Annotated in this window: 407 protein-coding genes, 6 tRNA genes, 2 pseudogenes and 2 riboswitches (2 of these 417 running past the window's edge); of the genes and pseudogenes, 207 read left to right on the top strand and 208 right to left on the bottom strand. The window is 39.6% G+C overall.

The window, feature by feature from the left end; all coding sequences use genetic code 11:
- From FDK13_RS02330 to FDK13_RS02320, 3 genes are all read left to right on the top strand, one after another.
- Positions 1-740, top strand: partial view of an SDR family oxidoreductase gene (locus FDK13_RS02330; RefSeq protein ID WP_137338357.1) — the 3' portion only. The gene continues 142 nt to the left of window position 1, outside the view; the window shows 740 of its 882 coding nt (coding positions 143-882); its start codon lies off the left edge, out of view; it ends in the stop codon at positions 738-740.
- A 146-nt stretch (positions 741-886) separates the two neighbouring features.
- Entirely contained in the window at positions 887-3,265 is a 2,379-nt protein-coding gene (locus FDK13_RS02325) for a hypothetical protein (protein WP_137338356.1), read from the top strand.
- A gap of 169 nt (positions 3,266-3,434) precedes the next feature.
- On the top strand, positions 3,435-4,316 hold the full coding sequence (locus tag FDK13_RS02320; RefSeq protein ID WP_137338355.1) for a phospholipase A: 882 nt from the start codon (positions 3,435-3,437) through the stop codon (positions 4,314-4,316).
- A gap of 12 nt (positions 4,317-4,328) precedes the next feature.
- Here the strand turns inward: FDK13_RS02320 and FDK13_RS35275 are convergent, their stop codons facing one another.
- Together FDK13_RS35275 and FDK13_RS02315 are read right to left on the bottom strand one after the other, a co-directional pair.
- Complete coding sequence (locus FDK13_RS35275) at positions 4,329-4,481, bottom strand: hypothetical protein (protein WP_170982692.1); 153 nt, start codon at positions 4,479-4,481, stop codon at positions 4,329-4,331.
- Positions 4,482-4,515: 34 nt separating this feature from the next.
- The gene (locus FDK13_RS02315; protein WP_137338354.1) at positions 4,516-4,746 is read right to left on the bottom strand and encodes a DUF6934 family protein; all 231 of its coding nucleotides are present in this window, start codon (positions 4,744-4,746) and stop codon (positions 4,516-4,518) included.
- Positions 4,747-4,810: 64 nt separating this feature from the next.
- Between FDK13_RS02315 and FDK13_RS02310 the strand changes: the two genes are divergently transcribed.
- The 3 genes from FDK13_RS02310 to FDK13_RS02305 all read left to right on the top strand — a co-directional run bounded on the left by FDK13_RS02310 (position 4,811) and on the right by FDK13_RS02305 (position 6,329).
- Positions 4,811-5,218 carry a hypothetical protein gene (locus FDK13_RS02310; protein WP_137338353.1) on the top strand — a complete coding sequence of 136 codons (408 nt, stop codon included), beginning with the start codon at positions 4,811-4,813 and terminating at the stop codon, positions 5,216-5,218.
- A gap of 337 nt (positions 5,219-5,555) precedes the next feature.
- Positions 5,556-5,723 carry a hypothetical protein gene (locus tag FDK13_RS35270; RefSeq protein WP_170982691.1) on the top strand — a complete coding sequence of 56 codons (168 nt, stop codon included), beginning with the start codon at positions 5,556-5,558 and terminating at the stop codon, positions 5,721-5,723.
- Between the two features lie 12 nt (positions 5,724-5,735).
- On the top strand, positions 5,736-6,329 hold the full coding sequence (locus FDK13_RS02305; RefSeq protein WP_170982690.1) for a hypothetical protein: 594 nt from the start codon (positions 5,736-5,738) through the stop codon (positions 6,327-6,329).
- A 51-nt stretch (positions 6,330-6,380) separates the two neighbouring features.
- Here the strand turns inward: FDK13_RS02305 and FDK13_RS02300 are convergent, their stop codons facing one another.
- Together FDK13_RS02300 and FDK13_RS02295 are read right to left on the bottom strand one after the other, a co-directional pair.
- Complete coding sequence (locus tag FDK13_RS02300; RefSeq protein ID WP_137338351.1) at positions 6,381-8,189, bottom strand: DGQHR domain-containing protein; 1,809 nt, start codon at positions 8,187-8,189, stop codon at positions 6,381-6,383.
- Between the two features lie 8 nt (positions 8,190-8,197).
- Entirely contained in the window at positions 8,198-9,487 is a 1,290-nt protein-coding gene (locus FDK13_RS02295; RefSeq protein WP_137338350.1) for a DNA-methyltransferase, read from the bottom strand.
- 453 nt (positions 9,488-9,940) lie between these two features.
- Between FDK13_RS02295 and FDK13_RS02290 the strand changes: the two genes are divergently transcribed.
- The 10 genes from FDK13_RS02290 to FDK13_RS02245 all read left to right on the top strand — a co-directional run bounded on the left by FDK13_RS02290 (position 9,941) and on the right by FDK13_RS02245 (position 20,835).
- Entirely contained in the window at positions 9,941-11,179 is a 1,239-nt protein-coding gene (locus FDK13_RS02290; protein WP_137338349.1) for a site-specific integrase, read from the top strand.
- Between the two features lies 1 nt (position 11,180).
- Positions 11,181-12,806 carry a hypothetical protein gene (locus FDK13_RS02285; RefSeq protein WP_137338348.1) on the top strand — a complete coding sequence of 542 codons (1,626 nt, stop codon included), beginning with the start codon at positions 11,181-11,183 and terminating at the stop codon, positions 12,804-12,806.
- Positions 12,807-13,071: 265 nt separating this feature from the next.
- Positions 13,072-14,952, top strand: a complete 1,881-nt coding sequence (locus FDK13_RS02280) for a DUF262 domain-containing protein (RefSeq protein WP_137338347.1) — start codon at positions 13,072-13,074, stop codon at positions 14,950-14,952.
- A 25-nt stretch (positions 14,953-14,977) separates the two neighbouring features.
- Complete coding sequence (locus FDK13_RS02275) at positions 14,978-15,943, top strand: DUF4365 domain-containing protein (protein WP_137338346.1); 966 nt, start codon at positions 14,978-14,980, stop codon at positions 15,941-15,943.
- Positions 15,944-16,181: 238 nt separating this feature from the next.
- Positions 16,182-16,478 carry a helix-turn-helix domain-containing protein gene (locus tag FDK13_RS02270; RefSeq protein WP_137338345.1) on the top strand — a complete coding sequence of 99 codons (297 nt, stop codon included), beginning with the start codon at positions 16,182-16,184 and terminating at the stop codon, positions 16,476-16,478.
- Positions 16,475-17,680 (top strand): primase-helicase family protein, encoded by a 1,206-nt coding sequence (locus tag FDK13_RS02265; RefSeq protein WP_137338344.1) that lies wholly within the window; start codon positions 16,475-16,477, stop codon positions 17,678-17,680. The genes FDK13_RS02270 and FDK13_RS02265 overlap by 4 nt, the downstream gene beginning before the upstream one ends.
- Positions 17,681-17,899: 219 nt before the next feature.
- Positions 17,900-18,829 (top strand): DUF8464 domain-containing protein, encoded by a 930-nt coding sequence (locus FDK13_RS02260; protein WP_137338343.1) that lies wholly within the window; start codon positions 17,900-17,902, stop codon positions 18,827-18,829.
- 128 nt (positions 18,830-18,957) lie between these two features.
- A complete protein-coding gene (locus FDK13_RS02255) occupies positions 18,958-19,329 on the top strand; it encodes a plasmid mobilization protein (RefSeq protein ID WP_137338342.1) in 372 nt (123 codons plus the stop codon).
- The gene (locus FDK13_RS02250) at positions 19,319-20,254 is read left to right on the top strand and encodes a relaxase/mobilization nuclease domain-containing protein (protein ID WP_137338341.1); all 936 of its coding nucleotides are present in this window, start codon (positions 19,319-19,321) and stop codon (positions 20,252-20,254) included. The genes FDK13_RS02255 and FDK13_RS02250 overlap by 11 nt, the downstream gene beginning before the upstream one ends.
- Entirely contained in the window at positions 20,251-20,835 is a 585-nt protein-coding gene (locus FDK13_RS02245; protein WP_137338340.1) for a hypothetical protein, read from the top strand. The genes FDK13_RS02250 and FDK13_RS02245 overlap by 4 nt, the downstream gene beginning before the upstream one ends.
- Before the next feature lie 105 nt (positions 20,836-20,940).
- Here FDK13_RS02245 and FDK13_RS02240 read toward each other — a convergent pair whose 3' ends face one another.
- Positions 20,941-21,384 carry a helix-turn-helix domain-containing protein gene (locus FDK13_RS02240; protein WP_137338339.1) on the bottom strand — a complete coding sequence of 148 codons (444 nt, stop codon included), beginning with the start codon at positions 21,382-21,384 and terminating at the stop codon, positions 20,941-20,943.
- Positions 21,385-21,520: 136 nt separating this feature from the next.
- On the opposite strand from FDK13_RS02240, the gene FDK13_RS02235 reads away from it, so the two are divergent.
- Complete coding sequence (locus tag FDK13_RS02235; protein WP_137338338.1) at positions 21,521-22,489, top strand: hypothetical protein; 969 nt, start codon at positions 21,521-21,523, stop codon at positions 22,487-22,489.
- 175 nt (positions 22,490-22,664) lie between these two features.
- Here FDK13_RS02235 and FDK13_RS02230 read toward each other — a convergent pair whose 3' ends face one another.
- A complete protein-coding gene (locus FDK13_RS02230) occupies positions 22,665-23,435 on the bottom strand; it encodes a hypothetical protein (RefSeq protein ID WP_137338337.1) in 771 nt (256 codons plus the stop codon).
- Between the two features lie 485 nt (positions 23,436-23,920).
- On the opposite strand from FDK13_RS02230, the gene FDK13_RS02225 reads away from it, so the two are divergent.
- From FDK13_RS02225 to FDK13_RS02205, 5 genes are all read left to right on the top strand, one after another.
- Positions 23,921-26,689 (top strand): class I SAM-dependent DNA methyltransferase, encoded by a 2,769-nt coding sequence (locus FDK13_RS02225; protein ID WP_137338336.1) that lies wholly within the window; start codon positions 23,921-23,923, stop codon positions 26,687-26,689.
- The gene (locus tag FDK13_RS02220; protein ID WP_137338335.1) at positions 26,689-28,317 is read left to right on the top strand and encodes an RNA/DNA-binding domain-containing protein; all 1,629 of its coding nucleotides are present in this window, start codon (positions 26,689-26,691) and stop codon (positions 28,315-28,317) included. The genes FDK13_RS02225 and FDK13_RS02220 overlap by 1 nt, the downstream gene beginning before the upstream one ends.
- 218 nt (positions 28,318-28,535) lie before the next feature.
- Complete coding sequence (locus tag FDK13_RS02215) at positions 28,536-30,467, top strand: DEAD/DEAH box helicase (protein ID WP_137338334.1); 1,932 nt, start codon at positions 28,536-28,538, stop codon at positions 30,465-30,467.
- Positions 30,460-31,689, top strand: coding sequence for a GIY-YIG nuclease family protein (locus tag FDK13_RS02210; RefSeq protein ID WP_137338333.1), 1,230 nt, complete (start codon positions 30,460-30,462; stop codon positions 31,687-31,689). Before FDK13_RS02215 ends, FDK13_RS02210 begins: the two co-directional genes overlap by 8 nt.
- Positions 31,690-31,842: 153 nt before the next feature.
- Complete coding sequence (locus FDK13_RS02205) at positions 31,843-32,670, top strand: abortive infection family protein (protein ID WP_137338332.1); 828 nt, start codon at positions 31,843-31,845, stop codon at positions 32,668-32,670.
- A gap of 60 nt (positions 32,671-32,730) precedes the next feature.
- Here the strand turns inward: FDK13_RS02205 and FDK13_RS02200 are convergent, their stop codons facing one another.
- From FDK13_RS02200 to FDK13_RS02170, 7 genes are all read right to left on the bottom strand, one after another.
- Positions 32,731-33,654, bottom strand: coding sequence for a hypothetical protein (locus tag FDK13_RS02200; RefSeq protein WP_137338331.1), 924 nt, complete (start codon positions 33,652-33,654; stop codon positions 32,731-32,733).
- Position 33,655: 1 nt separating this feature from the next.
- Entirely contained in the window at positions 33,656-35,629 is a 1,974-nt protein-coding gene (locus FDK13_RS02195) for an AAA family ATPase (RefSeq protein ID WP_137338330.1), read from the bottom strand.
- 685 nt (positions 35,630-36,314) lie between these two features.
- Positions 36,315-36,388 (bottom strand) — tRNA-Pro (locus FDK13_RS02190).
- A gap of 160 nt (positions 36,389-36,548) precedes the next feature.
- A complete protein-coding gene (locus tag FDK13_RS02185; protein WP_137338329.1) occupies positions 36,549-39,980 on the bottom strand; it encodes an efflux RND transporter permease subunit in 3,432 nt (1,143 codons plus the stop codon).
- A 24-nt stretch (positions 39,981-40,004) separates the two neighbouring features.
- Complete coding sequence (locus tag FDK13_RS02180) at positions 40,005-41,138, bottom strand: efflux RND transporter periplasmic adaptor subunit (RefSeq protein WP_137338328.1); 1,134 nt, start codon at positions 41,136-41,138, stop codon at positions 40,005-40,007.
- 112 nt (positions 41,139-41,250) lie between these two features.
- Complete coding sequence (locus tag FDK13_RS02175) at positions 41,251-42,615, bottom strand: TolC family protein (RefSeq protein WP_137338327.1); 1,365 nt, start codon at positions 42,613-42,615, stop codon at positions 41,251-41,253.
- On the bottom strand, positions 42,605-43,228 hold the full coding sequence (locus tag FDK13_RS02170) for a TetR/AcrR family transcriptional regulator (protein WP_229215872.1): 624 nt from the start codon (positions 43,226-43,228) through the stop codon (positions 42,605-42,607). The genes FDK13_RS02175 and FDK13_RS02170 overlap by 11 nt, the downstream gene beginning before the upstream one ends.
- Before the next feature lie 623 nt (positions 43,229-43,851).
- Here FDK13_RS02170 and FDK13_RS02165 point away from each other — a divergent pair.
- Both FDK13_RS02165 and FDK13_RS36355 read left to right on the top strand, forming a co-directional pair.
- Positions 43,852-45,324, top strand: coding sequence for a type III PLP-dependent enzyme domain-containing protein (locus FDK13_RS02165; RefSeq protein WP_137338325.1), 1,473 nt, complete (start codon positions 43,852-43,854; stop codon positions 45,322-45,324).
- 103 nt (positions 45,325-45,427) lie between these two features.
- Positions 45,428-45,559: a hypothetical protein gene (locus FDK13_RS36355; RefSeq protein WP_262711800.1), complete on the top strand. Its 132-nt coding sequence runs from the start codon at positions 45,428-45,430 to the stop codon at positions 45,557-45,559.
- On the opposite strand, the gene FDK13_RS02160 is transcribed toward FDK13_RS36355, so the two are convergent.
- Both FDK13_RS02160 and hemE read right to left on the bottom strand, forming a co-directional pair.
- Positions 45,543-46,082 (bottom strand): D-glycero-alpha-D-manno-heptose-1,7-bisphosphate 7-phosphatase, encoded by a 540-nt coding sequence (locus FDK13_RS02160; protein WP_137338324.1) that lies wholly within the window; start codon positions 46,080-46,082, stop codon positions 45,543-45,545. The genes FDK13_RS36355 and FDK13_RS02160 overlap by 17 nt on opposite strands.
- A gap of 114 nt (positions 46,083-46,196) precedes the next feature.
- Positions 46,197-47,225 (bottom strand): uroporphyrinogen decarboxylase, encoded by a 1,029-nt coding sequence (hemE, locus tag FDK13_RS02155; RefSeq protein WP_137338323.1) that lies wholly within the window; start codon positions 47,223-47,225, stop codon positions 46,197-46,199.
- Between the two features lie 169 nt (positions 47,226-47,394).
- Between hemE and FDK13_RS02150 the strand changes: the two genes are divergently transcribed.
- From FDK13_RS02150 to FDK13_RS02120, 7 genes are all read left to right on the top strand, one after another.
- Complete coding sequence (locus tag FDK13_RS02150) at positions 47,395-47,631, top strand: hypothetical protein (RefSeq protein WP_137338322.1); 237 nt, start codon at positions 47,395-47,397, stop codon at positions 47,629-47,631.
- 182 nt (positions 47,632-47,813) lie between these two features.
- Positions 47,814-48,746 (top strand): YncE family protein, encoded by a 933-nt coding sequence (locus FDK13_RS02145; protein ID WP_137338321.1) that lies wholly within the window; start codon positions 47,814-47,816, stop codon positions 48,744-48,746.
- Positions 48,722-48,994 carry a hypothetical protein gene (locus tag FDK13_RS02140; protein ID WP_137338320.1) on the top strand — a complete coding sequence of 91 codons (273 nt, stop codon included), beginning with the start codon at positions 48,722-48,724 and terminating at the stop codon, positions 48,992-48,994. The genes FDK13_RS02145 and FDK13_RS02140 overlap by 25 nt, the downstream gene beginning before the upstream one ends.
- 674 nt (positions 48,995-49,668) lie before the next feature.
- Positions 49,669-51,168, top strand: coding sequence for a T9SS type A sorting domain-containing protein (locus FDK13_RS02135; RefSeq protein WP_137338319.1), 1,500 nt, complete (start codon positions 49,669-49,671; stop codon positions 51,166-51,168).
- 213 nt (positions 51,169-51,381) lie between these two features.
- Positions 51,382-52,026, top strand: a complete 645-nt coding sequence (locus FDK13_RS02130; protein ID WP_137338318.1) for a hypothetical protein — start codon at positions 51,382-51,384, stop codon at positions 52,024-52,026.
- A 26-nt stretch (positions 52,027-52,052) separates the two neighbouring features.
- Positions 52,053-52,361: a hypothetical protein gene (locus FDK13_RS02125; RefSeq protein WP_137338317.1), complete on the top strand. Its 309-nt coding sequence runs from the start codon at positions 52,053-52,055 to the stop codon at positions 52,359-52,361.
- Positions 52,358-52,642 (top strand): hypothetical protein, encoded by a 285-nt coding sequence (locus FDK13_RS02120; protein WP_137338316.1) that lies wholly within the window; start codon positions 52,358-52,360, stop codon positions 52,640-52,642. The genes FDK13_RS02125 and FDK13_RS02120 overlap by 4 nt, the downstream gene beginning before the upstream one ends.
- Positions 52,643-52,818: 176 nt before the next feature.
- Here FDK13_RS02120 and FDK13_RS02115 read toward each other — a convergent pair whose 3' ends face one another.
- A complete protein-coding gene (locus FDK13_RS02115) occupies positions 52,819-55,278 on the bottom strand; it encodes a TonB-dependent receptor (RefSeq protein ID WP_137338315.1) in 2,460 nt (819 codons plus the stop codon).
- A gap of 129 nt (positions 55,279-55,407) precedes the next feature.
- A riboswitch (TPP riboswitch) is annotated at positions 55,408-55,503 on the bottom strand.
- A 105-nt stretch (positions 55,504-55,608) separates the two neighbouring features.
- Between FDK13_RS02115 and FDK13_RS02110 the strand changes: the two genes are divergently transcribed.
- Complete coding sequence (locus FDK13_RS02110) at positions 55,609-56,166, top strand: trehalase domain-containing protein (RefSeq protein WP_229215871.1); 558 nt, start codon at positions 55,609-55,611, stop codon at positions 56,164-56,166.
- A 224-nt stretch (positions 56,167-56,390) separates the two neighbouring features.
- Here FDK13_RS02110 and FDK13_RS36480 read toward each other — a convergent pair whose 3' ends face one another.
- The 4 genes from FDK13_RS36480 to FDK13_RS02090 form a co-directional block, all read right to left on the bottom strand.
- Positions 56,391-57,182 carry a DUF1801 domain-containing protein gene (locus FDK13_RS36480; protein WP_170982689.1) on the bottom strand — a complete coding sequence of 264 codons (792 nt, stop codon included), beginning with the start codon at positions 57,180-57,182 and terminating at the stop codon, positions 56,391-56,393.
- Positions 57,183-57,297: 115 nt separating this feature from the next.
- Positions 57,298-58,404 carry a serine hydrolase domain-containing protein gene (locus tag FDK13_RS02100; protein WP_137338314.1) on the bottom strand — a complete coding sequence of 369 codons (1,107 nt, stop codon included), beginning with the start codon at positions 58,402-58,404 and terminating at the stop codon, positions 57,298-57,300.
- A gap of 62 nt (positions 58,405-58,466) precedes the next feature.
- On the bottom strand, positions 58,467-59,162 hold the full coding sequence (locus FDK13_RS02095) for a DUF4369 domain-containing protein (RefSeq protein WP_137338313.1): 696 nt from the start codon (positions 59,160-59,162) through the stop codon (positions 58,467-58,469).
- 21 nt (positions 59,163-59,183) lie between these two features.
- Entirely contained in the window at positions 59,184-60,182 is a 999-nt protein-coding gene (locus FDK13_RS02090) for a glycosyl hydrolase family 18 protein (RefSeq protein WP_137338312.1), read from the bottom strand.
- Positions 60,183-60,711: 529 nt separating this feature from the next.
- Here FDK13_RS02090 and FDK13_RS02085 point away from each other — a divergent pair.
- Entirely contained in the window at positions 60,712-61,701 is a 990-nt protein-coding gene (locus tag FDK13_RS02085) for a glycosyltransferase family 9 protein (RefSeq protein ID WP_137338311.1), read from the top strand.
- Positions 61,702-61,729: 28 nt separating this feature from the next.
- On the opposite strand, the gene FDK13_RS02080 is transcribed toward FDK13_RS02085, so the two are convergent.
- From FDK13_RS02080 to FDK13_RS02070, 3 genes are all read right to left on the bottom strand, one after another.
- Positions 61,730-63,055 (bottom strand): WG repeat-containing protein, encoded by a 1,326-nt coding sequence (locus FDK13_RS02080; RefSeq protein ID WP_137338310.1) that lies wholly within the window; start codon positions 63,053-63,055, stop codon positions 61,730-61,732.
- A 208-nt stretch (positions 63,056-63,263) separates the two neighbouring features.
- Complete coding sequence (locus tag FDK13_RS02075) at positions 63,264-64,973, bottom strand: PQQ-dependent sugar dehydrogenase (protein WP_137338309.1); 1,710 nt, start codon at positions 64,971-64,973, stop codon at positions 63,264-63,266.
- A 234-nt stretch (positions 64,974-65,207) separates the two neighbouring features.
- A complete protein-coding gene (locus FDK13_RS02070; protein WP_137338308.1) occupies positions 65,208-66,383 on the bottom strand; it encodes an AIR synthase-related protein in 1,176 nt (391 codons plus the stop codon).
- Between the two features lie 281 nt (positions 66,384-66,664).
- Here FDK13_RS02070 and FDK13_RS02065 point away from each other — a divergent pair, with 281 nt between their 5' ends.
- The 3 genes from FDK13_RS02065 (at position 66,665) to FDK13_RS02055 (ending at position 70,405) form a co-directional block, all read left to right on the top strand.
- Positions 66,665-67,171, top strand: a complete 507-nt coding sequence (locus FDK13_RS02065) for a C40 family peptidase (protein WP_137338307.1) — start codon at positions 66,665-66,667, stop codon at positions 67,169-67,171.
- A 274-nt stretch (positions 67,172-67,445) separates the two neighbouring features.
- Complete coding sequence (gene argH / locus FDK13_RS02060; RefSeq protein ID WP_137338306.1) at positions 67,446-68,780, top strand: argininosuccinate lyase; 1,335 nt, start codon at positions 67,446-67,448, stop codon at positions 68,778-68,780.
- Positions 68,781-68,842: 62 nt separating this feature from the next.
- On the top strand, positions 68,843-70,405 hold the full coding sequence (locus FDK13_RS02055; protein WP_137338305.1) for an FG-GAP repeat domain-containing protein: 1,563 nt from the start codon (positions 68,843-68,845) through the stop codon (positions 70,403-70,405).
- A gap of 154 nt (positions 70,406-70,559) precedes the next feature.
- Here the strand turns inward: FDK13_RS02055 and FDK13_RS02050 are convergent, their stop codons facing one another.
- The 3 genes from FDK13_RS02050 to argB form a co-directional block, all read right to left on the bottom strand.
- A complete protein-coding gene (locus FDK13_RS02050) occupies positions 70,560-72,155 on the bottom strand; it encodes a SusD/RagB family nutrient-binding outer membrane lipoprotein (protein ID WP_285542618.1) in 1,596 nt (531 codons plus the stop codon).
- Between the two features lie 20 nt (positions 72,156-72,175).
- Positions 72,176-75,502 carry a SusC/RagA family TonB-linked outer membrane protein gene (locus FDK13_RS02045; protein WP_137338303.1) on the bottom strand — a complete coding sequence of 1,109 codons (3,327 nt, stop codon included), beginning with the start codon at positions 75,500-75,502 and terminating at the stop codon, positions 72,176-72,178.
- 424 nt (positions 75,503-75,926) lie between these two features.
- Positions 75,927-76,715 (bottom strand): acetylglutamate kinase, encoded by a 789-nt coding sequence (argB, locus tag FDK13_RS02040; RefSeq protein ID WP_137338302.1) that lies wholly within the window; start codon positions 76,713-76,715, stop codon positions 75,927-75,929.
- Positions 76,716-76,977: 262 nt separating this feature from the next.
- On the opposite strand from argB, the gene FDK13_RS02035 reads away from it, so the two are divergent.
- Positions 76,978-79,068 (top strand): protein-disulfide reductase DsbD family protein, encoded by a 2,091-nt coding sequence (locus tag FDK13_RS02035; RefSeq protein ID WP_137338301.1) that lies wholly within the window; start codon positions 76,978-76,980, stop codon positions 79,066-79,068.
- A 176-nt stretch (positions 79,069-79,244) separates the two neighbouring features.
- Complete coding sequence (locus tag FDK13_RS02030; protein WP_137338300.1) at positions 79,245-81,728, top strand: glutaminase family protein; 2,484 nt, start codon at positions 79,245-79,247, stop codon at positions 81,726-81,728.
- Positions 81,729-81,770: 42 nt separating this feature from the next.
- Here FDK13_RS02030 and FDK13_RS02025 read toward each other — a convergent pair whose 3' ends face one another.
- The 3 genes from FDK13_RS02025 to FDK13_RS02015 all read right to left on the bottom strand — a co-directional run bounded on the left by FDK13_RS02025 (position 81,771) and on the right by FDK13_RS02015 (position 84,563).
- Positions 81,771-81,995 carry a hypothetical protein gene (locus tag FDK13_RS02025; RefSeq protein WP_137338299.1) on the bottom strand — a complete coding sequence of 75 codons (225 nt, stop codon included), beginning with the start codon at positions 81,993-81,995 and terminating at the stop codon, positions 81,771-81,773.
- Positions 81,996-82,036: 41 nt separating this feature from the next.
- Entirely contained in the window at positions 82,037-82,828 is a 792-nt protein-coding gene (locus FDK13_RS02020; RefSeq protein ID WP_229215870.1) for an RpnC/YadD family protein, read from the bottom strand.
- A gap of 277 nt (positions 82,829-83,105) precedes the next feature.
- Entirely contained in the window at positions 83,106-84,563 is a 1,458-nt protein-coding gene (locus FDK13_RS02015; RefSeq protein WP_137338297.1) for a M48 family metalloprotease, read from the bottom strand.
- A 263-nt stretch (positions 84,564-84,826) separates the two neighbouring features.
- On the opposite strand from FDK13_RS02015, the gene FDK13_RS02010 reads away from it, so the two are divergent.
- Together FDK13_RS02010 and FDK13_RS02005 are read left to right on the top strand one after the other, a co-directional pair.
- Complete coding sequence (locus tag FDK13_RS02010) at positions 84,827-85,645, top strand: lysophospholipid acyltransferase family protein (RefSeq protein WP_137338296.1); 819 nt, start codon at positions 84,827-84,829, stop codon at positions 85,643-85,645.
- A 48-nt stretch (positions 85,646-85,693) separates the two neighbouring features.
- Complete coding sequence (locus tag FDK13_RS02005; protein ID WP_137338295.1) at positions 85,694-86,608, top strand: TIGR01777 family oxidoreductase; 915 nt, start codon at positions 85,694-85,696, stop codon at positions 86,606-86,608.
- A 2-nt stretch (positions 86,609-86,610) separates the two neighbouring features.
- On the opposite strand, the gene FDK13_RS02000 is transcribed toward FDK13_RS02005, so the two are convergent.
- Positions 86,611-87,933 (bottom strand): CehA/McbA family metallohydrolase domain-containing protein, encoded by a 1,323-nt coding sequence (locus FDK13_RS02000; protein ID WP_137338294.1) that lies wholly within the window; start codon positions 87,931-87,933, stop codon positions 86,611-86,613.
- 214 nt (positions 87,934-88,147) lie between these two features.
- A complete protein-coding gene (locus tag FDK13_RS01995; protein WP_137338293.1) occupies positions 88,148-89,623 on the bottom strand; it encodes a M61 family metallopeptidase in 1,476 nt (491 codons plus the stop codon).
- A 102-nt stretch (positions 89,624-89,725) separates the two neighbouring features.
- Here FDK13_RS01995 and FDK13_RS01990 point away from each other — a divergent pair, with 102 nt between their 5' ends.
- From FDK13_RS01990 to FDK13_RS01940, 11 genes are all read left to right on the top strand, one after another.
- A complete protein-coding gene (locus FDK13_RS01990) occupies positions 89,726-90,376 on the top strand; it encodes a hypothetical protein (RefSeq protein WP_137338292.1) in 651 nt (216 codons plus the stop codon).
- A 154-nt stretch (positions 90,377-90,530) separates the two neighbouring features.
- The gene (locus tag FDK13_RS01985; protein WP_137338291.1) at positions 90,531-91,163 is read left to right on the top strand and encodes a NeuD/PglB/VioB family sugar acetyltransferase; all 633 of its coding nucleotides are present in this window, start codon (positions 90,531-90,533) and stop codon (positions 91,161-91,163) included.
- A 133-nt stretch (positions 91,164-91,296) separates the two neighbouring features.
- Positions 91,297-91,863: a YceD family protein gene (locus tag FDK13_RS01980; RefSeq protein WP_229215869.1), complete on the top strand. Its 567-nt coding sequence runs from the start codon at positions 91,297-91,299 to the stop codon at positions 91,861-91,863.
- 70 nt (positions 91,864-91,933) lie between these two features.
- On the top strand, positions 91,934-92,128 hold the full coding sequence (gene rpmF / locus FDK13_RS01975; RefSeq protein WP_090337350.1) for a 50S ribosomal protein L32: 195 nt from the start codon (positions 91,934-91,936) through the stop codon (positions 92,126-92,128).
- A gap of 131 nt (positions 92,129-92,259) precedes the next feature.
- The gene (plsX, locus tag FDK13_RS01970) at positions 92,260-93,198 is read left to right on the top strand and encodes a phosphate acyltransferase PlsX (protein WP_137338290.1); all 939 of its coding nucleotides are present in this window, start codon (positions 92,260-92,262) and stop codon (positions 93,196-93,198) included.
- 92 nt (positions 93,199-93,290) lie between these two features.
- Complete coding sequence (locus FDK13_RS01965; protein ID WP_137338289.1) at positions 93,291-94,280, top strand: beta-ketoacyl-ACP synthase III; 990 nt, start codon at positions 93,291-93,293, stop codon at positions 94,278-94,280.
- Positions 94,281-94,364: 84 nt separating this feature from the next.
- Positions 94,365-94,931 carry an elongation factor P gene (gene efp / locus FDK13_RS01960; protein WP_137338288.1) on the top strand — a complete coding sequence of 189 codons (567 nt, stop codon included), beginning with the start codon at positions 94,365-94,367 and terminating at the stop codon, positions 94,929-94,931.
- A gap of 33 nt (positions 94,932-94,964) precedes the next feature.
- Complete coding sequence (accB, locus tag FDK13_RS01955) at positions 94,965-95,435, top strand: acetyl-CoA carboxylase biotin carboxyl carrier protein (RefSeq protein ID WP_137338287.1); 471 nt, start codon at positions 94,965-94,967, stop codon at positions 95,433-95,435.
- 37 nt (positions 95,436-95,472) lie between these two features.
- Complete coding sequence (gene accC, locus FDK13_RS01950) at positions 95,473-96,816, top strand: acetyl-CoA carboxylase biotin carboxylase subunit (RefSeq protein WP_137338286.1); 1,344 nt, start codon at positions 95,473-95,475, stop codon at positions 96,814-96,816.
- A gap of 155 nt (positions 96,817-96,971) precedes the next feature.
- Positions 96,972-97,568, top strand: a complete 597-nt coding sequence (locus tag FDK13_RS01945; protein WP_137338285.1) for a Uma2 family endonuclease — start codon at positions 96,972-96,974, stop codon at positions 97,566-97,568.
- Positions 97,569-97,745: 177 nt separating this feature from the next.
- Positions 97,746-98,339: a Uma2 family endonuclease gene (locus FDK13_RS01940; RefSeq protein ID WP_137338284.1), complete on the top strand. Its 594-nt coding sequence runs from the start codon at positions 97,746-97,748 to the stop codon at positions 98,337-98,339.
- An 86-nt stretch (positions 98,340-98,425) separates the two neighbouring features.
- Here FDK13_RS01940 and FDK13_RS01935 read toward each other — a convergent pair whose 3' ends face one another.
- The 3 genes from FDK13_RS01935 to FDK13_RS01925 all read right to left on the bottom strand — a co-directional run bounded on the left by FDK13_RS01935 (position 98,426) and on the right by FDK13_RS01925 (position 103,015).
- Positions 98,426-99,736 (bottom strand): Gfo/Idh/MocA family protein, encoded by a 1,311-nt coding sequence (locus FDK13_RS01935; protein WP_137338283.1) that lies wholly within the window; start codon positions 99,734-99,736, stop codon positions 98,426-98,428.
- A 311-nt stretch (positions 99,737-100,047) separates the two neighbouring features.
- Positions 100,048-101,532: an outer membrane protein assembly factor BamB family protein gene (locus tag FDK13_RS01930; protein WP_137338282.1), complete on the bottom strand. Its 1,485-nt coding sequence runs from the start codon at positions 101,530-101,532 to the stop codon at positions 100,048-100,050.
- Positions 101,533-101,539: 7 nt separating this feature from the next.
- Positions 101,540-103,015 (bottom strand): TonB-dependent receptor, encoded by a 1,476-nt coding sequence (locus tag FDK13_RS01925; protein ID WP_137338281.1) that lies wholly within the window; start codon positions 103,013-103,015, stop codon positions 101,540-101,542.
- A gap of 151 nt (positions 103,016-103,166) precedes the next feature.
- Here FDK13_RS01925 and FDK13_RS01920 point away from each other — a divergent pair, with 151 nt between their 5' ends.
- Positions 103,167-103,574, top strand: coding sequence for a gamma-glutamylcyclotransferase family protein (locus FDK13_RS01920; protein WP_137338280.1), 408 nt, complete (start codon positions 103,167-103,169; stop codon positions 103,572-103,574).
- Here FDK13_RS01920 and FDK13_RS01915 read toward each other — a convergent pair.
- Positions 103,564-104,343, bottom strand: a complete 780-nt coding sequence (locus tag FDK13_RS01915) for a type III pantothenate kinase (protein ID WP_137338279.1) — start codon at positions 104,341-104,343, stop codon at positions 103,564-103,566. The genes FDK13_RS01920 and FDK13_RS01915 overlap by 11 nt on opposite strands.
- A gap of 183 nt (positions 104,344-104,526) precedes the next feature.
- On the opposite strand from FDK13_RS01915, the gene lacZ reads away from it, so the two are divergent.
- Entirely contained in the window at positions 104,527-107,952 is a 3,426-nt protein-coding gene (lacZ, locus tag FDK13_RS01910; protein WP_137338278.1) for a beta-galactosidase, LacZ type, read from the top strand.
- 28 nt (positions 107,953-107,980) lie between these two features.
- On the opposite strand, the gene FDK13_RS01905 is transcribed toward lacZ, so the two are convergent.
- The 5 genes from FDK13_RS01905 to FDK13_RS01885 all read right to left on the bottom strand — a co-directional run bounded on the left by FDK13_RS01905 (position 107,981) and on the right by FDK13_RS01885 (position 112,257).
- Entirely contained in the window at positions 107,981-108,547 is a 567-nt protein-coding gene (locus FDK13_RS01905; RefSeq protein WP_229215868.1) for a YceI family protein, read from the bottom strand.
- An 18-nt stretch (positions 108,548-108,565) separates the two neighbouring features.
- Positions 108,566-109,462, bottom strand: a complete 897-nt coding sequence (locus tag FDK13_RS01900; protein WP_137338277.1) for a DUF5777 family beta-barrel protein — start codon at positions 109,460-109,462, stop codon at positions 108,566-108,568.
- A gap of 10 nt (positions 109,463-109,472) precedes the next feature.
- A complete protein-coding gene (locus FDK13_RS01895) occupies positions 109,473-110,000 on the bottom strand; it encodes a QcrA and Rieske domain-containing protein (RefSeq protein ID WP_137338276.1) in 528 nt (175 codons plus the stop codon).
- Between the two features lie 90 nt (positions 110,001-110,090).
- Entirely contained in the window at positions 110,091-111,707 is a 1,617-nt protein-coding gene (locus FDK13_RS01890; protein WP_137338275.1) for a porin family protein, read from the bottom strand.
- Positions 111,688-112,257 (bottom strand): RNA polymerase sigma factor, encoded by a 570-nt coding sequence (locus FDK13_RS01885; RefSeq protein ID WP_137338274.1) that lies wholly within the window; start codon positions 112,255-112,257, stop codon positions 111,688-111,690. The genes FDK13_RS01890 and FDK13_RS01885 overlap by 20 nt, the downstream gene beginning before the upstream one ends.
- A 219-nt stretch (positions 112,258-112,476) precedes the next feature.
- Between FDK13_RS01885 and FDK13_RS01880 the strand changes: the two genes are divergently transcribed.
- The 8 genes from FDK13_RS01880 to FDK13_RS01845 all read left to right on the top strand — a co-directional run bounded on the left by FDK13_RS01880 (position 112,477) and on the right by FDK13_RS01845 (position 123,239).
- Positions 112,477-112,815 carry an HI0074 family nucleotidyltransferase substrate-binding subunit gene (locus tag FDK13_RS01880; protein ID WP_310589946.1) on the top strand — a complete coding sequence of 113 codons (339 nt, stop codon included), beginning with the start codon at positions 112,477-112,479 and terminating at the stop codon, positions 112,813-112,815.
- The gene (locus tag FDK13_RS01875) at positions 112,772-113,047 is read left to right on the top strand and encodes a nucleotidyltransferase domain-containing protein (RefSeq protein WP_137338653.1); all 276 of its coding nucleotides are present in this window, start codon (positions 112,772-112,774) and stop codon (positions 113,045-113,047) included. The genes FDK13_RS01880 and FDK13_RS01875 overlap by 44 nt, the downstream gene beginning before the upstream one ends.
- A gap of 203 nt (positions 113,048-113,250) precedes the next feature.
- Entirely contained in the window at positions 113,251-115,068 is a 1,818-nt protein-coding gene (locus tag FDK13_RS01870; protein WP_137338272.1) for an ABC transporter ATP-binding protein, read from the top strand.
- Entirely contained in the window at positions 115,068-116,882 is a 1,815-nt protein-coding gene (locus FDK13_RS01865) for a MutS family DNA mismatch repair protein (protein ID WP_137338271.1), read from the top strand. Before FDK13_RS01870 ends, FDK13_RS01865 begins: the two co-directional genes overlap by 1 nt.
- 195 nt (positions 116,883-117,077) lie before the next feature.
- Complete coding sequence (rseP, locus tag FDK13_RS01860; RefSeq protein WP_229215867.1) at positions 117,078-118,409, top strand: RIP metalloprotease RseP; 1,332 nt, start codon at positions 117,078-117,080, stop codon at positions 118,407-118,409.
- A gap of 51 nt (positions 118,410-118,460) precedes the next feature.
- Entirely contained in the window at positions 118,461-118,979 is a 519-nt protein-coding gene (locus FDK13_RS01855; protein WP_137338270.1) for a DUF6702 family protein, read from the top strand.
- 171 nt (positions 118,980-119,150) lie between these two features.
- Positions 119,151-121,628, top strand: coding sequence for an endopeptidase La (gene lon / locus FDK13_RS01850; RefSeq protein WP_181956140.1), 2,478 nt, complete (start codon positions 119,151-119,153; stop codon positions 121,626-121,628).
- 99 nt (positions 121,629-121,727) lie between these two features.
- Entirely contained in the window at positions 121,728-123,239 is a 1,512-nt protein-coding gene (locus tag FDK13_RS01845; RefSeq protein ID WP_229215866.1) for a tagaturonate reductase, read from the top strand.
- Between the two features lie 71 nt (positions 123,240-123,310).
- Here FDK13_RS01845 and FDK13_RS01840 read toward each other — a convergent pair whose 3' ends face one another.
- The 3 genes from FDK13_RS01840 to FDK13_RS01830 form a co-directional block, all read right to left on the bottom strand.
- Positions 123,311-123,607, bottom strand: a complete 297-nt coding sequence (locus FDK13_RS01840; RefSeq protein WP_137338268.1) for a globin family protein — start codon at positions 123,605-123,607, stop codon at positions 123,311-123,313.
- 86 nt (positions 123,608-123,693) lie between these two features.
- Positions 123,694-124,158 carry a DUF3784 domain-containing protein gene (locus tag FDK13_RS01835; protein WP_137338267.1) on the bottom strand — a complete coding sequence of 155 codons (465 nt, stop codon included), beginning with the start codon at positions 124,156-124,158 and terminating at the stop codon, positions 123,694-123,696.
- A 7-nt stretch (positions 124,159-124,165) separates the two neighbouring features.
- Positions 124,166-125,569, bottom strand: coding sequence for an alpha/beta hydrolase family protein (locus FDK13_RS01830; protein ID WP_137338266.1), 1,404 nt, complete (start codon positions 125,567-125,569; stop codon positions 124,166-124,168).
- A gap of 113 nt (positions 125,570-125,682) precedes the next feature.
- Between FDK13_RS01830 and FDK13_RS01825 the strand changes: the two genes are divergently transcribed.
- The 3 genes from FDK13_RS01825 (at position 125,683) to FDK13_RS01815 (ending at position 129,290) form a co-directional block, all read left to right on the top strand.
- Complete coding sequence (locus tag FDK13_RS01825) at positions 125,683-128,124, top strand: helix-turn-helix domain-containing protein (RefSeq protein ID WP_137338265.1); 2,442 nt, start codon at positions 125,683-125,685, stop codon at positions 128,122-128,124.
- A gap of 156 nt (positions 128,125-128,280) precedes the next feature.
- Positions 128,281-129,030 (top strand): hypothetical protein, encoded by a 750-nt coding sequence (locus FDK13_RS01820; RefSeq protein ID WP_137338264.1) that lies wholly within the window; start codon positions 128,281-128,283, stop codon positions 129,028-129,030.
- Positions 129,024-129,290 (top strand): hypothetical protein, encoded by a 267-nt coding sequence (locus tag FDK13_RS01815; protein WP_137338263.1) that lies wholly within the window; start codon positions 129,024-129,026, stop codon positions 129,288-129,290. Before FDK13_RS01820 ends, FDK13_RS01815 begins: the two co-directional genes overlap by 7 nt.
- Before the next feature lie 80 nt (positions 129,291-129,370).
- On the opposite strand, the gene FDK13_RS01810 is transcribed toward FDK13_RS01815, so the two are convergent.
- From FDK13_RS01810 to FDK13_RS01790, 5 genes are all read right to left on the bottom strand, one after another.
- On the bottom strand, positions 129,371-130,045 hold the full coding sequence (locus FDK13_RS01810; RefSeq protein WP_229215865.1) for a bifunctional 4-hydroxy-2-oxoglutarate aldolase/2-dehydro-3-deoxy-phosphogluconate aldolase: 675 nt from the start codon (positions 130,043-130,045) through the stop codon (positions 129,371-129,373).
- Between the two features lie 179 nt (positions 130,046-130,224).
- Positions 130,225-131,220, bottom strand: a complete 996-nt coding sequence (locus FDK13_RS01805; protein WP_137338262.1) for a sugar kinase — start codon at positions 131,218-131,220, stop codon at positions 130,225-130,227.
- A gap of 161 nt (positions 131,221-131,381) precedes the next feature.
- On the bottom strand, positions 131,382-132,809 hold the full coding sequence (uxaC, locus tag FDK13_RS01800; protein ID WP_137338261.1) for a glucuronate isomerase: 1,428 nt from the start codon (positions 132,807-132,809) through the stop codon (positions 131,382-131,384).
- An 89-nt stretch (positions 132,810-132,898) separates the two neighbouring features.
- Positions 132,899-134,086, bottom strand: coding sequence for a mannonate dehydratase (uxuA, locus tag FDK13_RS01795; RefSeq protein ID WP_137338260.1), 1,188 nt, complete (start codon positions 134,084-134,086; stop codon positions 132,899-132,901).
- 243 nt (positions 134,087-134,329) lie between these two features.
- Entirely contained in the window at positions 134,330-134,941 is a 612-nt protein-coding gene (locus FDK13_RS01790) for an RNA polymerase sigma-70 factor (protein WP_137338259.1), read from the bottom strand.
- Positions 134,942-135,197: 256 nt separating this feature from the next.
- Between FDK13_RS01790 and FDK13_RS01785 the strand changes: the two genes are divergently transcribed.
- The gene (locus FDK13_RS01785; protein WP_310588049.1) at positions 135,198-136,259 is read left to right on the top strand and encodes a LacI family DNA-binding transcriptional regulator; all 1,062 of its coding nucleotides are present in this window, start codon (positions 135,198-135,200) and stop codon (positions 136,257-136,259) included.
- On the opposite strand, the gene FDK13_RS01780 is transcribed toward FDK13_RS01785, so the two are convergent.
- The gene (locus FDK13_RS01780) at positions 136,245-137,525 is read right to left on the bottom strand and encodes a DUF349 domain-containing protein (protein WP_137338257.1); all 1,281 of its coding nucleotides are present in this window, start codon (positions 137,523-137,525) and stop codon (positions 136,245-136,247) included. The genes FDK13_RS01785 and FDK13_RS01780 overlap by 15 nt on opposite strands.
- Positions 137,526-137,595: 70 nt before the next feature.
- Between FDK13_RS01780 and ettA the strand changes: the two genes are divergently transcribed.
- The 7 genes from ettA (at position 137,596) to FDK13_RS01745 (ending at position 147,896) form a co-directional block, all read left to right on the top strand.
- Positions 137,596-139,263: an energy-dependent translational throttle protein EttA gene (gene ettA / locus FDK13_RS01775; protein ID WP_137338256.1), complete on the top strand. Its 1,668-nt coding sequence runs from the start codon at positions 137,596-137,598 to the stop codon at positions 139,261-139,263.
- Between the two features lie 369 nt (positions 139,264-139,632).
- The gene (locus FDK13_RS01770; RefSeq protein WP_137338255.1) at positions 139,633-141,912 is read left to right on the top strand and encodes a T9SS type A sorting domain-containing protein; all 2,280 of its coding nucleotides are present in this window, start codon (positions 139,633-139,635) and stop codon (positions 141,910-141,912) included.
- Positions 141,913-142,083: 171 nt separating this feature from the next.
- Complete coding sequence (locus FDK13_RS01765; RefSeq protein WP_137338254.1) at positions 142,084-143,466, top strand: UDP-N-acetylmuramate--L-alanine ligase; 1,383 nt, start codon at positions 142,084-142,086, stop codon at positions 143,464-143,466.
- A 26-nt stretch (positions 143,467-143,492) separates the two neighbouring features.
- Entirely contained in the window at positions 143,493-144,041 is a 549-nt protein-coding gene (locus FDK13_RS01760) for an LOG family protein (RefSeq protein WP_137338253.1), read from the top strand.
- Positions 144,042-144,141: 100 nt separating this feature from the next.
- Positions 144,142-145,719, top strand: a complete 1,578-nt coding sequence (locus tag FDK13_RS01755) for an OmpA family protein (protein WP_137338252.1) — start codon at positions 144,142-144,144, stop codon at positions 145,717-145,719.
- 42 nt (positions 145,720-145,761) lie between these two features.
- Positions 145,762-146,556: a Fic family protein gene (locus FDK13_RS01750; protein ID WP_137338251.1), complete on the top strand. Its 795-nt coding sequence runs from the start codon at positions 145,762-145,764 to the stop codon at positions 146,554-146,556.
- A gap of 128 nt (positions 146,557-146,684) precedes the next feature.
- Positions 146,685-147,896, top strand: coding sequence for a TCR/Tet family MFS transporter (locus FDK13_RS01745; protein ID WP_137338250.1), 1,212 nt, complete (start codon positions 146,685-146,687; stop codon positions 147,894-147,896).
- Here FDK13_RS01745 and FDK13_RS01740 read toward each other — a convergent pair.
- Positions 147,893-148,522: a cytochrome c oxidase subunit 3 gene (locus tag FDK13_RS01740; protein WP_137338249.1), complete on the bottom strand. Its 630-nt coding sequence runs from the start codon at positions 148,520-148,522 to the stop codon at positions 147,893-147,895. The genes FDK13_RS01745 and FDK13_RS01740 overlap by 4 nt on opposite strands.
- A gap of 95 nt (positions 148,523-148,617) precedes the next feature.
- Positions 148,618-149,427: a 4-(cytidine 5'-diphospho)-2-C-methyl-D-erythritol kinase gene (gene ispE, locus FDK13_RS01735; RefSeq protein WP_137338248.1), complete on the bottom strand. Its 810-nt coding sequence runs from the start codon at positions 149,425-149,427 to the stop codon at positions 148,618-148,620.
- 129 nt (positions 149,428-149,556) lie between these two features.
- Between ispE and FDK13_RS01730 the strand changes: the two genes are divergently transcribed.
- Positions 149,557-150,120, top strand: a complete 564-nt coding sequence (locus FDK13_RS01730) for a Crp/Fnr family transcriptional regulator (protein ID WP_137338247.1) — start codon at positions 149,557-149,559, stop codon at positions 150,118-150,120.
- A 109-nt stretch (positions 150,121-150,229) separates the two neighbouring features.
- Complete coding sequence (locus tag FDK13_RS01725) at positions 150,230-150,550, top strand: DMT family transporter (RefSeq protein WP_137338246.1); 321 nt, start codon at positions 150,230-150,232, stop codon at positions 150,548-150,550.
- A 38-nt stretch (positions 150,551-150,588) separates the two neighbouring features.
- Here the strand turns inward: FDK13_RS01725 and FDK13_RS01720 are convergent, their stop codons facing one another.
- Positions 150,589-152,052 (bottom strand): M20/M25/M40 family metallo-hydrolase, encoded by a 1,464-nt coding sequence (locus FDK13_RS01720; RefSeq protein ID WP_137338245.1) that lies wholly within the window; start codon positions 152,050-152,052, stop codon positions 150,589-150,591.
- A 319-nt stretch (positions 152,053-152,371) separates the two neighbouring features.
- Here FDK13_RS01720 and FDK13_RS01715 point away from each other — a divergent pair, with 319 nt between their 5' ends.
- The 4 genes from FDK13_RS01715 to FDK13_RS01700 all read left to right on the top strand — a co-directional run bounded on the left by FDK13_RS01715 (position 152,372) and on the right by FDK13_RS01700 (position 156,806).
- Positions 152,372-153,856: a xylulokinase gene (locus tag FDK13_RS01715; RefSeq protein WP_137338244.1), complete on the top strand. Its 1,485-nt coding sequence runs from the start codon at positions 152,372-152,374 to the stop codon at positions 153,854-153,856.
- Between the two features lie 283 nt (positions 153,857-154,139).
- On the top strand, positions 154,140-155,297 hold the full coding sequence (locus FDK13_RS01710; protein WP_137338243.1) for a T9SS type A sorting domain-containing protein: 1,158 nt from the start codon (positions 154,140-154,142) through the stop codon (positions 155,295-155,297).
- 177 nt (positions 155,298-155,474) lie between these two features.
- Complete coding sequence (locus FDK13_RS01705) at positions 155,475-156,353, top strand: aldo/keto reductase (protein WP_137338242.1); 879 nt, start codon at positions 155,475-155,477, stop codon at positions 156,351-156,353.
- Between the two features lie 174 nt (positions 156,354-156,527).
- Positions 156,528-156,806 (top strand): hypothetical protein, encoded by a 279-nt coding sequence (locus FDK13_RS01700; protein ID WP_137338241.1) that lies wholly within the window; start codon positions 156,528-156,530, stop codon positions 156,804-156,806.
- A gap of 79 nt (positions 156,807-156,885) precedes the next feature.
- On the opposite strand, the gene FDK13_RS01695 is transcribed toward FDK13_RS01700, so the two are convergent.
- Positions 156,886-157,812, bottom strand: a complete 927-nt coding sequence (locus FDK13_RS01695; protein ID WP_137338240.1) for an SAM hydrolase/SAM-dependent halogenase family protein — start codon at positions 157,810-157,812, stop codon at positions 156,886-156,888.
- Positions 157,813-157,998: 186 nt separating this feature from the next.
- On the opposite strand from FDK13_RS01695, the gene FDK13_RS01690 reads away from it, so the two are divergent.
- Positions 157,999-159,519 (top strand): GH3 family acyl-acid amido synthetase, encoded by a 1,521-nt coding sequence (locus tag FDK13_RS01690; RefSeq protein ID WP_137338239.1) that lies wholly within the window; start codon positions 157,999-158,001, stop codon positions 159,517-159,519.
- Here the strand turns inward: FDK13_RS01690 and FDK13_RS01685 are convergent.
- Together FDK13_RS01685 and FDK13_RS01680 are read right to left on the bottom strand one after the other, a co-directional pair.
- Entirely contained in the window at positions 159,514-160,119 is a 606-nt protein-coding gene (locus FDK13_RS01685) for a hypothetical protein (protein WP_137338238.1), read from the bottom strand. The genes FDK13_RS01690 and FDK13_RS01685 overlap by 6 nt on opposite strands.
- 52 nt (positions 160,120-160,171) lie before the next feature.
- Complete coding sequence (locus FDK13_RS01680; RefSeq protein ID WP_137338237.1) at positions 160,172-160,747, bottom strand: hypothetical protein; 576 nt, start codon at positions 160,745-160,747, stop codon at positions 160,172-160,174.
- Positions 160,748-160,952: 205 nt separating this feature from the next.
- On the opposite strand from FDK13_RS01680, the gene prfA reads away from it, so the two are divergent.
- Complete coding sequence (prfA, locus tag FDK13_RS01675; protein WP_137338236.1) at positions 160,953-162,026, top strand: peptide chain release factor 1; 1,074 nt, start codon at positions 160,953-160,955, stop codon at positions 162,024-162,026.
- 292 nt (positions 162,027-162,318) lie between these two features.
- Here the strand turns inward: prfA and FDK13_RS01670 are convergent, their stop codons facing one another.
- The gene (locus FDK13_RS01670; protein ID WP_137338235.1) at positions 162,319-162,879 is read right to left on the bottom strand and encodes a thioredoxin family protein; all 561 of its coding nucleotides are present in this window, start codon (positions 162,877-162,879) and stop codon (positions 162,319-162,321) included.
- A gap of 142 nt (positions 162,880-163,021) precedes the next feature.
- Here FDK13_RS01670 and FDK13_RS01665 point away from each other — a divergent pair, with 142 nt between their 5' ends.
- Positions 163,022-163,387, top strand: coding sequence for a glyoxalase superfamily protein (locus tag FDK13_RS01665; protein ID WP_137338234.1), 366 nt, complete (start codon positions 163,022-163,024; stop codon positions 163,385-163,387).
- Positions 163,388-163,433: 46 nt separating this feature from the next.
- Here the strand turns inward: FDK13_RS01665 and FDK13_RS01660 are convergent, their stop codons facing one another.
- Positions 163,434-164,360 (bottom strand): DMT family transporter, encoded by a 927-nt coding sequence (locus FDK13_RS01660; RefSeq protein ID WP_229215864.1) that lies wholly within the window; start codon positions 164,358-164,360, stop codon positions 163,434-163,436.
- Between the two features lie 93 nt (positions 164,361-164,453).
- Positions 164,454-164,654, top strand: a riboswitch (cobalamin riboswitch).
- 94 nt (positions 164,655-164,748) lie between these two features.
- Between FDK13_RS01660 and FDK13_RS01655 the strand changes: the two genes are divergently transcribed.
- Together FDK13_RS01655 and FDK13_RS01650 are read left to right on the top strand one after the other, a co-directional pair.
- A complete protein-coding gene (locus FDK13_RS01655) occupies positions 164,749-166,644 on the top strand; it encodes a TonB-dependent receptor plug domain-containing protein (RefSeq protein WP_137338233.1) in 1,896 nt (631 codons plus the stop codon).
- A 61-nt stretch (positions 166,645-166,705) separates the two neighbouring features.
- Positions 166,706-167,797, top strand: coding sequence for a YncE family protein (locus FDK13_RS01650; protein WP_137338232.1), 1,092 nt, complete (start codon positions 166,706-166,708; stop codon positions 167,795-167,797).
- 124 nt (positions 167,798-167,921) lie between these two features.
- Here the strand turns inward: FDK13_RS01650 and FDK13_RS01645 are convergent, their stop codons facing one another.
- From FDK13_RS01645 to fbp, 3 genes are all read right to left on the bottom strand, one after another.
- Positions 167,922-168,662 carry a tetratricopeptide repeat protein gene (locus tag FDK13_RS01645; protein ID WP_137338231.1) on the bottom strand — a complete coding sequence of 247 codons (741 nt, stop codon included), beginning with the start codon at positions 168,660-168,662 and terminating at the stop codon, positions 167,922-167,924.
- Between the two features lie 69 nt (positions 168,663-168,731).
- On the bottom strand, positions 168,732-170,075 hold the full coding sequence (locus tag FDK13_RS01640; protein WP_137338230.1) for a DEAD/DEAH box helicase: 1,344 nt from the start codon (positions 170,073-170,075) through the stop codon (positions 168,732-168,734).
- Positions 170,076-170,113: 38 nt separating this feature from the next.
- Entirely contained in the window at positions 170,114-171,118 is a 1,005-nt protein-coding gene (gene fbp, locus FDK13_RS01635) for a class 1 fructose-bisphosphatase (protein ID WP_137338229.1), read from the bottom strand.
- Positions 171,119-171,404: 286 nt separating this feature from the next.
- Here fbp and FDK13_RS01630 point away from each other — a divergent pair, with 286 nt between their 5' ends.
- Positions 171,405-172,703, top strand: a complete 1,299-nt coding sequence (locus FDK13_RS01630; RefSeq protein ID WP_137338228.1) for a DUF3472 domain-containing protein — start codon at positions 171,405-171,407, stop codon at positions 172,701-172,703.
- 285 nt (positions 172,704-172,988) lie between these two features.
- Here the strand turns inward: FDK13_RS01630 and FDK13_RS01625 are convergent, their stop codons facing one another.
- Positions 172,989-173,591, bottom strand: a complete 603-nt coding sequence (locus tag FDK13_RS01625) for a Crp/Fnr family transcriptional regulator (RefSeq protein ID WP_137338227.1) — start codon at positions 173,589-173,591, stop codon at positions 172,989-172,991.
- Between the two features lie 203 nt (positions 173,592-173,794).
- On the opposite strand from FDK13_RS01625, the gene FDK13_RS01620 reads away from it, so the two are divergent.
- Positions 173,795-174,376 (top strand): hypothetical protein, encoded by a 582-nt coding sequence (locus tag FDK13_RS01620; protein ID WP_137338226.1) that lies wholly within the window; start codon positions 173,795-173,797, stop codon positions 174,374-174,376.
- Positions 174,377-174,515: 139 nt separating this feature from the next.
- Here FDK13_RS01620 and FDK13_RS01615 read toward each other — a convergent pair whose 3' ends face one another.
- The 3 genes from FDK13_RS01615 to FDK13_RS01605 form a co-directional block, all read right to left on the bottom strand.
- The gene (locus tag FDK13_RS01615; protein WP_137338225.1) at positions 174,516-174,917 is read right to left on the bottom strand and encodes a VOC family protein; all 402 of its coding nucleotides are present in this window, start codon (positions 174,915-174,917) and stop codon (positions 174,516-174,518) included.
- 190 nt (positions 174,918-175,107) lie between these two features.
- Positions 175,108-177,738 carry a valine--tRNA ligase gene (locus FDK13_RS01610; protein WP_137338224.1) on the bottom strand — a complete coding sequence of 877 codons (2,631 nt, stop codon included), beginning with the start codon at positions 177,736-177,738 and terminating at the stop codon, positions 175,108-175,110.
- Positions 177,739-177,857: 119 nt separating this feature from the next.
- Complete coding sequence (locus FDK13_RS01605) at positions 177,858-179,681, bottom strand: sensor histidine kinase (protein WP_137338223.1); 1,824 nt, start codon at positions 179,679-179,681, stop codon at positions 177,858-177,860.
- 184 nt (positions 179,682-179,865) lie between these two features.
- Between FDK13_RS01605 and FDK13_RS01600 the strand changes: the two genes are divergently transcribed.
- The 15 genes from FDK13_RS01600 to FDK13_RS01530 all read left to right on the top strand — a co-directional run bounded on the left by FDK13_RS01600 (position 179,866) and on the right by FDK13_RS01530 (position 196,562).
- Entirely contained in the window at positions 179,866-180,672 is an 807-nt protein-coding gene (locus FDK13_RS01600; protein ID WP_137338222.1) for a T9SS type A sorting domain-containing protein, read from the top strand.
- Between the two features lie 155 nt (positions 180,673-180,827).
- Positions 180,828-181,400, top strand: a complete 573-nt coding sequence (locus FDK13_RS01595; protein ID WP_137338221.1) for an adenylate kinase — start codon at positions 180,828-180,830, stop codon at positions 181,398-181,400.
- A gap of 120 nt (positions 181,401-181,520) precedes the next feature.
- Positions 181,521-182,528 carry a GTPase ObgE gene (obgE, locus tag FDK13_RS01590; RefSeq protein ID WP_137338220.1) on the top strand — a complete coding sequence of 336 codons (1,008 nt, stop codon included), beginning with the start codon at positions 181,521-181,523 and terminating at the stop codon, positions 182,526-182,528.
- Between the two features lie 86 nt (positions 182,529-182,614).
- A complete protein-coding gene (locus FDK13_RS01585) occupies positions 182,615-185,800 on the top strand; it encodes a T9SS type A sorting domain-containing protein (RefSeq protein WP_137338219.1) in 3,186 nt (1,061 codons plus the stop codon).
- A gap of 329 nt (positions 185,801-186,129) precedes the next feature.
- The gene (locus FDK13_RS01580) at positions 186,130-188,250 is read left to right on the top strand and encodes a sialate O-acetylesterase (protein ID WP_137338218.1); all 2,121 of its coding nucleotides are present in this window, start codon (positions 186,130-186,132) and stop codon (positions 188,248-188,250) included.
- A gap of 198 nt (positions 188,251-188,448) precedes the next feature.
- The gene (locus tag FDK13_RS01575; RefSeq protein WP_137338217.1) at positions 188,449-188,823 is read left to right on the top strand and encodes an NADH-quinone oxidoreductase subunit A; all 375 of its coding nucleotides are present in this window, start codon (positions 188,449-188,451) and stop codon (positions 188,821-188,823) included.
- 28 nt (positions 188,824-188,851) lie between these two features.
- Entirely contained in the window at positions 188,852-189,394 is a 543-nt protein-coding gene (locus FDK13_RS01570; RefSeq protein ID WP_137338216.1) for an NADH-quinone oxidoreductase subunit B, read from the top strand.
- A 6-nt stretch (positions 189,395-189,400) separates the two neighbouring features.
- Positions 189,401-189,901 carry an NADH-quinone oxidoreductase subunit C gene (locus FDK13_RS01565; protein WP_137338215.1) on the top strand — a complete coding sequence of 167 codons (501 nt, stop codon included), beginning with the start codon at positions 189,401-189,403 and terminating at the stop codon, positions 189,899-189,901.
- A gap of 23 nt (positions 189,902-189,924) precedes the next feature.
- On the top strand, positions 189,925-191,151 hold the full coding sequence (nuoD, locus tag FDK13_RS01560; RefSeq protein WP_137338214.1) for an NADH dehydrogenase (quinone) subunit D: 1,227 nt from the start codon (positions 189,925-189,927) through the stop codon (positions 191,149-191,151).
- Positions 191,152-191,192: 41 nt separating this feature from the next.
- Positions 191,193-191,690, top strand: a complete 498-nt coding sequence (nuoE, locus tag FDK13_RS01555; protein WP_137338213.1) for an NADH-quinone oxidoreductase subunit NuoE — start codon at positions 191,193-191,195, stop codon at positions 191,688-191,690.
- Between the two features lie 32 nt (positions 191,691-191,722).
- Complete coding sequence (gene nuoF / locus FDK13_RS01550) at positions 191,723-193,060, top strand: NADH-quinone oxidoreductase subunit NuoF (RefSeq protein WP_137338212.1); 1,338 nt, start codon at positions 191,723-191,725, stop codon at positions 193,058-193,060.
- A gap of 97 nt (positions 193,061-193,157) precedes the next feature.
- A complete protein-coding gene (locus tag FDK13_RS01545) occupies positions 193,158-194,276 on the top strand; it encodes an NADH-quinone oxidoreductase subunit G (RefSeq protein ID WP_137338211.1) in 1,119 nt (372 codons plus the stop codon).
- Between the two features lie 35 nt (positions 194,277-194,311).
- The gene (nuoH, locus tag FDK13_RS01540; protein ID WP_137338210.1) at positions 194,312-195,391 is read left to right on the top strand and encodes an NADH-quinone oxidoreductase subunit NuoH; all 1,080 of its coding nucleotides are present in this window, start codon (positions 194,312-194,314) and stop codon (positions 195,389-195,391) included.
- Positions 195,392-195,413: 22 nt separating this feature from the next.
- The gene (locus FDK13_RS01535; protein WP_137338209.1) at positions 195,414-196,007 is read left to right on the top strand and encodes a NuoI/complex I 23 kDa subunit family protein; all 594 of its coding nucleotides are present in this window, start codon (positions 195,414-195,416) and stop codon (positions 196,005-196,007) included.
- A gap of 36 nt (positions 196,008-196,043) precedes the next feature.
- Entirely contained in the window at positions 196,044-196,562 is a 519-nt protein-coding gene (locus FDK13_RS01530) for an NADH-quinone oxidoreductase subunit J family protein (RefSeq protein WP_137338208.1), read from the top strand.
- 567 nt (positions 196,563-197,129) lie between these two features.
- Here FDK13_RS01530 and gcvP read toward each other — a convergent pair.
- The 3 genes from gcvP to FDK13_RS01515 form a co-directional block, all read right to left on the bottom strand.
- Positions 197,130-200,018 (bottom strand): aminomethyl-transferring glycine dehydrogenase, encoded by a 2,889-nt coding sequence (gene gcvP / locus FDK13_RS01525; RefSeq protein WP_137338207.1) that lies wholly within the window; start codon positions 200,016-200,018, stop codon positions 197,130-197,132.
- Between the two features lie 130 nt (positions 200,019-200,148).
- A complete protein-coding gene (locus tag FDK13_RS01520; RefSeq protein ID WP_137338206.1) occupies positions 200,149-200,355 on the bottom strand; it encodes a hypothetical protein in 207 nt (68 codons plus the stop codon).
- Positions 200,356-200,460: 105 nt separating this feature from the next.
- On the bottom strand, positions 200,461-201,729 hold the full coding sequence (locus tag FDK13_RS01515) for a metallophosphoesterase (protein ID WP_137338205.1): 1,269 nt from the start codon (positions 201,727-201,729) through the stop codon (positions 200,461-200,463).
- Positions 201,730-201,903: 174 nt separating this feature from the next.
- Between FDK13_RS01515 and FDK13_RS01510 the strand changes: the two genes are divergently transcribed.
- Entirely contained in the window at positions 201,904-202,125 is a 222-nt protein-coding gene (locus FDK13_RS01510) for a hypothetical protein (RefSeq protein ID WP_170982688.1), read from the top strand.
- 15 nt (positions 202,126-202,140) lie between these two features.
- Here the strand turns inward: FDK13_RS01510 and FDK13_RS01505 are convergent, their stop codons facing one another.
- A complete protein-coding gene (locus tag FDK13_RS01505; RefSeq protein ID WP_137338204.1) occupies positions 202,141-202,701 on the bottom strand; it encodes a YqgE/AlgH family protein in 561 nt (186 codons plus the stop codon).
- A 134-nt stretch (positions 202,702-202,835) separates the two neighbouring features.
- On the opposite strand from FDK13_RS01505, the gene FDK13_RS01500 reads away from it, so the two are divergent.
- Positions 202,836-203,354 (top strand): gamma carbonic anhydrase family protein, encoded by a 519-nt coding sequence (locus FDK13_RS01500; protein WP_137338203.1) that lies wholly within the window; start codon positions 202,836-202,838, stop codon positions 203,352-203,354.
- Between the two features lie 11 nt (positions 203,355-203,365).
- On the opposite strand, the gene FDK13_RS01495 is transcribed toward FDK13_RS01500, so the two are convergent.
- From FDK13_RS01495 to FDK13_RS36870, 6 genes and pseudogenes are all read right to left on the bottom strand, one after another.
- Positions 203,366-203,590 carry a hypothetical protein gene (locus FDK13_RS01495; protein WP_137338202.1) on the bottom strand — a complete coding sequence of 75 codons (225 nt, stop codon included), beginning with the start codon at positions 203,588-203,590 and terminating at the stop codon, positions 203,366-203,368.
- 31 nt (positions 203,591-203,621) lie between these two features.
- Positions 203,622-204,257 (bottom strand): DedA family protein, encoded by a 636-nt coding sequence (locus FDK13_RS01490; protein ID WP_137338201.1) that lies wholly within the window; start codon positions 204,255-204,257, stop codon positions 203,622-203,624.
- 82 nt (positions 204,258-204,339) lie between these two features.
- Entirely contained in the window at positions 204,340-204,657 is a 318-nt protein-coding gene (locus FDK13_RS01485) for a nucleotidyltransferase domain-containing protein (protein ID WP_137338200.1), read from the bottom strand.
- A gap of 27 nt (positions 204,658-204,684) precedes the next feature.
- The gene (locus tag FDK13_RS36880) at positions 204,685-205,119 is read right to left on the bottom strand and encodes a hypothetical protein (protein ID WP_445438709.1); all 435 of its coding nucleotides are present in this window, start codon (positions 205,117-205,119) and stop codon (positions 204,685-204,687) included.
- A 75-nt stretch (positions 205,120-205,194) separates the two neighbouring features.
- A pseudogene (locus FDK13_RS36875) lies at positions 205,195-205,677 on the bottom strand (ATP-binding cassette domain-containing protein); the annotation flags it as partial.
- Between the two features lie 24 nt (positions 205,678-205,701).
- Positions 205,702-206,568: pseudogene (locus FDK13_RS36870) on the bottom strand (ABC-F family ATP-binding cassette domain-containing protein); the annotation flags it as partial.
- Between the two features lie 142 nt (positions 206,569-206,710).
- On the opposite strand from FDK13_RS36870, the gene FDK13_RS01475 reads away from it, so the two are divergent.
- Together FDK13_RS01475 and FDK13_RS01470 are read left to right on the top strand one after the other, a co-directional pair.
- Positions 206,711-207,694, top strand: a complete 984-nt coding sequence (locus tag FDK13_RS01475) for a formylglycine-generating enzyme family protein (protein ID WP_137338198.1) — start codon at positions 206,711-206,713, stop codon at positions 207,692-207,694.
- Between the two features lie 27 nt (positions 207,695-207,721).
- Positions 207,722-209,065, top strand: coding sequence for a Gfo/Idh/MocA family protein (locus FDK13_RS01470; protein WP_137338197.1), 1,344 nt, complete (start codon positions 207,722-207,724; stop codon positions 209,063-209,065).
- A 70-nt stretch (positions 209,066-209,135) separates the two neighbouring features.
- Here FDK13_RS01470 and FDK13_RS01465 read toward each other — a convergent pair whose 3' ends face one another.
- From FDK13_RS01465 to FDK13_RS01450, 3 genes are all read right to left on the bottom strand, one after another.
- Positions 209,136-210,017: an FAD:protein FMN transferase gene (locus FDK13_RS01465; RefSeq protein ID WP_229215862.1), complete on the bottom strand. Its 882-nt coding sequence runs from the start codon at positions 210,015-210,017 to the stop codon at positions 209,136-209,138.
- Between the two features lie 330 nt (positions 210,018-210,347).
- Positions 210,348-211,427: a chorismate synthase gene (gene aroC, locus FDK13_RS01455; protein WP_137338194.1), complete on the bottom strand. Its 1,080-nt coding sequence runs from the start codon at positions 211,425-211,427 to the stop codon at positions 210,348-210,350.
- A 5-nt stretch (positions 211,428-211,432) separates the two neighbouring features.
- On the bottom strand, positions 211,433-212,827 hold the full coding sequence (locus FDK13_RS01450) for a BatD family protein (RefSeq protein WP_137338193.1): 1,395 nt from the start codon (positions 212,825-212,827) through the stop codon (positions 211,433-211,435).
- 103 nt (positions 212,828-212,930) lie between these two features.
- Here FDK13_RS01450 and FDK13_RS01445 point away from each other — a divergent pair, with 103 nt between their 5' ends.
- On the top strand, positions 212,931-213,137 hold the full coding sequence (locus tag FDK13_RS01445) for a hypothetical protein (RefSeq protein ID WP_137338192.1): 207 nt from the start codon (positions 212,931-212,933) through the stop codon (positions 213,135-213,137).
- Between the two features lie 83 nt (positions 213,138-213,220).
- On the opposite strand, the gene FDK13_RS01440 is transcribed toward FDK13_RS01445, so the two are convergent.
- The 7 genes from FDK13_RS01440 to FDK13_RS01410 all read right to left on the bottom strand — a co-directional run bounded on the left by FDK13_RS01440 (position 213,221) and on the right by FDK13_RS01410 (position 219,231).
- A complete protein-coding gene (locus tag FDK13_RS01440) occupies positions 213,221-214,975 on the bottom strand; it encodes a tetratricopeptide repeat protein (protein WP_229215861.1) in 1,755 nt (584 codons plus the stop codon).
- Positions 214,976-215,054: 79 nt separating this feature from the next.
- Positions 215,055-216,014 (bottom strand): PstS family phosphate ABC transporter substrate-binding protein, encoded by a 960-nt coding sequence (locus FDK13_RS01435; protein WP_229215860.1) that lies wholly within the window; start codon positions 216,012-216,014, stop codon positions 215,055-215,057.
- A 17-nt stretch (positions 216,015-216,031) separates the two neighbouring features.
- Positions 216,032-216,235 (bottom strand): hypothetical protein, encoded by a 204-nt coding sequence (locus FDK13_RS01430; RefSeq protein ID WP_137338190.1) that lies wholly within the window; start codon positions 216,233-216,235, stop codon positions 216,032-216,034.
- A 3-nt stretch (positions 216,236-216,238) separates the two neighbouring features.
- Positions 216,239-217,063, bottom strand: coding sequence for an energy transducer TonB (locus tag FDK13_RS01425; RefSeq protein WP_137338189.1), 825 nt, complete (start codon positions 217,061-217,063; stop codon positions 216,239-216,241).
- A 54-nt stretch (positions 217,064-217,117) separates the two neighbouring features.
- Positions 217,118-217,684: an ExbD/TolR family protein gene (locus FDK13_RS01420; RefSeq protein ID WP_137338188.1), complete on the bottom strand. Its 567-nt coding sequence runs from the start codon at positions 217,682-217,684 to the stop codon at positions 217,118-217,120.
- Between the two features lie 28 nt (positions 217,685-217,712).
- Positions 217,713-218,327, bottom strand: coding sequence for an ExbD/TolR family protein (locus FDK13_RS01415; protein WP_137338187.1), 615 nt, complete (start codon positions 218,325-218,327; stop codon positions 217,713-217,715).
- Between the two features lie 64 nt (positions 218,328-218,391).
- Entirely contained in the window at positions 218,392-219,231 is an 840-nt protein-coding gene (locus FDK13_RS01410) for a MotA/TolQ/ExbB proton channel family protein (RefSeq protein ID WP_137338186.1), read from the bottom strand.
- A gap of 610 nt (positions 219,232-219,841) precedes the next feature.
- Here FDK13_RS01410 and gatC point away from each other — a divergent pair.
- A complete protein-coding gene (gene gatC / locus FDK13_RS01405; protein ID WP_137338185.1) occupies positions 219,842-220,129 on the top strand; it encodes an Asp-tRNA(Asn)/Glu-tRNA(Gln) amidotransferase subunit GatC in 288 nt (95 codons plus the stop codon).
- A 1-nt stretch (position 220,130) separates the two neighbouring features.
- On the opposite strand, the gene FDK13_RS01400 is transcribed toward gatC, so the two are convergent.
- Genes FDK13_RS01400 through ruvX form a run of 3 tightly spaced genes read right to left on the bottom strand, consistent with a single transcriptional unit; the run spans position 220,131 to position 221,999 of the window.
- Positions 220,131-220,922 carry an amidohydrolase gene (locus tag FDK13_RS01400; protein WP_137338184.1) on the bottom strand — a complete coding sequence of 264 codons (792 nt, stop codon included), beginning with the start codon at positions 220,920-220,922 and terminating at the stop codon, positions 220,131-220,133.
- A 25-nt stretch (positions 220,923-220,947) separates the two neighbouring features.
- On the bottom strand, positions 220,948-221,538 hold the full coding sequence (def, locus tag FDK13_RS01395) for a peptide deformylase (RefSeq protein WP_137338183.1): 591 nt from the start codon (positions 221,536-221,538) through the stop codon (positions 220,948-220,950).
- 47 nt (positions 221,539-221,585) lie between these two features.
- Complete coding sequence (gene ruvX / locus FDK13_RS01390; RefSeq protein WP_137338182.1) at positions 221,586-221,999, bottom strand: Holliday junction resolvase RuvX; 414 nt, start codon at positions 221,997-221,999, stop codon at positions 221,586-221,588.
- Between the two features lie 140 nt (positions 222,000-222,139).
- Here ruvX and recJ point away from each other — a divergent pair, with 140 nt between their 5' ends.
- The gene (recJ, locus tag FDK13_RS01385) at positions 222,140-223,852 is read left to right on the top strand and encodes a single-stranded-DNA-specific exonuclease RecJ (protein ID WP_137338181.1); all 1,713 of its coding nucleotides are present in this window, start codon (positions 222,140-222,142) and stop codon (positions 223,850-223,852) included.
- 33 nt (positions 223,853-223,885) lie between these two features.
- Positions 223,886-224,617: an LPS export ABC transporter ATP-binding protein gene (lptB, locus tag FDK13_RS01380; RefSeq protein WP_137338180.1), complete on the top strand. Its 732-nt coding sequence runs from the start codon at positions 223,886-223,888 to the stop codon at positions 224,615-224,617.
- Positions 224,618-224,965: 348 nt separating this feature from the next.
- Here lptB and FDK13_RS01370 read toward each other — a convergent pair whose 3' ends face one another.
- Positions 224,966-226,174, bottom strand: a complete 1,209-nt coding sequence (locus FDK13_RS01370) for a GTP-binding protein (RefSeq protein ID WP_137338178.1) — start codon at positions 226,172-226,174, stop codon at positions 224,966-224,968.
- Between the two features lie 90 nt (positions 226,175-226,264).
- Between FDK13_RS01370 and FDK13_RS01365 the strand changes: the two genes are divergently transcribed.
- Both FDK13_RS01365 and FDK13_RS01360 read left to right on the top strand, forming a co-directional pair.
- A complete protein-coding gene (locus FDK13_RS01365) occupies positions 226,265-226,669 on the top strand; it encodes a hypothetical protein (protein WP_137338177.1) in 405 nt (134 codons plus the stop codon).
- Positions 226,670-227,110 (top strand): DUF3299 domain-containing protein, encoded by a 441-nt coding sequence (locus tag FDK13_RS01360; RefSeq protein WP_137338176.1) that lies wholly within the window; start codon positions 226,670-226,672, stop codon positions 227,108-227,110. It begins immediately after the preceding gene.
- 60 nt (positions 227,111-227,170) lie between these two features.
- Here the strand turns inward: FDK13_RS01360 and FDK13_RS01355 are convergent, their stop codons facing one another.
- The gene (locus FDK13_RS01355) at positions 227,171-227,857 is read right to left on the bottom strand and encodes a hypothetical protein (protein WP_137338175.1); all 687 of its coding nucleotides are present in this window, start codon (positions 227,855-227,857) and stop codon (positions 227,171-227,173) included.
- Positions 227,858-227,941: 84 nt separating this feature from the next.
- Positions 227,942-228,637, bottom strand: a complete 696-nt coding sequence (recO, locus tag FDK13_RS01350) for a DNA repair protein RecO (RefSeq protein ID WP_137338174.1) — start codon at positions 228,635-228,637, stop codon at positions 227,942-227,944.
- A 407-nt stretch (positions 228,638-229,044) separates the two neighbouring features.
- Between recO and FDK13_RS01345 the strand changes: the two genes are divergently transcribed.
- Both FDK13_RS01345 and FDK13_RS01340 read left to right on the top strand, forming a co-directional pair.
- Positions 229,045-230,937, top strand: a complete 1,893-nt coding sequence (locus FDK13_RS01345; RefSeq protein WP_137338173.1) for an amidophosphoribosyltransferase — start codon at positions 229,045-229,047, stop codon at positions 230,935-230,937.
- A gap of 182 nt (positions 230,938-231,119) precedes the next feature.
- A complete protein-coding gene (locus tag FDK13_RS01340) occupies positions 231,120-231,641 on the top strand; it encodes a DUF6265 family protein (protein WP_137338172.1) in 522 nt (173 codons plus the stop codon).
- Here FDK13_RS01340 and FDK13_RS01335 read toward each other — a convergent pair.
- The 9 genes from FDK13_RS01335 to FDK13_RS01300 form a co-directional block, all read right to left on the bottom strand.
- Positions 231,638-232,084 (bottom strand): DMT family transporter, encoded by a 447-nt coding sequence (locus FDK13_RS01335; protein ID WP_137338171.1) that lies wholly within the window; start codon positions 232,082-232,084, stop codon positions 231,638-231,640. The two genes, FDK13_RS01340 and FDK13_RS01335, sit on opposite strands and share 4 nt — an antisense overlap.
- Positions 232,085-232,124: 40 nt before the next feature.
- Complete coding sequence (gene nuoK, locus FDK13_RS01330) at positions 232,125-232,436, bottom strand: NADH-quinone oxidoreductase subunit NuoK (RefSeq protein ID WP_137338170.1); 312 nt, start codon at positions 232,434-232,436, stop codon at positions 232,125-232,127.
- Positions 232,429-232,953, bottom strand: coding sequence for an NADH-quinone oxidoreductase subunit J family protein (locus FDK13_RS01325; protein ID WP_137338169.1), 525 nt, complete (start codon positions 232,951-232,953; stop codon positions 232,429-232,431). Before FDK13_RS01325 ends, nuoK (FDK13_RS01330) begins: the two co-directional genes overlap by 8 nt.
- A 15-nt stretch (positions 232,954-232,968) precedes the next feature.
- On the bottom strand, positions 232,969-234,543 hold the full coding sequence (locus FDK13_RS01320) for a 4Fe-4S binding protein (protein ID WP_137338168.1): 1,575 nt from the start codon (positions 234,541-234,543) through the stop codon (positions 232,969-232,971).
- 144 nt (positions 234,544-234,687) lie between these two features.
- Positions 234,688-235,308, bottom strand: coding sequence for a thioredoxin family protein (locus tag FDK13_RS01315; RefSeq protein ID WP_137338167.1), 621 nt, complete (start codon positions 235,306-235,308; stop codon positions 234,688-234,690).
- Between the two features lie 47 nt (positions 235,309-235,355).
- Complete coding sequence (locus tag FDK13_RS01310) at positions 235,356-235,808, bottom strand: methylglyoxal synthase (protein ID WP_137338166.1); 453 nt, start codon at positions 235,806-235,808, stop codon at positions 235,356-235,358.
- Positions 235,809-235,850: 42 nt separating this feature from the next.
- Complete coding sequence (locus FDK13_RS01305) at positions 235,851-237,077, bottom strand: glycosyltransferase family 4 protein (protein ID WP_137338165.1); 1,227 nt, start codon at positions 237,075-237,077, stop codon at positions 235,851-235,853.
- 14 nt (positions 237,078-237,091) lie between these two features.
- Complete coding sequence (locus FDK13_RS35975) at positions 237,092-237,358, bottom strand: hypothetical protein (protein WP_229215859.1); 267 nt, start codon at positions 237,356-237,358, stop codon at positions 237,092-237,094.
- A gap of 54 nt (positions 237,359-237,412) precedes the next feature.
- A complete protein-coding gene (locus tag FDK13_RS01300; protein WP_229215858.1) occupies positions 237,413-239,023 on the bottom strand; it encodes an alginate lyase family protein in 1,611 nt (536 codons plus the stop codon).
- A gap of 213 nt (positions 239,024-239,236) precedes the next feature.
- Between FDK13_RS01300 and FDK13_RS01295 the strand changes: the two genes are divergently transcribed.
- On the top strand, positions 239,237-240,355 hold the full coding sequence (locus tag FDK13_RS01295; protein WP_137338164.1) for a metallophosphoesterase family protein: 1,119 nt from the start codon (positions 239,237-239,239) through the stop codon (positions 240,353-240,355).
- Between the two features lie 49 nt (positions 240,356-240,404).
- On the opposite strand, the gene FDK13_RS01290 is transcribed toward FDK13_RS01295, so the two are convergent.
- From FDK13_RS01290 to ubiE, 4 genes are all read right to left on the bottom strand, one after another.
- Positions 240,405-240,479 (bottom strand) — tRNA-Val (locus tag FDK13_RS01290).
- 79 nt (positions 240,480-240,558) lie between these two features.
- Positions 240,559-240,633, bottom strand: a tRNA-Val gene (locus FDK13_RS01285).
- Between the two features lie 121 nt (positions 240,634-240,754).
- The gene (gene porT, locus FDK13_RS01280) at positions 240,755-241,498 is read right to left on the bottom strand and encodes a type IX secretion/gliding motility protein PorT/SprT (protein ID WP_229215857.1); all 744 of its coding nucleotides are present in this window, start codon (positions 241,496-241,498) and stop codon (positions 240,755-240,757) included.
- Positions 241,447-242,169 carry a bifunctional demethylmenaquinone methyltransferase/2-methoxy-6-polyprenyl-1,4-benzoquinol methylase UbiE gene (gene ubiE / locus FDK13_RS01275; RefSeq protein WP_137338163.1) on the bottom strand — a complete coding sequence of 241 codons (723 nt, stop codon included), beginning with the start codon at positions 242,167-242,169 and terminating at the stop codon, positions 241,447-241,449. The genes porT and ubiE overlap by 52 nt, the downstream gene beginning before the upstream one ends.
- A 167-nt stretch (positions 242,170-242,336) precedes the next feature.
- On the opposite strand from ubiE, the gene FDK13_RS01270 reads away from it, so the two are divergent.
- Together FDK13_RS01270 and FDK13_RS01265 are read left to right on the top strand one after the other, a co-directional pair.
- Entirely contained in the window at positions 242,337-243,140 is an 804-nt protein-coding gene (locus FDK13_RS01270) for a hypothetical protein (RefSeq protein ID WP_137338162.1), read from the top strand.
- 48 nt (positions 243,141-243,188) lie between these two features.
- The gene (locus tag FDK13_RS01265; protein WP_137338161.1) at positions 243,189-243,764 is read left to right on the top strand and encodes a hypothetical protein; all 576 of its coding nucleotides are present in this window, start codon (positions 243,189-243,191) and stop codon (positions 243,762-243,764) included.
- 6 nt (positions 243,765-243,770) lie between these two features.
- Here the strand turns inward: FDK13_RS01265 and FDK13_RS01260 are convergent, their stop codons facing one another.
- From FDK13_RS01260 to FDK13_RS01250, 3 genes are all read right to left on the bottom strand, one after another.
- Positions 243,771-244,142: a type II toxin-antitoxin system VapC family toxin gene (locus tag FDK13_RS01260; protein ID WP_137338160.1), complete on the bottom strand. Its 372-nt coding sequence runs from the start codon at positions 244,140-244,142 to the stop codon at positions 243,771-243,773.
- Complete coding sequence (locus FDK13_RS01255; protein WP_137338159.1) at positions 244,129-244,389, bottom strand: hypothetical protein; 261 nt, start codon at positions 244,387-244,389, stop codon at positions 244,129-244,131. Before FDK13_RS01255 ends, FDK13_RS01260 begins: the two co-directional genes overlap by 14 nt.
- 212 nt (positions 244,390-244,601) lie before the next feature.
- Positions 244,602-244,674 (bottom strand) — tRNA-Phe (locus FDK13_RS01250).
- Between the two features lie 263 nt (positions 244,675-244,937).
- On the opposite strand from FDK13_RS01250, the gene FDK13_RS01245 reads away from it, so the two are divergent.
- The gene (locus tag FDK13_RS01245; protein ID WP_137338158.1) at positions 244,938-246,284 is read left to right on the top strand and encodes a 4Fe-4S dicluster domain-containing protein; all 1,347 of its coding nucleotides are present in this window, start codon (positions 244,938-244,940) and stop codon (positions 246,282-246,284) included.
- A 56-nt stretch (positions 246,285-246,340) separates the two neighbouring features.
- Positions 246,341-247,141 (top strand): (Fe-S)-binding protein, encoded by an 801-nt coding sequence (locus tag FDK13_RS01240; RefSeq protein WP_137338157.1) that lies wholly within the window; start codon positions 246,341-246,343, stop codon positions 247,139-247,141.
- Between the two features lie 20 nt (positions 247,142-247,161).
- On the opposite strand, the gene FDK13_RS01235 is transcribed toward FDK13_RS01240, so the two are convergent.
- Positions 247,162-250,074, bottom strand: a complete 2,913-nt coding sequence (locus tag FDK13_RS01235; RefSeq protein WP_137338156.1) for a PVC-type heme-binding CxxCH protein — start codon at positions 250,072-250,074, stop codon at positions 247,162-247,164.
- A gap of 33 nt (positions 250,075-250,107) precedes the next feature.
- Positions 250,108-250,959: a sugar phosphate isomerase/epimerase family protein gene (locus FDK13_RS01230; RefSeq protein ID WP_137338155.1), complete on the bottom strand. Its 852-nt coding sequence runs from the start codon at positions 250,957-250,959 to the stop codon at positions 250,108-250,110.
- 183 nt (positions 250,960-251,142) lie between these two features.
- Between FDK13_RS01230 and FDK13_RS01225 the strand changes: the two genes are divergently transcribed.
- On the top strand, positions 251,143-251,643 hold the full coding sequence (locus tag FDK13_RS01225) for a hypothetical protein (protein WP_137338154.1): 501 nt from the start codon (positions 251,143-251,145) through the stop codon (positions 251,641-251,643).
- Between the two features lie 54 nt (positions 251,644-251,697).
- Positions 251,698-252,174, top strand: a complete 477-nt coding sequence (locus tag FDK13_RS01220) for a gliding motility lipoprotein GldH (protein ID WP_137338153.1) — start codon at positions 251,698-251,700, stop codon at positions 252,172-252,174.
- 39 nt (positions 252,175-252,213) lie between these two features.
- Here the strand turns inward: FDK13_RS01220 and FDK13_RS01215 are convergent, their stop codons facing one another.
- A complete protein-coding gene (locus FDK13_RS01215; RefSeq protein ID WP_137338152.1) occupies positions 252,214-253,434 on the bottom strand; it encodes an AI-2E family transporter in 1,221 nt (406 codons plus the stop codon).
- Here FDK13_RS01215 and FDK13_RS01210 point away from each other — a divergent pair.
- On the top strand, positions 253,433-254,272 hold the full coding sequence (locus FDK13_RS01210) for a YjiK family protein (RefSeq protein WP_137338151.1): 840 nt from the start codon (positions 253,433-253,435) through the stop codon (positions 254,270-254,272). The two genes, FDK13_RS01215 and FDK13_RS01210, sit on opposite strands and share 2 nt — an antisense overlap.
- Positions 254,273-254,361: 89 nt before the next feature.
- Positions 254,362-255,072 carry a response regulator transcription factor gene (locus FDK13_RS01205; protein ID WP_137338150.1) on the top strand — a complete coding sequence of 237 codons (711 nt, stop codon included), beginning with the start codon at positions 254,362-254,364 and terminating at the stop codon, positions 255,070-255,072.
- Here FDK13_RS01205 and FDK13_RS01200 read toward each other — a convergent pair whose 3' ends face one another.
- A complete protein-coding gene (locus FDK13_RS01200; protein WP_137338149.1) occupies positions 255,073-257,598 on the bottom strand; it encodes an AsmA-like C-terminal region-containing protein in 2,526 nt (841 codons plus the stop codon). It lies immediately after the preceding gene.
- 272 nt (positions 257,599-257,870) lie between these two features.
- Between FDK13_RS01200 and lysS the strand changes: the two genes are divergently transcribed.
- On the top strand, positions 257,871-259,586 hold the full coding sequence (gene lysS, locus FDK13_RS01195; RefSeq protein ID WP_137338148.1) for a lysine--tRNA ligase: 1,716 nt from the start codon (positions 257,871-257,873) through the stop codon (positions 259,584-259,586).
- Positions 259,587-259,662: 76 nt separating this feature from the next.
- Here the strand turns inward: lysS and FDK13_RS01190 are convergent, their stop codons facing one another.
- Positions 259,663-259,857 (bottom strand): cold-shock protein, encoded by a 195-nt coding sequence (locus tag FDK13_RS01190; protein ID WP_026629450.1) that lies wholly within the window; start codon positions 259,855-259,857, stop codon positions 259,663-259,665.
- A 351-nt stretch (positions 259,858-260,208) separates the two neighbouring features.
- Between FDK13_RS01190 and FDK13_RS01185 the strand changes: the two genes are divergently transcribed.
- A complete protein-coding gene (locus FDK13_RS01185; RefSeq protein WP_137338147.1) occupies positions 260,209-260,430 on the top strand; it encodes a PspC domain-containing protein in 222 nt (73 codons plus the stop codon).
- Here FDK13_RS01185 and FDK13_RS01180 read toward each other — a convergent pair.
- From FDK13_RS01180 to FDK13_RS01165, 4 genes are all read right to left on the bottom strand, one after another.
- Complete coding sequence (locus FDK13_RS01180; RefSeq protein ID WP_137338146.1) at positions 260,411-261,442, bottom strand: glycosyltransferase family 2 protein; 1,032 nt, start codon at positions 261,440-261,442, stop codon at positions 260,411-260,413. The two genes, FDK13_RS01185 and FDK13_RS01180, sit on opposite strands and share 20 nt — an antisense overlap.
- Positions 261,443-261,457: 15 nt before the next feature.
- Positions 261,458-261,805, bottom strand: a complete 348-nt coding sequence (locus FDK13_RS01175; RefSeq protein ID WP_137338145.1) for a YbaB/EbfC family nucleoid-associated protein — start codon at positions 261,803-261,805, stop codon at positions 261,458-261,460.
- 42 nt (positions 261,806-261,847) lie between these two features.
- Complete coding sequence (locus tag FDK13_RS01170; protein ID WP_137338144.1) at positions 261,848-263,779, bottom strand: T9SS type B sorting domain-containing protein; 1,932 nt, start codon at positions 263,777-263,779, stop codon at positions 261,848-261,850.
- Between the two features lie 138 nt (positions 263,780-263,917).
- Positions 263,918-265,852: a T9SS type B sorting domain-containing protein gene (locus FDK13_RS01165; protein ID WP_137338143.1), complete on the bottom strand. Its 1,935-nt coding sequence runs from the start codon at positions 265,850-265,852 to the stop codon at positions 263,918-263,920.
- Between the two features lie 185 nt (positions 265,853-266,037).
- Between FDK13_RS01165 and FDK13_RS01160 the strand changes: the two genes are divergently transcribed.
- The 3 genes from FDK13_RS01160 (at position 266,038) to FDK13_RS01150 (ending at position 268,802) form a co-directional block, all read left to right on the top strand.
- Positions 266,038-267,285, top strand: a complete 1,248-nt coding sequence (locus FDK13_RS01160) for a bifunctional 3,4-dihydroxy-2-butanone-4-phosphate synthase/GTP cyclohydrolase II (RefSeq protein WP_137338142.1) — start codon at positions 266,038-266,040, stop codon at positions 267,283-267,285.
- Positions 267,282-267,710 (top strand): GNAT family N-acetyltransferase, encoded by a 429-nt coding sequence (locus FDK13_RS01155; RefSeq protein ID WP_137338141.1) that lies wholly within the window; start codon positions 267,282-267,284, stop codon positions 267,708-267,710. The genes FDK13_RS01160 and FDK13_RS01155 overlap by 4 nt, the downstream gene beginning before the upstream one ends.
- A 108-nt stretch (positions 267,711-267,818) precedes the next feature.
- Positions 267,819-268,802, top strand: a complete 984-nt coding sequence (locus FDK13_RS01150; RefSeq protein ID WP_137338140.1) for a bifunctional heptose 7-phosphate kinase/heptose 1-phosphate adenyltransferase — start codon at positions 267,819-267,821, stop codon at positions 268,800-268,802.
- A gap of 119 nt (positions 268,803-268,921) precedes the next feature.
- Here FDK13_RS01150 and FDK13_RS01145 read toward each other — a convergent pair whose 3' ends face one another.
- From FDK13_RS01145 to FDK13_RS01130, 4 genes are all read right to left on the bottom strand, one after another.
- Positions 268,922-269,362 (bottom strand): META domain-containing protein, encoded by a 441-nt coding sequence (locus FDK13_RS01145; protein ID WP_137338139.1) that lies wholly within the window; start codon positions 269,360-269,362, stop codon positions 268,922-268,924.
- A 25-nt stretch (positions 269,363-269,387) separates the two neighbouring features.
- Positions 269,388-270,374, bottom strand: a complete 987-nt coding sequence (locus FDK13_RS01140; protein ID WP_137338138.1) for a hypothetical protein — start codon at positions 270,372-270,374, stop codon at positions 269,388-269,390.
- 97 nt (positions 270,375-270,471) lie between these two features.
- Positions 270,472-271,494 (bottom strand): hypothetical protein, encoded by a 1,023-nt coding sequence (locus FDK13_RS01135; protein ID WP_137338137.1) that lies wholly within the window; start codon positions 271,492-271,494, stop codon positions 270,472-270,474.
- Positions 271,427-272,032 carry a hypothetical protein gene (locus tag FDK13_RS01130; RefSeq protein ID WP_137338136.1) on the bottom strand — a complete coding sequence of 202 codons (606 nt, stop codon included), beginning with the start codon at positions 272,030-272,032 and terminating at the stop codon, positions 271,427-271,429. The genes FDK13_RS01135 and FDK13_RS01130 overlap by 68 nt, the downstream gene beginning before the upstream one ends.
- Positions 272,033-272,100: 68 nt before the next feature.
- On the opposite strand from FDK13_RS01130, the gene FDK13_RS01125 reads away from it, so the two are divergent.
- Complete coding sequence (locus FDK13_RS01125; protein WP_137338135.1) at positions 272,101-273,099, top strand: polysaccharide deacetylase family protein; 999 nt, start codon at positions 272,101-272,103, stop codon at positions 273,097-273,099.
- Positions 273,100-273,130: 31 nt separating this feature from the next.
- On the opposite strand, the gene FDK13_RS01120 is transcribed toward FDK13_RS01125, so the two are convergent.
- The 3 genes from FDK13_RS01120 to lpdA all read right to left on the bottom strand — a co-directional run bounded on the left by FDK13_RS01120 (position 273,131) and on the right by lpdA (position 275,999).
- Positions 273,131-273,718: a hypothetical protein gene (locus FDK13_RS01120; RefSeq protein ID WP_137338134.1), complete on the bottom strand. Its 588-nt coding sequence runs from the start codon at positions 273,716-273,718 to the stop codon at positions 273,131-273,133.
- Between the two features lie 105 nt (positions 273,719-273,823).
- Positions 273,824-274,303 (bottom strand): nucleotidyltransferase, encoded by a 480-nt coding sequence (locus FDK13_RS01115; protein ID WP_137338133.1) that lies wholly within the window; start codon positions 274,301-274,303, stop codon positions 273,824-273,826.
- A 298-nt stretch (positions 274,304-274,601) separates the two neighbouring features.
- Positions 274,602-275,999, bottom strand: coding sequence for a dihydrolipoyl dehydrogenase (gene lpdA / locus FDK13_RS01110; protein ID WP_137338132.1), 1,398 nt, complete (start codon positions 275,997-275,999; stop codon positions 274,602-274,604).
- A gap of 343 nt (positions 276,000-276,342) precedes the next feature.
- On the opposite strand from lpdA, the gene FDK13_RS01105 reads away from it, so the two are divergent.
- The 5 genes from FDK13_RS01105 to FDK13_RS01085 all read left to right on the top strand — a co-directional run bounded on the left by FDK13_RS01105 (position 276,343) and on the right by FDK13_RS01085 (position 279,186).
- The gene (locus FDK13_RS01105; RefSeq protein WP_229215856.1) at positions 276,343-276,552 is read left to right on the top strand and encodes a four helix bundle protein; all 210 of its coding nucleotides are present in this window, start codon (positions 276,343-276,345) and stop codon (positions 276,550-276,552) included.
- Between the two features lie 225 nt (positions 276,553-276,777).
- Positions 276,778-277,852 (top strand): peptide chain release factor 2 gene (prfB, locus tag FDK13_RS01100; protein ID WP_137338131.1). Its coding sequence is split into 2 segments (ribosomal slippage): positions 276,778-276,837 and positions 276,839-277,852, totalling 1,074 coding nucleotides; the frame shifts between segments, so codons are not numbered across the junction.
- Positions 277,853-277,936: 84 nt separating this feature from the next.
- Positions 277,937-278,128: a hypothetical protein gene (locus FDK13_RS01095; RefSeq protein ID WP_137338130.1), complete on the top strand. Its 192-nt coding sequence runs from the start codon at positions 277,937-277,939 to the stop codon at positions 278,126-278,128.
- A complete protein-coding gene (locus FDK13_RS01090) occupies positions 278,121-278,384 on the top strand; it encodes a type II toxin-antitoxin system RelE family toxin (protein WP_137338129.1) in 264 nt (87 codons plus the stop codon). The genes FDK13_RS01095 and FDK13_RS01090 overlap by 8 nt, the downstream gene beginning before the upstream one ends.
- Positions 278,377-279,186, top strand: coding sequence for an alpha/beta fold hydrolase (locus FDK13_RS01085; RefSeq protein ID WP_137338128.1), 810 nt, complete (start codon positions 278,377-278,379; stop codon positions 279,184-279,186). The genes FDK13_RS01090 and FDK13_RS01085 overlap by 8 nt, the downstream gene beginning before the upstream one ends.
- Positions 279,187-279,254: 68 nt before the next feature.
- Here FDK13_RS01085 and FDK13_RS01080 read toward each other — a convergent pair whose 3' ends face one another.
- The 3 genes from FDK13_RS01080 to FDK13_RS01070 all read right to left on the bottom strand — a co-directional run bounded on the left by FDK13_RS01080 (position 279,255) and on the right by FDK13_RS01070 (position 280,544).
- Positions 279,255-279,842 (bottom strand): ADP-ribosyltransferase, encoded by a 588-nt coding sequence (locus tag FDK13_RS01080; protein WP_137338127.1) that lies wholly within the window; start codon positions 279,840-279,842, stop codon positions 279,255-279,257.
- Positions 279,843-279,940: 98 nt separating this feature from the next.
- The gene (locus tag FDK13_RS01075) at positions 279,941-280,294 is read right to left on the bottom strand and encodes a hypothetical protein (protein WP_137338126.1); all 354 of its coding nucleotides are present in this window, start codon (positions 280,292-280,294) and stop codon (positions 279,941-279,943) included.
- A gap of 49 nt (positions 280,295-280,343) precedes the next feature.
- Entirely contained in the window at positions 280,344-280,544 is a 201-nt protein-coding gene (locus tag FDK13_RS01070; RefSeq protein WP_137338125.1) for a hypothetical protein, read from the bottom strand.
- A gap of 159 nt (positions 280,545-280,703) precedes the next feature.
- Here FDK13_RS01070 and FDK13_RS01065 point away from each other — a divergent pair, with 159 nt between their 5' ends.
- Together FDK13_RS01065 and FDK13_RS01060 are read left to right on the top strand one after the other, a co-directional pair.
- Positions 280,704-282,017, top strand: coding sequence for an MFS transporter (locus tag FDK13_RS01065; protein WP_137338124.1), 1,314 nt, complete (start codon positions 280,704-280,706; stop codon positions 282,015-282,017).
- A 118-nt stretch (positions 282,018-282,135) separates the two neighbouring features.
- Positions 282,136-282,570 (top strand): DoxX family protein, encoded by a 435-nt coding sequence (locus tag FDK13_RS01060; protein WP_137338123.1) that lies wholly within the window; start codon positions 282,136-282,138, stop codon positions 282,568-282,570.
- Positions 282,571-282,707: 137 nt separating this feature from the next.
- On the opposite strand, the gene FDK13_RS01055 is transcribed toward FDK13_RS01060, so the two are convergent.
- From FDK13_RS01055 to FDK13_RS01015, 9 genes are all read right to left on the bottom strand, one after another.
- Positions 282,708-283,610, bottom strand: coding sequence for an AraC family transcriptional regulator (locus FDK13_RS01055; protein ID WP_137338122.1), 903 nt, complete (start codon positions 283,608-283,610; stop codon positions 282,708-282,710).
- Positions 283,611-283,801: 191 nt separating this feature from the next.
- Complete coding sequence (locus FDK13_RS01050; protein ID WP_170982687.1) at positions 283,802-285,490, bottom strand: SusD/RagB family nutrient-binding outer membrane lipoprotein; 1,689 nt, start codon at positions 285,488-285,490, stop codon at positions 283,802-283,804.
- Between the two features lie 13 nt (positions 285,491-285,503).
- Positions 285,504-289,142 carry a SusC/RagA family TonB-linked outer membrane protein gene (locus FDK13_RS01045; RefSeq protein ID WP_137338120.1) on the bottom strand — a complete coding sequence of 1,213 codons (3,639 nt, stop codon included), beginning with the start codon at positions 289,140-289,142 and terminating at the stop codon, positions 285,504-285,506.
- A gap of 187 nt (positions 289,143-289,329) precedes the next feature.
- A complete protein-coding gene (locus tag FDK13_RS01040) occupies positions 289,330-290,418 on the bottom strand; it encodes a FecR family protein (protein ID WP_137338119.1) in 1,089 nt (362 codons plus the stop codon).
- Between the two features lie 139 nt (positions 290,419-290,557).
- Positions 290,558-291,148 carry an RNA polymerase sigma factor gene (locus FDK13_RS01035; protein WP_137338118.1) on the bottom strand — a complete coding sequence of 197 codons (591 nt, stop codon included), beginning with the start codon at positions 291,146-291,148 and terminating at the stop codon, positions 290,558-290,560.
- A 132-nt stretch (positions 291,149-291,280) separates the two neighbouring features.
- Entirely contained in the window at positions 291,281-291,820 is a 540-nt protein-coding gene (locus tag FDK13_RS01030; protein ID WP_137338117.1) for an RNA polymerase sigma factor, read from the bottom strand.
- A gap of 26 nt (positions 291,821-291,846) precedes the next feature.
- Positions 291,847-292,809 carry a dihydrodipicolinate synthase family protein gene (locus FDK13_RS01025; protein WP_137338116.1) on the bottom strand — a complete coding sequence of 321 codons (963 nt, stop codon included), beginning with the start codon at positions 292,807-292,809 and terminating at the stop codon, positions 291,847-291,849.
- 106 nt (positions 292,810-292,915) lie between these two features.
- Positions 292,916-294,508, bottom strand: coding sequence for a sodium:solute symporter family protein (locus FDK13_RS01020; RefSeq protein WP_137338115.1), 1,593 nt, complete (start codon positions 294,506-294,508; stop codon positions 292,916-292,918).
- 134 nt (positions 294,509-294,642) lie between these two features.
- Positions 294,643-295,320: a VTT domain-containing protein gene (locus FDK13_RS01015; RefSeq protein WP_229215855.1), complete on the bottom strand. Its 678-nt coding sequence runs from the start codon at positions 295,318-295,320 to the stop codon at positions 294,643-294,645.
- A gap of 131 nt (positions 295,321-295,451) precedes the next feature.
- Between FDK13_RS01015 and FDK13_RS01010 the strand changes: the two genes are divergently transcribed.
- Both FDK13_RS01010 and FDK13_RS01005 read left to right on the top strand, forming a co-directional pair.
- Positions 295,452-296,591, top strand: a complete 1,140-nt coding sequence (locus FDK13_RS01010) for a cystathionine gamma-synthase (protein ID WP_137338114.1) — start codon at positions 295,452-295,454, stop codon at positions 296,589-296,591.
- Between the two features lie 83 nt (positions 296,592-296,674).
- Positions 296,675-297,043, top strand: coding sequence for a DUF3127 domain-containing protein (locus FDK13_RS01005; RefSeq protein WP_137338113.1), 369 nt, complete (start codon positions 296,675-296,677; stop codon positions 297,041-297,043).
- A gap of 140 nt (positions 297,044-297,183) precedes the next feature.
- Here the strand turns inward: FDK13_RS01005 and FDK13_RS01000 are convergent, their stop codons facing one another.
- Positions 297,184-297,825 (bottom strand): AlbA family DNA-binding domain-containing protein, encoded by a 642-nt coding sequence (locus FDK13_RS01000; protein ID WP_137338112.1) that lies wholly within the window; start codon positions 297,823-297,825, stop codon positions 297,184-297,186.
- A 288-nt stretch (positions 297,826-298,113) separates the two neighbouring features.
- Between FDK13_RS01000 and FDK13_RS00995 the strand changes: the two genes are divergently transcribed.
- Positions 298,114-299,616 carry a hypothetical protein gene (locus FDK13_RS00995; protein ID WP_137338111.1) on the top strand — a complete coding sequence of 501 codons (1,503 nt, stop codon included), beginning with the start codon at positions 298,114-298,116 and terminating at the stop codon, positions 299,614-299,616.
- 56 nt (positions 299,617-299,672) lie between these two features.
- On the opposite strand, the gene FDK13_RS00990 is transcribed toward FDK13_RS00995, so the two are convergent.
- Positions 299,673-299,894 (bottom strand): DUF2795 domain-containing protein, encoded by a 222-nt coding sequence (locus tag FDK13_RS00990; RefSeq protein WP_013927448.1) that lies wholly within the window; start codon positions 299,892-299,894, stop codon positions 299,673-299,675.
- A gap of 318 nt (positions 299,895-300,212) precedes the next feature.
- Here FDK13_RS00990 and FDK13_RS00985 point away from each other — a divergent pair, with 318 nt between their 5' ends.
- Together FDK13_RS00985 and FDK13_RS00980 are read left to right on the top strand one after the other, a co-directional pair.
- A complete protein-coding gene (locus FDK13_RS00985) occupies positions 300,213-300,962 on the top strand; it encodes a copper homeostasis protein CutC (protein ID WP_137338110.1) in 750 nt (249 codons plus the stop codon).
- A 140-nt stretch (positions 300,963-301,102) separates the two neighbouring features.
- Entirely contained in the window at positions 301,103-301,723 is a 621-nt protein-coding gene (locus tag FDK13_RS00980) for an OmpH/Skp family outer membrane protein (protein WP_137338109.1), read from the top strand.
- 17 nt (positions 301,724-301,740) lie between these two features.
- Here FDK13_RS00980 and FDK13_RS35260 read toward each other — a convergent pair whose 3' ends face one another.
- The 4 genes from FDK13_RS35260 to FDK13_RS00965 form a co-directional block, all read right to left on the bottom strand.
- Positions 301,741-301,890 (bottom strand): hypothetical protein, encoded by a 150-nt coding sequence (locus FDK13_RS35260; RefSeq protein WP_170982686.1) that lies wholly within the window; start codon positions 301,888-301,890, stop codon positions 301,741-301,743.
- A 222-nt stretch (positions 301,891-302,112) separates the two neighbouring features.
- Positions 302,113-302,865, bottom strand: coding sequence for a succinate dehydrogenase/fumarate reductase iron-sulfur subunit (locus FDK13_RS00975; protein WP_220417315.1), 753 nt, complete (start codon positions 302,863-302,865; stop codon positions 302,113-302,115).
- Between the two features lie 115 nt (positions 302,866-302,980).
- Entirely contained in the window at positions 302,981-304,969 is a 1,989-nt protein-coding gene (locus tag FDK13_RS00970) for a fumarate reductase/succinate dehydrogenase flavoprotein subunit (RefSeq protein ID WP_137338107.1), read from the bottom strand.
- 114 nt (positions 304,970-305,083) lie between these two features.
- Positions 305,084-305,755 carry a succinate dehydrogenase cytochrome b subunit gene (locus FDK13_RS00965; protein WP_137338106.1) on the bottom strand — a complete coding sequence of 224 codons (672 nt, stop codon included), beginning with the start codon at positions 305,753-305,755 and terminating at the stop codon, positions 305,084-305,086.
- A gap of 391 nt (positions 305,756-306,146) precedes the next feature.
- Between FDK13_RS00965 and FDK13_RS00960 the strand changes: the two genes are divergently transcribed.
- The 6 genes from FDK13_RS00960 to FDK13_RS00935 all read left to right on the top strand — a co-directional run bounded on the left by FDK13_RS00960 (position 306,147) and on the right by FDK13_RS00935 (position 315,987).
- On the top strand, positions 306,147-308,987 hold the full coding sequence (locus FDK13_RS00960) for a T9SS type B sorting domain-containing protein (RefSeq protein WP_229215854.1): 2,841 nt from the start codon (positions 306,147-306,149) through the stop codon (positions 308,985-308,987).
- 413 nt (positions 308,988-309,400) lie between these two features.
- Positions 309,401-312,298: a T9SS type B sorting domain-containing protein gene (locus FDK13_RS00955; RefSeq protein ID WP_229215853.1), complete on the top strand. Its 2,898-nt coding sequence runs from the start codon at positions 309,401-309,403 to the stop codon at positions 312,296-312,298.
- 138 nt (positions 312,299-312,436) lie between these two features.
- Positions 312,437-313,315, top strand: coding sequence for an ACP S-malonyltransferase (gene fabD, locus FDK13_RS00950; RefSeq protein WP_137338103.1), 879 nt, complete (start codon positions 312,437-312,439; stop codon positions 313,313-313,315).
- Positions 313,316-313,383: 68 nt separating this feature from the next.
- A tRNA-Gln gene (locus FDK13_RS00945) sits at positions 313,384-313,454 on the top strand.
- Positions 313,455-313,701: 247 nt separating this feature from the next.
- The gene (locus FDK13_RS00940; protein WP_137338102.1) at positions 313,702-314,307 is read left to right on the top strand and encodes a TetR/AcrR family transcriptional regulator; all 606 of its coding nucleotides are present in this window, start codon (positions 313,702-313,704) and stop codon (positions 314,305-314,307) included.
- A gap of 162 nt (positions 314,308-314,469) precedes the next feature.
- A complete protein-coding gene (locus FDK13_RS00935) occupies positions 314,470-315,987 on the top strand; it encodes an oligosaccharide flippase family protein (RefSeq protein WP_137338101.1) in 1,518 nt (505 codons plus the stop codon).
- A gap of 4 nt (positions 315,988-315,991) precedes the next feature.
- On the opposite strand, the gene FDK13_RS00930 is transcribed toward FDK13_RS00935, so the two are convergent.
- Positions 315,992-316,750 (bottom strand): ABC transporter ATP-binding protein, encoded by a 759-nt coding sequence (locus tag FDK13_RS00930; protein WP_137338100.1) that lies wholly within the window; start codon positions 316,748-316,750, stop codon positions 315,992-315,994.
- A 65-nt stretch (positions 316,751-316,815) separates the two neighbouring features.
- Positions 316,816-317,544: an MlaE family ABC transporter permease gene (locus tag FDK13_RS00925; RefSeq protein WP_137338644.1), complete on the bottom strand. Its 729-nt coding sequence runs from the start codon at positions 317,542-317,544 to the stop codon at positions 316,816-316,818.
- Positions 317,545-317,606: 62 nt separating this feature from the next.
- Between FDK13_RS00925 and FDK13_RS00920 the strand changes: the two genes are divergently transcribed.
- Positions 317,607-318,317: an SDR family oxidoreductase gene (locus tag FDK13_RS00920; RefSeq protein WP_137338099.1), complete on the top strand. Its 711-nt coding sequence runs from the start codon at positions 317,607-317,609 to the stop codon at positions 318,315-318,317.
- 73 nt (positions 318,318-318,390) lie between these two features.
- Positions 318,391-319,299: an ROK family protein gene (locus FDK13_RS00915; protein WP_137338098.1), complete on the top strand. Its 909-nt coding sequence runs from the start codon at positions 318,391-318,393 to the stop codon at positions 319,297-319,299.
- 135 nt (positions 319,300-319,434) lie between these two features.
- On the opposite strand, the gene murB is transcribed toward FDK13_RS00915, so the two are convergent.
- Entirely contained in the window at positions 319,435-320,445 is a 1,011-nt protein-coding gene (murB, locus tag FDK13_RS00910) for a UDP-N-acetylmuramate dehydrogenase (protein WP_137338097.1), read from the bottom strand.
- A gap of 123 nt (positions 320,446-320,568) precedes the next feature.
- Here murB and FDK13_RS00905 point away from each other — a divergent pair, with 123 nt between their 5' ends.
- Together FDK13_RS00905 and gmd are read left to right on the top strand one after the other, a co-directional pair.
- On the top strand, positions 320,569-321,126 hold the full coding sequence (locus FDK13_RS00905; protein WP_137338096.1) for an SPOR domain-containing protein: 558 nt from the start codon (positions 320,569-320,571) through the stop codon (positions 321,124-321,126).
- A gap of 61 nt (positions 321,127-321,187) precedes the next feature.
- Positions 321,188-322,300, top strand: a complete 1,113-nt coding sequence (gene gmd / locus FDK13_RS00900; RefSeq protein WP_137338095.1) for a GDP-mannose 4,6-dehydratase — start codon at positions 321,188-321,190, stop codon at positions 322,298-322,300.
- A 368-nt stretch (positions 322,301-322,668) separates the two neighbouring features.
- On the opposite strand, the gene FDK13_RS00895 is transcribed toward gmd, so the two are convergent.
- The 3 genes from FDK13_RS00895 to FDK13_RS00885 form a co-directional block, all read right to left on the bottom strand.
- Positions 322,669-323,127 carry a thioredoxin family protein gene (locus tag FDK13_RS00895; RefSeq protein ID WP_137338094.1) on the bottom strand — a complete coding sequence of 153 codons (459 nt, stop codon included), beginning with the start codon at positions 323,125-323,127 and terminating at the stop codon, positions 322,669-322,671.
- Positions 323,128-323,358: 231 nt separating this feature from the next.
- Positions 323,359-325,329 carry an SdrD B-like domain-containing protein gene (locus FDK13_RS00890; protein ID WP_137338093.1) on the bottom strand — a complete coding sequence of 657 codons (1,971 nt, stop codon included), beginning with the start codon at positions 325,327-325,329 and terminating at the stop codon, positions 323,359-323,361.
- A gap of 178 nt (positions 325,330-325,507) precedes the next feature.
- Entirely contained in the window at positions 325,508-326,890 is a 1,383-nt protein-coding gene (locus tag FDK13_RS00885) for a proprotein convertase P-domain-containing protein (RefSeq protein WP_137338092.1), read from the bottom strand.
- 423 nt (positions 326,891-327,313) lie between these two features.
- Between FDK13_RS00885 and yihA the strand changes: the two genes are divergently transcribed.
- The 5 genes from yihA (at position 327,314) to FDK13_RS00860 (ending at position 331,581) form a co-directional block, all read left to right on the top strand.
- Positions 327,314-327,928: a ribosome biogenesis GTP-binding protein YihA/YsxC gene (yihA, locus tag FDK13_RS00880; protein WP_137338091.1), complete on the top strand. Its 615-nt coding sequence runs from the start codon at positions 327,314-327,316 to the stop codon at positions 327,926-327,928.
- A gap of 185 nt (positions 327,929-328,113) precedes the next feature.
- Positions 328,114-328,617, top strand: a complete 504-nt coding sequence (locus FDK13_RS00875; protein WP_137338090.1) for a DUF5606 family protein — start codon at positions 328,114-328,116, stop codon at positions 328,615-328,617.
- Between the two features lie 84 nt (positions 328,618-328,701).
- Positions 328,702-329,361 (top strand): deoxyribose-phosphate aldolase, encoded by a 660-nt coding sequence (gene deoC / locus FDK13_RS00870; RefSeq protein WP_137338089.1) that lies wholly within the window; start codon positions 328,702-328,704, stop codon positions 329,359-329,361.
- Positions 329,358-330,497 (top strand): glycosyltransferase, encoded by a 1,140-nt coding sequence (locus FDK13_RS00865; RefSeq protein WP_137338088.1) that lies wholly within the window; start codon positions 329,358-329,360, stop codon positions 330,495-330,497. The genes deoC and FDK13_RS00865 overlap by 4 nt, the downstream gene beginning before the upstream one ends.
- 133 nt (positions 330,498-330,630) lie before the next feature.
- Positions 330,631-331,581 carry a 3-oxoacyl-ACP synthase III family protein gene (locus tag FDK13_RS00860; protein ID WP_137338087.1) on the top strand — a complete coding sequence of 317 codons (951 nt, stop codon included), beginning with the start codon at positions 330,631-330,633 and terminating at the stop codon, positions 331,579-331,581.
- Between the two features lie 183 nt (positions 331,582-331,764).
- On the opposite strand, the gene FDK13_RS00855 is transcribed toward FDK13_RS00860, so the two are convergent.
- Positions 331,765-333,759, bottom strand: a complete 1,995-nt coding sequence (locus FDK13_RS00855; RefSeq protein ID WP_137338086.1) for a M1 family metallopeptidase — start codon at positions 333,757-333,759, stop codon at positions 331,765-331,767.
- A 134-nt stretch (positions 333,760-333,893) separates the two neighbouring features.
- Here FDK13_RS00855 and meaB point away from each other — a divergent pair, with 134 nt between their 5' ends.
- A complete protein-coding gene (meaB, locus tag FDK13_RS00850; protein ID WP_137338085.1) occupies positions 333,894-334,889 on the top strand; it encodes a methylmalonyl Co-A mutase-associated GTPase MeaB in 996 nt (331 codons plus the stop codon).
- A gap of 145 nt (positions 334,890-335,034) precedes the next feature.
- Positions 335,035-335,517, top strand: a complete 483-nt coding sequence (locus FDK13_RS00845; protein WP_137338084.1) for a lipocalin family protein — start codon at positions 335,035-335,037, stop codon at positions 335,515-335,517.
- 77 nt (positions 335,518-335,594) lie between these two features.
- Here the strand turns inward: FDK13_RS00845 and nhaA are convergent, their stop codons facing one another.
- Together nhaA and FDK13_RS00835 are read right to left on the bottom strand one after the other, a co-directional pair.
- The gene (gene nhaA, locus FDK13_RS00840; protein ID WP_137338083.1) at positions 335,595-336,767 is read right to left on the bottom strand and encodes a Na+/H+ antiporter NhaA; all 1,173 of its coding nucleotides are present in this window, start codon (positions 336,765-336,767) and stop codon (positions 335,595-335,597) included.
- Between the two features lie 39 nt (positions 336,768-336,806).
- Positions 336,807-337,238 (bottom strand): YybH family protein, encoded by a 432-nt coding sequence (locus FDK13_RS00835; RefSeq protein WP_137338082.1) that lies wholly within the window; start codon positions 337,236-337,238, stop codon positions 336,807-336,809.
- A gap of 243 nt (positions 337,239-337,481) precedes the next feature.
- On the opposite strand from FDK13_RS00835, the gene FDK13_RS00830 reads away from it, so the two are divergent.
- Positions 337,482-338,357: a diacylglycerol/lipid kinase family protein gene (locus FDK13_RS00830; RefSeq protein ID WP_137338081.1), complete on the top strand. Its 876-nt coding sequence runs from the start codon at positions 337,482-337,484 to the stop codon at positions 338,355-338,357.
- Between the two features lie 33 nt (positions 338,358-338,390).
- Positions 338,391-338,726 (top strand): translation initiation factor, encoded by a 336-nt coding sequence (locus FDK13_RS00825; RefSeq protein WP_137338080.1) that lies wholly within the window; start codon positions 338,391-338,393, stop codon positions 338,724-338,726.
- A 173-nt stretch (positions 338,727-338,899) separates the two neighbouring features.
- On the opposite strand, the gene FDK13_RS00820 is transcribed toward FDK13_RS00825, so the two are convergent.
- Positions 338,900-339,349 (bottom strand): DUF8785 domain-containing protein, encoded by a 450-nt coding sequence (locus FDK13_RS00820; RefSeq protein ID WP_229215852.1) that lies wholly within the window; start codon positions 339,347-339,349, stop codon positions 338,900-338,902.
- Positions 339,350-339,422: 73 nt separating this feature from the next.
- Positions 339,423-340,664 carry an ABC transporter permease gene (locus tag FDK13_RS00815; RefSeq protein ID WP_137338079.1) on the bottom strand — a complete coding sequence of 414 codons (1,242 nt, stop codon included), beginning with the start codon at positions 340,662-340,664 and terminating at the stop codon, positions 339,423-339,425.
- Between the two features lie 234 nt (positions 340,665-340,898).
- On the opposite strand from FDK13_RS00815, the gene ggt reads away from it, so the two are divergent.
- Complete coding sequence (gene ggt / locus FDK13_RS00810) at positions 340,899-342,665, top strand: gamma-glutamyltransferase (protein WP_137338078.1); 1,767 nt, start codon at positions 340,899-340,901, stop codon at positions 342,663-342,665.
- A gap of 15 nt (positions 342,666-342,680) precedes the next feature.
- On the opposite strand, the gene FDK13_RS00805 is transcribed toward ggt, so the two are convergent.
- Positions 342,681-343,184 carry a cupin domain-containing protein gene (locus FDK13_RS00805; RefSeq protein ID WP_170982685.1) on the bottom strand — a complete coding sequence of 168 codons (504 nt, stop codon included), beginning with the start codon at positions 343,182-343,184 and terminating at the stop codon, positions 342,681-342,683.
- 19 nt (positions 343,185-343,203) lie between these two features.
- Positions 343,204-343,989, bottom strand: coding sequence for a DeoR/GlpR family DNA-binding transcription regulator (locus FDK13_RS00800; RefSeq protein ID WP_137338076.1), 786 nt, complete (start codon positions 343,987-343,989; stop codon positions 343,204-343,206).
- Positions 343,990-344,047: 58 nt separating this feature from the next.
- Between FDK13_RS00800 and nudK the strand changes: the two genes are divergently transcribed.
- On the top strand, positions 344,048-344,626 hold the full coding sequence (gene nudK, locus FDK13_RS00795; protein ID WP_137338075.1) for a GDP-mannose pyrophosphatase NudK: 579 nt from the start codon (positions 344,048-344,050) through the stop codon (positions 344,624-344,626).
- A 46-nt stretch (positions 344,627-344,672) separates the two neighbouring features.
- Here nudK and FDK13_RS00790 read toward each other — a convergent pair whose 3' ends face one another.
- The 6 genes from FDK13_RS00790 to rpsU form a co-directional block, all read right to left on the bottom strand.
- On the bottom strand, positions 344,673-345,005 hold the full coding sequence (locus tag FDK13_RS00790) for a YtxH domain-containing protein (RefSeq protein ID WP_137338074.1): 333 nt from the start codon (positions 345,003-345,005) through the stop codon (positions 344,673-344,675).
- Between the two features lie 78 nt (positions 345,006-345,083).
- Positions 345,084-345,818, bottom strand: coding sequence for an SIMPL domain-containing protein (locus tag FDK13_RS00785; RefSeq protein ID WP_137338073.1), 735 nt, complete (start codon positions 345,816-345,818; stop codon positions 345,084-345,086).
- A gap of 162 nt (positions 345,819-345,980) precedes the next feature.
- Complete coding sequence (locus tag FDK13_RS00780; protein WP_137338072.1) at positions 345,981-346,415, bottom strand: MarR family winged helix-turn-helix transcriptional regulator; 435 nt, start codon at positions 346,413-346,415, stop codon at positions 345,981-345,983.
- A gap of 293 nt (positions 346,416-346,708) precedes the next feature.
- The gene (locus FDK13_RS00775; RefSeq protein ID WP_137338071.1) at positions 346,709-349,294 is read right to left on the bottom strand and encodes a phosphoenolpyruvate carboxylase; all 2,586 of its coding nucleotides are present in this window, start codon (positions 349,292-349,294) and stop codon (positions 346,709-346,711) included.
- A gap of 66 nt (positions 349,295-349,360) precedes the next feature.
- Positions 349,361-350,233 (bottom strand): tyrosine-type recombinase/integrase, encoded by an 873-nt coding sequence (locus FDK13_RS00770; RefSeq protein ID WP_137338070.1) that lies wholly within the window; start codon positions 350,231-350,233, stop codon positions 349,361-349,363.
- Between the two features lie 115 nt (positions 350,234-350,348).
- Positions 350,349-350,543, bottom strand: a complete 195-nt coding sequence (rpsU, locus tag FDK13_RS00765) for a 30S ribosomal protein S21 (RefSeq protein ID WP_090336895.1) — start codon at positions 350,541-350,543, stop codon at positions 350,349-350,351.
- Between the two features lie 157 nt (positions 350,544-350,700).
- On the opposite strand from rpsU, the gene FDK13_RS00760 reads away from it, so the two are divergent.
- The 5 genes from FDK13_RS00760 (at position 350,701) to FDK13_RS00740 (ending at position 355,862) form a co-directional block, all read left to right on the top strand.
- Complete coding sequence (locus FDK13_RS00760; protein WP_137338069.1) at positions 350,701-351,636, top strand: Ppx/GppA phosphatase family protein; 936 nt, start codon at positions 350,701-350,703, stop codon at positions 351,634-351,636.
- Between the two features lie 140 nt (positions 351,637-351,776).
- A complete protein-coding gene (locus tag FDK13_RS00755) occupies positions 351,777-354,347 on the top strand; it encodes a zinc-dependent metalloprotease (protein ID WP_137338068.1) in 2,571 nt (856 codons plus the stop codon).
- 82 nt (positions 354,348-354,429) lie between these two features.
- The gene (locus FDK13_RS00750) at positions 354,430-355,095 is read left to right on the top strand and encodes a peptidoglycan DD-metalloendopeptidase family protein (RefSeq protein ID WP_137338067.1); all 666 of its coding nucleotides are present in this window, start codon (positions 354,430-354,432) and stop codon (positions 355,093-355,095) included.
- A gap of 112 nt (positions 355,096-355,207) precedes the next feature.
- Entirely contained in the window at positions 355,208-355,453 is a 246-nt protein-coding gene (locus FDK13_RS00745; protein ID WP_137338066.1) for a DUF6364 family protein, read from the top strand.
- Positions 355,443-355,862, top strand: a complete 420-nt coding sequence (locus FDK13_RS00740; protein ID WP_137338065.1) for a type II toxin-antitoxin system VapC family toxin — start codon at positions 355,443-355,445, stop codon at positions 355,860-355,862. The genes FDK13_RS00745 and FDK13_RS00740 overlap by 11 nt, the downstream gene beginning before the upstream one ends.
- A gap of 78 nt (positions 355,863-355,940) precedes the next feature.
- Here the strand turns inward: FDK13_RS00740 and FDK13_RS00735 are convergent, their stop codons facing one another.
- The 4 genes from FDK13_RS00735 to FDK13_RS00720 all read right to left on the bottom strand — a co-directional run bounded on the left by FDK13_RS00735 (position 355,941) and on the right by FDK13_RS00720 (position 360,494).
- The gene (locus FDK13_RS00735; RefSeq protein ID WP_137338064.1) at positions 355,941-357,176 is read right to left on the bottom strand and encodes an MFS transporter; all 1,236 of its coding nucleotides are present in this window, start codon (positions 357,174-357,176) and stop codon (positions 355,941-355,943) included.
- Positions 357,177-357,201: 25 nt separating this feature from the next.
- Positions 357,202-357,873 (bottom strand): FadR/GntR family transcriptional regulator, encoded by a 672-nt coding sequence (locus tag FDK13_RS00730; protein ID WP_137338063.1) that lies wholly within the window; start codon positions 357,871-357,873, stop codon positions 357,202-357,204.
- A 112-nt stretch (positions 357,874-357,985) separates the two neighbouring features.
- Complete coding sequence (locus tag FDK13_RS00725) at positions 357,986-358,738, bottom strand: SDR family NAD(P)-dependent oxidoreductase (RefSeq protein ID WP_137338062.1); 753 nt, start codon at positions 358,736-358,738, stop codon at positions 357,986-357,988.
- A 52-nt stretch (positions 358,739-358,790) separates the two neighbouring features.
- Positions 358,791-360,494: a S41 family peptidase gene (locus FDK13_RS00720; RefSeq protein ID WP_137338061.1), complete on the bottom strand. Its 1,704-nt coding sequence runs from the start codon at positions 360,492-360,494 to the stop codon at positions 358,791-358,793.
- Between the two features lie 300 nt (positions 360,495-360,794).
- On the opposite strand from FDK13_RS00720, the gene FDK13_RS00715 reads away from it, so the two are divergent.
- The 4 genes from FDK13_RS00715 (at position 360,795) to FDK13_RS00700 (ending at position 363,977) form a co-directional block, all read left to right on the top strand.
- Positions 360,795-361,400: a Crp/Fnr family transcriptional regulator gene (locus FDK13_RS00715; RefSeq protein ID WP_137338060.1), complete on the top strand. Its 606-nt coding sequence runs from the start codon at positions 360,795-360,797 to the stop codon at positions 361,398-361,400.
- A gap of 161 nt (positions 361,401-361,561) precedes the next feature.
- Positions 361,562-362,641 (top strand): hypothetical protein, encoded by a 1,080-nt coding sequence (locus FDK13_RS00710; RefSeq protein ID WP_137338059.1) that lies wholly within the window; start codon positions 361,562-361,564, stop codon positions 362,639-362,641.
- A 61-nt stretch (positions 362,642-362,702) separates the two neighbouring features.
- The gene (locus tag FDK13_RS00705) at positions 362,703-363,335 is read left to right on the top strand and encodes a hypothetical protein (protein WP_137338058.1); all 633 of its coding nucleotides are present in this window, start codon (positions 362,703-362,705) and stop codon (positions 363,333-363,335) included.
- 12 nt (positions 363,336-363,347) lie between these two features.
- The gene (locus FDK13_RS00700; RefSeq protein ID WP_137338057.1) at positions 363,348-363,977 is read left to right on the top strand and encodes a hypothetical protein; all 630 of its coding nucleotides are present in this window, start codon (positions 363,348-363,350) and stop codon (positions 363,975-363,977) included.
- 472 nt (positions 363,978-364,449) lie between these two features.
- Here the strand turns inward: FDK13_RS00700 and FDK13_RS00695 are convergent, their stop codons facing one another.
- Positions 364,450-366,399, bottom strand: a complete 1,950-nt coding sequence (locus FDK13_RS00695) for an acetoacetate--CoA ligase (protein ID WP_137338056.1) — start codon at positions 366,397-366,399, stop codon at positions 364,450-364,452.
- 373 nt (positions 366,400-366,772) lie between these two features.
- Here FDK13_RS00695 and FDK13_RS00690 point away from each other — a divergent pair, with 373 nt between their 5' ends.
- Positions 366,773-368,632 (top strand): pseudouridine synthase, encoded by a 1,860-nt coding sequence (locus tag FDK13_RS00690; RefSeq protein ID WP_137338055.1) that lies wholly within the window; start codon positions 366,773-366,775, stop codon positions 368,630-368,632.
- 123 nt (positions 368,633-368,755) lie between these two features.
- Here FDK13_RS00690 and FDK13_RS00685 read toward each other — a convergent pair whose 3' ends face one another.
- From FDK13_RS00685 to FDK13_RS00665, 5 genes are all read right to left on the bottom strand, one after another.
- On the bottom strand, positions 368,756-370,294 hold the full coding sequence (locus tag FDK13_RS00685; protein ID WP_137338643.1) for a Do family serine endopeptidase: 1,539 nt from the start codon (positions 370,292-370,294) through the stop codon (positions 368,756-368,758).
- A gap of 204 nt (positions 370,295-370,498) precedes the next feature.
- On the bottom strand, positions 370,499-370,930 hold the full coding sequence (locus FDK13_RS00680) for an Hsp20/alpha crystallin family protein (RefSeq protein WP_137338054.1): 432 nt from the start codon (positions 370,928-370,930) through the stop codon (positions 370,499-370,501).
- 847 nt (positions 370,931-371,777) lie between these two features.
- On the bottom strand, positions 371,778-372,524 hold the full coding sequence (rnc, locus tag FDK13_RS00675) for a ribonuclease III (protein ID WP_137338053.1): 747 nt from the start codon (positions 372,522-372,524) through the stop codon (positions 371,778-371,780).
- A 14-nt stretch (positions 372,525-372,538) separates the two neighbouring features.
- Positions 372,539-373,792: a beta-ketoacyl-ACP synthase II gene (fabF, locus tag FDK13_RS00670; protein ID WP_137338052.1), complete on the bottom strand. Its 1,254-nt coding sequence runs from the start codon at positions 373,790-373,792 to the stop codon at positions 372,539-372,541.
- Between the two features lie 44 nt (positions 373,793-373,836).
- On the bottom strand, positions 373,837-374,073 hold the full coding sequence (locus tag FDK13_RS00665; RefSeq protein ID WP_015813362.1) for an acyl carrier protein: 237 nt from the start codon (positions 374,071-374,073) through the stop codon (positions 373,837-373,839).
- Between the two features lie 229 nt (positions 374,074-374,302).
- Between FDK13_RS00665 and kdsA the strand changes: the two genes are divergently transcribed.
- From kdsA to FDK13_RS00645, 4 genes are all read left to right on the top strand, one after another.
- Positions 374,303-375,115: a 3-deoxy-8-phosphooctulonate synthase gene (gene kdsA, locus FDK13_RS00660; protein ID WP_137338051.1), complete on the top strand. Its 813-nt coding sequence runs from the start codon at positions 374,303-374,305 to the stop codon at positions 375,113-375,115.
- Between the two features lie 65 nt (positions 375,116-375,180).
- Positions 375,181-375,894, top strand: coding sequence for a phosphatase PAP2 family protein (locus tag FDK13_RS00655; protein WP_137338050.1), 714 nt, complete (start codon positions 375,181-375,183; stop codon positions 375,892-375,894).
- A gap of 89 nt (positions 375,895-375,983) precedes the next feature.
- Complete coding sequence (locus FDK13_RS00650; RefSeq protein WP_137338049.1) at positions 375,984-376,448, top strand: GyrI-like domain-containing protein; 465 nt, start codon at positions 375,984-375,986, stop codon at positions 376,446-376,448.
- Between the two features lie 6 nt (positions 376,449-376,454).
- Positions 376,455-376,982 (top strand): DNA-3-methyladenine glycosylase I, encoded by a 528-nt coding sequence (locus FDK13_RS00645; protein WP_137338048.1) that lies wholly within the window; start codon positions 376,455-376,457, stop codon positions 376,980-376,982.
- A gap of 15 nt (positions 376,983-376,997) precedes the next feature.
- On the opposite strand, the gene FDK13_RS00640 is transcribed toward FDK13_RS00645, so the two are convergent.
- The 6 genes from FDK13_RS00640 to FDK13_RS00615 all read right to left on the bottom strand — a co-directional run bounded on the left by FDK13_RS00640 (position 376,998) and on the right by FDK13_RS00615 (position 385,313).
- Positions 376,998-377,357 carry a hypothetical protein gene (locus tag FDK13_RS00640; RefSeq protein ID WP_170982679.1) on the bottom strand — a complete coding sequence of 120 codons (360 nt, stop codon included), beginning with the start codon at positions 377,355-377,357 and terminating at the stop codon, positions 376,998-377,000.
- A gap of 90 nt (positions 377,358-377,447) precedes the next feature.
- On the bottom strand, positions 377,448-378,041 hold the full coding sequence (locus FDK13_RS00635) for a Panacea domain-containing protein (protein ID WP_137338046.1): 594 nt from the start codon (positions 378,039-378,041) through the stop codon (positions 377,448-377,450).
- Positions 378,042-378,122: 81 nt separating this feature from the next.
- Positions 378,123-380,276, bottom strand: a complete 2,154-nt coding sequence (gene recQ / locus FDK13_RS00630) for a DNA helicase RecQ (RefSeq protein ID WP_137338045.1) — start codon at positions 380,274-380,276, stop codon at positions 378,123-378,125.
- A gap of 113 nt (positions 380,277-380,389) precedes the next feature.
- A complete protein-coding gene (locus FDK13_RS00625) occupies positions 380,390-382,522 on the bottom strand; it encodes a ComEA family DNA-binding protein (RefSeq protein WP_137338044.1) in 2,133 nt (710 codons plus the stop codon).
- A gap of 24 nt (positions 382,523-382,546) precedes the next feature.
- Positions 382,547-383,410 (bottom strand): carboxylating nicotinate-nucleotide diphosphorylase, encoded by an 864-nt coding sequence (gene nadC / locus FDK13_RS00620; protein ID WP_137338043.1) that lies wholly within the window; start codon positions 383,408-383,410, stop codon positions 382,547-382,549.
- A 127-nt stretch (positions 383,411-383,537) separates the two neighbouring features.
- The gene (locus tag FDK13_RS00615; protein ID WP_137338042.1) at positions 383,538-385,313 is read right to left on the bottom strand and encodes a capsule assembly Wzi family protein; all 1,776 of its coding nucleotides are present in this window, start codon (positions 385,311-385,313) and stop codon (positions 383,538-383,540) included.
- A 124-nt stretch (positions 385,314-385,437) separates the two neighbouring features.
- On the opposite strand from FDK13_RS00615, the gene upp reads away from it, so the two are divergent.
- On the top strand, positions 385,438-386,079 hold the full coding sequence (gene upp, locus FDK13_RS00610) for a uracil phosphoribosyltransferase (protein ID WP_137338041.1): 642 nt from the start codon (positions 385,438-385,440) through the stop codon (positions 386,077-386,079).
- Positions 386,080-386,151: 72 nt separating this feature from the next.
- Here upp and FDK13_RS00605 read toward each other — a convergent pair whose 3' ends face one another.
- Positions 386,152-389,178 carry a TonB-dependent receptor domain-containing protein gene (locus tag FDK13_RS00605; protein WP_137338040.1) on the bottom strand — a complete coding sequence of 1,009 codons (3,027 nt, stop codon included), beginning with the start codon at positions 389,176-389,178 and terminating at the stop codon, positions 386,152-386,154.
- A gap of 281 nt (positions 389,179-389,459) precedes the next feature.
- Here FDK13_RS00605 and FDK13_RS00600 point away from each other — a divergent pair, with 281 nt between their 5' ends.
- Positions 389,460-390,527 carry a mannose-1-phosphate guanylyltransferase gene (locus tag FDK13_RS00600; RefSeq protein ID WP_137338039.1) on the top strand — a complete coding sequence of 356 codons (1,068 nt, stop codon included), beginning with the start codon at positions 389,460-389,462 and terminating at the stop codon, positions 390,525-390,527.
- A gap of 40 nt (positions 390,528-390,567) precedes the next feature.
- Here the strand turns inward: FDK13_RS00600 and recF are convergent, their stop codons facing one another.
- Positions 390,568-391,653, bottom strand: a complete 1,086-nt coding sequence (gene recF, locus FDK13_RS00595) for a DNA replication/repair protein RecF (RefSeq protein WP_137338038.1) — start codon at positions 391,651-391,653, stop codon at positions 390,568-390,570.
- A gap of 129 nt (positions 391,654-391,782) precedes the next feature.
- On the opposite strand from recF, the gene pdhA reads away from it, so the two are divergent.
- Positions 391,783-392,811, top strand: a complete 1,029-nt coding sequence (pdhA, locus tag FDK13_RS00590) for a pyruvate dehydrogenase (acetyl-transferring) E1 component subunit alpha (RefSeq protein ID WP_137338037.1) — start codon at positions 391,783-391,785, stop codon at positions 392,809-392,811.
- A 137-nt stretch (positions 392,812-392,948) separates the two neighbouring features.
- Positions 392,949-393,815, top strand: coding sequence for a twin-arginine translocase subunit TatC (tatC, locus tag FDK13_RS00585; RefSeq protein ID WP_137338036.1), 867 nt, complete (start codon positions 392,949-392,951; stop codon positions 393,813-393,815).
- Positions 393,816-393,847: 32 nt separating this feature from the next.
- Here tatC and FDK13_RS00580 read toward each other — a convergent pair whose 3' ends face one another.
- The 5 genes from FDK13_RS00580 to FDK13_RS00560 all read right to left on the bottom strand — a co-directional run bounded on the left by FDK13_RS00580 (position 393,848) and on the right by FDK13_RS00560 (position 398,507).
- Complete coding sequence (locus FDK13_RS00580) at positions 393,848-394,951, bottom strand: pyridoxal phosphate-dependent aminotransferase family protein (RefSeq protein WP_137338035.1); 1,104 nt, start codon at positions 394,949-394,951, stop codon at positions 393,848-393,850.
- A complete protein-coding gene (locus FDK13_RS00575; RefSeq protein WP_137338034.1) occupies positions 394,948-395,958 on the bottom strand; it encodes a dipeptide epimerase in 1,011 nt (336 codons plus the stop codon). The genes FDK13_RS00580 and FDK13_RS00575 overlap by 4 nt, the downstream gene beginning before the upstream one ends.
- Positions 395,959-395,992: 34 nt before the next feature.
- Positions 395,993-396,868, bottom strand: a complete 876-nt coding sequence (locus FDK13_RS00570) for an NAD kinase (RefSeq protein ID WP_137338033.1) — start codon at positions 396,866-396,868, stop codon at positions 395,993-395,995.
- A 79-nt stretch (positions 396,869-396,947) separates the two neighbouring features.
- A complete protein-coding gene (locus tag FDK13_RS00565; RefSeq protein ID WP_137338032.1) occupies positions 396,948-397,619 on the bottom strand; it encodes a CBS domain-containing protein in 672 nt (223 codons plus the stop codon).
- Positions 397,620-397,733: 114 nt separating this feature from the next.
- A complete protein-coding gene (locus FDK13_RS00560; RefSeq protein WP_137338031.1) occupies positions 397,734-398,507 on the bottom strand; it encodes an alpha/beta fold hydrolase in 774 nt (257 codons plus the stop codon).
- 462 nt (positions 398,508-398,969) lie between these two features.
- Between FDK13_RS00560 and FDK13_RS00555 the strand changes: the two genes are divergently transcribed.
- Positions 398,970-399,755 carry an L-fucose dehydrogenase gene (locus tag FDK13_RS00555; protein ID WP_137338030.1) on the top strand — a complete coding sequence of 262 codons (786 nt, stop codon included), beginning with the start codon at positions 398,970-398,972 and terminating at the stop codon, positions 399,753-399,755.
- Between the two features lie 30 nt (positions 399,756-399,785).
- The gene (locus tag FDK13_RS00550; RefSeq protein ID WP_137338029.1) at positions 399,786-400,688 is read left to right on the top strand and encodes an alpha/beta hydrolase; all 903 of its coding nucleotides are present in this window, start codon (positions 399,786-399,788) and stop codon (positions 400,686-400,688) included.
- Here FDK13_RS00550 and FDK13_RS00545 read toward each other — a convergent pair.
- The 7 genes from FDK13_RS00545 to glpK form a co-directional block, all read right to left on the bottom strand.
- Positions 400,678-401,889, bottom strand: coding sequence for a polysaccharide biosynthesis protein (locus FDK13_RS00545; RefSeq protein WP_137338028.1), 1,212 nt, complete (start codon positions 401,887-401,889; stop codon positions 400,678-400,680). The two genes, FDK13_RS00550 and FDK13_RS00545, sit on opposite strands and share 11 nt — an antisense overlap.
- Positions 401,890-402,044: 155 nt before the next feature.
- Entirely contained in the window at positions 402,045-403,442 is a 1,398-nt protein-coding gene (locus tag FDK13_RS00540) for an NADH-quinone oxidoreductase subunit N (RefSeq protein ID WP_137338027.1), read from the bottom strand.
- A 95-nt stretch (positions 403,443-403,537) separates the two neighbouring features.
- Positions 403,538-404,986 (bottom strand): complex I subunit 4 family protein, encoded by a 1,449-nt coding sequence (locus FDK13_RS00535; protein ID WP_137338026.1) that lies wholly within the window; start codon positions 404,984-404,986, stop codon positions 403,538-403,540.
- 71 nt (positions 404,987-405,057) lie between these two features.
- Positions 405,058-406,974 (bottom strand): NADH-quinone oxidoreductase subunit L, encoded by a 1,917-nt coding sequence (nuoL, locus tag FDK13_RS00530; RefSeq protein WP_137338025.1) that lies wholly within the window; start codon positions 406,972-406,974, stop codon positions 405,058-405,060.
- Positions 406,975-407,005: 31 nt separating this feature from the next.
- Positions 407,006-407,344, bottom strand: a complete 339-nt coding sequence (nuoK, locus tag FDK13_RS00525; RefSeq protein ID WP_137338024.1) for an NADH-quinone oxidoreductase subunit NuoK — start codon at positions 407,342-407,344, stop codon at positions 407,006-407,008.
- Between the two features lie 157 nt (positions 407,345-407,501).
- Positions 407,502-408,311: a 3'-5' exonuclease gene (locus FDK13_RS00520; protein ID WP_137338023.1), complete on the bottom strand. Its 810-nt coding sequence runs from the start codon at positions 408,309-408,311 to the stop codon at positions 407,502-407,504.
- A 117-nt stretch (positions 408,312-408,428) separates the two neighbouring features.
- Entirely contained in the window at positions 408,429-409,928 is a 1,500-nt protein-coding gene (gene glpK, locus FDK13_RS00515) for a glycerol kinase GlpK (protein WP_137338022.1), read from the bottom strand.
- Between the two features lie 491 nt (positions 409,929-410,419).
- On the opposite strand from glpK, the gene FDK13_RS00510 reads away from it, so the two are divergent.
- From FDK13_RS00510 to pbpC, 4 genes are all read left to right on the top strand, one after another.
- The gene (locus FDK13_RS00510) at positions 410,420-411,583 is read left to right on the top strand and encodes an IS4 family transposase (RefSeq protein ID WP_137338021.1); all 1,164 of its coding nucleotides are present in this window, start codon (positions 410,420-410,422) and stop codon (positions 411,581-411,583) included.
- Between the two features lie 278 nt (positions 411,584-411,861).
- Positions 411,862-412,743, top strand: coding sequence for an HNH endonuclease (locus tag FDK13_RS00505; protein ID WP_137338020.1), 882 nt, complete (start codon positions 411,862-411,864; stop codon positions 412,741-412,743).
- Positions 412,740-413,942 carry a DNA cytosine methyltransferase gene (locus tag FDK13_RS00500; protein ID WP_137338019.1) on the top strand — a complete coding sequence of 401 codons (1,203 nt, stop codon included), beginning with the start codon at positions 412,740-412,742 and terminating at the stop codon, positions 413,940-413,942. The genes FDK13_RS00505 and FDK13_RS00500 overlap by 4 nt, the downstream gene beginning before the upstream one ends.
- A gap of 102 nt (positions 413,943-414,044) precedes the next feature.
- A complete protein-coding gene (pbpC, locus tag FDK13_RS00495; protein WP_137338018.1) occupies positions 414,045-416,378 on the top strand; it encodes a penicillin-binding protein 1C in 2,334 nt (777 codons plus the stop codon).
- Between the two features lie 628 nt (positions 416,379-417,006).
- Here pbpC and FDK13_RS00490 read toward each other — a convergent pair.
- From FDK13_RS00490 to FDK13_RS00480, 3 genes are read right to left on the bottom strand one after another with little or no spacing between them, the layout of a single operon-like run.
- On the bottom strand, positions 417,007-418,029 hold the full coding sequence (locus FDK13_RS00490) for a M28 family peptidase (protein ID WP_137338017.1): 1,023 nt from the start codon (positions 418,027-418,029) through the stop codon (positions 417,007-417,009).
- 4 nt (positions 418,030-418,033) lie between these two features.
- Positions 418,034-419,533 (bottom strand): cysteine--tRNA ligase, encoded by a 1,500-nt coding sequence (gene cysS, locus FDK13_RS00485; protein ID WP_137338016.1) that lies wholly within the window; start codon positions 419,531-419,533, stop codon positions 418,034-418,036.
- Positions 419,534-419,568: 35 nt separating this feature from the next.
- Positions 419,569-419,955, bottom strand: coding sequence for a DUF5618 family protein (locus FDK13_RS00480; RefSeq protein WP_137338015.1), 387 nt, complete (start codon positions 419,953-419,955; stop codon positions 419,569-419,571).
- Positions 419,956-420,190: 235 nt separating this feature from the next.
- Between FDK13_RS00480 and FDK13_RS00475 the strand changes: the two genes are divergently transcribed.
- The 3 genes from FDK13_RS00475 to FDK13_RS00465 all read left to right on the top strand — a co-directional run bounded on the left by FDK13_RS00475 (position 420,191) and on the right by FDK13_RS00465 (position 422,893).
- Complete coding sequence (locus FDK13_RS00475; RefSeq protein WP_137338014.1) at positions 420,191-421,108, top strand: PfkB family carbohydrate kinase; 918 nt, start codon at positions 420,191-420,193, stop codon at positions 421,106-421,108.
- Positions 421,109-421,298: 190 nt separating this feature from the next.
- Positions 421,299-422,108 carry a glycerophosphodiester phosphodiesterase family protein gene (locus FDK13_RS00470; RefSeq protein WP_137338013.1) on the top strand — a complete coding sequence of 270 codons (810 nt, stop codon included), beginning with the start codon at positions 421,299-421,301 and terminating at the stop codon, positions 422,106-422,108.
- 401 nt (positions 422,109-422,509) lie between these two features.
- The gene (locus tag FDK13_RS00465) at positions 422,510-422,893 is read left to right on the top strand and encodes a RidA family protein (protein WP_137338012.1); all 384 of its coding nucleotides are present in this window, start codon (positions 422,510-422,512) and stop codon (positions 422,891-422,893) included.
- Between the two features lie 50 nt (positions 422,894-422,943).
- Here FDK13_RS00465 and FDK13_RS00460 read toward each other — a convergent pair whose 3' ends face one another.
- The 5 genes from FDK13_RS00460 to FDK13_RS00440 all read right to left on the bottom strand — a co-directional run bounded on the left by FDK13_RS00460 (position 422,944) and on the right by FDK13_RS00440 (position 430,037).
- Entirely contained in the window at positions 422,944-426,690 is a 3,747-nt protein-coding gene (locus tag FDK13_RS00460) for a DEAD/DEAH box helicase (RefSeq protein WP_229215851.1), read from the bottom strand.
- Between the two features lie 217 nt (positions 426,691-426,907).
- A complete protein-coding gene (locus tag FDK13_RS00455; protein ID WP_137338010.1) occupies positions 426,908-427,348 on the bottom strand; it encodes an NUDIX domain-containing protein in 441 nt (146 codons plus the stop codon).
- A gap of 47 nt (positions 427,349-427,395) precedes the next feature.
- Positions 427,396-427,980 carry a D-sedoheptulose 7-phosphate isomerase gene (gene lpcA / locus FDK13_RS00450; protein ID WP_137338009.1) on the bottom strand — a complete coding sequence of 195 codons (585 nt, stop codon included), beginning with the start codon at positions 427,978-427,980 and terminating at the stop codon, positions 427,396-427,398.
- Positions 427,981-428,072: 92 nt separating this feature from the next.
- Positions 428,073-428,729, bottom strand: coding sequence for a tRNA (5-methylaminomethyl-2-thiouridine)(34)-methyltransferase MnmC2 (gene mnmC2, locus FDK13_RS00445; protein WP_137338008.1), 657 nt, complete (start codon positions 428,727-428,729; stop codon positions 428,073-428,075).
- 36 nt (positions 428,730-428,765) lie between these two features.
- Positions 428,766-430,037, bottom strand: coding sequence for an aspartyl protease family protein (locus FDK13_RS00440; RefSeq protein ID WP_170982684.1), 1,272 nt, complete (start codon positions 430,035-430,037; stop codon positions 428,766-428,768).
- A gap of 282 nt (positions 430,038-430,319) precedes the next feature.
- Here FDK13_RS00440 and tpiA point away from each other — a divergent pair, with 282 nt between their 5' ends.
- Positions 430,320-431,081: a triose-phosphate isomerase gene (gene tpiA / locus FDK13_RS00435; protein ID WP_137338007.1), complete on the top strand. Its 762-nt coding sequence runs from the start codon at positions 430,320-430,322 to the stop codon at positions 431,079-431,081.
- 67 nt (positions 431,082-431,148) lie between these two features.
- Here the strand turns inward: tpiA and FDK13_RS00430 are convergent, their stop codons facing one another.
- From FDK13_RS00430 to FDK13_RS00420, 3 genes are all read right to left on the bottom strand, one after another.
- The gene (locus tag FDK13_RS00430) at positions 431,149-432,378 is read right to left on the bottom strand and encodes an OmpA family protein (protein ID WP_137338006.1); all 1,230 of its coding nucleotides are present in this window, start codon (positions 432,376-432,378) and stop codon (positions 431,149-431,151) included.
- Between the two features lie 91 nt (positions 432,379-432,469).
- Complete coding sequence (locus tag FDK13_RS00425; RefSeq protein WP_229215850.1) at positions 432,470-433,225, bottom strand: DUF5672 family protein; 756 nt, start codon at positions 433,223-433,225, stop codon at positions 432,470-432,472.
- A gap of 15 nt (positions 433,226-433,240) precedes the next feature.
- Entirely contained in the window at positions 433,241-434,218 is a 978-nt protein-coding gene (locus FDK13_RS00420; RefSeq protein WP_137338005.1) for a glycosyltransferase family 2 protein, read from the bottom strand.
- A 352-nt stretch (positions 434,219-434,570) separates the two neighbouring features.
- Between FDK13_RS00420 and FDK13_RS00415 the strand changes: the two genes are divergently transcribed.
- The 7 genes from FDK13_RS00415 to FDK13_RS00385 all read left to right on the top strand — a co-directional run bounded on the left by FDK13_RS00415 (position 434,571) and on the right by FDK13_RS00385 (position 442,274).
- On the top strand, positions 434,571-435,119 hold the full coding sequence (locus FDK13_RS00415; protein ID WP_137338004.1) for a hypothetical protein: 549 nt from the start codon (positions 434,571-434,573) through the stop codon (positions 435,117-435,119).
- Positions 435,120-435,196: 77 nt separating this feature from the next.
- Positions 435,197-435,991, top strand: a complete 795-nt coding sequence (locus FDK13_RS00410) for a cysteine hydrolase family protein (protein ID WP_137338003.1) — start codon at positions 435,197-435,199, stop codon at positions 435,989-435,991.
- 9 nt (positions 435,992-436,000) lie between these two features.
- A complete protein-coding gene (locus tag FDK13_RS00405) occupies positions 436,001-436,657 on the top strand; it encodes a phosphatase PAP2 family protein (protein ID WP_137338002.1) in 657 nt (218 codons plus the stop codon).
- 45 nt (positions 436,658-436,702) lie between these two features.
- The gene (locus FDK13_RS00400) at positions 436,703-438,235 is read left to right on the top strand and encodes an ArnT family glycosyltransferase (RefSeq protein ID WP_137338001.1); all 1,533 of its coding nucleotides are present in this window, start codon (positions 436,703-436,705) and stop codon (positions 438,233-438,235) included.
- Between the two features lie 169 nt (positions 438,236-438,404).
- Positions 438,405-441,257, top strand: a complete 2,853-nt coding sequence (uvrA, locus tag FDK13_RS00395) for an excinuclease ABC subunit UvrA (RefSeq protein ID WP_137338000.1) — start codon at positions 438,405-438,407, stop codon at positions 441,255-441,257.
- Positions 441,258-441,368: 111 nt separating this feature from the next.
- Positions 441,369-441,797: an Xre family toxin-antitoxin system antitoxin gene (locus FDK13_RS00390; RefSeq protein WP_137337999.1), complete on the top strand. Its 429-nt coding sequence runs from the start codon at positions 441,369-441,371 to the stop codon at positions 441,795-441,797.
- 12 nt (positions 441,798-441,809) lie between these two features.
- Positions 441,810-442,274, top strand: a complete 465-nt coding sequence (locus tag FDK13_RS00385; protein ID WP_137337998.1) for an RES family NAD+ phosphorylase — start codon at positions 441,810-441,812, stop codon at positions 442,272-442,274.
- Between the two features lie 94 nt (positions 442,275-442,368).
- On the opposite strand, the gene FDK13_RS00380 is transcribed toward FDK13_RS00385, so the two are convergent.
- Together FDK13_RS00380 and FDK13_RS00375 are read right to left on the bottom strand one after the other, a co-directional pair.
- Positions 442,369-443,121 (bottom strand): ABC transporter permease, encoded by a 753-nt coding sequence (locus FDK13_RS00380; protein ID WP_137337997.1) that lies wholly within the window; start codon positions 443,119-443,121, stop codon positions 442,369-442,371.
- On the bottom strand, positions 443,118-444,050 hold the full coding sequence (locus FDK13_RS00375) for an ABC transporter ATP-binding protein (RefSeq protein ID WP_220417309.1): 933 nt from the start codon (positions 444,048-444,050) through the stop codon (positions 443,118-443,120). Before FDK13_RS00375 ends, FDK13_RS00380 begins: the two co-directional genes overlap by 4 nt.
- A gap of 203 nt (positions 444,051-444,253) precedes the next feature.
- On the opposite strand from FDK13_RS00375, the gene FDK13_RS00370 reads away from it, so the two are divergent.
- The 3 genes from FDK13_RS00370 (at position 444,254) to FDK13_RS00360 (ending at position 446,997) form a co-directional block, all read left to right on the top strand.
- A complete protein-coding gene (locus FDK13_RS00370; RefSeq protein WP_137337995.1) occupies positions 444,254-445,294 on the top strand; it encodes a sensor histidine kinase in 1,041 nt (346 codons plus the stop codon).
- Positions 445,291-446,004, top strand: coding sequence for a LytR/AlgR family response regulator transcription factor (locus FDK13_RS00365; protein ID WP_137337994.1), 714 nt, complete (start codon positions 445,291-445,293; stop codon positions 446,002-446,004). Before FDK13_RS00370 ends, FDK13_RS00365 begins: the two co-directional genes overlap by 4 nt.
- Positions 446,005-446,160: 156 nt before the next feature.
- Positions 446,161-446,997, top strand: coding sequence for a fumarylacetoacetate hydrolase family protein (locus FDK13_RS00360; protein WP_137337993.1), 837 nt, complete (start codon positions 446,161-446,163; stop codon positions 446,995-446,997).
- Positions 446,998-447,082: 85 nt separating this feature from the next.
- On the opposite strand, the gene FDK13_RS00355 is transcribed toward FDK13_RS00360, so the two are convergent.
- From FDK13_RS00355 to FDK13_RS00340, 4 genes are all read right to left on the bottom strand, one after another.
- Positions 447,083-447,487: a hypothetical protein gene (locus FDK13_RS00355; RefSeq protein ID WP_137337992.1), complete on the bottom strand. Its 405-nt coding sequence runs from the start codon at positions 447,485-447,487 to the stop codon at positions 447,083-447,085.
- Between the two features lie 350 nt (positions 447,488-447,837).
- A complete protein-coding gene (gene der / locus FDK13_RS00350; protein WP_137337991.1) occupies positions 447,838-449,148 on the bottom strand; it encodes a ribosome biogenesis GTPase Der in 1,311 nt (436 codons plus the stop codon).
- A 115-nt stretch (positions 449,149-449,263) separates the two neighbouring features.
- Entirely contained in the window at positions 449,264-450,187 is a 924-nt protein-coding gene (gene era / locus FDK13_RS00345) for a GTPase Era (protein ID WP_137337990.1), read from the bottom strand.
- Between the two features lie 57 nt (positions 450,188-450,244).
- Positions 450,245-452,200, bottom strand: a complete 1,956-nt coding sequence (locus FDK13_RS00340; RefSeq protein WP_137337989.1) for an LTA synthase family protein — start codon at positions 452,198-452,200, stop codon at positions 450,245-450,247.
- Positions 452,201-452,314: 114 nt separating this feature from the next.
- Between FDK13_RS00340 and FDK13_RS00335 the strand changes: the two genes are divergently transcribed.
- The 5 genes from FDK13_RS00335 to FDK13_RS00315 all read left to right on the top strand — a co-directional run bounded on the left by FDK13_RS00335 (position 452,315) and on the right by FDK13_RS00315 (position 456,723).
- Positions 452,315-452,387, top strand: a tRNA-Met gene (locus FDK13_RS00335).
- 1,483 nt (positions 452,388-453,870) lie between these two features.
- On the top strand, positions 453,871-454,065 hold the full coding sequence (locus tag FDK13_RS00330; RefSeq protein ID WP_137337988.1) for a hypothetical protein: 195 nt from the start codon (positions 453,871-453,873) through the stop codon (positions 454,063-454,065).
- Positions 454,066-454,187: 122 nt separating this feature from the next.
- Positions 454,188-454,769 carry a Crp/Fnr family transcriptional regulator gene (locus FDK13_RS00325; RefSeq protein WP_137337987.1) on the top strand — a complete coding sequence of 194 codons (582 nt, stop codon included), beginning with the start codon at positions 454,188-454,190 and terminating at the stop codon, positions 454,767-454,769.
- A 121-nt stretch (positions 454,770-454,890) separates the two neighbouring features.
- Positions 454,891-455,751: an alpha/beta hydrolase gene (locus FDK13_RS00320; RefSeq protein ID WP_137337986.1), complete on the top strand. Its 861-nt coding sequence runs from the start codon at positions 454,891-454,893 to the stop codon at positions 455,749-455,751.
- Positions 455,752-455,754: 3 nt separating this feature from the next.
- Positions 455,755-456,723 (top strand): zinc-binding alcohol dehydrogenase family protein, encoded by a 969-nt coding sequence (locus FDK13_RS00315; protein ID WP_137337985.1) that lies wholly within the window; start codon positions 455,755-455,757, stop codon positions 456,721-456,723.
- Between the two features lie 46 nt (positions 456,724-456,769).
- Here the strand turns inward: FDK13_RS00315 and FDK13_RS00310 are convergent, their stop codons facing one another.
- Together FDK13_RS00310 and FDK13_RS00305 are read right to left on the bottom strand one after the other, a co-directional pair.
- On the bottom strand, positions 456,770-457,495 hold the full coding sequence (locus tag FDK13_RS00310) for a tRNA threonylcarbamoyladenosine dehydratase (RefSeq protein ID WP_137337984.1): 726 nt from the start codon (positions 457,493-457,495) through the stop codon (positions 456,770-456,772).
- A complete protein-coding gene (locus tag FDK13_RS00305; protein ID WP_137337983.1) occupies positions 457,495-458,139 on the bottom strand; it encodes a TatD family hydrolase in 645 nt (214 codons plus the stop codon). Before FDK13_RS00305 ends, FDK13_RS00310 begins: the two co-directional genes overlap by 1 nt.
- Positions 458,140-458,337: 198 nt before the next feature.
- Between FDK13_RS00305 and rpmH the strand changes: the two genes are divergently transcribed.
- The 4 genes from rpmH to tsaB all read left to right on the top strand — a co-directional run.
- Positions 458,338-458,496 (top strand): 50S ribosomal protein L34, encoded by a 159-nt coding sequence (gene rpmH / locus FDK13_RS00300; RefSeq protein WP_137337982.1) that lies wholly within the window; start codon positions 458,338-458,340, stop codon positions 458,494-458,496.
- 127 nt (positions 458,497-458,623) lie between these two features.
- Positions 458,624-459,034 (top strand): ribonuclease P protein component, encoded by a 411-nt coding sequence (locus tag FDK13_RS00295; protein WP_137337981.1) that lies wholly within the window; start codon positions 458,624-458,626, stop codon positions 459,032-459,034.
- A 13-nt stretch (positions 459,035-459,047) separates the two neighbouring features.
- Positions 459,048-460,706 (top strand): S41 family peptidase, encoded by a 1,659-nt coding sequence (locus FDK13_RS00290; protein WP_137337980.1) that lies wholly within the window; start codon positions 459,048-459,050, stop codon positions 460,704-460,706.
- Between the two features lie 108 nt (positions 460,707-460,814).
- A protein-coding gene (gene tsaB, locus FDK13_RS00285; protein WP_137337979.1) for a tRNA (adenosine(37)-N6)-threonylcarbamoyltransferase complex dimerization subunit type 1 TsaB crosses the window boundary here: on the top strand, positions 460,815-461,373 show its 5' portion. Its footprint extends 137 nt past the window's final position; the window shows 559 of its 696 coding nt (coding positions 1-559); it begins with the start codon at positions 460,815-460,817; the stop codon falls past the right edge of the window.

Here is a 461,373-nt window from a genome sequence, read left to right as displayed (position 1 = left end):
TCACTATCCATGTGGGTGACTATGATAACAGTGAAGCACTTTTGAACGCATTTGAAGGAATTGATAAAGTATATCTGGTTTCAGGATTGGCTCATAATCGTGGCGAGCAGCATGAAAAAGTTATTACCGCAGCGAAGCAGGCGGGCGTAAAACAAATTCTTTACACCAGTTTTCAGCGCAAAACCGAAGCAACCGATTCCCCGATTGGATTTATTGCGGAAAGTCATCTGTATACCGAAAAAGTATTGAAGGCGTCTGGAGTTACCTACACGATTTTACAACACGGTTTATACGCGGATATTATCCCAATGTTTGCGGGTGAGCATCTTCTGCAAAGCAAAACCATTTATTTGCCTGCGGGTGAAGGGAAAACTGCTTTTGCCACAAGAGAAGATTTCGCGGAAACAGGTGCGAATATTTTACTGGATGAAACCGGCAAATTTGACAATCAGTCAATCGAACTGGCCGGTTCCGAAGCGATTAGCTTTAATGAAATTGCTGCGATCATTTCAAATGTTACAGGCGAAACAATTTCTTATGTCAATCCACCCGTTTCTGAATTTATTTCGACGTTGACGAACGCGGGCGCTCCTGCGGAAATTGCGGGACTTGTTGCCGGTTTCAGTCAGGCAATTGGTTTGGGAGAATTTGAAGCAACAAATGGTGAATTGGAAAATATTCTGGGCAGAAAACCTGCAACGGTTGAGCAGTATCTGACAGGCGTTTACGGGAAAGCATAATATTTCAAAAAACTTATAAAAACGGGACCACTTTTTCAGGTAGTCCCGTTTTGTGTTATAGCAGAATGAAAATTTTGAACTGGCCTTAATCGATAAATTTGAAGTATATAGTGGAAAGTAATTTGCCACGGAAGTATTTCTTTTTTATGCGTTCAAAAATTCAATCTTACAGTTTCCTGCCGACTTTCAAATGGTCAGCCATTTGCCTTGTGCTGCTTGTTTCCGGTTTTGCCCATGCCTTATATGCCCAGACTGTAAATCTTAAAAATGCAGTTTTGATGGTTTCTCCGGCTATTCCGTCTCCGATGAAGGAAACTGCGGCGACGGTACTTTCCGAAGAAATAGCAAAAAGAACAGGTTTTGGTTTGAAAAATGCTGCCGTCTGGCCGAAAGCCGGAGTACCGACAATTGCCCTTGTTTTATCAACCGATACTGAATTATTTGGAAAACCGGCTCCTTCAAAACGGACTGGTGAAAATCCTGAATTTAAAAAAGAAGGTTACCGGATTGTCACAGAAACTTCTGAAAAAGGAAATATTATCTGGATCATCGGTGCGGATTCCCGTGGAATTTTATTCGGCTCGGGATGGTTGCTGCGGAATTTGAGCATGGATAAAAATATACTTCAACTGGATGAAAAAGCTGATTTTGCCACTTCGCCCGATTATCCGATCCGCGGCCATCAGTTGGGTTACCGGACCACAGCCAATACGTATGATGCCTGGACAACCGGACAATTTGATCAGTACATCCGTGAACTGGCGATTTTCGGCACCAACGCTATTGAGGGAATTCCTTTTCAGGAAGGCGAAGCGCCAAGTCCGCATTTTAAAATTCCTTCTGCTGAAATGCGGATCAGAATGAGTGAAATGTGCCAGAAATATGACATGGATTACTGGGTTTGGACGCCGGCTACTTTCAATCTGAAAGATGAGGCCAAACGGAAAGCAGAAATTGAAATGCATGAGGAGTTTTATAAAAGAGCGCCGCGTCTTGATCATATATTTTTCCCCGGCGGTGATCCCGGAGAAAATGAACCGTCGGACGTTATGCCGTTTTTGAAAGAGCTGCAAAGTCGGTTGGTGAAATATCATCCGAATGCCAAAATGTGGATTTCGTTGCAGGGATTCAGCGTGGAGCAGATCGATTATTTTTACAAATATATTGAAACGGAAAAACCAACCTGGCTTCAGGGCGTGGTATCCGGACCGGGCAGTCCGCCTATGGCTGAAACCCGCTACCGGCTTCCTAAACAATATCAGCACCGCGAATATCCCGACATTACCCACGCCATCCGCTGCGAATTTCCGGTGGAAAAGTATGATCAGGCTTTTGCTTTGACGCTCGGCAGGGAATCGGTGAATCCGCGGCCTTATGCTTTTGCCAAAATCCATGAAAAATACGCGCCCTTCACCGATGGTTTTATGTCCTATTCCGATGGCAGCCATGATGATGTGAACAAGGTTTTGTGGAGCATGCGTGCCTGGGATGTCAAAAAAGATGTGCACCAGATATTAAAAGAATATGCCGGTTTTTTCTTCGGGAAAAATATTGATAATGCCGTAGCCAGTGGCATTGAAGCGCTGGAACAAAACTGGAAAGGTTCTCTGGCTGAAAACGGTGGCGTTGAAATGACATACCAGTTCTGGAAAAACCTGGAAAGTACCAATCCAAAATTGAAAGATAACTGGCGCTGGCAAATGCTTTTGCTGAGAGGATATTACGACGAATATACCCGCCTGCGCCTGATCAATGAGCAGGAACTGGAAAAACAAGCCAACGAAATCCTGGCCAAAGCAGATAATCAGACCATCACAAAATCCATGGATCAGGCACTGGCGATTGTTAACAAAGCCGATACCGAGCCGATTGCCAGAGATATCCGCAAACACATCGAAGACCTGAGCGATGCCTTGTACATTTCCATCGGTTTGCAAACGAGCTCGGCCAAACATAAACCACGAAATCCGGAGCGCGGCGCGGTGATGGATTTTGTAGATTATCCGCTTAACAACCGCTGGTGGCTGGACGATGAATTTGAAAAAATAAAAAAGATAAAAGAGCCGGCAGAACAGCTGGCGATGCTGAAACGTATAGCGACCTGGGAAAATCCGGGCGAAGGAAGTTATTACGACGATATTTCGAGCGTAGCCAAAGGCCCGCGTGTAAAAACCATTTCCGACGATGCCACCGACGTGGCCTGGTGGGATAGTGGAAAAAGCAGAAAACGACTTTCTTCCCAGCTTTACCAAAGAGAACCGGCACTTGATTACGTAAACCTGGATCCGGGCGCGCGCTACATCATCCGCGTGGCAGGCTATGGCGAGGCGCTTTTACGTGTGGACGGACAAAGACTTTCCCCAAAGCTATACAACAAGGAAGAGAATTCTTTCAAAGAATGGATCGTCCCGTTATCCCTCACGCAGGACGGCAAAATTTCGGTAACCTTCGACGGCCCGGAAGAATCTGATTTGAACTGGCGGAAGAATTCTAAGATTTCGGATGTTTGGTTGTTGAAGGAGTAGAGACTTTGGTGGGTATGTTTTTGATTATTGAGGTCTGCGAGGTTTCGCGGGCCTTTTTTGTTTGAGAGAGCATTCCATGCTGGTTTTTAATACAAAAAGTGCTTAACTAACAGCATGTTAGGGGAGATAATGAGTTATGTTTGTCAAAGTCAAATAAACGGGACCGCGCATGAAGAGAATTTACTTTTTAGTATTACTGGTTTTTAGTTTTTGTCAAAGTTCCGCGCAGACGATCGCTGAGCAGTCGGTTCGCATTAAAAGCATATCCGAACGGTGGGAACTGGCAGACTCAACGCGCAAAGGCACATTTCTGCTTACTTCCTATAAACCCTTTTATTTTTCTTTGGGCCGTTGGTCGAGCAATCCCAACCGGCAGCCGCATAGCGAAAATCCTGCATATAGTGTTCCTACGCCAACGGATTATAATAAATATGAAGCTCGTTTTCATGTTAGTTTCAAGGTGAAATTACTCCAAAAGATTTTCTGGGGAAAAGGAGATTTGTGGGCAGGTTACACGCAAAAAGCCCATTGGCAAATTTACAATACCGGTGTTTCCAGACCGTTCCGCGAGCTGAACTATGAGCCCGAACTGATCCTGAATTTCCCGATCCGTTACAAATTTCTGGGTTTTGAAGGCCGGACGCTCGGTGTAGCTTTCAATCATCAGTCCAACGGCCGGGAACTTCCGCATTCACGGAGCTGGAACCGCGTGATGTTTCATACCAGCATGGAGCGAAAAAACTGGCAGATCACCCTGCGCCCATGGATCAGGTTGAAAGATGAAGACGATGAAAACCCTCAGATCATGAATTATATCGGAAGAGGAGAAGTGACGGTAGTTTACGGACGCCCCAGACACCAGATTTACCTCGTAGCCACGCATCCTTTCAACAAACTCAACCGCGGCAGCGCGCAACTAAACTGGATATTCCAGATCCGCAACCACCTAAAAGGCCACGTACAAATGTCCACCGGCTACGGCGAAACGCTGATCGATTACAATCATGCGCAGAATACGGTGGGGTTGGGGATTTGTTTTGTTGATTGGTGAGGCGGAAAATTTTTACTTACGCAACAATTCTGATGGAAGAGGATGTTTTTTCAAAGTCTCTCTCATTTGAGCCATTTTCTTTTCTATTGTTGAAGCTTGTTCGGCGGATTTAAGAATTTGATTGGCGCTCAGGCTTCTTTTACTTTTTGTTACGGTAATTGCCATATACTTATAGGTTTGTTACTATTAAAGATAGCGATCATTTGGAGTATAAAAAAAATGCATGGTAGTTTGTGCCTATTCTGGAATTATCCCATCTCCATGAATGACTATCTTTAACATCCAGATTTTCAATAATAAGTCCTAAAACACCCAAATTTGAAGGAATGTCTTTGAAAAACTTTGTAATTCCCATTTGATACTTTCTGGTTCTTGCGGGATTACTTCCCTGGGCAGCGGGGCTTGGAGGTGGTCTGGGGACTATGGTCAAATTAGAGATTTTCTCCTTTAATTTGTGTTACATATAATTAAACTCATAACTAAGTATTTGAAATATGCGACTGCTCAATACAATTCTTGCACTTTCCTTGTTTTTAATTATTTTTTTGTCTCAACAAGCAATCGCTCAAAAAGTTTATGAGGATTATTGTGTAAAGGAGCACCAGAGTGCAATTAGAATGAGGAAGTCAATTATCAAGACATACACAAAAGGAAAAAGGGCAGTCAGTCAGCAAACTGCTGAAAGAATGGCTACGAATATTGAAATTGCGGTTTCAAAAGAGTGTGAGTCAGCTTTAAAACGGAAATTAGGCATCACTAAATATCGACGAGAACGTGATATTGTAATTTTGAATGCTGCCCGTAACTCAGTTAATGATGAATACTTCGACCTAAGGGATTCGATCATTGTCGAACGATTTTTTAGGGATTTAACGTCTTCGTTTAATAGTGATACAAAATAAAGAGCGGGGAGCAGAATTGTTTCAAAGAATGGATCGTCCCGTTATCCCTCACGCAGGACGGCAAAATTTCTGTAACCTTCGACGGTCCGGAAGAATCTGATTTGAACTGGCGGAAGAATTCGAAGATTTCGGATGTTTGGTTGTTGAAGGAGTAAAAACTTTGGTGGGTATGTTTTTGATTATTGAGGTCTGCGAGGTTTCGCGGGTCTTTTTTTGTTGGATTGCTTTTGTGGGTTTGATTAATTTATAATGATTTAAGGACCACATCGTAAATTTTATTTTCTTCAAATATCTGTTTATTCATTATCTTTGTTTTAAGAGTTTTAAACCATACACTATGAGCAGAAAAGAAATAAAAGCATTCGAAAGCGCTCTGCGCAAGCAGCGAAAAGAAGTGGTTGGATCAAAAACAGCTGCTAAAAAGTTTCTGACAGACCTTGGCGTTTTTCAGCTTCTGGTACCTAAGGGAACCAATCAAACTGTCTTAGAAAAACAGATTTCCTAAATCTGTTTTTTGATGTACTCTTCAAGACCAGGTTTATTAATCGGATTTCACGGATGTGACGAAAGTGTTCGGGACGATATCGTTTCCGGAAGGAAAAATATGGTTTCCAGTAAGAACGATTATGATTGGCTGGGAAAGGGATATTACTTCTGGGAAAATAATTTTGAGCGAGCTTTGGACTTTGCAAATAATCCTCCCGGAAAAACTAAAATCACAAAACCGTCTGTACTTGGTGCCGTTATTGATCTTCAAAGTTGTTTAGATCTTCTGGATACAGACTATCTCAGGCTAGTGCAATATTCGTATCAAAGTCTTGAATTAACAGCTTCCAAATTTGAACTAGAACTACCTGTAAACCGATCAGGGAAAGGAACAAAGGATTTAGTTTTACGAAATCTGGATTGTGCTGTTATTGAAAATCTTCACAGTATTCAACAAGTTAATAATTTCAGACCTTTTGATTCTGCAAGAGGTGTTTTTGTTGAAGGTGCCGAACTCTACCCAGGAGCTGGATTTCATGAAAAAAATCATATTCAAATTTGTATCAGGAATCCTAATTGTATTAAGGGATTTTTTATTCCGAGAGAGGAAGTTGATTGGATTTGATTCTCTATCTAATCAAGGCTTCTTTGTTTGCATCAATTTCTTATTTGTCGACTACATTTGGTTAGGATCATAAAAGTACTCATCAAATAAATCCTGTCCCATTTGTCTATATTGGCTGGATTTATATTTTTTAAAGTCGAAATTATCAATTTCCTTTAATTTTAAATTGTAAAAAGTAATATCTCCATTTCTTTCATTTTTTATTAAAAGTCTGAGACAGTTAATCATTCCATTGATAGTCGTCACATTTAAAATTGCATCGTCATTTGTCTTATCAATAGACCATTTTTGCTTTGAAATATTTTCCTTAAAAGCAATGAAAATATTTCTTATTTCCGACACACAAAAGTTTTTATATTCTTGCAACAGGTCGAAATTTTCAATCTTTGTTTTCAATTCGCCTTTGCCAGGATTATTCCAAATTTTATAAATACTATCGTTTCCATCCAATTTTATGAGTGGCCTCAACCCAAAGCTAATTATAGATGATGTTTTTATTTTTGAACTTTCATAAGAATATTGTTCAAAGTAAGATCCTAACGGTCCTCCAAGATTTAACTGGCTGATTATATATTTAGAAATTGAAATTATTGAAAAAGGATGTAAAAGAGATTCAATTTCTTGCTTTAAGTGTGTTGGTGCGCCGGCTTGATTAGCATTAATCTCTAGGAATAACTTTGCTTCAAATTTTAAGCGTTTATCTTGATTTTCGTTTTTTGGATATAAAATGCCCGTAATTAGCAAATTTTGAATTTTCCTTAATTTAGAAATGGTTGCTTCATAAGCATCGTCACCTTCATAATATGAATAAGATCGGTGTTGTCCATCAATGATCCCTATGATATTACTCTTATTTTCAATTTTAATTAAGGCTGGCTGAACTTTCGTTTCTTCGGAATTCTTTATAAGACCTTTTTCGTCAACTATGAGCTCTTTCCCATCTCTATCTATTAGTTTAATATTATCAATAGGTATTGTTACTATTATATTATTTATGAATACTCTTTGTTCTTCGTGTAAATATTTTCTCATACTTCGCATTTTTTTTGGATTAAGCATCCTTTGGTAATGTCCAACATTTGAGGAATCACGCCAGCCTTCATTCCTTAAAACAAATGCTCGTTTAAGTAAGGATTGAGCATCAATGTAAAATGATACCAACTTATAACCTTCTTCAAAAGAAGAATGCTCTTCGGGAAGTATATGACCAGAAAAATCTTCACTTGCACCTGTGGAAGTAGAGTTTATATTATTTCCAATTTTCGAAAAGCTAATTTCTAGAAAATCAAAAAATTCATACTTTGCTGTCTTTTTGATTATTTTGGCAACTTTTTCAAAGTATTTAAAAATAGGATAATCAAAGTACTTAATATTTTGAATCAATCCTTTGTGCTCATCGGCGACTTGATACTTTGATACATATATTACTTTTACTTGTAATTGTCTTAAAGAATATTTTGACAGTAAGTTAGTTGTAATATCTTCTTTAAATTCTTTGAACTGACTATGTTCTAACAAAAATTGGATGAAACTATATGGATCATCTGTAATTTTATCATAAATGATCTTTTTATTAATCAAATGACTAGATACCGATTTTGATATAGTATATTCTGTTAAAACGATTACGTTTTCATAATAAAAAATGTCATCTAGTTCAGAAGTTCTTCCGTCGTAAATAAATTCCTTACCATCGACCCTAGAAACTCTGGAAAATCCCATGTTTAACATCAGACTTCTTATTTCTCGTTCCTGAAGATTCTGCTCCTTTTGTTGGTCGGTTAATACGGCAGGACTTGATTTTTTAGTTTTAGCTTTAAGAGACTTAGCTTTAACTGTACGACTAGATTTTTTCGCCATTTTAAAATTTATTCATAATCTTTTTCATTCAAATCCACAGAGATTGAACTTATAATTAGATCACCTTTGGTTAAATTAGATATATCTTTAAATAAAAGGCTTTTTTTGAATTTATGGGTTATTTTATTGGTGTAAATGAAAACTTCTTTGCCGATAAATTTTTTAATAAAATCGTCATAATTAGAAGTTATTTCAAATCTGTGCTCGATACCAAATTTTGAAAGCGGTGCCTGAGAAACTATTTTTTGGAGCAACGTTTCTAACTCCTGATATTGACTGGAGTGCTTTATCAAAATAGAATATTGTACAACAATAATACTATTAGGTTTTTCTGGTTTTATATTAGTTTCCTCAACCCATATTAAAGCGATAGAGTCTATTTTTTCATCAAGTACTTTCTGATTCAAAACTCGTGCAAATTTTAAGGCACGTAAATCTAAAATCAGTTTTTCAAAAGAATTTTGGTCTATTAAATTTCTTTTTTCAATTTCATATTCGTTACGTTTCTCGTCTCCTGTTTTTAACAAGTAATTTTTGAACATTTCTATATATTCAGGATTGAGTTCAGTTCCGACAAACTTTCTCTTCATATTATCCGCTTTTGAAAGTACCGCACCCGTGCCAGAAAAAGGATCCAAAACAACATCCCCTTCGACTGTTGTAAGTTTCAATATCTGGGCAATCATTTCTTCCGGTAGTGGACAAAAATGTTTAATGTAGCCCTCGCCCCAAGAACCCTGAACTGGTATGTCGAAATTCCAAATTGCTTCTGGGGTTTTACCTCTCGGATTATATCTTTCAGGATACCTTACCCACCATTTTTTTAAGGCATCGTAATTTCTAACTTTATCAATATAGAAGGTGTAATGTTCTGTCTTTGAAAACATTAAAACATATTCAAATGAATTTCTCATCTGGCCTTTATGAGCCCAAGGTACTGTCCTGTCTTTTCCCCATATTATTATTTCTTGCAGCTTCCAACCAATATCTTTGATTTTGTTTGCAAAATCAAAAGGTAACGGAATCATTTCTCCATTTTTTCGAAATGCATCGATAATTACCCATAAAGTTCCTGTTTCTTTGGTACAAAGAAATACTTTGGAAAATACAACATGTAAATCATTTAGATATTCTGTATATGATTGTCCATATCCTATTTGTTCCGCGTACCCATAATCCTTCATGTCAAAGTAAGGAGGTGAGGTTATAGTAACATCTACTACTTGTTTTTTTATAACTAAATCGAGATTCCTAGCATCAATTTCATGAATTTTATATAGTTCTTTTTTCTTTGACATACTTTTGTAATCCTTGTTTTTCAATGTACCTGTTAACTAAAAGTAGAGCACTGAAAAACATTTTAAATTATTTACTGAAAATGCAATGTAAGAAGGATAAAAATGGAATTTGATTTACATCTAAAATTTATTTCTATTAACTTTTTTGTTAAAACAAATACCTTTATCAATAAAAATTGTTAGGTAGGGCTATAATACGTTAGAAAGCCCAATCAAATCTGATCGGGCTTTCTATAATTCTTCCATTCGTCGGGATGACAGGATTTGAACCTGCGACCTCTTGCACCCCATGCGGGTTTTTTGGTATTTTTTTAATAATTAATTTTACTCAAAATTAATTTATCTTCCTTGTATTCAGATATTTAACTAATTTTTATTAAGTTTACCTAAGTTTACTTAGACATCAAATGTTCGACTAATGTTCGACGTATGTTCGACTAAATTTAGGCAGATATGGCAGTATCCACTAAGTTTGTTTTGAGAAGCCAGAGCACTTTGAGCGACTCGAACTTTCCGATAATGGTTCAAATAATCATTGACAGAAAGAACCAACTCGTCAGTACAAAGAAGTACTGCAAAAAAGAGCAATGGCAAAGCAGGGAACAATCCGTCTCCAGGAGCCATCCCAAACATAAGGAAATTAATCTTCTTTTAAGAACAATCGCATCTGAAATTGATTTCTTCATCATCTCGGAGGGAAAAAAGGGTAACAGACCTGGATTCGAAGAAATAAAAGATATTGTCCGAAATCTGACCGGTGGTCACACCGAGCCCGAACGGAGGAAATTATTTGTATTGTTTGACGAGCAAATCGAGTCCTTAAAAAAGCAGGACCGGATCGGTTATGCAGATACTTTTAAATCCACTCTGGGAAGTTTAAAAAACTTTATGGGAGACAAGGATAAGGAGCTTCTATCGATCAATACTTCTTTTTTGCTTAAATATGAGACTTACCTTATGGAGCGAGGATGTGCCATTACAACACGTAGTGTATATTTTCGAACCTTTCGTACGCTTTGGAAAAATGCGATTCGGGATAAGTTCTGCCCCGAAAGTCACTATCCTTTTAGGGACTTTCCTTTTGCAAAATACAACAAACCCAGAACTAAGAAGAGAGCCATAACAAAAGCCCAAATTGACCTGATAGCATCCAAAGTTATAGAACCGGAAGATGATCTGTTAATCAATTCGCGGAATTACTTCCTGTTTAGCTATTACTGCCGCGGAATTAATTTCATCGATTTGGGGACTTTGAAATGGTCAAATATTATAGAAGACGAGCTGCATTATATCCGAGCAAAAACCAAAGAAGAGTTTCGCTTCCGGCTTCATCCGGAAGCTATAAAAATTTTGGACTACTATAAAGGTCTTGAAGGGAATAGTGATGCTGGGTATGTTTTCCCGATTATTTACAAAAGGCATGCAACATTACAATCAATCCGTGACCGTTTGCAGAAAGTCAGGACGCGGGTGAACAGAGAGATAAAAGAGCTTGCTAAGTCCCTTGGAATTCAGAAACCGGTAACCACATACGTTGCCCGTCATTCCTATGCTACGGTACTCAGAAGAAGCGGTGTTTCCAAGGAAAATATCGGGAGATCCTTAGGCCATGACAGTCTCAAGACAACAGATATTTATCTTGAAGATATTGGTGATCCGATTTTAGATGATTTAATAAACGATACTTTATAATATGTATTTTTTCGATTTACCAGGCTTTCATCCCGTTAACGGAGTTGACACAGATGATAATGGAAAATATCCATATCTACATTTTAAAGACACTATGTTTGAAAAGGATGATACTAATTATATCGATTCCTATTTTCCGTTCAAGAACTTCACTATTGCCGAAGGAAAAACCGCATTTGTAAGCGAAAAGAATCTGATTGCCATTTTTAAGTACGATCCCAATTTTAGAGATGACCTTTTAATAGATCATAATCATGCAGTTTCAAAAGAATTGCTCAGTTCAATAAAGGAGGATTTTCATAAAGGTTATTTAGCCGGCATTTCGGATTTTCCGCGACAAATTCAATTTGCAATAAATCTTGTAGATAGCCCCTTGAAAGAAATCAAGCTCCGAAACTTCATTGAGTTTTGCGGCGATCATTTATTTTTTGAGGGATTTGCAACTCCTAAATGCCTTTACGCATTAGGGTTTATTCAGGCGTATTTACTTAAGGCTTTTGGAGAATATCACAATTTAATCCAGAGTATTAAGCATAGCTTGCCGAAAGAGAAATTAGAAGAAAATATATCAGAAGAGGCCGTAATCGAAGAAGCTGTTCAAAAAGACGAGATATTCAAGGCAGACCTAGTAGAAAAAAATGTACCGGAAGAAGTAGTATCAGCAGAATGTGTTCAAGGAGACTTGAAGATTGATACACAACTAGTTGAAAAAAATATATTGGAAGAGGTGGAATCTATCGAAGCTGTTAAGAAAAACGCGATATTCAAGGCAGACCTAGTTGAAGAAAATGTACCAGAAGAAATAGTATCCGCAGAATGTATTCAAAGTGATAAAGATCCTCATGAACAATTAGTTAAAAAAAATATCCTGGAAAAGGGGGCATCTATCGAAGCTGTTCGAGAAGACGAGATCTTCAAGACAGATATAGTCGAAGAAAATGTATTTGAAGAAATGCCACTTTCAGAAGCTATCCACGAGGATGAGATCTCCGAGGCAGACCTACCTGAAGAAAATATTTTGGAAGAAAAGGAGCTCACAGTAGATATTGACCAAGACGAGAAACTTTTGGTAAATATAGAAGAAACAAAAGCAATGGGTGGAATGAGTAATGTTTTCGCACATTTTCCGACGAAAGAAGTTGAGAAAGTAAGATTCGAAAGAATTTCCTTGGACTGTCCCACAGATGAAATTATTTCACTTTGGATGATTTTATTGGAGGTTTGGAAATGTAAACCGGTTAATTCAATTCAGGTATTTTTTGAACCAAAAGAAATTTTAGACTTATTGGGTAGCATGTTTGACGATTCTACAAAAAAACGAATACTACCAAAATCTAAACATAAATATTATAACTTACCGCCAGGGAAATATGACAGAATAATAAATCTTCTAATGCACGTTACGTACAAATTCAATACAGACAGGAATAATATTAATCTTGAAAAATACTGTGAAGCATTGATTGGAACTTTCTCTTGTTATAGCAAAACGAAAATTGCCAGCTTAAAAAGTAACATCAATAAGGAGAGAGGGAATATAGTTCAAAGTATCAAATCACTACCAGAAAGCCATTATAAAAAAGACTTTTTTGAGGTTTTAGGAAAAATCAACGAATATAAAAATTAGGTACTTCTTACTACTATAAGCTTTTGTTAATCAATTCAATTACATGATGATAGCATTAACCTATTTTGACCTTCATTGCGAGACGTAAAGTATTAGAAATTGAATGGAGTAAATATTGTAAATATCATCTCATAGTCATTTGGAATACCAAATTAAAATAGCCTTATTACTTATTGATGAGGGGAGTTAAGTCAAATAATTGCCCTCATAATTTATTAATGAATCAATATAACCATCCTCCTTTAGATAGAACCAAAAAGTTAACATGGATAACGCAGCGCTAGTTACAGGTAAGAAGTATATTAAAGATATTTTTAGTCCGGAGCAGTTTTACAATGTACCCGAATATCAGAGACCATATGTGTGGGGGCAAGATCAGATTTACGCATTTCTTGAGGATGTAAGTAAAGCGATGGATAGTGATAGCTCCAAGGAGTATTTTATAGGTTGTATGATTTGGAATACAAGATCGGTCCATGACAGTAATAATTTGAACTATAATTATCAAGATATTTTGGATGGGCAACAGAGATTTATAACTCTGTTTTTATTACATGGCGTTTTGCGAGATTTATCTTCTGAAATAGGTCTGAAAGATAATGTCCAGAAGAGGCTTGTCCAAGAGGCTGATGTCTACAATAATATACCTTCACGAAATCGAATTGAGTTTGAAATCCGTGATGATAAAGATTTTCTTGACTTATTCCTTATTCCAAGAGATTCTACACTAGACACATCAGGTATAAAGAGGATAATTGAGGACCCACAGGCCGGCACCTCTATAAAAAACATGGCCCTCGGGATACTTAACTTGCGAAAGTGGTGGCTGGATAAAATGGAAGAAACTATTGATTTTAAAGGAAATTATATTGGTGAATTTTATAAATACTTATCAACCAAGGTTTTAGCTCTGTATTTAGCCACGCCTAACAATCTTGACGATGCTTACAATTTATTTACGGTATTGAATAGTCGAGGCTTACAACTTCAAGTTAGCGACATTCTACGAGCACAAAACTTACGAGAAATACAGGATTCTGATCTTCGAAAAAGTTATGCTTCTAAATGGTCCGATTATGAGAATGCTATAGGTGCTCCTTACAGAAGTTTTGATGATTTCTTATGGGCTATAGTTTTTATAAAAATGAAATATCGAAGTGACGATAACAAAAGCTTAACTAAGGCTTTCGAATTTATGTTCAAGAGGAAATTGCTTACTAAGGGAGCAGACACTTTAAACACAATTGGTAAATATGTCAAACATTACGAAGCAATTACGAATGGTTCAATCTTCAGCAAGGAAACTAACAACTTATTTGCTAACCTAAATTTCATACTTTCCAGTGTATTTGGAAATCAGTATCTAACGCCATTGATGCATTATCGCGAGTGTTTTGGCGATTTGAAAATTGTTGATTTTATGCAAAAAGTAGATAATCTGTTTTCGATATCATGGCTTTTTAATCGGAGACAATCTCTTACTAGAACATTTTTAATACTTAAAAGAATTGAGAATTATTCTGACAAAGTGAAAAATAGTGAATTGTCAAAAGAAGAGGCTGTAGATCGAATGTTAGAAGATTCATCATTACGATACGATTTTTACGACGAGCAAATTTCATCGGAAAAGCCAATCAATATTAAAGATTTAGGTAGCTTGTTAAGAAATGAAAAATGGGGGAGTTTTTCAGGTACAAAAATTAACAAAACTCGATATTTACTCTTAAAGCTAGATCTCTTATTGAGTAATTCTTCAACTGTTTTACAATATAATAAGGACTCTTCCTCAATAGAACACCTAATGCCTCAAAACGTTGAGAATACACCTTGGGAGGTAGATCTTGATAAGCATAAAGAATGGGTGCATAGACTTGGGAATTTAGCATTGGTTGACAGAAATAAAAATGCTTCTTTAAGTAACAAGTTGTTTGATGAGAAAAAGACTAAGTATCAAGGGGCAATTGAAACTCGTGCAAACACAAATTTTATTTTCATGAGCAACAACAAGTGGGACATAGAGTCGATTGAGAAAAATCATGAACGTGAAATTTCCATTTTACTCCAGTACTATGAAGGAAATAGTCTCAAAACTTTTTTTCAAATAAAAAAGGAGTTGAATAATCCTACAACGTCAGTTATTGGCTAGGAAGTTAACCCTGATTGGAAGTTCTATGAAGAATGATACAAGAATGCAAGATGCTATGGGGACTAGCGTGACCCGTATAATAACCCAAGGAAATGCTGGGCATGGATTTCAAGATTTTGCCGCTTCTAATGATAATGGAGTTGACGGTATGATTATTCTTAGAAAAAATGGTGTAGATACTGGTGAGATATTATTTGTTCAGATTAAATGTGGTGGAGACTCAGGATATTTTGTTAAGGCCAAAAAGCGACCAGATGAATTTGGGGTTAAAGTAGGTAAAAAATATATTGATGAGCATCGGCCAAGATGGAATCGTATCTCTGCGCCAGTAATTTTGATATATGTTGATTATAATTCTCAAAAGGCTTGGTGGGCCGACTTGAAAGAGGAGCTTTCCTATTCAAGCACAAATAAAGGCATTATCCGAGTTAAAGAAAGACAAAGATTCGGGCAACATAGCTTTGGTGAATTTAGAGGACTAAAAGGCAGAGTTTTTATCAGTCCCGAAATTGAAACGATGAGTATTCTGAGCAATGAGCTTAATTATATAAAAGTTAACAAGCCGATTAAAGAATGCGCAAAACAGTTCTACAAAGGTTGGATTAATGCTGATATTAAAGAACGGCAGAATCCAGTACTAGGAGAAATCATTGTATCAAGAGTAGGCTGGCGGCATATAACACGCACAGATCGTAAACAGGAGCGACTAGTCAATTCATTACAGTTGCTGAGTGTAGCTCAGAAAATCATTATGAATTCAAAAAATGTCTATAGTATAAGGCAGGTAAATTCAATTTTAAACTCTACTGATAAATCTCGTATTATTACAGATTACATAGCACTTAAAAATAATATATCTTTCCCTTCTAGACAAACAAGCTTAATTCAGGTGATTTTGAAGAGAAAGCGAAAAATAGCCTCAGATGGAGCAATTGATACTAAAATTTGGTTTTATTCGGTTTACGAACCTTTGTCGCAAAAAACGAATTAAACACCATTAACCTTACAAAACCATCTTCGTTCTGAGCCATCGTACAAAGTCGCCTTATCAAAGTGAAGTGGTTAGTAAGGTAATGGCTAATCAAAGATACAACTAAATTCTTCTTCAGCCGACAAAAAGTTACGGAGAGTTATTATTCCAAAAGTGACTACTTGAACGTAGTCAACGTTATATTCCTTTTTTCAGTTTTTCTTAGTTTGTTTTGCCCATCACAAAAATCAAACAGATTATGATGGACACGACTGTATTAATTTCGTTATCGGGACAACAGCTGCATGAGCTGATCGAGTCCTCAATTAGAAAGGCACTGCAAGTGCAACCGGTTCCCAAGCCGGATGATACCGATACGCTCTTAGATACAAAGGAAGCAGCCCAGCTCATTAAGTATAAAGAGACCTCGATCTATGGGCTGGTGAAAAGAAAAAAGATCCCGTTCTGCAAAATTGAGGGGAAACTTCTATTCTCCAGACAAAAGCTTCTGGAATGGGTAGCTAATGGTCAAAACGAAATCTCAGGTAAGCTATGAAGAAAGAAACGAAGTATTTACGTATCGGCACTAGCTACTTCAAGGAAGTACGTAAGCCCCTCTCTTCCGGAGATACCATGACAACGCTGATTCCCTGGTCTGCGCATTGTATCAGATTGGATCATGGTAAAGCTTTTCTCAAAGATAATGTAGGCCTGTATGACGGATTTTGCTTTGTGCCCAGTCATCTGCGATATGAACAGAAGGTTGCTGGATTTTACAACCGCTACCAACCGTTTCAGCATACGCCCCGTGAAGGTGATCCGGCTACCATAACCGGCTTTCTTCGCCATATATTCGGAGAGCAGATTGAGATGGGCTATGATTATTTCAAAGTGCTTTTAGAAAAGCCTACGCAGATTCTGCCCATCCTGTGTCTGGTCAGCGAGGAGCGCAATACCGGGAAAACAACATTCCTGCATTTTGTTAAATCTATTTTCGGAGACAATATGACCATTAACAGCAATGAGGATTTCCGCTCAAACTTCAACATAGAGTGGGCCCAAAAGCTAATCATTGGTGTAGACGAAACATTTCTGGACAGAAAGGAAGATTCTGAACGGATCAAGAATTTAAGCACAGTCAGGTTCTATAAAGCCGAAGCAAAAGGTTTTGACCGGCAGGAAATTGAGTTCTTTGGAAAGTTTATTCTGTGCAGTAATAACGAAGACCATTTTATCATTGCCGAGCCAGGTGAAATACGCTACTGGGTACGGAAAATTCCTGCACTTAAATTCGATAACGAAAAGCTTTTGGCTATGCTTCAGTCGGAGATTCCCTACTTCATTCATTTTCTTATACACCGGGACTTCTCCTATCAGCAGCAGACACGCATGTGGTTTACCGCAGGTCAGCTTGCAACACCTGCATTGAAGAAACTGCTCAACCACAACCGAAATAAAATGGAACTGGAGATTGCCCACATCCTTCTGACCATTTTGGATGAAAAAGATCTGGAAGAGATCCGGTTCTGTACCGCAGACGTCCAAGACTGGCTAAATAAAAAGCATGTCCGGTACAAAGATCTTATTCAGATAAAACGGATACTGCAAAACGTTTGGAAACTGGTTCCGGCCAAAAATTCCTTGAGCTACCCACAATACAAGTTTCTGACAGATGGCAGTGTCTTTGAGCAAACGGGGAAAGGCAGATATTATACCTTGTCGAAAAAGAAGATAAATGAGTACAATGATATCTTCTAATATTTTGATGAATTGATGAGATATAGATTTAATATATTAATAATCAATAAATTATGGCGCATCAAAATCGCATCAGCAGCGCATCAAGCCTAAAACCATGATGCAGAATTCGATGCTTTTTGATGACACTTTGATGATGGGCTAAACTATTGAAATAGAATAAGATAAGCGCTTAGCGCATCAAATCATCAGTTTTTCAACATTTTAACTCCTGTAATTATGACTTGCCAGCAAGCCAAAGAGATCTCTATTGTAGAGTTTCTGAAAAGTAATCATGTCGACCCTGAATACATTCGTGGAAATGATCATTGGTATCTGTCTCCATTACGCCAGGAAAATACAGCCTCTTTCAAAGTTAATTCAGAGCTTAACCTGTTTTATGATCATGGAAGCGGCATTGGCGGCGACATTATTGATCTGGGTTGCCAGCTGTTTAAATGTGATGTGAAAGAATTATTATCAAAGCTTGAAGCAGGTTCTTTTTTATTTCAACAGCAACCGATTTTAAAACGACCTTTACATATATTGGATAGCGTTACCCAAGATGCAGATTTTTCGCTTATCAAAATTACGCATGTTCAGTCATTGGAAAACAATCAAGCTATTACTGATTACATCAAGTCAAGAGGGATTACGTCCGAAATTGCCAGACATTACTGCCAGGAAGTTTATTATCGGATCGGAGACAAAAGATACTTCGCAGCAGGTTTCAAAAACAGGTCTGGGGGATATGAATTACGAAGCCAATATTTTAAGGGCTCATCTTCTCCCAAGGATATTACGCATATCGAAAATGGTAACCGGTCGGTTTGTGTATTGGAGGGTTTCATGGATTTTTTATCCCTTCTGACGCTGAGGAAAGAAGAGCCGATACGCAGCGATTTTCTGGTTTTGAACTCTGTCAGTTTCGTGGATCGAAGTATGGGGATTTTGAAAGATTACAAAAATGTGTTTCTCTATTTAGATCATGATAACGCAGGCAGGAAGGCTTTGGAAAAATATGAAGCAGCCGGTCTGAACATCATTAATGCTTCCAATACTTATCGGAGATTTAAGGATCTCAATGAATATTTATTAGACCGACAATTAAGACAGCAGGAGTCAAAACAAGACCGAACTTTCAAAAAAGCCCGGGGGCTGGGCCTGTAATTGTCTTTAGGGAGCAAGTTTGTGTTTTCGCTTCACGAAAACCCATCCTGCTCTCGCAGGATTCAACTTGCCTTTTACTCCCGCTGGTCGCAAAAGGTTTGAAACAGATTACTCAAAGTGTGAAAGATATGACAGAGATAAAGGGAAAAAGAGTGCCTAAATCCAAAGGCGGAAGGCCGCTCATGAAGGTCAAACGCGAAAGTCATTTGATGGTCAGGCTGACAGAAAACGAGCGGTTTCTGGTCGAGGAAAAATCAAAAGAAGCAGGCATGCGTCCAAGCGAATGGTTTCGCCAGGCAGCAAAAAAAGCAAAGGTAATTGCACGGGTAAAACCAGAGGATGGGGACTCTCTCAGAATGCTGGCAGGACTTGCCAATAACCTCAACCAGCTTACGCGCCTTGCGCATAAGGATGGCTTGATCACCGTTCAAAAAAAGTGCCGGGAGCTACTTTTTGAAATTGATGGAGTACTCAAAGATTTGAGAAGCGATGATCGGTAAACTCACCATCGGAAGGAGCTTTGCGGGTGTGGTGCGGTACGTCATGGAAAAGCCTGAGGCCAGGCTCCTGCACGCGGAAGGCGTCAGAGGTGGAAGCGTTCAATCCGCGATCGATGATTTTAATATGCAGCGGAAAATAAACCCGGAGCTTAGTCGTGCAGTCGGCCATGTTGCTTTAAGCTGGAGTAAGAACGACACGGAAAAACTCTCGCCCGAAATCATGATACAGAGGGCGCAGGAATACATGCAGAAAATGAAAATCAATGAAACGCAGTATCTGATTGTGGAGCATAAGGATCGAAATCATCCGCACCTGCATATCATTTATAACCGTGTAGATAACAACGGTAAAACGATCTCAGACCGGCTACAGAAAGTCCGGAATCAAAAGGTCTGCAAAGAGATGACGCTTAAACACGGCTACTATCTGGGAAAGGATAAATCACTGGTCAATCGCCACCGGTTAACCGGCGCTGATAAAGTTAAATACGAGTTGTATGATGCCATTACGAAGGCAAGCCAGAAAGCAAAAAACTGGAATGAGCTGGCTGCATTACTTAAAGAGCGAGACATAGGGATCGTATTTAAATATAAATCAGGCAGCCAGCAGATCCAGGGAATTAGTTTTAGCAAAGGCGATATTAAAATGAAAGGATCAGAAATAGATCGGAGGCTTAGTTTTGCCAAACTCGATGAAAAGATCCGGCAGAATCAAAATCAACTAAGAAATCAGCGCTCACAGCCTACTTTGGGAGAATATTCTGCCGGAAAGGCTTCGCCCTCTCTGTTTATGCATTCACGACCGCCAATATTCAGTGATAGTTTGCTCAATGATCTTTTAAAACCGGAGCAGATTTCTCAGGAGCAAACACCATACGAGCTTAGGAAAAAGAAACGTCAAAAACGTAAAGGACATAGTTTATGAAAAAGATAGAAGAACAATTAGAGGGAATCGAGGAAATACTTTCGGTACTAATTAAGAAAACATCAGCCATCGAAGGATTGATCCAGAGGTCAGATCAGATGCCCGATACTACAAACAATGACATGATTACAGAAATTAAAAGTCATGTATTGAAATTACCAACGGCTAATGTTTTGCTGGGCACGCTTACAGCGATTCAGAAAAACATACAGTTTATTCCTAAGGAAACGAAAGTTGAAAACTTCCATCATTTTGATTTGAAGTCAAAAGGATTTATCATCTCGGCTGCAATCCTTTTAATTGTTTCCACGGTTTGCATTGGAATTGCAGTCAGCGCCTTCCGGGAAAATAATCGTTTGCAGCAAAGTGATTTGAAATACCGTATGATTCGGCAGGTTTACCCTACGGCAGCTGCCTGGGCTGATAGTACCTATTTTCGAGATCCGGAGTCCACTGAAGCAGAAACGCAGAAATTAGAAGCGCGGGAGCTTGTTTTGAAAGATGCAGAGAAGCTTTTGAAACAAAAACAACAAGAGACTAAAAATGCTCAGAATATCCTTAAAAAGCTCAGAAAGGAGTAGTTTGGATCAAGAACGACTGATGCTGCTGAAAAATTCCTTTTAATGACTTAAATGGATGAATTTGGCGGCATTAGTTTGTGAAAGTTTGTGTTTGGCTGCAAAAGTTTACTTTTGGCTAGAATGTCCTTCCAGGATTTTCAATAGCAATTGATTTTTTTCCTGCTCTGATTTCAATAAGCGTTCGTAGAGTTGTTTATTTTCCTCATGACTTTCAATTAATTTGTCAATAGGATTAAAGGTTGGATGGAAGTTAATTGCGTTTAAGGTTGAAGAATCATGACTATTAAACGTGTTGGATATCACGTTTAGCGCAGCATCTTCATCAAAATTCCTAATAGCTTCGGCCGGAACCTTTAGAATTTTAGCAACTTGTTCTAGAATATCCTGTTCTACAATTTCCTTTTGCTCCAATACTGACACTCTTTTTTGAGTCCAATCTTCACCTAGCTCATACGCAAGACCTTCCTGCTTAATACCAAGCATTTCGCGAAATCGTTTAATGTTCCGTCCTTGATGTACAATTTTCTTAATTTCAGGAGTTGATGTCATGGCGTAAATGTATTGCAGATTCTAAAATATCAAAGTTCTAAAATAGTAGATTCTAGCTAAAATACCCAATGTTAGAATTTTTTAGAATTCTTTCCTACGCGAACTTCCGAAATGTTTTATCATAAATTGCTGAGTTATGAGATTCATTTCAGAAAATACGAAGAACTTTCTGCCCGTTTGGTTGGCACCGGAAGAAATTAATGATCCAGCGGAATTCATTAAACAATATTGCGGTACGCATAGCATTGTATACTGTAGGTTTATACTTTGGCAAATGCTGAGTAATTCCGTTTCAACGGAAAATCAGCATATAGATGCTTCACCGGGGGAACAGCTATATTTTTTTGAGAATCTAATGCCTCTTATTGAAGCTGTGTATCTATTACAAAGAGAGTCAGCAAAGATGGTTGAAGGCATGTCGTCTGAGACAATCATTGAAAATGATAATAATTTGGAGATAACGGAAGCTAAATTGACTCATAGGTTGAATTACAAAGCTGAAAACATAAACTTTAACAAAGGAACTTTTAAGAAGAAGCAGAAAAATTTGAGAAAGCATTCAATCTGGTACCGTGAAAAAATCAACGATCCGATATCAGTTATTGCTAATTTCTTCGATGCCTATTCTCTCACCAGCTTTAGAACTTACCTTTATGAGGTGTTACAAACCACTTCGAACGACCATTTTTACCAAAAAGGTAGCCCGAGTGATGTTTTATATGTACTTGAAAAATTGGAGTCTTTGATAAATGCTGCATATCTGATTAACGATGAAAATTTTATGTTTGAAGTTAGCGATACTTCTGAAGTTAGCGATACTTTTAATGAAGTAAAGACGGTTCACCGGAATTTGGAGACAACACCTTCCATGCTTAGCAAGGAAGAGATTGAAGATCCAAAGAAAGTTCTTATCGACTTTTTTAATTTCAGGTCTCTTAAAGAATGGAAGAAAGAGCTGATAGAAATTAATGGCTTCGCGTTAAGCAAGCATCCAGCACAGGAATGGGGTGCCTGGATTGACTCTCTTTCGATTTTCGTTTATTCAATAAAGCTTACTGAAGCATTATTTCTTATCAGTCTATGTTATGATAACCGACAAGAATAGGATCGTTTGGGTTAGTCGGCAGTTATCGTAAATCTTCCGATAACTGCAGGCTAACCCAATATCTCAAGTGGGTCATTAATAGTCTTGACGCGAATATTTTCGCAGTTATCGGGTGACATCTCAGTGGGGCACTCAATTCCGACAATGTGCAACTCAGCGCTTAAAGGACTAGATTTTATTTTTCACTAAATCCTAACGAACTCACTGATACTAAATCAAAGCCAAAACCGAATCCTAAAAATGGGCTAGTCTTTCCATATTTTGATAAACCACTTTCAAATCCAATTGCAACGAGTAAATTTATTTTGTAGATAGATCCAATAATATTGAATCCGTAATTTATTCCTACTTCTTCTTTATCAATTGAATTTTTTGTTCCTCCCAGTCCTAGGAAACCGCCCCATCCCCAGAACGACGTCCTGGGTTTTACAAATTCACTTTGGTATATTCTTGTTCTTCCATAGATTTTAGACAGACTTATATTTGCATTTATGAATTCACTTCCAACTGTAGAGTTTTTTAAATTCATTCGTAAAGGAATATTAATCGCGAATAATTGCGTGCTTGAAAATGGCAAATCAAACCCTTTATATCTATTAATTACTGGATAGTTATCATCATCAGGTATGGTTATTATGAAGTCGCTGTAGTTGTCATCACTGCTTAGCACATTTGGCGTGTCAGCATTTGGGGTAATAGCATTTGGCCATAATTTTACAGACAAGGTGTCTTTTCTTATTGATATTTTCGTCAATGCTCCTCTAACATGTTCTAAATTTGTTTTTCGTACGGAATATTTTTTTTGAGTCTTATCGTATTTGTATAATTCAATATTCGGTTCATTTATTAGTCTTTTAAAATTATAATTAAATCGAAAATCCTGTTGTCCAAATGATAATTCACTCAACAACAAAAATGTAAAAATAAGGAGGATGTTTTTTTGCATATAGTAGTTTAGTTGAAATTATTTAATCGTATCCCTGGTTTGTTTTTCCTCGTTGATTTGCTGGGTATTCGACGATTTATGTAAAACTAGCTACTTACCTAAATGTAACCTTACCGTTTAATAATATACGAGTATTATTAAACCTTAGTTATGTTTAAAAAATGATAAACTGATCAATGATAATTAGTATCGCGAAGGGTCTGGTTTTTAGGCTGTATAATCGAAATAAGAATAGAGATACTGACTTTTTGTGGCATGGATAATTAAGAAAAAGTTTTTTTGCTAAAAGTCTATAATCCTAATCAATTGAAGTGGCAAAAAAATGGCCATAAGTTAGGCGGAATATTTATTGTTGTTGATTGGAAATTGTAAAATTTATTGAAGCAGTATAATGTAACTAGGGGTTCCAGTAAATTCGTATATTTGATTCTCCCAGCGCTTTGTTTTAGTAACTGGGTGATTTTTAGCTTGATCCCTCATTAGTTATGAATATTGCGCAGATAGAGAATAATTCACAACAGATAATACAATCATTTAACAAAGAGACCTTTATCTATGATCTGCTCTTAGCATATGGATTGCCTAAGGCTTCCATTTCAAAGCTCAAGATCGGCAATATGAACCTTTCCAAAACGGAAGGTGAAATCATTTGGAAGAAAAAGCTCTTTTTTAGATCCGTTGAAAATGCTGATGTTCATGAGGTCATTACTTCAATTAAGGGGGATGAAAGTAACCTACGTCATGAGCCACGATTTATAATTGTTACGGATTTTGAAACACTTTTGGCTGTTGATACTAAAACCTCAGACACGCTAGATATTACTGTTTTAAACTTACCAAAGCATTATGATTTCTTTCTGCCTTGGGCAGGAATGGAAAAGGCTGTCCACCAAAACGAGAATCCCGCTGATGTAAAAGCAGCGGAACGAATGGCTAAGCTTTACGATGAAATAAATAAAGACAACCCTACCAAAACCCCGGAAGAAGTACACAACCTGAATGTGTTTCTATCCCGTTTACTATTCTGTTTTTTTGCTGAGGATACAGGTATATTTAAAAAAAGCCAGTTCACCCACGCGATCAGCAATCACACGCAGACAGATGGTACCGACCTGAACAGCTACTTAAATACCCTGTTTGAGGTGATGAATAAGAGTGAAAGCCAGAGATCCAACTTGCCTGACTACCTCAATTCTTTTCCTTATGTAAATGGTGGTTTATTCAGGAATTCGCAAAGCGCTCCGGTCTTTACCCGAAGAAGCCGGCAGATGCTCATTGAAAGTGGTGATCTGGACTGGAGTGCCATCAATCCAGATATTTTTGGTTCGATGATCCAGGCGGTAATTACTCCCGAACACCGTGGTGGATTGGGAATGCATTATACTAGCGTACCCAACATCATGAAAGTAATTGAACCGTTGTTTTTGGATGAGTTGAGGGAGGAATTTGATGCAGGAAAAAATGAGCCCAAACGCCTCAACAAACTTCTTGACAGAATCAGCAGGATTAAAATTTTTGATCCTGCATGTGGTAGTGGGAATTTTTTAATTATTGCTTACAAAGAGTTGAGGTCTCTCGAAATAGATATTCTGCTTCAACTGCAAAAAATGCAGAAAGCTGCTACCGGATTTGAGCCATATCAATTAGAGTTAATCCCAAAATCGCAGCTGACGTTGGCTGCTCAATTTCAAGTTGAGTTATTTACAAGGGTACAGCTTTCACAATTTTATGGTATTGAGCTTGACGATTTTGCTCACGAAGTAGCAGTATTGAGCCTATGGCTCGCACAACACCAAATGAATACTAGATTTAAAGAAGTATTTGGAGCAGCTACACCCACTTTACCTTTGAGAGCTGGTGGAAATATTACCCGTGGGAATGCTACTCGTGTTGATTGGGAAGTGGTTTGTCCAAAAAAGGAAGACGATGAGATTTACATTTTGGGGAATCCGCCGTATTTAGGAAGTAGTGTTCAATCCCGAGATCAAAAACAAGACATGTCTTTTGTTTTTGACGGTTTGGCGGGATTTAAAAATTTGGATTATATAAGCTGTTGGTTTTTTAAGGGAGCCAATTATATAAGAAATGCTAATGCTAAATATGCTTTTGTTAGTACAAATTCCATCTCACAAGGAGAACAGGTTCATATGCTTTGGCCTATTCTCTTTTCTAAACATTTAGAAATAAGTTTTTGCACAACTTCCTTTCTATGGAGTAATAATGCAAAAGGCAAAGCAGCAGTTTTTTGTGTAATTATCGGACTTGCAAATATTTCAAATAAAGATAAGATCTACTTCAGAAATAATTTAAGGATGGCAGTGAAGAATATCGGGCCATACTTAATTCCAACAGAGACCAATTCAATAATCTCTAAACGCTTAAAATCCATTTCAAATTTACCTGAGATGACTTATGGAAACAAACCAGCTGACGGTGGGCACCTTCTACTATCGGACTCTGAAGTGCAAATTATGCCAATAACGGCACAACCATTTATAAAGAAAGCAATTGGCGCTAGAGAGTTTATAGACGGAGTAAATAGATGGTGTCTATGGATCGAAGACAATTACCTTGACCAGGCGAACGCGATTATACCTATTTTTGAAAGAATTAATTTAGTAAGAAAAATGAGGTTAGCAAGTCCTAAAATGGCTACGCAAAAGCTTGCTAGCCAATCCCATAAGTTTGGCGAGATTCGACATAAAGGTATTGAAGCAATATTGGTTCCAAGGCATGGCTCTGATCGGAGACATTATTTGCCATTTGGGTATGTCTCATCAAGCACAATAATTTTGGACTCTGCACAAGCAATTTATACTGATGAAACATGGATTTTTTCTGTCATTTCTTCGAAAATTCATTATGCTTGGATAAAAGCGTCCTGTGGTAAGATAAAGGAAGATCCTAGATATTCTTCATCACTAGGATACAACACCTTCCCTTTCCCCAAAATCTCCGACTCCCAAAAACAAGAACTTGAAAAACACGTTTACCGGATATTTGAAGAGCGAGAAGCACACTCTGAGAAAAACTTGGCCCAGCTTTATGACCCCAAAAAAATGCCTGCGGGTTTACGCGAAGCACACCGGCAGAATGATCTGGCAGTGGAGCGTTGTTATCGTACTAAGCCATTTGAAAGCGATGAGGAGCGGTTGGAGTTTTTGTTTAAATTGTATGAGCAGATGATTGCTGCGGAAAAGGATAAAGGGACGTTGTTCGAGAAGGAGAAGAAAAGTAAAAAAATGAAGCAGTAATGAAGAAAATTCTAGATAACCTATTGGCACTCTCTACTGAAAATGAAGTGGTTGAGTTTAAAGAAGCCAAAACCCAGTTTGATAGAGATAGGCTCGGCCAATATTTTTCGGCTATAAGTAATGAAGCAAACTTGAAGGGAATTGCAAGTGGATGGCTTGTCTTTGGGATTAAGGATGACAAAACCGTGGTTGGCACAACAATTAGTGACGCTCAATTGAATGACTACAAAAATGAGATCGCACAACGGACCAGTCCACGCCTGACATTTGATGAAACGACACGTGTTGAAATAGCGGGAAAGATAGTAATATTATGCAGAGTGCCTGCTGCGCCACAGGGGCAGCCTGTTTCTTGGAAAGGACATTACTATGGTAGAGATGGAGAAAGCCTTGGGGCTTTGAACCAAAGAGAGTCTGATTTAATCCGGAATCAACGTACAATCTCCGACTGGTCAGCACAAATAATACCAGAGGCTACTATTGATGATTTGGCACCAGAGGCGATTTTAAAAGCCAAAGAACAATTTCGATTAAAAAATTCAGGTATTGCCCATGAAGTTGAAAGTTGGACTGATGAAGTTTTTTTGAATAAGGCCAAGATAACGATACAGGGAAAAGTTACAAATGCGGCAATAGTACTGTTAGGAAAGTCTGAATCGCAGCATTTTATAAATCCTGCTACAACTATAATTTCCTGGATACTAAAAGATCGCGACAATATTGAAAGAGATTATCAGCATTTTTCATGTCCTCTAATCCTTAATGTAGACATTGTTTATACTAAGATTAGAAATCTGAAATACAGGTATTTACAAGAAGGAACATTATTTCCGGATGAAGTAGATCAATACGATCCATACATAATTAGAGAGGCATTAAACAATTGTATTGCACATCAAGATTATACGTTAGGCGGAAGAATCAATATCGTAGAAAAGGAAAGCGGGGAACTGATATTTTCAAATCTTGGATCTTTTATTCCTTCTTCAATAGAGGCAGTAATAGAGGCTGATGCACCCGAGCTTAAATATCGAAATCATTTTCTTGCCCATGCGATGGTTGGTCTAAACATGATTGACACCATTGGAAGTGGTATAAAAAGGATGTTTGTGATTCAGAAAAACAAATTTTTCCCCTTGCCTGACTATGATCTATCTGATCAGAAAGTGTCAGTTAGAATTACCGGAAAAGTTGTCGACACCAACTATGCCCGGAGATTAGCAGAAATGCCTGATTTAAGTTTGCATGATATTATGCTGCTTGATAAAGTATCCAAGCAAAGAGTACTTACAGACGAAGAAATTTCAAGGTTAAAATCCAAAAATTTAATTGAAGGCCGGAAACCAAATTTCCATATTTCAGCTAACGTTGCTAAGAATACAAACCAAAAAGGGACCTATATCAAACTTAAGGGGATTGACAACGACTATATTAAGAAAATAATATTGGACAGTATCAAAGAGCTAGGAGAGATAAAGCGGTCAGAACTGGAAAATGTCTTAATTCCAAAAATTTCGGAAGGCTTAGACATTAGTCAAAAGAAAGATAAAATTAAGAATTGCCTACAAAGTCTTAGAAACGAGGGTGTTATAGTTTCTTCTGGTAAGATGTGGAGAATAAAATCCTGATTATTTAGACATTATTTAGACATTATTTAGACATTTTAGGGCTCTGAAACTAGGATTTCAATCTGATCATCAACTTTCCAAGCAAGGACAGGGTTTATAGCTTGTCCAAAAAATAATAAAATAAAAATAAAACTGAAAATAAAACTGGTTAAACAACTTAAAATCAATTAGTTGATTTGTTTATTGGTTTTAAAACATAAGAAAATAAACCCTACTCAATGCCCGATATTGTACAAGTAACCTACGGTCAAACTGGCCAAAGCTCGAAGATTAACCCATTGGGAATGCGTGAGATGCAGGAAAAAGCCTATCAGTCGAGAGATGCGCAATATCTTTTGCTCAAAGCGCCGCCTGCTTCTGGGAAATCTCGGGCACTGATGTTTATAGCACTGGATAAATTAATCAACCAGGGTTTAAAAAAAGTAATTGTAGCCGTCCCAGAAAGATCCATTGGTGGATCATTTGGTACAAATCATTTGAAAGACTATGGTTTTTTTGCCAACTGGGAACCAAACCCCATGTACAATCTTTGTACACCAGGAATGGACGGAAGTAAGAGTAAAGTTCAGGCGTTTAAAAACTTCATAGGTAACGACGAGAAAATTCTCATTTGTACACATGCAACCCTTCGATTTGCTTTCGAGGAATTGGAAGAATCGGAATTCAACGACGTTCTGTTAGCCATTGACGAGTTTCACCATGTTTCAGCGGACAGAGATAGCCGATTAGGAGAGTTGTTACGTTCGATCATGAAAAAGTCGACGGCTCATATCGTCGCCATGACTGGTTCTTATTTTCGCGGAGATAGTGCGCCGGTACTTATGCCAGAGGACGAAGCGAAGTTTACCAAAGTAACCTACAATTACTACCAGCAGCTAAATGGATATACGTACCTAAAATCGTTAGGGATCGGCTACCATTTTTACCAGGGAAAATATACTTCCGCTATTCTGGAAATACTTGATACGGACAAAAAGACCATTGTACACATACCAAATGTGAATTCGGGTGAATCATCTAAGGATAAGCACAATGAAGTTGATATCATTATTGACGCAATCGGAGAAATTATTAAAGTCGATCCTGACACCGGAATTATATATCTGAAACGGCATACTGACGGAAAAATTTTGAAAGTAGCCGATCTGGTAGACGACACCAATTCCAAACAACGGGAAAAAATACAGGGATATCTGCGGGATATCAAGACAGTGGACGACATGGACTTGATTATCGCATTGGGTATGGCCAAAGAAGGTTTTGACTGGCCTTATTGTGAACATGCACTGACAGTGGGTTATCGTGGGTCATTGACAGAAATTATACAAATTATTGGCCGATGCACCCGTGATAGTAGCAATAAAAGTCATGCGCAATTTACCAACCTTATTGCGCAACCTGACGCTGCGGATGACCAGGTGAAACTTTCAGTGAACAATATGCTGAAAGCCATTACGGCCTCACTGCTCATGGAACAGGTTTTAGCTCCGAACTTCAAGTTTAAGACAAAACTATCCGATGATAATAAATCAGAGGCAGGTGAAATCAAGATACACGGCTTCAAAACGCCAAGCTCCAAACGCGTAAAAGACATTGTCGAATCAGATCTTAACGACCTGAAAGCTAAAATTTTACAGGATAGTAACATCCTGAAGACGGTGTCCGGAAATGTAGATGCGGAGGTGATTAACAAAGTACTGATTCCTAAAATCATCCAGATCAAATATCCTGAATTGTCTGATGAGGAGGTTGAAGAAGTCCGCCAATACGTAGTTGTGGATTCTGTCATTAAAAGTGGAGAGATTAAAGAAGTTGGCGATCAGCGATTTATCAGAATGGCCGATAAGTTTATCAATATTGACGATTTGCATATTGACTTGATCGACAGGATAAACCCCTTTCAAAAAGCCTACGAGATATTGTCAAAGTCGGTTACTACCAAGGTCTTGAAAGTGATTCAGGATGTGATCGAATCAACCAGGATATCTATGGACTTTGAAGAAGCAAAGATACTATGGCCGAAGATCATTGATTTCAAAAAAACTTTTGACCGGGAACCAAGTCTCCATTCGACAGATCCTTTGGAAAGACGAATGGCTGAATGTATTATCTATTTGAAAGAAGAAAAACGCAAGCAAAGCAATGGATAAGAAAAGCATTTTAGATGAGATATTCTCAAATGACCCGTTTGGCATGCTCAACGCGAAGCCTTCAATAGGTTACATTCGAGACGATGACGACAGACTTGTGGCTTCTTTTAATGATGTAGTTGCTTTTTATCAGAAGACGAACCGGGAACCACAACAAGGAGGGGGTATTCAGGAACATACGCTTTATTCCAGATTAAAGGCAATCCGCGAAAATCCTGAAAAAAGCGAAAAGCTGAAAGAATACGATAAGCATGGTCTATTGAAATTCGAGAAAAAAGAACTTAACTCTCTGGATGATATTTTCAAAGATGACTCCCTTGGATTGTTGGGCGATTCTGATTCCGAAGGACTATTTCAGCTGAAACATGTACCAACACAGGATGAAAGAGCGAGTGCTGATTTTGTAGCCAAACGCAGACCGTGCAAAGATTTTGCTCAATATGAATCTAAGTTTAAGCAGGTTCAAAAGGACTTGTCAGAAAGTAAGCGCAGGCTGATTGAATTCCGTGAAGAGCTTTTAAATACCGGAGAATTTTATGTTCACAATGGTATCTTACTTTTGTTGGAACATGTTGATTTTGAAGAGGATGTACTTCCTTATAGGAGTGGTAGCAGACTACGTAAAGATGGGAGAACCAGAATCATCTTCGAAAACGGTACAGAATCCAATATGCTTTACCGCTCTTTGTATAAGTCTCTTCTAGCAAATGGGAAAGCTGTTTCTGAAAATTCCGAGAAGGTTAACGAGCGATTCCAAGAAAAATTCGGTGCTATCACAGATGAAGACAAAGAAGCAGGTTTCATATACATCTTAAAATCAAAGAGTGAAAAACCAGAAATAGCTGAAATTAAGAACCTGTACAAGATAGGCTATTCAAAAATTCCGGTTGAGGATCGTATAAAAAGTGCCAGCATTGAGCCCACATACTTGATGGCAGATGTAAGAATTGTTACAGTGTTCAAATGTTACAATATGAATCCGCAAAAACTGGAGCTGTTGTTACATAAGTTTTTTGGAAGCGCCTGCTTGAATGTTGACGTTTTTGATTTGAAAGGACAGCGGCATACTCCGAGGGAATGGTTCATTGCTCCTCTGTACGTTATCGAACAAGCTATCCATTTGACTATAAGTGGTAAAATTATTGATTTTGCTTATGATTCAAAAAGGACATTGATTATTAGCAAAAATTCAATTGGCCAACAAGGGAATGACGAATTGTAAGTGCTAGTAAAACTCCAACAGGTTAAAATTTAATATTTCGTATCTTCTAATAACTAAGGAGACTTAATTGATAATTGTAATATAAAATTATGATACGCAAAAATATTATTACAGTATATTGCAAAGCGCCCAGTTATTTATAAATATATTATTGTGAATAAATTACCTGTAGATGATGAAGTGGCTTATGCCATCTCACGGCTTGTGGAAGATTCAAGTGCTCGTAGAGAACCTAGCCATTCCGCAATTGAACAATTACTTCAAAGGACAGGTCTAGGAAAACTTGATCCGAACAAACCAGGCGCAACACCGGTGGGCAAAGCCAAACGAGTTCAAACGGTACTTTCGGCAGCTATAGAACAATTTCCTGATGAGGCTGAATCATTTACGGCAGGCCTTTTAAGCTTAGTACGAGCATGTGGCGGCTTTAGAGAGTCCTCTCCTAATTATACCGGAACAGACGTGATTCTTAATCTCAGCGCATCTTTTAAAAAACATAGAATTTTACTTTCCATTGATGGTATAGTAACGCCATTATTGCTTGACAACTTGTCGGGGACGAAGTTAACAGAAGCATTACAGATATATGTAAATCGAGCAAAAAAGGGGCACGAAGATGCAGCACTGATTATTGGTACAAGTAAAGATTTGATGGAAGCAGTATGTGCCCATGTAGTCACGGAAATATATGGATCTTACTCGCCAAGGGATAATTTTCCTACATTACTTGGAACTGCCTTTACGGCTTTAAATATGGCAACACCTGCGAACCCTATGGTTCCAAATGAATCAGCAATAAAGAATGTTGAAAGGGGATTATTTGAACTGGCATGTGCAATAAATAAGTTAAGAAATAAGCAAGGTTCAGGACATGGTAGACCGTTTATATCAACAATTTCTGATGATGAAGCTAAAACCTCAATTGAGTCTATTGGAATAATTACGGAATTTTTATTAAATAAGTTGAGTCACTTAAAATAGTTCGTAAGTATTAAGTTTTCCGGTAAAACGGTCTTGTAAGTAGATATACAGAAAGCTTCTCTAAATAATACCTAACTCTTTAAGAATATCACTTTTAAATTTACTAAAAGGGCGGTTGATAAAGTTTTCTGAGTGATATTCTGTCCCAAAAACAATACGATACATTTCTTCTTTCGAAACGATGACACCTCTAAGTAGATTTGAATCGAGAATTGATAAATACTTATCTGAGAAATGTTGCTTTGTTTGCAGAAGATCAAGTAGTTCTCCGGTATGGGAATTATAAATTTCTTCAAGTGCAAATAGCTCGACTGTCTTTTTAGCCTTGGATGTATCGGGTGTTTTAATTACGATACGGTGACCATGCTTCCCTTTGGAAAGTCTGTAGGTAAATTTAATGTCATTGATATCGTTATCTAGGTATGGATGCAGATACTCACGAAGATTCACTTTTTTTGAGCCTTTAATACCGGAATTACATATCGAACAACTTGGAATCAGATTAAAAAACGAAATAGCCAGAAGTGGATTTGTTCCTTTGTCTATGAAATGGTCAAATTGTGGACGCGTGATTTTCTTGCCATTGCTGTGGATGACAGTATTTGTATAATTCCGATTACAATAAGTACATGTTCTTATGTCAAGCGAATCCGCAAGATTGTATGCATCGTATTTGATTAATTTCTTGCTAACGAATATATCGTAGTTGAAGACATATTCTACCCCAGCTTTAATACCTTTATTTTTTTCGATTAAAGGATTTAGATTTTGATTGATTTTAACAAAGGTTTCAGGAACACCAATTAAAATATCGTCAAGTTTGTCGTTTATATAAAGGTCAAAAAAGCACTCGACCTGAGCATTATCAATATTTTTTATTTTTTTTATATTATCAATCCGATTATAGACGAATTCTGTCATATTCTTATGAAACTCGAGCTTTGCCTCTTTTACGGAAGCCCAATCTGGGTTAATATATAGCATTTTAGGAAAGTTTCTTTCTTAGAGATTCGAGTTGTGCAATTTGTTGATCTATAATGTCAATTTGAACATTCTTTTTGGTTTTTTCATCGAACATTTCTGCAAGTTTTCGCTGTACAATTGGCTCATCAATGATTTTTATTAAAGTTTCGTAGTAGTCGCTTTTATTTAGATCTTTTGGATCGTTTAACCAATTAATTACTTCCCTGATTTTATCAAATGCGAAATCTCCAATGAGCGAATTCTCCATAAAGAATGAGTCAGCTATCAAATCTGATATGTTTGCTCCAAATGTGTTTTTTGGCCTTCGCTTGCTGTCATAATCTAAGATAACTGACGGGCTTTCATAATCAGGCCGTTCCAAATAAACAACATGGCTATTAGGTATGTCGGACAACGTTATAGGATCATGAGTAGTGAAAATTATTTGTATAGAGGGTTGATTATCAAGTTCATCAAAAAAATAGGGGATTGTTCTGAGGAGTGCCTTAACATATCTTTTCTTCCACGTAATATGGAAAGTTAAATCTGCCTCATCTAATAGTAAAAGATAGGTCTGCTTAGGCCGACGAAACTTAGGTTCCTTGAGATTTGTATCTAAAAAGTCGTAAAGTTTCGAATAAAAATTTAGCAAGGCTGATTCCCCCGAGCTCATTCTCCGTGAAAAAGGCATATAATCAATAAATCCATCAACTCGTTCGCCGTCATCTGGAAATAAGTTTTCTGAATAAAACTTGTTGTAGTATCCGTTAAGATCACTGACAAAAGCCCGCTGTAATTGAAGAATTTTAATGGTGTCGTTAGTCGAAGATTTTAATGTGCTTGTAGAGACGGAATATTCACTTTTTACGTTATCAATGGCATCATTAATAGCATGTAAAAGTCTCTTAAGGCTGCCTTGGTCAAAAACTTGTATGTTTGTGGACTCACCAAATTTTATAGTACTGTAATCAGTAAAAATCAACAAGGACTGTTCTGCATCGGCAGTATCCAGTTTAGTTTTTAATTCATCGTATGGAAAGAAACCCTCTTGTAAGAAAGAATTTTTCTTTTCCATTTGTTTGTAAAGAAGGCTTACAATACTTTTTATTATATTTCTTTTAAGTATATACTTGTTAATTTCAATTTGATTTAAAACTTTGTCGCTCTCGAATTCTCTCATTTCGTGCCATTTAGATATTTCGTCAGAGGCTTTTTCTGATATCAATTTTAAAATTCCACGAAATTGATATGGAGTATTCCACTCCTTCTCTAAATTGTACCCACGAAAATGTAATATTGGCTCATAGTGTTGCTGCAAGTGAAAGATATTTGAAAATATCTTTTTTGTTTTAACCAAGTCTGAGTTTAAAAATTGAATTTGGCGTAGAGAGTTTTTAAATAGTAATTCCTGAGATACTGAATATGGAATGCCATTCTCGTTAGCATTCTTTCCCGTGGATCTATCAAGATCAAGTTCGATGCTCTTTTCAAATGAAATGTCGAAACTGTCCGCATCGTCAAAATTGGGATTATATTTATAATCAAAATGAGGAGAATAGTATATTGACTGCACAGAAACTTCAGATTCTTTTAACTCTTTCATCACTTCTGAGCTATCGTCTGATTTAAGATATACCTTTCCAAACCCATTTTTCAAAATGGATGGCTCAGCTATTATATCACTTTCAAATAACAGTATGCAATTTAATTGTGGGAAGGCATATTCATGCTTTACGAATCTACTTCGAATAATATCTAATAATGTCGATTTTCCAGATCCGTTTTGGCCAACAATTGCATTTAAACTCAAAATTTTGCTTACTGTATCCGTTAAGTTAAAGAAGTCATGTATATAGTTTTTATTTTTTGTTCTACTAACAATAATTTTCCCAGCTTGTTTTGAAAATTTATAAAGGTGTTTTCCCCCTAAGTTTAGGGATTGCGGTTGATCAAACAAAAAATCGTGTTCTTCAATATAGATGGCAGAAAGATGCATTAGTTAAAGTTTAGTTTTTTATTTCCATAAAATTGTGATTCCCATCTGGGGTCTGTAATCGATCTATAAAATTAGACTGAATATTGTGACAAAATATTTTGCTACGTTTGATATTTTGAGACTAGCCAAAGATGTTATTTACAACATATTTGGCATGTTAATTTATTATTACTAAAAAAATCAGTTGCAACCTAACACGGCAACCTGGTTACTCTTAGTAGGCCAGTTAGAGTATATCTTGATCTTTTTAACGAGAACCAGTTCACAAACTGGACTAAGCCTGTGGTTGCCGCAAGCTTCGATATAGGAATTGCCAAGCATGGAAGTGGTAACTTAATCTACAATATAAGTCACTTTACATGGGAAGCTCTCTACCGATGAAAAAACTTATTAAACGGCTTTCTAATTTTTAAATCTACTAGCAGGCTTCTTTCTCCGAACTTCTCTATTCTAATTTTGGAGATATGGTTGGAAACAGTAATTAGCGAGGTAAGGCGTAATCTTTATTGGTACGACGACCTTTAATATCGGTTGTTGAGGCCAACTAAAATAAAAGAACCAAATTAAACGCAGACGAGACAAAACCTAAAAAAAACAAATCAATACTAATAAAAATGTTCGACTGATGTTCGACTAGACAAAAAAGACACTTACAATTTAACTTGTAAGTGTCTTATAATCAGTGTCGGGATGACAGGATTTGAACCTGCGACCTCTTGCACCCCATGCAAGCACGCTACCGAGCTGCGCCACATCCCGTGATATTCCAAGGCTGCAAAAATAATTAAAAAAAACACAGAGTAAAAAGAGATTTTGAAGAGTTTCACAGAGTTTTTATTTATTAAATAATCTCTGTGAAACTCTGTGTAAACCTCCCCCTAACTCTGTGTTTAAATAACTCTGCGTTTAAACAAACAGATTAAATACTCTCGTTTTGCCAGTTTGGATTGATGACTTCCTGTTTGCCTTTACGGAACCATTTATCGCGTACTTTTTCGTTGACGTAATACATACACGGAACGAGTAGAAGTGTCAGGATGGTTGAGAAGGTAAGTCCCATGATGATCGTCCAGGCGAGGATATTCCAGAATACGGAACTCGCTCCACCTGTCACCACGTTAGGCGTAAAATCCCGGAATAGCCCTACAAAATCCAGCGTAATACCGAATGCAAGCGGAATCAGACCCAGTACCGCCGCCGAAGCCGTCAGCAATACAGGCGTCAGACGAATTGCGCCGCCTTCGATGATCGCATTGCGCAGCGGATAACCGCGTCCACGAAGTTCATCGATAAATTCAATGAGCAGAATCCCGTTTTTCACCACAATACCGGCCAGTGCAATGATACCTACACCGGACATAATCACGGAGAATGTTTTATCAAAAATCACGAAACCAAGCAATACCCCGATCAGCGAAAGCACAATGGTAAAGAAGATGATCAGCGGTTTCACGACCGAGTTAAACTGCGTAGCCAGGATCAGGTAAATCAGTAAAATCGCTGCACCGAACGCGCCGGTTAAGAAGTTCATGGATTCGGCCTGGTCTTCCTGCTCACCACCCATTTTCACGGTATATCCGCTTGGTACTTTCACGTTATTTACCAGTTCCTGGATCTGGGCCACAATGTCATTGGCGTTATATCCCGGCAATACATCGGAGCTCAGCGTTACAATGCGCTGCTGATCTTTCCGGTTAATCTGGCTGAATGTTGTCGAGTAAGAAATGTTGGCTACGGAGGTAATCGGAACCTGACGAAGCGCGCCGCCGGAATTCATATCACGGTATACAATATTCAGACTCAATAATCTTTCAATCTGCTGACGGTCGTCTTTTTTCAAACGGACCATGATCGGATATTCATCTTTCGCATCACGGAATTTGGAAACTTCCAGACCAAAAAGTGCCGTACGGATCGACAGCGCAATCTGCGAAGAACTGATCCCTTCACGCTGTGCTTTTTCACGGTCGATATCAATCGTGATTTCCGGCTTGTTTGTTACCAGATCGGATTTCAACTGGTCAATTCCTGCGATACCGGAGTTTTGTACACGTTTCAAAAGATCTTTTTCCAATACCTGCAATTTCTCAAAATCGTCACCTGAAATTTCAATCGAAATCGGCTTTCCGGTTGGAGGACCGGTACTTTCACGTTCTACGGAAATTTCAGTACCGGGAATTCCGGCTACGGCGTCACGTACTTTGGTAAGCAATTCCTGCGTCGAGCGACCGTCACGGGATTCACTTTTCACGAAAGCAACCGTCACTTTGGACTTATGCGGCGTCGCGGAACGGTCCGGGTTATTCGGATCACCCGCATTTTTACCAACGTTGGAAATGACCGAGTTCACGATATTCATCGCTTTCTCTGTTTTCAAAACCGAGAACACACGTTTTTCAATCACTTTGGTAATCGAATCCGTTGTAAGGGCATCCGTTCCCGAAGGCAGTTTGTTATACACATAAATGTAATCCGGATCACCGCTTGGGAAGAATTGCACTTCCGGTTTGGCAATACCGACAATGATAAACGTCGCAATCAAAAGAACGACCATCGAAATAATCGCGAATACCGGACGGTACCCTTTGATCAGCCAGGTGATCAGTTTTTTATAATTATTTTTAAGCGCCGGAAGCAATTTGTCCTGGAAAGGAACAAGGATTTTCGGCGTCAGGATGTAATGGTTGAAAACAAAAAGTACGAGTAAAATCGCAAAGAAATTTCCGATTCCACGATCCACAAAATAACCAACCACCGCTATCGCACCCAAAATCAGCATCGGCCGAATGATCGCCTTAATGCTTGTATCGTGTTTTTCTTTCTCGTCTTCATGACGACCCATGAACGTTACGGCAAAAACCGGGTTGATCACATAAGCTACAAAAAGCGAAGACATCAGCGTCAGGATTAGCGTCAGTGGCAGGAATTTCATAAAGTCCCCGACAATTCCCGGCCAGAAAAGCAGTGGAAAAAACGGTGCGATCGTTGTCAGTGTACCAGAAAGTACGGGTACGAAAACTTCACCCGCAGCAGCTTTTACGGCCTGCTGGATCGTCCAGTCCTTATGATTGTTGAACAAACGGTGGGTATTTTCAATAACCACAATCGCATCATCCACCACAAGACCAATCCCGAGCAGGAAGGCAAAAAGTACGATTGTGTTCAAGGTGAAAGAAGTACCGATCAACGGCCCTAACACAGGCATTAATACAAATGCAACCAGCGCAGAAAGTGGTACGGAAAGTCCGATGAAAATTGCATCACGGATACCCATGAAAAACATCAGTACCAAAACCACGAAGATAAAACCGATGATAACCGTATTGATCAGTTCATGCAAATCCGCCCGGGTACGTTCCGACTGATCGGCCGTGATCCGGATATCCAGTCCTTGCGGTAATTCGGATTCCTTCATTTTGTCGATGATCACTTCAATATCATCAGCCGCTTTTACCAGGTTGGAACCGGCTCTTTTGATAACGTTCAGCGTGATTACGGATTTGTTGTCCAGACGGGCAAAATCAAGTTGTTCTTCAAAGCTGTCTGTCACTTCTGCCACGTCGCCAAGCCTTACCACCGCGCCTGTTCCGGTACGGATACGCAGGTTCGCAAGTTGGGTCATGTTCAGGAATTCACCTTTTACACGTAACGTACGACGCACATTTCCAACTTTCAAATCACCACCCGAAACGTTAATATTTTCACTTTGAACGGCATTTTGAATATCGGTAAAAGTCAAACCGGTGGATTGCATACGAGGCAGATCCAGATTGATCTGGATCTCACGGTTTAGTGCACCAACGATATCCACACGGCTGATTTCCGGCATCGCTTCAATCGCATCCTGCAAATCTTCAGCGTATTCCTTTAATTGTTTTAGTGAATAATTACCAGCCAGGTTAATGTTCATGATCGGGAATTCCGAAAAGTTTACATCCTGCGCCGTCGGACCAGAATCCAGTTCCTGCGGCAAATCCTGTTTGGCCTTATCAATGGCATCACGCACACGCTGCAAAGCATCAGAAACGGGAACGTCCGGCGTAAATTCCACCAGAATTACTGAAACGTCCTGCAAGGCATTTGACTTGATATGTTTTACGCCATTGATAGACTTTAACTGCTTTTCAATGGGTTTGTTAATTGTATTCTCCACATCGGCGGGAGCGGTACCAAAATAAACCGTGTTGATATAGATCTGCGGTATTTTGATATCCGGAAACTGCTCTTTCGGCAGGTTGTTGTATACCACAAAGCCTGTCAACGTAATGATAAACGTAAAGATGTAAATCGTCGTCCGATTCTCTACGCACCAGTTGGTGAAACTGAGGGTTTTATGATCTTCAAATTTCATGGGTATGCTAGCTGAAAGTGAATTTTAGTACGAAATCGTTTGTCCGTCAGAAACTTCCTGATATCCGGTGGTGATAATTTCGTCTCCTGCCTGTAAGCCTTCCGTTATTTCAATTTTTCCGTTGTAAATCAAACCTGTTTTCACAATTTTCGATTTCGCTTTTTTCTTTCCGCCTTCGTTTACCGCGACATAAACAACCTGTCCTTTTTCCGTTCCCTGAATAATATTCTGGTCAACGATCAACGCGTTTTTCTTCGTCGCATCATTGATCTGGACTTTCGCAACCATGTTTGGTTTCAAAGCAGGGCTTGAAGGCAGATTGGCTTCAATAATAAAGGTGCGGCTTAATGGATCAACCGTTGTTCCAACAAAAGAAACTTTTGCCGTGTAATCTTTATTCAAATCAGGAAAAGTGATAAGAATTTCATCACCGCGTTTTACACTCGCAGAATAGGTATCAGAAACTTTGGCAACAACTTTTAGATTTCCAAGATTAACAACCCGGAAAAGACCCATACCGGGTGCAGCCGTTTCACCAACTTTTACATTTACCTGATCCACAACACCGGAAATCGGAGCGGAAACCCGGGATTGAGAAAGCTGCGTATTCAAAGTAGAAAGTTTCTTTTCAAGTCCTTCTTTATTATTCTGAGCTTGTAAAAACTGGATTTCAGTACCGATTTTCTGGTCCCAAAGATTTTTCTGTTTGCTAAAAATCGTTGTAGCCAAAGTCAGCTGGCTTTTAACTTCTTCAATACTTTCGCGCAAAATGCTGTCATCAACTTTCGCCATGGCACTGCCAGCTTTCACCTGATCGCCTTCACGAACATAAACCGCCATGATCACACCACCGGATTTCGGCGTTACCATCACACTGTTTTTCGCATCGATCGAACCTTGCAATTCAACATAATGACTTAAAGTACCGGCTTCAAGTGGTTTAACCGTTACAATTTTTATATTGGTTTCAGCTCTTTTTGTCGTGTCAAGCTTCGCTATTTCCGATTCAAGTGCTTTTATTTTTTTCTCTGTTTCGCTTTGTTCTGTTTTAAGCTTGGTCAGTTCTTCTTTTTTTCCTGCCAATCCTTCCTTTTTCTCCCCCGAGCAAGAAGCCAGCAAAGCAGCAGCGATTGTGATTGATAAAATATGTGTTTTCATAATAAAATTTTAATTGTTAATGGTAAACTGTGGATAGTAATTGCTAATAAGCCAGAACTCGTTAACGAGCGGCCATTAACAATTAACCCTTAACCGCACCGGCGGCCCGGCATTAATCATTATAAAGCTCTCCTTTCGCTTTGCTCAGATCAACCTTAGCGATCAACATATCATAAAGCGCAGAGAAATAATTCGTTTGTGCTTCCTTGTAAGCTGATTCCGCGTTGATGACTTCAATGTTTGAACCAACACCTTCTTTGTATTTGATTTTGGTAACCCGAACCACTTCCTTAGCCAGATCAACATTTCTTGTCTGCGTTTCCAAGGTTGCGAAAGCATTTTTTATGTTGATAGCGGCTTGTTTGGACTGCATATCAATGGTTTGTTCAAGAAGGCTTTGGTTTAGCTTAACTTTATTGAAAGCCACTTTTTTCTGATCAACCTGATATTTTTTTGTAAATCCGTCAAAAATCGGAATGTTAACATTCAGCGCTAACACCGAATTATTGAACCATTGTGTTCCAAATAAATCAGGAAGTGTATTTTTACCATTATTATGTCCATAACCGAAAGAAGCAGAAACGGTTGGTAAATAACCGCTGCGAATGTTTTTCAAGTCCAATCCCGCCAATTTGAGTTGCGTGTCCAGCAAAGAGTATTCAATTCGGCTGTTGTAGTTTACTTTATAATCTGAAAAATCTGCCCTTAAAGTTTCAATATTCAGATCATCCACTTTATCGGTCAGTTTAATCGGCTTGTCAAGCGACATGCCCATCTGGTATTTTAATAAAGTATAACTCAGTTCAATCAGATTCTGCACTTTCTGACGTTCCGTTACAAGATTATTGATCTGAACTTCCAGACGATTGACGTCCAGCAATTCAACAAATCCGCTTTCATTCATCACCTTGGTTTCACGTCTTGATGAATCCACACGGCTGATATTCAGATCCAGTACCTTAGCACGTTCTTCCGAAACCTGAACAGAATAGTAAGCCTTGGTAACGGCTTCCGCTACCGTAACTTTTGACTGCGTTACATTCTTGCTAGCCAGTTCACGGTATGTAGCAGCTGCTCTTAAACCAATGAAATAAGATCCGCTAAAAATGAGCTGGTTTAAAGTTGCCGAAGCGCTTCCTGAATATCTTACACCAAATTGCACTGCTACCGGTGGCGCATCAGGAGATGCATTCTGATCGGCAAAGTTGGCGGGAAGGAAAACGCGCTGGATAATGACGTTATCGCTCAAATTGAAATTGGCGGCCAGCTGAGGCAAACCTGCACCCCGCACCTCGCCGATTCTGGCTTCCGCAGAAATGGCATCCAATTGCGTGCTTTTTACATTCAGGTTATGTTTAATGGCATAGTCCACGGCTTCTTTGACCGTAAAACCCGCCTCCTGCGCTTTCACAGAGATGAGACTTAAAAACATCGCGAGGGATAAAATCCCGCCGCGAATCAATGTTTCATTTTTCATGGGTAATAGATGTTGCTGATTCTTCAATATATTTAGTATAGTATTTAAATCCTTTTTCAGTCAGAATTCCGTGTAAAAAATGGTGGACAAATTCCATTTGAACGTTCATCATATTGAATTTATCTGCCGGGTAAATTTCTGGATCGAGTGCCATCAGTACCTGCTCAATTCTGAGAATCGATAACATATCAACGTTGATATCTTTTCTGTAAAGTTCTGTTTCAACACCCTCAATAAGATTTTCACGAATTTCTTTGATGATATAATCGTGTTTGTACCGATGAAACAAGTCCCATGCATGCGGGTGATATTTTTTCAGATCATGGAAAACCACCGGGTTCATATGTGCCAGAGAAACCCGCATATAGTCCGCTCCCAGAATCATTTGTGCAACAGGATTCAGTTTGTCTTCATCCATTTTATCCATCTGGCATTTCTGGGTTTCCAGCTCTTGTTCTATTACCAATATTACAATTGCTTCTTTATCCGGAAAATGCTGATAGATCGTCCGTTTGGAAATACCGAGATCCTTCGCGATATCGTCCATCGTCACGCTTTTGATGCCGTAGCGCCAAAAGAGTTTGAATGCTTCTTTTATAATTCGTTCTTTCACAGAACAAAGTTGAAATTTTCCAATGATAAAAACTATGAAAACTTTAATAATGTTTAAAGTTTTCTCTCAATTTTGTACTTATTTCTCTTATTAAAAGGCAAATGTATATTTAATGATTTATTAATTTACTGATTATTAAATTGTTAACTCTGCTTCATAACTTTGGGGTCGAAATTTTCAACATTCTATGTCAGTCAGTTACTCATTTTCAACCGAAACTAAGCTCAATGACAAATTGTAATTTATTGATATTTAATAATCTTAAATAAATAATTTCATTGACCCGAATTCGAAGTTGAAAATGTCTTTTTCGGTTATAAACCATAATTCAAAGTAAGTGACAGCCCTTAAAAGAAGCTATTAGAAAAGTACCAAATGGGCGATTTGAGGTATGAACTTTAAAATATCGGTGATAAAGTAATTGCACGGAATGTTTTAAAGTCAAATGATGTTTGGAAATAATACATATTCTGCCCAAATTTCGGGTCTTTTCTTTTAAGCAAAAAGAGTATTAGAAATAGTGATCTGAACGTTGAAGAGAGAGCCCGAAAGAATGAAAGAGAAAAAAACAAAGTTCAATTATTTATTCAAATCCACTAACTGCTATCCGCGAAAACAAATAAATGAAAAGCTACATTGACCTGATTCAGCAAACGTTCGAGTTCCCAACGATGGAATTTAACGTTGACAAAAATGAATTGCTGTTCAACAATGTACCACTGATGGACATCATCAAGGAACATGGTACGCCTTTGAAACTTAATTATCTGCCCAAAATCGGTGAACATATTGGCAATGCGAATATGTTTTTCAAAAATGCATTTAAGCGTCATAATTATAAGGGAACTTATACTTATTGTTATTGTACCAAATCCTCGCATTTTAGTTTTGTGCTGGAAGAGGCCCTGAAACACAATATACACCTTGAAACTTCGTCGTCTTTTGATATTCCGATTATCCGGGAATTATACCGTCGCGGCAAGATCAGTAAGTCAACTTACATTCTTGCAAACGGCTATAAAAGACCACTTTATACCCAATATTTAAGTGAGCTTATCAACGAAGGTTTCAATGTTATTCCAATTCTGGATAACCTGAAAGAAATTGAATTTTACGAGCAGCAGGTTACGGCTGATACCGTGAATTTTGCCATGCGTATTGCGACGGACGAAGAACCGAATTTTGCTTTTTACACGTCTCGTCTTGGGATTCGTTACAATGATGTGCAGCAATTGTATAAGGATAAAATCGAGAACAATCCTCGTTTTAAACTTAAAATGCTACACTTCTTTATCAATACCGGCATCAAAGACAGTGCATATTACTGGAGTGAATTGACACGATTCATGTTCAAGTACTGTGAAATGCAGAAAATTTGTCCTGAGCTGGATTCTATCGATATTGGAGGCGGACTTCCAATCCAGACTTCGTTACAGGCTGGATACGATTATCAGCAAATGATTGATGAGATCATTGAAAATATTCAGTGGATATGTAACAAAAATAATGTTCCGGTTCCTCATATTTTCACAGAATTCGGAAGTTATACGGTTGGAGAAAGTGGCGCGGTGATTTACGAGATTATTGATAAAAAACTGCAAAATGATAAAGAACTTTGGTATATGATCAACGGATCATTTATTACACAGCTTCCTGATTCATGGGGTATGAACCAGAAATATATCATGCTTCCGATCAATAACTGGGATAGCCCATATCAAAAAGTTAACCTCGGCGGTCTGACTTGCGATTCGCAGGATTTCTATAACAGTGAAATGCACAGTGCGGATTTGTATATGCCGATTTTTGAAGAAGAAGCTGAAAAACAATACATTGGATTTTTCCATACCGGCGCTTACCAGGAATCCCTGGGTGGTTATGGCGGAATTCAGCACTGTCTGATTCCGGCTCCAAAACATGTTTTGATAGACCGTGATGAGGAAGGGAAAATCGTTACCAAAGTTTTTGCAGAAGAACAGGACAGCGATTCGATGCTGAGAATTTTGGGGTTCAAAGATGAGTCTTTTGTTACACCAATAATTAAGGATGAGGTTCCTTCTGAAACGGAGGAAGAACTGGTTGAAACAAAAATTTGACGAAATATATAACGTTCTTTGAATGAGTTCGTTACTTTTACGAATTCATTCAAAGAAATAAGTTTTAAAACCTGACGTTACTATACTACTCTAAAAAAAATATATGAAAAAGGTATTCCTTCTTTTGGCAATTTGCGGTACGATTGGTTTTGCATCTTCATGCACAAAACATCAGTGTCCAGCTTACGGATCTGCTGTGAAAGTTCAGAAACAGCCGGTTAAAGTACGCGCTTAGTAGTTTGAGCTAAAATTATTTTTGCCGCTTCAAATAAACTGACAGCGGTGTAATCCCCTGCTGAAGTCTCATTTTCAGGAATAATATGAATTGTCTTTAAGCCAACTTTATGTCCGGCTTCCATATCTCTTGACCGGTCTCCGATCATCCATGATTGGGTTGTATCAATATCATATTTTGCTATCGCTTTTTCAAGCATCAGAGAATCCGGTTTACGGGAAAGTGATTTCCCTGTGAAATCAGGATGTGAAGGTGCAAAGTAAATGTCATCCAGAGCATTTTCAGAAATTTCCTGCATTTTTTCATGGATCGCATAAACCGCTTCTGAGCCATACATTCCTTTTGCGATTCCTGCCTGATTGGTAATCACAATCAATAAAAAACCAGCTTCTTTCAATAATTCCAAAGCTTCCGGCATTCCCTCAGGAATTACGAGATCATCCAGTTTATGTAAATAATCACTAAGATCTTCATTCAGAACACCATCACGATCAAGGAAAACGCACTTTGTTGTTTGGGACATGGAGATTTTTTAGGTTACACAGAGGAACACAGAGTATAGGGGAGAGCCACAGAGTTATAATAAAAAAACACCTCTGTGTCCCTCTTTTTAACTCTGTGGTTCTCTGTGTCCCTATTATACAGCTGAGTATTCTTTTACGGCTTCGATGAAACATCTTACTTTATCTGGCTGCATATCCGGGTAAACGCCGTGGCCTAAGTTGGCGATGTAACGTTGGGTTCCGAATTGGCTTACCATTTTCTTCACTTCTGCTCTGATTTGATCAAAGGAAGAATAAAGTACGCATGGATCAAGATTCCCTTGTAATGTTTTAGTTGGAATTAACTGACGGGATTCAGTGATGTCCATATTCCAGTCTAGTCCTACAACTGCGCAGTTCAGTTTGCCAATTTCTTCTCTTGCAAAAAATGCTCCTTTGGCAAAAACCGTAACAGGGGCTTCGGTAATTGCGTCGCAGATTTGTTTGATATAAGGAAGAGAGAAAGTTTTGTATTGTTCCGGCGAAAGAATTCCTGCCCATGAATCAAAAATCTGGACAAGATCGGCACCGGCCGCGATTTGTGCTTTCAGGTAAGCGATTGTGCTGTCTGTTATTTTTTGTAATAACAAATGAGAAAACTCCGGATCAGCGTAAAGGTGTTTTTTCGCAACTGAAAAAGTCTTGGAGCCTTTTCCTTCTGTCATATAACAGAAAATAGTAAATGGTGCACCTGCGAAACCAATTAAAGGAACACGGTCGGCCAGGCCAGTTTTTGTAAGACGAATCGCTTCCAGAACATAACCCAGGTCATTTTCAGGATCAGCAATTCTTAGCTTGTCCAGATCCGCAATGGTATTAACGGTTGTTGGAAAGATCGGACCCTTTTGCTCCGCCATTTCGTAAGGCAAACCCATTCCTTCTGGAATTACGAGAATGTCTGAAAATATAATGGCGGCATCAACGCCCAATAAATCAACAGGTTGTATGGTAACTTCGGCTGCAAGTTCAGGTGTTGTAGCTAGCTGGATAAAACTTCCGGCTTTTTCACGAACGGCACGATATTCAGGTAAAATACGTCCGGCCTGACGCATCATCCAAACGGGTGTGCGCTCTACATTTTCTCCACGCGCTGCCCGAAGCAAAAGATCATTTTTCAATTTCATGCGGCAAAGGTAGGAATTATAGGATAAAGGAATGAACTTAAATATCAGAATTACCGAAGTGTTTTCCCTGTTTTTTGAATTCAATATTCTAATTTTGGGTGATTGTTATTTTAAAATCAAATTACGGCGTTATACGTTGTTTCCCTGAAAAACCCTCTTATTTTTTATTATGTCAACAATTAGCCGGACGTTAAGAGCATTGCTGTTACTTCTCATTATTTTTTCATGCGGAAAAGAAAATAAGAAGGGAACTTCCGGAAATAAGGACGAAGAAAAACAACAAGCGCAGGAATCGGTTATTCTGACGGATTCGGTTAATCTCAAAATTCCTGAAATGGTTGCCAGGATTATATCATTCCTCAGTCACAGCCGGATATCCCCCTCCTACTTAAAGATCTTGCATTAAAAATTGCGGTTAACAATCCGCAGGTTATCAAAGCTTTGGGTTATGAACCGGGTGAAGAAGAAGCGTTATTGGCGAATACGAAAACCGCTTTGAACAATATAAGGTGCGAACAAAGTATGAGCGGACCGATGTTTGTGCCGGTTAAGAAATAATCATTTCAATATTGAACAAAAATTGAGACTATGAAATACATTACCCGTTTATTCTTTATGCTTTCTCTTGCCGTTTTTTCCTCTTGTGAAGAAAAAATGACGAAGGGAGAAATCGCTCAGATAGGCATTGCCTCTTGCAGGACTTTGGCACCTTTTATTAAAGGATTAGGTTTTGATCCGACGCGATCAGGATTTTCAACAAATGAGCCGACGATCATGGGGCTTGTTTTGGTTCAGTTCCCGAGAAATCAGGCGGATTCTGCAAGTAGAAAAACATATCAGGACCGCAGTTGGGCAAAATATGGCTGGATGGGTGGCATAACTTCCGACATTGATGGAAGTGCTTATACGGCACCGCTTCCAAAAGTTAACACACTGGATAATCCGCTAAGCCAGATGAACAAAATCTATAAAGTAGATTCTGAAACAGGTAACATGGCCGTCCTTTCAGAACTTCCGAAACCGGATAGTGTTGCAGGTGTTGTTCCATTTGCTGTTTTGGGAATTTATTATGATTGTCACGGAAAGAAATTATACGCAAGCAGTGTAGCCGGAAGTACACGTGACGAGGAAAAAGGCGTGATCTATGTGGTTGATCCTGAAAATGGAGATGTCGTTGATAAGCTGGAAGGTCATGATGCCATTGCCGTTTTTGTGGGTGGCATCACAGGTGAAAAACGTCTATACTTTGGTAGTGCGCGTTCATCAAATATTTATTCGATCGAACTGACTAAAAGCGGAAAGTTTAAAGGTGATGTCAGAAAAGAATGTTCGCTTGAAAACCTTGGACCACGTGGTGATGATAAAGCCCGCCGGATTCGTTTTGACGAAAATGGTAATATGATGGTTTTTGGTGTTGAGTTTAATTACAGCCTGGCAGCTCAAAGTGAAAAAGCAGAAACTTCATACCAGTTTGCTTACGACAGAGATACAAAAAAATGGATTACCATTCAGGGACGCTAGTTGTGCGCGGCGGAAGCGTTAATTCTCCGAAAGAAGTGATCCATATTTATGCAGATGGCGGACGGAATATTGTTTCAGGGCCGGATCGTGGTGAAGGGAGGTTACATCAATTCTATGGCAAAAGGATTTCCGGTTTTTCCATAACCCGTGAAGAAGAAAAAGACCTTATCAATTTCCTGTGTGTCTTAACGGATTCAACGGTATTGGGTAATCATCATTTTGCGAATTCATGGAGGATGCAACTCTAATAATCAGAATAATGATACAAAATATTGCCACTAATTGAATAAATTTTTCTATTGCATTCATGTTAATATTTGAGAGATACACTATATGTGGCAATATTGGTTTTGTCCTATCGAATTATTTCTATTTGATTGAAGTATCTGCCTGATTACATTTTCAGTTTTTAAGAAATTAGTTCTATGCTACGAAAATGTAATTTTTGTATAGAAATTACTCTACAAATTAGTAGAAAATTCCGACTTTAAAAGTAGTAATTTGTTTGTTTTCCAACAATTCTTTGAATTGTCATATTCTGCATTAATCTTCTCACTTTATTTTTCTTACTTTTGAATCGAAATATTTCATATGTGCTTAGTATATTTTCGATTAGGCATTAGCAAAGTCTTCACACACATTTTTCTCGTTAGTATATTCATTTTCAAAACCCGTCTATCATTTTAGATTCGTGCTATGTTTAAATCATAGTGAGCCAATTATAAGCACACCTGCTAACATATTACTTTAGATGCTCCAAGAATTTTGACAGATATTTCTTTGGTGATGATTTGTGGCAATATCTAAAATGTTACCGCGGGTTACTTTTCGTTTGTGTGTAATTGGAAATGTTTTAAACAGTTGCTGTTCTCAACAATTTGAAAGTCTTCAACAATCAAATCATTTTATGTAAATAATTTTTATGAAACCTTTCTCAAAAATCTCTTTATCCCTGTTTTTGGCGTTTGCCAGTATAAACGCCATAGGGCAGACGTTGCCCGTTCTTCCTGCTCCGGATTATAGCGGTAATCATGACGCGCAAATTAGTGGTACTGTCACCATTGGAGGTACACAGGTTGTTCCCGGTATCCTTGCACGCCTTACCCGTGTGGTTCCTGGTGGTGATAACATTATTGTGTCTTATGCCATTAGTGATGCGAATGGAGAATTTACATTAGCCGGCAGGTCAGGGATTAGTTATATTGTAGACTACGAGTTTCCAACAAGTGGTTTTACAACTCAAACTGCAAATCCATCCACTGCATTTATTGCATCTACGGGCGCAAATACAGTTTCAGAAGGTGGATTGACTTTAACTAGAAAGACAAATACAATTACTAATTGTAACGTCTCGACATCAACATTAACACCTTTTACCAACCAATCTGTAGCTGTTGATAAGGCTATACCAATTAATCCGTCAGCAACCTTGTCAAGCGTTCAGGTGTTTTCGTCATCGCTGGTTTCCAATCCTACAATTGTAGTATCAACAACGACGACTTCACAAATTCAAAAATTGATTATCGGTGCCAGTGTTAAAATTGGAAATCCGTTTTCTTCTGCAACTTTATCTAATCTTGTTACAACTAAGGTGTTTGCCAATGATGAAGATGAAAATGTAGATAATCAAAATCCGATTGACATTTCGGCAGGATCATCGCTATCTTATTTTGACATTACTTCCGGCAAAACAAGTACTACCAATATTGCCAGCTTTAGTCCAAATTACATTGGAACCGGAACTGTAACATTTCCAATATCGGGTACCGCTTCTAAAACCATTACGAATTCAGGCGGAAATACTTCCAGCCAGGAAGTGACTTCTGCACTTGGAGGAGTTTGTCTTATTTACACGTATACAATTGATCCTTTACCAGTAACGCTTGCTAGTTTTTCGGCGAAGGTTCAATCCTCTGAAATCAATAAAAGTGTTGCTCTAAAATGGAGTACTACACAGGAAACAAACAGCGACTACTTTGGAGTGCAGCGCAGTACAGATGCAAAACAATGGAGCGATCTTGGGAAAGTGTTAGCGAGTAATGAAAGTTCGGAATTTAAAAATTATCAATTTATTGATTCCGCACCAAAGGGTAATACCAATTACTATCGGTTAAAAATGGTTGACAGAGACGGTACATACGCATATAGCCGCATCGAAACTATATCACTTGATGGAAATGACCTGGCTGTAACGGTTTATCCAAATCCTGTATCGAATGAACTTTTTGTGACGGACGTTTCATCTCAAACAATTAAAGAACTGGTAATTATTAATTCAAACGGACAATTGGTTCACCAGTCAAACTCGATTTCTCCTACTGAGGGAATCAACGTAAAAGGACTGTCAAATGGATTATATATTGTAAGGGTTTTAAGAACTGACGGTACTCAAAATTCGAACAAAATTGTCATTCGCCACTAAAATATAGTTAGGAGACGATCTCTAATTAAAGTATTTGTTACCAGTTCAGTGAATTTTTTTTATAATTTTTGAAAGAAGACTGTCTCGGTTTGAGGCAGTCTTCTTTTTTTGTCAAATCGTATAAAAAGATCAAAATATTTTCACTTCAAATGCCATTATTTTGTGAGATACAATGATCTTTGTGGTTACCCATTTATTAAAGGATGTTTTATAATGTTGGAAGAATTAAGGAGAATTGCTTTTAGGTTTCAGATTGACCCTCAACAAACCGCCGGACATACGGCCAGATTATCTTCCGTTATCACGGTTTTAAATAATTTCAATACTTCATTTCTGAATTTTATTGAAATAGAATTTTTGAAGAATGACAAGTTCAGGGCTGCTTATGAGAAATCGCCTAAAGTGTTGGACGGGCTTAAAAAAGAACTGGAATTATTGGTTGTTGATCTCAAATTCAGCAGTTTCGAAGCCGCGGTGGCTTCCAATATTGTAGAACCGCCAAGCCTTTTTACGACCGATATTGACGATTGGAAAAGGAACGCATTTTCAGAATATAAGAAGAACATTTTGTTCGGAAATTTTGAAGAGCCGCAATATATGAATCAGGCAATCAGTAAATATTCACCCGAAGAAAGAAACCGGATATACAAACCGCTTTTCACTGCGTCGTCTTCTGACAGGCCATTTAAGCTTTTCCTGATTGATGCAAAAGGTAAAAAATTGAACCTAAGACAACCCGATAAAAGTTTTACTGATTTATATTTTCCAAAAAAGGAAAAGGTAAAAAAGAGAAAACCGTTTATCGCTTTGCTAAAATATATGCCAAAATCGGGGGAAATGATGCTTCGGCTGATCTGAGTAAAAAGGACATCAAAAAGGTTCTTTTGATCGAGGAAATGGAGCATGGAACGTACCCTTACAGTCCGGAGATCATTAAGTATGACGAAAAATTATACGTTCTGCACGATAAGCTGAATTGTGATGTAAACTTCGAAAACCAGGCTTACGTGATTGCATTTCAGCCGCTGGATATTTGTGTGTGGGGAGCAACGCGGGAGGAAGCTGAGGCAGCGTTTAATTTTACTTTCCATGCCTTATATCAAAATTTTGGTATAGAAGCCGATGAAGTGCTCTCAGACGAGGCGATTATTCTGAAAAATAAATTGTTGACCATTGTTAAGGCGATCAAATGAAAGCGAGAAAAAGTAAAGATATACAGAGAGCATTACAAAAACAGGGTTTTGAATCATTCTCGGAAAAAGACCATCACCAGTTGCATTATCTGGTTGTTGATGGTAAAAAACAAGCTGTTTTTACATACGTGGGCAAAGCACAGCTAAGTCCGGAGTTGATGGAAACAGTTTCCAGTCAATTAAAATTGTCGGATGAGAAAATGGCCGATAGTTTTTTTTCTGGTAGGCTGAATGGAGAAAAATATATTGGAATGTTGAAAGAGAAAGCGCTTATAAACTAATTGGTTGAACTTGGCTAGTAGGACGTGGTTCTCATTTTACCAGGTGCGGAGCACCGTAATACTTGTAGCAACGGAATAGCAAATTTTAAGGTTTAGGTGCAGCGCACCGCAATATTTATTAATCAAAAGAGAACGCCACACGACGTTCTCTTTTGATTTTAAACCCTTTATAAATCCTAAAAATGAAAATTCACGCCAACCAAAAAATTTCGTCCCGCTTGCGGGAAATAGAAATTCTCCTGTGTCAAAGCGCCTCCGCTGATGTAGCCATAAGTATATCCGTTCGACTCATAACGTTCACTAAAAATATTGTTCAGCAAGAAATTGAACGAGATTTCCTTGATCCACTTTGGTTTGACCGTATAAGTTAAGCGAAGATCATTGGTAAAATAAGCATCAAGTCTGCGTGTTTCGCTGGACGTATTATCAAGATATTGTTTGCCGACATATTTTGTCAATAAAGCAAATTCAAGATTTTTCTTCGGGCTGTAAGTAAATTGACTTCCTACAATGATGTTTGGAGAAAAAGAGATATCAGATTTTCCATGATTTACCATATCGTAACCTCCGGTATCATAGTTGACAATATATTCTGTAAAATTGGCAATTTTATTCTGGCTGAATGTTGCGTTGGCGTTCCATTTTAAATGTGAATTAAATGCAACAGCACCTTCCAGCTCAATTCCGGTCCTGTAACTTTTCGGTACATTTACACGGATAGAATTACCAACATCATTGATCTGTCCGGTTAGTACGAGTTGATTTTTGTAATGCATGAGATAGTAATTTGCCGAAATCATCCATTTCCCCTGCTGCATACGAAATCCTGCTTCTACATTATTCAGTCTTTCACTTTGTGGAAAAAGCCGGGTCGTGGACGCGGCAAAATCATCGCGATTTGGCTCTTTATTTCCAACACTATATGAAGCGTAAATCGAACTTTGTGGTGCCAGCTGATAAGTTAAACCCGCTTTTGGATTAAGAAATGAATAGGATTGGTCAAAGTTCATCTGAACCATTTCATTATCCTTCCCATCAATTTTATGACTGACGCGGCGGAACTGCAAATCACCAAAAGCGTTTAGTTTTTCTGTAAACTGATAGTAAAGTTTTCCATAAATGTTAAAGTCTTTTTTGATGCCTTTATTGAAATAATAACGTTGTTCATTTTCAGTGGCGCCCGCATTTCTAGCCCAGACGATTTCTCCGTAATGATCGCCGGTATAATAAGTATAACCACCGCCGACACTGGCTGTCAGTTTTTTGAAACTGTTATAATCCATAGAAAATGTCGATCCATAGAAATAATTATCAAGCCACCTGCGGCGTATCAGATCTGTTCTTGAAATGGTATCACTTCCTGAAATCACATCAGGCAGATTGTAATTACTGAATTTGTCATTTTTACGATATTGCTCATAATAACCTAAACCGCGAACCAGAAAACCGTTTACATTCAAAGTCAGGTTATTTGTTAACGTGTGAGAAGTAACAACCTGATAATGGTCCTGGCGGTAATTATCAACCTCGTTTTTATAAGTGTAAGAATTGTAAGTGCGGTCATTGGAGTTGACCAGATTTTGTGCATCTTTTTCATCCAGTCCGTTACGATCGATGTAGGATAAAATACCTTCACGGTCGCCGCGAAGTTTTGCTTCCGGAACGCCGTTCCAGGATTGATATGTTCTTTCCTTTCCCGAGAATACGTTCACCCGCACAAAACTTTTCCCACCAAAATAAGCACCTGACAGATAATAAGAATGCAATTCAGAAGAGGCTCTATCAACATATCCATCTGAGGAAACACGGGACAGACGGGCGTCAAAAGTGAATTTATCCTTGATTAAACCACTACCAATTTTGAATGTATTTTTGAAAGTATTGAAGGAGCCGTAAGAATTATTAAGTTCTGCATAAGCTTCTTTACGGAATTGGTTTGTACTAATGTTGACAGTCGCACCAAAAGCACCTGATCCGTTTGTAGAAGTTCCTACGCCACGCTGGATTTGAATACTGCTAACGGATGAAGCAAAATCCGGCATATTTACCCAGTAAACACCCTGGCTTTCAGCATCATTGTAAGGTATCCCATTGACAGTAACATTGATACGCGTCGCATCAGTACCGCGAATTCTGATCCCGGTATAACCTACTCCACCGCCGGCGTCACTCGTACTTACCAGCGAAGGTGTGAAATTCAAGAGCACCGGAAGGTCTTGTCCCAGATTTTGTTTGTTCAAAGCTTCCGCAGTTACATTGGTATAAGCCATCCCGGTTTTGTCGGTAACACGCGTTGCATTGACGATGACTTCATCAGCCTGGAAAGTGCTTTTTTGTAGTTTTATTTCAAGCGGTTTTCCCTCACTTAATTTAGCCGCGTCCAGTTTGATCGTTTGATAACCAATGTAGGAAATTTCCAAAGTGCCAATGTTGTCTGAAATATTGCGGAGTGTAAATCTACCGTTGGCATCAGTAGTGGTTCCACGGATTTCTCCTGCCCGGATGGTAGCGCCGGGAAGTGATTTGCCATCTTCCTGATCGGTAACCTGACCGGTTAATGTTTTTTGAGCAAAAACAGATATGCTCAGTAATGTACTGATAACGAGTGTTAAAAGACAGGTCGTAACGTTTCGCATTGCGATCAATAATTGTTACGAACAGGCAAGGGGCCACCTATCCTTTTGGTTCAATAAAAATGGTTATTCGATTCAGCTGACTTTATGAAGCTTGAAAATCAATATATTTTATTGTGATTTTCGCTAGTCCTAAGTTTAGCTTTCTCTTCCTACGCCGGCATTATCCGGATCAGGTAATATGGGTATGATCTCAGCCCGTTAGGTAGGGCACCCCTTTGAGATTATCGTGTAAAGTTAAGTGGTTTGGGCTGGGGAAACAAGGAAAAATAATTATTGCAATTTTTGATTTGCGATTCGCAAATCGTAAATTGCAAATCATAAACTATTAGTATGAAAGATCATAAAGGAATGCGTCCTCAGGATATCGTAGTCTTGCTTGCTATAATCGCTATTGAGCAAAAAGATTGGAACAAAAAGAGTGGGTTACGTTTTATGCATAAAGAAATTCAAAACAAAGACCTAGCGGACTCCTTAAAAATAAGTTCTGCGGAAATATCTGCTTCCCTCTATAGGTCGTCTTTTTCCGGGCTCATAGATAAAAATTCCTATAAGAAAGTATTTGCACAGTCTTTGCTGGATTTTATAAAATTTGGAATAAAATACGTATTTCCGGTACAACCCGGGCCACTGGTAAGAGGCGTACCTACTGCACATTCGGCCCAACCATTAAAAAGTCAGCTTTCATTTCAGGAAGAAATGGTTTGGGAAGATGCGGAGGGAACAGTACGAGGTCAATCGATTATTCCTCTTTACAGCAGCGTTCCTCTTGCAGTTAAAAACAATCCATTATTATATGAGTTACTTGCCCTGACCGATTCCGTCAGAATTGGAGGTGCCAGGGAAAGAGAGCTGGCTATTGCCGAACTTGAAAAACGATTTTTTCAATGATTTATAACAAACATTTGTACGTTAAAAGAATAAGGGAAGTAGCACTAGTGATTCTGGGCATTTTTAACCCAAGGTTTTAACCTTGGGTGGGCAGGTCGAGATATCTAATCGTGGGCTTTAGCCATTGAGTTACATATTGAGGAATTGGCTAAAGCCGGATATTTCTTTATTCCACTTCCCAAGGTTAAAACCTCGGGTTAGTTTTTGGAGCCTTAATTCAAACCTCACTTCTCCACCAAAGCCAGCCACTCCTCCACCACACTTTTTAAGGTTTTTTCCTTCGATTTCACATCATCTAAATCCTTGAAAACCACTGTTCTCCTTCCGTCTTTATAATCGCCTTCCAGAAATCCTGTTGCGTTATTAACCTTGGCACCGCTTGGAAAAACGAGCATGATTCTTCCTTTGTACAGGTTCATTACGGCAATATCACTTTTGTATTCTTTCTGATCGAACGGTTTCATTTCTCCGGTGTAATAAAAACTAGGGTTATTCCATTTAATTCTTTCCCCAATTTCTTTATCTGTGCCTAAAATGATTTGACGTATCGTTTCAATAACTTTTCCTAATTCAGGATCCAGTTTTTGAATATGCTCGGTAACCTGTTCCTCGTCTGAAAGTTTTGGTGTTTTTACCGGCGTTTTCTTTTTAGCTTTTGCATCTGTTTTCGCCAGGTTTTGTTCAATCCTGAATTTCGTAATTTTGGCTACCAGATCCAGCGGCAACGGCTTATCAAACGGAAACTGAACGGACCCTTTCGCGCCTTTATATCCCGATAATTCTTCCTTAAAAGCTTCAAGTCCGCGCGGAGCGGGATAAAATCCGATATGATTTTTAAAAGCAGCATAATGAACCAGATTCCCGTTTAGTGTGAAAGTCGGGATTCCGTAACCAATTTTTTCTTCGGCATCTGGCGCAGCTTTCCGGATTGCAAGGCGCATTTCTTCCAAAAGCTTTTGGATTTCTTTTGGAAAACCCGCGATATAATTGTCAACATCGGGATCATTTTTTGTCATAGTCGTATGATAAATAAGTTATTAACAATAAGTAACCGACTGACTTACAGATACTTTTATTTTCTAAACAAGTTTGAAAATTACAAATTAAGATACAAAAAAATTTAATCAGGCATTAATTTCCTGAAGTACCAGAGATAAAGTTTTTCATATGATCGTACACATACATAAGTTGCCGCCTGCTGCCATCTCTTTTCTTTTTCAATTGAAATAATCCTGAGGTAATTAAAGAATTTCCGGTGAAATTTCTTTGAGATAAAACAAGATTTCTGGCTGCGTCAATCAACAAAAATTGGCCGCCATATCCATCCGCCCAAATCGTATTATTGTCTTTATCCAACCACCACAAATAGGAATAACCGTCAAAAGGCCACATACTTTCATCCAGACTGTCAGTATACATTTTTGTACTTTCTTCAATCCATTGAGCTGATACAATTTGCTTATTATTCCACTTTCCTTTTTGTGCTACCAACTCGCCGACTCTCGCAAAATCACGGGCACTCAAATACATCCAGTAAACGCGATAATCAGAATTGTCGCTTCGAACAGGCCACGGATTCCCGTAGACGATATTGGAAGGCGCAAATTCCTGCATACCCAAAGGCTCAGCCAGATATTTTTCCATAAACTCGCCTATTGTTTTTCCTGTCTTTTTTTCAAGAATCGCACCAAGCACATTAAAATCAAAATTGTTATAAAAGAAGAATTCTCCTGGTTTGTATTGCTCTCTTTTGGGACGGTGCGCTTTTGCGAAATCAGTTTCTGCTTCCGCCGGAAGATATACGCCTGAGCGAGCCATCAGTAAATCTCTGATAGTTGCAGATTTTTCCTGTGGTGTCAGCGGCATTTTACTTTCATCAATTCCGAGCACACCTAATGTTTCATTCAATGTCAAAAATCCTTTTTCTTTCGCTATACCGATCAAAAGGCTCATAATACTTTTCCTTGCAGAATGGCAATTGATCAACTTTTCAGTATCTCCAACTTCCAGGACTATTTTTTCATCATGTAAAATAACCACGGCTTGCGCATTTTGGGCTGTATCTAAAATAAACTTTGATAGATTGTTTTTTACAACTGGCGGCAATAAGGCAGATTGAGGAAGTTCTGTACCATAAGTACTTTTTTCATACCAGGCCCTTGGTAATGAGGTGTATATAAAAGCAATTGCCAAAATTAAGATGAGTACCAATAATGGTTTTCTGGAGAACATTTTCATCGGAAGATTTTCTTTTAAATCAAAAGATAAGTTACCAACAAAATTTGTATTATTCTCAGTAATTATAAATTGTGTCCCAAAACTCCGGACTTCTCTGTTTTTCTATTTTTTTCCTCTAAAAATTTATAGGTTCTGTGCCCTGCCATTGATTTAGCCAATCTTTCAAAAAGCTTATCATTTTTAAATGCATACCAATTGATTTTTAAAAGATAAAGACTGACGTATGAATCAGGATGATCTGCTATATATTCACCGGTTTTCTTAACCAGATCTTCTTTTTCAACGGCTTGTTTGTCAACCCAGAAGTTTAGACTATCCGCATTTCTTTCTTTACGAGCACGTTTTTCCCCTTGGGAATAATCATTAATTCGCTGATCATAAGGTTTTTGAAGATTGTCCTGAAATAATTTCCATTCAGGATTACTTTTTGAATTGGTTACGATGGATTTGGAAACATCCGTGGTATCCAGCTGAATTTTAGACCCAGGTTCCAAAAAGAAAAATAATGAGCCTTTGACCTGAGAAACATGCAGCTGATATAGGTCAGGAACCAGGTCGCCGGCAATTTCAAGATTGAAAATATCGGAATTAAGCTTGATCGAATGTACAATAGCCGCAAATCCTTTTTCCCGGGTAAGCAAAATTGCCTTACGCCCTTTAAATTCCTTTGGAGCAACAATTTGGATTCGAATATTTTGAGAAAAAGCCGGCACCGCGGAGAATAAGAAAAGTATAAGCGGGGCGAAGTATTTATTCATTTTCCTGATACATATGACTCGTTATTTTCCTTTGGACTGAATAACATAATTTATATTTCCCAGAAGCGATTGCGGACCATTGTCGTCCTGCAACAATTGCCAGATCATAATACCTCCTGTTTTATCCAAAGCTAATGTAGTTTTTTTACGAATTGTCGGAATTCCATTGTAATAAATAGTACCGCTGTTTACATTGAATTCATCTGTCTGAATGGCCTCGGGATAATTAAGCAAAATATTTTTCCAGGAAATACTTTCGGGTGCCGTTCCCCCAAAACCATATCCGTAAAAAGGAACGCCCAAACTCAGTTTTTCTTTTGAAATTCCTCGGGTTTTATTCCAGTATTCAATATCTTCAACTGCCATTTCATAAGGTGCGTGCGGACCAGGTTTTGCGAGATTCCACGGACCGGTTTTGTCATAAGACATGATGTTAACAAAATCGAATTGTGCCAGTGCTTTATCTGTAAACTGATCTTTGTAAACAGTCGCGATGGCCGCCGTGATCATTTTATTTTTTTGTTTTAATTGCGCAGCCAGATCGATCACAAAATTTTCATAATTGGCATCAATCAGAGCACCTTCCAAATCCACATCAATTCCATCCAGATTACTTTCCACGGCCAGATTTACAAGCTCAGTTATCAGTTTTGCCTTTTTGTCCCCAATCAAAAACGAAGGGTAATATTTGGGAGCGCCACCTCCGCCGATGGATGCCATGATTTTGACATTTTTTGAATGAGCAATAGCAGCAACAGCTTTCAGATTTTCTGTTCCTTTTAAATTGCCGGCAGAATCAGGATTGATAAAAGCAATATTGAGATGTGTGATTTTACTGTAATCAATTGTGTTTGCTGATTGTAATAAATTTTCCCGTCCGGGTAGGTATCCTATAACGAGGAATGTGGATTTGAAACTGTCGGCTGTTATAGATCTTTTGCTACATGCAGAAGGTAGAAAAAGTAAGCTGCAAAGCAGAGCAGGAACAAAAAGTTTGAGTGTATTATTTTTGTTATTCACTTAGAATTATTTTTAAACGATTGATTCTAGATTGATTAACCTTTGTCAGCGTGTACATAATTACGGCATCTCTATTTCGGATGATATTGATTCAAAAACATAGATCAAAAACAATTTTGATAAACTAACAAAACGTATAAGTGAAAAACAAACACTTTCTCTTCGTAAATTAAAGGTGAAAAGAAAGATTTTGATATCTGGTATATTCAAAGACAAAAAGACGGCTGGTCTGTCGACGCTCCGCAGAAAGACCAGCTGGATTTTATCAAACAAACCTTTTGCAACATTTACTTCCTGATTTCTAGTTTTCCTGCTCACCGACAATCCAAATTTTCGCGTTTCAGCGCAATTTATTTCGTCCTAATTCTGTTGAAATATCTGAAGTGTATCCACAGACACATACATCAGAATAAAAATTACTTTCTCTTTGCCAATATTCTTTTTGGTACAATATTTTTAAGATAAGAGGTATGACATACAGTTCGCAAGTGTTTCGTATCTATTATAAACCGGATTGACGTTACTAACAATGAATATCTTAGTTACCAGGATTGACGCTATCGGAGATGTTGTTTTGGCTTTGCCAATTTGCGGTTATATAAAACAAAGCTTTCCTGGTGCACGCGTTTCAATTTTAGCAAGAAAATATACCAAAGCGGTTGTTGACGCCAGTGATTCCATTGATAATTTTATTGATTATGAAGCGGTATTTGCTATGTCGCCAAATGAGCAGATCGCCTTTATTAAACAATTTAAATTTGATGCCATCCTGCATTTGGTGACTCATCCGGATTTGAATAAGCTGGCCAAGGATGCCGGAATTCCAATACGAATTGGTACAATAAGCCGTCCTTATCACTGGCTGAAATGTAACAGACTGGTTTGGCTGCGCAGAAAACAATCAGACGATCATGAAGCGCTTCTGCATTTTCGCCTTCTCAGACCGCTGGGAATAAAAAAAGCCCCTGAAAAAATATGGCAATATTACCAGCTTAATCACTTTGCAGAACTTCCGGACGAATTTTCTGCACTTTTAAATACTGATAAATTCAAGATTATCCTTCATCCAAAATCGAATGGAAATGCGTTGGAATGGGATTTAAAACGCTTTTCTGAACTTATCGCGTTATTGGATCCGGATGTATTCCGAATATTTATAACGGGTTCCGAAAAAGAAAAAATTGAATTAGAATCCTGGGTTGAAGGTTTGCCGTCACATGTAGTAGATTTAATGGGAAAACTTCCTCTCAACCAACTTATTTCATTTATCCGAAAAACGGACGGGCTCGTTGCAGGAAGTACCGGTCCTATGCACCTGGCCGCTGCAACAGGAATAAATACATTAGGTCTATTCCCGAAAAACCGGCCAAAACATGCGGGAAGATGGGGGCCTGTTGGCCCGAAAGTGGGTTATATACAAACCAAAACGGAAGATCTGGATAGTATTTCGGCATGGGATGTTTTTAGAAAAATTAAACAGTGGAAGAAAATCAGAGATACCAAATCAGTTCTTCATTAGTTTTACCGGAAGCAAAATATTATAAACTTCATCCATTTTTTGTTTTTGCAGCTTTAAAACGACTGAAAATTCTTTTTGGAACAAGTGCTAAAATAAATAAAAGCACAATAATTAATGTTGCTTTCCAGGCGGAAGAAAATCCTTTAAACTGAAAACTTCCGTCTGGTGACATATCATAAAAGACACCATATTTTTCAGTCACAACCATATCTTCTCTAAAAGGTTCTGCTTCGCTGAACCAGGTTTTTGTAATCACCTTTCCTCTGGTATCGATGTATGCGTATTTATCATTTAGCTGAATCATGGCCACCCCATGTTTGAAATAGGAAGCAGACTGGTAAATAATCGGCGTGGTAATTTTTCCTGTCGTATCAATGTGGCCAAACTTTCCATTAAGGGAAACAGAAGCACGGTTTTCATCCATAAACCGTCCTGCGTAATCATATAAAAATGGAATAACGGTTTCTCCTTTTTTATTAATACAACCCCATTTATTTCCTTTTTTGACCCAATAGCGGCCAAGAGACGGTTTTTGAGTATCGTCATATAAGAATGGAATGACAATTTCTCCCGTTTTCGAACTGACATAACCAAACTTGTTGCCATATTTTACTCTTGCCAAACCGCGCCCGGAATGTTTGTAGATCAAGTCAATATCATCCAGCGCAACCGGCACACGAAGAATCAGATTTTTGTCTACAATCCCGAATTTTCCGTGGTAATAAAAACGAAATGGTTCTTTCGCTTTTTTGATATCAATCTCGGTATATCTTCCAAAATTCCAGTTCAACGTCGTCAGATTTCCATTAACGTACCAGATAAAATCCTCCTGACAATCATGATAAGCGACATAGGCTGCCTGGGCTTTGCCAATCAAAAAATCGTTTGGAAACAATTCAACCGGTATTTTGTAAACTTCCTTTCCCAGCGTATCAAGATAAGTAAGCCCGAATTGTCTGCCTTTGGGATACATTACATACGTTATTCCATCTTTAAATTCCCCTGCACCCCGGTAGATCGGTGGAATAATTATTTTCCCGCTTTTATTGATATACCCATGCATTCCCAACGCCCCATGATGATTTTCAAAGGTGACAAATTCAGCCAGACCATTTGAAAATTTCCCAATGTCCCGATAGGCCGGAGTCAGCTTGTTACCATTTTTATCCACCAGGAAACTGCTATACGCATCGCCGGATTTCTCGATCATTTTGACAACAAATACATCACCAAACTGCTCATGTTCCTGATATTTTTTAAGCCAGTCGGGATTTTGCGCTGCATTTGCTTTAAACAAAAAGCTGACACACATAAGTATTACAAACGCTAAAAACTTACTATTTCGGGCAATCATAAATTCCGTTTTTTGATAAAAAAGAGAAATTCTGTTCCATTCAAATTTATAACTAATTTATTAGTTATAAGGTATTTTTGTCCGGAAAAATTTCCTGCAAATAAAAATAAGACGGTAAGTTAATTTTCTTTTTTGTAAAAAAACCATCAATACAAGCCTAACAGCTTACATTGATGGTTTTATGTTAAAAAATACAATGTTTACATTCTCATTGTACAATCAGAACTTTCTGGTTTACACTCCTTTCATTCCCCAGTAATCTTACTATATACATCCCCGATGACACAGACTCTACCGGTATGTTAACGTCTCCGTTTTTATTGGTGATGTCTTTTTTTATAACAATATTTCCATTAATACTTACCAGTTCAAGAGAATTGAAAGGCTCATCGATTAAAATATGCATCGTTTTACTATCAATTAGCGATGGCCGGACAAAATTGGCAGACAAATCTTCATTTCCATTGATACTGATGATTTTTGAATATTCAAAACTGTCATCCTTATCCACCATTTTTAAACGATAATATTTATCTCCGGGATAATTAATCTGATGAAAAAACTGATATGATTTCCCTGTAGGCATACTTTCTGAATTAATGGTACCTATCTGGCTGAATTTTTTCGCATTGGTACTATATTCAATAACAAACTCCCGAAAATTCTTTTCCACAGATGTCTGCCAATTCAGCTTTACACCTTCATTTCCTGTAATACCGGTAAAACTGATCAGCTCAACCGGTAATGGATTTTCGGGTAAAAGAGAATAAACAATTCCTGATGTTAGTGCGACTGCATAAATTTCACCATCCTCAGCCTCTCCAAAATCAGAAATGTTGGTAAAAGATGATGTCTGGACGGTTGTCTCAATTGTCCCTTCAACCGGCCCCAACACATGAATATTGCCAGAATAAAAGTCAGCACCGATATAATAGCCCTGCATCTGTGAATATTTTGTTCCCCTGTAAACAACGCCACCTACAACCGAACTTCCAGCTGCGCTGTTTGTGGCATATTCATGCACCGGAAAATGATATTGTGCATTTGGTATGCAATCGGCATTATTGTGTATAGCATTACCTTCGTAACAGCCCCATCCGTAATTAGCACCTGATAAAGTTGCAGCACTACGATGATTAATTTCTTCCCAAGCCGATTGCCCTACATCCCCGATCCACATATCACCCGTCCCGCTATCAAAACTCCATCGGAACGGATTTCTTAACCCGGTTGCAAAAACTTCATTTTTGGTTGTATTTCCAACCGGATAAGGATTATCAGAAGGTGTGGTATAAGGAAGACCTGAATCTGTGGTATTAACCGTAATTCTAAGAATTTTCCCCAACAGCCTCGTAGGGTCCTGAGCATTGTTGTTGGGGTCGTTGCCTCCACCTCCATCTCCTATTGACAGATATAAATTTCCGTCATTACCAAAATGTAATTCTCCGCCATTATGATTTGCCTGCCCCGGATGAGGCACAGTAAGAACAACCAACTTTGATCCCGGATCCGCAACATCAGGATTTACGGAGTTTACTTTATACCGCGCTATTTCCAAATTGCCGTCACTATTGGTATAGTAAACAAAAAATAATCCATTCGCCGCATAATCCGGGTGAAAAGCCAGACTTAGCAAGCCTTGCTCGCCATCCGTCAAAATTCCCGCTACGGTCAGAAAAGTCCCTAATGCATCATATGTAGCACTGTAAGCTTTAATAGCGCCTGTTTTTTCGACAATAAAAATTCGGTTTGTTCCGTCACCAGCATTGACGAGCTGTATTGGAGAACTTAGACCACTGGAAATTACCGACTTAAAATAAATTGTGGGTTGTGTATAACCTCGATTTGTGCAGAATGTAAAACAAAGAAGCAGAATAAGGAAACTAACTTCCCCTTTTTTCAGGTTGAATTTTTCCATGGTTGATGAATTTAACGATGAGAAATATTTGTAAAAGTATTTCTACAACATTCATGCCAAATTTTTAGACAAACCTTATTATCAACTATTTACTCCCTATTTTTATTCAATAGAATTATTTATTAATACTTATAAAATCCCCTTCTAAATCAATAGAAAAGGGTTTATATCAAAAAAATATTTTTGATATAAACCCTTTAAAAAATTTAAGAGAATTACTCTTTTACAAAAACGTTACTTATCATAATAAAACGTTCCCGCCTCACTCGAAATCGTCAGTTTCTTAACCGGAGAAGCTTCTACACGACCAATGATCTGAGCTTCAATTCCAAACGATTGGGAAATTTCAATAACACGGGCGGCATTTTCCTCGGATAAATAGATTTCCAGGCGATGTCCCATATTAAAAACTTTATACATTTCCTGCCACGACGTTTTGCTTTCTTCCTGGATCAAACGGAACAAAGGTGGGACCGGAAGCAGATTATCTTTTATAATATGCAGATTATCAACAAAATGCAAAATCTTGGTTTGCGCACCACCGCTGCAATGTACCATGCCATGGATTTGCGGACGAAGTTCATCAAGTAATGCTTTGGCTACGGGAGCATAAGTTCTTGTTGGAGAAAGGATTAATTGTCCAACGTTCAAATCTGTTCCCTCAACGGAATCGGTAAGTTTTTTTGAACCGCTATAAATAAGATCCTTATTAACTTCCGGATCGAAACTTTCAGGATATTTTTCAGCAAGATATTTCCCTAAAACATCATGACGCGCAGAAGTTAATCCGTTGCTGCCCATGCCTCCGTTATAAGAAGTTTCGTAATTCGACTGACCATAAGAAGCAAGTCCTACAATGACGTCACCGGCTTTAATATTGGCATTGTCAACAACCTCCGACCTTTTCATTCTGGCAATCACAGTGCTGTTCACAGTCACAGTGCGTACCAGATCTCCAACGTCAGCCGTTTCGCCGCCGGTACTATATATTTCAACGCCATAACTGCGCAGCATTTCCAGAATTTCCTCCGCGCCGTTTATCACTTGTGCGATCACTTCACCTGGAATTCTGTTTTTATTTCTGTCAATAGTAGATGAATAAAGCATCGGCCCCGTGGCGCCTACACATAATAAATCATCAGTATTCATCACAATGGCATCTTGCGCGATCCCTTTCCAAACTGAAATATCACCGGTTTCTTTCCAGTACAAATAGGCCAGCGAAGTTTTGGTACCCGCTCCGTCCGCGTGCATGATGGTGCAATATTCCGGATCTCCGGCGAGCGTATCAGGAACAATTTTGCAAAAGGCTTTTGGATATAACCCTTTGTCAATATTCTCGATTGCCTTGTGTACGTCTTCTTTCGATGCAGATACGCCGCGTTGCAAATAACGGTCGGTGGTTTCCATGCGTTAAGTATGGTTAATTCTAAATATTCTTATTGAAGGGCACAAAAATAGGAAAAAAGATGGGGGGAATGAAGCTTAACAACACGATTGACAAATAGAATCGTAAAATCACTGGCTGTTAATAACTTATCAGTCAAATTAAGAAAGTTCACAAAAACTTAATTCTTTAAAATTTCTTAAATGCCAAAACCTTCTTATCTTTAAACTTCTAAGGTATTTAATAGAAAATACAAGATTTTCTATTGGCAAAAGTTTAAGTATCAGAACCTAACCCAATCTGAATGCAGAATTTGATTCAACGTACCGTTCTTTTAAGCTTGCTATTTTGTGCTTTCTTATTTGGCAATACTGCTAATGCAAAATCACTAAATCCTCCAAAAACAGCTGCTGATACGCTCAATCCCATTGAATCTCTGGTTTCATTTGCCGATAAACATCTTCATATCCGTTACCGCTCCGGCGGAACTTCCAAAAAAGGTTTTGACTGTTCCGGTTTTGTCCGTTATTGTTTTAGCAAGTGGGATATCCTTTTGCCACATTCAAGCGCCGCTCAATCTGAAAAAGGGGAAGAAATTAATCTTTCAGAAGCGCGTAAAGGTGATTTGATTTTCTTCAAAGGTCATAGTTCAAAAGATTCCCGCGTAGGACACGTAGGAATTATTACCGAAATAGCGCCTGGTTATGTACGCTTTATACACTCCGCCTGGAATGGCGGTGTACGTTACGACTTACTGAGTGCGGATTACTACCAAAAACGCTTCGTGGCCATCCGTAGGATGATAAACTGAGTGTTGCTTATATAGGTATTAGGTACACAGAGAACCACAGAGTAAAAGGGAGGGACACAGAGTTTTTTCTTATCTCAAATAAAACTCTGTGTATCTCTCATTTACTCTGTGGCGCTCTGTGTAACCTAAGAAAATAACTCTCTCAATTCCCCACTGTTTCCTCAATTGATTGTAAATTTGTAGAAATATGAGGCTAATGGTTTAGGATTAATACCTCTGTGTAGCTCAATCCAACTCTGTGTACCTCTGTGTAACCATAATTCTTCTACTGATTTTGAAACTCTGGCAAAAAGAAAATACCGTTACTTCTGAAAAAATAGAACGTTTCACTGTCGGCCGTGATCGTGAAATGGATTTACATCTTGCTGAATTTGATGTGCTTGGAAATCTGGCTCATGCAACGATGCTTGAAACAATCGGTTTGCTCACCTCGGATGATCTTACTGCGCTGAAAGCGGAATTGATTGAAATTTATGCGCAAATCCAGCAAGGCGATTTTGTAATTGAAGAGGGTGTAGAAGACGTTCATTCGCAGGTAGAATTAATGCTGACGCGCAAATTAGGCGACATTGGCAAGAAAATTCACAGCGGACGTTCGCGTAACGACCAGGTTTTGGTTGATATGAAATTGTATACCCGTGATCGCCTCTTCCAGGTTGTTCAGGCTACGGAAAAACTTTTTGACGTTTTGATCAGTAAATCCGAAGAACACAAAAATGATCTTCTGCCTGGTTACACACATTTACAGATTGCTATGCCATCTTCTTTTGGTTTGTGGTTTGGTGCTTACGCGGAAGGTTTGATCGATGATGTTATTCAATTAAATGCAGCTTACCGTTTGGCTAACAGAAATCCGCTGGGATCCGGTGCTGGCTATGGTTCTTCTTTTCCCTTAAATCGTACGCTGACTACGGCACTATTAGGATTTGAAGGCATGCATCACAATGTTGTTTACGCACAAATGAGTCGCGGGCGTACGGAACAGGCCGCTCTTACAGCCATTTCTTCTGTGGCTGCAACGGTTTCCCGCCTTGCTATGGATGTTTGTTTGTACAACAGCCAGAATTTCAGTTTCATCGTTTTACCGGATGATCTGACTACCGGAAGCAGTATCATGCCGCATAAGAAAAACCCGGATGTTGCGGAATTGCTTCGTGCCAAAACAAATCGTATGAAAGCGCTGCCGATGGAAATTACCATGGTTTTGAGTAATCTTCCATCAGGTTATCACCGGGATATGCAATTGCTGAAAGAAATCCTGATGCCGGCTTTTGACGAAATTCTGGATTGTCTGGATATCGCAGCTTTTATGCTGGAAAATATTAAGGTGAAACAAAACTTACTGATTGATGCCAAATATGATTTGTTGTTCAGTGTGGAGCGTGTGAATGAATTGGTTATCAACGGTGTTCCTTTTCGTGATGCATATCGCCAGGTTGGAGCAGAAATTGGTGATGGAAGTTATGCTGCACCGCGTGAACTGAAACATACACATGAAGGGAGTATTGGAAATTTGCAGAATGACCTGATCAAGGGGCGCATGGATAACGAGTTGACGCGGTTTGAATTTGATAAGGTGAAAGTGGCTTTGGCAAACCTTACAGCTTGAAGTAATAAGATGAGATTTTTTTTGAAAAAAATCTCATCTAAAATCCTAATCAGTCACAATAAATGTCCACGATAAAACTCGGCCTAATTGTTTCTCTTTTTTTGGGGATTAGTGTTTTTTCGTTAAAACAAGAAGAAGAAGAAGAAAAAACAGCAATCGCAGCTGATTTACGGATTAATTATTCTGATACATTATCAGGTAGGCAACTTGCCGGACAATATTGCCGCGCTTGCCATCTTATTCCCGATCCTTCGTCGTTGAATAAAGCAACCTGGGTTAATTCCGTTTTGCCAAATATGGGGTTACGACTTGGTATAAAAAGTGCAGGCAGAAATCCCTATGAAGACTTACCCGAAGTAGAAATAAACCTGATTCGGGAACAGGGAATATATCCCGAAACCCAATTAATTTCCGATGAAAACTGGGCCAAAATTGTAAAGTATTACGAAACGGAAGCGCCGGCAGAACCATTACCACAAAAAGTAATTCCAGTCGTAACAAATTCACTTCTTTTGTTTAAAGCGCAGGAAATAAAACTTGGCGACAAACCTTTCCCACAGACAACCTTATTAAAATTCGATCAGGCTACTTCCCAAGTTTATGTCGGGGATGCACAAAATGTCCTTTATGTTTTGGATAATCAATTCAAACTGAAAGATTCCTGGTGGGTGGAAAGTCCCCCGGTTGATATGGATTTTCCAAAAAACGCAGCTCCACGACTTTTAACAATTGGCTTATTCCAGCCTTCTGAACAGAAATTGGGGCGGCTTATGTCTCTTGAAAAGACCATCTCACCCTCAGCCATTACTATTCAATCCTTACACAGACCCGTTCAATTCATCACATCCGACATTAATATGGATGGAAAAGAGGACGCAATAATCTGTGAATTTGGAAATCATTCCGGAAAATTATTCTGGCTTGATGACTTCCGGCCTACGAAAGAACATGTTCTAAAAGAATTTCCCGGCGCAAGAAAAATTGAGATTGCAGATTTCAATAATGACAAAAAACCGGATCTTATGATACTCATGGCGCAGGCACGCGAACAGATCTCTATCTTTTACAATCTGGGAAACGGAGAATTTAAGGAAAAAACCTTGCTAAGGTTTCCGCCACAATATGGCATCAGTTATTTTGAACTGGTTGATTTTAATAAAGACGGTTTCCAGGACATTTTGGTTACGAATGGAGATAATTGGGATTATTCAGCAATCAGGAAAAATTATCACGGTGTAAGAATATACCTGAATGACGGAAAAGACAATTTCAAAGAAAGCTATTTTTATCCTTTATATGGCGCAGCGAAAGCCGTAGCACGAGATTTCGATAACGACGGAGATATGGACATTGCGGCTATTTCTTTTTATACTGAACTGGAAAATCCTCAGCAGCAATTTATTTATTTATCCAATGAAGGAAATTTAAACTTCAAAGCACATTCTACACCCGAAGCGGCAACCGGAAAATGGATGACGATGGAAGCCGCAGATTTTGATAAAGATGGTGATATCGATATTATGCTTGGTTCCTACTTTCACAATTTATCGGAATTTACAAAACTGGTTTTTCAGGGAGTTTTCTCATTTCCACAGGTTTTGGTTTTGAAGAATGAAAAAAAGTAAAGGAGTTTTTATTTCTAAATTGCTCTTCTCAGTTTAATTTTTCGCCTTCGTATTGAATTTATTTTACGATGGGATTTTCACAGCTGTCTTTATAAAATAAACGAGGCAGGTCCATGATCTGCCTCGTTTATTTTATAAAGATATGACTTTCAGACTATTTTACGTCCCAGAAAAGTTTGGTAGTAAGTTTATCCTGATCTCTTACTGCTGAATAGTTAGTCGTGTTGTAAGAAATCTCATTACTTGGAATAGTCCATTTTACAGGAGGCAATGTTTGGTTGTTTGCATTGTCAACCTGGAAAGTGAAAGTAGGATTATCCAGTCTACGTGTTTCTGCCCAGTTTTCGTATGGCTGAACCAAGTTGTAGTGAAGCCATTTCTGAGTTGCAATCAAACCAAGTTTTGCAGTGCTTGAAGTTGCTTTATCCCAGTTTACTGCATCTGTTGCTATGTAAGCCGTGATGGAAGCATCCGTAGCAGGAGCCGGTGCAACATTTACACCCGTTGCGTTACTTACTGCCAGAATTCCGTTATAGAATTTTGTAGATTGAGAGATTGCAGTTTCGTATGCCAGCTTAGCAGAAGCATCATTTCCAATTCTTAAATAATATTCCGCCTTAATCAGATTAACCTCTGGCGCATTGATAATTACACCTGGAAAAAACTGGTTGTGGCTTGTTACATAACGGTTGTAGATCGCAACCTGTCCAGCATTAGAAAGTGCAGTTTGTACTGCGGAAGTTGCTGTTGGATCAATACCAATGTATTTTCCTGCCGCGTTTGCACCTGGTTCAAAAAGAATTGGCAAACGTGGATCGGAATTCGTGTTCATGAAATCCATCATCTTTTTGCCTGCCGTATTACCGAACCAGCCTCCGTCAGAAGCTATCCCACCCTGGAAACCTTTTGAGTTAATGTCAGAATTTACACTAAATACATTGATCTGAATATTCTGATCGTTGGTTGTCACGATTGGATAAGTTGTAGCGTTACCCAGGATCTCTGCCATTTCAGAAGCGGATCTTGATTTAAAAGCGTCAACAGCCGAAACACGGTTCAACATTCTCAAACGAAGGGAATTGTTATAACGTTTCCAAGCCGTAAGGTCACCTTTGTTCACGAAATCCTGAGTCTGGAAAGATTTAAGGTACCCCGCATTAATTGTTGTTGTATTCAATTCTGCCGAAATGCTTTTCAAATCGTCAAGCATCAAAGTATAAAGCGTCTGCGGATCGTCAAACTTTGCCAATGAGTTAGCATAGTCTCCGCTTTTGATACTTACCATACCCGCCTCAGTGAAAGGAATAGCGCCAAAAAGGTCAATCATTCTTTCTGTCTGATCGTACAAATAAATCGTGGCAACGGTCATGAAGAACTTGCGATCAGCTTGTTCAGCTGCTGTTTTGGAATTATATACTTTTTGAAGCTCGCGATACTGAGCCAGCATATTGTAGTAATTAAACCAAACCGCCTCTGTACCCGAAGAACCCGGAATGTATTGTCCTGAATCATTGATCCAACCTGTAACCTGGTTGTAATGATTGATCGAAGTACGCAAGGCCACGAAATAATTGGTGTACCCTGGAAGAATATAATCCTTGGTAGATTGTAAAAAACCTGTAAACTGTTTTTCAACCGTAGTTGCAGCAATCTTTGAAGGATCTGCATACGAATCAGTAAAATCCGATTCTTTACAGGACACTGCACCAAGCAAAAGCCCTGCTAATATTAATGATGATATTTTTTTCATTTTCATAATCGAATTAAAAATTAGAAGCTTGCTCTTAACATAACACCCATGGTACGGAATGATGGGTTGTTACCCGCGTTGTTCACGTTTTCATACCATCTTGTACTTGCATTGGTTTGTTCGGCATCAAGATCTTTGATCGATCTGTAGATGAAGAACAGGTTACGTCCGAATACAGATACTGTTACATTCTGTGTTCCGATTTTGTGTGCGATGAAAGCTGGCAACCTGTATGCAAGAGAAATTTCTCTCATTTTGATGAAGTTGTTTTTCTTTACATACAATTCGTAGCGAGAGCTGCTGTACTGAGGTCCACCCCAGTTGTAAGTACTGTTGTAATAAACAGCCTGAGAAATTACATTGTTATTCACTTCTCCCGTTGGTGTTACACCTTGCATCAGCATACCATCATGATAGATTGTAGCACCGCTTGGAGCAACTCCATCCGTAGTCTGAACACCTTTTCCATTGGCATCAACATAGTAAGTCAATCCACCGTGCTCTGTATCCATGGCAGTCAAACTTTCTTTTGTCAAACCTCTTGAAGTCATCCAGTTGATACCTGTTGGCATAATTGAACCACCCATTCTGAAGTCTGTTACAATATCAAGGCTGAAGCTTTTGTAGCTCAGGTTATTGATCAAACCACCTGTCAGTTTCGGCATTGCATTACCTACTTGTTTGTAGTTAGGATCAAGCTGATACAAACCGTTAGTACCGACAACTTGTTCTCCTTTGGCATTTTTAAGAATACCGTGTACGAAAATATCTCCCATCGGACGACCAACAACTGATCTCAACTGAGCTGCATTACCATCGAAATCTGCGTGAAGTAATTCTGTTGAATTATTAGCAAGTTTTTCAACTTTGTTTGTGTTTTGCGCAAGGTTCAAAACTACATCCCAGTTGAAGCTATTCAAACCTTTTCCTTGTATTGGAGAAAAGTTCAAGGCAACTTCCAAACCTTTATTTCTCAATGTACCTACGTTAGCAAGGATTGATTTTGCACCAGAAGTTGAAGCGATTGACAATGGTAAGATTTGATCAACGATCTGTGCATTGTAATAAGAGATATCTAAACCAATACGGTTATTAAAGAATTTAGTCTCCAAACCGAATTCAAATTCACGTTTCTTTTCAGGACGGATTTTGTCATTACCATAACTTGAATTCATGTAAGTATACAATACCGACTGACCACCCGTTTGCTGAACCTGCAAGCTTCCTTGCTGATAAGCAACGTTTGCCTGATAAGTCTGTGGATAATTACCTACAACCCCGAACGAACCTCTTAATTTACCATAACTAAAGAAAGACGGCAGATTAAATACATCTGTGAAAACAAAGCTGGTGTTAACAGATGGATATACAAATGAGTTGTTTCCTTTTGCCAAAGTGGATGTACGGTCTCTTCTTACAGTTCCTTCAATAAAGAACAAGTTTTTGTAGTCGAAGTTTACTGTTCCCAAATAAGCATCTCTTGTGTATCTAATACGGGAATTCGAACCGTTCAGGTTATTTACCCCGGCCGAAAGGTCAAAGAAATTTTCTGTGCTCAAACCTCCGTTTGTGCTCATGCCTTCCAATGTGTTAAGCTGTTTGTTTGCATTGTAACCACCCAATACTGAAACAGTCATATCTGCATTCAGCTTTTTTGTGTAGGTTAATAACAAATCACCGTAAACATTATTATAAAGGTTGTTGTTCATTCCAAAAGAACCTGAATATCCAAATGCAAGAGGTTTTTCGCTTGCTTGTTTGTCCTCCGTTCTTTCAGATGTAAAATCTGTTGCAATTCTTCCTCTTAATTTTAATTCAGGAGTAATATCATAGTGTTGGGTCAAACTCGCGATAATACGATTGCTATATTCATCATATGTATTCTTTCTTGTACTCCATACATAATCAGCGATATCACTTTTGAAACCGTTGTATTTAATATTTTCGTTTGGCGTCAAACTTGGATTACCCGAAGCAGCCGTTACATATTTGTATCCCTGACTTGTCTGGTATTTGTTGAAGTACCAGTCAGCAGATTCAAAACGGTTCATCATCCCTGTAAAGTTGTTGATCATACGATCTACTTTGTAAGGTCTGTTGTGCGTATGCTGATTTACAAAGTTCACCATGATATCCGTCTTTAACTTTTTACCTGTGTTAAAGCTTGAATTAAGGTTAGCTATGTTTTTGCTGTTTTTAGAATCGTAACTGATCATTCCATTATCCTGGCGTGTAAAAGAGAAACGAATATTCGCATTGTCAGTCACTTTTGAAACCGCAAGGTTAATGTTTGAGCTGCTTGCATTCTGGAACAAGTTTGCATAACTATTGTTTGATGGAGAATAAGGTCTGATTACACCATCAAATGCCATAACCGGCTTACCATCAAATTTAGGTCCAAAGTTAACTGTTGCTCCAAGCAAACCCCGTGTTTCCTTCGTACCATCGCCGTCTGTATCATAATAGATAAATCCTGCTGCATCCTGTCCACCATTGTTGTAATTTAATGGATAACCAGGACCTCTTACATTCTGGTATCTTGGCAAATATGCGATTTTATCAACATTATAACTTGCGCTGAAATCAACACCAAATCCTTTTTTACCTTTTCCGCTTTTTGTTGTTACCAACATTACACCATTCACCGCTTCTGAACCGTACAAAGCCGCAGCGGATGCACCTTTCAAAATCGAGATGTTTTCAATATCTGCCGGGTTCAAATCCAAAAGACCGTTACCACGAATACGTTGATCACCCCAGAAATCTGTATTTCTTGATTCCCCGTTACGAATAGGCACACCATCCAATACAAGAAGAGGTTGTGTATTTCCTGAAATCGAGCTAAAACCACGGATACTAACACTCACACCACTGGTTGCTCCACCCGGCGTAGCGTTAATCGTAACACCAGGGGCTTTTCCGTACAATGCTGTTGCAAAGTTTGGAGATGCCGTTTTTACAAGAGATTCATTATTGATCATTGCCGTAGCATAACCTAATGCACGCTGCTCCTTTTTAATACCAAGTGCTGTTACAACAACTTCATTTAATTGAGAAGCATCTTCTTCCAAAGCAACATCGATCACAGACTGACTTCCTACAACAACTTCACGGGTTTTATAACCAATGAAAGAAAAAACAAGTGTGTTTTTTCCCGTTGCCGATATACTGAATGCCCCGCCGGCATCTGAGGTAGTACCCGAAGTGGTACCTTTTACAAGAACGGATACGCCTGGGAGTGGTTGCCCATCAGGTGTACTGGAAATTTTTCCCGTGATCGTTTGAGCGAAAACGGGAGCGCTCATTACCATGATCATGACAATAAGCTTAAGTAAATTTTTTCCCATAGAGAGTAAAAAGGTTATAAGTGAACAGCATCATTCTTCTTAAAAAGAAATAATGTTTACAAACTTAATAAAATATTTTAATAAATATCAAAAGCATTTAAAAAAAATTATGTTTATGCAAAATATTATTAATATATATCTCGAAGTGAAGGTAATGAAGAAGAATCTTTTGTTTTAAGAATAAAAAGATCGAAGTCGGCTAACTGATGATTATGGCTTATATTATAATTTTAGCAGGAACAATTCAATTAAACCTTAAAAGATGGTTCGAAATATGGAAAACCGGCCACAACTATTTTTGATCAGCAGATCCTTTTTTGTAACTTAATTCAAATTCAAACATAAATTCTGCATAAATAAATGGATACAGAATTTATTTAATGCTTTTAGAATAAATACTACACAATAATATTACACTAATTTACTATGCATTATAAATCACAGTGCCAGCCGCTCCGAAAACCGCTTCACCCAAATCATCTGCATGACAAATGATCACACTGGCCACGCCCTTTTCCAAAGCCAAAAACGCATTGTCAAGTTTTGGGATCATCCCTTTGTTAATGACGCCGGAAGCTTTGTATTCGGCATAAGTAGCCGGTATTAAGGAAGATATTACGGCTTCATCATTATCCGGGTCAGACAAAACGCCTTTTTTCTCAAAGCAATATATCAGCTTTACGTCAAAGCTGCCCGCCATTGCCACCGCTACGGCCGACGCCATCGTATCTGCATTGGTATTTAAAAGCGACCCCTCATTGCTATACGTCAACGGCGCGATCACTGGAATAAGATTACTGTTTAATATGGATGCAATCTGGTTATCATTCACTTCTTCTATATCACCAACAAAACCATAATCGATCGTTTTTACCGGACGTTTGGCCGAACGGATAATTCCACCATCCGCACCGGTCAGCCCGATCGCATTACAGCCCAGCGATTGCAAAGCCGCGACAAGATTTTTATTAACCAATCCGCCGTAAACCATAGTCACCACATCCAGCATCGGTTTGTCGGTAATACGGCGTCCGTCAACCATTTGTGTTTCAATCTGAAGCCTCGCAGCAATTTGTGTAGCCACTTTCCCTCCTCCATGTACAAGAATTTTCATTCCGGGCAATTTGGCAAAAACAGCTAAAAAACGGGAACAGGCATCAGGATTGTCAATTACATTGCCACCGATTTTTATTACGTAGAGAGATTCAGACATTGAAATTATAGTTACTATTACGTATTTGAGCCCGCAAAGTTAGAAGAAATCACCAATAGGGTTTTAAATGTGTTATAAGGTTTTAATAAAATTAATTTTGCCCCAAATTAGATTTCCTTCAATATGTTATTTTACACGATGAATTTTTTTAGAAAAATTACGTTGAGTAATTAAATCAGGGCAGTGAAGATCAACTGCTTTTCAATCTTATAAAATTATAAACCTGAATTATCCGGTTCAGCTCCCACTATCAAAATATCCGATGAAACGAAGTCTTTTTCTATTCATTATTGTTTGTGCATTTTTTGCAAAAACCAATGCCATTGCCCAAATTCAGAAACATGCGCAATGGACTTATACTTTCTCAAAAAATGAGGTAAAGCAAGGTGACATGGTAGATCTGGTTTTTACGGCTGTGCTCGATAAAGACTGGTACATTTATTCTTCTGATTTTGATCCCGAGCTGGGGCCTATGTTAACCACTTTCACCTATACCAATAACAAGTCTTTTTCATTGGTCGGTAAACTGAAACCACAAAACCCAAAGACAAAATATGAAGAAATCTGGGGCGGGAATGTCAAATTTTTTGATGGAAAAGCGGTTTTCAAACAAACCATAAAAATACTAACTGACAATCCGGTTATTAAAGGAAGTTCAGAATACCAGACTTGCAGCCACACTTCCGGAACCTGTGTACCAGGAAGTGATGATTTCGAATTTAAAGGTTTAAAAGTTGTAGCAGGTATTTCTGCTGAACAATCCGTTGGAACAACACCTGCAGAAGATAAAACAACTGCTTCCTCTACGGAAATAAAAGATACCACTTCTCAGGAAACAGCTAATATCTCCTTATCCGCCGGAGATTCTGCAACTGCTTTCAAAGCAAAATCCGAAACACCTAAAATTGATTTAACTGCCGAAGATACCGGTGCGGACAAATCCCTATGGGCATTTGCACTTGCTGCTTTTTTATCAGGATTAGTGGCGTTATTAACGCCTTGTGTGTTTCCAATTATTCCAATGACGGTTAGTTATTTCACCAATCAGACGAATGGAAAATTCAAAGCGCTGCTATATGGTGTTTCAATTGTATTGATTTATACCCTTATTGGAACAGTCGTTTCCCGATTAAACGGACCGGCTTTTGCAAACTTTCTGAGTACACACTGGATTCCAAACGTACTTTTCTTTGCGATTTTCTTCGTCTTTGGATTATCATTCCTGGGACTTTTTGAAATCGTTCTGCCAAGTGCTTTTGTAAATAAAATGGATGCAAAGTCAGATCAGGGCGGTTATGCCGGGATTTTCTTTATGGCTTTTACATTGGTTCTTGTTTCATTTTCCTGCACGGGGCCTATTGTTGGAAGTTTGTTGGTGGCTTCTGCCGGCGGTGCCGTTGTGAAACCGATTGTGGGTATGGCAGCTTTTTCATCAGCTTTCGCCATTCCTTTTACATTGTTTGCTTTATTTCCGCAATGGCTGAAATCTTTGCCAAAATCCGGGGGCTGGTTGAATACTGTAAAAGTGGTACTAGGTTTTCTGGAACTTGCGCTTGCATTGAAATTTTTAAGTATTGCAGATCAGGTTTACCATTGGCATTTGCTGGATCGTGAAGTTTATCTGGCTTTCTGGATCGTAATTTTCTCCATGCTGGGTTTTTATCTTTTGGGAAAAATCCTTACCCCGCATGATTCTCCAATTGAGCGTGTGAGCGTTCCACGGATTTTGCTTTCCATCATCACTTTCACTTTCGTCGTTTATATGCTTCCGGGTATGTGGGGCGCGCCTTTGAAAGCGTTGGCAGGTTATTTGCCACCACAATCAACAATTGATTTTGATTTAAGTAAAAAAGTTAGTGGAATTGCCCCGGCGGCATCTTCGGGCGTAACTAAAAAATACGCTGATCTTTTCCATTTGCCCCATGATCTGGATGGTTTTTTTGATATTAAAGAAGCCCGGGCTTATGCCAAAAAGGTTAACAAACCGGTTTTCATTGATTTTACCGGACATGGCTGTGTCAACTGCCGGGAAATGGAAGCGCGCGTCTGGCCGGATCCGGAAGTATTAAAACGTCTTCAAAATGATTTTGTCATTGCTGCGCTTTATGTTGATGATAAAACCGAACTGCCGGAAGCGGACTGGTATACTTCAAGATATGACAATAAAGTAAAGAAAACGATCGGAGCACAAAACGCTGATTTGCAAATTGTTAAATACAATAATAATGCTCAGCCACATTACTGCATCGTGGATCAGAATGGTGATCTTTTGGTTGCTCCCAAAAATTATGATTTAAATCCGGCTCATTTTGTGGCCTTTCTGGAAAGCGCGAAAGCTGCTTTTAAAAAATAAATTCCAAATAAAAAATTAGGCATGGCTTCATTGTTTCAGACAATGAGGCCATTTTTATTTGAAAATAACAAGAAAATCAGCTTATTTTCCAGAACTTCGTCCTTTGCTAAAACGTTTTTTCCAATCCCCAACGCAACAAAAACAATATAGAATCTGTGAAAACAAATTTTTATCAAATGACTAAAAACTGCCTTTTCGCTGTCTTGCTATGCGGATTTAGTACCTGCTTCGCACAGAGCTTCCGACCACCGGCCGTCCCGCTGATTACCGTTGATCCTTACACAAGCGTGTGGTCATTCGGCAGCGAACTCAACGGCTCTCCGACCAAACACTGGACAGGCAAACCAAATCCATTAGACGGATTAATTCGGGTCGACGGAAAAACATATCGTTTCATGGGCGCCGCTGTACCGGTTTTGAAACCAGTAATTGGCACAGCCAAAGTTGAAGAATATGAGGCTGTTTACACGACTGAAAAACCAGCCGCTGAATGGAACAAAGAAAATTTTAAAGCCGCTGGCTGGAAAACCGGAAAAGCACCTTTCGGTACCAAAGACCGGAATGATAATATGTTAAAAACCGGTACAGTTTTCCCAAAAGAGATATGGTATCGCCGGGAATTTACTTTGGACAATATTACGTTTGAAAAAATTGGCCTGGACATTTTCCATGATGATGACGTAGCCGTTTTTATTAACGGGGTATCGGCGTACGAATGTTCCAATTGTTTTACGGGTGGTTATGAAACTAAAAAGATCAGTGAGGCTGCCAGGAAATCATTAAAAAAAGGAAAAAACATCCTGGCTGCTTATTGTAAAAACGGAGCCGGGCCAGGATATATTGATATTGGTTTGACAGACGAAATCGCACCAAAAGGCGCAGATTTGATCGTTGCTGCAAAACAAACCAGTTTGATAATGAAAGCAACACAAAGCATCTATTCATTTGACGCCGGACCGGTACAGATCACTGCAAGTTTTGTGGCGCCCTTGCTAATGGATAATCTTGCACTACTTTCCAGACCAGTCAATTATATTGTTTATGATGTCAAATCGAAAGATGGAAAAGTACATGACGTTCAGATATTGACTTCTGTTTCCGGATTATTGGCTGTTAACGAAGGCAATCAGGAAGTAACGGAAAGAGCCGGAAATGATAGCGGCCTGATTACACTTGCGATTGGAAGTCTGGACCAGAAAGTTTTGCAGCGCAAAGGTGATGATGTACGGATTGACTGGGGTTATGCTTATTTGGCGGCTTCTGAAAAAACAGTTTCAGGTTCTGCCTTTGGAACTCCGGCAGGACTGATCAAAAGTTTCTCCAAAAAAGGTGCGCTTGATCCGGTCAATACCATGATGATAGGTACCGGCGAAACGAGAGCGATGGGAATTATTTCTAATGTCGGAAAAGTGGATAGCAAAGGCGCTTCGGATCATGTGATGGTGGGTTATGATGATGAATTTTCAGTTCAGTATTTTGGAAAAAATCTCCTTCCGTGGTGGAATAAAAATGGTGATAAAACTATCCAGGGGGAGTTGAAAGAGGCCGAAACAAATTTCAGTCAGATCATAAATTCCTGCAAAGCTATTGATACAAAAATATATGACGATGCTTTAAAATCAGGTGGAAAATCCTATGCTGAATTATGTGTTGCAGCGTATCGCCAGGCTATTGCTGCCCATAAACTGGTTGCCGGACCGGATGGAGTTCCTTTGTTCTTGTCAAAAGAAAATTTCAGTAATGGTTCTATTGGGACTGTGGACATAACGTATCCTTCTGCCCCGCTTTTTCTTATTTATAATCCGACCCTGTTAAAAGGAATGATGGAACCGATTTTCTATTATTCAGAAAGTGGAAAATGGAAAAAACCGTTTGCTGCGCACGATGTAGGAACATACCCTCTCGCAAACGGACAAACATATGACGAAGATATGCCAGTCGAAGAATCAGGAAATATGCTTATCCTGACTTATGCGATATGCAAAGCTGAAAAAAGTACCGAATTCGCTAAAAAGCACTGGGAGACTCTAACCGTCTGGGCTAATTATTTGAAGAAAGAAGGCTTTGATCCGGCAAACCAGCTTTGTACGGATGACTTTGCCGGCCATTTGGCGCATAATACCAACTTATCTATCAAAGCCATCATGGGTTTAGCCAGCTATGCGAAAATGGCTGAACAATTAGGTCAGCAAAAAGAAGCAGACGAAGTTAATGCCTTGGTTAAAGAGTTTGCAAAAAAATGGATGGAAATGGCTGCGGACGGCAATCATTATGCATTAACATTTGACAAAAAAGGAACTTGGAGCCAGAAATACAATTTGGTCTGGGATAAGCTTCTTGACTTGAACGTGTTTCCAAAAGAAGTGGCAAAAAAGGAAATTAACTTTTATCTGACAAAACAACTGGCTTTCGGCTTACCATTGGATAGCCGTAAAACTTACACAAAATCGGACTGGATTTTCTGGACCGCCACTCTTGCTGATAATCAGAAAGATTTTGAAGCTCTGATTAAACCCGTTTACAAATACGTAACAGAAACTCCGGATCGGATCCCTCTTTCGGATTGGCATGAAACGACGGACGGGAAATCCGTAGGCTTCCGCGCGCGCTCGGTTGTGGGAGGATATTATATGAAGGTTTTGGAAAACAAATTGAAATAATTGAATGGGGGTGAGTAATTTGAATGCTCACCTTTTTTATTTTTAATATTCTAAGTCATTCTGAACTTGCTTCACAAATGATTCAGAACAATTAGCAAGAGCAGCGATTTTAGGAATTTCGAAATCCGTATGAAACAACAGATTTTTGGTAACCTCGTAAGTTTTATACTGCCAACCTATTTCGATGCCTATTTTAGTACCTATTACAAATCCCTTTTCAAAGGCCTCCTCAAAAGTTATCAACTTTATAGCTTCTATAATTCCCATCGCTTCCTACAATTTTTTAGCTATCCGAATTTTATTACGAACTATTTGCCTAATCGCAAATCTTCTTGAACCTTTTCGACCAATGATTCAGAGCAATTAGCGAGAGCCGCAACTTTAGAAATTTCAAAATCAGTATTTACTATAAGATTTTTAACAATTTCATAAGTTTTATTATACTCACCCTTTTCAATCCCTTCCTCCAAAGTTATCATCTTGATTGCTTCTATAATTCCCATAGATGTCTCATTTCCAGTTAATAAATTCACCTCACTATCAAATTTACCATTTATTTCAGAATTTTCAATGTAAATGAAGGTCTTCAGAAAAAACAGAAAACGTCTGATTTTTTCATTGTCGTATCGCTTGCTTTCTACAAGTGCCCGTACGATTCCTAGTCTTTGTTCACCTAGTTCGGATTCGGGAATTTTGAATGATAAGGAAACCTTTTGCGCGGTAAGAATTACCAGGGCGAAAAGATTATCCATACTTAACAATTGATCCTCAGTATGGTCAAATATGTGATAAGAATTGTACTTATAAATAATTTCAGTACCTAAAAAATCCTTTCTATATTCAGATGGCTGTTTTTGATCTTGCTTCCCTGTAAATACGGCCAATGCTGCCACCTCGACTTCAAATCTGTCCAATATCCTGTAATAATATTGAAACATCCGTTGCGCGAAATTTTTGATAGCACCATCCTGAATTTCAATATGAACGAGAATATATTCTTCCACACCTGTTTTCAGATAGGTTTTCACCAGCATGTCTACAAACCGATCTCCACCCTTCTTCTCTAAATCAGGAAAAAGCTCTGCCAGCTCCTTATCCATAAAATCAAAACCGCGTTCGAAATCAAAGACAACATCGGCGTCTTTGAAAAAGAAATATAAAAGATCCGCAAACGATTCTTCAAATGCACTTTTCAGTAATATATCGTTCTTCTTACGCATTAGGAAGAGGGATAATTTGCTTGAAAACAGATTAATTTTAAACCTTTGAACAAAATAAAACCACTTGCAAAACTGATAAATCAGTAATACAAGTGGTTTTATTTGTATCGGTATCCAGACGTAAAATCCGGCTGTTTGTCTCGAAAATTAATGCGTTTTATTTATTCAAAGTTTTGAAAAGCATTCCCTTTTCAACTTTATCGGTCAGAGCCATTCCATTAAGAATCGCGATGTCGTCAAGTTTATTATCAGGCATATTTGCATCTTTAAGAACATCACGAAGTGTACCATCGCGTTGTGCAGTTTTAATTCTGATACGATCCGGTTCTTTGTTTAGTTTTGATTGATCCGTAATCGATTTAAAACCCTGGGCAACAGATTTGAACTGATTAAAATTTGACCCAAAATCCGTACTCGCCGCAACTCCGTGAATAGCGTAAATTGATCCGTTGTACTGAATTAACCAACTCGCAATCTGGGCAGCATCAGCCGCCGGAGCCGTTTGTCCCTGAGCAACCTGTTTTGCTACCATGGCAATCGCAGGGAATCCATTAATTGTTGTTTTATTATTTTCAGAAGTTTGCAGACCGTAATTTTTTATAACCGTTTGTGCAGCTTCATCAAGCGTTTTACCTTCTGCAATTGTGAAAAGCATCATCGCTTTTCCGTCTTTGGATGCCATCTGGAATTGTGCAGGTGTGTTTTCTGTCTGCCAATCGGCTGGAACCGGGAACTGGAATTTTAATTCAGGATGATAAAATTGTCCTCCTTCAACAAAACCTTGTTTCGGATCCACACCATAAATTAATCCTTCAATTTTACGCAAATATACATCACGATTGACGTTGTATTTTGCCTGATGTGCTGATTGATAATTTGTTGCCAGTTTCTCCACCGTCACCTGACGATTTCCCGGATCCGGGTGAGTTGACTGAAAAGTTGGAATCGTTGCTCCGCTTTTTTCGCTGATTCTTTTTAATGTACCAAAAAAGTCTGCCATTTGATGTGCATCGTATCCGATTTTACTCGAATATTCCACACCCAGTTCATCCGACTGACTTTCGTGATCACGGCTATATTTTAAAAGTAATAATCCCAAACCCTGCGAAGCCTGATCTGATAAACTTCTGAATGTTGGAGAAAGTACAGATCCAGCCAATATAACACCCTGTGTAAAAACCTGTTTTGTTTGCTGACTTGCCGAGTGCCTCGCTGCAATATGCCCGATTTCATGACCTAAAACGCCGGCAAATTCTGCTTCATTATTAAAATGAGCCATAATTCCCCGGGTAAAATAAACATATCCGCCAGGAACGGCAAAGGCATTGACAACCGGAGAATCCACGATAAAAAACTGATAATCAACTTCCGGCCGATGTGAAACTTTCCCCATGGCCTTTCCTTTTTCATTGATAAAAGCTGTCAGGTTTTTATCATTATACAACCCCATGGAAGCCACAACCGAAGGATGTGATTCTGCGCCCAGGGCCTTTTCTTTTTCCGGTGACATGAAAATAATTTCATTCCTCCCCGTTACCGGATTTCTTGAACACCCGGACAAAGCTCCGGCAGTTAAAAGACAGGCAAGTATGTGTAATTGAAACTTAGTATTCATAAAATTGATATTGTTTTTTGTTAGTGAGCAGGTCAAAATTAAGCAAGTATTGCTCTGTAATCAAAGAATCATGCCAATTGGCGTGACGAATACTTTGACCGAAAAACATACTTCCGGTTACAATTTCTCGTAGTACAGTTATTTTATTAAATATATGAATCTCTTTATTAACTTACCTTTGCTTACCGGAAAGGGACTGAATATTCTTAAAATAACAGTCACCGGATTAACTCAGACACGATTATTGAAACATACGTTATCTCATGACATCAAAAAAAAGTACGTTCAGTGCACTCCCAGCCTGGCTGGCTCGATTTGATTTTCTTGGGATATTTGAAAAAGACCCTTTCGGCAATTTTCTGACCATTAAACGCTTCTTTATTTTTGTTATTGGCTGGTTTACCTATTATCGCTATACGGCGGTTAATAAAATCAAAATTACAGGAAGCGAACAGTTGGTTGACCTGCCCGATCATGGTGTTATTTTTCTATCTAACCACCAGACTTATTTTGCTGACGTCATTGCTTTTTACCACATTTTTTGCGCAACAAAATGGGGATATAAAGATTCTATTGCGCCTCCTTTTTATCTTTTTTCTCCAAGAGCAAGGTGCTATTACGTGGCTGCTTCCGAAACTATGAAGGAAGGGATTTTACCAAAACTTTTTAGTATCGGAGGTGCTATTACCATTGATCGTTCCTGGCGGGCAAATGGTGAAAATGTAAGACGCGAGCTGGATAATTCTGCCCAGGATAAAATTGGTATGGGCCTCAAACACGGATGGGTTGTCAGTTTTCCGCAAGGCACCACAAAACCTTTTGCTCCGGTACGAAAAGGAACAGCATACCTTATTAAAGAGCATCAGCCTATTGTTATTCCCGTTGTTATCAATGGATTTAGACGAGCTTTTGACAAAAAAGGGTTACGTTTCAAAAAGAGAAATACAACACTCACCGTCCAGTTTAAAGCACCTATGCAATTTTTACCGGACGAATCGGTGGAAGATATGATCGCCCGAATTACCAAAGCTATTGAACAGGAGCCTCCGAAAGAAAGTAATACAGCTCTTCCCATTTTATAGCAAGGCACCATTTTTGTACCATTGATCAAATCTCATTCAAAACATTTTATGGCGCAAAAAGTATTGATTACCGGCGGAACAGGTTTAATAGGAAAACGATTGACGACATTGCTTTTGAAAAAAGGGTATGAAGTTGCTTATCTCACCAGAAAAAAATCAAATATTCCGTTTGTAAAAGTTTACGAATGGGATGTGAAAAATAATCACATCGAAGCTGGTGCTCTTGAAAATACCGCTTATCTGATACATTTGGCAGGAGCCGGCGTTGCCGATCAAAAATGGACGGAGGAAAGAAAAAAGGCAATTTTCAGCAGCCGGACTGATAGTATTGAACTGATCTCACGAGAACTAAAAAAGCGAAATATCAGTCTAAAATCCTTTGTATCGGCTTCTGGTAGCAGTTACTATGGTGAAGATACTGGTGATATTCAGCACACTGAAATGTCGCCTTCCGGAAAAGATTTTCTATCAGAGGTAACCATTGAATGGGAAAAATCGGCGGATTCCGTAAAACAACTTGGTGTAAGAACGGTTAAATTGAGAACAGGAATTGTGCTGAGTAATGACGGCGGTGCTGTCCCTAAAATGGCACAACCAGCAAAATTTGGATTTGGCGCACCTTTGGGATCAGGTAAACAATGGCTTTCCTGGATTCATATCGATGATCTTTGTCGGTTGTATATTGAATGTATGGAAAAGGACTCCTGGGAAGGTGCTTACAATGCCGTGGCTTTTCCGCCCGCGACCAACGAAGATTTTACCAAGCAAATCTGCAAAGCATTGGATAAACCTCAGTGGCTTCCGAATGTTCCTTCTTTTGCACTTCGTCTGGTTTTTGGAGAAATGGCAAATGTGGTTCTGGGAAGTAACTATGTGATCAACCAGCGGATCAAAGATGAAACGGATTTCAAATATGAATTCCCCGATTTGTTGAAAGCGTTAAAAGATGTTTTGTCAAAATAATTTCAATAAATATAAATCGGATTTGTGTAAACCCAGGGAAGCCATTCTTTCCTGAACTTCAATCTCGCCACAATCCGGTAGTTTCCTTTTTTATTTTTAGGTTGAAATTCGTAATCATAACGATCTTCCTTACTATCAATTAGTTTTCCATTTTGATACAACTCAAATTTAACAGGAAACGGCGAAGTCGCTTTTAATTTAAACGCATTTTCACTTTTGATTGAATCTCCCATCATCGTATTTATTTTCCCTGAATTGTCGGCTGAAACAAATTGAAAACCATTTGCTTCAGCCAGACTTTCAAAGGAAATATAGGCATGTCCTTTAACTAATTCATTTTTTAAGGAACGACTTGAAAGTGTATCACTAAAAATGTGTGTGTTAGCAAAATTGAAGGAATGAAAATAAGTATCCAGTTCCATTTTGAAGGCCCATCCTGCAATATCAGGTTTTCCGAGCAATAACTTTTCTTTCCAACCGGGTTCTGTTATTGATAACGTTTTCGCATTGGGACCAACCCATTCTACTTTTCCGTTTTTCAAATATCTCGCCCGGATACTTTGATTATTATGCGCGTCAACGGCCGCCATGCCAACAATTTTTCGATGATTGTTCAGTGAATCCCAAAGCGCAACAATTTTTGTTTGCTCATCAAAAAGCTCGCGATAGCTCCAATGACGATAAATTCCGCTATTGAGCATCCCATTGATTAAAAATTTCAAAGGACTTTTTTCGTCGATAAGATCTGAATGAATGTTATAAATTTCCATTCCCTGATAATCCGGATTTGCCCAGTCGTGTGAATCTTCCGAGTGCAGATAAAAAACCATCCCGCCTTTTTTTACTACATCATGAATCAATTGGCTTCTGTCACTTTTCCAGTCAAGAATTACATTTCTTAATGGTGTCACCATCATACTTGGTCCTGGAGATTCCGTTCCTGATTCGATAACAATATCATTGAAAATCCCGTGAATTCCTCTTGGAAAACTGTCCAGATCGGACATGCGGTGATCGGCCAGAAATATAAAATTCAGTTTGGCTTTTTTCGCCGCCGGAATTATTTCAGCTAAAATGCCACGACTGTCGTGTGAACGATAGGTATGCGAATGAAGGATGCCTTTAAAATCTGTATGGGCTATAAATTGCTCCGGTTTTTTATATTTTTTCCATAAAGCAGTTCGCTCTTGTTCCAGTTCAGGATAAACTATGTATCGGTTATAAAATGGTGGGATAAGAAAATAAAGAATAATTAATACAAAAAGAACTGCTAAAACTTTAACCAAAATGAGCAAAATATATCCGATTATTTTCACCGCTTTCATTGTAGGAGAAGGATTTAAGAGAGTATGTAATTGAAAGCAGTTTTCGAGGCAATTCTAAGATATCCAGATTTTAAATTTGTATTAAATAATTTATTGGCAAATTCACAGGGGAGGCTCCGAAGGAGCCATATTACAAAATACCAACTGCACCTAATTGGTTAACGGACTATGACTTTCCACCAAAAGCTAATCTCTAAAAGCCAACAGCAAAAACTCATTCCTCCTCTTCTTCCTCACTCAACACCTGTCTCGTTTCCAGCCATTTATCCCGCTGCACTTTTGCACGGAAATCGTCCTGAACATTGAGCTGGATATTTCCATTGCTGAAAATTGTCATTTGTAATCCTACAAAAGCAAGTGCTTCGTTCAGTCTGGTTTCCAGAGGTTCGTTGGTAAAAATGCATTCTTTCCAATACCAGTCCAGCTTTTCACCGGCGATTTCTTCCACAACATTTTTGTAATCTTCAACGGTATAACCAATGAACGGTTTGCCAAAATGTTGCCATAAAACTTGCATAACGGTGTCCAGGGAAGATTCATGATTGGATTTTTTCCGCAGGTACAAATCAAGAATCAAAGCAACCAAAGCACCTTTGTGATAAACCGAAACTTTGCGGTGCGGAATTCCTTTTTCGTAACCATCCAGCCACAAATCAAAAGAGGATTCGGCCAGCGACTGTGAAGCCAACGCATTGTTTTCGAAATGGCGTTTCATGTAAACCTGTAATTCTTTCACATACGCTTCATCATCAAAAACACCGGCTCTTCTTAAAAATAAATCGCCATAATATGTCGTGCAGCCTTCTGCTACAAAACAAGTTTCAAAATAATTTTCTTTTGTAAAATCATATGGTAAAAGCTCGACAGGACGAATTCTGATGATATTCCATGCATGGAACAATTCATGAGAGCTTACCCCTAACAAATCGGTATACAAACCTTCGCCTTCATCATCAGGACCAAGAACAATCATAGTAGAATTATGATGCTCAACACCATGGTAAAAAGCATTTGGCAGAATCAGGTTGAGAAAATGATAATCCTGTTCCGGAAACTCTTCCATCGTGGCTATCTGTTCCCGGGAAAACCTTCTGAAATCACGCTGGATACGTTTCCAGTTTGGTTTCAGATTCCCATGCATCCAGATATGAAATTGAACGCCGCGAACGATATAATCGGATTTTTGTAAAGTTTCGGATGCCAGTAAAGGACTGTCAACCAATTGATAAAAATCCTTTGCAACCAGCTGATGACGGCCGGAAGATTCCAGTCCGCAAGCTATTTCAAAAGTTTCCGGCAATGCCAGTGAAACCGAGCATTGATCATTAATTCTTCCTTCGGTATAAAAACAAAAATTGATAAAGTTGAGATACCAAAGCTCCTCATCAACGTAACTGCTGCCGGCATTTTGTATCGCTGCAAAGAAAGAATAACGTATTTGAACTGTTTCTTCAGAATTTGTTTTAACCTCCCAACGATCCTTCGTGATTTTGCGTAAGGGCAGTTTATCACCACTTATTGAAATTGCTTCAATAAATTGAATATTTTTGGCAAAATTTTGAATTTCATAACGTCCTGGCCGCCATGCAGGTAATTGAATTTCAATAAGATCCGCATTTATATCAGGAATGGTGTAAGTAATCGATAAAAAGTGTGAAGCCGGGTCAGTTACTGAAATTTGATAGTGCATAAACGTTGAAATGAGGCGTAATAATGAGGGTCAAATCAATAATAAACCAAAAGTTAAGAATTTTGCGTTAGTATTAACAATATTAAAATAAACCATTTAGAAATGAAAAGGAAAATCCTCCTGTCCTGCTTATTTATCATCACATTAGCTATTAAAACGACTGTATTTGCCCAAAATGATGAGTATTACCGTCCTGATACTGTGAAAAAAGAAAGACCGGTCAGAAAAGAAATGCCTCCGGTAGAAGATAAAGCACCTGTTGAACCGAAGAAAGTTGAAAGTGATCTAAAAAATCTCGCATTCAAAGAAAGAATCCGTCTCGGCGGAAGTTTTGGTTTAAGTTTTGGAACGATTACCAATGTCAATTTATCACCAATGGCGGGGTATCAAATAACAGATAAACTTGTTGGTGGCGTTGGTGCTACCGTGATGTGGTTCAAATCAAAATATTTTGGGTATAATACCATTAATTATGGTGGCCGGGCTTTCCTTATGTACCAGATCGTGCCGGTAGTCAATATTATTGCAGAATACGAAACGTTAAACGTGCCGATGTCTTATCAAAGAAGAACCTGGCTAAGTTCTCCGATGATCGGCGCTTCATACAGCCAGCCAACAGGTGGAAAACTGATCAGGGCAGTTCATTTCACTGCACTTTTTAATGTTAACTACAACAACCAGATTGATCCATACAACCAGGAAAATCTTTCGCCATACGGAAGCCCTTTTGTGTTCCGCGTCACTTTTCTGTAAATCAATCCGTACTTTTGTAAAAAATATTTTTTCTACTGCCTTTATGTATCACTTTTTCAGTACCGATACATAAATCAACAAGATTCATTAACAAATACTAATACGTTTTTCATTTTCAATCTTTTATAAAAGAGAAAATGAAATCAGTTCAATTATGGAAAATCCGGTTTTAATTTTTGGTGCAGGCGCATTAGGTATGCAGGCACTTGATATTTTCAGAAGAAATAATGTACTCGTCTATGGAATACTGGACGATAATAAAGAATTACATGGTAAAGAATTCGGTGATGTAAGTGTTTTAGGCGCAACAGACGATGAGGCTTTTATCAATATTATCGGTGAAAAATGTGAAACTTTTGTAGCAGTTGGAGAACGTTCGGTACGTAAACAATTAACGGAAGGTTTGAATGAACGTTTCAAAAGCATGCCTGTCAACGCCATTCATGAAAGCGCAATCATTTCAGAGATGGCAACGGTTGGTCACGGAAATATTTTTGCAGCACGTGCAATCGTGGGACCGACTTCAAAATTGGGAAGTCATTCTTTGTTTCTGACAGGATCAGTTATTGAAACAGCGGTTCAGATTGGAGATTATGTTACGGTTGGCGCAGGAGCTATTATCAATGACAGAGTAAAAGTCGCTGACGGCGTATTTATCGGATCTGGTGCAATTATCGTTGCAGGTGTTGAAATTGGCAAAAATGCCCGGATTGGTGCAGGATCTGTGATTGTTGAAAACGTACCTGCAAACGCAACATTTTTTGGTAACCCGGCAAAGAAGATTTAATTCAGATTTGTCAGGAAAAAACCAATGCTTGTTGAGTAACAGCGGGTTCAATGTTAAATACCTCAGTTTAAATCAATAAAATTCGTAGATAGTTTTTTTATTCACACGAAAAGACACTACCTTTGCAGTCCTTTTGACAGAAATAGTGAAAGAGCTAAGTAAATACAACATAGACATTTACGGTTTGGAAGACAAGCAGTATGACTATGATATGGAGTCCGGAGACGCTTTTTTTGAAGAATTAGAGCAAGATCTCATCGAACGCGGCCAATTTAAAACCCACGTGGTTTTGAAAAAATCTGCGACAATGCTCCAGTTACATTTTCATACAGAAGGATCGGTCGAATTAACTTGTGACCGTACTTTAGAACCGTTTGAGGAGCCTGTCATTTCGGATGAACAGATTATTTTAAAATTTGGCGACCGCGATGAAGAGCTGACCGATGAGATAGAAATCATCAACCGGAATACAAACCGGATTAATGTTGCGAAATATGTTTTTGAATTCATTGCACTTTCGCTTCCGGTAAAAAAACTGCATCCAAGTCTTAGGACAGAAGATGATGCTGACGATGAATCAGAGGACGACGAAGTAATACTGGTGTATTCTTCAGAAGATAATGAGGAAAATGGCGACGGCGATTCCGAAGAGAAAATTGACCCACGTTGGGAAGCATTAAAAAAATTAAAAGGGCAATAAGGAATTAATAATTCTGAGCCGCATATAAAAGTTTTTCAAACCGAATATTAACAACCGAACATAAAGCATCATGGCACATCCTAAGCGGAAAATTTCCAAAACCCGTCGCGATACACGCAGAGCACATGACTTCCTTACAGGCAAGCAATTGTCAGTTGATTCTTCAACAGGGGAAATTCATCAGTTCCACCGTGCGCACGTACACGAAGGAAATCTAGTTTATAGAGGCAAAGTTGTTGTTGAAAATTATGCCAAAACGGTTTAATTTTTAACGATGAGAATGCCAATTTCGCAACAGCCTTATAAAAGTTGTTGCGAAATTCTTTTTTACTAAGGCACAACTGCTAAATTTACACCTTCGATTTCTAACTTTTAGTACAAAATAACAGCGTGTAAATGAAAATTGCGGTAGATGCTATGGGGGGAGATTTAGCTCCACAAGCAATTGTTGAAGGGGTTATGCAAGCCACTTCCGAACTGCCATCGGATGCCCGGATCGTGTTAATTGGCCGTGAAAGTGCTATTTTGGAAATATTTCGCCAGAATAACTTCTCTTCATCAGTCGTTGACATCGTTCATGCAGAAGATGTTATTGAGATGGGTGAGCACCCTACAAAAGCTCTTTCTCAAAAGCCCAACTCTAGCATAGGAATAGGTTTTAAGCTTCTGAAAGAAAAAGAAATTGACATCTTTTGCAGCGCCGGCAACACCGGGGCAATGCATGTAGGTGCCCTTTTTAGCATTAAAGCTATTGAAGGAGTTTTAAGACCAGCCATTGCCGGTTTTGTTCCACAGGTTGGAGGCGGCCATGCCATTATGGTGGATATTGGAGCAAACGCCGATTGCAAGCCCGAGGTTCTGGCACAATTTGGTGAAATTGGCTCTTTATTTGTTCAGCACACATTCCAGATTGAGCGTCCGCGTGTTGCATTAATGAATATCGGTGAGGAAGAACAGAAGGGATCATTAACTGCACAGGCTACCTATCCGCTGCTCAAGGATAACAAACGAATCAATTTTATTGGAAATATTGAAGGGAAAGATCTCTTCACTAATAAAGCAGATGTGATCGTTACAGACGGTTTCACCGGGAATGTATTATTCAAACTGGGAGAATCACTGTACGAAATTGCCAAGCAGAGAGGGATTCAGGATGATTTTATTGATCAGACTAATTATGAATCCATCGGTGGAAGTTCCATTATTGGTGTCAATGGAAATGTGATGATTGCACATGGTATTTCTTCGCCGCTGGCAATTAAAAATATGATTGGATGGGCCTATAAACAAGTCAAATCAAAAGCATATCTGCACATTGCAAATGCTATGAGCTGATATATGCCCAACAACAAAACGATAATTGCGAATAAACTCTGTTACTATTTTTTACCAAAATTCATATGAATTTTGAATGCTAGAAATTAACCATGACCCACGCAAAAGCCTCTATAACAGGAATACACGGGTATGTGCCTGACTATATTCTGACAAATGCTGAATTGGAAACAATGGTAGCGACCAACGATGAATGGATCGTTAGCCGCACCGGCATTAAGGAACGTCGCATACTGAAAGGAGAAGGTTTAGGAAGCTCACATATGGGCGCTGAGGCTGTAAAAGGGTTGCTTGCCAAAACCAATACTGCTCCGGAAGACATTGATCTTTTAATCTGCGCGACCACTACTCCCGATTTTATTTTTCCTGGTACTGCCAATCTTATTTGCGATATGACAGGCATCAGAAATGTCGGAAGTTTTGATATTCAGGCAGCTTGTTCCGGATTTATTTATGCACTTACAATCGGTTCTCAATTTATTGAAACCGGAAAATATAAAAAGATCATTGTAGTAGGCGCTGATAAAATGTCTGCGATTGTCGATTACACGGATCGCAAAACCTGTATTCTTTTTGGTGACGGCGCAGGCGCTGTGCTTTTGGAACCTGATGCTGACGGTTACGGAATAATTGATTCTATTATTCGTTCAGATGGCGTTGGATACCCTTATCTGCACCAGAAAGCCGGAGGAAGCCGGTATCCGCCTACACATGAAACGATTGACAACAAATGGCATTCTGTTTATCAGGACGGAGCCCAGGTTTTTAAATTTGCTGTGAAAAATATGGCTGATATTTCAGCTGAGATCATGGAAAAAAATAACCTGACAAGTGACGACGTAGCCTGGCTTGTTCCGCATCAGGCAAACAAGCGTATCATTGAAGCAACCGCAAACCGTATGGGTGTAGGAATGGACAAAGTGATGGTGAATATCCAGAAATACGGTAATACAACCTCGGCCACGATCCCACTCTGTTTATGGGATTATGAGTCACAGTTGAAAAAAGGAGATAATCTTGTTTTGGCTGCCTTTGGTGGAGGATTTACCTGGGGAGCTATATATTTAAAATGGGCTTTATAATTAAGAAATGAATAATGGACGTGTTTCATTATTCATTTTGTGTTTAAGATTTTACAAAATTTTTGCATTACTTATTAACTAAACATGGCAACGACTGCAGATTTACGTAACGGACTAGTAATACATTTTAACCATGACCTTTTTCAGGTTATCGAGTTTCAACATGTAAAACCAGGTAAAGGAAACGCTTTTGTTCGTACTAAAATTAAAAGCCTTACTACCGGAAAAGTATTGGACAATACTTTTTCTTCAGGTGCTACTATTATTCCGGTTCGCGTAGAAAGACATAAATTCCAGTTTTTATACAAAGATGAAGTTGGCTATAACTTCATGAACTCAGAAACGTTCGATCAGGTATTGATCGATGAAAAACTTGTAACAGCTGCCGATTTGATGAAAGATGGACAGGAAGTTGAAATCCTGATCAATACGGAAACGGATGCCGCTTTACTTTGTGAATTGCCTCCATTTGTAGAATTAGTAGTGACCTATGCTGAACCGGGCTTGAAAGGAGATACTGCAAACTCTCCGAAAAAAGCGATTGAGGTAGAAACAGGTGCACGTATCATGGTACCTTTATTTATTGAAGAAGGTCAGAAAATTAAAGTGGATACACGCACTTACGACTACGTTGAAAGAGTAAAATCATAGGCCACCATCCTGCAACTGTTTAAACTTGACTAAATGGAAACTAAAGAAATTCAAAAACTTATTGACTTCATCGCCCAGTCTGGCCTTGATGAAGTAAACATTGAAACAACGGATTTAAAGATTAAGGTAAAAAGATACGGTTCGGCTCCTGTGATATCTGTTGCTTCGGGACAGTCCGCTCCCGCACCGGTTTACACGCCTGCACCATCAGCGCTGGCTCCTGCTGCACCGTCAGCTCCTGCGGAACCCGTTGTATCTGCAAACCTGATTACAATTAAATCACCAATGATCGGTACTTTCTACCGTGCTTCAAACCCTGAAACGCCTTCTTTTGCAAGCGTTGGCGACGAAATCGCACCAGGAAAAGTTGTTTGTGTGATTGAAGCAATGAAACTTTTCAACGAAATTGAATCTGAAATTTCAGGGAGAATTGTGAAAGTTTTGGTTGAAAACGCTACTCCGGTAGAATTCGATCAGCCTTTGTTTCTTGTTGAACCTATATAACGGTAATGACCGGTCTTAAAAAACTTAATTAAATTTCATGTTTAAAAAGATTCTCATTGCCAACCGAGGTGAAATTGCACTACGTGTGATCAGAACCTGCCGTGAAATGGGCATAAAAACAGTCGCAGTTTATTCAACCGCCGACCGTGACAGCCTTCATGTAAGATTTGCTGACGAAGCTGTTTGTATCGGACCTCCGCCAAGCCGTCAGTCTTACCTAAGCATACAAAATATTATTTCTGCCGCCGAAGTTACCGGTGCAGATGCCATACATCCGGGATACGGATTCTTGTCTGAAAACGCTGAATTTTCTCAAATTTGTGCTGATTACGGTATCAAATTTATTGGAGCGACAGCTGCTCAGATTAACGGAATGGGCGACAAGGCAACGGCCAAAGCGACCATGATCAAAGCGGGCGTTCCTGTTGTTCCAGGTTCAGAAGGTTTATTAGAATCGGTTGAACAAGGAAAAGAGCTTGCAAAAGGTATTGGCTATCCTGTGATTGTGAAAGCAACAGCGGGTGGTGGTGGTCGCGGTATGCGTATCATCAACAAACCGGAAGAATTTGAAAAGGCATGGAACGATGCCCGTACAGAATCTGCTGCCGCTTTTGGAAATGATGGTTTATATCTTGAAAAATTTGTTGAAGAACCTCGTCACATTGAAATCCAGATAATCGGTGATCAGTACGGCAAAGTTTGTCACTTATCAGAACGTGATTGTTCTATTCAGCGTCGTCACCAGAAACTGGTAGAAGAAACGCCATCTCCAGTAGTAACACCTGAGCTTCGTGAAAGAATGGGTGCGGCTGCGATCAAAGGTGCGCAGGCAATCGGATATGAAGGTGCAGGAACCGTTGAATTTCTTGTTGACAAATATGGTGAATTTTTCTTTATGGAAATGAACACCCGTATTCAGGTTGAACACCCGATTACAGAAGAAGTTACTGACTTTGATTTGATCAAAGAGCAAATTAAAGTTGCTGCCGGAGATCCGATAAAGGGTATTAACTATACTCCGAAATTGTTTGCGATGGAATGCCGTATCAATGCAGAAGATCCTGCAAATGGTTTCCGTCCGTCTCCTGGAAAAATCACGAATCTGCATTTCCCGGGCGGTCACGGTATTCGTATCGATAGTCATGTTTACAGCGGTTATACTATTCCGCCAAATTATGACTCGATGATTGCAAAATTGATCGTTAGCGGTCAGTCGCGTGAAGAAGTTATCACAAGAATGAAACGTGCTTTGCAGGAATTCGTGATTGAAGGTATTAAAACTACAATTCCGTTCCATATCAAGTTGATGGATGATCCGGGTTTTCAATCCGGAAATTTCACGACTAAGTTTTTGGAATCATTTGATTTCTCTACGCTTTAAACGCAGAGTTATCAGAGTTTTTTCGCTGAGTGGCGCTGAGTTTTATCTGATATAACATTTAGAAAAGGTGTTTGGTTTTGATAACCGGGCACCTTTTCTGTCTTTTGAGGTTTATCTGAAAATTAAGTAGCTTTACCTTACTAATTTACATATCTATGTCAACAATCGTAACGGATATTAATCAGCTTGATCTGGATGGGACTTATACTTATGCAGATTATTTGCTATGGCGGATTGAAGAACGTCTGGAATTGATTAAAGGCAAGATATTTAAAATGTCCCCTGCCCCATCTTTGCTGCACCAACGGATTTCCACCCAATTGCAGGGGACACTATTCAATTATTTGAAAAATAGTTCATGCGATCTTTTTAGCGCTCCTTTTGATGTTAGATTATATAATGATAAAAAATCTATTGTAGCTTCAAAAGAAATCTACACTGTCGTTCAGCCAGATCTATGTGTGATTTGTGACGAAAACAAATTAGATGAAAAAGGTTGTCTTGGTGCTCCGGATCTTGTAATTGAAATACTTTCTCCTGGTAATTCAAAAAAAGAAATGAATGAAAAATTTGATTTGTACGAAGAAACCGGCGTAAGAGAATATTGGCTCGTTGAACCTTCTGAAAATGCAGTATATATTTATGTTTTAAATGAGGCTGGAAAATATATTGGATTGAAACCCATTACTACCATACTGAAATCTACCATTTTCCCTGATCTGGAAATTGATTTGGAAGAGATTTTTGTTTAATAAATCATTTGATTTTTCTACGCTTTAAACGCAGAGTTATTGGAGTTTTTTCGCTGAGTGCGGAGAGTTTTATTTGATATAATATTTTGAAGAGGTGTTTGGTTTTGACCGGGCACCTTTTCTGCTTTTGAGGTTTATCTTAAATTTAAGTAGCTTTACCTTACTAACTTACATACTATGTCAACGATCGTAACGGATATTAATCAATTGGATCTGAATGGGACTTATACCTATGCAGATTATTTGCTATGGCGAATCGAAGAACGTCTTGAACTGATCAAAGGTAAGATTTTTACAATGTCACCTGCGCCTTCTTTGCGTCATCAAAAGATATCGGGTAGGTTGCATTTAGAAATGGGCCAGTTTTTTAAGAATCATTACTGTCAGATTTTTTATGCTCCGTTTGACGTAAGGCTTCCCAGAAAAGATTCGTTGGCAAGTGATGGTAAAATTTTCACAGTTGTTCAGCCAGATCTTTGTGTGATTTGTGATGAAAATAAATTGGATGAAAAGGGCTGTCTGGGTGCTCCGGATCTGATTATTGAAATACTTTCTCCGGGCAACTCTAAGAAAGAAATGAATGAAAAATTCGATTTGTACGAGGAAACCGGCGTAAGAGAATATTGGCTCGTTGAACCTTCTGAAAATGCAGTTTACATATACGTTTTGAACGAGAGCGGGAGGTACGTTGGACTGAAACCTGTGACTACCACGCTTAAATCCAGTATTTTCCCCGATCTGGAAATTAATTTAGAAGAGATTTTTGAGTAGAGAAGCTCCATTTTCAATTGATAAAAAACAGCCCGGACAAATTTTTCCGGGCTGTTCTGTTATAAACACATATTCAAAAATTCTTTCTAAACAATCTCAGGAACCGTATAAGGCGCCCTGTATTTTCTTGTCAGATACGTATTTGCATCGTTATCTCCAACGAATTTTTCAGTTTTTGGATCGAAGGTTAATGCTCTGCCTGTTCTGTAAGCAATGTTTCCTAAATGAGCTAATCCCGATGCCAAATGGGCAGTTTCCACCGGCGCGTTTACCATTTTAGGATCTCTTGCGATTACAGCATCAATAAAGTTTTTGTAATGATCTCCACCTTCTTTACGTGTCGGACCGGGCTTTTTCTCTTTACCGAGGAAAGTTTCGTAATAGTCATATCCTTTTACAACCAGATAACCTTCGCTTCCATAAAAAATGTTTCCAATTCCTACCCCACCTTCTTCATTGGTCATCCAGGGACGTACTTCAAATTCTATGATTTTCTTTTCCTTTGGATAAACGAAAGAAGAAGTCAGTAATTCCGGTGTTTCTTTTGCGTCATTCCAAAGGAATTTTCCACCTGATGAAGTTATTTTTTCCGGAAAACTGTCAACACCAAGTCCCCACATACACATGTCGGTTTCATGAATTCCCTGATTTCCGATATCGCCGTTTCCATAATTCCAGTGCCAGTGCCAATCGTAATGCACGTAGTTTTTTGAGAAGGGTTTCATTTCCGCCGGACCTGTCCACAGATCATAATTTAAACCTTCCGGCACCGCTGAAACACCTTTGTCCCCAATATCCGGCCTCCATTTATAAACAAGTCCACGGGCCATATAAACATTTCCAATCAATCCTTCCCGCATATGCTTGACAGCTTCCTGCAAAGCCACCGAGCTTCTAAGCTGCACACCATGCTGCACCACTCGTTTGTACTTATGCGCAGCTTCAACCAACTTCCGGCCTTCATGAAGGTTGTGAGAGCCCGGTTTCTCAACATACACATCCTTTCCAGCCTGACAAGCCCAAATCGCAGCCAGCGAATGCCAGTGATTGGGTGTTGCTATACTTACAGCATCAATCGATTTATCTTCATACACTTTACGAAGATCATTTTCCGTTTTCAGTTTCTTACCGTTATACTTTTCAGCATATTGTTTCGCACGGGTTTGCAGAATATTATTATCAGGATCACAAATCGTCACCAGCTCAACATTGGGAAGGTTTGAAAATCCTTTGATATGATCTTGTCCGCGCCCATTCACACCAATTACTGCCACACGCACGCGGTCGTTTGCACCGAAAGCACTGGCTGGAATGATGGATGGAATGGAAAGTGCCACGGCCACGCCCGCCGTATTTTTAATAAATTCACGACGGGAAACTTCGTTTTCTTTATTCATTAGATGGAGATTTAGGAATTTCGTTCAATGGAAAAATGAATAACGTTTCTTTTATATTATTATCCTGACAAGTAACTCATTAGACGCAGTTATAAGAAAATAACCCCGAATAGTTACTTGCAAAAAATACAATTATTTTAAACTATAATACTATAAGCAGAACGAAATGTACCATTTATACAAGCGCTTATTTGGGAAATAAATCGCACAATGTTTGTTGAAAATAAGGCTGGATAATTTTTGCCGGTTATGCGGCTTAGACTAAATTCAAAAGATAAGTAAGGAAGAATACGCAAATTCGAAAATGGAAATTATTTTCCATCCGAATGAAAAATTCCGTCGTAGTATGTGCCCATGTAAGCGCCCCAGCGAATTGGTTTTGTAATTTTAATACTTGTTTTGATCAAACTGACCTGCATACCGTCGAATGAATACGTTCGGTTTTTATTGGTACTACTGCAAAAAACAATATCAAGCATATTATCATTATCAATATCACCTATCCAGGGAGTGGACGAAAGATTTTGTCCCGGAAGTCCATTCAATAACTCGACAACTTCATTGGTTTTGAAACCGATAACAGCCAGCGTATTCAGGAATTCCTTTCGCCCAAACTGATCTCTTGTCTCATAATTAATGCTCATGATGACTTCCTCTTCATCATCGGCGTCAATATCCACCACAACAGGAGTACTCGTCTGATATTTCCCGAGTGAATCCCGGAATGCGACCTCACCGCTTTTTCCGTTGATCATATACTGCTCCGTAGTTTCCAGTTTTGGCCACTTTCCTCTGGCTACGGAAACAAAAAAATCAGGAATTTTGTCAGGCGTAAAATCACCCACAGCAATTGAAGTATACGCTTCTGAATTAGGAATCTTCACTCCCCAGAGCGGTGCGAGTGTTTTGCCATCAAAAGCTAACACCCGGCCATCAACGGCATTAGCTACGATGTCAGCAACGCCATCTTCGTTAATATCAACCCATACAGCCGGGGCAATAAATCCTTTATCCGCACTGGTTGCAATTTTGACCGCTGATGATAAGTTCCCGGCCAAAATATCTTTTAAAGATCCTACGAAAAGATTCCCTCCGATCGTTTCTCCACCGGTTCCAAATATTACTCTGTAATCATCATCTGCAAAATGTTTTGAAACTGAAACGGACATATACGTTTCTTTTCCATCCGGCATCATCGCCTCGGCAATAAGCTTTCCGGTAGCTGAACTTATTACTACCAGTTTTCCCGGAGGACGTTTCGGGTCATATGGTTTTACGGTAACGTCACCTCCATTTGAAATCAGGAGATCTTCCATCCCGTCTCCATCCTGATCCGGAATCAGCTGTGGATTATAGAAATTATACCACTTTTTACTTTTTGGAGAAGGCGTATTTTTATCAAATTTCCAGATTACAGCACCAGTATTTCCATTAATCGCCTGCAACTCTCCTACCCGGCCACCGATGATAACATCTTCAACGCCGTCTTTGTTAAGATCTTTTAAAAGTGCAGAACCAAAAATCTGATCTTTGGCCGGATTTTTCCATAGCAATTCCCCTGTTTTACCGTCCAGGGCGATAATTGCAGAATCACAAGCCATGAATTCCAACCTGCCCACGCCAAGTATAACATCTTTTACTCCGTCACGATTGAGATCTGTAACCCTTGGAGATGAAAAAGTAGAAACCTTCGGTAAGGTTTTTGACCAGGACTCCTGTGCATTCACTTGAGGTGGAAAAGCCCACGAAACAAGCAACAGCACTCCTGAAAATGGAATACTTTGTCTTGATGACATGAAAAAATCAGCTGTTAGTCTCTGATAAATTACCTACTACCTGGTGAATCGACTTTACCGTATTTGTATTGCTCTCTTCACTTGGAAGACCGAAAAGTGATTTTTCTTTGATAATATTGGCAACATTTTCAGGTACCAGTTTCTCCCACCCCGGCTCTCCTCTTTTAATTTTTTCAAGCACACTATCCGTTGTAATATGCATGTGTTCTTTGTTATAATTAATAATATCTTCAATCTTGTTATTGATGATAAGATATTGAAACAAAGGACGCAAATGCTCGTCTACTACAAAATTGGCACAACTATAAACGGATCCATCCGGCTGTAAAGTCGGATAAATAAACAGTTTCACCTTACGGCTGAAAAGCGTGGCAAAAGATTCAAGAATTCCTCCCGGAAGAAATTCATAATGTTTTTCTTCAAAAATATCCTGCAAACTCGGACTACCCAAAAGTAAGCCTGCTTTCAGTTTTGATAATCTTGAAAGATATGCTACCAGACGGAAATATTCATGGTGATTCGAGATCATTACCATATGACCTAACGAACATAAAATATCTACACGGTCAAGGAAATCCTTTTCGTCAATATCTTTGTCAGAACCTTTCAGATTATGCAAAGTAAGCTCGGAAACCAGCACGACTTTTGATTCATCCACATCCGGCTCTGCCAAAAATTGCTTTTGGCCGTTACTAATCAAGTCAATATGAACATTTGTGATCGGCCGCAAACGGCCACGCATCATCAAAATATGCTTTTTATATAAGGCTTCGGAAGGCTGCAAAACACCGCCATCCGAACCGAAAAGCGCCGCATCTGTAAAACCGTTTTTCACCAGACGAAGACTCATCAAACGGTTATCCACATTTACAAAGTCTGGTCCGCTAAAACGAACCATATCAATTTCAATACGGTCCGGTGTAAGGTCATCCATTAGGGATAACAATAATGTTTCAGGCGATTTATGATAAAAAAAGCAGCCATACATTAAATTGACACCGATAATCCCCAACGCCTGTTGCTGAAGAAGATTTTCGTCATCCCGCATCCGCACGTGGATCACGACGTAATTGGAAGGCCCAAGTGGTGTTAACTGAAATTGCAGGCCTATCCAGCCATGGGACTCATTCGTCTTTTGAAAATTTAAAGCAACAACCGTATTGGCAAAAGCAAAAAACTGGCTTTCTGCGCCGCGTTTTTCCTGAAGACGTTTTTCAACCAGATTGTATTCCCGGTTCAACATCTTCATCAACCTTGATTCCACGACATAACGCCCGCCTTCCTCTGTTCCATAAATTGCGTCACTGAAAGTCATGTCGTAGGCCGACATCGTTTTGGCAACCGTTCCTGATGCGCCGCCCGATTTAAAAAAGAATGCTGCTGTCTCCTGCCCTGCGCCGATTTCAGCAAATGAGCCATAAATCCGACGATCGAGATTAATTCTTAACGCCTTTTGTTTAGTACCAAGATTCTTTTCGTACATATCAATTCTGGGTTAGATGAAGAGCTTTACATGTAAATATAAGAAAAATCCCATTCCGAATAGTTAATAAGAATAACAGATTCTATATTAGAACCGAAAAATTCTAATAATTATTATTATTAACAGAATGAATTAAATCTATTTTATTTCTATGACTTCTGACGCCGTTTTTTTGTTCACTTACGGAACTTTGATGCAGGGATTTTCTAATCCTTTTGCACAGCGCCTGCATACGTTATCAACATTTGAAGGCAAAGGATCATTCCCCGGAACGCTATATAAAATTGACTGGTATCCGGGTGCTGTTTATGATACAGAAAATCAAAACAGAATTTATGGCGAGGTTTATAAAATAATGGTTCCGGAAATATTATTTCCCGAACTTGATGAATACGAAGACGTTTTTGAGGATGAAGAAAAAAGCCTGTATATGCGAAAGATTATTCCGGTTTTAATGAATAACGGGGTTTTGATTGATTGCTGGACTTACATTTATAATCAAGACATTACTAATATTGAAATAATTAAAAGCGGTGATTTCAGACACGCTAATTTTTAACCTTGCCCCCAACTTTTTCCCCAATAATCCTTAATCCATCCAACGTTAATTTTCTGTCAATTTCGACAAACTCATCCCGAAGCGTTTCAATGATTGATGACAAACCTCCTGTTGCGACAGCAATACAATCTCCTCCCATTTCTTCGCGAATTCTCGTGATCAGCGATTTTACCAAACCTTCATAACCAAGTAAAATGCCTGCCTGAATCGATTGTACTGTATTTTTTCCAATAGCAGATACAGGTAATTTTAGTGGAACTTCCGGAAGTTGCGCTGTATTGGCAAACAATGCTTTCACAGCAGTCACCAATCCCGGCAAAATAGCGACACCTAAAATTTCACCATTCCTGGAAACAGTGGTAAAGGTTAGCGCGGTGCCAAAATCAACGACAACGCAATTTTGTTTGTAACGTGTGATAACCGCAACCGCATTAGCGATCAGATCCGCGCCCAGTTCATGAGGATGATCGATCGCAATTGTTAGTCCGGGAAAAGTATTGGGGCCGACAACAATGGTCTCATCTCCAAAAAGTGACCTCAGCATTTTTTGAATAACCGGCGTAAGCGCTGGCACAACACTGCTAAGTACCACCGTTTTAACTTCAATAAATGAAATACCTGCTTCCAAAAAGTGAAGCATGAGCTTTGATGCATAATGTGATTCACTTTCCTGAGCCAGTGAATTTACCCGCCAGATATGTTCCCATACGCCAGCCTCGTAGAGCCCAAAAACAGTATCCGTATTACCAACATCGACAGCTAACAGCATAATCAGTTTTTTATATTAAGAGAACAAATAAAAGCATAATCGAAATAAAACTACAATCGCAGGCGTTTTTAAGCACAGTTTCTTTTTGTTTAAACCTACTTTTAATACTTTTACAAATAGCCCACCCCGTATCCTCTGGTTACTTTTGTAATTGGTAAAATTCACTCCGATTTAGTAAAAAACATGTATTATTTGAATAGCTGCCGGTTTTTAGTCCTCAATACTTTTCTTCTTTTTACCACATTAACGCTTAAAGCACAAAAAATCCCGGAATGGAAAGATCCGGAAGTGATCAGTGTTAATACTGAAAAAAACCGTGCTGATTTTGTGCCTTATGCTGACGAAAGAAGTGCGCTCAAACTTGATAAAAAATCACCTTTTGTAAAATCGTTAAATGGACCCTGGAAATTTAAATGGGTTTCGCATCCATCTAAAGTACCTTCAAACTTTTTTCAACCCAATGTTTCTACATCAGGCTGGGATGATCTAATCGTACCATCCAACTGGCAGGTTGCCGGAGCTAAAGAAGGACGGGCTTATGACAAGCCTGTTTTTACCAATATAAAACATCCTTTCAAAGCAAATCCTCCCGGAATTGATGCGGATACCAACGCGACCGGACTTTACAGAACTACATTCAACGTAACTGACGCAGATAAAGGAAAGACATTTTTTCTTCAATTCGGAGGTGTTCAATCGGCTTGTTATGTTTGGCTGAATGGAGAAGCGATAGGCTACCATGAGGACGGGATGACGCCTTTTGAATTTAATGTGACGGAAGATATAAAAACAGGAATCAACCATTTGGCCGTAGAAGTTGTAAACTGGTCCGATGGAAGTTATCTGGAAGATCAGGATTTTTGGCGTTTGTCGGGGATTTTCAGGGATGTTAATCTGATAACAATTCCGGATTTGCACATAAATGATTTTTCGGTTCGCACGGATCTTGATGCTGGTTATCAAAATGCCACTTTAAAAATCAGCACATTTGTAAAGAATTTCTCAAAGAAATCAGCAGCCGGAAATCAGTTGGTTTACACTCTTTATGACGCAAATAAATCGGTGGTCATTTCTCCGGTAAGTCGGCAGATCGCTACGATTGAACCCTCAGGAGAATTACCAATCCGCATCGATCTGCCGGTAACCAATCCTGATAAATGGAGCGCCGAAGCGCCGAATCTTTACACGCTGACAGTCCAGATTTTAAACTCAAACGGAAAAACAATTGAGGCAGTAAGCCAGCGGGTCGGTTTCCGTGAGATTAAAATTTCAGGTGGACAATTGATGGTTAACGGAAAACCGATCATGATCAAAGGTGTTAACCGGCATGAATTTGATTCTGAAACGGGACGTGTTATCAGCCGCGAAACCATGATTAAGGATATTGTTTTGATGAAGCAGAATAATATCAATTCAGTTCGCACTTCTCATTATCCAAACGTACCCGAATGGTATGATCTGTGTGATGAATATGGCTTGTATGTCATGGATGAAGCCAACATTGAAAGTCACGAATTGTGGGGCAGGAATATTATTCTGGCTGATAAACCGCAGTGGAAAGCAGCTTTTTTAGCCCGCGGGACTGCGATGTTGGAACGAGATAAAAATCATCCCTCTATCATCATATGGTCATTAGGAAATGAATCCGGGATGGGTGCTAATTTCACAGCGATGGCTGATTATATTCATTTATCTGATCCTACACGTCCGGTTCATTACGAAGGAAGAAGTAATTACAAACCGACGACACTTAGCAGTTTTGATATTATTTCAGTAATGTATCCTTCGGTCAGCGATATGATCGAACTGGTTAAAAAAGATAAAAACAGGCCGTTGATCGTCTGTGAGTACGCGCACGGAATGGGAAACAGCATTGGTAATTTTAAAGATTACTGGGATGTAATCGAAAAATATCCAACCATGCAGGGCGGTTTTATCTGGGATTGGGTTGATCAGGGACTGAGCCTGAAAAGAGCAGATGGCAAACCTTACTGGGATTATTTCAATTACATTGATGGTGCAAATGCGGGTGACGGACTGGTTAACCCAGATCGCGTTCCTCAGCCGGAAATTAACGAAGTCAAAAAAGTTTATCAGAATATAAAATTTGAAATTCCGGATACACTTCGTGCCGGTCAGCATCAGATTACGATTAAAAATACTTACGATTTTATCTCATTAAGCGGATTTGAACTAGTCTGGTCGGTACAGGAAAATGGAAAATCAATTGGCGAAGGAACAATTTCAAATTTGACTGCACTTTCAAAACAATCACAGCAGCTTACCATTCCTTACCAGATACCTTCAACCCCAAAACCGGGCTATGAATATTTCCTAAATCTTAGTATCCGTACAAAACGAGCCAGTTTATGGGCCTCAGCCGGACATGAAGTTGCCTGGTATCAGGTTCCCGTAGCAGTTACTGCTGACGAAGAAAAAGACCTTGCTTACACGCGCAGTCCGGCATTACGTTTGTCGCTAACACGTGGAAAAGGTATCACAATAAGCGGCCAGAATTTCTCGGTAAGTTTCAACAAGAAAAATGCACGGATGTCTTCTTTTATGTATAAAAAAGAAGAATTACTGGAATCCGGCCCATTTGCAAATTTCTGGCGCGTACCGACGGATAATGACGAAGGTGGAGGAAAACAAAGTTTTGCAACCAGCTGGAGAAATGCTAACCTGGATTCTTTGCGGCTAACGGGTTCAGATTTAAGAGTTGAAAAACTGAATCCGCATGTGTATAAAGTAACCATGATGAAAAGTCTGCGCAGCAAAGCGGGTGCTATGATTGTCAGTTCCATTTATACGATTTATGCATCCGGAGATATTGAAGTAAAAAACACTTTCACGCCAAGTGGAGAGTGGCCTTCACTTGCGAAAGTGGGTATGCAGCTTCAAATGCCGTCTGCTTTTGACAAGTTTGAATGGTACGGAAACGGCCCTTACGAAACGTATGCGGATCGCAAAACAAGCGGCAGAATCGGATTATATTCCGGAACTGTGGCTGAGCAGCATTTTCCATATATCAGTCCGCAAGAAAATGGAAATAAAACGGATGTTCGCTGGGCAAGTGTAACGAATGAAGGTGGACTTGGTTTACTAGCGATCAGTGATTCTGTTTTTAACGTCAATGTACACGATTATACCGACAAAGAATTACTGGCAGCCAAGGAAAGAGCTTCGGATTTCGTAAGAGGAAATATTACGGTTGTCAATCTTGATCTGGCGCAAATGGGACTTGGCGGAGATGATAGCTGGTCACCAAGAGTTCATGATAAATACAGATTACCAGCCAACCCGTATTCTTATTCTTTCCGGCTAAAAGGTATTGACAAGGCTTCCAATGTTGAACAAATTGTTCACACAAAATTACCTGCCATCGCTCCAAAACCAATTCCCGGAGTTACTGCGAACTCTGATACCGAAGAAGTTGCCGGTGATGATGCAGAAGAGGAAGTTGTAAAACCGACAACCAGAAAATATTCTTCTAAATATTCAAAGAAAAAAGTATCACGCAAAAAGAAACCGACTCGTAAAAAGTCGGTTTCCAGAAAAAAATCAAACTCGAAAAAGAAATCATCTTCCAAAAAGAAAAGAAGAAGATAGACTTTATCTGATCTGAATACAGCCTTTTTTACTTTTTATAGGGGGAAAGGATGTATTCAGATTTTACTTTTATAGACTGCGCGATTTTGACAAAAACAATTTGCGGCACTTCAATTTTGTGATCTGTCAAAGCCACTTCAAAATCTGAGCTAATCGTAATTTTACTACCCTCAACTTTCAGCTTTCCCCTAAGGGTTCTTGTCTTTGCTACACCGTGAATCGTAAAATTCCCCGTAGCCGATGCATCATAGGAGCCATCTTTCGTAAAATCAATAGTCTGGTCCAGTTTCCCGCTGAATGTACCTGTCGGAAATTTCGCTGACTCGATGTAGTTTTCATTGAAATGCTCCTGCATTAATTTGTTTGGAAAAACAAAGTCACGCATCGTCATCCTGATGGCAATTTCACCGGTTGTGGTATTTAACAAAACCTGCGTTTTCTTGTTTTCCGCAAAGATATTTTCCATCGGCGTTACCGACGAGAAACTCGTATTTCCAGCCGCGGTTGCAAACATGCCACCCTGGGCAAAAGTTTTGCCCCCTACTCCCAAAATCGTCATCAAAAAGATTACGCTCAGGACTATATGTCGTTTCATAAATCTCGTGTTTAGTGATTAACCTTTCCTCTTACTTTTCTTGTCAAAACTGAACGTTCTTGAAATATTGAAACCATAGTGAATATCTCCTTTACCCCAGCTTCCGGTGGTTTCTCCGATAAATTGTTTTTCGATCATCCCCAGTGAATTGGTAAAATGAAGCTGAAAAACGTGACCTCCTGTTTCAATATCAACACCCAAGGCCATGGAATCATGGTAAGGAAGAGAACCGTTATTTCTCGCCGTCCAGAAATATTCTGCATTGATCGAAACACGCTTACTGATTTTCAAACGGCCACCTAAACCAAGAGAGAAAAGCCCCCGCTCCTCTCCCGTTAGCTCAGGCAGGTTTCGATATAGATAGGTTGGAGTAATTTGTAAAGAAAGTTTTTCGCTGAATTTCCGTGCGATCAGCGCCTGATATACATAGGTTAATTTATTCTGGAAACTGCGTTTCAATTCCTCATCTGTAAGCGGACGCAAAGTTCTTATCGCGCTGCTGGCAAAAAGTGTGATAGAAACCGGAACTACTTTTGCCCCGGAAGTTTGTTTCAACAATCGATACTTAGCAAAAAAGTCAAACGCTTTTTGTTCCGTACTTCTTCCCACACCGATCATCAGATCGTCGGTAACTCCGTACTCAAACCCTAATCTTAATGTAGCCTGATCTAATCCGTATAATTGATAAGACCCGGAATTCAACCGGCCAAAACGGTGGGAAATACGAAAATCCATATGGTTTTTCTTAACCGTTTCCACAGAATGGCCGTTTATGATTCTTGTAGATTTAAAGGTAGCTTCTACCGGAACGGTTGTGTTGCTATCCAGTTTGTTCAGTTCTCCAAGTAAATCGTTTTGGGCGTGAAGAATTGTAACCGGGAAAAGTAAAATGATTGCGAGGCGGAGTGCTTTCATGATTTCGGGATTATGCTGTTACTGTTAAAGTGTTACCATCTGTTGAAAGAACAGCCTTATAAGCTTTTAGTGCTGCTACTGCCGGGCCCTTGTCTACGGCACCTGTTAACTTAAATTCGGAGCCATGATTAGCGCAATAAATATCATTTTCCGAACTTCTATATTGTACCGTTGTTCCCTCATGCGTACAAACTTTGGAAAGTGCTGCATAAGTATTTGTTGTGGAAAGTGCTACAATCAAGTCCCCGATAATCATGTAAGAACCAGCGGTTTTCAATTTGGAATATGTAGCATTGGTAAGATCTACTGTAAAACTGATTGCCCCCGCTGAGGTTGTAGTATTTCCGGTCAAGCCCGAAGTATTTCCTGTGCCCGTGTCAGGAGTAGTGGGTGTCGTAGTCGTTAAAGGATCCATATCTCCAGTGCTGCAAGATGTCATCGTTCCCATGCAGTAAAAGGCCATTAACGTTGAAGTTCCAAGGCTCAAACTTCTTAAAAACTCTCCTCTCTTCATTGTTTCTTTTTTTGTTGTGTTCATGATGATATTAAGTAGGTTGGTGAAAATTCAGACATACTTTTCCTGTTTCCCGATTTTACGGGAACTGGAAAATGATCTTGACAGATCTTGTTATTTTTTAAATGTAGGGGTGTATCGTATTGAAAACCATACGCCGGTGGTAAATAAATCTACCTTTCCATAGCCGACTTTCTTGACCGGAATACGCACGTAAGGTTCTGCTAAAAGTGATAATTTTTTCGAAAAACGATATTCATATCCCGCCGAAGCATTGATATGGCTAAACAAATACCAACCGGTTGACACTTCGAAGTATTCCCACTTTTTGCCGTATGTCTTGGGGGGATAATTGTATTCATATTTTTCATTTTGCATATAGTATGAGGAAGTTCCCGCTCCTGCAAACCACCTTGAACGTGCATTTTGTGAAATGTCATAACGTACATTTAAGGGTATTTCAATAATCTTGCACACCCCATCAACACTTGTTGGTAAGACTTTCTGATCCTTCCAGCTATCAGGCCATTCGTATTCGCCTGCTTTTGCATTATAAACTTTCGAACTCCTGATTACACCCGTTTGAATATATAGTTTTTGGAAAATAGAGTATTCAATTAATAATGAAACAGCCGTTCCGGGCTTTGAAAAATTCTTCAAACCAACCGAACTTATATCCGGAGAATAGCCAAAACGTACAGCAAATTTCGGTATCAGTTCTTTTTCACTCGTTTCTTTAACCGGCTGCTCAGAAACTGGTTGTACCTCTGCTTCCTTAACTTCTACCTCCGGCAATGAATTCGGTTTTTTCCAAATCAGCGATCTGGATTTTAATTTACTGGCAGAAATATTAAGTCTTGCAATTTCATTATTAAGATCAATCTCATCAACTGTCTTGTCCATCTTATCAACAATCGGAACATAATTTTTACCATTTCCTGAATTGTCATCACCTGTCAGATTTGAAATTACCAAATTCGTCTTATCCGGTTTGACTTTTGCTACATCAGATTTTACAAAATCATCAACCTTTTGGTTATCATTGTTTTTAGATAAAAATGCCCCGTCGCCCCTTCTCCCAATAGAATGGTTTGGCTCTAAGTACACTCCGCCTGTCTTAGACCAGCGCCGGGGCAGTATCTTCGGATTTGTTGATTTAGAAATATTGTTTTTATTTTTTATCAATAATTCCGTTGTTTCTTGTTCAGGTTGTGCCAGCTTACTTTCCTCAACAGCCTTAGAATTGACTCCTGATTTCACCTCATAATCCTTTTCTGAACTGTGAATAGCTTTCTTTGACTTTTCTCCGTTAATAGCTAAGCCCTTATCTGATTTTGATTCAACAATATTACTTTCAGATTTTTCCCGGCCATTTTTCGTTTCTTCCGGTTTTTTTTCCGGAATTTCAGTGCCAACTTTCTCAGCTATTTGTTTGTCATCTCTTCCTGTTACAGACCTTTGTGTTGGCAACAGACTTTCTTTATTGACAATGCTTTTCTCTGTATCGTTTTCCTTACCTGTCAACAAATACGTTGTCAATCCACCTAACATCAAAAGTGCTAACAAACCAACCGGCCACCATTTTTTAAACCAGGCAGCAGCAGTCCTTCCATCATTTTCGTCTAACCTTTTTCTTAACGCATTCCAATCCTGAGGATCAAAATTCGAATCAAGCTCTTCCGCAGACTTTCTGAAGAGCTTGTCCAGTTCGTCATCTGGGAACTCTTTCATAATTGTCTATATTAATCTTGGATAGCATAATTCTTAATTTTTCCCGGGCCCGCGACAAATTTGACTTTGACGCGCCAACAGAAATATTCAATTGTTCGGCAATTTCTTCGTGTGTGTACCCGTCTATTACAGCCAAACTAAATACCAGCCTGTATGCTGGTGTCAGTTCCTGTATTAAACCGATGATTTCCTCATGTGCCATTTTAGTAATTACCGTTTCGTCTACAAATACCTGATCCGCAGCTTCCACATCATCTAAAACTTCGTGACGGATTTCGTGCCTGTAATGATCCAGTGCGGTGTTAATCATTACCCTGCTCAGCCAATTTTTAAAAGAACGACTTTGGTCAAAACTATCCAGCTTTGTAAAAATCTTCAAAAACCCATCATTCAATATCTCTTTGGCCTCTTCCCTGCTCCGTGTGTAGCGTAAACAAATGCTCATGGCATAGCCATAAAACTGTTTATACAACAGCTCCTGACTACGGCGGTTCTTTTTCAAACAGCCGTCGAGTAGTTCATGAAGAACGGCGGAGTTATACTCGGGCATGTCTTTCTCTTTTTAATGATTACGAGCTGAAAAACAAAACGGTTGCGCAGCTTGAAATTTTTTTTTAATTATTTTTTAATTCCGTGTTTTTTACAATAAATAATGTCTGTTGAACCACTTCTAAAATGTTGAAGGATCTGCCTTCCAACTTATCACAAAACTTTCATTAATTTTAAGCAAATGTAAATGAAATAAAAAGTGCTAAGTATCTGATTTTAAATTATCGAGCACGATATTCGGTGGATCCAACGATTTCAAAATTTCAATAAAGCATTCCTCAAACTTGAAACCGTAGTTTTAGATTTAGAAAAAAATGGCTTGTCTGAGTTAGAAAAAGAAGGATTGATCCAGAGATTTGAATATACACATGAATTGGCGTGGAATGTAATGAAGGATTTTTTTGAATTGGAAGGAAATACCACGATAATGGGATCCGGAAGCGCAACTCGTGAAGCTTTTAAAAAGGGAATTATAGCTGATGGCGAAAACTGGATGGATATGATTAACAGTCGTAATTCAGCGCATCCAATCCGTTTTAGCCAGTTTTCCGGAAATTGAAGAAGTTATTCTTTATGGAGCAAAAGGAAATTACAAAAATAGTTCTGATATCGATTTAACATTGAAAGGCAAACAACTCACTTTATTCATTTTGGGAAAAGTGGATGAACAGCTCGACGATCTGTTACTGCCTTATACTTTTGACCTATCTATTTATCATCAAATAAACAGCCCGGAATTGCTCCACCACATGAACCGGGTCGGTAAACTATTTTTCAGTAAGAAAATCTGAAAGTAATTTTTTTCCAAACAATGTCAAATCTCAATTGTCAGACTTCTTATTCTTGTCACTTAATTATCAATTATTCCGTACTTTTGCCATTCTGAATATAGTATTATGGTTATCAGCGCTTTGAAATAATTTTCGGTAGCTCCGATAGACTTCATTTCTGTTTCAACATCATTTAAGTAACGCAAGTCGAATAGCTTTTTGTAATGGCCAAAAGAAAAAATAGTGATGAAGGAGATTCTGCCTCTCCGTTTGCGGTAAAAAAAATCAGTTGGGAAGGACTCAAAAAAACGTTTGCCCTTTTTCGTTACATACTTCCATATAAGTGGGTTTTCATAGTCGGGATGGTATTTCTGACACTTTCAACCTTTACCTCTCTTGCTTTTCCAAAATTGGTTGGGAGTATTGTGGAAGTGATTGAAGGAAAGTCACAATATACGATCAACCAGATTACGGGATTTCTGATTGTCGTCCTCGTTTTTCAATCCATATTTTCGTTTTTAAGAATATTTCTCTTCACGAGAGTAAGTGAAAGGGCGATGGCCGATTTACGCCGGGATACGTATAGTAAAATCATTACTTTGCCTCTTGGATTTCTGGAACAACGCCGGGTTGGAGAGCTAACCAGCCGCGTTACGTCCGACGTTTCGCAACTGGAAGGTGTTTTGTCCTTTACAATCGCAGAATTCTTCCGCCAGGTAGCTACGTTAATCGTTGGTATTGCTATTATTTCATACACGTCCTGGAAGCTGACGCTTTTCATGATGGGGACTTTCCCGATCCTGGTTATTGCTGCCGCTTTTTTTGGAAGATATATTCGTCGATTATCAAAAAAAGCACAGGACGAACTGGCAGCTGCCAACGTAATTGTTGAAGAAACTTTGCAATCCGTTAATGTTGTAAAAGCCTTTACAAACGAACACCTTGAAGTAAACCGTTACGAAACTGCTTTGGGGCGTGTGGTAAAACTCGCACTTCACGCAGCGACTTTCCGTGGCGGATTTGTTTCCTTTATCATTTTTGCCATTTTTGGCGGTATTGTCGGTGTGATCTGGTTTGGAGCCGGTTTAGTTCAATCGGGCGATATGAGCCTTTCGGACTTGTTCACTTTTATTTTGTATACTACATTCATCGGCGCTTCCATTGGCGGTATGGGCGATTTATATGCACAGATCAACAAAACGGTCGGTGCGTCTGAAAGGATATTTGAGCTTCTTAGGGAAACCTCCGAAGTATCGGTTGAAGAATCAGCAAAAGAGCCTGAAAGCCATGTTCGCGGAGAGATTCAGTATAACGATGTACATTTTGCATATCCGTCAAGAGCAGATCTTCCGGTGTTGAAAGGAATATCATTCCATGTAAATGCCGGAGAAAAAATTGCGCTGGTTGGGTATAGCGGTGCCGGAAAATCTACAATAATTCAATTACTGATGCGGTTCTACAACCATCAATCAGGCGAAATCCTTATTGACGGAAAATCGGTTTCTGATTACGGCATTTCAGAATTGCGTAAAAATATTGCTATCGTTCCTCAGGAAGTGATACTTTTTGGTGGTACTATTTATGAAAATATAGCTTACGGCCGGCCATCGGCAACTGCTGCTGAAATTTTTGATGCCGCGAAAAAAGCATATGCTACTGAATTCATTGATACTTTCCCTGAAAAATTTGAAACCATTGTTGGTGAACGCGGAATAAAATTATCAGGCGGCCAACGTCAGCGGATTGCTATTGCACGTGCCATTTTGAAAGATCCAAAAATCCTGATCCTGGACGAAGCAACAAGTTCGCTGGATGCAGAATCAGAGAAACTGGTTCAGATTGCATTGGATGAATTGATGAAAAACCGCACAACGATCGTGATTGCCCACAGGTTAGCAACAATCCGGAAAGTAGATTCTATTTATGTAATCCGTGAAGGCCAGATCGCAGAATCCGGTTCTCATCAGGAATTATCATTACTAGACAACGGCTTGTATGCAAGTCTGATTAAATTACAGTTTGAAACCGCAGAGAGCCATTAATGGATAATCAAAAGGAAATTACCAACCCACACACTTTTTTTGAAGCTGAATTTCAGAAGGCAAAATTAGCAGAATCCATTGCACAGGATCGGTTCAATATGCTTTCAATTGGAAGAATTGCAGCCTTTCTGAGCATTTTCGGGACTGCGTGGCTTTGGAATCACTTCGATCAAGCGAGCTGGGGAATTGGCACTGCGATTGCATTTGTATTATTTTTAATATTGATGCGCCTTCAGCAGACTGCCAAAACGAAACGTAATTTCCAGAGAAATATCCAGACCATCAATGAGGACGAAATCCAGCGTCTTTCTTTTAAGTTTCTAAGAAAAGATACTGGCATTCACTTTCAGGAAAAAAATCACTCATTTGCCACCGATCTGGATATTTTCGGCGAATATTCTTTATACCGTTTACTAAACCGTACAAGAACTTCAGAAGGCAGCCGGAGACTGGCAAACTGGCTGAAACATCATGCTTCGTTAGAAGAAATTCTGATGAGACAGGAAGCGGTGGAAGAATTCAAAAATGATCCGGAATTCAGACAAACCTGGGAAGCAACTGCCCTTTTGCACGAACATGCGGCGCAACAAGTAGGAGCTTTCCGAGACTGGTCCGCAGAAACTTTGCCGGATTCGTTACAATCTTCACTACGCTGGCGGTTTTGGCCAATGGTAACTTTACTGGTTGGCGGACTCGTATTTGCAGGTTTAATTCCCGGCTGGTTACTGGCTATAAGCCTTCTATGGCATCTGGTCATTCTCAGACGTTACCAGGAAACTTTGCAAAATATTGTAAACCGCACTACTGCGCTTGGTTTTACTCTTTCAGCTTATTCGGATCTATTAGATATCGCCGATGCCGCACCTTTCCGGTCACGCTGGTGGAAACAACGCCAGACTTTAATCCGTGGATCTGCTCATTCGCTTAGAAAAGCAGGCGTTTTATTTGAACGACTTGATTATAGAAATCATCCGTTTTTCGCCATTTTCGTCGGCATAACTACCATGTGGGATTTGCATTGTCTGGCTGGTTTGGAAAACTGGAAAAAAGCTAACAAAGAGCATTTGCATCATTGGCTTGATGTACTGGCAGATACGGAAGCAATGAACAGTTTGGCCGGAAACGCCTTTGCCTATCCTGATTCAACCGTTCCACAGGTAACCTGGGAAAAAGGTGTTTATATTGAAACAATCCAAATGGGGCATCCGCTCATACCGAAAGAAAAACGGGTAAGTAATAATTTTGGCATGAATGGATTGGGACAAACCATCCTTGTGACGGGTTCCAATATGTCAGGAAAAAGTACGTTTTTACGTACTATCGGGCTAAATCTTGTTCTGGCACAGATGGGAGCGGTAGTTTCTTCGGACAAATTTGCCTGCTCGCCTCTCCGGGTTTTCAGCAGTATGCGCACGCAGGATTCTCTGGAGGAAAGTACATCTTCTTTTTATGCTGAACTGAAACGTTTGCGTCAGCTTTTAGAATTGGCTGATGAAAAGAATGAATCTCCGGTTTTTTATCTTCTGGATGAAATATTAAAAGGAACAAATTCGGCAGACAGGCATAAAGGCGCCGAAGCATTAATCCGCCAGTTGCACGCAAAAAGTTCAGCAGGACTGGTTTCAACCCACGATCTGGAATTAGGTGAATGGGGAGCCACTGAAACCTATGTCCGAAACTTCCATTTCCGTTCGGATGTAGAAGACGGACAGCTTAAATTTGACTATCAATTGCATGATGGAATCTGCAAATCTTTCAACGCATCCGAATTGATGCGCATGATGGGAATTGATATTGACATGCATAAATCATAATCGGACTACCGTTCATAAAAGGTTTTTGAATGAAATTACTCCTTTTGAGTAACTTTACTGTACGAGTTTACGTTTATTTGTATTAGCAAGAAAAATAAAAGTTTAATCTTTGAAAATAAAGAATCATCCTCGCCTCGCGAAAGAGTTTCTATTTTCAATTTCCATTATCAATTTTCAATAATTTCAAAGATCTGAATGGAATACTTAGAGTACCTGATTATGGCTGGACAACTCATACTGGGTTTGTCTATTTTGGTTGGATTGCATGAATGGGGGCATATGTTTGCCGCTAAGACGTTTGGTATGCGTGTGGAAAAATACTTCATCGGTTTTCCTCCGAAAATCTGGAGTATACAAAAAGGAGAAACTGAATATGGAATCGGTGCAATTCCACTGGGTGGATTTGTGAAAATATCGGGTATGATTGATGAATCCATGGATACCGAGGCGATGAACAAAGATCCTCAGCCATGGGAATTCCGCTCAAAACCAGCCTGGCAACGACTTATCGTAATGCTTGGCGGTATTATTGTGAACGTTATTGTTGGTGTTTTTATCTTTATCGTCCTTGCTTATATTGATGGAGAAAAGATTTTATCGAACGCAGAGGTTAATAAATATGGTATTGTCGCAGGTGATTTAGGCAAGCAAATAGGTTTGCGTACAGGTGATAAAATCATCAAAGCGAACGGAAAATCATATACTTGTTTTAATGATATTGTTAGTCTTGACGTGTTTTTGGCAAGCAACAGTACTTACACAGTTCTCCGTGATGGTAAAGAAATGGATATTGATATCCCAAACAACTTTATCGAAAAATTATCAGATGCAGATCGTGATGACAAGATGAGTTTCATCAGTCCTGCGATGCCTTTTAAAATCAGAGAACTGGTTCCTGGTATGCCAGCTGCAAAAGCAGGTATCAAAGCGGGTGATAAAATTGTTTCGATCAACGGCGCGCCTATTCGCTATTATAATGAATTGCAGGAAACACTTCCAAAACTTAAAGGACAGGAAGCGAAGATCGTAATTGACCGCGCAGGACAACAACAGGATATTAACGTTAAAGTTTCTGCTGACGGAACCATTGGTTTGTATCCGGAAAGTCTTTTGGCATTTACAACAATTAAGTTTACTGTTGGAGAAGCGGTGAAAGAAGGTACTAAAAATGCTTTCAATGTTGTTTTCAATAACATTAAAGGTTTTGGCAAAATTTTCCGTGGGGAAGTTTCCGCTTCAAAAGCATTGAGCGGCCCTATTGGAATTGCCCGAATGTTTGGCGGGGTTTGGGACTGGAACCGTTTCTGGCACCTGACGGGCTTGCTTTCAATGGTTTTGGCATTCATGAATGCTCTGCCAATTCCGGCTTTGGATGGTGGTCATGCCGTTATTCTTTCTTATGAAATTATTTCAGGCCGCAAGCCTTCTGATGTTTTCCTTGAAAATGCTCAGAAAGTAGGTATGGTATTGTTACTTGGACTAATGGCCTTCGCCATTTTCAACGACGTATGGAAAGCTGTTTTCTAAAAAATATTGTCCATTGACCGGCTTATTTGGTAAGCCGGTCAATGTTATAAATTGTCCTCATCTTCTTACAAGTTTGCATTGAAGATCACCCGTCTCACTTTTCTGCTCATTATTTTCTGGCTGTCAAGCTCCTTTGCGCCCAAACATCAATACCATGTAAGCGTAACGCAAATGAAGTATGACAAGCCTGCAAAATCCTTTGAAACAAGTATTCGCATTTTTACGGATGATTTGGAAAAAGGACTTTCGGAAGATAATAACAAACGTATTTTCACCATTAAGAATAATGATCAGAATAATCCGTTTGTAGAGCGTTACGTCCGCAAACATTTTACCTTAACCAACGCACAGAAAAAAGCAGAAATCCAGTATGTAGGTAAAGAAGAAGAAGCCGATGCAACCTGGATCTATCTTGAAATTCCATTTTCCGAAAATCCGGAAGGCTGGAAACTCCAAAATAGCATTTTGATGGAAACGTTTGACGATCAAGTCAATATGATGAATCTCAAACTTCCTTCCGGGCCGAAAACTTTTTTATACAAAAAAGGACAATCTGTACAAACGCTTTAAAAAAGGTGATTATTCATAATTTGCCTGACAACATTTGGTTGGCACGGCAATTTTGTTGTATTTATCCCTTTCATTTGAAAGTCATTATTTATAAATTGGGAAAAGATTATCTGTCATTATGACAGAATGCCTATGAAATTTGAACCTTCTGACCTCTATAGTCGGCTTCTTATGTCCGATTCGGATTTAGATAGCCTTGAAATTGTTCCCTTGGGTGGTCCCGAGGGCTCTGATGAACCTTTTGAAGTACCTAATGAACTTGCCATTTTGCCAATCAGGCAAACTGTCCTTTTTCCTGGGATGGTAATTCCGGTAACCGTAGTGCGCCAAAAAGCAATCCGTCTTGTAAAAAAAATATACCGTAATTCGGATATTAACATGCGGATTTTGGGTGCAGTTACGCAAGCCAAACCAAATAAAGAAGATCCTACCGCAGACGACCTTCATAAAATCGGAACGGTTGCCCATATTCTGAAAATGATCACGCTTCCGGATGGAAATGTTACGATCATCGTTCAGGGCCGTCAGCGTTTTGAAATAAAAAAGATTTTAAGTGAAGATCCATATCTGACTGCCGAAGTTGAGGCAATAGAAGATTCTTTCGTTGCGCCGACTAAAAAAGAATCGAAAGCACTTTTGCAGTCACTTCGTGATGGCGCGCATAAGATCATGCGTTTAAATCCGGAGATTCCGCAAGAAGCCAGAATTGCGCTGGATAATATAGAAAGTCCTGTTTTCCTGATCCATTTTCTTTCTTCAAATATTAATGTTGAAGTAGCGGACAAGCAAAGATTACTGGAAGAAAGAAACGGGCACAAGCAGGCAACTCTTTTGCTTCAGTATATGATGCGGGAGATTGAAATGCTTGAATTGAAGCGTGAAATCCAGTCGAAAGCAAGTTCTGATATTGACCAGCAGCAACGCGATTATTACCTGCGTCAGCAAATTAAAGTTTTGCATGATGAGCTTGGAATCGATAGTCCGGAGCGTGACATGGACGATATCCGTGCTAAAGCAAGCCAGAAAAAATGGTCGGATGCAGTTCGCTTACATTTTGACAAGGAACTTGCCAAATTACAGCGTATCAATCCAATGGCGCCTGAATATCCGGTAACGTTAAATTACCTGGAAACGCTGGTCGATTTGCCTTGGGGTGAATATACAAAAGATAATTTTGACCTTGTCCGCGCGCAAAAAGTGCTGGATTCAGATCACTTCGGTTTAGAAAAAGTTAAAGAACGGATCATTGAATATCTTGCAGTTTTGAAACTGAAAGGTAATTTGAAAGCTCCGATTCTTTGTTTGTACGGACCTCCCGGTGTTGGTAAAACTTCCCTTGGGAAATCGATAGCGAAAGCTTTGAACCGTGAATATATAAGAATGGCTTTGGGTGGTGTGCATGATGAAGCGGAAATTCGCGGTCATCGTAAAACATACATAGGGGCAATGCCAGGAAAAGTAATTCAGAATATCAAAAAAGCGGGTTCTGCAAATCCCGTTTTCATTCTGGATGAAATCGATAAGGTAAGCTCCGATTACCGTGGCGATCCTGCTTCTGCTTTGCTGGAAGTTTTGGATCCTGAACAAAATTCTTCTTTTACAGATAATTATCTTGAAGTTGAATACGATCTTTCCCGTGTACTTTTTGTAGCTACCGCCAACGCACTTGATACGATCCACCCGGCTCTTCGCGACCGTATGGAAATTATCGAGATGACGGGTTACACGATTGAAGAAAAATTGCAGATCGCCAAACGTTATCTTGTGCCAAAACAACGCAAAGATCACGGCTTGAAAGCAACGGATGTGAAATTTGATGATGCTGCATTGTTGCGCGTTATTGAAGGATATACCCGCGAATCGGGCGTTCGTAATCTGGAACAAAAAGTAGGAACACTGGTTCGGAAAATCGCAAAATCGGTTGCGATGGATCAGGAATATCCTAAAACGATAAAAATCGAGCATGTTGAAAAATTCCTTGGTGCGGAGATTTTTGATAAAGACCTGTATCAGGATAATGATTACGCTGGTGTTGTTACGGGTTTAGCCTGGACTTCGGTTGGTGGAGAAATCCTGTTTATTGAAACCAGTTTGAGCCGTGGAAAAGGTGGATTGACATTATCCGGACAATTGGGTGATGTGATGAAAGAATCAGCCATTACCGCTCTTTCTTATCTGAAAGCACATTCCGATAAACTGGATATTGATTACCGCATTTTCAATCATTACGATCTGCACGTGCACGTTCCTGCCGGAGCTGTTCCAAAAGACGGTCCTTCTGCTGGTATCACGATGGTAACTTCGATGGCTTCGATTTTTACACAACGTAAAATTCGTCCGTTCCTGGCGATGACAGGTGAAATAACTTTACGTGGAAAAGTACTTCCTGTGGGCGGTATTAAAGAAAAAATCCTTGCAGCAAGAAGAGCTGGCGTGAAAGAAATTATCATGTGCTCAAAAAATCGCAAAGACGTAGAAGAAGTGCCTGCGAACTATATCAAAGACTTAACCTTCTATTATGTGGATAAAGTCGATGAAGTGTTAGCAATTGCGCTTCTTCCTGAAAAAGTAACCAACGCAACTACTTTTGTTTTCCCTGACGAAAAGAAAGAAAAAGAAGAAAGTGGTTATGTAACATTGACCGTATAAAAGTTAACCTGATTTATTTCAGAATAATATTTCCCAAAAGAGGCGCCCAAACGGTGCCTCTTTTTTTAGGGGTTTGATCAAAGAAAAAGCGTCATATTGATGAACAAGAAATTTACAAAAATGACCGTATCCCAGCTATCTCCGGAATTATTAAAACAACGTCCTGAATTATATCCCGACTTAGATAAACTTTTGGCTTTACCTGAAAAAATAATCCAGTTTGGTACTGGCGTACTCTTACGTGGACTTCCCGATTATTTCGTCAATAAAGCCAATCAGCAAAATATTTTTAATGGCCGGATCGTAGTTGTAAAATCAACTTCACAAGGCAGCGCCGATGCTTTTGAAATACAGAAAAATATTTTTTCTCATGGCATAAGAGGAATTCAAAACGGAGAACATATTGATGAAACCGTGATTAACACGGCTATTAGCAGAACACTTTCGGCAAGTAACCATTGGGCCGAAATTCTGGAATGTGCACATAATCCGGAAATGAAAATCGTTATTTCCAATACAACGGAAGTTGGTATTCAGTTTGTTGAAGATAATTTGCAGGCTTCTCCCCCAAAGTCTTTTCCTGGAAAATTAACCGCTTTTTTATACGAGCGGTTTAAAGCATTTGAAGGATCAGCAGAATCCGGTATGGTGATCGTGCCAACTGAATTAATTGTAGGAAATGGCACAAAACTGCATGAAATTGTTTTAAAACAAGCAAATGAACATGATTTAGGCAAAGATTTCATAAACTGGCTTGAACAGAATAATCAGTTCTGTAACTCGCTTGTCGACCGGATCGTTCCAGGAAAACCTGACGCTGAAACGGTGGCTGAATTATCAGAAAAATCAGGTTATAAAGATGATCTTCTAATCGTTTCAGAAGTTTATAGTTTGTGGGCGATTGAAGGTGATGAACATGTAAAATCTGTTTTGAGCTTTGCTCAAGCTGATAAAGGTGTTGTGATTGAACCTAACATTGATCTTTTCAGGGAATTAAAACTTCGTCTGCTAAACGGTACGCATACCTTAGCATCTGGTTTGTGTTTTTTATATGGATTAAACACGGTTAGGGAAAGTATGGAAAATCCTGAAACGTCTGAATTTATAGCAGATGTTATGCTGAAAGAATTAGCACCGGCTATTCCTTATGAAGTTGACCCAGCCCGCGCACAGGAATTTGGGAATCAGGTTCTGGATCGTTTCAGAAATCCATTTATCCGTCATCAGCTGATCGATATTACGGTTCAGTATACTGCAAAAATGAAAATGCGTAATATTCCTACGCTCTTGAATCATTACAAGATATCAAATGAGGTTCCGGTTCTTTTTGCCAAAGGATTTGCTGCTTTTTTATTGTTCATGAAACCTGTTCAATTGCTGGAAGGTATTTATTCCGGCGAACGAAACAGTGAGTCATATCCGATCCGATGTGATTCTGCCGCCTATTTTGCAGAGAAATGGGAAGGTGCTAAAACTCTGTCCGAGCTGGTTCAGAAAGTATTAAGTGACGATTCTTTATGGGGCGCTAACTTAACTTCTCTGCCTGGTTTTTCCAACGCAGTAAATGAAAATCTGGAATTACTTTCGAAGAAAGAAACGATCATTAATTAGCATTTGCCAGGAATATAAAAAACCACTTGCTGATGATCAGCAAGTGGTTTTCTGATTTTATAAGCTTCAAATTATTTGGTAGCGCGCGTTTCGTATGACTGATTTTTGATCAATTTTAAATGATTAAGCTCCGGAATAATGACAATGCAATCTTTTGGAATCACACCCCTCGTAATCCAGTTATGCACTCTTGCTATGGCCAAACGATTATTCTTGACATAATCAGATGTCGTAATCCATTCAGATAGACTATATTCTTTGTCTGCAATGACCAGTTTACTTTTGGTAATTTCGGTCATCATTTTTTCTATATTATCAAACCGGCTATCAATTTCCGTTAGTGACATTTTCTTTGAGGAAAAATCCATTTTCTTAGAATTGATTTAAGTGTATATTTAAGTATTATGTCTCAGAATTACCAAAATTAAGTCAAATTTAAAGCGCCCTCCACTTCTCAATCCTCAAAAGCAAATCCCCCGGCCTCACCAAGATTATTTCCTTCCAGTAATATCTCGCTATTCTTAAATCCGTTGAAAAAAAGATAGCCAACACCACACATTGTCAGAAATAAAATCCCGACTGTTACCTTGGTCCATATCTTACGGTTATTAATTTCAGGAAAATATCTATCTCCTTTAAGTACAAAATAGCAATAAGCCGGCAACGGATAAATTCCCAGAATGACCGCAGCAAAATTGGTATTAAACAAGCTTATACCTATCACAAGAATCAAAACCGAAATTCCCAGAAACAGGTGAAATTGTTTAAAAAAACGCAGATAACCATCAATATCAACCAGTTCCCGCTGCTGTGCCGACATCGTGTTATAGCCGGAAAGAATGTATCTCGCATTATTTTTAGTGACCAGAAATCCCACCGAAGCGAAGACTAGCGAAAGAATTATTGCAGGAATTATCATGATTTAATTATTTTAAAACAATCAACTTGATCCATTCGGAAATTTCAGTCAAAGCTGTTGGCGAAAAAGTTTGTTCAATTTTTGCATAATCACCCGGTGAGCCGGTTTCACTTTCCTGAAAAAGATGATTCAGTTTAGGCAATTCTTTAATCTTAAAGTTTTTGTTTTCACCCTTTTCCAATGCCATTCTGATCCCTTCCAAATCTTCTTTCGGAGGAACCTGCAAATCATTTGACCCATTCAATGCTAAAACGGGACATTTTACTTTTTCCAAAGTTTCAGCAGGATCATATCGTAGAAAAAATTGATACCAAGGCGTTGCAATCTGATTTACAGATTGCATCAAATACTCATTTCGTTTATCAGCTGGTGGTTGTTGGGTAGCCGGAAGCAATTTAAAGGTTTCATCCATGATAGGTAAAAGCTCCTTTTTTATTTCAGCCAGGTCAGATTTGTCTTTTAATATAGTGTAGCCTTTTTTATTCAATACATCAATTTCATCTAAAACACTTTCCGAAACACCATTTGCCCTAAAAATTAAATGCGCTTGTTTTATCAGAAGCTCATCACCGGCAATACCAGGTCCGGCCAATAAAACAATAAAAGCAATCTCATCCGAGCCAGCCGCTACCATCGGAGCAATCATTCCACCCTCACTATGCCCGATCAGGCCAATTTTCTCCTGATTAATTTCCCTTCTTGTTTTCAGATATGAAACCGCAGATTCCACATCCGTTGCAAAATCTTTCGTTGTTGCTATGCCAAAAACACCGGTGGATTGAGCCGTTCCCCTATCATCATATCTTAAAACTGCAATACCGTTTCTAGTGAGATAATCCGACAAAACCAGAAAAGGTTTATGACCCAGTAATTCTTCATTGCGATCTTGCGGACCGCTTCCCGAGATCAGTACAACAACCGGAAAATTCCCTTCTTTTGCAGGCAAAGTAAGCGTTCCTGCTAATGTTATTTTATCTTTCTGGTTTTCAAATTTAACATCTTCCGAATAATACGGATAAGGTTTGACAGGTTCCTGGGGTCTGGAAAGTTTCGGTTTTTCCAAATCTCCCCGCCCCAGATCCAAAGGGAAAGACTGACCATTTTGTTTAAATATTCCTTTAAAAATATTATCTGCACCTAATGTTCCGCTGTATTCTGCGTTAAGGCTGGTCATGGTTAGCTTCAAAACGGAACTGTTAAATTCAACGGAATTAACAGGAATGCCTTTTGCTCCTTGATTAGGACTATCCAGTGTCGCTGAATAACCCTCATTTGTCTTCGTAACATAAAGAACCAAACCTAACTGCGCACCCGGAACTTTGAGAATTCCGGTCCACTGCCCGGAAATATCCTGGGCCGAACAATTAAGAAATATGAGAATTAGGAATGTAAATAGTAATGTGTTTTTCATTGTGATATATTTGTGAAAAGGAAAAAAAACAATCTCTTGGAGAGCATAAGCAATTACGTTTAAAGAAAAGAGAAAGTAAACAAGAATGTGATCATTGGAATCAAATAACCGTCATGGAGCAAAACACACAACTGGAACTAGCAGCTCAATTCGTTCATAACACCAATAAAAACATCTTTTTAACCGGGAAAGCAGGGACAGGAAAAACTACTTTTCTACATACCCTTAAAAAGACGCTTCACAAAAGAATGGCGATTGTTGCTCCCACTGGCGTGGCTGCGATTAATGCCGGAGGTGTTACGATTCATTCGTTTTTTCAATTGCCTTTTGGGCCGTATATTCCTGAAAGCAATCCAAATGAACAACGTTACAGCCGTTTTAACAAAGAAAAAATAAATTTGATCAAAAGTCTGGATCTGCTCGTGATTGATGAAATCAGTATGGTGCGGGCCGATATGCTGGATGGAATTGATGAAGTTTTAAGAAAATATAAAGACCGGAACAAGCCATTTGGGGGGACACAACTACTCATGATCGGAGATTTGCACCAGCTTTCTCCTGTCATCAAGGATGAAGAATGGAATATGCTGAAACCGTATTATGATACCGTTTTCTTTTTCAGCAGTAATGCGTTAAGACAAACCGATCCTGTACGTATTGAGCTAAAACATATTTACCGCCAATCGGATACTTTTTTTATTGATTTATTGAATAAAATTCGTGAGAATCAGCTGGATAAAATCAGTCTGGCTGCTTTGAATGAACGTTATATTCCCAATTTCAAACCCGCAGAAGACGAAGGTTACATTACTTTAACAACGCATAATAATACCGCACAGGAAATAAATAGCGAAAAACTGGAAGAGCTGAAAGGCAAATCCAAACATTTTGAAGCGCAAATCCATGACGATTTCCCGCAATATGCATACCCCACAGAACAAAGTCTGGCGCTGAAAATTGGTGCACAGGTTATGTTTGTCAAAAATGATTCTTCGCGCGACAAGCTTTATTATAATGGAAAAATCGGTACAGTAACACGTTTTGACGACGATACGATTTTTGTAAAATGTAAAGGTGATTATACCGAAATCGATGTCCATCCTGCGGAATGGAAAAATATCAAATACGCATTAAATCCTCAGACAAAGGAAATTGATGAGCAGGTTATTGGCAGTTTTATTCAATATCCGTTAAAACTTGCCTGGGCTATTACCATTCATAAAAGCCAGGGACTGACTTTTGAAAAGGCGATTATTGACGCCAACAATTCCTTTGCACACGGCCAGGTTTACGTAGCACTGAGCCGTTGTAAAAGTTTTGAAGGCATGGTATTACGCACGCCGATCTCTCAAAATAGTGTAAAAACGGACGGAACGGTAGCCGCTTATACCAGAGATGCCAGTGCAAACGAACCGGATGGTGATCAGCTTACCACTTCGAAAATGAATTTTCAACGTTCTCTGCTACTCGAATTGTTCGATTTCAGTGAAATGAAATACGCTTTTTCCAGACTTAACCGGGTTGTTTCAGAACATGAAAATGTCATCAATAAATCAGTTAGTATTACGTTGAAATTGATTCAGGCAACAGCTGATCAGGATATTTTCAATGTTTCGGATAAGTTTAAAAATCAGTTAAACCAGTTTCTTGCAGAAGCCGGTTTGCCGGAAGAAAATGAAAATCTGAATAACCGTGTTCAAAAAGGCTGTGTTTATTTTTATGATAAAATTGAACAATCCATTTATCCGGAAAGCAGGGCCCTTGAAATAGATGTTGATAACATCGCTGTAAAAAAAGTGGTGGAACTGGCATTGGAAAACTTTCAGCGCGCCGTTTTTACAAAGCGATCCGTTATGCTGGCTTGCAAGGAAATTTTCAATACGGCAACTTATTTACGGGCAAAATCAAACGCAGAAATTGATTTCAAGGTTAGTATAAAAACCGTAACACCCGTTACCAAAGCAGCAGCAGCACTTAAAAATATTCCAAACGCAGAGTTGTATAAAACCATTCGCGACTGGCGGAATAATCTGGCAACAGAAAAAGATGTTCCTGTTTATATCATTCTACCTCAAAAAGCACTGGAAGAACTGGTATCGAAATTGCCAACGACGCTGGCTGAATTAGAATCGGTAAAAGGAATTGGAAAAACGAAGGTCAAGCAATTTGGAAAGGAGCTGGTAACCATGATCGTTACGTATTGTGAAGATAACCAGATTGAAAAAAATACAACGCAGCTTACGCTTACAAAAGAAAAAACGGATACCAAAAAAGTAAGTTTTGATCTTTTCAATTCAGGTAAAACAGTTGAAGAAATTGCAGAAGAAAGAGGTTTTGGCATAACTACGATTGAGACACATCTGGCACATTACATCGGAACCGGTGAACTTGACATTTTCGACATTTTCCCAAAAGAGAAGATAAATAAAGTGATTGATTATTTCATTGAAAATAAGCAGGTAACGTTGAATGAAGCAAAAGCGGCGTTAAGTGATGATATTACCTACACGGAATTACGGGCGGCTTTGAAGCATTTGGAGTTTTTGGGTGCTTGATCCGATAAATAGATAAATTCCGGAATATTAATTTTCGCCGTTTCCTCATTATATTCATAATTTTAATCTAATAACTCATAAACATTTTGGTCGCTTCGGTTACAAACGGTTACTTTGTGGTGAAACTATATTTCTCACCCAAAATTCTCGACCTTTATGAAAAAAAAATCCGTTTCTCTACTGCTTCTTTGGCTGCTCCTCAGTGTTTCCTTTATCAGCTGTACCGATCATGATGTTGAGCCGCAAGCGTGGCTGAATAACCTTGAAACTTTATTGGGCCAGGGTACAAAATCAACCGTAGAAGGGTGGATTGATGCAGGACTGGATGACGAAAAAACAAAAGAGGCCTTTGACAAGTCCGGAGACAAAGCTGCTCTGTTCAACAGCTTAAAAACTGCAATCAGCATTTACGATCAGCGCGTTTATATTGAAGACTGGGATCATATTCCCGGTATCGAAAAAGGAAATTATGTAGCTAATGGATTAAAATCCGGAGTCTCCAACGCTTCCTGGGCTAATCCTGATCTTGACTTATCAGCGTCTGATGCTGCCAACTTTGCAGATGCAAAAGCGGATGAACTTTCGGCAGGGACAAAAATTTATCGCGTTACCGGCGGAAATCCTGCTGGTGGATATTGGACAGCGCAAATCCCCGCTTCGGTGGGTGATGTTATTGGTGGTACTGCCGTTCGTCCGGCCTGGAATAATTTTTCAAAATTCTATGTTTATGAGGTTCCGGCTGGCCAAACATTAAAAGTATGGAGAGGCACTACCGCCGCGCAGCAGATCGCCGACGGTGTTATCAATCCATTTCTTCCCGGAAAAGCTGAGCAGATCTTTATTCCTTTTGTAGTAAGAGATGCTACCTTTAAGACACTTGTTAAAGAAATCCCGCTACCATGGTAAACGAATTATCTCAAATTGATCACTTATTTAAGGAGTTGATAGCATTATTATCAGCTGAATCACAGGTAGATCCGTACAATGTTCAATTTTTAAAATATGTGGAAGAGAGGCGATCTCTTGTGAAACAGACTGATGGAAATCAGGCCAAGGAAGCTATCAGGGGTATAAACCGCTATTCAGATGAATTCGCTTTTTCAGATGCTCATGCAAAAAAAATCAAAGATATTATTGATTCGCTGTATGATCTGGTAAACTGCTGATCTGAATTTTGGTAAAATAAAAGACGAAGCCCAACGCCAAACTATTATGGCCGGGCTTCGTCTTTTATACTATTATCTGATTAAGCTTTCGCTCTGAACTCCTTAATCAAACTTATACTTTCTGCAACTTTTTCTTCAATCCACGCATAATTCCCTTCGCTGATAACATTTTTCGGGAAAAGATTTGAACCCATTCCTACACCATAAGCACCTGCGCCGAACCATTCTTCTATACTTTCTTTCGTTGGAGCAACACCGCCTGTAACCACAATTTTCACATGTGGCATCGGACCTTTTACCGCTTTTACAAAAGCAGAACCGTAAACTTCGCCAGGAAATAATTTTACAACTTCCGCTCCGCCTTTCAACGCATGGAAAATTTCTGTTAGTGTAGCAATTCCCGGAATCCATGGAATATTCGCTTTAAGACAAACTTGCCCAACTTCAGGATTTGTAAAAGGTGCTACAACGAAATCTGCACCGGCATCGATGTATTTCTGAGCCGTTTCAGCATCATAAACTGTACCAATTCCCAAAGCCAATCCCGGAAGATTTTCAAGACTGTAAGCGATTAAGTCTACAAAAACTTCGTAAGCATTTTCTCCGCGGTTTGTAAATTCAAATGCACGGGCTCCGCCTTTGTAACTGGCTGTTAAAACTGCTTTTGCTACTTCAATATCTGCGTGATAAAATAGTGGCAATAAGCCTGTTTCGTTCATCAAAATGATGGTGGTATCTTTATCTATTGTTGCCATAATTTATTTTCAAATTTTCCACAGACGGCTTATTACGGTCCGCTGCACCTTTATTTCGGATCGAGCTTATCTGATTCTACCGCGCGGCGGACCGCAATTATTTTGGTGCTCTGCACCTTATATTACAGATCAATTTCTCGTTTCCACAATTATTTCGGTGCTCCGCACCTTTTGATCATCTATCTTCTTATTCTTCCGGAAGTTTCTCCCTGACGGATGGCTTCAACTTCCGAAACCGTTGAAATCAATGCGTCTCCTTCAATAGTATGTTTCAAAGCAGAAGCGGCAACGCCAAATTCCAGTGCTTTTTGTTCGTCATTGAAAGAAATTAATCCATGGATCAATCCTGCAATGAAAGCATCTCCGCCTCCCACTCTGTCTACAATCGGATTAATATCGATATCCGCTGTTTCCAGCACCGATTCTCCGTTCCATAAATAGGCTCTCAACAAATTATGAGTGGCACTGATGGACGTCCTTTTCGTATCGATAACCCGGCTGACTTGTGGAAAAGCCTTCTTTAGATTAACACAGGATTCAACAAAATCTTTCCCTTCAATGCCAAATATTTCGCTGATATTCTCGCGGTTGGCAATCACGATGTCTGTCCCGGCCGTTAAAGCAGGAAGTACTTCAGAAGGTTTTTTACCATATTTCCACAAATTGGCACGATAAAAAATATCGCCTGAAACTTTAATACCTTTTTTACGTGCAGCCTTAATTCCAGCCAGACAAGCATCCGCAGCGCCCTGAGAAAGCGCAGGCGTAATACCCGCCCAGTGAAACCAATCGGCATCTTTCAGAATTTCATCCCAGTTCAGTTCACTTGGATCAATTGTGGCCAGAGAAGAATTTGCGCGGTCATATACAATTTGGCTTGCTCTTAAAGCGGCACCGGTTTCCAGAAAATACACGGCCATTCTTGGACCGCCATAAATAATATTCGAAATATCAACACCATGAAAATGAAGAAATTGTGCGGCTGAGCGTCCGATCGGAGAATCCGGAAAGCGGGTTACGTGAGCTGTATGATGGCCCCAATAAGCGAGTGCAGAAGCTACGTTCGCTTCACCGCCTGCATAGGTAACGTCGAGTTGTCTTGCTTGTTCAAAACGGGAGAAGCCGGGGGTAGACAGACGCATTAAAACTTCTCCAAAGGTTACTATTTTAGACATAAATTACTTTTTCAATTTTAATCAGAAATGGTTAGGTCAGCATTTATTTCAATGCCGGAATAGTATTTAAATTACTGACCGCTAAGTTATACCAAAAGCCGGCCGATTTCCAAAATCAGACCGGCTTTCTGCAAGAAGGTTTTAAAAACAAATACCTACCTTCAAAAACCAAAGTAATTTTTGGCATTGTTATAAGAAACATCCTGAACCAGTTTTCCAAGCCAGGGAAGATCTTTTGGCAATTCGCCATTTTCAACATCGTTACCAATCAGATTACAAAGTATGCGACGGAAATATTCATGGCGCGGATAAGACAAGAAACTTCTAGAATCGGTTAACATACCTACAAAACGGCTTAAAAGTCCGATGTTGGAAAGCGCGTTCATTTGCTTTTCCATACCGTCTTTCTGGTCTAAAAACCACCAGCCTGAGCCAAATTGCATTTTTCCGGGTACCGTTCCGTCATTGAAATTTCCGGTCATTGTTGCGAGAACTTCATTATCTCCCGGATTCAGGTTATAAAGCACCGTTTTGGCAAGTTGATCCGTAGAATCCAATTTGTTTAGAAACTTCGATAAAGCTTGCGCCTGACTATAATCACCGATTGAATCCCAACCTGTATCGGGCCCTAGCGTGCTTAACATCCGGGAATTATTATTTCTCAATGCACCCAAATGAAACTGTTGCGCCCAGTCTTTGCTATGATCCATTTTGGCAAGATCATATAATAAAACCGATTTGAAAGCCGTACGCAACTCAGCCGAGCTGGTTTTTCCCGATAACGTTTCTGCCAATGCCATGCGTGCCGCAGATTCGTCAAAAGATGCGTAAATATGTTCCAGACCGTGATCTGATAACCGTCCGCCCATTTCAGCAAAAAAGTCGTGACGATTTTTTAAAGCAGCCAGCAAATCGTCATAAGTACTGCCGTTTGACACGCCAGCCACTTCAAATAATTTATTCAGATATTGCTGAAATTCAGCCGGAGAATCGATTAGTAACATCGCTTTGTCGGGGCGGAAAGTTGGCAATACTTTTATATCAAAATCGCTGTCTGCAATGATCTGATGGTGTTCCAGAGAATCTGTCGGATCGTCCGTTGTGCAAATCACCTTGACATTCATGCGGCGCAAAAGATTTTTTACGCTGAAATCTTTCTGCTTTAATTTCGCAGAACATTCGTCATAAATTTCTCTTGCAGTATCTCTATTAAGCAGGATATCAATGTCAAAATATCTTAGCAATTCGAGATGGGTCCAATGATACAGCGGATTACGCATCGTATACGGAACGGTTGCGGCCCATTGTTCAAACTTTTCCCAATCACCTGCATCGCCTGTGCAATATTTTTCGTTGATGCCATTTGCACGCATCGCACGCCATTTGTAATGATCACCGTAAAGCCAGATCTGCGTCAGATTTTCAAACTGCTTATCCTGGGCAATCTGATCCGCAGGAAGGTGACAGTGGTAATCAATGATCGGCATTTCTTTCGCATAATCCTGATATAATATGCGTGCAGTTTCGGAACGTAAGAGAAAATCTTCGTCAATAAACGTTTTCTGTGCGGTCTTATTTGTGGCTATCATTGCTGATTAAATAATATATCGTTCGTCGGTTAAAAGCAATTTATCGTTGCAGTTCTATGACGACAATTTCTGTTTCTTACCCGAAAAAATTATAACCCTCTTTCGATTCCCATCTCCAAACCACGTAGTTCAGCTAATCCACGTAACCTTCCAATGGCCGTATAACCAGGATTCATGCGTTTTGTAGCCGTTAAATCATCCAGCATTCTGTGGCCATGATCGGGACGGAAGGGCATTCTTAAATCTTTTCTGTTTTCAGAAATCCTTCTTTTTTGTTCCAAAATCAAAGCATACATCACAGCATACATATCCACATCACCATTCAAATGATCAGCTTCATAAAAACTTCCGTCCGGTTCCCGGCTCGTAGCACGCAAATGGATGAAATTTATTTTATCGCCCAAGCGATTTACCATTCCTGAAAGATCATTATCAACCCTCACCCCATAAGAACCAGTGCAAAAACAAAGTCCATTGGCTTTACTGTCGTAAGCGGCAAGCAATAATGTTGCGTCATTTTCTGTACTCACCACACGTGGTAAACCTAGAATTGGATAAGGCGGATCGTCCGGGTGAATGGCAAGATTTATTCCTGCTGCTTCTGCAACAGGTGCAATAGCCTGGATAAATTGATACAAATGTGTACGCAATTCCAGATCACCAACATTTTTATAAGTACTTAAAACCTGACGAAATTCTTCTATTGTAAAACTTTCTTCGGAGCCAGGCAAACCGGCAATAATATTGCGGGTGAGTTTGTTAACCTCATCTCCACTTGCTTTTTCCAGCCAGGCTAACGCCGCAGTTTTTTGCTCTTCACTATACTGATTTTCAGCTTCTTCTCTTCTTAATATATAAAGATCAAAAGCAGCAAATTGTGTTGCATCAAACCTTAAACCGGTCGAACCATCATGCATAGGCGCATCCAGATCTGTTCTTGTCCAATCCAGGATCGGCATGAAATTGTAGCAAACCGTGTCAATTCCACATTTACCTAAATTGATTAGCGACTGCTGATAATTCTGAATATATTTTTCAAAATCTCCGGTCCGGGTTTTAATGGCTTCATGAACCGGGACACTTTCCACAACGGACCATGTTAGGCCCGCCGCTTCAATAATTTCTTTGCGATTCAGAATTTCATCAATTCCCCAGACAACGCCATTGGGTATATGATGTAAGGCGGATACAATTCCCGTGGCTCCTGCCTGACGGATATCCTGTAACGAAACAGGATCATTTGGGCCAAACCAGCGCCAAGTTTGTTCTAATGACATAGATTAATGGCTGTCGGCTTTCAGCTTTCGGCAATCGACCGTTAAGCTTCCAACTTTTCAGCGGATTTAGATTTGTAAATTATTGAGCTATTTCAGCCGGTAGCATTCAGCTTTGGCATCCAATATAGCTTCAAGTTAAGCAGCATTTAGTAAAATTTATCCCTTTTATTAAAAGTTGAAATAATTAGGATTCTGGCTATTGTCCTCAAAAGCCGAAAGCCGACTGCTGAGAGCCGAAAGCCTTTACGCTACCAATTTGTGCTCCGGCACTCTTTCACGCAACACTTTCAATGCGCGGCTCATTTGGGTTTCTACCGTTTTGACCGAAATTTTCAAACGTTCTGCTATGTCACGATACCGTAAACCTTCCTCACGGCTTAGCCTGAAAATGACCTGGCATTGGCGTGGCAAATCCTGGATGCATCCCTCAACGCGTTCGTAGAATTCGTTAAAAGCCATTTCTTCTATCGGTGTATAATGATCTGCGTGCGTCAGATTCCACTGCACGTTATCAATTGATTCGCGCTCGTATTGACGGTGAATTTTCAATTTTAAATAATCAAGTGCCTGATTCCGCACTGCCCTGTATATATAGGCCTGAAAAGAAGTATGTACTTCAATTTGTTCCCGGTTCTTCCAAAGTTTTACGAAAACATCCGAAACCACTTCTTCTGCGATTTCTCTTGTTACCACAACCCGCATCGCATAATTACAAAGGGAGCGATAGTGATGTGTAAACAATTCACGAAAAGCTAAATAATCCCCATTGGCGACTACCTTACCAAACAGATTTTCCAGAAGACTTTTCTGCGAATAAACGGCTGGTAATACATTAGTAAACGATTTCGTTTCCATCAACATTTGGTATAGGTTAATATAGAAAAATTCTCAGATTATTGTACGCACCATTCAGTGCAACTACCTCTATTGTTCGTCTAGTTTAGTGATTGGTTCGTTGATATACAAAAATAAATCTTGAAAAAAATCAATATATTTACGCAACCGTTCCCGAAACCGTTCCCGGAAAATCATTTTTCCCGGAACAGAGAGAAATAATTTGATTTTTGCCCCAATTTTCACTCTGGTGCATTTCAAAGATTAAATATTATAATTGCATTATTCTGATATCCTCTTCTTTATGAGAAAAGCGTCGATTACCATTAAGGAAATAGCAAGACAGTTAAATGTTTCAAAATCAACGGTTTCGAGAGCACTGCGCGATAGTCCGGAAATTAGTGAAGAGACAAAGAAGAGAGTTATTGCCTTGGCAGAATCACTCAATTATTCTCCCAATCCGATTGCATTGAGTTTACTTAGAAACCGGACGCAAACGCTGGGTATTATCGTTCCGGATATTGCCAATCCGTTTTTTTCCACAGCAATCGGTGGTGTTGAAGATATTGCGTACAGCCGCGGTTATCATACGATGATTTACCAAAGTCACGAATCTTATGAACGCGAACTGGCTGATACCAAACATATTGCCACAAGGCGCGTAGATGGGTTGATCGTTTCCATTTCCAGCCAGACGGAGAATCACGATCATTTTGTGGAGTTACAGGAACAGGGTATTCCCGTTGTTTTTTTTGACAGGGTAAGCGAAACCATGCCAAGTCATAAAGTTCGGGTTGATGATTATAAAGGTGCTTATGAAGCTACCGAACATTTGATCAGTCGTGGGTGTAAGAGCATTGCACATATAGCCGGCCCCGCCAATCTTTCAATTAGTCGTAACAGATTGAAAGGTTATCAGGATGCATTAACACATCATGGCATTGAATTGCATGACGAATGGGTGGTAAGCAGTGAGTACAATCAAGCTGGCGGTACGGAACGTGCTTATCAGTTAATGGCGTTGAGAAACCGGCCGGATGCGATTTTCGCTGCCAGCGACCGGATCGCCATTGGCGTTCATTGGGCCTTGCGGCAATTGGGTTACCGGATGCCGGATGATGTGGCCATTGTCGGCTTTTCTGACCTTTCCATTTCTTCTTTATTGGATCCGCCGCTGAGTTCCGTTGCACAACCTTCTTTTGAGATGGGGCAACTGGCGGCAACTTTATTATTAGATCTTATAGAAAGCAAAAGCACCCCGGTCGCTTTCGAAACCAGGGTGCTTACATCTAATCTTATTATCAGAAAATCGTCAATGAAAGAATTAGTTGGTGATTGATTTCAACTTTCTTTCGAACTCAGACAAAATTCTTTCTTTCATTGCTACTTTACGTTTCTGGATATTGATCCGTCCCTGCGCTTGTTTGTCTTGCTCAGGATCGCCGGTAGCTGTTCTGTCAAACTCGATGATCGCGAATTCAAGATCGCTTTTCTCGCGTTTGGCAAGCCATTCCAATTCTCTCAATTTCGTGCGAAGCTGTTCTTCCTCGCTTTTCATTTCGAAAGCAGGATATTTGCGGCTAATCACACGGGCCAGATAACTTAATTCAAAAATTTTGTCACAAACAGAACGGAAACGTTCAGCCAGTTCTTTGTCGGCAAGTTTGAAAGGAATTTTAATTTCTTTCCATTTGCTCAACAATACTTTTGCTTCCTGCGATGCTTCGACGATATCCTTTTGCCTTAACAAAGTTTCAGCGCGTGCCAGTAATGCCTGTTGTTCAACAATTCTTGGGTCAACACGTACCTTAGGTTCGATACCTTTGGCAAGATTATACTTGTCATAAAATAATTTAAGGAAATGGCGGTAAGCCTTATTTACCTTAAAGAATCTTTTTGGAGGAACCTCTCCCACATTGTTCCATGCCACCCGTACTTCGCGTGCTTTGTTATAAGCATCATCAAGGTCGCGGGAATAACTCAGTGTTTTCGTGATTTTAATCAAACGCTCGTATTCATCGATACGCTCCTGATTAATTTTATTTTGTTCATCAAAATAATCACGGCGTCTCTGGAAGAAAGAATCCAGAATTTCCTGGAAAGTAACCTCTACTTCATCCTGAAATTCTTTTTCAACCGGCCCCGTACGAATCCACTTTGCTTTGATCTCCTGAATCTGATCAGTTGCCGCTGCATAATCTTCAATAGCAGCCGCCACTTTTACATCTTCAATCAGTGCGCGTTTGATTTCAAGGTTTTTTAATTGATTAATTTCAATTAAACCCCGTAAATACTCTTCCTTTTCCTGAAGTCTTTCCAACAGAGGGACGAAATCTCCCAATGCGTCAAAACTTATCAGTTTCCGTTGCAACTGTATAAGTTTTGTCAAGTAAGAACCTTTGTTGAGCGCTTCATCAATTTCAGTCTCCAGTTGTTCTACCTTATTAAGTACGATAGAAAAACGGTTTTTGAAATAATCGATCGCTTCTTGTTCCGTCCTTTTTACTTCTCCAATTTGCCGGTCTGGGTACTCCAAATACCCTTTTAAAAATACTTTGCTGTCTTTAACATAGCCGTATTCATCATTCAATGTGGCATTTTCCATTCTTTCAAGTTTTTTATCTGCTAAGTGTAGGGATAATAACGATATTTGCTAAGCACAAATTAACTAAAAAATGAGTAACGAAACCATTATTTTCTCAATGTCGGGAGTTAACAAAATCATTCCCCCCAACCGACATATCATAAAAAATATTTATTTATCCTTTTTTTATGGAGCTAAAATTGGTGTACTAGGGTTAAATGGCTCTGGTAAATCTACACTTTTACGCGTCATTGCAGGTATAGATAAAGACATTCAGGGGGACGTTGTGTTTTCTCCTGGCTACTCTGTCGGCATGTTGGAACAAGAACCAAAGCTTGATCCGACCAAAACCGTTCGCGAAGTTGTTGAAGAAGGAGTACAGGAAATTGTAGATCTTTTGAAAGAATACGATCAGATCAACGAAGCGTTCGGTGAGGAAGATGCCGATTTTGACAAATTATTAGAAAGACAAGGTACCGTTCAGGAAAGATTGGACGCTACCGATGCCTGGAATCTTGACAACCGTCTGGAAGTTGCGATGGATGCTTTACGCTGCCCGCCTTCTGACGCTTTGGTTTCCACACTTTCTGGTGGAGAAAAACGCCGGGTAGCGATGTGCCGTCTTTTACTTCGTCAGCCTGATGTTTTATTACTTGATGAACCAACCAACCATTTGGATGCGGAATCAGTACTTTGGCTTGAAGAACATTTAAGACAATATAAAGGAACTGTAATTGCAGTAACCCACGACAGGTACTTCCTGGATAACGTAGCAGGCTGGATTCTTGAGCTGGATCGTGGTGAAGGAATTCCATGGAAAGGAAATTATACGTCCTGGCTGGAACAAAAGCAGGAGCGTCTGAAAAAAGAAGAAAAAACAGAATCCAAGAGACAAAAAACGCTTGCACGTGAACTTGAATGGGTACGTATGGGCACCAAGGGTCGCCAGGCAAAATCCAAAGCACGTCTTGGTGCTTACGAAAGATTATTGGGTGAAGAAGGGAGAGAAAAAGAAGATAAACTGGAAATCTTTATCCCCGCTGGTCCAAGATTGGGTAGCAAAGTAATTGAGGCTCACGACGTTTCGATGGGTTTTGGTGATCGTTTGTTATATGAAAATTTAAATTTTGCACTTCCGCCAAATGGTATTGTAGGTATAATCGGTCCAAATGGTGCGGGGAAAACTACATTGTTTAAACTCATTACAGGCGAGCTTAAACCCTTACATGGCCATTTTGACGTTGGAGACACGGTTCAACTGGCTTATGTGGATCAGGAACACGATAATCTGGATGCCAATAAAACCGTTTATCAAAGTATTGCAGACGGAAACGACTGGATCATGATGGCCGGTAAACAATCCAACGCGCGCGCTTATGTGAGCCGCTTTAACTTCGGTGGTGGTGATCAGGAGAAAAAAGTAGGAACGCTGTCGGGTGGAGAACGAAATCGTGTCCATTTGGCCATGACTTTGAAGGAAGGCGGAAACCTTCTTTTACTCGATGAGCCTACCAATGATCTGGATATCAATACACTTCGTGCATTGGAAGAAGGTTTGGAAAACTTTGCAGGCTGTGCCGTAATCATTTCCCACGATAGATGGTTTCTTGACCGGGTTGCTACACATATATTGGCTTTTGAAGGAGATTCTCAGGTTTATTGGTTTGAAGGAAACTTCTCTGAATATGAAGAAAACAGAAAGAAAAGATTAGGTACCGAAGCTACTCCGACGAGGATTAAATATAAAAAACTGGTTTAGTCAGTTACAAATTCTTGCTTTTAAAAGGCGGCTCATACCTATAGCCGCCTTTTTTATTTTACGACCTAATTCGATAGCAATTAAACGCTCATAGCGATAATTTCACATTATATTTTTACCGTTCACTAACTTTTTTTAAATTTTTTCAATAACAATAAAAATATTTATTATTGTAAATAATAAATAAAATATATAATTATTTGATTAAAAATAGCAAAAATAGAGTATTTTAGGCGAAAATTTTTGTATCAGTGATCGAATCCAATATTTCCAACGTATAGAATGCAACTACGTTGATAGTATAAATTCTACGATAATGTAGTATGTTTAAAAGCGGAAAAGTCAACCACTTAATAGACGTTCGATCATATGTGCGGAAAAAACTACTTTACTTTACTTCTTTGCTCTTTCCGGGTGTTTAATAATATTAAGTCAAGTTTTAAAATTATTTTCATTCTCTGTATTTGTAATTCAAGTCTCCGGGCACAAACCGAAATCATTCTGAACACAACAGGATATGGTTTTAGTAATGACCAGGAAAACGGAATCAACAATGAACAATGGGAATATATAAAAAAATTTGCCGCTCTTACATACAATGGCCAGGATGCCAGCGTTTCTGCTGTTCGTCTGCATATAGAATGGAATCAATATGAGCCAACGCCGGGAAATTATCAGCGCGCTAAAATAGTTGCAGCCGTAAAGGCGCTTTCATCATTAAAGCCAGGGATGAAGTTTGCCCTTCATTTTCCTTACCAACGCCCCGGCTACTGGAATGACTCTTACTTTGGCAGTTCTGATGTGGCCCAAACAAAAAGCGGGGCTCTCGTAAGATCAGAAATTGCCTATACCTGCCCTTCCATTTTTTCGGATTATGCTCAAACCAGATTTTATGCATTTGTGGATGATGTACTGACGCAAATCAAAGATTATTATCCACAATTATTATACGTCCAAATGGGCAACAGCCCTGCGGAAGAATTTGCCATTCCGTTTAATAGTGGGAGTTCTGGTCCGGATCCAGGTTTTTTTGAACAAAAAGCACTGGAATCATGGAGAACCAAATTTTTACCACTTCGTTTCCCAAACCAAACAACGGCAACCTGGGGAACTCAAAAAGTTAATATAAGCACTGCTCCTCAACCTACTGACGGAAATTACAATTCTGATATGGGGAGAGATTTACATCGTTTTGCCGGCTGGGGACTTTTAAAGAAATTCGAAGGATTTTATAAAGTTGTAAAAAGTCACGGCCAATCTATAAAAGTCCTTTATTTTGTCTCTGACTTTGGAACGCCACAGGGAAATTTGTCACATCTTCACAACAGTACGCTGCCTTTGGCATTGGAACTGGCAGATGGAATATATACTTCCGATGGAACAACACGATATGACCTTCAGAAAAAAATATTAGCACTGGATGTACTTAAAGGTACGAATCCTGATAAAATAGCAGCTATTGAATTTGATCCGGAGGATTTGGGAGAAGAAACAGGCGGAACAAACATTGACGGGACCATACCGTATGAATGGATGCCAAGAGCTTATAAACACGGCGCGGACTATGTTCACATAGCCATGCACTATTCTGACGGGGCAATGAACCAGCTGTCTTATGCGCTTGCTTTGATAAAATCAACCTATGTAGGCCAAAACTATAAGGCACCGGCCCGTACTGCATCTGTTCCTGTTAATATTTACCCGAAAGTATTTACTGATCAGAATTTATTTCAACAGTGGAATGATTTGGCCGGCGGCAATTGGTCAGTTACGGATAATGCTCCAAAATCAATAAAAATGGGAGATGACGGATACTGGGATAACCTTTGGGATAGTAATAATTTGCTGCCTTGTACTTTTACTGTCCAGGCATCAACTTCTTCAGACAAGCCTTCGGCCGGCGCAAACACAACCTTGTCAGTTAATTGTGAAGGCGGAGAATGTGGCGACGTAAAATATACCTGGAATGGCGAAGGTGTTACCAATAAAACCGGATCTGCCATTGAAATACAAGCACCATCTACGAATGGAGATTATGTATATACGGTAAAAACCAACCGGGATGGATGTAGTGCCAAAGTAGCTACTACATCACTTGCTGTTGGAAATCCTCTGCCAGTAACTTTGACCAGTTTCACAGCAACAAAATCAGAAAAGGCGGCCTTACTGAATTGGGCTACTACTACGGAGGTCAACAGTGATCGTTTCGATGTTGAACATAGCACCGATGGAAAAAACTGGGAGATTTTAGGAAACGTAAAATCAAATGGTGAGACGAATCAGACGCTTTCAAAATATTCTTTTACAGATGTGCAGCCGATGAATGGCGAAAATCTTTATCGTTTAAAGATGATCGACAACGACGGAACCTATGCTTACAGCAGAATTCGCAGTGTCATATTTGAAACAGAAAGTCTGGCAGTTGCTTATCCAAATCCTGCAATAAATAAATTAACCATCACAGCAGGTGACTGGAGTAAAATTGATAAAGTGCAAATCCTGAATTTATCGGGAACCGTTATTTACGAATCCGACAATAAATCAGGCCCTGAAATCAATGTAAGCAATTTGACACCAGGGTCTTATATATTAAGATTAGTCCACACGAGCGGTTCACAGGAAACTCAGAAATTCGTCAAAAGAGGTTAATAATTTAAAATTCACTTCCTCATAGCAACATAAAAGCGGCTGCCGGAAATAACGGATAGCCGCTTTTTCCTTTAAGGTTTACTATTTTTGGTCTGCGGAACAAATCTGTCATTTGCCCAAAGATCAATTCTTAGTAACTTCGCTTCGAATCAGCCATTACGATTATAAATAATGAGTCAGAATACTTCATCCAGAAAAATACATTTTATCTCCATAGGCGGGAGTGTTATGCACAATCTTGCCATTGCATTACATCAAAAAGGCTATATCGTTACCGGATCCGATGATGAAATTTACGAACCTTCGGTCAGTCGCCTTGCAAAACATAATCTTTTGCCAGCTGAAACGGGCTGGTTTCCTGGGAAAATTACTGCCGATCTTGAATCAGTAATTTTGGGAATGCACGCCAGAGAAGATAATCCGGAATTAAAAAAAGCACAGGAATTGGGTATCAAAGTTTATTCATATCCTGAATATATTTTTGAACAAAGTGTCGATAAACAACGTGTGGTCATAGCCGGAAGTCACGGAAAAACAACCATTACTTCCATGATTCTGCACGTATTGAATTTCAACAAACGTGTTTTTAATTATCTGGTCGGTGCTCAGGTTGAAGGTTTTGAAAATATGGTCAAACTTTCGGATGATGCTCCTGTGATTGTCATTGAAGGCGATGAATATTTCACATCACCTCTGGACAGAACGCCCAAATTTATGCATTACCAGCCACATATGGCACTTATCAGTGGTATTGCCTGGGATCATTACAATGTTTTTCCAACCTGGGAATCCTATGTAAAACAATTTGAGCTACTTGCCGATTCTATACCAAAAGCAGGAGCTATTGTGTTCGACCAAACTGATGACATGCTGGATGTTATAGGCCAAAAAGAACGTGCTGACGTGGTAAGTATACCCTACGAAGCGCATCCTTATAAAATTGAAAACGGAAATACTTTCCTGATAACTACGGATCAGGGTGATGTTCCCCTACTGGTTTTTGGTGAACATAATATGAAGAATATCAGTGGAGCGAAAGCTATTTGTGAAAGGCTTGGTATTACCGATGAGGCTTTTTATACAGCCATTCAATCTTTTAAAGGTGCTTCCAAACGCATGGAATTGCTTGGAAGTAATGATACCGTAAATATTTACAGGGATTTCGCCCATGCCCCTTCGAAAGTAGAAGCTACCACAGCCGCTGTAAAAGCGCAGTTCCCTGACCGTAAATTAATTGCATGCGCAGAGTTGCATACTTTCAGCAGCCTTAACAAAACATTTTTGAAACAATACCGGAGAAAAATGAATGCGGCTGACATTGCAATCGTTTACTATAATCCCCTAACGGTAGAACATAAAAGACTCGAACCGATAACAGAAACGGATATCAGGGAAGCTTTCAAACGTGAAGATCTGAATGTTTTTACCGATAGTAAAAAATTATACGATTTTCTGGAAAAGCAGGAATGGAAGGATACCAATTTGCTGTTGATGAGCTCAGGAACTTTTGGAGAACTGGATACCAAAAGCCTGGTAGAAAAAATTATTAAATAAAATATCGCCGTTTTAAATAAGATACAATGCAATCCATCGTAGTCTACTGCGGGTCCAACTTTGGCACAAAGGCCATTTATAGCGAAATGGCCTACGAACTCGGCCGGGAACTGGCAAAGAAAAATATCAAGCTGATTTATGGCGGCGGAAATATGGGACTTATGGGTCGCGTATCCGACGGCGCAATGGATAATGATGGCTCAGCAACCGGAATTATTCCTAATTTTTTGGCTAGGCTGGAAGTCGCAACAAAAACTTTGACGGAACTTCATTTTGTTGAAACCATGCATGAGCGTAAAGCGAAAATGGTATCCCTGTCAGATGGTGTTATTGCTTTACCAGGCGGATTTGGAACATTGGATGAATTATTTGAAATACTTACCTGGTCACAATTGAAGATATTTAAAGGTCCGATCGGGCTTTTAAATATCAATGGTTTTTACGATCATTTGCTCGCTCATTTGGACAAGACGGTAGAAGAAGGATTTTTACATATTGAAAACCGGGAATTACTTCTGGTAGCTAATAACGCTTCGGAACTTCTTGAAAAAATGGAAGCTTTTCATAAAAACTAAAAAGAAAATAAGCTGCCTGATAAATCGTTGTATTTCAAAACGGGAAACTGAAACTTCGTTTTTATTCTATTCAAAAACACACCATATCCTCCAACAAAAAATGCGTGTTCCTCTGCTTTTTATATTTTCTGCACTGATTATTTCACCGGTTTGGGCTCAGCTTGAAAATCTTGGTAAAACGGTTAATACTGAATTTAACGAAATTGCTCCGATTATTTCCCCGGACGGGAAAACGATTTATTTCTCCAGAATCAGTCATCCGCAAAATACAAACGGAACAAAAGGGAGCCAGGATATCTGGTTTTCAGAACTTAAAAACGAAAAGTGGACACCCGCACGCAGATTGCCATCTCCAATAAATAAAGAGGAATATAACAGCCTTTACAGCATAACACCTGACGGAAATACGCTTTTAATCAAGGGTGCCTACAAAGCCGGCGTTTATGAAACCCGTGGATTTTCATTAAGCAAGAAAACAGCCAAAGGTTGGTCGGTTCCAAATAAAATTGATATTCCGAATTATTCAAAAATAAGTAAAGGACAGTTTGATTGCGGTTATTTGTCAACCGACGGAAAGTCATTGGTGATGTCTTTCAGTGAAAAAAAGAACAGCAAAGTCGATGATCTGTATGTTAGTTTTAAACAAAAAAACGGTACATGGACTAAACCAATGAATCTGGGCCCGGAAATCAATACAGAAGATTTTACCGAAACAACACCCTTTCTCGCACCTGACGGCGTAACACTTTATTTTTCGAGCGACCGGAAAGGCAGTCAGGGAAGTAATGACATTTATTACAGCAAACGTATCGACAAATCCTGGAAAAGATGGAGTCGGCCGGTAAATTTGGGTGCAGCTATTAACACAGATGGCTATGACGCTTATTATACCATTTCCGCTGCGGGCGATTATGCCTACATGATTTCTTTCAAAAACACAGAAGGAAAAGGTGATGTGGTACGATATAATTTACAGCCAAAACCTGTTCCCGGTGACACTGCTAAAATACAGCCTAACTTACCAACGTCTGATCCGGTAGTCATGATCAGCGGTAAAGTAATCGACTCAAAAACTGGCAAACCAATAGAAGCGACCATTATATATGAAACCTTGCCGGATGGTGAAGAAGCAGGAACTGCTACTACAAATCCATTAACCGGTGAATATAAAATTGTACTTCCGTACGGGCAAAAATATAGTATGCGGGCCGTTGCCCCGAATTTTATCGCAGAAGGAGAAAGCATTGACCTAACAGATTCTACAACAGCGGGAAAAGGGAAAAATTATAGAGAGATTTCAAACAAATCCTTAAAATTGATCCCGATTGAAGAAGGACAAATTGTTCGTTTGAACAACATTTTCTTTGCTTTTGGTAAGGCAACACTGAATTCAGAATCCTTCCCGGAACTGGACCGTATTGCGATTACGATGAACGAGAATAAAAAATTGTTCATTGAAATCGGTGGACATACAGATAATATTGGTGGTAACGAGACCAACCTCAAACTTTCACAAGACCGCGCTGATGCTGTGCGCGAACATTTAATCAGCAAAGGTATTGAGCCCGATCGCGTGGCAAGTAAAGGTTACGGAGAAACCATGCCAGTTGCTAAAAACGACACGCCGGAAGGCCAACAGACAAACCGGCGCGTGGAATTTAAGATTTTAAAGAAATAAGTCGCGGCACAGTTTTGGTATCTGAATCATTTAATTCAAATCATGCAAAATACCAAATTTACAATTTTGAATATCAGCACCTTGCCAGAATTCAAAAGACTTATTAGAAATGAGGACTTACAATCCCATTTTGATGAGTTGCAGGAAAGCGAGATTTCGATAGATACTTTCAGCTTTTACACTTCAGTTGCAGTTGTTTTTTCTTCCAAAATTGAAGGAGAAGATATCGAGCTTGATTCGTATGTCAAACATAAACGATTTGGTATAGAATTTTTACCGGACTACACACGTAAAATTGATGATTTATATAATTCATATCAGTTTGCGAAAGAATCAGAATTCGTGGAAAAGAACATTCTTCAAGCCCACAAATATCTGACAAAGCATATCTTGCCCAAAAACAGGCAAGGTCAGATAAGAACCGGAAATATGTATGTCACTACTTCTGATGGGAAAATAGAATACGTTGCTGCAAGTCCATTTAATTTGAAAGAGGAATTATTCAACTTTTACCAGGATGTTGATTCTTTATTAAAGGCTGATCTGGATGTTAGTGAAGTGTTTTATTTCGCTTCCATGCTTCATTTAGTGTTCGTAAAAATCCATCCATTTAATGATGGAAATGGCAGAACTTCAAGGCTTATTGAGAAATGGTTTCTTGCCGTGAAACTGGGACCAAAAGCATGGTTACTGCAATCAGAAAAGAATTATTATATGCAGCATCAAACCTATTATAATCACATTCGGCGACTTGGCACGGAATATGATCATCTTGATTATGATAAGGCATTACCTTTTTTATCAATGCTACCCCAGTCTTTAATTCAGCCTAAATAAAACCTTTTCCGCTACATACAACCTCTACTCTCCAGATCTCACCTTCACAAAAATAAAACAAGGAACTAACATTTTTTTAATCCCTGCAACACGATTTTAACTGTACATTTGAGGAATAATTACTCCTTATGACTTCGAAAAAATCTCCGGCAATCGGATTTATATTTGTTACGCTTCTGATTGATGTAATTGGCCTCGGAATTATTATTCCGGTTATGCCAAAACTGATCAGCGAACTGGTTGGCGGCAGCTTAAGCGACGCGGCCCGTTATGGAGGCTGGATTCTGTTTTCTTATTCATTTGTACAATTTATCTGCGCACCTATTGTAGGAGGGCTAAGCGACCAGTTTGGTCGTCGCCCGGTCCTGTTGGCTTCCTTGCTTGGTTTTGCGCTGGATTATATGTTTCTGGCTTATGCACCGAGTATTGGATGGTTATTTGTAGGCCGGATTATCGCGGGAATCATGGGTGCAAGTTTTACAACCGGCGCTGCTTACATAGCCGACGTGAGCACCCCAGAAAAACGTGCTCAGAATTTCGGGCTTATTGGTGCCGCTTTTGGATTAGGCTTTATTATCGGACCGGTTTTAGGAGGTTTATTAGGTCAGTATGGCTCACGTGTTCCGTTTTTGGCAGCGGGCGGACTTTCTCTGGTCAACTGGATTTATGGGTATTTTATCTTACCCGAATCGCTCAAACCTGAAAATCGACGTAAGTTCAGTTGGGATCGTGCTAATCCTGCAGGTGCGCTAAAAAATCTGCAACGCCATCCGGTTATTTCCGGACTCATTGTTTCCCTAGCCTTATTGTACATTGCCAACCATGCAATACAGAGCAACTGGTCGTATTACACTATGGAAAAGTTTCATTGGGACGCCAAGATTATTGGTTATTCTTTAGGAGCCATGGGATTATTGGGGGCAATTGTTCAAGGCGGACTTATCAGGTTGATTATTCCGAAAATCGGCCAGAAGAGAGGTGTCTATATTGGTTTGTTCCTTTATTCCGTTGGCTTTGTTTTATTCGCTTTTGCAGCAGAAACCTGGATGATGTTTGCGTTCATGGTTCCGTATATCTTAGGGGGCATTGCCGGACCATCGTTGCAGGGACTTATTTCAACACAGGTACCAGCAAATGAGCAGGGAGAGTTACAAGGCGCCATGACAAGTCTGATGAGCCTCACATCCATCATTGGCCCTCCGCTAATGAGCAATCTTTTCTATTTCTTCACAAAGCCGACAGCTCCGGTTTATTTTCCCGGCGCGCCTATGCTTATCGCTGCCGTACTGACTTTGGTCAGCGCATATTTGGCGAGAAAAAGTTTAAAAAAGAATTTTTAATAGGTATTGAAAAAACTCAGAGAAAGCAATAAAAGAAAAACAGCAACCCACAGAACATCCACAAAATGCCAGTAACGGGTTATTAATTTGAGCTTCAAGCGATTCGGAGGATTTACACTATAAACAAATGAATCTACATAAGTCCTGTTTTTCAAAGCCTTCTTAAACATGATTCCCAGATAGATTACGCCTATCAGGATATGGATCAAATGTAAACCTGTGAGTATGTAAATAAATCCGAAAGAAGTATTATTCTGATTGCCGAAACTTCTGCTTTCAATAATCTCCATCCAGCCACCAGCCTGAAGTAACATGAAAGTGATTCCAAGCGTAAGTGTTGCGGCAAGAAAAATCCTGTAATGCAGAAAACGTTCCTGAACAAATGCCAGATTAGCTTCATGTAAAGTAATACTGCTGAAAAGAATGACTAATGTACTGAGCCAGAACATGTCAGGCAAAGCTACAAAATGCCAGTTCCCGCCATCTGCCCGAAGAATATATTCAAGAAAAATAACCCCAAACAAAAGGGAACTACCAATAACCCCAAGCCAAAGCATGAACCCGAAAGGCTCTCTCCGCTTCGTAAATGGGTTTTCTTTGTCTTTGGTAGAGTGTTTAGGACTCATTGTTCAATCTCTTTATCAAAACAGGTTAATTCCACGGGAATATAAGTTTTTATAACGACAATTTTTGTAGTATAGATACAACAAGGCCAGAATTATTATTTCAGATAGCCCTGCCATACTTTATGTTGATTAAAAATGCCGGATAAGTCCGTTTCTTCATCAAAAATACCAAACAAAGTCGATCCGGATCCGCTCATCGCTGCATACTTTGCACCTTTGTTATACAAACTTTCTTTTATTTCTTTTAACACCGGATATTTTGGAAATAAAGATTTTTCAAAATCATTTTTCACCACATCTTTCCAGCTTTCCATTGGTTTTTTCAAGGTGTCACGGAGATCAGTTTCTGGTTTTAAAGGCTCAATTCCTGCATATGCCTCAGCTGTTGAAATATGCAGTTCAGGATTTACCAGAACGATCCATTTGCCTGCCAGTGTTAGACTGATTTCCTCAAAGAGGTCACCTTTCTCAAAACAATAAACCGGTTTATTTTCTATGAAAAAGGCACAATCACTACCTAATCTACGCGCATAATCCAGTTGTTTTTCCAAAGAAATTTTTAATCCGAATAATCCGTTTAACGCCTTTATCGTGAATGCTGCATCCGAAGAGCCTCCACCTAAGCCTGCACCAATCGGAACTGATTTAAGCAAATAAATATTTACCGGTTTAAATTCATAATCTGCTGCCAGCATGTAATACGCCTTCGCACATAGATTCGTTGCCGGATCTCCGGGAATATTTATACCGTCGGATTGAAAAGAAAAAATATCGGCAGGAAGGATTTCCAATGCATCAGACCAGCCAACGGGATAAAAACACGATTCGATATTATGAAATCCGTCCTGCCTTTTTTCAACAATATTGAGTCCGATATTAATTTTTGCGTTCGGAAATACAACCATGGATTATGAAAAGTTTGTTAACAAGCGACAAATATCCGCAGTAATCTTTGAAGTGGGATTGAAGCGTTGAAATAAGTGTTAAAATTTATTTGCTTACCTTTTCCACTTCTGATCAAAACATAGGAACAATTGGAAAACACGATCAAAAAAATCCGTCAGCTCGGTCTAAATGGAGATTCATTAACTGATTTTATCTCCCTTCTCGAAAAAATTGAATCTCCGAAAGGACACTTACTGATCAAAGCCGGAAGAATTGAACGCGTCGTTTATTTCATCGAAAAAGGAATTGCCCGTGCTTATTGTGACCAGGAAGACAGAGAAGTAACTTTTTGGTTTGGAGCAGAATCAGATATTTTACTTTCCTATAACAGTTTTTTTCTTGGCAAACCCGGATACGAAAACGTCGAATTACTTGAAGATTCAGCACTTTACAAAATTTCCAATGATGTGCTACAAAATCTTTACAATACCGATCTGCAAATAGCCAACTGGGGAAGAAAACTGGTAGAATCGGAGTTGATAAAAACAGAAGAAAGATTTATTTCCAGGCAATTTAAAACGGCGACAGAGCGCTACGAAGATTTTATAAATTCTTATCCTGCTGTACTTCAAAGAGTTCAGCTAGGGTATATTGCCTCGTATCTCGGAATAAGCCAGGTAACATTAAGCCGAATCCGTGCAGAATTCAGATAATTTCATTTTTTAACATTTGTAAAATTTGGTCTTGAAAATGAGTCCGAACTTTGTATGACATAGCTTTTAGCATTTGGCTCTTAGTGTTTCTCATTCAAAATTCTGATTTATGTCCTGGATCATCCTAATTGTAGCCGGCCTCTTTGAAGTAGGTTTTACAACCTGTCTCAAACATTCTGATAACTTCACCAATGTCAAATGGAGCGTCGCCTTTTTTGTTTGTATTGTATGCAGTTTTCTTCTTTTAAATAAAGCAATACAAACTATTCCGCTAGGTACGGCTTATGCAGTCTGGACTGGAATTGGAGCCGTTGGGACGGTCATTATCGGGATAATTTTTTATAAAGACCCAACAGATTTCTGGCGAATGTTTTTTATCACTTTATTAATTGGCTCTATCATTGGAATAAAAATGGTCTCGAAATCATAATTCCGAGACCATTTTCAAAACGCAATAAATTCAAATTATCATTCTCCCCATCTCCACTCCTGCCCGATCACAAGCTCTTGTTTCAAGCCCTGAGAAATCAAATAATCTCTTGTTTTGGTATCTGAAAGTTTTTTACCCGGTATTTTATCCGCGTTAGAAAGCGCATACAAACACATGGCGGCAATGCGAACAGTATTTTCAAGCTGATCTTTATCAACCAGTTTAAAATCATCACAATCTGCGTGGTAACACTGGATTACTTCCGGAGCCAAAGTACCGGATAATCCAGCAACCGGAATTCCTTCCAGCATAAAGGGCTGATGATCACTGTGTAAACCCGCCTTATTGGCCTGTTCATTTTTATAACCGGCATCCACATTATGAATAGCCTCACCTACGCCTTTGAAGAAATCAGTCATTTCATCTTTTCCAAAAGCGTTGATCCCTTTTGGATCATTAGTCATGTCAAGGTTCATCATATAACCAACCTTATCAACCGCTCCGGTGCGTTTCAATTCACTTACAAAATGCTTGGAACCTAATAATCCCTGCTCTTCACCCATGAACAAAACAAATTGGATCGTACGTTCCGGCTTGATTTTCAAAGCTTTGAAAGCACGGGCAATATCCATCACAGCAAACGAACCGATACCATTATCAATAGCGCCCGTCGCAAGATCCCAGGAATCCAGGTGACCGCCGATGATAATTTTCTCGTCTGATTTTCCCTTTAATGTCGCAATTACATTTCTCGCTTTGATCTGTTTTGAAATGTTATGCATGTCAATATGTGCCTGCAACGGCCCTTCGTCTTTCAGCCAGCCACGGATTTCTTTACCGCTGTCATTGGAAACACAAACCGCCGGAATTGAAATAATAGCACCGGTAACTGAAGCCGTTCCCGTCAGCAAAATTTTGCCAGGAGCCTGATTTACCATAATAATGCCGTCGGCACCATATTTAATGGCAAGAGCTGTTTTCTCGGAACGGTGCAAATTCTTTTTACCCGTTACGCCTACTACACCAATATTGGCAAGAACAATTTTGCCCTTTACCTTATCTTTAAGTGCTTCAAAATCTTCTTCCAGACCGTTGCCAACATCCACAATTTCACCTTTCAGATTAGCCTGAACCGGTGAATGAGCCAGAGAAACCACGGGTACATCACGAAAATTGTCGCTGCTTCCGGGAACAATACTTAGTGTTACAGTGTCACGCATCCACGCTTCTACTTCGAAAGGCTGATACACAACATCCGTAAAACCATAACTTTTTAACAATTTAAAAGCATATTCTTCCGCTTTTTCACCATTTGCGCTACCTGTCAGCCTGTGACCAATGGTTTGCGTGGCACTGCCCAAAGTTTCGTACGCTTTGCTGTTATTTCTTACTTCGGTATCAAGACGTGTAAAAGTTTTTTCCCATTTTTTGTCATCTGAATTAAACCCGGTGGCTAAAAAGAATAATCCGCCGGCTACCGCAACCAATATTATTTTTTTCATAATTTCCTTTAAAAGGACGATGTAGATTTACGAAACCTAAGATAGCAAAGAATTTGATTTTTATTATTTATGAAAAATAACTTAAACTAAAATAGGTTTATGATGCAACAAGAGTTTTGAAAGAATCATTTACAATAGGGTAAAAATTAATGTTTTACGAGTTTTAAATAAAAAAGTCAGACTCCATTTTTTTGAAGTGTAATATATACACTTATTATTTATTGTAATATCCGACAAATTCAACAATTTTACATTTCTGATTTTTATCTGTTAATATTTATAATTTTTCCAATAAACCGACTAACCTCAAACAACCAATATGTATTTCCTGGGATTCGATTTAGGCAGTTCATCAATCAAGGCATGTCTTCTACATGCAGACACCGGCCAGGTGATTGCTTCGGCTTTTTATCCTGAAAAAGAAATGGCTATAGCCGCACCTAAACCGGGTTTTGCAGAGCAGCAGCCCGAACAATGGTGGGAAAACGCATGTCTCGCTTCAAGAGCGGTAATGGAACAATCCGGAATTTCTCCTGACTATGTTGGCGCTATCGGAATATCCTATCAAATGCACGGTTTGGTTGTTGTTGATAAGGATTTGAACGTGTTGCGTCCATCAATCATTTGGTGCGACAGCCGCGCTGTTGAAATCGGGAATAAGGCCATGGAGGCCATTGGTGAAAAAAGGGTTTTACCACATTTACTGAATTCTCCGGGTAATTTTACCGCGTCAAAATTAGACTGGGTCAAACAAAATGAACCGGATGTTTATGCCAAAGTTCATAAATTCATGCTTCCGGGAGATTACCTGGCAGCAAAAATGACCAGCGAAATTGTCACTACGCCTTCCGGATTGTCGGAAGGGATTTTCTGGGATTTTAAAGAAGAAAAACCAGCTGATTTCCTTTTGGATTATTTCGGTTTTGACAAAAATCTGATTGCTACTGTTTTACCAACTTTTTCTGAACAAGGGAAATTAACGGCCGAATCAGCAGCGGTGCTTGGTTTGAAAGCAGGAATCCCTATTACCTACCGTGCTGGTGATCAACCAAATAATGCATTTTCTTTAAATGTTTTGGACCCCGGAGAAGTAGCAGCAACCGCAGGAACTTCCGGTGTTGTATACGGTGTGAGTGATCAGATTAAATTTGATGAAAAATCCAGAGTTAATACTTTCCTGCATGTTAATCACACCATTGAAGCTCCGCGTTATGGCGTTTTACTTTGTGTAAATGGCACAGGAAGTTTGAATAGCTGGTTGAGAAATACATTATTACAGGGCAATATTTCCTATCCCGGAATTAACGATCTGGCCGCTCAGGCACCTGTGGGTTCGGATGGATTAATTTGCCTCCCTTTTGGTAATGGTGCCGAGCGAATGCTTGAAAATCAGGATCCTGGGGCCAATTTCCGTGGACTTCAATTCAGCCGTCACGGTATCAGCCACTGGACGCGTGCAGCTCAGGAAGGAATTGTTTTCGCCCTTTATTATGGTATGGAAGTGATGGAAACACTTGGTGTTTCATTGAAAAATATAAGAGCTGGTGAGGCAAATATGTTTTTGAGCCATGTTTTCCGTGAAACTTTTGCCAATGTTTCCGGTGCAACGGTAGAACTTTTCAACACCGATGGGGCCCAGGGAGCCGCCCGGGCAGCAGGTCTGGGGCTGGGTTATTACAAAAATCGTGACGAAGCTTTCACCGGTTTATCAGCAGTTCGTACCATTGAACCAGATTCTTCATTAACCGAAGCCACAAAAGAGGCTTATGGAAAATGGAAGGAAGCGCTTGTTAAAGAAGTATGAAATAAAAGTTTAATTATATATCAAAACGGGAGCAGTCAACTTTAAAAACGTTGACTGCTCCCGTTTGAATCTTATCATCAGCGTTCACATTTTACAGCAGTACTCCCGTTTTTAGGAGATAGATATTGGCAAGATTATTCCCTCAACGAATAAAATATGAGCCATACGAAAATATTAATCAAATATTGAATAAAACCAATTATTTATTTAATATTTCCATTAAATAAGTCTTCTTTTTCATACTTTCGGTGCAATAGTTTCATATACTATACACACCTTTATTATGAAAAGAAACTTTTACTTTAAACAGCTTCTGCTGTTAACGATTACTTTAATAACACCGAAGTTGATTTTCGGGCAAATTTATTCGAACACGTTTACAGGAATTTCTGCCTGTCCAACACCCGGTAATGTAGCAACACCGATTCCTGGTGTTACCGGAACCGAGCTCACAAGAAGCACGATAACTTGTACTGCATTTGCCAACGCTTTTAACTCAACAACCCTAAACAATACGGCAGCGATTAACGATAACTCTTACATTGAATTTTCAGTTACCGCCGATGCCGGTTATCAGCTCAATGTTACATCGCTGAGCTTTTTCCGCCAGGGAAGCGCCTCTGCTCCTAACCAGCTCGAAATTCGTTATAGCACCGATGGCTTTGCTACTTCAACCGCCTGGGGAATGGCTCCGACAACCGTGACTTCACCCGGAGCAACAACCACATGGGATTTCAATGATTTTACCGTGGCGAGCGGTGTCAATTTAACGTTCAGGATTTATCCCTTTGGGAAACAAAGAGCTGATCTAAGTACAAACACAGCATCGTCCGGTGCCAGTTTCAGGCTTGACAATATTATACTTAATGGAACTGCGCTGAATCCGATGCCCGTTAAATTAATTTCCTTCGACGGTCAATACGACAACAATGTCATATCACTGAAATGGGAAACTGCCTGGGAAGATCAAAATGAAGGTTTTGAAATACAGAAAAGCAGTGATGCGGCAAACTTCCATAAAATCGGATATGTTGAAGGCAATTCTACTACGAGGCTAAAATCCTCCTACGAATTTACAGACACAGAAACACAATCTGATCAGACCTCCTATTTTCGTCTAAAACAAATTGATCTTGACGGAGGCTTTGAATATTCCAGAATTATAGGAATAAAAGCTAACTCAGCAGACGAAGCTTTCGTGTACCCGAACCCCAATCATGGAAGTTTTGTATTAAAATACTCAGAAATAAAGGACCCGCAAATTAGACTTGTTAACTCATCAGGCAAAGAAGTACCTATAAAAATAGTAAAAATTGAAAATTCTGATTCATTTCAAATTACTATAAAAGGTACTCCCGCACCCGGAACATATGAACTTATAGCAAGTGATACTTTAAACAATTCCAAACATAAATCCGTCAAGCTATTAGTAATCGATTAAAAACATAAACCAATAAACCCTTAACAAAAGCTCCGAAACTCTTAAATGAGTGAGGAGCTTTCTTTTTATACTGAAAGCATTGTTATCTTTTAAGTAATCGTAAGAGTAATTCAAAAATTGGATTGCTATTTTTAAAATTAGGGTATTTTTGCAACTTGATCCAACCAACACCACCGAATGAAAAAAGTCAGTTTAAGTGATTCCGGCCCAAAAGTATCTGAAGCAATTTATGGTTTCTGGCGATGGAAAGATGAAGGTGCAGAAACGACAGCCGCCATTGAAAAGACAATTAACTTGTGTTTGGAACTTGGCATAAATACATTTGATCATGCCGATATCTACGGCGATTTTACCGTAGAAGAGCATTTTGGCAAAGTAATCAAAACCAAATCTTTTAAGAGAGAAGACATCGTACTTTTCAGCAAATGCGGTATCCGAAAGTCAGACAAAGGCGATTTCAAATATTACGATACTTCAAAAGATCACATTATCAATAGTGTCAACGGTTCTTTAAAAAGACTTAACACGGATTATCTTGATATTTTTCTTTTGCAGCACAGCGATTTTCTGGCAGATCCGGAAGAGACCGCCGGAGCACTTGCAGAAGTGGTAAAGTCAGGAAAAGTAAAACATATCGGGGTTGCCAATTTTTCTGTTTTCCAGCATCAGTTACTGGCATCTTACCTTAGAATACCGATTGTTACGAACCATATTGAATTAAATTTGATGAACACGACGGCTATTGAAGACGGCCGTATTGATTTTATCAAACAATGTTTCAGCAAACCATTAGCCTGGGCGCCATTAGCCGGAGGGCGAATTTTGGACGGGACCGATGAAAAAGCTATGGTTTTAAGAGCAAAACTTGAAGAAATCGGAAAAAAATATGACGCCAATATTGAACAGACAGCAGTATCCTGGTTGATGAAACTTGGTACTCTGCCTATTATTGGCTCTTTATCAGAAACGAGAATCCGAAACGCAGCAAGTGCCTCGGATATTCAATTAACAAATCAGGATTGGTACGCACTATATCAGGTTGTAAATCCATTTTGAGAAATAAATTAACTTTACGCAAAAGGCTGGTTACGTTCCAAAAGCGTAACTGGCCTTTTGATTTTTTCTCGTTACAAAACTTTTCTGAGGAAATGTGACTTATACAGCTCTAACCCGTATAAATAGGGAAAAGCGAAAGCTTTAAACCTTGATTAAAAAAACACATAAGACAACATGAAAAAAATATTGATTATTGCCGCTCTGTTCGCATTTTCTACTGCTTCTTTCGCACAGGATACTGATTCAACCAAAACTCAGAAAGTAGTCGCGGCTACCAAATCAAGAGCTAAAAAGGTTGGTGCTGTGCTTAAAAAAGATGCAAAAGTTGTTGGTGATGGCGTAAAAACCGGAGCAGAAAAAGTTGGCGAAGGCGCTGAAAAAGCTTTTGACGGCACAAAAAAAGTAGCGAAAAAAGTAGGAACAGGTGTTAAAGACGAAGTGAAAAAATTGTAAGATTTTTTTGAATAAAATTAATTAAAAAACCTGCTTGACGGCAGGTTTTTTAATTTCTAAAGCAAAAATTCGCAAGTCACTATTTACTAAGAATTATACTCCACGTATTTCCACTGAACACGCTATACTTCTCAGAAAAACTGGCCATATTTATTCCAAGTGAAAAATTCAGTAAACTGTTGAAATAACCAACGTCACTTCCTTCACTCACTTCTCCGAAAGTATTGACATATTTAACGGTACCGCCATAGATTTTTTTATCCCCGTTAAAAACCTCAACTTTAATGTCTTCCCCAATTTTAATTCCCAATTGGTTGAAAAGTTTTTTATCAATATCAGTCCATACATTTCCGTATTGAATATCCAGAATAGGTATGGTCCCTTCTACTTTTCCATTTTTGAAAGATGGTTTTGTGTAAGGAATTGAAACGATCTGATTCGGAAGTTTTGGACCAACCTGATCATAGGTAATGGTTTTGGAAGCAAGCCTGGCTGCCGTAAATGCATAAACATCCCGCCCATGGAAAGTATAAGATTCATTAGAATTTTTACGGCGGTTTTTAACTTCATCAATTTCACGCACTTCCTGAATTCCCATTTGCTCGGCAACCAAGGTTAATGTTCCATTGTCCGGAGTGACAAAATAGTGCCCCGACTTTGTTAACAGAACCACCGATTTTCGCTGCGTTCCTACGCCCGGATCACAAACCGAAACAAAAACAGTTCCCACGGGCCAGTAAGGTGCCGTTTGAACAAGTCGGTAAGATGCTTCCCAAATATTATATGCCGGAATTTCATGTGTTACATCAAACAATTTAAGATCAGAAGAAACGCCCATCGCCACGCCTTTCATGGCAGAAACAGCACCGTCCTTCAATCCAAAATCGGATTGGAAAACAAGAATATTATTTTGTGCATTGGAAGCAACAGAAATCAGCATTAACAAAATTACACTGACCGAAAATCCGGATTTTCTAACTAAATTAAGGAAAGAGAATGATGCCATAATGTTATGTCAAAATGTGTTTAGAATTATTTGGGTTCTTCTTTTGATTTAAGATACGCACTGCTCTTTCGTAAAGTTATAAATTTAACAGATCATCCAGCCAGGCTATAAAAAATCAATGGTTGGCATAGCTTTTGAACCACGATTCATAATTACTTTACTCACATCAATTTAACAAAAAAATTCATGGCAGTTATTGGCGAACTGATCAAAAAGGTGATAGATCTAACAGGTTTCATAACGGGTGATTCTGATCCGTTGAAAGAGCAACGGGAAATTCTTCTAACGCTGCTTGAAAAAGCAAAACTTACCGCTTTTGGAAAGGCATATCATTTCAAAGAAATTTTGGAAAGCGAGAACATCATTGCTGCGTTTCAGCAAAATGTTCCTGTTCATGATTACGACAAAATGAACGCCGATTGGTGGCATTATTTGCTGGAAGGCCATCAAAATGTAACCTGGCCAGGTGGTCAGAAATATTTTGCATTGAGCAGCGGTACAACCAGTAACAGCAAACACATTCCCGTCACTGACGATATGCTGGACGCTATCCGCAAAAGCGGAACGAATGAAATCATGAATCTGAGTGCCTTTAATTTGCCTGCCGAATTTTTTGAAAAACAAATTTTAATGCTCGGCAGCAGCACCAATCTGATTGAAAAAGATGATCATCTGGAAGGTGAAATAAGCGGGATAAGCGCCAGCAACATTCCTGGCTGGTTCGGAGGATATTATAAACCTGGTCGTGAAATAGCTGATATAAAAGATTGGGACGAACGAGTGAAAGCCATTGCCGAGCAAGCGGCTGATTGGGATATAGGCTGCTTATCCGGAATCCCGGCATGGATCGAACTGATGTTGAAAGAAATTATCAAAAAGCATAAGTTAAAAAATATTCATGAAATCTGGCCCAATCTTCAGGTATATACAACAGGTGGCGTTGCATTTGACCCTTACAGGAAAAGTCTGGAAAAACTATTTGCTCATCCGTTAATTTATATTGATACTTATCTGGCTTCCGAAGGTTTTATTGCAATTCAAAACCGGCCAGAAACTTCGTCTATGGCTTTATTCACCAATAGTGGAATTTTCTTTGAATTCGTACCCATGGAGGGCGACAATATTGATGAAGATGGAATGGTGAAACCGAATGCTGAAATATTTTCTCTTGAAGATGCAGCAGAAGACGTAAATTATTGTTTACTGATCTCTACCGTTTCAGGTGCGTGGCGTTATATGATCGGCGATACTGTGATGATAACGGATAAATCCAGAGCAGAAATTAAGATCACCGGCCGGACCAAGCATTATCTGAATGTTGTTGGCGAACAGCTTTCCGTCAACCAGATGAATGACGCGTTACGCGTTTTAGAAAAAGAATACGATGTGGTGATGACTGAATTTATTACAGCTGCTATCCATAAAAATGAAGAATTTATTCTAAAATGGTATATCAGCTCTGACAAATTTCCTGACCTGATCAAAGTTTCAGAATCACTTGATAATGCTTTGCAAATCAGTAATAAAAATTATAAAGTTGCGCGTGGAAAAGCATTAAAAGGAATTGAAGTGGTACTTATTCCCGAAACTGTTTTTCATAAATGGAGTGAGGAAACCAAGAAACTAGGCGGACAAGTAAAAATTCCCCGGGTGATGAAAGAGGAAGATTTTATTGAATTTGAGACTTATGTAAGTCAAAAATCATAAAGCTGCTCTTTGCACTTCCAGTAATCTCACTTGCTCGACTATATCATCCGGGGAAAGATATAGCCGGGCAATTTTTTGTTTGTATTTTTCTGGCAATTCTGAATGGTTCAGGATAAAATTTTTGGTTTGGATAATATAATTGCCCAGTCCATGCGTTACTGCAAAAGTATCCGCTACTTTTTCTGCCTGCTGAATATATTTTGTTGAAAATAAATAACCAAAACCAAATCTTATCATCCCGAAAATATTCCGGTTGTGATAATCCATGACATGCCCCAACTCATGCCCTATCCAGCCAATCAGGATATCGGCAGGTATCTGGTGAATGGGAATCGCGGTATAGGTAAGTTTGAATAAAGCGCTGATATTAATCTGGTAACCCCGATTTTTCTTTCCTGAAAACATCGTTCCGATTCTCGGCTGCGCTTGCATAACCGATTTTTTTATGTTTTGTTTAAAAACAAAGTCAATCGGTACCTTTTGCAATTCCGGGTAAAAGGAAAGCGCATGTAAAATTTCATTTTCGATCACTTTTGGGATTCTCTTCTTTTCCCGAAAGTGATTAAAATCATCCGGATTGAATTGATTTTGATCTGTCATATCGTCCACTACGTTAAGTAAGTTATTTTAAAGCAGCAAAAACCGATCCAAATCAATCTTTCAGCGTTTTTACATCTACTTTTCGAAGAATCTCTTTTTTGTCAAATAACAATCGCCAAAGTGCAAATGATGGTGTTTTATCGGCTAAACAAATCTTGCAAATTTGTAAGTCTGCCGGAACGTTATAGACAACAGTGGTGTCATTTATCGGCTGAACATTATCGCTTAGTGATGACGCATTACTTTTAGCACTATATAAATAGGCTTCTAAAAGCTCAATTTCTTTCTTATCAAGTTGAGCATTTTTTGTATCATCAGGGCCAAGCAACGATATTTTGACACCATATTTTTTTTCCAAAGCACCTATAATTGGAATTCCCGACGGGTTTTTACAAAGTTCAGCTGCCTTTTCAGGATTTTTTGCCAGTGCTTCTTCCAGAGATTTCTGCGCTAATTTTGAAATTTTCTTTCCCCATTCATCCACCGTATAAATGAGCTGGGTATTGGTTACACGAACGATTTTCGATGCCTTTATTTCGTTAGATAATTCCTTTGTATTTTCAACACGCGTATTGTTGCAGCCAGACAAAAGCAATCCAAAAGCCAGACAATATAGGATACGATTCATTTTATTTTTAATAAGTTAAACTGATAAAAGAGTGTTTCAGGCAGATTTCAGTCAACAAAAATCAGCGATTTTCTGCTCTTATTCTTCAACGTTAAATACAACTTTGTAATTCAAAACACACTACGAACGTACGAAAAACATTCTTCAACCTAAAATGCGTATCTTTGTCGCCCGAATATGCAATGCCAAAAGATATTAACGCGATATGCAAGATAAATTAGAAGCCATAAAAGAACGTTTCGAAGAAGTTTCGCAACAAATCATACAACCTGAAATCGTTTCCAATTCTACTAAATATTCCAAATTGAGCAAGGAATATAAGGATTTAGGAAAGATTGTTGAACAATATACAATTTACCAAAAACTTCAAAAAGATATTGCAGGGACGAAAGATATGATCGTCAACGAAAAGGACGAAGAACTTCGCCAGATGGCAAAAGAAGAACTGGACGAATTGCTTCCAAAAATGGAGGAAATGGATCTGATCATTAAAGAACTTCTTATTCCAAAAGATCCTAACGATAGCCGGAATATTATCCTGGAAGTAAGAGGCGGAACTGGTGGAGATGAAGCGGCGATTTTTGCCGGAGATATCTTCCGTATGTATCAACGTTTCTTTGAAAAGATGGGATGGAGATCTTCCATCATGGACTTCACGGAAGGAACAAACGGTGGTTATAAAGAAATTATCTGCAAGGTTGAAGGCGACGATGTGTATGGCAAAATGAAATTTGAATCGGGCGTTCACCGTGTTCAGCGCGTTCCGCAAACGGAGTCGCAGGGAAGAATTCATACCTCAGCTGCTTCGGTAGCCGTTTTACCAGAAGCGGAAGAAGTGGACGTTCAGATCAATATGAATGATGTCCGGATTGACACATTCATGTCGTCAGGTGCTGGTGGACAGTCAGTTAATACCACTTATTCTGCCGTGCGTTTAACACACATTCCGTCAGGATTGGTTGTGAGCTGCCAGGATGAACGCTCACAATTGAAGAATAAGGAAAGAGCTTTGGGTGTTTTACGCTCACGACTTTATGAAATCAAATTGAAAGAGCACAATGATGCGATCAGCTCGCAACGTAAATCCATGGTAGGAAGCGGTGACAGATCTGATAAAATCAGAACATACAATTACCCTCAAAGCCGGATTACGGATCACCGCATCGGTTATACAGTTTATAATTTGCCAGCCGTAATGGAAGGTGATATTGGCGAATTTATCGAGCGGTTGCGCATTGCTGAAAATACGGAAAGAATGCAGGAAGGCGAAACAATCTAATTCTTGTATTTTAGCTCCTTAGGAGCTTCCTGTTTATAGCAATAGCGTTTGTTCGGCAGAGCTTTAGGCTCCTTCGGAGCCTCCTGTTGATATTCGGATATTATTGTCCTAAACAAAAAAGAGCAAATTGCAGGCAACTCCGGAGGAGTCTGGATTTGGTTACGGCTATTAATTCCTATAAACAGGATATCCCCAGAGGATAGAATCGCCAATTCGATTTATAGGCAAAAAATGAAAGGGTTGACAAATGAAAACAATTCATTTGTCAACCCTTTTTGCATTTCTAATTAGACTATTTACTGGTATAAATCTTCTTATAAGTCTTAGCTTTGTAATCTTCAAACGACTCTTTCTTATTATAATTATCTCCAAAGAAGGTTATCACTTCATGAAATTCTTTTGCTTTCATATATCCTGGTAAAGGCTGGATCATTTGAAATTTTTCGTCGAGAAAAACAGTAGTTGGAAAACTTGGCTGATTGTTTGTCAGCGCCAGGGCCATTTGATGAATGCCTTTTTGCCCTTCCGCAATAAACTCAAATTTCTGACTCCCAAGCGTTATAGCTTCTCTTTGTTCAGCATTCAGTTTTACTGCATAATATTTTTTGTTGATATAATCGATCACCTCATCATTTTTATAGGTCTCCCGATCCATAACCTTGCACCAGCCGCACCAATCTGTGTAGACATCTACCAGTACTTTGCGCGGTTCCTTCTGGATTTTTGCATAGGCTTCTTCCATGGTAATCCACTGAATTTCCTCTTCTTTTTTTGTTACAGAATCTGTTCGGAAACCGGTTAAGGCAATAAACAGAATTAAAACGGAAGTAAATATGTAGGCTGGTCGTCTCATAATTTTCTGGTATACATTTTTTTAACGCAGTTTTTAACCAAATAATTTTTTTCTGAATTAATATCAGTCAATTTTATGTTTAAATCTTACCATCACACACATCTTCGTTTCGCTGGGAATTTTCCCGATAAACGTATCAATCATGAAAGTAAACAAAGTTATTCCGCTTATCCGAATTTTCGACGAGGCAAAGGCAACTGAATTTTACGTTAACTGGCTCGGCTTTACAGTTGATTGGACGCACCAGTTTGGCGCAAATTTTCCTCTTTATTTACAGGTTTCCAAAGAAGGCATTGTTTTGCACCTGACGGAACATCACGGCGACTGCACACCTGGAAGCAAAGTTTTTATAGACTGTGTTGGTTTGACAGAATACCACGCCGAATTAATTGAGAAAAATTATCGGTTCAATCGCCCGGGACTGGAACAAGCGCCATGGAATGCGATTACTATGGAAGTTATCGATCCTTTTGGAAATAAATTGCTTTTCAGCGAATCAAAAGGATAACTTTCCCATGCCACGAATTTTTCACTAATAATTCGTGGCATGTTTTTTAATTTTTTGTTTTGTCTTTTGAAAATGAAACAAGTAAACCTCCGCCTATAACAAGCATCATTCCCAAAAGTGTCGCAATTGTAGGAATTGCCTCTCCCATCAAAAATCCGAATACCAGGGCGAAAAGAATATTGGAATAACCAACTGCCGCAACGCGTCCGGCTTTATCGAAAGTAAAAGATTGTGTCATCATGATCTGGCCGATCATGGCTGTTATACCAAGCGCCAGAAATCCCAACCAATGTTGCCAGGTTGCCGGCCGGCTGAACGTTCCGATAAGAAAATCAAGCTGCTCATTGGGAAAATATGTCCCAATAATGATTGAAAATATTGGCAGAACAATTCCGCTCAACATAAAGGAAAGTACAATAGCCCGGGTGTCATAAACCTGCCCAAGCTGACGAATCGCCAAATAAGCAACGGCGGTTAATAAGGCATTTCCCAACCCAATAACATGATTTCTTACTGACATGGAGAAATCAGGACGGAAAACGAAAAGAATTCCGGCGAAGCCTAATAAAATCGCAATCCATTCAGTGAAATTTAATTTTTCACCCAAAAAAAGCCAGGAAAGAAATGCAAGAAATATAGGATAAGTGTACTGGTAAGTGGAAGCGCGGCCCAATCCAAGATTTTGAATTGCATAAAAAAGAAGATACAATGAAAGCGTCCCGACAACTCCACGGAAAATAAGTAAGCCTAACCGACCGCCTTTTTGCTTCAACGGTCGTTGCAAAATACTTGTGCCGATAAATAATACGCCAATAATATTTCGAAAGAAAACAAGCTGGACAATGTGAAAATCCCGGCTAAGCCATTTTGAAATAGCCGACATCAAGGCAAAGAAAAAAGACGCTCCCAGCATCAGAAGAACACCTCTTTGAGGAGCGGAAAGTGAAAAAGGTTTTGATGCGCGGATTAACAAATTGTCAGAATTTTAAGTAAAGATAACGCATCCGATTTTAAAGGAAGCTCCATTTTTGAAAAAACGATTATGTGGCGGCCGCATAATTTCATTAACTTTACGAAAGTTTTTGGTGCCGGACGTTGAATCAAAACAACATTATGGCTTAATAGGGAATCCCGCGAAAAACGGGAGCTGTCCCCGCAACTGTAAGTCTTATATAAAGCTGATCTCATCTGCATAACCACTGTGAAAACGGGAAGGTACAGGATCAGCGAGACAAGCCAGGAGACCTGCCAGAAACATTCAGCGTTTTGATTTTCGGAGGAAAAATCATTTAATCGTTTTACTATGATGATCTTGAATTTTTACGGTGCGTAGCGGGCAAATTCGCTTTTATCTCTTGCTTATGATTCTGTTGGTTAAAGCCTTCGGAAATCAATTAATGGCGCAAAAGGATTCAATTCATTTGGATCTTGTAACCGTTTATGGTTATGCACCAGAACGTTTTATGAGCGGATTGAAAGTGCAGAAGATTGATTCTGCCACGATGGAACAGTTCCGATTTAGAAATATTACTGATCTGCTTTCTCTGAATACACCGATAATCGTAAAAAACTACGGCCCGGGACAATTAGCCACAGTTGCTTTTCGGGGAACATCTGCAAACCATACAGCGGTAATCTGGAATGGTTTAAATGTAAATCTTCCTACATTGGGCCAAACCGATTTTTCAACGATTCCGGTCGCTGGATTTGATCAATTATCTGTTCAGTACGGTTCTTCTGCCAGTATTGTAGGTACTGATGCCGTTGGCGGAAGTATTTTGTTGGGAAGCTCAATGCCACAGGCTGGCCTGCAAGTTATGGTCGGCCGGCAACAGGAAAGTTTCAGGAATAGTCAAACACAGGCGACTGTAAAATACGGAACCAGCCTTTCAAACAAATGGATTTTTGCTGGAAAAACAGCTGCTTATGACGGTAGGATGAACAATCATTATCCTTACATCGAACGAAATAATAAAAAAATGATTCCTTCTGAAACTTTCCAAAAAGGCCTGGTTCAGGATCTATATTTTACAAAAAACAAACATCAATTATCGGCTCATTTTTGGCTGACAGACAATCAGTTAACCAACAATCCTGAAAATTTTACAGGCCGGGAATTTACCGGAATAAAATCTTACCGTACGATGCTCCGGTATCAGGTTGAAAACTGGACCGTCAGAACTTCCTGGATCCGGGACATTATTGATTATGCAACAGGCGATTATTCGACGCTGGATCATGGAGTTACCGATAGAATTGGCACCCGCATTGAACGTGCATTTGAATGGAAAATCGGGAACCTGGGAAACATTCAGATGCAGGCGGGAGGAGAATTTACGCATTACAAAACACAGATTATCAATTACAACAAACCCCAAATAACAGAAAATCGTGAGGATTTATTTCTGTTAACGCGTTGGCAGGCAACTTCAAAATTATTGGTTTCAGTCAATCTTCGTCAGGCTTTTGTCACAGGTTATAATCCGCCCTTTACACCTTCGCTTGGCGCGGAATACCGGTTAATTCAAAATAATATAAATGCGTTGAAAATAAGAGGTTCTGTTGGAAGAAGTTACCGTGTTCCTACTTTGAATGAGCGTTACTGGAAAAGTCTGGGAAATCCGAACCTGCGCCCGGAAGACGGTTTCAATAAAGAAATCGGTTTGGAAGGAAGACATGTTGTAAATGCGATTCACGCATTTACGGCCAGCATCACAACCTATCATAATCGTATCAATAACTGGACTTACTGGAATCCTGCCAATAATTTCCGGGTGGAAAATCTTCAATTGGTCGTTGCAAGAGGAATTGAAACACAAATCGGCTGGAAAGGAAACTGGACAGCTTGGAAAGCAGGCGCTAATGTGAACTATGCTTTTACGAAAAGCTCGCAGGAAAAAGTTTATGACGCTTATGCCTCTGATATTGTCGGGAAGCAGTTACCTCACATTCCTTTGCATTCGGGAAATGTCAACATGTTCGTTCAATACAAACAAATTCGATTAACGAATCAATTACAATTTGTTTCAAAACGGTATACTTTGGCTGATCATACACAATCTTCGCAAGGATATATTCTTGAAAATTTTCTGGTTGAGACTACATTCAACTGGCACGGAACAGCCGCTTCTTTACAGGGAAGAATCAATAATATTACGAATTCTTTTTATCAATCCATTAATGGAAATCCCATGCCCGGACGTAGTTTTGCCATTAGTTTATTGCTTTCTTTAAAAACAACCAATCATCCGATATAAAATTATCATCAACAAGACTAACAAAATAATTATTTAAACGAATACCTTACTTGAAAAAACAATGAAAAAACAATTATTCAGAATCCTGACAATCACCTCTATATCAGCAGCTTTATGGTCTTGTAATCAAAGCGATCCTGTTCCGAAGGGCACGTATGTTCAGGGTGTTTTTGTAATTAATGAAGGAAATTTTTCGCAGAATAACGGTGCTGTTTCCTTTTTTGCACGGGAAAACAATACGGCGGACGCAGATGTTTTTTCGTTGGTCAATACTGGACAGAAACTTGCCGGTGGTGTGCAGGGTTATGATATTGCCGGAGATCATGGATTGATCCTGGTTGATAATTCCGCACCGGGACAAGATAAAATTCAGATCGTGAATGCCAATACTTTTACATCCGAAGCCACCATCAGTACTGATATTGAAAATCCTCGTGACGTCGTTGCTGTAACAAACGAAAAAGCATACGTTGCGTGCTGGAACACGCTAAATTCGGATTATTCTTATCCGGTTGGATATGTTGCTGTTATTGATTTGGCAACCAACAAGGTTACCAAGAAAATCAGTACTGATAAAGGTCCGGAAAAGATGATTTTCTCAAAAGACAAAGTTTTTGTTGGTGGTTACGTTTACGGTGGCGGCACCAAGCTTACCGTTATCAGCACTTCCTCCGATGCAATTTTGAGCAGCATTACTTTCAAATCGGCTCCAAATCCAATCGGAGTTGATGCAAACGGGAAATTGTGGGTACAGGCAGGAATCGAATTATTTCGCTTGAATACAGAAACTTTTGCCATTGAAACGACTTTGAAAATCGGAACAGATGCATCCAAAACACCTGGCAATTTTGCAATGGCCCCAGATCTTTCAACAATTTATTTTGTACTTTCTTATTCGGACGCCAATTATGTTAACCACGGAGCAACATACAAATTCTTGATTACGGATACGCAGGTTAACGTAACTACTCCTTTTGTGAATAGAATTTTCACAGGTTTGGCCGTGGATCCAACACAAGGATTGGTTTATGCAGCCGTTACGCCTTCTTATTCACAATCCGGTTATGCCGTTCGTTACCGTGGAGATGGTTCCTTGGTAGATTCAGTTAAAGTGGGCGTTGCTCCTACCGGATTTTACTTTAAGCAGCTATAATACTCTCAAATTAAACAGAATAGTTTAGTCAAAAAGAGAGGCCAACTTTTAAAAAGTTGGCCTCTCTTTCAAATTATTCCCGCTTGATTTTTTATCAAATCAAACTTGATCAAAATATAATTTCTTATTTAAAAAACCCTAGCGGATCAGGAAGTTTTGCTTTCAAAAGTTCTACAAATTCAATATTTAGCTGACTAAAATCGAGCATTCGTCCTTTGTGAAGACGTTCCCAGGATTTATCAAGCTCGTTGCGATTATAATAAACCAGTGCAAGATTATATTGTCCCAAGGCATAGGTTGAATCCAGCGCAACTGCTTCTTCAAGCAATTTATTAGCCTCATCCAAATCGTCCTGCTGTTTGTTCATCGCATAAAGTTTCAAATCCACCGTGGAAAGATCCACAAGAAGCGGCACATTATTCGACTGAATACTAACTCCACGGCTTAACATCCGTTTTGCATCCACCCAGTTTTCCCTTTGATAACAAACTACGCCAAGTCCCCAATATGCCTCAACATTTTTGTCGTTCAGCAAATTTGCAAGATTGAAACGGTAACAGGCTGTATCCAAAGATCCTTCCTGCAAATACTCCCAGGCACGGGCCGAAAAAAAGCTGCTGGCCTCAGGTCGGCTTGAAAATGATTTATCACAATCACTTAAAAATTTAATTTCTTCGTCAATCTGCTCGGAGCTTTTGCTTTCCTCTCCAAACAAAGGTACAACGCGTCTTTCTTTTAATTCCAGCGGTCTTCTTTGTGAAATATTGGTATCAGAAACAGGTGCCGCACTCGCCAAATGTTTTTCCTGGGCAAGCCCGAGAACAGGTATTAAAAGAGCAAACCAAATAACAACGGATTCTTTCATAAAATAAAAATAGAGAAACAGGTTTTTCTATTGTCCAAGTTAAACGGAATTATTGGATATCGTATTGTATTATTTACGTTTAGTTCCCTTTGTAGCTGTCTTTCTACGGCCCGTGTCTTTGCCCTTCGACACCGGTTTCGGTTTAAACAGATAAGCTTTCTTTTTCTCATGAAATGCCCCCAGAAATGTAGGATCCTCTTTTCTTTTCTGGTTATCAATTTCACGAAGCATCATTTGCCGCTCATCTACTGGTGTTTTTGCAATTTCCAGTTCTTCCGGCAATTGTACACGTGGAATTTCCATACGAATCATTTTTTCAATTTTCGCAATGTGATATTCATCCGCTTCCGTCAAAAACGTGATCGCCTGTCCAACCGTGTTTGCACGTCCCGTCCGCCCGATTCTGTGCACATAATCTTCATAAATCAGAGGCACGTCAAAATTGATAACGTGGCTAACTTCTGTGATATCAATTCCACGCGCCACCACGTCAGTCGCAACCATTACGCGAACAGATCCTTCACGAAATGCGTCCATGGCGTTGGTTCTGGTATTCTGTCCTTTGTTGGCATGAATTACCCGTAACTCATTTTCTTTGACAACACCATTCAGCATATAACTATGAACCTGACCAGCAACTTCACGGCTTCTGGTAAAAATCAGCACACGTTTGAAGACTTCTTCGTCCTTCAACAGATGTGCCAGAAGACTGATCTTAGTACGGAAGTTGGGAAGTTCATAAAGCACCTGCGTCACCATATCAGCCGTTGTAGCTTGCGGTGTTACTTCAATTCTGGTGGGATATTCCAAAAACTCAAAGGACAATCGTTCAACCTTATCAGAAAAAGTCGCAGAAAAAAGCATGTTCTGGCGTTTCGTTGGAAGGATTTCCAAAAAACGGCGGATTTGCGGCATAAAACCCATATCCATCATTTTATCGGCTTCATCCAAAACCATGACGTTGATATGTTTTACAACAATTTCTTCTTTCAAATAAAGATCCATAAATCTTCCCGGCGTAGCAACGATAATATCCACACCTTTCCGGATCGCATCAATTTGTGCTTTTGGCCCTATTCCTCCAAAAAGAACAACCGTGCGAATATCTGTATATTTACTCAACTGGATAATGGCCTCAGAAATCTGCATGGCCAGCTCACGTGTCGGAGCTAAAATTAAAGCGCGTGGATCCTGACCCTGTGCATATTTAATACGCATCAGCAATGGTAATGTGTAAGCTGCGGTTTTACCGGTGCCTGTCTGTGCGATGCCTAATATATCCTGTCCGGCTAATGCTAAAGGTATTGCCTGTTCCTGTATGGGCGTAGGCTCCGTGTAGCCCGCTTCTTCAATTGCATTGAGTAATTGACGGTTAAGCTTAAATAGCTCAAATTTATTTTGCGTAGTTTGCATCGCACAAAGGTACGAAAACTAAAATCAGGTTCCATATTTTAAGCCTTTATAGCTTCATCAACCATTATAGACGAGCCAACATAAATAGGAGAACGCTGGTGAAAATCAGAAGGAACTATGTCCAGAATATCCCGAAAACCATCGCTGGCCCTTGCTCCTGATTTCTCTGCAATAAAGGCTAATGGATAACATTCATATAGCAAACGCAGTTTCCCCTTTGCATCTTTTGTGGTGGAAGGATATAAATAAATCCCGCCTTTTAACAGATTCCGATGGAAATCCCCAACCAGAGATCCTATATACCTTGCACTGTAACTTTTTAATTTACAATTTGTTATATATTTTTTTATCGATTCAGGATAGCTGTTGTAATTTCCTTCATTGACAGAATAAATCTTTCCGTCGGAAGGAGAAATAATATTTTTGTGGGATAAAATAAATTCGCCTAATGACTGATCATACGTGAAGCCGTTTACACCATCTCCTGTTGAATAAACAAGCATGGTTGACGAGCCATAAAGAATGTACCCCGCAGCGATCTGCTTTCTTCCGCCTTGTAAAAAATCATTAATATTTGCCGGCGAATTAATAGGCGTAATGCGCCGATAAATAGAAAAAATTGTACCAATTGAAACATTTACATCAATGTTAGAAGAGCCGTCAAGCGGGTCCATCGCCACCACATATTTGCCATGATCGTTACCGGTATGAATAATATCTTCATCTTCCTCCGAAAGAATAGCACATACTTCTCCCCCATTTTTCAATGCTCTTATAAAACGGATATTAGCAATGATATCAAGCTTTTGCTGATTTTCTCCCTGTACATTTTCTGTCCCGTTTGCGCCTGTTACATCAATTAATCCTGCTTTATTAACCTCCCGGTGTATGATTTTTCCGGCCAAAGCGATGTCTCTTAATAATTGTGAAAGTTCTCCGGTTGCATACGGAAACACACTTTGGCTGTGCATGATAAACCGGTCCAGTGTAACACCTACCGGCAAAGCCAGTTCCTGAGCAGTTTTTGATTCTGAAACACCCATTTTTAAATAATCAACAAGTTGTGAGATGTGAAAGGCAGTCTATTTTGATCAAATTTCAAACTCTTTTTGGACAAATCAACACGTTTACAAATATATTTTAAAAGTAGAAAATAACCCGTATACGTCATTCAGGGTAAGTCTTTTATATCGTCGTCGTGCACTTTGAGGAATAAATTTTGGAAATAATTTAATTGTTAATTTTCGTTGGAATGCAAAAAGAATAAAGACTATTTTCATCTAAAAACGTTTAGTTTGTCATCTCAACCGATTCCTAAACTGCATAGAAATGTATCCGCTGCTGCTCGCTTTCTTTTCAATCATTTCCCAGTCGTTTTCAGGAAGTTTTTCAAAAAATAGGGAAGCCGTTACTTTACAAGATACCAACAGAATTCATGTTCCAATCGGTGGAAATTCCTGGATTCAGGATGGAGAAACAGAAAAGATAAACGAAGCAGGATTGTCGGGTTGGACTAGTACAAAATCAGTTATTCAAACTTATGTACGCTTAGGGAAAACCGGGAAAATAAATCTTTCACTGAAAGCTTCTTCCGAAACAGGGAAAATTAGAATTACGTTAGCAGGAACATCCAGGGAAATGGAATTGAATGGTATAGAAAAAATTTATTACCTTGGATCCTGGGATATTAACCAAACGGGTTATTTAAAACTTACAGTTCAGGGAATTTCAAAGACGGGAAAGGAATTTGGAAAACTTGCCGAATGGATTTTGGAAGGTACTGAAATGGACGAAAAAACATCCTTTGTAAAAGACAATTCCGATAATTTTTTCTATTGGGGAAGACGCGGACCTTCGGTTCATCTTAACTATCCAATTCCAGCTAATGAAAATATTGAATGGTTTTACAACGAAGTGACCGTTCCTGAAAAACAGGATGTAATCGGTTCCTATTTTATGGCTAATGGTTTTGGTGAAGGTTATTTCGGTATGCAGGTTAACTCAGCAACAGAGCGCAGAATTCTCTTTTCAATATGGAGTCCATTTCAAACGGATGATCCCAAATCGATTCCAGAAGACAAACAAATTGTCATGTTGAAAAAAGGGAATGATGTATATACCGGCGAATTTGGAAACGAAGGTTCCGGCGGACAAAGTTATCTCAAATACAACTGGAAGGCAGGAAACACCTATAAATTCTTGCTGCAAGGAAAACCTTCCGGCGATAGTACTACGAATTATTCTGCATATTTTTTCGCTCCCGAAATAGCTGAATGGAAATTAATAGCCAGTTTTAAAAGACCCAAAACACAGACTTATCTAAAAAAACTACATTCGTTTTTAGAAAATTTCATTCCTGAAACCGGAGATCAGACCCGCAAAGTTTATTTTGGAAATCAATGGATCAGAAATTCTTCCGGAAAATGGACAGAGCTTAACCAGGCAAAATTCTCAGCAGATGCAACCGCTAGAAAAGGTTACAGAATGGATTATGCAGGTGGCAAAGAGAAGAATTATTTCTATTTGAAAAACTGTGGTTTCTTTGACGAATTTACGAAGATTGGAGATTCATTTATACGGGAATCGAATACGAAAAAACCTGAAATTGATTTTGAAAAACTGCCTTAGTTTTACAAAATCAGGACAATTTCTGGCTTAATTATGTCACCCTTTCAGGGTTTTTCGAGAGCTATCCAACACATTCTACAATAATGTCATCCTTTCAGGATTATTTATAGCCAGTAAACCGCTTGGAGTTATAAAATTCAGTTTTTTTCCAAAGTCCGAAGGACTGATATTATTATAGAAAAAATTTCTGCCGATGATGTAAAAACCAAGAAGTGGTGGCATAACTTCTGTCTTAACCGGAGCAAACTGAAAAATCCCGAAATTAATTTTGAAAAACTACCCTGATCAATTCGAATTTTTATACCTCTCGGGTCCTATCGCTTTCAGGCACCGGCTAAAAGTTGCACCGGTTGTTCCCAAATACGTTGCAATATAATGATCAGGAATTCTTCTAAAAACGGAAGATGGGTGATTGATATAATATTCGATACGCTGCTCCACCGATAAATATTTAAAAACCTTCACTTTATCCGTAAAATTGATCAGATGCTGTTCCAATAATCTCACGGCCAGGCCAGCCATATAAACATCTTCTTCAACCAGTTTCCGGTACGCGTCGTAGGAAATGGAATATACAATCGTGTCTTCCAAAGTCTCCAAAACCTCGTTTGATAATTTCTGTAAAAAGAAACTTTCCGCAATGCAGACAATGTCGCCGTCCGAAACCAATAATGAGGTAATATCCTCGGAACCGCGCAAATAATAAGTCCGCATCACTCCTTTTTCAATAAAATAAAGCGACGGACTTATTTGTCCCAAATCCACCAAAACTCTGCCTTTGGGAATCATAAAAGGCTTAAAGGTCTCCTTAATCCTGTCTCTCACCGAAGGCGCCAACACAAATTTCGACGCTTCCAGCATACTCTGCAAAGGTTTCGTGCTTTCCATGATTTGACGTACTGACTTGGGAATTTATAAAGTATTGTTCTATAACAAGTAAAAACATTGTCGTAGAACAACGTGAATCCTTGTCGTACGACAAGTTAACATTTTATAGAAGGTAAGTTACTTTGTATTGGACAAAAAGCATAATGGATTTGTAATGTTTTGCTGTCTTTTCAAAATCACTACTCACTGAAAATCGCCTGTCTATGAAAAATCTATTAGTAAAATTTACATTTTTAATGTGCTTAACCTCGACTGGTTACGCCCAGGATGAGGATAAAGGAAAAAGCCAGATCGCTATAAGTGCAGGAATATTGCCGACCGAAGACATTGCCAATGAAATGCTGGTCCGGTTTGTTGACTTATTCTTTCCCAGTCACCAGCATGTGAGCGTTGATAATGTCTCTGTTTTTGGCTCGTACAAATATTTTGTCTCCGAAAAAATTGCAATAGGTGGAACAATTGGCTACAACAGTCGTGCGAAACCTTTTAATTACGACAATTGGAACAGACGTTATGACGGAATTAAAGTTGTGACGCTTGCCGGGGAAGGCTCCTTTTATTATTTGAAAGGACCGAATGTCGGTTTGTATGCCCTGGGAGGAATGGGATGTTTCATTGTTACTTCCGGCAATTACAATAATAATTATTCTGATTATACCAACTTTGGTTTAACACTCCAATTAACTCCGCTCGGTATAAGATTTGGCAGAAAGTTCGGTGGCTTTGCAGAGATTGGCTATGGCTACAAAGGTTTGGTAAATATGGGTATCAATTTAAAATTATAACAAAAAAACAGCACAGAAACCGGAAGGTTACAGCGCCGTTATAAGCAAATTTCTTTTGACGATTTTCACGTTCTGCTTCAACATCAATTTCTCTTTCCTGATTAATGAAAAATTCGTCAGTTAAAAAATCAATTGTTATTCATTTTTGGGGACATCCGAAAAATAATATATAACCGTCAGCATCCCTGACTTCGAATCCTCGCAAACCATCATCATCGTCTTTGAGCGGTTGAAAAAACTCAATATTTTGCATCAAGAATTCTGCCGCCAGTGCATCAGGATCCCGGACATGAAGGTAAGCATCCCAGCGGGCAATTCCTTTTTTGATATCTCGTGTATGGTTCGGTACAGGATCGACTCCCACGTCTTTCAACATAATCATCGCTGCTCCTCTTTGAACAATACCGAAAAAGATATCGTCCTCGCTCGGTCCCTGATAAGTGATATCAAACCCGAGACTGTTTTTATAAAACATGAGTGCGGCGGGAACATTCTTTACGATAAAGAATGGCGCGATCCCGGAAATTTCTGTTTTATTCATATCAGCTTTATGAATTTTTAATTCAAATATAGCTATACGAGGTTATTAGTTAATAATCATTTAGCAACAATGAAACTTCCTCATAACAATTTGATTAACAGACATATTTATTTCTAAAAAAAACATGACTCAGTAAACAAAAATAGCGCTGCACCCTAAGGAACAGCGCTATATACTTATATTATATTTATTACCCCAGCCTAACCAAGGCTTCTTTCAAAGTCACAATTTTTGCTTCCGCATCCGCCATTTTTTGCCTTTCTTTTTCAACAACGTCAGCATTTGCGTTTTGAACAAAACGTTCGTTGGAAAGTTTTTTAGCAACAGAATTCAGAAATCCTTCTGTATAAACCAATTCCTTTTGAAGATTTTCACGTTCCGCTTCAACATCAATTTCTCCTTCCAGATTAATGAAGAATTCGTCGGAACGTACCAGAAATGACATGCCCGGTGCTTGTTCCGTTACGAAATTTATTTCTGCCACATTAGCAAGTTTCCTTACCAGAGCTTCCAGTCCTTTATAAAGTTCAGGCTGCTCGGATTTAATTGCTAACGGCAATTCAATTTTCGGGCTGATATTTTTTGTATTCCTCAAATTCCGAACTGCCGAAATCAATTCAAACAGAATTTCAAACTCCCCAAGAAGATTGGTGTCAACTGAACCAACCGTTGGAAAATCAGCAACACAAATACTTTCTTTTTCCTGACGCTCACGAATATTCTGCCAGATTTCCTCTGTGATAAATGGCATGAACGGATGTGCCAGACGCATTAATTTATCAAAAAATTCAAGCGTTGCTTCAAAAGTTGCGGCGTCAATTGGTTGTTCAAAACCTGGCTTGATCATTTCCAGATACTGTGCGCAGAAATCATCCCAGATCAGTTTGTATACAGAATTAAGCGAATCAGAAATACGGAATTTGGTGAAATGATCCTGAACTTCGGCTAATGTCTGGTTCAATTTACTATCAAACCATTTTACCGCTAATGTTGAACCTTCCGGCGCTGAAAGTGAAGCATCCACGCTCCATCCTTTTACCAGACGGAATGCATTCCAGATTTTGTTACAGAAATTTCTCCCCTGCTCAATCAGCTTTTCATCATAAGGCAAATCATTCCCTGCCGGCGAACTGAACAACATACCGGTACGAATTCCATCCGCACCATATTGTTCAATCAGGTCAATCGGATCAGGGGAATTCCCCAACGATTTCGACATTTTCCGACCTTGCTTATCGCGGACAATTCCAGTCAGATAAACATTTTTGAACGGATAAGTGCCTTTGTATTCATAACCGGCTATGATCATACGTGCCACCCAGAAAAACAAAATCTCGGGAGCCGTAACCAAGTCATTCGTCGGATAGTAATAATTTATTTCTTCGTTATCCGGTTTTTTTATTCCGTTAAAAACAGAAATGGGCCATAACCAGGAAGAAAACCAGGTATCCAAAACATCTGCGTCCTGCGTCAAATCTTCTTCAGTTAAAGCAAAAAGCTGATATTCGTGCTGGGCAATATGCAGTGCTTCATTTTTGGTTTTGGCAACGATAACCGTTCCATCCTGCAAGTAGAATGCAGGAATACGGTGTCCCCACCAAAGCTGACGACTGATGTTCCAGTCCCGCACATTTTCCATCCAGTGACGGTATGTGTTCTTGAATTTTGGTGGAATCAACTGAATCGTATCATTCATCACGTTTTCCAAAGCAGGCTGACTTAACCTGCTCATTTTCAAAAACCATTGTTCCGAAATTCTCGGTTCAATAACCGCATTCGTCCGCTCCGAATGGCCAACGTTTGATTTATATTCTTCGCTCTTCACCAGATTTCCTGATTCTTCAAGCAATTTGATAATCTTCTTACGGGCAATAAAACGGTCTTCACCAACCAGAATTTGTGCCTTTTCGTTTAGCGTTCCATCTTCATTTAAAAGGTCAATGATGGCCAGATTGTGTTTTTTACCTAACTCGTAGTCATTTGTATCATGAGCCGGCGTAACTTTCAATGCACCTGTTCCGAATTCCATTTCAACATATTCGTCAGCGATAATATCAATCGCTCTGTTGATTAAAGGAATTGTAACCTGTTTTCCGATCAGATTCTGATAACGCTCGTCATTTGGATTAACACAAATTGCCGCATCCGCCATGATCGTTTCAGGACGGGTTGTGGCAATAATTATCCCTTCGCCTTCCACGCCGCCAACCAGGTCGTAGCGGATATAAACCAGTTTTTGATTGACTTCTTTTGTAATTACCTCTTCGTCAGAAACCGTTGTACGCGCTTGAGGATCCCAGTTCACCATGCGGTGACCTCGATAAATATCTCCTTTTTTGTACAGATCAATAAAAACATCGATCACAGAATCATAAAGATCCGGATCCATGGTAAAAGCCGTACGGTCCCAGTCACAGGATGCGCCCAGTTTACGCAATTGTTGTAAAATAATTCCGCCGTATTTGTGCGTCCATTCCCAGCAGTATTCAAGAAATTCGTCACGGGTCAAATCACGTTTGCTAATACCCCGCTCTTTCAACATCGCCACCACTTTTGCTTCCGTGGCAATGGAGGCATGATCCGTACCCGGAACCCAGCACGCTTCTTTGCCCTCCATCCGCGCTTTACGGATCAGAATATCCTGAATCGTATTGTTGAGCATATGGCCCATGTGCAAAACGCCCGTCACATTCGGTGGAGGGATTACGATGGTATAAGGCTCTTTATCAGGATTTGGCTTGGAATTAAAATATTTGTTTTCGATCCAGTAGCTATACCATTTATCTTCTATCTCTTGCGGCGCGTAGGTTTTGGAGATCATTCTTTTTGTAAAATATGGGCGTTGTTAACAATTGCAGTCTTAAAAAGAATGGCAAGTTATCACTTGAAACCGATATTTTCACGTGAATGATAGGAGATTAATGATTGTCGGGACAATTTTTATGCTTCGGCAGGAGCAACCGGCAGCCAGATAATAAACGTACTTCCATGTCCTGGCCTGCTATGGACATTAACCGTTCCTTCATGGGCTTCCACCATTTTCTTCACATAACTCAATCCCAGGCCGAAACCTTTCACGTCGTGTACATTGCCGGTTGGGACCCGATAAAAGGTATCAAAAATACGTAGCATCTGCTCTTTGCTCATGCCTAAACCATGGTCGGTTATAGCGATGGTGATACCATTATTTTCATTTTCTGTCCTGACTTTCAGGTGCAGTTTTTCAGGGGAATATTTAATCGCGTTATCAATCAGATTGTTCAGCACGTTGGAAATATGCAGTTCGTCGCAGGAAATTATTTCATTGATCGCTTCAAATTCCAGATCAATTTCTCCTGCTTTCTGCTCAATCTGCACACTTTGGCTATTCAATACTTTTTCAATCAGATCATGAATATTCGCCTCGCTCCTTTTCAGCTTCACGTGACCTTTATCCAAAAGTGCCATTTGTAAAACCTTTTCAACATGCGTTCCGAGCCGTTTATTTTCCTCCCGGATTATCCCCAGATAACGGGTCATACGTGGAGACGCTGCGGTTCCTGGTGACATAGAATTTTCTTGTGCCATATCAGCAGCCAATGCAATGGTAGAAATTGGCGTTTTAAATTCATGGGTCATGTTATTGATAAAGTCATTCTTGATATCAGAAAGTTTTTTCTGATGAAGAATGGTTGAAACGGCCATATAAAAACAAGCCATAATCACGACGATCAAAATCCCTGAACCGCCAAACATGACGCCCATATTACTCAGAATATATTTTTGCTGATCAGGGAAAAATACATAAAGTAAATTATTTCCCTGTAGAGTTTCATTCGGAAAAAGTGACGCTTTGTAAGATCTTTGCTCCCATTCCGAAGATTTTAAACTAGCCGTCGAAAACACTAACCCGTTGTTCGTATTTCCCTGAACAGCAAATTCGTATGACAGAGTAATTCCGTTCTCAACGAGTTCTTTCCTTAACAAGGTATCAAGCAAAAACCGGTTTACACGTTCCTGAATTGGTCTTTTGGTATACATCAAATCCTTCATTACTTCACGAAGCAAATCGGCCCTGTCGAGATCCCGGACTTTGCCGTTAATAAGTGGTTTTGTACCAGCGAGCTGTGGCGATTTTTCCAGCGTTGGTTTTTCTTTTCTATATAAAATCTGAGAATTGACAGAATTATCCACTTCCTGAGATTGGCTTTTCCCTCCCGTTTTTTGAGCAGGAAAAGCTTCCTGAAAAGCACTTCCGAGTTTCTTTTCCTCTTCCAATCTTCTGCGCATGAATTCGTCCATTCCTTCCGCACCAAATCGCTGAGCCTGGAAAAACTCTTCAATAATTTGCTGCTGGTGGTCCAGTGTTACCCGAAAATTAGGACTTAATACATCGGATGGTACTGCTTCTGAAAAAAACTGATAGTGAATTTCATCTCCATTCGGCCCGATAAAAACCTGGACATTAGGCTGGGGCAAAACCGCAGAAACATGTTTCTTGTCCTGTTTGGAACCGTTTTTTTTAACCGGCATTTCTCTGAGCTGGGTAATACGGTTCAGTTTATCCTTTTGTTGTTCCGTTTCAATACGCTGCTGAAGCAGATACATCATTTCCTGTTTTTCCAGGCGATGCACCACTTCCTGTACAGATTCGGCCACTTTTTGATTGAATTGTTCATTGCGGATAGCAATGGCCTCGCGGATCCAGTACCACTGAAAACCGATAAGGCCGATAAGCGCCAGGCACATTAAACCGATAATAATCTGAATTTTCCGCTTAGTCATTTTTATTTATTTGTCGATGCACCGCTTTTTATGCAACACCAGCACTTTTTTATGCGACTTTATTATGTTGAACAAATTTAAGGTATCAGGAGTAGCCGTTTCTTTTTTTAACAAAATTTAACAGCCTGTTCTTCAAGTAAAATTTAAATTTGTAATTATCTCAAAAACAAAACAATAGAGCATTATGAGACAAAAATTCCTTTTACGCGCCGCTTTGTCTTTATTCGTCATTATGAGTCTTTCAGCTTTTGAAAAGACTTTCGCACAATCCGAAAAAGATGACCAGAAAAAAACTTCCATCCGTATTAAAGTAACGGAAGATAAGGATGGAAAATCCAGGACGATTGAAAAAAATTATGAGCTGCCGGATATGCCCGGACCGGAAACGGAAAATTTTGTTGACAAAGCGATTGATTCAATGAAACTTGATCCCAGTGGAAAGAAACAGGTTACCATCACGGTTGAAGACGGAAAAGGGAATAGAAATGTTCAGCGTCGTGGAAAAATACAGAAAAGGTCAAATGATGATCAGGAGAATTTTGCCTTTAATTTCAGGAACGACGATCTAAGAGATTTCAATCTTAACTTCGACGAACTGCGTAACCAAACCAGAAATCTTGAAAGAGAAATCCGTCCGAAGGCAAAAATCATGATGCGCGACATGGAAGATTTTGGAAATCGTGTCGGCGACCGTGTTGGCGGTTTTTGGAATAATGAAATGGCAAAAGCATCAACAATAAGGGAATTAAATGTTTATCCAAACAATCCCGATAATGGTGTTATGAATCTTCGTTTTTATGTTCCCCAAAAAGGAGACGTGCTCGTAACCGTCTCAGATACAAAGGGGAAAGAAGTTGGCAAAAAAGAAATTAAAGATTTCAGCGGAGAGTTTGTAGGTCAAATCGACATTAAGAAAAATACAAAAGGAACTCTTTTCGTGACCGTAACGCAGAATGAAGACGGAGCCGTAAAGCGGGTAGTTCTTCCCTGATTTTTTAAACAATTTTACCCCGCTCCTCTTGATTAGTAATAATTAAGAGGATTTTTTATTGGAAAAAAACGAGATAATTGAACTTACATGTATTAAGTAATTGTAAATTTGCAGCCAAACCATCTTATTCTCCGAAATTTATTTCATTAAGCAATATGCTGAATCTTATACTATTTGGTCCTCCGGGTGCTGGAAAAGGCACGCAAAGTGAGAAAATTATAGCACAATACAAACTCATACATCTGTCTACCGGAGACTTACTTCGTTCTGAAATTCAGGGCGGTACCGAACTAGGACTTCGCGCAAAAACCTTAATGGATCAGGGTTTACTGGTTCCGGATGAAGTTGTGATCGGAATGATCAACAATAAATTAAAAGAACACAAAGGTTGCCCGGGATTCATTTTTGATGGATTTCCGCGCACAGTGGCACAGTCAGAAGCGCTGGATGCTTTGCTTGAAAGTTATGGTGAAAGTATTTCTGTAATGGTCGCGCTTGTGGTTGATGACAATGAACTTCTTACCCGTTTGCTAAACAGAGGAAAAACTTCAGGCCGTCCTGACGACCAGAATGAAGAGCTGATCAGCAAGCGGATTCACGAATATAACAACAAGACAAAACCAGTGGCTGATTATTATCAGGCTCAGGGAAAATATATTGCAATTAATGGTATCGGAGAAATCGAAACGATTTTTGAAGGGATCACTGAAGCGATTGAACAGGCATAACAAAATTTAAAAAGGTGTAGATGTCAAGGTTACAAAACCAGGCTTCTGCACCTTTCTTATGTAAATGCAATAATGTAATTACACTTCTCATTTAATTTAAGCAAAAAACGGCAGCAGGGTATGGCATCTTCAAACTTTATAGATTACGTAAAAATTAATGTTCGCTCAGGCGCGGGCGGTGCGGGAGCCTTGCACTTTCGTCGTGAAAAACACGTCGAAAAAGGTGGGCCGGATGGTGGAGATGGTGGCCGCGGCGGACACGTTATTTTAAAAGGTACAACACAAGTATGGACGCTTTTACACTTAAAATATACAAAACACATCCGCGCTTTTGATGGAAAAGGCGGTGAAGGTGGAAGAAGAAAAGGTTCGGATGGAAAGGACATTTATCTGGAAGTCCCGTTGGGAACAATCGCGAGAGATGTAGAAACCGGAGAACAGCTTTTTGAAGTGACGCAGGACGGCCAGGAAATAATTTTAATGAAAGGCGGGCGTGGCGGATTAGGAAATGATCACTTTAAATCATCGACAAACCAGACGCCCCAACATGCACAAACGGGAGATCCGGCGATTGAGTCCTGGATCATTCTTGAACTGAAAGTACTGGCAGATGTTGGTCTGGTTGGTTTCCCGAATGCAGGAAAATCTACTTTGCTTTCTGTTGTTTCTGCTGCTCGCCCGGAAATCGCTGATTATCCGTTTACAACCCTGGTACCTAATCTGGGTGTGGTTGATTACCGTAATTACAAGTCATTTGTCATGGCTGATATTCCAGGAATTATTGAAGGCGCCTCGCAGGGAAAAGGTTTGGGGCTACGTTTCTTACGTCATATTGAAAGAAATTCAATTCTTCTTTTCATGGTTCCTGCCGATAGTGAAGATATTGAAGCTGAATACAATACACTTGTCAATGAACTTCAATTGTACAACCCGTCTCTTTTAGATAAGGAGCGTCTTTTGGCCGTTTCAAAAGTTGATATGCTAATGGACGAAGAGCGTGAAGAACTTGCTAAAAAATTACCAAAAGGCATTTCATGCACTTTTATTTCTTCACTAACTCAGGAAGGAATCGATCAATTAAAAGATAAAATCTGGGAATTACTGAACGATTCCACAGCCGTTAAATAAATTTCTGAATTATTTTATTTCGAGAGGCAACCTTTTGTACCCATTTTTGTGTCCAATAGGTTAATTCCAATTGAATTCTTTTTTTCATGAAACACTTTTTACAGTTCTTTTTTTGCTTAGGGATAATTGCCGGTTTAACTTCTTTCAAAGCGGCAGCACAAATTTCGATAGATTATCCTTCCAGCAGAGCCATATTTCAACGTGACAAAGACAATTCCGCAACGATTTATATTGCCGGAAGTTATACACAAATTATCGATCGCGTTGAAGCCAGGCTGACTGCAATTAATGGCGGCTCTTCAACCAACTGGAAAACGATACAATCAAATCTTCAGGGAGGTGTATTTTCCGGAAGCCTAGATGCAACCGGAGGCTGGTACCAGCTTGAAATCCGCGGATGGAATGGCAACCAGCTCGTTAATGGTACCCCATTGGATAGAGTTGGCGTTGGAGAGGTTTTTATGGTTAGCGGCCAGTCCAATGCAGGCCAGATTAATCCCGAAGATTCAAAAGGATCAAGTGGCCCCGGAGCAAGTGACGACAGAGTGAATTGTGTTAATACCAACAACGCCAATAATTCTAATACGGACCTGGATTATCCTCAATTTTCGCATCTGAACTCGGATTCTTATATCGCTCCAAGAGGGAATTTTGCCTGGTCATGGGGTAAACTTGGGGACTTACTGGCAAGCCGTCTTGGCGTCCCCATTTTGTTTTACAATAGCGCCTGGACTGGCTCTGCTATGAAAAACTGGCGGGAAAGTATAAATGGCACCGCCTATAATATTTATAACGGAGCACCATACCCTGTTAATGGGACACCTTACGGAAATCTTCGTTCTGTGATGCAGACCTATGTTCCAATCACAGGTATCAGAGCCGTTTTATGGTTACAAGGAGAAGCAGAGGCTTTTGCGGGAACATCGGTGAGTTCTTATGTTTCAGACCTTACAAAGGTAATTGAAACAAGCCGGAACGAATCAGGAAAAAGTTTGGCCTGGATGGTCAGCCTGACTTCTTACAGTAATTCGACAGGTATTTATCAAAATGCAGTCAACGGTCAAAAACAGGTTATTTCATCGGTCCCTAATGTTTTTATGGGGCCAAACACGGATGTGATTCAAATTCCAAGGGACGGCGGAGCTGATGGTGTACATTTTACAGGAAACGGACTCGTTCAATTGGCCGACGCCTGGAACGCTCAGCTGAATGACGCTTTCTTTTCTAATTCAACGCCTTTTAAAGGTATAAGTCCTTTAACGATTTCGGCCTCCTGCGTGGGTAATGGCAGTCTGAATCTTGCTGTGAATACGAGTGGTTATTCTTCCCTACGCTGGAATAATGGCCAGTCGGCCGGAAATATCCAGGTTGGAAATGGGACTTACAGAGCGCAGGCGCGGGATGGTAATGGCAACATAATATTTTCGCCGGAAGTAAGAATTAACGATAATATTCAACCTGCCCAGCCAATTATTACGCTGGAAGGAAGCAATCCTGTTTGTAAAGGCAATACAGCTGTGCTTATTGCTAATACTTCTACCAATATTCAATGGAACACCGGCGCAACAAGCGACCGTATAAATATTACCACCGCTGGTGAATATTCTGTAACAACACGGAATGCTTACGGCTGTCAGGCAACTTCTGCGAAAATCGCCGTTAATGTCCTGACGTCTCCTCTGCCCGACAAACCAAGTATTTCTGCAGCCAGTGCACTTACCTTTTGTGATGGAGGTTCGGTAAGTCTTAAATCCAGTTCCAACGTTAAAAGTATATGGTCCAACGGATCAAACGATGCTAGTGTGTCTATAAAAACTTCCGGTGAATACCGGGTAAAAGCCCAGGATAATTTTGGCTGCCTTTCTCCCGATTCTGATCCCGTAACAGTAAAGGTTAATGCATTGCCAGCCAAGCCGGTTATTTCATTGAATCGTTCACCTTTACTTTGTGAAGGTGAAAACATTACAATGACATCCAGTTATGACAGCGGTAATACCTGGAATACAAATTCGACATCAAAATCCATAAACGTCAACATTTCGGGAATTTTCAGCCTGAAGCAAAAAGATGCCAATGGCTGTGAATCTGCTTCGGATCCGGTTACGACCAAGGTAAATCCACTTCCTGCTACTCCGACAATCGCTTCATTACGTCCGACAACTTTTTGCGACCGTGACTATACCACGCTTCGCGGAAGTGAATCTTTTGCTTATCAGTGGAGTAACGGAGCAACAAACCGTGAGGTGGAAATTCGTAATTCCGGAAATTATACACTTTCAGCAAAAGATGATAACGGCTGTTTATCCCCTCCAACTCCTGCGATCAGAGTCGTTGTAAATCCGCTTCCTCCAAAACCAGCTATAACGCCTAGCGGCCCCACAACTTTCTGTGCAGATGCCAGCATAAATCTTACGGCGAACGACGCAGCCAAATATGTATGGAGTACCGGGGCAAGTACTAAAATGATAACAACCAGTACTTCGGGAGATTACTCTGTTAAAACCATTAATGAGTTCAGCTGTTTTTCTGACCCTTCGGATGGGGTAAGAATCCAGGTTTTGGCTTTGCCACCGGCTCCTCTGGTTCAGGCATCAGGCCCAACTTCATTTTGTGACGGAGATGCCGTGACACTGAGAGCCTCAAACGGAGCTTCGTTTTTCTGGAACAATGGAACAGCAAACAGTGCATTGACTGTCAGCAAATCCGGAAGTTATGCAGCCCGTGTAAAAGACAATCAGGGATGTTTTTCACCTTATTCCCCGGCTGTACTGGTAGATGTAAAACCATTACCTTCTAAACCGGAAATCCGGCAAGTAGGGACTTACACGTTATTAGCTGAAAATAATATTAATGACGGAAACCACGTATGGCAGTTTAATGGTGCCAATTTAACAGAAAACGGTGCAACGTTGAAAGCTATTGAAACCGGACAGTATGTTGTAAACAACACCGTAATTTATAGCCCGGTACTGACATGTTTCTCAGCATTTTCGGATCCATTTGTATTTACAATGGACGCATCAGGAGAAGAAGTAAGTGTATATCCTAACCCAAGTGATAACGGATCATTTACGATCGAAACGATTGCCAATATTAAAAATGCAACCGTTCAGATATATGATCTCAATGGCCGGCTTATTCGGACTTTTCCTGCTCACAACTTCGATGAGCGAAAGTTAATCAATCTGGCACCACTTGCCAATGGAACATATATATTGTCAATAAGCGCTGCAAACTATAAAAAGGCAAAAAAAATAATGATCAATCAGTAAGAATCGATCAGTTACAAAAGAGAACAGAAAGCTGACTTTCTGTTCTCTTTTTTTTATTTATTTTGATGTAATTTAGCGTGCTCAAATACGTTTTCTTTGGGAAGATGGTAATGGATCAGCGCTGTATTTCTTTATGTTTTTTTTGACAGGCCTTATCATTCAACAATTGGAAACTGCACATTTTTTCTATTCCAATGTTAATTAAATCCCATAAGGATAAAAGAAGTACTTTAAAACCCGAACTTATATTTTAAATTTGCCAGAGTTCCAGCCTCAGGCTCACACTATTTACAGATTTGTACTCAGGAATAATATTTAAACATATACTAATGCTTGATAAATTTTTTACTCCTTATTTTCTTCGGGCCTGGCTGTTTCTTACTTTAATTCCATTAGGATTAAGTGCTCAAATCAAAATTACTTCACCAGTAGAAAGAGCCGTTTATCAGCGTGAAATGAACGGACAGGCTACAGTTTCTGTCACAGGAAATTACACTGTGCCAATTGATAAAGTTGAAATTCATGCTGTTCCCGCAGCTCCGGGACAGGCTGTTGAAGCCTCTTCTGCCTGGACTCTTTTACAGGACAAGCCTACCGGTGGTGTTTTCAGCGGAACGATCCGCCTTTTGGGCGGCTGGTATACTATGGAAGTAAGGGGAATAAAGGACGGAAAGGTTGTAGGATCGCCTTTCACTATATCCCGTATGGGTGTCGGTGAAGTTTTTATCATTTCAGGTCAGTCAAATGCGCAGGGGATTGATTATACAAGCCCGCCAGCAACAGACGACAGAGTAAATTATATAGATCAGGATAATTCTGTAAACGCGCTTACCAATCCGCCATATCCGATTTTCAAGAAAGTGGATTCCAATATCGTAACCATGGGGCCAAGAGGGAAAGGAGCCTGGTGCTGGGGAATTCTTGGCGATTTACTTACAAAAAAGCTTAACGTCCCCGTTTTGTTTATCAATACTGCCTGGGAAGGAACGGCGATCAGAAACTGGCAGGAAAGCAGCCAGGGTATAAAAACCCAGAATTCTTTTGGATTTATTTATCCTGACCAGATGCCATACGGAAACCTCAGAATTTCCATGCAGAATTATGCCAAAGAATTTGGTGTCCGCGCAATATTATGGATGCAGGGAGAAACGGATACCTATCCACTCGCAACAACTTATGATGATTACAGAACGCGTTTACAGGCTTTAATAGACAGACTTGGCGCTGATATCGGAGGGCGCGTTACCTGGGTTATTGCCCGCACATCAAGAATTGCTAACGACAAGGGCGAGTCAGTTGTAAGCCCTGCGGTGATCGGTGCGCAAAATGCCGTGATTAATGGTCTTTTCAGCTCTGCTTATGCTGGTCCTGAAACGGACCCGCTATTTACTCAAAGAGCAGACGGCACCCACTTTGCGGGAACAAATGGAGTAACAATTCTTGGAAATGCCTGGAATGATGTACTTTCAGATAATTTCTTTGCCACCGTCAGCCCGCTTGCACTTGCGCCGGTTCCGGCACTGACAAGCGTTTGCGGCCCTAATAACACTTCACTAATTTTAAGTTTACCGGAAGGATATTCATCTTATTCGTGGCTGCCGGGAGGTTCTACCGGAAGAACTTTAACAGTAACAAATCCGGGAGAATATAGTGCATTGGTTAAAGATGCATCAGGAAATATAGTACACAGCCAAAAGCTGGTGGTTGCATCATCCATCAAACCTGTAACGCCGATTATTTTACAATCCGGCTCACAGCAGGCTTGTGCAGATTCTGCTTTTACTTTCTCTGTAGCCGGGAACGACGCTTATAGTTGGTATAAACAAGGAAGCACAACGGTATTAACAACAGGTTCGAAGTACGCCGTATCGGAAGCAGGGAGTTTTATTGTAAAAAGCCAGAATGTATTTGGCTGTGTTTCTGATAACTCAGCGGTGGCATCACTCGTCATCCGTCCCGCACTTCCCAAGCCTGCCATTTCTAAATCCGGACCATTCACAATCATGGCTTCTGTTTCACAAGCCGGCCTTAACGAGCAATATGACTGGAAAAGAGGTGAGAAAATTTTATTGAGCCATTCCAATATTATCAAGACCGATACTTCAGGTAAATATGCAGCCCGGGCAAAAGTGGCTTATACTTTGGGAAGTAATACGCTTACCTGCTATTCCGCATTCTCGGATTCAGAAGAAATTATTACCAATGAAAAAAATGATGTCGTGATATTCCCAAATCCGGGATTGGTTGATGAACTTTATATCGAATCACGGGACAACATGAAAAATGCTGAAATCACGGTTTATGATATTTCAGGAAGGGTTATCGTTACACAAAAACAGGATTTAACGAGCCGTGTAAAAATTCAGGTTAAAAATCTTTCAACCGGTAAATATATCATTCGTGTTAAAAACGATGAAGTTGACTTGAAGAAGCAAATTATGATTAAATAAATATTTTTTCTTAAATACTTACCAAATAAGCTCCGGGTGATCGGGGCTTATTTAGTATGATACTAATTTGGTAAAAGAAAAAGTAAAGAATTTGATTGATAAATTTGCAAAGGCTAATTTTGACAGTAATAAAGATTTCCATCCTGTGTAATCCGGTGGATTGCTGATTTGCAGAATATAAATTGAAATCACAGACTAATGAATAATAACTATCTTCCTTCCGATTATTTACCAATTATTGTTCAATTTCTGCTGGCTGCCGGATTTATCGGCGGAACGATGATTGTAACACACATGATTGGTCCTAGCCGTAAAAGCAAACTTAAGGACGATCCTTTTGAATGTGGAATTCCATCCGTAGGCGATGCAAGAACACCTATCTCAGTCAAGTACTTTTTAGTAGCTATTTTATTTGTACTTTTTGACGTTGAAGTGATTTTTATGTATCCTTGGGCTGTCAATTTTAAACAATTGGGAATGTTTGGGTTCGTAGAAATGTTGTTGTTCATGGCATTACTTCTTTCCGGATTTTACTACATTATCCGTAAGGGCGTTTTGAATTGGGAAGATTAGATTATAAATCATTGTAATCAAAAAGGTTATGAAAGAAGTAACAATAGCGGAAGCACCGCAAGGACATAGCGGATCAGGATTTTTTGCAACTTCATTTGATGAGGCGATCGGTCTAGCCCGGAGTTACTCATTATGGCCATTACCATTTGCAACTTCTTGCTGTGGTATTGAGTTTATGGCAACCATGGGTGCTCATTATGATATATCACGTTTCGGTTCGGAACGTCCAAGTTTTTCACCACGCCAGGCAGATTTGCTTATGGTAATGGGAACCATTGCTAAAAAAATGGCGCCGGTTGTTAAGCAAGTTTACTTACAAATGGCAGAACCACGTTGGGTTTTAGCCGTTGGAGCCTGCGCATCAAGCGGTGGGATTTTTGATACATACAGCGTTTTACAAGGAATAGACCGAATTATTCCGGTTGATATCTATGTACCAGGCTGCCCTCCCCGTCCCGAACAAATCATTGACGGATTGATGGGTATTCAAAAACTGGCTCAAAACGAAAAACTTCGTCGCAGAAATACTGACGAATACCAGGAACTTTTAGCATCCTATAATATTCAATAATTACCTATGCTAAGCAATCAGGAAGTAGCCGAAGAGCTATTAGGGAAATTTGGTGATCAGGTGTTTGACTTCGAGGAGCCATACGGAATGCTGACACTCTCGACAACCCGGGAACAAATTATTCCGGTCCTTGAATTTTTGAACAAGCATAAAACTTACCAGATCAACTTTCTTACGGATTTAACGGGTGTACATTATCCTGACAATACCAATAAGGAGTTTGCTGTGGTTTATCACGCGCATAGCTTTATCCAAAATTTCAGGATCCGAATTAAAGTTTTTATCGCAGAAGCTGACATTCACATTCCAACCGCAACGGTGCTTTATGCCAGCGCAAACTGGATGGAACGTGAAACGTACGATTTCTACGGAATTCTTTTTGACGGACATCCTAATCTGGTACGTATTCTGAACATTGAGGAAATGGATTATTTCCCGATGCGCAAGCAATACGCGCTTGAAGATGCTACACGTGAAGATAAAATTGATGCGCTTTTTGGTCGATGACCCTATCAGGAAAAGAGTAAGTTATGGCAGATATCGAATTATTACCGCATAATGTTCCTTCTCAATCAGAATTACCTGAATTGATCGAGGAACTTACAACCCTAAACCTTGGTCCTACCCACCCGGCAACCCACGGTATTTTTCAGAATATCCTGCAAATGGATGGCGAAAAAATCGTTTCCGGCGAACAGACCATCGGTTATATACACAGAGCTTTTGAAAAAATTGCTGAAAGACGCCCGTATTATCAACTGACAACGCTTACCGACCGCATGAACTATTGCTCGTCGCCAATCAACAATTTTGGATGGCATATGACGATGGAAAAATTCCTGCAGATTGAAGTTCCGAAACGTGCGCAATATATCCGCGTGATTATGATGGAACTTGCCCGTATTTCTGACCACCTGATCTGTAACAGTATTTTAGGTGTAGATTCGGGTGCTTTTTCAGGGTTTCTTTACGTAATGCAAAAACGTGAAGATATTTATGAAATCTATGAAGAAGTCTGCGGTGCGCGTCTGACAACAAATATGGGTCGTATCGGTGGTATGGAACGTGATTTATCAAGCACAGCGATTCGCAAGATCCGTGAGTTTATCAAGACATTCCCGCCTGTTCTTCGTGAGTTTGAAAAATTAATGAGCCGTAACCGTATTTTTATGGACCGGGTTATCAATGTTGGACCGATTTCATTGGAACGCGCACTTTCATACGGTTTCACGGGACCAAATTTGCGTGCTGCGGGACTTGATTACGATGTTCGTGTCATGAATCCTTATTCATCCTACGAAGATTTTGATTTTAGCATTCCTGTTGGACAAAGCGGCGATACTTTTGACCGCTATAATGTTCGCATTGAAGAAATGTGGCAAAGTCTGAAAATTGTTGAACAGGCTTTAGAAAATCTTCCTGTCGGCCCTTATTTTGCGGATACTCCTGAATATTATCTACCGGCAAAAAAAGAGGTTTACAGTAACATGGAGGCACTTATTTACCATTTCAAAATCGTAATGGGAGAAATAGATGCACCAATAGGTGAAGTTTACCACGCTGTCGAAGGCGGAAACGGAGAACTTGGTTTTTACATGATCAGTGATGGTGGAAGAGCTCCTTACCGCTTGCATTTCCGTCGCCCGAGTTTTATATATTATCAGGCCTTCCCTGAAATGTGCAAAGGAAGCACGCTTTCAGATGCTATTCTTACGATGAGTAGCCTGAACGTTATTGCAGGAGAATTGGACGCATAAAATCAGATTGATTATTTGATTTTCAAAAGATCGCATTAGAAATGACTGAAACACCAAATCCCGTTGCGTTTACTGCGGAACGACTTGCGAAAGTAAAAGAAGTAATTGCACGTTACCCGGAAGGCCGCCAAAAATCGGCCTTACTTCCTGTTTTACATATTGCCCAGGAACAATGGGGATGGGTTAGCAGTGAAGTTATGGATTACGTTGCTGAAATATTAAGTATCGAACCGGTAGAAGTTTATGAGGTTGCTTCGTTTTACACGATGTATCACCTTGACCCGGTAGGAAAACATGTGATTGAATATTGCCGTACAGGCCCTTGCTGCCTGATGGGTGGTGAAGAAATATATGATTATCTGAAACAAAAATTGGGCATTCAGGCTGGCCAAACTACTGCTGACGGTCTCTTTACGATCAAAGAAGTAGAATGTCTTGCAGCTTGCGGCTGGGGACCGGTTTTCCAGATTCGTGAGCAGTTCTACATGAACCTGACCCGCCAACGTGTTGATGAGATCATCGAAGAGTTGAGTAAATAAGCCTTTTATAAGCTGAAAATAGTATTCTGAAAATGGCTACAAAAATATTAACGGAGCATATCAATGTTCCAGGTATTGAAACCTTTGAGGTATATCGCAAACAAGGCGGTTATACTGCTGTTGAAAAAGCGATAAAAACCATGTCCTCAGAAGAGGTTGTGGAAGAAGCTAAGAAATCCGGGATACGTGGACGTGGCGGTGCAGGATTTCCAATGGGGATGAAATGGGGCTTTTTGGCAAAACCGGAAGGTGTTCCACGTTATTTAGTTTGTAATGCAGATGAATCGGAGCCTGGTACTTTCAAAGATCACCATCTGATGAAATCAATTCCTCACTTGCTTATTGAAGGAATGATCGTTTCCAGCTATGCACTGGGAGCGAATAAGTCTTTTATATACGTTCGTGGTGAACTTATGTATGTGATTAGAATTCTCGAAAAAGCCATTGAAGAAGCGAAAGCAAATGGTTTTTTGGGTAAAAATATATTAGGAAGCGGTTACGATCTTGAACTTGTAGTACAGTCAGGCGGCGGCGCCTACATCTGTGGAGAAGAAACTGCTTTGCTGGAATCTTTGGAAGGTAAAAGAGGAAATCCTCGTAATAAGCCTCCATTTCCTGCGGTTAAAGGTTTATACCAAAGCCCAACGGTGGTAAATAATGTTGAATCCATTGCAAATATGCCCTGGGTTATCAACCATGGAGGTGATGCTTACGCTGCAATTGGAATTGGAAGAAGTACTGGTACCAAACTTATTTCTGCTTCAGGTCATATTCAAAAACCAGGTGTTTACGAAATAGAGTTAGGACTTAGTGTTGATGAATTCCTTAACTCAGATGAATATTGTGGAGGTATCCGCAAAGGACATTATTTGAAAGCACTGGTTGCGGGAGGTTCGTCAGTACCGATTTTACCTGCACATTTGATTACAAAAACAGCAGCCGGCGAAGATCGCTTAATGAGTTACGAATCTCTATCGGATGGTGGTTTTGCAACAGGAACCATGATGGGTTCAGGAGGTTTTATCGTTTTTGATGAAACAGCTTGTATCGTTCGTAATACCTGGAATTTCTCCCGTTTCTATCATCACGAATCGTGTGGACAATGCAGTCCTTGCCGTGAAGGTACAGGCTGGATGGAGAAAGTGCTACACCGTATTGAACATGGTCACGGAAGTTTGCATGATATTGATCTGCTTGTTGACGTGGCTAAAAAAATTGAAGGAAATACAATTTGTCCGTTAGGTGACGCAGCTGCATGGCCAATTGCCAGCGCAATCCGTCACTTCCGCGAGGAATTTGAATGGCATATCAACAGCCCGAAAGAAGCGACTCAACCGGGAGCTGTATTTATGGGTGCTGTATTAGCCTAACTTTTAAGAGGTTAAATACCAAAAATCCTGTTTTTATAATTTCAAACGGGATCGAATATATAGATTAAGTAACTAAGACGATTATTGAAGTCTTGATATGGAAGAAGTAAAACCTCAGTTAATAAAAATAACTTTCGACGGCATTGAGGTCGAAGTGGAACCGGGAACTACCATCATGCAGGCGGCACGTAAAATTGCCGAAGCAGATGAGAGCCAGGGACATTTGGTACCTCCTGCCATGTGTTATTACAAACCGCTTCCAACATCGGGCGGTAAATGCCGTGCTTGTTTAGTTCGTGTTGCCGCTGGTTCTGCAAAAGATCCTCGTCCAATGCCTAAGCTTGTTCCGTCATGTATTACACAGGTTCAGGAAGGTATGATCGTTGAAAATACAACGAATCCTGCTGTACTTGACACGCGTAAAAGCATTGTTGAATTTTTGTTGATCAACCATCCGCTTGATTGTCCTGTTTGTGACCAGGCTGGTGAATGTCACCTTCAGGATTTCTCTTTTGAGCACGGATCTGTAAAAACACGTTACGAAGAAGACCGCAGAACTTTTGACAAAATTGATATTGGTCCTTTTGTTCAGCTTCACATGACGCGCTGCATTCTTTGCTACCGTTGTGTTTACACGGCTGACCAGATTACAGACAAACGTGTTCACGGGGTTATGAACCGCGGGGATGCTTCGGAAATCAGTACTTATATTGAAAAAGCAATTGATAATGATTTCTCAGGAAACGTTATCGATGTTTGCCCGGTAGGTGCTTTGACTGACAAGACGTATCGTTTCAAAAGTCGTGTGTGGTTCTCTAAACCAGAAGACGCACATTGCGATTGTGATAAATGCAGTGGAAAAGTTACACTTTGGTATCGTGGTGACGAAGTGATCCGCGTAACAGCCCGCAAAAATATGTGGGGTGAGGTTAACGAGTTCATTTGTAACAAATGCCGTTTTGAACGTAAAAAAACGAGCGACTGGGTTATTGAAGGACCAACGAAAGTGAAACGCAGTTCGGTTATTTCTGCAAATAAGTATAGTAAAAATCTTATCGCAAAACCTGAGTTTTCACTTAAATTAGCCGCGACGCAGTTTAAGCCAATTGGCGACGAACGCGAGTATACAACTGATATTGAAACAGTTCGTCATCAAAGCATAGAAAATAACGATAAGGCAAATCATCGTTCGCTATTAACAGATAACAGGAATTAATTTCTGCCATCAATATTTAACTGTGAGGTAAAAAAATGGAATTAACGGAGTTTATTATCAAAACAATTACAATCCTGGTTGTTTTTGTTTTAACACTGGTGATCGCGATGTACTCGACCTGGGGAGAGCGCAAAGTAGCCGGTTTTATTCAGGACCGGATGGGACCAAACAGAGCGGGACCGGGTGGATTATTACAACCATTGGCTGATGCTGGAAAAATGTTCTTTAAAGAAGATTTTATTCCTGCACTTGCTAACAAATGGCTGTTTATTTCCGGACCAAGTTTAGCGATGTTAACGGCTTTGCTTGCCAGTGCGGTAATTCCTTTTGGCAGCACATTCCGTTACGGCGGCGTGGAAGTTGTTCTTCAGGGTGTTGAATCAAATATTGGTATTCTATATGTTTTCGGCGTTGTCGCGCTGGGTGTTTATGGGATTATGATTGGTGGCTGGGCTTCGAACAACAAGTTTTCACTACTTGGTGCGATTCGTGCAGCTTCTCAAAATATTAGTTATGAAGTAGCGATGGGACTTTCCCTGATCGCTATTTTGATGATGAGCAGTTCTTTGTCTCTTGGCGATATCGTTGCCCAGCAACATGGTGGAAACTGGAATATTTTTTACCAGCCGTTGGGTTTTATCATTTTCCTTACCTGTTCATTCGCCGAATGTAACCGTGTTCCTTTCGACTTACCAGAATGTGAAACGGAGCTTGTAGGTGGATATCATACAGAATACGGAAGTATGAAACTTGGATTTTACCTGTTCGCTGAGTACATAAACATGTTCGTATCTTCGGCTATTATTTCTGTACTTTATTTTGGCGGGTATAACTATCCGGGAATGGATTGGGTATACAACCAATTGACAGCGGCATTAGGTACAACAACAGGCCACAATATTGCTACCTTAATTGGTACTGGCGTATTTTTTGGAAAAGCGTTATTCTTTATCTTCTTCTACATGTGGGTTAGATGGACACTTCCCCGTTTCCGTTATGACCAATTGATGAATTTGGGTTGGAAAAAACTGATTCCATTGGCTATCTTTAATATTATTATCACCGGAGCTAGTGTGCTTTTCTTGAAGCCATTCATTACCGCTTTGTTGAACTAAGTAACAAAAAATCCCTATTGCCATGCAATTGACAAATCGCTCTAAGCAAGTAAGCAATAAAGAAATGACGCTTATGGAACGCGCCTACATACCCGCTATTGCGACTGGTCTGGCGATTACCTTAAAGCACTTTTTCGCTAAGAAAGTAACGATTCAATATCCTGAGGTAAAACGGTATTTAGGTCCTGTTTTTCGTGGAAGACATATACTTAAAAGAGACGCCGAAGGCCGTGAACGCTGTACTGCCTGTGGATTATGCGCAGTTGCATGTCCGGCGGAAGCAATTTCTATGGTTGCTGCTGAACGTGAAAAAGGAGAAGAAACGCTTTACAGAGAAGAAAAATATGCTGCGGTTTATGAGGTAAATATGCTGCGTTGCATTTTCTGCGGTCTGTGTGAAGAAGCTTGTCCAAAACAAGCAGTATATTTACGTCATGATGAGTTTATACCTGTATTCAATGACCGTAATCAAGTGATCTGGGGAAAAGATTTATTGGTAGAAGATATGAACAATCGCTATACCCGTGAAGCCTGGACCAAAGAAGAAGCACACATCCTGGATGCCAAAAGAGCAAATGGTGAAGTTACAAACGTTGTTCCAAGAGCTATTCCCTGATTTCTGAAAATATCGAATCAGCAATTCAAAAATATTATGAATCCGACGCTATCTTTTTTTTACTTTTTGTCCTTTTTAACTGTGCTTAGTGCTTTGATGGTTATCCTGTCGAAAAACCCTATTCATAGTGTGCTTTACCTGATTTTAACGTTTTTTACACTTTCAGGACATTATATTTTATTGAATGCGCAATTTCTTGCGGCGGTAAATATCATCGTTTACGCGGGGGCGATCATGGTACTATTCCTCTTTGTAATCATGTTCCTTAACGTGAAAGATATACATGAAGAGTCAAAAAACAGTTTGACTAAAATTGCAGCAGCCATTGTAGGAGGGACTGTATTTGTCATTCTTTTTGGAGCTTACCGTAAAACAATTATCGCCCCGGCAGATCCAAATACTTTCGATTCCCAGGTTGGTATGATCGAAAGTTTGGGAAAACTACTTTTCCGTGAATATTTACTTCCTTTCGAACTAGCTTCTATTTTGCTTTTAGTAGCAATGGTTGGCGCGGTAATGTTGGGTAAAAGAGAAATTGGAGAGAGACATTTTTGATCGATTTCAAGATAAATGTGGTAAAACACAAAAAGCGGATCGTAATTGATCCGCTTTTTCGTTTATCGCAAGTTTATTTATTAGATAAAAAGTCAGTTCTGATTCAGATTCTCTCGTTATAGCATCCTGTTTATAGAAAAGAATTCTCAGAAGCCAGATCAAAACTCTGTAAGAGTTTCCTGATTTTACAGCTTGAACAAGGAGGCTCCTTTGGAGTCGTGCTAACCCAACTCTAAATAATCAGCTATAAACAGGATGCTCCGAAAGGAGCGAAGGAGCCAGTTCATGACCTTTTCGTAATCCATTACTCATCTAGTTAGCTATAATTTCACTGGCAACCGCTCGTTAGAGCATCCTGTTTATAGCAAAATGTCCTCAATATCCGGGTCTGAACTCTGTAAGAGTTTCCTGGTTTATATCTTGAATAAGGAGGCGTCTATGGAGCCTTACGAACCCAACTCTAAAAATGATCTGGTGTAAACAGGATGCTCTCCGAAAGGAGCGAAAAAAGGAGCCATCTCTTTCGAAATGGCTCCTCCCGTAAATAATATTAATTGACGCTATCCCCTACTCCACCTCAGCATAAGCCTCAACCGGAATACACGAACAAATCAAATTTCTATCTCCAAAGGCACTGTCTACACGACTAACGCTTGGCCAGAATTTATTGAAACGTAAATGGGGTAACGGGAAAGCAGCTTTCTCACGCCCGTAAGCATGTTCCCAAACATCAGCTAAAACAACACGCGATGTATGAGGAGCATTTTTAAGTACGTTATCCACTTTATCGGCGATGCCTTCTTCCACTTCTCGTACTTCATTTCTTATCGCGATCATTGTATCACAGAAACGATCCAGTTCAGCTTTTGATTCCGATTCTGTTGGTTCGATCATTAAAGTACCAGCAACCGGAAAAGATAATGTAGGAGCATGGAATCCGTAATCCATCAAACGTTTCGCCAGATCTTCCGCCTCAACACCGAAAGCTTTAAACGGACGACAATCCAAAATCATCTCATGCGCACAACGTCCATTCGTTCCTGTGTAAAGAACTTCGTAATGTCCTGCAAGACGTTCCTTGATATAATTGGCATTTAAAATCGCGTATTTCGTAGCATTCGTAAGTCCTTCTCCACCCATCATCGCGATGTATGCATATGAGATAGTAAGAATACTAGCGCTACCATAAGGTGCAGCTGAAACTGCTCCTGCCTGTCCGGCTGTTAAATGCTCAGATTGTTTACCCAAATTCACGTGACCTGGCAGGAATGGAATAAGATGTTCTCCAACACCGATTGGTCCAACACCTGGTCCACCTCCACCATGCGGAATACAGAATGTTTTGTGAAGGTTCAAGTGACAAACGTCAGCTCCAATAGAAGCAGGACTTGTCAAACCAACCTGTGCATTCATATTCGCACCATCCATATAAACCTGCCCGCCGAATGAATGGATCATCGAACAGATTTCAATAATACTTTCTTCATAAACGCCGTGTGTAGAAGGATAAGTTACCAGCAGACAAGAAAGTGAGTCTTTGTATTGTTCCGCTTTTGCTTGTAAATCTGCTACATCAATATTTCCGCGTTCGTCACATTTTGTAACAACCACTTTCATACCCGCCATTACAGCCGACGCCGGGTTTGTTCCATGTGCAGACGAAGGAATCAAGGCAACATTACGGTGGTGATCACCTCTGCTCTCATGGTAACCACGAATGGCCATCAATCCTGCATATTCTCCTTGTGCTCCTGAATTTGGCTGCATTGACATGGCTGCAAAACCCGTGATTTCACATAACCAGGCGCTTAACTCAGCTACCAACTGTCCATAACCCAAAGCTTGGTTAGCAGGAACAAATGGATGCAAAGATCCAAATTCCGGCCAGGTTAATGGAATCATTTCAGCTGTCGCATTCAGCTTCATGGTACAACTTCCCAGAGAAATCATGGAATGAACCAAAGAAAGATCTTTGTTTTCAAGTGATTTCAAATAACGAAGCATTTCATGTTCTGTGTGATAAGAACTAAAAACCGGATGTGTCAGATAAGAGGATGTACGAACAAGATTTTCAGGAATATTGAAATCCATTTCTTCATCAATCACCATTTCTCCCTGAAATCCGGAAACTTCCGCAAACAGGTTTAAAAGTGCTATAACATCTTCAAAAGTTTTGGCTTCATCAAAGGATACGCTAACACTGTCGTCTTTATTATAACGAAGATTTATCGCCCATTTCAATGCATTCTCTCTAAGCTTGCTTGAAAGCGGCGTTTTGATCGTAACCGTGTCAAAATAATTCGTTGTTACCACATCGTAATGGAATTTCTTGATGGTATCTACAAACAAACGTGTCAGTCCGTGAACTTTCGAAGCGATATTCTTAATTCCTTCCGGGCCATGATAAACACTATAAGCTCCTGCTATTACCGCAAGCAAAACCTGGGCAGTACAAATATTAGAAGTTGCTTTTTCACGACGAATATGTTGTTCACGCGTTTGAAGTGCCATTCTTAGCGCACGGTTTCCTTCCGCATCAATAGAAACACCGATGATACGTCCAGGGATACTACGTTTGAACGCATCTTTTGTAGCAAAAAATGCTGCATGAGGACCGCCGTAACCCATCGGAACACCAAAACGCTGAGAAGAACCAACCACAACATCGGCACCCATTTCGCCGGGAGATTTCAACAATGTTAACGCCAACAAATCAGCCGCAACGGCAACTGTAATGTTCACGTCATGCGCTGCTGCAATGAAATCGGTATAGTCAATCACTTCACCATTGGTAGCAGGATATTGTACCAGCACGCCATAGAGATTTTCATTTGTCAAATCTACTGTAGCGTGGTTTCCAACAATAACCTCAATTCCAATTGGCTTAGCTCTTGTGTAAATCAAATCAATGGTTTGTGGGTGACAAAGCTCGGAAACGAAAAATGTATCCGCCTTTTTCTTAGCACCCGGACGAAGGCTGTGCAGCATCGTCATAGCTTCTGCTGCTGCTGTTGCTTCATCTAAAAGCGAAGCATTCGCAATTTCCATCCCGGTAAGATCCGTAATAACAGTCTGGAAATTCAGAAGCATTTCCAACCTTCCCTGAGCAATTTCCGCCTGATAAGGAGTATATGCTGTATACCACGCTGGATTTTCAAGAATATTCCTTAGAATAACATTTGGCGTAATTGTGTCGTAATATCCGGTTCCAATATAGGTTTTCAGGATAGCATTTTTACGTGCCAGTTTCTTGATTCCGTCCAAAAAATCCTTTTCAGATTTTGGATTAGGTAAATTCAAAGGCTTTTTAAGGCGAATAGCTGCCGGAAGCGTTTGTTGTATCAATTCATCCAGAGAAGATACTCCAACCGTGCGCAACATTTCCTGTAATTCCTGCTCATTCTTACCGTGATGACGGTTTTCGAATTTATCCTGGCTTCGAAGATTGATTTTCATTATTTGGGCCAACGAGACCGTTATATAGTTGGTTATAAAATACAAAAGTAAGCAAATCCGAGCAAATCTCTGAGAGAATGTCGGGAATGCTTACTCTTGAATATGTTCAAAAATCAATAAAATTTTCTTTTCAATGTTTAGGACAACCGCAGTCTGTTTTGCGTTTGAATATTCCCAGGATTTTTTTGGATTTCGGCTTTTGATATCCTCTGTTTTTCTTCCTGTTGTTAGAAAACATTTCTGATTTCACATGCTTGGGGGCAGCGTTCACTTGCTGAACACCAGAAAAGCCTAAAAGAAATCCCGACAAAAGAAATAATGCAACAAATTTTTTCATAACTCTTTAATTTAACCCAGTGACCTAAATATCCAACGACTTTATGGGGCCTGCAAGTATGTAACACAGAACTTTAAAATCCTGATTAACAAAGATCTTAATTACTTAGCCTCTTACCAACTCAATGATCGTAATTTCCGGCAAAATACCTACACGTCCGGGGTAACCCAGGTAGCCGAATCCACGGTTAACATACAGATGCTGGTTATTTTCAGTATATAAACCCGCCCATTCCTTGTAACGATACTGAACGGGGCTCCATTTAATTCCGGCAACTTCCACCCCAAACTGCATTCCGTGCGTATGACCCGCAAAAGCCAGATCAATGTCGTTATATTTTGGAAGTACCTGTGCACGCCAATGACTTGGATCATGGGATAATAATATTTTTACAGGATAATCTTCTGCTCCCTGATACGCTTTTTCAAGATTACCATATTTGGCAAAATTTCCGGCTCCCCAGTTCTGAATACCAATGAGTCCGATTTCCTCATTATCCACACGAATAGCACGATTTTCATCAAGCATTAAATTCCACCCTAACAGTTCATGCGCTTTTTTTAAATTCGCAAGATTTTGATTTTTTTCCTGTTGGGATCCCCATTGATAATAATCTCCATAATCATGATTGCCTAAAGTTGAATGCACGCCAAGCGGTGCCTTTATTTTTTCAAAAATATTGATATAATCTTTTACCTCAACAGCACGGTCATTAACCAGATCTCCTGTAAAAAAGGCAATGTCCGGTTTCTCCCTCAATAACATTTCAACACCACCTTTCACAGCCGTTTTATTGAAAAAACTACCCGAATGAATATCAGAAAGCTGCGCGATCTTCATTCCGTGAAATGCTTTTGGTAGATTTTTCAATACAACCTTCACACGACGAATCCTATAATCATGCGCCCCGGATAAAATTCCAAACACAAAAGTGCCCATTAGAGCAGTTCCTGCAACTAAGGCTGTGGTTTCCAGAAATTGTGAGCGAGGAATACTTCTCTCCACAGAATTTACCGGATTTACAGGAGCAACTGGTGCCACAGATGGAATAAAATAACTAACAATCCATTGAAGCAAACGACGGATATCATCAATCACCAAAAAGAATACAATCAGCAGTTTTGAAAAATAAGGAATTGCTATTCCTGCGATAATGAAAGTTCTGGTGACACGATTGAAAAAATCAGCAGGTAAAAACTGCATCATCACGTAAGCAAACAATGTTAGTGAAGTGAATCCCCAGTAAGCGAGGGTGATCCATCTTTGTGTCGGCTGGGATAAGTTCCGTATTACAAAACGTAAAGCCTGCCAGACGTACCAGTCAATGCCGAAAAGCACAACTGTTAATGCTATAAAAAAAAGAGTGCGGTTCATTCTAATCACATGTATTTATGTCAGAATTAACACCTGTTACGTTTTTCTCGTTCAGCCGTAGAAAACTTTATTCAGAGAAAAAGTTTTGAAGGAAAAAATTCAACCCTAAACGGTAAGGATACTTATGCAAAAGGAGGAATTTTGTACTTTTGGACATTATTAAAATTTTCTGTTATGCCTGATTTCGATTTTAAACGTTTTCATATCCGTTCGATGAACGCAGCTTCCGGCGAAGAGCGTGCCGTTATAAATCAGGAATTGAAGGATATTTACGCGTCACTTTCGGAGGAAGATAAAACTGTTTTTAACGAGCAGCTTCAAAAATTTCTGATTGGTGAAACCGCTCGTGTAAAATCTGATTATGAATCAATTCACGGCCTGAATAGCCCGAACTAGTGCGGTTGGTATTTCTTAATTTAAATTGGGGTCAATGGGATAATGCGCTATCGAGCGGTATTCACCTCCCATATTTTTTAATATTTCCCGCCAGAAATTTGCCGGTGGCGTAGTGAAAAGAAAATCTGAGGTTGTTTGCGTAATGATCCAGGAATTTTGGGATAACTCATCTTCGATCTGTCCCCCACTCCATCCTGAATACCCAATAAAAAACCGGACATCATCCGCTTTCAATGAATTGATATTAAGAAGCGTTTTTACCTGATCAAAATCTCCTCCCCAAAAAACATTAGGCATAATTTCAGCTCCGCCAGAAATCAAATCAGGTTTCCGGTGAATAAAATGCAGTGTATTTTTTTCAACCGGTCCGCCTAAATGTAAAGGTATGTCCTGGTAGATAGTATCATCAAGCACATCTCCTAAAAACAAGTCCGTCACCTGGTTAAGAACAAAACCAAAACTTCCCTGCCCGTTGTATTCACATAACAAAATGACACCCCTTTCAAAATTCGGATCTCCCAAATACGGCTTGGCAATCAGTAAAGAACCTTTAGATAGATTTTCTGTCATGGCCATGTTATGTGAATTTAATTAATTAAAAAACGAAATATATTTATTTTTAAGTAACATTACCCAAGTTTTATATTTCTCGTTGGTTAACGAAAAAAGGAAATATTAATTAGAAAAACGAATATATACGCATTTAAAATATGGCATTGATCAGATCAGTTCGTGGAAATCATCCTCATTTCGGTGAAAATTGTTGGTTAGCAGAAAACGCAACAGTTGTTGGAGATGTAATTATGGGCGAACACTGTACCGTTTGGTTCAATGCGGTGGTGCGTGGTGATGTTAACAGCATTCGAATCGGTAAATATTCCAATGTGCAGGACGGGGCGGTCATTCATTGTACCTATCAAAAAAACGGAACCTATATCGGGGATTATGTTTCCATAGCGCACAATGCGATCGTTCATGGATGCATTATTGAAGACCATGTTTTAATAGGAATGGGATCGATTGTGATGGATGGAGCGGTAATCGGAACAGGATCCATTATTGCTGCCGGAGCAATTGTTACGCAGAATACGAAAGTCCCTCCTGGAACAATCTATGCTGGAAATCCTGCAAAGTATTTGAAAGATGTTTCTAGTGATCTGGAAGCAATTATTGATAGGACTGCGAATAATTATATTACTTATTCGGGCTGGTTTAAGGAGGAAGAATGAAATCAGGAAGCCTAGTTTTCCTTTCCTGTTAACAAGTCAGGGTTATTAACTGTTTTTTTGAATGATATAGGACCAAAAAACAGGTATGTAAAAAACGCTTGTAAAATACATGACCAAAATCCGGAAGTTCGTGGATCGAAGTTACCACGGTCAAGAACGGCCATCAATGCCAACGCCATAACAACAACTAAACCAATGTTGAAATTTCGCTGCTTTTTGTTATAATAAATTTTCATAGTGTGTACTTTTTAGTGGTTAACTAAAAGTTCACTCCTCAACCATCCCCTTTCTAGCGTTGAAATACCCCTTGATTACTGTAAAAGTGGTAATCGCTAAAAAGAATAATATAATGTAATGAACGTAGTCAACAATCCACGGAAAACGCTCGCCGAATAAAAATCCGCCACCGGTAAGTGCGCCAATCCAGACCGCTCCACCAATTACATTGTTCAGTAGAAAAGCAGGAAATGACATTTTTGCTACGCCAGCCAAAATCGGTGCAAAAGTTCTGACAATAGGTAAAAAACGGCTAACAATCAGCGTTCTGCTTCCATATTTATCAAAATATTTCCGGGTTGTATCCAGATGTTTCTTTTTGAAAAATAATGAATCCGGTCTGTTTTCAAACATATCCCCGAAATATTTCCCAAAAATATATCCTGTTAAGGAGCCCAAAACAGCAGCCGCGAACATACATAACAATAGAATTCCGATGGGTACCTGCAAGATTCCGGTTCCACAAAAGACGCCTGCGAGAAATACCAGATAATCGCCCGGAAGAAAAAACGCAAAGAACAATCCGTTTTCTGCAAAGACTATAAAAGTGATAACAAGCAAACCGCCGGTCCGGATTAACTCTTCCGAATTGAGCAGGTATTGGAAAAATTCTACAATTGAATTCATAGGGTTTTTACTCTAAGTATCCATTATTTTTAAGATAATGGATAACCGTATTAACGAAATGGCGGGCTTTATTTAATATCACTCATATTTCAATTCCTTCTGAACGAATATTTCTATAAAGTGGCATGGTGCTATCCTCAAATTTCCTCCTACTCGTTGGAACAACACTAAAAACTTTATGATAATGACTTAAAAATTCCCCCAGTACAGGGGAAATTTTTGATATCTCTGGCAAGGGACGAACTTCATCCTTATTTAAAACAACCAGGAAATCAACATCAGAATCATCACGAAAATCATTTCTGGCAAATGAACCGAATAAAATTACCTTGTACAGCAAATCACCATACAAGCTTTTCATTTCATCTTTAAATTCCTTTGATACCGTTTTAATATTCATGACGATCGCTGATTATCTTTTTCAAAATTAAGCATTTTCAGACAGTTCCAGCCAACGCATTTCCTTGTCTGATTGTGTCTGCGTTATCTCTTCAATTTGTAATGCCCATGACGTAACTTCCACATGAGAACCGCCATTTTCAAGTTTTTCAATCAACTGCGCTTTTTTCTTTTCCAATGCAGCCATTTCACCTTCAAGCGTTTCAAATTCGCGTTGTTCTTTAAAACTTAACTTTTTCTTCGGAGCAGACGGAACTGATGCAACTTCTTTAACCGGAGCTGGTGCAGCAACTGGCTGACTTTTTCCCGAAGCCACATTTTTTTTCTCTGCCTCAACTTCATCCTGGTAATCACGAAGTTCTGTATAGTTTCCAGGAAAATCGCTGATCTTACCTTCTCCTTCGAATACAAAAATATGTTCAACCAAACGGTCAAGGAAGTATCTATCATGGGAAACAATCATGATACAACCCGGGAAGTTCATTAAAAATTCTTCCAAAACGTTCAAGCTCGCAATGTCCAGATCATTCGTTGGCTCATCCAGAATCAGGAAGTTAGGTTGTTTGATCAGGATTAGAAGAAGCTGTAATCTTCTTTTTTCTCCTCCACTTAGTTTCGATATAAAATCATATTGTTTCGAAGGTGAAAACAAAAATGCCTGTAACAAATGACCTACCGTTACCGTTTCACCCGTTCCAAGCTGCACAACTTCTGCAACATCTTTAACGATATCAATAACACGTTGCGTTTCGTCAAAAACAAGATCCGTTTGTTTGTAATACCCAAACTGAACCGTTTCTCCTTTTACAATTTTTCCGCTATCAGGTTCCAGTTCACCGGTGATCATGTTCAGCAAAGTAGATTTACCCATACCATTCTGACCCACAATTCCGATCCGGTCGCCTTTACGGAAAGTATATTCAAAGTTTGTGATCAGCTGACGATCGCCAAATCCTTTGCTTACATTTTCCATTTCGATGATCTTGCTACCCAAACGCGCCGTACGCACGTTAAGCTCCATCTGTGTATCGAATTTTTTCTGGCTTGCCTTTTCTTTTAATTCCTCAAAAGCATCCACACGGTATTTTGCTTTTGTACCACGCGCTTTTGGCTGCTTTCTGATCCAGTCAAGTTCCTTACGCATAAGGTTTCTCGCTTTGTCAATTCCTGCTGCTTCGGATTCTTCACGTTCCGCTTTCTTTTCCAGGAAATAAGAATAATTTCCTTTGTAAGAATAAGCCGAACCATGATCTAATTCCAGCACTTGATTACAAACCGTGTCAAGGAAATATCTGTCGTGGGTTACAACCAGAAGTGTAGTATTTTGTGTATTCAAATATTTTTCAAGCCACTCAACCGTATCAAGATCCAAATGGTTGGTCGGTTCATCGAGAATCAATAATTCAGGGTCTTCCAAAAGAATTTTGGCCAAAGCAACACGTTTTTTCTGTCCCCCGGAAAGATTACCGTATAAGTTTTCAGTATCATGAATCCCCAAACGCCCCAAAACTTCTTTCACCTTATATTCGAAATCCCAGGCTTTGTAAGTATCCATATCTTCCATGGCGGTGGCCAATGCGTCGTGGTCATCCGTTTCAATGGCATGCTCGTACTTTTTAACAGCAATGGCAACAGGGTTATTTGAAGAGAAAATAACTTCCAAAACCGGTAGCGTCACATCAAACGAAGGGCTTTGATCCAGATAACCTACACGGATATCTTTACGGATACTTACCGACCCTTCCTGTGGCGGAATTTTACCTGTTAAGATGTTAAGGAAAGTTGTTTTTCCGGTTCCGTTTGTTCCGATAAGTGCCACTTTATCACCACGACTGATCCCGAAATTGATATTTTTAAAAAGCCACTGGTCTCCAAAGGACTTCGCAATATTTTCTGCTGAAAGGTAATTCATAGGTAAATTTTGGATTCTATAACTACAAAGGTAGGATAGATATTAGAGAAGAAAGAAAAAATTCGTTTTCATAGGGTAAATACCATAATATTGCTACTTATTCTTTGTTATATGGTTCAATGAGAACACATTTTTAAAAATTATGTACAAAAAAATCTTAAACCTAATCCCTGTAATTTTTCTCTGTTTAAATGCATCTGCGCAAGACAACTTTAAGAGTTACACGCAGGTAATCGGCGGAAGCCCACAAGTTTATGACATGGTTGCTATTCCCGGCGGCGAATATACCATGGGTAGCCCGGCTACCGAAAAAGGCCGCAGACCGGATGAAGGTCCTCAGCATAAAGTTAAAATTGAGCCTTTCTGGATGGGAAAGGTTGAGTTAAGCTGGGACATTTATGATTTGTATGCTTTCAAAAATATGGAAAAGGAAATGGCGTTACGTCATCCTGATCCTGAAAAAAGCGTGGCAAAAACAGATGCAAGTACACGCCCAAGTCCTCCTTACGTAGATATGTCCTTCGGCATGGGACGTGCAGGATATCCGGCTATCAATATGACGCAATACGCTGCCATTCTTTTTTGCAAATGGATGTATGAGAAAACAGGCGTTTTCTACCGTCTTCCTACCGAAGCTGAATGGGAGTATGCTTGCAGAGCTGGATCAAAGACGGCTTATTCGTTCGGAGATGATGCTTCAAAACTTGATGAATATGCATGGTATCGTAAAAACAGCAGTTCTGCATATAAAAAAGTGGGAACAAAAAAGCCAAATGCATGGGGCTTATATGATATGCATGGTAATGTGATGGAATGGACTCTTGATCAATACATTCCTGATTATTATGCCAAACAACCAGCCGGAGAAAAATTTGCTCCGGTAACGGAACTTTACCCAACCGCTGTTCGCGGTGGATCATGGGATGACGAAGCGGCAGATTTGAGAAGTGCAGCCCGTACGCCTTCAAAACCTGAATGGAAAGTTTTGGATCCACAACTTCCAAAAAGTGAATGGTGGATGACAAGTGCATCTTTTGTAGGTTTTAGGTTAGTAAGACCGGTGAAAGTGCCATCAGCTGAGGAGATTACAAAATATTACAGTCCTGCGTTAATAGAAGATTATTGATATTTAAACTCTTAATTAAACTTTAAAATGGAACAAAACAGACGCGAATTCCTTAAAGCATCTGGCCTGGTTGCAGGCAGTGTAATCCTTAATCCTTTTACGGGATACGGATTCAACAGTGCTGTTGGTGATACTATTCGGGTTGCATTAATTGGCTGTGGCGGACGCGGAACAGGTGCTGCGGCACAAGCGTTAAGCACAAAACAAAATGTGCAGATCGTAGCCATGGCCGATGCCTTCAAAGACAGACTTGACGAATCTTACAGAAGCCTTACTGCTAAAAAATACAAAAATGCAGCAGGTGCAACAGTGGATATCAAAACAAAAGTAGATGTTCCTGATGATCGTAAATTCGTAGGGTTTGATGCGTTCAAAAAGGCGATTGCTTTAAAAGACGTAGATGTTGTCATTTTGGCAACACCTCCGGGATTCCGTCCTTCTCATTTTGAAGAAGCGGTTAAGAACAACAAACATATATTTATGGAAAAACCGGTTGCAACTGATGCACCAGGTATCCGTAAAGTTTTAGCGGTTGCAGAAGAAGCTAAGAAAAAGAAATTAAACGTTGTCGTCGGTCTTCAGCGTCGTTATCAGGCTAATTACCGTGAAGCGATCAAAAGAATTCACGATGGAGCTTTGGGTGATATCGTAGGCGGACAGGTTTACTGGGTTGGCAGCAGCCCATGGATGAAAGAACGTCAGCCAAATCAGACTGAAATGGAATACCAAATGAGAAACTGGTATTATTTCAACTGGCTTTGCGGTGACCACATCACCGAGCAGCACGTTCACAATATTGATGTAGCAAACTGGGTAAAGAATGCTTATCCTACACAAATTCAGGGAACGGGCGGGCGCGAAGTTCGTACAGGAAAACAGTATGGTGAGATTTTTGACCACCATACACTGGATCTTGTTTATGCTGATGGTACGACAATTTCAAGTCAGTGCCGCCAGTTTGAAGGAACATACAATCGCGTTGACGAAGCTTTTGTAGGAACAAAAGGACGCATTGACAGCTTTGACGGTAAGAAAACGATTCTTAAAGATTACAAAGGTGGTGTGATGTATGCGCACGATGACAAAGCCGACATCAACCCGTATCAGGTTGAACACGACGAACTGTTTGATGCAATCGCAAAAGGTGAATACAAATTTGCAGATGCTGAAAGGGTAGCAAAAAGCACGATGACTGCTATTATGGGCCGTATGGCCACTTATTCAGGAAAAGTGATCAAGTGGGATGAGGCTTTAAATTCGGACATTAACTTATTCCCTGACAAGCTCGCATGGGATGCAAATCCAAAATTAATGCCTGGACCAGACGGTTTATATCCGGTTGCAGTACCTGGCAAAACAGTAGTTATCTAAGGACTCTACTCACAAATGATTAAAAACAATAAAGGCTGCGATTCAAAACCGCAGCCTTTATTGTTTTTAATCATTTAATTGTATTCCAGGTTTTTATCTTCGCATTTTTGGTCTCTACCAGCCAGACCTTATTATTTGGAAAACGCCTGATATATTTCTTTCCTTCTTTTATTCCTGATACACTAAAAGCAGTTGCCAGCGCGTCTGCCTCGACCGACGTGGGAGAAATAACAGTGGTTCTAACATGATAAAGCAGGCCAATCCCTGTTTTCGGATCAACAATATGGGAATATCTTTTTCCATTATACTCCAGATAGCGGTATGTTGGCCCGGAAGTGGCCATTCCGACATTTGAATATTCTATGGTTTCAATTGAATCCCTACCCGAAGAAATTACAATTTTCCAACCTTTTTCTCCCGGCGGCGAATCCATCAAGGCAAGTTTTCCACCCGCATCAATCATGCCAGATTTTATACCAAAACTTTTCAAAACCTTCACAGCTTCATCCGCGGCATAGCCTTTTCCTAAGCCACCGATATCCAGCCGCATCCCTTTTTCTTTTAGCTGAATACTTTGTGTTGAGATGTCAAATTTAATCTTTTGATATCCGGTTCTGCTTAATACATCTTTAATTAATACAGAATCGGGAAAATAGCCTTTACGTGTAGCACGGCGCCATTCCTGAACGATTGGCCCAAGGGTTGCATCAAAAGCGCCATTAGTCTTTTTACTGATATCGTCCGAAATAATTAAGATGTAAAAAAGATCCTTGCTAACATGAATCCACTTATCTGTTCCGGATTGCGCTGAGACCGCATTTATTTCGCTATCATCACGATAATCGCTTAGCGCCAGGTTAAGGTCCTCAATACGTTTAAAAGCACTCTGGGCCGCTTTGTTTGCAGTTGAATCGTTATCCGAATAAATAATGATCCGGAATGGAGATCCCATAAGTCCTCTTTCAAAGGTATATCGTTTTTCCTGGGCAAAAATTTGGTTGGAAAAATAGCAAACGAAAAATAGAATACCTATATTCGATATATAGTGCTTCCTTGAACCGAAGCTGTTAAAAAAGTGGAACGAACGATATAATCGGGTGAAACTGAATCTACTAAATGCTATTATCATCTTATCAGCAGGTCTGCTATTAATTGCCACAAGCGCATTTATAAAACCTACACATGTGCATTTCAGTAATCCCACCATGTTAAGCGGGCTTACTGTTGAGTTTTTAGGAACGATCTGGCTTGTACTGAGCCTAAACCGACGGCGAAAAAAAAATTAAAGCTTACTGGCTTTATTCCGCAAATAAAAATCTGCCAAAACCAGCGCTGCCATGGCCTCCACTATTGGAACGGCACGTGGCACAACACAAGGATCGTGGCGTCCCTTTCCCTGTACAACGGCTGTATCTCCATTTGAATCAACACTTTCCTGATCCTGCATAATCGTTGCCACGGGCTTAAAAGCAACTTTGAAATAAATATCTTCTCCATTAGAAATCCCACCCTGGATACCTCCGGAATGATTTGATCTTGTATGAACTTCTCCTTTATCGTCCACAAAAAAAGCATCATTGTGCTCTGAACCCAACATCGCCACACCGTCAAAACCGCTGCCATATTCAAAGCCCTTTACAGCATTGATGCTTAGCATCGCTTTTCCAAGTTCGGCATGGAGTTTATCAAAAACTGGTTCTCCCCAACCAGCAGGAGCTCCTTTTACCACGCAATTAACAACTCCACCAATCGAATCTCCTTTTTTACGCACATCATCAATGTAATTAAACATCTTTTCTGCCATTTCCGGGTCCGGACAACGAACGGCATTATTTTCCGTTTGGCTTAAATCCAGTTCCGTGTAAAACTTATCCAGTTTCATAGCACCTACCTGAGAAACGTAGGCCTGAATATTTACGCCAAAATTAGCAAGAAGCAATTTTGCCAAAGCACCGGCAGCTACACGTGCAGCAGTTTCCCTTGCTGAACTTCTGCCCCCCCCCCGATAATCCCTTACACCATACTTTACCTGATAGGTATAATCTGCGTGAGACGGGCGAAATTGAGCCGCTATATGTGAATAATCTTTACTCCGCTGATCTTCATTTCTAATAATTAAAGCAATCGGAGTACCCGTAGTTTTCCCTTCAAATACGCCAGATAAAACCTCAAATTCATCTGCTTCTTTCCTTTGCGTTGTAATACGTGACTGCCCCGGCTTTCTGCGTGTCAGTTCACTTTGAATAAAATCTGTGTCAAAATCAACGCCGGCCGGACAGCCCTCCACAACAACTCCGATTCCTACGCCATGTGATTCCCCGAACGTGGAAATCTTGAATATTTTTCCGTATGTACTACCCATGAAATTTATTTTCTTAAAACCCAACCCATTGTAAACAACAACAGAATTACGATGGCATTGGTTAATTCTTTTAATATTTGTTTAAAATCAAAATATTCCTGACTACTGTCTAACCTTTCGAGGTTATCATACAAGCCCGTGGAACCGTGTAACGATATGTTGCCCAATTTGTAATCTTCACCCTTTACCTGAAGTGTCTTCAGGGAAGTCAACGTATCATATTTTGCCGACTTCGGATCGAAATAAACCCATTGAAAATATCTTCCTAACGGAAAAGTACCATCCTGACGAGGTACCACAAAATAATCAAAGCTCTTTTCTCCGCTCACATTCTGATTACTCCTTTTTATTAGCTGACTAATGTCAGGCGGATAAAAATCAAACGACGAATTGGCGATAATTTCCGGCGTCGGAATGGCTGCTATATTTCCTTTCCCTTCAATCCTGAACAAATATCTGATACTTTCTCCCGGATAAACCAGTGCGCTTGAAAGACGTTCGACGAGTTTGTACTGTCCTACGGCCACCTGATCTTTTAACGGATGTGGCGGCAAAGGCTTTACAGTGACTTTAACAACCCCGGAACGAAAACTTTTAAGCATTTTTCCTTCACCAGCTTTCGCACTTCCCACAAGCATTTCCAAAGTTACCGAAGGAAAAATAATATCCTGTAATGTCATAGGGAAAAACTGTGCCTGATATAAATTGAATTCAGTATACTTTCTGCCGCCTATTTCAATTTTTCGCTTGATAATCTCCTCAATACCAACATTTTCTTCCCAGCAGCCTACCGGACGTATCTTTTTTAAGATTGACTGCAATTGTACATTTACCTGGTAAAAATCCATTTGTATTGGTGCATTTTCTGCTACATACAAGGAAATTCCAAGCGCAAACCCTTCCCGCATGAAGACGCTTTTTTTATTAGCCCCAACCGAAAGAAAGACATCTTCCTCATTATTTTCAACTTCGGGCAATAATGCCAGATCTTCTTCACTTATTACCTCCGGATTTATCAGTACTCTGGTATTGTACTCAACCGTAATCCCATCAGATTTGACCTTTAAGCCATTAACTGTAACAAAAAAGGCAGGAATTACATACGTTCCTTCCTTTAGTGCGAAATACTGCTGACTGATTGTCTGTACTACAACTTTTTCTCCACCTACTGTGTTTATTGAACTAGTTGCAGATTTACTCCGTTTTTCAAGCCCGTTTATCTCCGGAAAGCTTACCGATGGCCGGTTTTCTTCTCCCGGAACAACAACTGAAATCGTAAATGGCTCGTCTATTTTAAGATTTTTCGCCCCAAATTCAATTGTTGGATCATTATTTATAACTTGCGCATGAATAGTACAAGAAAAACACAAAATTATGCTTAAAATTACATATAATTTCATGGGAAATATTCGTTACACTTATCGGTGATACTAATATGGACTAATATCTATAAAAGTTTTTTTAACGTTGTGTCTTACCTAAACCGCAAAACTACATAATACTATGGCCTCTATGCTTGAATACATTAAAATTATTCTGCAAAAGGTTAGTTTCGACCGCAGATTGTTCGAAAAAGAATTAAGAAAAGCAATCCGCATGTTAATGCCTGCCGAAGTAAAACGTTTAAGAAACTGGTGTTACGAGAATTATAGCTCGGTTCATCTGGCTACACTTAATAATTGCTTTCCGCTTCCATCTACACTGGGCTGATCCATTGTAATAGAATATCAATAAAAACGAAAAGACCCGCCGAAATTGGCGGGTCTTTTCGTTTTTATTTTACTAAGCTCTGATTATTTCTTTGGAGCAGGTTTCTTTGCTGCCGCAGGTTTAGCAGGAGTTGCCGATGCATCAGCAGCAGCCGGAGCCATACCTAATGCTTCTTTCGCAGCTGCACTGTTAGGATCAATAGCCAACAATTTAGTCCAGTATTCTTTTGACTTAGCTTCGTCTTTCAATGTAGTCTGGCTATAAAACGCAAGGTAGTTATATGCCAATTTCAAATAAGACTTGTACTTTGAAGGATCTGGATCCTTTTCTGCCAATTCAGCCAGTTTAAGATAGTAAGGAGCTGAAATTCCTTTATCAATATTTTCCTGCTTGTCATATGCGTTGTAAAGCGCACTTGCTCTCCAATAGTAACCATATGGCCAATCAGGAAGCTTTTGCGTAACAGTTGCAAAAGTTGAATCAGCAGATAAATACATTTTTCTTTTATCCGCAGCAATTTGAGCGCTATCACCGGCAGTATTATTTAGAGATCCCAGCGCACCAGCTAACTGGAATTTAGAAAGACCCAGATAATAGTAGTCATTTGCAGTCGCCTTAGCTGTATCCAGTGCAATACCTTTATAATACGTTTTCGCTGAATTAGGGAAATCTTTTGCAGCATAGTACAATGCACCAACTTCTTTGTAAGTATTTGCAGCGTCTGTTTTACTGGTATCCATGTCAGCACCTTTCAGGATATAAAGAACACCCGTAGAGTCGTAACCCTTTCCATCAGTCACTTTTGCATTGTAAGCACGCCCAAGATATTTGTAGTCATCTCCAATTACTTTATCAGGAGCAACTTTTATGAACTCATTCAAATTTTGAATCGCCATATCAGGATTATTTGTCTTCGCATAAGACCAACCGTACATACGCAAAGTAATAGGGTTGTTGATCTTTCCTTTCATTTCATCCAGAATCTGCAATGATTTTGTATAATCATCAGCAGTAAAGGCAAACTGAGCCGCACGAAGTTTCGTTTCAGGATCTGATGCAAGACTTTTCTGCATATAAAGATCGTAGTTCTCTGCTGCCTGTTTGTACTTACGGGCAAAGAAATAAAGCTCGGCAAGATCCTGATAAGCAGGAGCAAAGTTAGGATCTGCTTCCAGTGCTTTTTTGTAGTCTTCAAGAGCAAGGTTATAGTTCTTACCTCTTAAATAAACTGAACCAATACGGTTGTGTGCAACAGCATAGTTAGCTTTTGCAGTCAAAGCATATTCATAAGCTGTTACCGCAGCACCACCTTCATTGCGTAACATCAAAGCATCACCTTTTGAAATATAAGCGTCAGCAAGATTTTTATCTCTTTTAACTGCTTCATCCAACAATCTTATTGCTTCCGCAGGATCACTTTGTTTTTCAAATAAAGTGTAAGCTTCACCTATACGGAAAAGAACTTCAGCATCTTTACCTTTTTTCTTTTCAGCAGCAGTAAATAACTCCTTAGCTTTTGCACGGTCACCTTTTCCAAGTGCAACTGTTCCAAGACCAACCTGGTTAAGAACTGATTTCTCATCTAATTGAATACCCTTCTCAAAAGCTTTCTGAGCTTCATCCAACTGCTTATTAATTACATAATAATAACCAAGGTAATACTGATTATCAGCCGAAGGAGTACCTGTGGCCAGTTTTGTAAACAATTCACCTGCTTCCTTGTTACGTTCAGCATGTATTAAGGCCAAACCGTCCTGCACCGTTTGTGCATGCACATTTACTACTGAAAAAATGCATAATACCAGTGCTGCTAACTTCATTCTCATGTTTCTGTTCATTTTTACCCGGTTAATATAATGACAAAAAATTTGGTTTTTCAATAAACAAGTTCCAAATGTAATAAATTGTATAAGAAGACTAAAGATTTTGTCCCGTCCTTATTTCCAGCTCTCTTGGATACACAACTGTTGGTATCAAACCCATCTTCTGAATAATGAGCCCGCCAACATCCCTGGTTATGTAATTAAGCATTCCACCACCAAGTCCTGCATAACCTTCCCTGATGATAATATAAACATCACGTGAGAGTGGATAATTCTTTAATTCCAATCCGTTTTGGAAAGGCTGATAATACTCTTTAACAGAAGCAGGATTAGAATTTTTAGAAACACCCAAAACTCTGATACCCTTTGAAAGCTCCCTTGCCAAAGCATCATGCCCGTCGCTAATCCAGTTAACACCTATAAAACCGAGGCTTAATGGATTCTTTTTTATTTCATTGATAACATTTGCGTTTGAACCTGCCGAAGTTATTCTGAGTTTCTGAATACTCTTTAAGCCAAACTTACTCATTACAAAATTCAGATTGCTCGAATTCGCGTTATCAAAAACCAACGTAATGGGTCCCTTCTGGCTACTGCCTTTCAACTGCGACCAATCTGTGATCTTACCCTCCACAATGGATTTTACTTCATCCATTGTTATCAAACTATCCTTATTATTTCCATTTACAACAAGTGCGAGGCCATCAAGCGCGATGTGATGCGCTTTTTGTATCCCTTCCTGCTGCTTTACCATGGAAATCTCGTTTTCACTTAATTGCCTGGTTGCGAACACCATTCTGACACTATCTTTCAACAATTCCAGAATCGCCTGCTGTTCAGGCTTGTAAACCACCTTGAAATGAGCCCGTGGATAAATCCCCTCGTATGCCTGTGTCAAGGCATGTACAAGCGGTTTAAAAGATTCATCAGCCGCTATTGTAATCGTCCCCTGAACAGGATTATCCTTTTCCTTTGAGGACGTTTTCGAACATCCTGACATCAGGACTAATATACACAGGAATATACCTGTGCCTGCACTGATGAAATATTTCATGCTTTTTGTTAGATAACTCATTTCTTCCAAACCCTGTAACCACGGTAAAAACCGTACAAAATAAGTATGCCAGCAAATGCATATCGCTGCATACTTCCAACAGGAAGCAAATTAAAAGATAAGGAGGAGGAGATCAAATAGATCCCTCCTCCTATATATGTAAGAGCCATTAACAAAGAAGCAAGATCAATCACTTTCTCATGCAATGGTTTTTCCTTCATGAGTTACTCAAGTTGGAAATTTATAGGCAAGTTGTACTTAACCCTAACTGCACGTCCTGATTGTTTACCTGGTTTCCACTTTGGCATTGCTTTCACAACACGGATAGCTTCTTCATCACAACCAAAACCCAAACCTTTTAGTACCTGAACATCCTGAATACTTCCATCCGTATTAACAACGAATGACATAAATACTCTTCCGGATACGTTAGCACGTGAAGCTGCACTTGGGTATTTAATATTCTTTCCTAAATACTTGTACATTTCAGCAGTTCCACCCGGGAATTCTGGCTGTTGTTCAACAACAGTGAAGACTTTTTCCTCAGCAGGAGCGGCTTCTACAACTGTTCCCTTACTAGGAGCAGCTACTTGTTCCGGTGCTACGATTACCTCGTTTGCATTCGGGTCACCTTCTACTGTTTTGTCAGCAACGATTGCTTCCTTAAGATCCTCAACCGTTGGAGGAGGTGTTTCTTCAGGAACTTTCTCATCCATTTTTACCTCAGGAGGCAAGAACTTAACCGTTGCTACCTTAGGCTGCTCAATTGGCGGCGGCGGTGGCGGTGGCGGTTCAGTCGGATCTATTGGCGGTGGTGGCAAGTTCATTAAATCCACGTTAACCATTACTTCCTCTTTTACTTCATCGCCTTTCAGTGCATTGATAAGTGCAGGTGAAAACATTGCGAAAACGAAAAGAGCAGCGCCGATCAAAGTTGATTTGGTGATATCTGCACGATATCCCTTTCTCAGTGAAAATGCACCATACGCCTTATTACGATTGGCAAACACTATATCATCCAGTGTCGCATTCGGGCTAACTTCTGCCATGGCGTTTAAATTAAAATGTTAAAAATCATTATAACTAAACCTTAAGATTTTTACTTAAGGTTTTACTTTGTCTCCAAGTAACTTCTTTTCCGAATCGGTAAGTTCGTCTACCAGTGCATACTTTTTAGACTTGGTGATGGCCATTTCATCCAACACATCAACCATGTTTTTATAAGTAGATACAACCAGAGGTTTAATTACAACAACAAATGCACCGTAACCTTTATCATCTTTCTCGTTAGCTGCATTGATACGTTTTGCTGATTCAAAAATCACACTTCTTAAATCAGGACCAAAACGTGTTGTTTTCATTGATTCTTCCGCTTTCGGATCATCCGCTGCAATACCATCCAGGTAAAAAACATCATCGTTTTTACCTAAGAACAGTGTTAACACCTTTGATGCTTTTAAGGGTTCTGTTTTTACTTGTTCTTCTGTTTTATCAGGCACGTTCAATGTCATCGACGTAGGTTTAGACATTGTTGTTGCAAGCATAAAGAACGTAATAAGCAAAAAACCCAAGTCAACCATCGGAGTCATATCAACACGGGTGGACATTTTCTTGCCACGAACCTTACCGCCGTCGCCTTTGCCACCACCTGATTCTACTATCTCTGCCATGTTATACTTTTATTTCAAGTGAAATATTTTAATCCATCTTAAAACCTGCCGGCGCATCTTCGCTGGCGGTGATCAGATTGAATCTGTTAATATTTTGCGATTGAAGATTCCCTAAAACGTCCTTAAATACAGGAAACTTTGCAAGATTATCTCCTTTCAGCGCAATTCTCAAACCAGGATCCGCTTTTCTAGCAGCATAAACCCAGTCAGCAAGCTCACTTGTACCAGATGAATCAACCGGAATACCGGGCTGTTTTATCTGAGCCATTTGTCCGTCCGGAGTATTCAGGAAAGACTTAAGCTGATTTAGAGGAAAACCAAAGCTCGACTGAAGCGAAAACTTCTTTTTCTCTAAATCGGTAAAAGTGATCCCTTTCGATTGGGCGATGTTATCCAACATAGATATTCTTGTTGGCGGAGCATCAACACCAAAGAAAACTTTTCCCGTTTTGTCAATACTAATGATCATAATTTTATCATCAGGCACTTTAATCGTAGACACTGAGCTTGGCGTAGTAACCTCCGCATCATTTGTCTTAAACGTCGCCGTCATAATAAAGAATGTCAGTAGTAAGAATGCCACATCCGTCATGGCCGTCATATCGGTATGAGGCGGATGTTTCTTAGGCTTAACTATTGCCATAACTTTACAAATATATAAGTTTTTTTGATATTAACGAAAATTATATATCAATAGTATTTAACTATCAATAATGAGCAGCAAAATTTTGCTGAATGCTCAAACCAATTTCGTCAATACTGTAAGTCAAATCATCCACACGGCTATTAAGATAGGCGTAAGAAATAGTTGCAATCGCAGAAGTACCGATACCAATCGCTGTGTTGATAAGGGCCTCAGAGATACCCGCTGCAAGAGCACCTGAATCAGATGCACCAGCTGCACCCAAGGCTGCGAATGCACGGATCATACCAAGTACCGTTCCAAGAAGGGCGATAAGCGTAGAAGCTCCAGCCAATGTTGCGATAATGGTAAGGTTCTTTTGTAGCATAGGCAATTCAAGCGTAGTTGCTTCATCAACTTCTTTTTGCAAAGCTGCAAGTTTTTGTTCTTTGTCTAATTGGCCATCCACGGCAAGTTGTTTATATTTAACAAGACCCGCTTTGATTACATTACCAACTGAACCTTTTTGTTTGTCACATTCTTTGATTGCTTCGTCAACTTGGTTTTTGTCAAGAAGAGCTTTGATTTTACGAACGAAAGAATCAATGCTTCCAGTACCACTTGCTTTTCCAATTGTGATAATACGCTCAATTGTGAAAACAAGAACAATAAGAAAACAAGTCATTAACAAAGGTACGATAGGTCCTCCTTCATGAACAATACCGAAATAATCACCTGGTTTTGGCCCTTTTTCCATATCTCCGTCAATAAAGTGATCAGGAGATCCTAAAACAAACATGTAAACACTAAGGGCAATAACAAATAGTAGGGGGATTACCAATGCCGGATTCAAACCACCTGAGCCTTTTGATGCTGCTGTTGCAGGCTTTGGTGCTGGTGCCGGAGTCGTTGCTTTCTTTTCCATCAGACTTACTTTTAAAGGTTAAATTGAGATTTTGGTTGTGAATTAAATAAAAGTTTTGGTTAAACCGTGTTTTTGTAAAATAAAATTTTGATTGTGGTGTTACGATTTTAAGTCCTACAAAAGTATGAGTTTTCCTTTTAAAAAAAAGCAAGCTTTTGTCTGGTTTTTTTATTCTATATTTTTATTAACTATCATTCAATTGTATAATTTTAAGATTAGCCTCAAATAAATTTTGATGTTTTAATGCCTTTTTTTCATTGATTAAGAATGATATATAGCTAAATTCTAAGCTTCTATAAAATTGTACTATACGCCTCAAATCCTAGGAACATCTTTTTTTAAATTGGCAAAAGCATTTTAAATTATTTTCTCATTTGGGTTCAAAAGCAAATATTATTCGCCTCCTACTTATTTAAGATTATAATATTTTTAAGAATCTGTTGCCCTAAAATTATCATTTCAACAAATTCGGATTATTTTTAAGTTAAGCAATCTGTTTTCATACCACCATTTTGCTTAAAAAACCGATCTTCCCTTTGAGTTCGCAAAAATGTGGTATTTTTGTGGCACGATTCGCCAGGAATTACGAACATAACAAATTCTTAACATAATGAAAATTGATCACGAGTCTCTGAAAAAAATTGCCGGTCTTGCAAAACTCCATGTAAAACCGGAAGAGGAGGAAGCTCTACTCACCAGTATGGATAATGTTTTGACATGGATGGAACAACTAAACGAAATTGATACGGAAAATGTCGAGCCGCTAACCCATATTATGGAAGAAGTCAATAATTGGCGTGAGGATAAAGGAAATAACAGCCTTTCAAGAAAAGAAGCTTTGGCGAATGCACCAAGTAAAGATGATACCTATATAAAGGTACCCAAAGTGATTGAATAAGTTACCTTATATCAAATTGATCAGCATCAAGATAGGCGGGAAAAGAATTTTTATAAGCCTGCAGAGCAGTTTTTGAAATTTTAACAATTTTTTCCGATTCCTTATCTCCCATATGGAAAAGAGGTTCTCCCAGAAAATCCAGCGCGACGGAATCTCCCTGATAGTCAATACCATTTCCGTCCTGCCCTGTTCTGTTTACTCCCACAACATAACTGAGATTTTCTATCGCCCTTGCTTTCAATAAAGTATTCCAGGCATGTGCACGTCGTTTGGGCCAGCTAGCAATGTAAAGAAGCAAATCATAAGGGTTGTCAGAAGAATTCCGGCTCCAGACCGGAAATCTTAAATCATAACACACGAGGGGAAAAATTTTCCAACCTTTCCATTCTACTATCTCGCGGGAACTTCCGGGCGTGTAAGTATCGTGCTCCGCTCCCATCCTAAAAAGATGACGTTTGTCGTTTTGAACAAAAGATCCATCCGGCCGGACGCACAACAATCGGTTAAAAGAATTCCCTGCCTCTTTTATGGCTAAGCTCCCGATCATCAAAGCTCCGGTCTGCAACGCCATGTGTTTCATCCACTTGGTCGTCGTCATATTCATATGCTCAGCAATATTTGTGTTCATCGTAAAGCCTGAATTAAACATTTCAGGCAAAACGATAACATCAACAGGATGATCGATAGCAGCAATTTTCTCTTCCAGTGAAGAAAGATTCGCTGTTACATCTTCCCAATATAAATCTGTTTGAATAAGACAAACTGCAAGTTCATCAACCACCGGGACGGCCATATCAAGGGATTAGAAATGAAAACAATTATCGGCGGCCAGGAAAACGCATACGGTAATCAGCATCTGTTTTTCCTTTTGAAATATCAGTCAGTTTCTTTTTGATCAATTGTTTTTTCAATGTTGGAAGATAATCCACGAAAAGTTTTCCAAGCAAATGATCATATTCATGCTGGATAATCCTTGCAGCCATTCCTGTATATTCTTCTGTAAATTCGTTCCAATCGGTATCCCGGTAACGAATTACCAACCTTTCCGGCCTGTAAACATCGCCGCGGATTCCCGGAATACTCAAACATCCTTCCTCAAACGCCCATTCTTCTCCATCCTCTTCCAGAATTTCGGGATTAATAAATGTTTTTTTGAAACCCACAAGGCTCAAATCAACTTCGTCGTCGTCGTCGTCATCCTCATCTTTTTCGCTGAAAGGCGTTCCGTCTGCAACAAAAACACGAATATTTAACCCCACCTGAGGCGCAGCCAATCCTACACCGTTAGCAGAATACATGGTTTCGAACATATCGGCCGAAAGCTTTTTAAGATCCATTTCATCTTTTTCAACAAAGCGGGTTTGCTTTCTTAATATAGGGTCGCCGTAGGCTACAATTGGGTAAATCATCTGATTAAAATATGAGATTTCTAAATAATTATTCTTTAATTAATTGATTATCCGCGACTTTCCATAAAGGATTGTAAAATAATAGTAGCGCTGATTTTATCAATATTTCCTTTTTCTCTTCTTTCACTTTTTTTAGAACCGCCAGCAATCATGGATTGCAACGCCATCGACGATGTAAATCGCTCATCATGCGTGTGAATCGGAATATCAGGAAAACTTTTTTTCAACAATTTGATAAAAGCATGTACTCTGGCCGCGTTTTCACTTTCTGTATTGTCCAGTTTCCGCGGCATTCCTATCACAAATGCTTCGATCACTTCACTCTGGGCATATTTTTTCAAAAAATCAAGCAAGTCATGTGTTCTAACGGTATCAAGCGCCGTTGCTATAATTTGCAAAGGATCAGTTACCGCAATTCCGGTGCGTTTTGCACCATAATCAATGGACAGTAGACGAGGCATTTTTTATTCAATAAGTGAATAGTCAAACTTTGACTAAAATAATTTTGCAAAGATAAGACCTTTCACTTAGCTTTCCCTGATTCGGCACGCGATAATAGATTTTGATACATGCATCACAGAATCCCATTATCTTTGTAAATATGATTGACAAGCGTTGGATACAAATCCCTGAATTACCCTCTGATCAACTTGAAGTTGCGCGTGAACTGGCTGAGGCTTTAAAAGTGAATCCATTTTTGGCTACACTTTTGGTACAGCGTGGTATCAAAGATTTTGAACAATCCCGTAATTTTTTCCGCCCGGACCTTACGCATTTACACGATCCATACCTGATGCAGGATATGGATATCGCTGTTGAGCGTTTATCCAAAGCTATTTCCAATGGTGAGAAAATTCTCGTTTACGGAGATTATGATGTTGACGGGACAACCTCTGTGACGTTATTTTATGGTTTTTTAAGAAAAATGTACGACAATCTGGATTATTATATTCCGGACCGTTACAATGAAGGTTATGGCGTTTCCTGGCAAAGTATTGATTTCGCACAGGAAAATGGTTTCAGCTTAATTGTAACACTTGATTGTGGTATAAAATCGGTTGATAAAGTTACCGAGGCGAATAAAAGAGGAATCGACTTTATAATTTGCGATCACCACCGTCCCGGTGATGAGCTGCCTCCGGCAGTCGCTGTTCTAGATCCAAAAAGAGAAGATTGCTTATATCCCTACAAAGAACTGACCGGCTGCGGTGTTGGTTTTAAATTATTGCAGGCCTTTTGTATTCAGCACGATATTCCGCAGGAATCGCTGTTTGAATATCTTGATTTACTGGTCGTTAGTATCGCTGCGGATATTGTTCCAATTACAGGAGAAAATCGAATTCTGGCCTATTATGGACTTCAACGCCTGAATGCTGCACCGCGTGTGGGTATGAAAGCATTGATAGATATCGCCGGAATTAAAGGTGTGCTTGATATTACCAATGTAGTTTTCGGACTTGGACCCAGAATTAATGCTGCGGGCAGAATTAAACATGCAAAAGAAGCAGTGCGTCTTTTACTTTCAGAAGTAGAACAGGAAGCTGTTGATTTTGCTTATGAAATAAATCAGCATAACAGCGATCGTCGGACTTTTGATAGCAGCATAACGGAGGAAGCCCTGGCGATGATTGAAAGTGATAACTGGTTAACAGAAGCCAGAAGCACAGTACTATATAAGCAAAGCTGGCATAAAGGTGTGATCGGAATTGTGGCGAGCCGGTGTATTGAAAAATACCATCGGCCTACTATTATTTTAACGGAATCCCACGGAAAAGCCGCCGGTTCTGCCCGATCGGTGCCTGGTTTTGACGTTTATGAAGCAATTGAAGAATGTGCTGAACTTCTGGAACAATTCGGTGGCCATACTTTTGCAGCCGGCTTGACCATGCCAATTGAAAATATTGAAGCCTTTCGTGCCAAATTTGACCAGATTGTAAGAAGCAGAATTTTGCCGGATCAATTAATTCCGATGATCAATATTGATCTTGAACTGGAATTAAGCGCTGTTACTGCCAAATTTTATAATATTCTGCGTCAGATGGGGCCTTTTGGCCCGGGAAATATGACGCCGGTTTTTGAGAGTAAAGAAGTTTCTCTGGCCGGTCAGCCTACGATCATGAAAGAAAAGCATATTAAATTTGATGTAAAACAAAACGGCTCGCCGATTTTTACAGCGATTGGTTTTGGTATGTCACAGTATTATCCGGAATTGATCAAAGGCAAAACTTTTTCTATCTGTTACAATCTGGAAGAGAATAACTTTCGGGACAAAAAAACGTTACAATTGTTCCTGAAGGATATTAAATTTAATTAGACCGTTGCGTTTTTGAATTACTAAAATCGAACAATGATATTAAGAACCGAAAATCTGGTAAAAAAATACGGTGCCCGTCTTGTGAATAACAATGTGAGCTACCAGGTTGAACAGGGTGAAATTGTAGGATTACTTGGTCCGAATGGAGCGGGAAAAACAACATCTTTCTATATGGCTGTGGGACTGGTAAAACCAAACAGCGGAAAGGTTTTTCTGGACGACAGGGATATAACCGACCTTCCGATGTACAAGCGTGCACGTCTTGGACTAGGTTATCTGGCTCAGGAAGCTTCTGTTTTTCGTTCATTAACGGTTGAAGAAAATATTCTTGCCGTACTGGAAATGACCAACCTTTCCAAAATCGAACAAAAACAAAAAGTAGAAGAATTGCTGGAAGAATTCCATTTGCAACATGTAAGAAAAAGTAAAGGAATGGTTTTGTCGGGGGGCGAACGCCGCAGGACTGAAATTGCCAGATCACTTGCTGTGGATCCTAAATTTATTCTATTGGATGAACCCTTTGCGGGTGTGGATCCGATTGCGGTTGAAGATATCCAGAGTATTGTTGCCAAACTGAAAACCAAAAATATTGGTATACTCATTACCGATCATAATGTGAACGAAACGCTTTCGATCACGGACAGGGCTTATCTTTTATTTGAAGGAAAAATTCTGAAACAGGGAAGTGCAGAAGAACTTGCGGAAGATGAACAGGTAAGAAGAGTTTACCTTGGTCAGAATTTTGAATTGAAACGAAAAGTTTAATTTCAAAAAGTCTCAAGCATAGAAAAGGGAACGCTCTGGGCACTCCCCCTCTTACAATTATTCACCATGAACTGTATTATTTTTTAGGGCACTTTTTACAGTATTTCCCTTTCTTCTTATAGTTTTTGCAACAATCCTTAAAAACACATGAATCGTTTAGAATCAGCGATTTTGACCAGAAATTAACTGGCTCAGCAAGTATTATTGGTTCATTCGAAATCGACGCGTTCATTCCATCTCCGTTATTGATGAGACAAATGTAGTACCTATTTAGAATCATTCAAAAGATTTTTGAAAATTATTTTGAACAGATCTAAATAGATCGGATTAATTATGGCGAATTAATGATTACAAAACAGGAAACGGATCCCGGAATTTGTCCCCTTTTTCCATCTGAATAATTTCCTTGCCAGTACATAAACAAAGCTCCAACTCAGCCATAATAAGTTCCTTTTCAAGATCCTGACCTATAATAACCAGCTCATTCGAACGATCACCAAAACGTCCCCAACGTGATTCGATTGATTCCCGATTATCCATATAAGCCTGATAACGAATTCTTTGACTAACCGGCATACTCGCCCACCAGACTCCTGCGCCTTCTGCACGCAAGGATCCTCCGGCCTGACTCCAATTTAATGCATCATTTGGTCGGGAAGCAATCCAGAATAATCCTTTGCTGCGAATAATTCCGGCTGGCCAGTTTTGAGAAAGATAATTCCAGAATCGTTCAGGGTGAAACGGCCGCTTATCTCGAAATACAAAAGAATTAATTCCATATTCTTCGGTTTCAGGTATGTGGGTGCCATTTTCGAGTTTATTTAATTCCTGAATCCAGCCGGCAGATTGTGACGCTTCTTCGTAATTAAATAATCCTGTATTCAGGATTTCCTTAGCTTCTACTTTTGAAAAGGAACTTTCAATTAATCGGGCAGACGGATTTAATGCATTGAGAACGGCTTTTAATTCCGCCATATGCGCTGGTGAAACCAGGTCAGATTTATTAAGAATGATCACATCAGCAAACTCGATCTGCTCGGTTAACAGATTCACAATTGTTCTTGTATCAGATTGATCATCATTCAAATCCCGAATGATAATGGTATCCAGCGACCCAAAATCTTTTGAAAAATTAAATGCATCCACAACGGTCACCATGCAATCAATTTCCGCCCATTTTGATAGATCAATACCATTTTCGTCATCTACAAAACTGAATGTCTGCGCAATTGGAACCGGTTCAGAAATTCCGGTACTTTCAATCAACAGATAATCGAAACGTTTTTCTTTCGCCAGTTTTTCAACCTCAATCATCAAATCTTCCCGAAGCGTACAGCAGATGCAGCCATTTGACATTTCAACCAACCGTTCTTCGGTACGGCTCAGCGTATTTTCATTTTTGACCAATTGTGCATCAATGTTTACTTCACTCATATCATTGACAATCACAGCAACCTTTAATCCTTCCTTATTATGAAGAATATGATTGAGTAATGTGGTTTTTCCCGCACCCAGAAATCCGCTCAGAACGGTAACGGGAAGTTTGTTATTTTTCATATTTTCGCCATTTTATATTTGCATCCTTGTTGCAAATATAAAAATAGAATATATATTTGCAACATTGTTGCAAATAATAAAATTTCATATATGAAAATCAAAAACATCTTACTGGCAACACTTTTAATCATTATAATATGTGCCTGTCAAAAGACAAATTATAAAGGTCCGGAGCTGATCCTGGCCAACGAAATTCATTTGGAATCCATACGTATTCATGAAAATATCGAAACGGAGATAACAGAAAAGAAACAGAAAGCACTTATAAATAAGGACTTGGTTAGAGTTCAAAAACTGGATAGTCTGAGCGCTATTCTTGAATTATGGGAAGATGGAGTCGTTGAAGTTCCAGGTTTCGGGCATGAACATCACCAAGGTGAACATCATGAACATAAGTTGGCAGTTCAAATGACGGATGAATCCATGCTTGAATATCAAAAAAATTCGAAACAAGCAATTGAAGAATTGCAGCAAGAAATTAAAAACAAATTTTAAATGAAGACAGCAACTATACTTTTTATGTTCATTTCAGGATTCCTCTTATCTGAGCCGATGAATCCGATGCCTATTACCTGGAAAAATTTGTCCGATGTGCAGTTTACGAGAAGGTTGAATAAGGAAGTGAGTATGTATTTCTTGTATCCATCTTTTGGTCAAAGTGTTAAAGTACTTCAAGGAAAAGAAATTCAGATCAAAGGCTACATTATTCCAGTCGATGAAAACGAAAATATCTATGTTGTCTCGGCACAACCTATGGCTGCCTGCTTTTTTTGCGGCGGCGCTGGCCCTGAATCGATTATGGAATTGCAGTTTAAGAATAAAAAGCAACGGTTTAAAACAGACGAGCAAAGAACGGTGAAAGGGACTTTACACCTCAATCCATCGGATATTGAACACCTTAATTATATCCTGAAAAACGTAGAGGTGGTGAATTAAAAAAGGTCTTTCCCGATCACAAAGACTGGAAAGACCTTTTTTGTTATTAAGAAAAGCGGATTACCTTTTCTCCCAAATCTCATGAATTGGCTTTCCGGCCGTGTTCGTTCCCTTGTAATCCCAAACGCCATTATCCAGTTTCGAGTCAAAAATCTGAGTAGTACCTACCCTGTTATTATCACTTGATAAAAACTCAATGCGCTCCGAATATTTCCCATTTTTAAAAGTATAAGTTCCGCCGCCGGTTTTATAGAATGTTTTTTCAACGATATCAAAAACAATCCATTGAAAACGAGTCCCTGATACCAGTTTAACGGCTTTGCGAGTTCCTGTAAGTTGCGTTTTCAAATCACCTTCTTTATCAGAAACTTTCCAGGCACCGGTTAAAGCCGAATTTCCTCCGTCATCGATTTTCATCCAAACCATGGCTTCATCATATTTCAACGTCAGGATTCCATCTTTCATTGTTACGGTATAAACAATTGGAATTCCCACTTTGGCTGTATCGGACGGATTAAATTCTGGTGTGTAAGTCATCTGGTCGCCCTGAATTGTGAATGGTCCGCCTTCCGTTCTTTCGTAAGATTTATTTAAAACACTGTATGAAGCAATGATCATATAGTTGTCTGTCACGATTAATGTTGAAGTACTGCCCGTTGGCTCCTGAGATTTCCATGCACCTTTTGGCGTTTGTGCCATTACCAATGTGCTGCATAATAATATTGTAATAATAAGAAGCTGTTTCATTCGGTTTCTAGTTTACGTTTATCTTCAAAGAGTATCAAAAGTATGCCAATGGGGTTTTAACAACACTTTTTAAATCTTGATTAATTATTTCAAAACCTCTCTTAAAACTTCTAAAGAGCGGATTTCTCCAAGAGAATCCATATGAATTTTATAAAAGAAAATCAGTTTTTCAAGAATATCAACACGTCTGGTACGGTCAAGAGAAACTATAATTCCATACGGATTATGCAGCAAATATTCGGTAGCATTCAATTCTTTTGCATCTGCGATTTGAGGAAAATGATTTTCTTTCAATTCACTTTCCAGATCCCCAATTGTTTCCACACCAAAACCAAGATAGGACGCATATTGAAGTAAAAACTGAATATGAAAATTTTCAAATCCACCGTCTGCTTCGTCCAGATACAAAACCGAGTCTTCAATAAATTGAAATAAAGGTTCATTCGGCTCTTCTTCCCTCAATGTTTTTCCCAAAATCTCAGTCACAAATAAAGCCAGGCTCGATTTGAAAACATCATAAGGCAGACTTTGAAATGGCGCATAACATTTAAGCTCAGAAATCCGGTGAATGGTTGCTTCTTTACTTTTATGATAAACAACCATATCCAATAAGGTAAGAGGCTGAAAAAGAGCTATCCTGTTATTTTTGGATTTGCTGCTCCTCACACCATTTACAATATAGCTCTGTATTCCAAAGGCTTCCGTGTAAACCTTCGCAATAATTGAAGATTCACGATAACGGATATAATTCAGGGCAATTCCTCTGGTTTTATGTAACATGCTTTATGTTTATGCTTTTCTCGAATAAAAAATCAGCCTTACACCAGAATAAATTCTATGTTTGACTGAATATTATCTCCGTATTAAGAAATTAATTAAAATAATTTAAAAACTTTTTTCCTGAGACCATTTCTTCTTTATCTCTTTAATATATAAATAATTGGTGTTAAACTTTTCATAAACATAGCTTATTGTAGCTGTCTGGTGCATGTCGGCTACTTTTGTCATTTTATTATCGTCACAACAATAAAAAATCATTGAGATTAGAAGTTTTTTAAGAGAAAGGATTTGTACCTTTATTCTGGGTTTACGAACTAACGACGATTTTCGTTCGTTAACAAATTATTAAAAAAGGAATAAGATTTGCAGCCAGCAAATGTTCATATTTCTAACTCATTATTCTTCTCATGAGCGACGCCATAAAGCATGAGTGCGGAATAGCACTTATCCGTCTAAGAAAGCCATTTCAATACTACATTGACAAGTACGACACGCCGCTATATGCCGTGCACAAGCTTTCAGTAATGATGGAAAAACAGGTTAACCGGGGACAAGATGGAGCCGGAGTTGCCAACATCAAAATCGATGTACCACCTGGAAAACGCTATATCAGCCGTTACAGATCAGTAGAGCCTCAGCCACTTACCGACATTTTCTCGAAAATTCACAAGAAATTCCGGAAAGGACTGAAGAATAATAAAGAACGTATTACAGATGCTAAATGGTTACAGGAAAATCTTGCATTTACCGGAGAAGTTTGGCTGGGACATTTGCGTTATGGTACGCATGGTACCAATGAAGTAGAAAACTGTCATCCGATGTTACGTCAGAGTAACTGGAGAAGCCGGAATCTGGTTATGGCAGGGAATTTTAACATGACTAATGTTGATGAACTTTTTGGAAAACTGGTATCTCTAGGCCAGCATCCAAAAGAGAAAGTTGATACAGTTACGGTCATGGAAAAAATTGGACATTTCCTTGATGAAGAAAATCAACGTGTCTTCGATCGCTTCAAAGGAATTTATGAAAATCCGACTTTATCGGATGTGATTGAAGAAAATATTGACTTACAAAGACTTCTATACAGATCGTGCCGTGATTTTGATGGCGGATATGCAATGTGCGGTTTAACAGGTTACGGAGCTTCTTTTGTTATTCGTGACCCTGCCGGAATTCGTCCTGCTTTTTATTATGCTGATGACGAAGTGGTTGTAGTTGCTTCTGAAAAACAAGCAATTAAAGCTGCATTTAATGTCGAATATTCTCAGATTCAGGAAATTACCCCGGGTTCTGCGCTTATTATTGACAAAAACGGTGAATATAATGAATTCCCGATTTTGCCACGTTTGGAAAAACGTTCATGTAGTTTCGAACGTATTTATTTCTCAAGAGGTACCGATCCGGATATTTACTACGAGCGCAAGCAACTTGGTAAACTACTGATTCCACAGATTTTGAAAGAGATCAATTACGATCTCGAAAACACGATTTTCTCTTATATTCCAAATACTGCTGAAACTGCGTTTTTAGGAATGATTGAAGGTTTGGAAGAATACCTGGCAAAGAAAAGGAAACAGGCCATTATGGATGGAATTCTTTTCGAGGCTGATCTTGAAAAAGTACTTTCATTCCGTCCTCGTATTGAAAAGCTTGTAACGAAAGATGTTAAATCCAGAACGTTTATAACGGCTGATGCACTTCGTGATGATATGGTTTCAAATGTTTATGATACAACATTTGAAGTGGTTCGGAAAGGCGTTGATACCGTAGTGATCATTGACGATTCAATCGTCCGAGGTACTACCCTGGAAAAGAGCATCTTAACGATGCTTGACAGATTACAGCCTAAGAAAATTGTCGTTGTTTCTTCTGCCCCGCAAATCCGTTTCCCTGACTGTTATGGTATTGACATGTCTAAAATGAAAGATTTTGTTGCTTTCAGAGCAGTCTTAAAATTGCTTGAAGATCGTGATATGGATTATTTACGCGAAGATGTTTATACTCAAGCCGTTGCATCAATCGCTACGAAAAATTCATTCCATACAAATTATGTAAAAGCCCTTTATGAGCCCTTTACAGATCAGGAAATTTCAAATTCAGTGGCTGAAATTATTCGTCCAAAAGATTTGAATGCCGAACTTTCAGTTATTTTCCAAACAGTTGATAACCTTCATAAAGCGTGTCCAAATCACATTGGCGACTGGTATTTCACAGGAAATTACCCAACACCTGGTGGAAATAAAGTAGTGAATAAAGCATTTGCAAATTCGCATGAAGGCAAGCTGGAAAGAGCTTACTAAAAGAAGAATTTCTTAGTATATTTTGATAACCGCCCGAAGTTTGGGCGGTTATTTTTTTGTTAAAACGCTAATTGCGTCAACGTACTGACAGTATTTAGCTAAATTCAGTCAATACGTTGACGCAATTCAGTTAAATTGAAAAATAACTTCTAATTTGGCATTTTAATAAAACCTAAATCCATATGACTCAACTTAACAAATTCAGTTTTAGTAAAATCTTATCTTTTCTATTTGTGCTCGCGCTAACAAGTTTCTATGCCAATGCGCAAATAGCCGCAACAACCGGAAGCCTGAAAGATATTAATTTTCTGGATGGACGCTGGAAAGGTAATTACAATGGAGGAACTATTGAGGCTTCATGGACCGCGCCTGAAGGAGATAATATCGTTGGATTTATCCGAATGGTGAAAGATGGGAAAGCTACACTTTATGAATTATTTGCATTTGAACAAAGCGAAAAAGGACCTGTTGCGCATGTAAAACATTTCAAACCAGGTATGATTTCGTTAGAAGAAAAAGAGGTTTCTGATACTTATAACTTTATCGAGGCAAAGAAAAATCAGGCTTTATTTGAAAAAGACGATATTTCTGTTCGCATTATTTACGAAAGAAGAACGCAAAATCAATTGGTGATCAGAAGAGGGAAACTGGAAAATAACAAGTGGGAATTTATGGATCTGTTTGTTTTCAACCGTATTCCTTAATTTTTCAGGATCAGATAAACGCCTGCAATCAGCAGTAGTCCGCCGCATATTCTGGCGAAACTGATTGGATGTACGGCAAAACCTTGCAAGCCGTAGTGGTCAATGACCATTGCGGCTAACATTTGTCCGGCTATAACCAAACAGATTAAATTGGCCGGACCGATATCTTTAACAATAAAAATAACCGTTACGACATAAAAAGCGCCTAAAAATCCACCGGCATATTTCCACAAGCTCACTTCACGAAAAGTGGCCAACGTTGGAATCGGATTTTGATTGAAAAAGGGAAAAGCAACCAATAAGACGAAAAGGCCAAAACTGAACGATGTAATGGCAGCCATCAACGGATTTCCCAAAGCCACTCGAAGCTGTGCATTCACGCCGGATTGCAACGTATTAGCCATTCCGATCATAAAGGCAAGCGCCAGGAAAAACCAATTCATAAATTTAGGAGGTAAAGATTTGGTTTCAAATTCGTCCTTTTTATTTCTTCAATTCATTGATCTTATCCGGGTTCACAGAGCGAAAATGTCCATAAACGCGCAGAATAATGGCCAGCGCAACCGTAACTTCCGCCGCAGCAACAACTATTACAAAAAGAGCAAAAAGCTGTCCCCCGATTTTTTCAGGATCATGTCGACTGAACGCGATCAGGTTAATATTGACAGCGTTCAGCATTAATTCTATGCCTAATAATATACCGATTAAATGCTGTTTGGTAATTGCGATCGCCAGGCCGATGCTGAATAAAGCTGCCGCAACAATCAGATAATGTTCTACCGGAATATTAATCATGAGCTGGATTTCTGTTTAAGGCAAGATAAGCTGCGCCGATTAATGCAACCAGTAAAAGGATAGCAGCAATTTCAAAAGGCAAAAGATGACTTGTCATCAATTTAACACCAATTGTTTTTAATGTTGACCTTGAAATATTTGTTTCCCCGGTCATCTTGAAATTTGACATTGCAATAATGTAAGAAAGGAAACCAAACAAGCCTGCACCAACGATAAATCCGGAAAATTGTCGGGTGATGGATACTATTACCCGGTTAGGGGTTGAAGAAACGGCTTCTCTATCCGTCTTTTGTGTAAGCATAATACCAAAAATAAGCAGCACCAGAATTCCCCCAACGTAAACCATAATTTGAGTCACGGCCAGAAAATCTGCTCCCGCCAAAACATACAATGCGGCTACACCCAGGAATGTCAGGAACAAGGCAAAAGCCGCGTAAATAAGGTTTTTTGAAAACAATATAAAAAGCGCTGATACAATCGCTAATCCCGAGAAAGCATAAAAAGCCGCTATTTCCATTTATTTCAATATAAATTATTCCTGATCAGGTGATTTTGGTTTTGGTTTCATTGTCGGTCGAAATGCCGGTTTGGGCTTAGGAGTTTCCTCTTTTGCCTCCGTTATATTCTGATCTGTTTTATTTTCAATTGTAATCTCCGGCACATCCGAAACAGTCGGCTCAACCTTTGGTTTCATTGTTGGACGAAATACCGGTTTAGCTTTTACTTCTTCATTTTCAACCTTTTCAACCGCCGCTTCCGGAGTTTCAGAAACAGAAACTTTTGGTTTCATTGTTGGTCTGAAAGCTGATTTTGGAGCAACGGGCTCCTCGGAAATTTCAGGAATTATTTCAGCAGATGGAGCTTCCTCAACCTTCGGTTTCATCGTAGGGCGAAACGCTGGTTTAGCTCTTACTTCTTCATCTTCAACCGACGCTTCCCGAGTTTCAGAAACAGGAACTTTTGGCTTCATTGTTGGTCTAAAAGCCGGTTTTGGAGCAACAGACTCTTTGGAAATTTCAGGTGTTATTTCAGAATCCGCAGAAGCTTCAACCTTTGGTTTCATCGTAGGACGAAATGCTGGTTTTGCTTTTACTTCTTCATTTTCAACTTCTTCACCAGGCGCTATTTCCTCTGACTCCGTAACCGGTTTAGGCTTCATAGTCGGGCGAAAAGCTGGTTTCGCCTGAACAGTTTCTTCTGAATTCGAAACCATAGATTCAGCTTCGGGAGCCGTATCTGTTTTCGGTTTCATAGATGGCCTGAAACCCGGTTTCGCTTTCGGGGCCTCATTAAGTTCTATATCACTTTCTTCTTTTACTTCCGAAGGTTCAACCTTAGGTTTCATAGAAGGTTTGAAAGGCAACTTTGCTACCGGTTTGCCTATATTCTCTTCCGGTGTTTCTTCCGTTATGGATTTCGCTTCCACCGGAGCAGCTTTCCGTGGCTGGAAAACAGGTTTTGGCTTTGGAGTTTCTACTTCCGTCGGCTCCTCTTTTGCAACAACTTCTTCTCGTTTTGGCTTGATCGTCGGTTTGAAAGCTGGACGTGCAACAGGCGCCTTTGCCATCATTTCCGAAGGAGCGGCAGGTTTTTGAGCCGCTTTAAGTGCCTCTTTTTCTTTTTGGAATTGTTCAAGCAAATCTCGTTTCTCCTGTGCTTCGTCAGCTGTCAGGTTTCCGAAATTGTAGACCATATCCCGGATATCAACCTCACTATAATCGAAAGTCTTTGTCATCGTAAGACATTCCGTCGGACAAACTGTTGTACAAAGACCACAGTAGCAGCACTTTGCCATATCAATATCAAACTTGGCTGCATAAAGACGAATCGGCGAACCGTCCGAAGCGCGACCAACTTCTTCTATGGCTTTGATTGGCTCAATTTCAATACAATCAACAGGACAAACCTTTACACATTTATCACAGACAATACAGTCGTCCATTTCATTATGCAGACGATAACGGCCATTATCAGGAATCGGAATAGTTTCCTGAGGATACTGAATCGTAACCATACCATTCTGCAAATCATAGAAATTATTCGAACGGATATCATTATTCACCCGGCGCCGTTTTGCCTGAAATAAATGGCGCAACGTCAGTTTCATACCCGTTAAAGTGGTATTGATTCCCTCTGATATATTTTTAAAGTAAGTCGACAACGTTAGCAGGTCTCAATTTTCAATTCATAACTACATCCGGGAAATCCGAAAATAAGCCTATTGCAAAGATAGAGTAATCTATTAAAAAACTTACTTTTCAACAGAAACACCTTCCAGTATCACTAATAATTCTTTTTGCATAGACTGCGTTTTATCTGCCGTATACCATTTCTGAATATCCTCAGCAAATTCTTTGTACGGCTTAATTGGGCTTTCTTTATATTCCATCAGCATCTGCTGAGCGCCGGCTGGTCGTGGCCCCCAGTTGAAAATTTCGTTAAATTCTCCATCAACCGCAATCAATTTTGGAATGGAACGTCCTCCGTTGGTAAGATATTCGTCCATTATATCCGGATTTTCATCTCTCAAAATAAGCTGAATATCGATCAGCGGATTCAATTTTGCAATGGCAGCCAAAACCGGAATATTTTGTGCCGCATCACCACACCAGGCTTCTGTCAAAACATACCAGATTTGAGGAAACTGGATCTGACTTATAGCTATTTTCAAACTTTCACTTAATACAACCGTTTTGTTCAAACGCTGCATCCGATGCAAATTCAACTTTGTGTAATGATTTAATTCGTCTGATTGTTTCGGCCCGGTTGTTCTTTGCTCCATTACAACCAGTTCCATTAACAACATATAATCGGAATAAGAATAAATCGTTCTTTCTATTCCGCTTTGAAATAAATCTGACAGGTTCTTCATGAGTGTATTTTTGTACAAAGAAAAAACCCGAACCCGCTCATTTCAGTTCAGACAATACGGTTCAAATATTTACTATAATCAGTCTGTTCTGCTAAATAATCTTCATGCATCAAGGGAGATGTAAATAAAAAATCGGCTGTTGCACGATTAGAGGCCACAGGAATATTCCAAACAACACATAACCGAAGTAATGCTTTTACATCCGGATCATGCGGCTGGGCTGACATAGGATCCCAGAAAAAAATCAACAAATCAATTTTTTCCTCTGCGATCATCGATCCAACCTGTTGATCCCCTCCGAGTGGACCGCTCAAAAGCAGTATAACGGGTTGATTCAACAATTCTTCCAATAATCTGCCCGTTGTTCCGGTGGCGTATAAAGTATTTTTGGACAATAATTCGCGATTGGCTGTTGCCCAATCCATCAATTCCGTTTTCCGGTTATCGTGTGCAACCATAGCAATGCGTTTGCTGGCGGCTATTTTTCTGATATGTGACATTTAAATTCGGTTTATCAAAAGTAATTTGAGATCAATTTCTTTTCAGATGCCCCGAATATAATTCAAATACACCTTTGCCAAAACTTCCCGGTCAAAATGATTTTTAACAAATGTATATCCATTTTCGCCTTGCCGTTTGGCGATGTCAGGATTATTTAAATAAAATCTGATCTTTTGGGCAAAGTCTTTCGGATTTTCCGGTTCTACAAATAATCCTGCATCCGCCTCTTCGATTAATTGTCTGGAAATCCCATCAATCGCCATTAAAACAGGCTTTTTACAGGACAAATAATCAAAAGTCTTATTAGAATAAATTGTTTTAAAAATGCCCGTTTTCTTCAAAACCGACAACCCAATATCAGACGCCAGAATATAGTTAAAAACTTCACTTTTTGATACAGAACCAATAGAACGGACATTGGTAAGTTTTCTATGATTAGATTCTTTAATTAAGTCTTCTTTCTCTGCACCATTCCCAATAAGTAAGAAAATGACTTTTGTATCAAGGAGAAGTTCAGCGGTTTCTAAAACCTGAATCAGATGATTGGAAATTCCGTGCGCCCCGACGTAGGTTATAACAAATTTATCTTCAAGATTATGGACTTTACGAAAGGAATGAGAGTCAAATGAAGTAAGTAATTTGTCAGAAAAAATAAAATCTGCTCCGTTTGGGATGCAAATGATTTTATCTGCATTTATGTGTTTTTCTCTGATTAATATTTCCTGAAAAGCAGGCGTTAAAACACAAATCCGTTTCGCCTTTCGATAAATCAATTTTTCAAAACAGAATGAAAAATGAATCAGGTATTTATTTTTCAAAACACCGGTATCAATTGCCGATTCAGGCCAAAGATCTCTGACTTCAAATACAAAAGGAATATTCTTCCACCAGCTCAGAAAAATCGCGATAAGCCCAACAAACAATGGAGGCGATGTGACAATGATCATGTCATATTTTTCTTTTGCCAGAAATATTCCAGCGAAGATTCCTGAAAAAACAAAGGACAGAAAAGACCAAATGCGGCTTAGAAAACCTTTATCTCCCGAACTAACATGGCAACGGATCACTTTTACAAAATCCCGGTTTTTTGAAATATGAAAATATTTCCCGTCGTAGTTGGATTTTACATTTCCCATATAGTGCGTCATGCCTGCCAAAACCGTTACTTCATGCCCGGCTTCCGTCCAGATTCTGCTCATCTCATTCCACCGCGAACCACCGCCTTCGTTATCTTCAAGAAAAAACTGATGTATTAGTAAAATTCGCATCGCTGATTTTTTCTTTAAATTTTTAGACAAATAATCGTTTTGATATATCGCTCTTGGGTACTAAAAACAATTCTCTGTGTTGGCTCTTTTTCTCCATACGTTCCGGAATACCAACCTTCTGTTTTGGAAAATGAAATCACTTTTTCATTTTCATGAAAAGCGTTGATTGTAAACTTTTCAAAAAAAGCAGGGTAAGGATGCCAGATTTGATGCATTAAAATTCCTTCGGGTACATTTTCAATCCAGTCTTCAACAATCCAGTGAAAGGCTCCTTTTACCATGGTCACTTTACGCTTGTGAATGATATTTCTTCCAAGCTTTTTAAATCCTATATACTAGCCGTCAAAAACCGTAGCATCATTTTCTTCTTTCCAATTTCCTTCGCCTTTTTTAATCCAGTCGTACCAGATAAATCTTTTACCTTTTCGCATTTGATCATGATCTCCCAAAATCACGGTATTATGCGATGCAGTTCCTGAAAAGTAATTCGTCCATTTTTGATCCGTGTTGTATTGATAAGATCCGGCGTCCCGCAAAATATTTTCACCATCAACCCAGATATCAAGATGTAAGTTATCTGACTGAAAAGGACGGTTCTGGTAACTTCCGCACCGAAGAAATGTAATTGTGTAATGATCTCTTAAAACATAATAACCGCCCTTTAGGAAAGTAGAAATTTGGAAATCTTCTCTCAGCGTTTTGTCTTCGATAGTATCAGGATTTAGGTTGAGCCATACACTTTCCTCTTTCCATGGCCCATTTCCATAATTACATTTTTCTTCCAGAACTGTTGCCAAAGCCAATAACTGCGGTCGAAAATCCCGGAAATGACAATCGGTTAACGGGAAAAATAAAGCGCCGTCGTTATTTCCATAGTTAGGAAGCCAACCCGTTTTAGTATCCTGACAAGTTTGAAGAAATTTTAAAGATTTTCTTGCACGATCATATACGACTTCGTTCCAGGATTCATGATTTAAATCTGCAAGTTGAATCGCCCAGGTTAATAATTGAACCAAGACACGATGATAATTCATGGAAAATTGAAGAAAAGTGCCGTCATCATAAACCTGATAAGCGATTTCTTCTGCAAACCACTTCTTTCCGTTTCTTTTCCAATTACCACTTTCATCAAAAAACGGGTATAACAAACCGATTAAATACAAACCTAATGCCTCTGTAAGCGCATGATTATTTCGTATTGCAATACGGGAGAAATGAATGTTTTCTGCGACATGACGCATCTGCTGATAAATACTGTTTAGGATTTTTGAGAGAAGCTCATCATTAAGAGCAGAGGACTTTTTGTAATACTGCAAAGCAAAAGTCCAGTTTAAAACCCGAATCGTAATTTCCTGACTGCACCGCCAGTTCGGACCGCAGTTAACCGGATTATGATCAATCCAGCTTTCAATTTGCAAAAAAACGGTTTCAGACTGATCTCTTCCAAAATGATGATCATAACGAATCAAATCATACAGAAAAGTGAAACGCGATTTTTCCCAGACATACTTTATATCTCCGGCTTTCCGAGAAAAATCAGGAATTTCTGTCCAGTGTTTTGTAACATCATATTGAAATCCATTTTGTGGATTCGTCAGCCAATCCGGAACAGTGAACCATTTCGATCCAAAATACAAAAAACGGTTTTGATGAATCGCTTCAACGCGTTTTGAAAGTGCACGATAATCCGGGTGCCTCTCCTCAAAATTCGATTCAAGAAATTGATCAGAAAAGAAAAAATTTACCGGAATAGTCCGCCATTCTTCAAGTGTGACCATTTTTTTTCCCGGTGGATTAACAGGAAACCGAAGTTTTAATATTCCCGTTCTTCGTTGAATTTCATACCAAATACGAAAGCCGGTATATTGCCAACCCATATTTTGAACAACCTGAAATAAATCTGATATAGCAAACAAGCCAGCTCCCTGGCTTTGGAAAATTTTCATGAAAAGTGTGTGTATTGATAAGTACCTTTAAAACCACCTGCCCATTAAATGTAAAATAACAATCCGGACGTAAGTTGGTTTAAGAAATCATTTTCAGTATATTAGAATAGAACGCCAGTAAAAAGTAACCCTAAATCAACTTTGGGCGCTCCCCTATTTTAAATTTAACTGTACCTTAATACCCAATTGTATTTTTGGTTTTAATTTGTGATCATGATTTCCAATACCTCTTTCAGGTATCTCACGCCGGTTTTGAAAAAAGACCAGCCTGACGATACTTATAAATTTCAGCCTTTACCCTCTCCTTCCGGCAAGTATCCGTATCGGTTAGCATTGCAGAAAATTATCCCGGATGTCAATACTGAAAAAACTATATTTCACATGTTGGGTGATACCGGAAGTATCGGAAGGCCGACCTTTCAGCATTTAGTAGCCAGTGAAATGGGCCGGCAATATGAAAGCAGTAAAGATGAACGTCCACAATTCTTATTTCATTTGGGAGATGTTGTTTATAGCTTTGGTGAAGCGAGCCGCTATTACACACAGTTTTTCGACCCCTACGAAAAATATCCCGGACCTATATTTGCCATCGCAGGAAATCATGATAGTGATGTAAATCCTAATGCCACACCTTATAAAAGCCTGGATGCATTTAAGGCCGTATTTTGTGACACTGAATCAAGAGATATTAGCTTTGGTGGCGGAGTTGACCGAAAAAGCATGGTTCAGCCTAACATTTACTGGACACTCAAAGCGCCTTTGGCAAACATAATAGGTTTACATAGTAATGTTCCAAAATTTGGAGTGATTACGCCTGACCAACAAAAATGGTTTAAAGAAGAACTTATAGCGGCTGATAAGGAAAGGCCAGATAAAGCATTGATTTTATGTTTACATCATGCACCTTATTCCGCCGACATAAACCATGGTTCGAGTATTCCAATGATTACACTTCTTGAAGAAATATTCGTAGAAACCGGTGTGAGACCGGATATTGTTTTCAGCGGCCATGTGCACAATTACCAAAGGTTTACAAAGGAATATAAAGATGGCTTGAAAATCCCTTTCATTGTTGCAGGTGCAGGAGGTTACGACGAACTTCATCCTGTGGCTTTAAAAAGCGACAAACGTTTTACTAATGATAGTGATTTATTTGAAGGGGTAAATCTGGAAACCTATTGTGGAGACAAACATGGCTTTTTAAAAATTGCCATAGAAAAAAGCAGCACCGGATTAACTTTGAAAGGAGAATATTATACAATTCCACACGAAGAAAAAATGGATAACACCATGAAGGCTTCACTGGCAGACGAATTCGAACTTCATCTTTAATTGAGTTAAAACAAAAAAAGCAAATCAGAAATGATTTGCTTTTTTAATGTGGGCCCTGCTGGATTCGAACCAGCGACCCCCTGCTTGTAAGGCAGGTGCTCTGAACCAACTGAGCTAAGAGCCCTTTCGGGAATTCAAAATAATGACCTTTTTTCAACTTTCTGAGAAAAAGTAAAACGAGTTATTGCTAACTCGTTTTCTTGTGGGCCCTGCTGGATTCGAACCAGCGACCCCCTGCTTGTAAGGCAGGTGCTCTGAACCAACTGAGCTAAGAGCCCCTCTTGTCATCATTCGGGAGTGCAAATATGCAGGACTGATTTTCTTTATCCAAATTATCCACAGAAAAAATTTTATTTTTTTAAAATATTTTTTTCAATGACCTGATAATCAGAATTCTGTTTATTCAAAATTTAAATATAAAGTTACCGTATGCGTGGTAAGTTTTCCAATTCCAACAGCACTTGAATTTTTTGATGGATTCAATACATTCTTCAAACCCGTAGAAAATCTCAATTCGGGAGCGAATTTGAAAAACTCAAAAAACCGCTCGTAACCTACGCCACAGTCGAATGTAAAATCTGATGTCTGCGTATCAAGCCGGCCTCCTGCACTTCCGGTTCCGGCAGTACTTTTTTTAACATTGGTTTCAAGACCAAGCGTTACACCGGCAATCATGTACATACGCGTGTTGACCCGCCTTTTGGATTTATATTTTATGAGCAACGGAATTTCAAGCCAGGTAGACTCCCGTTTATCAATTTTGTCAGGACTGTTAGGATAGCTATACTTAATCTGACGCTCGTAAAGCGAAACCGATGGCGTTGTCCGGATATCAAACCTTTCACTCAAATAGGCATTAAGAATAAAACCCATCCGAAAAGCCGTTTTCATCGGCGACTGAATCAGATAAGCTGAATCACCAGGAACAAATGCATCACTATGGCGGATGTTATAACTCGTAAACGGCATAGCAAACAAAATCCCGTAATGGATCGGTTTGTCATCATAATATTCCAAATGCCGGCGCACATAACCTTGTCCCTGCGCTTTAACTTCCTGTGAAAACACACACAGTATGGCGAAACTGATAATTATTTTTGTCCTGTATAAATGGAGCAAATCCCGAAGGTTAATGGTATGCATTTGGTATTTTTAAAACCTGCTTTTTTATAAATTTCAAGAAAAGCCTCCCCATCCGGAAATGCCTGAACGGATTCAGGAAGGTAGGTGTAGGCTGAACTGTCCTTTGAGACGGTCTTACCTATCAATGGTAATATATATTTGAAATAAAAATTGTAAAACTGCTTGAACGGAAAAGAACGGGGTTTCGAGAATTCAACAACCACACAAGTTCCGCCCTGTTTCATGACGCGGTTCATTTCCGTCAGGCCAGCCAACAGATTCTGATAATTACGTACTCCAAACGAAACGATAACAGCGTCGAAATAATTGTTCTCAAAAGACAAATTTTCCGAGTCTCCGCTTTGTAAAGTGATAATATCCTGCTTGCCCAACTTAGCAATTTTCTCACGTCCTACGGCTAACATTCCTTCGGAAATGTCAACGCCGTATATCTTTTCAGGATTGAGAGAAAGTGCTTCAATTGCAAAATCACCCGTACCCGTTGCGATATCCAGGATCACTTTTGGCTGCTCTTTTTTCAGCAATTTTATCGCACGTTTACGCCAGTAAATATCGACACCACCACTCAAAACATGGTTCAATAAATCATATTTTGGCGAAATGTTATCAAACATTTCCGCTACCTGCTCACGTTTGCTTCCGTCCTTGTCTTTATAGGGTACTACACTCATTTTCGATTAACATAAAATTAGAAGTACAAAACTAACAGATATTTATTGGTTATCGTTTTGCCCCATATATGTAAAGTTTGCATAAAGCACTGATTTTAAAGCCAAACACCAGAATAAAAATCACGATAGTTTTATATTTGTTTCAAGACTACACACACCTACCGATTATGATTCGCAAATTTTTACAATTATTTATCCTTATTTCTATATACTTCCCTGTAAAAGCACAGCATCGGAACAGCTGGAAAGAAGCATATGAAAATTACAAACGGGGTAATTCCAGACAAAAAATAATTTCTCCTTACTCCGTGACCATCAGAGGCGGACTTACCCAATTCTATGGAGAATTAGGCCAACAGGATATGCCCGGAATGTTTGGTATTGAAGCAAACAGAACCATCAATAAAACACTTTCTATGAGTCTAGGATATTCAATGGGCAAACTTGGCGGACAGGAAGTTTCGTTCTTCAACTCCTATTTCATCAACGAATACAATGCTATAGAACTGCTGGCCAAGTGGAATTTGACCGAACAATTTGTTTCAGGTTACGATGGAGAATTTAATATAAATGTTCACGGGGGATTAGGGTTAATGATGTTCAGCGCCAATGCTTTTGATATCAAAACAAACAATTTATTAAGATTTACAAACAGCAAAACAAGCGCCCGAAATCCACTTTTTTTACGTTGGGGAAAACCGCATGGAAAATGGGGAATCAAAAAAACGAATGAGCGAATTATTCCCGTTGGCGTTTCGTTTGATTACAAGTTGTTTGAAAAATTGATTTTCGGCTTCAACTATCACTTTTATTTTGTGAGAAGTGATAAAGTAGATGCCACATCGGGCATGAGGCTAATTAATCCGGAAGAGGCTGACTCTTATAGTAAAACACCTAATGATAAATTCAGTTTTCTGGCGTTGTCGGTCACGTACAAGTTTAGTGGCAACGCAAAAAGAAGACGGCGCTAACAAGTTATCTTTATACTCTACTTTTCCATCAGATTAAATTTTCATCCTTTGGCCGCAATCCAATATAAGTTATATCCCACATTACTAAATCTTTTTGATCGATATCAAAAAGGTTACATTGAAAAAACTGATTTCCTAAACCGGATCAATCGTGTTCCTATTCCGCAGACAGAATCTCAGGCAAAAGGGTCATCTTTTGAAGAAGCCGTTATTAGAGGTGTGAATGAAGATTCCTTTGATGCCGAGATTCTTGACAAAGTCCGGGCACTGCTACCACGCCCAATGATGAAAACGCAGGTTTATTGTGAACATCAGCTTGATCATGTTTTGCTTTATGGCTATGTTGATGTCATTGGAAAAACACTGGCGGTAGACATCAAAACGACAAACAGTTATCAGCCTGGCCGGTTTGAACATAGTCATCAAAATTTTTATTTACCAGCATTACGTTCAAAAGGGATTAGAACTTTACGCTATGTGATCACAGATTTCCAGGATGTATATCAGGAAAATTATGATCAGACGGTTGACTTTTCGGTGCAGGAAATTCAGATAAAATTGTTTTGTGAATTTTTGGAAGAGCATCGGGGGGAGATAACGGATGGGAGGATTTTTGGGAAGTGAAATTAATTAGGGCTCATATAAAACAAAAGTTAAATCTGAAACCTGACCAAATTGTTTATCAGCAGAAAGAAGTGGAACGCCAAGAAAAATAGCTGTGGCTGCTACAATGGCATCTGGTAATTTCAGTGCGTAATTACGACGGATTTGTTTTGTAATTTCTTTGATGCCTTCGTTGATATCAATAATCGCACAGTCTTCCAAAAATAGCTCAATCTTTGTCTCTTCAGATATCGTAATATTTTTATATCCTAGCAATTCCAACTCGTTGATAAAAGAAACATAAAAAACTTTTCCTTGAAGATACTGCTCCAAAATAACATCTCCATTTAATACATACAAAGCTATATTGGTATCCAATAAAATATTAATCCCACTCATCCCTCATTCGTTTTTGAATGACCAGAGGATCTTCCTTTAACTTTATTGTTCCAGCATATTTTTTCATATCCGGCTTCTTATGGCTGCTTTTGGCAGTCTTAATTTGCTCATCGACTTTGTCGAAGGACACTCCCTTCTTTAATATAATTGTCATAGCAGCATGAATTTCATATGAATTTACGAAAAAAGTCAGCCACTCAAAAATTACACCTGATTTTGTAGCTGCTGTTTTTTCAATTTCCTCCATAAATAAAAAATCCTGCTAGAATTTCTTCTAACAGGACCTTATAGTGATTAGCGAATTACTAACTTGAATGAGATTTCGCATATAATATTAATTTCCGGGCCTTTGGATGAGTACCGTGTCTAATGTCCATTTTGGTCTTCTTGCGTTTATTTGGCGCAATTATTGGCGCAATAAAGCAAAAAACCACTTCTATTGCTAGAAGTGGCGTTCTGTGGTGATGGACGGAATCGAACCGCCGACACAAGGATTTTCAGTCCTTTGCTCTACCGACTGAGCTACATCACCGTTCAGTTGGTACCCTTTGGGACTGCAAAGGTAGAATTACGATTTGTCTTTCCAAATTATTTTGAGAAAAAATTTATAAATATTTTATTCAAATATGCCGTAATCTGGCTTACTCTACTGATTTTCTAACACTTACCCAAGTAAAAAAAATATTTATTTTTAAAAAACTTGTAGCTAAATACATTTTTATCATATTTGTTTTTGGTATGCTTGCATACTACTTTACAGAAATATAGTTAATTGATGCAGCAAATCGAATTCTTATGGCGATAATCCAGCAAATCATCTTTTTAGCAATTCTTGGAATTGTCGGCTGGCTGGTTTTTAAGCGAGCCAGTTTGATCCGAAATACAATCTTATTAGGCCGTGATGAAGATCGTGCGGATCAGCCCGCAGTTCGTTTTGCAACTATGTTAAGAATCGCATTTGGACAAAAGAAAATGTTTGACAGGCCACTTATCGGCATTATGCATTTTGTTGTTTATGCAGGTTTTTTACTGATCAATATTGAAGTACTGGAAATTGTCCTGGACGGAATCTTTGGGAAACACAGACTTTTCGCTCCTTTTCTGGGTTCATTTTATACTTTTTTGATTAGCTTTTTTGAATTTCTTGCGGTTGGTGTTTTAGTAACCTGCGCAATATTTTTAATACGCCGTACTTTTTTAAAAGTTGAAAGATTTCAGCCATCCCGCCATAGAGAAATGAACGGATGGCCGCAGCTTGATGGGAAAATTATTTTGCTTTTTGAAATCGTTTTGATGATTGCAATCCTGACCATGAATGCAACCGATACGGTTTTACAGGAAATGGGAAGTCAGCATTATACCCGCACGGGTGATTTTGCGTTCAGTCATTTTTTAAAACCTGTTTTCGCTAACTGGAACGAAACTTCACTTGTGATTTATGAACGTTTCGCCTGGTGGTTTCATATTCTTGGCATTTTCACTTTCGCGGCTTACGTCACTTATTCCAAACATTTACATATCGTGCTGGCATTTCCAAATACTTATTTCTCCCGTTTGACACCGAAGGGAGAAATGAATAATATGCCCGATATTACCAAAGAGGTAAAAATCATGCTGGGTTTAACAGAGGCCATGGAAACCAATGGAGAAGAAAATGCCATTCCCGAACGTTTTGGAGCGAAAGATGTGCCGGATTTAAGCTGGAAAAATCTGATGGATGCATACTCATGTACAGAATGTGGCCGGTGCACAGAAGCCTGTCCCGCTAATATTACGGGTAAGAAATTATCTCCCCGAAAAATCATGATGGATACACGTGACCGACTGGAAGATATTGGCCGGATAATGCAGGCCAACGATGGAAAATTTGTCGAAGACGGAAAAAGCCTAATGGGAGATTATATCAGCAATGAAGAAATTCTTGCCTGTACAACTTGTAACGCTTGTGTGCAGGAATGTCCGATCCTGATCAATCCACTTGATATAATTCTTCAGTTACGCCGATATAAAATCATGGATGAAGCGCAGGCACCAGGAGCCTGGAATGCGATGTTCCAGAATCTGGATACCAATCAGGCGCCATGGAAATTCTCACCGGGAGATCGTTTTAACTGGGCTGATAAATTGAGAAATGAGGTCTAACTTGATTTGCTTAACCTCGATTCCTAATCAAACCTGCCAAAAATTATCAGAAACCAATGAGTGAAACAATAACACATAAAATACCAACTATGGCTGAAATGGCAGCCAATAATGAAATACCGGAAGTACTTTTCTGGGTTGGTTGTGCGGGTTCTTTTGATGACCGGTATAAAAAAGTGACGGTAGCTTTTGTTAAAATATTAAACAAAGCCGGTGTTAAATTTGCGGTTTTAGGAACAGAAGAAAGTTGTACCGGAGATCCTGCGCGTCGTGCCGGGAATGAATTTACTTTCCAAATGCTCGCCATGTCCAATATTCAGGTTTTGAATATGTATGGCGTTAAGAAGATAGTTACGGCTTGCCCTCATTGTTTTAATACGCTTAAAAACGAATATCCTGAGCTGGGCGGAAATTATGATGTGGTTCATCATTCTGAATATTTGCAGCAGCTTATTAATGAAGGCAGGGTAAGAATTGAAGGTGGAGAAACTTTTAAGGGCCGGAAAATAACTTTTCATGATTCGTGTTATCTGGGAAGAGCAAATGGTATTTATGAAGCGCCCCGCCATGTTTTGGAAGCCTTAGATGCTGATCTTGTCGAAATGAAGCGCTGCAAAACAAAAGGACTATGCTGCGGTGCTGGCGGTGGCCAAATGTTTAAAGAGCCGGAAGCCGGCAAAAAAGATATTAACATTGAACGTATTGAAGAAGCAATCGAAACGGGCGCTACAACAATTGCCGTTGCCTGTCCATTTTGCATGGTCATGATGACTGACGGCGTTAAAAACAAGGAAAAAGAAGATACGGTTAAGGTTTTTGATCTGGCCGAATTGATAGCCCAAGCCGAAGGACTGTAATTTCAGTTTTCCAAAACCAGTTAAGGTTTTTGAAAATTCATTAGATAACCCGTTATATCCGCCAGAGCCTGCTCATCCAGCCCCAAATTAACAGGCTCGGGCATTAAAGAATTCGGAAGTTTTTCTCGTTTTTTGATATTCATAGACTTTATCACATGCCTGGTTCCGGCAGCGTCTTTCAGCACTACATTATTCCCGTCGCTCAATAAAAATCCGAAATAGGACTCGCCCTTTTGGGTTGTGATTGCGTAGGCTTCATAGCCAAAAACGATGTTGGCAGACGGATTTATAATCGCATCGAGCAGAGATGTTTTATCAAATTTCTCATGAATTTTGGTAAGATCTGGGCCTATTTCGCCTCCATCTTCCCCATGGCGGTGACAAACTGCGCAATTGGTAATAAATAATTTCTTGCCGTTTTCAGGATTTGCGGTCATACGGTTAATAAAATCAACCTTCATCACCTTTCCATTTCTTGGAAAAAACTGACTGCCGACCGTCCGCACATTCTGGCTGGGATTTTTAAAAATCAACTCACTAACTGATTTCACAATCGTATCTGAAAGTTTTCCCTGGACCCTCATTTCAATCAGCATATCACCGCCGGAAGGATCCAGGGCCATTTGTTTTGCCGAAGAAATTCTGGTTGTTAAAGATTGCTTATCATCTGAAAGCGTTCTTTTTAAAGTCAGCATTTTCTGATTAACCGGTGCAGCAGTACTTGATTCAAAAGCTTTCCAATCCAGCAAATCAGCCCAGTCATTGGTTCTTCTGAAATTCAGCCACCATGTAGCATTTGAAGAAACATCCGCGAGTTTGGATTTCGATAATTCAAGCATAGCAACCGCTGCTTTTTTATCGCGGATAAAAGCCAGGGCTGTCACAGCTTTTTTACGCTCCGTTTCAGAAATACTTGCAGCTTCTGCCCGCAATTTCAAATCATTAATGGCTGCTACGGGATGCAACCGCCAGATGAGATTAGATTCCTGCGCTTTCCAGAATTTAGGTTCTCCGGAATAAATTTCCTTTGCCAAAGTATAGACCTCTGCTTCTTTACGTTCCGAAGCTGTTCCAATTGCTTCCAGTAACCACGGATCTTTCCCATCATACTTTTTCAAAAGCTGGCCAATAATTTCTTTTGATTTTGAAAAAGGAATATCTCTCAAAGAAACCGCAACTTCGGCACGAATAGCTGCATCAGGATCTGACGCTAATTGTTCAGCATAAGATAAAATATCCGAATTTGTAGCTCTCAGCGCGCGATAAGCATTTAGTCTTAAAGCTGCCTCCTGACTTTTTATTAAATTTACAACTTCTGCTTTTCCATTTTCTCCCAACTGCGCCAACAACCAGATCGCCCTTGCCGCATGATAAGAATTTTCAGATTTTAAAAGTGTTTTAACCGGCTCAACAGCTGTATCACCTTTCTTTTTCAATAAATCAAAAGCTACTGCTCTGACATTGACAGCAGGATTTTTTAATACTTCAATTAAACCTTCTGTCGTTGCAAAATCAAGTTTTGGAGCGACCGGTTTCTTATTTTTTGGTGTAATCCTGAAAATCCGTCCATATCCTTTTTTATCTTTCATCGCATGACCGCCTACAATCGGATCATACCAGTCCGCGATATATAAAGTACCATCCGTACCGGCAACGATATCCGACGGCCGAAACCATTTTCTGGTATCATTATCGGTTTCAAACCATTCATATTTCTCAGAAGCCCGGGAAAAAGAACTGATCAGATCTCTTCTTTTCAAATCAAATCCTGCACCGTTTTTTTCTGGTTTATAAGCAAAAATCACATTTCTTCCCGCTTCGCAGCTTAGTAACATTCCTCTGTATTGAGGTCCCAAACCATCACCTTCATAAAACATAATTCCCGTCGGCGAACCGGCTCCGGTATTATCACCGGCCCGCATAACACCCGGATCTTCCTGATGCCAGTGCGCCGTAAAAATATCCTGTCCGGGTCGGCGGTCTGCCTGCCAGAATCTGGTTCCGTCCGAAGAAAAATATCCTGCATTGCCATACTCCGGCAAATAGGAAGTCCGGCAGGTAATCACCTGGTCATCATTATCATTTTGCCAGCGATTTCCATAGCTGTCCATGCAAACTTCATAACTGTTACGGAAATTATGCCCCACTACTTTCAGTCCCGTTCCATCCGGATTAATTCTCAATGCCAGCCCTCCTACCCAGATCCGGTCATCATCGGATTTCATATTTCCCTCATTTTTCAGGTTGTAGGGAGTCCCACCGGTATACAAACTTCCACTTCTGAGCATCCAGCCACTTTTGTCTTTCACCACATGCGGCCCTGCATTTCCGGTATTGAAATACCAAAACCCGTCCGGACCAACAACCAGAGAGTGCAAAGAATGATCGTGATCAAAACCGCCGAAACCAGTCAGGAAAACTTCCCGTCTATCTGGTTTGTCATCACCATTATCATCCGTATAAATCAATAAATTCGGAGCACAGGAAACGATAACTTTATTGCCAATCACCGCAATTCCCAGAGGCGCTGTTAACAGAGAATCCTCAACAAAAACCTTTGAATTATCCGCTTTACCATCGCCATCCGTATCTTCAAGGATCATCACACGGTCACCTTTTTGTTTGTGCGATAATCTTTCAGCAGGTTTGGTATTGAAATCGCGGTAATTGACTGCCTCGGTAATCCAGATTCTTCCTTTCGCGTCCACATCCATATTCGTGGGATTATTAAACATGGGTGCTTCTGCCCAAAGTGTTGCTTCCAGATCATCCGGAGTATACAATTTTGACGTATCACCATCCAGCCTTAGCTGTCTCGGATTATTTTCAGATTTTATCAAAGAATAATTACACGAATTTTTATCTATTGAAAAAGATAAAAACAGACTTAGCAGAAGTCCGGAAAAGGTTAGGAAAGTCAGCGTTGGGCGCATGTTGATCAGAAAAAATGCTGGTGATTTTATTTATCAGAACTGAAATAATTTACCTAAATATTCCTTGTTGTGTTGATAACATGTAACGATATCCACATCTTTTGGACTTGCCCATTCCAGCTGCATCCAGCCTTCATAGCCAATATCTTTTATCGCCTTTGCAATTTCCGGCCAGTCCAGCGTACCCTCTCCCAGTCGCTGCCCGTTTTCCTTCATGTGTAGTTCACAAATACGATCTTTGCCCAGCATTTTTAATTCTTTGAAAACATCATTTCCCGCATCCGTCGCATTTCTGAAATCGTAATAAACCTTCACCGATTTCGATCCGACCCGCTCAATAATATCAATATGTTCCTGAGCAGTTAAATAGGATTCTATTCCTAACGTGATACCCAGTTTCTCTGCGTGAGGCGCAGCTTTTTTCAATTTGTCAATCACTGCTTTTTGTCCTTGAAGATCATTTCTCAAATCCCCTTCCGAGAAAAATGCCAGTAAAATTACTTTTGCACCCAATTCTTTTGCTGTATCAATACTTTTCAAAACCCATTCTTCTGCTCTTGGATCGGACTTGTAGGGCACCCGGTTTAATTCGCCAATGGCCAGACTTGATATTTTTACACCAGAATCTTTTGAGGCCTGCCGAATAATTTCCAGCGTTTTAGGATCTGATAAACCTGTTGGATCTTTGCTTGCGTTGTAGCTAACCTGCACGCCTTGCAGACCAATTTTTCTCGCAATATCAAAAGCGTCAGGAGATAAAGTTTTGCCTAAAGACCAGTCACAGGCCCCAAGCTTAAAAGCGGATTTTACTACACCGGACATTTCCAGGCGCGCCGCAGCACCGAACAATAATGCAGATTTTTTAATCGCTTGCCGCCGGTTCATCTTAATTTATTTGCTTTTCTAAAAAAAGAAAGAAACTTTGTATTATACTGTTGGAGAAATGTCGTTAACCTGATTAATCATTGAAACAACCGCATTCAGGATTACGAACTTAGTTTTCCAATGCCTTGTTTTAATTGTAACGGCATCAACAGATTACATTTATAATTTTCAAAACTGATCACCATGTATATCCCTTTTAGTGAAATAGATTTATCAGCCCGCGTCTGGATTTATCAGGCCAACCGGAAATTTACGGATGAAGAAGTTGGCATTCTAACCGAAACTTTGAAAGCTGCTTTGGAAAACTGGGAAGCACACGGGCATCCGCTTACGGCGTCAGGAAAAATTTTCGAACATCGTTTTGTAGTAATTGCGATAGATGAAACAAAAGAATTGCCAAGCGGTTGTTCCATTGACAAATCGGTTCACTGGCTGCAGGAAATCGGCAGCAGGCTTAATATTGATTTCTTTGACCGCTCTCTGGCTTATCTGGACGACAACAATAACGTTGAAACCATTCCGGTACCAAAAATAAAACAAGCCGTTACCGAACAAATCATAACGCCTTTTACTACGATTTTTGATAATCAGGTAACAACCAAGGCGCAGTGGATGAAACGCTGGAAAACGCCGGCGTCCAATTCATGGCTTAGTCGTTATTTTTCAGCACAAACCGCTTCCTAGTTTTGAAAGGTTTAACTCGCGGCTTAGCTTTGTATACTACTTACTGATACCTGCATGAGAACTTTTGGATTGTTTGCCACATTTTGTTTTGCGATTTTACTAACAGGATGCGACAAAAATGTTGTTTACAAGGCATACGAAGACATTGACGACGGCCAGTGGTTTATCAAAAATACACCTTCTTTCAAGGTTGAAATAAAGGATAGCACACAGCTTTATAATGTATTTTACCTGGTAAGAAATACTTTACAGTATCCTTATTATAATTTATATCTGACAAGAAAAATCACAGGACCAGACAGCACCTTGATGTCAACAACGCTGCAAGAGGTTTTTCTTTCGAATGAAATAACAGGAAAGCCATTTGGCAAAGGTCTGGGCGATTTATTTGATCATAAAATACCTTTTTTGACCAATTATAAATTTCCGCGTTCGGGTACTTATACTTTTACACTTTCACAATCGATGCGGCAAAATCCGTTGCCTTTTTTGATGGGAATTGGTATCAGTGTTGAAAAAGCTGAGAAATAACAAATAAGGATTCTCCCGCAAAAGAGAATCCTTATTTGTTTAAATATTTGAACCTGGCTGACTTCCTGATTGACTTTCTGGCTTTTTACGAGGACGGTTTCGATAATTCCGGTACCGTTTTTTCTTGACTTCCTGTTGCTCCACAATTTTTTGGAGCTCTTCTGCCTTATCCTCTTCAACTTCGTGAACAGGCTCGCCCAGTAAAAATCCGTAGGGTTCAAGAGTTGGAATTGTATCTAAAATAACTTTCAAAATCGCTGTAACGGGCAAAGCCAGAATTAATCCTGATAATCCCCAAAGCTGTCCGCCAAGAAATAACGCTACGATAGCAGCCATCGGATTCACACTTACCTTTGATCCGACAATATTAGGCGTAATGAAATTCCCTTCCAAAAACTGGACAAAACTCATCACACCGATAACGCCCACGGCATACCAGTAAGAATCCATTGTGACAATACTCAGCAAAGCCGGGAACAGTGAGCCAATTAAAATTCCTATATAGGGAATCAAAATCAGGAATCCTGCTAAAAATCCAAAGAAAATAGCGTGGGGGACGCCAAGAATTAAAAGTCCGATACTGTTTAAAACACCCACAATAATGATAACCAGAAATAATCCCGACAGATAACTCTGAATTACGCTATAAATTTTTTTCAGCAACGCATTCAGATCTTCATTAGGAACGCCCGCAATTGCTTTGTAGAAAAACCTCCTGAAAAAGTCCCGGTAAAGCAAGAAGAAAAAGACATAAAGCGGAAGTAAAATAAACGTCGAAATAGCACCCGTTGTAGTTACCAATGTATTTAACAAAACGGCACGGCCTTCGCTTAACATATCAACAAGATATCTTTTTGCCTCCGTTACCTGTTGAGTCCGGCTCAAACTTAAATAACGCTCGCCCATGGTTAAAGTCTGATCAAGAATAATTTCAGCCTTTTCGGTGATTCGTGGCAATTCCTCCGCAAAACTGCCAATCTGCAATGTGACGACATAAACCAGAATAAAAATAACAACAATTAAAACCATGATGCTTAATAAAATAGCAACTATTCGTGGAACGCGGCGATGTTCCAGCCAGACACAAACCGGATGGAGAAGGATCGCAAGTAAAACCGAAAATGCCAGAGGGATCAGTGTTTCTCTAAGTACGAAAAGGATATAGACACCTGAGATTAATGCAACAAGGATACCGGCCAGCTTCAGGTAAGCGGGTGTTTCTTTATCTTTGTTTGATAGTGATTGTAAAGGACGATTCATGAATAAGCTATATTTTCTATTATTTGCTGCTAAAACTGTGTTTTCTACCTGTAATCCGGATAAAGTTAATGGTTTTGAAAAAGTATATTCCCACTATAAATTCACCAAAATCGGCAGGTTACCGGCTGTGGCAAATGAAAGCTCCGGCATAGCTAAAAGCCAGAATAAGAATGCTTTCTGGACGCACAATGACAGTGGTGGAAAACCCGAATTATATGAAATTGACTTCCAGGGCAAACTTCTGTCTACAAAACTTATTCCTGACGCAAATAATTCAGACTGGGAAGATCTTGCAGAAGATAATAACGGCACAATTTATATCGGAGACATTGGCAATAATGACAATACTAAACGTCAGCTTACTGTTTACAAAGTTCCACCCGGAAATTCCGAAACAGAGAAGATCACTTTTAACTATGCTGACCAAAAACAATTTCCACCTTCACAAGACAACTTTAATTTTGACTGTGAAGCTTTTTTTTACCACAACGAAAATCTTTTCTTATTTTCAAAAAACTGGAGTCGCACGAATAAATATGTAAGATTATATCAGTTACCAGCTCAAAAAGGCAATTATTCCATTACTCCGTTTGACAGCATTCAAATAGATACACCGGTTACGTCGGCGGATATCAGTCCCGATGGAAAAATATTTGCACTTTTAACCTATGGAAAAATACTGTTATTTGGTATTGAGAATAATGAGATCACTTTTAAAAAACCTCTGGGTTGTTTTAAGTTTGTCAGAAAGCAGGCAGAGGCTTTGATGTTTGTCAATAATACCGATATGATTGTTACCAATGAACAGCGGGAATTTTTCCGGATTACTTACCGCTGATGTTATATTTTTGTTAACAATGCAATAAAGTAGATAATGTCAAAATCACAACAGCTAATTTCGAATTGGATTTAACCCCGAAACATCACATGAGCAGTGCAAAAGCAACCCACTCAGCACCGAAGGTATTAGTAGTTGACGACGATTCAGACATAGTTGAGCTTCTGGAATATAATCTTGTTAAAGAAGGATATTCCGTCCAAACGGCCTCCAATGGCAGAAAAGCCATAGAAGCGGCAAAAACTTTTATTCCTGATCTTATCCTTTTGGATATCATGATGCCTCAGCTTGACGGCATTGAAACGGGAAGAATTTTACGCCAGAACCCGGATATTAAACATACTTACATTTTATTTTTGACTGCCCGTTCCGAAGAATATTCTGAAGTGGCCGCTTTTGAGGTTGGCGCGGACGATTACATCACCAAGCCAATTAAGCCCCGCGCGCTGATGAGCCGGATTAATGCTTTGTTCCGCCGGGAAGCACAAAAAGCAGATTCCGGCGACCAGGTTGAAGTGCTGGATTTAATTATCAACCGGAAAAATTATACTGTAACACAAGGACAGGACAAATCGATTGTATTACCGAAAAAGGAATTTGAACTTTTGTTTTTTCTTGCCCAAACACCAAATAAAGTTTTCAGTCGCGACGAATTATTGCAAAAAATCTGGGGTGCCGACATTTATGTTCTGGAACGCACCGTTGACGTTCATATTCGAAAACTTCGTGAAAAATTAGGTGACCGCTATATCAAAACACTGAAAGGTGTAGGTTACATGTTTACAGACGAAGCAGAATAATCAGTTGTTAATTTTTTCATCGTTTTTAACTTTTTCATCCTTTTTGTCTTCTGCATTTTCCTTGTCATCTTTTTCATCCTCACTTTTTGGTCTCTTTTTCCTGAAAGCCAGTTTGATATTAACCTGACCTTTTTCATCTACGGCCCGAAGATAAATCTTAGATCCCTTTTTATTCTTCGGGTCATTAGGATTAAGCTGGTATGTGGAGTCTCTCCGGCTCAGGTTTCTTAGCGGTATTTCAATACTGATATCCGTTTTATTTCCAAAACTGTAAATTCCTTCCAGAAATAAAGTCATTACGTTCGATTCAATTTCCATCGGTTTGATAATGATTTCTTCTCCGTTTAAAATAAGGTCATTTTTTATTGGTGCAAACCTTACCCGTTCCAGATTTCTATTTTTAAATATCAGCCTTTTCATTTTCAAAAAGGGCTCAAAGTTGATAATCTGTCCATGTTCCAGGTTCAGCTTAACTTCTCCTTTCATACTTTTCGGTATGATCGTCACATCATTTTTAAGGTTGGAAGAAAAATTGAATTCTGTATTTAGTTTTCCTTTCAGATTCAAATGCGTTACCGCTTTCTGTCCAAAATTGTTGAAAGAATAAAATACAGAATGAACATCTGCATTGGTAACATTCCCTTTAATTTGCACTCTCGGCGGTTCTGTCGAATAAGGATTATTGATAGAGCCGGAAATCTTTACCCCTCCCCCAAAAGCATTCATTGAAAAGTTATTGAGTGCAACGATGTTATTTTTGACGGTGATCAATCCTTTCATATTGTTGGCAGAAAAATGATGATACACCATATGTTTCGATTGAAGTTTAGCATCAATTTCCATCTTATCTATCACATTATCAAGCATATCTGAAAGTTTGAATTTCTTCTTGTTTGTTTTCCGGCTGACATTTCTTTTTCCTACAAAAACTTCCATCCAGTTCATTTTCCAGTTTGGAATGTTCATGTCCACCGATGCTTTCAATATCCTTGGAGATCCAAACAGATACGGGATCAGGTTGGTAATGCTACCCTTCACATACATAGCATTGTGCCCGTCGTTCATGTTCAACTCGGGCAACAAAAAGTCTTTTTCGTCAAAATAAATATCTCCATTCACTTTTGACAAATGAACTTCTCTGGGAACATAATCCAGAGCCAGATTATCAAGATTTAATCTGCCAACCAGCTTTCCATTAAACTGATCCGTTTTGGGGTTATAAAAATTGCGCAGACTTCCGTCATAATGAATTTGAATATAGGCTTCCCCGCCTTTGACAACGTATCTTTTAGGATCCAGAATTCCGTTTACTGTTGCTGAATCCGCTTTTACTTTTCCACGAATTAATGCTATTGGATCCGTAATGTTGTCAATTTTTAAATCAAAACTAAAAGGTAATGTTTCAAAAAAACCTTTGATATCAGGTGTGCTAACCTGTGTATTCAATAATCCGGGAGGCTTTGTTCTATCGGCCTGATTGGTATAATTGCCCTTCGCTTTCATATTTCGCAACATGCCAATAGGAAGCTGGTATTGAAAGGTATCCGTTTCAAAAGAAATGTCCACAGCGGGTGGCTCATGCGAGAAAATACCCACGACATCCACCCGCGCAGTGGCTTTTGTTTTAACTCCAATAGAATCTATTGACTTGCCGATTTTCTGCGGAAGTAATTTTATAGCGTCGCTAACCTCAATTTTATGAGCGCCAAAACTCAGGTTAAAATGTGCCGGTTTTTCACTCAAATCGAATTTTCCCTTAATGTCAATAATATCCTGCGAAGCAACCCGAAGCTGGGAAGACGGCCGTATATAAAGATACCTTTTTCGCTGATTATAGGAAAGAGATAAATTTGCAAAAGTTTCCTGATTGATCAGAAACCCACCTTTTTCAGGTTTGAAAGTAAGTCCTTCAAAAAATATCGGGCCATTAATATTTGCGTTCCACGACGAATCTGAATGACTGACCCGGTTGGTAACATCACGGAAAACGGCTCCGTATTTTTTCCCGGTAGTGGAATCTGCAAACCGGAAACCAAAATTGTACAGATGTATACGTCCAAGTTTATCAATCAGCTGATCACCTTTTCCGGAATCTTTCTTTTTACTTTTACTCTTTTTCGCTCCAAAAATTGAAAGGTTCGTATAACCGTCTTTCCTAACAAAAAGCGTAGCGTTACCATCCTGTATAACCAGATTCTGAAGCCGGATAACCCCTTTATAAAAACTTCCGAAATCCAGCGCTACATGGATAAGTTTGGCATTGAGAAGATCCGTTTTATGCTGATTATAAAGACTATCGCGTAGAATAACATTGTAAAGTGTAAAATTAAATCCAAAACCATCCTGGAAAGGCCGGAATCTAAAACCTTCAATTTCCAGACTTCCATTGATTTCTTCATTTACAGCAGCCTTCACTTTTACAAAAATCTCTTCCTGATTTTTATAAAACCAAAGTTCCACGCCTGCAATCAGCAGACCAATGAAAAGTGCAAAAATTGCAACACCTTTTAATATTTTTTGAAACATTGAGGGGTCTCTACATGTAAAGATAAAAGTAACTGATTTGTATTGAAATGGCTACAAAGCTTCTCCCAATATTCCCGGAGAAATTACTTTTAAATCAGATCATTCGCCATAAATTCAATCTATGCAAATAATATGCCAGCATTTCTTCCCTTTTTTTTGCCGCCTCATGATCTTCCTTTCCACAACTTCGGTATTAACAGCAAAAAATGCTAATTTTGCGCACTCTTTTGCAACTCAAAGAGTTATCATTTTCATTAATATAGTTATAAAAAATGCTACTGAGCGAACAGGAAATATTGCGCCGCCAAAAGCGCGAGGAATTAATCAGGATGGGAATTGAACCATATCCTGCTGAGGAATTTGTAGTAAATGTCACTGCTGCTGATATAACAAAGAATTACGAAAACAATAAGATAGATTATAAGAACGTCACGATTGCAGGCCGCTTAATGGGTTTCCGGATTATGGGAAGTGCCGCTTTTGCCGAAATGCAGGATAGTACGGGCCGTATCCAGTTGTATTTCCGCCGCGACGATCTTTGTCCGGGAGAAGATAAAACGCTTTATAATACGGTATTTAAAAAATTACTGGACATTGGTGATATCATTGGCGTACAGGGATTTGTATTTACGACCCAAACCGGTGAAATCTCTATTCATGTTCAGGAATTCAAGATTTTAAATAAATCGCTTCGTCCTTTACCTGTTGTAAAACGTGATGAAGACGGCAAGGTTCATGATGGATTTACAGATCCGGAATTGCGCTATCGTCAGCGTTATGTGGATTTGATCGTGAATCCGGAAGTGCGTGATATTTTCATAAAACGTGCGCGGATCATTACAACCATGCGGTCTTATTTTGATTCAAAAGGATGGCTCGAAGTTGAAACTCCGGTTTTGCAGACTATCCACGGCGGCGCAGCTGCCCGTCCGTTTGAAACACATCATAATGCACTTGATACGGATCTGTTCCTGCGTATCGCTACCGAACTTCACCTTAAACGTTTGATCGTTGGTGGTTTTGAAGGGGTTTATGAGTTCGGGAAATTGTTCCGGAATGAAGGTATGGACCGCACCCATAATCCTGAATTTACAACGGTCGAGTTATACGTTGCCTACAAAGATTATTTGTGGATGATGCGTATGACCGAACAAGTTTTGGAACAAGTTGCATTTGCTGTAAACGGAACTACAAAAGCTACTTTTGGTGATGTTGAACTGGATTTTGCCGGACCTTACCAAAGATTAAGCATCACAGACGCAATTCATCAATATACAGGACTGAATGTGGATGCATTGGATGAAGCTGCGATTCGTGATCAATGCCGCGCCTGGGGTATGGATGTGAATGACAGCATGGGTAAAGGAAAACTGATTGATGAAATTTTCGGTGCCAAAGTGGAAGAATTTATCATTCAGCCAACTTTCATCACGGACCATCCGGTTGAAATGTCGCCTTTGACCAAAAAACACCGTGAAAAACCAGGCATGGTCGAGCGCTTCGAATTGTTTGTGAACGGAAGAGAAATCGCAAACGCTTATTCAGAGTTAAATGATCCGATTGAACAACGCGAACGCTTTGAAGATCAGCTAAAATTGAAAGAACGCGGAGATGATGAGGCCATGGAAATGGATGAAGATTTCCTTCGTTCATTGGAATACGGAATGCCTCCAACATCCGGAATCGGAATTGGAATTGACCGTTTAACCATGCTTCTGACTAATAATGCAAGCATTCAGGAAGTTCTTTTCTTCCCGCATATGCGTCCTGAAAAGAAACAAGAAATGGCAAAGGAAGCGGATTATGTTGCAGCTAATGTTCCAGCCATATGGATCCCTGCTTTACAAAAAATGAATATCCTGACCATTGAACAGTTGAAAGCATCAAGCCCGAATAAAATATTTAACGATTTAGGAGGTATGCGTAAAAAATTGAAGATTGACGAAAAAATGCCTGGACTTGAAGATGTAAAAACCTGGGTGGAATAATTTTTCGGTTTGTTATAAAACAAAAATACCGCAACTCATCACTGCGGTATTTTTTTGTTCTGACAAGAAAGAAAAACTATATCTTTTTAACTTGTACAGCGTTTAGTCCTTTTTTTCCTTCAACGACTTCGTATTCAACTTGGTCGTTTTCACGGATAGTAAGTCCTCCCAATCCTGTCACGTGAACAAAGATGTCTCTGTTTGTGTCGTCTTCAACGATGAAGCCGTATCCCTTAGCTTCATTGAAAAATTTTACAGTACCTGTTGGCATAATAGTGGAAATAAAAAAATGAAATAAGTTGAAAATACATCAAGAATTGCAAAAGTTCCATTAGTAAACCTTAATGCTATTTTGCCAAATTATTGAGGGAGGCTCAACGGATTGACAGAATAAATTTTGGATATTTTTACCGGGGCTTCCCAATAATAATGTACCATTTACAACTTCTCTAATCACAAAGAAACAAAAATTGTTCGGAAAACAATTTATTTGCATCAAGAATTTGAAAATTTCCAAGTTAACGGTCAAATTCTAATAAATCACGATCCGTAAAAATTCCCTTACTCTTTGTATATTGCAGAGAAAATTGCTAGTTATGAGCTAATTATTCCAAAAGATACTATGGATCGTCTTCGTTATTTTGTAGAGAATCAGATATTTGGAGTTTGTGCAAGAATGGGTGAAAAACTCAATTTCCCGGCTAGTAGTATCCGCCGTTACTTCATTTATGCCACTTTCATGACATTCGGCTCACCGATTATTTTGTATCTGGTGCTGGCGTTCTGGATGGAAATGCGCCAAAATTGGCGGAAACACAACACACCTACGATTTGGGAGCTTTAGGAGGAAATAAAATTCTTGTCAGTTCTGAAAAGCGGTGTTTTCCCAAAACAAAATATTCCCAGACAATACTTCTGTAATAAAGCGGAGCCCGATAAGTGGTCTGATGCCGCTCCTTTATCAATTTAGGCATCATGGCATAAAATGCAAAATGCGCTCTGATAATAGCAAAAACGTCCGGCCATGCACCTGAGGCTACAAAGCGTGCGCTGGAAATTCCGTCTAATATTAATCTGAAAAACAATGTTTTCTTCCTTCTTCCTACGGGAAGATTTTTGAAAAGCATGATCAGATTATTCCTGTAATTCAGGAATGTTTTTTGGGGATTGGATTTATGAAGCGTTCCACCTCCAACGTGGTAAACTACTGATTTTCCGCTGAATGTGATTCTATAACCCAGGTCCAATAACCGCCAGCACAGGTCAATTTCTTCCATGTGTGCAAAAAACCGCTCGTCAAAACCATTTGCTTTATGAAAAGCATCTGACCTCACGAAAAGACATGCGCCTGTTGCCCAGAAAACATCGATTTCATCATCATATTGCCCAAGATCTTCTTCCCGCGTATCGAATATCCGTCCACGGCAAAAAGGGTAACCGAGGTAATCCATGTAACCCCCTGCGGCTCCGGCATACTCAAAATGTGTAGGAAGATCGTACGCTCTTATTTTCGGTTGACAGGCTGCAATATTTACATCCGTTTCCATAAAAGCAATCACCGGCTCAATCCAACCCGGAGTTACTTCTATGTCAGAATTTAATAATACATAATATTCAGCATCAATCTGGCTTAATGCCCTGTTATAACCTCCCGCATATCCTTTATTTTCGGAAATGGAAAGCATTTTTACAGAAGGATACTGGCTTGCAAGCCATTCCAGGGAATGATCTGTGGATGCATTATCTGCAACCCAAATTTCATATCCCTCAGAATGATTTAAAACTGTTGGAAGAAATTTTTCAAGGTAATGCCTGCCATTATAATTCAGGATAACAATTGCAACATTTGAAGTCATTCTAATCGGAGGACGTTATTTCATGAAACCCCCTAAATCCAATCCGGGAATATTTGGAAGAACTCCGTCAGTTGCTTTTGCCAGATGCTCCTTAATTTTTGGTTCGAGATTTTCAAACGCTTTATTTACAGCTGCAACAATTAAATCCTGAAGCATTTCTTTATCGTCAGGATTAATCAGGTCTTTATCAATTTCAAGCCCGATCAACGTCTTTTGCCCGTTTACCGTTGCACGTACCATTCCTCCGCCCGATTCGGCAGATTCCACAATACCAGCCAGCTGATCCTGCGCTTCTTTCATTTTAGACTGAAGGTCTTTCATTTTGCCCATCAGCCCCATCATGTCTGCCATATTTCCAAACATATCTATTCTATATCTTAATGGTGTATTTAAACAGGTCTCTCATTATTTCAAGAGCACAAAAGTACCGTTTTTTTTAACGGTTTGATTTATATTATTAACAATTTCAATATCGAAAATGTATGATCCTACTGCTGCAATTTTACCTTTAAACATACCGTCCCACCCTTTAGACATGTCATCAGAGTGAAAAATAACTTCACCCCACCGGTTTAATACCGACATTTTAAAAGACTTATACATGGAAACTTTTACTTCAAACATATCATTAATTCCATCTTCGTTTGGCGAAAAAGCAGTCGGCACAAAAATGTCGGCATCTCTTTTGAATGAAATAAGGTTAGAAAAACTTTGAAAATTTCCATTTTTTGAATCTGCCCGGACCTGAAAAGTATATGCCGGATCACTTTGCCCGGTTAGCTGCGGCGCAAAATTATTCTGGAGTTTCATATCTATCTCTGCATTGGAACCCGCAGATCCGGTCTGACTCATTTTGTATGACTGAATATCATCGGAAAATGGTTTCTCCGTTGTCCAGGTAAATAACGAATTTTGGTTTTGTAAAAGTATAGAACAAACCGGTTCAGAAACAGGAGCTTTTTGTCCGCAGGCATTTTGATAAATTAACCGATAACAGTAGGAATTTTTATTTGCTTGTACGTCAAAATCCTGATAAGTAGTTTCATTGTAAAGTGTGTTAACCTTTTTAAAAGCACCTCCCGCTCCTTCAGATCTCTGAACAGTTATTTCATAGTTTGATTTAGAGCCAGATCCGGGAATAAGAGCAGTTAACTCAATCAAATCATCCCCATTTACTGTAACATACATCTGATCAACAGGTTTTGGAGAGGTGGACGTAGTTTTAATAATCACCGGTGCTGAAATAGACTGAATGATTTTGGTTACGGCAACAATTGAATATTCAAAACTGTCGCCGCATTGTACATCCTCATCATCATAGGAAATTGTCTTGATATCACTGAAAGATTTCAATATAACCCCATCACGCATCAGCTGATATTCCTGAAAGTCGGCAGCATTTGGATACTGATTCCATGAGATGGAATTTTTTTCGTTACCCGAAGTACCTTTTAAAATCATACTGGTAACGATTTCACTATCCTGCTTCCCTCCGCACAAATCTTTAGAACCCAGTTTTACCTGATAAACCTGTGAGACATTAAGATTGGGAACACGATAAAATTGAGTCCCGCCAGAAGTTCTGGTACCGCCAATTATATAATTGTTTCCTCCGTCGCTGCTTGTTAAAATATCCGTTGCAATTGACGTGACTCCTTCATAAGATACTTCCAGACTGCCGTTCCCCTTCATCTCAACTGTTTTGATTTGAATATTTTTCAAAAGCGGCTGCTGAAAAGATATTCCAATAGACAATTCCAGTCCTTCTGCACAGTTTGTGTTTGAGGTGAAAATTCCTTTTATTTTTACAACCGGGCTGGTTGTTATACTTGCATAAGTATGTTCAAGTTCCAGCGCATTGCCTTTATTCAAGACATCATTAGAATTATCACCCCAATTGATTTCTACTTTGTCGTAAGTCTGTAAAATAATGTCATCATTAAACAAAAGTTTTATCTTCCCTCCTCCACACGACGTATACTGGACATTTGGATATCTGCTTTCGTAAACTTTTACTTTTCTACATGCGTAAATCGGCCCGGTCGAAATACTTCCTCCTTGTAAAATGGTATAATTTCCTGTATTGTAGTATGTGGTAGACGGCAACCCCTGGGCGAGTAAAGGATTTTGAGACTGACCATCATAATTGACGTCATACCCTACACTAAAAGAATTCGGAACAGTATTTTTAATTTTTACGGTCAGCGGTGCACATCCTTCATATTTATCCAGTTCAAACCCGCCACCGCCATTATCGCATAAACCCTGGCTAAAAAGATCAGAAACATTACATACAAACAGGCATGATAAAAAAGTTATGAGTAATTGTCTTTTCATAAGTGTGTATAAATGAGTGGGTGTGCTACTGATAAGATGTATTGACCCTGAATTTGCTCCAAGAATTCAAAGTTAAAATTTTCAGCTTTAAGATGTTCATTTTCAACAGAAAAGATATAATTATCCGTAATAATCAAGTTACCTGATAAGAAGAAAAGCCCCGCTTTTGGAAAACGATTTATCAGAACTATCCGTTATTTCTGCCTTGTACACATAAGATCCTGCCGGGGCTTTGTCGCCATTAATAATTCCGTCCCAGCTATTGTTAATATCATTAGTTTGAAAAACAACTTCTCCCCAACGATTAAAAATAGACATTTTGAAAGTGTTGACAAAGAGGCCCTTTACCTCAAAACGTTCGTTGATATTATCCGAATTCGGCGTAAAAGCATCGGGAACAAACAGAACAAATTCCTGTGTATAATTTACAATATTGGAAAAACTTAAAAGGTTTCCGGTTTTTGAATGAGCAACAATCTGAAAGGAATAGCTGGATTTTGTCTGTTTATCTAAATTTAAGGGACGGCTGTTTATCAAACCAACAGGCGTATCGGTGGTCCCAATGTTTGATTCATTTTGGATTACACTATAAGATTCTATTCCCTGAGAAAAAGGCGAATCATTTGTCCAGGAAATATCTGTCGGTGATTGCTGAAGTAGTATTGAGCAAACAGGATCGCTGAATTCTGAACTGAGCGGGCATGAATTTTCATAACTGAAACGGTAACAATAAGATTTTACGCCAGTATTTACCGTTTTATCCTCAAACTCAGTTTGCTGATTTTTTGCACCGGAGATTTTCGTAAAGTCGGAACTTCCCAAATCTGCTCTTTCAACAATGAGATTGTACGTTCCCGTTAATCCGTCACCCGCAAGCACAACGCCTGTCGTTATCACATTAGGAGCTGTTACACTGACACTGGCCTGGACAATTTTTTCTGGCTTGGAACTTGTCATTTTTACCGTTTTCGGCGCAGAAAAAGATCGTAGCAATTTTGTAAACGCAACGATCTTGTATTCATAAGTCAGGCCGCAAACCGCACTTTCATCAACCCATTGAACATCGTCGATAGACTGAAAACCGTGAATAACAACTCCATCTCTCAAAAGCTGATATCCGGTAAAATTGCCTTTGTAAGCATATTTATTCCATTCGAGCAGGTTTCCTGTTTTCTCGGCCGTGGTTTTCAAAACCATAGTCCCAACCTCGTCACTGACTATTGTGCCGCCACATGCATCTTCTGAAACCAATTTAATTTTATATTCAATCTCAGGATTAATATTTTCTATCGTAACACTACCAACACCTCCGGAGGATTTTTTCTCTACCGACAGAAACGACCCATTTTTTTCACCATATAAAATTTCGGTCTCAATATTTTCAATTCCATTATAAAGGAGATTTATCTTACCATCAACTGTCATTTCTATTCTTCCTACCTTAATTGTATCAAGCGGAATACTTTGTGAAGTAGCAGATAGTACATTTTCCAATCCTGTACATGTTACAGAAGGCTTATGAATCCCTTTAACAATCACTTGGGGTATAGTTCCGGTAAAAGCATGGGTAAATATCAGCCCTCCTCCATCTTTCCATTCAGAATTTGGTTTCCCGTCCCCCCAGTTTATTTCAAGGTGATCATACAATTTGGCGGTAGCATCATTTATAATAGTGACTTTTGCAATTGTTCCACAGACTTCAAGCGTAGCATTTACTTTTTTTCTTTCGTAAACGTTAATCTGCTTGCATAAAGTAAATCCTACTCCTGCCTTGCTACCTCCTTGTAAAATGGTGTAAGTTCCGGGCTGACTATAAGTCTCTGAAAAAACATCTTTAAGACCGGTTGGCTCGCTTACACCATCATAATTGGTTATATAACCTACATTTTGTGCACCAACAACATTATTTTTGAGGGTGACAGTCAAACTTCCGCAACCCTCAAATGGAACAACATCAAAATCACCTCCGCCAGTACTGCAATAGCCGGAAGTTACAATTGGTGCTTGTCCATTCACCCAAAAAGATTGAAATAAAAACGTAACGAATAATAACGATAGTAGTTGTAATCTCATGAAGCATGTACCAAAAGTAAAAAAAGACACGTACAAACCTGGAAATAACACACTTTGAAACCCTTCATTGAAATGGATTGTTCACTCATTGAAGGTGCAAAATTAAGACATTTCAACATTAAGACTGTACCTTTACATCCCTAAAACGTGTTTTCCTGTAAAACTATTTTTTGTCAACCCGAATAATGAATAATAATAGTAATTCCATAGTATTGGATTCGATAGAAGATGCCATTGAAGCGATCAAAAAAGGACAAATGATTATTGTCGTGGATGATGAAGATCGTGAAAATGAAGGCGATTTTATTTGTGCCGCAGAGTTGGTTACGCCTGAAATCGTCAATTTTATGGCCAGAGAAGGCCGAGGATTAATTTGTGCGCCTATTACAGAGGAGCGTTGTGTAGAACTGGAACTGGACATGATGGTTGGTAATAATACTGCACTTCATGAAACTGCATTTACCGTTTCAGTGGATTTACTGGGCAACGGCTGCACAACCGGAATTTCAGCGAGTGACCGCGCGAAAACGATTCAGGCACTTGTGAATCCTGAGACCAAACCAGGCGATCTTGGTCGTCCGGGACATATATTTCCTTTGAGGGCAAAAAAAGGTGGTGTTCTAAGACGCACCGGACATACTGAAGCTGCCATCGATTTTGCAAGACTTGCCGGATTAGCTCCCGCTGGGGTTTTGGTTGAAATTTTGAACGAAGATGGTTCGATGGCCCGTTTGCCTCAGCTTAGGGAAATTGCTAACCGGTTCAATTTAAAACTGGTTAGTGTTAAAGATCTGATTGAATATCGTTTACGCAAAGAATCACTCATCAAAAGAGAAATTGGCGTCGATATGCCAACCGAGTGGGGACATTTTGATCTGATCGCTTATCGTCAGGTAAATACTGGTGATCTGCATTTGGCTTTGGTAAAAGGTAGTTGGGAAAAAGACGAACCCGTTCTGGTCCGTGTTCATTCTTCCTGCATGACCGGTGATATTTTCGGATCTTGCCGCTGCGATTGCGGTCCTCAACTTCATGCGGCCATGGATTTGGTAAGTAAAGAAGGAAAAGGTGTTATCGTATACATGAATCAGGAAGGAAGAGGAATTGGCCTGTTAAATAAACTGAAAGCTTACAAGCTTCAGGAAATGGGGCGTGATACTGTTGAAGCAAATCTTGAACTGGGTTTTGGCAGCGATGAGCGTGATTACGGCGTGGGTGCACAAATTCTGCGCGATCTTGACATTACAAAAATAAAACTGATCACAAACAATCCTAAAAAACGTGCTGGCTTAATCGGATACGGACTGGAAATTGTTGATTCAGTATCTATAGAAATTCCTTCAAATCCCTATAATGAAAAATATCTGCTGACAAAGCGTGATAAAATGGGACATAATCTTAGTCACTTATCTTTTCCTGGATCGCAGGTATGACAAACATACAAGTTGTCGCAACGGAAAGCGACATCCTAAAATGCCGCAGTGCTATCCAGGCACTGCGGCCTTCTTTAACAGACGATTTATATCTTGAAGCTGTTGAAAAAACGCTGGAAGATAACAGGCAAATCATTTTTATTGAAGAAAATGGCAATGCTGCAGCCGTTGCCGTTTTTGAAACCGGCTATAATCTCTTCCGTGGAAAATACATTTACATTGATGACTTATCCACACTTCCTGGAAACCGTGGGAAAGGATATGCAGGAAAATTGGTTGACTGGATATTGGATTATGCCAAAAAAGAAGGTTGCACTCAGGTTCACTTAGACTCCGGTGTTAGTGCCGCCAGAACTGATGCACACCGACTGTATCTCAACAAACGTTTTCAAATTACAAGCATGCATTTTGTTGTTAATGTCTGAAGGGTTTGATTTTTTCAGACCTTTGTGCGAATTTTGGCGGCCATCCTTTAAAAGATAGCTGTTCAAATTCTTTCATCAACAACGGGAAACCAGACAAAATTACTTTTAATGAATATCCATCAGGTTTTTGAAGCATTCAATACTTTACGCGTTCTTGTCATTGGCGATGTTATGCTTGACTCCTATGTCTGGGGAAAAGTGGAGCGTATTTCTCCCGAAGCACCCGTTCCGGTAGTTAATGTAAGTAATCGAGAATATCGTCTTGGTGGTGCCGGAAACGTACTTTTGAATGTTCAGGCTTTGGGCGCAGAAGCGATTATTTGTACGGTTATTGGTACTGATAATTCTGGCGATTTATTAGAAAATAGTCTGAAAGAAAAAGGCCTGAATTGTGAAGGTTTAATTCGTAGTAATGATAGAATTACCACAATAAAAGAAAGAATAATTGCTGGCTCTCAGCAAGTTGTAAGAATTGATACAGAGACAGATAAACCTGTTTCAACTGAAGAAAAAGACAGACTTGTCAACAAAGCGAAAGAACTTATTCCTTCCTGCAACGTCATTATTTTTGAAGATTATGACAAAGGTGTTTTAACTGCCGAATCGATCAAGGAAATCACCGATTTTGCTATTAAACATAATGTTCCAACTGTTGTTGATCCCAAAAAACGCAATTTCCTTTCTTACAATAACGTAACACTTTTCAAGCCAAATCTAAAAGAACTTCGTGAAGGTTTGAAAGTGGAATTCAATGTGGATAACCCTGCTGAGTTACAGGCTACGGTTCAGCAATTGAAAGAAACTTTAAATGCAAAAGGAGCTTTGATCACGCTTTCAGAACGTGGTGTTTTTATTGATTTCAATGAAGAAACGCATAAACTTCCTGCACACATCCGTCAGATCGCTGACGTTTCAGGAGCTGGTGATACGGTTATCAGTATAGCAGCGTGCTGTGTTGCGCTTGGACTTCCACCAAGGTCAATAGCAGGAATTTCTAATCTTGGCGGTGGTTTGGTTTGTGAATTGGTTGGTGTGGTACCGATTAACAAAGCACTATTGAAAACGGAAGCAGAGAAATTCGGGTTGGTTTAAATTGATTATTCCGGTGCGCTGCACCTATGGATTCCGGGGGGGCTGGTACTTTTCTACAAATATTACGGTGCTCTGCACCTTGATTTTCTGTGAAACTAAATGGCTTTTCTACAAGCATCTTATTTTTTGGTAAAACGCATAATCGCCATATCTCCACTAATAAAGTTTAACGTACTTCCGTCAGTCACCGCATAAGTATTCACTTTATTCAGTGTTTGGGTAAATACACTTTCGCCTTCTCCCGGACACATCATTTTCGTCATTGCATACGGATCACGAAAACTGATTTTGTTGCCATCCAGATTCAGTTTTCCTGTAAAAGAATTGCAGCTTGTATTTCCGCTGAATCTTTTTTCACCCAGTTCAAATTTGATTTCAGGCTTTTTATCTGGGTATAATTCTTCAAAAGATTTTCCAGGCACCATAAGATAATTCAACTGCCAGGTACCTTCCAGCGAGGAAGAAGCTGAATTTGTATTGGAATTTTCTACCACTTTTTTATTTGATTTGCAAGCTGAGAACAAGCTAAACAAAAGAATAACAACGAGATACTTTTTCATAGTACGAGCTTTTTGTTTCTTAAAGCTACCAATTTATTCCTCCTCCTCCCAATCCCATTTTACGCGTAAACCGGTTTGATAATTTTGACTTGCTGGTAATGTATCTTACACTCGCTCCAATATAAGGTGTAGTTGCCGGCGTGTAAGCCGTCAGGGTTTCATGCGCACTATTGAAAGTTTTCAGCTGACGGAAAGTAGTCACGCCAGCTTCCAGAGAGATATTGATTACGGTAAATAAATGCGCGTTGGCCGAAATACCCAGTTTGATCTGGCGATAATTTTCACGTCTCAGCATCTTTTCTTCCGGTGTCTGGATTTGAAAACCGCCGCTGTAACCATTCAGTCCGGCTAACATATCCACATTAAACCAATTTGTTGACCGGTAATTAACATTGGCCATAAATGGTAATAAAGCGGAAACACGCCAGTCTCTTCCAAAACGTTTATTAACACCAAAAACGGGCACAAAACGAAGTTTCTGGTTGTATGTAAGAATCGAGCCGTATATGATCTGCGTGTGTAATCCGAGGATATGCATCCGGGCAGCACCTCCCCAGAAAAAGGGCTGAGGCGTAAAAAATGTTTCATTACTTTCTGTCATCCCCAGTCCGCCGCCATACACCCAAAGGCGGTCTTTGATACTGGCTTGTAATCGGATTACGCCTACCGACAATGTTTTATATCCGTTATCCGGAATATTTTTCCCGTCAACTGTTGGCTGAATTTGTGTGTATTGGGTTAATAAAACAGTGTGTACAGCACGCAAGTCAAATTTCTTTTGCAGACTATACCCTAACTGCACTTCACTTTGAATAGGAATTATTCCAAAAAATCCTGCTCTGGAATAACCAAAATCTTTCCCCGTTCCTCCACCCAAATTTGACGGAACATTATAATCCGCCTTTAGAGTTACATTAGGATAAAACAACCGGCTCAAAGCAAAATGCTGTGCCTGAACCGAAGAAACCGTCATAAAAAGAAAGCCGAAAAGTAAATGTCGGGAAATATTCATACGCTATTTGTCGGGGTGTTTTCGGCAAATAACGAGAAAATGAATTGGGTATTGTATTTGTATCAGTTATGATCGAGGCGGTTATCTTTTATCTCTGTCATAGATCGAAAAAATCTGTATTTTTTATGCGGGTTTCAAAATCTTTAAAAGTCATGAATAGTGGGGCGTTGTTAAGGTAAGCACCGGAATAAACTAATTGATCAACCTTCAATGATCTTTTCTTTATGAGGTCGTAAAGAATTTTTTCCCTTGGTGTTGCACTTTTGGTACTGCTATCAGCACTGTATGGATTGCCATATAAAAAGATGGTCCGTTCTTTTGGCAAATAGTAATCCACATAAATTGACTCAAAATCATCATTTCGAACAGGGTTTAAAATAAGTGTTTCGACGCTTTCGGTTTGAAACTCTTTGTCGAAAGTCATTAATAATCCCAATTTCCGAACTTCATTTCTTTTTAATACTTCCTCTGAATCTGCTGGTAATTTTTCTTCCGCGAACATTCCTACTTCCTTAGGTGCATAAATCATTGTCTTGTTTGAATAAAAACCGGACAATGATTCAATTGACCAAATTTTTCCAATATTGAACACATTTTCAATATCGTAACCCAGAAACTTTGATTTGACTGCATCTAGTTCGGCTTTATTTAAGCCATCATTAATAATAAGAGCTGAAAATATTTCTACCATACCGCTCCTGTCAAGTCTTATTAAAAAACGTTCATTTACAGAGCCACCGCTTCTTTCCAGAACGTACAAACCATTACCCATTTCACTGATTATAAATTTTGTCCGATCCTCAAAAACAGGTTCAGGATTAAATGTAGAAGCTGCAAACAGATCATTTAAGTTGACCCAATTAAGTTGTTTTCTTAACGTGAATTCATTTCTGGTGTCTATTTCATCTATCATTTCCGGTAATAAAAACTCTCCTTTCTTCTTATAATTAGTGTAACTGGTAATCTCTTTGAAATTAACAGGACCTTTCGCCAGAAATGGATGCTCATCTACACCGTTTACTATTAATCGACTCAATACATTACTTTTCTGATCAAAATAAACATCCACCCATTTTTTTTCCCAATTTTGCCTGAATAACATGATAATCAATATTTTCAATGTTTATAATGCCAGTGTAATTTAACTCAATTGTATCATTGTCTATAAATTGCAGAAGAGCGAGAGGATTGCTTATTAAGGCTTCGTTTAGTAAAGATTCTTTCTTGAAATTATAAACCGTTCTTGTTGAATCTGGCCTGCCTTTTCTTGGGTTAGAGCTTATGCCAATCTGCGCAATTGTCTGAGAAGGTAAGTCAACATAATATCTTCTTTCCTGACCTGCATAAAGAGAATAAATCTCTTGAGATAGACTTATTTTCATCTCTAATTTCTGAATTTCCATCTCCTTTTTCATCGAATCCGGCATCGTTAATGTTAACGAATCCATAAAAGCTAGAAATCTATCTTGTTGAAGTATCCCCGAATTTGTTTTACCAGGTTTTTCATAAGTCATGACGAATTCAAACTGTTTCAAAACTTTCCCCGATGTATGCTTTTTCAAAGCCAGCTTAACAATCTCCCTTGCCTTGGATTCCTGTCCAAAAGTATCAAACCACGAAAACAAAACGAGTAAAAAAACTAGTACTAAATGTTTCATTGTGTGTATAGATATAAGTGATAAAGTTGGTATTTCTTTCGGACAAACATAATCAAATATAAAATCTTATGAGGCAGTCATTTCTATTATTAATATTACTCATTTCCTTTGGTGTCAAAGCTCAGAATTCCGAACTGACCTACGCCGAAAAACTCGGCTATCCAAAAGGCAAGAAAGTTCTTATCGTGCACGTCGATGATGTCGGCATGTCCTATGAATCCAATCAGGGAGCAATTAAAGCGATAAAAGAAGGCGTCGCCACTTCGCTGAGCGTGATGATGCCGTGCGGCTGGGTGCCAGGTTTTGTTCATTATTTAAAAGAAAATCCTGAAACGGATGCAGGTTTGCATTTAACCATGACTTCTGAATGGAAAGATTACCGCTGGGGACCACTCGCCGGGAAAAATCAGGTTAAAGGTATGGTTGATTCGGAAGGAGCGATGTGGAGAGGTGTTGCCGATGTTGTTAAAAATGCTTCGCCGGATGAAGTGGAAAAAGAAATCCGCGCTCAGCTTGATCGCGCAAGAACGATGGGTTTTACACCCACGCACCTGGATTCGCACATGGGAACGCTTTTCGCGACACCTGAATTTTTGCAGCGTTATTTAAAAGTTGGCATGGAAGAAAAAATCCCGGTTATGTTTCCCGGCGGACATAATTCTGTCGTGCAGGTTCAGGAAAAAATAATCGCCGATCAACTAGCCATGACGCAAATGGTTGGCAAACAACTTTGGGATGCAGGCTTGCCAGTTTTGGACGATTTGGAGAATTCTAGTTATGGCTGGAAAGGGCCAGAATCCGGCGACAAATCTGAAAAAGCACTTCAAAAATACAAAACCCAAAAATATATTGAGGCGATAAAAAACATAAAACCTGGCCTTACTATGGTGATCATGCACTGCACCATCCACTCCGAAATATTCCCAAAAATTTCTGATTCATTCCCGACCCGCGAAGGAGATTTTCTGGCTATGATCGATCCGGAACTAAGAAAATATATAGAGAAAGAAGGTATTATTCTGACAACTTGGAGGGAGGCGATGCAGCGTCGCCAAAAAGTGAAATAACAGTATTTTACAGCGTGTTTGAAAAGAAAATTTAAAATTGAACACGCTGTAAATTTACTTTGATTTTCATTTTATGTTTTGGATTACTGCTTTCATAAAGTGCTGTGTCGTTGGCTTTATGATATGTAAAATTGGCAAGAAAAGTTATTGTATTAATATCCCATTTTGCATCATTACTTTCCGTTAAAAGGAAATTAGGTAGCACTTTTTTCTTCTTTTCATCCGGATGAAAATTCAGATAAATTTCACGATTGTCATCTTCATTCACCTTTCCAGACAGTTCATAATACTCAGTTCCGAGTTTGCTCGTGACAGTCGCCAGACCTTCAAAATTCCTCTTTGTATTAGCAAAACGATGTGTAGTTTTCTTAAATGCTTTGTCCCACCGCTCAGAATCCGTTTCCGGTACCAGAATTTCCAATTTTATTTCCTTGTCAATTCCATCAGGATCTTTAAAACTTCCCTCCCACTTTCCTACCAGCAAAACTGCTTTCTCATCCCGACTATAAGCCCATGAACGTTCCCAGTAATCCATGTATTTCCCTATGTAAAAAGATGCAGCTCCAAAAAGTCCGTAACCGACAATAGCCAATAAACCAAGGAGGAGAAGTTTTTTCATATTTTGAGTTTAATCTTTATTTGTTGAAATTAATAAAGATTGATTCAAAACGTTTACTATCAGAATTTTAAATAGCAATAATTTATATCGGATCAAGATATTTGATTACAACTGCTTCTCTTCCCAAATACGTTGTAATTCTTCAATATCAGCCAAATCTTTGCGTCTTCCAGTCGCTTCTTTTTCCGTTATCAAATCTTTGAGCTGAATGACAGGAAATGGAATTCCATCAAGATCCGCCTGCAAAGCGCGATCATAACAAGTATCAAAATCAGCTTCCGAAAATGCTTTTAGAGAATGTCCCAGATCTAATTCAAATCCTGACATTCCAAAACGGACGGAAGTATAACCGAAAATAAGCGGCATGTTTAAAAGCAAATTGCTACCAACTACGTCATTTTCGGATAAAGCTTTAACTAATGCTTTTGTATTTTCTGTTTCATTTTTGATCCAAAGATCCATATCCTGAGTAGTGCGAATATGTCCGTGAACAACACCTGCCATTCCTCCGATCAGAAGATATTTTACCTGGAAGTGATTGAGACTTTTTAACAGATGCTGAACATCTTCACTACTAATATCCATACAAATCGATTTTTTATTCAGTGGATTCGAACGATATAGTTTTCCAGCCAAACGGTTAAGTCGGCTGAAATTTTCTATATTTTCAGAATACTGCGATTTTATATGAAAGTCACTATGAGACATGTCATTAACAAGTTGTTATTGATATAAAGCTATGGAAATTTTAATTACAAATACTCAAAAAAACGTAATTCCAGTTGACCGGTTTCTGTAAAAAAAATAAAAACCCCGGCAGACCAAAATCCACCGAGGTTCTCATAATATTCTATGGCCAAAGCTAATCGCTAAAAGCTAAATCCTAAAGATCAATTGCTTCACCATAAGCCGCCTCAGTTGCTCCTTTCAAAGCCTCAGACATGGTTGGGTGAGGGTGAATTGAACGCATGATTTCGTGTGCAGTAGTCTCCAGTTTACGGGCCACTACAACCTCAGCGATCATTTCCGTAACGTTCATACCAATCATGTGTGCTCCAAGGAACTCACCATATTTAGCATCAAAAATTACTTTTACAAAACCATCCGTAGCGCCGGCAGCCGTAGCTTTACCCGATGCTTTGAATGGAAATTTACCCACTTTGATATCGTAACCAGCTTCCTTCGCTTTTTTCTCAGTGAAACCAACAGAAGCAATTTCAGGCTGACAATACGTACAGCCAGGAATGTTGCCATAATCCAAAGCTTCCGTTTTGTGACCTGCAATTTTCTCTGCGCAGATGATGCCTTCCGCAGTAGCAACGTGTGCCAAAGCAGGGCCAGGCGTACAGTCACCGATCGCGTAGAAACCAGGAACGTTGGTTTCGTACCATTCGTTAACAGAAATTTTACCTTTATCTGTTTTGATACCCGCTTCTTCCAAACCGATATTTTCGATATTCGAAACGATACCCGCTGCTGAAAGCACTACGTCAACTTCAAAAGTTTTTTCTCCGTCCGGTGTTTTTACAGTCACTTTGCAACCGTTTCCGCTCGTATCAACTCTCTCAACAGAAGAATTTACATACGTATCAACACCCAGTTTTTTGTATTGTTTTGCGATTTCTTTCGAAATATCTTCATCCTCAACAGGAACAAGATTTGGAAGGAATTCAACAACAGTAACTTTCGTACCCATTGTCGCATACACATAAGCAAACTCCATTCCGATCGCACCAGAACCTACTACCAAAAGACTTTTTGGCTGGGTTTCAAGGCTCATTGCTTTACGGTATTCAATTACTTTCGTACCGTCGATTTTGATATTTGGCAATTCGCGGGCACGGGCACCTGTTGCAATCACAACACCTTTACCAGCAGTATAATCAGTTTTCTTTCCGTCCTTATCAGTAACTTCAACTGTTTTTACACCTTTCACTTTACCAGTTCCCATGATGACGTCGATTTTATTCTTCTTCATCAGGAAAGCAACTCCTTTGCTCATGCCATCTGCAACACCGCGGCTACGTTTGATAACGCCTCCGAAATCAGCAGAATATTCACCTACATTAATCCCGTAGTCTTTCGCATGTTTAATGTATTCAAATACCTGCGCACTTTTAAGAAGGGCTTTGGTTGGAATACAGCCCCAGTTAAGGCAAATTCCACCTAAAAGTTCTTTTTCTACAATTGCTACTTTCAATCCTAATTGTGAAGCACGAATAGCTGCCGGATATCCGCCAGGACCGCTACCAACCACAATCACGTCATACGTTTGAGCCATTTTCTAGTATTTTTATTTGAAAGAAATGGGTTGACAAAAATTTCATGCAAAGGTAGTAAATATCGTTATGAAAACGGCAGGTAATCGTCAGGAATGGTCGGGAAATAGTCATGATTGTCAGGAAATTTGTTGTCGGGTATTGTCAAGGGTTGTCATTTATAGTCAGGCATCGCTCACAACTTCCTGACCATTTCCTGACTACACTTGACAACAAATGACAATTTCCTGATAACCAATAGTCAGTCATTTTTTGTCAAGGGTTGTTAGGGATAGTTTTTAAGTTACCAGATCGTCAGATTTGCGTACTTATAGTCATGATCTATTGTTGACTAACTATTATTTTATGAAACTTGAAGAGCTGCATATTTATCAGATGGCTATGGTGTTGAACTTTTGCTTCTATGCACGTGGTTCTTTAAAGGAGACAGTAACATGGCTCGCAAAAGCAAAAAACAGAAATCTGATAAGCATAGAAAAATTCACAGAATTAAGCCAACTTTGCGAATCATTGTCGGTGAAACTCAATAACTATATCAGGACGATAGGCAAATAAATTGTCATGTTGTAGTCATTTATAGTCAGGTTTTGTCAAGGGTTGTCATTGATAGTCAGGAATCGCGAACAATAAATGACCACTTCCTGACTACCCCTGACAACAAATGACGATTTTCTGACTACCCTTGACCGCGCGGCGGACCGCAACAAATGACAATTTCCTGACCACATTTGACAATAATTGACTTTTAATAAATTTTCAACTATAAATTCAAAAAATTCAATGACACTTGATCAATTGAAAGACTTGAAGGCCCGTGTAGAGGCTTTGGGGAGGTATCTTTGACTACGCTAACCGAAAAAAACAGCTAGACGACCTTGAACAACAAACTTCTCAACCGGAATTCTGGGGCGACTCGGAGCGGGCGGAGAAAACAATGAAGGAAATTCGCGGACTTAAATTCTGGACAACGGGATTTGAAGATCTTTCAAGATTACGCGACGACCTTGATACAATCTGGGAATTCTATGAAGCAAGCGAAGCTACCGAGGAAGAGGTAGACGAGGAAGGCCAAAAGCTGGAAGCGAAACTTGACGAAATTGAATTCCGCAAAATGATGGGCGAAGAAGGCGACGAACTTCCGGCCGTTATTGAAATTAACTCAGGTGCCGGTGGTACCGAATCGCAGGATTGGGCATCAATGCTGATGCGGATGTACATCATGTGGGCTGAGAAAAATGGCTACAAAGTGCGTGAGGTGGATTTGCAGGATGGAGATGTGGCTGGTATCAAATCTGTAACATTGGAAATTTCCGGTGAATATGCTTATGGAAATTTGAAGTCAGAAAACGGTGTTCACCGTCTGGTTCGGATTTCACCTTTTGATTCCAATGCCCGTCGCCATACTTCATTTACTTCGGTTTATGTTTATCCCCTGGCTGACGATACGATTGAAATCGATGTCAATCTTGCTGATATTACCTGGGATACCTATCGATCTGGTGGTGCTGGTGGACAAAATGTAAATAAAGTGGAAACGGCCGTTCGTCTGCATCATAAACCTTCGGGCATCGTGATCGCCTGTCAGCAGGAACGTTCTCAGTTGATGAATAAAGAAGTTGCGATTAGGTTATTGAAATCCCGTCTTTATCAGGCAGAACTTGAAAAACGTAACGCTGCACGCGCAGAAGTGGAAGCTTCCAAACGTAAAATCGAATGGGGTTCTCAAATCCGCAGTTATGTATTGGATGACCGCCGGGTAAAAGATCACCGCACGGATCACCAAACTTCCAATACGGATGCGGTATTGAATGGTGAGATCAATGATTTCATTAAAGCTTATTTGATGGAATATTAAGAAATATTGAGTTTCAGAAAACCTCCGGACGTTATTCATAAATGGATTTGTCCGGAGGTTTTTTTATATTTATAAAAAAAAGCTATGACTGGTATTCGATATATAACCAATGAAAAAGGTCAAAAGACCGATCTCATTATTTCGTTAGAAGAGCACGGACAGATTGTAGAAGACATATTGGATGCTCTTCTTGTAGAAGAAAGAAAGACAGAAGACTCTATGTCTCTTGATAAATTTGTTCAGGAATTAACGGCAGAAGGAAAATTCGATGCCTAAAATTTATGAAGTAATTATTACTAGTTCCGCTCAAAAGGAAATCCGCAAGCTTCAAAAAATAGAAGTACAACGAATTGTTCCTGCCATCCAATTATTATCTATTGAGCCACGTCCATCGGGTTGTAAAAAGTTAATTTCAACCCAAAGTATATACAGAATCAGAATTGGAAATTACCGCGTTCTGTATTCAATTGACGACGTTATCAGGATTGTAGAAGTTTCTGGTGTCAGGCATCGAAGAGACGCTTATGAGTGAAATTAAAATTCTTCATCATTATAAACTCGGTCACGGCCCAAAAATCCTTCTAGCCTTCCACGGCATTGGCCAGACCGGCTTAACTTGTTTTCAATCCTTTTCAGAACTTTTAGGAGATCACTATACAATCTACGCTTTCGATTTATTTTTCCACGGGCAAAGTAAAGGTGTTCACGGAAATGATGATTTTTCTGATCAGGATATCGTTACCAAAACATTATGGAAAAAACTGATTTCTGAATTTTTAGAAGAAAATCAAATTGACCGTTTTGATATCGCTGCATTCAGTATGGGCGGGAGATTTGCACTGGCCACTCTGGAAGAATTTTCAAAAAATATCGATAACGCATTTTTGATCGCCCCGGACGGAGTTTCCGAACATCCGCTATATACGCTGGCCTCACGTTTCTGGCCAACCCGAAAAATTTTTCACTGTGTACTTCAAAATCCTGATATTTTAATTAAATCAGCCAATTTGTTTGAAAAATTGGGACTTATCCACAAAAGTCTGATTCGTTTTACACAATTTATGCTCGCCGATCCAAAAAGGCAGGAAACCATTTATCGCTCCTGGCTGGCTTTCCGGATGTTGAAATTTGATATTCCTGCGGTTTATAAAAAACTTGATGGCACGAAGGTTTATTTGTTTATTGGTAAATATGATAAGTTGCTGAAGGCAAAAGATGTCAAGAAATTATCTGTGCTTCTTCCGGAGGAACAGTATTTTTTGCTTGCTGCGGGGCATGGGAATTTGGTTGAAAAGGCTGAGGTTATTATTCAGGAATTGACAGGAGTTACATAGTAATTTCTGATTGCAAATAAATTATGCTCTATCTAAGGCTCTTTATATTAGATAGAACACAATAGAAACTAACATTTATCAACCATTAATTCCATTTCATAAATTTTTATTTTAGTATGCTCCACTTTTCCAAAACCAACGATTTCGGCAATTTCTTTTTTATCATAGGATAAGCACTCTCTAATAATTTTAAACTTATGCTCTCGCCCAAGCAATATTTCTTGCTCTCTTGGGTCAGAGAATTCATTACCTTCAAGGGGGGCCATATTAGTACCAACTGGACAAGTAATAATTAATAAAGCAGGAGTACCTTTATTTGCACTTCCATAATGCCTAAAGATCGCACTTTTTTTTCTAGAAGTAGACATAAAACCAAGGTCAACAAAAATACCATCTTTTATAAACGGAATTAAAAATTTGTCAAGAGTTGCTCGATATAAGCAAACTTTAAATTCATTTTTATGTTTGCTTATTATTGAATCTAAAACTTTTGCGGCTTTCTGCCAAGTAAAGTCAATACATCTTTTTTCCCGCAACATTGTGTTCAATTCCTCAGCAAAAGCTACTTTTCCTTCATAAGGATTATTAAGTTTGTATAAATCAAAAAATCTTCTTTCCTCGTCGTTTAGGTCTTGATAAAAGCTTTTATCATTCATGCTTTTTATTGCATTTATAATTATAAGTGTACTTTAATACTGAATGACAGATGGACATAAAATCGCATTTGTGAAGGGAAACCATAAATCAAAAAAAACTACAAATACTTAACCCCTTTCATCGAAGCAACACCTCTCCGATAAGAATAAAATTTAAGCTTCGTCCTACCAGAAGAAGTTACTACAATCGCGTCTGCCCCGCATTCACACGCTTTATTTTTAGCATTTTCAATGGCTGCTTCGGCCGTTCTTTTATTCCAGATAGAATTACCCGTTTTGCTGTCAAGCGAACAAACCACTTGAAACTTTCTCTTTACTTCACTTTCATTATTAAAAACCTCCAAATTACAGTTTCGGGATTTTGGTGAACTGCCGGTTAACCTCTCGACTTTAACCGAAGCGCAGGACGATAAAACAAAAATTAGTAAAACCAGTTTGAGAAGATTTTTCATTTGAAGCTAAATTAAGGGATTATTGATCCAAACAGAGAGCCGGATTTCTTCAATCCTTATCCGGAAATTTCACAAAAAAAACGTTAAACATAACAGTGCTAAAAACAGCACTACCAATCGCCAGCCAAAATCCCAATTCCTTTGGATCAGGACTCCATGAGGTTCTTGGCGTAAACATCAAGGCGAGTGCATGAATTACCGTCAATACAATTGATACATTCCGGATTTTTTTGTTTGCAAATATTTTCATTGCCACTTCTTTATAATTCCTCCTTAAACTGTTCTGGTTTATAATCGATTAGACCGATATTAAGTCTGAAAGTAACATTTTTAACCTGTCTGCTTAACCTCTCCCTAAAATCTTCTATCTTTAAGAACTCCCGTTTTTTCCTGAAAATCTTAAATTTTAATGATAGAAACAAATACTTCCGAGACACTTCCGCATAAAGACGATACCAGCTGGCGATTAAAAGCCATTATGGGCGGTTCTATAGGTAATTTGGTTGAATGGTATGACTGGTACGCCTATTCAGCCTTCTCACTCTATTTTGCCGGAACATTTTTTCCCGGCTCCAACCCTACCGTTCAATTGATCAATACCGCAGGGATTTTTGCCGTTGGATTTTTAATGCGTCCCATCGGCGGTTATCTTTTTGGAAAACTCGCCGATACAAAAGGAAGAAAAGAAGCGATGACGTTATCGGTTTTGCTCATGTCTTTTGGTTCTCTACTCATCGCGTTTTTACCCGGTTATAGCACGATCGGTATCTCCGCACCTATTCTATTATTGGTTGCCAGATTATTGCAAGGTCTAAGTGTTGGCGGAGAATATGGTACTTCCGCTACCTATTTAAGCGAAGTGGCAACGAAAGAAAGGCGAGGATTTTATTCCAGTTTTCAATACGTTACCTTAATCGGCGGACAATTAATTGCACTTGGTTTACAGCTAATTCTGCAAAGAATATTTTTAACTGAACAGCAAATGCACGAATGGGGATGGCGGATTCCTTTTGTCATAGGTGCCATACTTTCGTTAATCGCGCTTTATCTGCGGAGCAACTTACATGAAACAGAAGCATTCAGAAATAAAAGTACTTCTCCTGCCAAAAAAGAAGGTTCCATAAAAGAGCTTTTAAAACACCCAAAAGCACTTTCTGTTGTGGTAGGGTTGACGCTTGGCGGGACTTTGGCTTTTTATACCTACACCACATATATGCAGAAATTCCTGGTGAATACGGTTGGGTTAACCAAAGGTCAGTCAACGACTTTAACTTTTTGCTCACTCCTGATATTCGCATTATTACAACCTGTTTTTGGTGCTTTGAGTGATAAAGTGGGCAGAAGGCCACTATTGATTGGATTTGGAGTTTTAGGAACATTATGCACCGTTCCTTTGCTGACTACTTTAAGCCATACGTCAACCATGTGGGGCGCATTTGGTTTGTTGATGGGCGCGCTGCTCATTGTCAGCGGTTACACTTCGATTAATGCCGTAGTAAAAGCTGAATTATTTCCGGTTGAAGTCCGTGCGCTTGGCGTTGGACTACCCTATTCCATTACCGTCGCCATCTTTGGTGGAACGGCTGAATATCTGGCACTTTGGTTCAAAAATGCGGGTCACGAAAGCTATTATTATTGGTACGTAACGGTTTGTATTTTGATTTCATTGATTGTCTATATTACGATGAAGGATACAAAACATACCTCATTAATTGAACATTAAGAGTTAAAAGTTTCAAACAATGCTAAAAATGTACTTTTCAAATTAAAAAGATAATTTATCTATTGACATCCTGTTTGTAATTTTATAACTTTCTGAAAATCAAAACATTCTGACAGTTATGGAAACAATAAACCGGATTGAGCGCTGGGGTGACACACATCACCCGGCTTGGATGGATGTAGTTCGTATTGGCCTGGGCGTACTTTTGTTTGCAAAAGGTATCAGTTTTATCAGCGACACTGCCCGGCTCTCGCACCTGATCAGTAATATGGATTTTCATTTATATTCTGTGATGGCCGTTCACTATGTGGCATTTGCGCACATCTTCGGAGGATTTTTGATCGCGCTCGGATGCCTTACCCGAACAGCATCTATCTTTCAAATCCCGATTTTGATTGCAGCAGTATTCATGGTAAACCTGAGAACAGGCTTTTCCTATTTCAATTCCGAATTATGGCTGTCAGTGATCACACTCTTTTTGGTTATTACTTTCACCGTTATCGGATCAGGAAAATTCTCGATGGACGAATGGATGAAGAATCACGATAATTAACAGTCTGACTTCGGCGGTCGGCTTTCGGCGGGGCCGCCCCGGCAGTCAGACTGTTATAGTAAATAATATTTTTGCTTAAAACAGCATAAGAAAAACAGTTAATAAAACTTCTGTCTTTTTTATGCTGTTTTCTTTTATCAAAATCTATTCACACTTTCCGCAACTTTCCCTACTTCCTTTTTTCCTTTAAACAAATACTTCCTTTTATATTCCAAAGGTGTCATATCCGTCACGTTTTTGAAATGACGATAGAAGTTTGAGATATTATTAAATCCGCATTCAAAACAAATTACTTCGATTGTCTGCCTGTCTTCAATTAAAAAACGGCATGCATGGCTGATACGGATCTCCACAAGAAAATCATTATATGTTTTCTTCGTCATTAGTTTGAAATAACGGCAGAAAGACGTCACACCCAGATTGGCAATCGCAGCAACCTCCTGTAAAGTGATCGGATTTTTGTAGTTTGACAAAGTATAGGCATACACTTTATTCAAACGAAGTGTTTCCGAATCGTTGGATTTATAAAATGCATGAGCCGAAGTAATAGTTTCCGTTTCATTGGTTTCTGCCAGAATTTTAAGGATCGTTAACAAGGCGATTAACCGATCCAGATTTTGCATCGTCACTGCTGAACGCATCAGTGTTATTACTTCTTCCTTTGCCTTTCCGTTAACAACAAGTCCTTTTTTAGCCTTTTCAAAAAGTTTTGGGATAAGATAAGCTTCCGGAAGATTCAGCAGATCGGCACCAAGGCAATCCGGTAAAAAATGGATAATAATAACCTCAACAGCCGAACTGCCCGTTCCGCCTTCGACCCTCCAGGTATGCGGCAGATTCTCTCCCAGCAGAATTAATTCTCCGTCCGAGAAATTACTAATGTCATCCCCAATAAAACGTACGCCATGTCCTTTGATCAGATAATGCAATTCCAGTTCAGGATGGTAATGCCAGACAGTACCAAAGCTGGATTCCTGTTCATGCCTGATGCTGAACGAATTCTGGGATTTTATCGGGACCTTATGAAAATGAGGTTTCATATTAGAAAATTGAATCTGGACGATATCTGTTATGTCCTACTGTTTTCAACCTAATAAGTACCAACCGCATCATTTCTATTCTTTGAAAATTTAAGAAATTTGGCAATCGGCTATCAGCTGTCGGCAATCAGTCTTGATACAATTTCGAGCTTCAAACTGATTGCTGATAGCCGACCGCCGATTGCCAAATTTTAATATGGTTTTGACAAACCCTGGATCAGCCAGACTCTTGAATAATGATGATCCTTACTTTGTCCGGATGGAACGTAATTTGTTGGTACCAGTTTGTCAACCGCCGCTTTATAATTTACCTGGTATTTCGGATCAGCATTTGCAACCGGATACATATACCGGATTGGAAGTGCCGCGCCAAATTGTGCCACAGCTCCTGTTTTTAAAGCAGGAAATCCTGTACGCCGCCAGTCAAACCACGACTGAACTCCAAACCAGGACGATATCCATTTTTGCTCCATAATCCGCTCTTGTTTATTAGTAGCTCCTGTGTAAGCTACCGCAGGCTGGGCATAATAATTATCAAAATTAAACGTCGTCGAAGTGAATACACCTGCCTTGGTCATAGAAGCGCGGATTGCATTTTTGTAATGCGTTTCAGGATCGCTTGCTCCAAAACCCCCAAGCAAAGCCGCCTCAGACAGAATAAATTCTACCTCATCGTAAGTCATCAGATCCATCGTTACATATGGATCCGTATTTTTCCGGTAGCGATCATGAATGTAGGAAATGTACGGATTACGTTCGTTAGGATAAGTAGCCGCGTCATTTCCCTTATTGTAAGCAATTGCCGAAGTAATTGACATACCTATTGGAAGGCCAACATACAAAGAAGTATCCGCGCTCGTTGCCGTTGAAGGAACGTACGCGACGGAGTAGCTTTCCCCATAAGAATTGACAACCGTTTTGGTCGTTACAGCTGTAACTTTTGAATCCCATTTTCTCAAAACCGGTGCAATCCAGCGTTCAAGTCGTGGGTCTTTAAGCGTGACCAGTTTATCTACAAATGGTTTTCCAGGCTTCAACAAATAATTGGGATTCGCAGAATTTAAAAGTCCTCCCGGATTCGAGTTATCCCCGGTGGTTCCGATAAAACTCATCACAGCATTATCAGCAGTACTCGCAAAAGCACCGGCGCTGGCTTGGGTAAATTCTGTTTCAAGATTGATACCAAGCGCACTCATTTCTGCTTTTTTATCGGCCAGTCTCAGGCAATAACGCAGGCGTAACGAATTGGCAAGTTTTTTCCATTTTGCCCCGTCACCTTTATACAGTACATCAGAAGTTGCGCTAATCGCATCTTTTGCTTCCAGACTGCCCAGCAAATCACTTGCTGTTTTCAAATCCGTCAATATTCCTTTGTAAACATCTGCCTGTGCATCATATTTTGGAAAATATTCTCCTGAACTAGCCTGCAAGGCATCGGAATAAGGAATATCTCCGTACAAATCTGCCATAAGCCCAAAAACCAATGATTTCATCGTAAGCGAGATCGCCTGAAAAAAACGGTTATTATCACGAACACCATTGTCATAAATAATCTTATTATTCCGCAATACGTCAAACGCAGTGGCACCTGAAACACTCAGCCAACCTTCCTGAACCCAGGCATATTGGTTGATAATGGCAGCGCCCTCGTTGGTGCCTGCCTGCATGTATTGCATCGTCGCACCAATCTTGGATCCGTCCCTTCCCAGCGTATACACGATTTTCCCGGTATTGGTCAGAACATAGGTCAAAACATAATTTGACGAAACATTCTCGGGTGCATTAGGATTAATATTCGTGTCTGTCAGATCATTACATGAAGTCATGAAAAGACATAACGTAGCAAAAAGGGTAATATATATCGATTTTATAGCTTTCATTTTGTATTTCAGTTTAAAAATCAACATTCAGTTTAAATCCTAATGAACCGGTGAAAGGCATGATATTGTAATATTCTATACCCTGCGTCCAGCTCCCTGTCGTACTATTCTGTTGAAAAGCTTTTTCAGGATCAAATCCTTTAATTCCAGCCTTTGTCCACATATATAAGTTATTACCAACAATAGCAACCGAAGCATTTTGTATTTTAAACTTGTTTACAAAAGCTCTTGGCAAGCGATAACTAATAGAAACCTCACGAAGTTTTACATAAGTCGCACTGTACATATTCCGGTTTGGAAAAGGACGGTTAGCATAACGATAGGCGCTGAAAGGATCCAGCCATTTGCTACCCGCACCACCCAGGTTTTCTGTATAAACCGTCTCCCCGGCTGCATTTTTCGTTGCAAACACACCTGGCTCCAAACTTGCATCCTGAACTCTGATCTTGGATTCCGTACTTCCCTCAGGCCACGCCATTCCATGATATTCTGCATTTCTTCCTCCTACCCAGTTCCCCAGATATTTCTCAGGATTAGCTTTAATCTGGTCGGACAGGCTTTGTGAAGCATCATAAGGAACGCCGGTCAATGTTGTCTCTCTCTGGCCATTGTTACCCAGGAACATCATGGTGTTAGAATAAAAAGATCCACCCTGACGCCAGTCTATGTTAGCAAATAGTGTGAAATTTTTATAGGTCACAGTCGGCTGAAAACCCATCAGGAACTTGTTATTGAAATTACCGATTTTTCTAATTTGACTTACATCTGTATTAGCCTGGTAAAGACCGCCAGCCGTTACAATCGGATAGTTGTAGTAAGGTGAACTCTGATCTGTAACTTTAAGAATCGGTTGCTCATAGATATCACCAATTTGTCCGCCCGTGTAAGTCCGCACCATAGCGCCGCCACTTTCATTGGTTGCAAAATACGTGATACCATCCGCCAGTTCTCGGATATAAGCCCGGTTACGGCTCAGCGTAACATTCAAATCAAAAGTCAGATTTTCCGTTTTAACAGGTGTTGTCATAATGCCCAACTCAAATCCTTTACTTTGAACCAAACCTGCATTAATCAGCTTGCTTGTCGCTCCTGATTCGTCCGGAACAGTGATTCCAAGAATCTGGTTTTTGTTTTTTCTATCATAATAAGTTGCTTCCAGGCCCAGACGGTTTTTCAGGAATTTCACATCAAAACCAACTTCCATTGAAGTTGCAATCTCAGGTTTCAGATTTGCGTTTTTCAATGTTCCTGCCATGTACATTCTTTTTGCCGTTCCCCAATCCGCAGCCGTTGCGTACGTTTGAATCAGGTTGTATGGAGCAACGTCATTACCAACCTGGGCATAACCCGCTCTCACTTTTGCAAAGCTCATCCAGCTTGGTAAATTCACCATTTCTGAAATCAAAACGCTTAAAGAAGCGGATGGATAGAAGTACGAATTGTTGCCTTTCGGAAGCGTACTTGTCCAGTCGTTACGAGCAGTCAGATCCAGAAAGACCATTTCCTTAAACCCTAACGAAGCAGATCCATAAGCTCCATAAAGCAATTTTTTTGTCAGCCCGCTTGAATACGTTACAGTTCCCGGAGCGCCATTTGCAATATTGTATAAACCAGGTACTACCAACGAGCCCGCGTTATTTTCCAAAGTACGGCCATATTGTTCAAGGCGGTTACCACCTGCCATAGCATTCAGGCTCCAGTTTGGTCCTAAATTCTTTTTGTAAGCAACAATCAGATCCAGGTTGGTTTCTTTCGTAAAAGTGTTTTTAATGTTGTAAGCACCATTCACATATTCAAAGTTGTTGAATGCCTTTTTTGCTTCAAACAATTCATTGTAAGCGTCTCTTGCATAACGTGCTGTGACAGAAAATTCCTTGCTTAGATTATAATCCAGCTGAATTTTGCTTACCGTTCTGTCACGTTTGAAACCAGTCGGGTTTTCATGCACAAGATAAAAAGGGTTATTCTGTTTATCCTTATATTTCCGTTGCGCTATTCCTTCCTGACCTGGCAACCAGTAATCTCTCAGATCATTAATATCAACCTGTGCTCCTGTTTCGTAAATACTTCTAACAGGATCATTACGTGAAGCGTCAATTAATGGTCTGTTATTGGAACCGGATTCTGTAATGTTAAGGTTGAAAGTTGCCTTTAATTTATCCGTAATATTATAAGCTGTGTTAAGCGCGACAGTCAATCGGGAAAGATCCATTGTTGGAATAATCCCTTTGTTAGTCATATTTCCAAGGGATAACCTGAAATTGCCTTTGTCATAATTTCCGTTTACAGAAATATTGTTAGTGTTCGTAACACCTGTCTGGAAGAAATCTTTAAAACGGTCAGGATGTGAAATTAAGGGTGTTTTTACACCATTTGTATTCCATTGTGCCCAAAGTTCACCTTTATCCAATGCCGCGCCCCAGCTTTCATTTTCCTGTTCTTCCAAAACGTGAGCTCCTGTTTTTCCCGAGCCGAATTTATTTTGAACATGAATATATTGAAGCGGAATTTCAAAAGTTACCGCCGTATTAAGCGAAACACCAATTCCTTTTTTCCCAGCCGCGCCGGATTTTGTTGTGATTAAAACCACACCATTTCCCGCTCTTGATCCATATAATGCCGCTGCACTGGCTCCTTTCAAAATAGAAACATTTGCAATGTCATTCGGGTTGATATCAGAAATCGCGTTTCCCATATCAGCTCCGCCAAATCCATTTCCCAATTTATTAGCAACCGGCACACCATCGATAACAAAAAGTGGCTGATTGTCACCATTCAATGAACTTGCTCCCCGAATAATCATACTCACAGACGAACCAACACCGCCGCCCATTTGTGATATCTGCACGCCGGCTACTTTTCCAGCCATTGCATTCAACACATTGTTTTGAGGCGTTTGTGTCAATGCTGTTCCCTCAATATTACCGACGGAATAACCCAGCGAGCGCTTTTCTCTTTTTATTCCCAAAGCTGTTACTACCGCTTCTTTCAAAGTTTCAACACTTTCAACCAGTGAAATATCGATAACACTTTGTTTCAAAACCGGAACTTCCTGAGGATTAAATCCGATATAGGAAAATATCAAAACCGGATTATCTCCTGAAACATCAATAGAATAGGCTCCTGAAACGTCAGTTGTTGTTCCGACTTGCGAGCCTTTCAAAAGGACATTTACACCCGGCATAGCGGTACCTTCTTTGGCAGAAATAACTTTCCCGCTAATTTTCATCAACGATTTCTCTGTATCAGGACTTGCCAAAAACTGGCTTTCAATTAAATTGGAAGAAAGTGGAATTGGAGCCAGCACAATTTGCTTTCCGATAATCCTGTACTTGATCTTCAAAGGGATTAACAAATTATCCAGGACATCTGCTAACCGTTCATTGGTTATGTCCAGAGAATATTTCTTTGCGCCCGAAACCAGTTTGGGACGATAGGTAAATTTGACATCCGCTTGTTTTTCCAGACTGTTCAAAATACCGATCACATTCTGGTTTTCTACTTTTAAGCTAACTTTCCGGTTAAGCAGATCTTGGGAATCTGTCATACCGGCAAACGAAACACTGGCAAAAATCACAGCCATGCAAACCTGAAAAAGCACAGTTTGCTTGAGGTGATATAAGATTTTGGGAAAACGTAGATCTTTTTTCATTAGCTTCGATTTGTTCTTGATTTGAGAAAAGCAATAACAATCCTTTCATCCACTTTGGAATGGATGGCGTTTTTAAGAACGTTAAAGGAAATCATGGGCCCGGCCAACGGAATGTCGCCAGACTTTTAAGTAAAGGATTATTTATTCATACTCGGCTGGGTTATATGGTTTTGTGGGTTAGGATTACTCAGTTACATTTTTTACCATCAATCATTATATCGGTACCAACGACCTTATAATTCGCTTCAACAGCTTCACATATAATATCCAGCCGCTCAAACAGGGTTTCACTACCCAGGGAAGTTGTCAACCGGCAATTCGCAAAAACCTCTTTATCAAACACGAGTTTCACGCCGTAAACTTTTTCCAGTGCCTCAAAAATATCCGGCAGCGGCGCATTGGAAAATGAACGTTCCAACAATTCTTCCTGTGAAACAATAACCTCAGGCTTGTCGATCAGGGAACGGCTTAACGTTTCGTCTTTTCTGGAAAAAACCGCTTTCTGATTTGGGATTAGTACAACTTCTTTCTTTTCCGAATTCGCTATTCTAAAATCCTGATTGGCAAAAACAAAAACTCTGCCCGTTCTGACCGAAACTGTTACCTCTTTATTTTCTTCAAATGCATTGATCCGAAAACTTGTCCCCAAAACTTTTGTAACCAACTCATTGGCATAAACGACGAAGGGTTTGTCAGGATTTTTTGTTACATTAAAAAAGGCATCTCCCGACAAAAAAACCTTTCTTTCTTTACCTTCAAAATTATTTACATAACTCAACCTGCTATTCTTTTCCAACATTACTATACTCTGATCCGGCAACGTTATTTTAACGGGTTCAGAAGTAGTATTGACTACTTCTTTCAAAGGAATTTCCGCTTTTTCAACCAGTTTTGCATAGGTTCCTGCTTTTACTTTTGCAGGCTGGTAATTCAACCAAAGCAAGCCCGCAACCAAAATTACGGAAGCAGCAGCTACCCATTTTTTCCAGCCTAACTGGAATCCCGGTCTGCTATTTATTGGCTCATCAAGCATACCTGATTCTATTTTCAACCAAATATCCTGAACATCTTCCTGATCAAAAGGCAGTTGTGATGCTACTGCAAGCTGAATAACAATCTGCCTGGCCTGATCAAGAATATCACGCTGACCAGGATACATTTTCAAAAATTCATTCCAAAACAAACCTTCTTCAGGGTCAGAAAACTTCACCCAATTGATGAATTTTTCTTCCTTTACAATATCCTCAACAGAATATCCGGCGAATTTTTTAAACATATCAATTGCTTATCTACCCCCCTAAATCGGAAAGATGAAACTTTGTACTCATTTTTTTGAAAAATTTTTACAAAAAAATAAAATCAATAAAATAAGTGGATTTGAAGCCTAAAAACGGGGAAAGATATTTGAAAAAGAATTAGAACAAGAAGGAAAGAACGAAGGGAAAAGACCAACCGGCCATCTCAATAGTAATACGCAACTGGCTGATAGCCCTATGCAGAAGATTCCGGACGGACTGATTGTTTAGCTGCATCAGGTTTTCGATTTCTTCCAAACTGAAATCATCATGATACCTCAGCTGAATAACCTCCTGCTGCCTTTTTGAAAGCTTCCCAATCGCTTTGCGCAAGCGGCTTATTTGTTCGGATTGCGTTTCCTCCGCCATTAGTGTATCCTCGAAAGAGAAATCTCCAATGATATTTTCCAGAATACTTTCCGCGGTTTGAGGCTGAATTTCCTGTTTTTCTATGTTTTTAATAATGCGGTTACGGAGCGAACGGAAAAGATAATATTTTATAGAATCAGTCTCCGAAATATTTTCCCGGCGCAGCCACAGATGAAGAAACAAGTCCTGTATACTATCTTTTATCAGTTGCCGATTGGACGTAATCCGGTAGCCATACGACAAAAGATCATTAATGTAAAGATTATAGATTCTGGCAAACGCATCCCGGTTACCTTCTCGGAAGGTATTCCACAAAAGCATATCTGAGCCAGGATTATTCACAGTTAAATATAATTATTATAATTTATATTTAAATAACCATATCGAATAAAATTATTTAAATCAAGTCACCTGATGTAAATTAACCTCCAAAAATGAGGTTAACAGGCGTTATTGATATTATAAAATTGTTAATTATGAAATAGCCAGGCGGGATTGGCGGCGCAAAATTTCTTTTGCCTTGATTAACTGGTTTTTAACCGTATTGGTAGAGATGTTCATAAAACTTGCGATCTCTTTGTACGATTTCCCTTCTTCTATGTTGAGTTTCAAAATTTGCTTTCTTCTCTCAGAAAGTAACTCAACAGCACCCAGAAGAAATTTGATTCGGGCTTCTTTATCATCACCGTCTTCATCATTCAAAAAAGTCATCCGATCAACATATTGCTGGCGCAATTGCTGGTCTTTTTCAAACTTTTTGAACTGATCAAAAATCTGATTCCGCAAGCTGACAAACAAATAGGCTTGAAAACTATGCTCCGGTTTTATCTGCACGCGGCGGTCCCAAATCTTGGCAAATACATCCTGAGTAACATTTTCAGCTTCCTCCTCATCTTTGAGTAAAGTAGTACAAAATTTCAGCGCCGGGGAACGAAAATGCGTATAAAGCATCGAGAAAGCCGCTTCGTCTCCCTGTGTTACGCGGTAAAGGATTTGTTCATTAGGAAAGTTCATAGGATTTAGGAATTTTTTGGTCCGTATTATTTCACAAGATATTCGGTAAAATTGCTTGTAATGCCCAATTCATTTTGAAGTTTCTCAACCACCGTAAGCAGTTGATCCATTTCACTTTTCAGTTCTTCTGTAAGTTCTTCTACTTCTCTTCTCGTATAAATTGAAATTGGAAAGCCGCGTTTTTGCAGACTGTATTTAGCGATTGTAGGATAAGCCGAATGCACAATATCCATTGAATCCAGAAAAAACTGCTGCACTTTTTTCACATCTTCCTCACGGTCAGCATCGTTGAAATATTTACAGATCCACACGATCAGTTCCGGATAAATATTTCCCTGGATACAGGAAAGTCCCGCCGCACCTGCTTTCAGAGACGATACCGCATTCACCATATAGGCATCATAAAGCCCAAACTGATACCCTTCCGCAACTTTGATTCTGCGTTTCACTTCTTCGTCATCCAAACAGGTATCCTTATGATAGATCACTCTTCCTGTTTCAACCAGTTCTTTAAGTACTGTACTCGGTATCAATCTTTTATAAGGAACCGGACATTCATAAAAACCCAATGGAATATTATCCGTCAAACTGATAAGCTCTTTCGCGTTTTTAAGGAATATTTCATCTGATTCATTTTCCTCCGCGATAAGACCGGAAATTACGATCACCGCTTCAACTCCGGTATCATATATACGTTTAACAAATTCGGCCTGTTCAGCAATTGGTCCGCCGAAAGTTCCAGTTGCTACAACCGGGACTCTTCCTGCAACTTGCTCAACGACCGTTTTTGTGACATCAATCCTTTCCTGTTCGCTCAATTCGTACATTTCGCTCGAAAGGCACGTTGCAAAAAGCCCGGCAGAGCCTGCATTCAGATAAAATTCCGTCAGCGTTTTCAGGCCATCATAATCAACTGCTCCCGATTCAAGAAACGGAGTTAACATAACAGGAATAAATCCTTGCGGCAAAGATGTAGTTTTTTCGGTCATACCAGTTTTAAAAAATCTATAAGTGTCAGGGTAACTTTACCGGTCCCTCATTTGCCGGATTATTTTTTCATGTCAGGATATAATTCTGACTTTTGTAACTACTATTTTATATACTCGGGTTATCAGCCAATGCTTCTTTTTCAATTTCTATTGGTTTTCCTTTCAACCGTGTTAAAAGTAAACCTCCCAGAAAAATAGTCAGCGTACCAACTACCATCACCATATTCTGATGCAGCGGGTTTCGTAAATATGCATATTCATCCGGCAGTTGTTTTGAAAAAGTCATCCAGATGATGACGACAATGCCAATCAGCGTAGCCGTAAGCGCTTCGGCATTTTTTGTATTTCTTGAAATAATTCCCAAAAGAAATAATCCCAGCATCCCCCCGGCAAAGATTCCGGATAGCAGCCACCAGACGTCCAGCACACTTTTTACACCAATCATCGCGATACCAGTGACCATTCCCAAAAGTCCAAAACCTGTTGTTGCAATGTATAACAAGGTCATCGATTGTTTCGAGGTCATTTCCGGTTTAATATACCGCTGATAAATATCAACCATAAAAACCGTAGCAGAAGCATTCATTCCCGAGCTGATCGTACTCATAGCTGCAGACATAATGGCTGCAATAATTAATCCCAATAGTCCCACAGGCACTTTATTGACCATAAAATGCGGCATTACTTTATCTCCAATATCCGCCGCACTTAATGTTGACGCCAGTTTTTGAAGAGCTTCGGGCGTTCCGTTCGGCAAACGTTCAACCGCAACCTGCATTTGAACGGCATGAAGCAGATCAGGATTACTTTGGTAATAAGCAAATAAACAAGATCCAAGAACGAAGAACATCAGCGAAACCGGCAGATACAAATAAACGCAAAGCCAGATAGAACCCGCCGCTTCTTTAATAGATGTTGTAGTATGATAGCGCTGCACGTAATTCTGGTCCATCCCAAAATTGTTGAGGTTCATGAAAAAACCGTACAACAAAACAACCCAAAAAGATGACTGCGTAAAATCAGGGGCAAAACTTCCCAAACCGAATTTATCATCTGCTTTTCCAATATCAATAATCCGTGAAACACCGCCTTCCATTCCTGATATCACCAGATATAGAATGACAAGTGCTCCGGCCGTTTTAACAACGCCCTGAACAACTTCCGTCCAGATAACGGCTTCCATGCCACCCATCACGGTATAAAGTACAATACAAATCCCAACTACGATCATAATCGTAGCCATTGGGTAACCTGTTAATGCCTGAAGACTAAGTGCAATTCCGAAAAATATGGAGCCCATTCTAGCCAGCTGAGTGAGCAAAAAACAGGCAACGGCATACGTCCTGGCCCAGGGACCGAAACGTTCTTCCAAATGTGTATAAGCGGAAACAGTTCCGGTATTTCTGTAAAACGGTATAAAAAACTTGGTAGCAACCCAGGCTGCAAGCGGCATTGACAAACTAAAAACAAAAGAATTCCAATTACTGCCGAAAGCTTTTCCGGGAACACCCAGGAAGGTATTGCTACTCAGAAAAGTGGCATAAATAGAAATACCGATAGCCCATCCGGGGATTCTTCCGGATGCTTTTGTAAACTGATCCGCGGTTGTGTTCTTGCGGGAAAAATAAATACCGACAGCCACCATCCCAACCAGATAGCTTATAACGATAATCAGATCGATAACGGGTAAGGATTTCATTCTACTTTATTAATAAGTATAACTTAATTGCAAATAAACAGGATTACTTTCATGCATTTATGTGGTTTTATATCCTTTTATTATACGATCTTATCATACAAAACAATTTAAAGTAAAAAAGTATGTCAATACTGTCAATCCTTCTTATCCTTAAACAGATATCCAATCCCAACCGTTGAAATAACGATCAGTGAAAGCAGAAGAATTTTTGTTCCCAATCCTTCATTTGGATGTTCCAGCAAATAACGAATTTCCTGAGCTTCTCTTCCGGCCCAGACTGCAAGTACTGTACGCGGGATCATACCCAACGTCCCGCCCGCAAGTACTTGAGGTAACTTTGCGCCGACTACGTTGAAAAATAAATTAGTAATAGTAAAGGGTAAAACAGGCGAAAGTTTGGCAAAGAAAATCAGCCGGAACTGGTTTGCTTTGAATTTGCGAATGAGCGATTCGATTTCAGGATAAATCTGCACCAGATAAATCCGGATCGATTCTGCATTGAAAAAATCAGCCAGTATATAAAGAAGCGCAATGGCTCCGAGATTTAATAAAAACAAAAACGGGATTGCGTACCATCCTAAAAAATAACCGAAAACCAGAGCGAGAAATGTTGGCGGTGTGAGCGCAATGGCTGAGGTAAGGGTTAGTCCAATAGTTACCAGCATCCAGGTTCCATAAGACCAGTTTCGTAATAATTCTTCATGAGCCACGGCCGAAGCGGTAAGCAATGATGTGGTTACTAATGGAACAACAGTGAGTAAAATGCTTACGACAAGAGGTAAAGGAAGTTTTTTTACTAATGGATTCGCCAAAAGAAGATATTTTTAGTCAGTACAATGATTTCAGTTACCAAATTAACCACTTCTTTCTGTAAAAGGTTTTTCCAGAAGGTTATCTTTGGTCTTTTACTGCAAATTCGAGGATTGACACTAACTATTTTTCTATGAAATTCGCGACCAAAGCCATACATGCAGGTGTTGAACCTGACCCTACAACAGGTGCAATTATGACACCAATTTACCAGACTTCAACCTATGTTCAGGAAAGTCCGGGAAAACATAAAGGTTATGAATATTCGCGTACGCATAATCCAACGCGTACTGCTTTGCAAAATGCGTTGGCAGCTCTGGAAAATGGCAAACATGGAATTTGCTATGCATCAGGCCTTGCTGCAACGGATGCTGTTTTGAAATTATTCCGGCCGGGTGATGAAATTATTGCTACCAATGATATTTACGGAGGCACTTACCGGATCATGAAAAAGATTTATGAGCCGTTCGGTCTGGTTTTTCATTTTGTTGATATGAGTGATATCAAGGAAATCGAAAAAGTGATTTCCGAAAAGACGAAAATGATCTGGGTTGAAACGCCTACAAATCCTTTGTTAAAAATTATTGACATTGAAGCGGTAACCAGCGTTTGTAAACAAAAAGGAATCCTGAGCGTCGTGGATAATACTTTTGCCTCGCCATATCTGCAAAATCCGTTAGATCAGGGCGCCGATATTGTCATGCATTCCGTAACCAAATATCTTGGCGGACATTCCGATACGGTTATGGGCGCGCTCATTGTCAATGATGACGACTTAGCAAAACAACTGGCTTTTATCCAGAATGCGAGCGGCGCGGTTCCCGGGCCTCAGGATTGTTTTCTGGTTTTGCGGGGAATAAAAACTTTACATATCCGGATGCAACGGCATTGTGAAAATGCAAAAGTGGTTTCGCTATGGCTCGAAGATCATCCAAAAGTTGGAAAAGTATATTATCCCGGACTTCCGTCTCACGAGGGACATCTTTTAGCAACCCGGCAAATGCGGGGATATGGCGGAATTATTTCTTTTGAGCTAAAAGGAGACAATTATGAGGAAGCAGTGCATGTGATGGAAAGTCTGGAAGTATTTTCTTTGGGCGAATCATTAGGCGGTGTGGAGTCGCTTTGCACCCATCCCGCAAGCATGACCCACGCGAGTATTCCGAAGGAAGAAAGGGAAAAAGTAGGATTAAAAGACACGCTCATCCGCCTCAGTGTGGGAATCGAAGATGTAGAGGATTTAATAGAAGATCTGGCACAGGCAATTGGTTAAGATTTTAATTCTCTTTTGCATTCCAAAGCCAAAACCATTACTTTTGATCTCTACATTATAGCAAAACAACAAACAGGTTATTCATGGAATTAACAGGAACTATCATCGCTTTACTGCCTGAAGTGTCTGGTCAGGGTAAAAATGGAACGTGGCGGAAGCAGGAATTTATTCTTGAAATCCCTTCGCAGTATCCAAAAAAAGTATGCATTTCATTGTGGGGTGATAAAATAGATCAGGCTGGTTTACAGATCAATGATGCTGTTACTGCATCCATCGATGTTGAAAGCCGCGAATATAACAATCGCTGGTATACAGAAATAAAAGCATGGAAAGTTGACAAAGCCGGAAGTGCAGGCAGCGGCGGAGCTTCTTTTGGCGGAGCAAGTAACAACAGTACTTTGCCTCCTGTAACAACTTTTACAGAAGACGAATCTGACGATTTGCCTTTCTAAAAAAATATAATAGCGGTCCACCGTCGCGATGAGAGAATTCGTCAATGGGTCAATGGTCATTTATCGTCCTCATTACTGAGGTTATTGTCATCATTCTTTCAGCGCGTCGGCGGACTGCTTTTTTAATTTCATCTGGCTGATCATGCCATCGCTACTGTAAAATGATCAAAAACTTCGTGCGGATGTACTTCCAAAACATTGGCAAGAACAAGCACTACCAGCGTATTTGAAGCAATTTTTCTGGGAATGCCGGCTGCTGCTGCAAATAATTCAACTGTTACAGTTTGTTTTTCGTCGAGCAGTTTCATCAGCTTTTCTTCCTTATCTCCGTACTGGAATCTCACGTCTCTTTTAAAACGGCCACGCCGCATAATTTCTCGCATTTCACGGCTTGCCTGAATGGATTTGTCCGCCACACGAACATAAGCCTTTTTCATCCCTGAGGAATCCACAACATAATGTGGCTTATCAAGACTTCGCGGAATAGTCAGAACGAGAACCTCACGATCTGTGTCGACAGGAATTCTTTCTAAACGGTAATCAAGTTTGGGGAAACAATAGGTGTCAATGGCCTTGACGAGGGTGTATTCGTCTTCAAACGAGTCTTTAACTCCTTTGATTGTCCGGTCATCTCCAACGCCGACGAAGAGTTTCCCACCCCCCGAATTAGCGAAGGCAACAAGCTCACGGACAATTTTTTCCGGGTGATTGGATTTCAGTTTGAATTCCACATGATCACCCTCACCTCTTCTGACCAACTCTTTAAGCAATCGTAGTTCCATCAATTGGCCTGGATAGATACTTAACTATGAAAACAATCGGGCTTTCTGGTATTTGCTTTTCATAACAACGTTACCAATTTACATTCCTTTCATGATATTAAAAAAATATTATCAATGAATCTTTGCACATTTTATGATCATTCTTATAACTAGTTGATTCAAATAAATAATCGTACCATTCCGGATCATGAAGGCTCAGAAAAAAGATTTAATTTGGCATAGAATTTCTTCGTCACTATCGAATATTTTATCCCAACTTCTGCCTTCAATAGCGTAAGGCCAACTTACATGAGAAACCTGACCATTGTAACCTTACTGTACATTACACTGCCTACTTACTTCTTTTTATTCTTTTGGGTAAATAGTAACTATTCGATTATTTCAATGGTTACGCTAACGTTTGTACTGTTTTTCTCCATCTATAAAACACGTGAGAAAAACCTGGATCCCGGTTCCCTGCCGTTTTCCTTAAAACCGATACTCCGTTCTTCTTTCTTTATTTCATTAGCACTTTCCTATTTTTCCGAATTTGGCGGATTTAATTATCAAAGCTATGATTATCAGGCGCATAATTTCAAATTCAATTTATTAGCCACGCAACCCCTGCCATTATATGACCAGGATCGTGATGTTTATATGTGTTATTATTTGGGTTATTATATTGTTCCCTCGCTCCTCGGAAAAATTACGTCCATTCATTTCATAAAAGGTTTCGCCTTTATCTGGACCTGGTTTGGACTTTTATTAAGTTTTTCCTGGATTCAGATCCGCTTTAAAGACTTGAAAAACCGTCAGCGCATAATGATCAGTTTACTTATCATTTTCGGATCTTATGTGAGCGTGCTTTTACCGGCATTAAGCAAATTATTTTCAGGAACGGTTAATTTTCAAAATAACTCCATCCTTATTAATGGCAAATTCGTACTCAATCAGCTACCTATTTTTTCAAAAAGTCTTTCAGAAGCTCCGCAACATACTTTACCGGCTATTCTGGGAACTTGCTTTTTCCTGGCGGCCATTACTAATGTCAAATATTTTTATCCTTTTGCCCTTTTTATTTTCAGTTCCTTTTTCTGGACACCCTTTACGACGGTCGGCCTTTCTCTTTTTTGTCTGTATTTTGTCTTTAAAGGATTTCAGCAGGATAAATTCCGGTTTATTTTAAGCGTAGCCCTATTCGGTGTTTTGCTGCTGCTTGCGTTTTATCCGGTGATCGTATTTCTCCTGAGCTCTGACGCGACGTCTATGGAGAGTAATTTATTTATATGGCAAACCGGGAGTGGCACCTGGCCTTTGTATTACTTACTTTACCTTTTCGGATTCTTTGGAATCTGGTTTATTTTTTTCAGAAAAGGTTTGTTTGAATTCGACAGGGAGCTTTTGCTGGTATCTTTCCTGACTTTCGCGCTGTTAGGCCTGGTGCAAATGGGTCATTTCAACGATTTAAATACACGAGCGTCTATCGCAGCCCAGCTTGTATTGGGAATAAGCATCACCTATGCTCTGGTAGTTCGATACAGGAATGGGAGAAAAAATAACTGGTTCATCATGGCAGCATTATTCCTGGCCATTAACTCACTGAGCTTTGTGAAATTTTACTATGAGCGATTATTTAGCCTGGACAGAGGGTTTATCAATACAATAGAAAATCCTGGCATTCCGGAATCCGGAGACAATTATTACGATTTTCTGGAGAAGGGTTACAGCAACGGAAAGGAAGTTGTGCAGCAATACTCATTAAAAAAAGGAAGCATTTTTGAGAAATATCTATTGAAACGAAATTCTAAGTAATTCTTTATTATAAACAAGGCCAAACGAAAAACGGCGCCTAATGGCGCCGCTCTTAATTAATATTCGTCTTCATTAAAGAAGAAGTCATCTTTGGTCGGATAATCCGGCCAAATTTCCTCAATGCTTTCATAAGGCTGACCATCATCTTCCAATTCTTGTAGGTTTTCAACTACTTCTAACGGAGCGCCTGTTCTAATTGCGAAGTCAATCAGCTCGTCTTTGGTAGCTGGCCAAGGAGCATCCTCCAGATATGATGCGAGTTCGAGAGTCCAGTACATAATTTTTTTCGCCTATTAAATAGTTACTTAATTTTTTCAGGATTGCAAAAGTAAAAAAATTTGCATCTTTTAATAATTTTAAACAAAAAAAATCTAAAATAATTGTTTTTTAGTTTTAATATTTTTCGTGATTAACTTAAAAGATTGAAAATCATAAAATTAGGGTAAAGTTTAAGTGCACACCGGTTATTAACTTTATCCTTTGGCATTATATAAAATATCATTCCTCAGCTTATTCCCCATTTTGCTGAATTAATTGTTTTCTCAAACCGGGACGAAATCTTTTGTAAATTTCCCGATCATTATAATTGAACAAATATGACAATTGAAGTTTGCGCATACTCCCTGGAATCCTGCATGAATGCCCAGGTCGGCGGTGCAGGACGCATTGAGCTGTGTGGAGGACTGGGTGAAGGTGGAACTACACCAAGCGCCGGTCTTATAGAAATGGTTCGTGAACACATCCAGATCCCAATTTTCGTAATGATCCGTCCGCGTGGCGGAGATTTTGTTTATGATTTCTTTGAAGAAGAAATCATAAAAAAGGATATCGCCATGGCCAAAAAACTGGGAGCCGACGGCGTTGTGCTGGGGATACTTCTTCCGGACGGAAACGTTGATGTGGCACGCACGAAAGCGCTTGTCGATTATGCCGCGCCTATGAAGGTAACTTTTCATCGTGCATTTGACCTTACTCCCGATCCGGTTAAAGCGCTGAAAGCAGTCATTGAAACTGGTGCTGAAAGAATTCTCACCTCGGGCCAAAAACCTAATGCGCTGGAAGGTATAAAGCTTTTGGAACAATTGGCCAAAACTGCCGGAAGCTCTATTGAAATCATGGCTGGCGGCGGTGTAAATCATAATAATGCCGCTGAACTTAAAGATGCCGGTGTTCATTCTCTGCACTTAACAGCCAAATCTTTCCGCCCTGGAAGGCAAAAATATTTTCCTTCTGATATTTCCATGGCTGGCGAAAGTCCAGATGAAAAGTCGGTAATGTATAGTGATTTAGGTTTGGTTGAAGCGATTGTGAGTGCAGTTGCGGATAAATCATTAAATAATATCTAGTCAAAGGCCTGGCTAAGAAGATGTTCATGACAACGGATAGCGATTAACTTTAAGTTTAGTAAAAAATCGCATAATTGTAGGGCTTGAAACACAAATCATTATCTTTGCGGCTCTTTCTAAAAAAACAAAACCTTAAAAACGTGAATAACAATACTTCGTTAATTTGGAACATCGTGCTTAGCATAGCCGTAGCGGTGTTATTTTTCTTACATTTCTCAGGAGGTAAATCTGAATCCGTTGCAGCAGGATCGGATGGAGTAGTTGCAGGCCGTCGTACTGTGTATGTACAGGTCGATTCACTTTTGACGAATTATGATTTCTTTAAGGACACTAAGAAAGCTTTGGAAAATAAACATTTCCAGTTGGAAAATGAGTTGAATACAAAAGGTCGCTCATTGCAGAATGAAATTGCTTTTTTCCAACAAAAAGCACAAACAATGACACCTGACCAGGCTCGTTCAACAGAAGCGCAATTGGGAAAAAAACAGCAGGATCTTGTTGCTTACCGTGATCAGGCTATGGCTGGACTTCAACAGGAAGAAGCTGGTAAAAATGAAGAGCTTTACAAGCAAATCAGAGCTTACATTGAAAAATATAACAAGGATAACAAATACGAATATGTATTAGGTTATTCTTTGGGTGGTGGAATTTTGTTCGCTGACAAATCTCTTGATGTAACTCAGAAAATCATCGAGGGGTTGAATACGGAATATAAAGGTACTGACGCTGCAAAAGCTGCTGCTGATTCTACTAAGAAATAAGGTTTAATCCATCAGGGTTAAAATTGACATAAAGGCGACTGATTTAGATCGGTCGCCTTTATGTTTTTTATAGCAAAAAATATATCGGCCATGCCTGCGGCATTTTGTTCAAATTTATCATCCGCCATTTCCCGTGGATTAAAATCCACGGCTATCATATCGGTCATGCCGATGGCATTTAATTATTTAATCCAACCAACATCGTTTCCCGTGGATTAAAATCCACGGCTACAATATCGGTCTTGCCTACGGCACTTTGTCAAATTATTCTATCCAAAGCTTTCGTGCAGGAACTTCAATGCTTATAATATGTTTTATAAAAAAAGAGAGGCAGTTTAATTGAATAAACCGCCTCTCACTATATTTTCAATTTTTTCGAATTTGTAATTCTAAACGGCTTTCGAAGACACTTTCGCTCCCAGATATTCGCGGTTCATACGTGCGATGTTCTCAAAGCTGATCTCTTTTGGACATTCGGCTGAACATGCGTGTGTATTGGTACAGTTACCAAAACCTTCGGCATCCATTTGTGCTACCATTTTCTCCGCACGAATGCTGCGCTCTGCCTGGCCTTGCGGCAACAAAGCAAGCTGCGAGATTTTCGCAGATACGAACAACATCGCAGAAGCATTTTTACACGCTGCTACACAAGCTCCGCAACCAATACAAGCCGCAGCACTAAATGCATCATCCGCATCTTCTTTTGCAATTGGCAAATTGTTTGCATCCTGAGCATTTCCCGTGTTCACAGATACAAATCCACCTGCTGAAATAATCCGGTCAAATCCGTCACGGTCTACAACAAGATCCTTGATAACCGGAAATGCTCCGGCTCTCCATGGCTCAACCGTGATTGTATCACCATCCTGAAAAGAACGCATGTGCAACTGGCACGTTGTTACGCCTTTCAAGGGTCCGTGTGGCTGTCCGTTTATAAACATCGAACACATTCCACAAATCCCTTCACGACAATCGTGATCGAATGCGACTGGTTCTTTATTTTCTTCAATCAATTGTTCGTTAAGAATATCGAACATTTCAAGAAAAGACATATCGGGAGAAACGCCGTCCAGATTGTAGCTTTCAAATCCTCCTTGTGTATCTGTATTGCTTTGTCTCCACACTTTAAGCGTAAGACGCATATTGCCTGCACTCATTTTTCTAAACTGTTAATGATTAACTATTAACGAAATTTATTTTAGTTATAAAACTCATAAGAAGCATCGGAGTTGATTGCCGATTGCTGATAGCCGAAAGCTACTTATAACTTCTCTGAGCGATTTTGATGTTATCGTAAACAAGTTCTTCTTTATGAAGATCCCATTTCTCAGTATCGATGTGCTCCCATGCTGACACGAACATAAAGTTTTCGTCATCGCGAAGTGCTTCGCCTTCTTCTGTCTGGTATTCTTCACGGAAGTGACCGCCACAAGATTCATTACGTGTCAATGCGTCGATACACATCAATTCACCTAATTCGATAAAGTCGGCAACACGGTTTGCTTTGTCAAGTTCCGGATTGAAATCCTTTACAGTACCCATTACTTTCACATCTTTCCAGAATTCTTCACGCAGCGCACGGATTTCCAAAATAGCTTCTTTCAATCCTTTTTCATTACGTGCCATTCCACATTTATCCCACATAATTTTACCTAAACGGCGGTGGAATAATTCAGGAGATGTTTTTCCCTGTATCGTAATCAGTTTCTGGATTCTGTCATTTACTTCCTTTTCAGTCTGTACAAATGCTTCATGATCCGTTGAAATATGACCAGTTCTGATTTCACCGGCAAGATACGCCCCAACCGTGATTGGAATAACAAAGTATCCGTCAGCCAAACCTTGCATCAGTGCAGAAGCTCCCAAACGGTTTGCACCGTGATCTGAGAAATTCGCTTCTCCTAAGGAATACAAACCAGGAACGGTTGTCATTAAGTTATAATCAACCCAAAGCCCACCCATTGTATAGTGAACCGCAGGATAAATACGCATAGGCACTTCGTAAGGATCTTCTCCTGTAATCTGCTTATACATATCGAAAAGGTTACCATACTTTTCTTTCACTACCGCCTTACCCCATTCAAGGATCTGGCTTTCCGGGGCGTTGGTAATATTATTTTTGTTTGCTTCACCTTGTCCGTAACGGTGGAAAGCAGCAGAGAAATCAAGGAATACTGCCAATTTGGAAGAACCCACGCCATATCCTGCATCACATCTTTCTTTCGCAGCACGGGAAGCGATATCACGGGGAACAAGGTTACCAAAAGCAGGGTAACGACGTTCCAGGTAATAATCTCTTTCTTCTTCCGGAATTGCATTTCCGGCACGTGTATCATTTTGTTTTTTCGGAACCCAGATACGACCATCATTACGAAGCGATTCTGACATCAAAGTAAGCTTCGACTGATGCTCACCGGATACCGGAATACAAGTCGGGTGAATTTGTGTAAAACATGGGTTTGCAAAGAATGCACCGCGCTTATGTGCTTTCCATGCGGCAGTAACATTACTACCCATGGCGTTTGTCGACAGATAAAATACGTTTCCGTAACCACCTGTACAAAGCAAAACTGCGTGCGCCGAATGTCTTTCCAATTCACCTGTGATCAGGTTTCTTGCGATAATACCACGGCACTTTCCGTCGATTTTCACAACATCAAGCATTTCGTGACGGTTGTACATGGTAATTGTTCCCATCCCAACCTGGCGCTGCAATCCTGAATAAGCACCTAATAAAAGCTGCTGACCGGTTTGTCCTGCCGCATAAAATGTACGCTGAACCTGCACCCCACCGAAAGAACGGTTGGAAAGAAGTCCGCCATACTCACGAGCAAAGGGAACTCCCTGAGCCACGCATTGGTCAATAATATTCCCGGAAACTTCCGCCAGACGGTGCACATTGGCCTCACGTGAGCGATAATCTCCTCCTTTAATTGTATCGTAAAATAGACGATGAACAGAGTCTCCGTCATTCTGGTAATTTTTAGCAGCGTTAATACCACCCTGTGCAGCGATTGAGTGCGCACGGCGAGGTGAATCCTGGAAACAAAATGCTTTTACTTTGTATCCCATTTCTGCCAGCGTAGCAGCAGCAGAAGCACCAGCCAAACCGGTTCCTACTACAATTACTTCAATATTACGCTTATTGGCAGGGTTTACAAGGGATACTGACGATTTGTATTTTTCCCACTTATCTTCCAGCGAGCCTTGAGGTATTCTGGCATCCAGACGAGATGAAGTTGCCATATATTTTGAAATGTTAATTAACCTGAAAAATTAGATTCAACTATTTAAACAAGAACATTTAACTTTTTCGAGTCAATATCTAAGCATGGATACTGACAGTCAAATGCTTGGAATTTAATAAACCCATCCAAGATAGATCGAGATAGGCATCAGTGCGAAAAGGATTGGTACGACAACTGAAAAAGCAACGCCTACAAGGTGAATCGCGCCGTTATATTTCAAATGGTACAAACCCAAAGTTTTAAATGCACTCTGAAAACCATGCAATAAGTGCCAGAAAAGCGAGAAGCAACCGAGTACATAGATTACAACAACCCATACATTCTGGAATATATCAAGCATCATCTGATACAGATTAAGCTCTTCTCCTGTAGTAAATTGATTGGTACGGTTTGGAATCCAGAAATGTGAAGTATGGATAACCAGAAAGATCAGGATCAGTGTACCAAGCAAGCCCATGCTGCGTGAGTACCATTTACTGTTTGCATTGGCATTACTAACAGCATATTTCACAGGTCTTGCATTCTGGTTTGCTTTTGTAAGCCATAGACCATCTGCAATATGAAGAAGAAAACCTAGTACCAAACCGATTTCCAGCGTACGGATTATAGGATTTGTTCCCATAAAATGCCCCCAGTGTGAAAATGTTACGCCTCCATCATTGTAAAAAATCATTGCATTGATGGTTGCATGTATTGCCAGAAAACTGATCAAAAATAAACCGGTAAGTGACATGATCAGCTTCTTACCGATGGAACTTGTTAACGCTTGTGTAAACCAAGACATAGCAAACACGAATAGTTTTAGTACAAAAAAATAAGGTATATTTAGAACGTTTCAAAGGTATAGCACAAACGTTTCCGACACAATAAAAAGGGGGCATTTTTATGAACTGCCTGACAATTTATAATCATTATTAAGTACCTCTGCCATGAATTGTTATATCCTGATAATTACATTTTTACACCATTACAAATATTTAATCTGAAAGTCTTACGATTTATGTATTATTAATCCTGTGTTTCGGATACACATTTAATAAGATTTTTCGTTCATGGCATAGCATTATATTTTGTCAAGATATAGTGCACTTACCTCTATCCTGAAAAAGTTTTTAATGTGTATGCGGAATAATCTACGATTTCAGCTGCTGATCCTTTTTATCTTTTGTTTTTTTGTGTCTTATAGGGCACATGCTACTCATGCAAGAGCTGGCGAGATAACGGCCAAACGCTTGGGTAATTCTCTCTCCTACGACATAACCTTTACTGGTTATTTTGATGTGTCGTCAAATGGAATTGATGCTGCAAACGCCCAAAGAGATGTACCCATGTATTTTTATCCCGCTCGCGGCAATGGTCAAGTCGAAGCGAAGCGCGTGGATCGAATTAATGCATTGACAAGAAATATCGGGAATAATACTACGCAAAATATATATACGATCCGATATACTTTTCCCTCTGCCGGCGACTGGAGTATTTCCGTCTCTATTGATAGGCGTAACGTTAGTATTCTAAATTTGGGCCCTCCACCAACAAATAACCTGAATTTTTACGTACACTCCAATATATCTATTAATGCTTTCGTAGGCTTTAATCAAACGCCTGTTCTTTTAAATGCTCCGGTTGATATTGGCGCTGTCGGACAGCGGTACATTCATAACCCAGGCGCCTTTGATGCCGACGGCGATAGTATTGCTTATCACCTTTATACTCCTCAACAAGATGTTCCAGGGACGGGTGCTGGTCAAAATCTTGGGTATAAAGATCCAAATCTTGTCACTCTTCCTGGAAAAACAGAACTTGGAGTCAGTCCGGCAGCTTTTAGTATGAATGCAATTACTGGGGATCTAATCTGGGACGCACCTGTTACCAAAGGACTTTATAACGTTGCTTTTGTTGTCGAAGAATGGCGGGATGGTGTGCTAATCGGGGAGATCATCCGTGATATGCAGATCATCATTGTTGATGCCAAAAATGACCGGCCAAAACTAGATCTAATTCCCGATATCTGCGTCGAAGCAGGAACACTCATCAACCAGATCGTAAAAGCAACCGATAAAAACGGAGATAAACTTACGTTGACCAGTACCAGCGGACTCTACCAGGCCACCGCTTTGATCAAGCCCGCCTATGCTACTTTCGCTGTTCCACAGCAAGGTGCGCAAGGCACACTTACAGGACAGTTCACCTGGCAAACCAGCTGTAACCAGATCAGGCTTGAACCCTATGAAGTACTCTTCAAAGTAGAAGACGGACCCGTAGCAGGAGCTCCTAACGCCAACCTGTTCCAGAAACTGGTCGATATTACGACTTTGCATATCACGGTCTTTGGTCCTCAGCCACAAAATCTGGCCGCAGCAGCTGTAACCGATGCAGCCGGAAAAGCATTCAAGCTGACCTGGGATTCTTATAAATGCCAGGTGCCGGGTGCCAAAATCGTTATTTACAGAAGAGAAGGTTGCCTTGCCATTCCGGTAGTCAAGTGTTTTACAGGATTAGATGGTTATGGATATGAGGAAATCGCAAGGGTCAATGCGGATCAGGTTTCTTACACTGACAACAACAAAGGCGCAGGCCTGAAATCAGGTGTTTCATATAGTTACCGCATCGTGGTAGAATTTCCAAGACCCGATTCGGATATCACCCAGCCGGGTTATCTGATCGGTGGCGGGCAAAGTGTTGCTTCCGAACAGGTTTGTATCGAAGTGCCCCTACTGATGCCGGTTATTACCAATGTGACGGTCGATTCGACAAGCGCAGCAAGGGGAGTTATTACCGTGAAATGGACAAGACCAACGCTGTCTGCGGGTGCTTCTATTCCGGCCCAATACAAACTTTTCCGTGCAACTGGGCTTGCAGGTACTAATTTTACCAACATTGCCACCATCAACACCAACCTGGTGGCTGGTGAGCCTGATACTATTTTTGTTGATAAAAACCTGAATACCGTTGACAATGCCTACCGTTACAAACTGGAATATTATTACACCGACGCGGGTGCGCTCGTAAAACTCGATGAAACCGATCCGGCTAGCAGTGTCCGTTTATCACAAGGCTCGGCAAATCCGAATGCGATCCGGGTTAACTGGACGGCCAATGTACCATGGAGCAACGACAGCCAGACCCACCGTGTGTACAGGGAAGATAAATCAAAACCAGGCACTTTTAACAGAATTGCAGATGTTAATGTAACCGGTGCCGCTTCCTATACTTACACGGATGACGGAACCGATAAATATGCCCAGGACGGAACCGTCAATGTGACGATCGCCAAAGATGTTGTTTACTGTTACAAAGTGGAAACCGTCGGTTCTTACAACAATACACAGATCAAGGTTGATCCGCTTTATAACTTCTCGCAGATTATCTGTGTGTCCGCTTCGGATACCACAAAACCTTGTGTGCCAGTGCTGAGCATTGATCTGCTCGATTGTGCTACCCTGACACCGGATGAGTTCTGTGACCAGACTTCTTTTACAAACAATCTGTCCTGGACGTATCCGAACACTGCAAACTGTGACCAGGCCATTACCGCTTACAGACTTTATTACACAAGGTATGAAGGTGATACGCCTACCCTGTTGAAAGAAATCACCGCTCCGGCCACTACTTCTTTTGCACACGAAGGACTGACTTCTTTTGCAGGCTGTTATTACGTGACCGCAGTCAATAAATATGGCACTGAAAGTGCGCCAAGCAATACCGTCTGCAAAGACAACTGCCCGATATTTGCGATGCCCAATGTGATCACGCCAAACGGTGATGGTAAAAACGATCTGTTCACACCGCTCAAATGTCCAAGTTTTGTCCAGTCACTGGAATTTAAGGTTTTCAACCGCTGGGGCGCGAAAGTGTATGATACCAAAGATGTCAACATCAACTGGAACGGAAAAAATAATGGCGGAAGTGATCTGGCAGCAGGTCAGTATTATTATGAAGTTACCGTCTATTTCGAATCGGTGCAGCGGGGTGGAAAACCGGCAACATTCAAGGGATGGGTACAGCTGCTTAGATAATAACCCCACAAACTTTTTAGCCTGTCAAAAAAACAGACTTTTTTTCTTTCAACTTCTAGTACGTTATTTGTAGCCCGGTTGGTATCCAGCCGGGCTACGGTGTTTGTTATAAACATTTCCCTCTCCTTTTTAGTATTTTAGCGGACATTGATGTTGCTGAAATTAAATCAATAAAAATGTGTTAATTCTTTTATATGTTACTAAAAAGAAAAAATGAATAGCGAACTTCAACAAGAGTTCAATAATTTAGCGTATTAGGGAATAAAACACACATTTTTAATTAAATTTTCGTTCAATACATGTATGTTAGGAGCATTAACTCATTCTAATAATCAAGGCCCGTTGAAAATTATAAAATAAGATAACATATCAGTATTTTTTTCTGATTAAAGCCTCTGTCTAAAGTAAGTCTTATGTCTATGCGTTACATTTTACAATTATCATTTCTTTTTGCTTTTATTCTCCTGCTAACTGGTCATAAAGCTCAGGCCACGCACGCACGGGCAGGGGAAATCACGGCAAAACGCGTAAACGGCAATTCGCTTGCGTATGACGTAACCTTTACCGGTTATTTTGATATTTCCCCGAATGGAGGACTTGGTGCAGCCAATGCACAGACGTCTGTCAACATGTATTTCTATACCGGTTCAGGTACGACTGCACAGCCTGTTCAAGTCCCCAGAATTGATGCATTGACAAGAAATATCGGGAATAATACTACCCAAAATGTCTATACCACAAGATACACTTTTCCTTCTGCAGGCGATTGGAGTATTTCAGTTGGTATTGATAATCGTAACGTAAGTATTTTAAATTTAAGTCCTGCGCCAACAGACAGGCTGAACTTTTATGTACATACCAATCTGGTTATCAATTCTTTTGTCGGTGTAAACCAGACTCCCGTGCTTCTTAATGCTCCGATTGATATTGGCGCCGTTGGACAACGTTACATCCACAACCCGGGCGCTTTTGATGCGGATGGAGATAGTATTGCTTACCATCTTTATACGCCACAACAGGGAACAACCAGAGGTTTGGGCGAAAATCTTGGATATAAAGATCCTAATCTTGTTACCCCTCCGGGTACGACAGAAGCCGGAGCAACGCCTGCAACTTTTGGCATGAATGCACTGACAGGAGATTTGACCTGGGACGCACCTGTTACCAAAGGACTTTATAACGTTGCTTTTGTTGTCGAAGAATGGCGGGATGGTGTGCTAATCGGTGAAATTATTCGTGATATGCAGATCATCATTGTGGATGCCAAAAATGACCGGCCAAAACTGGATCTAATTCCCGATATCTGCGTCGAAGCAGGAACACTCATCAACCAGATCGTAAAAGCAACCGATAAAAACGGGGATAAACTCACACTCACCAGTACCAGCGGTTTATACCAGGCCACACCTTTAATTTCTCCGGCTTATGCAACATTTTCTGTACCACAACAAGGTGCACAAGGTACGCTCACAGGGCAATTTACCTGGCAAACCAGCTGTAACCAGATCAGGCTTGAACCCTATGAAGTACTCTTCAAAGTAGAAGACGGACCCGCAGCAGGAGCTCCTAACGCCAACCTGTTCCAGAAACTGGTCGATATTACGACTTTGCATATCACGGTCTTTGGCCCTCAGCCACAAAATCTGGCCGCAGCAGCTGTAACCGATGCAGCCGGAAAAGCTTTCAAATTGACCTGGGATTCTTATAAATGCCAGGTGCCGGGTGCCAAAATCGTTATTTACAGAAGAGAAGGTTGCCTTGCCATTCCGGTAGTCAAGTGTTTTACAGGACTAGATGGTTATGGATATGAGGAAATCGCAAGGGTCAATGCGGACCAGGTTTCTTACACTGACAACAACAAAGGCGCAGGCCTGAAATCAGGTGTTTCATATAGTTACCGCATCGTGGTAGAATTCCCAAGACCCGATTCGGATATCACCCAGCCGGGTTATCTGATCGGTGGCGGGCAAAGTGTTGCTTCCGAACAGGTTTGTATCGAAGTGCCCCTACTGATGCCGGTTATTACCAATGTGACGGTCGATTCGACAAGCGCAGCAAGGGGAGTTATTACCGTGAAATGGACAAGACCAACGCTGTCTGCGGGTGCTTCTATTCCGGCCCAATACAAACTTTTCCGTGCAACTGGGCTTGCAGGTACTAATTTTACCAACATTGCCACCATCAACACCAACCTGGTGGCTGGTGCACCCGATACTATTTTTGTTGATAAAAACCTCAATACCGTTGACAATGCCTATCGTTACAAACTGGAATATTATTATACCGATGCAGGCAAACTTGTAAAACTCGATGAAACAGATCCGGCCAGCAGTGTCCGTTTGTCACAAGGTTCCGCAAACCCGAATGCCATCAAGCTAAACTGGACAGCCAATGTACCATGGAGCAATGATAACCAAATCCACCGTGTGTACAGGGAAGATAAATCCAAGCCAGGTACCTTCAACAGGATTGCAGATGTGAATGTTAGCGGCCCGGCGTCGTACACTTACACCGATGACGGAACGGACAAATATGCCCAGGACGGAACCGTCAATGTGACCATTGCCAAAGATGTTGTTTACTGTTACAAAGTGGAAACCGTCGGTTCTTACAACAATTCACAGATCAAGGTTGATCCGCTTTATAACTTCTCGCAGATTATCTGTGTGTCTGCCTCGGATACCACAAAACCCTGTGTCCCGGTGCTGAGCATTGATCTGCTCGATTGTGCTACCCTGACACCGGATGAATTCTGTGACCAGACTTCATTTACAAACAATCTGTCCTGGACCTATCCAAACACCGTAAACTGTGATCAGGCCATTACTGCTTACAGGCTTTATTACACCCGCTATGAAGGCGACACACCTACCCTGTTGAAAGAAATCACGGCCCCCGCAGCAACTTCTTTTACGCACGAAGGACTGACTTCTTTTGCAGGCTGTTATTACGTGACCGCAGTCAATAAATATGGCACCGAAAGTGCGCCAAGCAATACCGTCTGCAAGGACAACTGCCCGATATTTGCGCTGCCCAATGTGATCACGCCAAACGGTGACGGTAAAAACGATCTGTTCACACCGCTCAAATGTCCAAGTTTTGTACAGTCGCTGGAATTTAAGGTTTTCAACCGCTGGGGCGCGAAAGTGTATGATACCAAAGATGTAAACATCAACTGGAACGGAAAAAATAATGGCGGAAGTGATCTGGCAGCAGGTCAGTATTATTATGAAGTTACCGTCTATTTCGAATCGGTGCAGCGGGGTGGAAAACCGGCAACATTCAAGGGTTGGGTGCAGCTGCTTAGATAAACAATCAACCCGTTTTTTAACACATCAAAAAAAACAGACTTTTTTTCTTTCAACTTCTAGTACGTTATTTGTAGCCCGGTTAGTATCTAGCCGGGCTACGGTGTTTGTTACCATGACCAATTTTTAAATCTACCAATTATGAAAAAAGCCTACATATTTCCGGGACAAGGTTCACAGTTCAAAGGAATGGGTTTAGACTTATATCAAAGCTCCGATTCAGCCAAAGCATTTTTTGATCAGGCAAATGATATTTTGGGATTTGACATCACCAAAATAATGTTTGAGGGAACCGACGAGGAGCTTAAACAAACCAACGTTACACAACCTGCAATTTTCATTCATTCTGTTGTTCTGGCCAAAATCAGTAACGATTTTACACCAAACATGGTAGCTGGTCATTCTCTTGGAGAATTTTCCGCGCTTGTAGCAGCCGGAGCACTTTCTTTTGATGATGGATTACGTTTGGTTGCCAAGCGCGCCGACGCCATGCAAAAAGCATGTTTAATACGTCCGTCGACAATGGCAGCAATTCTTGGGCTTGACGATAAAACGATAGAAGAAATTTGCGCAGGAATTACGGACGAAATTGTAGTCCCGGCTAATTATAACTGCCCCGGCCAGGTTGTAATATCCGGAACCATAGAAGGTGTTGAAAAAGCCTGTGAATTATTAAAAGCTGCCGGTGCAAAACGTGCACTTTTACTTCAGGTTGGTGGTGCTTTCCATTCTCCTTTGATGGAGCCGGCGCGCGAAGAACTTGCTGCCGCCATTAACGATGCTCAGTTTCAGTCTCCACTTTGCCCGGTTTATCAAAACGTAAATGCAAAACCGGCAACTGAAATTTCTGTTATCAAAGAAAATCTTATTGCTCAGCTTACCGCACCAGTAAGATGGACACAATCTGTTGAGCAAATGGTAGCCGACGGAGCCAGCTTGTTCGTTGAATGCGGCCCGGGAAAAGTGTTACAGGGATTAGTGAAAAAAATAGCAAGCGGTGTCGAATTAAAAAGTATTTGAAAATTTTTTTTCAAAAATACTTGACAACTTAAAATTTCGTATTACTTTTGCACCCACTAACACGGTATTGGCTGATGGTGTAATGGTAACACAGGACATTTTGGTTGTCTCGTTCAAGGTTCGAGTCCTTGTCGGCCAACATTATTTTAGCGAAGAGCTCATTTTTTAATGAGCTCTTTTTTTTGCTTAATCTTTTCCCAAAATCACCTTCTACAACGGATTTTGACCATTTTTTTCATCAAACGACAGCAAACAAAATCCCAAATTTTCCTTTTAATAGATTTTGCGAAACAAAGCGATAAAATAGGTTACATGCTTTTCACAAAATGATAATTATTTACGGATGAAATGTTACATTTACTATGTATAACCTAAATGCACCGTAAATGAAAATCGACACAAAAGTTAAAAAAAGAGACCGGGAACGGACCAAGGGTAAAATCCTGAAAGCCGTTGGAGAGGTCATCGAGCAATTTGGAACTGAAAAAGTTGGGGTAAACCTGATTGCTAGAACAGCCGGAGTTAACAAAGTTCTGATATACAGATACTTTGAAAGCGTAGATGGTTTGATGGAACAATATGTAAAATCAGGAGAATACGTTTCCACCATGGGGGACGATTATATAGATAACATGGGAAACATTCCATTAGAAGAACGTGGAAAAGCATTGACCAGCTTAATGAACACTTTCCTTAGCGATTTGCGCGAACGTAAGGCCACCCGCGACCTTTTGAGATGGGAAATTGGAACCGGCAAAACCATGCTGTCAGATGCAAGAAATCAGATTGCTACGCGCATTGTTGACAAAATTGGTGACTTACCAAATTGTAAAGATACAAGTGCGCTGATGGCCTTTCTAACAGCTGGTATTTATTACATGGCTATTTCAAGCGACTATCGTGAAAAAATAATCGATGTCGATCTGCATTCCGACGAAGGTTGGAAACGTATCACAAATGTTATTGAAAGCATCATTGTGAATGTTGCTTAAATAAATCGATTAAAAAAAAGGGTCCTTTTGAATGAAAATTCAGAAGGACTCTTTTTTGTGGTGTATGCCAATAAAACGAAACCTCTTCACGTATATTTGTATGCCGGAGAAAATTTCCACTAAACGTGACTCCTTATCTCCGCTAAAAGGTAAAAGTAGTATATGAGTGTCCTGAAAAAGCTGGCCGGCGAAACGGCAATGTATGGTTTAAGTACGATGGTGGGTAGAATGCTTTACTACCTGCTCGTTATGCTTCATACAAAGTTATTTTTGCCTGAACAACTTGCCATACAGGTACAACTTTACGCTTACGCAGGTTTATCCCTGGTTGTGTACACATTTGGAATGGAAAGTGCTTATTTCTATTTCGCCCGAAAAGAAAACGATCGTCAGAAATATTACAATCTCGTGCTCAGCGCTGTCATTCTTGTAAGCGTTTTTCTGTCAGGCTCCATTTTCATATTTGCAGATTTTATTGCCAAACTGATAGAATATCCCAACGAAGCGAAACTGATCCGCTGGATGTCCGTAATTATGGCTATTGATGGCATTGTTTCAATTCCTTTTGCGCGACTTCGCCTGGAAAAGAAAGCAAAGCAATTTGTTACAGCCAGAGTTGCCAATATACTAATGAATATTGCCCTCAACTTTTTCTTTTTAATAATTTGCAGGGACATTCATGAAGCTCGCTATTTAGGAATTTTCAAGCCTGTTGTAGATTTATTTTACAGCCCCGAGGCGGCACCAGGGTTTATTGTGCTCGCTAACCTGATTGCCAATATGATGTTCTTTTTATTTTTATATAAAGAATTTATTGATTTCAGGTTTGTGTTTGATATGACTTTGTTCAAGCCTCTTTGGGTTTATGCGTTTCCACTTTTTGTGATGAATCTGGCAGGTGTAACGAATTTGCTTTTTGACAGGACATTTTTGCAATATCTGTTACCCGAAGGGTTTTACCCAAACCGTACCACAAAAGATGCGATTGGAATTTATGGTCAATGTCTGAAACTTTCGATTTTCATGAATCTGGCCATTCAGGCATTTAAATACGCTGCCGAACCTTTTTTCTATTCAAAAGCAGAAGATAAAAACGCCCCTTCGGTTTTTGCCGATGTGATGAAATGGTTTATAGTCATCTGTGCTACGATGTGGGTAGGGATTTGTGTGAATTTGCATTTGCTTGCGGATCTTTTCCTGAAAAAGAAAATATTTCACGAAGGATTAGCCGTAGTTCCGTGGCTATTAATGGGATTTCTCTTTCTGGGAATTTATTATAACCTGGCTACCTGGTTCAAATTATCCAACAGAACACAGTACGGTACTTATATTACATTAACCGGCGCATCCATTACCATTGTCCTGAACATCCTCTTGGTTCCGGTAATTGGCTACCTGGGTTGCGGTATTGCGTTCTCAGTATCAGGACTTGTGATGATGACTTTATGCTATTACTACGGACAAAAATATTATCCAATCCCGTACCATTTAAAATCCGGGTTAGCTTACATTCTGGGAGGCGGAATATTTATTTTATTAGACGCTTTTTTAATTCCGTCCGGTTCGTTGAGCCACATGGTTTACCACATGCTATTCTTTGTCTTATTCTGCATCATTGTAATTTTCGCAGAGCGAAAGGCCTTACCGGCGCGTTTTCAAAAAATCCTCAGCTTTAAATAACCCGTCAGCAATTACTTTCCTTGGCAGCGTCGCGAAGTAATTTATTGGCGAAAATAAATTCATTCAGTTCAGGAACAGTCGTTTTTGTTATGTCTGAGTTAACACCTTCCCATAATTTGTCACCCTGGTACAGAAACATCACGTTCTGGCCGATTTCCATGACCGAGTTCATATCGTGGGTAATAATAACTGTCGTGATTTTGTATTCGTCTGTAATTTCCTTGATAAGCTCATCAATTTTTACCGATGTGAGCGGATCTAATCCCGAATTTGGTTCATCACAAAAAAGATATTTCGGGTTCATCACAATAGCACGGGCGATACCAACACGTTTTTTCATCCCGCCGCTGATCTCTGAAGGCATTCTTTTCCCGGATGCTTCCAGACCTACCCGCTGGAGACAAAAATCGACCCGCTCCTTTTTTTCTTTTGGTGAAATGTCTGTTAGCATATCCAATGGAAAACGCACATTCTGTTCCACCGTCTGCGAATCAAAAAGTGCTCCGCCCTGAAATAATACGCCCATTTCCCTGCGTATGGCTTGTTTTGTATCCTTGTCCGAATTGTAAAAATCACGGCCATTATAAAGCACGTTGCCATGATCCGGTTTTATCAAACCGATCATACATTTTAACAATACACTTTTCCCGGTCCCGCTTCCACCGATGATAAGATTTATTTCACCTTCCTTAAAAGTGCTGGATACGCTTTTAAGAACTGTTTTGCCATTAAATGCTTTGTTGATATCCTTTATTTCAATCATTTCCCGCTAAATAATTTATTCAATTGTCATAAAATCCGGAAAGAAAAACGACCACGAATTTTCCATTATAACAATAGCTGCGCCAGTAAATAATCTGCTATCAAGACAGAAATGCAGCTATTCGTAACTGCCTGAGTACTTGCCTTACCTACTTCCAACGCTCCGCCTTTTGTAAAAAATCCCTGATAGGAAGAAATCGTAGCAATTAAAAATCCAAACACAAATGGCTTGACGCACATAAAAAACAAATTGTATGGCACAAACGAATCACGTATTCCATACAAATAATCTCTTTCTGTAATTACGCCGGTCAATGTTCCGGCCAGATATCCGCCAAAAATCCCTAAAAAAGCAGCCAGAATTACCAGCATAGGAAATGTAAACATAGCAGCCAACACTTTTGGCATAACCAGATAGGAAGACGAATTAATTCCCATAACTTCCAATGCATCAATTTGTTCCGTAATCCGCATCGTCCCTAATTCACTGGCGATATTGGATCCAACTTTTCCTGCAAGTACAATACAGGTAATTGTTGGCGCCAGTTCCAGAATCTGCATATCACGCACAATTAGCGCTACGGTAGAAACAGGAATAATAGGGCTTACAAGATTGTAGGCCGTCTGAATACAGGAAACTGCTCCGATAAATGTGGAAACAATAGCCACAATAAAAATCGAGCTGACGCCAATACTTACGCTTTCTTCCATAAAACGCCGCCAGTAAACAGACAATTTCTCACCTTTGCCAAAAAGCGATCCTAAAAAAATAAAGTATTTTCCGATTACTGACATCATATCTTAATTGTATTCAATATTTTCGGGGAAATTAGACAAAAAAAGAGCCAAATAGAAAAATGAATCCATTAGTAGTAATAACAGGTGGCACAAAAGGTATTGGAAGAGCATTGATTGAACGGTTTTTGGCTGGAAGTTTTGATGTTATTACCTGCGCAAGAAACGAAAACGATCTTTTGTCGCTAAAAAGTGACATGAAAACACAATTTCCTGATTCGGAAGTTTATTTTAAAAAAGCCGATTTATCATTACGCAATGAACTTAACAGTTTTATTGATTTTGTTAAAAATAAGCAGCGTGCGGTAGACGTACTTATTAATAATACAGGGGTATTTATTCCGGGACAAATCCATAACGAAGCTGAAGGCACGTTGGAAAAGACGATGGAAACAAATCTTTACAGCGCATATCACCTTACTCGTGGCATAGTCGGCAAAATGATGGAAGTTAAAAAAGGACATATTTTTACAATCTGTTCAACCGCAAGTATTACAGCTTATCCGAACGGAGGTTCTTATTGTATTTCAAAATTTGCCTTGTACGGAATGACAAAAGTACTGCGCGAGGAAATGAAACCACATGGCATCAAAGTTACTGCCGTGCTTCCAGGTGCAACTTTGACAGATAGCTGGCAAGGAACTGACCTGCCGGCAGAAAGATTTATTGATCCCAAAGATGTAGCTGAAACGATCTGGGGAGCGTATTTACTCTCTCCAAGAGCAGTTTTGGAAGAAATTTTGATAAGACCACAGCTCGGAGATCTGGATTGATTAGTAAAGAATAAAGCATTTTTGCTAAATTGCCGCATTTTTAAAATTATTTATAAAACCCTTATTTCATTTCATGGAACAATACCTTGGTATAGACGTGGGCGGTACTAACGTAAAAATGGGGATCGTTGACGCTACAGATGGGAGAATTTCTAATTTTTATAGCCACGATACCGCAAGCTGGCGCAGTTCAGGACATTTTATAGAACGGCTTGGTGACGCCATAGCTTTGCAATTGGTTGAGTACCCAGAAGTTAAAAGAGTAGGAATAGGCGTTCCCGGCCTGATATCACGTGACCGTACCACATTACTGGAAATTACAGCTATCCCTGAAATTGATGGTATTACCATTGTTCCGGATTTGAAAGCACGTTTTCCACAACATGATTTTTATCTTGAAAATGATGCCAACGCAGCCGCATTAGGAGAATATTATTTTGGCGAAGATAAACTTCCTGAAGATTATATTTTCGTGACACTCGGTACAGGTATTGGCGGCGCAGCCATTATTGATAAGAAAGTTTTCAAAGGCGGCGGTGGAAATGCAATGGAGCCCGGGCACGTACCGTCAAAAGACGGAAAAGTACTGGAACGCAACATTGGTAAAAAAGAACTGCTTGATATGGCACATACAATGCGTGCAAACTTTACAGGAAAAACGCAACTACCTGATAATGGAACAATTTCCACTACGGGACTTGTTGCAGCTGCCGCAGCAGGAGATGAACTTGCCAAGCAGATTTTCCAGGAAATGGGTTATTTGCTAGGTGAAGGATTGGTTTCAATGATCCGTATTCTTGACATTACCACAATCCTGATTGGCGGAGGTATTTCGGCTTCTTTTGAATATATCCTGCCAGCCATCAATGAAAGATTTGCCTACTGGCTTACTCCATATTACATGAAAACAATCAGCATTAAAAGAGCCACTTTGGCGAACGACGCCGGATTACTCGGAGCTGCTTCTTTATGTTTTGATTGATAAGATATTATTGAAATTGATAAAAAAGCGGAAAATGATCAGTATTCATTTTCCGCTTTTTTATTTGAAATTATTCTCTCGATTTTTTTAGTAAACCAGTTCCACGAATGCTTTATCAAGCTTACAGAATTTATTCTATATAAAGTTAACTTCAGCACTCAAACTGACACCAAACTTTTCTTTTACCGATTTTTGGATTTTTTCTGAGAGTGCCCTGATCTCAGCTCCTGAACCTCCTCCATAATTAACCAAAACCAGTGCCTGACGCGCATGAACACCAATTTCACCGTCACGATAACCTTTCCATCCCGCCTGTTCGATAAGCCAGCCAGCCGGAACTTTTACAAAACCAGGAATTGTCGGATAACCCGGGACAGTTGGAAAATCTGATTTTAACTTGTCAAATTGTTCTGAAGAAATCTCCGGGTTTTTGAAAAAACTACCCGCATTACCAATTTTCGCCGGATCAGGAAGCTTGCTTTCCCGTATCCGGATCACAGCTTCGCTTATTGCTTTTATGGAAGGTGACTCAACATTCATTTCCGTCAAGGTTTTTTGAATGTCGCCATATTCAACATGATAAACCGCCTTTTTATTTAAACGGAATAACACGCCTGTAATAATTAATTTTCCTTTCAATGCATGTTTGAAAATACTTTCCCTGTATCCAAAAAGACATTCTTCTTTTGAAAACGTTCTTATCTCAGCGCTTTCCACCGAAATGGCTTCAACCGTTTCTACCACATCTTTTATCTCCACACCATAAGCACCGATATTCTGCATCGGCGCGGCACCAATGGTTCCCGGGATCAATGACAAATTTTCCACGCCTGCATAATCATGCTCAACACAATACATCACAAAGTCATGCCATCTTTCTCCCGCTCCCACATGAAGCCAGACAAAATCCTGATCCTCCTTTAATAACTCAATCCCTTTAATTGCCATTTTAATTACCAGTGCATTGATGTCCTGAGTGAACAGAACATTGCTTCCCCCTCCCAAAATAAATTTGGGCATTTCTTTCCAGACCGGATTTTTAATGATATCGGTAAGTTCTCCGATTGACTTTACTTCTTCAAAAAATTGCGCCCGGGATTCCAGTCCGAAAGTATTAAAATGGCGCAGGGAAACGTTTTTTTGCATGGGTTGAAATGATAATCGTGTAAGCATGGCAAAGTTAGGTATTAGATTCAAAATAGCACAGGATGATGGTTTATCTATCCATTTTTGGTTAAGTTTGTGAGCTCATTACGAATCATTTTATTCATGCTGCTGAAAAAGAAAATAATTTTGCTGGCTATTCCTCTTGCCTTCCTGGCCCTTTCAGGATGCAGCAAGAAAACGACAGCCAACATATCATCAGCTGATTATCGTGAAGATCTTACGTCGGTAAGGCCAAGGTTTGATTATGTTGAACCAGTAGTTGAGAAAAAAACAGAATCCAGGAAACCTGTTGATAATATTTACAAAAGCAGCGACAAGCCTTTGTATGTTAATAAAAAGCTTCAGACCGTTTTGGATACCCTGGCTCAGCAAAATAAAGCCATAAAATACATAAGCGGATATAGAATACAACTTTATGTGGGTAATATCCGCCAGGAAGCTGATAATGCAAAATCATACATTTATCAGTTGTTCCCCGACCTAAATCCCTACGTATCTTATTCTCAGCCGACATACCGCGTAAAAGCCGGAGATTTTATGTATCGAAGTGATGCAGAACAGTATCTTGAACAAATCCGTGGACAATATTCGTCCGCAGTGATTCTGGCAGACCGGGTCGAAATAAAACGCAGTTTGATGATTAAGCTGCCTTCGGAATAGATTAAATTTAAGAATTCGCTAATAATTTTACCTTTGTATTTTATATACATACTAACTTATAATGAAAAAGGCACTAATTACAGGTATTACAGGTCAGGATGGGGCCTATTTGGCGGAATTGCTTTTGAGCAAAGGCTATGAGGTTCATGGTATCAAACGCCGCAGCTCGCTGTTCAACACACAGCGTATAGACCATATCTATGAAGATCCGCATGAAAAAAATGTACGTTTCCACTTGCATTATGGTGATCTGAGCGATTCTACCAACATCATTCGCATCATCCAGGAAGTACAACCTGACGAAATATATAATCTGGGTGCCATGTCCCATGTTCAGGTAAGTTTTGAAGAGCCCGAATATACAGCCAATGTGGATGGAATCGGAACACTTCGGATTCTTGAAGCTGTTCGTTTATTAGGTTTAACGAAAAAAACAAAAATTTATCAGGCTTCCACTTCTGAACTTTATGGTTTGGTTCAGCAAGTCCCTCAATCAGAAACTACACCATTTTATCCACGTTCACCTTATGCAGTTGCAAAATTGTATGGTTATTGGATTACGGTAAATTATCGCGAAGCTTACGATATGTTTGCGGTAAACGGTATTCTTTTCAATCACGAATCGCCTTTACGCGGAGAAACTTTTGTGACCCGTAAAATCACCCGCGCTGTTGCAAGAATCGCTTTGGGCTTGCAGGACAAAGTTTTCCTTGGGAACCTGGACGCACAACGTGACTGGGGACATGCAAAAGATTTCGTAGAAGCGATGTGGCTGATTCTTCAGCAGGAAGTGGCAGAAGATTTCGTTATAGCAACCGGAATTACAACACGTATCCGTGATTTCGTACGTATGGCATTTGCAGAAGTTGGTATCGAACTGGAATTTTCCGGCGAAGGTGTTACTGAAATTGCAAAAGTTGCCAAATGTAACGACCCTGCCTATCAGGTAGCAATTGGCAAAGAAGTAGTATCAATCGACGCAAAATATTTCCGCCCGACAGAAGTTGAATTGTTGATCGGTGATCCAACAAAATCAATGACAAAATTAGGCTGGAAACCAAAATACGATTTGGCGGCATTAGTGAAAGACATGGTTACCGCCGATGTAACCTTGTTCAAGAAAGATCAGTTACTTGAAAATAGCGGTCACAGGGTTATGAATTATTACGAATAATCTATCCTTTGTCAACGGTAGTCATTTGTTGTCAGGTTTTGTCATTTATTGTCAGGTTTGTAAGCCCTCGCTAAATGATAAAACTTGACAATTTTTGTTTTTAAACACATCCAAAAAGTCAAGAATCGTCAAGTGTCGTCAGATTTTGTCATTTATTGTCGGGGATGGTAAGCCCTGGCTAAAATGATAAAACTCGACAATTTTTGTTTTAAACGAAATCAGGTATGGCCAACAATTGGCCATACCTGACAACACTTGACAATTCTTTAAGCAAATTCAATTATCAAAATTCCCTGACAATAAATGACATTTTTCAAGCAAATTCAACCATCAAAAATCCCCTGACCACACCTGACCATAAATGACATTTAGATAGCTGGAATCGCCTTCCCAATGCTAACCAGCGTTTCAGGATTTTGGTATCCGATCACCTGTTTTACGATTTTACCATCCGGATCTATGAAGAAAAGTGTAGGATATCCTTCCAAAGGATATTTTTGAGCCAGCTTCGGACCTTCACCGCTTTCCATATCCACTTTTACGTTGATAAATTTCTGATTAAACAAAGCACCTACTTCGGGCTTTGTGAAAACATTTTTTTGCAATAATTTACACGGTCCGCACCATGTGGTGTAAGCATCAAGGAAAACTACTTTTTTCTCAGCTTTTGCTCTTTTCAGGATCGCAGCCCAGTTTCCCTCTGTAAATTTTATTCCGGCATCTGCCTTTACTTTTGTTTCTTTTTTTCTGCCGTCAGCTGCTTCTGCTGTTGAAAAAGTCAGTGCAACTACTGCAAGCAAATAAATAATGTTTTTAAACCCCTTCATTGCTTTGGTTATATTATAGTTTGAATAAATACATAACGAAATTACCTAACCCGTTTATTTTACTAAACCATTTCCAACGAGATAGGTTCAAATAATAAAATTGAAAATATAGACGAACATAACTATTTTTTCCAACAAAAAACAACCCCTGCAGATATGTATCTGACAGGGGCGTTTCACTTTTGCTGGGTTATTATAACTTCTAATGGCAAGAGAAGTATCTTCAAATGTTTATTTAGCAATTAAAACTTTATAACTATTTGTTGAACCATTGGTGCCTGTCAAGCTCACTGCATATAATCCCGATGGAAAATTTTTGACATCAATACCATCCACCAGGGCTTTTGTAGACTGATAAACTGCTCTTCCGTTTAAATCAAAAAGCTGAATTTTACCAATTTTAGCCCAATCGTTTACTTTGAACAAAATACGATCCGCTACTGGATTTGGATAAATCGTAACCTGATTAGCGATTTCAAGTGTAACACTACGGATACTGCTGTAAGCAAATGTTCCGTCTTTGTCAATCATTTTTAGACGATATAAATTTTCGCCATTCGAGGGGTTTTGGTCGACAAAAGAGTAGGTTGCCTTTGTCGCACTTTCACCGGCTGCCGCTACATTACCAAGTTTCTGCCAGATTTTTCCTGTAAGACTGTTTTCAATATCAAAACTTTCGCTATTGGTTTCAGCAGAAGTGATCCATTGAAGCTGAACGGTTTCATTTTCCTTATCTGCATTAAAACTGATCAGGGTTACTGGCAATGGCGTACTTCCTTCATACATTCCAGCATCAACAGTCAGGTTATCACGATTCACATTTCCTGCCGGATAAGAAGTATCGATCGTTATTTCACCGCTGTTGCCGTCCGAATCAACATCGCTATCCAAGTCGGAAGTTGTTGCATTTTTTAGGGTAAAGAAGTATTTTCCACCACTTGGCAGGATAAAAGTAACCTTGTATTTACCACTTGCAAGATCATCAAAAAGATATTTACCATAGCTGTCGGTCAACGAAGTATAAAGTTGTGTCCAGCTTCCTGAAACATATTCATATAACTGAACTTTAACACCCGTTGCAGGAAGTTCGCCATTATTCTGTATCCCGTCTTTGTTCTGATCAAACCAAACATAATCTCCGATTGATCCTACTACTTCTGCTTTTACACAAGTCCTTTTTGCAATGGTATAAACCGCGGTAACGCCTGGATTATTATTAGTTTTAGAATCAAAATCGTGACCCGTAGTATTTTCATCCCAAAAAGTCATGTTTGTACCGCTGTACCCACCATCACTTGTAATTTTACTTACACCATTTGTTACAACGATTGCTCCGCCATTTCCGGATATTTTCTTGTCAATGGTAAGGTTACCATTATTAATCGTCAGTGTTCCATTTATAAAAGCTGCACCACGAATATTTACATCGCCCGTTACAGTCATACATCCATTATTTTGAAATTCTTTTCCCGCACCTTTATCTCCAATGATAAACTGACAGGCAGAATTACCAAAACTTCCGCATAAGGTATTTATTTCGCCATCATTCAGAATAGCTCCGTGGTTATAAAAATAACGACTGATATTGATCACGCCTGAAGCTTCATTTTTAAAACGTTTGGCATCAGCATTTTCAAGGCTGCTAAATTCCATTGAACCCGAATTTTCAATTACGTTATTATTACCAAAAACAGTCATAGAAGGAGCTGTTGCCACTAATTTCGACTTGGCCCCCATGTTGTAAAACGAAAACGAGTCTCTGAACTGGATGGTACCCGTATTCGTAAAGGTAGTAGTTCCCTGATTGTTAATCAGCAGATTACTTCCGAATCCACTTGTATTGGTGTTAAGAAAACCGCCTTCCTGAACATTGATATAAGATGTATTACCTCCGTTAAAGTTATCACTGCTATTGTAATTGAAAGTACCGTAAACATTAATACTAACAGAACCGTCAAAATTTGTTCCGTTGGTTTTTGTCCAACTTCCGGTAGTTGAGATGCAGATAACATTTCCTGTACCGCTTACATTAATGTTAATATCTCCGATTGCCGAGGTGATTGCAAGTGTTTTGTTACCATTAAGATTGTAATTTCCACCAGTTACTGCGGTATAATCAGGCGTTAGACATTGTGCAAAAGCCTGATTTGCCAGAAGCAGAATCAGTGCTGGCATGAGCCATTGGTAAAATACTTTTTTCATAATAGAGGTAGTTACACTAAGAGCTGAATTAATTAATTTAATTGGGTAATTAATTTTTAAAAACTGAGTTAAATAATATTTTCCGTATCGGCCATCGTTACATGAACGCACCGCAATTCAAGCCTCCAACTTTTCAGACAGAGGAATTATATGCTACCAGATTATATTTGAAGAATGTTTATTCCTGTTTTGAAATCAGGATCGGCATCTTGAAAGTATTATTGGATTTACTTTTTTCTTTATAAATTCCTGTCGGATCCACTTCTATCTCCAACACGTAACTTCCTGATTTTAATCCTTTTGGAAGAGTGACCGATTGTCCTTCATACATCATTCCATAAGTATCATAGCCACCAACGCTGATTCCCTGCTTCAATGATTTACAGTCGACATAATTACCTAATCCATAATTCAGCAGGTTTTTGTCCCCGTAAGTTTGTCCGTTCAACACACAAAGACTGTCATTATTATTACAAATCCCGGAATCAAAAAGGCAATAACTCACTTTACTTCCTTTTGAAACCAATTGCCGTTTCGTAACTTTTCCAGCTTTATTTTTAATCTCCTTTACCACTCTGAATTCAACCCAGTCATCAACGTGGTAATGATTATGACCTGGTTTATCATCATAATAATTCGTGCCGGCAATACGATCCGACGATGTCAGTTTATCCCCATTTTTCTTATAGATCCGTTGATTAATCTGTTGACGCGGATGCGATTTATCTTTACAGATCACTGTCGAATCTTTAACTTCCTGTGTGTTGCAATACCATTTATTATTACCAAAAGCCTCCATCGGTCCGTCGCCAATATTAGCAATCGAGGCAGCCAGGCGCAATTGTCCCGGATAATATGGGTCGTTCCACGGATATTCTTTTACCTGATCCGTGGTAAGCCTTTGAAGTATTACCAGATCCGGAAGCAGTTCACATTCAGACGTTCCGTCTGCACATTTACAGGCAATTCCGTTTTCCATTGAACAGCGACTTACGTCTAGATCCGGTGTTGGTTTCTTGTCAAAATCGAGCGTTACAAAATTAATTGTGCCTCTTTCACCCGATCTTAAATCCTGCACCATCAAATACCAGATACCATTTGGATTTTGTCCGTTGTTCAGAAAACTCAATCTTCCGTCCGGAATATATTCGCCTGTAAAAGGCGCACCTGCCTGATGAACATATCCTGAAAAACCGTTCGACCGAAAGCAGGTATTTGTATAATTACTTCCAAAATCCTTACCATTTCGGTTTGTAAGCCATATACTCGTACCATCAGGACTTAACAATTCTATTTTTAAATCCGAAACACGGGGATGAACAATAGTGAAGCAGATTTTGGATATGCCAAAATCCGTGCCCGATTTAGAGTCCAAACCCGTTACCTTTATTGGAAACGAATCGATTTTAAATACTCCCTTAAAATCATGAATAGCTCCACCACTTGCATAAAAACTTTGCGCTTTAGCACCCAAAATCACACCGGAAAGCAGTATGATTAAACTAAATTTCGCCAGAAAATTTTCTATGCGAGGCGCTCCACGCAGGATAAACTGATTCATTATTAAAATTCTTATACTGTGACTTTGCAGATTAAATTAAGAGAAATAACAACGTTAATCTAATTTTTTCTACAAGTCCTTAGGTCTATGAATCAAATTTTGGAATTAAGAGGATAAGTGATTCCAATTCAAGATTTTTCACACACAAATGTAAAAGCATTAATTATCAACACTTTAAGAAGAAATTGGAAAGTTACACGTATTATTTTAACCAAGTTGTAGAATTATCTGGAACTGCATTTGGATGTAGTTCGTCTTTATTCTCGAACTACTGGGCCTATACGTATACAAATCTTTTTGAATAAATCCATTTTCAAAAAGATTTCTGTGTAGTAGCGAGTAAGGAATACACATCTGTTTCCACCGAAATTTAATGGTAAAAAGAAAACCAGTACCTTTGTGTCAAAATTATAAACTACCACCATGAAAATTCAAGAAGCAAAATATCTTATGAGCAATTCCGATTATGAGAAATGCCCTAAGCCTGATTTGCCGGAATACGCGTTCATTGGTCGGTCAAATGTAGGAAAATCTTCATTGATTAATATGCTTACCGGAAAAAAGGCCTTGGCAAAAACGTCTCAGCAGCCCGGAAAGACACAGTTGATCAATCATTATTTCATAAACGGACTGTGGTACCTTGTTGATTTACCGGGATATGGTTATGCAAAGGTAAGCAAGACAGAGCGTGAAAAATGGGAAAAAATGATCGGTGATTATTTACATAACCGTCCGAATCTGGTTTGTACCTTTGTTTTGATTGATATCCGTCACGATGCACTTGCTGCTGACCTTGAATTTATGGAGGAATTAGGCCAGGGCGGCATTCCTTTTCATATCATTTTCACCAAAGCGGATAAACTTAAAGCATATCAACAGGAAGAACAGGTAAGAAAATACAAAGAAAAGCTTACTGAAATATGGGAAGAAATTCCGTCGATGTTTGTCACTTCCGCGGAAAAAGGAGAAGGCCGTGACGGGATTCTGGACACAATAGAATCTTATAATCAAACGTTTGAAAAACCGAGCGTCGAATAAGGTTTGCTTACCGACCAATCTTTCCGTTATTTTGCGGAAATTTTAATTTGCAATACAAGCTTATCAAAAGGTAATTGCTTCAATTTCTGATCTTTTAGTCATTAAAGCATTTATCCATTGTTAATAAGTCAGTTTGACAATCACTGTCTATAAAATAAAGAGACCACTAATAGCATAAACTAAGGATGAGCGAGAAAGTAGAATCAACAGGAATGGAGTTGTTGAAAGAGATAGCTAATGTTTCAGGAAAAGGCGGATTGTTCCGTATTTTGAAACCAAGCCGCGCAGGTGTTATTGTAGAAAGCCTGGATGAAAAACATGAAAAATCACTAATAGGACCAACTGCACGTGTTTCTGTTTTGAAAGACGTTTCTATTTTTACCGAAGGTGAACAAGAATCAGTTCCTTTGGCTGACGTGTTTCTTAAGATCAGAGAAGTACATGGCGAGGAAATCACTTTGCAGGTTAAGAGCGCATCAGACAAAGATCTTATAGAATTTTTAAATGAAATTCTTCCTGATTTCGATCGTTCAAGAGTGTATGTTTCTGATATCAAAAAGGTAATTACCTGGTATAATTTGTTGTCGAAATACATCCCTGAATTATTTGTTGCAGGTGAGGCAGAGGTTTCAGAAGCATCAGAAGAACCAGTTGTGGAGGCTGTTGAAACTCCGAAAACTGAGATATAAAAATAATACTGTATAAGATTAAGCAAAGCCCCGTCGTCCAGACGGGGTTTTTGCATTATCTTCTTTACCAGAATTCTCCTGTTCATGACAAACATTTCCCAATACATCGACCACACACTGCTTTCCCCGACCGCCAGCGAAACGGATATCCGGAAAATTTGTGAGGAAGCCTGGATTCATCAGTTCAAGGCTGTTTGTGTTGCGCCAACTTATGTGGCCTACACAAAGGAAATGTTTGAATTTTGTCCAATACGCATTGAAATTGTTTCCGTAATCGGTTTTCCTTTGGGTTATTCAACGACTGAAACAAAAATCGCAGAAGCAAAAAATGCAATTCGGGACGGAGCTACGGAACTGGATGTAGTCATGAATATTGCTCAATTTAAATCCATGGCCTATTTAAGTGTTCGTGAAGAATTGAAGCAATTATCCGATTTGGCTCATGAAAATAATGTTTTGTTAAAGGTCATCATCGAAACGGCTTATCTTGATTCTTTCGACCTTTACACGGCTTGTGAAATTTGTGCAGAAGCAAAAACAGACTTTGTTAAAACGTCGACAGGATTTGCACCAACAGGAGCGGATATTGAAATCGTGAAAAAAATGCGGTCAATTCTTCCTCCCGAAATAAAAATAAAAGCCTCCGGTGGAATTAAAACTTATGATCAGGCAGTTGCTTTTATTGAAGCCGGAGCGGATAGAATCGGAACCTCATCAGGCGTGATGATGATGACGGAGAAATGAAACCACGAGTTTTACTTCTAAGTACAGTGCATCCGCCGACCGATCCACGTATTATGTACAAGATCGCACCATCGCTTGCAAGGGACTATGAGGTGATTTGTGTTTTGCCAAAGATTATTAATGGCTTAGAAAAAAATGCCTTTGAAACAATGTCTTTGCCGTTCTTTCAAAGTCTATTGCTCAGGATTTTATTCTGTCATCCGGTTTTACTTTGGAAATGTTTACGTTTTCGTCCGGCAATTGTGCATATATTTGTACCAGAATTGATTCCGGTTGCGTTTTTGTTTCAATGGCTTGGAGCGAAGGTGATTTATGAGGTACAGGAAAATCTTTATAAAAAATTTTCTATCAAACGGTTTAACAAAGCCATTATTTATCAACAGCTTTTTAAATTTTTTGACCAGACGGCCAGAAAAAATTTCAATTGCCTTTTTACTGAACACGCTTATCTGAATGAATATAAAAATTTGCCTCTCACCTCCGCCGTTGTTCATAACTATGTTGCATTGCCATTCATTGACCGTTATTTTGGAAAGTATGAAAGGCAAATAAAACAACCTCCGGTATTCTTCTACTGTGGCGTCATTTCAATGGAACGATCTTTCGATGTCCTCGTTGAGGCACTGATAAAATTAAAATCGAGATATCCCGATTTTGAAATGCATTTGTTTGGGAAGTTACAGTTTGATATGACTGATGCGGAGGAATTGCCGGATTTTGAAGAAATCAGAACCAATCTTTTTTTTCATGGGTATACAGATCTAAAAAATGCTTTGCCCTATACCAGGGGAGCCACGGCAGGAATTGCTTTATTAAAACCGGTTGCTGATTATATGGATTCATATACAACGAAAATATTTGAATATATGGCCGTGCAATTACCCGTGATTACGTCTGACTTTCCCTTATACCGGGACGTCGTAGAAAAATCAGGTTGTGGTTTTTGTATTTCGCCCTATGACTCCGATAACCTGGCAAAGAAATTGGAGTGGCTTACAGAGAATCCCGAAAAGGCAAAAGTTATGGGTAAAAATGGTAGAAATTCCACTGAAACTTATTTCAATTGGGCAAACGAAGAGCAAATACTGCTCAATTTTTATAGAAACTTATTGAAACCTAAAAAATCAGAATTTTAAACAACTTAAATTATTTGTATAATTTTATAAACTTATTATTGAATTGTTCAAATATTTAGTACTATGCTTTCTACGAAATATTTAACTTTCGGAATTAAACAGAATAGTAGATTGCGAAGTCAACTTCTCAACCATGTATATTAATACACTCAGTCATTATCTACCAAGTGAAGTAATTGGTAATGAATATTTTACAAATCTCAACAACCTTTCCAGTGAATGGATTGTAGAACGCACCGGAATTTACGAACGTCGTAAAGCCGGAGAAGGAGAGAATACTTCGACCATGGCCATTGAAGCCGTAGACTTGTTACTGGCAGGTGATAATGTTCCATACAGCAAAAATGAGATCGATTTGATTGTAGGCGGAACCTACACGCCTTATGATACGATTGTAACCCTTGCCCACGCCGTCCAGCATCATCTGGCTTTGCCGGATATTCCTGTGGTAACTATTTCTTCTGCCTGTTCTTCATTGCTGAACGCTATTGAAATTGTCGAGGGATATTTCGCCATGGGAAAAGCTTCGAAAGCGCTGGTAATTGTTTCTGACCACAATACGGCTTACTATAATGAAAGCGATACAGTTTCGGGCCATTTATGGGGCGATGGTGCTTCTGCCATTTTGATTTCGAAAGAAAGACAATCCGAATCGGATATGTTTATCAAAAAACTGATCACCGGCGGTGCAGCAACAAGTGGAAAAGCCATTGAAGCGGTAGTGCTTCGTCCAAATGATCGCGGCGTGGTGATGCCTTTCGGGCGTGACGTTTTCCAGAATGCATGTATTTATATGCCCAAGGTAAGTCAGCAGGTTTTGCAGGCTTGCGGTTTAACGATTGACGATCTTGATTATCTGATTCCTCATCAGGCCAATCACCGGATAAGTCTTAACGTGATCAATACATTGGGAATTCCGGCTGAAAAGTTAATTTCAAATATTCAGTATCTGGGCAATACCGGCTGTGCAGGATGTGCCATTGCACTTTCTGAAAACAGATCGAAATTCAAAAAAGGAGAAAATATCGTTATCACGGTTTTTGGCGGAGGATATTCCTACGGAGCGATGCTGATAACAATCTGATATTATAACGGGGCGCTATCGGCTGTCGGCTGTCAGATTGAGGCGATGAACATCACTTTGGACGATTGCCAAATGCCAATAAGTTACAATTTGTAATAATGTCAATAGTTAAATAAATAAAAATGCCCCACAGAGCTGAATTTCTGTGAGGCATTTTTTATTTGTTTATCAATCTTCGTAAACTCAATTTGCTTCCGTAGGAGCAAACTTAACTGGTTTCCAGATATTATTTTGGGGATTGATATCCGGAAGTTGTCTGTCCGGATCAATCGTTACAGATTTAATCGGTTGTTGCGTATCTACACGGAAAGTCCATTTTCCACCACGCTGCCAAATTTCGATTGGTAGTTCAACCCTGGTTTTCTTACCACTGATTTCTTCAACATCAACTTTTGCAGGCATTGCCAGCTGATCAAGATTTTCAATCGTAATTACAGATCCTTTCTGAGGATTTTGCTCAACGTAAGAAACATCTTTTACACTTTGATCCAATTTATAATTTTCAAAAAACCAGCCTTTCCAGAACCATCCCAGATCTTCGCCTGCTCCATCTTCCATCGTACGGAAAAAGTCATAAGGTGTCGGGTGTTTGAAAGCCCAGCGTTTTACATATAAATGAAAAGCATAGTCAAAACGATCTTTTCCTAAAATCTGCTCACGCAATATTTTCAAACCCAAACCGGGTTTAAAATACGCTTCCCAACCCAAATTTGAAGCCTGAACCACATCAGGAATAGTCATGATCGGATCGGCATTATCACGGAACATGACAGGCGCCAGGCGATGCATATCACCCATCTGGTTGTCCTTATATTCCCCGTTGTTGAAATTCTCACCGGAAAGAAAATTGATAAATGTATTAAAACCTTCATCCATCCAGGCATATTTACGCTCGTTACTACCCACGATCATCGGAAACCAGTTGTGACCGAATTCGTGATCCGTCACACCCCACAAATCATCTTTACGACTTTTGCTGCTGCAAAAAACAATTCCAGGATATTCCATTCCACCTACAAGTCCCGCCACGTTGGTTGCCACAGGATAGGTATATTCATGAATGTAATTTGAATAAAATTCAATACAACCTTTCACATATTCCGTAGCACGTCCCCAGCCTTCCAGTCCACCGTCCTCAGCAGGATATGCGGATTGAGCCAATGCTGTTTTTCCGTTTGGCAAATTCATGCGCGCTGCATCCCAAACAAATGCTTTTGAGCTTGCCCAAGCTACGTCACGGGCATTTGTAACATGAAATTTCCATGTTAAAGTACCTGATTGTTTTGGACGTGAAGAAGGATTTGTTACCTCTTCAGCCGTACGGATCATCACAGTCTGATCACTTTTTGATGCTTCAGCCAGGCGTTTTCTTTGTTCTGCGGTCAACACTTCTCCCGGATTAACTAATTCTCCTGAACCTACCACGATGTGATCCCAGGGAACCGTAACAGCGTAGTCAAAATCACCATATTCCAGATAAAACTCACCTGCGCCAAGATATGGAAGAACATTCCAGCCTTCAATATCATCAAAAACAGCTACACGCGGATACCATTGGGCCATTTCATAAACAATACCGTTTTTAGTTTCAAGTGTTCCCATCCGATCCGATCCGTATTCAGGAACTTTGAAAGAGTAAGTAATTTTAATTTTGATAACATCCCCACCCGCTTTTACAGCATTGGTAAGACGAATTTGCATCCGCGTGTCTGTAACCAGATAATTTGCATCAACCGCTTTCTCTTTTCCTTGCTGAACAGAAACCGATTTGATAGCGTCTCCCCCATTGAAATTAACATTACCAAACCGTCCACCGGTAATTGGCGTTGTTTTTCCTCCACGGGATTCTGTATTGAAAGAATTCTGGTCCAGTTGCAGCCAAATAAAATCAAGCGCTTCCGGACTGTTATTTTTATAGGTAATTTCAACGTCGCCGGTAATTGTTTTCTCGGTTTCGTTTAAAGCGACATTTATTTTATAATCCGCACGGTTTTGCCAATAAGCCGGACCCGGCGCACCACTGCCTGTACGATACTCGCTTCCTGGCTGGAAATTAAATAAAGGATGAAAAAGCACATGCGCATCATACTTTGGCTTGTCCGCTTCCTGAGCGAAAACACTTAGGGATCCAAGGCTACACATGGCCATAACCCATAAGCGAGAAGAGAAGATTTTCATTCGTATTGTTGAAAAGTAAAATATTAATTCTAAACGAACAATATACGGCTTTTAGCCTTTTTTCGAATAAAAAAGGTTTCATTATTGCGATTCATTAGCGAATTTTACAAACTTTTCATTTTTAATGAAACTCCATGCGCCAGCGCTTATCTGTTGAAGCCTATACAAAAGGTGTCCTTTCGGGCGATACGATTATTCTCAGCCGCGCGATCACACTGATTGAAAGCAAACTCAAAAACGACAAGTTACTGGCAAAAGCGGTATTGGAAAATATTCTTCCATATACCGGAAAAGCGATGCGTGTTGGCATTACCGGTGTTCCGGGTGTAGGAAAAAGTACTTTTATTGAAGCCTTTGGAAAACATATCACATCCCTGAAAAAAAAGGTCGCCGTACTTACTGTTGATCCTTCAAGTAAAAAAACCGGTGGAAGTATTCTGGCGGATAAAACCCGGATGGAAGAACTTTCCAGAGATCCGCTTGCTTTTATTCGTCCATCTGCATCCGGATTATCGCTTGGCGGTGTTGCCAGAAGTACACGGGAAACGATGCTATTATGTGAAGCAGCAGGTTATGAAGTCATTATTATTGAAACTGTTGGTGTGGGGCAATCCGAAACTTTGGTGAAAGGTATGAGTGATTTTTTCCTCCTGCTTATGCTTGCAGGCGCGGGAGATGAACTTCAGGGAATCAAAAAAGGAATTATGGAAATGGCAGATGCCGTTGCAATTAATAAAGCCGACGGTGCCAATAAAATTTCTGCGGAACTGGCCGTAACAGAATATCAAAACGCACTCCACTTATTCCCAAAGTCTGATTCAGATTTTATTACAAAAGTAGTAACCTGCTCTGCACTGGAGGGAACCGGAATTGCTTCACTTTGGGAATTAATAACAGAGTACCAGCAATCAACTATTCAAAATGGATATTTTGAGAAAAACAGACAAGCGCAGAACCTGGAATGGATGCATAATTACATCCGACAATTACTGGAAGGTCTGTTTTATGAAAATACGATTGTAAAAAAGGCAATTGTTATGTCAGAAAAATCGGTAAAAGAAGGAAACGAACTCCCCGTTCCCGCTGCCGAACTTCTGCTGGATCTTTTCATGAAAAATTTATTGAAATAAATCCGCTTCTATCCAAACGATCATTCTTCGCCATTAACTCAGATTTACGATTCATTCTACCCGAAATTACTATTCAGCACAATTTTTACAGTATTTTTGAAGTTTGAATATCGTATTGGAACCTTAAACACTTAATTCCTTCACTATGAAAATCTTTAATCGTTTCAGTAAAACGGCTTTTTTAACATTCCTTCTTATGTCGATTGTCTTCGTAGCATGTAAAAACAATGACGATGATACGACTACACCTGTTGACAATAACCCCATCGTAGGGAAATGGCAGTTAACCGCTATCGCCCCGGAAACAGCCGGAACTACAATTAATGGTCTTGATCTGCTGCCTGCTTTGGCACCTTGTATTTACAGTCTTAAATTTACTTTTACATCCGATAATAAAGTCGCGCTTTCGGATTGTGATGCCGCAGTAGCTTTAATTGGTGGTTTGATAAAAATTGAGAGTACCACCACATGGAAAGTTGACAGCGGAAATTTAATTTTGACCAATGGCACTACAACAAACACATTTGGGCTGACTCAAAATACGAACGACATGAAAATTGTTGTGAACACAAATACTACCGGAACCGGTGCTGCTGTTAATGCAGTTTTAAGTTTGAAAAGATTATAAAAGGAATATTTCAAAACGAAAAATGACCGGATTTGTCAGACAAATCCGGTCATTTTTTTATCAAAAATACAGAAACATTAATTTTCCTCCGCCGGAACTTTGCCAATTTGCGTTAACCAGATCAATCCAATAATGGCAGAAACTGATGTTCCGACGATGATGGCAATCTTCGCACTGTTTTGAAGTTCAATATCTTTAAAAGAAAGTGACGCGATAAAAATGGACATTGTAAAGCCAATTCCGGCCGTAAAACCCAGTCCGGTCATATGTTTCCAGCTAATTTCCTGAGGCAATTTTGCAAGTTTTGCTTTCACAGCCAACCATGACAAACCTACAATACCTAACGGTTTCCCGATTGTCAAACCCAAAATCACACCAAAACTTAGCGGCGACATCAGTAATCCTGCAATGTTGTTTGGTAAAATTATAGCAGTATTAGCCAATGCAAAAATTGGCATGATCAAATAATTAACTGGCTTATGCAGAGCATGTTCAAGTTTTGGAATTTTATGAAGCGGAATTGTCATGGCTAATAATACACCTGCAATGGTAGCATGAATTCCCGATTTCAATACAAAATACCAGAGAATTCCTCCGAGCAGAAGATACCAGATTGTTGCTTCCACTTTAAAATAATTCAGCATAGAAAGAACTGCGACAATGCCTGCTGCATACAAAAGCATATTCGTTTGAATATTGCTCGTGTAAAAAACAGCAATAATCAGTACCGCAATTAAATCATCAATCACCGCAAGTGCAGTTAAAAAAACTTTAAGGCTGAAAGGAACCCGATCTCCCAAAAGCGATAATATTCCTAATGAAAAAGCGATATCCGTAGCCGTGGGAATTGCCCAGCCATGTGACGAAGGACCTGTTCTATTCAGTGAAAAATAAATAATCGCAGGCATCATTACTCCGCCAATAGCAGCCACGGTCGGCAATAAGGCTTTTTGCACGGATGCCAGTTCACCATCCAAAACTTCTCGTTTTATTTCTAATCCTACGAAAAAGAAAAATACCACCATTAATCCATCATTGACCCAGTGTTCGATACTTTTTTCCAATGGGCCAAGGTGTATTTCTTTATGCCAAAAAGAGAGATAATCGTGTCCACCAGATAAATTAGCCAGTATCAAAGAAATCGCCGTTGCTATCAGCAAAAGTATTCCTGATAATCTCCCGGTATCCGCCAGATCTTTAATCGGATTAATAAGTATTCTTGTTAACGTTCCTTGTTTTAAATCAGACATGCATTTATCGTATAATTTCTATTGAGTCAAATGGTCTTATTAGCTTGAATGATCACAGATAATTGTCCATTTTCCTTTTAATTTTTTCCAGAGCAAAGTGTAGTGACCACTTACATCTCCTTTTACCGGCCTTTTCAGACTATATTTTCCTACCAAAAAGGCCACATCTTTTGCAGGAAATGACAAATTTATGAATTCAAATTTTAACGTTCCCATCGAAGCACGATCCGGATAACGCTTTAAATAATTTTCATAGGTTTTTTTATAGCCATAGGTCACACCGGGTTTTCCTACAAACATAAGTGAATCAGATTCCCAGTAACCTTTCATGAACGATTTTACATCACCACGGTTCCAGTCTCCATTCTGCCGTTTCAAAATGGCATAAATTTCATCGCGGTCGGCCTTCGACTGGGCCATTACAAAAGTGGTCAGTGATAATAGAAATAATGTTAAAACACAGTTTCTCATATTTTTTACGGATTTTTGTAAAATGTTTCTTTCGTTTAAAGATACAGGAAAGATTCTTTCCGGGGGAGTTTACTTCAAAATAGCCCCGGAACTCAAACATTAGCAAAACTGACTGGCAAAATGAGCAAGTTTAATGATATTTTCAAAAAGCTGGACCGACAAAAATATCCTTTTATCGATGGCTTATACTACCTTTTTATTATCATTTTTATAGGTATTCTTTTTTTATTTTTCGCTTGATCCGTGGCAGATTCCTATTTATTTATTATAAACCCAAGTTCCGGCACGTCCATCGGACAGCACCCTGAAAAGATTTCAAATGCAATCGAAAACTTTGTAAAAAACAAAGGAGGAATATCTCAAATTATTTTTACGGAAGGACGCGGGCACGCCACGGAGCTGGTTAAGGAAAATTTGGACAAAGAAAACTGGAAAGCAGTAGTTGCCGTCGGCGGCGATGGCACAGTAAACGAAGTAGCCAAAGCGCTGGTAAACCGTTCAACGCCTCTTGGAATACTCGCACTTGGTTCCGGAAACGGACTTGCCCGTCATTTAGGATTGCCGTTAAAACTGGATGCTGGTTTGAAAAGCCTTTTTGCGGGTTCAATTAATACCATTGATTCTGCTGAACTGAACGGAATTCCTTTTTTCTGTACCGCAGGAATGGGTTTTGACGCTTATGTGGGCGATTTGTTCAGCAAACAAAATTCACGCGGTCTGGCGACTTATCTGAGTGTTTCACTTAAATCTTACTGGAATTACAAACCTCAGACTTATACATTAAATGGTAAGAAAATAGAAGTATTTTCCTTATCCTTTGCCAATGCCGGCCAATACGGAAATAATGCCTGGGTAGCACCGCAGGCCAGTTTATTCGATGGTTTGCTGGATGTTTGTACCATTATTCCCTTTCCAAAATGGTACGGCTCGAATCTGACTTACCGGCTTTTTACAAAAACGCTGAAACCTTCAAAATATATTTCATATCAATTGGCCCAGGATGCTGTTGTTGAGGCTGACAAACCGCCAATGATCCATTACGACGGCGAACCTTTACAACTGGAAACTACGCGAATTGAAATAAAAATCAAACCAAAAAGTTTACGGGTTATCGTTTAATTGATTTGCAAAATCTCAAATCTTAATCTCATTATGTCTAAAAAGAACCGCTCAGGGGTTATTTATTCAACAAATCCCGATTTCGAGTATTCCGATTCCAGTCAGGATGAAGCAGAAACCTTAGCACCAGCACAACAGGATTTACGCGTCTGGCTCGACAGAAAAGGTGGCGGAAAAGTAATTACCGTTGTAAAAGGTTTTATCGGAACATTGGCCGATTTGGAAGCATTAGGAAAGCAAATAAAAGTTCTTTGCGGCAGCGGAGGCTCCGTAAAAGATGAAGAAATCCTGATCCAGGGAGATCACCGCGAAAAAGTAATCGCCTGGCTGGTTGGAAAGAATTACAAAGCCAAAAAAGCGGGAGGATAAAATAATTTTGAATGAGTGAATGATAGAATGAGTGAATGGGATCGCTCATTCTATTTTCTTTGATATGAATAACACGGTATGGAGTAACAGCAAATTCGTCCAAAACAAAAAGCAGTTCGGGACATTAAGTTTGTATCCCCCATTCTATCATTCACTCATTCTATCATTCAAAATTATAAAACCTTAGCCGTATCAATTTCAGTCGGCTGCTCTGGCTGGACTTTTGGGAAATTGTTTGGATTTTGGGTTGCGCTGCCTGCCAATACTTCGACATTCGTTACAAAAAATTTCGTATCTCCATTCCAGGGAAGATTGAAGAATTTTTCTTCATAAGTCAATGAAACCCGGTGACCGCTTGCAATGGCCTGTTCCAATTTTGCAATGGCATCTTTATTTTTTCCGCTTACGGAGAAAGTCCATTCGGATGCATTCAGGGAACCGTCTCCTTCATACAAACCGCCCATTTTCAATTCTCCTTCATAGGTTTTAAAAACATATCCTTTATTGCTGAGACGGGTAATAAATCCGCCTCTTTTACCTTCACTGTAATATCCGAAGGTTAGATAATATAGAACTCCAAAAATAATAGCCAGGAGAACGAAGAGAATGACCCATTTACGCATGATTAGTTCGTCAGTTATAATTTTGTGTGATATTTAAAGCAACTTCGGAAAACTGAATGATTTTTCCTACTCCTTATTTCGCTCTGATGGCAATCACAGGATCCATTCTGGATGCCAGCATCGCAGGAACAATGCCTGATAAAACACCAATAATGCAGGAAACGGATAAGCCAAGTATTATATTTCCCGGCGTCAGAATAATAACCAGCGTCCCCAGTTGCATAAAGGATAAAAGGTATACTAAAAATATGCCTACCAATCCCCCGACCAAACTCAACATGACGGCCTCGAAAAGAAACTGGAAAAGTATAGAATAATTTTTAGCTCCTAGTGATTTCTGTATACCAATCAGATTGGTGCGTTCTTTAACAGAAACAAACATGATATTAGCAATTCCAAACCCTCCTACCAAAATTGAGAAACTGCCGATTACCCATCCTGCAAGCGACAAAACGGAAAATAATCCAGACACTGCCTGCGCAGCAGCTTCCGGCTTATTGATGGAAAAGTTATTTTCGTCTTTCGGCTTAATTCCTCGTTTGGTACGCATTAACCCGATCACTTCCGCTTCCACTTCCTTCATCCCTTCATCACTTTCCTTAGCTTTCACAACAATATCAGGATCTGGCCGTCCTGACTGAAAGAGTTTTGCAAAGGCACCATAGGTTATAATACATTTTTTATCCGGATTTCCTCCAAAGTCAACCAGGCTCTCCCCCTTTTTGATCTGGACCCCAATAACCGTAAATTTATTTCCATTCAGCTTAAAAATCTTTCCTTCGGCAACCTGATTCGGGAAAAGCGCCTGTGCAATATCAGCACCGATAATCGCTACATTTCTTGCATTGGTAGTTTCGAGTGGGATAAAATAGCGCCCTGTCGCTAATGGGACATCAGAAATTTCATTGTATTCATAAGAAACACCCTGAATCAGCGCGTCAATACTGCTGGATCCGTTTTTCAAAGTAATATTTCCTTTGAAATCCATTACGGCTACTGCGCTGGCGTTTTCAAGATTATCATACAGATATTTGTATTCAGAATTGGAAGGACTGGGCCACTGAAAATATTTCCACCACTGATATTCTCCTCCAAAACCCCACGGCCATTTTTGAACATATAAAACCTTTTCGCCGATTGCACTCATACTATCACGAATACTTTTTTCCAAAGAATCCACAATCGTAAAAACGGCAACAATGGCGAAAATACCTACGGTTACGCCAAGAAGTGATAGCGTAGTCCGGGTAATATTCGATTGCAATGCCTGCCAGGCAAACCGAAAACTTTCAAATATTTGCCGTAGAAATTTCATAAGGACCAGTTAGCGTAAATTTTATCTTCATATACAAGATTGAATTCGAAAAGTTAACCGAAAAGAATTGCCCTCAGAAACAAATTAGTATAAAAGGCATTTTCAGCGTTTGAGCAGCTTAATAAGGTGGTAATCATACTATAATTCTCAGAAATTATTTCAAATATCACGGATCATGACATTCCTCTTACTTACATTTACTAAATTACGTTTACAATCTCTGATCACCAAAACATGTCTATACGCTACATCCTCATTTCCTCTTTTTGCTTATTGTCAGGCCTTTTGGCGGCTCAGCAGCCCGTAAAAGAATCGCAGGGCTTTTATCAATTCCTTACCGATGATCCTAACCAAAAACCTTTTTATAATGATCGTGTCGGCGTTTATGCAAAAAACGGTGTAGTAGCATCTGCGCATCCGGAAGCTTCCAGAGTTGGTGTTGATATTTTGAAAGCAGGCGGAAATGCGATTGACGCTGCGGTGGCCGTTCAGTTTGCATTAGCTGTTGTGCATCCTTCTGCCGGGAATATTGGTGGCGGTGGTTTTATGGTAATTCGTGACAAAACCGGGAAAACGTCAAGTATCGATTATCGTGAAAAAGGACCTGCCAAGAGTTTCAGGGATATGTATCTGGATAAGGACGGCAACGTAATTCCTCAGCTTAGTATTCTGGGAAGACTTGCCTCGGGAGTTCCCGGCTCAGTCGATGGTATGGTCGAAGCACATGCTAAATACGGAAAACTTTCGTGGAAAGAAATTTTGCAGCCTGCAATTGACCTCGCGGTAAAAGGTGTTGTTCAAACTGAAAGAGAAGCCCGCAGCCTTAATTCAATTAAAAAAGATATCATCAAATTAAATCCCGGAACTAAATATTTTCAGCGTCCGGATGGAAAAGATTGGTCTGCCGGAGATACGCTTGTTCAGAAAGATTTGGGGAAAGTATTAGCCCGTATTCAGAAAAAAGGCCGTAAAGGTTTTTATTCCGGAAAAGTGGCCAGACTTCTGGCGAAGGACATGAAGTATAATCATGAAGGAATTATCAGCAAAAAAGATCTTTCCGAATATCATGCAAAATGGAGGGAAACAGTTTCGGACAACTATAAGAATTACAAAATAATAACAATGGCGGCGCCTTCCAGTGGTGGAATTGCCTTGGTTCAACTATTGAAAATGGTAGAACCTTATCCTTTGAAAAAATGGGGATGGAATTCGGATTCAACGGTGCAGGTGATGATTGAAGCAGAAAGACGCGTGTATGCTGATCGTGCCAAATTCCTTGGCGACCCTGATTTTGTCAAAATCCCTACGGAAACTTTATTAAGTAAGAATTACTTACAGCAGCGTTGGAAAGATTTTTCTTTTGACAAAGCTACGGATTCCAAAAACGTAACCGGCGGCGTTTTCCCGGGTTATGAAAGTACGGAAACCACACATTTTTCAGTTGTGGACAAGGAAGGAAACGCAGTTTCCGTGACAACGACTTTGAATGGCGGTTATGGAAGTCGTGTTATTGTGAAAGGCGCAGGATTTTTTATGAATAATGAAATGGACGATTTCAGTGTGAAAGCCGGTGCGCCAAATATGTACGGACTGGTTGGAAACAAAGCGAACGCCATCGCTCCCGGAAAACGAATGTTGTCTTCGATGACGCCAACGATCGTGGAAAAAGATGGAAAGTTATTTATGGTGGTTGGTACGCCTGGCGGTTCTACGATCATCACGTCCGTTTACCAAACTGTTTTGAACGTTCTTGAACATGGTATGACAATGCAGCAAGCCGTAAATGCTTTCAAATTTCACCACCAATGGCTTCCGGATAAAACCGTTTTTGAAGCCGGCGCTTTCTCCGAAAACACGATTAAAAAACTACAAAGCAGAAGTTATATCATTGAGCAACAGCGCAATTCCATCGGCCGGATGGATTGTATTCTCGTGCTACCTGACGGCTCGCTCGAAGGCGGTTCTGATCCGCGAGGCGACGATACGAGCGTTGGATATTAGTTCGTAGAAAAAAACTTAACGGGTCAGTTCTTCTATCAGCTTTGCATGTTGGGGGAAACTGGCCCGTAATGTTTCCCGTTCAGCCATTTCAAAATCTTCAAAATCAAAACCTGGAGCCACTGTGCAGCCAACCAAGGCATACTTACTCCCCGATGCGGGACGCGAAGCAAACCAGGTATTTGCCGGAACTACTGCCTGAAAAGTTTCTCCTTTATCCGGATTATCACCCAGTTTGATCACATCCAGCTTCCCGGAAACTGGATAAATAACAAATATTTCCAGCGCTTCTCCCTGATAAAAATGCCACATTTCGTCGGACTTAATCTTATGAAATGCTGAGAAATTATGTTTTTCTAAAAGAAAGTAAATTCCTGTCGAAAACGACCTGTTACCGGTAAAACCTGCCGGTAAAGCATTTTGCGGAATGCTATCGAACGAGCGATAGGTTTCTGCATAATAACCGCCTTCGGGATGATCCAGAAGGTTATATTTTTCAATCCAATAACTGGCTTTTTTCATAATCTTTCTGACTTTTAATTTACTGGTTTGTCGCGTTTTTTAGCTTTTCAATCTGATCAAAAGCAATAACCTTAATCCCGGCCTTTTTAATTTTCTCCGTCTCGTCCGTTTTTTTATTGGTAATCATCACATCCAAAGCACTTAACGGAGAAAACTGAAAGTATTTATCCTGACCAACTTTCGAAGTGTCGCACAAAAGATAGGAAATTTTTGAGTTGGCAAACATCGCCAGGGTGATCCCCGCTTCAATTTCACTGAACGCACTCAGGCCATTTTCCACTGAAATCCCATCCACACCAATAAAAGCCCGGTCTGCTTTATATCGTCCAATATGTTCCTCTGCAATGCGCCCATGAACCGCTTGTCGCTCCGGATCAATTTCTCCTCCAATCAAATTTATTTTAACCGACGAATTCATCAATTCATAAACCACAGGCAGCGAATTCGTGATCACATGAATTTTTTTGTTTTTGATAAACTGGCATAACCGGAAAACGGTACTGCCGCAATCCATAAAAATGATATCATTTTCCTGAATTTCCTTAGCAGCCAACCGGCAGATATTATCCTTTTCTTCAACATTGATAGCAACTTTATTGGCAAAATGAAAAGGAGTTTTGGTTAATTCCACTTTCATAATTCCCCCATGCGTCCTGAAAACCAGACCATCTGCTGTCAAAATCGTTAAATCGCGCCGTATCGTAATTTCTGAAATGACCAGCTCGTCTGCTAATTCCTTCACTGTCACCTCACCACGAGCATCCAGAATGTTTAAAATAATATTCTTTCTTTTTTGAAAGTTCATAAGAAATTGTACATTTGTTCAAATATAATCATTTTTAATCAAAAGCGATCAATTAGTCATGAATGATAAAGTAAGTCTGGTTTCCGAAGAAATTCTATCCGACAATTGGTACACATTAAGAAAATTCACCTTTGACTATCAGCTTTCGGACGGCCGTTGGGAACGTCAATCCCGCGAAGCTTATGATCGTGGAAACGGGGCTACTATTTTACTTTACAATAAGGAAAAACAAACCGTTATTCTTACCAGACAATTTCGTTTACCAACTTACACCAATGGCAACACGACCGGCATGCTAATCGAGGCTTGCGCCGGATTGCTCGATAAAGATAATGCAGAAGACTGTATTAAACGGGAAACTGAGGAAGAAACCGGCTACAAAATCAAATCAGTAAAGAAAATTTTTGAAGCTTATATGTCGCCTGGATCGGTAACGGAAATACTTTATTTCTTCGTCGCAGAATATTCGGCAGAAATGAAAGTAGGTGATGGCGGTGGCTGTGAAACAGAGCAGGAGAATATCGAAGTAATGGAAATCACCTTTGTACAAGCCTTGGAAATGATTAATTCAGGCGAAATTAAAGATGGGAAAACGATCATGTTACTGCAATATGCACAGATTCATAATCTTGTATAAATTGATGGCCTGAGAGAAAAATTTCTCTCAGGCCATCAATTTATTTCTATAACTGAGCCGTTGAAGGTGTTACCGTTACATCTCCTTCGTTTTCAGCAGTTGTTTTTGCAGTTGTGAATTTATCAATCAAATCTTTCAGAAACTTTTCCGCATCCGGAAAGTTAGACTTGATCGCTTCTGATCCCTTTGTTTTAAGTTCCTGAAAATATTCCGGTGCTTTATCCACAGCGCCTTCGGCTTCTGCTTTCAAATCACTGGCTTTGGTTTTCAAATCTTCCAGAAGTTTTTCACCTTCTTCTGTCTGTAAATATTTATGTGCAGCTACTCCGGCGGCTGCGCCAAGAATAAATGTTGCGAGATGTTTTGCGTTGATGCTCATTGTTTTATGTGGTTCGTTTGACAAGATGAATATACAAATATTTAAAACAAGTTGTTTGTATTAAAATATTGTTCCAGCTCACTTGATTTCAAAAGCAGCCTGCATACGGTAGCTGATTTTTATTTTCTGGTATTGCACATCGCTGTCCTGAACCGCATCCGCAGATTCCGACGCCGCCATCATCCGCATATTGGATTTTGCAAACATAGGCTGTGGATAATTAATGTTGTCCTCCACTTCTCTGATTTCCAAAACCGGTCCCAGTTTTTGATCAACCGCTTCGAGCAAATAGGTTGCTTTATTCTTGGCATCTTTTAAAGCATTGATTTTCACCTGTTTTTTGAATTCTTCTTTCTTGGAATGATCTACGCGGGCAATATTCGCATATTGAATACCACGACTTTCGACTTTTGAAAGAATCGCATCCAGTTTGTCCGCGCGGTCTATTTTCAATTCATATTGTTTGCTTTCCAGAAAAGTAGCTGGTTTTTTCTTTTTATCCACATAATTCTGATAACCGCCTACTCCACTGATTGACAGTACTTCTTTTGGTAATCCAGCTTCTGCTATCGCTTTAATTAACTGTTTTTCCAAAGTACTGATAATCACTTTATCCTTCTGATTTTTCTCGTCATTAAAATATTCTCTTAAAGAAATATTGAAATAAAGCTCATCCGGAACGACTTCCATTTCTGAGAAACCTGCTACCTCAATTTTTCTTTGCGGCGGTTGCTGAACAATTGTAGTTTGCGAAAATGAAGGAATTACAACAGTACTCATGAATAAAAAACTTAAAAGAATGACCTTTTTCATGGCTTAATAAATGAAATGATTAGAAAAAAAATAATCGTATCTGCAAAAGTCTGAGGAAAACGATCTTGCCCCTTTCTTATTGCAAATACGATATTAGGATGCCAAAACAGGTCCAAAGGTTTAAACCGGTACCAAAAGATTCACATCTGTTAACAATTCCAGTCAGGAAAAATTACTGTAAATCGAGTCCATAATCCTCACAAAATGCTGATAATCTGCCTCGTCGAGATCTCCCCAACCTTTTCTGCGTATTTCAGCCACAATTGGAAAAGCTTCGTTATAAATGGTCTGCCCTTTTTCAGTCAGAAAAAGATTGAATTTTCTTCTGTCACCAACGGCAAGACCACGTTCGACCAATCCTTTTTTCTCTAATAAATCAATTATGCGTGTTACAGTTGGCGGATCTTTAAAAGTTAATTCCGCTAATCCATTCTGGCTGATTCCCTGTTCACGGTATATATGGTCAATCAAAACCCACTGATCAACAGTGAGGTCAAAACCTGCATCAATCAATTGTTTTTGTAGAGCGTTACGGATCTTTTTTATAGTGGTATCAATCTTGAAGAAATAAGCACGGTGATCGGAGCGGTGCGTCATTATAAAATCGTTAAGATGTTCAATAGGAATTATTAAAATGCAGTAGTAATTACCTAACTATTCGTCTACTAATAATTATAATGTAAATATTGAAAAAATTTTAAACAATTAAGTCTTTTACCACTCATTTGATTAAGATTTTATTGTTTTTTAAATCATACTCGCAATAAGTACAATAAATCTTTCACAAATCTTAAAAGTTACCATCTTAATATAGTCACAAAAAAATAAGCCGGACAAAATAAATTGCCTGGCTTATTTAACGGTAGTTTTAATGATAGATCTGAATCAAATTATGCTGAATTTCTTGCTGCGTTAATAATTCCAAACATGGCACGCATAATCAGCTGGTTATAAGTTTCCACATCCACTGGCAAGGTTTTCGGATCTTCCGCCAACATTTGCAGTGCATATTGTTGTATGGTGATCAAAGGCAAAACAATTCGCTCACGAACTTTAATAGAAACCTTGGTCACGTTGTTACTGTCAAGCAATTCCTTTTGTTCAGAAACTTCAAGTAGCAAATCCAGCGTCAGTTTAAACTCAGCGTACATTTTGTCCCAAAACTCTCTATAACCTTCTTCGTCCCGAAGATATTTTGTCGCAGGAAAAAATGCTTTTGACAATGACTGCATTGAGTTTTCAATCAATGTCCGGAAAAATAAAGATTTTTTATAAAGATCTTTGATTGCTTCCTTTTTACCGTCTTTTGAAAGTTCCTGAATCGCTGTTCCGAAACCGTAGAAACCAGGCACATTTTGTTTCATTTGCGCCCATGATCCCACAAACGGAATCGCGCGCAAATCCTCAAATTTCAAACCTTCGTCATCATTTCCACGTTTCGTAGGGCGACTTCCAATATTGGTTTGACCGTAAAAACGTAAAGGTGTTTTCTTATCCAGATATTTTACAAACATCGGATGGTTTTTCAAATCCAGGTAAGAGGTGTAAGCGGCCGCCGCCATTTCTTCCAGCAACTCCTTGTCTTCGGCATTTAATTCTTCTTCTTTTCTATCGCCACGGAAAAGGTGATTTTCCAATCCGGCTGTGAAAAGTCTTTCCAGATTGTACATGGCCGTAGTCACCGTTCCGTAGTTCGAACTGATCGTTTGCCCCTGTACTGTCAGCTGGATTTCTTTGTCTTCAATATCTTTTCCTAACGACGAATAGAAATTATGGTTGTTTCCACCGCCACGCGCCGGAGGACCTCCACGACCGTCGAAGAAAGTGACTTTGATCCCATACTCGCGGGAAACTTTTGTCAATTCTTCCTTAGCACGATAAATCGACCAGTTGGCTCGTAAATAACCTCCATCCTTCGTTCCATCAGAGAATCCTACCATGATCGTCTGGTGCTGATCACGTTTCGACAAATGGTTTTTATAATATTCGTTGGTATAAAGCGTACGCATGATTTCAGGCGCATTCGCTAAATCGTCCACCGTTTCAAACAATGGAACCACGTCCAGAGCCAAATATCCGTTTTCATCCGCAATCAGGTTTTTCGCCAAAGCAACTACCTGCATCACATTAAGCGCAGAAGTGTTATTGCTGATCACATAACGGTGTGCACCTTGTTCACCATTAAGTCCCTGAATTGTTTTGATCGCGCTGATTGAACCCAAAATATCTTTTGTCAGCTCATCTTCGTAATCTTCAATACGCAACGGAATGTTAAGAGAAAGCAGTAAATCAATCTTTTTGCTTTCTTCCCAATCTTCGTAATCACTATATTTTAATAATGGAATTTTCTTTTCGAGCCTTTTCAGAATATCCTCCCATGCTTTTCCATGTTTACGGCTATCCTGGCGTACATCAAGACTTGCAAAAAAGAATCCGAAAATATTTAATTTCAGAATAAAATTATCCAGAAGCTCCACAAAAAGTCCCTGATGTTTTCCTACCAGCACCACACGCGCAAGCAAAAGTTCATCAATTAATTCCTGCGCATCTTTATAACCCTCCTCGGTTGGGCCGAAGATGGTGCTGTTCATTTTACGTTCTGCAAGTGCAATGGCATCTTCTACACCTTTAAAAGTCAACCGGCGTTTCAGGTTGCGAATATCACGGTAATAACCTCTAAGCAATGTTTCACGTAAACGAGCTGCTACCTGCAACGTCGTATCTGCGCTTACAAAAGGATTCCCATCACGGTCACCACCCGGCCAGAAGCCCAGACGGAAAACATTCGGATAAGGCCAGTCGTGCGCACTCATGCCTAGGCCGTCAATCAGTTTTATAAGAATAGCAGGAATAGCATCGTAATAAACGTTTTCCAAAAACCAGCACAAACTCACCGCTTCATCAAAAGGAGTTGGTTTTTCGTGATTGATAAAAGCTGTTTTTCCAAGCTGAAGAAGCAATTGGTTAACTTCCGTAAAATCATTAACCTTGATCGAATCTTCAAGATCATTGATAATCCCCAAAACTTTCCCCGAATAAAATTGTGTCGGATGCGCGGTTAGCACGATACGTACACTAAAATCTTCCAGTTTATTTAAAAGTTTTTGCTTTAAAGACTCATTATCCAGACGGTCCGTCAGATAAGTTATTGATCCTTTTCCGTTCAATTCATGCGTCTGGTCAAAAGCTGCATCTTCCACCGAATCAAACAAAACCACCTGTCTTTCAATGTATTGAATAAAAGCAAACAGGAGATCTGTCCGTTCTTTCGGTGTGGCAGTTACCAGTAACTCCTCAAAGAAAAGTTCAATAATTTGCTTGGGAGACTTTCCCTCTTGAAAACCTACCTCGCTATGTTGCGTCAGCAAAGGAAGTAAAGAGCCCGTCTGAAAAATTCCCCGATACGGCAAACTCAGAAAAAGACTATTGAAAATATTGTACTTAGTAACAACTGCGTCCTGGAAATTGTTATTCATAATGGCGTGACAAAATTTTATTTTGAGACTGGCAATTCAAAACAAATATACCTGAAAAAATCGGTATCAGGCCTTTGGATGGGCTTGCTGATGCGTTTTTTTAAGTTTTTCAATGGAATTATGTGTATAAATCTGGGTAGCTGCAAGATTCGCATGACCCAGCAACTCCTTAATTGCATTCAGATCCGCACCGCGGTTCAACAAATGCGTAGCATAAGTATGACGTAAAACGTGTGGACTTTTTTGTGACAAAGTAGTAACTTCCGAAAGGTATTTTTTAACGATTCGTTGAATAAAAACAGGATATACTGCCTTTCCGGAATCTGTCAAAATTAAAGCCTTTGTTGCTTCTTCCGGAGCTCTCAGGGTCAGATAATCTTTCAAAAACTGAACAAGTAAACTTGAAATCGGAATTAACCTTTCCTTTCCTCTTTTACCGGTTACCCGAATAATTCTGGCTTCCAGTTCAAGATTATTAATTTCAAGACCAATCAGTTCCGAAAGACGCATTCCTGTTCCATACAACAATTCCAGGATCACCCGATCCCGGTGGCCGATAAAATCATCGGTAAATCCTTCTGAATCAAAAAGTGATTCCATGGCTTTTTCTTCAATGAAGGCCGGAAGTTTCCGCCGCGTTTTCATAGAAGATAAAATGGTTGAAGGATCTTTGAGTATATGTTTTCGACGGCGTAGAAATCCGTAGTAAGACCTGAGAGATGCCATTTTCCGGTTAACAGAACTTGGATTTAACCCTTCTTCCATCAAACTGACAATCCAGGAGCGCAGCATAACCGAAGTGGCAGTTTCAGGTTTATCGACCTCATATTGGAACAGCAAATATTTTCTAAACTGATCCAGGTCAGTGCGGTAGGAAGTTACCGTATGTTCACTGGATCGTTTTTCAAATGCTAAAAATTCCAAAAAGGGCTCTATCATGGCCCTAACGTACAAAAAAGGGTTGTCTAATACAAGACAACCCTTTTCCTTAATGTTATTGCATGGGATATAATTCTCCCATCCTACTTTTCAACAGAAAAACAATTCAAAAGAACTAGTCTTCCAGGTGACCGTAAGTTTTTTCTTTGTATACCGCACGCAAAACTTCGAAACGACGCTTTACAGATGGTTTTTCGAATGCGGTACGAGAACGAAGCTGACGCATTGTGCCAGTTCTTTCAAATTTCTTTTTGTAACGCTTCAAAGCGCGATCGATCGATTCGTTGTCCTTAATGTTAATAATAAGCATGCTTATAAGATATAATGTTCTTTGAACTGGTTTTCTGAAATTGGACTGCAAAGAAAAGACTTATTAAACAGAAAATCAAGAAATAACTCATTAAAAATTAGGTTATTTTTGCAACTTGCCCATTATAATGAAGGGATTAACCCATTAACCATCGCCTATGAGCTCCCGATTGGGTATTATTGATTTAGGAACGAATACATTTCATCTCCTGATTGTTGAAAAAAATAGTGAAAATATCACTACGCTCTTCCATAAAAGCCAGCCAACGCAGATTGGTCTGGGTGGAATCAACAAAAAACTTATCACAGAGGAAGCAACGGAACGTGCACTGAAAGTTCTACGGACTTTTCGTGAACAGCTGGATATTTTTAAAGTTTCAAAGGAAAATACTTTTTCTTTTGGAACCAGTGCTATCCGGAATGCTGACAACCAAAATGACTTTTGTGAAACGATTTTAAAGGAAACCGGTATAACAATCACCGTAATTGACGGCAACGAGGAAGCCGAATATATTTATAACGGCGTACGGACTGGTGTAAAATTAGGTAAAGAACCTTCGCTGATCATGGATATTGGCGGCGGAAGTGTTGAATTTATTATCGGTAATGAAAAGCAGATCTTCTGGAAACAAAGTTTTGAAATCGGCGGACAGCGTTTGATGGAAAAATTTATGAAAAATGATCCGATTTCCGAGAGCGACAAAAAACGATTATATAATTATTTTGATGACAATCTAATTCCCCTGGCGAATGCGGTTCATCAATATGCACCAACAAAACTTGTGGGTTCTTCCGGGACTTTTGACACATTAATTGATATGGATTATCAGTTTCGTACCCGAGAATGGCCGCCGAAAAATCAGACAGATTTCCCTTTATCACTTAAAGAATTTTACCGAGCCTATGCATTAATTCTTTCGGGAAGCCACGACGAACGAATGGCAATTCCGGGAATGATTGCCTTACGTGTAGATATGATTGTCGTGGCAGTTTGTCTTGTTGATTATGTTTTAAAAAGTCATAAAATTCCGCAGATCCAGGTTTCCAGCCATGCATTAAAAGAAGGTGTCCTTGCGAAATTATTGAATCTATAAGTCGTTATATTTCATTTATATACCACTGGTTTTCGATTTTCTTTTTGGCAAATATTTTTTGTCAAAAAGAATGCATCGTTGCCATACCAATCAAATTCCTATTTTTGTCAGATCAATCCTAAAACACTTTCTCAAACTGCATGAAATTCAGAAAATTCCTCCTATTCCTTTGCTTAACGTTAACCTTCACTTTTGCACAGGCACAAAAGAAAAAAGACAAAAAAGAAGATGATAAAAAAGTTGAAAAAGCAGTGGACGCCGTAGCCGATGCCGTTAAAGACAAACTGAAAGACGAAAAGAAAAAAGCCCCAAAAGACTTTAAAGACTTCATCGACGATTCCGCAAAAAGTCAGAAAGGCATGATTTCAGTTTATAAAATGGCTGAAAAATGGTATTTTGAAATCCCTGATACTTTGCTGAACAGAGATATTATGGCGGTGACACGTTATTCGAAAGCAGCAGCTGGCGGTGGAATTTTTGGCGGCGAAGAAGTAAAAAGACAAATGCTTCGCTGGGAGAAAGGACAGGATAACAACATTTTACTTCGCTCGGAGACAGTCGTTATGGCTAGTCCGGACAGCACAAAGCCTATTTTTCAAGCTGTAAAAAATTCAAATTCTGATCCGATTATTGGTGTTTTTGATATTAAAGCATTGAAAAAGGGCGACAATGAAAAATCCTCGGTGATAGAAGTTACTGATTTTTTCAATGCTGATAACCAGACATTTTCACTAAGCCCGATTGTAAAACAAATCCACAAACTCGCCGCGTTTAAAAAGGAAGCGTCATACATTGAGAAAATGAGCGCCTACCCTATTAACACCGAAATTCGGACAGTCAAAACTTTTGCGGTTGTCCCGCCCGCTATTTCGCTTACACCTGTACCTAGCGTTGGCTCTTATCTCCCTTCAGGATACGATGCCGGTGTTGTTACGCTGGAATTGAACACTTCACTAATTCTTCTTCCAAAAACCCCCATGCGGAAGCGGATCTTTGATAATCGTATTGGATTTTTTGCCAATCAGTATGCCATTTTTGGGGAAGAATCACAGAAATCAGATAATGAAATTTTCGCAGTTCGCTGGCGTTTGGAACCAAAAAATGCAGAAGATGCAAATCGTCAGAAAAATGGTGAACTGATCGAACCTAAAAAACCAATTATTTACTACATTGATCCTGCAACACCTGAAAAATGGAGAAAAGCATTAAAAGCCGGTGTTGACGACTGGCAGGTCGCCTTCGAAAAAGCAGGCTGGAAAAATGCGATACGAGGAGAATACTGGCCGGAAAAAGATACGACAATGAGCCTGGAAGATGCCCGTTTTTCAGTAATCCGTTATTTTGCTGCGGATATTCAAAACGCCTACGGACCAAATGTTCACGATCCAAGAAGTGGTGAAATCATTGAAAGCCATATTGGCTGGTATCATAATGTGATGCGTTTGCTAAGAAACTGGTATATGATCCAGGGTGCTGCGGTGGATCCAGCGGCACGAAAAAAAACATTTGATGACGAACTAATGGCGCAGCTTGTACGCTTCGTATCCTCCCATGAAATCGGGCATACATTGGGTTTGAGACATAACATGGGCGCAAGTTCAGCCACACCCGTCGAAAAATTACGAGACAAAGCCTGGCTCGAAAAAAATGGTCATACTTCATCGATCATGGATTATGCGCGTTTCAATTATGTAGCCCAACCGGAAGACGGGATTACCAACCTATTTCCTAAAATCGGGAACTATGACAAATGGGCAATCCAATGGGGATATAGTTATTTGCCTAATACCAATTTGAAAGAAGAAAAAGCGATTTTGAACAAATGGACAAAAGAAGCTTACAAGAATCCAAGTCTGCATTTTGGAACAGAAAATAGCCCGTACGACCCACGATACCAAACAGAAGATTTGAGCGATAATGCGATGAAAGCTTCTGAATATGGGATTAAAAATTTAAAAAGAATTGTCCCAAATCTGATCTCATGGAGCAAGGAGGACGGTGAAAGTTATAAAGAACTTGATGAATTATATGCTAATGTTCTAGCTCAGTATCGTCGTTATCTGGGGCATGTTATTAAAAATATAGGTGGAATTTACGATACTCCGGTTACTTATGACATGGAGGAAGAAGGGTTCACCACCGTTCCAAAATCCACTCAAAAAGAGGCTATTAATTTCCTTAATGCGCAGTTATTTAAAACACCAACCTGGCTGTTGGACCAGAATGTGTTAAAAAAGATAAAACCTGAGTCGGGTGTTGAAGCCATTAAATCTTTACAGGAATATGCACTTACCTCTTTGCTTGCCGGCGACAGAGCGGTTCGCCTAATGGAAACAGGCATATCCTCTAAATATTATACTATCGACGACCTGTTTACAGATATAGATTCCGGACTTTGGTCGGAAGTGAAAACTGGCCAGGTGATTGATATATACCGTAGAAATGTGCAAAAAATATATGTTGAGAAATTAATTGATTTATTAAAACCTGGCAAAGCAACTGTTGTGTCCATCCCTGCCGGAGCTCTGTATGCTTCAAATTCGCGCGTTGTTGAACTTGAAAAAACTGACCTTCCATCCGTCGCCCGCGGACATTTGGAAAGCCTTAAAGCTTCAATTAAAAAGGCAATCCCATTGGAAACCGATAAAATGAGCAAATATCATCTGAAAGATGTTTTGCAAAGAATTGATCTGGCCTTAGATCCTAAGTAAAAAATCAAATACAAAAAGGCAGATCAAAACTCGTTTACACGTGATTTTGGCCTGCCTTTATTTTTTTCAAATTTGATATAAAATGAAACCATTAGCAGAAATACTTCGAAATCATCCTCATTTTGAAAAGGTAATTTCAAGTCAAAAACCTTATCGAAAACTGGATTTTTCAGAATCAAATCAGGATTTATTAAGTCGGAATCTGACTGAAACATCAGTATTTTCGGATTATGTTTTTGATGTAATGTTATCTAAAAGTCAATATATCGGCATAGGAGGCTATGATGAAAACCGCATGATTTACCGGCAGCGCGATCATTTCACCAATCAGGAAAATGCGCGAAGTATTCATCTTGGAATTGATATCTGGGCAGAAGCGGGAGAAGCAATTTATGCGCCATTAAACGGAATTATTCACAGTTTCGCTTTTAATGATAACCCAGGCGATTATGGCCCTACGATTATTTTAAAACATGCATTAGAAGAAATTGAATTTTATACTTTGTATGGGCATCTTTCCCTCGAATCCCTGGATGGTTTGTATGAAGGAAAACCTGTAAAAGCAGGAGAAAAAATCGCTTCAATTGGCAATTTCCCAGAAAACGGCGACTGGCCGCCACATCTTCATTTTCAGGTTATTAGTGAGATTGGTGATTACAAAGGAGATTTTCCAGGTGTGAGTAGTATAGAAAAACGGAAGTATTTTTTAAGAATTTGCCCCGACCCTAATCTGATCTTGCGAATTTAAAGGTTAAACACAGAGGTAAAGGAGTTAAAAAGGAGTTCCGCAGAGATTTTATCTATTTTCAACCTACCTTGAAACAATGCGTATTGAAATATTTAATACGTATATTTATGCTATGAAAACAAGACTGAATCTGACAATTGAGGACTCACTGCTTCTTCATGTCAAGGAATATGCTGCCTCAAAGCAAATCAGTATTTCTCAAATGGTGGAAGATTATTTCAAAAATATCACCCAGCCATCTCCTAAAAAAGAAAGTATTATTGATATGGTAGAGAAATTAGATTCTCCGTCATTCAATAAGGATACAGATTTAAAGAAAAAATTCTACGAAGAGCAAGGCGGAAAATATGGCTTCTAAAATTTTTCTTGATGCCAATATTTTGCTGGATTTATTGTTAAAACGAGATGATTACAACGATGCAAAAAAGCTAATTCAACTAATTATCGACAAAAAGATACGCGCCTTTGTCACGCCCGCCATCATACATATTGTCGCTTATTGGGTAACGAAAGCTTATGGAATTACTAAAACAAAAGAATTACTTCTGACTTTATTAGCTGACATTACCGTTATTGATTGCACACATGAAATTACCTTGACAGCCCTACACTCAAAAATTGAGAATATTGAAGATGCATTGCAATATTATACCGCAATCCACCACAAAATTGATTTTTTTATTAGCAGAGATAAAATCCTTCAAAAATCTGCCATCGCCTCACTTCCCGTTTATAACCTCAAAGAATTTTTAACCCTTCTCGAATAAAACTCAAAAAGGAGTTTCGCAGAGAATAATAAATCTCACCGAAACTCCTTTTTTAAACTCCCTGACTCTGCGTTTAAACTAAACTTTCTTCCGTTCCAGATTGGGCAGGAATCCCGTCAATAATCCAATTAGCGGCAAGAAAGAGCAGACATAGAATACGTATTCAATACTCGTACTATCTGCCAGTCTTCCTAAAAGCGCGGATCCAATTCCTGCGATTCCAAAAGCAAATCCAAAAAATAAACCAGCTACCATTCCAACTTTTCCGGGAATTAATTCTTGCGCATAAACCAGAATTGCTGAAAATGCTGATGATAACACCAAACCGATTATCACGGTTAAGGCTCCTGTCCAGAAGAGATTGCAATATGGTAATAACAAAGCGAATGGTGCCACACCCAGAATTGAAATCCAGATCACATATTTCCTGCCAATTTTATCACCAACTGGTCCACCTATAAATGTTCCGGCTGCTACTGAAAACAAGAATATGAATAAATGGATTTGAGAACTTTGTACCGAAATACCAAATTTATTGATCAGGTAAAAAGTATAATAGCTCGTCAAACTGGCCATGTATATATATTTTGAAAAAATCAGCATTAATAAAACACCGATTGAAAAAGCTACTTTGCCTTTTGAAAGATTTAGTGCTGGTTCATTTCCCGTTGCCGCGCCAGACTTCTTACGATTCAAATGCATGTTCTTTTTATACCACCCACCCACTTTCGACAAAATAATAATGGCGACCAAAGCGACCAGCGAAAACCAGATAATCTGGTGACGGCCATACGGCAATATGATCAAAGCAGCCAGTAACGGCCCCAATGAACTTCCTGCATTGCCTCCAACCTGAAAAAGGGATTGCGCCATACCATGCCGCCCGCCAGATGCCATACGCGCAATACGCGATGCCTCCGGATGGAAAACTGCGGAACCTATTCCGATCAATCCTACCGAAAGGAGAATAATTTCAAAACTAGGCGCCATGGATAACGAAACCAGCCCAAGCATGGTAAAACACATCCCCACGGCAAGTGCATAAGGCATTGGCTTTTTATCTGTATATAACCCAACCAGCGGCTGAAAAACGGATGCGCTTAATTGAAATGTAAATGTGATTAATCCAATTTGGGAAAAACTTAGTTTAAACGAATCTTTAACCATCGGATAAATCGATGGAATCAGTGATTGCAATGTATCGTTTAAGAGATGGGAAAAACTTAATGCCAATAAAATTGGAAATACAGCCTGTTCTGCGGTTACAACAGGGGTTTGAAAAGATTCTGAAGGATTTTCTTCGATGGTTTTCATAACTATTATTCTTAAAAAACGGATACTAAACAGGTTGGCCGGTTATTCTTGCGGCCCATTCCCATGCCTTTTGTGGATTTTGATCTATAATACTTTGCAACAGTGACTCGTGAAATTCCTGAGTGTTTATAAAACTCTCTGTATCAATGTATAATTCTGAAAAATACTCCTTCATATTGCGAGCTACTGTTTTATACAAATCCAGTAAAATCTCACTTTGAGATGCCGTCGCGATGCATAAGTGGAAGTTAATATCAGCCTGGATACAGGCATCCGGAATGTTGGCCAAAGCCATTTTCCTGCGTTCTTCCAGATATTTTTTCATTTGTAAAATATCCTCATCCGTTCGGTTAAGGGCCGCTTTTTCTGCTACTTTTAGTTCGAATAGTTGACGAATTTCATTCAATTCCAGACCTTTTGCTCTTAAAAACCGGTCCGTCATCGACTCGGAGCCAACTTGTTTTTGTTCGACAAAAGTGCCCAGACCTTGCTGCACCCGAACCAACCCTGCATTCGATAGATTTCTGATGGCTTCCCGGATTGTCGATCTTCCAACACCGAAAACTGTCATCAACTCGGGTTCGGTGGGCAGTTTCTCTCCTATGGCAAAATCCCCATCCTGGATCTTTTGCTGCAATCTGCCGGCCACATCATCGGCCAGACTTAATCGCTTTATTATGTTTTCTTTATTCATCATATCATCTGATGTTTCAAAAGTACGAAGAATTTTATTTTTACAAAAAAAGAATTGCTGTCATACCAAATAAAATTTTGGCATGACAGCAATTCTAACTTAAATCCTGAATTTATTATTTTCTATATATCGTAGTAGCCGCCGATTGCGCACCTGCAAGAATAGTCACATCCGCTATCATTACCCGCGCCGGCGCATTTACTGCGTATAATATCATATCTGCAATATCACTCGCCTGCAAAGGATCAAAACCCTGATAAACCTTTTCAGCACGTTCTTCATCTCCTTTAAATCGAACCAGAGAAAACTCTGTTTCAACCGCACCAGGTGCTACGTTTGTCACTTTTATACCGTGCTGTGTCAATTCCAGACGCATCCCTTCGCTTAAAACTTCTACCGCTGCTTTTGATGCGCAATATACGGCTCCGTTGATATAAGTTTGCTTTCCGGCAACAGAACTGATATTTACAATATGGCCTTTTTTGTTTGCTATCAGCGTTGGAATAATTGCTTTTGAAACATAAAGCAATCCCTTTACATTTCCATCAATCATTGCATCCCAATCATCAGTATCACCTTCATCCAGGGAACCAAGTCCATGCGCATTTCCTGCATTATTAATCAGAATATCAATATTTTTCCATTCTTCCGGCAATGACGTAATCGCATCAAATACCGCTTTTTTATCTCTTACGTCGAAAAGTAAGGTTGTAACTTTTACTTTTTGAGCTAATTCAGCAACCACACTTTCCAGTTTTTCCTGGCGACGGCCACAAAGTATCAGGTTAATACCTGCTCCGGCAAACGCTTCTGCTGTAGCCTTTCCTATTCCGGAAGTAGCTCCGGTAATTAATGCAATTCGGGACATTATTAAAATTATTTTTGTACTTGTCAGCCGGAAATTTCCAGCTGACATTTTATTATTTATCGATTTTTTTTGTATTCAAACTACTGAAATTGCCACGTTCCAGCTCTAAAGCCTTGCCAAACTGTTTCAGAGCATTCTGATAAACATTATCCATCGGATTCAACACTTCATAGACCTCATTATTCAAGCCGCTTTTTTGTTTTCGCCCCCAAACATAACGCCCAATAATTGCCTTGGTTTGGGATTGAATTACTGGTTTTGAACGGTTCAATTCTTTTTCATTTAATTTGATTCCTGATTTTGCTGCATCTTTTACCAGCTCAGAAATCATAGCGTCAGAAATCTGGAAAGTTTTTAAGTATTCCGGGAAAGTCTGCTTTTCCAGTTTTTTCTGATTTTCATTGGCATAACGCAGTGCATATTCACGGATAATATTTTTGGCATAAAGCTCAAATAAATATTTGCTGTTCATCAGCGTATCACGCGGAACAAAAACATCCGGCATAATTCCGCCACCGCCATAAACGGTTCTTCCACCATCCGTTTTATATGCTTTTGTTTTATCAAATTTGATACTATCAACATTAAAAAACTCGCCGCTATCATATCTGTGGGTCAGATCCTGGTTATAATCTTCACCTTTTCCCATCTCATATGGTTTCTGAATACTGCGGCCACTTGGTGTATAATATCTTGAAATGGTCAAACGTAATTCTGCACCGTCGGAAAGTTTGATCGGCATTTGAACCAATCCTTTTCCATAAGAACGGCGCCCAACAACCAGCGCACGGTCATGATCCTGCAACGCGCCAGCCAAAATTTCAGAAGCAGAAGCACTTCCTTCATCCACCAAAACCACTAACGCTCCTTGCTCAAAACCACCTTCCACATGTGAGCGTGTTTTCCGGTCGAAACGGCTATCTTTTCCTTCGGTATAAACAAGTAATTTATCGCCTGAAATAAATTCATCAGCAATACTGGTCGCCCGCTCCATATAACCTCCCGGATTTCCGCGAAGATCTAAGACAAGTTTTTTCAAGCCATTGGCTTTAAGCGTACTCAATGCGGATTTAAATTCATCGAAAGTGGTTTCTGAGAAACGGGTCACTTTGATATAGCCAATTTCCTTATCAACCATGTACGCAGCATCTACTGAATACGTAGGGATCCGGTCTCGTACTACTTCAAAATTCAATTTATCTTTTAAACCAAGTCGTTCAATTGTCAGCGTAACTTTCGTTCCACGTTTACCACGCAGTAACTTGTAAACTTGCCCGTTGGTAACACCAGGCGCAGAAAGTACTTCTTTATTTACTTTAAGAATCCGGTCACCACTTTGAATTCCAACCGTTTCGGACGGACCGCCGCTTAACGGCGTCACTACATAAACGGTATCGTTATAGATGTTAAATTCTACACCAATACCATCAAAGCCGGAATCCAGCTGAGAACGTGCTGCGGTTGCTTCTTCTGTGTTGAAATAAGCCGTATGCGGATCCAGTTTTTCCAGCATTTTGGAAATAGAATAATCAACAAGCTCTTCTGTATTGACGGAATCGACGTAATTATTTTCTACCAAAAGCAAAACTTCCCGGAATTTCGCATAGCCTTTTGCCACGTCGGTAAGCTTTTTGCCACCGCTAAAAAAGGTACTGCCCAGCAACATACCGGCAGCCAGCGTAATGCTGATAATAATGGGTAAACGGATGACAGATTTTGAATTGCTGACGGGCTTTTCCGGATTTTCCTGGCTCATTTATAAATTACTTTTTAATGAGTAAAGTTAAAATTTTATTTGGGTTAATAAACATGCAATTAACGAATGGCAGGGATAAATCCTTGTGCTGGTTTTAAATATAATGGCAAAGCAGTTTTCTATGATTTCGAGACTAATCTTGTTAGCGGTTTTAAGCAATAAAAATAAATTTGAGATAGTCAATATTTGATTAAAAAAGGTGACTTGTAGTAACTGTTTGTCATTTTTAATTAAATACTTTTACGCAACGATATGAAAGTCTTCTAATTAAAAGTTCCCACACTTACTACTCATACCGAGATGTTAAAACTTTTCAACTACGACCTGCAAAATTTTGCTAGTCCATCAGCCAGTAAAGCACTTCTTTCCAAAATTACCGTCAAAAAGTTAGCAGAATATGAAACGATTCTATCTCCCGGTCAACACCAGCAAAATTTATATTTTATAAAAGAAGGCGTTGTTCGTTGCTATTATCAGTCGCTGGAAATGCAATGGACAAATTGGTTTGCTGCCGAGGGAAACCCGATTTTTTCGACAGAAAGCTTTTTTAGTGGTAATCCGTCACTTGAATATATTGAAACCTGTACTCCAGTGATACTTTATCAAATAACCAGAGAAGATTACCGAACCTTAATGGCTGAATTTCCTGAGCTTTATGAACCTGCCTTTCATCTTATTCAGAGTTATCTGCATATATCAGAAAAACGCATGTATGGTTCTCAGATGCAGACAGCTTATAAACGTTATGAAGATTTTATAGAAACACACCGGCATATCGCCAATCGAGTTAAGATGCAGCACATCGCCAGTTATCTGGGCATTACACCTACCCACCTTTCTCGTATTCGAAGAGAATTTGCCTTTAAGGCTTACAAAAACGTAGCAAAAATTAATGTAGGTACATGAATCAACCTATGTTGAGAAAGTTGGTTGGCTATTGACAGGCCACTTTTTAAGTTTTACGTTTACAAGAAGCAAAGCCACCTTCACCCTTCGGTTGGTCCCCACGGGCAGCAGGTGACTTTGCAGAAGTCCAACTGTTTCCACAATTAAACCAAGACAAAATTATGAAAAAATGTTTTCAATTAACCATTGCGGTTTTTTTAATCGTTGGTTTACTTACCAAATGTCAAACTCCTCTTGTCAACAATCGTCTGGAGTCTATTAATGAACATACTCCACTACGTAAGCTTCAGGAGAAAGTTATGGTTGAGATTCTTAACCTTGCAAAAGAAGACCAGTTTAGACAGTACATTCTGGTGGAATGTCTAAAGCAGAAGCATGGAGATTACAATGTTTATATCACAGACATCATAGCCTCACATCGAGAAATTGATAAGTATAAAAAATCTATGGTTCTACTTGAACAGCTTGTTGGATTGATAAAACCATTGGTAAACAATAATGAACCGCTGGTATTTTACCCAAGGGCTGAAACAATTGAAGATGGAAGAGTAGATCATCCCGAAGCACGTTCCGCTGACGTCATTATGTCCGAACCACTTGGTGTAATTCAACCGATTGAATCTCTTTCAGATGAACAAAGTTCACAACGTATTAGCTCTGCACCGGAAGGGGTCGATGCTTATAGAGCCAATATAAATGGAACCTGGACTTGGGTGCAAGTCGTAGACGAGGAATTTGCTTGGGAAAATGATGTTTATGTAGTTGGTACAGATGAGAATGTGGAACTTTATAACAATGGCAGATTAGACGGGGGTGCAGAATATGCTGGTTTAATTCAAATAACTAATTTAAATGCGGTCGAGCATTGGACATCTGGAAAGCTCGAGCTAAAGGTAATTGTAGTTAGTGCCACAGGAACAGAAGTCTCAGTACGTAAATTCGATAAAACAAAAAGAAAACATTTTAGAAATAATGCTTGGTATGATTTCAACCATTCACTTGGGAATTGGAATAAAACCACTTTTGGCAACTTTATGATAGAAAACTGGTGGGAAAGAGATGGAGGTTCATCTTCCACTTCTACCATTGGTATACCTTCAACAAATGGAGGGCCTAATTTTTCTTATACTATTAATCACGGCTCTTGGGATAATGATCTAGGGAAAGCAACTGTTCAATTTACCGACCCATTGACACAACTATACCAAATTAGCTATATGAACTTCAAAAGAAAATTTTAAGTAAAAATAATTTTGTAATCAGAACTGGTCTATAAAGGGCCAGTTCGTTTTTCCCAAATTTATGAAAAAAAATCTCTTTCTCATATTCTTTCTTATCTGTAATATCAAACAAGCAATTTCCCAAAATACTCGATTGCTTCCAACTCAATCTTTAAAACTCAACATCGGCAGAGGAAAACTTGGAACTGGTGACATTCAAGGTTTAATGCTTGGCGTAGAATACGAAAGGTATTTTCAAAAAAGATTATCATGGTCTACCGAATTAGGAATGACAATACATGATGGATCGGATCTTCTACTGGTTACAGAAGCAAGCGGCGAGGTTCATGATTTGTCTTACCGATATACCACCGCGGGCGCTCAACTTGTTGGAAAAATTGGCTATTATTTTTTACGGACTAAAAACTGGGATATGGGAGTTCGAATTGGCGGACTTTTTCGCTATCAGTCTTCTTCTGTTCCAGATGATGTAACAATGTTATTCCCTATTGCAACAGGCTTACCAGTACCTATCTTTATTAATGAAAATACATCTCCCCAACGAACCTATTCCGTCGGTGGGATCTCACAACTTTTTGTCAGCTATACAATTAAGCAAAAAATATTGCTGGGTTTAACGACCGGATTGCAATTGGATACCAACGGAGATACTATTTTCCCACAACTGTCTTTTACTATTGGAAGACGGTTCTAACACACATTATTTATGAAAGTATTATCCCCTCTGATTATATTATTTCTGTCTCATACATTAAATGCCCAAACCAACCAAAGTCAGCTCAATAAATACGCAAGTATAACGGGCGGCTTTAGTAAACATGGTTCGGGTGATATGAGAGGGATTTCCGAAAACATTACTTTTGGAAAATACTTTCACAAAAAACTTTCCTGGACCACAGCTCTGGGTGCAACTATACATGACGGATCTTACAGAATAACATCCATCCAAGCAGATGGCAATGTAATGGATCATTCCTATCGCTATACCGCGGGTGGTCTTCAAATATCCGGTGGCATTGCATATAGCTTTATGAGAGGGAAAAGAAACGAATTTGGAATTCGGGCATCTGCCATTTTAAGATATCAATCCTCATCTTATTTTGACAAATTAATAATTATATTCGATCCAAAAACAACAAGCCTCCCATATCCGGCAACCTACATATTCAATTCAACTCCCCAGAAAACTTATGCGGTTGGCGGCTCTCCGGAATTGTTTTATAATCATTCTTTAGGAAAATCTTTTTTCCTTGGAACTACTGCAAATTTTCAGGCCGATACCAATGGTGATGTAATAACGAACTTGTCTCTTTCAGTTGGGAAACGATTTAATTAACTGAATTGGAAAATTTTAATTCCATTCGTATCCGATAAATGAATTCTCATGAAAAATTTGAAATACATCGGGTTCCTTACAGTAATTATCTTTTCCTGTCAAAGTCGTGATGATCCAAAAACGTTCACTTCTGACAGCACCGCTATTATTAGGGCAGCGGTTGCGAATTCTATGTTAAATAATTATTTTCTAGGCTGTTACAGAAAAAGGGCCATACCTATATCTGTAAAACCAATGTCTGATTTAAAACCACCAAGGGGCTTCTATTTTGATGATCATTCAGGAGGAAATCACATCATAAAAACACCGCGTTCGTATTTTGTGAGATTAAAAACTATACTCCTTCCTCATCCAGAGTTAATCTTCATATACCGAAAGAAGGTGTATGGGCCCATTATTGTTTAGTAAAAATTAAGAACAGGTGGACTATCGCCAAAGGCAGCACCAATATGTATGAAACATAGGCTACATTTCAAACAAACCCATCCAAAGCCTCCGGATTTCGCATCGTATCCTTGCTAACCGCTTTTGCCGGATCCATGCCCATCAATATTTTCTTGATAGGTGCTTCCATTTTTTTCCCGTTAATGGTATACGGAATTGCGGCAACAGCTTCGATCGTATCTGGCACGTGACGCGGACTGTATTGCGTTCTTAATGCGTTTTTGATTTCCTCTTTCAGCGTTTCGGTTAACTTTTTATTTTCTTCCAAAACAACAAACAAAGGCATGAATCCTCCTCCATCTTCTTTTTCAAGATAAACCACCAGACTGTCTTTAATCTCCGGAAGGCTTTCAACGGCACTATAAACCTCGGAAGTTCCGATCCGGATTCCGTCCCGGTTTAGCGTTGCGTCTGATCTTCCGTAAATAATTACAGAGCCCCTTGACGTAATTTTAATCCAGTCACCGTGACGCCAGATGTTTGGATAGGTTTCAAAATAGCTGTTTTCGTAGCGCTCGTTATCTTCATCATTCCAAAAATAAATCGGCATGGAAGGCATTGGCTGGGTGATAACCATTTCTCCTAATTCTTCAATAACAGAATTTCCATTTTCATCAAATGCTTCTACTTTGGCACCCAAAGCACGACTTTGAATTTCTCCCGGATAAACGGGTTCCATTGGATTTCCACCAACAAAAGCACTACAAATATCTGTTCCGCCACTCAAGGAAATTAACCAGACTTCCTTTTTTACATGCTGATAAATCCATTCAAATACTTCCGGTGGAAGTGGAGAACCTGTCGATCCAATTGTTTCCAAATGTGAAAGTTTTTCAGAGGGGATACTCGTTCCGGATTTCATGCAGTTAATAAAATACGCTGCGCCACTTCCAAAATGGGTGATTTTTGCCCGTTCTGCCAATGTCCATAAAACCTGTGTAGAAGGAAAAGCAGGTGACCCATCATAAAGAACCAAAGTTGCTCCGCACAACATAGAGCCCAACGCAAAATTCCACATCATCCAGCCGGTTGTAGAATACCAGAAATAGCGATCACCCGGTTTTACGTTTTGATGAATCGCTAGTATTTTCAAATGTTCCAGCAAACATCCGCCAACGCTGTGGGTTATCGCTTTCGGCTTTCCGGTTGTCCCGGATGAATAAAGGACCCAGATCGGATGCTCAAAAGGTACCGCTTCAAAATCAATTCCAAAATTTGGCAAATGCAAAATATCCTCCCAAGACCTTATTCCCTCAGGTTTTGATGGAGAATCAATATTGGAAATCATGACAATATCCTTTACAGAGGGAAGAGAAGAACCAAGTTCCATCGTCGTGGCGGTGGTATCGTATGTTTTTCCATTGTAATGATAACCGTCTGTTACAAATAGTACCTTTGGCTCAATTTGAGAGAGCCTTTCTACAATTCCTGCTTTTCCAAAATCAGGTGAACAACCCGACCAGACAGCTCCTATCGCATTAACCGCCAGAAATGCTGTAACGGCCTGAGGAATATTTGGCAATACCCCTGCAACCCGGTCACCTGGCCGAACGCCACGTTGGCGCAGCCAGGTTGAAACGGCCGCTACCTGAGATTCAAGCTCTTCCCAGGAAATTTTGGTCACCCCTTGTGTTTCCGATTGAAAAAGTAAAGCTGGATGGTCTTTTGTTTTATTTCTGAAAACATGTTCGGCATAATTGAGACGAGAGCGGCGAAACCATTGTGTTCCAATCATTCCTTTTTTGGGCCTGCGCAAAACTTCAAGGTAAATATCGTGCGATTTGATATGAAAATATTGCCATAGACTTTCCCAAAAATCTTCCAGATCCGTCACCGACCAATCCCACAAATCATGATAGCCACGGAAATACAGTCCTTTTTTGACGAACAGCCAGTCCATATACTTTTTCAGATTTGATTGTTCCGTAAGTTTTTTTCCTGGTTTCCAAAGAGGTTGTAACTGTATATTCGTTGGCATAGGACGTGCAGTATTTAATGAATATCGGGTAATAACTGACGTTTTATTTAATAAGAACATCAATCAAATTTTCTCCCCACCGGAACTCTTATTCTCATTTTCTTTGTTGCCGGTAAGCAAGATTCAGGTAACGATTATTAGTAACGTCGCAATGACACTTTTCGGATAAAAGAAACGAAAATATTTGGTAATAAAATTTAGTGTATCTTTGCACTTCAAAACATAAATAACACATAGTACTCTGAACATCAGATACGTTTGTAAATGCGTTTTAGTGGCATTCTGTTATGACATCGGTCATCAATGTCACTAGCCCAAGTAACGACAAGTTTGTAGAGAGGAAAAAAAATCCAGTAGTGATACTGCATTCCTAATGAGAAAAAGAATAACAAAATCGAGTGATGCGAGCTCTTCGCGTCCTCCGGGAAGAAGTGGCAATGCCTCAGCCCGCCCATTTGGTAAAAAACGTCCGGAAGCAGAAAGCCGCTTCAGCAAGCCAAGTATCAAAAAATCCAGTCTCCGAGCAGCAAGTCCAAGCGCTGAATCGTCAAGATCTTATAACGACAGACCAAGCGGCGACAAACCTCGCTTCGATTCAGAACGTCCACGTTATGACAAACCGAACTTCGGTAAGCCAGGATTTTCAAAACCAGGATTTGACAAACCACGTTTTGACAGATCAGGACCCGGTCAGGATAGACCCCGTCCTTCGGATCGCGATGGAGATTCCCGTGGATTCAAACCAAGAGGAGAATTTGCACCAAGAGAAAGATCGGAAGGAAGAAGTTTTGATAAGCCTGGCTTCGACAAGCCGCGTTTTGAAAGATCTGGTTCAGACAGGCCGGAAAGATCCGGTCAGGATAGACCATCTTTTGACAGACCCCGTTCTTCGGATCGCGATGGAGATTCCCGTGGATTCAAACCAAGAGGCGAATTTGCACCAAGAGAAAGATCAGAAGGAAGAAGCTTCGACAAGTCACGTTTTGAAAGACCCGCTTTCGATAAACCACGCTCATCTGACCGTGATGGCGATTCTCGTGAATTTAAACCAAGAGGTGAATTTGCACCGAGAGAAAGATCTGAGGGCAGAAGTTTTGATAAGCCGGGCTCCGACAAGCCTCGTTTTGAAAGATCTGGTTCGGATAGAGCTCGTTCATCTGATGGAGCTTCTCGTGAATTTAAACCAAGAGGTGAATTTGCACCGAGAGAAAGATCTGAGGGCAGAAGTTTTGATAAGCCGGGTTTTGGTAAACCAAGCTTTGACAAATCTCGTTCTGATAGAAGCAGCGATGCTCCACGTTCTTTCAAACCAAGAGAAGATCGTCCGTCAAACGGGAGACACGAAAAGTCAGATTTTAAAAAAAAAAGCGATTTTGAAGAGGTAGTTGATGCCGATCCAACGGCAGAAATGCGTGCTATTGAAGAAGCAGCAAACCGTCGTGTTGGAAGATTTGAAACCGCACCCCGTTATAATTTAAGTGGTTACGATAAAAAACCTGGTTCAAAAAAACGTAAGGAAGAAAGTTCTGAAATGCGTTTGAACCGATATATTGCCAACGCCGGTATTTGTTCCCGTCGCGAAGCCGATGATTTGATTGCATCCGGACAAATTTCTGTAAATGGAAAAGTAGTTACGGAAATGGGTCATAAAGTTGAAGCATCGGACGTAGTGAAATTCGGAAAGAAAGCGTTGAGCCGTGAAAAACTGGTTTATGTGTTGATTAACAAGCCAAAAGATTATATCACCACAACTGACGATCCTGAGGAACGTAAAACAGTTTTGGATTTGATTAAAGGAGCTTGTTATGAGCGCATTTATCCGGTAGGACGTTTGGATAGAAATACAACCGGATTGCTTTTGATGACGAACGATGGAGAACTGGCTGAAAAGTTGACTCACCCATCAAATGGCATTAAGAAAATTTATCAGGCTGAACTTGACAAACCAATTACAACGGAAGATTTCGAACAACTTCAGGCCGGCTTAGAACTGGAAGATGGTTTTGTGAAACCTGACGAAGTAGGAATCGTTACGCCGGATGCTATGGTGGTTGGACTTGAAATTCATAGCGGAAAAAACCGTATCGTTCGTCGTATGTTCGAACACCTTGGATATGAAGTACAAAAACTGGATCGTACCGTTTTTGCAGGATTAGACAAAAAAGAATTACCTCGCGGAAAATGGCGTTTCCTAAGTGAAAAAGAAGTGGTAAGATTGAAGTTTATGCTTTAATAATCCGATAAGCTTTTTCGATAACAGAATACAAAAAAATAGTCCCGGAAAAATTTCCGGGACTATTTTTTTGTATAAATCTCAGCTACCGCCTCAGCTAAAAGCTAATCGCCAAAAGCTATTTTAAAATCTAAATCCGAATGAATAAACGTCATAAGGAGCATCAATATACAAACCTTCAAACTGAACCATTGAGTCGGATTTTCCCGCAAGAGAAGCTTCAAGTTCCTTTACAGATTTAACAGGCTTACCATTTACCTTGGTAATGATGAAACCTTCCTCAACACCCGTTCTGGCCAATTTTCCACCATCAATAGAAAGAACTTTAACGCCGCCTTCCACTTTATAACGTGTTAAGCGCTGTTTTTCCTGATCACTGATATTGCCAAATTGTGCCCCTAAAACACTCATTACTACGGCCGATTCATCACGTTTTAAAACATCCGCACCACCAGTACGGTTACGTAAGGTCACGCTTAAATCTTTCTCAGCTCCGTTACGGTTTACAGTTACAGTAACTTTATCGCCAGGTTTGTGCAAGCCGATCGATTGCTGCAATTCAGGAATTGAATGTGTATTCATGCCATCCACCTTCACAATCACGTCACCTTTGGTAATACCGCCAGCTTTCGCAGCGCTATTTTCTGTAAAGTCACGAACATAAACACCGTCGTTTACTTTCACGCCATATTCTTCTGCTTTCCGGCTGTCAAGCTCATCAAGTGAGATACCTAAGTATCCACGCTGAACATTTCCAAATTTTATCAAGTCACCAGAAACTTTTTTAACAATACTTGAAGGAACTGCGAAAGCATAACCTGCAAAACTTCCCGTTGGGCTGGCAATCGCCGTATTGATACCAATTAATTCACCTTTCAAATTTACCAATGCACCACCGCTGTTTCCAGGGTTAACAACTGCATCCGTCTGGATGAAAGATTCCAAAGGGACATCACCCGTTGTAGCAGAAGTAGGAGTTGCATTACCACGACGGTTTTGAGATTGACCGATAATTCCCAGACCACGACCTTTTGCGCTGATAATACCGGCTGTAACCGTTGATTCTAAATTAAACGGATTACCAACAGCTACTACCCACTCTCCTACTTTTACCGCATCAGAGCTGCCAAAAGTTATAGCCGGTAGATTTTTGCCTTCTATTTTAATTACCGCAATATCTGTGGAAGGGTCTGCGCCCACTACTTTTGCACGGAATTTACTTTTATTTGATAAGGTAACTTCCAACTCCTGAGCACCTTCAACCACGTGATTGTTGGTTACAATATATCCATCCGGAGAAATCACTACACCCGATCCGGACGCTTCCGAAGACTGCGGACCGCGAGAGCCGCCGCCGCCAAAATCATCTCCAAAGAAGTCACGGAAAATATCCGGAATATCGCCCTGGCCGCCACGAGACGATCTTGTCATCGTAGATTTAATATGGACTACGGTTGGCGTAGTCGCCTCTGCTGCATATACAAAGTCACCGGGAGCGCCAGCTGGTGCACCGGTTGATGTGAAACGTGCAAGTGACTCCGAAGGTGATTCTTTAAAAATTACATCCCTATCACTATTCGAACTTAAAAGTTTAAAGCCTGCAAGGGTTGATGCGCTCGAAAGCAGCCCAACCAATACCAAAGCTTTCCAGTTTGTTTTCATTTCCATATGTTGGGGTTAGAACTATATTAAACAAATAACGTAAACGAACCTGCAAATTATTCCCTTTGTAAAGCCATTTAACATATTTTAACAAAGGTATGAATCTGAAAATTCACTAAAACATTTTTGCCATTAATAATTAATCTACTATACAGCAAAAAAGGCGTTATTCATGACAAATAACGCCTTTTCCCAAATTAAATTTTAGACAATTTCGATTTCACGCAATGGTTTTTCGATTGCTTCTTCACGTTTTGGAAGTTCCACTTTTAAAATACCGTCGGCATAAGCTGCAACGATCTTTTCACCGTCCACTGAATTTGGCAAAGTGAATGTCCTTTGGAAAGAACTATATTTAAATTCTCTGCGAGAATATTTCTCATTTGTGTCTTCTTCTTTTTGTTCTTTTTGAGCTGAAATGGTCAACTGATTTTTTTCAAGGTTCAATTTGAAATCTGCTTTCTGTAATCCAGGTGCAGCAACTTCTATTCTGAAACCTTCTTTGCTTTCAACAACATTCACGGCTGGAACGCTACCTGCATAAGCTGGCGCAAAAAATTCATTCAAAGCTTCTTTACCAAAAAATCCGTTATACAATTTAGGATTCGCGAAGTGGGTTTTTACTAATGTGCTCATGGTTTTATAGGTTTTATTTTTGTGATTTAAATTTTAGTACCATTTCGGTATGCTAGGGTTTTTAAAACTTTTGTACCGATGAGAAAAGGTGAAGAAATAACCGACAAAATGTCCTATTTAATTCAAAAACAATTATTTAAATGACATAATGTCCGAATTTTTGAAGAATTACTGAAAAATCGGCCGTACCTACGGCACTAAGGTGGATCATCGATTATGCCTTTCCCACGGAATAAATTCCGTGGCTACAATGTCGGCCTTGCCTACGGCAATTTTATTAACCAATGATTAGTGCAGCTTTGATTCATTATGATTGAAAATTTAATGCTATTTCAAAATGTTGTAGGTATGGCCAACATCGTAGCTATGGATTTTAATCCATGGAAAATCAATTATTCAAGATTCGAAAAAGTACCATAGGTATTACCGACATTGTAGCCTTGAATTCTAATCCATGGAAAATCAATAATAAAAGATTCAAAGAAATACCGTGGGTATGACCGACATGGTAGCCGCGGATTTCAATCTACGGAAAAGCGATTATGAAAGATGCGAAGAAATACCGTAGGTATTACCGACATTGTAGCCATGAATTTTAATCCACGGAAAAGCAATTATGAAAGGTTCGAAAAAATACCGTAGATACGGCCGACATTCTAGCCATGGATTTTAATCCATGGAAAATCAATTATGAAAGATTCAAAGAAATACCATAGGTACGGCCGACATTGTAGCCGCGGATTTTAATCCACGGAAAAGCGATTATTAACATTCGAAAAAATACCGTAGGTATGGCCGACATTGTAGCCGCGGATTTTAATCCACGGAAATTCCAATCCATGAAAATTTATTTCAGTTCAAGCTGTTCACAAGCTTTTTCCGATGCCGATTGTTCCGCTTTTTTCTTGGTAAATCCATTACCAACAGCGAATGGTTCGTCGTTAACTAAGATTTGGGAGATAAATTCACGATGATGGCGGGTTCCGCGTTCTTCCAGAATTTCGAAGCGGACTTCCTTTCCTTCGCGTTGTGCCCATTCGATGATAAGGCTTTTGAAGTTGATATTATTCTGGATGATATCGTCCAGATCGTAATGCGTTAATAACTTACTGATGATAAACTTCCGTGTGAACCGGAATCCTTTATCAAGATAAATTGCACCTACAAAGGCCTCCAGCGCATCGCCATACATAGAAGATCTTGGCGACATACCGCGACGGTTTCCATCGTACTCAATAAGTTTATCCAGACCCAGCTTGCGGGAAATTTGATTAAGAGATTCACGGTTAACGATCCGCGAACGGATTTCAGTAAGAAAACCCTCATCCTTGTAAGGATACTTTGTAAACAAAAATTCGGCAACAACCATCCCAAGCACCGCGTCACCCAGATATTCAAGTCTTTCGTTTGATTCACGAAAACCTTTGATCGCTGTTTCACGAGAGGCAGATGTATGGCGGAATGCCAATTGATAAACGCCCAAATTAGAAGGGCGGTCGCCAATCACATGCGCAATAGATTCCTTAAATTTCTTATCCTCAGGACTTCCGGTTCTAAATAAGGCGAGGATCGGTAAAAGAATTCGTTTTGCCAAAATCAATAAATTAATTATTCCTCGAACCTTTTGAAAATGACGGAAGCATTATGACCGCCAAAACCAAAAGTATTACTTAGGGCTATATCGACCTTGCGTTTTTGTGCTTTATTAAAAGTAAGATTCAACCGGGGATTAATTTCCGGATCATCCGTAAAGTGGTTAATCGTCGGAGGAATAATCTGATCCTGGATGGCCATAATACAAGCTGCTGCTTCAATCGCCCCCGCACCACCAAGCAAATGCCCGGTCATGGACTTTGTTGAGCTTATGCTCATCTTATAAGCATGTTCACCAAAGAATTTCTCGATGGCTTTAATTTCCTGCGGATCACCGATTGGCGTTGAAGTACCGTGCGTATTGATGTAATCAATATCCTCAGGCTGCAATCCTGCATTTTCCAACGTGTTCTTCATTACCATGTAAGCACCACGCCCTTCCGGATGCGGAGCGGTAATGTGATAAGCGTCGGAAGACATGCCACCGCCGATCATTTCCGCATAAATTTTAGCACCACGCGCTTTTGCATGTTCGTACTCTTCAAGAATAAGTGCTGCACCACCTTCTCCCAAAACAAATCCGTCCCGATCTTTATCATATGGCCGGGAGGCTGTTTCCGGGGAATCGTTATTTTCTGATAATGCTTTTAAAGCATTAAATCCACCTACACCCGCATTAGTAATCGCAGCCTCAGAACCACCTGAAATACATACATTCATCATACCCAAACGGATATAATTGTAGGCATCAATCAAAGCATTGGTTGCAGAAGCACAAGCCGAAACAGTAATGAATGTTGGTCCGCGAAAGCCGTAGCGAATTGAGATAACTCCAGACGCACTATCAGCGATCATTTTCGGGATGAAGAACGGATTAAATCGTGGATTTCTTCCTCCTTCAGAGAAGTTTAAAACTTCGTCTTCAAAGGTTTTCAAACCACCAATACCCGAACCCCAAATTACACCGGCTTTGTCGAGATCAAGTGTATCTGCGTCAAAGCCGGCGTCCTTCATTGCTTCGTCAGTTGCAATAACGGCATACTGGGTAAATGGATCCATTTTACGAGCTTCCTGGCGCGGAATGTAATCCTGTATGTCCAACCCTTTTACCTCACAGGCAAATCGGGTCCGAAACCGTTCGGCATCAAACCTGGTTATAGGCGCAGCACCGCTCACGCCTGCAACTAAATTTTTCCAATAGGTAGGAACATCATTTCCAATAGGCGTCAATGCGCCCATACCGGTAATTACAACTCGCTTAAAACTCATAAAATAGGGACAGAAAAAGAAGATGATACTGGAAAACCGTAAAACTATTTTACGTTTTCTTCCAGATATGCAACAGCCTGACCAACTGTACCAATGTTCTCGGCTTGATCATCCGGAATAGAAAGATTGAATTCTTTCTCAAATTCCATAATCAACTCAACGGTATCTAGAGAGTCCGCTCCCAAGTCGTTCTGGAAGTTTGCTTCTGGCGTTACCTCCGACTCTTCTACGCCGAGTTTTTCGACGATAATTTGCTTAACTCTTTCTGCAATTGCTGACATTTTGTAAACACTTTTTGGTTAAAATCGCAACAAAGAAAGATATTCTACTTCACTTTGTCAACATTTTTTTAATACCTGTCATAATAGTTAAGATAAAGCGCAGGAAATAAAAGAAACAGAATATCAAATGCTTAACCATATAAGTTCCACGAATACAACGAATCACATAGAGAAGATTGCAGATAACCTTACCTTTACAGAACTTTATTAATTTTTGATTATTAGTATTATGTTGTCAATTCCAAAACTAAAAAACACAGATTCGCCTCAGTTTTTCCTTATGGCGGGCCCTTGTGCTATCGAAGGAAGAGATATGGCATTGCGTATTGCGGAACATATTGTAACTCTGACAGACAGGCTTAAAATCCCCTATATTTTCAAAGGATCTTATCGTAAAGCAAACCGTACCAAAGTAGATTCTTTCACTGGAATCGGCGACGAAAAGGCGTTGAAAATTTTACAGGAAATCAGCCAGACTTTTGGTATTCCCACCGTTACAGACATTCATGAATCACACGAGGCGGCTTTTGCTGCTGAATACGTGGACGTTTTACAGATCCCTGCTTTTCTGTGCCGTCAGACTGAACTTATCGCTGCCGCAGCACGTACAGGAAAAGCTGTAAATGTAAAAAAGGGCCAGTTTCTTTCAGGTGCTTCCATGAAGTTTGCCGTTGAAAAAATAAATGAAACAAATCCCGATTGCCAGGTTTTACTGACTGATCGGGGAAATAGCTTTGGTTATGGTGAATTAATCGTGGATTACCGTAATCTTCCTGCCATGCGCGCTTTTGACGTACCGGTCATTATGGATTGTACACATTCATTGCAACAGCCGAATCAGGAGTCAGGTGTAACAGGTGGAAAACCCAAGTTGATAGAAACAATAGCGAAAGCGGCCATTGCTGTTGGCGCAGACGGGCTTTTTATTGAAACTCATTTTAATCCCGCAGAAGCAAAATCAGATGGCGCCAATATGCTTCCATTGGATCAACTGGAAGGTTTATTAGAAAAATTAGTACGCGTTAGAGAAGCGATTTTGTAAAAAACCGTATCTCAAAAATATAGATTGCGGTTCCGCCCGCAATCTCATTTATTAAAAATGCTCTTATGAAAAAACAGTTTACACGTTGCGCCGTTCTTTTTGTAACTTTTATCTGCCAGGGTTTATTTTCAATTAGTGCTTACTCACAGGCTGTTGACTCTGTTTATCATGACTCTCTGGTTCACAAAAAAGAAGAAAAACTTTGGCAATTCCGCCCCATTGAAGCAGTGGCGCCGGTTTCGCTCGCCTTGGCTGCATTTGTTACGCAAGGGTCTATCAGCAGGCATCTTCAGGCAAATCTTGTTGGGCAAACGCCCAACATTCATACGCACACGGATGATGTTCTACGGTACTTACCCGGCGCTGTCAGTTTAGGATTAAGTGCTTCGGGGGTGAAAGGAAAACATTCATTTGGCGACCAGCTTGTACTGGCCATTCTTTCCAATATTATCGCACAAGGTGTTACCGGAAGCATCAAGATGATCTCAAAATATCCAAGACCTAACGGCGAAGATAATCAGTCATTTCCTTCCGGACATGCCAGCAGCGCTTTTGCCAACGCAACAATTCTGCATGAAGAATATGGTCAAAGAAGCGTATGGTACAGCGTTGGCGGATATGCTTCTGCGACAACGGTCGGCGGAATGCGTATACTTAAAAACAAACACTGGCTTGCGGATGTATTGATGGGTGCAGGAATCGGCATAGCGGCCACAAAAGTTGTTTACATCAGCTACCCCTGGCTGAAACAAACTGTTCGCCGAATAAGGAAGAAATAATTTAATTTCGAATCTTTGAAATCATACTGACATAGGGCTGTCACTACCGGCTGTTTATTTTGTATTTCACTAATCAAACTAAATAGTCCATGGAATTGAAGAAAATACATCCGATGCAGGTCTTGTGTTTTGAAACGAAAACAAAACTTTCAGAAATCGGAGAATATGTCCGCGTAGTTGCGCACAAAATGTATCAGGCTGCTGTTCAAAACGATTTGGAAATAACAGGACCTGTCTACTGGATTTACGATGGAATGGATGGAAATCCTGAAACCGTTTTTTCGCTCACCATTGCTTTGCCCATAACTTTTAAAGAAAAAGAACTTAACAATTCTGATTTCAAACTGAAAAGTCTTCGGTCATTTCAATGTGCAACCACTCAGCATCTTGGAGATTGGGGCAAGCTGGGAGAAACGTATGGTACCCTGATTCCCAAAATACTTTCCAGTGGCCTGACCATGAGCGGAGAAAACCGGGAAATTTATCTGAATATAGATTTTCAAAATACTGAGGCCAATATTACTGAAATTCAAATAGGAATTACCGAGCATTAATCTTCTATGTCTTACTGCGATTACGTCAACAACAATCCATCCGAACTTCCGGATTATCTGCTTCACAAACATTATCATGACCATCAATATGGTTTTCAAATTGATGACGATGATGAACTTTTTGGCAGATTTATTCTGGAAATTAATCAGGCAGGATTAAGCTGGACGTTGATGCTCCGAAAACAGGACGGATTTAGAAAAGCATACAGCGATTTTTCAATTGAAAAAATTGCGGCTTATACAGAAGAAGACCGTGAAAGATTATTACAAGATCCGGGAATAATCCGTAACCGTTTAAAGATTAATGCTGCAATCGTCAACGCACAAAAAATCGTCGAACTGAAAAAAGAATATGGATCCTTCAAAGGCTGGCTTAATGCCTATCACCCCTTGACCATAACAGAATGGTTGAAATTATTTAAAAAGAATTTCAAATTTGTTGGCGGCGAAATTGTGAATGAATTTTTAATGAGCACCGGGTATTTGCCTGGTGCGCATAGTGTTGGGTGTCCGGTTTATGTGGAGATAAAATAGCTTTCTGAAATTGAATTACAGAAGTCTTTTGAATTTTCGCTTTACGTTAGCTGAATTTCTGAAACAACTTAATAACTTTTCAAATTCATTTGCTAGTAGCGTTCCTATTATTTTATAATCTAATCCTTCAACAGGATAAATATCTTTTAAATTGCTGATTTCATATTCATCAATCTGCTGCCCGTAAACATAAGTATTGAGAGGAAACGCCCAGTTATTTGTGGTCACCGCATATTTCTTCGCTTGAAAAATATAACAGTTAAAAGCAGCTTCCGGAATTTCTATACATCCATGGTTTTCCAAAACATCAGTTGGACGAAAATCTAAACTGGAAGGCAGGCTTGCCAATAAAGACTTACCGTCAATTACCTTCAAAATAATAAAATATTTAGGTTTTGACTTATTCCCATTTTTAAAATAAAATGGGTCGAAATATAAAATATCGCCTTCCTTGTCCAATCCTATCTAAATTTTCAATGACTGACTTTTTCCAAGATATTCTCGTTGGTCCTCATAAATAGCTTTTTTAACAGGCATACCATCAAGTAACCGTGAGAAGTCTATTGGTATCTCAGTTGAGTTCATTTTACCTTCTTCAAGATATTCTAACACGCCATGCTCCGAAGCAGTAAGATACCAAAGAGAATGTTTACGATGTGTGAGCTGAACAAGTTCTGACGCAGAGTAGTCTTTGAATGTTGTGGTGATATGTTCCAATAATTTCATTTCATTATCTGAAAACTCATCATCGGAAAATTCTACCTTAGGGAAAATATCGATGTTAGCATCCACATCTATATTTCTTCTGATATATTTAGATAACAATACTGGTTCATCTGACGACAGATCTACAAATATGTCACGTGAAACAGGACCCAATTTCCAAACTGTAAAGTCCAAATTAAAAAAGGGCAATCCATACGTTCTTACGCTATATTCTTCAATCAGGTAGATTAATTTAAGCAATTTAGTTTTAGACAGTGGTTTTATCCGCTCTGCTAAATAAACTACCGCATTACCAATTTTATCAATTTCAGAAAGAGAAAAAGGATTTGCCATAATATGTTAGTTTTCAATATAAAGGTAATCAGGATTAAGACATTATCTATTATACAAACAACCATCTACCCTCTCAATATTTCAACTCCCCTGCTCCTCCTCCCAAACCGCCAACGCCAGCTTAATCTGCCCATAATCATATTTCTCATTCAGCAGTTCAAACAGCGGTTTTAATGGCTCATCACGACGTATGCTCATTTCCTGCGCTGCGGTTATGATGATTTTATAAACAGCCGGGTCAATTAATGCTTTCAGATTAATGTCATGTCCATCTTCTTTTAATTTTACCAAATGAGAAATAATGGTAACCGGATTCAGGTCACGTTTTTCTGCTATTACTTTTAAAGAATAACCGGCTTTGAATAAATCCCAGGTTTCTACGTAGGTCATTCCTTTGGCTACGCGTGTTCCTGGTTTGGTATTTTCCCTGGCGAAATCAACAATTTCCTTGATAAATGTTTCTCCATAATTTCGGAAACGCTCGGTACCAATACCAGAAATTGCCTTCATCTGGGCTTCCGAAACCGGTCTTTTTTGCGCCATTTCCGATAAAGTAGCATCGGTAAAAACTACATAGGGAGGAACGCCCATACGGTCTGAAATCTGCTTGCGAAGTATCCTTAACCGCTCAAAAAGTGCATCACGGATAATTTCCTGTTTCGGTTTTTCTCTTGGAAGCTGTGCTTCTTCTTTGGCTTTTCTTTCAGAAAGTGGAATGAACCTTACCAGCTCAACTTTTCTTTTTCCATATAAAACCTGATTACTGGCTGGGTTTAATTTGAATGAATGCGCTTCGTCATACGCAATATCCATCACGCCGGAATTCAATAACTGACTGATATATTCCGCCCATTCTTCACCACGCAGATCATGTCCGACGCCAAAAGTTGGCAGTTTATCATAACCATACTGCAAAACATTTTTATTCCGGCTTCCACGTAAAATGTCAATCAGCATACCCATAGCTACTTTTTCTTTGGTACGGGCAATTCCTGAAAGTGCTTTTTGTGCAATAACCGTCGCATCAAATCGTGATCTAGGATTCCGGCAAACATCACAGTTCCCGCAATCATGATCGACAGCTTCATTAAAATAGCTTAACAAAATTCTCCTCCGGCAAATATCTGCTTCCGCATATTGTTTCATCCGGTTCAGCTTGGCATTCAATAATTCTTTTTGTGCTTCAGACTGATCCGAATTGGCTATCATATCCTGCCGGGTAATGATATCCATATAACTGTAAAACAAAACCGTGTCAGAAGGCGATCCGTCACGTCCGGCCCGACCGATTTCCTGATAAAAACTTTCTACATTAGATGGTAAATTGTAATGAATAACCCAGCGAACGTTGGACTTATCAATCCCCATTCCGAAAGCAACCGTAGCCACAATGATCTGGATATCATCACGTAAAAATTGATCCTGGACTTTGGACCGTTTTTCAGATGGTAGCCCTGCATGATAAAATTCAGCTTCAAATCCAGCTTTTTGTAAACTTGCTGTTACGGTTTCGGTCCCTTTCCGGCTCAGACAATAAATAATTCCGGCCTGGCCATTATGCTTTTTTAAGAAAGTTTGAATTTGCTGTATTCTGCCTCTTCCTGGTAAAACATTCAAACTTAAATTCGGTCTGTCAAAACTTGCTACAAAAGTTTGTGCTTCTTCAATACCGATTTGTTTTAAAATATCCCGGCGGGTAACCCGGTCAGCGGTTGCGGTCAGGGCTATGACCGGAACTTCCGGAAAATATTTCTTCAACGCACTTAGCTGACGATATTCCGGGCGAAAATCATGGCCCCAGGAAGAAATACAATGCGATTCATCAATGGCAAAAAGTGAGACATTCCACTCTCTTAAAAATTCAAATGTATTTCCCGAAAAAAGTCTCTCAGGCGCTATATAAAGCAATTTCAATTCACCGACTTTGGCCTGCCACATGACCTGATCCTGTTCAGCAGAAGAAAGTGAAGAATTCAGAAAAGCCGCGTTAACACCATTAACTCTAAGTGCCTCAACCTGATCTTTCATCAAGGCAATCAATGGAGAAATGACAACCGTTAATCCTTCACGGATTATGGCAGGAATTTGAAAACAAACTGATTTTCCCCCACCCGTTGGCATCAATACCAGACAATCGTTTCCGGCCATTACCGTATCAATAATCTCAGCCTGCTGAGGCCGGAAAGAATCGTACCCGAAATATTGTTTTAAAGCCTGTTCTTTATTTATAGACATGATGAAGTGATTTCGAAGCGTAAGCCAATAAAAATTTGATCTCAGAAATAACTTCTGTTGTCAACCGTGGATCTGTTTTATTATAAAACGAAAATATCCGCAAAAGTAACGATTCAAAACTGATACATGACCTGCGCTTTCAATTCACTTCGCTTTTTCCCCTGTATCTCGTTAAGCCCGGAACTGATTTTATCCAGTTTTGAGTAATGCGTTTGTGACCACCGCAGCCAGAGTTTCATCTTTTGTGTCAACGGATAACGCAGCATTAAATAGTGCCTCGTGCCTTGGTCATAATAGGCAGGAAGTGAAAAGGCATACAACATATCTTTTTCATAAACATATTGCCGGCTGTCATAGTTATCAGTTTTAAAAATTGCAATCCGTCCGCTAAGTTCAAGTTTTGAAAGCCGGTAAGTAATGTCCTGCACAATTGTAAATCCGGATGATTTCGATTTCCCTTCATACCAGAAATCTCCGCCTTGCAAGCGCGTACGAACTGAAAATCGAAGAGGAACTTCATATTCAAAATTAATCATCGCTGTTCTGCGTGTCGTTTCTAATACCTGCGGAATTGGAAATTTCGAATCAGGCTCGTTATGCGCTTTGTGTTTTTCATGAAATACTGCGTACATATTCAGCTTTTTATTCGGTTTCCAAAGCACGTGCAGGAAATAGTCTTGTCCGTCAGAAGGTGCATTAATCTGGTATTTCAGCCAGGGAAAATGAAACCGGTCATAAAATCCACTGAACTGCCAACGCCGGTTTGGGGAATAACGAAGTCCCCAGTAAGTACCCGTTTCATTAATCGGACGTGTTGCTTCGCTGATTGAACCGCCGTACAGGGAATGAAAATTCCGGTCGTAATGTCGAAGTAAAAGTGTAAAATCAATTGCTCTTCCCAAACCGGCAATTAAACCTCCAATCCCTCCCAACCCACCGCTTTTAGATCGTGCGCCTTCACCGAAAAAATGCATGTTCTGCCAGCGATAATCTCCATGAATTCCAATCACCGTATTTTGGTTTCCATGAAATTCAAACCTGTTATAGAGGTCATCTTTCTTTTGTAAAGTTGCGCTGTAAAAGGTATTTAAAACCGTAATCCCTATCTGACCTCGCTGGGAAAGCAATTTATAAAGCGCGTGAAAACCAACATTTTGCTCACCAATAGTTCCCTGATTTTCACGTTCCGTTTTTGTCCGGTGATAGCCGGAAATTTGTAAAGACGAAACAGTTAGTTCATCCTGAACATTCACATTGTTTTCCAGGCTTCCGTCCCGTCTTGTGTAGGAATAAAACAGGGTTACATCCAGTTGCTTTTTTAATGCATATGTTGCGGCGGTACCGCGAAAAAACCCTGATTCCAAAACGGAAGTAAAGGGTCGCAAACCCAGTGTACTTCGATAAGTCGTTCTGATAACTTCCGAACCTTTTCCCAAAGAAAATCCGCCTGACATGATCAAACCTTGTCCGGCCTGCATTTGATAATCACCAATAATGAGATTTTTGAGTTTACCACGATTCATGATCTGTGCATGAAAAGAGGTAAAATCTGCACCGAATATTTGTTTTTTCGGCTGCCAGCTTAAAATTTCCCCGGCATCATTTTCCATGACCAACCCAAAACTATATGAACCAGCCCGGGCGTAGCGGTACCGGATATTTCCATATAAAGGTTTGCCCTGATAACGGGTAGTTGAACGGCTAGAAGTGTCGACGGATGTAAATCCCTTTTGTTTTTCCAACACACGACCGGACCTTAACAATAAGAAATGCTGAGACGGATTTTGCAAAGATTCTTTGAAAGGCAATGCTCCGGGCCGAACAATTACAAAAGGAATTAACTTTCGGATTGTTATTATATCAAAATCCGGAACGGCCTGTAATTCGTAAAGAGAGAGAAATAGTCCAAGTTTCTGACGATAATCAAAAAACGATTTTATCTGAACTTCTGAAAGAATTAATGTCGCTGTCAATTCATCCGTCGTAACTGAATTCAGGTCAAGCGGATTCGTATATAACTGAAACAGTAATTCATACAAACCTTCATTACTATTTTCTTCGGTAGCAATCGGGATCAGATCCTGAATAAACTGGTTTATATCGATTTCCTGCCGTGGTGGTTCCTGAGCAAAAAGATTTTTAATAAACAGAAATATGCAAAAAAGTGTTAAAACACCTAACCGAAAAATCGCACATGAATGCCAGTGTACTGGCTTCATGTGCGATTTTTCTATATTCTTCGTCATCCTTTACGGATTTGTGTTACATGATTAAAAGGCCTTCAAACTTAAATCAAGACTTTGTATCTGATGTGTCAATGCGCCGCTGGAAATGGAATCAACTCCGGTTTCGGCTACTGCACGTAATGTCTTTTCAGTAATATTTCCCGAAGCTTCTGTTTCAAAACGTCCGTTAATCCGCTTTACCGCTTCACGCATATTTTCCAGAGAAAAATTGTCAAGCATAATTATATCAACCTGGCCAACACGTAAAACTTCATCAACCTCAGCCAGACTGCGTGTTTCAACTTCAATTTTCAAATTTTTTCCATTTGCCTTCAGATAATTTCTCGCGTTGGTAATCGCTGCTTCAATTCCACCAGCATAATCCACATGATTATCTTTCAGCATAATCATATCATAAAGACCCATTCTATGATTAACAGCTCCGCCAATTTTCGTCGCCATTTTTTCAAACAAACGGAAATTTGGTGTTGTCTTGCGAGTATCCAATAGCTTCACAGGAAGGTCACCGATGATATCAACCATTTCCCGTGCATAAGTAGCAATGCCGCTCATACGCTGCATAATGTTCAGCAATAGTCTTTCAGCCTTCAAAATCAACTGCGCACTTGCTTCAATAACCATCACAATATCTCCAACTTTGATACGCGTTCCGTCCTGAATAAAAACTTCAACGTTGGCTTGGGGATGATTATATAACGTTGCTGTTTCTTCCAAAATAACAAGTGCCACCTCAACACCCGCCAGAATCCCTTCCTGTTTTACCAGCAAACGTGCTTTTTTCATGGCATCAGCGGGTACGCTGGAAAGAGAGGAATGATCTCCGTCGCCGATATCTTCCAACAATGCCAAATGAATTAAATCGCGTAGTACCCGTGGGTTGGTTTCCATTTTTTTGAGATAATTGTATTGGATAATTTCTAAATCTAACAATGAAAAAGTGACGATCTCATTGTAAAATCACAGTCATAACCCAACACTTAATGAATACGTTCTTTTTATAATGAAGTCACAAAAATCAGAATGTCTGACTCCGGTAAGCCATATTGTAACGGATCGCAAAAGAGAAAATTTTAGATTTTTCCGCGACGTTGACATCCTGCGATTTAATATTCCGGAACAAACAACGGGCATCCACAAAGAAATTATGTGCCAGCGAATAAGTCAGACGTAAATCAGTAAAGGAAGTTTTGGCCAACATCCCTTGCCCGATTTTATGCCCTAAATTATTATTCCCCGGAATTACAGCTGTCCGTGTGTCATAATCCAATAGCGGATTACTACCAAAATTTGCATCTGATCCTGTCGGATCTTTTCCTTGTTTTGCCCACATTTGCGTGCCATAAATCGAAAGTCGTGGTGTAACTTTATATCTCACAATTCCCAGCAATTCTTTAAAATTAGCCCCCAGAGGATGCGCCAGCGGCTGATTATAATGGACATAATTTCGGCCTCCGTCTTTATGGGAATAGGTATATGGCCGCACAATATTTAATTCCGTTTGCAAATCCAGATTGGGAATTCCAAAAGCATCAATGTATTTTCCGCCCAGCTGAAAACTGTATTTATTGGTCCAGGATCCGTCGCCATTAAACATATGTTTTGTCAAAAACTCATCCAGAATGAACTGACTGTAAATGGATCCTTTTTTCCCAACTAGCCATCTGAAATCAAAACCGAGCAGGGCATTGTCCTGGCTCCCGATGTAGGATTCGATATAACGGTAAAAAATAATCGGGTTCAGATAATTGATGTCAAAACCTCCGCTGGTAGAATCCCTGCTGAAAACCTCCGCTTCGAAAACTCCTATATTAATCTTGTCCGTAACGTTAACACTTAAATGATGTATGGCTGAAAACTTTTTAGCACTCAAAAGACCTTTACTCGCTCCCTGCTGATTGTTGATCATGCTAGACCACAAATTGGTATAGTGAAAACGACCCAGCTGGGTATCAATTCTTAAAAATAAATAAGGGCTGCTGTTATCTGAGAGCAATAAGGAACGGTACCCGCTGCCAAAAACATTGACATCATGGCCGAACTTAACATTGATAGCCTTCAAAGGTTTAAAAGTGATATAACCTCTTGCTGAAAAATAATCAACGCCTTTATCATTCTGGATTTTCTTTGCCAATCCTTCCCCGGGGAAATTATAATTCTTGGTATAATCCATAACATACTTAGGAAATACACCTTGATTATCACTGACATAAGTATAAAATCCCAGCTTTTCGTTGATCATTCCGCGGATTTCAACGCCTCGGCTTGTTAGCCAAAGCGGTGAATTAACGTTGTTGTCGCTTCCGATAAAATTGTTGGTAGTAAAATTTAAATGCAGATCGAAATCTTTATCATGATAACTTAAAAAATCGGCCGGGTGCTGCCAGAATCTTCTTTGTCCGTTACTTTTTCTTCCCTTAAAAAGTCCGAATTTATTACCGGGATCCAGCCGGGAAAGTTTCGATGACCGGGCCGAATCGGTTGGAACAAAACCCTTGGCCCATTCCCAGCTATCCTCTCGTAAATAGTCGATGGTCTGCCAATCCCGCTCTGTAAGCGATACATTCCCCTCTTTTAGTATAGAATCCGTCAATTCAACGATTGCCTTTCTCTCAAATGGTTTTACATTTGAATGAAATCCTTCGGAAAATTTTCCACGCTTAATTTCCAGGCGATCGATTAAGTGATAATAATCATCATTTATAGGAGCAAAGGTACTCTGGGAAAAAACAGATGATGAAGTAATTAATATAAAAAAAACACATAAGAAGAACTTGTCGAAGCGTTGGTTCATAGATAAATATTTCTATTATGCGGGTAAAATCGGCATTAGTGCACCTAATTTGAACGAAAGTGTCAAATTTCGTCAATCATATTGTAATATCTTGTATTGAATAGGTTAAAATAAGATCAAAGTTATGTTTTTACTATCCCAGAAGCCTTCCATTGCTGATCATTTCATTGCTGAACTACGCGATTCCGATGTGCAGAAAGACCGAATGAGATTTCGCCGAAATATTGAACGTGTCGGTGAACTGCTCGCGTACGAAATTTCAAAATCATTGATTTATCGCACCACTTCGGTAGAAACGCCATTGGGAAATGCTCCTTCAAGATCTTTGCTTCAACCGGTTGTACTCGCTCCGATTTTACGGGCCGGACTTCCCTTACATCAGGGTTTTCTTAATATGTTTGACAAAGCAGATAATGCATTTGTTGGTGCCTATCGCGGACATAATCTTAAAGATGATGAATTTGAAGTAGAAATGGACTATATCACTAGTCCTGACCTGAGTGGTAAAACGCTGATCCTGATCGATCCAATGCTTGCAACGGGACGTTCTCTGGAAAAAGTTTACCACGCACTTCTACGTTTTGGAATACCCGCACAAACACATATTGCGGCTGTGATAGCAAGTCCGGAAGGCGTTGATTTCCTGCAAAAACGTGTCCCACAGTGCAGATTATGGGTTGGAGCTTTGGACGAACGTTTGAACGAACAATATTATATTGTACCAGGACTGGGAGATGCCGGCGACCTGGCGTTCGGATCAAAATAATCCTTATAAATAATCAAACTTTGATTAAAATATTTATCCGTACCACGGCCACAACCGTAGTACGGTTTTTTTTCAATTTAATAATTCGTCAAAAGTAATTGACACATAATACATCGCTCCGACCGACGGATTAGCCCAACCCGTTGTATAAAGTTTTCCGGTCAGGTTTGTTCCGCCAATTTTAATAATCGATTTGATAGAGGACATTTTTCGACTGATTTGTGCATCCAGCGTTGAATAAGCTGGTATTACCGTTTTTTGCTGAATATTAGCTGCTATACTGGCAACGGTTGCCTGCCAAACCATACTGGACTGATGGCGGAAAGTAACTCCGAAACCCCAACCCGTCCGGTTAATATCACGGTTTGAAAAACCCAGATTGAAACGATATTTTGGAGAATTAAAAAAGGTGACAAATGAAGGATCATTTTTCAGCAGCTGCGCATTGTTGTTCAGGATATTCTGGGTAAGGTTTCCATTGAAAGTATATCCTTTTCCCAAAACATAATCAAGCCCTACGCCCCAACCTGAATTTTTTACCGTTTGTGTGGCGTTGACCGGCATACTGTACGCATTTCTTTTTGTAGGATCCAAAAGATCTGTAAGCGGACCGTTCGGATCTTTTTTCTGTAAAAGAACTGTGATTCCGTCAAAGGTTAGAAAACGGTTGTAATAGTAAAATGCATCGATATATAATTTATTGCCAATAACTCCCTTGTAACCAACCTCATAAGTTTGAACACGTTCCGGCTGCCATTCACGGAATTTGTATGGTTTTATGCTTCCATCCTGCACATTGGTAGAAGTAATTGCTGTTTGCTCATACACAGCATTTGTTATCATATTATATTTTTCACGGAACAACGGAAGTCCGCCTACCAGCCTTACGCTTGGCGTCAACAAATTAATATATTGATTTTGCGTTGTTGGAATCCTGAAACCGCGTTGAAAAGACGCACGGAAATTATGATTTTTTGCTACCGTATAAACTCCGGAAATACGCGGACTAAACTGGCCTTTAAAATTCATGTTTTTATCATATCTGACAGATGCGGTCAGTTTGAAAACATCATTGAAGTTTTTGGATGCCTGGGTGTAAGCACCATATTCCCGGATATTAAATTCTTTTCCCGTCGGCGTTCCGTCCTGGGTTTCAAATAATGTTCCGCCGGAATTAAGATCGTAAATCCGATAATTTGCGCCTGCAATTAATTCTATAACTTTTGGGTCAATCAGCTTTGTGAAATTATACATTCCTTCCGCATGGTATAGATTCGATTTGTCAAGGAATTTTGCTCCGTTTGGAATCGGCTTGGTTTTAAGGTCAGAAACTGTTGATTCAAATTGCGTACCGCCTGGTAAATATTGCTGGTTTGCAGTAGCAATTCCTGGGGCCAAAGCTGTGGTCAACCATTGCGTACTGTTTGCTCCGGCATATGCATTTGCCGCCGTAGATGCTGCCTGAATAGCCTGCTGCTGAGATAATCCGCCAGCAAGCCCCGCCTGATAAGCCTGAAGTAACGCACCACCATATTGGGTCAAAGCGGTATTCAAAAAAGAAGGAAGACCAACGCCCAAAGCGGTTTGTAAATAACTCTGACTGACCAGGCTTCCTAAAACGCCCATCGCATAAGCATCTCCTGAGTTTTCCCTGGTCATGTAGGCACGCACGAAAAAGTTACTTCCTTTAATTTCTGCCTTGTATTGGCCAATAGAAAAATTTTGAATGTTATACCGATCCGCACCCGTATAAACAGCCGAACCTTTACCCCAGTTTACCTGCAAAATTGCTTCCACATTATCATTTAAGCGATAATGCAGCGAAGCATTCAGTTTTAAACTTTTGGCCGGATAATTGGTTAAAGCATTTTCTGCATATCCCGGTGCATTTAAATAATATTGCGGGACTACTTTACTAAAAATTGAACGTGCAATGTCAAGCTGCTGAAGCGGGGTTTGTCCGCCTAATAATTGTGGCAATGTCAAATTACCGGCTTGTGGAATCTGTGTTGTATAAATCGCTCCAAGTGCTGCGGACGTTCCGTTTGATCCATTTCCGGGAATTCCATTGGCATACAGCACATTGTATACATTCGCTCCCACATCACCCAACCGGTTAACCCCGTCGTAATATGGATTTTTCATTGCATTATTATTATTGTTTTCAAGCGTGGTTCCATTCACCAGACTTTGATCCCGATAATCGGTTGCCTGCCAATCTTTTGCGGTCAGATAAGAAGCGTTTACTTTGAATGCCAGACGGTTGTTAAATGCTTTGGCATAACGAATACCCACATCATAAAAAGGGGTATTTGTTTTAGTCCGGTTTGAAGCGCTCATCACACCCGATTTCCCATAGGCACTCAGTCCCTGATAGGTGAACGGAGATTTACTATTCATTAAAATAATCCCGTTGATCGCATTTGGACCATATAATGCCGAAGCTGCTCCCGGCAAAATCTCGACACTTTCTACGTCTAATTCAGGAATACCGGCCACGTTACCTACCGGGAAATTTAATCCCGGCGCCTGATTATCCATTCCGTCAATTAATTGGACAACACGGGTATTTCCATTCGCTCCAAATCCGCGGGTACTTACCGATTTAAAAGTAAGTGATTGCGTACTCATTTCGACACCTTTCAAATTTTGAAGTGCGTCATAGAAAGACGCCTGAGGAGTTTCCCGAATTGTACGGATATCAATTTTTTCGATAGAAACCGGGGAACGCATTACACTTTCTTCTACTCTGGAAGCTGATACAACCAGCTCTTTTCCCAAAATAGCCTGCTCGGCCAACTTAACTTCAATGTTGGAAATACCGCCGGTAATATTGATTTCCTGTGTTTCAAATCCTACTGAAGAAACTGTCAGTGTGAACGGCGGTACTGAACTGGTAGCTAAATTGAACCTGCCGTCTCCATCCGTAATAGTACCGATAATTTTGCCTTTGACCTGAATGCTTACACCGATCAGCGGTTCGTTTGTTGAAGCCTCTACCACTTTTCCGGTGATATTGGTCTGTGAAAAAGCAAGGCCACAACAAAGTAAAAATATCATAACCAGGCATGATACTTTCCGGGTAAAAATTGAATCCATAATCTTAATGGGTTATAGTTTGTCTTGAAGCAATTTAGGTGAATTAAGTAACATGTTAGTATTTTTATTCTATTTTTTCTTTATATTATTAACTAAATGAGAAATATTATTCGAATTAAGAATAAATGGGAATCAGACATTTTATTTTTTGTTAATTAGGGAGAAGCATTGAAGCCGATTGCTGAAAAATACATTAAGAAATTGACAGAATTGGCAACATCAATTGTTTATCCTTAGCTTTACCGCATCTAATACGCTATAAATAACTTTACACTTCTACAATGCAAAATACATTTGTGATCATCATGGCGGGAGGAGTTGGTACACGTTTCTGGCCTTTCAGCCGTACCGATTTTCCGAAGCAGTTTCATGATGTACTGGGAACCGGAAAAACACTTTTGCAACAAACAGTTGAACGTTTTGACGGCGTTTGTCCACCGGAAAACATTTATATCGTAAGCAGTCAGGAATATAAAAATATCATCAAGGAGCAAATTCCGATGTTATCAGACGACCAGATTCTTCTGGAACCGCATAGAAGAAATACTGCACCTTGTATCGCTTATGCATGTTATAAAATTGCTTCGAAAAATCCTGATGCAAACATTGTCGTTGCACCGGCTGACCATATTATTTTAAAGGAAGAAATATTTAAGGATACCATCAAAATAGCCTTAGGCGCAACCAGAAATGAGGATGTCCTGATAACACTGGGTATTCAGCCAACAAGACCAGATACAGGTTATGGTTACATCCAGTATATTCCGGATAAGTTAACTGTCAAAAAAGTTAAATCTTTTACTGAAAAACCGCATCTGGAATTAGCAGTGCAGTTTCTTGACAGCGGAGATTTTGTTTGGAACGCAGGTATTTTTGTTTGGAATGTACAAGCGTTTAAACGTGCTTTAAGGGCATACCAACCAGATATTGCTGAGATTTTTGAAAGCGGTGATAACTATTACTACAAGGAAACAGAAGAATCTTTTATTCATAAAGCCTATTCTCACTGCGGCAGTATTTCGATTGATAACGGTATCATGGAAAAAGCCGACAATGTACACGTAGTATTAAGCAGTTTCGGCTGGTCAGATCTTGGTACGTGGAAATCGCTTTACGAAGTTTCCAAGAAAGACGAATTTAAAAACGTTACAGAAGGAACTCTTATCCTGCATAACACAACCAACTGTATCATAAAAACACCCCAGGAAAAACTGGTTGTAATAGATGGCCTGGAAGGTTTTATTGTAGCAGAATACGACGGCGTGCTATTAATCTGCAAAAAAGATGAAGAACAAAAAGTAAAAGAATTCGTAGCCCAAGCGAAAGAGCTACACACGAAATATGTTTAAACGCAGAGGTAGGGGAGCGGTCCGCCGCGCGTTTAAACAATTACCGATTTATTTCGAAGAAGCGGACGTCTGCCTTAACTTTTTCTAAAATCTTCTGAGACCGTTCCGGTCTCGCGTCCGTTATAAAAACCTGACCCAGAAAACCGTCATCTATTAACTCGATCAATTTATTGATCCTTCTATCGTCCAGTTTATCAAAAATATCATCCAGCAAAAGAATTGGTGTTTTTTCCTTTTCAATTTTTAATAATTCAAACTGAGCAAGTTTCAGTGCGATAACGAAAGATTTTTGCTGTCCCTGGGAGCCGAATTTTTTTAAGGTTATGCTATCGATTTCAAAAACGTATTCATCCTTATGCACACCTTTTCCGGTACGTTGCGCGTGAAGATCGCGTGAGCGGTTTTTCCTGAATTCCTGGGCGAAATCTTCGGATGCCACTTCGCTTTCATATGAAACATCAACCTGTTCCTTGCCACTACTTAAAAACTGGTAGTATTTTCTAAACAAAGGAAGAAAACGATCCATGAAAGCGCGACGATGCTGATAAATTCGTATCGCCAAAACTATTAGAGGCTCATTGTAAGTATCCAGCAGATCTTCATCCAGATAATTTCGTTCTGCGAAAAGTTTGAGCAAACCGTTTCGCTGGGTTAATATCTTATTGTATTGCAAAAAATCATTTAAATATTCCGGAGTGGCCTGAGCAAGTACGCCGTCAAAAAATCTCCGGCGTTCTTCACTTCCGTCGCGGATTAAATCGGTATCGTTTGGAGCGATCAAAACAAGAGGAAAAAGTCCGATGTGATCACTCAACCTATCGTAATTTTTCTTGTCGGCCATGAAAATTTTCCGCTGACCGCGCTGAAAACTGCATGTAATCTGAATATTTTTTTCAGAATCATTAAAAATTCCATCCAGTATAAAAAAATCCTGTCCATGACGGATACCCAATGCATCCTGGTTATGAAAGGCACTTTTTGTGAGTGTCAGGAAGTAAATCGCGTCCAAAAGGTTCGTTTTCCCACTTCCGTTTTCCCCGACAAGACAATTTACACGCTCTCCAAACGCAAAACCTCTCTCTTCATAGCTCTTAAAGTACGTAAGATGGAGCTTTTCTAACCACATGAACTTCTTTGTTATATAGTTTATGCTTATTTTCGCAAATCATTTGCGTCGTTTACCGGCAAAAACAGATCTTGTTCAAACCACTAACTTTAAGACAAAGTTCTGTCTTTATAAACGAGAACCAAATACATGGCCACCGTTACTGAAAAAAAGAAAGCATCAGCTCCCAAATTACAGCATTCGAAAGAACGCTATATGTTCTGGTTCGAGAACATGTTATTACAACGCCGGTTTGAAGAAAAGGCTGGCCAGCTTTACGGACAGCAGAAAATTCGCGGTTTTTGTCACCTTTATATCGGGCAGGAAGCTTGCTCCACGGGAGCAGCCACGGCTTTGACAAAAGATGACAAGTTCATCACTGCTTATCGTGATCACGGTATTCCATTGGCGCTAGGTACTGATCCGAAAGCGATCATGGCTGAGCTATATGGTAAAAAAACAGGAACAACCAAAGGAAAAGGTGGTTCAATGCACATTTTTGACAAAGAACATAATTTTGTTGGAGGCCACGGTATTGTAGGTGCTCAGATTCCTTTGGGGGCTGGTATCGCATTTGCTGAGAAATATAACAAAACAGGCAATTTGTGTATCTGTTATTTCGGTGACGGAGCTATTCGCCAGGGTGCTTTTCACGAAGCATTGAACATGGCGATGAGCTGGAAACTTCCTGTTATTTTCGTTGTTGAAAATAATGGTTACGCTATGGGAACTTCGGTTGCACGTTCATCCAATGTTACTGAACTTTACACATTAGGTGAAGCTTACGATATTCCTTCGGAACCTGTTGACGGGATGAGCGTTGAAGCGATCCACGAAGCAGTGTCCCGCGCGGCAGAACGTGCCCGTAAAGGAGACGGACCAACTTTCCTTGAATTCCGTACGTATCGTTACCGTGGACACTCGATGTCGGATCCTCAGAAATACCGTTCGAAAGAAGAGGTTGAGGAGTACAAACACCGTGACCCGATTGAGCAAATCAGAGCAGTGATTCTGGATAACAAACTTGCTACCGAAGAAGATCTTGACGCGATTGACAAAAAGGTGAAAGAAATCGTTGCGGAATCTGTGCAGTTTGCTGAAGATTCGGATTTCCCGGATGCAAAAGAAGCTTACACAAATGTTTACGCTGAAGATGACTATCCATTTATCATGGACTAAGTCCTGATTATAAATTTATTAAGAGAAACCCGTCGAAACAATCCGACGGGTTTTTTGAGTAATTTCGATTTTTCGCTAATAAAAAAGATCGCGATGTCCCATTTACCCGTATATAGTGATCAATACCTAAAAATTGTATGCCCTTAGATCAAGAATTTGAGCACGAAGAAGAAGAAGAAGGAACAGGCCAGGAGATGTCTTTTATTGGACACCTTGAAGAATTAAGATGGCACGTAATCCGTGCAGTTGGATCTATAATGGTTTTTGCTATTATTGCCTACGTTTATATTAAAGATATATACCGTTATGTAATTCTTGCTCCTGCTAAAACTGATTTCTGGACTTACGGAATGATGTGTAAATTGTCCGACCTTGTTGATTATGATGAATTGTGTGTAAAAACACTTGACTTTAAAATCCAGAGTATTGGTGTTGGCGATCAGTTTACAATGGGTTTAACATCAGCGGTTATTGTAGGATTAATATTTGCCTTCCCTTACGCATTTTGGGAAATTTGGCGATTTATTAAACCAGGTCTCAAAGCTTCTGAGCGTAAATCTGCGAGAGGGGCCGTATTTTATGTTACTTTATTGTTCTTTTCAGGAGTTCTCTTCGGATATTTTATAGTAACGCCATTAGCACTTAACTTTTTAGCTAATTGGAAACTTGACGAATCGATTGCCAATGAATTCAACATTTCGTCTTACATTTCTACGGTAGCAACGCTTACCTTAGCATGCGGAATTGCATTCCAGCTCCCTATTGTAGTGTTTGTTTTATCCAAAGTAGGTATCCTGACACCTTCATTTATGCGTGAATATAGAAAACATGCATTCATCGTAATTTTGATCGTAGCGGCAGTTATTACACCATCACCTGATATTTACAGCCAGATTCTCGTAGCAATTCCATTACTTATGCTTTATGAAATCAGTATTTTGGTTTCCGGAAAAGTAGCCAGAGAAAAATTGCGTGAAGAACAAGCGTTACAAGGACCGTTATAAGAGTCCGAAGCATTAAGTAAAAAGAAGAAATATTAAAATTTCATACAGACCTCGGCCAATTGACCGAGGTCTTCTTTTTGATGTATCGCGCTGATCACTATTCTTGTGACAGGCGGATCCGTTGGTTGTGGATAGGAAAAACAGGAAGCCATAATTCCGTTTTCTTCCAGAAAATCAAAAAGTTTGTTATTCGAACTGCAAAAAACAGGATAGTCAGGTGTGCTTACAAAAAGATTGGTTTCAGTCAGTTTCCCGGCGATATAGTTAATATTATCAAGCAGCTGCTGATGAGCAACCGGATAAGTATTTGATTCCAGCAACTTGTTTAATGCATATATATACGCTGGCGGCGCAGGGGAAGCACCTGCAAAAAAAGGACTTTTTCGGATCGTATCTATTATATCATGGTTTCCAAAAATCACGCCGGATGGAATTCCCAGTGCTTTATTTAAGGAAGAAGAAACGATTAATTTAACTTGTTGAATCGAAGATAATTCTCTAAATATCCCTCCCCCATTTTTACCCAAAACACCCAATCCATGGGAATCGTCGACGATAAGATATATTTCTCTGTAAAATGGGAGTGTTTTAAAAATCGAAAAATCAAAACTTTCGACAAAAGGAGACCCTACGGAATCTGAACAAATGATGTGACCGCAGTCCACGTTGCTTTCCTGAATTGTTAAAATGGTATCTTTTGCCCAATCTTCCCAACCTGAACTTGCAGAAATATATTCCACTCCCCATAACGCAGGATGAACCCTGGGCGCGTAATGATAATGAATATTGGAGGTGTGGAAATTTTTATCTTGTAAATCGGTCGTAATAATCTTCGGCAATACTTTCATAAGCAACTGCCCAGCCCACATGCCGGATGACGTTGTTAGTGCCGCAGGCGCGCCGGAAAAATTTGCCAGTGCAGTTTCTGCTTCTTCGTAAACTTCCAGCCTCAGACTGTTATTTCTTGAACTACCGAAATGAGTACCGTAAATTGAAATTCCTTCTTTCAAATAAGTCAGAAATTCATAGTGATGCCCCATTCCCAGATAATCCGTTCCGCTGAAATAAAGATATTCTTTCCCGTTATTCAGTAAAACCTTTCGGCCGGGAAGATGACTGGTGGGATAAATTTTCATTTTAATACCGCGCCAGTCCCGTTTTCGGAGGCATAAATTACTTTTCCAAAATCAAAAGTTACGCCCGTTGCCGGATCGTTTTTGATTAGTAGAGAACCGTCCATATCAACATAATCAAGCAGCGGAAGCAAATGGCCAATAGCAGAAATTCCAACACTGGATTCTGTCATACAGCCTACCATCGTGGTCATATTCAGATCTTTGGCCTCCCTGATCATTCGTCGGGCGGAAGTCAACCCGCCACATTTGGTAAGCTTGATGTTCACCCCGTGAAAAAGCCCGTAACATTTTAATACATCACTTTCCAGAATACAGCTTTCGTCGGCAATCACAGGTAATGCACTACCGGAAAAAACTTTTTTCATTCCTTCAATATCATCAGCCGGTAAGGGTTGTTCAATAAATTCAACACCCAGTTTTTTTAGTTCACCAGAAAATTTAATCGTCTGTTCTGCCGACCATGCGCAGTTGGCATCAACACGAAAAGCAGCCGTTGTATGTGCACGTAATTCTCTTACAATCCTGAGATCATCGTCCGTGCCCAATTTAATTTTATAAATTGGCCAGGGAAGCTCCTGCATTTTTGATACCATTTTTTCAACAGTATCAATTCCAATAGTAAAGTTTGTTAACGGATTACGATCGATGGACAAACCCCAGGTTTCATATAACTTCTGTCCTTTTTTCTTGGCAAATAAATCATGGGCAGCTTCATCCAAAGCACATTGCGCAAAAGAGTTATCTGCCAGATACGGATTTACTTTTGCCCACAATTCCTCAGGAGAAGTCAGCTTGTCCTCCTCAATGATTGAACGGATACTTTCAAGAGAAGTTATCATTTTCTCAATCGTAGCACCGTAATAAGGATTGGAGGTGGCTTCGCCGAAACCGCTAAAATTTCCGTCTTTCAGCTCAACAATTAATGTCTGCTGCATATCGCGGGAATCGTGTGCGATGGTGAAAGTATGTTTTAATTCAAGATCGAAGGAATGAAATATCAGCTGCATATTTTACTTTTAATTGAAGTCAAGAAACCTGAATTTAATTTCTCATATCAAGTCCCCACGATAATTTACTGCGCAATGTATCCAAAAAGCTGTCGTCACGCATTTTTATAAGTCGGGCGGTAAAATCTGCTTTACTAACCGTTAGCTCTGTAACCTCGTCAACAACCCTTGAACGCGAATCCATTGAAACAAGAAAATTATTGCTGCGGCTTTTCACTTCCAGCCTGATCACCGAAGAATCTTCAACGACCAAAGGACGCACATTTAAATTATGCGGACTTACAGGCGTGATAATAAAATTCTGGGAATGCGGAACAAGAACCGGGCCGCCACAACTTAATGAATAACCTGTTGAACCCGTTGGTGTAGAAATAATCAACCCATCCGCCCAATAAGAATTCAAAAATTCATCATTGAGATACGTATGAACAGTAATCATGGAAGCCGTATCCGTTTTTGTGATCGTAAAATCATTTAATCCGAAATTTCTTCCTTCAAACAAATCGATATTGGATTCTACTTTTACGAGCGTTCTTTCATCAATTTTATATTGATTATTTTCCAGCGCTTCAATCATATCCGAAATCCGTTCAGGAGAAACCGTCGCCAGAAAACCCAGACGCCCTACATTAATACCAACAACAGGAATTCGTCTTTTGCCTACATGAGAAATTGTTTCCAGTAAAGTACCGTCTCCGCCCATGCTCACCACAAGTCTTGCGTCACATAATTCGTCAGGGTTTCCATAAACCAAATGCGAAAAATGCTGGATGCCTTGCTTATCCAAAAAGGACCTGAACGGCTCGGAAAGCTGAACGTCAATTTTACGACGTGCCAGCTCACTGAACATAGATTCTATAAACGGGCGAGCAGACTCATTAAAGTTGCGTCCGTGAATTGCTATTTTCATGAAAGAAAAAGTATGTGATCCTTTTAGTCCGCAAGATACGGGACAAAATGCCGATTGGCAATGTACTATTCCCAGAATATTATGTAGCTAAATAGCGAAGTAACATATCAAGCCGTTCCTGATCAACACTTTCGATCGGATCGTTGGCATGTGCTTCTTCAATATCATATCCAAAACGCTCCAAAGTAGCAATGATCGGATTGATGTTGGTACGGTTTAATTTCAATGTCAGCAGTGATGTATCTGCCGGATGCAGTGATTCGCTGGAAGAATAGTAGCTGCTTAAAACCTTGGTTCCGTTTGATTCAATCAGCCTGCTAATTTCAGATAAAGAATAATCTCTCTCCGCTATTTTCAAAACCAAAACAGCTCCTTTTTCCTGAATTCCAAGTTCACTGACAAAACGTTCAACCAGATCTCTAACCAGAATTGTCCCGGTAACATTTTTATTTTCATTAACAACCGGAATAATATCCAGTGAAAACTGGGTAACAAGTCTTAACAATTCATAAGGATGGTTGTCCTCAGCAGCAAAAACATCTTCATGCTGAATGATTATTCTGGAAAGCGGCTGGGTTGTATCCGATATGTCAAAAAGAATATCTTCCGACACAATCCCTTTATACAAACCTGAATCGGCCACGACAAGCTGCCGTGTACGAAACTCATCCATCCAGTCCAATGCTGTCCCTACCGTATCGGTAAGTTTCAGTATCGGTATCATGGGATTAATTAACGTTGCAGCTAGCATAACTGAAAGAGTGTTTTTATCGAATCTATGAAAAAATCAAATACCTGTCAACTTTCGTGTAAAAGAATATTCTTTAAAACAAAAAAGAGCCGTTAAAGGCTCTTTAAAAAATGACTATTCCACCGGAATTGATGCATGTTTTTCTAAAAAGCTTTCTACTATAACGTTAAATTTGTCAGGATGTTCCATCATCGGCGCATGACAGCATTTATCTATAAAATGCAATTCCGATCCTGCAATCAAACGGTTAAATTCATAACCAACATGCGGCGGTGTAATGGTATCGTTTAAGCCCCAGACAAGTAAGGTCGGCACTTTAATTTTATGCAGATCTTTTGCCAGATTATGACGCTGTGCAGATTTGGCAATTCCAACAATACTCATACATTTTGGAATACTTGATGTAGTTTCAAAAACTTCATCGATCAAATCTTTTGTAGCAACTTCCGGATCGTAAAAAGTATAAGCAACGCGTTCACGTATATAATCATAGCTTCCTCTTTTTGGAAAAGAGCCGCCCATTGAATTTTCAAAAAGTCCGGAACTGCCTGTAAGTACCAGGCGTGTAACGTTTTCCTGGTTTTTCAAAGTATATAACAAGCCAATATGTCCGCCCAAAGAATTTCCAAGAACAGTTACATTGGTCAGGTTTTTAAACGCGACAAATGCTTCCAGAAAATCTAAAAGCGCATCCAGGCCAGCCTCACGTGGAGGAAGTTCATAAATTGGCAGCAAGGGAATAATGACACGATAACGATCTGAAAAACATTCAATAATCCCATCCCAGTTACTCAAAGCACCGAACAGGCCATGCAACAGCAATAATGTTTCGCCCTTTCCTTCGTCGATAAATTGAAACTTGCCCTCTGCATGTACCGTATATTTCATTCTATTATCAAGGGTTATTATGTATTCACAATTTCTTTCAAAACGAAAGAGTTCAATTATTTCTCTTAATAATATATCAAAAAAACAACTGTTCTTTTTCGATGTTACACAAAACTAGTTCTTTTTTTTAGATTGTCCGAAGCTAAAAGACAATTAATATCATTTTATTTTCTTGTAAATATTATATTAATTAATCGTTATTAATACAATTTACATAGAAAGGTGCAATTTGATAGAATAGTTCCCGGAAGCATATCCTTATTAAATTGATCTCAAGTTTTGTGGGTAAATTTTACTGCAAATTGTCTTAATTTGTTTGTGACTAACTGAGTAAAAAAAAATTCTAAAAATTGGGCTGATATTTAGAAGCAAGAGTGACCCATTTATAACAGTGTCGCGTAGTTTAAATGTAATAATAAGTAATTTATATTAAAATTAGAAAAACATTAGAACCAGTAAAACATGGATTTAGAGCTTCGAGATAAAGTAATAATTGTAACCGGTGGCGCAAAAGGAATAGGAAAAGGAATTGCTAACGTGTTGGCATGGGAAGGCGCAATACCTGTCATCATTGGCAGAAATGAAGAGGACAACTTGCTTGCCGTTGCAGAAATAGAACAAGAAGGCGGCCGCGCATTTCAGGTTACGGCAGAATTATCCAAACCGGAAGAGTGTGAGAGAGCCGTAAAACTGATCGAAGATACGTTTGGCAGAATTGAAGGCGTTGTAAATAATGCAGGAGTAAACGATGGCGTGGGACTGGAACACGGCAGTTATGAAAAATTCATCCAAAGTCTTCACAGTAATTTAATCCATTATTATCTGATTGTTCATCACGCTTTGCCGGCTTTGAAAAAATCAAAAGGATCAATTTTGAATATCGGATCAAAAACAGCAGAAACCGGTCAGGGTGGAACTTCGGCTTATGCTGCGGCAAACGGCGGACGCAGTGCTTTAACGCGCGAATGGGCGGTTGAATTATTGCCTTACGGAATTCGTGTCAACGCGATTATCGTAGCAGAATGTTATACGCCGTTGTATGAAAAATGGATCCAGACTTTACCAAATCCGGAAGAAAAACTGGCTTCAATTGAAAGTAAAATTCCATTGGGACAAAGAATGACGACTGCGGAAGAAATTGCGAACATGACTGCATTTTTACTTTCTCCACGTTCAAGCCATACTACGGGTCAGCTTATCCATGTGGATGGCGGTTATGTACATTTGGACCGCGCTATTACTGACTAAATCTTTTCAGCAGAATATTATATTCGAAAAATGAATAAACCGTTGTGCTCCTTCTTATTTTTAATTCTGACGGGAATTTCGTTTTCCGGTTTTGCTCAAAAGGAAATTGCTTTGTATCCGGGTACCATCCCAAATGCAAAGGAGGCAAACAATGAAGAAACGAATTCAAAAGGTGTAATCAGAAATGTTTCGAAACCAACCCTTTCGGTTTTTCTTCCTCCCATTGGCCAGAGTAACGGAGCTGCGGTAATTATTTGTCCGGGCGGCGGTTATGGTGTTTTGGTTATTGACCGTGAAGGTTATGAAGTGGCTCAGGCATTTAACCGGCTTGGTATTGCAGCTTTCGTTCTAAAATACCGGCTTCCGAGTGACAAAATAATGAAGGATAAATCCATCGGACCTTTGCAGGATGCACAGCAAGCGATTAAAACCGTACGGGAAAGAGCAAAAGAGTGGAATGTTGATACCAGTAAAATCGGGATTATGGGATTTTCGGCAGGTGGACATTTAGCTGCAACCGCCGGAACTCATTTTGATAAATCACTTATTGAAAATAAAGAAAAAACAAGCGTGCGACCGAATTTTATGGTTTTGGTTTATCCGGTAATCAGTTTTCTGGAAGCTCCAAGTCATAAAGGCTCGCGAAGTAATTTGATCGGTCCTTCGCCGACAGAAGATCAGATAAAATATTTTTCCAATGAATTACAGGTTAATCAATCAACGCCACCGGCATTTATCACGCATGCCGGAGACGATACGGTAGTCCCTGTTTCAAACAGTATTATGTTTTATGAAGCTTTGAATAAATTCAAAAGTCCTTCTGATCTGCATATTTATTCCAAAGGCGAACATGGCTATTTAAAAACTCCTCCATTTGATGAGTGGTTTACACGTTGTATTAACTGGATGAAAACGAATCAGTTTATTCCGTAATAGTATTTTCAACTTTCGCAGCCCGGAGTATATCCAGCTTTTCAAATTCTGAATTATGGCTGACGTATTCCGGGATTGCATCTTTCAGAATCAGTATCATTTCATTATCCTCTCCGGAATCAAGCGCTTTTTCAAGTTGTGTCAAAACGTCGTCAAGTTCAAATCCATCCACAGCTGATAACCGGGCGATCTTTAATTTCGGATGATGCGTTAGAGCATCCATTTCATCATTTCTTAATCTTTCTTCTACAAGCTTTTCGCCAGCCCGCATACCGATGTAGATAATTTTGATATCAACATGAGGTTCAAGGCCGGATAACCGAATCATTTTTTCGGCCAGTGCTCTCAATGGTACCAGCTCTCCCATGTCCAGTATAAATATTTCATTTGCGTGACCTTTGGCTCCCGCTTCAAGAACTAACTGACAAGCCTCATTCATCGTAATAAAATAGCGCATTACTCCGGGATGCGTGATCTCAACAGGTCCGCCTCTGTCAATTTGTTTTTTAAAGACAGGAACTACGGATCCTTTTGTCCCTAAAACATTCCCAAATCTTGTCACTATAAATTGCGTGGTATCATTTGTCTTGTTAAGGTTCTGTAAAATTATTTCAGCAAATCTTTTTGTCACGCCCATCACATTCGAGGGATTCACCGCTTTATCCGTTGATATTAAAATGAATTTTTCTACCCAATATTCAACAGCAAGATCGGCTAGCACTTTTGTTCCAAAAATATTCGTTTTAATTGCCTCATAAGCGTTCTTTTCCAGAAGAGGTACATGTTTATTAGCCGCTGCATGAAAAATGATTTGAGGTTGATTTTTTTGAAATAGAGGTTTCATTCGCCTATAATCCGAAACGTCGCCAATGATAGAAATAATTTCAATTCCTGATACTTGTATTTCCCTTATTTCCTCATCCAATTCATATATCGCAGATTCGCACTTATCAACCAAAATAAGTCTTTTGGGTTTAAATAAAATAATCTGTTTTACAAGATTTCTCCCGATTGATCCAGCCGCTCCGGTGATCAAAATTCTTTTATTTCTTATAAATTCGTTGATATTTTGGGTATCCAAATCAATGGGTTCCCGGTCCAAAAGCTCTTCCGCCTCGAAATTGTGAAGATTCTGATGATAATGAGACTTTCTAAAATCTTCATTAAACTGAGGCATTTCATGAGAAGAGGAATCTGTCATAGTAACAATAATTAAGCGTGTAATTATGGACTAATGAAGATTTTCAGGAACGTTGGGGGTTTGTTTTATTCTTACGGGATTTTGGGTAAAAAGTAACAAAAAAAAGAGCCACACCGAAGTACAACTCTTTTGAACAATATTGGTAATCTGTATTTTTAAAAAATCCCTTCCAGTAAACCAGGAGCCAAACCGAAAACAATAGTAAGTACTGTCGCCACGATCAAAACAATTTTATAAAACGGAGCAATACGAATTTCAGCGATATCACCTTCTTTCAGGTACGATGCGATAATGACACGGAAGTAGTAATAAATACCAACAACCGACATTAAAACCGCTATGGCAGGCACCCAGATAATCCCTCTGTCGGCAGCGCTGCTGAATACGAAGAATTTCCCCCAAAAACCTGCTGTAAGTGGAATTCCTGCCAGAGACAACATCGCTACTGTCATTACAAATGCAAGGAAAGGATTTTTCTGAGCTAACCCGTTAAATGCTTCGTAACGTTCATCCGGCTGACCTTCGAATGTTTTTTCTTTTGATACTAACATCAATACTCCAAAGGCAGCGATTGTTGAAAGCGAATAAGCTAACGAATAAAATACAATGGCGTTTTGCGTTGGTTTCGAAAGTGCCGTTAATGCGATCAGTAAATAACCTGCGTGCGAAATCCCGGAATAGGCCATCATCCGTTTAAAACTATTTTGCGTCGTTGCCCCAATATTTCCAACCAATAAAGTAAGAATGGCGATCACAGCAATTACCAGCCACCAGAAGCCATATACTCCGGTAAACGAATGCGACAATAACCTGTAAAGTGCTGCAAAACCTGCCGTCTTTACGATTGTTGACATAAATGTTGTAAAGATCGTCGGCGCTCCTTCGTATACATCTGGTGTCCAGAAGTGGAAAGGTGCGGCAGAAACTTTGAACAACATACCAATCAGAAGCAATAATAAACCTGCATACAAAATGTAGGAAGGTGCTGCTTGCTGTGTTGTGGAAACATAAGCCTGAATTTCATTTAATTTGAATGAACCGGTAGCTCCGTAAAGCAATGTCATACCAAAAAGCATGATACCGGTTGCAAACGCACCCATCAAAAAGTATTTCAACGCGGCTTCGTTCGAACGTAAATTACGTTTGTTGCTACCTGTCAGAACGTACATCGCAACGGAAAGAATTTCAACACCCAGGAAAAGCATGATCAGGTGTTCAAAACCAACCATCATGATGGCACCAACCAGAGAGAAAAGCATTAAGGCATAATACTCAGCAGGTTCCGCTTCGGCATTGTCCTGAAAACCTCCCGAGATCGCAACGATCATAAAAGCAGATGCCAGTATGATGCCGTTAAAAGCTAATGTCAGGTTATCAACCCGGAACATATCGTAAAAATATAACAGCGGCCCTTTGTTCCACTCAAAGAAATTACCTGCCAGAGCAATGGCAAGGAAAAGCAGAACAGCTGGCAATAAGATATTCTTCGATTTCGAGAACCCTAAGAAGAGTGTTACGATTCCAAGAACTGACAACAAAACAATGGGATACATAATTATTTATTATCGTTTGTCATTAATAGAGAGCTTTCGGCGGTCGGCTTTCGGCTATCGGACTATATCAATTAATTATTTTCGCTTTCAGAAAACTATCTTCCTACCAATTGTAGAAGATGGCTAACGGCCGGCTCGGAAATCGTCAAAAATGTATTTGGATAAATACCAATCCAGAAAACCATAATCACCAAAGGCAGCAACACTGCTTTTTCACTGAATGTCAGATCCTGGAAACCTTCAACCCATTTGGATTTCGGTCCGAACATGGACATTTGGAATAAACGAAGCATATAAACTGAACCAAGAATGATCGTCAAACCTGCAATAGCGCCTAACCAGCTGTTGAATGCGAAAACACTCGAAAGCAATAGGAATTCTCCAACAAATCCGTTTGTCAAAGGTAAGGCAACACTTCCCAAAAGAATGATCAGGAAATATACACTTAACTGAGGAGCAACCTGCGTGATTCCACCCAATTGATCCAAACTACGTGTTTTGGTACGGGAAAGAATGATATCGATCACAAAAAATAAACCCACTACGTTGATACCATGGGCAAGCATTTGAATAATTGCTCCCTGCAAACCATTTGTTGAAGCCGCAAAAACACCAGCCGCCATCAACCCCACGTGAGCGAAAGAAGAATAAGCAATCAGACGTTTCATATCGCGCTGCTGAATGGCGATGATTGAACCGTAAATAATTCCAATAACGGACAAAATCACAGCAAGCATTCCATAAGACTGTAAACCAAGCGGAACGATTGGAAGCAGTAAACGGATCAAACCGTAAACCCCCATTTTAAGCATGATACCAGAAAGTAACATCGTTGCTGGTGTTGGCGCTTCTGTGTATGTGTCAGGCTGCCAGGTATGGAAAGGAAATAATGGCATTTTGATAGCAAAAGCTACAAAGAAAGCCCAGAATATAAATCCTTGCGATTTGGCTGATAATTGTAAATTGTAAAAAGCTGTGATTTCAGAAGTATGTGTTCCCGGCGTCTGGTAGTATAAATAGATCAATGCAACAAGCATGAATAAACTACCGAACATAGTATAAATGAAGAACTTGAAGGTAACTTTCAAACGATTTTCTCCCCCCCAGACAGCGGCAAGGAAATAAACCGGAATAAGGGCTGCTTCGAAGAAAAGATAGAATAAGAAGGCGTCTGTTGCAGTAAATACACCGACAAGCGCAGCTGACATAAAAAGTATCAGCGAATAAAAGGCTGCACTGTTTTTATAAGTATGTCCAAATGTGGAAAGAATGATCAGTGGCGTTAAAAAGGCGGTCAGCAAGACGAGCACGAAACTGATTCCATCCAAACCCGCGGCAAAAGAAATTCCCGCGGATGCCAGCCAATGATATTTAAACCCAAACTGAACACCAGCTGACGGATCAAATTGAGACCATACAAAAAAAGCAAGTCCTAACTCCGCAAGAGCGCCGACTAAGGCTACCTGTTTCGCCAGATTAGCTCCAACCAAGAGGGTAATAACGCCAGCCACAATGGGCAAAAGTATTAAAAGAAGAGTAAGCATATTTTCAAGTCAACGGTCAGCACTAAATGGTGAACGGTATAAATATTTAATATGTCAGTTTCAACAAATGCCTATAACAACAGCTTCCAGAACAAAATAACGACGATTCCCAAAACCATAGCAAATACGTAATCTCCGGTAGAACCTGTCTGCGTTTTACGCAACAAGCCTCCCAGAAAAGCGACAAGCCTTGCCGTGCCATTTACAAACAAATCAATGAAGAATTCACCGAAACTGTAAAGGACGTTAGAAAGTGATTTGATCGGTTTTACAAAAACAGCATTGTAAAGTTCATCAACGTAATATTTGTTGTAAATCAAATTCTGAACCGCTGATTTTTCTTCCGAATCCGGAGCCGGAACACTTTCTTTTTGAATGTACATCACATAAGCAACAATCAAGGAAAGCAAGGCAACACCAACTGAAACGGCCATCAAGATATATTCTTCTGAGTGGGATAAAGTCGTTGGTTCAAAAGCTGCCGGGTTAACCTGGTGTGAACCCGCATACAACGGTTCCATAAATTCTGCCAGATGATGTGTTCCGTGCAAAGCTTCCGGCACTCCGATAAATCCACCCAATGCAGAAAGAACGGCCAGAATAACCAAAGGAATTGTCATCGATGCAGGTGATTCATGCAAATGATGTTCCTGATCGTGCGTTCCGCGGAATTTTCCAAAGAAAGTAAGGAAAAGCAGACGGAACATATAGAAGGATGTCATCAATGAACCAAGTACACCGACTACCCAAAGTAGTTTGTTATGCTCAAAAACGTGCGCTAAAATTTCATCTTTCGAGAAGAAACCTGCAAATGGCGGAATACCTGAAATCGCGATGGTTGCGATTAAAAACGTAAGGAAAGTGATTGGAAGTTTTTTACGCAAACCACCCATCGAACGGATATCCTGTTCGTCGGACATGGCGTGGATCACGCTACCAGCGCCTAGGAATAATAATGCTTTGAAGAATGCGTGGGTAATTACATGGAACATTGAGGCAGAATAAGCCATCGCGCCTAAACCCATGAACATGTAACCCAGCTGACTCACCGTAGAATAAGCCAGTACTTTTTTGATATCGTTTTGTAAAAGTCCGATCGATGCAGCGAAAAGTGCCGTTGCACCACCAATAATTCCGACCAGTTCAAGCGTTGAAGGCGCAAGCGAATAGAGGACGTTCGAGCGGATCACCATATAAATCCCGGCCGTTACCATCGTTGCAGCGTGGATAAGCGCTGAAACCGGAGTCGGACCTGCCATCGCATCTGGCAACCAGGTATATAAAGGAATTTGCGCCGATTTTCCCATTGCTCCAATAAACAGGAACAAGGTAATGGCAATAATTACAGGATCGCCGATTGAAAAACCGGTTGCCTTACTAAATACTTCAAGATATTCTACTGAACCGAAAGTAGCGATGATCGTGAAAATACCTAAAAGGAATCCCAAATCCCCTACACGGTTCATGATGAACGCTTTACGTGCAGCGTTGTTGTAGTTTGTATTTTTATTCCAAAACCCGATCAATAGATAAGAACAAAGTCCTACACCTTCCCAACCGATAAACATGATGACATAATTGGAACCCAGAACGAGCAGCAACATGAAGAAAAGGAAGAGATTCAGATAAGCAAAAAACTTACCGAAACCTTCATCATGTTTCATGTAACCAATTGAATAAATGTGGATTAGGGATCCAACGCCGGTAATAATCATCAGCATTAGTAATGAAAGCTGATCGATCTGGAAAGAAAACGGAATGTTAAGATTTCCAACGGTAATCCAGTTGAAAAGCGGCAGAACAAACGGAGTACTTCCCGCTGCAACGAATGCATTAAACGCATTCAGAGAAAGAGCAAAACTACCGATAACAGCTAATGACCCGATTATTCCAACGGCACCTTTTGGTATTGTACGGAATCCAAGACCATTAATCAGAAAACCCAACAGAGGTAATAATGGAATCAGAATTAGTAATGAAGCAGACATATTCTATATTTTGTATATTAACCAATAAGGCTTACCATTTCAATTTATTAAGGAAACCGATGTCCGTATTACGCGTATTCCGGTAAATCATCACGATGATAGCCAAACCAACGGCAACCTCAGCAGCGGCTACGGCCATGATAAAAAACACGAACACCTGCCCCGAAGGATCAGACCGGTAGGATGAAAAAGCGATCAATAAAATGTTGGCAGCATTTAACATCAACTCAACAGACATAAAAATGATGATCGCATTACGACGTGTAAGTACGCCAATGATACCAATCACAAAAAGCAATGTGCTGAGGATGAGATAATATTGAAGCGGGACATTCTGAATAACCTCTGGTATATTCGGGTTCGGGATCATAGCAGATTTACCTAAATGGGTATTCGATTAAAAAATAGTCACTAATTTAAAATTTTCAGGACTTTGGATTATTGCCCTAATCACTGAACTTATCTTTATATGCTGGCAAAAATAGACATAAATACCGCTTACTCAAATGTTAACCGAGCGGATTATATTATCTCTGTGTTAAAGCACGTAATTTTATTTCTGTCAGCTTGCGTTTTGTATCCAATGGAAATTCCGCTTTCATAAGCCAATCATAAAAAGACGGCTCACTTTTAAGGACATCGGCAACACGTTTGCCATTGTGTTTCCCAAAGTTAAAAACTTCTTCACCTTTCTCATTATAAACCATGCGTCCGGCAAAATCAATAAGCTTCGATGCTGTTAGCGCATGCAAAGCGGTCACATCATTTTCTACCGTTCCAAGTTCTTTTCCATGCGAGTCAATTACCTTTTGACCTTGATAACGAGCAATTTGGCCTTGAAGAACTTCAAAAGTTGCTATCGTATCCGCTTCCGCGCTATGTGCATCTGTCAGCGATTTGTCACAATAAAATTTATAGGCAGCAGACAGATTTCTCGGCTCCATCATGTGGTAAATGCGCTGTGCATCTACTGTCCGGCGGTTTTTGATATCAAACTCAACACCAACACGTAAAAACTCTTCAACGAGCATTGGAATATCAAAACGATTGCTGTTAAATCCTGCCAGATCACAGCCTTCCAGAAACGTTGCAAGATTTTTTGCGAACATTTTAAAGGTTGGCGCATCCTTTACATCTTCATCATAAATGCCATGTATCAAACTGCTTTCCAGCGGAATAGGCATTTCAGGATTAACCCGTCTTGTACGAATTTCCGTTTCCCCATTAGGCAGAGCCTTCACCACCGATATTTCTACGATCCGATCCCGGGCAATGTTTACACCGGTAGTTTCAAGATCAAAAAAAGCAAGCGGCTTTTTAAGATGGAGGGTATGCATAAGGCTACTTTAATTAGGTTTTCGCGGCGCGAAGTTACGCTTTAAAGGAACACAGGCCAAAAAAAGAGTTTAGTTTATACAGATTATAAAATAGTTCATTCCTGTATTAAATTTTCATTAATCAATCCAGGCGTATGACTTTGTAACTGCTTTTTGCCACCCTTTATATAATGCATCTCTTTTCGCCTCGTCCATATCAGGGTTCCAGGTATGTGCAATCGCCCAGTTACTTTTTAGTTCGTCCGTATTTTTCCAATAACCAACCGCCAAACCTGCTGCATAGGCCGCACCCAATGCCGTAGTTTCTGCCACGGCCGGTGAAACGACCTGCGTATCCAGCATATCAGCCTGGAATTTCATCAACAATTCGTTCAAAACCATCCCGCCATCGACACGCAAAGAAGATAATTTGATACCGGAATCCTGCTCCATGGCATTTACAACATCCAGTGTTTGATAGGCAGTTGCTTCCAAAACAGCCCTGGCAATATGTCCTTTGGTAACATATCGTGTTAATCCTGCAATAACGCCTCGTGCATCATTACGCCAGTAAGGCGCATACAATCCTGAAAATGCAGGAACAAAATAAGCGCCACCGTTATCTTCGACCGTTTTTGCCAGACTTTCGATATCACTGCTTTTTTCAATCAGTCCCAAATTATCACGTACCCATTGCACCAGGGCGCCGGTTACCGCAACACTTCCTTCCAAAGCATATTGAACTGGCTCATTTCCAAATTTGTAGGCAATCGTAGTAAGCAGGCCATTATCCGACATTTTCAGTTCTGAACCTGTATTCATTACCAAAAAGCAACCTGTTCCATAGGTGTTTTTTGCCATACCCGGTTCGAAACATGTTTGTCCAACCAACGCCGCATGTTGATCGCCCAGAATTCCTGCAACCGGAACGCCTGGTAAAACTTCATTGCTCACAGTGCCATACACCTCACTGCTGCTTTTTATTTCAGGCAACATCAAAGCAGGAATATTATATGCATCGAGCATTTCCTGATCCCATTGCAAAGTCCGCAAGTTCATCAATTGTGTCCGGCTTGCATTGGTAACATCCGTTACATGAATTCCGCCATGACCTCCGCCCGTCAAATTCCAGATTAAAAAAGTATCAATATTTCCAAAAATAGCTTCTCCTTTTTCCGCATCTGCGCGCAAGCCTTCCACATTTTCCAGAAGCCATTTTAATTTTAAACCGCTGAAATAAGTTGAAACCGGAAGTCCCGTAATATCCCGAAACTGGTTTAATCCACCTTCTTTTTCATATTTGGCTACTAAATCTGTCGTCCGTGTATCCTGCCATACCAATGCGTTATAGTAAGGTTTCCCCGTCCGGCGATTCCAGACCACCGTTGTTTCTCTTTGATTTGTAATACCAATTGCGACTATATCGGCGGCTGTGGCAGAGGCTTTTATACGGGAAATCGCAATTACTTCCAGTGTATTTTTCCAGATTTCTTCCGGATTATGTTCAACCCAGCCTGGCTGCGGATAAATCTGTTCGTGCTCCTTTTGCCCGACGGAAACAATTTTTCCCTGATGATTAAATAGAATGCAACGTGTACTCGTTGTTCCCTGATCAATAGCCGCAATATATTTTGACATAATGGTATTATGATTGTCTTTATTTGTAATATGTCAGTAAATAAGGAAATTTTGGCGGAATGGGCAAATGTTGGTAAAGCCGCATTTTATTTGTTGAATCTGTATTCCAAAAGAAATGCGTCTTTTTGTAACAGACTTGTCCCACAATGCCCATATCTTCTCTAGTGAATTTGATATCCAGAAAATATGTTAGACTTCTGGATCATGATGTTTGTGGTTCAAGCATACTCAAAATTCTTTTATACTTTTGGCTCAACATTCACTTATAACTGTAAGTTGAAAACAGAATTATTAATTGTACATAGGCCTTATAGAATTTATGAAATGGCGATGGGATCAAGGCAGGTTAAACTATTTTCAATTTGAAAATTACTGGTGATGCGTTAACTTTTTAAAAATACTTATAACACGCTGTAAATAAATTAATTACGAACGTTCTTTGATTTTTTGATTTGATTTGACCCGTAGCTTTGTGGCTTTTACACGAGGTTATGAATTCAGGAAAATACGTTTTTGCTCAGCTTTTGCATTTTATTGACCGTTATGAGTTTGAAAAATGCGTATCAAAGTACAATGGCGATTTTCGGACACGAGAATTTAATTGTTGGAACCAGTTTATTCAACTGTTCTTCGGTCAACTAACCTCTCGTAATTCCTTGCGTGATATCTGCACTTGCCTGAAAGCGCATAAAAACAAACTTTATCACCTTGGAATCAAAAGCCATGTTAACCAGTCCACACTTTCACGTGCAAATGAAAGCAGAGACTGGAGAATATATGCCGACTTTGGACAGTACCTTATAGACTTGGTCAGACCCTTATATGCAACAAATCCAGTTCCTAATGTCAATGTTCGCAATGAGGTGTTTGCACTGGATTCAACAACGATTTCCCTAAGCCTGAAACTATTCAGCTGGGCTCCAGGAAAGTATTCACGTGGGGCAATAAAAATACACACGCTTTTGGATCTGAGAGGGAATATCCCATCTTTTATCCTTGTTACCGACGGTAAATACCATGATAGTAATATACTTGACGAGCTGTTAGTATCACCAGGAGCGATCTATATCATGGATAAAGCTTACATCGATTTTGCCGCCTTATACAATATGAATGAGTCCGGAGCCTTTTTTATCTCAAGAGCAAAAACCACAATGAATTATAAAGTCATCGAAAGCAATTTCAACATTGATCCCACCTCAGGGCTTAGGAGTGATAAAACCATCATACTTAATGGATATAAGTCCAGCAAGCTTTATCCCGAACCCTTAAGGCTTGTGGAATACTATGATGAAGAAAAAGATATTCTTCTTTCTTTCCTGTCAAACAACGATATACTTTCTGCGCTTGAGATAGCCAAACTCTACCAGAAAAGGTGGCAGATAGAGATTTTTTTTAAGTGGGTGAAACAGAACCTGACAATCAAAACGCTCTGGGGACATTCTGAAAATGCAGTCAATATCCACGTATGGGTTGCCATTAGCACTTATTTAATAGTCGCTTATCTCAAACATACTTTAAAAAGCAATCTCTCCATATATGAGATTATGCAAATATTAGGCATATCTGCTTTTGACAAAACCCCCTTGAAAGAGCTCATTAATGAATGTCAAATCAATCAAAATGTCAACGAACAATGGGACTTATTTAATTAGCAAAACTTAACGCATCAGTACTATTTGAAAATCTAAAATCAATTGCCTCAGTTTTAAATAAAATTGAAGGAGTAATAATTAATCAAAAAGATATTGATCCATTAAGGTATGGTCTAGAAAAAGAGACAAGTCTTCCTTTTGCTCCACAGTCTTATAGAGTTTGGCGTAATTACAAAAGAGTATTTGAATGCTCTTTTCTTGCAACTAGCATAAACGATCGGCTTTTTGTTACTGATTTCTGTAAAAAACTTTCATCGTCAGATGATGACAAAATTGATGTGGATGAATTTTTCTCTCTTTTTATTCCACGTTTTAGATTCCCATTTGCTGCCTTTAGTGATTATCATAAAAGTGCTAACTTAATTTATCCTTTTTGCTCCATATTTAAATTTTTAATTTCCAACTTTCAACTTGGTAGACTGGCTAAGATATCATTGGAAGAAGTGTTTTCATTAATTATTGGTAACAATTGTAATGGAATGGAGCCAATTGAATTTTATGTCTCTCTTCGAAAAACTAACTACCAACCAAGTGGTGACGAAAATAGACAAGTAAGGGAAATGTTAATTTTTATAAGTCAGATAAGCATTTTGAAATGGCATAATGGTTATTTGCTACTAGATTTAACAAAAAAAGATTACGATGATTACAACGGCTTTCTACATTTAACTACTCCTTTTATAAGTGAGCCACATAGTACACGAGAAAACGAATATTTGGCAGTAACTTCATTAAAAGGGGGTGAATTACCGCATTTTAAACTTCAATCAAGAGAAGCACCTACTGATGATATTTTTATTGAAGGTAAAAGGAGCAGAGTTAATCACATAAAAATTGAAAGAAGTCCATTATTACGAAAATTATTTTTCGAAAAAAATCCTCACACCATATGTGACATGTGCGTTTGTGATACGAAAGTTCGTTACCCTTGGACTGAAAACCTTTTAGAGGTCCATCATATTTTACCCTTATCATCCACACTTGTAGTCACTAGAGAAGGCACTTCACTTCATGATGTTGTTGGTCTTTGCCCAAATTGTCATAAAAGTGTTCATGCATATTATAAAAACTGGCTGAATAGATATAAGATAGATGACTTTAGAAGTAGAACTGAAGCAAAAGAGATTTATCAACAAGCAAAAAGTAGTATACTCCTATGATTATAAAAGTTGAAGAAAAGATATCTATAAAAGAACAATCTGCACTTCTTAATATGTGCATTGAAAATGATCTAGATTTAAAATTAGAATTGCAAAAGTTAGGATTATCATACGACCATCTCCGCTATAAATCTTATGCAAATAATGACGTAACTATCAACGACTATCAAAGCATTGAAAACTTACGAAAATATAAGAATACCATTCCAGCTGTGAGTTTTTTCTCGGGAGCAGGAGGAATGGACATTGGATTCGATTATGCTGGATTTGAAAACATAGCTTCAGTGGAAGTAAACGAGCTATTTTGCGATACTCTTAGAACAAATTATCCCAATCACCTTGTAATTGGTCCACCAAATTATACTGGAGATGTTAAAGATCGTGAGGTTATTGCATCTCTATTACAAAACCAACTAGGAATAAGTAGCCCCTTTGATGGAGTATTTCATGGTGGACCACCTTGCCAGCCTTTCAGTATTGCTTCTAACCAAAGATTTAGCAAAAGTGACGAAAATTTCAAAAGGAAAGGATTTGAAGACAAAGAAAAAGGAAATCTTCTTGAAGATTATATATGGTTCATAAAAAAGTTTCAACCAAAAGCATTTATAATTGAGAACGTTCCAGGCCTAAATAAAATAGATGATGGAGCAGGACTAAATAAATTACTCGAAACATTAACAAGCATAGGTTATACGATTTCTAATCCACAAGTTGTAAACGCAGCAGACTATGGAGTACCCCAAAAACGATTAAGGTTGTTAATTGTAGGTACCCGAAGTAAATTTAAATTTGAATATCCAAAAATAAGCTTGTTTCAAACCCCATGTCTTGATGTCTTTGCAAAGCCAATAAATGATAGCTTAAATCATATAACTCGAGAGCATACAGCACAATCTACATTACGTTACATGGAGTTGAATTTTGGACAGCGTGACCATTTAGGGAGAGTTGATAGATTAAACCCGTCACAACCTAGTAAAACGGTAATTGCTGGCGGAACAAAAGGTGGTGGGAGATCTCACTTACACCCCTATTCTCCTCGAACTTTATCCGTAAGAGAATGCGCCAGGCTTCAAACATTTCCTGATGATTATATTTTTGTTGGGCCATCAGCACGACAGTTTACACAGGTTGGAAATGCAGTGCCTCCACTTCTTGCATTTAAATTTGCAACTGAAATTTATCGTCAATTCTATTAATAAGATTTATAATTATTAAGCTTAACATATAAAATCTTGACGTGCCAAGGTATTTATATGTCAAGCTTAATGATTATACGTTAAGAGACTGTAAACTAACTTGTGCCACTTCGCAAATTGCTTCCGCAAACAAAATTTAAAAGCCCCTTTCTAAAAAAAGCAACCATCTCCCTCGGCTGCCTCGTAACTGCATTCCTCCTCCTAGACTTCCTCTTCCCTTTCAAACCAAAAGTCCAATACTCAACCCAGATCACCGCCGACAACGGCACCGTTCTACACGCATTTTTAAGCCCTGATGATAAATGGCGGCTTTACACCAATATTTCTGAAATCACACCGCTTTTACAAAAAACGCTGATCCATAAAGAAGATCAGTATTTCTATTACCATCCCGGAATTAATCCATTTGCGATGCTTCGGGCCGCTGGAAGAAATATTTTCAGCGGAAAAAGAACGTCAGGCGCTTCGACCATTACGATGCAGGTTGTCAGATTATTGGAACCTAAAAAAAGAACTTACCTGAATAAATTGACCGAATCTTTTCGGGCTGTGCAGTTGGAATTGCATTATTCAAAAGATGAAATTCTTCAATTGTATCTCAATCTGGTTCCTTATGGAGGAAATATTGAAGGTATTAAAGCTGCTTCACTTCTATATTTTGGAAAAGCACCACAATTATTGAGTTTAGCTGAAATCACTGCACTTACTATTGTCCCCAACCGACCATCGAGCTTACATCCTGGTTCCAGAAATGATGCTTTGAAAATCGCCAGAAATCAATGGCTGACACGATTTGGTAAAGAAAAGTTATTTGATTCAAATGTTATTCAAGATGCAATCAGCGAACCACTAATTGTTCGCCGGCTTTCTGCACCAAAACAAACGCCGCATCTCGCATTACGGTTGAAAAAAGATTTTACGGATCTTCCTATTATCAATACAACGATCAAAATCCAGTCTCAAAAACAAATTGAGGAACAGGTAAAAAACTATGTCAATAGGCTGCAAAGCATGAATATTCACAATGCAGCGGTATTGGTAATTAACAATGAAACGATGGCCGTCGAAGCTTATGTTGGTTCGGCTGATTTCAATAATCCTTTTGACGGCGGACAGGTTGATGGAATTCGCGCGATCCGTTCTCCCGGAAGTTCTTTAAAACCAATACTTTATGCAACTGCTTTTGACAAAGGAATTATTACACCCAAAACCGTTTTGAATGATGTTCCAACAAATTTCAGTGGCTACGAACCAGAAAACTTCGATCAGCATTTTAACGGTCAGGTTACTACGGAATTTGCCTTGGCCAATTCCCTGAATATTCCGGCAGTCAAGATTTTGAAAGAAGTAAGCACAACGGTTTTGATTGACAAATTGAAAAAAGCAGATTTTCAGACAATCCGTAAGCAATCCAAAGACTTGGGATTATCCATGATTTTGGGAGGTTGCGGGGTGACATTGGAAGAACTTACCAGACTTTTTGCGGCCTTTTCAAATGAGGGAGAATTAAAACAAATAAGATTTACTTCTGAAACCCCTATTTCGAAAAAAGGTGAACAGTTGGTTTCAAAAGAAGCAACTTATCTTTTGAATAATATTTTGACCCAGGTAACCCGACCAGATCTTCCTTCCAATTTTGACAATACTTATCACTTACCAAAAATCGCCTGGAAAACCGGGACTTCCTATGGAAAGCGGGATGCGTGGAGTATTGGTTATAATCGGAAATATACGATTGGCGTATGGGTTGGAAATTTTTCTGGTGAAGGCATTCCGGAGTTGAGTGGCGCAAATACGGCGACTCCTTTATTGTTTTCAATTTTCAATGCGCTCGATTATAATTCGTCAAAAGGCTGGTACCAAATGCCTGCGAATGTGTCTTTACGGAAAATATGTGCCGTCACCGGCGATATTCCAAGCGATTTTTGTGATCATCAGATTATAGATTATTACATCATGGGCGTTTCTCCTTATCATAAATGTCAGCATCTGCGGTACGTTTTTACGGATCTCTCTTCGAAAATTTCTTATTGTACTTATTGTCTTCCTGAAAGTGGATTTGTAAAAAATACATATCCAAATCTGGCTCCTGAGCTCATTGCTTATTATGAGTCCAAGAAAATCCCTTATCAAAAATCACCGCCGCATAATCCGTTTTGTGAAAGGGTTTTCCGGGAGGGTGCGCCTTTGATTACGAGTCCGAATGATGGAAGTGAATATTTTATCCAAACGGCTGAACCCCAGCAAATTCAGTTAAGCTGCCAAACCGGGAATGATGTGCAGGAGGTTTTTTGGTATGTAAATGATAAATTGGTGAAGCGCTCTGCGCCACATGAAGCGGTATTTATTAATCCTCCGGTTGGGCGGGTTAAAATTTCTTGTAGTGATGATAAAGGTCGGAATTCGGATGTTCAGATTGTGGTAAAGAAGATCTAAGAAGTTCTAAGATAAGTTATTACGGTGCTCTGCACCTTAGGCCCTTAGATATTTGTATTGTTTTCTACAAATATTGCGGTACTCTGTACCTTGGCATTGCAGATAATTCTTAATATGTTCTCAAATAGATTAGGTGCAGAGCACCGCAATACTTGTAGAGAAAAAATCAAACTTCATTAACCAAAGGTGCAGCGCACCGTAATTATCACGTTAAAAGTTTCACGCAAAGGAGGCACAAAGGTAAAAAAACGCTAAGACCGCTAAGAATAGATATTGCGGTACTCTGTACCCTGGCATTGCAGATATGCTCTCATAATAGATTAGGTGCAGAGCACCGTAATACTTGTAGAGAAAAAATCAAACTTCATTAATCCAAGGTGCAGCGCACCGTAATTATCACGTTAAAAGTTTCACGCAAAGGAGGCACAAAGGTAAAAAAACGCTAAGACCGCTAAGAATAAATATTGCGGTACTCTGTACCCTGGCATTGCAGATATACTCTCATAATAGATTAGGTGCAGAGCACCGTAATACTTGTAGAGAAAAAATCAAACTTCATTAATCCAAGGTGCAGAGCACCGTAATTATCACGTTTAAACTTTTTTGCTTTGCGTGAACCCTTAAAAACTTAAACCGAAGCTTCACTCTCCTGATACAAAACCTGAATCAAAGTTTGCCCAACCGCTTTCAAAGTTTTCGGATCTATATTTTCCATATCATCATGTGCCGTATGCCACTGATCGAAGAAAGTATGCTCAGGATCATTTTGTTTCATATGAATAATATCAATCATCGGAATTTTAGCGGTTTCATTGACAGGAAGATGATCATCGGTAATCGAGGGCCCGACTTTATCAATAAAATAATTACTATATCCAAGCTGACTGGCAATTCCCCAGATATTCCGGACAACTCCGTCAGCCATACTCACAGAATATCCTTCTTTTGGAAATGTGGCGCCTTTTGCCCCAACCATATCCAGTAAAACACCAAAATAAGCTGTATAATTTGGAACATGTTTATTGGCAGCCCAATACTGAGACCCTAAACAAAATCCGCTGAATTTATCCGTAGCTTTTTCAGAATTCCCCCAATCTTCGGCATCAAAAAGAATAATATCAACACCGAGATTTAGCTTATTTCCAGAAAAAGAGAGTACTCTCGCGATTTCCATCAAAACGCCTACCCCACTCGCTCCATCATTGGCAGCCAAAACCGGTTTCATTTTTGAAACAGAATCCTGATCAGAAAAAGGACGGGAATCCCAGTGAGAAGTCAGCAAAATTCTTTTGGTAGCTTTTGGATTAAAACTGGCGATAATATTTCTGGCATTTAACTTTTTGCCGTCGTAAGTCGTAGGCGTAAAGTTTTGCTCAGTTACTTCCAGTCCAAATCTTTTAAAAGTCGAAACAAGATAATCTCCACATGCTTTATGCGCAGCCGTATTTGGAACTCTTGCCCCAAATTCAACTTGTTTTTTAACAAACTGAAATGCTGAATCTGCATTGAATGCCGGACTGGCTACCAATTTCTCCAATTGTTCTGTGGTTTGCTCTGAGCTCGTTTTTGATTTACAGCCATATAGAAATAACATGCCAGTCAAAAAACTGCAAAACAATACAGAAACCCAGATTTGCCTTTTTAGTATCATGTTTTTACTCCTCATAAGCCCAATCCACACGTAACTTGCTGTCACGGATTGCAAGTCCCTGAAGTTTGAAATAAGTACGGATCTCATCAACCTTCTCGTAATTCTGAACCGCTTTATATTCCCGGTAAAGGTTCAACATACCATCCAAAACTGCGTGTCCTTCGCTTAGTTCCTCTTTTAGACCCAATACATTTTCAATGAAAACGATAAAATTTTCTAACAAAGAGGTAAACGTTGATTCTCCCAAAGCAGCCGATTTAACCTGGCCCATGTTCAGCATATTGATATATTTCAGCATGTTAAACAGGTTTGCAATTCCGACCGCCGTATTCAAATCATCATTCATGGCATCGTAAAAACCCTGAATCGATTTTTCTATATCTTCAATTTTTTTCTCGTCGCGTGCAACTTCTTCGTCAGCATATTTCAACATTTTGGCAAGACGAATCCCATTTGCTAATCTTTTATATCCTTTTTGGGCCGCTTTTAAGGCATCATTAGAAAAATCCAGCGTACTCCGGTATTGACTTTGCAGCATGAAAAAGCGAACAGTCATCGGGCTATAAGCCTGATCCAGCAACTCATGATCTCCGGAAAATAACTGACTTGGAAGAAAAGAATTGTTTAGCGATTTTGACATTTTTTGCCCGTTCACCGTCAGCATATTCGTATGCATCCAGTAGCGAACCGGTTCAATGTTTGTCAAAGCTCTTCCCTGTGCAATTTCACATTCGTGATGCGGGAATTTCAGGTCCATCCCGCCACCGTGAATATCAAATTGTTTACCTAAATATTTGGCACTCATGCAAGTACATTCCAAATGCCAACCCGGAAAGCCCATTCCCCATGGAGAATCCCACTGCATGATATGTTCAGGACTTGCTTTTTTCCAAAGTGCGAAATCAAGCGGATTACGTTTTTCAGATTGTCCGTCCAGATCCCGTGTTTCATTCAGAAGATCTTCCAGAATTCTTCCCGAAAGTTTTCCGTATTCATTTCCGGCCTCGTTATATTTTGCGATATCGAAATAAACAGAACCGTTAGATTCGTATGCTGCTCCTTTTTCAATCAAAGCTGATACCGCTTCGATTTGTTCAATTAAATGTCCGGTTGCGGTTGGCTCAATGCTTGGCGGACGCAAATTAAATTCGGCAGAAACGTCATGAAAATCATTCGTATACCGCTGAACAATTTCCATTGGTTCAAGCTGTTGCAGTTTCGCCATTTTACCAATTTTATCTTCGCCTTCATCACCATCACCAACCAAATGGCCAACATCGGTAATATTTCTTACATACCGGACTTTGTAGCCAATATGGGTCAGATAACGATACAGGATATCAAAAGATAGAAAAGTACGGATATTTCCAAGGTGAACATTATTGTAAACGGTTGGTCCACAGACGTACATGCCTACATAAGGTGCAGCGAGGGGAGCAAACAAATCCTTTTTACGGGTAAGCGTATTGAATATTTTAAGCGGCTGGTATGTTTTATCAGTCATGAATATTTTACTTTCTTGTAATCAATTTTAGTAATTTATTTTGAAGGTTTTGAAAGTCTGTTTTCAACCCAACTTATAATTTTCTCTGCTTCTTCGATTCCTATTTTGGCTAATTTGGCACTTTGAGCTCCTCCATATCCCATGTCCAAGTGCAATATTTGATAGGCTGTTGAGAAATCAGAAAGGACTCTTTTATCGATGCCCGATATTTCTTTTTGATACCATTCAACACTTTTTTTTGTCTTCTTCCTCTTTTCTCCTAACAATTCATCAAGTGCAAGTAAAATTCCTGTGTAGGCAGTGTGTCCGGCTATTTTCACATACTTTTTATCTTTATACAGGCCATCTTCCTTATTTGCATTATTACTAAGAAATCCCTTTGCATTGTCAATGTGTCTTCTTGCTTCGATAATTGCTTCCATGATAGTGCGATTCTTTTGTATGAAGAAATAATTGATTTAATAATTCATTAAGAAGTTTTTCACACCATATTTAACGTTGCCTGACAAAAATAGCAAATAACTCAGGATTGATCGCCAACTGTTAGCATTATGCCGTCCTTTAAATATGCTATTCAGCTGTTTTTATTATCTTCGCAGCGTTTTTGTCTTCAAATCAAAAATTGAAACTTACTAAAAATCAATACTATACTACTTTATGAGTTTATTAACAGTTGGCTCTGTGGCGTTTGATGCCCTTGAAACACCTTTCGGAAAAACCGATAAAATCATTGGCGGCGCTGCAACATATATCACATTATCAGCCTCGTATTTTACCAAAAACAATAATTTAGTAGCTGTTGTAGGCGGCGATTTCCCTCAGGAAATGGTTGACCTTCTGGTAGAACACGGAGTTAATACCGAAGGTTTAAAAACAATCCCTGATGGTAAAACTTTCTTCTGGTCAGGGAAATATCATGAGGATATGAACACCCGTGATACGCTTGAAACTCAGCTGAATGTAATGGCTGATTTTGATCCGATCATACCTGAATCTTACCAGGGTACAGAATACCTGATGTTAGGAAACACGGTCCCTGCAACACAAAAATCGGTTATTGAGCGTATGGCCAAACGCCCGAAACTGATTATGCTTGATACCATGAATCTTTGGATGAATATCGCCATGGATGATTTGAAAGATGTAATTTCTTTGGTTGATGTATTGACCATCAATGATGAAGAAGCACGTCAGCTTTCAGGTGATTATTCTTTGCGTAAAGCAGCCCAAACGATTATGGCGATGGGGCCAAAAACGTTGATCATCAAAAAAGGAGAGCATGGAGCACTTTTGTTCCAGGGTGATCGGATTTTCTTTGCACCGGCGTTGCCATTAGAAGTTGTATTCGATCCAACCGGAGCGGGTGACTGTTTCGCAGGTGGTTTCATCGGATATCTTGCCAAAACGGATGATATTTCTTTTGAAAATATGAAACGCGCTATCATTTATGGTTCTGCAATGGCGTCTTTCTGTGTTGAGAAATTTGGTACAGAACGTATTATAAATCTTAGTCAGGAAGAAATTGATGCTCGTGTTCAGGAATTTGTGAAACTGTCGAGTTTTGAAATAGTTTAACTACCTGTTAGCAAATAGCGGTTGGCTTTTAGTCAGGCTGATTGTTTATCAATATCAAAGGTCTAGGAATTTGGGAGGATCCCAAATTCCTAGACCTTTTTGTTAATATGCATTAGTGGCCTTTATTGTAAAAAATGAAGTATTGAAGGAAGGTTTTAAACCGTTTTTCCAAACAATAAATTAATTTACAATGTCCGCGTACAAAAATAAATTTCTTCTGATTCAGATTGTTTTCTGTTTTATTTCAACCTTTTCAATAGGTCAGAATTTGCCTTCAAGTAAGCACAAACTTATTGTCATTGCCCATCGAGGAAACCATACTAATGTTCCGGAAAACACCTTAGCGTCTATTGATGAAGCAATTAAATACGGCGTGGATTATGTTGAAGTGGATTTGCGTACAACCAAAGACGGTTATCTTATCATTCACCATGATGGAACTGTCGACCGCGCTACGAATGGAAAAGGCAAAATTAGTGATCATACTTTGGAGGAAATCAAAAAGCTTCAGGTATTCAATCAGAACAAAAAAACATACAAAATTCCAGAATTCAGGGACGTTTTGAAATTGTGTAAAAACAAGATCAATATTTATCTGGATTTTAAAGATGCCGATGTTGCTCAAACCTGGAAGCAGATTCAGGAAGCGGGAATGGAAAAGCAAATTGTAGTTTATATCAATAAAAAAGAACAATATCCACAATGGAAATCCATAGCACCACAAATGCCATTGATGACCAGCATTCCGGATGAAATTAAAAGTACAGATCAGTTATCCTCTTTTTTAAACGAGATAAAGATTAGCGTCATTGATAATGTTGTTAATCCGGAAATGGAAAAAATAATAAAGGAGAAGAAAATTTCAACCTGGCTTGATGTGCAAAGTCCAACGGAAGGACCGGCCTCTTGGGATGAAGCAATTAGTAAAGGCGTTCAAGGTTTACAAACGGATCACCCGGAAGCATTGATTGAATATTTGAATAAGAAGGGTTTGAGATAAAAGTCGGACTATTTTTAGAAAATGGCTCCTATGGAGCCAGGATTCAGCACATCGAAATAATTGCTATTAACAGGGGACGGCGATGCCGTCATTGATCATCGATACTATTCAAAATGAGAAAATTAAATACAAAAATAATTCCTTGATCAAAAAAGGCATTTACGGAAAATGGCTCCATAGAGCCTCCTGTATATAGAAAAACCCTATCTCGCCAAGCCTAACTCCTTAGGAGGCTCCTAGGGAGCCAGTATTTAGCACATCGAAACAACAGCTATAAACAGGAGACGGCGATGCCGTCATTACCGGCTCATTCCAATATTCCAACGATAATTGTTTTCACATCGCTCTGGTTTAAATTCCAACCGATATATTTACACCACAAAAATTTAAAATTCCTTACCATGCCAAGACAAAACATTCTCACAGGATCTCCGTGGGAAGATAAAATGGGTTATTGCCGTGCTGTACGCATTGGAAACATTGTAGAAGTTTCTGGAACTGTTGCTATTGTTGACGGAGAAATTGTAAAAGCTGATGATGCTTATGCACAAACCAACAACATCATTGAAAGAATTTCAAAAGTGCTTGAAGAAGCTGGCGTTTCGCTAAAAGACGTTGTACGCACAAGAATCTTTACAACGGATATCACAAAATTTGACGATATCGCCAGAGCGCATGGCGCCTATTTTGGAGAGATAAAACCAACAACCGGAATTTATGAGATCAGCAAATTAGTCTCACCAGACTATCTTGTTGAAATCGAATTTACTGCTGTTGTTGAATAAAAAACAATTAAAAAGAAGGGTCTACGAATTAAATCGTAGACCCTTCTTTTTTAACTAAATAATGCCATTATGTCGTCCTGACTCAGTTTTTTGATAAATCCGGCTTCGCCGCCCACCAAATCTTCAGCCAGTTCCTGCTTGCGTTCTTGCAGCAGTAAAATTTTCTCTTCAATCGTATCCTTACAGATCATTTTATAAGCAAACACTTTACGCGTTTGACCGATCCGGTGCGTTCTGTCAATTGCCTGACGTTCAACTGCCGGGTTCCACCATGGATCCATCAGATAAACATAATCCGCTTCGGTCAGGTTAAGTCCTACTCCACCCGCTTTCAAACTCATTAAAAACACACGGCAATTCTGATCATTCTGGAAACGGTTTACACGGCCCGCACGATCAACGGTTTGTCCATCCAGATATTCATAAGGAATATTTACCTTTTCCAAATGCTGACGGATAAGGTCAAGCATTCCCAGGAATTGGCTAAATATCAGAATCTTGTGATTCGAAGCATTTTCCTCAATTTCCCTTACAATTTCTTCCAGCTTCGCAGATTCATTTCCATAATCTACATCATCCGAAAGTAATACCGGCGAATCACAGATCTGGCGAAGTTTCAGAAGCGCTTCAAAAATCAGGAAGTTACTTTTGTTCAAGCCATCGGTTGCCAGTTTCTCTGCAATCTGCAATCTATACTTCTCACGAATTGTTTCGTAGACCTTCCGTTGCTTCTTGCCCATCTCACAATACAGTATGGTTTCGGTTTTATCAGGCAAGTCGGTTGCAACCTCTTCCTTGGTACGTTTCAGCATAAAGGGATATACCAAACGGCGTAATTCTTCGGCCTTCACTTTGTCCTGAAACTTATCAATCGGCGTTGCATATTCGGCACGGAAAAAATCAGCATGACCTAATAATCCAGGATTCAGAAACTCAAATTGAGAATATAAATCAAATGTATTATTCTCAACCGGCGTACCTGTCATGGCCAGACGATTGTTCGATCTGAGCAATCTGGATGCTTTTGCTGTCAGTGAATCAGGATTTTTGATTGCCTGAGATTCGTCTAAAACAATATAGTTGAACTGGATTTTTTTCAACAATTCGACATCACTTCTCATGGTGCCGTACGTTGTTAAAACAATATCATAATCATGGAAAATTTCAAGATCTTTCCGCCTATCCATACCACGGTGAACATACAAATTCAACTCTGGTGTAAACTTGGCAGATTCCGCCTGCCAGTTAAAAATCAATGTAGTAGGAACTACGACTAAATTCGTAGCCTTTGGATTTTTGTTCTTCTGGTGTTGCAGGAACGTCAGCATTTGAAGGGTTTTCCCCAAACCCATATCATCCGCCAAACATCCGCCCCAGCCAAATTCTTCCAGGAAATTCAGCCATTTATATCCTTCTTCCTGATATTGTCTCAGCGTCGCGTTGATGTTTTCAGGAAGCGGCACACTTGGAATTTCTTTAAAATTCAGGAGTTTTTGTTTTTTCTCCCAAAGCTCCTGTAAAACTTCCTCGTTATCGATCTGCGAAGCCAATTCTTCAATCAGCGAAAAATGGAATTTCGACAAATGCACTTCGTCACCATCCACTCTGCCAAATTTCAATAACGGTTCAAGTTTCTGAATCCATTCTTCCGGCAAAATTCCCATCGAACCATCTTTCAGCTCCACATAATTCTGTTTTTTCAACAACGCTTTTTTGGCGTCTGCCAAAGTCACTTGTTGATCTCCGAAACTGATCTCGATTTGCATATCAAACCAATCGATTCCGGAAGAAGCCCGGATTTGCACTTTTCCCCTGTTCGGGTTAATGCGCATTTTTTTCAGGTCTTTAAAACCTAAAAGCTGAATTTCTTTTTCCTCAACCGTATCAACGAAGTGGAATAACCAGCCATCTTTCATCACTTCGTCAAAAGGAATGAAGAAAAACGGTTGATCGGGTTGCTGAGCGAAATCCGGATGCAGGGATTTTACCCATTCCCAATGCGCTTTTTCAGCAACGATATCCCGTTCAAGTAAATGAATGTGGTTATCTTCAAATCTTGCTTTGGTACGCTGGTTATCGTGAATCAGTTCTGTTTCTTCCGATTCCGCATCACCTTCATAAACATAAGTCGGAACGATGAGCAAATTGGCGTCGTCTTCTTTCAGATATACCCTACCTTTTTCATATTTCATCGCACTCGTTTCCAACGCGTGGCGCGTTTGAAAAACTACCTCGAAATGTTCCGTAACCGGCATGACCCAATCCTTCATGAAAGTTTCAGCGTGATCCTTTCTTACCCGGATTTTGAAACCGTTCTGGCGCAGGTAATCAACCATTTCGGCATCATTAATACTGGCCCAGCGGAATAATATATCTTCTTTATAAATACCTAACCAAAAACTGTCAAAAGAAGAAGCAACCTGCTGCAAATCGATCGGCCGGCCTTTTTCAATTTCAACATAAGGGTTGAGACTGATAAATTCCTGATCCTCCGTTAATACAAAAAATAATTTAGCTGGCGTTGGATGAATTTTTATTTCCTGAAGCTGATTCTGGTTTGTTACATAATCGCTTTCTGTAATGAATAAACGCTCACCGGTAAGATCCTTAAAAATCCGGACGATTTGTCTGCCTACCCATTTGCGCGCTTCATTTTGATAATCAGAAGATTCGTCGCTCAAATGCGAACCCGCCTGCCCCTGGCTCTTCATATATTTTTGAAGCCCTTCCGGACTAAAATGACGTGCAATACGAACCAGACGTGAATCACTGGCCGTTAAAACCGGAATTTCTTCTGGCAAGTAAGCCGTTCCCGATCCGCCTGCAATACTTCTGATGTGGGTATATTTTTGTGTTTTGGAACTGCTCTTTGCAGAAAAAATTCCAAAACCTACATCAAGCAAACTATCAAAACCTCTTGGCCAGAAAACATATAATGAAAGTCTTTCGTCTCCAGAATGCGAATCCGAGTCATTTACCTGATAAACTGGCTGCAAATCAGGAATTACTTTATTCCGAAGCATTTGCCAGTTCTGGAAAACACCAACTTTTTGTATTCCTTTATCTTGTCTGATTAATTGTAAAGTACCGTTCTGGTCAATTTTGAAATCAAATTTTCCTTCCAGATTATCTTCCAGCGTATAGCCATATTCAGCCAAAAGCGCAGTTTTATCTTCCGTCCAGTCACGCATCATATCAAACGCACGTTCGCCAAACTGATCACGCAGTTTTAAAAGCGCCGCCAGTTTATGTTCACATAAAGGAACATAAAGTATTTGGTCACAGGAACAACACGTTTGTATCTGATTGGAATTGGGGATTTTTGTGAATTGAACTGAGAATTCGTTATCCCGAAGATTTACTTTGCATTCAGCAAAGCCATCACGCGTCGCCAAAATATCTACTTTGACAGGCTGATTACGGTTATTCCAGTTTTCACGCTGTACAAAATCTTCCAGATATACATCCTTTAGAGATGGAAGTACCACCATTGTATCTGCCATGTTATGCTCCGTTGGCTTCACATAAGCAGGCATTTTATCCAGCACATACAGCGTCATAGCAATCCTGTGCTTACACAGGCCGCCAAAATCATGTGTACATGTACAGGAAGTAATTATATTCGGGGTAAGAAAATCCTGGATTTTGATAACATAATCCCGGACCGAGTAATCACTTTTCACTTTGAACTCGGCGTAGCCTCCTCCATTGTAATCCAATTTCACAATGCTGTAACCTCCACTGCTGAAAATTGAGCGTCCTTGTGATAATGTTTGGCCCTCAGAGTTTCTTTTCAAAAACTGTGATAATCGCTCCTTCCTCTCGTTGTCCATTTATCCTTGAAACTCGTTAAACCGCAAAAGTACGGTTTGTTTCTGTTTTTGTGAAGCCTGAAATAAAAGTATAATGGAAATAGCATTAAAAAGCCTCTAAAAATGCAACTTATCACTATAATTTATTTCTAATTTCACCGATAACGGCGGAATAGACGATTTCTAAAAATTTTATTTTTATTTACTTGACATACGGTTGGTCAATTACACCAACATAGGAAGACTTCAAATTGCCATTAAGATATTGAACGATATCTTTTCCCACATTTGGGTACATCAGCTTTTGGTCAAGTTCTGTAAAAGGCAGCCAGACCATTTCCAAAGCAGTTGTTTCAACAGGATTTAACGCAGGATTTCCATCTGTAATTTTGGCATTGAAAACCATATGAAGCGTTTCTTTTTTCATTTCACCCCACAAAACTTCACCGCAAAGCGCCATTTCCCCGATTTCGACGGTGACTCCGAGTTCCTCCATTAATTCCCTGCGAAGTGCTTCGGGCAGGCATTCATCGGGATCAGGATTACCTCCGGGAAGCGCATAAACTTCTTTTTCTCCATACACATAGCGCATGGTCAAAACAGTATCTTCCTTAACAATGACAACTGCCGGACGTACTTTCATGAAACCTGAATAATGTTAATATAAACCCGCAAGCATATTACTAAAAATTATCCTTCAATCACCATTTTTTCAATCAGAAGCATGAAAATGTGTATCACCTTGATGTGTATTTCCTGAATCCTGTCGGCGTAACCGAAATGCGGAACACGGATTTCTACATCTGCAAGTCCGGCCAGTTTTCCGCCATCTTTTCCGGACATGATCACCACTTTCATTCCTTTTGCTTTTGCCGCTTCTACTGCGCGAATAATATTTGCTGAATTTCCGCTTGTGCTAAGCCCTAAAAGTACATCACCTTCCTGGCCCAAACCTTCAATAAATCTTGAAAAGACATATTCAAAACCAAAATCATTGCTTACACAACTGATATGGCTAACATCCGAAATAGCGATTGCAGGCAATGCGCGGCGATTATCACGATAACGGCCCGTTAATTCTTCGGCAAAATGCATCGCGTCGCAATGCGAGCCGCCGTTTCCACAGGAAATTATTTTATGATTATTTAAAATTGCATCCGCCATCAAAGACGCTGCTTTTTCAATTTTTTCTATTTGAACCGGATCACTTAAAAATGTATCGAGAACGGTTTGTGCTTCCCGTAATTCCTGACTGATGATATCCTGATATGCCATACTGGTTTTAAACTAACACTTTTAATAATTCAACAAATGTACCCATTAACGCTACGCCCGGCAAAGCATTGTTAAACCAGACCAGACATAGATCATTGCTTAATTGCCCGAAGAACGTGCCACTTTTTCCCCGGACCTTTATGTTTTTCAACTTTGAAACCAGCCGCGGCCAGTGCCCGTTTTACAATTCCTTTGGAAGAATATGTAACTAATACGCCGCCTGATCTGGTTTGGGCCGCTATTTTTTTCAATATTTCTTCGGTCCACAATTCCGGCTGTGCTTTGGGATCGAAGGCGTCATAGTAAATCACATCGAAAAGGTTTTCCGGGCTAAAATCCTCTAAAGTCAGCTGCTCTTTTCTAAATTGAAAATATTCTGAAAAAGAATGATTTGTGAACCAGGACGATTCATGAAGCTGCATAAATCCTGGTTGAGAAATGACTGACTCGTAATTTAAATGTGAGGCCTCTTCTTGAGAAACCGGAAAAGCTTCCACGCCTGTGTAGAGAATTTTCTTTTTATACTGATCTGCGGCTTGCCAGGTAAGATAGGCGTTTAAACCCGTTCCAAAACCCATTTCAAAAACACGGATAGTTTCCTGATCCGATTCCAGCACAGGAATCAGGCCCAGGTTCATATAAATGTGTCTGGACTCTTTGAGAGCTCCAGACACAGAATGATAATGCTGATTGTATTGGGAATTATATAAAGAATGCGATCCGTCTTCTGTTAATCTTAGGCGTTCCAAATCAAGACTACTATTTAGTTTAGAGTCTAAAAATACTCAAATCATTCTTCTGAGTGTAATTTTGGTGAAGAAAATGGCGCCGTTACGTTTTACTAGCAAGTCAATATTTCTTCCGTCACCTCTTTGCATCAGTTTATAAATCTCACTTACATTGAGTTCAGCAGCAGCGTGATTATCAATGAAAAGAAGCTGGTCACCTTCCAGTAATCCTGCACTAAATGCTGGTGAAGATTCCTGCACATGGTTGACAAAATAAGCATGTAAATTACTGGCATCTGCCCGGATTTCCATGCCGCTCATATCGTGTTCAAATTTTTCCCGCATCATACTTCTTACGGGTTTCAAAACCATATAACCTTCATGATAATTCATAGTAACCTTGAATCTTCTCAGCAACTCACATCCAATATTGCCCTGACGCTCAACGCCTTTACCCATTTTTGAACTAAATCCAAGGCTATCCGGGAAAGACGCTACGATATTGTCCAGTTCAAATTTGCCCAAACGCATCCTGTCTACACGGCCAAGATTTCCATTGATCACACCATTTAATCCTCTGCCTAATTGTGCGCGGATTACTTTTTCCGGCAGCCGGTAAGTTTCATGAGGTGTATTGTTCAAAAGCAAAGCATGGCCTGCGCCGGTATCAATTAATACTCGAATAGGTTTTTCACGACCGTCAGCGAACAATGTTACCGCATTGGTAAATGGTTTCGCATCTTCAATGGTTATCTCGTGTTTATCGCCTTTGCTGGCTTTATATTTATATTTTCCGTTTTGAACCAGGATAAGTTCTCTCTTGGAAAAATCGATAGTCACAACAAAGTTGTTGAACACATCATAGCCGAAAATACCATGAACAGGTACTCCGACATATTCAGAAAGACGTAAAAAATCCTTTTCAATTACGACAATATTCTGATGGTTAGCCTTTAAACGCCCCATCGAAAACCGGTTGTCAATCGCTACATGGGCAGCAATAGCTTTCCCTTCCCCGGCGCCTGCAAGGTTTACGGTACGTGTCAACCGAAGTTTGTCAGGCTTTAATATTAGGGGATCTGTAATGATAATCGAGCTTACACCGGTGTCCAGTATAAAACGTAAAGAATCCACGTCGTTGACTTTGACATAAACCAAAATCAGGTTTGAGTGCAACTCAAAAGGGATACGCGCAGTTTTATGATTTTTTTCAAGAAAATAACCGTATTTCTCAGCATCAGCAAGTTCAACTCCATCAGCAGATGCTGCTACGGCCGGTTTTGCAATAACAACCATGCTGAATAGACATAACCAGATAAACGTTTTCATCTTGGCCTCCTTTCTTTTAAACTTTTGTTAGTATTTATATTTTCATCAATTAAACGGTCTCATTTAGAATGATTTACACCTTATAAAGATAGAGTAAGTGTTCATTTTAACAAAATCAGTTTCTTAAGTAAAATTAATTCTAATTTCTATAATAAACACAACTAATTCTTTATATTTCCTCATTAATCTGAATATATTTTAAAAGGCAAATAGAATACGGTTAATGTGGAAAATATGGTATTTTTGTAGCGCAAAATGAAGATTTAACACAATAAAATAATTATGCGAAAAAAAATAGTTGCCGGTAATTGGAAAATGAACAAGCTTGCAGATGAGGCTGTTGCCTTAACCTCAGAACTTGTTAACATGGCTAATGATGAAGTAAAAGGAGATGTAAAAGTGATTCTTTGCCCTCCTGCCATTTATCTGACTACCCTAAAAAAATATATTGAGGAATCTCCGAATTTTGCATTAGCTGCGCAAAATTGCTCTGATAAAGTTTCTGGTGCATTCACAGGTGAAATTTCAGCTGCTATGCTTCAATCGATTGGCATTGAGTATGTGCTTGTTGGCCATAGCGAACGCCGCCAGTATTTTAATGAATCCAATGAATTACTTGCAGCCAAGGTTAATATCGCTTTGGAATACGGCATTTCACCGATTTTCTGTTGTGGGGAATCTCTTGATCAGAGACAAAATGAAGATTATATCGGGTTTGTAAAAAATCAGATCACGGAAAGTCTTTTCCATCTTTCCGCTGAGCAGTTACTTTCTGTTGTTATCGCTTACGAGCCAATCTGGGCCATTGGTACCGGGCTTACTGCAAGCGCAGAACAGGCACAGGAAATGCATGCAGCTTTACGTGCGCACATCGCAACCAAATACGGCACTGAAACGGCCGAAGAAATCTCTATTTTGTACGGCGGAAGTGTTACTGCTGCAAGTGCTGATGAGCTTTTTGCTTCTCCGGATATCGACGGAGGCCTTGTTGGAGGTGCTTCTCTTAAATCCCGTGAGTTTACCAATATTATCAAAGCGAGATAATACTTTTCAACATAAAAAAAACGGTGGCAGGAGTTATTTCTTGCCACCGTTTTTTTATATATCCCTATCAAATCTGCGTAATCATAAATTCAACGCGGCGGTTTTTTCTTTTTTCTATTTCCGAACCATTTTTTGCCAAAGGTTTTGTTGCTCCAAATCCCTTTGCTTCAATACGTTGTTCGTCAATCCCTTTATTAATCAGATACGTTTTTACAGACAAAGCCCGGCTGGTCGACAGTTCCAGGTTTTTATCAAAATCACCAACATTATCAGTATGTCCTTCTACCCGGATTTTGATTTTAGGATTTTCCTTCATCATATCAGCCAGACGATTCAGTTCGGCAAATGATTCTGTGAGTAAAGTATATTTTGATGTTTCAAAATAAATATTCGGAAGTGATATTGTTTCTCCAACAGCCAACGGAATCAAATAAAAATCTTTTACAAAAGATCCTTTCACAGCTGAATCCGCAGCATTCAAACTAAAATTACTTCCGTAATAACCCTTTGCAAATACTTTGAAATCGTATTTATCATTCGGATTTATACCAATACGATAATTTCCCGATGAAGATTTATATTGAAGAGAATCACCTTTTTCCAAATAGCTGATTTGCGCAGGAATCGGATTTTTGGTTTTTGAATCATAAACCGTTCCTTTTATCATCACCAATTCCTCTTCCGGTGCAACTGGTTTAGCTTCGATTTTTTCTTCCTTCTTCTCTTCAACTGGCGGCTGAACTGGTTTTTCCGTTTTCGGAACGACTTTCGAGGTTGTTTTTCCGCTTTTCTTCAACGGGTTTTTTATATGGATACCATAGAAATTCCATGTCTTCTGATTTTTGGTAGCCCGACCTTCGTAAAAATCAAAAACCTCAATACCGGGCGTAAGTCTTTCAAAATACGCTACGAAATCCACTATATCTCCCGGCTTAACCTGCTTTCTCATTTCGGTAGGAATATCTTTTGCCTTGATCAGTTTGAATTTTACATTGATTTCTCCCGGCTTGTAAAGGCGCGTTTCGGGATCCAGACCAATTGTAGTAGTCGATGGCATCTGAAATTGTTGTCCGGGCATTTTTCTCAACAAAGGCTCCAGTTCCTTCATTCCCGGCGCTTCCCTCTCAACAAATTGCATGTAAATAATGGTATACTGATCCGTGATTTCTACACGCTTGATTTTTACATATTCCGCTGATTGTTCCTCTACTCTCGGGTTTTCAGTTATTTGCCCGTAAGTAGCAGTAAATGAAAGCACAATAGCACAAGTAAAGGGCAAAAGCGATTTATAGTTCATAATTTATCGTTGTTAATTTTTTACGAAATTAACTTCAAAACGCCGGAGAGGCGCCGATAGTTTGTTAAAAATTGTTAAACAAATTTTCGTTTTATTTCATTGAAATAAAAGAATTCCAGAATTCGGGATCATAACGCTCCCAGGCGTGACAGGCAAATGGCAGTTGGTGACCTGTAATTTCATAAGTAGCGGCCGGACTTTTTTCAAATGAGAAACGGAGCGCTTCTTGCCACGTCGGCAGTTTAAGAAACATTTTCATAGGTAGCAGCCGCGTTGCTTCCTGAGAAAAAAGCATGTCTTCATTTCCAATCCATTTGGGATAAAACAGATTGTAGATTTTCAGATAACGCAAAAATGCCGGAACCCGGCGCAGAGACAGACCGCCATTTAAAACAAAACGGTTACTGGAAATTGCGGTCGCAAAAATATTTTCTGATCCTGGGGGTAATTTGTCAAATTCTTCACGATGCAGCGATGGCGCTCCTATATAATCAAATCCCTTTTTACACCAATCCATAAGTTCATCTCTGAAAACATAGGCGTCGAGCTGATGGATCAGGATAAATTCATACGCCAAAAATGCTTTATAAAAATCAGCTGAAATCATCAGCCGGTTATAAGAATCAATCCCTTTGAAAAAAGAATCGTCAAAAGAAATAAATTCGATGGCCGTAAATTCTTCTTTCAGGTTTTGAAGATTGAGACTTTCGGGCTTAACAATCCTGACAGGATGGCGGCCTAAAACTTTCATACATTGCCTGAGCGAAATTTTTTCCAAAGCATTCAATGCAGACTTGTATATCGGAATGACTACGGCAACCGTCGAATCCTGATCTTTAATTTTCACCGTCTCCGAAATTAATTATTCAAAAATATCACCAAAGGCTGGCAACCACCAATCTTTACTGCTGAAAACATATTTGCCCTGAACAACATCCGTCACAACCGGCGCAAGACGCAAAAACCGATTATCCGGCAAAGTTGATCGTTTATAAAAATGCTTTTGGGACATTCGTAAACTCCGAAGCTTCTCCTTGGGAATAAATGGAATTTCCATTAACAATAAATACAGCTTGTACAATTTATCCGCCTTTTCCTTTAACGGAATAAGTTTTTCATTTCTATCACGCGAAAAACGATCTTTAAAACGCACATATTCCACCTTCGATCCAAACCCAACTTGTTGACTGGCATGAATCCGGTAAGAAATCAAAGTATCATTGATGAAAGCTATTTTCTCTTCCAGGCCCAACACCATGGCGATATAGGCATCGTGGATAAGATCGGGTACATGTGTTGGAAAAGGCATCAGCCTTTCAAGTGCTTTTTTCCTTATAGCCAGCGTTGCGCCTGTCACCACGAAACCTTTAAAAAGAATTTCGTGCGCTTCTCCACTGGCCCATTTTGCCTGAGCCTCATCGTTAAATTCAATTTCTTCCCAAATGGTGCGTCCCGTTGGTTTTGAATCATCATCCATCATCATCGCGTCTGAAAAAATGGCGTCAGTTTGGGGATGATCATTAAAATATGCTATTTGTTTTTCTACTTTATCCGCTCTCCATGCATCATCCTGGTCGGAAAGAAAAATAATATCTCCTCTGCAAAGTGAAAGACACTTTTCAAAGTTTTTTGTAGACCCCAGGTTACTTTCATTTTTATGAATAAAAATCGGGAAAGAAGAATTCTCTGAAAAGGTTTTTAAAACCTCGATGGTATCGTCGTTCGATCCATCATCACACACAACCAGTTCATCAACGGGGATTATCTGATTGGCAATGCTCTTCAACTGCTCAGGCAAATACTTTGCCCCGTTGTAAGTGCACATGGCCACTGAAATCATATAGTGTATAAATCCGTTTACATTACAAAAACGGTGCAAGTTAAGAGCCTATTATGTCTTTTCCATATAATTTCACTTTCTACCTAGTGAACGTATCTTTATTTCGGGTCATCACATATTCCAAAGTTGCATATTCAGTTGAATTATAATAATAAAAAGAATATGACATAAAGAAATAACAATATAACCTCGATTATGAAAGCTGATCAGAAGTTTGAATTTTTGTAGAATATCCTCTTAAATCAGAACCTTTGATAAAAGTGCATTATTACCAGCTACTAAATATCGGGGAAATGATAAACCAATATTACAATTTCGGACCACATCAAATTAAAAATAAAACGTAAAGGTTATGCCAATACAGGATCAATTAAAAAAAGCTATCATACAAATGCCTCAAAAAGAGAAAGATAAACTTTTACTGAGACTAATTACCAAAGACAGCACACTGACTGATAAATTGTTTTTTGAACTGATTGAAGATTCGGCTACAATTCCTGAAAGACGGGAGGCGATAATGGCCCGCATCACGAGAATTTCCAAAATTATTCAGGATTCGCCAGGGTGGATTTTAATGGACATGCGGAATCTGAGCGGTGATATCAGCTATCATGTAAAAGTTACCAAAGATAAAGTTGGTGGATCGGAGCTGAATTTATTTCTACTCAATACTTTTCTGGAAAAATATGCGGATAAACTTCGGGGATATAGTTCCAGAACGGATAAAGTAGCGCTCTACATTGCAAAAAAAGCACAAACTACGTTAAACGGATTTAATAAACTGGATGACGATTATCATGTAGATTATAAACGGGACGTCAATCAGATGCTCAGCCAGGTACATCAGCTAGCATCCAAAATGTACGCCAGGCAACTGGAACTTCCGGAGGTCTGGGAATAATATCATTTTAAGTTAATCCTGGCTTAACAGACTTATTTAATTTTCTCTATTTCTTCACATCTGAATTGTAATTTGTAATGAAAAACAAATCCACAGCGCTGCTTATTATTGATGCTCAGTTTGACTTTTGCAATCCAAAAGGAACCTTGTATGTACCTGGGGCTGAAAAGGATGTCGAAAGAATTGCACAGCTTATTGCAACGCATGGAGCAGAAATTGACGAAATTTTTGTGACGCTTGATACACATCGGGTTTTAGATATTGCACATCCGTTATTTTGGGAAGATCCGAATGGAAATACCGTCGCACCTTTTACATTGATAACCGCGGCGGCTGTGAAAGCAGGAAAATGGCGTCCGCGTTTTAGTCCGGAATATGTTTTGGAATATCTGGAAAAACTTGAAAGTGAAGGTGAATTTAAACATTTCATCTGGCCTGAACATTGCCTGATCGGCTCACGCGGTGCAGCTTTGGATGATACTATTTTGCACGCCTTACTTTCCTGGACGCATCGCACCGGCACTGATTACAAAGCGGTTATCAAAGGAACAAATCCGTTAACGGAACATTTTGGTGTATTTCGTGCTCAGGTTCCTATTGAAGGCGCACCGGAAACACAGCTTGATCAAAAATTCCTGTCCGAACTTGAAGCTTTTGACCAGGTTTTAATTGCCGGAGAGGCGCGTTCACATTGCGTAGCCACGAGCGTGAAACAAATTTTACAATATGCGCCTGAGCTTATTTCAAAAGTTATATTACTGACTGATTGTGTTTCAGATGTAACAAATTTCGGATATTTGGCTGATCCGATTTTTGAAGAAGCCAAAGAAAAAGGCGTTCAGTTTATTACTTCCAAAGAAATACAGATTTAATAATAACGTATGAAACTCTTCCTTTTCCGCCACAGATTTTATTTTTTACCTTTTATAATCATCTGGGCGGGGCTGGGGCTTTTGCAGCTGCTGTTTACGCAGAATTTTATTATTCTTCATGTAAATCATTACTGGTCCCCCTTTGCTGATGTCTTTTTCAAATGGATGACTTTTGTTGGAGATGGTGCTTTTGTATTAATCGCCGGACTTTTGGCAACGTTATATTCTTACCGGCTTGGTCTCAAAATCGTCCTCAGCTATGCTATAACAAGCATTTTCGTTCAATTTTTGAAACGAATGGTTTTTACTGAAATTTATCGTCCACCGAAAGTTTTGTCAGCGTTACTGCCTCAACTACATAAAGTGGATGGAGTCGATTTATATTATTTCAATAGCTTTCCATCCGGACATACTACCGCTGCTTTTGCACTTTTTACAATTCTGGCTTTGGAATCTAAATCTCCCGTACTAAAAGTTTTGCTTCTTTTGCCCCCACTTCTTGTAGCCTATTCCCGTATGTATTTATTAGCACATTTCCTGGGCGACGTTTTCCTTGGCTCATTTCTTGGGATTTCATTTTCTGTAATCGTATATTATTACCTGAATCAATTCTGGCAGTCACAGTCTAATCCCAAGCTTGGGGGCGGTTTAATAAAATATTTATAATCAGGAGATTACATTGATCAAACTAAATATTAGCAGTAATAATTAATGCCAAATCCGGAAAATACACGTAAAATATTTCTAGCCTTTTTTATTTTTTTTAGCTTTTTGTGGGGTATTGGCAACGCACCATTATTTGATGAAGACGAAGGTTTTTTTGCAGAAGGTACTCGTGAAATGGCTGTCAGAGGCGATTTCATTTCATCTTTTGTAAATCAGGAACAACGTTTCGATAAACCGCCGCTTACCAACTGGCTTCAATATGGAAGCGCGCAGGTTTTTGGCTGGAATGAATTTGCTATGCGCCTTCCCTCCTGTCTGTCATCTGTGGTCTGGATGTTATTGATCTACCTTTTTACCAAAAGAAAACTGGGAGAAAAAATAGCCTTTTTCGCAACGCTGATCGCAGCCTCGTCTTTACAAATAACAATCGTAGGAAAAGCAGCTTTGGCAGACGGGTTATTAAATATGGCGTTAACCGGCGCTATGTTTTGTCTGTTTGAAATGTTAAATCAAAATCACAAAAAATATATTTGGGCTTTTTTTGCATTTACGGGCATCGGTTTTCTTGCCAAAGGCCCTATTGCTATCTTAATTCCAGGAGCCGTTTTTTTAATTTATTTGTTGAAAAACAAAACAGGAAAACCTTTTCTCCGATTATTTAATATTCCAGGGCTACTTATCTTTTTATTTATTGCTGCGCCGTGGTACATTTTGGAATATCTGCAAACCGGAGAAAAATTTATTAGTGGCTTTTTTCTAAATCATAACGTAAACCGCTTTCAAACGGCTTTTGAAGGACATTACGGTGGAATTTTATATTTTGTTCCGGTTTTATTATTGGGTTTACTGCCTTTTACTGCGGTTGTTTTAAAATCATTTTCCAAAATCCGGATTATCTGGGCAGATCCATTTTTCTCTTATTTACTAATCTGGTTTGCTTTTGTTTTTATTCTCTTTTCACTTTCGGGTACTAAACTGCATCATTACATCATTTATGGCTATTCGCCGCTGTGTATTTTGGGTGGATGGTATACAGCCAATAATAAACGGTTACCGATTGTCTGGCCTTCGTTTATTTTATTGAGTTTATTAGCAATAATTCCTTTTTTAATTCAAGGTATTATTCCAAAAATTGATGACGGATATACCGTTGAGATTTTAAAAGGAGTCTCTTCTGAATTTGATATTTTCTATGCGATCACAATGCTTTTGCTCATCACAATTCTGATTATTGTTTGGGTAAAAAAAGATTGGGGCCTGCAAATCAGAATGGGTGTTGTTGGATTGATTATGCTTTTTACAATCAATATTTTATGGATGCCTCGGCTTGGCGCGTTATTACAGCAACCGGTAAAAGAAGCTGCACTGATTGCCAGAGAAAATGGATTTAAAAACATAGTAATATTCAATCACTATAACCCGAGTTTCCACTTTTATTCCGGACTTTACGCAGAAGAGCGTGATCCAAAAGCCGGGGAAATTGTTTTTGGAAGAAAACCGCGTTTGAAAGAACTTCCTGTTGATACCATTTTTTATGAAAAATACGGAATCGTTTTAGCGAGAATTGGTATAAAATAGAAATATACGCTCAAAATGTATTTCGCAAATAATTCTTCACAATTTTCTTTAATCATTTAACGACTATCATTTCCGATTAGGAAAGGCAAACTAATTCGGCGATTTTTGGGTTAATTAATGATCGGGGATTACCAAAAATTCCCGCGCAAATCGACCTGATTTTCTATATATGATGCAATTACCTGTGACCCGGATTGACGCTTCTCAATTCGATGAACTAGATCCAAGAAAATACATTCTGATTAAAGGTGCGCGTGTTAATAATTTGAAAAGTGTTGACGTCGCCATTCCGAGAAACAAATTGGTAGTCATTACCGGACTTTCGGGCTCGGGAAAATCTTCTTTGGCTTTTGATACACTTTTTGCAGAAGGCCAGCGGATGTATGTGGAAAGTCTGAGCAGCTATGCCCGCCAGTTTTTGGGGCGTATGGAAAAACCGGAGGTTGAATATATCAAAGGAATTTCGCCAGCCATCGCTATTGAACAAAAAGTAAATACCCGTAATCCACGCTCAACCGTTGGAACCTCTACTGAAATTTACGATTATCTGAAATTACTTTTTGCCCGGATCGGTCATACTTATTCGCCGGTTTCAGGACAATTGGTCAGGAAAGATTCTGTTACTGATGTTGTCAATTACATTTTAAATCATGATGAAGGTGCCCGTGTTTTAATTTTGACAACATTATTGATCCGTGACGGAAGATCCATTTATGAAGAGTTAACAATCCTTCTTTCCAAAGGTTACAACCGGATCATGATTGATACCGATGTAGCTTACATCGAAGAAATTCTGGAAAAACCGGAAGATTTTCCATTGGAAGGAAAGGAAATTTATATTTTAATTGACCGCGCCACTGTTCATAAGGACGATGAAGACACACAATATCGTCTTTCAGATTCTGTCCAAACTGCTTTTTTTGAAGGAGAAGGAATTTGTTACGTGCAGGTTGTAAACGGTGAACAAAAAACATTCTCTGATAAATTTGAACTGGACGGGATCATTTTTGAAGAACCGACGGTAAATCTTTTCAGTTTTAATAATCCTTTTGGCGCTTGTAAACGCTGCGAAGGTTTTGGACGAGTATTGGGTATTGATCCTGAACTGGTTATTCCTGATAAAAATCTTTCTGTATACGATGGTGCTATTGCGCCATGGCGTACCGAGAAGATGAGCGAGTGGCTGGTGCCTTTGGTACGTAATGGTGCCAAATTTGATTTTCCAATTCACAGACCTTATAAAGAATTAACGCCGGCTCAAAAAGAATTGCTCTGGACAGGAAATGAATATTTTTCGGGAATAAGCAGTTTCGTTGCTGAACTGGAATCTCAAACACATAAAATTCAGTATCGGGTGATGCTTTCCCGCTTTCGCGGACGCACAACTTGTCCGGATTGCCGTGGATCGCGTTTGAGAAAAGATGCTTCCTATGTAAAGGTGGGTGGCGTTTCTATTACCGATCTGGTTTTGATGCCGATTAATGATGTGATTGAATTTTTCAAATCAGTCGATATTAATGAGCACGACAGAAGCATTGCAAAAAGGATTCTGACAGAAATTGAAACACGTCTGGATTATATGAACCGGGTTGGTTTGGGTTATCTGACTTTGAACAGGTTAACGAATTCTTTGTCTGGCGGTGAATTTCAACGTATCAAACTGGCTACTTCGCTCGGAAGTGCGCTGGTTGGTTCGATGTATATTCTGGATGAGCCAAGTATCGGTCTTCACCCGAGAGATACGCAGCGGCTGGTTGGTGTTTTGGAATCGCTTCGTGATTTGGGAAATACCGTTATCGTTGTTGAACACGAGGAAGAGGTAATGCACGCTGCTGACCAGATCATTGATATTGGTCCGGAAGCGGGTACAGGGGGAGGAAATCTGGTTTTCCAGGGAAACTGGGATGAAATCCGTGAACTGAAATTGAGCGGTGAAGAAAACAGTTTGAAATCACATACACTTGATTTCTTATTGGGCCATGATTCGATTCCTGTTCCACCGGTCAGAAGAAAATCCTTGCACTTCCTTGAAATAAAAGGAGCGAGAGAAAATAATCTTAAAGATGTTGATGTAAAAATTCCTTTGAATAATCTGACCGTCGTTACCGGCGTCAGTGGTTCCGGAAAATCGACATTGATTCGAAAAATATTGTATCCGGCTTTGATGCGTCTCAAAGGTGAATTCAGTGAAGAAGTTGGTAAATTCAATGACCTTAGCGGAAGTCTGGATCGGGTTGAAGCGATTGAAATGATTGACCAGAATCCTATCGGAAAATCATCGCGGTCAAATCCCGTAACTTATATCAAAGCTTATGATTACATCCGCCAAATGATGTCGGATTTGCCGATATCAAAAGCGCGGAGTTATAAACCTTCGCATTTTTCGTTCAATGTCGATGGCGGACGTTGTGAGATTTGTCAGGGTGAAGGGCAGGTGAAGGTGGAAATGCAGTTTATGGCTGATATTTATCTGACTTGCGAAGGTTGTAACGGAAAACGTTTCAAACAGGAAATTCAGGAAGTACAGTATAACGGCAAAAATGTTTCTGACATTCTGGATCTGACGGTTGATGAAGCAATTGCGTTTTTCAGAGAATCGGAACCGAAGCTGGCGGATAAATTAATGCCTTTGCAGGAAGTTGGATTGGGCTATGTAGGTCTGGGACAATCGTCCAATACGCTTTCAGGTGGAGAAGCACAACGTGTGAAACTGGCTTCCTTCCTGGGAAAAGGTTCTGGACATAAAGGAAAAATGTTATTCATTTTTGATGAGCCAACAACCGGACTTCACTTTCATGATATCAAAAAATTGTTGAAAGCTATTAACGCTTTGGTGGATCAGGGAGATAGCGTGATTATCATTGAGCACAATATGGAAGTGATCAAATGTGCAGACTGGGTTTTAGACCTCGGCCCTGAAGGCGGTGAAGGCGGCGGATATCTGACTTTTGCGGGAACACCGGAAGAAATGGCAAAACTCGAAGGAAACTACACGGCTGACTTTTTGAAAGAAAAACTGTAACAATCAGCTTGTTATTGTTTTATATATTTTAGTTGAAATTGGAATAAAGATTGGAATTGCGAAATAAGTCACATAGATTTATGACACAATTCCACTTTTTATTTTTAAGGTATGGAAAAATATAAAGCATTTGCCGATAGAGCAGTTCATTACAGCGCAACTCCGGTTTCTGATTTTTCAGTAATAAGAACTTCAAGGGAAGGCGTTTTGCGTTCTGTGGTTGATACGGTATCTCAAATGGTGAAACTTACCGATAATGAGATGGCTTATTTGCTTGGTATGACACCCCGAAATCTGCATCGGATTGCTCCTGACAAACGTTTGGGAACGGATGCTTCTGAAAGGCTCTTACTTTTAAAAAATATTCTGATCCATGCTTTGGATACTTTTGAAGGCAAAGAAGCCATTATCAGAAATTGGTTAAGAACGCCCATTAGTGAACTTAATGACCAGACACCGCTGCAAATGATGGACACAGTTACTGGCTTTTCACTAGTAGACGATGTACTTGGGCGCCTGGATTATGGTCTTCCTGCCTGATCCCGGCTTCTTATGATCGTATATAGAATTGTAAGGGAAAAGTTTGTTGATCAATCCTTGTCTGCCGAAGGTAGCCGTTTATTCGGCGCCCGGTGGAATCCAAAAGGAACTGGAATTTTATATACTACTTCCACGCCTGAATTAGGTCTGGTTGAAACACTTGCACATGCTCCCGGTGTACGTTATGAAGAATTACCTGTTTACTGGCTTTCTTCTATTAAAATTCCCGATAGTATTAAATACTATAACCGGGACGAAATGCCTCCGTTTTGGCAGGATAAAAATTACGAAAGAACACAATATTGGTTGAAAGACTGGCTCCAAAACCCTGACTTTCTTGCTATTGCATTACCTTCTGTGATTGTTCCTTTTTCTCATAATATTCTGCTTCATCCAAAACACTCTTTATTTTCAGAGGTTCGATTAGTTATTCAGGAAAAAATTCCAATCGACAGACGTCTGTGGCGCCAGGATTAGTTAAAGATGTTTTTCTGTTCAAATAAATAGATTATTATTTGTTTCAAATCGGATAATGAGTGCCGAAAATCAAAAAACGAATTTAGTTTTGGTATCAACCACGAAATCTTCTTGTAAAGTCATGGTAACTTAAGGCAAGAAACAACAACGTGTATGCTATATTAATCCAAAAAAAATTCTGAGAGACAAAGCTCTTGCTGAGCTGATAATTCCACATCTGAAATGGCATTGCATACGGAAAATAGACAATATGAGGCCAATTTTTGAACAGCAACCCCACTAATAATCCCAATAGCCCCAGTCCAAGCGAAGTGACAAGATTTTCTATGCGCAGAGATATCCAATACTGAATGACGACCATAGGAATTATCGAAACAAAAAAGTCGAGAAGGAATTTAAACATATATACATTGGGGATATCAAACTCAGAGAATTTCAATTCAGGTTTTCCTGTCCCTAAAAATTGACCAATGGAAACAGCGAAAACGAAATACAGAACTATAAATGTGATGATTGTTGCAAAAATGAAAGTGAGTTTGACAAGGTAGACTTTCCCTCTTGATACTGGTAACGTAAAAAGATGTTTCCAGCTATGGGCCTTGTGCTCGACATTCAGAATAAGTCCGATGATTAATGATATAAAGCCGGTAGAAAAAAGACAACTTCCGTTGAAAGTTCTTAATAGGTATTCGTACCACGGATTTACTCCCGGAGCAGGCACAAATTCCTTTGTGCTAAGAAGATAGGCAGAGAGCAATAAGAGTGGCATAAATAATGCTCCCATAATTGTCAGCCAAAAAGCGAATGTATTTTTGAGCTTAATCAACTCGGTATAAAATAATTTCATGGCTGTCCGGTTTTATTTATAATTGATAAGAAGGTTTGTTCCAGACTACTTTCAATCAGCTGCATCCTGTATATGGCCAGACCTGCAATTACTAATAAACTAGTAATTGCTGACAGCTGACAGATATTCAGGAATTTGACTTCTAAAAATTCCTTCCCCTGACTTACAGGATGGTTGTTTTCAAGCAACAGATTAATCGCCCGGTCATTTTGATCCGTATCAATTTCAATAATTGACTTTTCCTCTCTGATTTGCTGCAAATTCTTAAATGAACCTTGAAAAAGCATTTTACCCTGGTTCAGAATTCCAACATGAGAAACCAGTTTCTCTATTTCTGCAAGCAGATGGCTTGATATCAAAATTGTAACACCACGCTCTTTGCAAAGTAAAAGTAGCAATTCTCTTATTTCGATAATGCCAGTCGGGTCCAGGCCATTGGTTGGCTCATCAAGGATTAGCAGGTCCGGTGATGGAAGCAGTGCAATAGCCAATCCTAACCGTTGCTTCATACCAAGTGAATATTTTTTGACGTGCATGCCGCCATAAGAGCTCAGTCCCACAATTTCCAGTACCTCGGTTACTCTACTTTTGGGGATATTTCTGATGTTCGCGGTTATCAGTAGATTGTCCAGACCTGTCAGGTGCTCATATAAAGAGGGTGTCTCAATGAGTGATCCAATTCGTGAAAATAAATTATTGGATGTACCTGTGACCCGTTTGCCGAATAGGTTAACATAGCCATTACTCGGTTTCAAAAGATTTAAGAGTATCCTTATGGTTGTCGTTTTGCCAGCTCCATTTGGCCCTAAGAAACCGTAAATGGCACCTTTGGGAATTTGAAGGTTTACATCATTTAGGGCGTTTTGGCCTTTTGAAAAGCCAAAGGACACATGGCTGGTTTCAATAATAAGTTCCTCCGTGTTTTGCATATCAGTATTTAAGTGATGATGCAATATTTGGTACTTTTCACCTCTGGTAAAACTAAACCGGACATAATGCGATATTATTGTGCCTTAAACAGTATTTGTAGTGCTTAAAGGATTCGGCACTCAATTTCTTGAAATGAGCACTGAAAACCGGACCTCCAGCATAAACACTTTTGATTGCTTGCGCGATTATCCATCTTTAAATCATGGAACGATTAGAACGATTGATAGGTAAGTTGATTTCATCCGGATTCTGGGTGCATATCTTGTTTTGTGCGGTGTTTATTTTTGTATTTGCCATCTCGGTTTTGTTAAGTGGAAACCAAGGAATTGCCTGTGCTGCTATGCTTACCTGCCTGTTTGTGTTACTTTGCACTTATACAGGAAGATGGTGTGGAAAATTCTGGTTATCACGAGGCATGTATGTGTCATTTCTGCAAAAGTCACTTTTAAGTATTCTTATTCTTTCCTTAACAGGTGCTGTCGGTGCTGGCTATTTATATAAAGGAAACATTTTCAAATACTTCGTGCAGTACCTCACATTCAGCTTTCCACTGGTTGTTCTATTTACTTTCTTTGGTGTGGCTATCGCCTTTGCAAGAAACAGCTTGCTCAAACAGGTCAATGAAGCACAATTGTTACGGCAGCAAAAAGAGAGCGAACTTCGTTTATTGCTATCCCAACTCAGTCCGCATTTTCTTTTTAACACGCTCAATAATATTTACGGAATTTCGCTTACCCAGCATCAAAGAGTACCTGCACTACTTCTTAAACTCTCGGAACTTCTAAGATATTCAGTTTATGAAACCCGCGAGCCGTTTATTCCGCTTCAAAATGAGCTACTGTATATTCATAATTACATTGAATTTGAAAAAATACAAACAGGTGACAGATTGGTGCTGAAGGCCGAAATACAAGAAATTCTGGATATAAATTTACAGATTGCTCCTATGCTGCTGATTGTTTTTGTAGAGAATGCCTTTAAGCATTCGAAGATTACGCGAAACTCTAAAATATTTATCTCCATTAATCTCAGTGTAAAACACGATTGGATTTATTTCAAAGTTGAAAATTCGTACGATCTTGCACGTCAACAACAAACAAAACCAACTGAATCTTCGGGCGTCGGTCTGAATCATACGCTGAAAAGATTAAAACTGATCTATGGGAAGGATTGCAATTATAATGTCTTTCAGGAAAATGGAATTTATCATGTAGAACTCAGCTTAAACGCGAACAGGATATGATCAATTGCCTTATTGTCGACGATGCACCGGTTGCAAGGGATATTCTGATGGAATACTGCAAACTGCTTCCAATCCTTCATGTATCCGGAACTTGCCTTGACGCCTTTGAAGCCAGGGAGAAAATCCAGAAGGAGCCTGTCGATCTGCTCTTTCTGGATATCAACATGCCAATACTCACTGGTATTGATCTGATGAAAACATTAAAGCATCCGCCTCAGGTAATCTTTACGACTGCTTACAAAGAATTTGCCACAGATGCATTTGACCTTGGAGCCTGTGATTATCTGGTTAAGCCATTTTCCCTGGAGCGTTTTATTATTGCGATAGACAGAGCTGCTGAAAGAATAGGAAGGCTGAACATAAACACTGAATCGAAGTCGGAAGTGCCCCGAAACAATCATTTGCTTATTCGTAGTGAGGGGGTGATCAATAAACTAAACTATGATCAGATTCTTTTTTTAGAAGCATCAAGAAACAATACAAAAGTTGTAACCCCGGAAGTAACGTTTTTAAGTACGATACCATTATCGTCCATCGAGAAACTTTTGCCCTTGAAGCTTTTTTCTCGTGTGCATCGGTCATTTATTGTAAACCGGTCAAAAATTACCAGTTTGCAAGGCAACCGGATATTCATTAACAAAAGCGAAATTCCCGTTGGTAATAATTACAAAAGTAGTTTATTCGAAATTATTGGCATCAAAACTAAATAATTAGCGGCAGCTGCTGCGGTTTATAGCCCTATGTTTTCGCCCATTTTCAAGAAAAACCTCATGGTCAGATAGCCCAAACCCTTCAAAATTAGTACTTATACTTAAAGTATAGGCATCACTTTTGTGGCTTATTGAAGCAAAACAAACATTGAAACCATGAAATTATATAAAACCGAACACGGGATATTACTTGAAAAAGAAGACCTTTTTTATCGTATACCGGAAACAGACTGGGACAAAGTAGTTAACCGCGACGATCTTTACGATTGGCTTCAGTTACAATCTGAGAATTTAATTTCCTTGACTTTTACCGACGATTCTCCAATGCCGGAAGTTCTCGCCCCTATTGGTTCTCAGGAAGTCTGGGCGGCTGGTGTTACTTATTTCCGGAGCAGAGAGGCGAGAATGGAAGAATCTGAAAAAGCAGGCGGCGGAAGTTTTTATGACCGTGTTTATGATGCGGATCGTCCTGAATTATTTTTCAAATCAACCGCTCCACGTGTCATAGGAAATCATGGTACCGTGCGAATTCGCAGAGATTCAACCTGGGATGTCCCTGAACCGGAATTAACTTTATTCGCCTCAGAATCAGGCACACTGGTTGGTTACACAATCGGTAACGACATGAGTTCCAGAAGTATTGAAGGAGAAAATCCACTTTATTTACCTCAGGCTAAATCTTATACCGGAAGTACTGCCCTGGGACCTTGTCTTTATATTCCGGAACAACCGCTTTCACCGGAAACCGTCATTGATCTTTCTATCGTTCGGGACGGAGAGGAAGTTTTTAACGGAGAAATTACACTTTCACAAATGAAGCGCAAAGCAGATGAATTACTTCGCTTTCTATTCCGTGAATTATCTTTTTCAACGGGCTGCTATTTAATGACGGGCACTGGAATTATTCCTCCATCTGACTTTACATTACAGGTTGGAGATATCGTTCACATTACCATCGAACCAATCGGTACGCTCACCAATACTGTTGGTTAATTGACATAAAAAACCGGTATGATTCTGAAATCATACCGGCTGACCTTAATCTACAATTTTACTGTAATCTTCTGATCTTAATTTCTTACGATTTTGACAGCGAAGGCGAACCTACAACAGCATAAATCACTTGTTTTATCAAACCTGCCAATTTAGTAGCAATTGAATTATTGATTTCCTCATGTTCCTCAGTTTCAAAGAACGAAACTGGTCCTTCTTCAAGTATTCTTTCATTCAGCGTAACCATGTTACTAACTTTTGCTGCAAGATTTTTGGTGTAAGAAATCGCTGATTGTCCAGATTGAATAATCACCGTTTTATTAACCACTGTTTTTGCAGGTGTTTGTTTAGCAACACGTTCTTTTACTTCATGGTATTCTTTACCAGCTTGTAGCTTTTTGTGTGCTACAAACATGTTGTGAGAATATCCTGTTGCATTAACCTGAAGGCTAAAAAGAAAAAGGACGATAAGTAATTTTATGGTTTTCATGGCTATGTTATTTTCAGTCTTTTAGAGAAAATCGTTATGCTTAAATCCTTGTAACTAATTGACAGTACAAATATATATGTTTTATCAGGTACATTGCAATACATAGTACCTTGTTTTTAACAATTTTTTTGAAAATATTTTTTTTAATTGTTAAAAACAGCAATCTGACCGTTTAATCCGTCTTTTTTAATGATGGAAAATTAATAACAAAGGTTGCATCCTGAAAATAAAAAAAGATGAAAGTGATAATTATGTCTCCAAACTGTATCCTTTTGGCGATGGAATGAAAACGCCGGCAAGAAATTTGCCGGCGTTTTCATTATTATCAAATTTTGAAGCTCTTGCTTAAATTATTTTTCCCTGAAGAAAATCGTAATCGGTACACCTGCAAAATCAAAGTTCTCACGCATCCTGTTTTCCAGATAACGTAAATATGGTGGCTGCACGTGTTTTGGATTGCTGCTGAAAAATACAAACGTCGGAGACGGCGTTGGCAACTGGATCATATATTTAATGTTGATATATTTTCCTCGGTGTGCCGGCGGCGGATATTTTTCAATTTCTGCCTGCATCACGTCGTTCAGTTTAGAAGTTGTGATTTTCTTCGTTTTGTTTTTATAAACCTGCATCGCCATTTCCATCACCTGGTGAATACGCTGTTTTTCAACAACGGATGCAAAGATAACCGGCATATAGTTCATCGGTGCAAGTTTTTCCAGCAACTGCTTTTTGAAATTATCAGCTGTTTTAGAATCTTTTTCTACCAAATCCCATTTGTTCACCATAATCACAATACCTTTCTTCGCTTTGTCAGCCTGTCCGATAATCGTGATATCCTGTCCTTCAAGTCCTAATGTTGCATCCAAAAGAATAATACAAACATCAGATTCTTCCATCGCTTTTATGGAACGAAGCGTAGAATAATATTCGATATCTTCATTCACACGGGATTTACGGCGTAAACCAGCTGTATCCGTCAGAATGAATTCCATTCCAAAGGCATTGTAATGCGTATGGATTGCATCACGGGTGGTTCCGGCGATATCCGTTACGATACTACGATCTGTTCCTGTCAAAACATTAAGGAAAGATGATTTCCCAACATTCGGACGGCCCATGATAGCGATACGAGGAATACCTGCTTCCGGATCTTCGATGCCGGGTGTTTCAAAATGCGTTATAACTGCATCCAGCAAATCACCTGTACCAAAACCGGTTTGTGCTGAAATTGCAAAAATTTCATCGCCCAAACCAAGTTCATAAAATTCATTTGCTGATTGATAACGATCCGTTGTTTCAGCCTTGTTAGCTACCAGATAAACCGGTTTATTAAAACGACGTAAAACATTAGCAAAATCCTTGTCAAGATCCGTAAGGCCCGTCATGGTATCCACCATAAACAACACTACTGTGGATTCTTCCAATGCAAGTTCAACCTGCTCCCGGATTGCTCCTTCAAAAATATCTTCTGATCCAACTACATATCCACCCGTATCGATCACGGTAAAATACTGATCCGTCCATTCACCATAGCCATAGTGACGATCGCGTGTAACGCCGCTCTGGTTATCCATGATGGCCTTGCGGCTTTCAATCAGACGGTTAAAAAGTGTAGATTTACCCACGTTTGGGCGCCCTACTATTGATATAACATTTGCCATTTTTATTTTTCTAATCCCTGACCGAAAGTTTTTGGCCAGAAACCCATTTATTTATTATCTTAATGATAGAACCCTGATTGTCAGGATAATGTTGCAAGATTGAGAATTACGTTTCTTACTCTTCATATCCAAACTGACGAAGCTTGTTTTCCTTGCTTCTCCAATCCGGTTCTACTTTTACATGTTGTTCAAGGAATACTTTTTTACCAAAAAATACTTCCATGTCTTCGCGTGCCTGTGTGCCTATTTTTTTAAGCATCACGCCTTTTTCCCCAATGATAATTCCTTTCTGGCTTTTACGTTCGACCAGAATTTCTGCCCGGATCACAATCATATCGTCGCGTTCTTTAAATTCTGAGATTACCACCTCGCTGCTGTATGGAATTTCCTGGCGGTAGTTCAGAAATATTTTTTCGCGAACGATTTCCGAAGCAAAGAAACGTTCAGGCTTATCGGTTAATTCATCTTCATCGAAGTATGGTGGATGAAATGGTAACCGGGTAATGATCGCATCGAACAAAGTTTCAACATTCGCATTCAAAAGCGCCGAGATCGGGATAATTGCAGCAGGCTGAATCTCCTTTTCCCATTCTTCTGTTTTCCGTTTCAGTTCTTCTTCATTTGATAAATCAATTTTATTCAACACCAAAATAATTGGTGCCTGTGTTCTTTGAAGCAGAGGCAACACCTCATGTTCCGATGCTTTTTCTCCAACTTCCGTTACAAATAAAACTACATCAGCATCTTCAAGCGACCCTTTTACAAAAGTCATCATGGAATCATGCAATTTGTAGGCAGGTTTTACAACACCCGGAGTGTCGGAATATACCAGCTGAAAAGGAATTCCTTCATGTTTACCATTCAGGATTCCCATGATACGGTGACGGGTTGTTTGTGCTTTTGAAGTAATGATGGACATCTTCTCTCCTACCAGCACATTCATTAACGTTGATTTACCTACATTAGGTTTACCAATTATGCTCACAAATCCAGCGCGGAAATCGCGTAGAGGAGCAGGACTTTCTATATTTTCGCTCATAATTCTTTTTGTAATTCGTTGATTAAGTAATTTTTACGCTAATTAACCACGAAATTATTACGGTGTTACAGTTAACTTGTCATCCAGCATACGGTTGGTGTATTGCTGCACAAAAGCTTTCACCTGCAACTCCATCGGGCCTTGTATGGCTGGTAATTTATCTTTCAAATTGTTTTTCAGAAGCTTGTCTTTCTGATAATTATACAAACCTACGGTTTTCTTGCCATCAAATTGCAATATGTATGGTCCGTTGAACCATTGATATACACCATCATAGTTAACAGCAAAGTTAAGCGGCGGGTTCTGGAAGATATTTTTTCCGAACGCAAAATAGGGTTTATCGTAATGGAGATATCCTAAAACAGACGGCATTATATCGATTTGCTGCACCAAAGCGGACGAATCACGTTTGGTCATTGTACTATCTCCCGGCGCATAAAAAATAATTGGAATGGAGAAGTTTCCAACTGAAGTCTGGTATTGCGGGTAATGAGCAAAAGTAGCTGCATGATCCGCTGTGATGACAAAAAGTGTGTTTTTAAACCAGGGCATCGTTCTGGCTTTGGCAAAAAAGGCACGTAAAGCATTATCCGTATAACCCATCGTTTCATAAACAGGCAATGGACCGGTCGGGAATTTCCCTTTGTAACGCTCCGGTACTTTATAAGGATCGTGGGACGAAACCGTGAAGAGCGTGCTCATAAAAGGCTCTTTGAACGTGTTCATCGTTTTGGCCCAGTATTGTAAAAATTCCTCATCCCAAATTCCCCAGATTCCGTCATAATCGGCGTCATTATTATATTCGTTTTTGCCATAATATTTTTGGACACCAATCAAATTGACAAAAGCCTGGAAACCCATCGAACCGTTTGGTGCGCCATGGAAAAAGGAAGTTGAGTACCCTTTACTTTCCAGTATAGCAGGCAAACTCGGCAATTTGTTATCAGTATAACGCATTGTCACGAACGGCTCCTTGATGCCAGGAATACTCGTTAACACAGAAGGAATCGCCTCAATTGACTTTGCTCCGTTGGCAAAAGAATACCAGTTGACACGGCTATGCTGCATCAACGAATCTATAAAAGGCGTGTACCCTTTGTATGTCCCATTTTCGAGATCACGGTTGTAAGTCCCGACCATTTCCTTTCCAAAACTTTCCCAGATCAGGATTACGACATTCATGGGTTTGAATGGCGGCTGAATGCTGTCAGGCTTATGCATCGGACTAAAAACCTGTCCAGCTTCATTAAGCCCCGGAAAATAGCTTACCCGCTCATAATCCGATCTGCTCAGGGTTTTAAAAATGCAGAAAGGTGTATTGAGAACAAGAAACATTTCTTTCGGCTTTTTCACATATTCTCCCGCATTGCTTAACGTGATCGGACGGATGCTATGGGCAAAACCACCACGGACACCGCCTATGAAAAGCTCGACAATAATTCCCATCAGCGCAGTGTGAATCAGGAAAAATGCCCACACAGGAAGATTTGCACGCTCCTTAACTTTTAAAATTTGCGTAATCTTAACCAGTGAAAGTACCAGCAGAATCCAGATCACGGCAACGTACCAATATCTCAAAATAAACCCGCCGAAAAGCGTTCCCATATTATCCTGATGAGAAAATTCTTTCAAAATTGACCAGGTTGTACGCTTGATCGTGAAACGGTAGTAAATCATATCCATACAGTTTGCCGACAAAGCAATACTGTTGGAGAAGATAAAAAGATAATCCAGAAATTTCTGATAGCCCGCCCGATATTTAAAAGTAAAGGGAACCGACATCAAAAAAATGTACAGAATATTTACATAAAAGACGGCGACGATATCAAATTTGATTCCACCGGCCATTAAATTTAATCCGTGCTCAAAAGAAATATCAGGAAAGAAAATGGTGTTCAGCAAATAAAACAGAATACGACAAACCATGAACAAAATCATGACCCAGAGTATCCTGAGCAACATTACTATGTGAATACGCCCCCATAATTTTGCGGGAGAGAAGGAAAAATTCATATATAATCGGGTGATGTCAGGAGGCAGTTGAAAATATTTTTTAAATCTTTTTTACAAAAATAGTTGTTTTTATTGAAACATTAGTCGTATGTTTGCACTCCAATTCAACGACACCGCGGGATGGAGCAGTTGGTAGCTCGTTGGGCTCATAACCCAAAGGTCGCTGGTTCGAGTCCAGCTCCCGCTACAAAAACAGAAGGTCACTATCGAAAGATGGTGGCCTTTTTGCGTTTTTGGCGCGTTTAATTAATTATCCAAAAAATTGTTCGTTGAGCCATTAACCCAAAGATCGCTGGTTCGACCGGGCAGGCGATCCTGGCCAGCTCCCGCTACAAGAGAACAGAAGGTCACTATCGAAAGATGGTGGCCTTTTTGCGTTTCTGGCGCATTTAATTAATTATCCAAAAAATTGTTCGTTGAGCCATTAACCCAAAGATCCCTGGTTCGACCGGGCAGGCGATCCTGGCCAGCTCCCGCTACAAAAACAGAAGGTCACTATCGAAAGATGGTGGCTTTTTTGCGTTTTTGGCATCTTAATTAATTATTTAAAAATGGTCGTTGGGCATTAACCCAAAGATCCCTGGTTCGACCGGGCAGGCGATCCTGGCCAGCTCCCGCTACAAGAGAACAGAAGGTCACTATCGAAAGATGGTGGCCTTTTTGCGTTTTTGGCGCGTTTAATTAATTATCCAAAAAATTGTTCGTTGAGCCATTAACCCAAAAATCGCTGGTTCGACCGGGCAGGCGATCCTGGCCAGCTCCCGCTACAAAAACAGAAGGTCACTATCGAAAGATGGTGGCTTTTTTGCGTTTTTGGCATCTTAATTAATTATTTAAAAATGGTCGTTGGGCATTAACCCAAAGATCCCTGGTTCGACCGGGCAGGCGATCCTGGCCAGCTCCCGCTACAAGAGAACAGAAGGTCACTATCGAAAGATGGTGGCCTTTTTGCGTTTTTGGCGCGTTTAATTAATTATCCAAAAATTGTTCGTTGAGCCATTAACCCAAAGATCCCTGGTTCGACCGGGCAGGCGATCCTGGCCAGCTCCCGCTACAAGAGAACAGAAGGTCACTATCGAAAGATGGTGGCCTTTTTGCGTTTCTGGCGCATTTAATTAATTATCCAAAAAATTGTTCGTTGAGCCATTAACCCAAAGATCGCTGGTTCGACCGGGCAGGCGATCCTGGCCAGCTCCCGCTACAAAAACAGAAGGTCACTATCGAAAGATGGTGGCCTTTTTGCGTTTTTGGCGCGTTTAATTAATTATCCAAAAAATTGTTCGTTGAGCCATTAACCCAAAGATCGCTGGTTCGACCGGGCAGGCGATCCTGGCCAGCTCCCGCTACAAGAGAACAGAAGGTCACTATCGAAAGATGGTGGCCTTTTTGCGTTTTTGGCGCATTTAATTAATTATCTCAAATTTTTGTCATAGGCATCAACTCTAGACCATCTCGCTTCAAATCCCGCTCCCATAGGAGCATCCTGTTTGATAGCACCACATCGAACTTTCAAATTTCCCTGGCTCCATCGGAGCCTCCTGCAATATCAGGAAACTCCTACGGAGTTAGGACACAGAACATTCAAATCATTATTTCTATAAACAGGATGCTCCGATGGAGCGGATGTAAAAGAGATTTTTTGAATATAAATTAATCTAAAGAATTAGGAATTGCCAGCCGCAGAGCGGCTTCCTGTTTATAGAAAGAATGTCTTTACCAACCAAGGTTTGGCTCCTTCGGAGCCTCCTCTGTTTGGTAAAAACATTCTTGATAAAAATTTAGGAGACTCCGAAGGAGTCGGGATTAGCCCCAAACAAGCAATTGGCTATAAACAGGATGCTCCTATGGAGCGGCGGGGAAAATAAAATTACCTCCAATATTTCTACATGGCCATCTTAGCTCGCCAAAAACTAGATTACATTTATTAATTTGCTAATTTCCTCTCACCAATAATTAACCGATTTAATTAAACCATTATCATTACAAAGTGAGCCTGGAAAAACTTTTCGCAAATTTTGACAATTACATTCCTCTCAACGAAGAAGAACGGGAAGATCTTTCCAAAAGAGTAGTTGAAAGAAAAATCAAAAGAAGACAGTTTATTTTGCAGGAAGACGATGTTTGCAAACACTATACTTTCGTGGCAGAAGGCTGTTTCAAAAAGTTCCAGGTTGATCAAAAAGGCACGGAACATAATCTTCAATTCATTGCTGAAAACGATTGGATCATGGAAATCGACAGCTTTTACAACGAAAAGCCGAGCCGTGTTTTTATTGAAGCCATTGAACCTTCGGTTATCTTCCAAATAACCAAACCTGATCTTATTGAGCTTTTTATGACCAACCCGAAGTTTAACAGGAATTTCAGAGTGATCATTGAAAACAGATTTGTAGAGCTCGAAAACCGGGTTTTACAAGCAATCAGCTCTACGGCTGAAGAGCGCTATCTTACCTTTCTAAACCAATATCCAAAACTCTCTCAACGACTCCCCAATACCCAAATCGCTTCCTATCTGGGCATTACCCCCGAATTTCTGAGTAAAATCCGAAAAGAAATATCCAAAAAATAAGAAATACTCTTAATCTATCTTAAGGGTATTTCTTAACTTTTATTATTGGCCGATCTCTCTATTAACAATCACCTTTGTGTTATAAAAAATTGATTTAAGCAATTAAATAAAGACAATAACAATGGAAGATATAAAAGCAAGAAGGGACGGATTTGATCAGTTAGGAAATCTTTATCCGAAAGCAGCAGAAGTTAGCATCAAGCAGGAAAATATTAATGGTTTAAACTGTTTCTGGTTTACACCAGAAAATGAAATCTCAAAAACTATTACCATTTTCTTGCACGGAGGCGTATTTGCTCTCGGTTCTATCCGGTCACATGCAAGTATGGTCAGCCACTTTTCTGAAAAGCTTCAAAGGAGAATTTTATTTGTTGATTATGCCCTGGCCCCTGAAAATCCTTTTCCGGCTGCGCTTAAAGATGTCATTCAGGTATACGAAGAGCTAATTAAAACCTATCCCGATCATGCAATCAGTTTTATAGGTGATAGTGCTGGCACCGGTCTGATCGTTTCTTCAGTGGGTGAAATGCTAAAACGAAATATTCAATTGCCAGAGAAAGTTGTATTCATTTCGGGGTGGATTAATTTGGAAGGAAATAATTCATCCATGGAAGAAAACAGAGTTATTGATCCGATTCTTAATCCTGAATATTTGAAACAGGCAGCTACTGATTATGCCGCCAAAGTGCCAGTTGAAATAGCAAGTCCGGAAAATGTTGTTTTAAGCGAATTCCCGCCAGTACTTATTCTGGTTGGTACCAATGAAATTTTACTTGACGACAGTGTCAATTTTTATAACAAAATCAAACCAATTCAGAATCAAGCAATATTGAGTATTTACGAGAATCAAACCCATGTCTGGCCGTTAGCAAATATTCATTCTGAAGCTTCGCAGAAAGCACTTAAAGAAGTCAAAGAGTTCTTGACCATCGTGGAAAACAAACATCTTGTAGAAGAAAATAACGCATCATCAAACTATTAAAAAATGAAAGCCGCAGTAACGACAAAAGCAGGAAATCCTGATGTTATAGAAATTCAGGAAAGGCCTAAACCACAGATAAAAAAAGGTTGGGTATTAATAAAAATAAAGGCGTTTGGGCTGAACAGATCCGAAATATTCACCAGACAAGGTCATTCACCAAACGTAGTTTTTCCAAGAATCCAAGGAATTGAATGTGTTGGAGAAATTGAGGATGATCCATCAGGTACTTATAAAATTGGCCAAAAAGTGGCTGCTATTATGGGTGGCCTGGGAAGAGATTTCGACGGAGGTTATGCTGAATTTACAGCTGTTCCGCTGGAAATTGTTTTTGCATTTGAAAGTAATCTGCCCTGGAATATACTAAGCGCTATTCCCGAAATGTTCCAGACCGTTTCAGGATCTTTAAACGAGGCTTTAGAAATCAAAGAAGGTGAAACATTGCTGATTCGCGGCGGAACTTCTTCTATTGGGATGTTAGCTTGTCAACTAGCCAAAACGAAGGGATTGACAGTCATTTCTACGACCCGGAATCCGGAAAAGGAAATTCATTTAAAAGAAAATGGGGCTGATTATGTTCTTTTGGATGACGGCCAAATTAATTCAAAGCTAAAAGGTCTTTTTCCCAAAGGCGTTGATAAAGTGCTTGAATTGATTGGTATCGAAACTTTAAAGGATTCTCTGCAATGTATCCGTCCAAAAGGAATTGTTTGTATGACTGGCATTCTGGGCGGTTCCTGGACGATGAATGAGTTCACGCCGATGGGAGATATTCCGTCATTAGGCCGCCTGACGGTTTATATGGGTGACGCAGAAAACCTGCATAAAGATTTACTACAGGAATTTATTGATGCCGTCGCGGAAGGAAAAATCAATCTAAACATTGATAAAACTTTCAAACTGGATCAGATTTCAGAAGCGCACAGCTATATGGAAAGTAATCAGGCGAAGGGGAAAATTGTAGTTGAGATTTAACCGTTTTGTCAAAATCCCGGTAGCAACGATGCCGGGATTTTTTATTTCAATCTTCAATCAAATCCCGGATCACCACAGAAGCACAGGTTGCGCCGAAAGTTGCCGGTAAATAAGACATCGTACCATAAGCTGATTTCTTGTAATTACTTCCATCAGTCAAAATAAGCGATTCTTTGATCTGTTCTTCGGAAGAAAACACGGCTTTGATTCCTTTGTAAATACCTTCCTTTTTCAGGTTTTTTCTAACCTGCTGCGCGAAATTACAATTAAAGGTTTTTGAAATATCGACCACGCGTATCATCGTCGGATCCATTCTTCCACCCGCACCCATAGAACTTACAATACGCATTTTCCGGTTGAAAGCTTCCTTTAAAAAAGTTATTTTCGGTGTGACACTATCGATTGCATCAACAATATAATCATATGGATAGGCTGAAAGAATTTCATCAACCGCTTCCGGATTGATAAATGTTTTGACAACGTGCAAAGTCAATTCCGGATTAATTGCCTTTAAACGCTCTGCCATAATATCCGCCTTACTAACGCCATGATTGGTTGATAAAGCAGGTAATTGACGATTTCTGTTGGTTGGATCAACAGTATCTCCATCCACGATTGTCATCGTCCCAACACCATTTCTACAAATAAATTCTGCTGCGAAAGAACCTACTCCACCCAAACCGATAACCAGCACATGCGCTTTACTAAGTTTGATAAGTTTTTCTCTTCCGATTAATAATTCGGTTCTGGACAACCAGGTAAAATCCTCCATTATTGATGAAATAGGTTTAAAAAGTTTTTTTCCACCTGCAAAAGAATCCCTTTTTCGGAAATATCTTTAATCTGTGCCGCTGATTTATAGATTTCTTTAATATCAACATCGGCATCATCAGTCTCTAAAAACACCTGCTCCAAAGGTGTTTCCCGGAAGGTATTCAGAATGGCTTCATTAAAACCTAACAACGATTTTCCAAACGATAAATAATATCCAGCATCCATAACCGGCTGAATGATTGATAGTTTATTATTAACCCCATGAAAAATAACGGGAACATTAATATTTTTCAACATCACCAAAACATCATTAAAAGCTTTTACACAATGAATGATAATTGGCTTGTTAATTTCCTCTGCTAACGTTATTTGCGACTGAAAAGCTTTCACTTGCAATGCCCAGTCGGTACTGGAAAGTTTGTCCAACCCGCACTCGCCAACAGCCAGAACTTCCGGTCTGGAGATATTATTTCTTAAATTTTCCAGCTGTTCATCCAGATTTTCCGCCTCCAGATACCACGGATGCAGCCCCATACTTACTTTTCTTCCCTCAATTTTCTGATCAAAGTTTTTATATAAATTTTCGATAAAGAGCACATCGGTATCATGCGCATGAGGATGTGTATGGACGTTGTAATACATGAAGATGAGGTTTTAAAGAAAAAACAGGTGCTCATATTTCAACAAATCTTACTCAATTTTTCTATAAATTTCATACTACCTGCATGTTATGAAAAGAAAAAAGTTTTTAAGCCTTGTCATAATTCATTTTTTTTTCTACCTTTGCAAGCCAAAATTACGGGTAGCAGAGATTTTACAGCGCAATAATTTGATAATGAGATGAAACGTACCTATCAACCATCGAATCGCAAGAGGAGAAATAAGCACGGATTCCGTGAAAGAATGTCTTCGGCTAATGGCCGGAAAGTTGTAACGGCCCGTCGCAAGAAAGGTCGTTGGAAACTATCGGTTTCAGACGAAAAACGTCATAAGCAATAATCAAGGTTTGAAAGTTTGAGTAGGGTAATACCTGGTTGGTAATACCAAATCGGAGACACCTTGTCTTTAATCGTGTATTAAGTTCGATTAATTCTCAAACTTAATACACGTTTTTTTCTACGAGAACTTGAAACAAACATTTGGTAAAAATGAGCGTTTGTGTAGCCCGACATTAATTGGAAGGCTTTTTCAGAGAGGTAGTGCGGATGTACATACGTTCTACCTCTTTCCTTTTCGGGTATTGTACATGTACGATACCACTCCTCCCCCATTTCCCCAACTGCTTTTTTCTGTTTCAAAGCGCCAGTTTAAAAAAGCTGTCGACCGCAATCAGGTAAAAAGACGCTGCCGGGAAGCATATCGCCTTAACAAAGCTTCTTTACTTTCCCTTCCTGCCGAATCAAGGCCGTCGTACATTGCTTTTTTGTATATTGCGAAAGAAATTTCAACTTTTGACGTTATTGAAACGGCCACGAAACAATCGCTTAACCGTTTGTTGAAATTGCCTCCGGCGCTCCGGAAAAATCAAGGTCAATGATCCTAGACAATCGATGAAAAAATATCTTCGTTCCCTTCTTATTGCTACTCCGGTTGTTGCCGGACTGGCATTCGTGTCTTTCAAGCAAGACGACCGTTTGTTTGAAATTGCACGTAATCTGGATATTTATGCTACGCTTTTCAAAGAGCTGAACGCATATTATGTCGATGAGATCAATCCAAATCAGTTAATAAAAACAAGTATCGACGGTATGCTGCGATCGCTGGATCCGTATACTGTCTATTACGCTGAGGACGATATTGAGGATTACATGACGATGACAACCGGAAAATATAACGGGATCGGCGCCATGGTTAATTCTGCTGATGGGAAACATACGGTCATGATGATTTACGAAGATACGCCGGCTCAAAAAGCGGGACTTCAATTAGGAGACGAAATCACAAAAATCAACGGAATTGATCTTTCAACCCGTGAGGATTTTGATACAGGAAAATTATTAAAAGGACAAACGCAAACGAGCGTAACACTGACAATCCAGCGCTACGGAATTCCAAAACCGATTGAAGTTACAATCAATCGTGATATCGTGAAGGTTACTAATGTGCCTTATTATGGTATGATCAGTGAAGATATTGGATATATTGATCTTAAAGATTTCACTGCAACCGCTTCCCGTGAAGTTAAAACTGCTTTTCTGGAATTAAAGGGAAAAGGCATGAAACATCTGGTTCTGGATTTGCGTGATAATCCGGGCGGATTATTGAATATGGCGATTGAAATTTCCAATATTTTTATTCCAAAAGGTGAAGAAGTTGTCACGACAAAGGGAAAAGTAAAAGAGTGGAATAAAGCTTATACCGCTTATAATCCAGCTTTGGATATTGAAATTCCTATTGCCGTTTTGACAAATGGCCGCAGCGCGTCCGCAGCAGAAATCGTTTCAGGCGTAATCCAGGATTATGATCGTGGTGTTTTGATCGGACAAAGAACGTATGGAAAAGGATTGGTACAAACGACGCGAGATCTTTCTTATAATACCAAAATGAAAATCACGACCGCCAAATATTACATTCCAAGTGGTCGCTGTATCCAGGCGATTGATTATGCGCATCGCAATGAAGATGGAAGTGTAGGAAAATTGCCCGACTCACTGATGACGGCATTTAAAACGCAGAATGGTCGGGTGGTTTATGATGGTGGGGGGATTTTACCGGATATTCTTACTGAAAAAGAAACATATTCCCCGCTGGCCTTATCGCTTGCAAGAAACCGTTTGTTCTTTGATTATGCAATGAAATATCATTTTGAGCATAAAACGATAAAACCAGCCAAGGAATTTCACCTGACAGATGCTGAATACGGCGATTTTGTAAAATGGTTGAGCAACAAAGAATACGATTACACCACGCAAGTTGAAAGAGATTTGAATGATCTGGAAGCTTCTGCGAAAAAGGAAAAATCGATTGACGTAATTCAGGATCAGCTTAAAGGACTGAGATCAAAACTGGCGCACAGCAAGGATAATGATTTGCAGATTTCCAAGGCTGAAATTAAAATGATCGTGGAAGAAGAAATCCTGAAACATTATTACCTGGAAAAAGGAATGCGCGAGGCTTCTTTCAATGATGATCCGGAAGTTAAAGAGGCTATCAAACTTTTTAAAGATAACGCCCGTTACCGCGAAATTTTAAAGGGAACGAAGAAATAGGCTATCAGCTTTCGGCAATCGGCTGTCAAATCTATGCCAAAAGCTGATTTTAAGTCCAGATCCAAGCCGATGGCTGACCGCCGATTGCCGAAGTAATAAATTAAATTCATGCTTTTACTTAGTATCGATACTTCAACGCGCGGTTGTTCCGTGTCGCTTCATCATGATGCCGGATTATTGGCTGATTATGAATTATATACAGACCGCTCCTCTTCTGCCATGCTGACGACTTTGATCAGCAGTACGGTTGAACATTCCGGTTTTAAATTACAGGATCTGGATGCTGTTGTGATAGCAAAAGGCCCGGGCTCTTATACGGGATTACGCGTCGGGGTTTCTACTGCCAAAGGATTATGTTACGCGCTGGACAAGCCTTTGATTGCTATTAATACACTGGAAGCCATGGCGCTTCAAGTTTCGCCATTTTTTTCAAAAGATTTTCTTTTTTGTTCCATGATCGATGCGCGGCGCATGGAAGTTTATGCTTCCGTTTTCAATTCAGATCTTGACATTATAGAGCCCACCAAAGCAGTTATTTTGCAGGAAGATTCTTTTGAAAATATTCTTAAATCGAATAAAGTAGTTTTCTTCGGAGATGGCGCAGCCAAGTGTAAACCATTATTTGAACAAAATCCTAACGCATTTTTCATTTCTACTGAAATACGTC

The organism is Dyadobacter frigoris (assembly GCF_005280585.1).
Lineage (GTDB): Bacteria > Bacteroidota > Bacteroidia > Cytophagales > Spirosomataceae > Dyadobacter > Dyadobacter frigoris.
Note: the sequence above shows the minus strand (reverse complement) of the source record. Positions and strands in the feature narration are given on the sequence as shown.

Coding starts and splice junctions, on each gene's coding strand:
- FDK13_RS02325 (WP_137338356.1), top strand. CDS start 887: ATGCGTTCAAAAATTCAATCTTACAGTTTCCTGCCGACTTTCAAATGG.
- FDK13_RS02320 (WP_137338355.1), top strand. CDS start 3,435: ATGAAGAGAATTTACTTTTTAGTATTACTGGTTTTTAGTTTTTGTCAA.
- FDK13_RS35275 (WP_170982692.1), bottom strand. CDS start 4,481: ATGGCAATTACCGTAACAAAAAGTAAAAGAAGCCTGAGCGCCAATCAA.
- FDK13_RS02310 (WP_137338353.1), top strand. CDS start 4,811: ATGCGACTGCTCAATACAATTCTTGCACTTTCCTTGTTTTTAATTATT.
- FDK13_RS35270 (WP_170982691.1), top strand. CDS start 5,556: ATGAGCAGAAAAGAAATAAAAGCATTCGAAAGCGCTCTGCGCAAGCAG.
- FDK13_RS02305 (WP_170982690.1), top strand. CDS start 5,736: ATGTACTCTTCAAGACCAGGTTTATTAATCGGATTTCACGGATGTGAC.
- FDK13_RS02300 (WP_137338351.1), bottom strand. CDS start 8,189: ATGGCGAAAAAATCTAGTCGTACAGTTAAAGCTAAGTCTCTTAAAGCT.
- FDK13_RS02295 (WP_137338350.1), bottom strand. CDS start 9,487: ATGTCAAAGAAAAAAGAACTATATAAAATTCATGAAATTGATGCTAGG.
- FDK13_RS02290 (WP_137338349.1), top strand. CDS start 9,941: ATGGCAGTATCCACTAAGTTTGTTTTGAGAAGCCAGAGCACTTTGAGC.
- FDK13_RS02285 (WP_137338348.1), top strand. CDS start 11,181: ATGTATTTTTTCGATTTACCAGGCTTTCATCCCGTTAACGGAGTTGAC.
- FDK13_RS02280 (WP_137338347.1), top strand. CDS start 13,072: ATGGATAACGCAGCGCTAGTTACAGGTAAGAAGTATATTAAAGATATT.
- FDK13_RS02275 (WP_137338346.1), top strand. CDS start 14,978: ATGAAGAATGATACAAGAATGCAAGATGCTATGGGGACTAGCGTGACC.
- FDK13_RS02270 (WP_137338345.1), top strand. CDS start 16,182: ATGATGGACACGACTGTATTAATTTCGTTATCGGGACAACAGCTGCAT.
- FDK13_RS02265 (WP_137338344.1), top strand. CDS start 16,475: ATGAAGAAAGAAACGAAGTATTTACGTATCGGCACTAGCTACTTCAAG.
- FDK13_RS02260 (WP_137338343.1), top strand. CDS start 17,900: ATGACTTGCCAGCAAGCCAAAGAGATCTCTATTGTAGAGTTTCTGAAA.
- FDK13_RS02255 (WP_137338342.1), top strand. CDS start 18,958: ATGACAGAGATAAAGGGAAAAAGAGTGCCTAAATCCAAAGGCGGAAGG.
- FDK13_RS02250 (WP_137338341.1), top strand. CDS start 19,319: ATGATCGGTAAACTCACCATCGGAAGGAGCTTTGCGGGTGTGGTGCGG.
- FDK13_RS02245 (WP_137338340.1), top strand. CDS start 20,251: ATGAAAAAGATAGAAGAACAATTAGAGGGAATCGAGGAAATACTTTCG.
- FDK13_RS02240 (WP_137338339.1), bottom strand. CDS start 21,384: ATGACATCAACTCCTGAAATTAAGAAAATTGTACATCAAGGACGGAAC.
- FDK13_RS02235 (WP_137338338.1), top strand. CDS start 21,521: ATGAGATTCATTTCAGAAAATACGAAGAACTTTCTGCCCGTTTGGTTG.
- FDK13_RS02230 (WP_137338337.1), bottom strand. CDS start 23,435: ATGCAAAAAAACATCCTCCTTATTTTTACATTTTTGTTGTTGAGTGAA.
- FDK13_RS02225 (WP_137338336.1), top strand. CDS start 23,921: ATGAATATTGCGCAGATAGAGAATAATTCACAACAGATAATACAATCA.
- FDK13_RS02220 (WP_137338335.1), top strand. CDS start 26,689: ATGAAGAAAATTCTAGATAACCTATTGGCACTCTCTACTGAAAATGAA.
- FDK13_RS02215 (WP_137338334.1), top strand. CDS start 28,536: ATGCCCGATATTGTACAAGTAACCTACGGTCAAACTGGCCAAAGCTCG.
- FDK13_RS02210 (WP_137338333.1), top strand. CDS start 30,460: ATGGATAAGAAAAGCATTTTAGATGAGATATTCTCAAATGACCCGTTT.
- FDK13_RS02200 (WP_137338331.1), bottom strand. CDS start 33,654: ATGCTATATATTAACCCAGATTGGGCTTCCGTAAAAGAGGCAAAGCTC.
- FDK13_RS02195 (WP_137338330.1), bottom strand. CDS start 35,629: ATGCATCTTTCTGCCATCTATATTGAAGAACACGATTTTTTGTTTGAT.
- FDK13_RS02185 (WP_137338329.1), bottom strand. CDS start 39,980: ATGAAATTTGAAGATCATAAAACCCTCAGTTTCACCAACTGGTGCGTA.
- FDK13_RS02180 (WP_137338328.1), bottom strand. CDS start 41,138: ATGAAAACACATATTTTATCAATCACAATCGCTGCTGCTTTGCTGGCT.
- FDK13_RS02175 (WP_137338327.1), bottom strand. CDS start 42,615: ATGAAAAATGAAACATTGATTCGCGGCGGGATTTTATCCCTCGCGATG.
- FDK13_RS02165 (WP_137338325.1), top strand. CDS start 43,852: ATGAAAAGCTACATTGACCTGATTCAGCAAACGTTCGAGTTCCCAACG.
- FDK13_RS36355 (WP_262711800.1), top strand. CDS start 45,428: ATGAAAAAGGTATTCCTTCTTTTGGCAATTTGCGGTACGATTGGTTTT.
- FDK13_RS02160 (WP_137338324.1), bottom strand. CDS start 46,082: ATGTCCCAAACAACAAAGTGCGTTTTCCTTGATCGTGATGGTGTTCTG.
- hemE (WP_137338323.1), bottom strand. CDS start 47,225: ATGAAATTGAAAAATGATCTTTTGCTTCGGGCAGCGCGTGGAGAAAAT.
- FDK13_RS02150 (WP_137338322.1), top strand. CDS start 47,395: ATGTCAACAATTAGCCGGACGTTAAGAGCATTGCTGTTACTTCTCATT.
- FDK13_RS02145 (WP_137338321.1), top strand. CDS start 47,814: ATGAAATACATTACCCGTTTATTCTTTATGCTTTCTCTTGCCGTTTTT.
- FDK13_RS02140 (WP_137338320.1), top strand. CDS start 48,722: ATGGATTACCATTCAGGGACGCTAGTTGTGCGCGGCGGAAGCGTTAAT.
- FDK13_RS02135 (WP_137338319.1), top strand. CDS start 49,669: ATGAAACCTTTCTCAAAAATCTCTTTATCCCTGTTTTTGGCGTTTGCC.
- FDK13_RS02130 (WP_137338318.1), top strand. CDS start 51,382: ATGTTGGAAGAATTAAGGAGAATTGCTTTTAGGTTTCAGATTGACCCT.
- FDK13_RS02120 (WP_137338316.1), top strand. CDS start 52,358: ATGAAAGCGAGAAAAAGTAAAGATATACAGAGAGCATTACAAAAACAG.
- FDK13_RS02115 (WP_137338315.1), bottom strand. CDS start 55,278: ATGCGAAACGTTACGACCTGTCTTTTAACACTCGTTATCAGTACATTA.
- FDK13_RS02110 (WP_229215871.1), top strand. CDS start 55,609: ATGAAAGATCATAAAGGAATGCGTCCTCAGGATATCGTAGTCTTGCTT.
- FDK13_RS36480 (WP_170982689.1), bottom strand. CDS start 57,182: ATGACAAAAAATGATCCCGATGTTGACAATTATATCGCGGGTTTTCCA.
- FDK13_RS02100 (WP_137338314.1), bottom strand. CDS start 58,404: ATGAAAATGTTCTCCAGAAAACCATTATTGGTACTCATCTTAATTTTG.
- FDK13_RS02095 (WP_137338313.1), bottom strand. CDS start 59,162: ATGAATAAATACTTCGCCCCGCTTATACTTTTCTTATTCTCCGCGGTG.
- FDK13_RS02085 (WP_137338311.1), top strand. CDS start 60,712: ATGAATATCTTAGTTACCAGGATTGACGCTATCGGAGATGTTGTTTTG.
- FDK13_RS02080 (WP_137338310.1), bottom strand. CDS start 63,055: ATGATTGCCCGAAATAGTAAGTTTTTAGCGTTTGTAATACTTATGTGT.
- FDK13_RS02075 (WP_137338309.1), bottom strand. CDS start 64,973: ATGGAAAAATTCAACCTGAAAAAAGGGGAAGTTAGTTTCCTTATTCTG.
- FDK13_RS02070 (WP_137338308.1), bottom strand. CDS start 66,383: ATGGAAACCACCGACCGTTATTTGCAACGCGGCGTATCTGCATCGAAA.
- FDK13_RS02065 (WP_137338307.1), top strand. CDS start 66,665: ATGCAGAATTTGATTCAACGTACCGTTCTTTTAAGCTTGCTATTTTGT.
- FDK13_RS02055 (WP_137338305.1), top strand. CDS start 68,843: ATGTCCACGATAAAACTCGGCCTAATTGTTTCTCTTTTTTTGGGGATT.
- FDK13_RS02050 (WP_285542618.1), bottom strand. CDS start 72,155: ATGAAAAAAATATCATCATTAATATTAGCAGGGCTTTTGCTTGGTGCA.
- FDK13_RS02045 (WP_137338303.1), bottom strand. CDS start 75,502: ATGGGAAAAAATTTACTTAAGCTTATTGTCATGATCATGGTAATGAGC.
- argB (WP_137338302.1), bottom strand. CDS start 76,715: ATGTCTGAATCTCTCTACGTAATAAAAATCGGTGGCAATGTAATTGAC.
- FDK13_RS02035 (WP_137338301.1), top strand. CDS start 76,978: ATGAAACGAAGTCTTTTTCTATTCATTATTGTTTGTGCATTTTTTGCA.
- FDK13_RS02030 (WP_137338300.1), top strand. CDS start 79,245: ATGACTAAAAACTGCCTTTTCGCTGTCTTGCTATGCGGATTTAGTACC.
- FDK13_RS02025 (WP_137338299.1), bottom strand. CDS start 81,995: ATGGGAATTATAGAAGCTATAAAGTTGATAACTTTTGAGGAGGCCTTT.
- FDK13_RS02020 (WP_229215870.1), bottom strand. CDS start 82,828: ATGGATAAGGAGCTGGCAGAGCTTTTTCCTGATTTAGAGAAGAAGGGT.
- FDK13_RS02015 (WP_137338297.1), bottom strand. CDS start 84,563: ATGAATACTAAGTTTCAATTACACATACTTGCCTGTCTTTTAACTGCC.
- FDK13_RS02010 (WP_137338296.1), top strand. CDS start 84,827: ATGACATCAAAAAAAAGTACGTTCAGTGCACTCCCAGCCTGGCTGGCT.
- FDK13_RS02005 (WP_137338295.1), top strand. CDS start 85,694: ATGGCGCAAAAAGTATTGATTACCGGCGGAACAGGTTTAATAGGAAAA.
- FDK13_RS02000 (WP_137338294.1), bottom strand. CDS start 87,933: ATGAAAGCGGTGAAAATAATCGGATATATTTTGCTCATTTTGGTTAAA.
- FDK13_RS01995 (WP_137338293.1), bottom strand. CDS start 89,623: ATGCACTATCAAATTTCAGTAACTGACCCGGCTTCACACTTTTTATCG.
- FDK13_RS01990 (WP_137338292.1), top strand. CDS start 89,726: ATGAAAAGGAAAATCCTCCTGTCCTGCTTATTTATCATCACATTAGCT.
- FDK13_RS01985 (WP_137338291.1), top strand. CDS start 90,531: ATGGAAAATCCGGTTTTAATTTTTGGTGCAGGCGCATTAGGTATGCAG.
- rpmF (WP_090337350.1), top strand. CDS start 91,934: ATGGCACATCCTAAGCGGAAAATTTCCAAAACCCGTCGCGATACACGC.
- plsX (WP_137338290.1), top strand. CDS start 92,260: ATGAAAATTGCGGTAGATGCTATGGGGGGAGATTTAGCTCCACAAGCA.
- FDK13_RS01965 (WP_137338289.1), top strand. CDS start 93,291: ATGACCCACGCAAAAGCCTCTATAACAGGAATACACGGGTATGTGCCT.
- efp (WP_137338288.1), top strand. CDS start 94,365: ATGGCAACGACTGCAGATTTACGTAACGGACTAGTAATACATTTTAAC.
- accB (WP_137338287.1), top strand. CDS start 94,965: ATGGAAACTAAAGAAATTCAAAAACTTATTGACTTCATCGCCCAGTCT.
- accC (WP_137338286.1), top strand. CDS start 95,473: ATGTTTAAAAAGATTCTCATTGCCAACCGAGGTGAAATTGCACTACGT.
- FDK13_RS01945 (WP_137338285.1), top strand. CDS start 96,972: ATGTCAACAATCGTAACGGATATTAATCAGCTTGATCTGGATGGGACT.
- FDK13_RS01940 (WP_137338284.1), top strand. CDS start 97,746: ATGTCAACGATCGTAACGGATATTAATCAATTGGATCTGAATGGGACT.
- FDK13_RS01935 (WP_137338283.1), bottom strand. CDS start 99,736: ATGAATAAAGAAAACGAAGTTTCCCGTCGTGAATTTATTAAAAATACG.
- FDK13_RS01930 (WP_137338282.1), bottom strand. CDS start 101,532: ATGTCATCAAGACAAAGTATTCCATTTTCAGGAGTGCTGTTGCTTGTT.
- FDK13_RS01925 (WP_137338281.1), bottom strand. CDS start 103,015: ATGTACGAAAAGAATCTTGGTACTAAACAAAAGGCGTTAAGAATTAAT.
- FDK13_RS01920 (WP_137338280.1), top strand. CDS start 103,167: ATGACTTCTGACGCCGTTTTTTTGTTCACTTACGGAACTTTGATGCAG.
- FDK13_RS01915 (WP_137338279.1), bottom strand. CDS start 104,343: ATGCTGTTAGCTGTCGATGTTGGTAATACGGATACTGTTTTTGGGCTC.
- lacZ (WP_137338278.1), top strand. CDS start 104,527: ATGTATTATTTGAATAGCTGCCGGTTTTTAGTCCTCAATACTTTTCTT.
- FDK13_RS01905 (WP_229215868.1), bottom strand. CDS start 108,547: ATGAAACGACATATAGTCCTGAGCGTAATCTTTTTGATGACGATTTTG.
- FDK13_RS01900 (WP_137338277.1), bottom strand. CDS start 109,462: ATGAAAGCACTCCGCCTCGCAATCATTTTACTTTTCCCGGTTACAATT.
- FDK13_RS01895 (WP_137338276.1), bottom strand. CDS start 110,000: ATGAACACAACAAAAAAAGAAACAATGAAGAGAGGAGAGTTTTTAAGA.
- FDK13_RS01890 (WP_137338275.1), bottom strand. CDS start 111,707: ATGAAAGAGTTCCCAGATGACGAACTGGACAAGCTCTTCAGAAAGTCT.
- FDK13_RS01885 (WP_137338274.1), bottom strand. CDS start 112,257: ATGCCCGAGTATAACTCCGCCGTTCTTCATGAACTACTCGACGGCTGT.
- FDK13_RS01870 (WP_137338272.1), top strand. CDS start 113,251: ATGGCCAAAAGAAAAAATAGTGATGAAGGAGATTCTGCCTCTCCGTTT.
- FDK13_RS01865 (WP_137338271.1), top strand. CDS start 115,068: ATGGATAATCAAAAGGAAATTACCAACCCACACACTTTTTTTGAAGCT.
- rseP (WP_229215867.1), top strand. CDS start 117,078: ATGGAATACTTAGAGTACCTGATTATGGCTGGACAACTCATACTGGGT.
- lon (WP_181956140.1), top strand. CDS start 119,151: ATGTCCGATTCGGATTTAGATAGCCTTGAAATTGTTCCCTTGGGTGGT.
- FDK13_RS01845 (WP_229215866.1), top strand. CDS start 121,728: ATGAACAAGAAATTTACAAAAATGACCGTATCCCAGCTATCTCCGGAA.
- FDK13_RS01840 (WP_137338268.1), bottom strand. CDS start 123,607: ATGGATTTTTCCTCAAAGAAAATGTCACTAACGGAAATTGATAGCCGG.
- FDK13_RS01835 (WP_137338267.1), bottom strand. CDS start 124,158: ATGATAATTCCTGCAATAATTCTTTCGCTAGTCTTCGCTTCGGTGGGA.
- FDK13_RS01830 (WP_137338266.1), bottom strand. CDS start 125,569: ATGAAAAACACATTACTATTTACATTCCTAATTCTCATATTTCTTAAT.
- FDK13_RS01825 (WP_137338265.1), top strand. CDS start 125,683: ATGGAGCAAAACACACAACTGGAACTAGCAGCTCAATTCGTTCATAAC.
- FDK13_RS01820 (WP_137338264.1), top strand. CDS start 128,281: ATGAAAAAAAAATCCGTTTCTCTACTGCTTCTTTGGCTGCTCCTCAGT.
- FDK13_RS01815 (WP_137338263.1), top strand. CDS start 129,024: ATGGTAAACGAATTATCTCAAATTGATCACTTATTTAAGGAGTTGATA.
- FDK13_RS01810 (WP_229215865.1), bottom strand. CDS start 130,045: ATGGCAACAATAGATAAAGATACCACCATCATTTTGATGAACGAAACA.
- FDK13_RS01805 (WP_137338262.1), bottom strand. CDS start 131,220: ATGTCTAAAATAGTAACCTTTGGAGAAGTTTTAATGCGTCTGTCTACC.
- uxaC (WP_137338261.1), bottom strand. CDS start 132,809: ATGATAGCCACAAATAAGACCGCACAGAAAACGTTTATTGACGAAGAT.
- uxuA (WP_137338260.1), bottom strand. CDS start 134,086: ATGTCATTAGAACAAACTTGGCGCTGGTTTGGCCCAAATGATCCTGTT.
- FDK13_RS01790 (WP_137338259.1), bottom strand. CDS start 134,941: ATGGAAACGAAATCGTTTACTAATGTATTACCAGCCGTTTATTCGCAG.
- FDK13_RS01780 (WP_137338257.1), bottom strand. CDS start 137,525: ATGGAAAATGCCACATTGAATGATGAATACGGCTATGTTAAAGACAGC.
- ettA (WP_137338256.1), top strand. CDS start 137,596: ATGAGTAACGAAACCATTATTTTCTCAATGTCGGGAGTTAACAAAATC.
- FDK13_RS01770 (WP_137338255.1), top strand. CDS start 139,633: ATGTGCGGAAAAAACTACTTTACTTTACTTCTTTGCTCTTTCCGGGTG.
- FDK13_RS01765 (WP_137338254.1), top strand. CDS start 142,084: ATGAGTCAGAATACTTCATCCAGAAAAATACATTTTATCTCCATAGGC.
- FDK13_RS01760 (WP_137338253.1), top strand. CDS start 143,493: ATGCAATCCATCGTAGTCTACTGCGGGTCCAACTTTGGCACAAAGGCC.
- FDK13_RS01755 (WP_137338252.1), top strand. CDS start 144,142: ATGCGTGTTCCTCTGCTTTTTATATTTTCTGCACTGATTATTTCACCG.
- FDK13_RS01750 (WP_137338251.1), top strand. CDS start 145,762: ATGCAAAATACCAAATTTACAATTTTGAATATCAGCACCTTGCCAGAA.
- FDK13_RS01745 (WP_137338250.1), top strand. CDS start 146,685: ATGACTTCGAAAAAATCTCCGGCAATCGGATTTATATTTGTTACGCTT.
- FDK13_RS01740 (WP_137338249.1), bottom strand. CDS start 148,522: ATGAGTCCTAAACACTCTACCAAAGACAAAGAAAACCCATTTACGAAG.
- ispE (WP_137338248.1), bottom strand. CDS start 149,427: ATGGTTGTATTTCCGAACGCAAAAATTAATATCGGACTCAATATTGTT.
- FDK13_RS01725 (WP_137338246.1), top strand. CDS start 150,230: ATGTCCTGGATCATCCTAATTGTAGCCGGCCTCTTTGAAGTAGGTTTT.
- FDK13_RS01720 (WP_137338245.1), bottom strand. CDS start 152,052: ATGAAAAAAATAATATTGGTTGCGGTAGCCGGCGGATTATTCTTTTTA.
- FDK13_RS01715 (WP_137338244.1), top strand. CDS start 152,372: ATGTATTTCCTGGGATTCGATTTAGGCAGTTCATCAATCAAGGCATGT.
- FDK13_RS01710 (WP_137338243.1), top strand. CDS start 154,140: ATGAAAAGAAACTTTTACTTTAAACAGCTTCTGCTGTTAACGATTACT.
- FDK13_RS01705 (WP_137338242.1), top strand. CDS start 155,475: ATGAAAAAAGTCAGTTTAAGTGATTCCGGCCCAAAAGTATCTGAAGCA.
- FDK13_RS01700 (WP_137338241.1), top strand. CDS start 156,528: ATGAAAAAAATATTGATTATTGCCGCTCTGTTCGCATTTTCTACTGCT.
- FDK13_RS01695 (WP_137338240.1), bottom strand. CDS start 157,812: ATGGCATCATTCTCTTTCCTTAATTTAGTTAGAAAATCCGGATTTTCG.
- FDK13_RS01690 (WP_137338239.1), top strand. CDS start 157,999: ATGGCAGTTATTGGCGAACTGATCAAAAAGGTGATAGATCTAACAGGT.
- FDK13_RS01685 (WP_137338238.1), bottom strand. CDS start 160,119: ATGACAGATCAAAATCAATTCAATCCGGATGATTTTAATCACTTTCGG.
- FDK13_RS01680 (WP_137338237.1), bottom strand. CDS start 160,747: ATGAATCGTATCCTATATTGTCTGGCTTTTGGATTGCTTTTGTCTGGC.
- prfA (WP_137338236.1), top strand. CDS start 160,953: ATGCAAGATAAATTAGAAGCCATAAAAGAACGTTTCGAAGAAGTTTCG.
- FDK13_RS01670 (WP_137338235.1), bottom strand. CDS start 162,879: ATGAGACGACCAGCCTACATATTTACTTCCGTTTTAATTCTGTTTATT.
- FDK13_RS01665 (WP_137338234.1), top strand. CDS start 163,022: ATGAAAGTAAACAAAGTTATTCCGCTTATCCGAATTTTCGACGAGGCA.
- FDK13_RS01655 (WP_137338233.1), top strand. CDS start 164,749: ATGATTCTGTTGGTTAAAGCCTTCGGAAATCAATTAATGGCGCAAAAG.
- FDK13_RS01650 (WP_137338232.1), top strand. CDS start 166,706: ATGAAAAAACAATTATTCAGAATCCTGACAATCACCTCTATATCAGCA.
- FDK13_RS01645 (WP_137338231.1), bottom strand. CDS start 168,662: ATGAAAGAATCCGTTGTTATTTGGTTTGCTCTTTTAATACCTGTTCTC.
- FDK13_RS01640 (WP_137338230.1), bottom strand. CDS start 170,075: ATGCAAACTACGCAAAATAAATTTGAGCTATTTAAGCTTAACCGTCAA.
- fbp (WP_137338229.1), bottom strand. CDS start 171,118: ATGGGTGTTTCAGAATCAAAAACTGCTCAGGAACTGGCTTTGCCGGTA.
- FDK13_RS01630 (WP_137338228.1), top strand. CDS start 171,405: ATGTATCCGCTGCTGCTCGCTTTCTTTTCAATCATTTCCCAGTCGTTT.
- FDK13_RS01625 (WP_137338227.1), bottom strand. CDS start 173,591: ATGGAAAGCACGAAACCTTTGCAGAGTATGCTGGAAGCGTCGAAATTT.
- FDK13_RS01620 (WP_137338226.1), top strand. CDS start 173,795: ATGAAAAATCTATTAGTAAAATTTACATTTTTAATGTGCTTAACCTCG.
- FDK13_RS01615 (WP_137338225.1), bottom strand. CDS start 174,917: ATGAATAAAACAGAAATTTCCGGGATCGCGCCATTCTTTATCGTAAAG.
- FDK13_RS01610 (WP_137338224.1), bottom strand. CDS start 177,738: ATGATCTCCAAAACCTACGCGCCGCAAGAGATAGAAGATAAATGGTAT.
- FDK13_RS01605 (WP_137338223.1), bottom strand. CDS start 179,681: ATGACTAAGCGGAAAATTCAGATTATTATCGGTTTAATGTGCCTGGCG.
- FDK13_RS01600 (WP_137338222.1), top strand. CDS start 179,866: ATGAGACAAAAATTCCTTTTACGCGCCGCTTTGTCTTTATTCGTCATT.
- FDK13_RS01595 (WP_137338221.1), top strand. CDS start 180,828: ATGCTGAATCTTATACTATTTGGTCCTCCGGGTGCTGGAAAAGGCACG.
- obgE (WP_137338220.1), top strand. CDS start 181,521: ATGGCATCTTCAAACTTTATAGATTACGTAAAAATTAATGTTCGCTCA.
- FDK13_RS01585 (WP_137338219.1), top strand. CDS start 182,615: ATGAAACACTTTTTACAGTTCTTTTTTTGCTTAGGGATAATTGCCGGT.
- FDK13_RS01580 (WP_137338218.1), top strand. CDS start 186,130: ATGCTTGATAAATTTTTTACTCCTTATTTTCTTCGGGCCTGGCTGTTT.
- FDK13_RS01575 (WP_137338217.1), top strand. CDS start 188,449: ATGAATAATAACTATCTTCCTTCCGATTATTTACCAATTATTGTTCAA.
- FDK13_RS01570 (WP_137338216.1), top strand. CDS start 188,852: ATGAAAGAAGTAACAATAGCGGAAGCACCGCAAGGACATAGCGGATCA.
- FDK13_RS01565 (WP_137338215.1), top strand. CDS start 189,401: ATGCTAAGCAATCAGGAAGTAGCCGAAGAGCTATTAGGGAAATTTGGT.
- nuoD (WP_137338214.1), top strand. CDS start 189,925: ATGGCAGATATCGAATTATTACCGCATAATGTTCCTTCTCAATCAGAA.
- nuoE (WP_137338213.1), top strand. CDS start 191,193: ATGACTGAAACACCAAATCCCGTTGCGTTTACTGCGGAACGACTTGCG.
- nuoF (WP_137338212.1), top strand. CDS start 191,723: ATGGCTACAAAAATATTAACGGAGCATATCAATGTTCCAGGTATTGAA.
- FDK13_RS01545 (WP_137338211.1), top strand. CDS start 193,158: ATGGAAGAAGTAAAACCTCAGTTAATAAAAATAACTTTCGACGGCATT.
- nuoH (WP_137338210.1), top strand. CDS start 194,312: ATGGAATTAACGGAGTTTATTATCAAAACAATTACAATCCTGGTTGTT.
- FDK13_RS01535 (WP_137338209.1), top strand. CDS start 195,414: ATGCAATTGACAAATCGCTCTAAGCAAGTAAGCAATAAAGAAATGACG.
- FDK13_RS01530 (WP_137338208.1), top strand. CDS start 196,044: ATGAATCCGACGCTATCTTTTTTTTACTTTTTGTCCTTTTTAACTGTG.
- gcvP (WP_137338207.1), bottom strand. CDS start 200,018: ATGAAAATCAATCTTCGAAGCCAGGATAAATTCGAAAACCGTCATCAC.
- FDK13_RS01520 (WP_137338206.1), bottom strand. CDS start 200,355: ATGAAAAAATTTGTTGCATTATTTCTTTTGTCGGGATTTCTTTTAGGC.
- FDK13_RS01515 (WP_137338205.1), bottom strand. CDS start 201,729: ATGAACCGCACTCTTTTTTTTATAGCATTAACAGTTGTGCTTTTCGGC.
- FDK13_RS01510 (WP_170982688.1), top strand. CDS start 201,904: ATGCCTGATTTCGATTTTAAACGTTTTCATATCCGTTCGATGAACGCA.
- FDK13_RS01505 (WP_137338204.1), bottom strand. CDS start 202,701: ATGGCCATGACAGAAAATCTATCTAAAGGTTCTTTACTGATTGCCAAG.
- FDK13_RS01500 (WP_137338203.1), top strand. CDS start 202,836: ATGGCATTGATCAGATCAGTTCGTGGAAATCATCCTCATTTCGGTGAA.
- FDK13_RS01495 (WP_137338202.1), bottom strand. CDS start 203,590: ATGAAAATTTATTATAACAAAAAGCAGCGAAATTTCAACATTGGTTTA.
- FDK13_RS01490 (WP_137338201.1), bottom strand. CDS start 204,257: ATGAATTCAATTGTAGAATTTTTCCAATACCTGCTCAATTCGGAAGAG.
- FDK13_RS01485 (WP_137338200.1), bottom strand. CDS start 204,657: ATGAATATTAAAACGGTATCAAAGGAATTTAAAGATGAAATGAAAAGC.
- FDK13_RS36880 (WP_445438709.1), bottom strand. CDS start 205,119: ATGATTGTTTCCCATGATAGATACTTCCTTGACCGTTTGGTTGAACAT.
- FDK13_RS01475 (WP_137338198.1), top strand. CDS start 206,711: ATGTACAAAAAAATCTTAAACCTAATCCCTGTAATTTTTCTCTGTTTA.
- FDK13_RS01470 (WP_137338197.1), top strand. CDS start 207,722: ATGGAACAAAACAGACGCGAATTCCTTAAAGCATCTGGCCTGGTTGCA.
- FDK13_RS01465 (WP_229215862.1), bottom strand. CDS start 210,017: ATGGGATCTCCATTCCGGATCATTATTTATTCGGATAACGATTCAACT.
- aroC (WP_137338194.1), bottom strand. CDS start 211,427: ATGGGTAGTACATACGGAAAAATATTCAAGATTTCCACGTTCGGGGAA.
- FDK13_RS01450 (WP_137338193.1), bottom strand. CDS start 212,827: ATGAAATTATATGTAATTTTAAGCATAATTTTGTGTTTTTCTTGTACT.
- FDK13_RS01445 (WP_137338192.1), top strand. CDS start 212,931: ATGGCCTCTATGCTTGAATACATTAAAATTATTCTGCAAAAGGTTAGT.
- FDK13_RS01440 (WP_229215861.1), bottom strand. CDS start 214,975: ATGAACAGAAACATGAGAATGAAGTTAGCAGCACTGGTATTATGCATT.
- FDK13_RS01435 (WP_229215860.1), bottom strand. CDS start 216,014: ATGAAATATTTCATCAGTGCAGGCACAGGTATATTCCTGTGTATATTA.
- FDK13_RS01430 (WP_137338190.1), bottom strand. CDS start 216,235: ATGAAGGAAAAACCATTGCATGAGAAAGTGATTGATCTTGCTTCTTTG.
- FDK13_RS01425 (WP_137338189.1), bottom strand. CDS start 217,063: ATGGCAGAAGTTAGCCCGAATGCGACACTGGATGATATAGTGTTTGCC.
- FDK13_RS01420 (WP_137338188.1), bottom strand. CDS start 217,684: ATGGCAGAGATAGTAGAATCAGGTGGTGGCAAAGGCGACGGCGGTAAG.
- FDK13_RS01415 (WP_137338187.1), bottom strand. CDS start 218,327: ATGGCAATAGTTAAGCCTAAGAAACATCCGCCTCATACCGATATGACG.
- FDK13_RS01410 (WP_137338186.1), bottom strand. CDS start 219,231: ATGGAAAAGAAAGCAACGACTCCGGCACCAGCACCAAAGCCTGCAACA.
- gatC (WP_137338185.1), top strand. CDS start 219,842: ATGAAAATTGATCACGAGTCTCTGAAAAAAATTGCCGGTCTTGCAAAA.
- FDK13_RS01400 (WP_137338184.1), bottom strand. CDS start 220,922: ATGGCCGTCCCGGTGGTTGATGAACTTGCAGTTTGTCTTATTCAAACA.
- def (WP_137338183.1), bottom strand. CDS start 221,538: ATGATTTACCCAATTGTAGCCTACGGCGACCCTATATTAAGAAAGCAA.
- ruvX (WP_137338182.1), bottom strand. CDS start 221,999: ATGCCTCGTCTACTGTCCATTGATTATGGTGCAAAACGCACCGGAATT.
- recJ (WP_137338181.1), top strand. CDS start 222,140: ATGATTGACAAGCGTTGGATACAAATCCCTGAATTACCCTCTGATCAA.
- lptB (WP_137338180.1), top strand. CDS start 223,886: ATGATATTAAGAACCGAAAATCTGGTAAAAAAATACGGTGCCCGTCTT.
- FDK13_RS01370 (WP_137338178.1), bottom strand. CDS start 226,174: ATGAAAAATAACAAACTTCCCGTTACCGTTCTGAGCGGATTTCTGGGT.
- FDK13_RS01365 (WP_137338177.1), top strand. CDS start 226,265: ATGAAAATCAAAAACATCTTACTGGCAACACTTTTAATCATTATAATA.
- FDK13_RS01360 (WP_137338176.1), top strand. CDS start 226,670: ATGAAGACAGCAACTATACTTTTTATGTTCATTTCAGGATTCCTCTTA.
- FDK13_RS01355 (WP_137338175.1), bottom strand. CDS start 227,857: ATGAAACAGCTTCTTATTATTACAATATTATTATGCAGCACATTGGTA.
- recO (WP_137338174.1), bottom strand. CDS start 228,637: ATGTTACATAAAACCAGAGGAATTGCCCTGAATTATATCCGTTATCGT.
- FDK13_RS01345 (WP_137338173.1), top strand. CDS start 229,045: ATGAGCGACGCCATAAAGCATGAGTGCGGAATAGCACTTATCCGTCTA.
- FDK13_RS01340 (WP_137338172.1), top strand. CDS start 231,120: ATGACTCAACTTAACAAATTCAGTTTTAGTAAAATCTTATCTTTTCTA.
- FDK13_RS01335 (WP_137338171.1), bottom strand. CDS start 232,084: ATGAATTGGTTTTTCCTGGCGCTTGCCTTTATGATCGGAATGGCTAAT.
- nuoK (WP_137338170.1), bottom strand. CDS start 232,436: ATGATTAATATTCCGGTAGAACATTATCTGATTGTTGCGGCAGCTTTA.
- FDK13_RS01325 (WP_137338169.1), bottom strand. CDS start 232,953: ATGGAAATAGCGGCTTTTTATGCTTTCTCGGGATTAGCGATTGTATCA.
- FDK13_RS01320 (WP_137338168.1), bottom strand. CDS start 234,543: ATGAAACTGACGTTGCGCCATTTATTTCAGGCAAAACGGCGCCGGGTG.
- FDK13_RS01315 (WP_137338167.1), bottom strand. CDS start 235,308: ATGAAGAACCTGTCAGATTTATTTCAAAGCGGAATAGAAAGAACGATT.
- FDK13_RS01310 (WP_137338166.1), bottom strand. CDS start 235,808: ATGTCACATATCAGAAAAATAGCCGCCAGCAAACGCATTGCTATGGTT.
- FDK13_RS01305 (WP_137338165.1), bottom strand. CDS start 237,077: ATGCGAATTTTACTAATACATCAGTTTTTTCTTGAAGATAACGAAGGC.
- FDK13_RS35975 (WP_229215859.1), bottom strand. CDS start 237,358: ATGGTAAAAGGAGCCTTTCACTGGATTGTTGAAGACTGGATTGAAAAT.
- FDK13_RS01300 (WP_229215858.1), bottom strand. CDS start 239,023: ATGAAAATTTTCCAAAGCCAGGGAGCTGGCTTGTTTGCTATATCAGAT.
- FDK13_RS01295 (WP_137338164.1), top strand. CDS start 239,237: ATGATTTCCAATACCTCTTTCAGGTATCTCACGCCGGTTTTGAAAAAA.
- porT (WP_229215857.1), bottom strand. CDS start 241,498: ATGCATACCATTAACCTTCGGGATTTGCTCCATTTATACAGGACAAAA.
- ubiE (WP_137338163.1), bottom strand. CDS start 242,169: ATGAGTGTAGTACCCTATAAAGACAAGGACGGAAGCAAACGTGAGCAG.
- FDK13_RS01270 (WP_137338162.1), top strand. CDS start 242,337: ATGATTCGCAAATTTTTACAATTATTTATCCTTATTTCTATATACTTC.
- FDK13_RS01260 (WP_137338160.1), bottom strand. CDS start 244,142: ATGAGTGGGATTAATATTTTATTGGATACCAATATAGCTTTGTATGTA.
- FDK13_RS01255 (WP_137338159.1), bottom strand. CDS start 244,389: ATGGAGGAAATTGAAAAAACAGCAGCTACAAAATCAGGTGTAATTTTT.
- FDK13_RS01245 (WP_137338158.1), top strand. CDS start 244,938: ATGGCGATAATCCAGCAAATCATCTTTTTAGCAATTCTTGGAATTGTC.
- FDK13_RS01240 (WP_137338157.1), top strand. CDS start 246,341: ATGAGTGAAACAATAACACATAAAATACCAACTATGGCTGAAATGGCA.
- FDK13_RS01235 (WP_137338156.1), bottom strand. CDS start 250,074: ATGCGCCCAACGCTGACTTTCCTAACCTTTTCCGGACTTCTGCTAAGT.
- FDK13_RS01230 (WP_137338155.1), bottom strand. CDS start 250,959: ATGAACCGGCGGCAAGCGATTAAAAAATCTGCATTATTGTTCGGTGCT.
- FDK13_RS01225 (WP_137338154.1), top strand. CDS start 251,143: ATGTATATCCCTTTTAGTGAAATAGATTTATCAGCCCGCGTCTGGATT.
- FDK13_RS01220 (WP_137338153.1), top strand. CDS start 251,698: ATGAGAACTTTTGGATTGTTTGCCACATTTTGTTTTGCGATTTTACTA.
- FDK13_RS01210 (WP_137338151.1), top strand. CDS start 253,433: ATGAATAAGCTATATTTTCTATTATTTGCTGCTAAAACTGTGTTTTCT.
- FDK13_RS01215 (WP_137338152.1), bottom strand. CDS start 253,434: ATGAATCGTCCTTTACAATCACTATCAAACAAAGATAAAGAAACACCC.
- FDK13_RS01205 (WP_137338150.1), top strand. CDS start 254,362: ATGAGCAGTGCAAAAGCAACCCACTCAGCACCGAAGGTATTAGTAGTT.
- FDK13_RS01200 (WP_137338149.1), bottom strand. CDS start 257,598: ATGTTTCAAAAAATATTAAAAGGTGTTGCAATTTTTGCACTTTTCATT.
- lysS (WP_137338148.1), top strand. CDS start 257,871: ATGCTACTGAGCGAACAGGAAATATTGCGCCGCCAAAAGCGCGAGGAA.
- FDK13_RS01190 (WP_026629450.1), bottom strand. CDS start 259,857: ATGCCAACAGGTACTGTAAAATTTTTCAATGAAGCTAAGGGATACGGC.
- FDK13_RS01185 (WP_137338147.1), top strand. CDS start 260,209: ATGGATCGTCTTCGTTATTTTGTAGAGAATCAGATATTTGGAGTTTGT.
- FDK13_RS01180 (WP_137338146.1), bottom strand. CDS start 261,442: ATGACTTCAAATGTTGCAATTGTTATCCTGAATTATAATGGCAGGCAT.
- FDK13_RS01175 (WP_137338145.1), bottom strand. CDS start 261,805: ATGTTTGGAAATATGGCAGACATGATGGGGCTGATGGGCAAAATGAAA.
- FDK13_RS01170 (WP_137338144.1), bottom strand. CDS start 263,779: ATGAAAAGACAATTACTCATAACTTTTTTATCATGCCTGTTTGTATGT.
- FDK13_RS01165 (WP_137338143.1), bottom strand. CDS start 265,852: ATGAGATTACAACTACTATCGTTATTATTCGTTACGTTTTTATTTCAA.
- FDK13_RS01160 (WP_137338142.1), top strand. CDS start 266,038: ATGAATAATAATAGTAATTCCATAGTATTGGATTCGATAGAAGATGCC.
- FDK13_RS01155 (WP_137338141.1), top strand. CDS start 267,282: ATGACAAACATACAAGTTGTCGCAACGGAAAGCGACATCCTAAAATGC.
- FDK13_RS01150 (WP_137338140.1), top strand. CDS start 267,819: ATGAATATCCATCAGGTTTTTGAAGCATTCAATACTTTACGCGTTCTT.
- FDK13_RS01145 (WP_137338139.1), bottom strand. CDS start 269,362: ATGAAAAAGTATCTCGTTGTTATTCTTTTGTTTAGCTTGTTCTCAGCT.
- FDK13_RS01140 (WP_137338138.1), bottom strand. CDS start 270,374: ATGAATATTTCCCGACATTTACTTTTCGGCTTTCTTTTTATGACGGTT.
- FDK13_RS01130 (WP_137338136.1), bottom strand. CDS start 272,032: ATGAAACATTTAGTACTAGTTTTTTTACTCGTTTTGTTTTCGTGGTTT.
- FDK13_RS01125 (WP_137338135.1), top strand. CDS start 272,101: ATGAGGCAGTCATTTCTATTATTAATATTACTCATTTCCTTTGGTGTC.
- FDK13_RS01120 (WP_137338134.1), bottom strand. CDS start 273,718: ATGAAAAAACTTCTCCTCCTTGGTTTATTGGCTATTGTCGGTTACGGA.
- FDK13_RS01115 (WP_137338133.1), bottom strand. CDS start 274,303: ATGGATATTAGTAGTGAAGATGTTCAGCATCTGTTAAAAAGTCTCAAT.
- lpdA (WP_137338132.1), bottom strand. CDS start 275,999: ATGGCTCAAACGTATGACGTGATTGTGGTTGGTAGCGGTCCTGGCGGA.
- FDK13_RS01105 (WP_229215856.1), top strand. CDS start 276,343: ATGAAACTTGAAGAGCTGCATATTTATCAGATGGCTATGGTGTTGAAC.
- FDK13_RS01095 (WP_137338130.1), top strand. CDS start 277,937: ATGACTGGTATTCGATATATAACCAATGAAAAAGGTCAAAAGACCGAT.
- FDK13_RS01090 (WP_137338129.1), top strand. CDS start 278,121: ATGCCTAAAATTTATGAAGTAATTATTACTAGTTCCGCTCAAAAGGAA.
- FDK13_RS01085 (WP_137338128.1), top strand. CDS start 278,377: ATGAGTGAAATTAAAATTCTTCATCATTATAAACTCGGTCACGGCCCA.
- FDK13_RS01080 (WP_137338127.1), bottom strand. CDS start 279,842: ATGAATGATAAAAGCTTTTATCAAGACCTAAACGACGAGGAAAGAAGA.
- FDK13_RS01075 (WP_137338126.1), bottom strand. CDS start 280,294: ATGAAAAATCTTCTCAAACTGGTTTTACTAATTTTTGTTTTATCGTCC.
- FDK13_RS01070 (WP_137338125.1), bottom strand. CDS start 280,544: ATGAAAATATTTGCAAACAAAAAAATCCGGAATGTATCAATTGTATTG.
- FDK13_RS01065 (WP_137338124.1), top strand. CDS start 280,704: ATGATAGAAACAAATACTTCCGAGACACTTCCGCATAAAGACGATACC.
- FDK13_RS01060 (WP_137338123.1), top strand. CDS start 282,136: ATGGAAACAATAAACCGGATTGAGCGCTGGGGTGACACACATCACCCG.
- FDK13_RS01055 (WP_137338122.1), bottom strand. CDS start 283,610: ATGAAACCTCATTTTCATAAGGTCCCGATAAAATCCCAGAATTCGTTC.
- FDK13_RS01050 (WP_170982687.1), bottom strand. CDS start 285,490: ATGAAAGCTATAAAATCGATATATATTACCCTTTTTGCTACGTTATGT.
- FDK13_RS01045 (WP_137338120.1), bottom strand. CDS start 289,142: ATGAAAAAAGATCTACGTTTTCCCAAAATCTTATATCACCTCAAGCAA.
- FDK13_RS01040 (WP_137338119.1), bottom strand. CDS start 290,418: ATGTTTAAAAAATTCGCCGGATATTCTGTTGAGGATATTGTAAAGGAA.
- FDK13_RS01030 (WP_137338117.1), bottom strand. CDS start 291,820: ATGAACTTTCCTAATGAACAAATCCTTTACCGCGTAACACAGGGAGAC.
- FDK13_RS01025 (WP_137338116.1), bottom strand. CDS start 292,809: ATGACCGAAAAAACTACATCTTTGCCGCAAGGATTTATTCCTGTTATG.
- FDK13_RS01020 (WP_137338115.1), bottom strand. CDS start 294,508: ATGAAATCCTTACCCGTTATCGATCTGATTATCGTTATAAGCTATCTG.
- FDK13_RS01010 (WP_137338114.1), top strand. CDS start 295,452: ATGAAATTCGCGACCAAAGCCATACATGCAGGTGTTGAACCTGACCCT.
- FDK13_RS01005 (WP_137338113.1), top strand. CDS start 296,675: ATGGAATTAACAGGAACTATCATCGCTTTACTGCCTGAAGTGTCTGGT.
- FDK13_RS01000 (WP_137338112.1), bottom strand. CDS start 297,825: ATGGAACTACGATTGCTTAAAGAGTTGGTCAGAAGAGGTGAGGGTGAT.
- FDK13_RS00995 (WP_137338111.1), top strand. CDS start 298,114: ATGAGAAACCTGACCATTGTAACCTTACTGTACATTACACTGCCTACT.
- FDK13_RS00990 (WP_013927448.1), bottom strand. CDS start 299,894: ATGTACTGGACTCTCGAACTCGCATCATATCTGGAGGATGCTCCTTGG.
- FDK13_RS00985 (WP_137338110.1), top strand. CDS start 300,213: ATGACAATTGAAGTTTGCGCATACTCCCTGGAATCCTGCATGAATGCC.
- FDK13_RS35260 (WP_170982686.1), bottom strand. CDS start 301,890: ATGACCGATATGATAGCCGTGGATTTTAATCCACGGGAAATGGCGGAT.
- FDK13_RS00975 (WP_220417315.1), bottom strand. CDS start 302,865: ATGCGTCTTACGCTTAAAGTGTGGAGACAAAGCAATACAGATACACAA.
- FDK13_RS00970 (WP_137338107.1), bottom strand. CDS start 304,969: ATGGCAACTTCATCTCGTCTGGATGCCAGAATACCTCAAGGCTCGCTG.
- FDK13_RS00965 (WP_137338106.1), bottom strand. CDS start 305,755: ATGTCTTGGTTTACACAAGCGTTAACAAGTTCCATCGGTAAGAAGCTG.
- FDK13_RS00955 (WP_229215853.1), top strand. CDS start 309,401: ATGTCTATGCGTTACATTTTACAATTATCATTTCTTTTTGCTTTTATT.
- fabD (WP_137338103.1), top strand. CDS start 312,437: ATGAAAAAAGCCTACATATTTCCGGGACAAGGTTCACAGTTCAAAGGA.
- FDK13_RS00940 (WP_137338102.1), top strand. CDS start 313,702: ATGAAAATCGACACAAAAGTTAAAAAAAGAGACCGGGAACGGACCAAG.
- FDK13_RS00935 (WP_137338101.1), top strand. CDS start 314,470: ATGAGTGTCCTGAAAAAGCTGGCCGGCGAAACGGCAATGTATGGTTTA.
- FDK13_RS00930 (WP_137338100.1), bottom strand. CDS start 316,750: ATGATTGAAATAAAGGATATCAACAAAGCATTTAATGGCAAAACAGTT.
- FDK13_RS00925 (WP_137338644.1), bottom strand. CDS start 317,544: ATGTCAGTAATCGGAAAATACTTTATTTTTTTAGGATCGCTTTTTGGC.
- FDK13_RS00920 (WP_137338099.1), top strand. CDS start 317,607: ATGAATCCATTAGTAGTAATAACAGGTGGCACAAAAGGTATTGGAAGA.
- FDK13_RS00915 (WP_137338098.1), top strand. CDS start 318,391: ATGGAACAATACCTTGGTATAGACGTGGGCGGTACTAACGTAAAAATG.
- murB (WP_137338097.1), bottom strand. CDS start 320,445: ATGCAAAAAAACGTTTCCCTGCGCCATTTTAATACTTTCGGACTGGAA.
- FDK13_RS00905 (WP_137338096.1), top strand. CDS start 320,569: ATGCTGCTGAAAAAGAAAATAATTTTGCTGGCTATTCCTCTTGCCTTC.
- gmd (WP_137338095.1), top strand. CDS start 321,188: ATGAAAAAGGCACTAATTACAGGTATTACAGGTCAGGATGGGGCCTAT.
- FDK13_RS00895 (WP_137338094.1), bottom strand. CDS start 323,127: ATGAAGGGGTTTAAAAACATTATTTATTTGCTTGCAGTAGTTGCACTG.
- FDK13_RS00890 (WP_137338093.1), bottom strand. CDS start 325,329: ATGAAAAAAGTATTTTACCAATGGCTCATGCCAGCACTGATTCTGCTT.
- FDK13_RS00885 (WP_137338092.1), bottom strand. CDS start 326,890: ATGAATCAGTTTATCCTGCGTGGAGCGCCTCGCATAGAAAATTTTCTG.
- yihA (WP_137338091.1), top strand. CDS start 327,314: ATGAAAATTCAAGAAGCAAAATATCTTATGAGCAATTCCGATTATGAG.
- FDK13_RS00875 (WP_137338090.1), top strand. CDS start 328,114: ATGAGCGAGAAAGTAGAATCAACAGGAATGGAGTTGTTGAAAGAGATA.
- deoC (WP_137338089.1), top strand. CDS start 328,702: ATGACAAACATTTCCCAATACATCGACCACACACTGCTTTCCCCGACC.
- FDK13_RS00865 (WP_137338088.1), top strand. CDS start 329,358: ATGAAACCACGAGTTTTACTTCTAAGTACAGTGCATCCGCCGACCGAT.
- FDK13_RS00860 (WP_137338087.1), top strand. CDS start 330,631: ATGTATATTAATACACTCAGTCATTATCTACCAAGTGAAGTAATTGGT.
- FDK13_RS00855 (WP_137338086.1), bottom strand. CDS start 333,759: ATGAAAATCTTCTCTTCTCGCTTATGGGTTATGGCCATGTGTAGCCTT.
- meaB (WP_137338085.1), top strand. CDS start 333,894: ATGCGCCAGCGCTTATCTGTTGAAGCCTATACAAAAGGTGTCCTTTCG.
- FDK13_RS00845 (WP_137338084.1), top strand. CDS start 335,035: ATGAAAATCTTTAATCGTTTCAGTAAAACGGCTTTTTTAACATTCCTT.
- nhaA (WP_137338083.1), bottom strand. CDS start 336,767: ATGTCTGATTTAAAACAAGGAACGTTAACAAGAATACTTATTAATCCG.
- FDK13_RS00835 (WP_137338082.1), bottom strand. CDS start 337,238: ATGAGAAACTGTGTTTTAACATTATTTCTATTATCACTGACCACTTTT.
- FDK13_RS00825 (WP_137338080.1), top strand. CDS start 338,391: ATGTCTAAAAAGAACCGCTCAGGGGTTATTTATTCAACAAATCCCGAT.
- FDK13_RS00820 (WP_229215852.1), bottom strand. CDS start 339,349: ATGCGTAAATGGGTCATTCTCTTCGTTCTCCTGGCTATTATTTTTGGA.
- FDK13_RS00815 (WP_137338079.1), bottom strand. CDS start 340,664: ATGAAATTTCTACGGCAAATATTTGAAAGTTTTCGGTTTGCCTGGCAG.
- ggt (WP_137338078.1), top strand. CDS start 340,899: ATGTCTATACGCTACATCCTCATTTCCTCTTTTTGCTTATTGTCAGGC.
- FDK13_RS00805 (WP_170982685.1), bottom strand. CDS start 343,184: ATGAAAAAAGCCAGTTATTGGATTGAAAAATATAACCTTCTGGATCAT.
- FDK13_RS00800 (WP_137338076.1), bottom strand. CDS start 343,989: ATGAACTTTCAAAAAAGAAAGAATATTATTTTAAACATTCTGGATGCT.
- nudK (WP_137338075.1), top strand. CDS start 344,048: ATGAATGATAAAGTAAGTCTGGTTTCCGAAGAAATTCTATCCGACAAT.
- FDK13_RS00790 (WP_137338074.1), bottom strand. CDS start 345,005: ATGAGCATCAACGCAAAACATCTCGCAACATTTATTCTTGGCGCAGCC.
- FDK13_RS00785 (WP_137338073.1), bottom strand. CDS start 345,818: ATGAAAAAGGTCATTCTTTTAAGTTTTTTATTCATGAGTACTGTTGTA.
- FDK13_RS00780 (WP_137338072.1), bottom strand. CDS start 346,415: ATGACGCACCGCTCCGATCACCGTGCTTATTTCTTCAAGATTGATACC.
- FDK13_RS00775 (WP_137338071.1), bottom strand. CDS start 349,294: ATGAATAACAATTTCCAGGACGCAGTTGTTACTAAGTACAATATTTTC.
- FDK13_RS00770 (WP_137338070.1), bottom strand. CDS start 350,233: ATGATAGAGCCCTTTTTGGAATTTTTAGCATTTGAAAAACGATCCAGT.
- rpsU (WP_090336895.1), bottom strand. CDS start 350,543: ATGCTTATTATTAACATTAAGGACAACGAATCGATCGATCGCGCTTTG.
- FDK13_RS00760 (WP_137338069.1), top strand. CDS start 350,701: ATGAGCTCCCGATTGGGTATTATTGATTTAGGAACGAATACATTTCAT.
- FDK13_RS00755 (WP_137338068.1), top strand. CDS start 351,777: ATGAAATTCAGAAAATTCCTCCTATTCCTTTGCTTAACGTTAACCTTC.
- FDK13_RS00750 (WP_137338067.1), top strand. CDS start 354,430: ATGAAACCATTAGCAGAAATACTTCGAAATCATCCTCATTTTGAAAAG.
- FDK13_RS00745 (WP_137338066.1), top strand. CDS start 355,208: ATGAAAACAAGACTGAATCTGACAATTGAGGACTCACTGCTTCTTCAT.
- FDK13_RS00740 (WP_137338065.1), top strand. CDS start 355,443: ATGGCTTCTAAAATTTTTCTTGATGCCAATATTTTGCTGGATTTATTG.
- FDK13_RS00735 (WP_137338064.1), bottom strand. CDS start 357,176: ATGAAAACCATCGAAGAAAATCCTTCAGAATCTTTTCAAACCCCTGTT.
- FDK13_RS00730 (WP_137338063.1), bottom strand. CDS start 357,873: ATGATGAATAAAGAAAACATAATAAAGCGATTAAGTCTGGCCGATGAT.
- FDK13_RS00725 (WP_137338062.1), bottom strand. CDS start 358,738: ATGTCCCGAATTGCATTAATTACCGGAGCTACTTCCGGAATAGGAAAG.
- FDK13_RS00720 (WP_137338061.1), bottom strand. CDS start 360,494: ATGAGCCAGGAAAATCCGGAAAAGCCCGTCAGCAATTCAAAATCTGTC.
- FDK13_RS00715 (WP_137338060.1), top strand. CDS start 360,795: ATGTTAAAACTTTTCAACTACGACCTGCAAAATTTTGCTAGTCCATCA.
- FDK13_RS00710 (WP_137338059.1), top strand. CDS start 361,562: ATGAAAAAATGTTTTCAATTAACCATTGCGGTTTTTTTAATCGTTGGT.
- FDK13_RS00705 (WP_137338058.1), top strand. CDS start 362,703: ATGAAAAAAAATCTCTTTCTCATATTCTTTCTTATCTGTAATATCAAA.
- FDK13_RS00700 (WP_137338057.1), top strand. CDS start 363,348: ATGAAAGTATTATCCCCTCTGATTATATTATTTCTGTCTCATACATTA.
- FDK13_RS00695 (WP_137338056.1), bottom strand. CDS start 366,399: ATGCCAACGAATATACAGTTACAACCTCTTTGGAAACCAGGAAAAAAA.
- FDK13_RS00690 (WP_137338055.1), top strand. CDS start 366,773: ATGAGAAAAAGAATAACAAAATCGAGTGATGCGAGCTCTTCGCGTCCT.
- FDK13_RS00685 (WP_137338643.1), bottom strand. CDS start 370,294: ATGAAAACAAACTGGAAAGCTTTGGTATTGGTTGGGCTGCTTTCGAGC.
- FDK13_RS00680 (WP_137338054.1), bottom strand. CDS start 370,930: ATGAGCACATTAGTAAAAACCCACTTCGCGAATCCTAAATTGTATAAC.
- fabF (WP_137338052.1), bottom strand. CDS start 373,792: ATGAGTTTTAAGCGAGTTGTAATTACCGGTATGGGCGCATTGACGCCT.
- FDK13_RS00665 (WP_015813362.1), bottom strand. CDS start 374,073: ATGTCAGCAATTGCAGAAAGAGTTAAGCAAATTATCGTCGAAAAACTC.
- kdsA (WP_137338051.1), top strand. CDS start 374,303: ATGTTGTCAATTCCAAAACTAAAAAACACAGATTCGCCTCAGTTTTTC.
- FDK13_RS00655 (WP_137338050.1), top strand. CDS start 375,181: ATGAAAAAACAGTTTACACGTTGCGCCGTTCTTTTTGTAACTTTTATC.
- FDK13_RS00650 (WP_137338049.1), top strand. CDS start 375,984: ATGGAATTGAAGAAAATACATCCGATGCAGGTCTTGTGTTTTGAAACG.
- FDK13_RS00645 (WP_137338048.1), top strand. CDS start 376,455: ATGTCTTACTGCGATTACGTCAACAACAATCCATCCGAACTTCCGGAT.
- FDK13_RS00635 (WP_137338046.1), bottom strand. CDS start 378,041: ATGGCAAATCCTTTTTCTCTTTCTGAAATTGATAAAATTGGTAATGCG.
- recQ (WP_137338045.1), bottom strand. CDS start 380,276: ATGTCTATAAATAAAGAACAGGCTTTAAAACAATATTTCGGGTACGAT.
- FDK13_RS00625 (WP_137338044.1), bottom strand. CDS start 382,522: ATGACGAAGAATATAGAAAAATCGCACATGAAGCCAGTACACTGGCAT.
- nadC (WP_137338043.1), bottom strand. CDS start 383,410: ATGGAAACCAACCCACGGGTACTACGCGATTTAATTCATTTGGCATTG.
- FDK13_RS00615 (WP_137338042.1), bottom strand. CDS start 385,313: ATGAACCAACGCTTCGACAAGTTCTTCTTATGTGTTTTTTTTATATTA.
- upp (WP_137338041.1), top strand. CDS start 385,438: ATGTTTTTACTATCCCAGAAGCCTTCCATTGCTGATCATTTCATTGCT.
- FDK13_RS00605 (WP_137338040.1), bottom strand. CDS start 389,178: ATGGATTCAATTTTTACCCGGAAAGTATCATGCCTGGTTATGATATTT.
- FDK13_RS00600 (WP_137338039.1), top strand. CDS start 389,460: ATGCAAAATACATTTGTGATCATCATGGCGGGAGGAGTTGGTACACGT.
- recF (WP_137338038.1), bottom strand. CDS start 391,653: ATGTGGTTAGAAAAGCTCCATCTTACGTACTTTAAGAGCTATGAAGAG.
- pdhA (WP_137338037.1), top strand. CDS start 391,783: ATGGCCACCGTTACTGAAAAAAAGAAAGCATCAGCTCCCAAATTACAG.
- tatC (WP_137338036.1), top strand. CDS start 392,949: ATGCCCTTAGATCAAGAATTTGAGCACGAAGAAGAAGAAGAAGGAACA.
- FDK13_RS00580 (WP_137338035.1), bottom strand. CDS start 394,951: ATGAAAATTTATCCCACCAGTCATCTTCCCGGCCGAAAGGTTTTACTG.
- FDK13_RS00575 (WP_137338034.1), bottom strand. CDS start 395,958: ATGCAGCTGATATTTCATTCCTTCGATCTTGAATTAAAACATACTTTC.
- FDK13_RS00570 (WP_137338033.1), bottom strand. CDS start 396,868: ATGAAAATAGCAATTCACGGACGCAACTTTAATGAGTCTGCTCGCCCG.
- FDK13_RS00565 (WP_137338032.1), bottom strand. CDS start 397,619: ATGCTAGCTGCAACGTTAATTAATCCCATGATACCGATACTGAAACTT.
- FDK13_RS00560 (WP_137338031.1), bottom strand. CDS start 398,507: ATGAAATATACGGTACATGCAGAGGGCAAGTTTCAATTTATCGACGAA.
- FDK13_RS00555 (WP_137338030.1), top strand. CDS start 398,970: ATGGATTTAGAGCTTCGAGATAAAGTAATAATTGTAACCGGTGGCGCA.
- FDK13_RS00550 (WP_137338029.1), top strand. CDS start 399,786: ATGAATAAACCGTTGTGCTCCTTCTTATTTTTAATTCTGACGGGAATT.
- FDK13_RS00545 (WP_137338028.1), bottom strand. CDS start 401,889: ATGACAGATTCCTCTTCTCATGAAATGCCTCAGTTTAATGAAGATTTT.
- FDK13_RS00540 (WP_137338027.1), bottom strand. CDS start 403,442: ATGTATCCCATTGTTTTGTTGTCAGTTCTTGGAATCGTAACACTCTTC.
- FDK13_RS00535 (WP_137338026.1), bottom strand. CDS start 404,986: ATGCTTACTCTTCTTTTAATACTTTTGCCCATTGTGGCTGGCGTTATT.
- nuoL (WP_137338025.1), bottom strand. CDS start 406,974: ATGTCTGCTTCATTACTAATTCTGATTCCATTATTACCTCTGTTGGGT.
- nuoK (WP_137338024.1), bottom strand. CDS start 407,344: ATGATCCCGAACCCGAATATACCAGAGGTTATTCAGAATGTCCCGCTT.
- FDK13_RS00520 (WP_137338023.1), bottom strand. CDS start 408,311: ATGCATACCCTCCATCTTAAAAAGCCGCTTGCTTTTTTTGATCTTGAA.
- glpK (WP_137338022.1), bottom strand. CDS start 409,928: ATGTCAAAATATATTGCGGCTATTGATCAGGGAACAACGAGTACACGT.
- FDK13_RS00510 (WP_137338021.1), top strand. CDS start 410,420: ATGAATTCAGGAAAATACGTTTTTGCTCAGCTTTTGCATTTTATTGAC.
- FDK13_RS00500 (WP_137338019.1), top strand. CDS start 412,740: ATGATTATAAAAGTTGAAGAAAAGATATCTATAAAAGAACAATCTGCA.
- FDK13_RS00490 (WP_137338017.1), bottom strand. CDS start 418,029: ATGATACTAAAAAGGCAAATCTGGGTTTCTGTATTGTTTTGCAGTTTT.
- cysS (WP_137338016.1), bottom strand. CDS start 419,533: ATGACTGATAAAACATACCAGCCGCTTAAAATATTCAATACGCTTACC.
- FDK13_RS00480 (WP_137338015.1), bottom strand. CDS start 419,955: ATGGAAGCAATTATCGAAGCAAGAAGACACATTGACAATGCAAAGGGA.
- FDK13_RS00475 (WP_137338014.1), top strand. CDS start 420,191: ATGAGTTTATTAACAGTTGGCTCTGTGGCGTTTGATGCCCTTGAAACA.
- FDK13_RS00470 (WP_137338013.1), top strand. CDS start 421,299: ATGTCCGCGTACAAAAATAAATTTCTTCTGATTCAGATTGTTTTCTGT.
- FDK13_RS00465 (WP_137338012.1), top strand. CDS start 422,510: ATGCCAAGACAAAACATTCTCACAGGATCTCCGTGGGAAGATAAAATG.
- FDK13_RS00455 (WP_137338010.1), bottom strand. CDS start 427,348: ATGAAAGTACGTCCGGCAGTTGTCATTGTTAAGGAAGATACTGTTTTG.
- lpcA (WP_137338009.1), bottom strand. CDS start 427,980: ATGGCATATCAGGATATCATCAGTCAGGAATTACGGGAAGCACAAACC.
- FDK13_RS00440 (WP_170982684.1), bottom strand. CDS start 430,037: ATGAAAACGTTTATCTGGTTATGTCTATTCAGCATGGTTGTTATTGCA.
- tpiA (WP_137338007.1), top strand. CDS start 430,320: ATGCGAAAAAAAATAGTTGCCGGTAATTGGAAAATGAACAAGCTTGCA.
- FDK13_RS00430 (WP_137338006.1), bottom strand. CDS start 432,378: ATGAACTATAAATCGCTTTTGCCCTTTACTTGTGCTATTGTGCTTTCA.
- FDK13_RS00420 (WP_137338005.1), bottom strand. CDS start 434,218: ATGATTTCAGTGGCCATGTGCACTTACAACGGGGCAAAGTATTTGCCT.
- FDK13_RS00415 (WP_137338004.1), top strand. CDS start 434,571: ATGCCAATACAGGATCAATTAAAAAAAGCTATCATACAAATGCCTCAA.
- FDK13_RS00410 (WP_137338003.1), top strand. CDS start 435,197: ATGAAAAACAAATCCACAGCGCTGCTTATTATTGATGCTCAGTTTGAC.
- FDK13_RS00405 (WP_137338002.1), top strand. CDS start 436,001: ATGAAACTCTTCCTTTTCCGCCACAGATTTTATTTTTTACCTTTTATA.
- FDK13_RS00400 (WP_137338001.1), top strand. CDS start 436,703: ATGCCAAATCCGGAAAATACACGTAAAATATTTCTAGCCTTTTTTATT.
- uvrA (WP_137338000.1), top strand. CDS start 438,405: ATGATGCAATTACCTGTGACCCGGATTGACGCTTCTCAATTCGATGAA.
- FDK13_RS00390 (WP_137337999.1), top strand. CDS start 441,369: ATGGAAAAATATAAAGCATTTGCCGATAGAGCAGTTCATTACAGCGCA.
- FDK13_RS00385 (WP_137337998.1), top strand. CDS start 441,810: ATGATCGTATATAGAATTGTAAGGGAAAAGTTTGTTGATCAATCCTTG.
- FDK13_RS00380 (WP_137337997.1), bottom strand. CDS start 443,121: ATGAAATTATTTTATACCGAGTTGATTAAGCTCAAAAATACATTCGCT.
- FDK13_RS00375 (WP_220417309.1), bottom strand. CDS start 444,050: ATGCAAAACACGGAGGAACTTATTATTGAAACCAGCCATGTGTCCTTT.
- FDK13_RS00370 (WP_137337995.1), top strand. CDS start 444,254: ATGGAACGATTAGAACGATTGATAGGTAAGTTGATTTCATCCGGATTC.
- FDK13_RS00365 (WP_137337994.1), top strand. CDS start 445,291: ATGATCAATTGCCTTATTGTCGACGATGCACCGGTTGCAAGGGATATT.
- FDK13_RS00360 (WP_137337993.1), top strand. CDS start 446,161: ATGAAATTATATAAAACCGAACACGGGATATTACTTGAAAAAGAAGAC.
- FDK13_RS00355 (WP_137337992.1), bottom strand. CDS start 447,487: ATGAAAACCATAAAATTACTTATCGTCCTTTTTCTTTTTAGCCTTCAG.
- der (WP_137337991.1), bottom strand. CDS start 449,148: ATGGCAAATGTTATATCAATAGTAGGGCGCCCAAACGTGGGTAAATCT.
- era (WP_137337990.1), bottom strand. CDS start 450,187: ATGAGCGAAAATATAGAAAGTCCTGCTCCTCTACGCGATTTCCGCGCT.
- FDK13_RS00340 (WP_137337989.1), bottom strand. CDS start 452,200: ATGAATTTTTCCTTCTCTCCCGCAAAATTATGGGGGCGTATTCACATA.
- FDK13_RS00320 (WP_137337986.1), top strand. CDS start 454,891: ATGGAAGATATAAAAGCAAGAAGGGACGGATTTGATCAGTTAGGAAAT.
- FDK13_RS00315 (WP_137337985.1), top strand. CDS start 455,755: ATGAAAGCCGCAGTAACGACAAAAGCAGGAAATCCTGATGTTATAGAA.
- FDK13_RS00310 (WP_137337984.1), bottom strand. CDS start 457,495: ATGGAGGATTTTACCTGGTTGTCCAGAACCGAATTATTAATCGGAAGA.
- FDK13_RS00305 (WP_137337983.1), bottom strand. CDS start 458,139: ATGTATTACAACGTCCATACACATCCTCATGCGCATGATACCGATGTG.
- rpmH (WP_137337982.1), top strand. CDS start 458,338: ATGAAACGTACCTATCAACCATCGAATCGCAAGAGGAGAAATAAGCAC.
- FDK13_RS00290 (WP_137337980.1), top strand. CDS start 459,048: ATGAAAAAATATCTTCGTTCCCTTCTTATTGCTACTCCGGTTGTTGCC.